Annotated in this window: 397 protein-coding genes, 1 tRNA gene, 10 pseudogenes and 1 riboswitch (1 of these 409 running past the window's edge); of the genes and pseudogenes, 208 read left to right on the forward strand and 200 right to left on the reverse strand. The window is 66.2% G+C overall.

The features are described from left to right. The first annotated feature begins 52 nt into the window (after nucleotides 1-52). The 9 genes from DCN14_RS01945 to DCN14_RS01985 all read left to right on the forward strand — a co-directional run bounded on the left by DCN14_RS01945 (nucleotide 53) and on the right by DCN14_RS01985 (nucleotide 6470). A complete protein-coding gene (locus DCN14_RS01945; protein ID WP_096507922.1) occupies nucleotides 53-1834 on the forward strand; it encodes an SGNH/GDSL hydrolase family protein in 1782 nt (593 codons plus the stop codon). Nucleotides 1835-1848: 14 nt separating this feature from the next. Further along, a complete protein-coding gene (locus DCN14_RS37795; protein ID WP_143331717.1) occupies nucleotides 1849-2610 on the forward strand; it encodes a hypothetical protein in 762 nt (253 codons plus the stop codon). Nucleotides 2611-2682: 72 nt separating this feature from the next. After that, a complete protein-coding gene (locus DCN14_RS38550) occupies nucleotides 2683-3111 on the forward strand; it encodes a hypothetical protein (RefSeq protein WP_240327240.1) in 429 nt (142 codons plus the stop codon). Next, nucleotides 3108-3683, forward strand: coding sequence for a glycoside hydrolase family 19 protein (locus tag DCN14_RS01955; RefSeq protein WP_240327241.1), 576 nt, complete (start codon nucleotides 3108-3110; stop codon nucleotides 3681-3683). Before DCN14_RS38550 ends, DCN14_RS01955 begins: the two co-directional genes overlap by 4 nt. Nucleotides 3684-3722: 39 nt before the next feature. Then, nucleotides 3723-4028 (forward strand): hypothetical protein, encoded by a 306-nt coding sequence (locus DCN14_RS01960; RefSeq protein ID WP_115531351.1) that lies wholly within the window; start codon nucleotides 3723-3725, stop codon nucleotides 4026-4028. Between the two features lie 23 nt (nucleotides 4029-4051). Then, nucleotides 4052-4357 carry a hypothetical protein gene (locus DCN14_RS01965; protein WP_143331716.1) on the forward strand — a complete coding sequence of 102 codons (306 nt, stop codon included), beginning with the start codon at nucleotides 4052-4054 and terminating at the stop codon, nucleotides 4355-4357. 11 nt (nucleotides 4358-4368) lie between these two features. Continuing rightward, nucleotides 4369-4812, forward strand: coding sequence for a hypothetical protein (locus tag DCN14_RS38555; RefSeq protein ID WP_096507918.1), 444 nt, complete (start codon nucleotides 4369-4371; stop codon nucleotides 4810-4812). Next, complete coding sequence (locus DCN14_RS01975) at nucleotides 4809-5624, forward strand: patatin-like phospholipase family protein (protein WP_096507917.1); 816 nt, start codon at nucleotides 4809-4811, stop codon at nucleotides 5622-5624. The genes DCN14_RS38555 and DCN14_RS01975 overlap by 4 nt, the downstream gene beginning before the upstream one ends. A gap of 384 nt (nucleotides 5625-6008) precedes the next feature. Then, nucleotides 6009-6470 carry a M24 family metallopeptidase gene (locus tag DCN14_RS01985; protein WP_240327242.1) on the forward strand — a complete coding sequence of 154 codons (462 nt, stop codon included), beginning with the start codon at nucleotides 6009-6011 and terminating at the stop codon, nucleotides 6468-6470. Nucleotides 6471-6528: 58 nt separating this feature from the next. Here the strand turns inward: DCN14_RS01985 and DCN14_RS01990 are convergent, their stop codons facing one another. The 4 genes from DCN14_RS01990 to DCN14_RS02005 form a co-directional block, all read right to left on the reverse strand. Further along, nucleotides 6529-8979 (reverse strand): phospholipase C, phosphocholine-specific, encoded by a 2451-nt coding sequence (locus tag DCN14_RS01990; protein WP_096507915.1) that lies wholly within the window; start codon nucleotides 8977-8979, stop codon nucleotides 6529-6531. Between the two features lie 103 nt (nucleotides 8980-9082). Then, on the reverse strand, nucleotides 9083-9220 hold the full coding sequence (locus tag DCN14_RS38560) for a hypothetical protein (protein WP_239008054.1): 138 nt from the start codon (nucleotides 9218-9220) through the stop codon (nucleotides 9083-9085). Between the two features lie 167 nt (nucleotides 9221-9387). Beyond that, a complete protein-coding gene (locus DCN14_RS02000; protein ID WP_096507913.1) occupies nucleotides 9388-10068 on the reverse strand; it encodes an HAD family hydrolase in 681 nt (226 codons plus the stop codon). A 23-nt stretch (nucleotides 10069-10091) separates the two neighbouring features. Further along, nucleotides 10092-11036 carry a choline ABC transporter substrate-binding protein gene (locus DCN14_RS02005; RefSeq protein WP_096507912.1) on the reverse strand — a complete coding sequence of 315 codons (945 nt, stop codon included), beginning with the start codon at nucleotides 11034-11036 and terminating at the stop codon, nucleotides 10092-10094. A gap of 271 nt (nucleotides 11037-11307) precedes the next feature. Here DCN14_RS02005 and DCN14_RS02010 point away from each other — a divergent pair, with 271 nt between their 5' ends. The 4 genes from DCN14_RS02010 (at nucleotide 11308) to DCN14_RS02025 (ending at nucleotide 13850) form a co-directional block, all read left to right on the forward strand. Next, the gene (locus DCN14_RS02010) at nucleotides 11308-11988 is read left to right on the forward strand and encodes an MgtC/SapB family protein (RefSeq protein ID WP_096507911.1); all 681 of its coding nucleotides are present in this window, start codon (nucleotides 11308-11310) and stop codon (nucleotides 11986-11988) included. Nucleotides 11989-12031: 43 nt separating this feature from the next. Further along, the gene (locus DCN14_RS02015) at nucleotides 12032-12799 is read left to right on the forward strand and encodes a DeoR/GlpR family DNA-binding transcription regulator (RefSeq protein WP_096507910.1); all 768 of its coding nucleotides are present in this window, start codon (nucleotides 12032-12034) and stop codon (nucleotides 12797-12799) included. A 118-nt stretch (nucleotides 12800-12917) separates the two neighbouring features. After that, entirely contained in the window at nucleotides 12918-13421 is a 504-nt protein-coding gene (locus DCN14_RS02020; protein WP_096507909.1) for a molybdopterin-dependent oxidoreductase, read from the forward strand. A gap of 105 nt (nucleotides 13422-13526) precedes the next feature. Further along, nucleotides 13527-13850 (forward strand): LysR family transcriptional regulator, encoded by a 324-nt coding sequence (locus tag DCN14_RS02025; protein ID WP_096507908.1) that lies wholly within the window; start codon nucleotides 13527-13529, stop codon nucleotides 13848-13850. A 36-nt stretch (nucleotides 13851-13886) separates the two neighbouring features. On the opposite strand, the gene DCN14_RS02030 is transcribed toward DCN14_RS02025, so the two are convergent. The 5 genes from DCN14_RS02030 to DCN14_RS02050 all read right to left on the reverse strand — a co-directional run bounded on the left by DCN14_RS02030 (nucleotide 13887) and on the right by DCN14_RS02050 (nucleotide 19500). After that, complete coding sequence (locus DCN14_RS02030) at nucleotides 13887-15230, reverse strand: DUF2325 domain-containing protein (RefSeq protein ID WP_096507907.1); 1344 nt, start codon at nucleotides 15228-15230, stop codon at nucleotides 13887-13889. Nucleotides 15231-15339: 109 nt separating this feature from the next. Continuing rightward, on the reverse strand, nucleotides 15340-15861 hold the full coding sequence (locus DCN14_RS02035) for a hypothetical protein (RefSeq protein ID WP_240327243.1): 522 nt from the start codon (nucleotides 15859-15861) through the stop codon (nucleotides 15340-15342). A gap of 117 nt (nucleotides 15862-15978) precedes the next feature. Continuing rightward, entirely contained in the window at nucleotides 15979-17460 is a 1482-nt protein-coding gene (locus tag DCN14_RS02040; RefSeq protein WP_096507906.1) for an aldehyde dehydrogenase family protein, read from the reverse strand. A gap of 30 nt (nucleotides 17461-17490) precedes the next feature. Next, nucleotides 17491-18441: an agmatinase gene (gene speB / locus DCN14_RS02045; RefSeq protein ID WP_096507905.1), complete on the reverse strand. Its 951-nt coding sequence runs from the start codon at nucleotides 18439-18441 to the stop codon at nucleotides 17491-17493. Between the two features lie 162 nt (nucleotides 18442-18603). After that, nucleotides 18604-19500, reverse strand: a complete 897-nt coding sequence (locus tag DCN14_RS02050; RefSeq protein WP_096507904.1) for a helix-turn-helix transcriptional regulator — start codon at nucleotides 19498-19500, stop codon at nucleotides 18604-18606. A gap of 198 nt (nucleotides 19501-19698) precedes the next feature. Here DCN14_RS02050 and DCN14_RS02055 point away from each other — a divergent pair, with 198 nt between their 5' ends. The 4 genes from DCN14_RS02055 (at nucleotide 19699) to DCN14_RS02070 (ending at nucleotide 24071) form a co-directional block, all read left to right on the forward strand. Continuing rightward, nucleotides 19699-20043: a cupin domain-containing protein gene (locus DCN14_RS02055; RefSeq protein WP_027789860.1), complete on the forward strand. Its 345-nt coding sequence runs from the start codon at nucleotides 19699-19701 to the stop codon at nucleotides 20041-20043. 231 nt (nucleotides 20044-20274) lie between these two features. Next, entirely contained in the window at nucleotides 20275-21735 is a 1461-nt protein-coding gene (locus tag DCN14_RS02060) for an FAD-dependent oxidoreductase (protein WP_096507984.1), read from the forward strand. A gap of 90 nt (nucleotides 21736-21825) precedes the next feature. Continuing rightward, nucleotides 21826-23016, forward strand: a complete 1191-nt coding sequence (locus DCN14_RS02065) for an MFS transporter (protein WP_096507903.1) — start codon at nucleotides 21826-21828, stop codon at nucleotides 23014-23016. A gap of 134 nt (nucleotides 23017-23150) precedes the next feature. After that, nucleotides 23151-24071: a LysR family transcriptional regulator gene (locus DCN14_RS02070; RefSeq protein WP_096507902.1), complete on the forward strand. Its 921-nt coding sequence runs from the start codon at nucleotides 23151-23153 to the stop codon at nucleotides 24069-24071. Between the two features lie 27 nt (nucleotides 24072-24098). On the opposite strand, the gene DCN14_RS02075 is transcribed toward DCN14_RS02070, so the two are convergent. Continuing rightward, nucleotides 24099-24929: a helix-turn-helix transcriptional regulator gene (locus DCN14_RS02075; RefSeq protein ID WP_096507901.1), complete on the reverse strand. Its 831-nt coding sequence runs from the start codon at nucleotides 24927-24929 to the stop codon at nucleotides 24099-24101. A gap of 229 nt (nucleotides 24930-25158) precedes the next feature. Here DCN14_RS02075 and DCN14_RS02080 point away from each other — a divergent pair, with 229 nt between their 5' ends. From DCN14_RS02080 to DCN14_RS02095, 4 genes are all read left to right on the forward strand, one after another. Continuing rightward, on the forward strand, nucleotides 25159-26883 hold the full coding sequence (locus DCN14_RS02080; RefSeq protein ID WP_096507900.1) for an amidohydrolase: 1725 nt from the start codon (nucleotides 25159-25161) through the stop codon (nucleotides 26881-26883). Nucleotides 26884-27072: 189 nt separating this feature from the next. Beyond that, nucleotides 27073-28188, forward strand: a complete 1116-nt coding sequence (locus DCN14_RS02085; RefSeq protein WP_096507899.1) for a polyamine ABC transporter substrate-binding protein — start codon at nucleotides 27073-27075, stop codon at nucleotides 28186-28188. A 90-nt stretch (nucleotides 28189-28278) separates the two neighbouring features. Then, the gene (locus DCN14_RS02090; RefSeq protein ID WP_096507898.1) at nucleotides 28279-29862 is read left to right on the forward strand and encodes a DUF3138 family protein; all 1584 of its coding nucleotides are present in this window, start codon (nucleotides 28279-28281) and stop codon (nucleotides 29860-29862) included. A gap of 97 nt (nucleotides 29863-29959) precedes the next feature. Then, on the forward strand, nucleotides 29960-31036 hold the full coding sequence (locus DCN14_RS02095) for a C45 family peptidase (RefSeq protein ID WP_096507897.1): 1077 nt from the start codon (nucleotides 29960-29962) through the stop codon (nucleotides 31034-31036). 54 nt (nucleotides 31037-31090) lie between these two features. Here the strand turns inward: DCN14_RS02095 and DCN14_RS02100 are convergent, their stop codons facing one another. The 5 genes from DCN14_RS02100 to DCN14_RS02120 all read right to left on the reverse strand — a co-directional run bounded on the left by DCN14_RS02100 (nucleotide 31091) and on the right by DCN14_RS02120 (nucleotide 34979). Continuing rightward, nucleotides 31091-32476, reverse strand: a complete 1386-nt coding sequence (locus DCN14_RS02100) for an MFS transporter (RefSeq protein ID WP_096507896.1) — start codon at nucleotides 32474-32476, stop codon at nucleotides 31091-31093. A 199-nt stretch (nucleotides 32477-32675) separates the two neighbouring features. Next, a complete protein-coding gene (locus DCN14_RS02105) occupies nucleotides 32676-33263 on the reverse strand; it encodes a hypothetical protein (protein ID WP_096507895.1) in 588 nt (195 codons plus the stop codon). A gap of 54 nt (nucleotides 33264-33317) precedes the next feature. After that, nucleotides 33318-34175, reverse strand: coding sequence for a hypothetical protein (locus DCN14_RS02110; RefSeq protein ID WP_096507894.1), 858 nt, complete (start codon nucleotides 34173-34175; stop codon nucleotides 33318-33320). Between the two features lie 35 nt (nucleotides 34176-34210). Further along, a complete protein-coding gene (locus DCN14_RS02115) occupies nucleotides 34211-34579 on the reverse strand; it encodes a hypothetical protein (protein WP_096507893.1) in 369 nt (122 codons plus the stop codon). Between the two features lie 22 nt (nucleotides 34580-34601). Then, on the reverse strand, nucleotides 34602-34979 hold the full coding sequence (locus tag DCN14_RS02120; protein ID WP_096507892.1) for a helix-turn-helix domain-containing protein: 378 nt from the start codon (nucleotides 34977-34979) through the stop codon (nucleotides 34602-34604). A 135-nt stretch (nucleotides 34980-35114) separates the two neighbouring features. Here DCN14_RS02120 and gstA point away from each other — a divergent pair, with 135 nt between their 5' ends. Continuing rightward, nucleotides 35115-35753, forward strand: coding sequence for a glutathione transferase GstA (gene gstA, locus DCN14_RS02125; RefSeq protein WP_096507891.1), 639 nt, complete (start codon nucleotides 35115-35117; stop codon nucleotides 35751-35753). Between the two features lie 33 nt (nucleotides 35754-35786). Here the strand turns inward: gstA and DCN14_RS02130 are convergent, their stop codons facing one another. After that, nucleotides 35787-36797, reverse strand: coding sequence for a sodium:calcium antiporter (locus tag DCN14_RS02130; RefSeq protein ID WP_096507890.1), 1011 nt, complete (start codon nucleotides 36795-36797; stop codon nucleotides 35787-35789). A 73-nt stretch (nucleotides 36798-36870) separates the two neighbouring features. Next, nucleotides 36871-37046: riboswitch (yybP-ykoY riboswitch) on the reverse strand. Between the two features lie 284 nt (nucleotides 37047-37330). Here DCN14_RS02130 and DCN14_RS02140 point away from each other — a divergent pair. The 3 genes from DCN14_RS02140 (at nucleotide 37331) to DCN14_RS02150 (ending at nucleotide 42293) form a co-directional block, all read left to right on the forward strand. Further along, nucleotides 37331-39145, forward strand: coding sequence for an ExeM/NucH family extracellular endonuclease (locus tag DCN14_RS02140; RefSeq protein WP_096507888.1), 1815 nt, complete (start codon nucleotides 37331-37333; stop codon nucleotides 39143-39145). Between the two features lie 828 nt (nucleotides 39146-39973). Then, nucleotides 39974-41821, forward strand: coding sequence for a peptidase S10 (locus DCN14_RS02145; RefSeq protein ID WP_096507887.1), 1848 nt, complete (start codon nucleotides 39974-39976; stop codon nucleotides 41819-41821). 82 nt (nucleotides 41822-41903) lie between these two features. After that, nucleotides 41904-42293 carry a 2-oxoglutarate dehydrogenase gene (locus DCN14_RS02150; protein ID WP_240327244.1) on the forward strand — a complete coding sequence of 130 codons (390 nt, stop codon included), beginning with the start codon at nucleotides 41904-41906 and terminating at the stop codon, nucleotides 42291-42293. A gap of 189 nt (nucleotides 42294-42482) precedes the next feature. Here DCN14_RS02150 and glyA read toward each other — a convergent pair whose 3' ends face one another. Further along, nucleotides 42483-43730, reverse strand: coding sequence for a serine hydroxymethyltransferase (gene glyA / locus DCN14_RS02155; RefSeq protein ID WP_115531402.1), 1248 nt, complete (start codon nucleotides 43728-43730; stop codon nucleotides 42483-42485). A gap of 557 nt (nucleotides 43731-44287) precedes the next feature. Here glyA and DCN14_RS38565 point away from each other — a divergent pair. Then, nucleotides 44288-44448, forward strand: a pseudogene (locus DCN14_RS38565) (thiamine biosynthesis protein ThiJ); the annotation flags it as partial. A 122-nt stretch (nucleotides 44449-44570) separates the two neighbouring features. On the opposite strand, the gene DCN14_RS02160 reads toward DCN14_RS38565, so the two are convergent. From DCN14_RS02160 to DCN14_RS02180, 5 genes are all read right to left on the reverse strand, one after another. Then, nucleotides 44571-46055, reverse strand: a complete 1485-nt coding sequence (locus DCN14_RS02160) for an aminotransferase class V-fold PLP-dependent enzyme (protein ID WP_096507884.1) — start codon at nucleotides 46053-46055, stop codon at nucleotides 44571-44573. A 172-nt stretch (nucleotides 46056-46227) separates the two neighbouring features. Next, nucleotides 46228-46584 carry a TrfB-related DNA-binding protein gene (locus DCN14_RS02165; protein WP_096507983.1) on the reverse strand — a complete coding sequence of 119 codons (357 nt, stop codon included), beginning with the start codon at nucleotides 46582-46584 and terminating at the stop codon, nucleotides 46228-46230. An 18-nt stretch (nucleotides 46585-46602) separates the two neighbouring features. Next, nucleotides 46603-46860, reverse strand: a complete 258-nt coding sequence (locus DCN14_RS02170) for a PAAR domain-containing protein (protein ID WP_096507883.1) — start codon at nucleotides 46858-46860, stop codon at nucleotides 46603-46605. A 69-nt stretch (nucleotides 46861-46929) separates the two neighbouring features. Further along, a complete protein-coding gene (locus DCN14_RS02175; RefSeq protein WP_240327245.1) occupies nucleotides 46930-48411 on the reverse strand; it encodes a virulence factor in 1482 nt (493 codons plus the stop codon). Continuing rightward, the gene (locus DCN14_RS02180; protein WP_115531353.1) at nucleotides 48408-50720 is read right to left on the reverse strand and encodes a hypothetical protein; all 2313 of its coding nucleotides are present in this window, start codon (nucleotides 50718-50720) and stop codon (nucleotides 48408-48410) included. The genes DCN14_RS02175 and DCN14_RS02180 overlap by 4 nt, the downstream gene beginning before the upstream one ends. Nucleotides 50721-51541: 821 nt before the next feature. Between DCN14_RS02180 and DCN14_RS02185 the strand changes: the two genes are divergently transcribed. The 10 genes from DCN14_RS02185 (at nucleotide 51542) to DCN14_RS02230 (ending at nucleotide 60972) form a co-directional block, all read left to right on the forward strand. Further along, entirely contained in the window at nucleotides 51542-52792 is a 1251-nt protein-coding gene (locus DCN14_RS02185; RefSeq protein WP_096500512.1) for an MFS transporter, read from the forward strand. A 143-nt stretch (nucleotides 52793-52935) separates the two neighbouring features. Further along, entirely contained in the window at nucleotides 52936-53865 is a 930-nt protein-coding gene (locus DCN14_RS02190) for a LysR family transcriptional regulator (protein WP_096500510.1), read from the forward strand. A gap of 114 nt (nucleotides 53866-53979) precedes the next feature. Further along, entirely contained in the window at nucleotides 53980-54474 is a 495-nt protein-coding gene (locus tag DCN14_RS02195) for a hydroxyquinol 1,2-dioxygenase (protein ID WP_096500508.1), read from the forward strand. A 42-nt stretch (nucleotides 54475-54516) separates the two neighbouring features. Next, nucleotides 54517-55536 (forward strand): hydroxyquinol 1,2-dioxygenase, encoded by a 1020-nt coding sequence (locus DCN14_RS02200; protein ID WP_096500506.1) that lies wholly within the window; start codon nucleotides 54517-54519, stop codon nucleotides 55534-55536. Between the two features lie 32 nt (nucleotides 55537-55568). Beyond that, the gene (locus DCN14_RS02205; protein ID WP_096500504.1) at nucleotides 55569-57035 is read left to right on the forward strand and encodes an aldehyde dehydrogenase family protein; all 1467 of its coding nucleotides are present in this window, start codon (nucleotides 55569-55571) and stop codon (nucleotides 57033-57035) included. Nucleotides 57036-57042: 7 nt separating this feature from the next. Then, complete coding sequence (locus DCN14_RS02210) at nucleotides 57043-58110, forward strand: maleylacetate reductase (RefSeq protein ID WP_096500502.1); 1068 nt, start codon at nucleotides 57043-57045, stop codon at nucleotides 58108-58110. A gap of 28 nt (nucleotides 58111-58138) precedes the next feature. Next, nucleotides 58139-59011, forward strand: a complete 873-nt coding sequence (locus tag DCN14_RS02215) for an intradiol ring-cleavage dioxygenase (protein WP_096500500.1) — start codon at nucleotides 58139-58141, stop codon at nucleotides 59009-59011. 5 nt (nucleotides 59012-59016) lie between these two features. Beyond that, nucleotides 59017-59328: a YciI family protein gene (locus DCN14_RS02220; protein ID WP_096500561.1), complete on the forward strand. Its 312-nt coding sequence runs from the start codon at nucleotides 59017-59019 to the stop codon at nucleotides 59326-59328. Nucleotides 59329-59331: 3 nt separating this feature from the next. Beyond that, nucleotides 59332-59667: a Rieske 2Fe-2S domain-containing protein gene (locus DCN14_RS02225; protein ID WP_096500498.1), complete on the forward strand. Its 336-nt coding sequence runs from the start codon at nucleotides 59332-59334 to the stop codon at nucleotides 59665-59667. Nucleotides 59668-59883: 216 nt separating this feature from the next. Next, on the forward strand, nucleotides 59884-60972 hold the full coding sequence (locus DCN14_RS02230; protein WP_096500496.1) for a porin: 1089 nt from the start codon (nucleotides 59884-59886) through the stop codon (nucleotides 60970-60972). Between the two features lie 69 nt (nucleotides 60973-61041). Here DCN14_RS02230 and DCN14_RS02235 read toward each other — a convergent pair whose 3' ends face one another. Continuing rightward, a complete protein-coding gene (locus DCN14_RS02235; protein ID WP_096500494.1) occupies nucleotides 61042-61704 on the reverse strand; it encodes a glutathione S-transferase family protein in 663 nt (220 codons plus the stop codon). Between the two features lie 122 nt (nucleotides 61705-61826). Between DCN14_RS02235 and DCN14_RS02240 the strand changes: the two genes are divergently transcribed. From DCN14_RS02240 to DCN14_RS02255, 4 genes are all read left to right on the forward strand, one after another. Continuing rightward, nucleotides 61827-62642, forward strand: a complete 816-nt coding sequence (locus DCN14_RS02240; RefSeq protein ID WP_096500492.1) for a helix-turn-helix domain-containing protein — start codon at nucleotides 61827-61829, stop codon at nucleotides 62640-62642. 252 nt (nucleotides 62643-62894) lie between these two features. After that, nucleotides 62895-63716, forward strand: coding sequence for a hypothetical protein (locus DCN14_RS02245; RefSeq protein ID WP_096500490.1), 822 nt, complete (start codon nucleotides 62895-62897; stop codon nucleotides 63714-63716). A gap of 222 nt (nucleotides 63717-63938) precedes the next feature. Then, a complete protein-coding gene (locus DCN14_RS02250) occupies nucleotides 63939-65213 on the forward strand; it encodes an aromatic ring-hydroxylating dioxygenase subunit alpha (RefSeq protein WP_240327246.1) in 1275 nt (424 codons plus the stop codon). 273 nt (nucleotides 65214-65486) lie between these two features. After that, on the forward strand, nucleotides 65487-66209 hold the full coding sequence (locus DCN14_RS02255; protein ID WP_096500488.1) for an isochorismatase family cysteine hydrolase: 723 nt from the start codon (nucleotides 65487-65489) through the stop codon (nucleotides 66207-66209). Nucleotides 66210-66497: 288 nt separating this feature from the next. Here DCN14_RS02255 and glmS read toward each other — a convergent pair whose 3' ends face one another. Continuing rightward, the gene (gene glmS, locus DCN14_RS02260) at nucleotides 66498-68327 is read right to left on the reverse strand and encodes a glutamine--fructose-6-phosphate transaminase (isomerizing) (protein WP_096500486.1); all 1830 of its coding nucleotides are present in this window, start codon (nucleotides 68325-68327) and stop codon (nucleotides 66498-66500) included. 156 nt (nucleotides 68328-68483) lie between these two features. Here glmS and DCN14_RS02265 point away from each other — a divergent pair, with 156 nt between their 5' ends. Further along, on the forward strand, nucleotides 68484-68975 hold the full coding sequence (locus DCN14_RS02265) for an Lrp/AsnC family transcriptional regulator (RefSeq protein ID WP_096500484.1): 492 nt from the start codon (nucleotides 68484-68486) through the stop codon (nucleotides 68973-68975). 19 nt (nucleotides 68976-68994) lie between these two features. On the opposite strand, the gene panB is transcribed toward DCN14_RS02265, so the two are convergent. After that, nucleotides 68995-69846, reverse strand: a complete 852-nt coding sequence (gene panB, locus DCN14_RS02270; protein WP_096500482.1) for a 3-methyl-2-oxobutanoate hydroxymethyltransferase — start codon at nucleotides 69844-69846, stop codon at nucleotides 68995-68997. Between the two features lie 77 nt (nucleotides 69847-69923). Between panB and DCN14_RS02275 the strand changes: the two genes are divergently transcribed. Further along, nucleotides 69924-70742 (forward strand): helix-turn-helix transcriptional regulator, encoded by an 819-nt coding sequence (locus tag DCN14_RS02275; RefSeq protein WP_096500480.1) that lies wholly within the window; start codon nucleotides 69924-69926, stop codon nucleotides 70740-70742. Nucleotides 70743-70795: 53 nt separating this feature from the next. On the opposite strand, the gene DCN14_RS02280 is transcribed toward DCN14_RS02275, so the two are convergent. Both DCN14_RS02280 and DCN14_RS02285 read right to left on the reverse strand, forming a co-directional pair. Further along, nucleotides 70796-71335 (reverse strand): methylated-DNA--[protein]-cysteine S-methyltransferase, encoded by a 540-nt coding sequence (locus tag DCN14_RS02280; protein ID WP_096500478.1) that lies wholly within the window; start codon nucleotides 71333-71335, stop codon nucleotides 70796-70798. Then, entirely contained in the window at nucleotides 71332-72801 is a 1470-nt protein-coding gene (locus DCN14_RS02285) for an AlkA N-terminal domain-containing protein (RefSeq protein WP_096500476.1), read from the reverse strand. Before DCN14_RS02285 ends, DCN14_RS02280 begins: the two co-directional genes overlap by 4 nt. Nucleotides 72802-73152: 351 nt before the next feature. On the opposite strand from DCN14_RS02285, the gene DCN14_RS02290 reads away from it, so the two are divergent. After that, entirely contained in the window at nucleotides 73153-74445 is a 1293-nt protein-coding gene (locus tag DCN14_RS02290; protein ID WP_096500474.1) for an MFS transporter, read from the forward strand. Between the two features lie 117 nt (nucleotides 74446-74562). Here DCN14_RS02290 and DCN14_RS02295 read toward each other — a convergent pair whose 3' ends face one another. Further along, on the reverse strand, nucleotides 74563-75666 hold the full coding sequence (locus DCN14_RS02295; RefSeq protein WP_096500472.1) for a LacI family DNA-binding transcriptional regulator: 1104 nt from the start codon (nucleotides 75664-75666) through the stop codon (nucleotides 74563-74565). An 87-nt stretch (nucleotides 75667-75753) separates the two neighbouring features. Here DCN14_RS02295 and DCN14_RS02300 point away from each other — a divergent pair, with 87 nt between their 5' ends. Next, the gene (locus DCN14_RS02300; RefSeq protein WP_096500470.1) at nucleotides 75754-76590 is read left to right on the forward strand and encodes an NAD(P)-dependent oxidoreductase; all 837 of its coding nucleotides are present in this window, start codon (nucleotides 75754-75756) and stop codon (nucleotides 76588-76590) included. Nucleotides 76591-76616: 26 nt separating this feature from the next. Here DCN14_RS02300 and DCN14_RS02305 read toward each other — a convergent pair whose 3' ends face one another. Both DCN14_RS02305 and DCN14_RS02310 read right to left on the reverse strand, forming a co-directional pair. Beyond that, entirely contained in the window at nucleotides 76617-76937 is a 321-nt protein-coding gene (locus tag DCN14_RS02305; RefSeq protein ID WP_096500468.1) for a DUF1330 domain-containing protein, read from the reverse strand. A gap of 245 nt (nucleotides 76938-77182) precedes the next feature. Next, on the reverse strand, nucleotides 77183-77650 hold the full coding sequence (locus DCN14_RS02310) for a MerR family transcriptional regulator (protein WP_096500466.1): 468 nt from the start codon (nucleotides 77648-77650) through the stop codon (nucleotides 77183-77185). A gap of 77 nt (nucleotides 77651-77727) precedes the next feature. On the opposite strand from DCN14_RS02310, the gene DCN14_RS02315 reads away from it, so the two are divergent. Next, nucleotides 77728-78972, forward strand: a complete 1245-nt coding sequence (locus DCN14_RS02315; protein ID WP_096500464.1) for an NADH:flavin oxidoreductase/NADH oxidase family protein — start codon at nucleotides 77728-77730, stop codon at nucleotides 78970-78972. 201 nt (nucleotides 78973-79173) lie between these two features. On the opposite strand, the gene DCN14_RS02320 is transcribed toward DCN14_RS02315, so the two are convergent. The 4 genes from DCN14_RS02320 to DCN14_RS02340 all read right to left on the reverse strand — a co-directional run bounded on the left by DCN14_RS02320 (nucleotide 79174) and on the right by DCN14_RS02340 (nucleotide 84228). Continuing rightward, the gene (locus DCN14_RS02320) at nucleotides 79174-81291 is read right to left on the reverse strand and encodes a TonB-dependent receptor (protein ID WP_096500462.1); all 2118 of its coding nucleotides are present in this window, start codon (nucleotides 81289-81291) and stop codon (nucleotides 79174-79176) included. Between the two features lie 36 nt (nucleotides 81292-81327). Further along, nucleotides 81328-82806 carry a PepSY domain-containing protein gene (locus DCN14_RS02325; protein WP_096500460.1) on the reverse strand — a complete coding sequence of 493 codons (1479 nt, stop codon included), beginning with the start codon at nucleotides 82804-82806 and terminating at the stop codon, nucleotides 81328-81330. A gap of 248 nt (nucleotides 82807-83054) precedes the next feature. Next, nucleotides 83055-83543 (reverse strand): hypothetical protein, encoded by a 489-nt coding sequence (locus DCN14_RS39100; RefSeq protein ID WP_096500557.1) that lies wholly within the window; start codon nucleotides 83541-83543, stop codon nucleotides 83055-83057. Between the two features lie 361 nt (nucleotides 83544-83904). Further along, a complete protein-coding gene (locus DCN14_RS02340; RefSeq protein WP_096500458.1) occupies nucleotides 83905-84228 on the reverse strand; it encodes a DNA-binding protein in 324 nt (107 codons plus the stop codon). A gap of 588 nt (nucleotides 84229-84816) precedes the next feature. Here DCN14_RS02340 and DCN14_RS02345 point away from each other — a divergent pair. Continuing rightward, on the forward strand, nucleotides 84817-85404 hold the full coding sequence (locus DCN14_RS02345) for a LysE family translocator (RefSeq protein ID WP_096500456.1): 588 nt from the start codon (nucleotides 84817-84819) through the stop codon (nucleotides 85402-85404). A 74-nt stretch (nucleotides 85405-85478) separates the two neighbouring features. Here the strand turns inward: DCN14_RS02345 and DCN14_RS02350 are convergent, their stop codons facing one another. Together DCN14_RS02350 and DCN14_RS02355 are read right to left on the reverse strand one after the other, a co-directional pair. After that, a complete protein-coding gene (locus DCN14_RS02350; protein ID WP_096500454.1) occupies nucleotides 85479-87107 on the reverse strand; it encodes an NADP-dependent glyceraldehyde-3-phosphate dehydrogenase in 1629 nt (542 codons plus the stop codon). Nucleotides 87108-87657: 550 nt separating this feature from the next. Next, nucleotides 87658-88608 carry a LysR family transcriptional regulator gene (locus tag DCN14_RS02355; RefSeq protein ID WP_096500452.1) on the reverse strand — a complete coding sequence of 317 codons (951 nt, stop codon included), beginning with the start codon at nucleotides 88606-88608 and terminating at the stop codon, nucleotides 87658-87660. A gap of 226 nt (nucleotides 88609-88834) precedes the next feature. On the opposite strand from DCN14_RS02355, the gene DCN14_RS02360 reads away from it, so the two are divergent. Further along, nucleotides 88835-89860 carry a DUF1338 domain-containing protein gene (locus tag DCN14_RS02360; protein ID WP_096500450.1) on the forward strand — a complete coding sequence of 342 codons (1026 nt, stop codon included), beginning with the start codon at nucleotides 88835-88837 and terminating at the stop codon, nucleotides 89858-89860. A 243-nt stretch (nucleotides 89861-90103) separates the two neighbouring features. Here the strand turns inward: DCN14_RS02360 and DCN14_RS02365 are convergent, their stop codons facing one another. The 3 genes from DCN14_RS02365 to DCN14_RS02375 are packed head-to-tail and all read right to left on the reverse strand — an operon-like array spanning nucleotide 90104 to nucleotide 90942. Then, on the reverse strand, nucleotides 90104-90301 hold the full coding sequence (locus DCN14_RS02365) for a CsbD family protein (protein ID WP_096500448.1): 198 nt from the start codon (nucleotides 90299-90301) through the stop codon (nucleotides 90104-90106). Nucleotides 90302-90357: 56 nt separating this feature from the next. Beyond that, complete coding sequence (locus DCN14_RS02370) at nucleotides 90358-90708, reverse strand: BON domain-containing protein (protein ID WP_096500446.1); 351 nt, start codon at nucleotides 90706-90708, stop codon at nucleotides 90358-90360. A 42-nt stretch (nucleotides 90709-90750) separates the two neighbouring features. Then, on the reverse strand, nucleotides 90751-90942 hold the full coding sequence (locus DCN14_RS02375) for a hypothetical protein (protein ID WP_096500444.1): 192 nt from the start codon (nucleotides 90940-90942) through the stop codon (nucleotides 90751-90753). Nucleotides 90943-91335: 393 nt separating this feature from the next. On the opposite strand from DCN14_RS02375, the gene DCN14_RS02380 reads away from it, so the two are divergent. The 4 genes from DCN14_RS02380 to DCN14_RS02395 all read left to right on the forward strand — a co-directional run bounded on the left by DCN14_RS02380 (nucleotide 91336) and on the right by DCN14_RS02395 (nucleotide 96158). Then, nucleotides 91336-92868, forward strand: a complete 1533-nt coding sequence (locus tag DCN14_RS02380) for a helix-turn-helix transcriptional regulator (RefSeq protein WP_096500442.1) — start codon at nucleotides 91336-91338, stop codon at nucleotides 92866-92868. Between the two features lie 185 nt (nucleotides 92869-93053). Further along, complete coding sequence (locus DCN14_RS02385) at nucleotides 93054-93257, forward strand: CsbD family protein (RefSeq protein ID WP_096500440.1); 204 nt, start codon at nucleotides 93054-93056, stop codon at nucleotides 93255-93257. 382 nt (nucleotides 93258-93639) lie between these two features. Next, a complete protein-coding gene (locus DCN14_RS02390; RefSeq protein WP_096500438.1) occupies nucleotides 93640-94791 on the forward strand; it encodes a branched-chain amino acid ABC transporter substrate-binding protein in 1152 nt (383 codons plus the stop codon). A 194-nt stretch (nucleotides 94792-94985) separates the two neighbouring features. Beyond that, nucleotides 94986-96158: an FAD-binding oxidoreductase gene (locus DCN14_RS02395; RefSeq protein WP_096500436.1), complete on the forward strand. Its 1173-nt coding sequence runs from the start codon at nucleotides 94986-94988 to the stop codon at nucleotides 96156-96158. Between the two features lie 169 nt (nucleotides 96159-96327). Here DCN14_RS02395 and DCN14_RS02400 read toward each other — a convergent pair whose 3' ends face one another. From DCN14_RS02400 to DCN14_RS02420, 5 genes are all read right to left on the reverse strand, one after another. Further along, the gene (locus tag DCN14_RS02400) at nucleotides 96328-97659 is read right to left on the reverse strand and encodes an MFS transporter (protein WP_205212590.1); all 1332 of its coding nucleotides are present in this window, start codon (nucleotides 97657-97659) and stop codon (nucleotides 96328-96330) included. A 110-nt stretch (nucleotides 97660-97769) separates the two neighbouring features. Further along, nucleotides 97770-98522, reverse strand: coding sequence for an SDR family NAD(P)-dependent oxidoreductase (locus DCN14_RS02405; protein ID WP_096500434.1), 753 nt, complete (start codon nucleotides 98520-98522; stop codon nucleotides 97770-97772). A gap of 70 nt (nucleotides 98523-98592) precedes the next feature. Continuing rightward, nucleotides 98593-98970, reverse strand: coding sequence for a RidA family protein (locus DCN14_RS02410; RefSeq protein WP_096500432.1), 378 nt, complete (start codon nucleotides 98968-98970; stop codon nucleotides 98593-98595). Then, nucleotides 98967-99857 carry an alpha/beta hydrolase gene (locus DCN14_RS02415; protein ID WP_096500430.1) on the reverse strand — a complete coding sequence of 297 codons (891 nt, stop codon included), beginning with the start codon at nucleotides 99855-99857 and terminating at the stop codon, nucleotides 98967-98969. Before DCN14_RS02415 ends, DCN14_RS02410 begins: the two co-directional genes overlap by 4 nt. 38 nt (nucleotides 99858-99895) lie before the next feature. After that, nucleotides 99896-101008, reverse strand: a complete 1113-nt coding sequence (locus DCN14_RS02420) for a porin (protein WP_096500428.1) — start codon at nucleotides 101006-101008, stop codon at nucleotides 99896-99898. Between the two features lie 174 nt (nucleotides 101009-101182). On the opposite strand from DCN14_RS02420, the gene DCN14_RS02425 reads away from it, so the two are divergent. Then, on the forward strand, nucleotides 101183-101929 hold the full coding sequence (locus tag DCN14_RS02425; RefSeq protein ID WP_096500553.1) for an FCD domain-containing protein: 747 nt from the start codon (nucleotides 101183-101185) through the stop codon (nucleotides 101927-101929). Nucleotides 101930-102185: 256 nt separating this feature from the next. Here the strand turns inward: DCN14_RS02425 and DCN14_RS02430 are convergent, their stop codons facing one another. The 7 genes from DCN14_RS02430 to DCN14_RS02460 form a co-directional block, all read right to left on the reverse strand. Next, on the reverse strand, nucleotides 102186-103082 hold the full coding sequence (locus DCN14_RS02430) for a DMT family transporter (RefSeq protein ID WP_096500426.1): 897 nt from the start codon (nucleotides 103080-103082) through the stop codon (nucleotides 102186-102188). A gap of 144 nt (nucleotides 103083-103226) precedes the next feature. Then, nucleotides 103227-103799, reverse strand: coding sequence for a PAS and helix-turn-helix domain-containing protein (locus tag DCN14_RS02435; RefSeq protein ID WP_096500424.1), 573 nt, complete (start codon nucleotides 103797-103799; stop codon nucleotides 103227-103229). 35 nt (nucleotides 103800-103834) lie between these two features. Beyond that, the gene (locus DCN14_RS02440) at nucleotides 103835-104413 is read right to left on the reverse strand and encodes a DUF5943 domain-containing protein (RefSeq protein WP_096500421.1); all 579 of its coding nucleotides are present in this window, start codon (nucleotides 104411-104413) and stop codon (nucleotides 103835-103837) included. Between the two features lie 24 nt (nucleotides 104414-104437). Continuing rightward, nucleotides 104438-105409 (reverse strand): dipeptidase, encoded by a 972-nt coding sequence (locus DCN14_RS02445; RefSeq protein WP_096500419.1) that lies wholly within the window; start codon nucleotides 105407-105409, stop codon nucleotides 104438-104440. Between the two features lie 56 nt (nucleotides 105410-105465). After that, nucleotides 105466-106812 (reverse strand): MFS transporter, encoded by a 1347-nt coding sequence (locus tag DCN14_RS02450; protein ID WP_096500417.1) that lies wholly within the window; start codon nucleotides 106810-106812, stop codon nucleotides 105466-105468. Nucleotides 106813-107264: 452 nt separating this feature from the next. Next, the gene (locus DCN14_RS02455; protein ID WP_096500415.1) at nucleotides 107265-108446 is read right to left on the reverse strand and encodes a serine hydrolase domain-containing protein; all 1182 of its coding nucleotides are present in this window, start codon (nucleotides 108444-108446) and stop codon (nucleotides 107265-107267) included. Between the two features lie 255 nt (nucleotides 108447-108701). Next, nucleotides 108702-108980 (reverse strand): hypothetical protein, encoded by a 279-nt coding sequence (locus tag DCN14_RS02460; RefSeq protein WP_115531354.1) that lies wholly within the window; start codon nucleotides 108978-108980, stop codon nucleotides 108702-108704. A 65-nt stretch (nucleotides 108981-109045) separates the two neighbouring features. Here DCN14_RS02460 and DCN14_RS02465 point away from each other — a divergent pair, with 65 nt between their 5' ends. Next, complete coding sequence (locus tag DCN14_RS02465; protein WP_096500411.1) at nucleotides 109046-109993, forward strand: GlxA family transcriptional regulator; 948 nt, start codon at nucleotides 109046-109048, stop codon at nucleotides 109991-109993. Nucleotides 109994-110090: 97 nt separating this feature from the next. On the opposite strand, the gene DCN14_RS02470 is transcribed toward DCN14_RS02465, so the two are convergent. The 3 genes from DCN14_RS02470 to DCN14_RS02480 form a co-directional block, all read right to left on the reverse strand. Next, nucleotides 110091-110573, reverse strand: a complete 483-nt coding sequence (locus tag DCN14_RS02470; protein ID WP_096500409.1) for a nuclear transport factor 2 family protein — start codon at nucleotides 110571-110573, stop codon at nucleotides 110091-110093. Between the two features lie 126 nt (nucleotides 110574-110699). Continuing rightward, nucleotides 110700-111554 (reverse strand): DJ-1/PfpI family protein, encoded by an 855-nt coding sequence (locus DCN14_RS02475; RefSeq protein ID WP_096500407.1) that lies wholly within the window; start codon nucleotides 111552-111554, stop codon nucleotides 110700-110702. Between the two features lie 156 nt (nucleotides 111555-111710). Continuing rightward, nucleotides 111711-112457, reverse strand: coding sequence for a glucose 1-dehydrogenase (locus tag DCN14_RS02480; RefSeq protein ID WP_096500551.1), 747 nt, complete (start codon nucleotides 112455-112457; stop codon nucleotides 111711-111713). Nucleotides 112458-112953: 496 nt separating this feature from the next. Here DCN14_RS02480 and DCN14_RS02485 point away from each other — a divergent pair, with 496 nt between their 5' ends. The 3 genes from DCN14_RS02485 to DCN14_RS02495 all read left to right on the forward strand — a co-directional run bounded on the left by DCN14_RS02485 (nucleotide 112954) and on the right by DCN14_RS02495 (nucleotide 115037). Then, a complete protein-coding gene (locus DCN14_RS02485; RefSeq protein WP_096500405.1) occupies nucleotides 112954-114153 on the forward strand; it encodes a PLP-dependent aminotransferase family protein in 1200 nt (399 codons plus the stop codon). Between the two features lie 10 nt (nucleotides 114154-114163). Next, nucleotides 114164-114352 carry a hypothetical protein gene (locus DCN14_RS02490; protein ID WP_096500549.1) on the forward strand — a complete coding sequence of 63 codons (189 nt, stop codon included), beginning with the start codon at nucleotides 114164-114166 and terminating at the stop codon, nucleotides 114350-114352. Between the two features lie 88 nt (nucleotides 114353-114440). Continuing rightward, complete coding sequence (locus DCN14_RS02495) at nucleotides 114441-115037, forward strand: pyridoxamine 5'-phosphate oxidase family protein (RefSeq protein ID WP_096500403.1); 597 nt, start codon at nucleotides 114441-114443, stop codon at nucleotides 115035-115037. 441 nt (nucleotides 115038-115478) lie between these two features. On the opposite strand, the gene DCN14_RS02505 is transcribed toward DCN14_RS02495, so the two are convergent. Continuing rightward, the gene (locus DCN14_RS02505; protein WP_239007936.1) at nucleotides 115479-116081 is read right to left on the reverse strand and encodes a TetR/AcrR family transcriptional regulator; all 603 of its coding nucleotides are present in this window, start codon (nucleotides 116079-116081) and stop codon (nucleotides 115479-115481) included. A gap of 426 nt (nucleotides 116082-116507) precedes the next feature. Here DCN14_RS02505 and DCN14_RS02510 point away from each other — a divergent pair, with 426 nt between their 5' ends. The 6 genes from DCN14_RS02510 (at nucleotide 116508) to DCN14_RS02535 (ending at nucleotide 121676) form a co-directional block, all read left to right on the forward strand. Continuing rightward, nucleotides 116508-117380, forward strand: coding sequence for a DUF6202 family protein (locus DCN14_RS02510; protein WP_096500399.1), 873 nt, complete (start codon nucleotides 116508-116510; stop codon nucleotides 117378-117380). A gap of 173 nt (nucleotides 117381-117553) precedes the next feature. Continuing rightward, nucleotides 117554-118417: a phytanoyl-CoA dioxygenase family protein gene (locus DCN14_RS02515; RefSeq protein WP_162826155.1), complete on the forward strand. Its 864-nt coding sequence runs from the start codon at nucleotides 117554-117556 to the stop codon at nucleotides 118415-118417. Nucleotides 118418-118565: 148 nt separating this feature from the next. Next, nucleotides 118566-119780: a stearoyl-CoA 9-desaturase gene (locus tag DCN14_RS02520; protein WP_143331636.1), complete on the forward strand. Its 1215-nt coding sequence runs from the start codon at nucleotides 118566-118568 to the stop codon at nucleotides 119778-119780. A 68-nt stretch (nucleotides 119781-119848) separates the two neighbouring features. After that, nucleotides 119849-120280: a DUF2000 domain-containing protein gene (locus DCN14_RS02525; RefSeq protein ID WP_096500393.1), complete on the forward strand. Its 432-nt coding sequence runs from the start codon at nucleotides 119849-119851 to the stop codon at nucleotides 120278-120280. Nucleotides 120281-120346: 66 nt separating this feature from the next. Next, nucleotides 120347-121309: an EamA family transporter gene (locus DCN14_RS02530; protein WP_096500391.1), complete on the forward strand. Its 963-nt coding sequence runs from the start codon at nucleotides 120347-120349 to the stop codon at nucleotides 121307-121309. A gap of 55 nt (nucleotides 121310-121364) precedes the next feature. Then, on the forward strand, nucleotides 121365-121676 hold the full coding sequence (locus DCN14_RS02535) for a ferredoxin (RefSeq protein WP_096500389.1): 312 nt from the start codon (nucleotides 121365-121367) through the stop codon (nucleotides 121674-121676). 197 nt (nucleotides 121677-121873) lie between these two features. Here DCN14_RS02535 and DCN14_RS02540 read toward each other — a convergent pair whose 3' ends face one another. Next, a complete protein-coding gene (locus DCN14_RS02540) occupies nucleotides 121874-123259 on the reverse strand; it encodes a PLP-dependent aminotransferase family protein (RefSeq protein WP_096500387.1) in 1386 nt (461 codons plus the stop codon). A 161-nt stretch (nucleotides 123260-123420) separates the two neighbouring features. Between DCN14_RS02540 and DCN14_RS02545 the strand changes: the two genes are divergently transcribed. From DCN14_RS02545 to DCN14_RS02570, 5 genes are all read left to right on the forward strand, one after another. Next, a complete protein-coding gene (locus DCN14_RS02545) occupies nucleotides 123421-124707 on the forward strand; it encodes a hydroxymethylglutaryl-CoA reductase, degradative (protein WP_096500385.1) in 1287 nt (428 codons plus the stop codon). Between the two features lie 86 nt (nucleotides 124708-124793). Continuing rightward, entirely contained in the window at nucleotides 124794-125291 is a 498-nt protein-coding gene (locus tag DCN14_RS02550) for a hypothetical protein (RefSeq protein WP_096500383.1), read from the forward strand. Then, nucleotides 125291-126670, forward strand: coding sequence for a tripartite tricarboxylate transporter permease (locus DCN14_RS02555; protein WP_096500381.1), 1380 nt, complete (start codon nucleotides 125291-125293; stop codon nucleotides 126668-126670). The genes DCN14_RS02550 and DCN14_RS02555 overlap by 1 nt, the downstream gene beginning before the upstream one ends. Before the next feature lie 255 nt (nucleotides 126671-126925). Continuing rightward, a complete protein-coding gene (locus DCN14_RS02565; protein WP_096500379.1) occupies nucleotides 126926-127969 on the forward strand; it encodes an alpha/beta hydrolase in 1044 nt (347 codons plus the stop codon). Further along, on the forward strand, nucleotides 127969-128505 hold the full coding sequence (locus DCN14_RS02570) for a cytochrome P460 family protein (RefSeq protein WP_096500377.1): 537 nt from the start codon (nucleotides 127969-127971) through the stop codon (nucleotides 128503-128505). Before DCN14_RS02565 ends, DCN14_RS02570 begins: the two co-directional genes overlap by 1 nt. 167 nt (nucleotides 128506-128672) lie before the next feature. Here DCN14_RS02570 and DCN14_RS02575 read toward each other — a convergent pair whose 3' ends face one another. The 3 genes and pseudogenes from DCN14_RS02575 to DCN14_RS02585 form a co-directional block, all read right to left on the reverse strand. Beyond that, on the reverse strand, nucleotides 128673-130016 hold the full coding sequence (locus DCN14_RS02575) for a virulence factor (protein ID WP_096500375.1): 1344 nt from the start codon (nucleotides 130014-130016) through the stop codon (nucleotides 128673-128675). A 65-nt stretch (nucleotides 130017-130081) separates the two neighbouring features. Then, nucleotides 130082-131563: a virulence factor gene (locus DCN14_RS02580; RefSeq protein WP_240327248.1), complete on the reverse strand. Its 1482-nt coding sequence runs from the start codon at nucleotides 131561-131563 to the stop codon at nucleotides 130082-130084. After that, a pseudogene (locus DCN14_RS02585) lies at nucleotides 131560-133872 on the reverse strand (hypothetical protein). The gene DCN14_RS02580 and the pseudogene DCN14_RS02585 overlap by 4 nt, the downstream one beginning before the upstream one ends. A gap of 894 nt (nucleotides 133873-134766) precedes the next feature. Between DCN14_RS02585 and DCN14_RS02590 the strand changes: the two are divergent. The 5 genes from DCN14_RS02590 (at nucleotide 134767) to DCN14_RS02610 (ending at nucleotide 139506) form a co-directional block, all read left to right on the forward strand. Continuing rightward, on the forward strand, nucleotides 134767-135237 hold the full coding sequence (locus tag DCN14_RS02590) for a rhodanese-like domain-containing protein (RefSeq protein ID WP_096500373.1): 471 nt from the start codon (nucleotides 134767-134769) through the stop codon (nucleotides 135235-135237). 28 nt (nucleotides 135238-135265) lie between these two features. Further along, nucleotides 135266-136234, forward strand: coding sequence for a serine O-acetyltransferase EpsC (gene epsC, locus DCN14_RS02595; RefSeq protein WP_096500371.1), 969 nt, complete (start codon nucleotides 135266-135268; stop codon nucleotides 136232-136234). Then, nucleotides 136231-136452, forward strand: a complete 222-nt coding sequence (locus DCN14_RS02600) for a helix-turn-helix transcriptional regulator (protein WP_096500369.1) — start codon at nucleotides 136231-136233, stop codon at nucleotides 136450-136452. Before epsC ends, DCN14_RS02600 begins: the two co-directional genes overlap by 4 nt. Nucleotides 136453-136586: 134 nt before the next feature. Further along, on the forward strand, nucleotides 136587-137519 hold the full coding sequence (locus DCN14_RS02605) for a family 2A encapsulin nanocompartment shell protein (protein ID WP_096500367.1): 933 nt from the start codon (nucleotides 136587-136589) through the stop codon (nucleotides 137517-137519). Continuing rightward, nucleotides 137494-139506, forward strand: a complete 2013-nt coding sequence (locus DCN14_RS02610; protein ID WP_096500365.1) for a family 2A encapsulin nanocompartment cargo protein cysteine desulfurase — start codon at nucleotides 137494-137496, stop codon at nucleotides 139504-139506. The genes DCN14_RS02605 and DCN14_RS02610 overlap by 26 nt, the downstream gene beginning before the upstream one ends. 98 nt (nucleotides 139507-139604) lie before the next feature. Here DCN14_RS02610 and DCN14_RS02615 read toward each other — a convergent pair whose 3' ends face one another. Beyond that, nucleotides 139605-140090: a DinB family protein gene (locus tag DCN14_RS02615; protein WP_096500363.1), complete on the reverse strand. Its 486-nt coding sequence runs from the start codon at nucleotides 140088-140090 to the stop codon at nucleotides 139605-139607. Between the two features lie 130 nt (nucleotides 140091-140220). On the opposite strand from DCN14_RS02615, the gene DCN14_RS02620 reads away from it, so the two are divergent. Then, complete coding sequence (locus tag DCN14_RS02620) at nucleotides 140221-140844, forward strand: TetR/AcrR family transcriptional regulator (RefSeq protein ID WP_096500361.1); 624 nt, start codon at nucleotides 140221-140223, stop codon at nucleotides 140842-140844. 25 nt (nucleotides 140845-140869) lie between these two features. Here DCN14_RS02620 and DCN14_RS02625 read toward each other — a convergent pair whose 3' ends face one another. The 10 genes from DCN14_RS02625 to DCN14_RS02670 form a co-directional block, all read right to left on the reverse strand. Beyond that, complete coding sequence (locus DCN14_RS02625; protein WP_096500359.1) at nucleotides 140870-141838, reverse strand: AraC family transcriptional regulator; 969 nt, start codon at nucleotides 141836-141838, stop codon at nucleotides 140870-140872. Nucleotides 141839-141993: 155 nt separating this feature from the next. Next, nucleotides 141994-143646 (reverse strand): Na+/H+ antiporter, encoded by a 1653-nt coding sequence (locus DCN14_RS02630; protein WP_096500357.1) that lies wholly within the window; start codon nucleotides 143644-143646, stop codon nucleotides 141994-141996. Nucleotides 143647-143679: 33 nt separating this feature from the next. Further along, nucleotides 143680-144192 (reverse strand): DoxX family protein, encoded by a 513-nt coding sequence (locus tag DCN14_RS02635; RefSeq protein ID WP_096500355.1) that lies wholly within the window; start codon nucleotides 144190-144192, stop codon nucleotides 143680-143682. Beyond that, entirely contained in the window at nucleotides 144189-145052 is an 864-nt protein-coding gene (locus tag DCN14_RS02640) for a DNA-binding domain-containing protein (protein ID WP_096500353.1), read from the reverse strand. The genes DCN14_RS02635 and DCN14_RS02640 overlap by 4 nt, the downstream gene beginning before the upstream one ends. 7 nt (nucleotides 145053-145059) lie before the next feature. Beyond that, nucleotides 145060-146037 carry a hypothetical protein gene (locus tag DCN14_RS02645; RefSeq protein WP_096500351.1) on the reverse strand — a complete coding sequence of 326 codons (978 nt, stop codon included), beginning with the start codon at nucleotides 146035-146037 and terminating at the stop codon, nucleotides 145060-145062. Between the two features lie 29 nt (nucleotides 146038-146066). Beyond that, nucleotides 146067-146897 (reverse strand): DUF692 domain-containing protein, encoded by an 831-nt coding sequence (locus tag DCN14_RS02650; RefSeq protein ID WP_240327283.1) that lies wholly within the window; start codon nucleotides 146895-146897, stop codon nucleotides 146067-146069. A gap of 148 nt (nucleotides 146898-147045) precedes the next feature. Further along, nucleotides 147046-147366, reverse strand: coding sequence for a DUF2282 domain-containing protein (locus DCN14_RS02655; protein ID WP_096500347.1), 321 nt, complete (start codon nucleotides 147364-147366; stop codon nucleotides 147046-147048). Nucleotides 147367-147669: 303 nt separating this feature from the next. Then, nucleotides 147670-149310, reverse strand: coding sequence for a chaperonin GroEL (groL, locus tag DCN14_RS02660; protein ID WP_096500345.1), 1641 nt, complete (start codon nucleotides 149308-149310; stop codon nucleotides 147670-147672). A gap of 12 nt (nucleotides 149311-149322) precedes the next feature. Then, nucleotides 149323-149613: a co-chaperone GroES gene (groES, locus tag DCN14_RS02665; protein WP_096500343.1), complete on the reverse strand. Its 291-nt coding sequence runs from the start codon at nucleotides 149611-149613 to the stop codon at nucleotides 149323-149325. 197 nt (nucleotides 149614-149810) lie between these two features. Beyond that, nucleotides 149811-150830, reverse strand: a complete 1020-nt coding sequence (locus DCN14_RS02670) for an NAD(P)-dependent alcohol dehydrogenase (protein ID WP_096500341.1) — start codon at nucleotides 150828-150830, stop codon at nucleotides 149811-149813. A 127-nt stretch (nucleotides 150831-150957) separates the two neighbouring features. Between DCN14_RS02670 and DCN14_RS02675 the strand changes: the two genes are divergently transcribed. From DCN14_RS02675 to DCN14_RS02695, 5 genes are all read left to right on the forward strand, one after another. Next, nucleotides 150958-151911 (forward strand): LysR substrate-binding domain-containing protein, encoded by a 954-nt coding sequence (locus DCN14_RS02675; protein ID WP_096500339.1) that lies wholly within the window; start codon nucleotides 150958-150960, stop codon nucleotides 151909-151911. A 221-nt stretch (nucleotides 151912-152132) separates the two neighbouring features. Beyond that, on the forward strand, nucleotides 152133-153029 hold the full coding sequence (locus DCN14_RS02680; protein WP_172441869.1) for a DMT family transporter: 897 nt from the start codon (nucleotides 152133-152135) through the stop codon (nucleotides 153027-153029). Nucleotides 153030-153291: 262 nt separating this feature from the next. Beyond that, complete coding sequence (locus DCN14_RS02685) at nucleotides 153292-153999, forward strand: hypothetical protein (protein WP_096500337.1); 708 nt, start codon at nucleotides 153292-153294, stop codon at nucleotides 153997-153999. 1 nt (nucleotide 154000) lies between these two features. Next, nucleotides 154001-154312 carry a hypothetical protein gene (locus DCN14_RS02690; protein WP_096500335.1) on the forward strand — a complete coding sequence of 104 codons (312 nt, stop codon included), beginning with the start codon at nucleotides 154001-154003 and terminating at the stop codon, nucleotides 154310-154312. A gap of 282 nt (nucleotides 154313-154594) precedes the next feature. Beyond that, a complete protein-coding gene (locus DCN14_RS02695; RefSeq protein ID WP_096500333.1) occupies nucleotides 154595-155902 on the forward strand; it encodes an MFS transporter in 1308 nt (435 codons plus the stop codon). A 45-nt stretch (nucleotides 155903-155947) separates the two neighbouring features. Here DCN14_RS02695 and DCN14_RS02700 read toward each other — a convergent pair whose 3' ends face one another. Then, complete coding sequence (locus DCN14_RS02700) at nucleotides 155948-156661, reverse strand: hypothetical protein (protein WP_096500332.1); 714 nt, start codon at nucleotides 156659-156661, stop codon at nucleotides 155948-155950. A gap of 284 nt (nucleotides 156662-156945) precedes the next feature. Here DCN14_RS02700 and DCN14_RS02705 point away from each other — a divergent pair, with 284 nt between their 5' ends. The 5 genes and pseudogenes from DCN14_RS02705 to DCN14_RS02725 form a co-directional block, all read left to right on the forward strand. Beyond that, complete coding sequence (locus tag DCN14_RS02705; RefSeq protein ID WP_096500330.1) at nucleotides 156946-158895, forward strand: arylsulfatase; 1950 nt, start codon at nucleotides 156946-156948, stop codon at nucleotides 158893-158895. A 10-nt stretch (nucleotides 158896-158905) separates the two neighbouring features. Continuing rightward, nucleotides 158906-159955: a formylglycine-generating enzyme family protein gene (locus DCN14_RS02710; RefSeq protein ID WP_096500328.1), complete on the forward strand. Its 1050-nt coding sequence runs from the start codon at nucleotides 158906-158908 to the stop codon at nucleotides 159953-159955. Next, the gene (locus DCN14_RS02715; protein ID WP_096500326.1) at nucleotides 159952-160770 is read left to right on the forward strand and encodes a MetQ/NlpA family lipoprotein; all 819 of its coding nucleotides are present in this window, start codon (nucleotides 159952-159954) and stop codon (nucleotides 160768-160770) included. The genes DCN14_RS02710 and DCN14_RS02715 overlap by 4 nt, the downstream gene beginning before the upstream one ends. Further along, nucleotides 160764-161759, forward strand: a complete 996-nt coding sequence (locus DCN14_RS02720; protein ID WP_096500324.1) for a YkgJ family cysteine cluster protein — start codon at nucleotides 160764-160766, stop codon at nucleotides 161757-161759. The genes DCN14_RS02715 and DCN14_RS02720 overlap by 7 nt, the downstream gene beginning before the upstream one ends. Before the next feature lie 65 nt (nucleotides 161760-161824). After that, nucleotides 161825-162031: pseudogene (locus DCN14_RS02725) on the forward strand (antibiotic biosynthesis monooxygenase); the annotation flags it as partial. On the opposite strand, the gene DCN14_RS02730 reads toward DCN14_RS02725, so the two are convergent. After that, nucleotides 162031-162963, reverse strand: coding sequence for a LysR family transcriptional regulator (locus DCN14_RS02730; protein ID WP_096500320.1), 933 nt, complete (start codon nucleotides 162961-162963; stop codon nucleotides 162031-162033). The pseudogene DCN14_RS02725 and the gene DCN14_RS02730 overlap by 1 nt on opposite strands. A gap of 204 nt (nucleotides 162964-163167) precedes the next feature. Between DCN14_RS02730 and DCN14_RS02735 the strand changes: the two genes are divergently transcribed. The 4 genes from DCN14_RS02735 (at nucleotide 163168) to pdeR (ending at nucleotide 171772) form a co-directional block, all read left to right on the forward strand. Further along, nucleotides 163168-163941, forward strand: coding sequence for a putative hydro-lyase (locus DCN14_RS02735; protein ID WP_096500318.1), 774 nt, complete (start codon nucleotides 163168-163170; stop codon nucleotides 163939-163941). A gap of 200 nt (nucleotides 163942-164141) precedes the next feature. Then, on the forward strand, nucleotides 164142-165440 hold the full coding sequence (locus tag DCN14_RS02740; protein WP_096500316.1) for an MFS transporter: 1299 nt from the start codon (nucleotides 164142-164144) through the stop codon (nucleotides 165438-165440). A gap of 116 nt (nucleotides 165441-165556) precedes the next feature. Continuing rightward, nucleotides 165557-169201: a hydantoinase B/oxoprolinase family protein gene (locus tag DCN14_RS02745; protein ID WP_096500314.1), complete on the forward strand. Its 3645-nt coding sequence runs from the start codon at nucleotides 165557-165559 to the stop codon at nucleotides 169199-169201. A gap of 567 nt (nucleotides 169202-169768) precedes the next feature. Then, entirely contained in the window at nucleotides 169769-171772 is a 2004-nt protein-coding gene (gene pdeR / locus DCN14_RS02755; RefSeq protein ID WP_096500312.1) for a cyclic di-GMP phosphodiesterase, read from the forward strand. A 54-nt stretch (nucleotides 171773-171826) separates the two neighbouring features. Here the strand turns inward: pdeR and DCN14_RS02760 are convergent, their stop codons facing one another. Next, entirely contained in the window at nucleotides 171827-172690 is an 864-nt protein-coding gene (locus DCN14_RS02760; RefSeq protein ID WP_096500310.1) for a crotonase/enoyl-CoA hydratase family protein, read from the reverse strand. Between the two features lie 369 nt (nucleotides 172691-173059). On the opposite strand from DCN14_RS02760, the pseudogene DCN14_RS02765 reads away from it, so the two are divergent. Together DCN14_RS02765 and DCN14_RS02770 are read left to right on the forward strand one after the other, a co-directional pair. Continuing rightward, nucleotides 173060-173668, forward strand: a pseudogene (locus tag DCN14_RS02765) (amino acid transporter); the annotation flags it as partial. A gap of 300 nt (nucleotides 173669-173968) precedes the next feature. After that, nucleotides 173969-174289 (forward strand): DUF1840 domain-containing protein, encoded by a 321-nt coding sequence (locus tag DCN14_RS02770; protein ID WP_096500543.1) that lies wholly within the window; start codon nucleotides 173969-173971, stop codon nucleotides 174287-174289. Nucleotides 174290-174395: 106 nt separating this feature from the next. Here the strand turns inward: DCN14_RS02770 and DCN14_RS38350 are convergent, their stop codons facing one another. From DCN14_RS38350 to DCN14_RS02780, 3 genes are all read right to left on the reverse strand, one after another. After that, nucleotides 174396-174554 (reverse strand): hypothetical protein, encoded by a 159-nt coding sequence (locus DCN14_RS38350; RefSeq protein ID WP_172441868.1) that lies wholly within the window; start codon nucleotides 174552-174554, stop codon nucleotides 174396-174398. 41 nt (nucleotides 174555-174595) lie between these two features. Beyond that, on the reverse strand, nucleotides 174596-174871 hold the full coding sequence (locus DCN14_RS02775) for a hypothetical protein (RefSeq protein ID WP_096500308.1): 276 nt from the start codon (nucleotides 174869-174871) through the stop codon (nucleotides 174596-174598). A 97-nt stretch (nucleotides 174872-174968) separates the two neighbouring features. Continuing rightward, nucleotides 174969-175154, reverse strand: coding sequence for a hypothetical protein (locus DCN14_RS02780; protein WP_096500306.1), 186 nt, complete (start codon nucleotides 175152-175154; stop codon nucleotides 174969-174971). 350 nt (nucleotides 175155-175504) lie between these two features. Between DCN14_RS02780 and DCN14_RS02785 the strand changes: the two genes are divergently transcribed. Beyond that, nucleotides 175505-177418, forward strand: a complete 1914-nt coding sequence (locus tag DCN14_RS02785; protein ID WP_096500541.1) for a DUF3857 and transglutaminase domain-containing protein — start codon at nucleotides 175505-175507, stop codon at nucleotides 177416-177418. A gap of 28 nt (nucleotides 177419-177446) precedes the next feature. Here the strand turns inward: DCN14_RS02785 and DCN14_RS02790 are convergent, their stop codons facing one another. Continuing rightward, nucleotides 177447-178436 carry an AraC family transcriptional regulator gene (locus DCN14_RS02790; RefSeq protein WP_096500304.1) on the reverse strand — a complete coding sequence of 330 codons (990 nt, stop codon included), beginning with the start codon at nucleotides 178434-178436 and terminating at the stop codon, nucleotides 177447-177449. 111 nt (nucleotides 178437-178547) lie between these two features. On the opposite strand from DCN14_RS02790, the gene DCN14_RS02795 reads away from it, so the two are divergent. Beyond that, complete coding sequence (locus tag DCN14_RS02795) at nucleotides 178548-179759, forward strand: MFS transporter (RefSeq protein ID WP_096500302.1); 1212 nt, start codon at nucleotides 178548-178550, stop codon at nucleotides 179757-179759. Nucleotides 179760-179788: 29 nt separating this feature from the next. On the opposite strand, the gene DCN14_RS02800 is transcribed toward DCN14_RS02795, so the two are convergent. The 4 genes from DCN14_RS02800 to DCN14_RS02815 all read right to left on the reverse strand — a co-directional run bounded on the left by DCN14_RS02800 (nucleotide 179789) and on the right by DCN14_RS02815 (nucleotide 183152). After that, a complete protein-coding gene (locus DCN14_RS02800; RefSeq protein WP_096500300.1) occupies nucleotides 179789-180634 on the reverse strand; it encodes a helix-turn-helix transcriptional regulator in 846 nt (281 codons plus the stop codon). A gap of 48 nt (nucleotides 180635-180682) precedes the next feature. After that, entirely contained in the window at nucleotides 180683-181240 is a 558-nt protein-coding gene (locus DCN14_RS02805; protein WP_096500298.1) for a carboxymuconolactone decarboxylase, read from the reverse strand. Between the two features lie 102 nt (nucleotides 181241-181342). Then, nucleotides 181343-182110 (reverse strand): isocitrate lyase/phosphoenolpyruvate mutase family protein, encoded by a 768-nt coding sequence (locus tag DCN14_RS02810; protein ID WP_096500296.1) that lies wholly within the window; start codon nucleotides 182108-182110, stop codon nucleotides 181343-181345. After that, nucleotides 182097-183152: a saccharopine dehydrogenase NADP-binding domain-containing protein gene (locus DCN14_RS02815; RefSeq protein ID WP_096500294.1), complete on the reverse strand. Its 1056-nt coding sequence runs from the start codon at nucleotides 183150-183152 to the stop codon at nucleotides 182097-182099. The genes DCN14_RS02810 and DCN14_RS02815 overlap by 14 nt, the downstream gene beginning before the upstream one ends. Nucleotides 183153-183270: 118 nt before the next feature. Between DCN14_RS02815 and DCN14_RS02820 the strand changes: the two genes are divergently transcribed. After that, the gene (locus DCN14_RS02820) at nucleotides 183271-183864 is read left to right on the forward strand and encodes a TetR/AcrR family transcriptional regulator (RefSeq protein ID WP_096500292.1); all 594 of its coding nucleotides are present in this window, start codon (nucleotides 183271-183273) and stop codon (nucleotides 183862-183864) included. Nucleotides 183865-183876: 12 nt separating this feature from the next. Here DCN14_RS02820 and DCN14_RS02825 read toward each other — a convergent pair whose 3' ends face one another. After that, nucleotides 183877-184344 carry a MarR family transcriptional regulator gene (locus DCN14_RS02825; protein ID WP_096500290.1) on the reverse strand — a complete coding sequence of 156 codons (468 nt, stop codon included), beginning with the start codon at nucleotides 184342-184344 and terminating at the stop codon, nucleotides 183877-183879. A gap of 82 nt (nucleotides 184345-184426) precedes the next feature. Here DCN14_RS02825 and DCN14_RS02830 point away from each other — a divergent pair, with 82 nt between their 5' ends. The 6 genes from DCN14_RS02830 (at nucleotide 184427) to DCN14_RS02850 (ending at nucleotide 194219) form a co-directional block, all read left to right on the forward strand. After that, nucleotides 184427-184795 (forward strand): hypothetical protein, encoded by a 369-nt coding sequence (locus tag DCN14_RS02830; protein ID WP_096500288.1) that lies wholly within the window; start codon nucleotides 184427-184429, stop codon nucleotides 184793-184795. Between the two features lie 104 nt (nucleotides 184796-184899). After that, nucleotides 184900-185517 carry a glutathione S-transferase family protein gene (locus tag DCN14_RS02835; RefSeq protein ID WP_096500286.1) on the forward strand — a complete coding sequence of 206 codons (618 nt, stop codon included), beginning with the start codon at nucleotides 184900-184902 and terminating at the stop codon, nucleotides 185515-185517. A gap of 146 nt (nucleotides 185518-185663) precedes the next feature. After that, nucleotides 185664-188468, forward strand: coding sequence for a type VI secretion system Vgr family protein (vgrG, locus tag DCN14_RS02840; protein ID WP_096500284.1), 2805 nt, complete (start codon nucleotides 185664-185666; stop codon nucleotides 188466-188468). Nucleotides 188469-188512: 44 nt separating this feature from the next. Then, the gene (locus tag DCN14_RS02845; RefSeq protein ID WP_240327249.1) at nucleotides 188513-193441 is read left to right on the forward strand and encodes an RHS repeat-associated core domain-containing protein; all 4929 of its coding nucleotides are present in this window, start codon (nucleotides 188513-188515) and stop codon (nucleotides 193439-193441) included. Then, nucleotides 193438-193833, forward strand: coding sequence for a hypothetical protein (locus DCN14_RS37805; protein WP_143331635.1), 396 nt, complete (start codon nucleotides 193438-193440; stop codon nucleotides 193831-193833). Before DCN14_RS02845 ends, DCN14_RS37805 begins: the two co-directional genes overlap by 4 nt. 71 nt (nucleotides 193834-193904) lie before the next feature. Continuing rightward, nucleotides 193905-194219, forward strand: coding sequence for an RHS repeat-associated core domain-containing protein (locus tag DCN14_RS02850; RefSeq protein WP_096500282.1), 315 nt, complete (start codon nucleotides 193905-193907; stop codon nucleotides 194217-194219). Here the strand turns inward: DCN14_RS02850 and DCN14_RS02855 are convergent. Together DCN14_RS02855 and DCN14_RS02860 are read right to left on the reverse strand one after the other, a co-directional pair. Then, complete coding sequence (locus DCN14_RS02855) at nucleotides 194172-194903, reverse strand: HAD-IA family hydrolase (RefSeq protein ID WP_096500280.1); 732 nt, start codon at nucleotides 194901-194903, stop codon at nucleotides 194172-194174. The two genes, DCN14_RS02850 and DCN14_RS02855, sit on opposite strands and share 48 nt — an antisense overlap. A 70-nt stretch (nucleotides 194904-194973) precedes the next feature. After that, nucleotides 194974-195888 carry an NAD(P)/FAD-dependent oxidoreductase gene (locus DCN14_RS02860; protein ID WP_096500278.1) on the reverse strand — a complete coding sequence of 305 codons (915 nt, stop codon included), beginning with the start codon at nucleotides 195886-195888 and terminating at the stop codon, nucleotides 194974-194976. A 149-nt stretch (nucleotides 195889-196037) separates the two neighbouring features. Here DCN14_RS02860 and DCN14_RS02865 point away from each other — a divergent pair, with 149 nt between their 5' ends. The 4 genes from DCN14_RS02865 to DCN14_RS02880 all read left to right on the forward strand — a co-directional run bounded on the left by DCN14_RS02865 (nucleotide 196038) and on the right by DCN14_RS02880 (nucleotide 201940). Further along, on the forward strand, nucleotides 196038-196478 hold the full coding sequence (locus DCN14_RS02865) for an Rrf2 family transcriptional regulator (RefSeq protein ID WP_096500276.1): 441 nt from the start codon (nucleotides 196038-196040) through the stop codon (nucleotides 196476-196478). Between the two features lie 259 nt (nucleotides 196479-196737). After that, nucleotides 196738-197340: a DUF2760 domain-containing protein gene (locus DCN14_RS02870; protein WP_096500274.1), complete on the forward strand. Its 603-nt coding sequence runs from the start codon at nucleotides 196738-196740 to the stop codon at nucleotides 197338-197340. After that, nucleotides 197337-199178 carry an Hsp70 family protein gene (locus DCN14_RS02875; protein ID WP_096500272.1) on the forward strand — a complete coding sequence of 614 codons (1842 nt, stop codon included), beginning with the start codon at nucleotides 197337-197339 and terminating at the stop codon, nucleotides 199176-199178. Before DCN14_RS02870 ends, DCN14_RS02875 begins: the two co-directional genes overlap by 4 nt. Nucleotides 199179-199183: 5 nt before the next feature. Then, complete coding sequence (locus DCN14_RS02880) at nucleotides 199184-201940, forward strand: Hsp70 family protein (protein ID WP_096500270.1); 2757 nt, start codon at nucleotides 199184-199186, stop codon at nucleotides 201938-201940. Between the two features lie 87 nt (nucleotides 201941-202027). On the opposite strand, the gene DCN14_RS02885 is transcribed toward DCN14_RS02880, so the two are convergent. Both DCN14_RS02885 and DCN14_RS02890 read right to left on the reverse strand, forming a co-directional pair. Then, nucleotides 202028-203035, reverse strand: a complete 1008-nt coding sequence (locus tag DCN14_RS02885; protein ID WP_096500268.1) for an arginine deiminase-related protein — start codon at nucleotides 203033-203035, stop codon at nucleotides 202028-202030. Nucleotides 203036-203094: 59 nt separating this feature from the next. Then, nucleotides 203095-204174, reverse strand: coding sequence for an ornithine cyclodeaminase (locus DCN14_RS02890; RefSeq protein ID WP_096500266.1), 1080 nt, complete (start codon nucleotides 204172-204174; stop codon nucleotides 203095-203097). Nucleotides 204175-204469: 295 nt separating this feature from the next. On the opposite strand from DCN14_RS02890, the gene DCN14_RS02895 reads away from it, so the two are divergent. Next, on the forward strand, nucleotides 204470-204901 hold the full coding sequence (locus tag DCN14_RS02895) for an Lrp/AsnC family transcriptional regulator (protein WP_059237585.1): 432 nt from the start codon (nucleotides 204470-204472) through the stop codon (nucleotides 204899-204901). Between the two features lie 157 nt (nucleotides 204902-205058). Here the strand turns inward: DCN14_RS02895 and DCN14_RS02900 are convergent, their stop codons facing one another. The 7 genes from DCN14_RS02900 to DCN14_RS02930 form a co-directional block, all read right to left on the reverse strand. Continuing rightward, the gene (locus tag DCN14_RS02900) at nucleotides 205059-205940 is read right to left on the reverse strand and encodes an NAD(P)-dependent oxidoreductase (protein ID WP_240327250.1); all 882 of its coding nucleotides are present in this window, start codon (nucleotides 205938-205940) and stop codon (nucleotides 205059-205061) included. Next, nucleotides 205937-207169, reverse strand: a complete 1233-nt coding sequence (locus tag DCN14_RS02905; protein WP_096500264.1) for an MFS transporter — start codon at nucleotides 207167-207169, stop codon at nucleotides 205937-205939. The genes DCN14_RS02900 and DCN14_RS02905 overlap by 4 nt, the downstream gene beginning before the upstream one ends. A 52-nt stretch (nucleotides 207170-207221) precedes the next feature. Next, nucleotides 207222-207806: a TetR/AcrR family transcriptional regulator gene (locus DCN14_RS02910; RefSeq protein WP_162826156.1), complete on the reverse strand. Its 585-nt coding sequence runs from the start codon at nucleotides 207804-207806 to the stop codon at nucleotides 207222-207224. A gap of 117 nt (nucleotides 207807-207923) precedes the next feature. Then, a complete protein-coding gene (locus tag DCN14_RS02915; protein WP_096500260.1) occupies nucleotides 207924-208520 on the reverse strand; it encodes a peroxidase-related enzyme in 597 nt (198 codons plus the stop codon). Beyond that, nucleotides 208517-209047 (reverse strand): hypothetical protein, encoded by a 531-nt coding sequence (locus tag DCN14_RS02920; RefSeq protein ID WP_096500258.1) that lies wholly within the window; start codon nucleotides 209045-209047, stop codon nucleotides 208517-208519. The genes DCN14_RS02915 and DCN14_RS02920 overlap by 4 nt, the downstream gene beginning before the upstream one ends. Before the next feature lie 43 nt (nucleotides 209048-209090). Further along, nucleotides 209091-210527 (reverse strand): NAD(P)/FAD-dependent oxidoreductase, encoded by a 1437-nt coding sequence (locus DCN14_RS02925; RefSeq protein WP_096500256.1) that lies wholly within the window; start codon nucleotides 210525-210527, stop codon nucleotides 209091-209093. After that, nucleotides 210524-211546 carry a LysR family transcriptional regulator gene (locus DCN14_RS02930; RefSeq protein WP_096500254.1) on the reverse strand — a complete coding sequence of 341 codons (1023 nt, stop codon included), beginning with the start codon at nucleotides 211544-211546 and terminating at the stop codon, nucleotides 210524-210526. The genes DCN14_RS02925 and DCN14_RS02930 overlap by 4 nt, the downstream gene beginning before the upstream one ends. Nucleotides 211547-211900: 354 nt before the next feature. Here DCN14_RS02930 and DCN14_RS02940 point away from each other — a divergent pair, with 354 nt between their 5' ends. The 5 genes from DCN14_RS02940 (at nucleotide 211901) to DCN14_RS02960 (ending at nucleotide 217127) form a co-directional block, all read left to right on the forward strand. Continuing rightward, nucleotides 211901-213094, forward strand: coding sequence for an ABC transporter substrate-binding protein (locus DCN14_RS02940; RefSeq protein ID WP_096500252.1), 1194 nt, complete (start codon nucleotides 211901-211903; stop codon nucleotides 213092-213094). Nucleotides 213095-213146: 52 nt separating this feature from the next. Next, nucleotides 213147-214958: an ABC transporter permease gene (locus tag DCN14_RS02945; RefSeq protein ID WP_096500250.1), complete on the forward strand. Its 1812-nt coding sequence runs from the start codon at nucleotides 213147-213149 to the stop codon at nucleotides 214956-214958. Between the two features lie 10 nt (nucleotides 214959-214968). Then, nucleotides 214969-215826, forward strand: a complete 858-nt coding sequence (locus tag DCN14_RS02950; RefSeq protein WP_096500248.1) for an ABC transporter ATP-binding protein — start codon at nucleotides 214969-214971, stop codon at nucleotides 215824-215826. Next, entirely contained in the window at nucleotides 215823-216593 is a 771-nt protein-coding gene (locus DCN14_RS02955) for an ABC transporter ATP-binding protein (protein ID WP_096500246.1), read from the forward strand. The genes DCN14_RS02950 and DCN14_RS02955 overlap by 4 nt, the downstream gene beginning before the upstream one ends. 87 nt (nucleotides 216594-216680) lie before the next feature. Next, nucleotides 216681-217127, forward strand: a complete 447-nt coding sequence (locus tag DCN14_RS02960; protein ID WP_096500244.1) for a hypothetical protein — start codon at nucleotides 216681-216683, stop codon at nucleotides 217125-217127. 36 nt (nucleotides 217128-217163) lie between these two features. Here the strand turns inward: DCN14_RS02960 and DCN14_RS02965 are convergent, their stop codons facing one another. Next, on the reverse strand, nucleotides 217164-218603 hold the full coding sequence (locus DCN14_RS02965; protein WP_096500242.1) for a sensor histidine kinase: 1440 nt from the start codon (nucleotides 218601-218603) through the stop codon (nucleotides 217164-217166). Beyond that, a complete protein-coding gene (locus DCN14_RS02970) occupies nucleotides 218590-219255 on the reverse strand; it encodes a response regulator transcription factor (RefSeq protein WP_096500240.1) in 666 nt (221 codons plus the stop codon). Before DCN14_RS02970 ends, DCN14_RS02965 begins: the two co-directional genes overlap by 14 nt. A 237-nt stretch (nucleotides 219256-219492) precedes the next feature. Here DCN14_RS02970 and DCN14_RS02975 point away from each other — a divergent pair, with 237 nt between their 5' ends. The 4 genes from DCN14_RS02975 (at nucleotide 219493) to DCN14_RS02990 (ending at nucleotide 222614) form a co-directional block, all read left to right on the forward strand. After that, nucleotides 219493-220518, forward strand: coding sequence for an ABC transporter substrate-binding protein (locus DCN14_RS02975; RefSeq protein WP_096500238.1), 1026 nt, complete (start codon nucleotides 219493-219495; stop codon nucleotides 220516-220518). 119 nt (nucleotides 220519-220637) lie between these two features. Then, a complete protein-coding gene (locus tag DCN14_RS02980; protein WP_096500537.1) occupies nucleotides 220638-221948 on the forward strand; it encodes an MFS transporter in 1311 nt (436 codons plus the stop codon). Between the two features lie 95 nt (nucleotides 221949-222043). Beyond that, nucleotides 222044-222319, forward strand: a complete 276-nt coding sequence (locus DCN14_RS02985) for a YlcI/YnfO family protein (RefSeq protein WP_096500236.1) — start codon at nucleotides 222044-222046, stop codon at nucleotides 222317-222319. Between the two features lie 46 nt (nucleotides 222320-222365). After that, nucleotides 222366-222614, forward strand: a complete 249-nt coding sequence (locus tag DCN14_RS02990) for a type II toxin-antitoxin system RelE/ParE family toxin (protein ID WP_240327285.1) — start codon at nucleotides 222366-222368, stop codon at nucleotides 222612-222614. A gap of 57 nt (nucleotides 222615-222671) precedes the next feature. Here DCN14_RS02990 and DCN14_RS02995 read toward each other — a convergent pair whose 3' ends face one another. Together DCN14_RS02995 and DCN14_RS03000 are read right to left on the reverse strand one after the other, a co-directional pair. After that, the gene (locus DCN14_RS02995) at nucleotides 222672-224471 is read right to left on the reverse strand and encodes a sensor histidine kinase (RefSeq protein ID WP_096500232.1); all 1800 of its coding nucleotides are present in this window, start codon (nucleotides 224469-224471) and stop codon (nucleotides 222672-222674) included. Next, nucleotides 224468-225115 (reverse strand): response regulator transcription factor, encoded by a 648-nt coding sequence (locus tag DCN14_RS03000; protein WP_096500230.1) that lies wholly within the window; start codon nucleotides 225113-225115, stop codon nucleotides 224468-224470. The genes DCN14_RS02995 and DCN14_RS03000 overlap by 4 nt, the downstream gene beginning before the upstream one ends. Nucleotides 225116-225421: 306 nt before the next feature. Between DCN14_RS03000 and DCN14_RS03005 the strand changes: the two genes are divergently transcribed. Further along, a complete protein-coding gene (locus DCN14_RS03005) occupies nucleotides 225422-225874 on the forward strand; it encodes a hypothetical protein (RefSeq protein ID WP_096500228.1) in 453 nt (150 codons plus the stop codon). Nucleotides 225875-225982: 108 nt separating this feature from the next. Further along, a complete protein-coding gene (locus DCN14_RS03010; RefSeq protein ID WP_096500226.1) occupies nucleotides 225983-228001 on the forward strand; it encodes an LssY C-terminal domain-containing protein in 2019 nt (672 codons plus the stop codon). A gap of 15 nt (nucleotides 228002-228016) precedes the next feature. Here the strand turns inward: DCN14_RS03010 and DCN14_RS03015 are convergent, their stop codons facing one another. From DCN14_RS03015 to DCN14_RS37810, 6 genes are all read right to left on the reverse strand, one after another. Beyond that, a complete protein-coding gene (locus tag DCN14_RS03015; protein WP_047901651.1) occupies nucleotides 228017-228346 on the reverse strand; it encodes a transcriptional regulator in 330 nt (109 codons plus the stop codon). After that, entirely contained in the window at nucleotides 228343-228675 is a 333-nt protein-coding gene (locus tag DCN14_RS03020) for a type II toxin-antitoxin system RelE/ParE family toxin (RefSeq protein ID WP_096500224.1), read from the reverse strand. Before DCN14_RS03020 ends, DCN14_RS03015 begins: the two co-directional genes overlap by 4 nt. Before the next feature lie 362 nt (nucleotides 228676-229037). Further along, a complete protein-coding gene (locus DCN14_RS03025; RefSeq protein ID WP_096500222.1) occupies nucleotides 229038-229592 on the reverse strand; it encodes a protein tyrosine phosphatase in 555 nt (184 codons plus the stop codon). A 219-nt stretch (nucleotides 229593-229811) separates the two neighbouring features. Further along, nucleotides 229812-232274 carry an alpha/beta hydrolase fold domain-containing protein gene (locus DCN14_RS03030; RefSeq protein ID WP_096500220.1) on the reverse strand — a complete coding sequence of 821 codons (2463 nt, stop codon included), beginning with the start codon at nucleotides 232272-232274 and terminating at the stop codon, nucleotides 229812-229814. Further along, entirely contained in the window at nucleotides 232261-233988 is a 1728-nt protein-coding gene (locus tag DCN14_RS03035; RefSeq protein ID WP_096500218.1) for a GMC family oxidoreductase N-terminal domain-containing protein, read from the reverse strand. The genes DCN14_RS03030 and DCN14_RS03035 overlap by 14 nt, the downstream gene beginning before the upstream one ends. Nucleotides 233989-234014: 26 nt before the next feature. After that, nucleotides 234015-234212 carry a hypothetical protein gene (locus tag DCN14_RS37810; RefSeq protein ID WP_143331634.1) on the reverse strand — a complete coding sequence of 66 codons (198 nt, stop codon included), beginning with the start codon at nucleotides 234210-234212 and terminating at the stop codon, nucleotides 234015-234017. A gap of 202 nt (nucleotides 234213-234414) precedes the next feature. On the opposite strand from DCN14_RS37810, the gene DCN14_RS03040 reads away from it, so the two are divergent. From DCN14_RS03040 to DCN14_RS03050, 3 genes are all read left to right on the forward strand, one after another. After that, entirely contained in the window at nucleotides 234415-235452 is a 1038-nt protein-coding gene (locus tag DCN14_RS03040; RefSeq protein ID WP_096500216.1) for an AraC family transcriptional regulator, read from the forward strand. 76 nt (nucleotides 235453-235528) lie between these two features. Next, nucleotides 235529-236038, forward strand: a complete 510-nt coding sequence (locus DCN14_RS03045) for a GNAT family N-acetyltransferase (RefSeq protein ID WP_096500214.1) — start codon at nucleotides 235529-235531, stop codon at nucleotides 236036-236038. A 224-nt stretch (nucleotides 236039-236262) separates the two neighbouring features. Then, on the forward strand, nucleotides 236263-237513 hold the full coding sequence (locus tag DCN14_RS03050) for a YbfB/YjiJ family MFS transporter (protein WP_096500212.1): 1251 nt from the start codon (nucleotides 236263-236265) through the stop codon (nucleotides 237511-237513). Between the two features lie 42 nt (nucleotides 237514-237555). Here the strand turns inward: DCN14_RS03050 and hpaC are convergent, their stop codons facing one another. Further along, nucleotides 237556-238101: a 4-hydroxyphenylacetate 3-monooxygenase, reductase component gene (hpaC, locus tag DCN14_RS03055; protein WP_096500210.1), complete on the reverse strand. Its 546-nt coding sequence runs from the start codon at nucleotides 238099-238101 to the stop codon at nucleotides 237556-237558. 333 nt (nucleotides 238102-238434) lie between these two features. On the opposite strand from hpaC, the gene DCN14_RS03060 reads away from it, so the two are divergent. Continuing rightward, the gene (locus DCN14_RS03060) at nucleotides 238435-239067 is read left to right on the forward strand and encodes a response regulator (RefSeq protein WP_096500208.1); all 633 of its coding nucleotides are present in this window, start codon (nucleotides 238435-238437) and stop codon (nucleotides 239065-239067) included. 151 nt (nucleotides 239068-239218) lie between these two features. Here DCN14_RS03060 and DCN14_RS03065 read toward each other — a convergent pair whose 3' ends face one another. Genes DCN14_RS03065 through DCN14_RS03085 form a run of 5 tightly spaced genes read right to left on the reverse strand, consistent with a single transcriptional unit; the run spans nucleotide 239219 to nucleotide 243343 of the window. Next, a complete protein-coding gene (locus DCN14_RS03065) occupies nucleotides 239219-239962 on the reverse strand; it encodes an SDR family oxidoreductase (RefSeq protein ID WP_096500535.1) in 744 nt (247 codons plus the stop codon). A gap of 56 nt (nucleotides 239963-240018) precedes the next feature. Beyond that, nucleotides 240019-241143: an amidase gene (locus DCN14_RS03070; protein ID WP_096500533.1), complete on the reverse strand. Its 1125-nt coding sequence runs from the start codon at nucleotides 241141-241143 to the stop codon at nucleotides 240019-240021. A gap of 32 nt (nucleotides 241144-241175) precedes the next feature. Beyond that, entirely contained in the window at nucleotides 241176-241709 is a 534-nt protein-coding gene (locus tag DCN14_RS03075; protein ID WP_096500206.1) for a nuclear transport factor 2 family protein, read from the reverse strand. An 8-nt stretch (nucleotides 241710-241717) separates the two neighbouring features. Further along, nucleotides 241718-242095, reverse strand: coding sequence for a hypothetical protein (locus DCN14_RS03080; RefSeq protein WP_011356094.1), 378 nt, complete (start codon nucleotides 242093-242095; stop codon nucleotides 241718-241720). A gap of 54 nt (nucleotides 242096-242149) precedes the next feature. Further along, nucleotides 242150-243343: an acyl-CoA dehydrogenase family protein gene (locus DCN14_RS03085; protein WP_096500204.1), complete on the reverse strand. Its 1194-nt coding sequence runs from the start codon at nucleotides 243341-243343 to the stop codon at nucleotides 242150-242152. Between the two features lie 136 nt (nucleotides 243344-243479). Between DCN14_RS03085 and DCN14_RS03090 the strand changes: the two genes are divergently transcribed. Next, nucleotides 243480-245036 (forward strand): ATP-binding protein, encoded by a 1557-nt coding sequence (locus tag DCN14_RS03090; protein WP_096500201.1) that lies wholly within the window; start codon nucleotides 243480-243482, stop codon nucleotides 245034-245036. A 92-nt stretch (nucleotides 245037-245128) separates the two neighbouring features. On the opposite strand, the gene DCN14_RS03095 is transcribed toward DCN14_RS03090, so the two are convergent. From DCN14_RS03095 to DCN14_RS03105, 3 genes are all read right to left on the reverse strand, one after another. Further along, on the reverse strand, nucleotides 245129-245515 hold the full coding sequence (locus tag DCN14_RS03095) for a tautomerase family protein (protein ID WP_096500199.1): 387 nt from the start codon (nucleotides 245513-245515) through the stop codon (nucleotides 245129-245131). A 236-nt stretch (nucleotides 245516-245751) separates the two neighbouring features. After that, nucleotides 245752-246255, reverse strand: a complete 504-nt coding sequence (locus DCN14_RS03100) for an aromatic-ring-hydroxylating dioxygenase subunit beta (protein ID WP_096500197.1) — start codon at nucleotides 246253-246255, stop codon at nucleotides 245752-245754. Continuing rightward, on the reverse strand, nucleotides 246252-247535 hold the full coding sequence (locus DCN14_RS03105) for an aromatic ring-hydroxylating dioxygenase subunit alpha (RefSeq protein WP_096500195.1): 1284 nt from the start codon (nucleotides 247533-247535) through the stop codon (nucleotides 246252-246254). The genes DCN14_RS03100 and DCN14_RS03105 overlap by 4 nt, the downstream gene beginning before the upstream one ends. Before the next feature lie 139 nt (nucleotides 247536-247674). On the opposite strand from DCN14_RS03105, the gene DCN14_RS03110 reads away from it, so the two are divergent. Beyond that, nucleotides 247675-248592 (forward strand): LysR family transcriptional regulator, encoded by a 918-nt coding sequence (locus DCN14_RS03110; RefSeq protein ID WP_096500531.1) that lies wholly within the window; start codon nucleotides 247675-247677, stop codon nucleotides 248590-248592. Between the two features lie 79 nt (nucleotides 248593-248671). Here the strand turns inward: DCN14_RS03110 and DCN14_RS03115 are convergent, their stop codons facing one another. Both DCN14_RS03115 and DCN14_RS03120 read right to left on the reverse strand, forming a co-directional pair. Then, nucleotides 248672-249652: a PDR/VanB family oxidoreductase gene (locus tag DCN14_RS03115; protein WP_096500193.1), complete on the reverse strand. Its 981-nt coding sequence runs from the start codon at nucleotides 249650-249652 to the stop codon at nucleotides 248672-248674. A gap of 154 nt (nucleotides 249653-249806) precedes the next feature. Then, a complete protein-coding gene (locus tag DCN14_RS03120; RefSeq protein WP_096500191.1) occupies nucleotides 249807-251204 on the reverse strand; it encodes an MFS transporter in 1398 nt (465 codons plus the stop codon). Between the two features lie 406 nt (nucleotides 251205-251610). Between DCN14_RS03120 and DCN14_RS03125 the strand changes: the two genes are divergently transcribed. Then, complete coding sequence (locus tag DCN14_RS03125; RefSeq protein WP_096500189.1) at nucleotides 251611-252741, forward strand: porin; 1131 nt, start codon at nucleotides 251611-251613, stop codon at nucleotides 252739-252741. A gap of 32 nt (nucleotides 252742-252773) precedes the next feature. On the opposite strand, the gene DCN14_RS03130 is transcribed toward DCN14_RS03125, so the two are convergent. Beyond that, nucleotides 252774-253805 carry a LysR family transcriptional regulator gene (locus DCN14_RS03130; protein WP_096500187.1) on the reverse strand — a complete coding sequence of 344 codons (1032 nt, stop codon included), beginning with the start codon at nucleotides 253803-253805 and terminating at the stop codon, nucleotides 252774-252776. Continuing rightward, nucleotides 253802-254776 carry an AraC family transcriptional regulator gene (locus DCN14_RS03135; protein WP_096500185.1) on the reverse strand — a complete coding sequence of 325 codons (975 nt, stop codon included), beginning with the start codon at nucleotides 254774-254776 and terminating at the stop codon, nucleotides 253802-253804. The genes DCN14_RS03130 and DCN14_RS03135 overlap by 4 nt, the downstream gene beginning before the upstream one ends. Nucleotides 254777-254925: 149 nt before the next feature. Between DCN14_RS03135 and DCN14_RS03140 the strand changes: the two genes are divergently transcribed. Further along, nucleotides 254926-256032 (forward strand): NAD/NADP-dependent octopine/nopaline dehydrogenase family protein, encoded by a 1107-nt coding sequence (locus DCN14_RS03140; protein ID WP_096500183.1) that lies wholly within the window; start codon nucleotides 254926-254928, stop codon nucleotides 256030-256032. Continuing rightward, on the forward strand, nucleotides 256029-257042 hold the full coding sequence (locus DCN14_RS03145) for a 3-hydroxybutyryl-CoA dehydrogenase (protein ID WP_096500181.1): 1014 nt from the start codon (nucleotides 256029-256031) through the stop codon (nucleotides 257040-257042). Before DCN14_RS03140 ends, DCN14_RS03145 begins: the two co-directional genes overlap by 4 nt. A gap of 134 nt (nucleotides 257043-257176) precedes the next feature. On the opposite strand, the gene DCN14_RS03150 is transcribed toward DCN14_RS03145, so the two are convergent. The 8 genes from DCN14_RS03150 to DCN14_RS03185 form a co-directional block, all read right to left on the reverse strand. Continuing rightward, the gene (locus tag DCN14_RS03150; protein ID WP_096500179.1) at nucleotides 257177-258514 is read right to left on the reverse strand and encodes an MFS transporter; all 1338 of its coding nucleotides are present in this window, start codon (nucleotides 258512-258514) and stop codon (nucleotides 257177-257179) included. Nucleotides 258515-258687: 173 nt separating this feature from the next. Continuing rightward, nucleotides 258688-259734: an ABC transporter substrate-binding protein gene (locus DCN14_RS03155; protein ID WP_096500177.1), complete on the reverse strand. Its 1047-nt coding sequence runs from the start codon at nucleotides 259732-259734 to the stop codon at nucleotides 258688-258690. Then, on the reverse strand, nucleotides 259731-260882 hold the full coding sequence (locus DCN14_RS03160) for an FAD-binding oxidoreductase (RefSeq protein WP_096500175.1): 1152 nt from the start codon (nucleotides 260880-260882) through the stop codon (nucleotides 259731-259733). The genes DCN14_RS03155 and DCN14_RS03160 overlap by 4 nt, the downstream gene beginning before the upstream one ends. After that, nucleotides 260875-262308, reverse strand: a complete 1434-nt coding sequence (locus DCN14_RS03165; RefSeq protein WP_096500173.1) for an NAD(P)/FAD-dependent oxidoreductase — start codon at nucleotides 262306-262308, stop codon at nucleotides 260875-260877. The genes DCN14_RS03160 and DCN14_RS03165 overlap by 8 nt, the downstream gene beginning before the upstream one ends. Further along, a complete protein-coding gene (locus tag DCN14_RS03170; RefSeq protein ID WP_096500171.1) occupies nucleotides 262305-262649 on the reverse strand; it encodes a (2Fe-2S)-binding protein in 345 nt (114 codons plus the stop codon). Before DCN14_RS03170 ends, DCN14_RS03165 begins: the two co-directional genes overlap by 4 nt. Nucleotides 262650-262651: 2 nt before the next feature. Then, on the reverse strand, nucleotides 262652-263446 hold the full coding sequence (locus DCN14_RS03175; protein WP_096500169.1) for an ABC transporter permease: 795 nt from the start codon (nucleotides 263444-263446) through the stop codon (nucleotides 262652-262654). After that, a complete protein-coding gene (locus DCN14_RS03180; protein WP_096500167.1) occupies nucleotides 263443-264420 on the reverse strand; it encodes an ABC transporter permease in 978 nt (325 codons plus the stop codon). The genes DCN14_RS03175 and DCN14_RS03180 overlap by 4 nt, the downstream gene beginning before the upstream one ends. Then, nucleotides 264421-265503, reverse strand: coding sequence for an ABC transporter ATP-binding protein (locus DCN14_RS03185; protein WP_096500165.1), 1083 nt, complete (start codon nucleotides 265501-265503; stop codon nucleotides 264421-264423). It lies immediately after the preceding gene. Between the two features lie 294 nt (nucleotides 265504-265797). Between DCN14_RS03185 and DCN14_RS03195 the strand changes: the two genes are divergently transcribed. The 5 genes from DCN14_RS03195 to DCN14_RS03215 all read left to right on the forward strand — a co-directional run bounded on the left by DCN14_RS03195 (nucleotide 265798) and on the right by DCN14_RS03215 (nucleotide 271422). Next, on the forward strand, nucleotides 265798-266685 hold the full coding sequence (locus tag DCN14_RS03195) for an IclR family transcriptional regulator (protein WP_096500161.1): 888 nt from the start codon (nucleotides 265798-265800) through the stop codon (nucleotides 266683-266685). A 357-nt stretch (nucleotides 266686-267042) separates the two neighbouring features. Then, a complete protein-coding gene (locus DCN14_RS03200) occupies nucleotides 267043-268131 on the forward strand; it encodes a porin (RefSeq protein ID WP_172441872.1) in 1089 nt (362 codons plus the stop codon). A 39-nt stretch (nucleotides 268132-268170) separates the two neighbouring features. After that, nucleotides 268171-268383, forward strand: coding sequence for a DUF3311 domain-containing protein (locus DCN14_RS03205; protein ID WP_096500158.1), 213 nt, complete (start codon nucleotides 268171-268173; stop codon nucleotides 268381-268383). Then, the gene (locus DCN14_RS03210) at nucleotides 268380-269858 is read left to right on the forward strand and encodes a sodium:solute symporter (RefSeq protein WP_096500156.1); all 1479 of its coding nucleotides are present in this window, start codon (nucleotides 268380-268382) and stop codon (nucleotides 269856-269858) included. The genes DCN14_RS03205 and DCN14_RS03210 overlap by 4 nt, the downstream gene beginning before the upstream one ends. 103 nt (nucleotides 269859-269961) lie before the next feature. Further along, a complete protein-coding gene (locus DCN14_RS03215; RefSeq protein WP_096500154.1) occupies nucleotides 269962-271422 on the forward strand; it encodes an amidohydrolase family protein in 1461 nt (486 codons plus the stop codon). A gap of 353 nt (nucleotides 271423-271775) precedes the next feature. Here DCN14_RS03215 and DCN14_RS03220 read toward each other — a convergent pair whose 3' ends face one another. From DCN14_RS03220 to DCN14_RS03270, 12 genes are all read right to left on the reverse strand, one after another. Further along, nucleotides 271776-273068, reverse strand: coding sequence for an oligosaccharide flippase family protein (locus DCN14_RS03220; RefSeq protein WP_096500152.1), 1293 nt, complete (start codon nucleotides 273066-273068; stop codon nucleotides 271776-271778). Further along, nucleotides 273062-273718, reverse strand: coding sequence for a hypothetical protein (locus DCN14_RS03225; protein WP_162826157.1), 657 nt, complete (start codon nucleotides 273716-273718; stop codon nucleotides 273062-273064). The genes DCN14_RS03220 and DCN14_RS03225 overlap by 7 nt, the downstream gene beginning before the upstream one ends. Nucleotides 273719-274253: 535 nt before the next feature. Then, on the reverse strand, nucleotides 274254-275336 hold the full coding sequence (locus DCN14_RS03230) for a fimbrial protein (RefSeq protein WP_096500148.1): 1083 nt from the start codon (nucleotides 275334-275336) through the stop codon (nucleotides 274254-274256). Next, nucleotides 275333-277807 carry a fimbria/pilus outer membrane usher protein gene (locus tag DCN14_RS03235; RefSeq protein ID WP_162826158.1) on the reverse strand — a complete coding sequence of 825 codons (2475 nt, stop codon included), beginning with the start codon at nucleotides 277805-277807 and terminating at the stop codon, nucleotides 275333-275335. Before DCN14_RS03235 ends, DCN14_RS03230 begins: the two co-directional genes overlap by 4 nt. Before the next feature lie 59 nt (nucleotides 277808-277866). Further along, nucleotides 277867-278562 (reverse strand): molecular chaperone, encoded by a 696-nt coding sequence (locus DCN14_RS03240; protein WP_162826159.1) that lies wholly within the window; start codon nucleotides 278560-278562, stop codon nucleotides 277867-277869. 123 nt (nucleotides 278563-278685) lie between these two features. Further along, a complete protein-coding gene (locus tag DCN14_RS03245; RefSeq protein WP_162826160.1) occupies nucleotides 278686-279243 on the reverse strand; it encodes a fimbrial protein in 558 nt (185 codons plus the stop codon). A 238-nt stretch (nucleotides 279244-279481) separates the two neighbouring features. After that, nucleotides 279482-279958, reverse strand: a complete 477-nt coding sequence (locus DCN14_RS37815; protein WP_143331633.1) for a hypothetical protein — start codon at nucleotides 279956-279958, stop codon at nucleotides 279482-279484. 43 nt (nucleotides 279959-280001) lie between these two features. After that, a complete protein-coding gene (locus DCN14_RS03255) occupies nucleotides 280002-281219 on the reverse strand; it encodes a beta-ketoacyl-[acyl-carrier-protein] synthase family protein (RefSeq protein WP_096500138.1) in 1218 nt (405 codons plus the stop codon). Further along, nucleotides 281216-281629 (reverse strand): hypothetical protein, encoded by a 414-nt coding sequence (locus DCN14_RS03260; protein ID WP_096500136.1) that lies wholly within the window; start codon nucleotides 281627-281629, stop codon nucleotides 281216-281218. The genes DCN14_RS03255 and DCN14_RS03260 overlap by 4 nt, the downstream gene beginning before the upstream one ends. A gap of 12 nt (nucleotides 281630-281641) precedes the next feature. Then, nucleotides 281642-281887, reverse strand: a complete 246-nt coding sequence (locus DCN14_RS37820; protein WP_143331632.1) for a hypothetical protein — start codon at nucleotides 281885-281887, stop codon at nucleotides 281642-281644. A 603-nt stretch (nucleotides 281888-282490) separates the two neighbouring features. Beyond that, nucleotides 282491-283102: a trimeric intracellular cation channel family protein gene (locus DCN14_RS03265; protein ID WP_096500134.1), complete on the reverse strand. Its 612-nt coding sequence runs from the start codon at nucleotides 283100-283102 to the stop codon at nucleotides 282491-282493. Nucleotides 283103-283275: 173 nt separating this feature from the next. Further along, nucleotides 283276-283836 (reverse strand): cytochrome b/b6 domain-containing protein, encoded by a 561-nt coding sequence (locus DCN14_RS03270; protein WP_162826161.1) that lies wholly within the window; start codon nucleotides 283834-283836, stop codon nucleotides 283276-283278. A gap of 306 nt (nucleotides 283837-284142) precedes the next feature. Here DCN14_RS03270 and DCN14_RS38965 point away from each other — a divergent pair, with 306 nt between their 5' ends. The 15 genes from DCN14_RS38965 to DCN14_RS03345 all read left to right on the forward strand — a co-directional run bounded on the left by DCN14_RS38965 (nucleotide 284143) and on the right by DCN14_RS03345 (nucleotide 297595). Next, nucleotides 284143-285702, forward strand: coding sequence for a lytic polysaccharide monooxygenase (locus tag DCN14_RS38965; protein WP_096500130.1), 1560 nt, complete (start codon nucleotides 284143-284145; stop codon nucleotides 285700-285702). Between the two features lie 117 nt (nucleotides 285703-285819). After that, a complete protein-coding gene (gspG, locus tag DCN14_RS03280; RefSeq protein WP_096500128.1) occupies nucleotides 285820-286257 on the forward strand; it encodes a type II secretion system major pseudopilin GspG in 438 nt (145 codons plus the stop codon). Then, a complete protein-coding gene (locus DCN14_RS03285; protein ID WP_096500126.1) occupies nucleotides 286229-286744 on the forward strand; it encodes a transglycosylase SLT domain-containing protein in 516 nt (171 codons plus the stop codon). Before gspG ends, DCN14_RS03285 begins: the two co-directional genes overlap by 29 nt. A gap of 226 nt (nucleotides 286745-286970) precedes the next feature. Then, on the forward strand, nucleotides 286971-287936 hold the full coding sequence (locus DCN14_RS03290; RefSeq protein ID WP_240327251.1) for a type II secretion system F family protein: 966 nt from the start codon (nucleotides 286971-286973) through the stop codon (nucleotides 287934-287936). Nucleotides 287937-288085: 149 nt separating this feature from the next. Next, a complete protein-coding gene (locus DCN14_RS03295; protein ID WP_346265269.1) occupies nucleotides 288086-289645 on the forward strand; it encodes a GspE/PulE family protein in 1560 nt (519 codons plus the stop codon). Beyond that, nucleotides 289629-290384 (forward strand): hypothetical protein, encoded by a 756-nt coding sequence (locus DCN14_RS03300; protein WP_143331630.1) that lies wholly within the window; start codon nucleotides 289629-289631, stop codon nucleotides 290382-290384. The genes DCN14_RS03295 and DCN14_RS03300 overlap by 17 nt, the downstream gene beginning before the upstream one ends. Beyond that, complete coding sequence (locus DCN14_RS03305) at nucleotides 290381-290917, forward strand: hypothetical protein (protein WP_096500120.1); 537 nt, start codon at nucleotides 290381-290383, stop codon at nucleotides 290915-290917. Before DCN14_RS03300 ends, DCN14_RS03305 begins: the two co-directional genes overlap by 4 nt. Further along, nucleotides 290914-291468, forward strand: coding sequence for a GspMb/PilO family protein (locus DCN14_RS03310; RefSeq protein ID WP_115531357.1), 555 nt, complete (start codon nucleotides 290914-290916; stop codon nucleotides 291466-291468). The genes DCN14_RS03305 and DCN14_RS03310 overlap by 4 nt, the downstream gene beginning before the upstream one ends. Further along, complete coding sequence (locus tag DCN14_RS03315; protein ID WP_096500116.1) at nucleotides 291465-291950, forward strand: hypothetical protein; 486 nt, start codon at nucleotides 291465-291467, stop codon at nucleotides 291948-291950. Before DCN14_RS03310 ends, DCN14_RS03315 begins: the two co-directional genes overlap by 4 nt. After that, nucleotides 291907-294132, forward strand: a complete 2226-nt coding sequence (locus tag DCN14_RS03320; protein ID WP_240327252.1) for a secretin N-terminal domain-containing protein — start codon at nucleotides 291907-291909, stop codon at nucleotides 294130-294132. The genes DCN14_RS03315 and DCN14_RS03320 overlap by 44 nt, the downstream gene beginning before the upstream one ends. A 12-nt stretch (nucleotides 294133-294144) precedes the next feature. Then, on the forward strand, nucleotides 294145-294651 hold the full coding sequence (locus DCN14_RS03325; protein ID WP_096500114.1) for a type II secretion system protein: 507 nt from the start codon (nucleotides 294145-294147) through the stop codon (nucleotides 294649-294651). After that, on the forward strand, nucleotides 294626-295027 hold the full coding sequence (locus DCN14_RS03330) for a type II secretion system protein (RefSeq protein ID WP_096500112.1): 402 nt from the start codon (nucleotides 294626-294628) through the stop codon (nucleotides 295025-295027). The genes DCN14_RS03325 and DCN14_RS03330 overlap by 26 nt, the downstream gene beginning before the upstream one ends. Before the next feature lie 25 nt (nucleotides 295028-295052). Next, a complete protein-coding gene (locus DCN14_RS03335) occupies nucleotides 295053-295532 on the forward strand; it encodes a type II secretion system protein (RefSeq protein ID WP_240327253.1) in 480 nt (159 codons plus the stop codon). Between the two features lie 26 nt (nucleotides 295533-295558). Continuing rightward, nucleotides 295559-296260 (forward strand): response regulator transcription factor, encoded by a 702-nt coding sequence (locus DCN14_RS03340; protein WP_096500108.1) that lies wholly within the window; start codon nucleotides 295559-295561, stop codon nucleotides 296258-296260. A gap of 585 nt (nucleotides 296261-296845) precedes the next feature. Further along, on the forward strand, nucleotides 296846-297595 hold the full coding sequence (locus DCN14_RS03345) for a carbonic anhydrase (RefSeq protein ID WP_096500106.1): 750 nt from the start codon (nucleotides 296846-296848) through the stop codon (nucleotides 297593-297595). A gap of 333 nt (nucleotides 297596-297928) precedes the next feature. On the opposite strand, the gene DCN14_RS03350 is transcribed toward DCN14_RS03345, so the two are convergent. Together DCN14_RS03350 and DCN14_RS37825 are read right to left on the reverse strand one after the other, a co-directional pair. Continuing rightward, a complete protein-coding gene (locus DCN14_RS03350; RefSeq protein ID WP_096500104.1) occupies nucleotides 297929-298543 on the reverse strand; it encodes a DsbC family protein in 615 nt (204 codons plus the stop codon). A gap of 256 nt (nucleotides 298544-298799) precedes the next feature. Continuing rightward, nucleotides 298800-298967 carry a hypothetical protein gene (locus DCN14_RS37825; RefSeq protein WP_162826162.1) on the reverse strand — a complete coding sequence of 56 codons (168 nt, stop codon included), beginning with the start codon at nucleotides 298965-298967 and terminating at the stop codon, nucleotides 298800-298802. Between the two features lie 460 nt (nucleotides 298968-299427). On the opposite strand from DCN14_RS37825, the gene DCN14_RS03355 reads away from it, so the two are divergent. Then, complete coding sequence (locus DCN14_RS03355; RefSeq protein ID WP_096500102.1) at nucleotides 299428-302853, forward strand: YadA-like family protein; 3426 nt, start codon at nucleotides 299428-299430, stop codon at nucleotides 302851-302853. Nucleotides 302854-303759: 906 nt separating this feature from the next. Continuing rightward, nucleotides 303760-306162 (forward strand): ATP-binding protein, encoded by a 2403-nt coding sequence (locus DCN14_RS03360; RefSeq protein ID WP_096500100.1) that lies wholly within the window; start codon nucleotides 303760-303762, stop codon nucleotides 306160-306162. 20 nt (nucleotides 306163-306182) lie between these two features. On the opposite strand, the gene DCN14_RS03365 is transcribed toward DCN14_RS03360, so the two are convergent. Both DCN14_RS03365 and DCN14_RS03370 read right to left on the reverse strand, forming a co-directional pair. Then, nucleotides 306183-309578 (reverse strand): hybrid sensor histidine kinase/response regulator, encoded by a 3396-nt coding sequence (locus DCN14_RS03365; protein ID WP_096500098.1) that lies wholly within the window; start codon nucleotides 309576-309578, stop codon nucleotides 306183-306185. A 30-nt stretch (nucleotides 309579-309608) separates the two neighbouring features. Beyond that, nucleotides 309609-310337 carry a response regulator transcription factor gene (locus DCN14_RS03370; RefSeq protein ID WP_162826163.1) on the reverse strand — a complete coding sequence of 243 codons (729 nt, stop codon included), beginning with the start codon at nucleotides 310335-310337 and terminating at the stop codon, nucleotides 309609-309611. Nucleotides 310338-310874: 537 nt separating this feature from the next. Between DCN14_RS03370 and DCN14_RS03375 the strand changes: the two genes are divergently transcribed. Continuing rightward, complete coding sequence (locus DCN14_RS03375) at nucleotides 310875-311168, forward strand: H-NS histone family protein (RefSeq protein ID WP_162826164.1); 294 nt, start codon at nucleotides 310875-310877, stop codon at nucleotides 311166-311168. A 378-nt stretch (nucleotides 311169-311546) separates the two neighbouring features. Here the strand turns inward: DCN14_RS03375 and DCN14_RS03380 are convergent, their stop codons facing one another. Continuing rightward, on the reverse strand, nucleotides 311547-312512 hold the full coding sequence (locus tag DCN14_RS03380) for a leucyl aminopeptidase (protein ID WP_096500092.1): 966 nt from the start codon (nucleotides 312510-312512) through the stop codon (nucleotides 311547-311549). A 57-nt stretch (nucleotides 312513-312569) separates the two neighbouring features. After that, entirely contained in the window at nucleotides 312570-312692 is a 123-nt protein-coding gene (locus DCN14_RS38970) for a hypothetical protein (protein WP_275404991.1), read from the reverse strand. A gap of 554 nt (nucleotides 312693-313246) precedes the next feature. Between DCN14_RS38970 and DCN14_RS03385 the strand changes: the two genes are divergently transcribed. The 14 genes and pseudogenes from DCN14_RS03385 to DCN14_RS03450 all read left to right on the forward strand — a co-directional run. Next, nucleotides 313247-313774 (forward strand): fimbrial protein, encoded by a 528-nt coding sequence (locus DCN14_RS03385; RefSeq protein ID WP_096500090.1) that lies wholly within the window; start codon nucleotides 313247-313249, stop codon nucleotides 313772-313774. A gap of 100 nt (nucleotides 313775-313874) precedes the next feature. Then, nucleotides 313875-314639, forward strand: coding sequence for a fimbria/pilus periplasmic chaperone (locus tag DCN14_RS03390; RefSeq protein ID WP_096500088.1), 765 nt, complete (start codon nucleotides 313875-313877; stop codon nucleotides 314637-314639). Continuing rightward, a complete protein-coding gene (locus tag DCN14_RS03395; protein WP_240327254.1) occupies nucleotides 314620-317442 on the forward strand; it encodes a fimbria/pilus outer membrane usher protein in 2823 nt (940 codons plus the stop codon). The genes DCN14_RS03390 and DCN14_RS03395 overlap by 20 nt, the downstream gene beginning before the upstream one ends. A gap of 55 nt (nucleotides 317443-317497) precedes the next feature. Beyond that, complete coding sequence (locus tag DCN14_RS03400; RefSeq protein WP_239007867.1) at nucleotides 317498-318058, forward strand: fimbrial protein; 561 nt, start codon at nucleotides 317498-317500, stop codon at nucleotides 318056-318058. A 327-nt stretch (nucleotides 318059-318385) separates the two neighbouring features. Further along, nucleotides 318386-318922 carry a type VI secretion system contractile sheath small subunit gene (gene tssB / locus DCN14_RS03405; RefSeq protein ID WP_096500082.1) on the forward strand — a complete coding sequence of 179 codons (537 nt, stop codon included), beginning with the start codon at nucleotides 318386-318388 and terminating at the stop codon, nucleotides 318920-318922. A gap of 49 nt (nucleotides 318923-318971) precedes the next feature. Continuing rightward, the gene (gene tssC / locus DCN14_RS03410; protein WP_162826165.1) at nucleotides 318972-320474 is read left to right on the forward strand and encodes a type VI secretion system contractile sheath large subunit; all 1503 of its coding nucleotides are present in this window, start codon (nucleotides 318972-318974) and stop codon (nucleotides 320472-320474) included. Between the two features lie 105 nt (nucleotides 320475-320579). After that, complete coding sequence (locus DCN14_RS03415; RefSeq protein WP_096500078.1) at nucleotides 320580-321083, forward strand: type VI secretion system tube protein Hcp; 504 nt, start codon at nucleotides 320580-320582, stop codon at nucleotides 321081-321083. Nucleotides 321084-321201: 118 nt separating this feature from the next. Further along, a complete protein-coding gene (gene tssJ, locus DCN14_RS03420) occupies nucleotides 321202-321747 on the forward strand; it encodes a type VI secretion system lipoprotein TssJ (RefSeq protein WP_096500076.1) in 546 nt (181 codons plus the stop codon). 5 nt (nucleotides 321748-321752) lie between these two features. Next, nucleotides 321753-323102, forward strand: coding sequence for a type VI secretion system baseplate subunit TssK (gene tssK / locus DCN14_RS03425; RefSeq protein ID WP_096500074.1), 1350 nt, complete (start codon nucleotides 321753-321755; stop codon nucleotides 323100-323102). Then, nucleotides 323099-324412, forward strand: coding sequence for a type VI secretion system protein TssL, long form (tssL, locus tag DCN14_RS03430; RefSeq protein ID WP_096500072.1), 1314 nt, complete (start codon nucleotides 323099-323101; stop codon nucleotides 324410-324412). Before tssK ends, tssL begins: the two co-directional genes overlap by 4 nt. A 13-nt stretch (nucleotides 324413-324425) precedes the next feature. Beyond that, nucleotides 324426-328415, forward strand: a complete 3990-nt coding sequence (gene tssM / locus DCN14_RS03435; protein WP_096500070.1) for a type VI secretion system membrane subunit TssM — start codon at nucleotides 324426-324428, stop codon at nucleotides 328413-328415. A 73-nt stretch (nucleotides 328416-328488) separates the two neighbouring features. Beyond that, nucleotides 328489-331134 carry a type VI secretion system tip protein TssI/VgrG gene (gene tssI, locus DCN14_RS03440; protein WP_240327255.1) on the forward strand — a complete coding sequence of 882 codons (2646 nt, stop codon included), beginning with the start codon at nucleotides 328489-328491 and terminating at the stop codon, nucleotides 331132-331134. A 46-nt stretch (nucleotides 331135-331180) separates the two neighbouring features. Further along, nucleotides 331181-332098 (forward strand): PAAR domain-containing protein, encoded by a 918-nt coding sequence (locus tag DCN14_RS38975; RefSeq protein WP_275896824.1) that lies wholly within the window; start codon nucleotides 331181-331183, stop codon nucleotides 332096-332098. An 869-nt stretch (nucleotides 332099-332967) separates the two neighbouring features. Continuing rightward, nucleotides 332968-336111 (forward strand): annotated as a pseudogene (locus DCN14_RS03450) (RHS repeat-associated core domain-containing protein); the annotation flags it as partial. Between the two features lie 57 nt (nucleotides 336112-336168). Here DCN14_RS03450 and DCN14_RS03455 read toward each other — a convergent pair. The 8 genes from DCN14_RS03455 to DCN14_RS03490 all read right to left on the reverse strand — a co-directional run bounded on the left by DCN14_RS03455 (nucleotide 336169) and on the right by DCN14_RS03490 (nucleotide 344613). Next, complete coding sequence (locus DCN14_RS03455) at nucleotides 336169-337572, reverse strand: UDP-N-acetylglucosamine-transferase (RefSeq protein ID WP_240327256.1); 1404 nt, start codon at nucleotides 337570-337572, stop codon at nucleotides 336169-336171. Between the two features lie 39 nt (nucleotides 337573-337611). Next, a complete protein-coding gene (locus tag DCN14_RS03460) occupies nucleotides 337612-338646 on the reverse strand; it encodes a fimbrial protein (RefSeq protein ID WP_096500066.1) in 1035 nt (344 codons plus the stop codon). 73 nt (nucleotides 338647-338719) lie between these two features. After that, complete coding sequence (locus DCN14_RS03465; RefSeq protein WP_096500064.1) at nucleotides 338720-339718, reverse strand: type VI secretion system ImpA family N-terminal domain-containing protein; 999 nt, start codon at nucleotides 339716-339718, stop codon at nucleotides 338720-338722. Further along, on the reverse strand, nucleotides 339715-340779 hold the full coding sequence (gene tssG, locus DCN14_RS03470; protein WP_096500522.1) for a type VI secretion system baseplate subunit TssG: 1065 nt from the start codon (nucleotides 340777-340779) through the stop codon (nucleotides 339715-339717). Before tssG ends, DCN14_RS03465 begins: the two co-directional genes overlap by 4 nt. Nucleotides 340780-340781: 2 nt before the next feature. Then, nucleotides 340782-342662 carry a type VI secretion system baseplate subunit TssF gene (tssF, locus tag DCN14_RS03475; protein WP_096500062.1) on the reverse strand — a complete coding sequence of 627 codons (1881 nt, stop codon included), beginning with the start codon at nucleotides 342660-342662 and terminating at the stop codon, nucleotides 340782-340784. Nucleotide 342663: 1 nt separating this feature from the next. Further along, the gene (tssE, locus tag DCN14_RS03480) at nucleotides 342664-343182 is read right to left on the reverse strand and encodes a type VI secretion system baseplate subunit TssE (RefSeq protein ID WP_096500060.1); all 519 of its coding nucleotides are present in this window, start codon (nucleotides 343180-343182) and stop codon (nucleotides 342664-342666) included. Continuing rightward, nucleotides 343179-343964, reverse strand: coding sequence for a type VI secretion system accessory protein TagJ (locus DCN14_RS03485; RefSeq protein WP_172441870.1), 786 nt, complete (start codon nucleotides 343962-343964; stop codon nucleotides 343179-343181). The genes tssE and DCN14_RS03485 overlap by 4 nt, the downstream gene beginning before the upstream one ends. 34 nt (nucleotides 343965-343998) lie before the next feature. Next, nucleotides 343999-344613, reverse strand: a complete 615-nt coding sequence (locus DCN14_RS03490; protein WP_096500056.1) for a TagK domain-containing protein — start codon at nucleotides 344611-344613, stop codon at nucleotides 343999-344001. Nucleotides 344614-345000: 387 nt separating this feature from the next. On the opposite strand from DCN14_RS03490, the gene tssH reads away from it, so the two are divergent. The 3 genes from tssH (at nucleotide 345001) to DCN14_RS37840 (ending at nucleotide 349005) form a co-directional block, all read left to right on the forward strand. Beyond that, nucleotides 345001-347715 carry a type VI secretion system ATPase TssH gene (tssH, locus tag DCN14_RS03495; RefSeq protein WP_096500054.1) on the forward strand — a complete coding sequence of 905 codons (2715 nt, stop codon included), beginning with the start codon at nucleotides 345001-345003 and terminating at the stop codon, nucleotides 347713-347715. 28 nt (nucleotides 347716-347743) lie between these two features. Further along, complete coding sequence (locus DCN14_RS03500; protein WP_096500520.1) at nucleotides 347744-348439, forward strand: response regulator transcription factor; 696 nt, start codon at nucleotides 347744-347746, stop codon at nucleotides 348437-348439. Between the two features lie 92 nt (nucleotides 348440-348531). Then, nucleotides 348532-349005, forward strand: coding sequence for a helix-turn-helix domain-containing protein (locus tag DCN14_RS37840; RefSeq protein ID WP_143331628.1), 474 nt, complete (start codon nucleotides 348532-348534; stop codon nucleotides 349003-349005). 368 nt (nucleotides 349006-349373) lie between these two features. On the opposite strand, the gene DCN14_RS03510 is transcribed toward DCN14_RS37840, so the two are convergent. Further along, a complete protein-coding gene (locus DCN14_RS03510; protein ID WP_096500518.1) occupies nucleotides 349374-350945 on the reverse strand; it encodes an AbgT family transporter in 1572 nt (523 codons plus the stop codon). A gap of 910 nt (nucleotides 350946-351855) precedes the next feature. Further along, a pseudogene (locus DCN14_RS03515) lies at nucleotides 351856-352188 on the reverse strand (IS30 family transposase); the annotation flags it as partial. 372 nt (nucleotides 352189-352560) lie between these two features. Between DCN14_RS03515 and DCN14_RS03520 the strand changes: the two are divergent. Next, on the forward strand, nucleotides 352561-354069 hold the full coding sequence (locus DCN14_RS03520; protein WP_096500050.1) for an 8-oxoguanine deaminase: 1509 nt from the start codon (nucleotides 352561-352563) through the stop codon (nucleotides 354067-354069). A gap of 222 nt (nucleotides 354070-354291) precedes the next feature. Here DCN14_RS03520 and DCN14_RS03525 read toward each other — a convergent pair whose 3' ends face one another. Beyond that, on the reverse strand, nucleotides 354292-355569 hold the full coding sequence (locus DCN14_RS03525) for a putative Na+/H+ antiporter (protein WP_096500048.1): 1278 nt from the start codon (nucleotides 355567-355569) through the stop codon (nucleotides 354292-354294). An 875-nt stretch (nucleotides 355570-356444) separates the two neighbouring features. Here DCN14_RS03525 and DCN14_RS03535 point away from each other — a divergent pair. Continuing rightward, nucleotides 356445-356747, forward strand: a complete 303-nt coding sequence (locus tag DCN14_RS03535) for an H-NS histone family protein (RefSeq protein ID WP_096500044.1) — start codon at nucleotides 356445-356447, stop codon at nucleotides 356745-356747. A 67-nt stretch (nucleotides 356748-356814) separates the two neighbouring features. Here the strand turns inward: DCN14_RS03535 and DCN14_RS03540 are convergent. After that, a pseudogene (locus DCN14_RS03540) lies at nucleotides 356815-357012 on the reverse strand (Hsp20/alpha crystallin family protein); the annotation flags it as partial. A gap of 33 nt (nucleotides 357013-357045) precedes the next feature. Between DCN14_RS03540 and DCN14_RS03545 the strand changes: the two are divergent. After that, a pseudogene (locus DCN14_RS03545) lies at nucleotides 357046-358016 on the forward strand (integrase core domain-containing protein). 16 nt (nucleotides 358017-358032) lie between these two features. On the opposite strand, the gene DCN14_RS03550 reads toward DCN14_RS03545, so the two are convergent. After that, nucleotides 358033-358485 (reverse strand): hypothetical protein, encoded by a 453-nt coding sequence (locus tag DCN14_RS03550; RefSeq protein WP_240327257.1) that lies wholly within the window; start codon nucleotides 358483-358485, stop codon nucleotides 358033-358035. Between the two features lie 154 nt (nucleotides 358486-358639). Between DCN14_RS03550 and DCN14_RS38355 the strand changes: the two genes are divergently transcribed. Together DCN14_RS38355 and DCN14_RS03555 are read left to right on the forward strand one after the other, a co-directional pair. Further along, complete coding sequence (locus tag DCN14_RS38355) at nucleotides 358640-358804, forward strand: hypothetical protein (RefSeq protein WP_205212592.1); 165 nt, start codon at nucleotides 358640-358642, stop codon at nucleotides 358802-358804. A 149-nt stretch (nucleotides 358805-358953) separates the two neighbouring features. After that, nucleotides 358954-359337: a hypothetical protein gene (locus DCN14_RS03555; protein WP_096500042.1), complete on the forward strand. Its 384-nt coding sequence runs from the start codon at nucleotides 358954-358956 to the stop codon at nucleotides 359335-359337. Between the two features lie 98 nt (nucleotides 359338-359435). Here DCN14_RS03555 and DCN14_RS03560 read toward each other — a convergent pair whose 3' ends face one another. From DCN14_RS03560 to DCN14_RS03570, 3 genes are all read right to left on the reverse strand, one after another. Continuing rightward, entirely contained in the window at nucleotides 359436-360206 is a 771-nt protein-coding gene (locus tag DCN14_RS03560; protein WP_096500040.1) for an ABC transporter substrate-binding protein, read from the reverse strand. 143 nt (nucleotides 360207-360349) lie between these two features. Continuing rightward, nucleotides 360350-361579 (reverse strand): cyanate transporter, encoded by a 1230-nt coding sequence (locus DCN14_RS03565; protein WP_096500038.1) that lies wholly within the window; start codon nucleotides 361577-361579, stop codon nucleotides 360350-360352. Nucleotides 361580-361762: 183 nt separating this feature from the next. After that, entirely contained in the window at nucleotides 361763-362632 is an 870-nt protein-coding gene (locus DCN14_RS03570) for a helix-turn-helix transcriptional regulator (protein ID WP_096500036.1), read from the reverse strand. Between the two features lie 96 nt (nucleotides 362633-362728). Here DCN14_RS03570 and DCN14_RS03575 point away from each other — a divergent pair, with 96 nt between their 5' ends. After that, nucleotides 362729-363622 carry an SDR family oxidoreductase gene (locus DCN14_RS03575; RefSeq protein ID WP_096500034.1) on the forward strand — a complete coding sequence of 298 codons (894 nt, stop codon included), beginning with the start codon at nucleotides 362729-362731 and terminating at the stop codon, nucleotides 363620-363622. A gap of 80 nt (nucleotides 363623-363702) precedes the next feature. On the opposite strand, the gene DCN14_RS03580 is transcribed toward DCN14_RS03575, so the two are convergent. The 3 genes from DCN14_RS03580 to DCN14_RS03590 all read right to left on the reverse strand — a co-directional run bounded on the left by DCN14_RS03580 (nucleotide 363703) and on the right by DCN14_RS03590 (nucleotide 366339). Further along, nucleotides 363703-365085, reverse strand: a complete 1383-nt coding sequence (locus DCN14_RS03580; protein ID WP_096500032.1) for an FAD-containing oxidoreductase — start codon at nucleotides 365083-365085, stop codon at nucleotides 363703-363705. Nucleotides 365086-365275: 190 nt separating this feature from the next. Continuing rightward, the gene (locus DCN14_RS03585) at nucleotides 365276-365866 is read right to left on the reverse strand and encodes a hypothetical protein (RefSeq protein ID WP_096500516.1); all 591 of its coding nucleotides are present in this window, start codon (nucleotides 365864-365866) and stop codon (nucleotides 365276-365278) included. 8 nt (nucleotides 365867-365874) lie between these two features. Beyond that, nucleotides 365875-366339 (reverse strand): GNAT family N-acetyltransferase, encoded by a 465-nt coding sequence (locus DCN14_RS03590; protein ID WP_096500030.1) that lies wholly within the window; start codon nucleotides 366337-366339, stop codon nucleotides 365875-365877. 152 nt (nucleotides 366340-366491) lie between these two features. On the opposite strand from DCN14_RS03590, the gene DCN14_RS03595 reads away from it, so the two are divergent. Further along, nucleotides 366492-367130: a LysE family translocator gene (locus DCN14_RS03595; RefSeq protein ID WP_096500028.1), complete on the forward strand. Its 639-nt coding sequence runs from the start codon at nucleotides 366492-366494 to the stop codon at nucleotides 367128-367130. Between the two features lie 39 nt (nucleotides 367131-367169). On the opposite strand, the gene DCN14_RS37845 is transcribed toward DCN14_RS03595, so the two are convergent. Next, nucleotides 367170-367517: a hypothetical protein gene (locus DCN14_RS37845; RefSeq protein WP_162826166.1), complete on the reverse strand. Its 348-nt coding sequence runs from the start codon at nucleotides 367515-367517 to the stop codon at nucleotides 367170-367172. Here DCN14_RS37845 and DCN14_RS03600 point away from each other — a divergent pair. From DCN14_RS03600 to DCN14_RS03615, 4 genes are read left to right on the forward strand one after another with little or no spacing between them, the layout of a single operon-like run. Further along, nucleotides 367516-368277 carry a DUF3348 domain-containing protein gene (locus DCN14_RS03600; protein ID WP_096500026.1) on the forward strand — a complete coding sequence of 254 codons (762 nt, stop codon included), beginning with the start codon at nucleotides 367516-367518 and terminating at the stop codon, nucleotides 368275-368277. The genes DCN14_RS37845 and DCN14_RS03600 overlap by 2 nt on opposite strands. Before the next feature lie 10 nt (nucleotides 368278-368287). Next, complete coding sequence (locus DCN14_RS03605) at nucleotides 368288-371575, forward strand: DUF802 domain-containing protein (RefSeq protein WP_096500024.1); 3288 nt, start codon at nucleotides 368288-368290, stop codon at nucleotides 371573-371575. Between the two features lie 3 nt (nucleotides 371576-371578). Beyond that, nucleotides 371579-372223 (forward strand): OmpA family protein, encoded by a 645-nt coding sequence (locus DCN14_RS03610; protein ID WP_096500022.1) that lies wholly within the window; start codon nucleotides 371579-371581, stop codon nucleotides 372221-372223. After that, nucleotides 372220-372852, forward strand: a complete 633-nt coding sequence (locus DCN14_RS03615) for a DUF2894 domain-containing protein (RefSeq protein ID WP_096500020.1) — start codon at nucleotides 372220-372222, stop codon at nucleotides 372850-372852. The genes DCN14_RS03610 and DCN14_RS03615 overlap by 4 nt, the downstream gene beginning before the upstream one ends. Before the next feature lie 9 nt (nucleotides 372853-372861). On the opposite strand, the gene DCN14_RS03620 is transcribed toward DCN14_RS03615, so the two are convergent. The 4 genes from DCN14_RS03620 to DCN14_RS03635 form a co-directional block, all read right to left on the reverse strand. Beyond that, nucleotides 372862-373434, reverse strand: a complete 573-nt coding sequence (locus DCN14_RS03620) for an NADPH-dependent FMN reductase (protein WP_096500018.1) — start codon at nucleotides 373432-373434, stop codon at nucleotides 372862-372864. A 57-nt stretch (nucleotides 373435-373491) separates the two neighbouring features. Further along, on the reverse strand, nucleotides 373492-374187 hold the full coding sequence (locus DCN14_RS03625) for a histone acetyltransferase (RefSeq protein ID WP_096500016.1): 696 nt from the start codon (nucleotides 374185-374187) through the stop codon (nucleotides 373492-373494). Between the two features lie 450 nt (nucleotides 374188-374637). Beyond that, nucleotides 374638-375921: an isoprenylcysteine carboxylmethyltransferase family protein gene (locus DCN14_RS03630; protein WP_096500014.1), complete on the reverse strand. Its 1284-nt coding sequence runs from the start codon at nucleotides 375919-375921 to the stop codon at nucleotides 374638-374640. Between the two features lie 123 nt (nucleotides 375922-376044). Then, nucleotides 376045-378339: a collagen-like triple helix repeat-containing protein gene (locus tag DCN14_RS03635; RefSeq protein WP_115531360.1), complete on the reverse strand. Its 2295-nt coding sequence runs from the start codon at nucleotides 378337-378339 to the stop codon at nucleotides 376045-376047. 356 nt (nucleotides 378340-378695) lie between these two features. Here DCN14_RS03635 and DCN14_RS03640 point away from each other — a divergent pair, with 356 nt between their 5' ends. Beyond that, on the forward strand, nucleotides 378696-379094 hold the full coding sequence (locus tag DCN14_RS03640) for a carboxymuconolactone decarboxylase family protein (RefSeq protein ID WP_096505787.1): 399 nt from the start codon (nucleotides 378696-378698) through the stop codon (nucleotides 379092-379094). A gap of 250 nt (nucleotides 379095-379344) precedes the next feature. Here DCN14_RS03640 and DCN14_RS03645 read toward each other — a convergent pair whose 3' ends face one another. Genes DCN14_RS03645 through DCN14_RS03655 form a run of 3 tightly spaced genes read right to left on the reverse strand, consistent with a single transcriptional unit; the run spans nucleotide 379345 to nucleotide 382800 of the window. Beyond that, complete coding sequence (locus tag DCN14_RS03645) at nucleotides 379345-380331, reverse strand: alpha/beta fold hydrolase (RefSeq protein WP_096505785.1); 987 nt, start codon at nucleotides 380329-380331, stop codon at nucleotides 379345-379347. Between the two features lie 7 nt (nucleotides 380332-380338). After that, complete coding sequence (locus tag DCN14_RS03650; RefSeq protein WP_096505783.1) at nucleotides 380339-381901, reverse strand: NAD(P)/FAD-dependent oxidoreductase; 1563 nt, start codon at nucleotides 381899-381901, stop codon at nucleotides 380339-380341. Beyond that, nucleotides 381898-382800, reverse strand: coding sequence for an SDR family NAD(P)-dependent oxidoreductase (locus DCN14_RS03655; RefSeq protein WP_096505781.1), 903 nt, complete (start codon nucleotides 382798-382800; stop codon nucleotides 381898-381900). The genes DCN14_RS03650 and DCN14_RS03655 overlap by 4 nt, the downstream gene beginning before the upstream one ends. Before the next feature lie 104 nt (nucleotides 382801-382904). Here DCN14_RS03655 and DCN14_RS03660 point away from each other — a divergent pair, with 104 nt between their 5' ends. The 9 genes from DCN14_RS03660 (at nucleotide 382905) to DCN14_RS03700 (ending at nucleotide 393296) form a co-directional block, all read left to right on the forward strand. Next, the gene (locus DCN14_RS03660) at nucleotides 382905-383543 is read left to right on the forward strand and encodes a TetR/AcrR family transcriptional regulator (RefSeq protein WP_240327259.1); all 639 of its coding nucleotides are present in this window, start codon (nucleotides 382905-382907) and stop codon (nucleotides 383541-383543) included. A gap of 800 nt (nucleotides 383544-384343) precedes the next feature. Beyond that, nucleotides 384344-384880, forward strand: coding sequence for a spore coat U domain-containing protein (locus tag DCN14_RS03665; RefSeq protein WP_346265270.1), 537 nt, complete (start codon nucleotides 384344-384346; stop codon nucleotides 384878-384880). Nucleotides 384881-384931: 51 nt separating this feature from the next. Continuing rightward, nucleotides 384932-385492, forward strand: a complete 561-nt coding sequence (locus DCN14_RS03670; protein WP_096505775.1) for a spore coat protein U domain-containing protein — start codon at nucleotides 384932-384934, stop codon at nucleotides 385490-385492. Between the two features lie 110 nt (nucleotides 385493-385602). Further along, nucleotides 385603-386109 (forward strand): spore coat U domain-containing protein, encoded by a 507-nt coding sequence (locus DCN14_RS03675; RefSeq protein ID WP_096505773.1) that lies wholly within the window; start codon nucleotides 385603-385605, stop codon nucleotides 386107-386109. Nucleotides 386110-386128: 19 nt separating this feature from the next. Continuing rightward, complete coding sequence (locus DCN14_RS03680) at nucleotides 386129-386959, forward strand: molecular chaperone (protein WP_096505771.1); 831 nt, start codon at nucleotides 386129-386131, stop codon at nucleotides 386957-386959. Between the two features lie 48 nt (nucleotides 386960-387007). Next, nucleotides 387008-389434, forward strand: a complete 2427-nt coding sequence (locus tag DCN14_RS03685; RefSeq protein ID WP_162826167.1) for a fimbria/pilus outer membrane usher protein — start codon at nucleotides 387008-387010, stop codon at nucleotides 389432-389434. 16 nt (nucleotides 389435-389450) lie between these two features. After that, the gene (locus tag DCN14_RS03690) at nucleotides 389451-390410 is read left to right on the forward strand and encodes a spore coat U domain-containing protein (RefSeq protein WP_096505805.1); all 960 of its coding nucleotides are present in this window, start codon (nucleotides 389451-389453) and stop codon (nucleotides 390408-390410) included. A 253-nt stretch (nucleotides 390411-390663) separates the two neighbouring features. Next, complete coding sequence (locus DCN14_RS03695) at nucleotides 390664-392673, forward strand: ATP-binding protein (RefSeq protein ID WP_162826168.1); 2010 nt, start codon at nucleotides 390664-390666, stop codon at nucleotides 392671-392673. After that, nucleotides 392670-393296 carry a response regulator transcription factor gene (locus DCN14_RS03700; RefSeq protein WP_162826169.1) on the forward strand — a complete coding sequence of 209 codons (627 nt, stop codon included), beginning with the start codon at nucleotides 392670-392672 and terminating at the stop codon, nucleotides 393294-393296. Before DCN14_RS03695 ends, DCN14_RS03700 begins: the two co-directional genes overlap by 4 nt. 229 nt (nucleotides 393297-393525) lie before the next feature. Here the strand turns inward: DCN14_RS03700 and DCN14_RS03705 are convergent, their stop codons facing one another. Together DCN14_RS03705 and DCN14_RS03710 are read right to left on the reverse strand one after the other, a co-directional pair. Beyond that, nucleotides 393526-393789, reverse strand: coding sequence for a fucose-binding lectin protein (locus DCN14_RS03705; protein WP_096505765.1), 264 nt, complete (start codon nucleotides 393787-393789; stop codon nucleotides 393526-393528). A gap of 226 nt (nucleotides 393790-394015) precedes the next feature. Beyond that, the gene (locus DCN14_RS03710; protein ID WP_096505763.1) at nucleotides 394016-394969 is read right to left on the reverse strand and encodes a LysR family transcriptional regulator; all 954 of its coding nucleotides are present in this window, start codon (nucleotides 394967-394969) and stop codon (nucleotides 394016-394018) included. Between the two features lie 126 nt (nucleotides 394970-395095). On the opposite strand from DCN14_RS03710, the gene DCN14_RS03715 reads away from it, so the two are divergent. The 3 genes from DCN14_RS03715 (at nucleotide 395096) to DCN14_RS03725 (ending at nucleotide 398192) form a co-directional block, all read left to right on the forward strand. Beyond that, nucleotides 395096-395740, forward strand: coding sequence for a glutathione S-transferase (locus DCN14_RS03715; RefSeq protein ID WP_096505761.1), 645 nt, complete (start codon nucleotides 395096-395098; stop codon nucleotides 395738-395740). Between the two features lie 49 nt (nucleotides 395741-395789). Next, nucleotides 395790-397847 (forward strand): pyridoxamine 5'-phosphate oxidase family protein, encoded by a 2058-nt coding sequence (locus DCN14_RS03720; protein WP_096505759.1) that lies wholly within the window; start codon nucleotides 395790-395792, stop codon nucleotides 397845-397847. Between the two features lie 141 nt (nucleotides 397848-397988). Then, nucleotides 397989-398192 (forward strand): DUF2970 domain-containing protein, encoded by a 204-nt coding sequence (locus tag DCN14_RS03725; protein ID WP_096505755.1) that lies wholly within the window; start codon nucleotides 397989-397991, stop codon nucleotides 398190-398192. A gap of 50 nt (nucleotides 398193-398242) precedes the next feature. Here the strand turns inward: DCN14_RS03725 and DCN14_RS03730 are convergent, their stop codons facing one another. The 8 genes from DCN14_RS03730 to DCN14_RS37850 all read right to left on the reverse strand — a co-directional run bounded on the left by DCN14_RS03730 (nucleotide 398243) and on the right by DCN14_RS37850 (nucleotide 407932). Further along, on the reverse strand, nucleotides 398243-399382 hold the full coding sequence (locus DCN14_RS03730) for a porin (protein ID WP_096505753.1): 1140 nt from the start codon (nucleotides 399380-399382) through the stop codon (nucleotides 398243-398245). 314 nt (nucleotides 399383-399696) lie between these two features. Further along, the gene (locus DCN14_RS03735) at nucleotides 399697-401013 is read right to left on the reverse strand and encodes an FAD-dependent monooxygenase (RefSeq protein WP_096505739.1); all 1317 of its coding nucleotides are present in this window, start codon (nucleotides 401011-401013) and stop codon (nucleotides 399697-399699) included. Continuing rightward, nucleotides 401010-401702, reverse strand: a complete 693-nt coding sequence (locus DCN14_RS03740) for a S8 family serine peptidase (RefSeq protein ID WP_096505803.1) — start codon at nucleotides 401700-401702, stop codon at nucleotides 401010-401012. Before DCN14_RS03740 ends, DCN14_RS03735 begins: the two co-directional genes overlap by 4 nt. Then, the gene (locus DCN14_RS03745) at nucleotides 401695-403422 is read right to left on the reverse strand and encodes an ABC transporter ATP-binding protein (protein WP_096505737.1); all 1728 of its coding nucleotides are present in this window, start codon (nucleotides 403420-403422) and stop codon (nucleotides 401695-401697) included. The genes DCN14_RS03740 and DCN14_RS03745 overlap by 8 nt, the downstream gene beginning before the upstream one ends. 49 nt (nucleotides 403423-403471) lie before the next feature. After that, a complete protein-coding gene (locus tag DCN14_RS03750) occupies nucleotides 403472-405403 on the reverse strand; it encodes a sigma-54-dependent Fis family transcriptional regulator (RefSeq protein ID WP_096505735.1) in 1932 nt (643 codons plus the stop codon). A gap of 233 nt (nucleotides 405404-405636) precedes the next feature. Further along, nucleotides 405637-405924: a high-potential iron-sulfur protein gene (locus DCN14_RS03755; RefSeq protein ID WP_096505801.1), complete on the reverse strand. Its 288-nt coding sequence runs from the start codon at nucleotides 405922-405924 to the stop codon at nucleotides 405637-405639. A 59-nt stretch (nucleotides 405925-405983) separates the two neighbouring features. Continuing rightward, on the reverse strand, nucleotides 405984-407477 hold the full coding sequence (locus tag DCN14_RS03760) for an aldehyde dehydrogenase family protein (protein ID WP_096505733.1): 1494 nt from the start codon (nucleotides 407475-407477) through the stop codon (nucleotides 405984-405986). Then, entirely contained in the window at nucleotides 407411-407932 is a 522-nt protein-coding gene (locus DCN14_RS37850; protein ID WP_143331687.1) for a hypothetical protein, read from the reverse strand. The genes DCN14_RS03760 and DCN14_RS37850 overlap by 67 nt, the downstream gene beginning before the upstream one ends. Here DCN14_RS37850 and peaA point away from each other — a divergent pair. The 8 genes from peaA to DCN14_RS03805 all read left to right on the forward strand — a co-directional run bounded on the left by peaA (nucleotide 407925) and on the right by DCN14_RS03805 (nucleotide 418906). Then, complete coding sequence (peaA, locus tag DCN14_RS03765) at nucleotides 407925-409538, forward strand: quinohemoprotein amine dehydrogenase subunit alpha (RefSeq protein ID WP_096505731.1); 1614 nt, start codon at nucleotides 407925-407927, stop codon at nucleotides 409536-409538. The genes DCN14_RS37850 and peaA overlap by 8 nt on opposite strands. A gap of 71 nt (nucleotides 409539-409609) precedes the next feature. Next, nucleotides 409610-411040 (forward strand): quinohemoprotein amine dehydrogenase maturation protein, encoded by a 1431-nt coding sequence (peaB, locus tag DCN14_RS03770; protein WP_096505729.1) that lies wholly within the window; start codon nucleotides 409610-409612, stop codon nucleotides 411038-411040. Nucleotide 411041: 1 nt separating this feature from the next. Then, the gene (gene qhpC, locus DCN14_RS03775) at nucleotides 411042-411365 is read left to right on the forward strand and encodes a quinohemoprotein amine dehydrogenase subunit gamma (RefSeq protein WP_096505727.1); all 324 of its coding nucleotides are present in this window, start codon (nucleotides 411042-411044) and stop codon (nucleotides 411363-411365) included. A gap of 28 nt (nucleotides 411366-411393) precedes the next feature. Beyond that, nucleotides 411394-412512 carry a quinohemoprotein amine dehydrogenase subunit beta gene (gene peaD / locus DCN14_RS03780; protein ID WP_096505725.1) on the forward strand — a complete coding sequence of 373 codons (1119 nt, stop codon included), beginning with the start codon at nucleotides 411394-411396 and terminating at the stop codon, nucleotides 412510-412512. Nucleotides 412513-412558: 46 nt separating this feature from the next. Continuing rightward, the gene (locus tag DCN14_RS03785) at nucleotides 412559-414277 is read left to right on the forward strand and encodes an AMP-binding protein (RefSeq protein ID WP_096505723.1); all 1719 of its coding nucleotides are present in this window, start codon (nucleotides 412559-412561) and stop codon (nucleotides 414275-414277) included. A 494-nt stretch (nucleotides 414278-414771) separates the two neighbouring features. After that, on the forward strand, nucleotides 414772-417003 hold the full coding sequence (locus tag DCN14_RS03795) for a TonB-dependent siderophore receptor (RefSeq protein WP_096505719.1): 2232 nt from the start codon (nucleotides 414772-414774) through the stop codon (nucleotides 417001-417003). Between the two features lie 59 nt (nucleotides 417004-417062). Then, the gene (pnuC, locus tag DCN14_RS03800) at nucleotides 417063-417674 is read left to right on the forward strand and encodes a nicotinamide riboside transporter PnuC (RefSeq protein ID WP_096505717.1); all 612 of its coding nucleotides are present in this window, start codon (nucleotides 417063-417065) and stop codon (nucleotides 417672-417674) included. Nucleotides 417675-417697: 23 nt separating this feature from the next. Then, nucleotides 417698-418906 (forward strand): phosphotransferase, encoded by a 1209-nt coding sequence (locus DCN14_RS03805; protein ID WP_096505715.1) that lies wholly within the window; start codon nucleotides 417698-417700, stop codon nucleotides 418904-418906. A gap of 109 nt (nucleotides 418907-419015) precedes the next feature. Here DCN14_RS03805 and DCN14_RS03810 read toward each other — a convergent pair whose 3' ends face one another. Further along, nucleotides 419016-420311, reverse strand: coding sequence for an aminotransferase class I/II-fold pyridoxal phosphate-dependent enzyme (locus tag DCN14_RS03810; RefSeq protein WP_096505713.1), 1296 nt, complete (start codon nucleotides 420309-420311; stop codon nucleotides 419016-419018). A 138-nt stretch (nucleotides 420312-420449) separates the two neighbouring features. Here DCN14_RS03810 and DCN14_RS03815 point away from each other — a divergent pair, with 138 nt between their 5' ends. Beyond that, on the forward strand, nucleotides 420450-421118 hold the full coding sequence (locus DCN14_RS03815; RefSeq protein ID WP_096505711.1) for an O-methyltransferase: 669 nt from the start codon (nucleotides 420450-420452) through the stop codon (nucleotides 421116-421118). Between the two features lie 19 nt (nucleotides 421119-421137). Here the strand turns inward: DCN14_RS03815 and DCN14_RS03820 are convergent, their stop codons facing one another. The 4 genes from DCN14_RS03820 to DCN14_RS03835 all read right to left on the reverse strand — a co-directional run bounded on the left by DCN14_RS03820 (nucleotide 421138) and on the right by DCN14_RS03835 (nucleotide 425276). Further along, nucleotides 421138-422292 carry a DUF1176 domain-containing protein gene (locus tag DCN14_RS03820; RefSeq protein WP_096505709.1) on the reverse strand — a complete coding sequence of 385 codons (1155 nt, stop codon included), beginning with the start codon at nucleotides 422290-422292 and terminating at the stop codon, nucleotides 421138-421140. A 222-nt stretch (nucleotides 422293-422514) separates the two neighbouring features. Continuing rightward, nucleotides 422515-423738, reverse strand: coding sequence for an RtcB family protein (locus tag DCN14_RS03825; RefSeq protein WP_096505707.1), 1224 nt, complete (start codon nucleotides 423736-423738; stop codon nucleotides 422515-422517). Nucleotides 423739-423808: 70 nt separating this feature from the next. Further along, a complete protein-coding gene (locus DCN14_RS03830; RefSeq protein WP_096505705.1) occupies nucleotides 423809-424948 on the reverse strand; it encodes a slipin family protein in 1140 nt (379 codons plus the stop codon). Between the two features lie 256 nt (nucleotides 424949-425204). Further along, a tRNA-Cys gene (locus DCN14_RS03835) sits at nucleotides 425205-425276 on the reverse strand. A gap of 336 nt (nucleotides 425277-425612) precedes the next feature. On the opposite strand from DCN14_RS03835, the gene rtcR reads away from it, so the two are divergent. Then, nucleotides 425613-427223 (forward strand): RNA repair transcriptional activator RtcR, encoded by a 1611-nt coding sequence (rtcR, locus tag DCN14_RS03840; RefSeq protein WP_096505703.1) that lies wholly within the window; start codon nucleotides 425613-425615, stop codon nucleotides 427221-427223. A gap of 36 nt (nucleotides 427224-427259) precedes the next feature. Here the strand turns inward: rtcR and DCN14_RS03845 are convergent, their stop codons facing one another. Together DCN14_RS03845 and DCN14_RS03850 are read right to left on the reverse strand one after the other, a co-directional pair. After that, complete coding sequence (locus tag DCN14_RS03845) at nucleotides 427260-428021, reverse strand: class I SAM-dependent methyltransferase (protein WP_096505701.1); 762 nt, start codon at nucleotides 428019-428021, stop codon at nucleotides 427260-427262. 13 nt (nucleotides 428022-428034) lie between these two features. After that, the gene (locus DCN14_RS03850; RefSeq protein ID WP_096505700.1) at nucleotides 428035-428661 is read right to left on the reverse strand and encodes a LysE family translocator; all 627 of its coding nucleotides are present in this window, start codon (nucleotides 428659-428661) and stop codon (nucleotides 428035-428037) included. A gap of 193 nt (nucleotides 428662-428854) precedes the next feature. Here DCN14_RS03850 and DCN14_RS03855 point away from each other — a divergent pair, with 193 nt between their 5' ends. The 3 genes from DCN14_RS03855 (at nucleotide 428855) to DCN14_RS03865 (ending at nucleotide 431282) form a co-directional block, all read left to right on the forward strand. After that, the gene (locus DCN14_RS03855) at nucleotides 428855-429655 is read left to right on the forward strand and encodes a helix-turn-helix transcriptional regulator (protein WP_096505698.1); all 801 of its coding nucleotides are present in this window, start codon (nucleotides 428855-428857) and stop codon (nucleotides 429653-429655) included. Nucleotides 429656-429754: 99 nt separating this feature from the next. Then, complete coding sequence (locus DCN14_RS03860) at nucleotides 429755-430174, forward strand: ATP--cob(I)alamin adenosyltransferase (RefSeq protein WP_096505696.1); 420 nt, start codon at nucleotides 429755-429757, stop codon at nucleotides 430172-430174. Between the two features lie 100 nt (nucleotides 430175-430274). Continuing rightward, nucleotides 430275-431282, forward strand: a complete 1008-nt coding sequence (locus DCN14_RS03865) for a LysR family transcriptional regulator (protein ID WP_096505694.1) — start codon at nucleotides 430275-430277, stop codon at nucleotides 431280-431282. A 212-nt stretch (nucleotides 431283-431494) separates the two neighbouring features. Here DCN14_RS03865 and DCN14_RS03870 read toward each other — a convergent pair whose 3' ends face one another. Continuing rightward, nucleotides 431495-432403, reverse strand: coding sequence for a LysR substrate-binding domain-containing protein (locus DCN14_RS03870; RefSeq protein WP_096505692.1), 909 nt, complete (start codon nucleotides 432401-432403; stop codon nucleotides 431495-431497). A 108-nt stretch (nucleotides 432404-432511) separates the two neighbouring features. On the opposite strand from DCN14_RS03870, the gene DCN14_RS03875 reads away from it, so the two are divergent. Next, the gene (locus DCN14_RS03875) at nucleotides 432512-433594 is read left to right on the forward strand and encodes a tartrate dehydrogenase (protein WP_096505690.1); all 1083 of its coding nucleotides are present in this window, start codon (nucleotides 432512-432514) and stop codon (nucleotides 433592-433594) included. 190 nt (nucleotides 433595-433784) lie between these two features. Then, nucleotides 433785-435095 carry an MFS transporter gene (locus DCN14_RS03880; protein WP_096505688.1) on the forward strand — a complete coding sequence of 437 codons (1311 nt, stop codon included), beginning with the start codon at nucleotides 433785-433787 and terminating at the stop codon, nucleotides 435093-435095. Between the two features lie 18 nt (nucleotides 435096-435113). Here DCN14_RS03880 and DCN14_RS03885 read toward each other — a convergent pair whose 3' ends face one another. The 4 genes from DCN14_RS03885 to DCN14_RS03900 all read right to left on the reverse strand — a co-directional run bounded on the left by DCN14_RS03885 (nucleotide 435114) and on the right by DCN14_RS03900 (nucleotide 440265). Further along, nucleotides 435114-435611 (reverse strand): shikimate kinase, encoded by a 498-nt coding sequence (locus tag DCN14_RS03885; RefSeq protein ID WP_096505686.1) that lies wholly within the window; start codon nucleotides 435609-435611, stop codon nucleotides 435114-435116. Nucleotides 435612-435822: 211 nt separating this feature from the next. After that, nucleotides 435823-437160: an argininosuccinate synthase gene (gene argG / locus DCN14_RS03890; protein WP_096505684.1), complete on the reverse strand. Its 1338-nt coding sequence runs from the start codon at nucleotides 437158-437160 to the stop codon at nucleotides 435823-435825. 339 nt (nucleotides 437161-437499) lie between these two features. Beyond that, nucleotides 437500-438570, reverse strand: coding sequence for an FUSC family protein (locus DCN14_RS03895; protein WP_096505682.1), 1071 nt, complete (start codon nucleotides 438568-438570; stop codon nucleotides 437500-437502). Between the two features lie 162 nt (nucleotides 438571-438732). Then, nucleotides 438733-440265 (reverse strand): sensor domain-containing diguanylate cyclase, encoded by a 1533-nt coding sequence (locus DCN14_RS03900; RefSeq protein WP_096505680.1) that lies wholly within the window; start codon nucleotides 440263-440265, stop codon nucleotides 438733-438735. A gap of 596 nt (nucleotides 440266-440861) precedes the next feature. Here DCN14_RS03900 and DCN14_RS03905 point away from each other — a divergent pair. From DCN14_RS03905 to DCN14_RS03920, 4 genes are all read left to right on the forward strand, one after another. Next, complete coding sequence (locus tag DCN14_RS03905) at nucleotides 440862-442397, forward strand: amino acid permease (RefSeq protein WP_096505678.1); 1536 nt, start codon at nucleotides 440862-440864, stop codon at nucleotides 442395-442397. Between the two features lie 297 nt (nucleotides 442398-442694). Beyond that, on the forward strand, nucleotides 442695-442940 hold the full coding sequence (locus tag DCN14_RS03910) for a DUF3717 domain-containing protein (RefSeq protein WP_006761486.1): 246 nt from the start codon (nucleotides 442695-442697) through the stop codon (nucleotides 442938-442940). A gap of 217 nt (nucleotides 442941-443157) precedes the next feature. Further along, the gene (locus DCN14_RS03915; RefSeq protein ID WP_096505676.1) at nucleotides 443158-444075 is read left to right on the forward strand and encodes a LysR family transcriptional regulator; all 918 of its coding nucleotides are present in this window, start codon (nucleotides 443158-443160) and stop codon (nucleotides 444073-444075) included. A 115-nt stretch (nucleotides 444076-444190) separates the two neighbouring features. Further along, complete coding sequence (locus tag DCN14_RS03920; protein ID WP_096505799.1) at nucleotides 444191-445018, forward strand: alpha/beta hydrolase; 828 nt, start codon at nucleotides 444191-444193, stop codon at nucleotides 445016-445018. 36 nt (nucleotides 445019-445054) lie between these two features. Here the strand turns inward: DCN14_RS03920 and DCN14_RS03925 are convergent, their stop codons facing one another. From DCN14_RS03925 to DCN14_RS03935, 3 genes are all read right to left on the reverse strand, one after another. Next, nucleotides 445055-445408 carry a hypothetical protein gene (locus tag DCN14_RS03925; RefSeq protein WP_096505674.1) on the reverse strand — a complete coding sequence of 118 codons (354 nt, stop codon included), beginning with the start codon at nucleotides 445406-445408 and terminating at the stop codon, nucleotides 445055-445057. Nucleotides 445409-445586: 178 nt separating this feature from the next. Continuing rightward, a complete protein-coding gene (locus DCN14_RS03930; RefSeq protein ID WP_240327265.1) occupies nucleotides 445587-447245 on the reverse strand; it encodes an MlaD family protein in 1659 nt (552 codons plus the stop codon). Continuing rightward, nucleotides 447220-447882: a DUF3313 domain-containing protein gene (locus DCN14_RS03935; protein ID WP_096505672.1), complete on the reverse strand. Its 663-nt coding sequence runs from the start codon at nucleotides 447880-447882 to the stop codon at nucleotides 447220-447222. The genes DCN14_RS03930 and DCN14_RS03935 overlap by 26 nt, the downstream gene beginning before the upstream one ends. 390 nt (nucleotides 447883-448272) lie before the next feature. Here DCN14_RS03935 and DCN14_RS03940 point away from each other — a divergent pair, with 390 nt between their 5' ends. Then, nucleotides 448273-448887 carry a TetR family transcriptional regulator gene (locus DCN14_RS03940; protein WP_096505670.1) on the forward strand — a complete coding sequence of 205 codons (615 nt, stop codon included), beginning with the start codon at nucleotides 448273-448275 and terminating at the stop codon, nucleotides 448885-448887. A 95-nt stretch (nucleotides 448888-448982) separates the two neighbouring features. Here the strand turns inward: DCN14_RS03940 and DCN14_RS03945 are convergent. The 5 genes and pseudogenes from DCN14_RS03945 to DCN14_RS03965 all read right to left on the reverse strand — a co-directional run. Then, a pseudogene (locus DCN14_RS03945) lies at nucleotides 448983-449201 on the reverse strand (TetR/AcrR family transcriptional regulator); the annotation flags it as partial. Nucleotides 449202-449248: 47 nt separating this feature from the next. Beyond that, a complete protein-coding gene (gene hutC / locus DCN14_RS03950; RefSeq protein WP_096505668.1) occupies nucleotides 449249-449944 on the reverse strand; it encodes a histidine utilization repressor in 696 nt (231 codons plus the stop codon). Nucleotides 449945-450119: 175 nt separating this feature from the next. Beyond that, a complete protein-coding gene (locus tag DCN14_RS03955) occupies nucleotides 450120-453440 on the reverse strand; it encodes a hybrid sensor histidine kinase/response regulator (RefSeq protein ID WP_096505666.1) in 3321 nt (1106 codons plus the stop codon). Continuing rightward, complete coding sequence (locus DCN14_RS03960; protein WP_096505664.1) at nucleotides 453440-454096, reverse strand: response regulator transcription factor; 657 nt, start codon at nucleotides 454094-454096, stop codon at nucleotides 453440-453442. The genes DCN14_RS03955 and DCN14_RS03960 overlap by 1 nt, the downstream gene beginning before the upstream one ends. Nucleotides 454097-454280: 184 nt before the next feature. After that, the gene (locus DCN14_RS03965; protein WP_143331686.1) at nucleotides 454281-454742 is read right to left on the reverse strand and encodes a hypothetical protein; all 462 of its coding nucleotides are present in this window, start codon (nucleotides 454740-454742) and stop codon (nucleotides 454281-454283) included. Nucleotides 454743-455417: 675 nt separating this feature from the next. Here DCN14_RS03965 and DCN14_RS39105 point away from each other — a divergent pair. Further along, nucleotides 455418-457279: pseudogene (locus DCN14_RS39105) on the forward strand (ESPR-type extended signal peptide-containing protein); the annotation flags it as partial. Here the strand turns inward: DCN14_RS39105 and DCN14_RS39110 are convergent. Beyond that, nucleotides 457166-458684: the 3' portion of a hypothetical protein gene (locus DCN14_RS39110; RefSeq protein WP_346265274.1), read on the reverse strand. The gene runs 839 nt beyond the window's last position; only the last 1519 of its 2358 coding nucleotides appear in the window; its start codon lies beyond the right edge, outside the window; it ends in the stop codon at nucleotides 457166-457168. The pseudogene DCN14_RS39105 and the gene DCN14_RS39110 sit on opposite strands and share 114 nt — an antisense overlap.

The raw sequence follows: 458684 nt of genomic DNA on the forward strand, positions 1-458684 counted from the left end.
CGAAAAAATATCTCCAGCCGCCTTCGGGCGGCTTTTTTATGCCTAAGTAAATATGACCTATTCTAGCCTCCCCGATGCAGTAGCGGGATTTCAGGATAACGCCGGACGGGTGGATGCATTTGCGAACGGCGGCCCGGATGATGCATACACAACGACGGACGGCCGACAGGTCCCATCGCTGTCAAAGTTCATCGGAGACAATCAGGCAAACATCGATGAGGCGGCAGCATCGGTCCCGATCGTCAATGGACTCGCTGCAGCAGCATCTGCAAGTGCTTCCGCGGCGAGCTCGGCTCGCGATGCGGCATTGATTCAGTCAGGCGTATATATCGATGAGCCGACTGGTCGTGCGGCCGTCACCGACGGTCAGGCATTCAAGGTACAGGGCAGTGGAGATGTTGCAGCGTATGAATATCGGCGTGTCGATGCATCTACGTCGGTGCTCATCGCGCAGTATCCGAGCACCGCATTCATCGACGAAAACTTCAATATCAATCCCTTTCTTGCCGACTATGTGCCTGTTGTGGTCGACGACCAAGGAAACGTGGCGGTTCATCTGGAGGGCGGGAAACTCGGCGCCGCGAATGGGCTTTCAGACGACCTGATGGCGGGGATCGTAGGAAGACCGTATTTCGATGGGTTGTTCAGCAGCAACCCGTTCGATGCTGACTTCTTTCCCGTTATCGCCGACGGTAGTGGGAATGTCGTTCTCTGGTTTGACAGTGGATTGCTGTGCGCTCGCGGTCTTTCCAGCGATCTGTTGCCTCCTACGATCGTTGCAGCTCCGCCATCGACGCCAGGATATTCGCTCTATAGCTGGCGGGCGAAACTTGCGGCCATCCTCGGCGGCAATGGCATCGCCAAGGTCGTGTTTACGGGAGATTCGTGGACGGAACACCTCAACGAGACGGCCACGGCCCTTTCTCAGGCTCTCTATACGGCATATGGGCAATCGGGAAATGGCTGGGTCAGTGTCCATGCCGATGAGCCCGGCGGGATCAGCCAACTGCTCAACGGCGCAACGCTGGTCAAGTCGTCCGGATGGACGCTCTATGACATGGATCCGGCGAATTCGAATTCTCTGGATGGTCATGCAGTGTATGCAACGGGTACGACCGACACGATCACGATCTCGGGGCTGAAGACTCAGGCGCTGAAGTGGTATTACAAGGACGATAGCGGGACCTTCCGATATACGGTCGACGGCGGCTCGCCCGTGACAGTCGCGGGCGGCGGCACTGGGACGCTCAAATCCATCGCGATCTCTGGATTGGCTGACGCAACACATTCGATCGTCTTCGACCTGGTCGGCAACGCTGGAACGGTCACCATGTATGGGGGCTATGCGACACGCACGGCGTCCGGAGTCGAGTTCAGCAAGGCCGGCAACGGAGGGTCGACGACAACGCAGTGGGGGCCGGTCAGCCCGATGTCTGCTTCGTACATCAGCGAGATCAATCCTGACGTGATCGTGATCATCCTGGGCACGAACGATTCCCGTCAAAGCGTCAGCAACGCAACATTCAAGCAGCAGCTCAATGTCGTGTTGACGGCATATCGCAGCGCGGCTCCGAACGCTGCAATTGTGCTCGTGGCGCCGCCGCCGAACGGCGACGCATCAAGCGTTCCTGCACTGCTCACGTCGTATCGAGATGCGATGAATGAGCTCGCTCAGTCTGTTGCAAATGTCGAACTCCTGAATCTGTATGCGTTCTTGCCCGGCTACTCGGTAACGCAGCCGATGGGGCTCTGGGGTGATGCTTTGCACCTGTCGGCCGCAGGTGGCCGAGTCGTGTCTGGCCTGTTGATGAACAAATTTCTCAAAGCTATTTAATCGGGGAGGGCTGCATGGGTGCGGTCATCAAAATTGCAGGAACACTTCCGGCGGGCGCATATCCGAAAATCGGTCTCTTCCTGGCGTTGCCCGCCGGTCAGTTGCTCGAGGGATGGCGTAACAAGCCCAGCAGCGTCACACGCGACGCAACCACGGCAGCAGTATCGGCATGGGCCGGGCAGAACGGAGGTTCGGCAACGCAAACCACCGTTGCAAATCAGCCGGTGTACGGATCGACAGCGATCAACAACATGCCAGGGATCACGTTCCCGGGCGGAAGTTCGATGCTGAATACGTCGCTGTCGCTTCCCGGAACGGGCTACATGGTCGTCGGGATCCAGAACAACTCTCCGACGGCGGGAGCTGTGACGCAGGGATTGATCGGCAGCGAGGATTCCTCGACATCCCGAATCTGGCTCGCGAGAAAGGCGACGGCGTCAGGTGATCAATTCGGGGTTGTGATCGGCAACGTATCGATTTCGAACGGTGGGTTGAGCCCAACGGTATTGCCGTTCGGTGGCCGGCACGTCGTAGGAGTCTACTGGACGCCCACGACATTCTCTCTGCGGGTCGACGGCGTTCAAGTTGCCGGCGGAGCACAAAGCGGTCCGGTGCCGACTTCGAATCCTTCGATTGGAAGTCATACCGCGCCATCATCGAACCCGTTCTTAGGTGCTGAATGCGTGATGGGCGTGGCAGCGTTTTATACCGGAGCGCTCACGGCTTCGCAGCTCGCTCAAATTGATTCTGTAATCGCGGGACGCATCGGTAACTGATTGCAAATACCAAACGCCTGCAAGTAGGGCCGAGAGCCGCCTTCGGGCGGTTTTTTCATTTCCGGGGGATAGATGGCCGATACCGCAACGGCGCGTACGCGCGTCGAGGAGCGCCTGCGAGCGGGCGATCGACGCTTTTCGAAACTGGAGCAGCGGATCGATGAAAGTGATGAGCAGGTGAAGGCTCATCTGCAGCAACAGGATCAACACCTCCAGCGACAGGACGAGAAGATCGACACGCTCGTCGCCGAGATGGCCGACCTCCGAACGGACACGAAATCCATTCAGGCGAATACGCAATCGATGGTCGACACGTGGGAGGGCGGTGCGCGTGCGGTGCGCGCGTTGTGCCGTCTCGCCGACGCGTGGCGATTCCTCATCAGGCACGTCGCCGGCCCGACGCTCGCGTTCAGCACGATCGGCGTGATCGTCTTTCGCTACGTGCGGCACGAACCAATTCCCGACTGGGCAAACGCTGTCGTGAAACTGCTTCTGGGATGACCGTGACACCACAAACTCTTTCCTCCGCGTTGCAGATTCCGCTCGCGCGCGCGACTCCATGGGCCGATCCACTCTCGGCCGCGATGGCGCTGTACGCGATCGACTCTCCGGTGCGGCAGGCCGCGTTTCTCGCACAGTGCGGGCACGAGTCGGGGCGCCTTCAGTGGCTCCGGGAGATCTGGGGGCCGACGCCCGCGCAACGTGCATACGAGCCGCCGGCCGCCAAGGCGAAGGAACTCGGTAACGCGCAGGCCGGGGATGGCTTGCGGTACCGCGGCGGCGGCCTGCTACAGATCACCGGCCGTTACAACTTCCGTGTGATGGGACAGAAGATCGGCATCGACCTCGAGGGCAACCCCGACCTGATCGCGCAGCCGAGCGTCGCGGCCGAAGCGTCCGCTCAGTTCTGGGCAGACAACGCTCTGAGTGCATTCGCAGACGCGGGAGACTTCCTGTCGATTAGTCGCGCGATCAATCTGGGCAATCCGCGCTCGGTGGCGACGCCGAACGGTATGTCCGACCGCCTAGCGCTCTGGAATTCCTGCAAGGCGGCGCTTGGCCTCGCATCTTAATCCGCCGCACCCGCGGCATTTTCTAGGAGGTAATCCCACATGAACCCGTGGATGAAGTTCATCGCCGCCGTCCTTTTGTTTGGTGCGTGGCTTGCGTTGGTGCTGCTGCATTACGTTCCGCCGCAGTCGCTGGTGGATGCGATCGGTTATACGCTGGCCGGTCTAGGCGTCTATCACGCTACGGCCGGCTCAGTCGGCCCGATCGTGACCGGACTGGCCGGAACGGCGGAACTGTTGGAACCTGCGCTGTCTCAGGCCACCAGCGCCGCTCCCGTGGCCGCCACGTCGGCACCGGTACCGGCGCCCCCGACTCAGCAGTCGGCGCCGGCGCCGACGATCCAGTGATCCGCGCCGCAGTCGCGCTATCTATGTGTCTCGCACTGGCTGGCTGCGATTCACTGCGATACGCGGGCATCGCTCGATACGAGGTTTCGCCAACGATCGATTCGGCCGGCATGCCGGTCAGCTGCTGTGTGCTGCGTGTCTGGAACGGTAAGCAGATGGCGACCGTCGAGGCGACATTTACGCATCAATCCGATAACAGCTACGCCATCTCACTCCGCGAAACCGATGTCGAGGCATTCGCAGGGCAGGCAACCGCCGCGTCAGCGGCATCCGATGTCGTTGGCGCGGCAACATCCGCCGCGGTGACGGCGCTCAAGATCCTCAAGTAAGGAAATTTCCCATGAAGCGTTTTTCGATGCTGCTCGCGGCAGGCGTTGTCGCGTCCGCTGCGCTGTTCAGCGCATGCTCGTCGCTGACCCTGCAGACTCCCTCCCAGGTCGCGGCGAAGGTGTGTCCGCTGCTGCAATCCGAGATCGGTACGCTGTCGCAAGCCGGTGTATTCACCGGCGGCGCGGCTGTCACTCTGAACGAAAAGATCGCGCCGGGCGTCGACGCGACGTGTGCGGTCGGCGCGACCGTCACGGTGGTCAATGTGCAGTCGATCTCGTCGGCAGTCGCGCCGCTGCTCATCACGATCGTGAAGGCGTCCGGGTTGTCGCAGTCCGACCAGGTCACCGCGGTGCTTGCGATCGGCACGATCAAGGGCATGATCGATGTTGCGTTCCCGCTCGCTACTCCCGCGACGGAAGCCTCGTCGCCGCTCGCGGGGAGTGCGATTCAGTGAAGCCGATCCGCGTCGCTCTCAGCGGCAGCGGCTTTCGCCTCGCCGCGCACCTCGGCGCGCTGCAGGCGATCGAGGATGCCGGATACACGATCATCGAGCTCGCCGGCACGTCCGGCGGCTCGATCATCGCGGCGCTGTTCGCCGCCGGCATGCCGCTCGACGTCATGCGCCAGATCCTGATGGAGCTCGACTGGTCGCGCATGATGGGGTTTTCGCCGTGGGCGCTCATCCGGCACCAGGCGCTGTGCTCGGGCGACGCGCTGCAGCAGTACCTGCTCGGCGTGACGGGCAGCAAGACGTTCGCGCAGCTCGACGTCGACCTGAAGGTGATCGCGGCGAACCTGCTGACCGAGCGTGAGTTCCAGTTCTCGAGGGAGACGACGCCCGATGTGCCGGTTGCGCTGGCCGCGCGCGCAAGCGCGTCGATCCCGATCGTATTCGCGCCGGTCGCGGTGGCCGGCGGCCTGATGGTCGACGGCGGCACGTGCGACAACATGCCGGTGAGCGATCTGACGGTCGACAGCGTGCCGCGAGTCGGGATCTATCTCATATCCGACGACGATCCGCTGCCGCCTGGCGAGTACGGCTTGCCGACGCTCGCGCCACGCATCATCGACCTGATGTTGGCCGCATGCGAGGCGACGCACGTCGATCTCGATACCGTAAATGGCGCGACGATCGTACGCGTGCCGACCGGATATGCTAGTTCGTTCGATCGGCACATGACAGTTGCGACACGGCAGCGCCTGTATGACGACGGCTATCGAGCGACGGAGAGCGCTCTCGCGGAAATGCTTGCGGAGGCGCATTGATCATCTAGACTTCCGTCGTCACGGCGGAGGTCATAATGGGCAATTCAGAGGTTGATTGGAAGAAGGCGCCGAAGAATGCCCGGTGGTGGGCGATTGACGCGGACGGATACGCGCATTGGTTCGTGGCTCCGAATGTCGCGGCCTATACGGACTTCTGGTTTTCCGAGCCCATGCGTGCGCCGAGCTTCGGTTTCATTGGCGACTGGCGTACGAGTTTGACCGAGCGGCCATGTGCCCAATCTGTGACCTAGACAAAAAACAGGCTCCCGAAAACCCCGGAAAAATCAATAAAACCTAAGTAGCTTGCGTTTTGACCGGCGCGAGGCTTTAGGTTAAAAATCAAAGGGTTATGCTTTTGCTGCTCTGATCTGGCATCCGATCCTCGTGCGCTTCGGCGAGAACACGCTGCGCACCTTCAAGGAACGCTCGATCGACGACCCGGTACTCGCGGCCGACGACATCTTCTTCATCGACCTCGGCGCCGTGTGGAACAAGCACGAGGGCGACGCGGGCGCGACCTTCGTCTGCGGCGACGATCCGGACATGCAGGCCTGCGCGCAGGCCGCGCGCGTCATTTACGACGAAGTCGAGCACCACTGGCGCAGCACCGGATGCGCGGGCATCGCACTGTACGAATTCGCGGCGCGGCGCGCCGACGCGCACGGCTTCCGGTTGAACGTCGACATCAAGGGCCATCGCGTCAGCGATTTCCCGCACGCGATCTACAAGGCCGGCAATCTCGGCGATTTCGACGGCGCGCCCGCCGCCGGGCTGTGGATCCTGGAAATCCAGATCGCGCACCCGACGCGCCCGTTCGGCGCGTTCTACGAAGACCTGCTCGTATAAGCGTGAACAGGGCGCCCGGCGACGTGCCGCGAACGCGTCGCCGGGCGCGCAGCGCACCTCAGATGCCGATCGCGACGGGGCCCGCCAGCGGCGTATACCCGTCGTCGAACAGGAACCACGCATCGTACTGGCCCGGCGCGAGCGAACTGTTGGCCGTCGATGAAAACAGCAGCGAGCCGGTGCTCTTGGGCAGATACGCCCACGACTTGTAGCCGCCCTTGGTCGGCTGCGCGCCGCGTGCGTAGATGCCGACCCAGTTCTTCGGGCTGTGGCGCCACGGCGGCACGACGTAGTCGAACCGCAGCGTGCCGTACGACGCCCCCTGCGACGACAGCACCGGGACGAACTTGCCGTTCGTATTGCCGATCGCCGGATCGGTCAGCAGCGCGCCGGATTGCGCCTGCACGCAGCCGGCCACGCGACGCAGGAAGTTCGGATCGTTCGCGTCGCGGATGCTCGCGTCGTACCAGCCGGCGTCGCCGTACCACGTGACGGCCCGCGTCGCGCCGGCCGGCACGCTGACCGACTGCGCGGCGTTCATTCCGTACGCGTTGTCGACGAGCTGGAACGTCGTCGCGCTCGAGCCCGCGGTATTGTCGAGCGTGATCTGCACGTTGCCGTTCTGCACGTCGTAGCAGAGGCTCACTTCGGCCGGCGACCCCGTATTTCCCGACGCGCCGATGCTGCCGCGCAACGTCTGCAGGAATCCGTTCGGTCCGTAGACCGAATAGTCGTAGCCGCCGGCCGAATTCAGCGCGAGCGCGTCCGCCAGGTTCGTGCACGCGTTCGCGCCGGCGCCGATCGTGTATTGGCGCGGAATCGTGCTGGTGCCGTCGACCCACGCCTGCAGATGCACGCCTGCCGTGCCGGTGTTGGTCATCGTCAGCGCGAGCGTCTTGCCGGACCGGTTGACCTTGCCCTGCACGAAGAACTCGTACGGCAGCCGGCATGCGGCGTTGCGGCCGACTGTCTGAGCGGGCACCGCGGTGGTGGTGGCCGGCGGGATGATGACGGTCGAGCCGTTCGGGTTCATGTTGCTGGCCGGGCTCGGGATTGCCGGAATCGTCTGGTCGGGGTTCGTGAAGTCGAACGCCGACGTGAGATCGCCGCACACGGTGCGCCGCCACGGCGTGATGTTCGTTTCCTGCAGCCCGAAGCGCGCTTCCAGAAAGCGGATCACCGACGTGTGATCGAAGACCTGCGAGTTGACCTTGCCGCCTTTCGACCAGGGCGAGATCACGAACATCGGCACGCGCGGGCCGAGACCGATCGGCACGTCGCCGCTCGCCGAGCCGTCGGACGCGGCGCCGCTGCTGCCGACGAATTCCGCCGCCGTCGACACCGTCGACTGGCCGGTGCCCGCATACGCGCTCGACGGCACGGCCGGCGGCACGTGATCGAACAACCCGTCGTTCTCGTCGTACATCACGAGCAGCACGGTGCTGGCCCATACCTTCGGGTTCGACGTCAGCGCATTGAGCACGTTGCTCACATACCATTCGCCGCCGCTCGCGGCCCACGACGGATGCTCGCAGTACGCATACGGCGCGGCGATCCACGATACCTGCGGCAGCGTGTCGTTCGCGACGTCGGCCTGCAGCTGGCTGAAGAGACGCGTGTCGTATTCGGTGCCGCCGCCGCTCGGATCGATCTGCGTGCCGTTGAGCGCGGGCGCGAGCGGATCGTTCGCGCCGAGATTCTGGTACTGCCTGAAGTTGAGAATCACGTTGTCGCCGTAATTCCCGTTCCACCAGAGATCCTTGCTCGAGCCGTTGTATTCGCCGTAGCCGTGGCCTGAATCCAGCCCGTTGCCCTTGTCCTGGTAGAACTTCCACGTGACGCCGGCCGCGTTCAGCCGTTCCGGCATCGTGGTCCAGCCGGTGCCGGTCATCGTGTTGGTCGTGTACGGCGCATAGCCGGGCACGTTGCCGCAGCAGCCGGTCCACAGATACAGGCGGTTCGGGTCCGTCGGGCCGAGCATCGAGCAGTGGTAGCCGTCGCACACGGTGAACGCGCTCGCCAGCGCGTAATAGAACGGGATGTCGTTCTGCGTGAAGTAGTACATCGTGCCGCTGGTTTTGGCGTCGGCCCAGTTGTCGTAGCGGCCGTTGTTCCAGGCGCTGTGCGTGCCGCTCCAGCTGTGGTCGAGGTCGCCGTAGTAGGTGTCGCCGTTCGCGACGCCGGCCGGCGACGACGGGTTGAACGGGAACGCGTAGGACAGCAGCCACGGCTGGCGCCAGACCGGATAGCCGCTCGAGATCACGACCGGGCGCGGGTCGCCGAAGCCGCGCGTGCTGCGCAGCGTGCCGAGGTAATGGTCGAACGACCGGTTTTCCTGCATCAGGATCACGACGTGCTTCACGTCCTGAAGGGTGCCGGTGACGGTGGCCGCCGGGATCGACTGCGCGCGCAGGATGCTTTCGGGCAGCATGCCGGTGACCGCGGTGGCGCCCGCGAGCTTCAGCGCATCGGCGAGGAACTGACGTCGTGTCGTGGATTTGTTTTGCATGATCGCTCTCTGTCGTGAGTGGCCGCTCGGACTGGCCGGGCGCCGCCGTGCATCGTGGGCGGCGCATTGCGACGGCCGTCGTGCGGACGTGGGCATGCGCCCGTCAGTGGCATGCGGTGGCGCAGTGCAGGACCGGCGCGGCGGCCGGGCTCGACACCGACGCGCGGTTCGCGGCGAGATTGCCGGGCGCGCCGGCGTCGCCATCGCCGCATCCGGCCAGCGTGCAAACGAGCGCGATCATGAAGACACCGCGCCAGTACGGAAGGCGGTGTTCCGTACGCGGCAGCGGTGCGGTTTCGTGCCGACCCGAATCGAGTCGGATTCCTGAGTGATTGAAAGTCGTCTTGCCTGTTCCTGATTTCATTGCCCCTCCTGACATGAAATGAACAGCCGAGAATATCGCCCGAATCAGAACAACTTCATGACAGGCCATCCGCGCGTGCCGGCGACATCCGACAGTCGCGCATCGGGATTGGTCGCGACCGGATGCGTGACGTAGTCCAGCAACGGCACGTCGTTGATCGAATCGCTGTAGAAGTAGGTCCGCTCGAAATCCGACGGCGTGTAGCCGAGCGATTTCAGCCATTCGGTGGTGCGTACGATCTTCCCTTCGCGGAAGCTCGGCACGCCGGTGCTGCGCCCCGTGAACTGCCCGCCGGGCGTGCCGTCGTCGGTGTCGAGCTCGATGCCGAGCAGATGCTCGATCCCGAACTCGGCCGCGATCGGCCCCGTCACGAACACGTTGGTCGCGGTGACGATGCAGCAGAGATCGCCGTTCCCGAGATGGCGCTCGACCAGCGCGCGCGCCTGCGGCGTGATGGCCGGCCGGATCACCTCGTCCATGAACTGCGCGTGCCAGCGCTCGAGCTGTTCCCGCGGATAGCGGGTGAGCGGCGCGAGCGTCACGGCCAGATACGCGTCCATGTCGAGCGTGCCGGCCGCGTAGTGGCCGTAGTGCTCGTCGATCAACGCGGCGTGCTCGTCGTCTTCCCGCCAGCCGACCCGGGTGATGAAGCGGCTCCAGGCCTGATCGCTGTCGAGCGGCAGCAGCGTGTGATCGAGATCGAACAGCGCGAGATGCTTGTGCATGTAAAAGTCCTTGTATTGCGTGCTTACGCGCCGATCAGCTTGTCGATCGCGTCCTTGGCGTTCTTTCCGTCGATGGTCGTGACACCGTCGAGCCACTTCGACAGCACGCCGGGGTTCTTCTTCACCCAGTCCTTCGCGACCGCGACTGGATCCGCGTGGTTCATGATCGGCACCATCAGCTGGTTTTCTTCGTCGGTCGTGAACTTCAGGTTGGTCAGCAGCCGGCCGACGTTCGGGCAGTGTTCGAGGTAGCCCGGCGTGACCACCGTGTAGACCTTCGCCGATCCGTAGTTCGGGCCGAACACGTTGTCGCCGCCTTCCAGATAGGAAATCCTGTAGTTGATGTTCATCGGATGCGGCTCCCACGCGAGGAACACGATCATCCGGTGTTCCTGCACGGCGCGCGTCACCTGGACCAGCATCCCGGCCTCGCTCGATTCGACGAGCTTGAAGCCGCCGAGGCCGAATTCGTTCTTGTCGATCATCCGCTGGATCAGCGCGTTGCCGTTGTTGCCGGCGCCGATCCCGTAGATCTTGCCGTCGAGCTGGTCGCGGAATCTGGCGATGTCGGCGAAGCTCTTCAGGCCCTTGTCCGATGCGTATTGCGGCACGGCCAGCGTGTAGCGCGCGCCGACCAGGTTCGGCTGCGGCAGCAGGTGCACGGCGCCCGCATCGACGAACGGCTTCACCGTCGGCGTCATGCTCGGATCCCAGTAGCCGAGGAACGCATCGATCTGCGCCTTCTTCACGCCGGCCAGCACGATCGGCGGCGACGCGATCGTCTTGCTGGTTTCGTAGCCGAGCCCGTCGAGCAGCATCATCGCGACACCGGTGGTGGCCGCGATGTCGCTCCAGCCCACATCGCCGAGCGTCACCTTCTTGCAGACGTCGCCTTCGGATGCGTGAACGGGTGCCGTCGCGATCGACGCGACCAGTGTTGCGGCCAGCATCCATACCTTTTTCGTCATGTTGGTCTCCTAAGCAAGTATTCCGGATCGTGCTGCGTGGTGGGGCCGGCGGGGGCCGACGTCGATCGTATTGATCGGATGAAACAAACGAATCTGGGTCTAGCCGTGTTGTGTTTCGTACCGTATATTAGAACGCACAAAATCGCAAGTTCGCACAAAAATACAACTTGCGACGAAGTCGGGTCGTCAGGAAAACGAAAGCAGGCGAAGTCGTGCGGCACGCCGCGCGGCCCGCGGTTCATTTAAGTTGGGTCAAGGAAGGAGAACTCGAATGATCAGTCAGATGGAAATCATTTCCCGGCTGCTGCTGGCCGCATTGCTCGGCAGCATCATCGGCATCGAGCGCGAGCGGCTGTCGTGGGCGGCCGGGCTGCGCACGCACATGCTGGTGGCCGTCGGCGCCGCGCTCGTGATGGTGGTGTCCGCATTCGGCTTCGCGGACATCCAGAACGCGAAGAACGTGTCGCTCGATCCGTCGCGGGTCGCCGCGCAGGTCGTGTCGGGCATCGGCTTTCTCGGCGCCGGGTCGATCATGTTGCGCGGCGAGATCATCCGCGGCCTGACGACGGCGGCGAGCCTGTGGGTCGTGGCGGCGGTCGGGCTCGCGGTGGGCGGCGGGATGTACGTCGCCGCGATCGCCGCGACGGCGATCGTGCTGGCGATCCTCGCGGGCCTGAAGCCGATCGAGAAACGCTTTTTCGCCGCGCGGCAGCGCTGGGGCGTGCGCATCCTCGCGAGCCGTGGCGCGGTGAAGCTGACGTCGCTGCAGGCGATGCCCGGGATCGACCAGGCGCGCATCGTCCAGTTCGTCATCGAGCAGGACGACGCGACGCCGGACGACGACCGGATCCACGTGGTGTTTTCGAAGATGACGAGCAGCGAGTTCCAGGCGGTCCGTCAATCCCTGCAGACCCTCGTCGGCATCAAAAAGATGGAGGAAAGCGCCGCATAGACCCGGTTCGAATAACATTGACGTTCATTTCCGAGGACATTTCATGTGGCAAGAAGAGCGATATCAGAGGATCCGGCTTCTGTTATCGAAGATGCAGCGCGTTTCCACCGACCGGATCATGGCCGACCTGAACGTGTCGCGGGAAACCGTGCGCCGCGATCTCGTCGATCTCGAGGCGATGGGGGAACTGAAGCGCGTGCACGGCGGCGCGGTGCAGGTGGGCGACGAAGCGCCGATCGCCGAGCGTGCGCAAACCCACGTGAAGGCGAAGCTCGCGATCGCGCGCGCCGCGGCCCGGCTCGTCGCCGGCTCGCAGACGCTCTTCATCGACGCGGGCACGACCACCACGCTGCTGGCCGAGGAACTGTCGAAGCTGTCCGGCCTCACGATCGTCACGAACTCGATCGACGTCGCGCTGAAGATGCGCTCGAGCGACCCCGGGCAGGCGAAGAACGAAACGATCCTGCTCGGCGGGATGATCGGCAGCCGCGCGGCCGCGACGGTCGGCGACGGGACGGTCGCCGAGATCTTCCGCTACCGGGCCGATCTCGCGTTGCTGTCGCCGGTCGGCGTCGATCACGTGCGCGGCGCGACGAACTACGACCGGATGGAAACGGAAGTCGCGCGCGCGATGGTGACCAACGCGGCGGACGTCGCGATCCTCGCCGATTTCAGCAAGCTCGGCACGACGAGCCGGATCGGCTTTTGCGAACCCGCGCGGATCGGCACGCTGGTGACGGACCAGAAGGCGGAGTCGGTCGACGGCTACAAGCATCTCAGGAAGGCCATCAAGCAGATCGTGCTGTCGTGATCCGGCGCCGTTATCCCGCCTATGCGGCACGCATCCTGCTGCGCGGCCGTTTCCCGGCGTAATATATTCGTCGATACAACGATGGCGCTGCCCGGCGGCGCCGGCACGGAGGCGGGCGATGGAGATGGCAGGCACGACGGCGCCTTCGGCGCATGAGGCGACGGCGGGTTCGGCGGCGGGTTCGATCGCGCTGGCCGGCGCCTTCGAGCGGCCGATGACGGTCACGCTCGACGACTTGCGGCGCCACGCGTGCGTGAGCGCCGAGCCGTTCGACCTGCGCTGCTTCACGACGAACCGTTTCATCCGCTCGGTCGAGCCGTATCGCGGCGCGCGGCTGACGGATCTGATCGAAGCGGCCGGGCTGCGCAACGACATGCCGGGCGACTTCAAACGCATGGTGTTCATCGCGCATGCGCACGACGGCTACGCGGTCACGTTTTCCTGGCACGAACTGTTCAACACGCCGGTCGGCGAACGCGTGATCGTCGCGTTCGAGTGCGGCGACACGCCACTGTCGATCGACGACGGCGCGCCGCTGTTGTTTTCCGGCGCGGACGTCATGCCCGCGCCGCGTCACGTGAAGCGGCTGGCGGGGATCGTCGCACGCGTGCTCGAACTCTGAGCCGGCGCTGCGCGGGGCCTGCCTTCGTGTATGCTTGCCCGCATCGTTCAACCGGCGGACAACATGAAGACTTCGGCACACCCCAAGCCAGCGGTGCGGTTCAGAATGCGCATCCAGCAGGGCGACACGATCGCGCTCGGGCCGGGCAAGGTTGCGCTGCTCGAGGCCGTGCGCGAGCACGGGTCGATTTCGGCGGCGGCGCGCAGTCTGGAGATGTCGTACCGGCGCGCGTGGCTGCTGATGGACGAGTTGAACCGGTCGCTGAAGTCGCCGGCGACCATGTCCGAGCACGGCGGGCAGAGTGGCGGCGGCAGCGTGCTCACGCCGGTCGGCGAAGAAATCATCCGGCTCTATCGCGAGATCGAAGCGCGCGCTTACGCCGCCTGCGCGGACGAAATCACCGCGCTCACGAAGATGGTGCGCCGCTGAGGATTGCGCGATCGCACTGTCGGCGGTGCCGGCGCCCTAGCCGTGCCGCAGGCAGAAGCGCGATGCTTCGCCCGTCTGCGCATCCGGCGGCATGACCTCGCGCGCATGCGCATCGAGCCGCCCGATCAATTCGATGAAACTGGCGACGCTCGCGGTGCGTAGCGGGTAGTACGCGATCTGGTGACGCTCGCACATCCGCTTGAGCAGGTTCATCGAATCATGGTCGATGCAGTCGACCGGAAACACGACCAGGTTCGCACCCGGCAGCGCTGCAGCCAGCAGGCCCTTGCGGTCCTCGATGCCGCCGTCGTGCAACGTCATTTCGCCGCCCGCCGTCTCGACGATCCGCCGGATCGCACGATTCGAGCCGGGCCGGCCGCCGACATAGACGACACGCTTGTGCCGCAGGATCGACAGCGATTCCACCGCGGGGGCGGCCGGATCGTCGGTCGACGCCTGCACGGCCTGTTCGATCGCGCTCGCTTCGGCGCGCAACGTCTTCACCATCGCCGTCAGGTCGTCGAGCCGCGCGCGCATCGCGCGGGCGCTCGCCTGTTCGGCGGCGATCCGTTGTTCCGCCGCCTCGCGGCGGCTCGTGTGCAGCGCAAGACGTTCGTCGCGCGCGGCCAGCGCTTCGCGCAACTCGCGCACTTCGTCGCGCAACACGCTTTCGGCGCTCATCGGCTGCGCGCTCTCGCGTGCGCGGTACGCATCCAGTTCCTTCAGCGCGGCGTCGCGCTCGACGCTCATCTCGTGCAGGCGTGCCTGCTGCCGTTCGATCTTCGCGTGCAGCACCGCATGCTCTTCCTCGAACGCGACCAGCCGGCGGATATCCGCGCGATTCGCCGCGCCGACCAGATGCGACAGCATGTGCAGGTCGCCGAACGCGGCCTGGCGCACGGTCATCGTCGTGCGCGGATGCGTCATCAGCGCCCAGTACGCGGGCGGGATGTCGCCGCTTTTCAGCGCGTCCTGCCACAGCGCGAGGAGTGCGTCCGCGTCCTTTGCCTTGTCGAACGCACGGATCGCACCCGCATAGCGCTCGTCGAGCGCCTTGTGCAGTGCCTTGCCGCCGGCCGCGCCCTCCATCGCAAGCTCGACGGCCGCGTGGTGGATTTCCAGGTCGGTGGCGCGCTGACGGTCCAGATCGGTGAATTTCGGCACGAGCTTGCGCAGTTCGTGCGTGCTCAGGCAGGTGCCGATGATCGAGCAGTGCAGGTTCGAATCGAGCTCGGACAGGCGCGTGCGGCGCTTCAGTTCGGCTTGTTGCGCACGGGACGGCGCGCAGCAGGCGTCGATCCGCCCCGCGTCGGCGGGCGAAACGCCGCCGGACGACGGCAGGCCCGCCGTGCGGGCCAGGCGAAAGGGCGGAGCGTGCATGTGGACCTCGATCCGGGCCCGGTGGGCCGGAGACGGATGCGCGAAAGATTGGCGAAATATACCACGGAATATAACGAACGAAATTCCGGGGAAACGCCGGGTTTGCGGCTCAGCAGGGCACGGCGGATTCGTGGTGCGATGCGTGGCGCGTGCCGGGCGACGGCTGCTGCATATGGCGTTCCATCACGTGTTCGACGCACAGTCCGACCAGCAGCACGTCGACGCGCTCCAGCGCGGCCACTGCGTTGCGCATCGCGGCCGGGTCGTTGCTGAACGCGTCGGAGAACACGTCGTCGCGGGTGCGCTCGAGGCTGCGGGCCTGCCCGATCGCCCGTTCGAGGGCGGACAGGCGCGTGAAGCGCGCGGCCCGCGCGTCGCTTTCGAGCATCGCCAGCAGTTCGCGCAGGCTCAGCACGGACAGCGTTTCGTCCGTCGCGGCCGAAAACAGCCGGATGAAGCGCATGACGCTGCCGCGCAGGCGCCGGAACGCGTCGACGACGTCCGTGACTTGCTGCGCGCGTCCGTCGCTCGGCAACGGTCTGAGCGTGCTGATGCTGCGCGTCAGGGGCGACGCGGGCGCGTGGGCGCGCGCGGCGCGCAACAGGGCGCGATCCGTCGGCGTGCGGGGCATGGCGGTTCTCCGGAGGTGCTGATAGCGATATATTCTACGGAATATATCGCTAGTGCAAAAAAAGCGGCGCAGCCCCACCGGGCACGGCGCCGCCAATGGCCCGAAAGGCCGCCCTGGTCAACCGGTCGCGCGCATCGCGTGGCGCAGTTCCTGATAGCTGCGCAGGCCCGTGACGCCGAGTTCGCGGCCGATCCCGCTCAACCCGAAGCCGCCCCAGCACACGTGCGGATAGATGAGCTGCGGCGCGTTGATCCACACGAGCCCGGCACGCACGCGCGCCTGGAACTGCTTCGCGACGTCCGCGTCTTGCGTGACGATCGTTGCGACGAGCCCGTAGCGGGTGTCGTTCGCGAGCGCGATCGCCTCGTCGTCGGTGCGGAACGACTTCACGCACGCGACCGGGCCGAACACCTCGTCGGTCCACAGCAGGTTGTCGGCGGCCGGTTCCGCGATCACGACGGGTGCCATGAAGAAGCCGTCGCCGCCGCTATCGGCCACGCGGCCGCTGAACGCGACGCGCGCGCCCGCGGCGATGCCGCGTTCGAGCATCGCGTCGACGCGGGTGCGCTGCGCGGCCGAGATCATCGGCCCCATCGCGACCTGTCCGGTGCCCGGCGGCGCGACGACGAGCGCGCGCACGGCCGTCTCGAACGCGGCCATGAAGCTGCGATAGAGGCTGTCGTGCACGAGGATGCGCGCGGTGGCCGAGCACATCTGGCCCGCGTTGGTGAATGCGCCCGCGACGGCGAGCGACACGGCGACGTCGAGATCGGCGTCGTCGCGCACGATCAGCGACGACTTGCCGCCGAGCTCGAGCGTCACGCGCTTCATGTCCTCGGCCGCGGCCTGCATGACCTTGCGGCCGGCGGCCGTGCTGCCGGTAAACGAGATCTTGTCGATCAGCGGATGCGCGGTCAGCGCCGCGCCGACGTCGGCGCCGCCGTTCACGACGTTGACGACGCCGTCCGGCACGCCGGCTTCGGCGATCAGGTCGATCAGCGCGTGCTCGGCCGGCGACGTCAGCTCGGACGGCTTCAGCACGACCGTGCAGCCGGCCGCGAGCGCGGGCGCGAGCTTCCACGCGGTCGTGACCATCGGGAAGTTCCACGGCATGATCAGCGCGGCGACGCCGACCGCGTCGTGGAAGCGCTCGGCTTCGACGGCATCGCTCGGCAGCGCGACGGGCTCGGCGGCGAACAGCGCCGGGTTGTCGCACAGCTGCGCGTAATACGCGAAGGTTGCGACGACATCGCCGACGTCGGCGTCGGCTTCGAACGGCGGCTTGCCGCTCACCTGCATCTGCAGCGCCGCGAGGCGCTCGCGGCCGGCTTCGACGCGCTCGGCGATCTTCGCGAGCAGGCGGCCGCGCTCGGCGGGCGGCGTGTCGCGCCAGCCGGCGAACGCATCATGCGCGGCGCGAACCGCGGCATCGACGTGCGCGGCCGTCGCGAATTCCTGCCAGCCGATCGTCTCGCCGGTCGATGCGTTGAAGATCGGCGCCCCGGCTTCATCGGAATGCGTGCGCACGGGCCGGCCGGCGATATGCGCGGCGGGCAGCACGCGCGTCGCGGCGGAAGGGGAAAGCTCAGCGGTGGACATGACGGTTTTCCTGTCGGTCGGATGGGCGGATCAGCGGTAGGCGACGCCCGGCATCACGCAGAGCATTTCGAACGCGAGGTTCGCGCCGACGAGCGCGGTGGTGCCGGTCGGATCGTACGGCGGCGACACTTCGACGAGGTCCGCGCCGACGATGTTCAGCCCCTTCATCCCGCGAATGATCTCCAGCCCCTGCTGCACCGACAGCCCGCCGATTTCCGGCGTGCCGGTGCCGGGCGCGAACGACGGGTCGAGCCCGTCGATGTCGAAGCTGAGATACACCGGCGTGTCGCCGACGCGTTCGCGCACGTGCGCCATCAGCGGCGCGAGCGACTGGTTCCAGCACTCCTCCGCCTGCACGACGGTGAAGCCCTGCTGGCGGCACCAGTCGAAATCTTCCGCGTGGTAGCCGGTGCCGCGCAGGCCGATCTGCGTGACTTTGTCGCATTGCAGCAGGCCGTCTTCCACCGCGCGGCGGAACGGCGTGCCGTGCGCGATCTTCTCGCCGAACATCGTGTCGTTCACGTCCGCGTGCGCGTCGATGTGGACCACGGCGACCTTGCCGTATTTCTTGTGCAGCGCGCGCAGGATCGGCCATGCGATCGTGTGGTCGCCGCCGAGCGTGATCGGCCGGCAGCCGGTCGCGACGATCTCGTCGTACGCCTCTTCGATGCGGCGGACCGAATCCTTCAGGTCGTACGGGTTGGTCGCGACGTCGCCGATGTCGGCGACCTGCAGCGAATCGAACGGTGCTGCGCGGGTGGCCATGTTGTACGGGCGCAGCAGCACGGATTCGGTGCGGATCTGGCGCGGGCCGAAGCGCGAGCCCGAGCGGTTCGACGTGCCGAGATCGAGCGGCACGCCGACGAAGCACACGTCGAGGCCGTCGGTCGTGTCGGCCTGCGGCAGGCGCATCATCGTGGCGATGCCGCCAAAGCGCGGCATCTCGTTGCCGCCCATCGGTTGGTTCAGTTCGCGGTGCATGGGGCCGTCTCCTCTTTCTGGTGAAAAACGATCGGCCGATGGTAGAGGAGAACGCGGGCCCGAAGATTTTGAAGTCGCAACGTTTACATCGACGGGTCTCGATGCGAGCGGTGCTGCCGCATCGACGCGGCGCAACCGTAAGCGATTTGGGGGCGCGAGCGATCAGCCGGCGATCGCGGGCGGCGCGTCGTCGTCGGTGGCGGCGTGGTGCGAAGCGGAGGCGGGGAACGCCGGCACGGCCGAGCCCCATGCGGCGAGCTCGCGCTTGGTGCGCACGCCGAGCTTCTGGAATGCGCGCTTCACGTACGACTCGGCCGTCGCGACGCGCACGCCGAGGATGTCGGCGGCTTCCGGCACGGTCTTGCCGGAGATCAGGTGCTTGCAGGTTTCGTATTCGCGCCTGGACAGCTTCACGCCGTCGGCCGCGATCCGCGCGTCGAACTGCGCGAGCGGATGCACTTCGGGCGTCGGATGCGCGACGCGCCGCGCGGCGGTGGTGGACGCGTGCAGTTCGAGCAGCGGGAACAGCACGTCGCTGATGCTGCGAAAGCGGTTCATCTCGGCGAGCGTGAACGGCGGGCGGTCACGGCCGCGCTCCAGCGCGATCGAATGCTGCGCATAGCGGGTGCCGCGCGCGAGCACGCATTCGTGGCCGATATGCACGTCGTCGTAGATTCGCTGGCGGAATTCGCCGGGTGGAATCGCCGCGATGTCGCGCACGACCAGCATCGTGCCCGTCTTGCCGCGCAGCCCCGCGAACAGCGGATCGCTGTCGAGAAAGCGCTCGTAGTAGAGCGTCATCACGTCGGAGATTTCGGCGGCCTCGGTGCCGATGCCGCTGCTGCCGATCCATTCGCAGCGGTAGCCGGTGGGCATCGAGCCGTCGACGCGCGAACGTTCGACGTGCGCGACGTCGAGCGGCACCACGTCGTTCAGCAATTGCGTGAGGCGCGGCACGAAGTGCGGCGTGCCGACCGTCTCGATCAGCTCGCCCAGCGCCTTGAACGACACGTTGAAGCGGTCGGTGTCGCGGTGGAAGGGGTTCACGTTGAGCAGCATGCGGTTCCCCGGGTAAAAAGCGGCGCGATTTTAGCGTTCAACGCCGAAAACGTCATTAGGGAGAAATACGGTACGGAGTCCTGCCACCCCTGCGTACCCGGAAAACGCGGTTTGTCCCCCCCGAAGGGGGGCATACCGGGGCAGTGTAAATGAGTAACTTTGTCTCTGCTTTTTTCAATCGAGAGACGAAAGATTCAAATGACCAAATTGATCAAGGACATCCTGCCGCTCGGCGCAGGCATCGGCGAATTCACGAAGCTCGACTTCGGGATGGACGAAAGCGACTGGCGCGCGGCCGAAGGCAAGAGCGGCAACTACCTCATCGGCTGGTGGGAAGGCAAGGTCGGCTCGGTGGAATTCCCGGAAACCGCCGCCGACGAAGCCGTGTGGCTGGTCGAGGGCCGGATCGCGCTGACCGACGTCGAAGGCAACCGCAAGGAATTCACGCCGGGCCAGGGCTACCTGCTGCCGGCCGGCTTCGCGGGCCGCTGGGAGACGATCGAGGACGCGAAGAAGTTCTACGTGCTGCTCGAGAAGTCGTGATGTGAGCCACCGCCGCCGCGGCGATGTCGTCAGGTTGACGCGGGCCCGGCGGCGGTTGTGTTTTCGATCGACCGCAAGCGACGTCCGTTGCGCGCGTTCCGGCGGAACGCGTCGCGGCTTGCGGTGCTTGCGCCGATCGGCGAAATCGGCGAAATCGGCGAAATCGGCGAAATCGGCACGCCGCGCATGCACGACAGGCGCGGGCCGCGTTCACGTGGGATGGCTGGGATCATGGAAATGGAAGTCAACGAAGCAACACGAGCCGCACCGGCTCACGCGCACGCCTCGCGCGGCGCACCGGTCGCACTGAGCGCCGCCGACGCGCTCGCGAATACGAAGCTGTTCCCGTACTGGCTCGACAACCCGGCCGCGCCGGCCACCGAGCCGGCGCTCGTCGGCGACGTGACGGCCGACCTGCTGATCGTCGGCGGCGGCTTCACCGGGCTGTGGACGGCCGTGCAGGCGAAGGAGCAGATGCCGCACCTGAACGTGGTGCTGATCGAGGCCGGCAAGGTCGCGCACGGCGCATCGGGCCGCGCGGGCGGGATCATCTCGACGTCGGTGATGCACGGGCTGCCGAACGCGGTGCGGGTGTTCCCGAACGACATCGCGCAGCTCGAGGAATTCGGCCATCACAACCTCGACGGCTTCGAGGAAACGCTGAAGCGCTACGACATCGACGCCGACGTCGAGTGGAACGGCGAAATGACGGTGGCGGTCGACCCCGAGCACATCGCGCACCTGAAGGGCGACTACGACCTGCATCGCGAATACGGGCACAACGTCGTGCTGCTCAACCGCGAGGAAACGCTCGAGCAACTGAACTCGCCGCTGTTCGCGGGCGCGCTGTGGTCGCGCAATCGCAGCGGCATCGTGCACCCGGCGAAGCTCGCGTGGGGGCTCAAGCGCGCGGCGCTGCAGCTCGGCGTGAAGCTGTACGAGCACACGCCGCTCACGACCGTGACCGACGAAGGCAGCACGGTGTTCGTGAAGACGCCGAAGGGCAGCATACGCGCACCGCGCGTCGTGTTCGGCAGCGGCACCGCGAAGGTCGGCATTCCCGACATCAACCGCCGCGTGATGCAGGTGCGCGACCACGTGCTCGCAACGGAACCGCTCACCGACGAACAGCTTGCGCGGATCGGCTGGAAGAATCGCCAGGGCGTGTACGACACGCGCACGCAGCTCAACTATTTCCGGCTGACGAAGAACAACAACATCATCTTCGGCGGGCTGGTCAGCTATCACTTCGACGGCGATCCCGAACCGCATCAGGACGGCCAGCGCGACACCTACCTCCGGCTCGCGGAGGCGTTCTACCGCACGTTCCCGCAACTGAGCGACGTGCGCTTCTCGCACGCGTGGGGCGGCCCGATTGACTACTGTTCGCGCGGCTCGGTGTTCGCGAAGCGCTATCTCGGCGACAAGGCCGTGTTCGTCGCCGGCTATACGGGCTTCGGCGTTGCGGCGAGCCGGTTCGGCGCGTTCATGGGCCTGAACATCCTGTTCGATCGCGACAGCCCCGAGCGCAAGCTCGACATCGCGAACCAGAGCCCGAGCTACATCCCGCCCGAACCGATGCGCTGGGTCGCCGCGAAGATCACGTTCCATGCGTTCGACGGCGCCGATGAAGAGGGCGGCTGGAAGCGCGCGTGGATCAACGGCATCAAGGCGATGGGCTTCCCGATGTAAACGACGCGGCGGCGCAGGTGCAGCCGCCGCCGCACGACAACAACCCCTCGAGGGGACGGTCCGCACCGCGGACACGGAGAGAGACACGGAATGACTGGTGTGAATCTGCAGGATGAAGCGCGACGGGAAAGCGCGCTGTTCGTCGTCGTGATGCTGCTGCTCGGCATGCTCGGGCCGACGGTATTTCTCGGCCTGCCCGCGATCGTCGGGCAGGTCGAACGTCATTGGGGCTTCGGCGAAGCGGCGCTCGGGCTGTCGAGTTTCGTCGAGGTGCTCGGCGAATCGACCGGCACGCTGCTCGTCGCGTTCGTGCTCGGCCGCCAGCCGGTGCGGTTCGTGCTCGCGGGGGCCGTCGCGCTCGCGGCCGGCGCGAACCTCGGCACGCTCGCGACGCACGGGCTCGTCGCGTATTCGGTGCTGCAGTTCATCGCGGGCGTCGGCTCGGGCGGGCTGAACGGCATCGCGCTGCGCTACCTGTCGTATTCGCGCGCGCCGGAGCGCAATCTCGGGATGATGCTGATGGGGCAGGTGCTGTGGAGCATGGTGCTGCTCGCCTACATCTTCCCGATGCTGAGCGACACGTGGGGCGCGCATGGCGTGTTCGGCTTCGTCGCGATGGTGCTCGGCGCGTTCGTGCTCGCGACGCCGCTGTTTCGCCGCGGCGAGACGCTGGCCGCGCCGACGCCGGATGGCGCGAGCGGCGGCATCGACCGCAACGGCGCGATGCTGGTGCTGTGTGCGCAGCTCGCGCTGTACGGCGGCGTGGGCGTCGTGTGGACTTTCCTCGAGAAGATCGGCACCGATGCGGGCCTGAGCGGCAAAGCGGTCTCGCTCGTGCTCGGCATCGCGAACGTCGCGAGCCTCGTGATCTGCGCGGCGATGCCGAAGCTCGGCGCCGGCGCGGGGCTGCGCCGCTGGACGCTCGTGAACCTCGGCGGCTGCGCGGTCGCGGCCGTGCTGCTCGCGATGCCGGCGTCGGTCGCGACCTTCACGCTCGGCGCGATCGTGTTCATCGGCTGCTGGACGGGCGGCGCGCTGCTGATCTACGCGACGATTCCGCAGTACGACCTGGTCGGCAAGTCGGCCGCGTTGTCGCCGGGCTGTGTCGCGCTCGGCTACGGCGTCGGCTCGGTCACGGGCGGCTCGCTGATCGAGCGCGTCGGCACGCAGTCGGCGCTGATCGCGGCGATCGTGCTGTGCGCGGTGGCGTTCCTCTGCTACGTGCGGCTGCGGCCCGCAGTGTTCGGCATGGAGCGCGCACTCGTGGCGACACCCGAGTGACGGACGCGGCGCGCGTCGCTGCCGATGGCGGCGCGCGACCGATTCGGTTCATCGGCGAAGGCGGCCGGCGGGGCGCGCGATGCGCGTCGTGCCGTGCCGGCCCGGCAACGCGCGCATGCGCAGCGGCTTGAAGCATGTTCTCGAATACCACCGATCTCGATCTCCGGCTCATCCGGGTCTTTCTGGCCGTCGTCGACGCACGCGGCATCACGGCCGCCGAGGCGTCGCTCGGCGTGCGGCAGTCGACCATCAGCACGCAGCTGTCCGCGCTCGAAGCGCGCGTCGGCTTCAAGCTGTGCGATCGCGGCCGCGGCGGCTTTCGCCTGACGTCGAAGGGCGAGCGCTTCGCGGCGACCGCGCGCACGCTGGTCGCGGCGACGTCCGAGTTCGTCGCGCGCGTGCGCGACATCGACCGCAAGCTGGTCGGCACGCTGTCGATCGGGCTGATCGGCCAGGCGCCGCTCGTCGAGAATGCGCGCCTCGCCGACGCGATCGGCGCGTTCCGCAAGCGCGACCAGGCCGTCACGTTCGCGATGAAGGTCGCGTCGCCGCAGGAGCTGGAGGAAAGCCTCGTCAACAACCAGCTCGATCTCGCGATCGGCTATTTCTGGCATCGCGTGCCGGGGCTCGACTACACGCCGCTGTTTACCGAGGAGCAGGTGATCTACTGCGGGCGCGGGCATCCGCTGTTTCATGCGTCGCGGCCGGTGTCGGCCGACGATCTGCAGGCGCACGACTGGGTATGGCGCACCTATCCGGTGCCGGAGGAGCAGTATCCGCTGCCGGAGCGGCGCGTGACCGCGAGCGCGGACAGCATCGAGGCCGCGACGATCCTGATCCTGTCGGGCGGCCATCTCGGCTATCTGCCCGCGCATTACGCGGAGCCGTTCGAGCAGCGCGGGCTCGTGAAGGCGGTCGGCCGCTCGACGTTCAGCTTCGACGTGCCGCTGCATCTCGCGATGAAGCGCAGCACGAGCGACAAGCCGATCGTCGATGCGTTCTGCGACGACCTGCTGCGCGCGTTCAACATCAAGTCGGTCGCGCTGGCCGCGTAGCGCGCGCGGCGTGCGCGCCGCGTCGCGTCAGCAGTCCACCATCACCCAGTCGAACAGCTCGCGGCGCGTGCGCACGCCGAGCTTCGCGAACGCGCGTTTCACGTACGACTCGGCGGTCGACAGTTTCACGTCGAGCTGCTGCGCGGCCTCGGGCACCGAACGTCCGCACAGCAGCAGCTTGCAGATCTCGTGCTCGCGGCGCGACAACTGCACCTGCTGCCGTTCGAGACGCGCATCGAAACCCGCATACGACACCGCGCTCGCCGACATCGACGTGACCCGCCGCGCGGCGCACGAGCGCGCATGCAGCTCGAACATCGGGAACAGCAGGTCGACCATCTGCCGGAAGTGGAACAGCTCGTCGGTCGTGAACGCGGCCTGCCCGTCGGTGCGCGCGAGCCCGAGCGCGTACTGCATGTGCGCGGTGCCGTGCACCAGCACGCATTCCTGCGCGATGCGCGGCTCGTCGAAGATGCGGCGGCGGAAGTCGCCCTGCGCGAGCCCGTCGATATGACGCTGCACGAGCAGCGTGCCGGCCTTGCCGCGCAGCGGCGCGAACAGCGGATCGACGTGGCAGTAGTCCTGGTAGTACGCATCCATCACGCGCAGCGTGTCCGACGCATAGCGCGTGCTGCCGCTGCCCAGCCACTCGACGACGTGACCGGACGCGCTGCCCGTGTCGGCGCGCCAGCGTTCGAGATGCACGGCGTCGGCTGCGATGCTGTCGTTCACGAACGCGGTGATCGCGCCGATGAAATCGGGCGTGCCGACCGCGCGCAGCGTCGCGCCGAGCGAGCCGGGCCGCACGCCGACCAGGTAGTGGCCTGGCGCGCCGGGATCGGGATGGAGAAGTCGCATGGTGGGCGGAGTCGAGCGGATGACAGCGCGACGTTACGCGAAGCCCGCGTGCGCGTCTGCCGGGAATTCACCGGATTTTGCAGCCCGTGTCGCGCGTTGTCCTCACATTGACGACAAGCAACCCGCCGCGCACCGCCCGATTCCGCGCAAGCCCCGGCGCCGGGGGGGCAGACCCGTGCGTATCGTCTGCCTATAGTGAAAGCACTTCGAAAACCGGAAAGGACAAGCAATGCAGAACCCATCGACGCACCCGGCCGCGGCGCCGGCGGATTTCGTGCTGACGCACGCGAAGGTCTACACCGTCGATCCGCATCGGCCGTGGGCGCAGGCCGTCGCGGTGCGCGACGGCCGGATCGTCTATGTCGGCGATACCGCGGGCGTGCACGCGCATGTCGGCGCGGCGACGCAGGTCGTCGATGCGGGCGGGCGGCTCGTGCTGCCGGGCTTCGTCGAGTCGCACTGGCACTTCGAGACGACCGCGTTCGCGTTCCAGGCGTTCGTCAACTACGAGGATCCGCGGAAGGTGCTCGGCGCGCTGCGCGCGTACGTGGAAGCGCATCCGGACGAGCCGGCGATCACCGGGATGGGCTGGGTGCAGGCGACGATTCCGCCCGCGCTGCTGCGCAAGGAAACGCTCGATGCGATCTGCGCGGATCGCCCGGTGTGCCTGCTGTCGACCGACTTCCATTCGATGTGGGTCAACTCGAAGGCGCTGGAGATCGCGGGCATCGACGCGTCGACGCCGCCGGTGCAGGAAGGCGCGAGCTGGTTCGAGAAGGACGCGGTGACGGGCGAGCCGACCGGGCTGGTGGTCGACGGCGCCGCGTATTCGATCCTGATGCAGCGGATCAGCGCGGCCGGGCTGCTGCCGACCGGCATCGACCTGTACCTGAAGTCGATTCCGCCGTGGCAGAAGAAGCTGTGCGCGGCGGGCGTGACAACCGTGTTCGATGCGGGCTTCTTCGATGCGAGCGGCGACCAGTCGCTGCTGTACGAGACGCTGCAGACGATGGAGCGCGCGGGCGACCTGAAGCTGCGCGTGGTCGGCAGCGTCGCGGTGATCGGCGAGATCGACGATCCGGTCGGCACGCTGGTGAAATATCGCGAGCAATACGATTCGCCGCTCGTGAAGGCGCGCGCGCTGAAGCTGTTCCTCGACGGCACCGAGGCGAACCACACCGCGTATCTGCTGGAGCCGTACGCGGACCGCCCCGACACCTGCGGCGCGCCGACGATGCCGGCCGACACGTTCAACCGCTATCTCGTCGAAGCCGATCGCGCGAACGCGAACGTGATGGTTCACTGCGTGGGCGACGCGGCCGTGCGGATGGCGCTGGAGGGCTTCGAAACGGTCAATCGGGACAACCCGCCGCGCGATCGCCGCCACGTGATCACGCACGCGTTCCTCACGCATCCGGACGACATTCCGCGCTTCCGCCGCGCGGGCGTGATGGCGAACACGCAGTTGCAATGGGGCGTGGTCGACGCCTACACCGAGCAGTTGCGCGACCACTACGGCCACGAACGCTGGAGCAACATGTACAAGTTCCGCACGTTCGTCGAGGCGGGCGTGACGGTGTCGATCGGGATGGACGGCCTCGCGTGCCAGTGCCGCTGCCAGCACAAGCCGCTCGAACACATCGAATCGGGCCACACGCGCCAGCTCGCGGGCGAGCCCGACGCGCCGGTGTTCCCGGACATCGCCGAGCGCCTGAGCATTCCGCAGCTGATCGCCGCGTACACGATCCACGGCGCGTACCAGCTCGGGATGGAGCACGAGGTCGGCTCGCTGACGCCCGGCAAGCGCGCGGATCTGGTCGTGCTGGAGAACGACCTGTTCGAAGTCGGCCAGTACGACATCGGCCGCATCGACGTCGCGCTGACGATGATGGACGGCGGCGTCACACACGTGGGCGAGGCGTTCGGCGCGCGCACGGGCATCGGCGTTCGCTGAGCGGGCGAAGCGGCAGCGGCGCGGCGAAGCGGTGACGGAATCGCTTTCAAACCGCTTGCGCCGCATGCCGATTGTGTAGCGTGTCCCCCTGTTGGCAGGGCAGACCGGCCAATTTCCTCTGGCTACATTTTCCTGACCGAACGAAACACCGTTCGCGACGAACGGACCACGATATCGACGGAGGAAAACATGGCAGGAGACTGGAACCACACGCTGCGAACGGCCTGCGCGGCGCTCGCGCTCGGCGGGCTCGCGGGGCTCGGAGCGCCGTCCGCGCACGCGGCGGATGTCGTCAACGTGTACAACTGGGGCAACTCGATCGGCAAGCAGACGGTCGCGAACTTCGAGAAGGCGACCGGCATCAAGGTCGTCTACCAGGAGTTCGATTCGAACGAGACGCTGCAGGCGAAGCTGCTGTCGGGCACGTCGGGCTACGATGTCGTCGTGCCGTCCGACATCTTCTGGGCGCGGCAGCTGCAGGCCGGCATCTATCGCAAGATCGACAAGGCCCAGGTGCCGAACTACGGGCTGCTCGACCCTGAAATCATGAAGGTGCTGTCGAAGGACGATCCGGGCAACCAGTACGGCATTCCGTGGACATGGGGCACCGACGGGCTCGGGATGAACGTCGAGAAGGTGAAGGCCGTGCTCGGCAACGACGCGCCGCTCGACAGCTGGTCGCTGCTGTTCGATCCGAAGTACGCGAGCAAGCTGAAAGGCTGCGGGGTGTCGGTGCTCGATTCGCCGGTCGACGCGTTCGGGATGGCGTTCGTCTATCTGAAGAAGGATCCGAACACGACGAACCCGGCCGACTACCAGGCCGCGTACGCGCTGCTGAAGACGGTGCGGCCGTACATCACGCAGTTCAATTCGACGAGCTACATCAACGATCTCGCGGGCGGCGACATCTGTATCGCGCTCGGCTGGTCGGGCGACGTGAACTCCGCGCGCATCGCGGCCGCCGCCGCGAAGAAGCCGTATCACATCAAGTACGTGATCCCGAGCGAAGGCAGCGCGATGTGGTTCGACATGATGGCGATCCCGAAGGACGCGCCGTATCCGGACGCCGCGCAGAAGTTCGTCAACTTCGTGCTGTCGGAGAAGGAGAGCGCGAACCTGACCAACGACACGTCGTATCCGTCCGCGGTGCCGTCGTCGAAGCGTCTCGTGCGTGCGGAAGTGACGAGCGATCCGTCCGTGTTCCCGCCGGCCGACGTGATCCGCAAGCTGAGCCTCAGCAAGCCGGTTCCGCCCGAGCTGATGCGCCTGCAGAACCGGCTCTGGACCAAGCTGAAGACCGAGTAAGCCGGCCCCGTTCCCCGCTTTCGTTTGCGCGTGCCCCGCCGCCCCTCGCGGCGGGCGGGGGCGCGCTCGTCCCGACGATTCCCACACGACATGAAAATCAAACACATGACGGCGCTGTGCCTGCTCGCGTTCGACGCGGCATCGGCATTCGCACACACGCCGCGCGACGCGACCGACTCGAGCAAGATGAAGGTACTGCAGGCGCAGGTCACGGCACTACAGCAGCAGGTGAGCGAGCTGCGCGCGAGCATGCTCGCGGCGAAGGCGCCGGCGACCGCAAGCGCTGCCCCGGCATCGGCCGGCGGCGCGCCGATCGGCACGATCGACACGGCGGCGGCCGCCACCCCGGCAGCGGATGCCGCGCCCGCGTTCACGAACGACGACCTGCAGCAGATGCGCGAGCAGATCGCGAACGCGTCGCTGAAGGTCGACTCGCTGCAGGAAGCCGCGACGACCGGCCCGCTTGCGGGCCTGAGCATCACCGGCTACATCGATCCGGTGTACCTGTTCAACCGCGCGCAACGCACGTCCGGGTTCCAGTTCCTGAACCACGATCCGGGCGCGTACGACTACTTCAACAGCACGATCGGCGACGTCTACCTCGACATCAAGAAGACCTTCGGCGTCGGCCCGATGGCGCCGTCGGCCGAGATCGTGATCCAGCCGAACCGCGGCTTCGGCAACGTGTTCAGCAACGCGCACGGCGGCATCGGCAACAACATCGTCACGCAGGCGCAGGTCAACGTGCCGCTCGGCACGACGAAGACCTTCGAGGCCGGGATGATGACGAGCCTCGCCGGCTACGAGGTGCAGCCGTCGAACCAGATGCTCACGCTCACGCATGGTTTGCTGTACGACTTCAGCGAACCGGGCAACCTGGTCGGCATCGGGCTGAAGGGCTCGAACGACGCGATGACGCGCTTCTGGCAGGTGATCGTCGGCAACGAGGTGCTGCGCACGGCCGGCGCGATCGCGAACGCGGCGAACAACACGACCAAGACCAACTGGACGCCGACCCTCACCGCGCGCTTCGACAACGCGACGTCGACCGCATTCGACTTCGGGATTTCCGGCATGCTCGGACGGCAGTCGCTGTTCTCGCCGTGCGCGGATGCGGGCGGCTACGGCTACCAGTGCAACGGATCGTCGCCGACGGGCCTCTACAAGTACGTGGAAGCCGACATGACCTACACGCACGACAAGACGCAGATCAACGCGCAGGTCGACTACGGCGAATTGCAGAAGGGCGCGTGGAACGGCGGCACCGCGCGCTGGTACGGGATGTCGCTGCTCGGCCATACGAAGTGGACGTCGGCGTGGGTCGGCCGGATGGGCGCGACGCTGCGCGTCGACTACCTGAACAACACGGCGAACGGCGGCGGCGGCACGAATATCCAGTACGGGCTCGCGGGCGGCAATCCGTCGGTGAACGGGTCGAGTGGCTTCGGCATCGATCCGTCGTGCTTCCGGGGCTCGGCGGCGAACGGCACCGAGTGCAAGGGCGCGCAGCGCTATGCGATCACGGCCGACCTGCTGTTCTATCCGACGCAGCAGATCACCGTGAAGGTCGAGTATCGACACGACGCGGCGAACCATCCGGTGTTCCTGAGGAGCAACGGCACCTACGGGCGCAGCAACGATCTGGCCGGGATGCAGTTCATCTACGCGTTCTGATCGAGGCCGTCGCCTGCCAGCGCCTGCCGTCGCCGCGCGAGGCAACCCGGTCCGGGCCGGATGCGCCCGGACCCCATTCAACCCAGGAGAATTCATCTTGAAGCTGCACACTTTCGCGACCGACCTCACCGATCCGCGCGCGCGCGGCCGCCGCATCGGCGAGCAGTTCGCGGCGGAGATCCGCGAGACGGTCGCGCGCTACCTCGCGTTCTTTCCGAAGCTCGGCATCGCGCCGCAGCGCGCGCGGGAGATCGGCGAGGCGAGCCTCGCGTCGCTCGGGGCATGGTGCCCCGCGCTGGCCGACGAGATCGATGCGATCGCGGACGGCGTCGACCTGCCGCGCTGGCAGCTCGCGTGCCTGAACGCGCGCACCGAGATTCTCGCCACGGCGCCCGCATCGGCCGAAGGCGAATGCTCGACGACCGTCTACGCACCGGCCGGCCCCGACGCGCCGCGCACGCTGCAGACGTGGGACTGGCACGACAGCCTCGCGCCGCAAGGTTTGCTGATGCAGTTCGGCACGCGGCACGGCCCCACCGTGAAGCTGTTCTCCGAATTCGGGATGCTCGCGAAGCTCGGCGTGAACAGCGCGGGGCTGGGGCTGCACTTCAACATCCTGCACCACGCGAGCGACAACGACGGTGCGGGCGTGCCGGTGCACGCGATCGCGCGGCGCATGCTCGAAGAAGCGACGACGGTGCAGGACGCGATCGACCTCGCGCGCAGCGCGCGCGTGAGCGCGTCGACGGTGCTGACGGTATTCACGCGACAAGATGGGCATCCGCGCGCGGCGAGCATCGAGCTGAGCCCGTCGGGCGTCGGTGTGGTCGTGCCGCGTCCGGACGGCTGGCTTCTGCATACGAACCACTTCCTCGATCGTGCGTTGAGCGGCGGCGAATGCATGCCGGACAGCTCGACGACGCGCGAGCGTTTCGCGCACCTGAACGATGTGGTGACGGGGATGACGAGCGCCGACGTGCGCGAGCGTGCGGCGGCGATGTGCGGCGCGGCCGGCGACCAGGCGGTGGTGTGCTTCCATCCGGATCTGTCGATGCCGGACACCGAGCGCTGGGAAACGCTGCTGACGGTCGGTATCGATACCGACGCATGCGCGCTCGACTACGCGGCGGGAAATCCGCACGACCTCGCGCGCGACGGGTTCCTGCGGTTCTGATTCGCGGATGGAGGGGAGAACGGTGTGGCACGCGCGTGCCGCACCGGTTTGCACTCAGGCGTCGATGCGCTCGACCTTGCCGACCAGCAGCCCGTACGACAGGCTGCCGGCGAGCGCCATCGCGGCGATGTAGGTGATCGCGCGCGAGAAGTCGGCGCCGTCGACGAGCAGCCCGATCACGATCGGCGTCGCGATCGCGGACAGGTTGCCGATCAGGTTGAACATGCCGCCCGTGAGGCCGAGCAGCCGCGCGGGCGCGAGCCCCGACACGAGCGACCACGTGATCGACGCGAAGCCGTTGCCGAAGAACGCGATCGTCATGAACGCGATCACCCAGCCGGTCGAGCTCACGTAATTCGCACCGATGATGCAGGTCGAGATCAGCAGCCCCGAGATGATCGGCAGCTTGCGCGCGAAACCCTGCGATGCGCCGCGGCGCATCAGCCAGTCCGACAGCAGGCCCGAGCACAGCACGCCGACGAACGCGGCGAGAAACGGCAGCGACGCGAGAAAGCCCGACTTGATGAAGTCCATTCCGCGATACTTCACGAGATAGGTTGGGAACCACGTGAGGAAGAACCACAGCGTCGAGTTCAGCGCGAACTGCCCGAGATAGATGCCCCACAGCTTGCGCCGGCCGAGCACGACGCCGAGGTCGCGCCACGTCGACGGCGTGCGTTCGCTGCGCGCGGCGATGCGGTCCTCGAGATCGACGAGGCCGCCACCGTCGCGGATCAGCGCGATCTCCGCGGCGTTGACGCCGGGGAACGCACGTGGCTCGCGATACACCGCATACCAGATCGCGGCCCACGCGATGCCCACGATGCCGGTCGCGACGAACACCATGTGCCAGCCGAGATGCACCTGCAGCCACGCGAGCACGGGCGTGAGGAACGCGAGGCCGACGAACTGCCCGGACGTATAGCCGCCGATCGCGCTGGCGCGCTCGCGGGTCGGGAACCACGTCGTCACCACGCGGTTGTTGATCGGGTAGGCCGGCGCTTCGAGCGCGCCCACCGCGAGACGCAACACGATCAGCCCGACGAACGAACCGGCGAAGCCGAGCAGCAGCGTCGCGGCCGACCACAGGGCGAGCGCGCCGGCATACAGCACGCGCGGCGACACCTTGTCGACGAGCCAGCCGCCGGGGATCTGCATCAATGCATAGGTCCAGCCGAACGCGGAGAACACGAGGCCCGCGCGAACCGGATCGATGTTCAGTTCCTTGAACAGCGCGGGCGCGGCGATCGACAGGTTGCTGCGGTCGAGATAGTTGATCACGACCGTGACGAACAGCAGGATCAGGATCAGCAGGCGCTTGCGGCTCGGCGGCGCGGTAAAGGCGGCAGCGGTCGTGCGGGCGGCGGAATCTGCGGCGCCGCCGTGCGTGCGCGGCTGCTCCGGCGGGTTGGCGTGGGTGCGTGACGCGGATTGGGCCACGGTCGTCTCCTGTGTTCTGTGCCGGCCTGCACCCGCGTGGCGGGGCGGCCGTATCCAATGGCATTGGGGCGAACGTTAGAGCCGTGCAACGAAGCGCGTCAACATTTGGACAGGCATCCCTATTAATGGGACGCTTTGCACTCAATATATGGGAAAGCCGCGTGAGCGTGCGGGATTTTGCCGTCCGGACTGCCGTGCGCTATTTGCCGCGTTCGACGAACGTGGCGCCGTCATAGCGATATTCGCGCGTCGCGGGGCCCGCATGGCCGATGTAGGTCCACGCGATTCCGAAGCCCGGCGGATCGTCGCGCCACGCGATCGCGCCGTACGGCGACCGGTTGTTCACGTCGGTGTCGAGCGATATGTCGTTCAGGCAGCTTTGCACCGGCATCGCGTAGCGCGAGGTCGCGACGTTCCCGCTGACCTGAAGCGCGTACAGCGTGCCTTCCTCGCCGGCGCCGCAGTAACCCATCGGGTTGTCGCTCGACGATTGATTGACGACGACCAGGACGAACTCCTTGCCGTCGATGACTTTCGAGCTTGCCGACGGGAAGCCGATGCTCGACGCCGACGCGACGGCCCGACGCAGGGCTGTTGGCAAGCGCACCGTGGACGTGCGGTGATGTGCGGCATCGATCTCCACCAGGCGTTTTCCGTCCTGTTGCAGTTCGTGCCCGCTGGATAGCCGGACCGACGCAGGCGCGTCGGTGTCGGCGAATGCGCTCGCGGCAACGGCGATGGTGGCGGCGCAGACGCACCACTTCGTCAGCGAAGATGTAGCCCACATGGAAAATTCCTGAATGCCTTCGGCGATGGCGCTCGTCCGGACCCGCCCGTAAAGCTAGCGGGCTGCCTCCTTCGCCGCGACCCACCCCTGCGCCGTGCCGCCGCGCGGATTGCGGTACAGCACCTTCAGCCACTGGAAATCGGCGCTCGCATCGACCAGTTCCAGCGTATCGCCCGCGACGACGTAGCGGCGCGTCGGCGCATCGTTCATCGCGTCGTGCAGCGGCAGGCGCGCCGGGCGCACCTTGAACGTGACCTTGCCGCCGCCGTACGCATCGGGGCGGCGCGAGACGCGCTTGCCGTGCTCGTCGTAGGTCAGCAGCATCGACGACGGGCCCGAGTCGCCGTCGAGCAGGTCGCGAAGATCGTCGGGAATCGCTTCGCTTGCCTGATAGAGATACATCCTGCCATTGCCGTCGAAACGGTACGCATCGGTGTACCAGATCGGGCCGCCGCGGCACGCGCTGTACAGCGTGCGTTCCTTCGGTTTCGCCTGCACGTTGATCAGGTCGTCGCAGTTGCCGTGCGGCATGTCGGCGGCCGGCATTTTCAGCGGCTCGAACTGCTGGCGTGCGGCGTCGTACGGAAAGATGCCGTAGCGCTCGTTGACCATCCCGAGCAGCGCGTGCGCGGCGAGATCGCGGTGGCCGTCGAAGTTGTAGTCGTCCGACGCGAGCCGGTAATGACCTTCCTCGTCGGTGACGCCGACGTCGAGCGTCTGCGTTTTCCCGCCCGGCAGGAAGCGGATCGTGACGCGCGTGCCGTCCGCGCGTTCGACGCGGGCCGTGACGGTGTCGTCGACCTTGAACGTGAGCAGCGGTTTGGCCGCATGCGCGGCGGCAATCGACGCGCAGCACGCGATCAGCAGCGCGCAATGGCGGAGACGCGGTTGGATTCGCAAGATGGGTGTCATGAGCGGCGTGCCGGCGCGTGGAGGGAATGGCGGGCTTACGCGCTTGCGCTGTCGTCGCGATAGCCGCGCTTGCCGTCGAAGAGTTCCTTCAGCGCGGCGCGCAGCATGACGGGGTCGTGCTCGCCGGGCGCGAGATGGATCACGTAATGCGTATTGCCGTCCAGCCGCGCGGCGGTGCGCTCATCGAGCTCGACTTCGATCGTGTCGCCCGTCAGGCGTACCGCCAGATCCTTCACGTGCGCGGTGAGCTGGTCGTGCACCATCACCTCGATCGATGCTTCCTCCGGAAAGCGCAGCAACGAGAAGCAATAGTCTTGCCGCGCGTCGTGGCAATAGATGTTCGCGCAGCTTTCGTCGTCGTCGATGTCGGACGTGGCCGCGCCGACGGTGGCGTGTAGTTCCATGATGGTTCTCCAGGCATGGGGGTTATCGGGGCAGGCCGGCTTCGGCTTCGATCGCGTCGGGCGTCGCGCGCGCATCGCATTGCGCATCGCGCGCCTTCAGCCACAGCCCGAATTCGCGCATGACTTCGACGACGGGCCGCAGCCGGTCGCCGTCCGCGGTCAGATCGTACTCGACGCGCACCGGCACTTCCGGATACACGGTGCGCCGCACGAAGCCGGCGTCTTCGAGCGCGCGCAGATCGAGTGTCAGCATCCGCTGCGAGATGCCCGGCATGTCGCGGCGCAGGTCGCTGAAGCGCTTCGGCCCGTCGAGCAGGTACGACACGAGCAGCAGCCGCCAGCGACCGCCGAGCATGCGCATCGCTTCTTCCACGGAACATCCTGTCGCACTTGTTTTCATGCTGCTGACCCTGGTCGGTAACTTTTTTGTGGCTACGGCACAAACGACTGCCGTCTTCTCATCGCTGCGTCGATGCGAGATATTAGCGCCCGCGTCGCGGCGAATCGAGATACGAACCTCCAACGAAGGAAACGCATGAAGCTCTACCACGCTCCCGGCAGCTGTTCGCAGGCGATTCGCATCGTGCTGCGCGAAGCGGATCTCGACGCGCGGATCGTCACGGTCGATGCGCGCAAGCATCGGATCGACGACGGCCGCGACTACTACGACGTCAACGCACTCGGCTACGTGCCGCTGCTCGAACTCGACGACGGCACGATGCTGCGCGAAGGCCCGGTGATCGCGCAGTATCTCGCGGATCGGCGCCCGGAAGCGGGGCTCGCGCCCGCGTACGGCACGCTCGCCCGCTACCGGCTGATGGAATGGCTGAACTTCCTCGGCACCGAAATCCACAAGGGCTTCATTCCGCTGCTGTATGCGGTGCAGGCAGGGCAGTACGTCGAGCCGGCGCGGCAAAAGCTCGACGGCCGCTTCGTGTGGATCGACCGGCAACTCGACGGCAACCTGTACCTCGCGGGCGAGACGTTCACGATCGCCGATGCGTATCTGTTCGCGCTGACGGGCTGGGGCAAGGCCGACTGGATGCGCTCGGTGTACAACGCGGATATCGACCTGAGCCGGCATGCGAACCTGCGCGCATGGTACGAGCGGGTGCGGGCGCGGCCGGCCGTGCAGCATGTGCTGCAGGCCGACGCGCGACCGAACGCGTCCTGATGCGCCGGACACGCTCGACGGGATTCAGCGCATTCAGCGCGTCAGCGTCACGAACAGATAGCCGGCATACGCAACCCCGTTCGCCAGCAACGCCCCGATCGCGAGCCCGCGCGCACGCGCATTGACGCGCAGCCAGACCGCCGCCGCGAGCGTGATGACCACGCCGGTCAGCACTTCGGGGCGCGGCTCCCACGGCGTCAGCATGATGCCGATCGCCGGCAGCAGCGTGCCCTGGAACACCATCGCGCCGGTGATGTTGCCGAACGCGAGCGTGTCCTTGCCGCGGCGGATCCACAGCACGCTGTTGACCTTCTCCGGCAATTCGGTTGCGATCGGCACGATGATCAGCGACAGCAGCAGCGCGGAGATGCCGAGCAGGTGCGACACGCCTTCGACGCCGTGAATGAAGCCCTTCGCGCCGCCGACGAGCAGCGCGACGCCGAGCGCGAGCTGCAGCGCGATGGTCGCCAGGTTGGTCGGCAGCCCGACGCGCGACAGGAACATCGCGTGCGGCGCTTCGGTGCCGTGCCCGGCATCGACGAGTTGCGTCGACGCGCGGAACGTCATCACGACGTACAGCACGTAGATGCCGACCAGCATCGCGCCGAGCAGCGCGCGAACCGCCCACACGTGATGCGGGACGAACATCGCGACGGTGGCGAGCGCGAACGCGGCGATGAAGTAGTTCAGGTCGCGCACGAAGCCGGTCCGTTCGGGCGCGATCGCGCCGGTCAGTCCGCGCGAGCGGATCACGGCGAGCGTCATCAGGAAGGTCGTCAGCGTCGCGAGCATCAGCGGCGCGCCGAGAATCGCGCCGACGCCGATTTCCTCGTTCACCGCCGCGTTCGACGTGCCGCCCGCGAGCGCGAGCAGCGGCACCATCGTTTCGGGCAGCGCGGTGCCGACGGCCGCGAACAGCGACCCCGTCACGCCTTCGGAAATCTTCAGCCGTTCGCCGAGATGTTCGAGCGCATTCGTGAAGAGTTCGGCGGCGACCAGGATGACGATCAGCATGAACGCCAGTTCGACGAGCATCAACGTCATGCGGCACCTCCGCAGGCAAGCGCACGGGCTGGGGCGATATGTGAGGGGAAAGCCGGGAGGAACATGGGGACTCCGTGGTCGGACGTGGACGAACCATGACGCATCTGCCGACGTCCGACCTGGAACGACGCGATGCGTCGATGGTCTCGCCAGACCGATTCGGCCGAACGCGCCACGGCCGCAGGCCGAGTGTGTTGACGCGTTCGCTTTCCGGGGATGGAAAGCAGGCTACTCCCCAAAGACGAAGGGCAGTCTAATCGAGCCGGATGCTTTCGGCAAGCATGCGAATGCGATCGCGAATCCGGCGCGGCGGCCGACGCCGCGATGCGCATCCACGTTCGCGCGTCGCGCCGCCGCAATGTGCCGCACGATGGCCGCGACCCGCACAGGCACGCTGCGGCGTGCCCGGCGCGGCGGGTACGCCGGCGTCCGGCAAGCACGGTGCAAATTACATCCGACTGTCCGTTCATTACCGGAAACTGTCATTAAGCGCCGCTAAGCTTTCGCCACCCTCACAACCGGGATTTCCCGTCATGCGCGCCACAATCCGCCTGTTTGCCCCGCTATTGCTGCTACCCACGCTCGCCGCACCGGCATTCGCGGCCACGGCCGCGCCCGTCAGCCCGAACTGCGGCGGCAGCACGACGCCGATCGCCGACATCCAGGGGCCGGGCGCACCGTCGCCGCTCGCCGGCCAGAACGCGTCGATCGAAGCTGTCGTCACCGCCGATTTCGGCGGCACGGACGGCTTCGGCGGCTTCTTCGTCCAGCAGGCGGACGCGCAGCGCCGCAACCAGCCGGGCGTATCGGAGGGGCTGTTCGTCTATGCGCCGAAAGCGCGCGCGAAGGCCGGCGATCTCGTGCACGTGACGGGCAAGGTCGAGGAAAAGTACGGGCAGACGCAGCTCACGCTGGCCGGCGCGATCGCGGTGTGCGCGAACGGCCAGACGGTCACGCCCGCGACGCTCGCGCTGCCGGTCGACAACGTGAACGCGTTCGCCGCCTATGAAGGGATGCGCGTGCGCCTGCCGCAGACGCTGACCGTCACCGACAACTACGAGCTCGGCCGCTACGGCAGCGTGATGCTGAGCAATGGCCGTCTGCGCACGCCGACGAGCGTGGTGCTGCCGTCGCAGGCGCAGACGCAGATCGATGCGAACGCGCGCAACCAGCTGATCCTCGACGACGGCTCGAACAAGCAGAACCCGGCAACCGTGCCGTATCCGGCGCCGGAGCTGTCCGCCGCGAACACGCTGCGCTCGGGCTACACCGTGCGCAACGTCGAAGGCGTGCTCGAGGTGCGCTACGGCGCGTGGCGCGTGCAGCCGCTGCCCGGCGCGGCCGTGCCGGCGTTCGACAAGCGCGAGAACCCGCGCACCAACGCGCCCGCGCGCGATCCGAAATCGAACCTGCGCGTCGCGTCGTTCAACGTGCTGAACTACTTCAACGGTAACGGCCTCGGCGGCGGCTTCGACGATCCGAACAACCGCGGTGCGAAGAACTACGAAGAATTCCAGCGTCAGGAAGCGAAGATCGTCAGCGCGCTGAAGGCGCTGAACGCCGACGTGATCGGCCTGATGGAAATCCAGAACAACGGCTACGGCGAACTGAGCGCGGTGCGCCAGCTCGCGGCGAAGCTCGGCGGCAACTGGCGCGTCGTCGATCCGGGCGTGTCGCGTCTCGGCGGCGATGCGATCACCGTCGCGATGATCTACGACAGCCGCGCGGTCGAACCCGTCGGCCGCGCGTCGACGCTCGCGATCGACGACAAGAACCGCCAGCCGCTCGCGCAGTCGTTCCGCCGCGTCGGCGGCAACAAGCAGGCGCTGACGATCGCGGTCAACCACCTGAAGTCGAAGAACTGCCCGGACGCGACGAACGACGATCTCGACCAGGGCGACGGCCAGGGCTGCTGGAACCCGACGCGCACGCGCGCGGCCGCGAAGCTGGCCGACTGGCTCGCCGGCACGCCGACGGGCGTCGCGGGGCAGGGCGTGCTGCTGATCGGCGACTTCAACAGCTACACGCATGAAGACCCGATCCGCCTGCTCGAATCGCGCGGCTATCGCAACCTCGTGTCGCGCTGGATCGGCGCGAACGCGTACAGCTACGTGTACAACGGCGAAGCCGGCTATCTCGATCACGCACTCGCGTCGCTGCCGCTCGCATCGCACGTGAAGGCCGTGCACGAATGGCACATCAACGCGGACGAGCCGCTCGCGCTGCAGTACACGCTCGCGTACAAGTCGGCGGATCAGCAGAAGACGTACTACGCGCCGGACGCTTATCGTTCGTCGGATCACGATCCGGTGCTGATCGATATCGCGCTGCCGGGCGGCGGGAACTGACCGCCGGCCGAACACGACGCGAAGCAACGCGTGCGGCGAAGCCGCACGTCGTCGCGCGAGCGGTGGCGATGACGCAGCATCGCGCACTGCCGCTCGCGCGGCGCCTCTCCCCATGCATCACGTGTCCGGCGCACGATTGCCCGAGCGCAATCCGGCATGCGCGGAACGAATGATCGCTTCTTCATTGCAATACCGCGCGTATTGCATATCGATGCCGTCCGGACCGGACGGCCGATTTATTCGAGCGGCATGTAAATAATTCCGTATTTCGATTCGGTGAATTATTCGGGTCGGTATTTTGTGGGTGGCGATGGTTTTATTCGGCGTGACGCATCAATCGAATTGCGATAATTAAAATGAAAGAAAAGCCATTCGATTCGATGCGGTTGTACGCGTGGCGCCAGGGCTCGCAAAGCATTGCGCGGCATGCGGGAAAGCGCGTGGATTCCAGCGAGCGGGACGGATATCACGTATCTAATTCGAACTATCGTTTTCTTTCAAATTCAATACACTGGCCGCCGTTTGCATCATAAGAGAATTTTTAATATCGGAATGATCTTTGACAACGCGGCGCAGCACCGCCTATTTTTGTCATGTCGTAAATTTTGGTAATAAAAAAGTCGTCAGAACTGCAAGGGGGCGGCGTCCACGCATCATTCTCCGCCAGCAGTTTGCTGTGTCTGTATCAAGTTCGGTCTCTCGAAGCAGTCCCATCCCCAACCGCCGTCTGCCGACCGTGCAACGCGAGTGGCGGGTACGCCTGCGCGTTTCGCGCCGGCGATGGCGGCCTGTGTGAAGCGGTATCCGACCCAACACAAGGATAGAGGCATGAAACCAGACAGGAGCAGGACCGGCAGCCGCCGCGAACGTCGCGGCCGGCTGGCCGGGCTAGGCGCATTGACCGTCGTCACGCTGGTGCTCGCGGGCTGCGGCGGCGACGATTCGTCGTCCGTCGGCGCGTCGAGTCTCGCGCAGACCACCGCCAGCCAGCAGGCGAGCGCGCAGGCGGCCGGCAGCCAGACGCCGTCGGCCAACCAGCCTTACGTCGACCCCGTCGCCTATTCGATGAATGCGGCCGACAGTCTCACGGCCGCGCAGGTCTCGGAGAAGGCGGCCGTGATGCATTACTCGTGGAAGTCCGGCGGCACGACGGTCAACTACACGACGACCACGGGCCACCTGACCGCGCAGGACGCGAGCGGCAATGCGGAAGCGTCGATGTCGTACGTCGCGTACACCGCGCCGGGCAAGAACGGCAAGCCGCGCCCCGTCACGTTCGTCTATAACGGCGGCCCCGGCTCGTCGTCGATCTGGCTGCGGCTCGGCTCGTTCGCGCCGACGCGCGTCGCCACGCCCGATCCGCTGTTCGGCAACAACTGGCCGAACTATCCGCTCGTCGACAACGCCGAAAGCCTGATCGACACGACCGACCTGGTGTTCATCGACCCGCCGGGCACCGGGCTGTCGGAAGCGGTCGCGCCGAACACCAACCAGAAGTACTGGAGTACGGATGCGGACGTCAACATCATGCGCGACTTCATCCAGCGCTACCTGAACGTCAACAGCCGCGGTACGTCGCCGATCTACCTGTACGGCGAGTCGTACGGCACGCCGCGTACCGACATGCTCGCGCTGGCGCTCGAATCGGCCGGCGTGCATCTGACGGGGATCGTGCTGCAATCGTCGATCCTGAACTACTTCGCGGACGCAACGGAAGCGGTGGCGATCACGCAGTCGACAGAAGGGCTGCTGCTCGACACCGATACCGTGGCCGGCTATCTGCCCGGCTATGCGGCGGTCGCGGCGTACTTCAACCAGGTGTCGCCGGCGCCGGTCAACCAGGATCTGTATGCACTGCAGACCGAGTTGTTCACGACGCTGATCTACCACCAGTTGCAGAAGTACTCGCAGTCGTGGGTGTTGAGCCAGCTCGGCATTCCGGATGCGCTCGGCACGCCGGTCTTCCCGAGCGATGCGACGCTGAAGCTCTGGTCGTTGCCGTCGAGCATGACCCTGCAGGCGCTGCGCGGCTACTTCAACGCGAATCCGTTCGGCACGAGCCTGCTGCCCGGCACGACGATCGGCCGGTACGACGGACGCGTGTCGTTGCCGAACGCCGATCCGCGGCTGCAAACGGACGGCGACCCGTCGGACATCCTGATCTCGCAGCCGTTCACGAACGCGCTCGCGACGCAGATGCCCGATTACCTCGGCTACACCGCGCCGAACGCCACGTACATGCCGTTGAACGACGCCATCATCGAGGTGTGGGACTTCTCGCATGACGGCCAGCCGATGCCCGACACGATCCCCGATCTGCTCGGCGCGCTGCAGTTGAATCCGAAGCTGCAGGTGCTCGCGGAAAACGGCTTCCACGATCTGGCGACGCCGTTCTTCAACACGGAGAAGCAGCTCGCGCGGCTGCAAACGGTGAGGGGCCTGAACCCGAAGCTGCAAGTGAACTTCTTCCAGGGCGGGCATATGATTTATCTGGATGACGTGGCGCGTCCGCAGATGAAGCGCGACCTGAAGACGTTCTACCAGGGCAGCCGGATTCCGACCGCGCTGACGCTGCGCACGCTGCCGCCGCCGTGGCCGGACGAGAACCCGGCCGGCACGCCGACCGGCAGCGTTCCGGACGCGACGGCCGCGACGACGCTGGCAACGGCGCCGTAAACGACGGACTCCTTGTCAAAGGAACCCTCTATTCATCCATTGAATGCGAGCGATCATGTCCCTAATCCAATTGATGCGGCGTATGTCTCCGTTGGTCGTCGTCGGTGCCGTGATGAGCAGCGCCTACGCATTGCCGCCGCAGGCGGTGGCGCCGGTGAAGCTGCCACACGGCGGGCACGGCGTCGACGGTCCGTTCTTTCCTTCGACCCGCGTGGCGCCGGTGTTGCCGTCGACCGGCGCGACGTTGCAGCAGCAGGCGCAAAAGCGCGTCGACGCCAGGCTCGGCGGCAATACGGTGTTGAGCAACGGCGCGGCCGTGACGAAGGCGCAGGCGCAGAGCAACGGGCTGGGTTTCGTCGCGAAGCACTTCGACGAGATCGATGCGAAACACACCGGCCGCGTGACGATGAGCGATGTGAAGCAGTTCATCCAGCAGCGGCAGGTGCAGGCGCAGCAGGAACAGCAGGAGTGACGGTGTAGCGGTGCGGCGTCGGGCGTGTGCGGGTCGTACAAGGCTCGACCTCGCGCGATGATGAAAAAACGGGCTGCCGAATGAACGGCAGCCCGTTTTTCATGCGCTCGCGCCGCAACCGGATGAAGCAGCGAACGAGGCGGCGCTTTCGAAACCGGCCGCGTGCGTCGCGCGTCGCGTGTGACGCGATCAGCCGTAGACCGGGAAACGCTTGGTCAGCTCGGCCACTTGCGCGCGTACGCGCTCGATTGTCGCTGCGTCTTCCGGCGCTTCCAGCACGTCGGCAATCAGGTTGCCGACCGTCTCGGCTTGCGCCGGGCCGAAGCCGCGCGTCGTCATCGCCGGCGAACCGAGGCGGATGCCGCTGGTGACGAACGGCTTTTCCGGATCGTTCGGGATCGCGTTCTTGTTCACCGTGATGTGCGCTGCGCCGAGCGCCGCTTCCGCGGCCTTGCCCGTGATGTTCTTCGCGCGCAGATCCACCAGCATCACGTGGCTTTCCGTACGGCCCGACACGATCCGCAGCCCACGCTTGACCAGCGTTTCAGCCAGCACGCGTGCGTTCTCGACCACCTTCTGCTGGTATTCCTTGAATTCCGGCGACAGCGCTTCCTTGAACGCCACGGCCTTCGCCGCGATCACGTGCATCAGCGGGCCGCCCTGGATGCCCGGGAAGATCGCCGAGTTGATCGGCTTTTCATACTCGGACTTCATCAGGATCACGCCGCCGCGCGGGCCGCGCAGGCTCTTGTGCGTGGTCGTCGTCACGAAGTCCGCGTGCGGCACCGGGTTCGGGTACACGCCGGCGGCGATCAGGCCGGCGTAGTGCGCCATGTCGACCATCAGGTAGGCGCCGACCGACTTCGCGATCTTCGCCAGACGCTCGAAGTCGATCTTCAGCGCGAACGCCGATGCGCCCGCGACGATCAGCTTCGGCTTGTGCTCCTGCGCGAGCTTCTCGGCGGCTTCGTAGTCGATGTCTTCGTTTTCGTTCAGGCCGTAGCTGACGACGTTGAACCACTTGCCCGACATGTTCACCGGCGAGCCGTGCGTCAGGTGACCGCCGTGCGCGAGGCTCATGCCCATGATCGTGTCGCCCGGCTTCAGCATCGCGAAGAACACGCCCTGGTTCGCCTGCGAGCCCGAGTTCGGCTGCACGTTCGCGGCTTCCGCGCCGAACAGCTGCTTCACGCGGTCGATCGCCAGTTGCTCGACGATGTCGACGTATTCGCAGCCGCCGTAGTAGCGCTTGCCCGGATAACCTTCCGCGTACTTGTTCGTGAGCTGCGAGCCCTGTGCGGCCATCACGGCCGGGCTCGTGTAGTTTTCCGACGCGATCAGCTCGATGTGCTCTTCCTGGCGGCGGTTTTCCTGCTCGATCGCTGCAAAGAGTTCGGGATCCACATTTTCGACGGTGCTGGTGGAGCGGTTGAACATGTCGTATTCCAATGGCAAATGGCAGATTGAGAAATGCCATGCCGGACGGCGTCCGTCATGGCGAGGGAATCTTGTCTTGCAAGGGATTCAGCGGGGCCGGATGCGACATCGCGGCGGCCCGGCGGACGACGGCGGTGCTCTGTCTCCCGGCGTCATATTTGAAAAGAGCAGCCGGGTTTGCGCAAGAACGATTGCGACAAATCGGTAGAACGCCGTCGGCACCGGCGGGTGCGGAATCGGCGGGCGGGATGCGGTGGCCGCGGGTGCGGCATTTGGGCGACAGATCGGATCGGCAACGAAGACGGCGGGCGGGCGCCGCCGGCTCGACCGGGTCATGCGGTCAAGGAACCGATTCCGGCGCGGCGACGCGCGCTGCTGACGTAGCCGGATTCGTCAGACGCAAGCGGGCGGTTGCCGGGGCGCCGCCGGTGGGGCGCACGGAACGGCGGAGTCGGCGCGGTCATCGAGCGGTTCGTGAAGCGAGAGCATCTGCACCGGTGCGTTCGTGCTCGCAGGCGGCTGGCTGGACGGCAAGCGCGCGACCACGCACAGGAACCGCGCTGACGAATCGCGTGGCGTTCTGGTGTCACCGGACCTTCGATCTTCCGGTCGAGAACGGATTCGATGAACTGCCGTCGCGTTGACCGCCGATGCCTGGGCGCGCTACGGCGACGCGACGTCCGACTGGATCGCGCTGCAACTGGAGTATCCGGAGTAGCCGGCGCAGGATTGGCGCGTTAACCGATACGAACCGTGCGCTTCCCTGCCCGGAATGCGTACGGCGCGTGACGAGCGGGGCGCTGCTTTGGCGGGGCGTGTGGCGTGCCCCGCGGAACGCGCTCAGGCCGTCGCCGTGCGGCGGGCCATCAGCCGGTTCCACAGCATTCCCGCCCGGCTTCCGCTTCGGCAATACGCGAGCACCGGCTTCGGCAGCGCATCGACCAGCGCGCCGAACGCGTCGATTTCCGCATCGCCGATGCGATCGCGTTCGACCGGCAGATAGTATGCGTCGAGCCCGACCTCGCGGGCAGCGGCTGCGATTTCCTCGAACGCCGGTTGATCGGCGTCTTCGCCGTCGGGGCGGTTGCAGACCACCGCGCGGAATCCGGCATTGCGGATCGCCTTCAGGTCTGCCGGGCAGATCTGGCGCGACGCGGTGAACCCGGTCGATGCCGCGACCCGGCATTGCTCGATCGCGCGCTGGAAGCACGCGATCGCGAAATCGACGTCCTGTTCCGTCGTGAAGCGTCCGAAGCTCACGCGCACGGTGCGGCTCGCGGCGTTCGCGTCGAGACCGATCGCGGTCAGCACGTGGGACGGGGCGCCGCTCATCGAATTGCAGGCGGACGTCGACGACACGGCCAGCGAATCGCCGAGCATGAACGGAAAGAAGCCCGGCGCGTTCACCGTCAGGCTCAACGTGTGCGGAATGCGTCGCGCCGCCGCGGCGTTGTGCGTGACGTCGCCGAGTGCGAACAGCGCGTCCGTCAGCCGTGTGCCGAGTGCTGCGATCCGCGCGGCTTCGCGCTCGAGCTTCTCGGCGGCGACTTCGCACGCGACGCCCATGCCGACGATCTGATGGGTTGCCAGCGTGCCCGAGCGCAGGCCGCGTTCGTGTCCGCCGCCGTGGATCTGCGGCGCGATCCGGGCGGCGATGTCGCGCCGCACGAACAGCGCGCCGATGCCCTTGGGACCATAAACCTTGTGTGCGGACATCGACATCAGGTCGATGCCGAGCGCGCGCACGTCGATCGGCGTCTTGCCGAGCGCCTGCGCGGCGTCGACGTGCAGCAGCGCGCCGGCGGCGTGCACGATGCGCGAGATCGCGCCGATGTCGGTCAGCGTGCCGAGCTCGTTGTTCACGAGCATCAGCGACACGAGGCCCGTATCGGGGCCGATCGCGGCGGCGATCGCGTCGACGGTGATCTCGCCGTCGGCGGTGGGCGACAGGTAAGTCGCCGTCATCCCGCGCGTCGACAGGTTCGCCATCGTGTCGAGGATCGCCTTGTGTTCGATGCGGCTCGTGATCATGTGGCGCTTGTCGGCCGCGTTCTCCGCATAGCCCTTCAGCGCGAGGTTGTTCGACTCGGTCGCACCCGACGTCCAGACGATTTCGTCGGCATCCGCACCGATCAGCGCGGCGACCTGTTCGCGTGCGCGCTCGACTTTCTCCTTCGCCAGCCGGCCGGCCGCGTGCGAGCTCGACGCAGGATTGCCGAAGACGCCGTCGGCGCCGAGGCAGGCCGTCATCGCTTCGATCACGCGGGGATCCGCAGGGGTGGTGGCTGCATAGTCGAGGTAGTGCAGCGGGGTCGTATCGCTCATGTCCTTCTCTTGATCTTTCTCTTTCGAATGGGAGAAATGATACGAGGGCGCGTGGGGAAAAAGGATCCAAAGTTGGCTGGCGATTCAGCTTGATGTGGAATGATGTTTTGTTTTTTCTTGAATATATGGAATTTATTTTTGTTTGGCCCGGCTGGTCAGGGTGGCGGATCGGTCATGCGGGTGGCCGCATGACCGCCGCACATGCGTCAGTGCGGCGCTCCATGCTGCGCGGATCGGGCAGATTTGAAGATCGCCGTGCGTCCCGCACCCAGGCGTGCAGCGCGTGCTCGTACTTCGCCGGGATCGTGATCGTGAGCGTGATGACGCGCGTGTCGGCGTCCGATCGATCGAGATGCCGTTGCCAGGCCTTGCGCACGAGCTGCGACATCGCGGAGCGCGTCATGCCCAGTTCGGCGGCCAGCGCCCGTTGTGACCGGCCCTTCACGAAAATCTCGTGCAAGGCCCACTGGTTCAAGGGTTTGATCCGGGTATCGTGCATCCGCAACCGCCGGAACTGTTCGGCAGTCATGCGTCGGGGCTCGAGCATTCAGATGCGCCCCGAATTCGGAAGTGACGAAATCAGCGCCGCGCCGCATGACGTCTCGTGACCGTTGAACGCGGCGGCCCGGCCTTCGACGTTGAAGTCCGGATCGCCTTCGACGATGGTGCACGGGCCGTGGATCGGACACGAACACGTGTCGCCGATGCGCGCGACTGCGTGACCCATCACCTTGCTTGTTGCCGCACCGGTTTCGACCTGGCCGCCGTGGGTATGTATGTCGCCTACCCGGATGATTCCTCGCATATATGCTCCTCTGAATGATTCGTGTGGTGGTTGCGTGCGTGGGCAGCGCGGTCGCCGCGCCGGGTTGCATCACCACGAATAGCCCTGCATGCCGTAATCGGTGTCGTGTCGACGGCCCCACCATGGCAGGTAGGCATTGTTCCCGCCGCGTGCGCGGAACCAGTCTTTGGTCGGATCGATCGGCGTGAGCTTCGACGGCGGCCTGACGATTACCGCGACGGGATGTTCGGAATCGGTTGTCCCGGCAACCAGCGCGTTGCCGCCATAGTGATTGACCCGGCCGATCGCGAGCGCCACGTTGGTCAATGCGCTGCCGGTTCCCATGTCGCCGAGCAAACCGGCCGTGTTGAAGGTTTGCTTCATGTAGTCGTATTCCGGAAGGGTTTCGGTCAACGTTCGCGTGAGCGAAACAAGGCGTGACGACGATGTGTCGCTGGCTTTGCCGGCGTCATGGAAGATGTAGTTGATGTCCGGAACCGCGATGCCGGCATTGCGAGCGGCCTGGTCGATGGCTACCTTCCACGCTTCCACGGCACGGGTGGTGCCGACCTTCCGCTCAAACGCCTGTGTATTGCCGGTTGCAGCCCTGCCGATCCACGCGAGCGGTTCGCGCTCGGTGTTGAAGTTCGGGCCGGCGAGGAACAGCACGACGAGGTTCTCGTTGATCTGGGCATCCGTGGGCGGGAAGCTCGGTGCGTCCCAGTTGATCACCCATACGGTCTTGTCAGGGTTCGCCTGCAAGTAGTCCAACGCGTTGTTCAGCGATGTAAAGCCGGCGTTCGCACCGCCTTGGGTGATGTGCACATCGGGCGGCGTGTCGCGACTCCAAAGCGTCTTGGGTGACGGCGGACCGATTTCGAAGAAATTCATCATCCGATCCACCATGCGCGATTTGGCGAAGTCCGGATCAAGCCGGGGCGGGACGGCAGCTTCGACCCGTATGCCCGCGAGTTCGCGCCAATCACGTTGGTTTTCGGACCTTACCGTGTAGAAGTAGCTCGCGTTGCTGAAGTAGCGGGCGCGCAGGAGGAGGATGAATTTGTCGATGTACTTGGCGTAGAAACCCTTGAACGTTTCCTCGCCTTCGTTACCGTAAACCAAAGCGCCAATGGATTGAAGCGTAGAAAATGATTTCGGATCAGTACGTACCATGTCGTCATTCTTGTTCGGTGTGGTAAGCCCTTGTGCCCACAACAATTGCCATTCGGTCGGGTAGTCCATACGTTGTAACGGATTCAGCCAGACCAGGCCGACAACCTGAGTGAAGAATGGCTTCGCCGGCTCTTCTACTACTTTCGCGGTGTTCCCTGCAGGTGCTTGGGTAGGTGAGGCTTGTACAGGACGCATCATGGCGGTGGTGAACATAAACACCGCAAGGGCGGCCAAGGCAGGCAAGACAACGAATCGTTTCATCCAATCTCCTATTTCCAAATGTGCCGGGTCGGGTTGTTCCACATGCGCCATCAGCGTGGCCATGAGCACGGTGACAAGCACCCATGTCGAAACGGCGGCGGCGACACGTCGCGGCCATGTAGCGATCAGCATCTTCATACGGCACCCCCGACCTTCAAATAAAGCTGACCCTCACGCTCATCGAGGATCGCGATCGGCATCTTGCCTTCGCTTTCTTCGGTATGTACCCATTCGTGGAGAGGCGTTCTATCGAGCGTCCCAGACGCAAAATAGTCGGCATACGTCTTGTTCGGATTCCCCGAGGGAATCCCGTCCCCCATCCGCCAGTCCGCCTGAATGCGCAGCGATTTGAGCTGCTTCTCCGTCAGATAGCACCGCCCCACAGCAACGTCATACGCAAGCGCCTTCTCGGCATGCTCTGGATTGGTCATCGTTGTTGAATGGTTGGTCGGACTATTGGTCGCACCGCGATCGAGCCAATCGACGATCTGCTTGTCGCGCCATTCCTTGTAGCCTTCGGGTATCGCGCTCTTGCCGTCCTCGCCAATTACGTGGCCGTCACCGTCGAGCCATTCGGTGTTCAGCGTGCGACGCGCCTCCATCCGCATCAACGCGCGATCCTCGTAGCGCTGCCCGGCTTCGGTTGCTGCCGTGCCTTGCGCAACGCTGTCCTCGTTCTTTGCCTTGTATTGGTCGTAGGGATCGTCGGCCCGCTTGTCTGCATCGGCCTTGTTCGCATCGCGCCATGCGGCCGGTGGATCGTTACCTTCGTTGAAGTCGCTCACCGCGTCGCCGTCCTTCGTTTCGACGGGCTTGCCGAACCGCAATGCCTTGGGCGGGAAGGGATCATCCAGCGCCGGCGCATCTGCTACCACCGTCCAGCCCTTTGGCGGATCGGCGTTCACGCGGAGCATGTTCAACGCGGAGCTGATGCCGGTGACGACGAACATAAGCGGAGCAGTTGCGAGCGTTGCTGCTATCCCCCAAACGCTTTCATTACCTTTGACGGCGCCGATCAAGTTGAATTTGGCCGGTGGCGAGGGCGGATACCAGAAGCCCGATTTCGTTCCTGGCTTGCCATGCCGCCAATCGTCTTCCCAATAGCGGTACGGTTTCTGTACGCCGACCGGGAATCCGGAGGCGAACACCCGCTGCGTCAGGACGCCGGCAGCGCTGATATCGTCCAACTCATGCTTGCTGATCCCGCGCCAGCCGATGCCCTGAACCGTCACTGCTGAAATCACCTGATCGTGCGGACAGCAATACGCGGTGACGCGGCCATACGTCGATCCATTCAAGCCGTTCCGATCGCGGTCCTCTTGCGCGGCATACGACCGGTTGCTCGTCGGCGAGACCCGCTTGTTTTTCATGTCTTCATCAACCTTGTCCACCGGTTGTTCGAAGGCCTTACGGTTGCCGATAATCGACAGGAATTTGCCGAAGGTCCTGGTGCGCGCGGCGTAGGTCTGACGACCGCGATGACCGCTCGCGTCTTTCGTTGCGCGTTGCGACCACGTATCCATGAACGTGTCGGATTTGTACGGACCGTCTGCATTCGCAAGGCTGTACGGTGCATTCGCAAGCACGTACGCGTCTGCCACGCAGTGGCCCGTGCGTCCCCACGGATCTTCGACATCGGGGAATACGTCGCCGAAGAATGCCGCCGTGAGGCCGACGATGTTGCCTTGGCTATGGCATACGACGGTAATGGGTACGTCGGCCTGCATCTGGCGGATCGACTCGATCAATTTTGCCAACCGCAAGGCCGCGAGCACGCCATACGCACGCGGCGGCGCACGATACAGCGGCCGGTTGGTCGGATTGATGCCTTGCACCGTCATCCATCCCATCGTTCGATCGTCCAGACCGCCGTGCCAAAGATCAGGCAGGCTCGAACAGCCATTCGTGAACGGGCCGCCACCCCAATAGTCCTTCTCGTTCAGAAAGATCTTGTCGCCGTACTCTTTGAGTTCTTCGCCCGAGGCCCGATAACCCCACCGGAAGTGAATGACGGGCGAAAACGACGGATCCGGCTTGACATAGTTGTTCGCCAGCAGCTTCGGATTCAAGAACCCATCCGGCGTCACGCTCTCCGTGTACTTCGCCGGCGTCAACTGCCCGGCTTCGATGCCGTGATACATCATTTGATCGTCGAGTCGCCCGAGCCGGCGATTGAGACCCTTGCACAGTCCTTCCTCCGTCGCATCGAACCATTCGCCCTCCGAGTTCACGCCATGCACGAAGATCACGACACCGGGCAAGGGCATTTGCAAGATGCAGATAAGCGGTGTGCCTTTCACGAACCTCGTCACTCCTTCGACGCGACCGACGATGATCGGCGGCGGTTCGGGGCGTGACGCAGGTGCGTCGGGTGTATCGACCTGAGTAACAGGTTCGTCAGTGGATGCGTCCGCTACCGGTCGCAGATCGGGAAGTGAATCGGTCATCCGGGCTCCTGCATGTGCTTAGAGATACTTATTGGGTCTCGTCGTATTGTTCCGAATCAGGATTTGTTCGAAATGGAATTGTTGTTTGGCTAAAAGGTGGGGCTGGAGGATTTGCGCCGAAGAATATCAAACTTGTTTGTCGAGATAAACGATTTGTATTTCGGGATGGTGTGAATTTAAGGAGATTTAATTTTTTGAAAATTCTTATGTGTACGAGAAATTTGCCGAGACAATTTTCATTGTCTGAATTTCAGGATTGTCATGATTATTATTTGTTTGATTAAATTCGAAGGCAATATCTAAAAACAAGACCCGTCCCATATCGAAACGACCGATAACCGGTTGCCGCATCGGAAAGATCCCGCGCTCGAACCCGCTCCGGAGCCCCCGGATTTGCCCCCGATTACCCGGCCGGCCGGCCGGACGAGCACCGAACGAGCCGCGCCCTATACCCGGATCGAGCAACCCGCACGACCATGCACACGCGCCCGCGATGTCTATGAGGGATTCCCCCGTAACCCGCGATTGAGCGCCCGTTCGACGCCGCATCCAGTCGCACGGCGCTTCTCCACCCACATTCCCCGCGCGCCCGTCCCGATTATTTGCATTTCGCGAATGGCGCGTTCGCCGGTTGTTCCATACCCGATCTGCATCCATGCACCTATCGTTCGGGCGTCGGCTGATTGAATTCGACGCCTGCAACCGGAAAGGCGGCCGTCACTTCCGCGTGGCTCACGCCGCATCGAACACAAAAGACATCGGAACTGGCTCATGCACGGACGCTCCGGCGCGCGCAGGGGGGCCAATCCACGGAGACAGACATGAAATCAAACGAGTGGGATACCGCCTACGAGTGGAAAGCGGTGACGCTGCTGGCGCTCGGCTTCGGCCTGGTCGGCCTCGACCGCTGGCTCATCGCGCCGCTGTTCCCTTCGATCATGAAGGACCTGAACCTGACCGCGCAGGACGTCGGCAACTGCATCGGCGTGCTCGGCCTGTCGTGGGGAATTTTCGCGGCGCTGATGGGCGGCATCTCCGACAAGATCGGCCGCCGCAAGGTGCTGATTCCGGCGATCGTCGCGTTCTCGCTGCTGTCGGGCTTCTCGGGGCTCGCGGGCGGCCTGCTCGGCCTGATCGCGATTCGCGGGCTGATGGGCGTCGCGGAGGGCTCGTTCTGCCCGACGAGCTTCGCGGCGACGGCCGACGCGTCGCATCCGCGGCGGCGCGGGCTGAACCTCGGGCTGCAGCAAAGCGGTTTCGCACTGTTCGGGCTCGCGCTGTCGCCGATCATCGCGACGCAACTGCTCAACTTCGTGTCGTGGCGCTGGGTGTTCGCGCTCGTGGCCATTCCCGGCCTGATCCTCGGCGCGATCATGTTCTTCGTCATCCGCGAGCCGAAGCGCACGAAGGAGGTCGTGTCGGAACACGCGCCGGCCTCGCTCGGCCACGTGCTCAAGAGCCGCAACATCCTCGTCGCGATGGCGGCGCTGTGCTGCGCGATGACGGGCGTGTTCGTGCTGGGCGCGCTGCTGCCGCTGTACTTGACCGACTACCTCGCGCTCGGCACGCAGAAGATGGGCCTCGTGGTATCGGCGATCGGCTTCGGCGGCTTTCTCGGGCAGTTCGGGCTGCCGGGCCTGTCCGACCTGGTCGGGCGCCGCATCGCGAGCATCGTCGGCTTCGCCGGCACGGCGGTGATGCTCTACATTTTCCGCGGCCTCGGCCCGCAACCGGTCGTGCTGTTCGCTGTCCTGTTCGTCGCGTCGTTCTTCACGCTCGGCCTGGTCTCGCTGCTGTCGGGCCCGGTGGCGACCGAAGCCGCGCCCATCGGCCTCGTGTCGACGTCGATCGGCGCGGTGGTCGGTGTCGGCGAAATCTTCGGCGGCGGCATCGCGCCGGCGATGGGCGGCTACGTCGCCGCGCACTTCGGGATCCAGAACATCCTGTGGCTGCCGATGTGCGCGGTGATGCTCGGCATCGTGGTCAGCATGCTGCTGCGCGAAACCGCACCCGCCGTGCTGCAGCGCCGCGTGGCCGTGCAACCGGAGCTGACGGCGGGCAAGCAGCCGTAATGCGCTGGGCTGAGCGACCGTACCCGCGCCCTGCGCCCTGCGAGATTGACACCCGTCAGGTGACACAGTGACGCTTTTCGCATGACCCAACCGGCTGGCCGGTGCGGTTAGACTGCCAGTTTCGCTTTCGGGAAGGGCGCGGTATGGACCGGTTTCTGAGCATCGAAGCGTTCGTCAGGGTCGCGGAGGCGAGCAGTTTTGCGGAAGCCGCGCGACAGCTCGGCGTGACCAGTTCGGTGGTGACGAACCGCATCCAGCAACTGGAGAAGTTCGTCAACGCGCCGCTGTTCCATCGCAGTACGCGCCACGTGCGGCTGTCCGACGTGGGCGAGACTTTCTACCGCGAGTGCGCCGAGGTGGTGGGGCGCGTCAACGAGCTGACGGACCAGATGCGCGAGCTGCGCGCGACCCCCACCGGGCGGCTGCGCATCCAGATGCTGCCCGGCTTCGCGCTCGATCACTTCGGCGTGCCGCTCGCCGAATTCCATCGCCGCTACCCGGGCATCCAGCTCGACATCATCGTCAATGACCGTGTGGTGGACCCTGTCGAAGAAGGGTTCGACATCGCGTTCCAGATCTTTCCGCCGATCTCCGAGTCGCTGATCGAGCGGCGCCTGTTCGTCGTGCGCCGCCTCTTCTGCGCGGCACCGGCCTACCTCGAAGCACATGGTGCGCCACAACATCCGCGCGAATTGCTGCAGCACACCACGGCGCTCTATTCGGGCTATCCGTCGCGTAACCGCTGGACGATGACGCGCGGCGACGAGGTCGTCGAAATGGAGTTGCCGGGCATGATCCGCTCGAACTCCGTGCACCTGCTGCGCGAGTACGCGCTGACGGGCGGCGGCGTCGTGTGCCTGCCCACGCTGGTCGCGAGCGACGCGCTCGTCGCGGGCGGGCTCGTGCCCATCCTCACCGACTTCGAGATCGCGCCGCTGAGCTTTGCCGCCGTTTATCCCGCAACGCAGCGGCAGGCGCTGAAGGTGAAGGCGCTGGTCGAATTCCTCGTCGAATACATCGGCGACGAGTCGCCGTGGGATCGTCCGCTGCTGGAGCGCGGCTGGGTTCGCTGACCCGGCGATTATTCGCGAAACGCAAATGCCGTAGTCGCGGTCCGTTACCTTGTTGAGGGGCGCCCCCGCCCCTAAAGTTGAATCCAACAAGCGGTTCAACTCAGGAGACAAGCAATGACCGACACGGCATTCCACACCGTCTTTGGCTCGCTCGACGGCTACACGAAGGGCGAGATCGAAATCACCAGCGGCAGCGCACAGCACTACGCGTTCTCGAACGTCTTCGAGGTGGCGTCGAAGTCGGCCCCCTACGAAAAAGTCGTTGCCGGCAAAAACCTCGAATACGTGATCGAAGTGCTGCGCACCGACGGCCGGTCGCCGTGGTTTGCCTGCGCGCACGACGAGTTCGCGATCCAGATGGATGGCGAAGTCCGCATCGACTTCATCAAGCTCGACAACCCGCCGACCACCGGCCGCGGCACCGTGAGCGCCGGCACGCAGCCGGTCGGCCGCGAGATGGGCTACGTCGTGCTGCGCAAGGGGCATCAGGCGCTGCTGCCGGCCGGCTGCGCGTATCGCTTCGCCGCCGGCAAGCCGGGCGTCGCGCTCGTGCAGACGGTGCTCGGCGAGCTGTCCGTCGAGAAGTGGGCCGATATCTGCCTGCACTGATCGTTGCGATCGCACTCATTCGAACATTCCAGGAGACACGTTATGGCCACTCTCGACACCCTCGATCATCCCGCGAGCTTTGCAGCCGATCTCGTCCAGGTCACGCAGCCCGACGCCGTGACCGGTTACTGCCGCTTCCAGCTCGGCGCGTTCGAATTCCAGCGCGACGAGTATTTCGTGAAGATCAGCTGGCCGGCGAAAGGCCAGACCCGCACGCATGCGATACCCGCCGATGCCTTCCTGCGCGCGATGATGCGCGACGTGGCATGGGGCTTCTTCTACGGCTGGGTGAATTTCGATCACGTGTTCGGCACGCGCAATCACTACGGCAAGGTGGACATGTATGCCGGCACGTTCAACGGCATCCTGAAGGAAGCCGGTGTCGACTACACCGAGACGTTCGAAACGCCCACCATCATGGCGACCTTCAAGGCCATGCTGCACGACTGGACCAACGAAGGCTTCGATCCGTTCGCGGCGCCCGAGGAAACGGGCTCGGCATTCGGGCGCAAGCATGGCGAGAACGGCTCGGCGATCGAGCGCACGCGCATCGCGACGCGCCGCATGCCGGGCCTCGAAGGCGACTCGCCGCTGCGCGACGACCTGCCGGTCAACCGCGCCTTCCTCGATGTCGCGCAGGACGAGCCGGAAGTGCATGCCGCGCCGGGTTTCGAAGGCGAGCTGCATGCGTTCAACCTGTTCAAGTACCTGTCGCGTTCGGACGTGACGTGGAATCCGTCGGTCACCTCCGTGTGCGGACGCAGCCTGTTCTGCCCGACCACCGAGGAATTCATCCTGCCGGTGTTCCATGGCAACGACCGTGTCGAGTGGTTCCTGCAATTGTCCGACGAAATCGTGTGGGACATCGGCGACAAGAACACCGGCGCGCCGCGTGCGCGCATCACGATGCGGGCCGGCGACATCTGCGCGATGCCCGCCGACATCCGGCATCAGGGCTATTCGACGAAGCGCTCGATGCTGCTGGTCTGGGAAAACGCGACGCCGGACCTTCCGCAACGATACGAGAGCGGCCAGCTCGCGCCGTATCCGATCGCGTTCTAAACCGTGCTTCGGCAACACATCGAGGACGATTCATGCAAACCCAACTCTTCATCGACGGGCGCTTCGTTGACGCCGTCGACCGCGGCACGATCGACGTGCTCAATCCGCACGACGGCTCGCTGATCACGAAAATCGCCGCCGCCACCGCAGCAGACGTGGATCTGGCCGTCGAAGCCGCCACCCGCGCGTTCCCGACATGGTCGGCCATGCCGGCGGCCGAGCGCGGCCGGCTGCTGCTGCGCCTCGCTGACGCGATCGAAGCCAATGCCGAGGAACTCGCGCAGCTCGAATCGCTGGACACCGGCCACCCGATCCGCGATTCGCGTGCGCTCGACGTGCCGCGCACGGCCGGTTGCTTCCGCTACTTCGGCGGGATGGCCGACAAGCTGCAGGGCTCGGTGATTCCCGTCGAAACCGGCTTCCTGAACTATGTGCAGCGCGCGCCGATCGGCGTGGTCGGCCAGATCGTGCCGTGGAATTTCCCGCTGATGTTCACGAGCTGGAAGATGGGCCCGGCGCTGGCCGCGGGCAACACCGTGGTGCTCAAGCCGTCGGAAATCACGCCGCTGTCGACGTTGCGCATCGTCGAGCTGATGGCCGAGGTCGGCTTCCCGGCCGGCGTCGTCAACATCGTCCCCGGCTACGGGCATACCGCCGGCCAGCGGCTCGCCGAACATCCGGGCGTCGGCAAGATCGCATTCACGGGCTCGACCGCGACGGGCCGCCGCATCGTCGAAGCGTCTCAGGGCAACCTGAAGCGCGTGCAGCTCGAACTCGGCGGCAAGGGCGCCAACATCGTGTTCGACGATGCGAACCTCGACGCGGCCATCAACGGCGCCGCCTGGGCGATCTTCCACAACCAGGGGCAGGCGTGCATCGCGGGCTCGCGTCTCGTGCTGCACGAACGTATCGCGGATGAATTCCTGGAGCGCTTCGTGTCGCTGGCTGCGTCGATCCGCGTCGGCAACCCGCTGGACCCGGACACCGAGATGGGCCCGCTGACGTCGAAGCAGCACCTCGACCGCGTGCTGTCGTTCGTCGACGTCGCGCGCGAGCAGGGCGGCCGTGTGCTCGCCGGCGGCAGCGCGCCGCAGGACGCGGCGCTCGCCGGCGGCTACTACGTGCGCCCGACCGTGATCGAAGCGAAGAGCGCCGCCGACCGCGTCGCGCAGGAGGAAGTGTTCGGGCCGTTCGTCACCGTGCTGCGCTTCGGCAGCGACGAGGAAGCGCTGTCGATCGCCAATGCGACCGAATACGGGCTCGGCAGCGGCTTGTGGACCAACGATCTTTCCCGCGCGCACCGGATGGCGTCGCGGATCGACGCGGGCATGTGCTGGATCAACTGCTACAAGCGCGTGAATCCGGGCAGCCCGTTCGGCGGCATCGGGAAGTCGGGCTACGGCCGCGAGATGGGCTTCGAGGCGATGCACGACTACACGGAAGCGCGTTCGGTGTGGGTCAACGTCGACGGCAAGGTGCCGCCGCACTTCAAGCGCTGAGGCCGAGATGGAGCGCTTCGTCTATCAGGGAACGCCTTCGCGCGTCGTATTCGAGTGGGGCGCACTCGAACGCTTGCCGGACGAGCTGTCCACGCTCGGCGCGCGGCGGGCGCTGATCCTGTCGACGCCCGAGCAGCAGGCGCTCGCCGAACGCGTCAGGGACGTGCTCGGCGAACGGGCCGCCGGCGTGTGTGCGCAGGCCGTGATGCACGTGCCGGTCGAGGTCGCGCGCGCCGCGCGCGAGATGGCTGCCGAACTGGGCGCGGGTTGCTGCATCGCGATCGGCGGCGGTTCGACGATCGGGCTCGGCAAGGCGATCGCGCTCGAGTCGTCGTTGCCGATCCTCGCCGTGCCGACGACGTATGCGGGCTCGGAGATGACACCGATCTTCGGGATCACGGAGGGGCGGCTCAAGCGCACCGGGCGCGATGCGCGCGTGCTGCCGCGCACCGTGCTTTACGACCCGTCGCTGACGGTGTCGCTGCCGCCGGCGATTTCGGCTGCTTCCGGCGTCAATGCGATGGCGCACGCGGTCGAAGCGCTCTATGCGGAAGATGCGAACCCGGTGATCAGTCTGATGGCCGAGGAATCGATTCGCGCGCTCGGCGAAGCGCTGCCCGGCGTGGTTCGCGAGCCGGCGGACCGGGAAATGCGCAGTCGTGCGCTGTACGGCGCGTGGCTCGCGGGCACCTGCCTCGGCGCGGTCGGCATGGCGCTGCACCACAAGCTCTGCCATACGCTCGGCGGCACCTTCAACCTGCCGCATGCGCAGACGCATGCCGCGATGTTGCCGCATACCGCCCACTACAACCATACTGCGGCGCCCGACGCGCTGCGACGCGTCGCGCGGGCGCTGGGCGGCACCGACGCGGCCGACGCCGGCCCGCTGCTGTTCAGGCTGAATCGGCAGCTCGGCATTGCGCCGGCGCTTGCCGACATCGGGATGCCGGAAGCGGGCCTCGACGAAGCCGCCGATCTCGCATGCCGGAACCCGTACGCGAACCCGCGGCCGATCGAGCGTGCAGCGATTCGCGAATTGCTTCAGCATGCGTGGGAAGGGCGCGAGCCGCATTGAGCGGCCGGCTGGATCCAGGGAGACGAACGTGACGAATGATCATCAAGACGGCGACACCCGGCTGACCGAACAGGTCGTCGCCAGCTTCGACGCTACGCCGAACCCGCGCCTGCGCGTGCTGATGCAGAGCCTCGTGCGGCATCTTCATGCGTTCGTCCGCGAGACCGAGCTGACGGAAGCCGAATGGATGGAAGCGATTCGCTTCCTGACCGAAACCGGGCAGATGTGCGACGACGTCGTGCGACAGGAATTCATTCTGTTGTCCGACACGCTCGGCGTGTCGATGCTGGTCGACGCGATCAACCATCGCTTCGCCACCGGCGCGACGGAAACCACCGTATTCGGCCCGTTCTACATCGAGGGCATGCCCGATCGTGCGTATGGCGAGAACATGGCGTTTACGCCGGGCACGCCGGTCGTCGTGCACGGCCGCGTGCTCGCCACCGACGGCGCGCCCGTGGCGGACGCCGTGCTCGACGTGTGGCAGACCGCGGACAACGGCATGTATTCCGGGCAGGATACCGAACAGCCTCACGGCAATCTGCGCGGGCGCTACCGGACCGATGCCGAAGGCCGGTATGCGATCACGACGATTCTGCCGGTCAGCTATCCGATTCCGACCGACGGCCCGGTCGGGAAGATGCTCGATGCCACCGGCCGCCATCCGTGGCGGCCCGCGCATCTGCATTTCATGATCGACGCGCCCGGCTATCGCACGCTCGTCACGCATCTTTTCGATGAAGACGACGCGTATCTGAAATCGGATGCCGTCTTCGGCGTGAAGCCGTCGCTGATGGTCGCGTATCGCCCGCGCGCCGCGGATGACGGGATCGCTCGTCACGTCGGCCTGAACGGCCCGTATCGCGAAGCGACGTACGACTTCGTGCTCGACCGGAGTTGATCGACATGGCGCGCTTTTTTGCGGTGTTCGCCACCGACCAGCCCGGCATGCGCGAGGTGCGCGACCGCGTGCGGCCCACGCACCGGACCTACCTGCGTTCCGCCGCGCAGCACGGCGTGTATGTGCGGCTCGGCGGCCCGACGCTTGATCCGCAGGGCGATGCGATGAACGGCACGTTGCTCGTCATCGAGGCGGACGACATCGATGCCGTGATGCGGTTCGTCGGCAACGATCCGTACGTGAAGGAAGGGTTGTTCTCGCGTGTCGAGGTGCGTCCGTGGGACTGGAGCCTCGGCAACCCCGAGCGGAGAGTGTGAGTCATGGGCGCCACGCCACTCTGCCGCTTCTCCGACGTGCCCGACGGTGGGGCACGGGTCGTCGACGAAGCGTGCATCGGCCGCCCCGTCATCGTCGTGCGGCGCGGCGAGCAGGTGTGGGCATATGTGAACCGTTGCCCGCATTTTTCGGTGCCGCTCGATTTCATTCCGGGCAACGTGTCCTGTTATCGGTCGCAGGTGCTGATGTGCGCGCATCACAGCGCGTTGTTCCGGTTCGACGATGGCGTATGTATCGACGGGCCGTGTTCGGGTGCCGGGCTGGAAGCCGTGGCCGTCGAGGTGGATTCGGCTGCGTGGGTGGTGTGTCGGCGCGCTTGAGCCGGTGGATGGGGCGATCGCCCCGGGTTGGGTGAAATCGGCAATCAGCGGAATATAAGCCGTTTCATTGATTCAGTATCACTAAATAAATATCGGTATGCCGGCCCGGATGAAAGCCTGATCCGGGCAGGGGACGGCGTGGTTTCTCGAAGCACCGGGCGAGCGGCCGCGACGTGGCGGGCACCCGCTCGAATTTCCAAAAAAGACGGAGACAAAATGAAACTGAGGTTTGGCGTATTCGCGATGCTTGCCATCGCGCCGGGTGCGTACGCGCAGAGCAGCGTGACCATGTTCGGCTTGATCGACAGCGGCATTTCGTATGTCAGCAACGAAGGTGGAGGGAAGAACGTCAAGTTCGACGACGGCATCTTCACGCCGAACCTGTTCGGCTTGCGCGGCACGGAAGATCTCGGCGGCGGATATCGCGCGACGTTCGCGCTCGTGAACCAGTTCTCGATGGCGAACGGCAGCATCGTCGGCACCGGCCTCTTCGGGCGTAACGCGTACGTGGGTATCGAGAGCGACCGGTTCGGCAGCATCCGGCTCGGCAACCAGTACGACTTCATGGTGGATTCCCTCTTTGCGAAGGACAATGAAATCGCGATGGATCTCACGGGGCTGTACGGCTTCCGCAACGGCCCGTTCCAGCGCCTCGCGCTGCCGGACAATCCGACCGGCGCGTTCGACTGGGACCGCACGGCAGGCAGCAAGCCGGTCGCGAATTCGGTCAAATACAGCTCGCCGACGATTGCGGGGTTGTCGGGCGGCGTGATGTATGCGTTCGGCGGCGTGGCCGGTTCCGTCGGCGCGGACAATACCGTGAGCGCCGGGTTGAACTACGAGCTTGGCGCGTTCGGCATCGGCGCGGCCTATACGAACGAGAAGTACGGGCCCGCGCCGGGCACGCCGTCGACCAGCGTGCGCAACTGGGGCGTCGGGATGCACTATGACTTCGGGGCCGTGACCGCGAAGGCGCTGCTGACCACCGTGCACAATTCGTTCAACGGTGCCGGGGTGTGGATGGCCGAAGCCGGTGGCCTCTGGCGCATCAGGCCGGACGTCTTTTTCGGCGCGAAGTACATGTACATGAAGGGCAACGAAGCCGTGAACGACAACCACGCGCATCAGGTCAGCGTCGCGCTTCAATACCTGTTCACCAAGCGGACGATGGTTTATGTGTCGGCGGACTATCAACGCGCGAACAGCGGCGCGAACGCGCAGATCAACGGCGTGCTCGATCCGAACGGCGCGTCGAGTTCGGCGAGCCAGGCGGTCGCGCGGATCGGGTTGCATACGATGTTCTGATGCGGCGCCGCTTGAACGGTGCCCGCACGGCGGCAGGTGGAACTCGCGTTCGGCCTGCCGTCGTTCGAACTACGACTTTGCCGTTGCGGCGGCCTCCCTGGCCTTGTCCTGCTCTGCCGCCAGCGCTGCATCGGCCGCTTGCGCGCGCTGGATGGCCGGGCGTGCTAGGACACGATCGATATAGGTGCGAATGAGCGGCGTCTCGGGTATCAGCTTGAACATCGTGGTCCAGTTCAGCGCCGAAGCCCACAGCACGTCCGCCGCCGTGAAGCGCTCGCCCAGCAGATAGGGGCCGTTGGCCAGTTGCGTGGCGATCGCGTTGATGACTGCATCGAAGTCGCCATAGGGCGATGTCGAGTATCCGGCCGGCGCGCGGTTCATCGAGCGATCGACGAGCGCCGGCTCGAAGCATGAACCGTAGAACGTCATCCAGCGCAGATAGGGGCCGCGCAGCGCATCGCCCGGCGCGGGCGACAGGCCGGCTTCCGGATACAGTTCGGCCGCGTACAGGTAGACGGCCGCCTGCTCGGTAACGATTACGTCGCCATGACGCAATGCGGGAACCTTGCCCAGCGGATTGACCGCGAGGTAGTCGGGCTCGTGATGTTTCCCGGTCGAGAGGTCGAACGCATGCACCGCGTAGTCGGCGCCCAGTTCCTCGAGCAGCATGCGGGCGCCGGCCGATCGGCTGCGCGGCGAGTGGTACAGGGTCAGGTGACGGTCTTGCGGCATGTGCGGGCTCCAGTGTGCGGTCGTTGGCGGGAATTCAAATGTAGGACGCTCGCGTATCCCCGTCTTGGAAAAATCCGCTGCCGCGGTGCATCATCACGCCATCCTCTTCCCGGTTCGTCGCCATGGCCGACTTGCGTCACGTGACCGACACGCCCAAGGGCGTCGTCGGCCCGAAAGCCTTCAATCGGCGGTTTCGCCTGAATCGCTATCACCCGTGTGCCGAGCTGGCCGGTGTGCTGGATCACCACTGGATCGTCGAATGGGATCTGCGCGACCAGCCGCCGTATGTGCAGCGCACGCTGCCGTATCCGTGCGTGAATCTGGTGTTCGATCGGCGGCGGACGGGCGTTTTCGGGGTGGTGTCGGGCGCGTTCGAGACGACGCTGGCCGGGGCGGGGAGGGTGATGGGTTTGCGCTTTCGGCCGGGAGCATTTCGGGCGTTCTTCGGCAAGCCGGTGCATGTGCTGACCGACAAGGTGCTGCCGGTGTCGACGCTGCTCGATTGTGGCGATGCGCAAGCCGAGGACGCCGTGCTCGGTGCCGGGGATGACGCGGGAATGGTCGCGGCGGCGGAGGCGTTGCTGTTGCGGGTGCTGCCGCCGGCCGATCCGCAGGTCGAGCGCATTCATGGCATTTTGCAGATGTTGCAGCACGATATCGGGTTGACGCAGGTGCGGGATCTGGCCGAGCGTGCGGGGTTGAGCGAGCGCACGCTGCAGCAGCTCTTTTCCAGCTACGTGGGCGTGACGCCGAAGTGGGTGATCTGTCGATACCGGCTGCACGAGGCCGCGGATAAGCTCGCGGGCGGTGAACCGGTCGATCTCGCGGAGCTGGCGCATGCGCTGGGGTACTTCGATCAGGCGCATCTCACGCGCGATTTCCGCAAGCTGGTGGGGAAGGCGCCGGCGGAGTACAGGCGGGCGGATGGGCAGGCGTGAGATCGCGGCGGCGGCTTCCGGCGGGCAGCCGAATGGCATGGCCTGCCGCATGTCGCGTGGCTGCCCGCGTGTCGTGGATTGTTGTAGTCTGGGCGCTACGATAATGTGCGCGCCGGCCTGCCGCCAGGCTGACATCGAGCCTGCGATGCGTCGCGCAGGCGATCGGTCAATTCGGGCGGCCGGCGCGTTGACGATCATTTCATCGGACCGATCCCGTAGTCGACCGAGCCGCCAGAAAATCAGGAGTGTGTCGTGTTTCACCGGAAATCCATGTCGGGTCGTCTGAATGCCATGTGCGTCGCTGCCTTGGCGATCATGCTGTCGCAAGGTGCGGCGTGTGCAGCGGCCGGCAATGTCGGCGACACGGCGTCCGCCGCGTCCGCCACCCTCGCCGTGACATCCGGCACGCCGCTCAAGCGGCCGATTGTCGGCGATGATCCGGTTGCGATTCGCGCCGCGCTGGAGAAGCAGCCCATCAAAAGCGCCACTCCGTCCCTGGGCGATCGCGTTCGCAGCCTGATTCCCGGCGGGGCCGGCAAGCATGGCGGGAATGCCGACCTGGCTGCGGTCGGCCTGGATCGCGAGGTGACTTTCCTGGTGCCGGTATCGTACGGGCTTCGGTATCACGCCCGGAGGCATCTGTTGACGCTGGACTTCGACCTGGTCGACGGCGACGGCGAAGGCCGCACCGGGATCCTGCTCAGAAAGGTCATCACCGGGCCACGCGGGCGAGGGCTCGTGATCGCAGCCGAAGCGAAGGCAAAAGGCTATATCCAGCAGATCGACATCATCGAACTCGATCCCGGAAAGGGCAACAAGACCACCGTTCGCGGCCGCACGAGGCTTTCATCCGCGGCGTACGCGCAAACGCACGGCGATTTCGCGGTCGCGCTTTCCGGGCGCCTGGTCCAACCGTATCTGAGCGAGCACGTCGAGCATGCCGAGCCGAGCAACGACGAGCCGACCGACATCACGACGAAGACTTCCAGGTTGTATCTGGATCTCCAGTCCATCTCGCTGGTGAGCCCGGCGAATGGCACCGTGCTGGTGAAGAAGCTGAGTTTCTCGAAGTAGGTCGTTTCTCGCGCAGGCGGGAACATCTCGAACGCGCCAGCCGACCCCGCGTCGTTTTTCGCCGAATTCCGGGCGCATGCGTTAACGCGTGGCGTCGCAGCGGTTCCTACACTTCATCGATGCGGACGATACGTGCAACGCGTGTCGTGTGTGCATTGAAAGATTCTGCGGCGCGCACACGCCGATCGTCCGACGCCGACAACCTCGACTGGGGAAGCGAAAGTGTCATTCGATCTGGATCATCCGGATGTCGCGCACAAGGCAGACCATGTGCGCAGGCTGGTGGCGACGCGCCGGACCGGCTTCAGTCTCGACGCGCCGTTCTATCTGAGCGACGTCGTGTTCGACGTGGACATGCACGCGATCTTCGGACGGCACTGGATCTTTGTCGGTGTCGAGGCATCGATTCCGGAGCCCGGACAATATTTTCTCGCGGACTTCGGACCGTATTCGATCATCGTCAGCCGGGGCGACGGGTTCGAGCTCAATGCATTTCACAACGTCTGCCGGCATCGTGGCGCACGGCTCCTGCACGAACAGCATGGTGAGGTCGCGAACCTTGTCTGCCCTTATCACCAGTGGACCTATGCGCCGACGGGCGCGCTTCTGCACGCGGAATTGCCTGCCGGTGCGGACAACGCGTGCTATAGCCTGAAACGCGCGCACGTCCGCAGCCTCGGCGGCCTGATTTTCGTCTGCGCGGCCGATGAGCCGCCGGGCGACTTCGACGCGCTCGTCGACGCGGTCGGTGCGTATGTCGACCCGCACCGGCTGCGCGACTGCAAGGTGGCGCAGCAGATCGACATCGTCGAGGACGGCAACTGGAAGCTCGCGATGGAGAACAATCGCGAGTGCTATCACTGCATGGGCCATCCGGAACTGCTGCAATCGACCTTCGGCGTGTTCGGCTATACGGAGGACGATGTCAATCCGGCCCGCCGCGAGGCGGTGCGCGAGCACAACGCGGCGCTGGCGGCATCGCGCGATATCTGGGCACGCAACGGCTTGCCCTGCGAGCCGGTCGAGCATCTCGACGATCGCGCGACCGCGTTCCGGATTCAGCGTGTGCCGCTCACCGGCCCCGGCGAGTCGATGACGCTCGACGGCAAGGCCGCATGCAGCCGGCTGATGGGGGATTTCACCGAAGCCCGGCTCGGCCGCCTTCAGTTCCACCTGCAGCCGAATTCGTGGCATCACCTGCAGGCCGATCATTCCATCCACTTTGCGGTATTGCCGATCAGTGCGGGCAAGACGCTGGTGCGAACGACGTGGCTCGTGCACCGGGACGCCGTCGAGGGACGCGATTACTCGCTCGATAACCTGACGCACGTGTGGAAGACCACCAACGAGCAGGACAAGTTCTACGTCGGCCTGACGCAGCAGGGCGCGTGCAACCCGGCCTACGAGCCGGGGCCTTACGCGCCTTCGGAATGGCAGGTCGAAAAGTTCTGCAACTGGTACATCGGACGCCTGCGCACCGCGCTCGGCGAGCACTGAGCATCGGAGCATCCGAGCATCCGAGCATCCGAGCGGAGCTTGCAGCAGCCGGGCGGCACGTGCCGGGGCGACGTATCGGCTGATCCGCGATCTTCATGTGGATACGCCGCGGAGCCATGCGGTGGCGCGATGCGTTATCCGGCAATCCGCCGTCGCTTTGTGTCATGTCGATGCCGACACGGCACGTGAAAATAAGCGACACGTGGACGGCATGCCGGGTGGCGTGCCGGTGCGCGTGCCGGTTTCCCGCCGATCGAATTCTCTGGAGCGAGTATGAATCAGCCGCAATCCGGAAGCGTGTCGTACGACCCGTTGTCCGCCACCATTCCCGGGATCGATTTCGCGAATCGCACGGAGACCGCGCTCGTCGTCATCGACGTTCAGTACAACGACGCGGCGGCGGATCGCGGATGGGTGAAGGCGTGCGAGGCGGTGTCGCCAGGTTCGATGCGCTACTACGTCGAACGGCTCGAACATACGACGCTCCCGGCGATCCGGGCGTTGCTCGACGCGTTCAGGCAGACTCAGCGTCCGGTGGTGCACCTCGCGATCGGATCGGCTTACCGCGACATGCGGGATTGTCCGGCGCGCTTTCGCGCATGGACGCGCACGCTGGAAGCCGCGGCCGGCATCGAGGACATGTGGTGGACCGGCAATCCCGACTATGCATTCCGCGATGAGGTTGCGCCGCTGGAAGGCGAGACGGTGATACGCAAGACGACTCAGGGTGCGTTCAACGGCAGCGAGATTCAGAACGTTCTCGATCGCATGGGCGTGCGCAACCTGGTGTTGACCGGTGTTGTCACGAGCTGCTGCGTCGAGACGACGGCTCGGGATGCTGCCGATCGCGGTTTTGGCTGCGTCATGGTCTCGGATGCTTGTGCTGACACCGATGAAGCGATGCACGACGCGGCGCTGGCGAACTTCGCGCTTTATTTCGGCAAGGTGGTTGCGCGGGCCGACGATGTCGTACGGTCGGTGATCGACGGTCGCTGATTTCGAGGCGAGCCGGGTGCCCAGGCGACGGCGTTTCGACGGTGGCGGTGCGCCCGTGCACGCCGGATGACACATCGAGTAGATCGGAGCACGGTTGCTCGCGGAGGGTGGACCCATATCCGTGTGAATTTCAACCGCCTTGAACACGGAAATTCTGAAACCCCCTTCCGAGAGGTGCTGCGCACTAGTCCTATTAGTTGCCCTTAAGCCCCGTCCCGCTTGGGTTTTCGGGCGGTCAGAAAGGCTTAAGGATAACTATTAGAAGTTGCCACCTCGTGGCCGCCCCCCTCACTCCACCGTCACCGACTTCGCCAGATTCCTTGGCTTATCAATATCCGTCCCCCGAGCCAACGCCGCGTGATAAGCCAGCAATTGCATCGGCACCGTATGCAGAATCGGCGACAGCGGCCCGTAGTATTCGTTGAGCCGAATCACCTCGATCCCATCACCCGGCACCAACCCGCAGTCCACATCCGCGAACACAAAAAGCTTCCCATTTCGCGCACTGACCTCATGCATGTTCGACCGAAGCTTTTCCAGAAGCGCATCGTTCGGCGCCACCGCGATAACGGGCATCTCGTGACTGACCAACGCCAGCGGCCCATGCTTCAACTCCCCCGCGGGATAAGCCTCCGCGTGGATATACGAAATCTCCTTCATCTTCAGCGCGCCTTCCAGCGCGATCGGATAATGCATCCCGCGTCCGAGAAACAGCATGTTGTCGCGCCGCGCGAGCAGTTCCGACCAGCCCATGATCTGCGGCTCCAGCGCGAGCACTTTCGACATCGCATCGGGCAGATGCCGCAGCGCGCGTAGATGCGCGTTCTCCTCGTCGTCGCTCAACCGTCCGCGCACCTGCGCCAGCGACAAGGTCAGCAAGAACAACGCGACGAGCTGCGTCGTAAAAGCCTTCGTCGACGCCACCCCGATCTCGATCCCCGCGCGCGTGACGAACTGCAGCGCGCATTCGCGCATCAGCGCACTCGTCGCGACGTTGCAGATCGCGAGCGTATGCATCATCCCGCTGCGTTTCGCGACATGCACCGCGCCGAGCACGTCGGCCGTCTCGCCGCTTTGCGACACCGCGACGACGAGCGTGCGCGGATTCGGCACGCTGTCGCGATACCGAAACTCGCTCGCAATCTCCACGCTCGCGGGCAGCTTCGCGATGCTCTCGACCCAGTACTTGGCTGTCAGCGCCGCGTGATAGCTGCCGCCGCACGCGAGCAGCAACACCGAATCGACGTCGTTGAACACGCGCCACGCACCGTCGCCGAACAGCTCCGGCATGATCGACCCGACATCGAGCAACGTATCGGCCACCGCCTGCGGCTGCTCGAAGATTTCCTTCTGCATGTAATAGCGGTACGACCCGAGGTCGGCCGCACCGCTATGCGCGGCCACGCGCTGCACCGCACGTTCGACACGCTGGCCCGCTGCATCGACGATCCAGTAGCGATGGAGCTGAATATCGGCGACATCGCCGTTCTCGAGGTAAGCGATGCGATCGGTGATGCCCGACAACGCGATGGCATCCGACGCCAGGAAATTCTCGCCGTCGCCGACACCGACGACGAGCGGCATCCCGTCGCGCGCGCCGACGATCCGGTGCGGCTCGTCGCGGCACATCACCGCGATCGCGTAGCTGCCGCGCAGTCGCGCCACCGCGCGGCGCACCGCGTCGAACAGGTCGCCGTCGTATAGATGGTCGATGAGGTGCGCGATGGCTTCGCTGTCGGTCTGGCTTGCGAACACGTAGCCGTGCGCCTGCAACTCCGCGCGCAGTTGATCGCAGTTCTCGATGATCCCGTTGTGCGACAGCGCGATGCGGGCGTTGTCGTCGCTCGGCGAGAAGTGCGGATGCGCGTTGAGCGTGACGGGCGCGCCGTGCGTCGCCCAGCGCGTGTGCGCGATGCCGGTGTAGCCCGACAGCGCGTTTGCGGCGATCTCGCGCTGCAGGTTGGCGACGCGGTCGATGCTGCGTGCGCGGGCCAACGCGCGGTCACGGTAGACCACGACGCCGCACGAGTCGTAGCCGCGGTATTCGAGCCGCTTCAGCCCGTCGACGAGGTTCGGCAGGATGTCCCGCTGGGCAACCGCCCCGACAATTCCACACATATCGCGCTCCGTAAATGTCCTGTCTGGACCCGTGACAGCGATGGTAGAGGCGGGTGAATGGAATTAAATTTCAAAATACATCAATAAATGAAACGGACAGGTGATCGATTATTATGGTGAAATTAAATTTCACACCCTGACCGGAAGGAGCCGCCGATGGCCGGCATCACGCTCGACGATCTCGACCTGCGCATTCTCGCGATCCTGCAGGACGACGCGTCGATCTCGAACCTTGAGCTGGCCGAGCGCGCGTTGTCGTCGCCGCCGACCTGCATGCGCCGCGTGCGCCGGCTGACGGACGCGGGCGTGATCCGCCGGCAGGTCGCGGTGCTCGATCCGGTCGCGATCGGCACGGCCGTCACGGCGCTGATCGAGATCAGCCTCGACCGGCAGACGGCGGAGGACTACGACGCGTTCGAAGCCTACGTGTGCGCGGAGCCGGCGGTCACGCAGTGCTACCGCGTGTCGCCGGGGCCGGACTTCGTGGTGGTGGCCGATCTGGCCGACGTCGCCGAATACGACGAATTCGCGCGGCGGCTGTTCACCGGCGCATCGAACGTGCGCAACGTGCGGACGTTCTTCTCGACGCATCGCGCGAAGTTCGAGGCGAACGCGCGCGTCGCGCATGCGCTGCGCAAGCGCGCGTGATCGCCTCGCCGGCTCGACTTCAAGCCACGGTCGAGTCCGCCAGTTGCAGCGGCTTGCCATAGCCGAAGCAATGCGCGGGCTCGGGAAACGCGCGTTGCCGCACGTCGTGCGCGTACTGGCGGATCGCGTCGCGCATCACGGCGTTCACGTCGGCGTAGCGCTTCACGAAGCGCGGCGTGTACGCATCGAACGCGCCGATCATGTCCTCGGTCACGAGCACTTGCCCGTCGCAGGCGGGCGACGCGCCGATGCCGATGGTCGGAATCGACAGCGTCTCCGTCACGTGCCGCGCGAGCGCTTCGGCGGTGCCCTCGATGACGACGCTGAACGCGCCGGCGCGCTCGGCGGCGCACGCGGCATCGAACACCTGCGCGGCCGAGCGCGGGTCCATCCCCTGCGCGCGGAAGCCGCCGATCGCGTTTGCCTGCTGCGGCATGAGGCCGACATGGGCCATCACCGGAATGCCGCGATCGGTGAGGAAGCGGATCGTGTCGGCCATCTCGCTGCCGCCTTCGAGCTTCACGCCTTGCGCACCGGTTTCGGCGAGCAGGCGCGCGGCGGAGCGATAGGCCTGCGCGGGCGATTCCTGATAAGTGGAGAACGGCAGATCGACGACGACGCACGCCTGCGCGGCGCCGCGGACGACGGCCGCGCCGTGTGCAATCATCATGTCGAGCGTGACGCGCAGCGTATCGGGCATGCCGTACAACACCATGCCGACGGAGTCGCCGACGATGATCACGTCGGCCACCTCGTCGACCCGCTTCGCCATCGGCGCGGAGTAGGCGGTGAGCGACACGAGGCTGCCGATGCCTTTGGTCGAACGGATCGCGGTGACGGTCTTGCGGGTGGTGCGGGTATGGGCGCTCATGAACGGAAGCCGTGTGAAAGAAGAGCCGTCACGGTAGCATCGCGCTCGTTCGCGCAATGACCTTCGGAGGACGTCTTATGTTGCTGGCGGGACAACCGGCCGACCCTTACGCGGTGCCGCCGATGGCGCGCCTGCCGCGGCCGCTGTTCGTGCGCGCGTTCGAGATTCCCGGCAACGTGCATGTCGATGCGCACAGTCATCCGTGGGCGCAGCTGATGTATGCGACGCGCGGCGTGCTCGAGGTGTCGACGCCGTTCGGCCAGCATCTGCTGCCGCCGCACTATGCGATGTGGATTCCGCCGAACGTCCCGCATGCGGTGACGACGCGCGATTGCGTGGCGTTCCACAGCCTGTATCTCGACGCGGCGATCGCGCGCGACGATCCCCGCGACGATTGCACGATTCTCTGCATGACACCGCTGCTGCGCGAGCTGGTGATCGCCACGGGCGAGTTGCCGGTGAACTACGACGAAACGGGGCCGGACGGCGCGCTGGTGTGCCTGATCGCGGACCGTATCGCACGCATGCGGCCGGCGCCGCTGACGGTGCCGCTGCCGCGCGATGCACGGCTGATGAAGATCACCCGTGCGCTGCACGCATCGCCGGGCGATACGCGCAGTCTCGACGAATGGGGATATCAGGTCGGCGCGACGCGGCGCACGCTGTCGCGCCTGTTCCGGCAGGACACCGGGCTGTCGTTTACCGAATGGCGGCAGGCCGTGCGGCTGCTGGCCTCGTTGCCGCTGCTCGACGCGGGCGAGCCGATCGGTACGGTGGCCGCGCAGCTCGGCTACGACTCGACGTCGTCGTTCATCGCGCTGTTCCAGGCAAAGTTCCGCATGACGCCGGGCGCGTATGCGAAGCGGGAGGCACGGCGGCCGGTGCTGGACGGCTGAAGCGCAGCACCCGCGCCGCGCCGGCGCTCAATCGGAACGTCAGAACGAGAACGTCAGAACGCGAGCGACTGCTGCATCGTATGACGCTCGCCGCGTTGAAACCCGGCGCCTTCGAGCGACAGCAACGCGCGCTTGCGTTCGATCCCGCCCGCATACCCGGTCAGGCTGCCCGACGCGCCGATTACGCGATGGCACGGCACCATGATCGATACGGGATTGCGGCCGACCGCGCCGCCGACGGCGCGCGCGGCGCTCATCGGCAGCCCGACGCGTTCGGTGATGTCGCCGTACGACACGAGCGCCCCGAACGGAATCGCGAGCAATTGCTTCCACACGCTGCGCTGAAACGCGGTGCCGCGCAGGTGAATCGGCACCGAGAAGGTCTCGCGCGCGCCGGTGAAATACTCGGCGACTTCTTCCGCGACCTTGCGTGCGAGCGGCGATGCGTTGCGTGCGTCCGCATTCGCATCCGACGCGATCGCGAGCGACGGATAGTATTTCTGGCCGACGAAAAAAAGGCCCGTGAGCGCATCGTCCTCGATGCGGATGGCGATGTCGCCCAGCGGGCTCGGAATCAGATGGGCGGGAGTCATCGCGAAGCTTCTCCATGAAGGCGCCACACATGCAGTGCGGCATACGCGCGCCACGGTGCCCAGCGCGCGGTGTGCGGTTCGGTTGACGGAATGCGCGAACGATCGGCCCGCGCGGCGGGAAGCCACGCGTCGTCGGCGGGGAACGCGTTCGGCCAGCCCATCGCGCGCATCGCGACGTACTGCACCGCGCGTTCGTCGAAACCGGGCATCGCGCGCAACGCGGCGAGCGTCGCGTCGAGCGGCGCCATCGGTTCGAGCGCGAGCGTGCCGTCGGCAATCGCGCGTGCCAGCGACACGATCGCGCGCGCCGCATCACGGGCGATGCCGAGCGCTTCGAAGGCTGTCGGCGGTGCGCAAGCGAGCGTCGCGGCGCAGGGCAGTGCGTGCGTAAGCCCGGGCGGCGCGTGGTCCACCGGCGTGCCGAAGCGTTCGGCAACGCGCGCGAGTCGCGCGGCGGCGTGCGTTGCCGCCAGCTGCTCGCCCGCGATCGCGCGGATCGCAATCTCGAGCCCGTCGAATGCACCGGGCACGCGCAGGCCGGGCGAACCGTGCGCGAGTTCGCCGAGATGCGCGTCGATCACGTCAGGCCGGCTGTCGAGATCGAACAGCCGCCGCACGCGCGCGAGCACGGCCGGCACGACGGGCGTCAGCGCGGGCGATACGGTGACCGCGAGCGCGAACCGCTGCGGCACGTGCGTCACGGACAACCAGCCGGTGACCTCACCGCCGCCCTGTCCGTTCGGCAAAGCGACGACGCGCGCATAACCGTTCGCGTCGATCCGCTCGACGCCGTCGATCTGCCGCTGCGCGAGAAACCGCATCAGCTCGGCCCACGCGAACGGCGGCCGGTACGGCAGCGGGAACGTCATGTCGCCGCCGGCGGCCGCACCGGCGCCCTTGCGCAGGCGCAGCGGATTGAGGCCGTAGCGTTGCCGGAACAAGTCGTTGAAGCGCCGCACGCTGCCGAATCCGGCGGTCGACGCGACGATGGCCACCGGCAGCGCGGTGTCGGTCAGGAGGCGCTTGGCCATCAGCAGCCGGTGCGTCTGCGCGAATTCGACCGGCGACACGCCGAACTGCGCGGCGAAGATCCGGCGCAAATGGCGCTCGGTCACGCCGACCCGCCGCGCGAGTGCGTCGACCCCGTGTTCGTTCAGGAAACCGTCCTCGATCAGCGTGGCGGCCGCATCGGCGAGATTGCCGGACAGGTCGAGCAGCCCGTGACCGGGCGCGAGCTCGGGCCGGCAGCGCATGCACGGCCGGAAGCCGGCCTTCTCGGCCGCGGCGGCGGTCGGGTAGTAGCGGCAGTTCTGCGCCTTCGGCGGCTTCACCGGACAAACGGGGCGGCAATACACGCCCGTCGTCGACACGCCGACGAAGAACCAGCCGTCGAAGCGGCGGTTCCGCGAGAGCAGGGCGTCGTAGCAGGTGTCGGGATCGAGGCGCATGCGACGACTGTAAACCATCCGCGCCGCCGATTCTGGCTGGAATCGGACATGTGTATCGGCTGGCGCTGCCGCGTCATGGCCTCGTTCTCGCCCCGTTTCCGCGCAAGACAATCGCGGAAAAACGTTTAATGCCAATCTACGAAACAGTCGTCTCTTTTTGCGCGGCCCGATTTGAGACGACTCATCGAAATCCCCGACTGACAGGTCACCGGTGCCCGCCCTATTCTCTGAAAAACGTTTTCCAGACATCGACAGGCGACCGGCCGTGCCACCAGCGTGGCGCGCCGCCGCCCGCCCGGCGCCCGCCGCCGGTCACGGACACGCATCATCCAGCGGCGCGACGGGCGCAGCCGCGCATCGGAGACACTCATGCAATCTGCCGTCGTCGGCGCCGTGCGCGCCGCGGCCAGCCGCTACCGCTGGACCGTCTGCGCACTGCTGTTCTTCGCGACCGTCATCAACTACATGGATCGGCAGATCCTCGGCCTGCTCGCGCCGATGCTCCAGCACGACATCGGCTGGAGCCAGGTGCAGTACGGCCGCATCGTGATGGCGTTTTCCGCGTTCTACGCGATCGGGCTGCTCGGCTTCGGCCGCATCGTCGACTGGCTCGGCACGCGCATCTCGTATGCGGTCGCGATGCTGGTGTGGAGTATTGCCGCGGTGCTGCACGCGGCGGTCGGCTCGGTGATGGGCTTCGCCGCGGTGCGCGCGCTGCTCGGGATCGGCGAGGGCGGCAACTTCCCGGCCGCGATCAAGACGACGGCCGAATGGTTTCCGCGCCGCGAACGCGCGCTGGCGACCGGCATCTTCAACTCGGGCGCGAACATCGGCGCGGTGTTCGCGCCGGCGATCATCCCGGCGATCGCGGTGGCCTACGGCTGGCGCGCGGCGTTCGTGATCATCGGCGCGATCGGCATCGTGTGGCTCGCGGTGTGGCTGGTGATGTACCGCACGGCCGACACGCGCGCGCTCGCCGCCGAATACGACGAGCCGCGCGACGAAGCCGAAGCGCTCGACGCGGCGAACGCGGACGCCGGCGCGCCGCGCTGGAGCGAGCTGATCCGCAAGCGCGAGACGTGGGCGTTCCTGATGGGCAAGTTCCTGACCGATCCGGTATGGTGGTTCTACCTGTTCTGGCTGCCGAAATGGCTCAACGAGTCGCGCGGGATGGACATGCAGCATATCGGCCTGCCGCTCGTGTGCATCTATGCGCTGACGACGGTGGGCAGCATCGGCGGCGGCTGGCTGTCGTCGGTGCTGCTGCGCGCGGGCTGGAGCGTGAACGGCGCGCGCAAGACGGCGATGCTGATCTGCGCGTGCTGCGTGCTGCCGATCGCGTTCGTGTCGCAGGTGCAGAGCCTGTGGATCGCGGTGCTGATCGTCGGCCTCGCCGCGGCGGCGCACCAGGGCTGGTCGGCGAACCTGTTCACGACCGCGTCCGACCTGTTCCCGCGCCGCGCGGTCGCGTCGGTGGTCGGCATCGGCGGGATGGCCGGTTCGATCGGCGGCGTGCTGTTCTCGGAAGTGATCGGCCAGGTGCTGCAACGCACGGGCCATTACTGGGTGCTGTTCGCGATCGGCGCGCTGGCCTATCTGCTCGCGCTGGCCGTCATGCACGTGCTCACGCCGAAGATGAAGCCCGCGAAGCTCGACGCGTAATCGCGGCCCGAACATGAACGCGCCGCCTCGAAGGCGGCGCATTTGCTTTGGCACGCAAGGGCGCGGGACGACGCGAGCGTGGCGCGCTTCGACGGCCTCAATCGATCTCGATCGACCTCAACCGGCCTCGGCCGTCGATGCGCGCACGATGAGCCGCGGCTCGAACGTCGAATAGCTCGCGTCGGTGCGGCCGGCGAGTGCGTCGATCAGCTTTTGCATCGCGAGTTCGCCCATGTTCTCGCTCTGGATGTCGATGGTGGTCAGCGCGGGCGCGGCGTACTGGCCGTACGGCACGTTGTCGATGCCGGCCACCGACACGTCCTGCGGCAGCCGGAACCCGAGCGATGCGGCTTCCTTCATGAAGCCGAGCGCGATCAGGTCGTTGTAGCAGATCACGGCCTGCGGGCGCTGCGGCCCGAGCATCACGCGCGAGCACGCGCGCTCGCCGGCTTCGGCGGTCGGCGCATGCGCGTCGTGCACGTCGAGCGTGAGCCCCGCTTCGGCGAGACAGTCGCGCGCGCCCTGGATCCGTTCGTCGTTCACGCGCGCGGTGCCGAAGCCGAGGTACGCGATGCGCGTGTGGCCGAGATTGAGCAGGTGGCGCGCGAGCATGTAGGTGGCGAGCCGGTTGTCGATGCCGACGCTCGGAATCGGCAGGCCGGGGCTGCGCCGCAGCAGCACGAGCGGCTTGTGGAGATCGAGCATCCAGCCGGCTTCCTCGTCGGGCATCCGCGTGCTGACGATCAGCCCGTCGACGCGCTGCGCGAGCGCCTCGATCAGCGAGCGTTCGCGCGCCTGGCTCTCTTCGGTGTCGACCAGCAGCAGCGTGTAGTCGTGCTGGAGCGCGACGCGGTTCGCGCCTTTGACGACGTTCGTGAAGTGCGGGTTGCTGATGTCGAGGATCACGACGCCGATGGTGCGCGTGCGCCCGGTGATCATCGAGCGCGCGAGCGGGTTCGAACGGTAGCCGAGCCGCTCGATCGCCTCCTTGAGCCGCGCTTCGACGGTCGGCGAAAAGCGCTGCGTGCCGTTCACGTACTTGGATACCGTCGCGACCGACACGCCGGCTTCCGCGGCCACGTCGCGGATCGTCGGGGAAACTTTTTTCATCGGGAGGGTAACGTTTTCGTTAGCTTGCCCCGGATTGTGGCAGAAAAAGCCGGCGTCCGGCCGTCGGCCCATATCGGGAAAGTGCGGATGGCAGGGAGCAGGTTCGACCATTGACGTTCGGCTTTTTTCCCGCGTATAGTTGGAAAACGTTTTCCGCCTTTCGGTACATCCCAGGACAGATTCAAGGAGACACACTCGATGAACGCCTCATCCACCGGTGCGCGCAAGCCGTTCGGGCGCCTGCTGCTGACCGGCGCGGCCGGCAACCTCGGCCGCCAGGTGCGCGGCGCGCTGGCGAACTGGGCCGACGTCGTGCGCGTGAGCGACATCGCGGCGCTGGACGACGCGGCCCCGCACGAAGAAACCCGGGTCGTCGACCTGGCCGACCGCCCGGCGGTGATGGATCTGGTCGACGGCGTCGACGCGATCGTTCACCTCGGCGGCATTTCGATCGACGCGCCGTTCGACGATCTCGTCGATGCGAACATCACCGGCACGTACAACCTGTACGAAGCCGCGCGCAAGCACGGCGTGAAGCGGATCGTGTTCGCGAGCTCGAATCACGCAATCGGTTTCCATCCGGTCACGGACGTGCTCGACGCCGATGCGCCGCTGCGTCCGGACAGCCTGTACGGCGTGACGAAATGCTTCGGCGAGTCGCTGTCGCGGTACTACTTCGACCGCTTCGGCATCGAGACGGTCTGCCTGCGGATCGGCTCGTCGTTCGAGGTGCCGAAGAATCCGCGCATGCTCGTGACGTTCCTGAGCTACCGCGACTTCATCGAACTCGTGCGCTGCTCGCTGCTGACGAACCGCGTCGGCCACGCGATCGTCTACGGCGTGTCGGACAACCCGGTGAAGTGGTGGGACAACACCAAGGCCGGCTTCCTCGGCTTCCGGCCGCAGGACAGCTCCGAGCAGTTCGCCGAGCTGTTCCCGGTGACCGCCCCGACCGCCGAGTACGACGACGCCACGCAGCGGTATCAGGGCGGCGGGTTCGTCGTCGGCGAGCCGATGGCGCGCAAGGCGACGTAATCGCGCGGCACCCGATGCGGCGTGGATCAGCGCAGGATGTCCGTTGCCTTGTGCCGCGCGTCCACGCCGTCGATCAGGATCAACGGGCCGCTCGCGTGTCGCGCGCGCAGCGGCTGAATCTTCCGGTACGCATCCGATTCGTACCATGCGCGCGCCGTGTCGAGATCGGGGAACGCGATCGCGATCAGGTCGCCGCGCCATTCCCCTTCGCGCACCTCCGGCCGCGCGCCGTGAATGACGAAATGGCCGTCGAACGGCGCGAGCGTGCCGTCGATGCGTTCGAGGTATTCGACGATGTCGTCGCACATCCGGACGTCGTGCAGGTGGGCGATGGCGTAGGCGGTCATGGCGGGCTCCGTGGTGTCGATACGGCTCGTTGATCGGTCGAGCCATGATCGGCGCGCGTGCTGCGCGCGTCGATTACCTGCGACGTAAGCGAATTTCCTCCAGGCCTCGCGCCATCGCCCGGGTTTTTTTACCGTGCACGCCGGCAATGTCTCTTGCCGATGCGGTGCGCGTGGGCACGCTACGCACCACCCGATCATGCGTCGACAGCACGGCGGACCAATCACGATCGCCCGTGCCGACGCACTTACGCGCGCTTTCGTACCGGCCGTGGCGGCGATGCCGGCACGGGCGCGGGCTCCGGCTCCGCCGCCTCCTTGCACAGCTTGTCGAGCATGCGCTGTGCGGCGGCCGAACAATCCTCGCCCGCCGGCTTGTTCGCGATCTCGTCGATCAGCGCCTGCAGATTGCGCCGGTTCTGCGCGAGACGCTGCTCGAGCAGCGCGATTTCATCGACCTTGTGCCGCAGCGCGTGCAGCAGCTCGTCGTGCGGCCATGCGCCGAGATCGGGCGGCAGCAGCGCGCGGATCTCGTCGAGCGCGAAACCCGCGCGTTGCGCGCGGTCGATGATCGCGAGCCGCGTCAACGCATCCGGCCCGTATTCCCGATAACCATTCGCCTGTCGGCGGGCCGGTTCGAGCAGGCCGCTCGCTTCGTAGAAGCGGATGCGCGACGCCGCGAGGCCGCTGGCCCGTGCCAGTTCGCCGATTTTCATGTTGGACTCCAAAGGGGCTTGACCTTGAAGCTGACTTTAAAGTTATGGTTGGGCATCGTCAATCGAGGAGATCCACCTTGAACCTGTTTGCGCCCCTGACACTGCCCAATGGCGCGGTGATTCCGAACCGGCTCGCCAAGGCCGCGATGGAAGAGAACATGGCCGATGCGGATCACGCGCCGTCCGACGCGTTGCTGCGCCTGTACCAGGCGTGGGCCGACGGCCGGGCCGGCCTGATCCTGACCGGCAACGTGATGGTGGACGGTCGCGCGATGACCGGCCCGAACGGCGTCGTGCTCGACAGCGCGGCCCACCTCGACCGCTTCCGGCGGTGGGCGCAGGTGTCGCGCTCCGGCGGCGCGCAGGTGTGGATGCAGATCAACCATCCGGGGCGCCAGATGCAGGCGGCGCTCGGCCAGACGACGCTCGCGCCGTCGGCCGTGCCGCTCGCGCTCGGCGCGCTGTCGAAGCAGTTCCCGGTGCCGAAGGAAATGACGGAGGCCGATATCGCCGACGTGCAGCGGCGCTTCGTGCGCGCCGCGCAGCTTGCCGAGCAAAGCGGCTTCACCGGCGTGCAGATCCACGCGGCGCACGGCTACCTGCTGAGCCAGTTCCTGTCGCCGCTCGCCAACCGCCGGCAGGACGCGTGGGGCGGCAGCATCGAGCATCGCGCGCGGTTGCTGCTCGACATCGTGCGGGAGGTGCGCGCGACGGTGTCGCCCGCGTTCGCCGTGGCGGTGAAGCTGAATTCGGCCGATTTCCAGCGCGGCGGCTTCAGTGCGGACGATGCGAAGCGCGTGGTCGAACTGCTGAATCCGCTCGGCGTCGATCTCGTCGAACTGTCGGGCGGGAGCTACGAAGTGCCGGCGATGCAGGGCGAGGCGCGCGACGGCCGCACGCTGGCCCGCGAAGCGTATTTCCTCGAATTCGCGCGGGACATCACGGCCGTCGCGCGCATGCCGCTGATGGTCACGGGCGGCATTCGCCGCCGCGCGGTGGCCGAAAAGGTGGTCGACAGCGGCGTGGCGATGGTCGGCATCGCGACCGCGCTGTCGATCGAGCCGAACCTGCCGCGCGACTGGCAGGCCGGCAAGGATAGCGCGCCGGTGCTGCAGCCGATCCGCTGGAAGAACAAGGCATTGGGCGCGCTGGCGAACATGGCGGTGGTCAAGTTCCAGCTCGCGCGGTTGAGCGTCGGGCGGCGCACGCATCCGGACGTGTCGCCGCTGCGCGCGCTGGTGTCGCAGCAGCTCGCCGCGCAGTGCCAGACGCGGCGCTACCGGAAGTGGATGGCACGCCGCGCGGCCGCGCCGCGCGCGTGACGTGCATGCGTGTCCGGCGCACCAGGATCCGTCCGCGGGCGAGACCGCGGACGCGTCGTCGAAAGCCGCCGCGCTGAATCCGCTGCCGCTGGGCACCCACGCAAGGGCATGACGCATTCACGGTGACGCGACATTCGACGGCCCGCCGCCGCGCGTGCGCCGACGGGCCGCCGTGCCAGGGCGCCACCGCGCCGCGCGGCGTCAGAACCGGTAGTTCGCGAGCACTTCGAACCGGCGGTCGTTGCCGAGCAGATACTGCGTCTCGTTGTAGTACGCGGACTGCACGTAGCGCCGGTTGAACACGTTGTAGGCGCGCGCGGTGATCGTCGTGTCCTTGCGCGGCTTCCACGCAAGCCCGAGGTCGACGTTCGTGTACGACGGCATCACGAGCGTGTTGGCCGTGTCGGCAAAGCGCTTGCCGACGTACTTGATACCGGCGATGCCGGTCCAGTCCGGCGCGAAGCGCCAGCTCACCCACAGGTTCGCGAGCCGCTGCGGCACCGACACCGGCACGTTGCCCGCACGCGAGACGGTCGTGCCGCCGGACGCCTGCTGGAAGTCGTCGTATTTCGCGCGCAGGATCGACACGTTCGCGTCGACGCGCCAGTCTCTCGCGATTTCCGCGCCGACTGTCGCCTCCAGCCCGCGCGACGATTGCCGGCCGACCTGGATCGACTGGTTCGGGTTCAGCGGATCGGCCGTCACGAGGTTGTCCTTCACGATCCGGTAGGCGGCCAGCGTCCATTCGGCCTTGCCGCCGAGGAGCGACTGCTTCACGCCGATCTCGATCTGACGGCCGGTCGCGAGCGTGAAATTCGCCTTCGACGCATTCAGCGACAGCAGCGAGGTGATCGGATCGGCCGCGACCGAATACTGCCCGTACACGGCGAGACCGGGGCGCACGTCGTACACGGTGCCAAGGCGCCAGCCCGTGTTCGCGAACACTTTCGTGAACGCGCCGCCGTTCACGAGATCGTCGCGGTTCACGCTTGCATGGTCGTAGCGCAACCCGCCGATCACCGACCAGCGCGGCGTGATTTCGAGCCGGTTCTCCGCGAACAGCGCGTACTGGTTCGCCTGGCTGCGGTACTTCGGATACGTGCCGGCCACGTTGATGAAGCTGCCCGGATCGAAGCCGAACGGATCGACCGTCGACGTGCCCGAATACGGCGAATTGTTGTCGTGCCGGAACGTCGTGTGGTTGAACTCCGCGCCCGCCGAGAACGTGTTGCGCATCCCGAGCAGCAGGCCGGTCGCGGTGGCCGTCGTCACGTTGCCGTACTGCTGCTGGTCGTGGAAGATTTCGGTGTAGCTGCTGCGCTGGACCTGCGCGCTCGACGGCAGGTACGCGTAGTACTCGGCATCCTTCCAGTGGCGATTGCTCTGCATCCGGTACAGCGTGCTCGTCACGTTCAGGCCGTCGCTCGGCTGCCAGTTCGCCGACACCGTCGCCCAGCTGTCGCGGAACGCGATGTCGCTGTCGCCGACGTTGTAGTTCTTCCCGTCGAGCGCGCGATCGCGCGCGCCGTTCACGAGCGGCACGCCGAAATACTGCATCGGATGCTGGAAGCCCTGCGCGTACGACGCCGTCACGTACAGGTCCGGCGTCACGTCGTAGCGCAGCGCGCCCGAGATCGACAGATTGCGCGAATCGCCGCGATCGACCCAGTTCGCCGAGCGGTTGCCGCTGATGTCGAAGCGGTACGACAGCGCGTCGTCGATCGCGCCGCCGCTGCCGAACGCGACGCGCGCCGTGCGTTCGGTGCCGCCGCCGACCTGCAGCTCGTTGCGGATCGGCGTGCGGGTCGGCTTCTTCGGGACGATGTTCACGACGCCGCCGATCGCGCCTTCGCCGTAGATCACCGAAGCGGGGCCGCGCAGCACGTCGATATGGTCGACCGACCACGTGTCGAACGGAAAGGTGACGCCGATGGCGCCATATGGGCGTACGCCGTCGTAGAGTTGCGTAACCGACGACGCGCCGACGAAGCCGCGCGCGCCCAGCTCCGAGTCGCCGTTGCCGGGATGCGGCGAGGCGCTGATGCCGGCAGCGCGGCTCACCGCATCGACGATCGAACTGTCGCCGCGCGTGTCGAGCGTCGCGCGGTCGAGCCGTTCGACGCTTGCGGGCGTTTCGAGCGGCGTCAGGTCGAGGCGGCTGCCGGTATCGAGCGGCCGCTGCAGCGGCGCGACCTTGCGCGCATCGACGCGGATCGGCTCGAGCATCGTGCCGGCGCCGTCGACGCCGCTTTCCTGTGCCTGCCCGAGCGGTGCAAAGGCCGCGAGCGCGGCGGCGGGCAGCATCAATCTGAACTTCATGTTTCGGATTCCTTGAAAGGGGGCGTCGTTCGACGATCAGGCTGCCGCGCGCGTCGCGCGGCCGAACAGCAGGCGGTCGATTGACCACACCGCGACGATCGTCAACCCCGTCAGCGGAAACACGATGCCGAGCAGCACGAGCCCCGCGATCCAGCCGCGCATCGGCGGCGCGCCGCGTTCGCGCGACGGCGCGCCGAGTTTTCCCGCCGGGCGGCGCTTCCACCACATCACCGTGCCCGTGACGGCCATCGCGGCCAGCCCGAGCGACAGCACCGCGCAGACGATCTGGTTCGCGAGCCCGAAGTAGCGGCCCATATGCAGCGACGTGCCGTACGACACGGCCTGCGATACCGCGCCGTAGTCCGCGTAGCGGATGTCCTGCAGCACCGCGCCGCTGTACTGGTCGATGGCGATCGTGCGCTCCGCCTTCGGGTCGGCCGGGAAGTACGACGCGGTGAATACGCCGTCGGGGCCCGACGGCAGCGCGAGCGTGTAGCCGCTCGTCACGCCGAGCCCGGCGACGATCGCGATCGCGCGCGCGAGCGGCAGCGGCGCGGACGATGCCGGCGCCGACGGCGAATCCGGAACGGGCACGTTGCCGACCGCCCACGGCGTTTGCGGCAACGGCAGGTCGTCCATCACCATGCCTGGCATCGATTCGCCGGATGCGTGATGGTGATGGCCGGCCGGCGCCGCGGGCCGTGCCGGTGCGGGCGCGGCAGCCGACGCCGCCGCGCCCGGGCGCGTCGAACGCGTCGATCCGCCGCCCCATGCGCCCGGCGGCGCGCCGAGGTTCACGGTGGCGGCCAGCGCCTTGAAGTTCTTGCCCCACGAACCCGACCACGGCAACCCGGTCAGGATGAATGCGACCGTGCCGGCCGCGAGCCAGATGCCGGCTGTCGCGTGGATGCTTTTCCACAGCGGCCTGCCGCGCAGCGACAGGTCGGGCCGCAGTGCGCGGCCCACGCGCGCGGCGCCGCGCGGCCACCACAGCGCGATGCCGGTGCCGATCATCACGAAGGTCCAGCATGCGGCGAGTTCCATCAGCAACTCGCCGGTCTTGCCGAGCAGCAGCTTGCGATGCAGCATCCGGTCGACCTGCATGAAGCGTTGCTCGACGCTCAGCGTGCCGAGCACGCTGCCGTCGTACGGGTTCACGTACACGCTCTCGCGGCTGCCGTCGCGCAGCCGGAACACGTATTCGGCGCTGCGCTCGGGCGCGGTGGAAACCTGCGCCGAAACCGGCGTCGCGCCGGCCGGCAGCGCGGTGCGCGCCTTCGCGAGCAGCGTGTCCGGATCGAGTCGCGGCGTCGCGCGCGGTTCGACGATCAGCCGGTGCGGATACAGCAGCGGCTCGATTTGCGGCTGGAAGCAGTAGAGCGTGCCCGTGATCGCGAGGATCACGAGAAACGGCATCACGAACAGGCCGGCATAGAAATGCCAGCGCCAGAGCGTCCGGTAACCGGCGCTGGCGGAACGGGCGGGCGACAGGGCCCGCTCGACGGTGGTCGACATGGTGTCAGCTCCTCGGGTTCGTCGCTCGGTCGGGCCGGCACGGGCCGGCCGCCGTCGACGCGCGGCGCACCCGCGTGCGCACGGCGGCGGAACGGACGACGGCACGTCATGCGCGGCCGGTCATGGCGCGCATGGCGACGTCGCCCGGGCGGCGGGCGCAGTCGGGTGATCGCTTGAATCGGATGGGATGAAACGATCGGCGTGACGAGCCGCGCACGTCGACGTGCGCGGGCCGTCAGGCGAAACGGTCAGCAGAATAGGGGAGGCGCGCGGGAGGGCGGGCGGTCGTCGAATATCGACCGCACGGCGCGAGGGATGTCGAAGCGAATCCGGAACCGCCGCGGCGCCGCGGCGGGAAACAGTAGCACCAGCACCGCGAACGACGCCAGCGCCGTGAACAGCGCCGCGCCGAATGCGCAGAGGCCGTCGTCGTCGCCGGCGGACGATGCTGCGTTGCCGACGTGTGCGCCATGCTTCAGCGCGTCGGCGAGCGCGAACGCATCGTTGGCCGGCGTGATCGGCGCACCCGCGTCGAAACGGGCGGCGAGTGCCGCCACGTCGACGATCAGCGGGCCGCGCCCCGAACACAGCACCACCGAGCCCGCATCCGGACCGTCCGGATCGAGCATCACGGCGCCCGACATCAGCGCGCGGGACAGCAGCGTGACGAGGAGGACACCCCACAGAAGCTGTCGCGCGACGCCTTGCCGGAGCAGGAAGCGGCGAAGTGCGTTCATGGCGCGCGATTGTACATCCGATTGGCTGGCGGCCCGGTTGCGGCGCCGGGAAGCGGGGGGCCGTGGAGGGCGTTCAGCGGCGTCGTCGTTGCCGTCTTCGTCCTGGTTCTCGCCTTCATCGGCCAGCAGGCCGGAGAGCTCGGCGGCCGACAGGCGCCGCATCGCCCGTTCGACGTCGCGATCGGAGCGGCGATCGTTCGGGTCGAGAGTCTTCCGGGCCTTGCGTCCGTACTGCTGCACGAAGACGCCGGGTTCGCCGGCCAGCCGGGATGTCCGGTTCCGGACGCTCATCCGGCGCGGTCATCGGGCATGCGCGCGTCTCCGTGGCCGTTCGTCGTCGAGATCGACGCTGCGCGCCGGTTCAGACCGGATACGCATCGTCGACCTTCAGGTTCGCGAGCCGGAACAGCGTGCGCAGCGTCTGCGGATGGATGTCGCGGCGCGCGGCGAGCGACGTCAGCATGAAGTCGAGCACCTTCGCGTAGCGCAGCAGCACGAGGCAGCGCGTGAGATCGGCGGTGCCGCCGCGCATGTCTTCGGCGAGCCGGACCATCTGGCCGGACAGCGTGCGCGCCATGTCCAGTTCCATCTGCTGCTTGTCGGTCCAGTCGGGCAGCGGTTGTTCGAGCAGCTTTGCGAGAAAGAGCTGGAACGACGTATCGGACGAGTTGGGCAGCGCATCCATGGAAAGCCTCGTTGCTTCGCGGTGTTCGTGGCCGCGCCGATCGGCGGCGCGGCTTGCATGACAAACGGGATGCAGGTTCCGTACCAGCGCCGCGATCCGATTGTTGAGCAATGTTGACGCACGTCGCGGCGTTGGTCGTCGCGTCGCGCCGAGACTGGCTCGCGCGGAAAATCGAGGCGGCCGTCCATACGCGTCGCGACGCGGCGCGCGCGGGTGCGGCGGCGGTCGAACGAATGAAATGCTTCAACGATGTAACGTAACGCAGGCGCAAAACGGGCTTCGTGTTTCTGTCGGCGACGGGCAGGAAGGCCGCGATCGGGCGGTTCGCGCGGCATCCGCGCGGCGCCGGGCGCGGCGGCCCGCGACGCCCGGCGCGTGACGGCGGCATGCCGCCACGCGCACGCGCCGGATGTTTCATAACCGAGACAGTCCGGACGCGCCGGCCGCCGTGACGGATGCAACGTCATGCGCAGGCATGCGCAGGCATGCGCTTCGCCCAACTGGCCCAGCGAATTGCCGGCCAATTGGCCATGGGCAACTGCCGCGCATGTGCGAACAATCGACCGCTCATCCCCCGCGAGGTTCGACATGAGCGTCCATGCCTTTTTCTCCGCCAACCTGCTGCTGGCTTACACGGCCTATTTCGTCGGCACGGCCAGCCCGGGCCCGAGCAATCTCGCGATCATGTCGGTCGCCGCGAACCACGGCCGCAAGGCGGCGCTCGTATTCGCGCTCGGCGTGTCGGCGGCGCTGCTCGCGTGGTCGAAGCTGCTGGTCGCGATCAAGCTGTTCGGCGGCGTGTACCTGCTGTGGCTCGCGTTCAAGTCGGGCCGCACCGCATGGTCGCCCAATGCGGCGGCGACGCTGAAGACGACGCCCGGGCAGCGGCTGTCGCGCTTCTACGCGCGCGGCGCGATGCTGCACCTGACGAATCCGAAAGCCATCCTGGTGTGGGTGTCGATCGTCGCGCTGTCGTCGAACGGTTCGGGCGCGTCGCACGGCGCGGTCGTGCCGGGCTGCATCGCGATCGGCTGCATGGTGTTCGGCGGGTATGCGCTGGTGTTCTCGACCGATGGTGCGCGCCGGTTGTACGTGCGCGGCCGGCGGGCGATGGAAGCGTGCCTGGCGGTGGTGTTCGGTCTGGCGGGGATCCGGCTGCTCGCATCGAACGTCTGAACGGACGACGCGCGCTCGTCCGGACGATCCGCCGCACGAACGCACGGCGGATCGTTCGCGCCTCGCGCCGTGCGTCAGAAAATGAAGCCCGTGTTGATGAACTTCGAGTAGTGATCCGACACGATCGAGTCGAGCAGCTGCTTGCTGCCGTCGGTCTGCTTCGCCGCAACCATCGAGCGGATCGAGAACGCGCGCAGCGCGTCGGTCACCGACAGCGTGCCTTCGGCCGAATCCTTGCGTCCCGCGAACGGGAACACGTCCGGCCCGCGCTGGCACTGGCAGTTGATGTTCACGCGGCACACCTGGTTCACGAGCGGATCGACGAGCGCGCCGATCTGCGCCGGATCGGAACCGAAGATGCTGACCTGCTGGCCGTGCTCCGACGTGGTCACGTAGTCGAGCGCGGTTTCGACGTCGTCGAACGGCGCGACCGGGATGATCGGCCCGAACTGTTCTTCGCGATACAGCTTCATCCCTTCAACGACCGGATACACGACGGCCGGATAGAACAGCGTCTTGCTGAACTCGCCGCCCTGGTGATTGACGACCTGCGCGCCCTTGGCCTTCGCGTCGTCGATCGCGTCGGTCATGTACGCGGTGCGATGCATGCCCGGCAGCGGCGTGATGCTGACGCCTTTCTCCCACGGCATGCCGATCTTCAGTTGCTCGAGCGCGGCGGTGAAGCGCTCCAGGAATGCGTCGACAATCGAGCGATGCACGAGCAGCATCTTCAGCGCGGTACAGCGCTGGCCGTTGAACGACAGCGCGCCGAGCAGGCACTCCTTCACGGTGAGGTCGAGATCGGCATCGGGCAGCACGATCGCCGCGTTCTTCGCGTCGAGGCCGAGAATCGCGCGCAGCCGGTGCGATTTCGGATGCTGCTTCTTCAGGTGATCGGCGACCTTGCTCGAACCGATCAGCGCGAGCACGTTGATCTTGCCCGACGCGAGCATGTGCGGCACGACCACGGCGCCCGGCGCGTAGATCGTGTTGATCACGCCTTTCGGGAATGCGTCGCGGAACGCCTCGAGCAGCGGTTCGAACAGCAGCGTGCCGTACTGGGGCGGCTTGAACACCACGGTGTTGCCCATCAGCAGCGCGGGGATCAGCGTCGCGAACGTCTCGTTCAGCGGATAGTTGTACGGCCCCATGCACAGCACGACGCCGAGCGGCGTGCGGCGAATCTGGCCGATCGTGCCTTCGGCGATCACGAAACGCGAGTTCGCGTTGTCGAGCTCCTTCAGCGCGTCGATCGTCTGCGTCATGTACGTGACGGTGCGGTCGAACTCCTTCTGCGAATCGGCGAGGCTCTTGCCGATCTCCCACATGATCAGGTTCACCACGAGCTCGCGCTGCGCGACCATCCGCTTGATGAAGTCCTGCATGCACGCGATGCGTTGCTCGACCTTCATCGTCGGCCACTCGCCGCGGCCCGAGTCGTACGCGCGCACCGCGGCGTCGAGCGCCGCGTCGCTTTCCGTCTCGCCCATCACCGGGTAGCTGCCGATCTCCATCTGCGCGACGCTGCCGTCCGGCTGCCGCACGCACACCGGCGACAGCACGGTCTTGGTCGTGCCGTCCCACGGGCGCAATGCGCCGTCGACCAGCGACACGCGCTGGTGGATCGGCGAAGCGAGCCGGTATTCGGCGGGGATGTCCTGATAGGCGGGAAACAGCTGCTGCAGAGAGGCGGAATCGGGCATGACGGTCTCGTTTGACGGGGGGCCGGAAAGGACGGGCGACACGGAATCCTGAGCTGAATGATCCTCGATCCTGAATCGGCATCATGACGCGCGCACGACGTCGCGTCACGCGGCGGCATGGCCGAAACACACGATGGAACCAGTTCCATTAAAAAGCAACGCCGTGCCGATTGCAAGAATTGCCGACCGCCGTCGTTCAATCCGAAAGGAATTTGACGGATTGTGTCCGGTTATGAGGGGTATGCCGCCCAGCGCATGCGCAAACGTTTTACTTCGGGCGGTTTGAGTGGATAATGGCCGGCGCGGCACAGCAAAAAATGCAGGGAACCTGAGAGAACCTATGCAGTGAAGAAGAAAGAAAGTCCGCCGCGCCGCCGATACGAGGTCGGCTGCCCGGAGCGTCGGGCCGGGGTTGCCCCGGCCCGACGCGCACCGGACACACGGGCCGTCGTTCGTTCGGTCCTTCCTTCCGGCGATTTCGTCGCCGCGATTGCCCCGCTTCTGGATTCCCCGCCGAGACGCAGGCACTGAACGCCTGGCGCACGTGACGCTATTCGACGTCCTCGTCGTCTTCGTCATCCTCCACGTCGCGTTCCTCCTGCCCCGGCGCCGCATACGCGCTCGCCTGTTCCAGCAGCCATGTGCGGAACGATTCGAGCGGCTTGCTGTGACTGAACTCCGTCGGATACACGAGGTAGTACGCCGAATCGCCGACCGTCGCCGCGTCGCACGGCACGACGAGACCGAGCTGCTGCAGCTGTTCCTCGACGAAGAACTTCGGCACCAGCGCGATTCCGAGCCCGGCCGCGGCCGCGCTGATCAGCATCGTATGCAGCTCGTAGCGCACGCCCTGCATCGTGCGGATGTCCTCGATGCCGTGCGTCTCGAACCATTGCGCCCACGCGCCGGGACGCGTGGTGGAGTGCAGCAGCGGATACGCGAGCAGATCCTCCACGCGTTCGACCGGCCCGTGGAGCAGCGCCGGCGAGCAGATCGGCACGACTTCCTCGCCGAACAGGTAGTCCGACGACGTGCCGGGCCAGGTCGGCTTGCCGTAGTGGATCGCGGCTTCGAAGTGGGTGTCTTCGAACGAGAACAGGTCGGTGCGGCTGCCCATGTTCACGCGCACGTCCGGCGTGCGGTCGTAGAAGCTCTTGATGCGCGGGATCAGCCAGTGCGACGCGAAGGTCGGCAGCACCGCGAGCTCCAGATAGCCACCGCCGCTGCCGTGCGCGATGATCGACAGCGTGTCGCGGTCGAGCGCCTCCAGCGCGCGCCGCACCTGTGTGCCGTACAGCTTGCCGGCGCGCGTCAGCACGACGCGCTGCTTCACGCGCGCGAACAGCCGCACGCCGAGGCTCGCTTCGAGCGTCGCGATTTGCCGCGACACCGCGCTCTCGGTCAGGAACAGCTCCTTCGCCGCGTGCGTGAAGCTTTCGTGGCGCGCCGCGGCTTCGAAAGCCACGAGCGCACCCATGTTGGGGATCTTGAATTTGCGCATGATGCTCTTTTTGTCTGACGAACGGACCCGTCCGAGGCGGGCCGGCGGACGCGTGCTGAGACCGTGAATAATTCCAAAAACTCATCACATGTCAATTTAATCTCGCTTTACGCCCCGCTGCAACCCTTTGAATAATGCTTCCCGTGCAAGGTCAGGCGCCCGCCGGGCGGCCGGCCACCGAGTTGCCGGCACGTTTGCCGGCGGTCCCCCCGACACGAGAATCCTGATGCGCAATCCGAATATCGAGAGCTTGCTGACGAAGCTGCTGGGACAGGCGAAGACCGACGCCCTGTTCGCGACCCTGAACATGCCGGCCGTCCTCGAAGAGTGGGAAGCCGACGTCGTCACGCGCGCGGAAATCGCGCAGGCGATGAACATGGCGCTGTTCGAAGGGCTGCTCGAACGTTCGGCGAACGGTCGCGCCTATACGGCCGACGCGATCGAAAGCGGCGGTTCGGTGTACTTCGATCACGGCGCGCTGCGCACGGTGCGCTGGCCGCATACCGGCGCGCTGCCGCCGGGCGAAGCCGCGTTCACGCGCATCCTGCGTCCGCTCGGCTTCCGCCTGAACGGCCGTTATCCGCTCGACAAGCTCGGCATGACCGGCCGCGCCTATGCGCATGAAGACGCACCGGACGAGATCGCGCAGTTCTTCGTCAGCGAACTGCATCCGGAACGCTTCTCGAAGGAATTCCAGCAGGCCGTGACGAACGTCGTGCGCTCGTCGCGCGACCCGCTGTCGCCGGCGGCCGTCGCGCTCCTGTGGGAGATCGAGCGCGAAGGCTGGCTGTCGCTCGACGCCGCGCACGCGCTGCTGCCCGAAATCGTCGGCGCATTCGCCCGCCAGCACGACCTGCCGAACGAACTCGACTACGAGACGCTGCTGCTCGAATCGGCCGAGATGGCCTGGATCGCGACCGAAGGCAACGCGTTCAACCACGCGACCGATCGCGTGACCGACGTGTTCAAGCTGTCCGACGACGAGAAGGCGAAGGGCCGGCCGATGAAGCCGGAAGTCGAACGCTCGCGTTCGGGCCGCGTGTTTCAGACGGCCTATCGCGCGGACATCGTCGAGCGCGAATTCCGCACGCGCGACGGCGGCACGGTCAAGCGCAACGTGCCGGGTTCGTTTTACGAATTCATCACGCGCCGTCGCACGTTCGACCAGGCGGCGCGCCGCTGGGTGACGGACCTGCGCTTCGATGCGGGCAACGCGCAAGGCATCTTCAAGATGACGGCGAACGCGAAGTAAGCGCGGCACGTCGCCATCGCGCACCGGGCGTAAAAACAGGCGGGCCGGCGGCTGATTTCAGCCGCCGGCCCGTTTCGTTACATGGGCGCCGCGCCGTCAGAAGAGGTGCGTGATCAGAAAGAACAGCACCAGCAGCCCGATCGGTACGCCGAGCAGCCATGCGAGCAGATACTTGCCCATGTCGGTGTTCTCTTCGTTGCCGCGACGCGCGGTGCGCCGCGGCGGGGTGAGACGGCTCGCGCGTTACAGCTCGCGATCGAAATCGCGCAACTGCTTCTCGGCTTCGTCGCGCGCGATCCCGTAACGCTCCTGGATCTTGCCGGCCAGATAGTCGCGGTTGCCTTCGGCGACCGTCAGGTCGTCGTCGGTCAGCTTGCCCCACTTGGCCTTCAGCTTGCCGGTGAGCTGCTTCCACTGGCCCTTGATCTTGTCCTCGTTCATCGTGTGCTCCTCGTTGAGTAGGGGGAGAAAAGCGCGGCGCTCGGCCGCTGGATAGCTCAGGCCTTCGCCTTCAGCCCGGATGCGTCGACGTGCGTCACGCCCTTGATCGCGCGCGTCACGGCGACGGCCTTCTTCACGGCGATCTTCGTCGGCAGCACGCCGGTGAGCGTGACGACGCCGTCCACCGTCTTCACGCTGATGTCGGTGCTCTTCACGCCATCGGTGGTCGCGAGTTCGCTCTTCACCTTGGTCGTGATCCACGTGTCGGTGACGGGCTGGTTCGATTCGGCCGTCATGCCGGCGTCGGCCGACGAAGCCTGGGCCTGTGCGTTCGCGAGCGGCGCGGCGGAAAGCAGGAAGGCCGCGCTGACGGCGAGCAGCGTCGAAAGGTGCGAGGTGTTGTTCATCGATGTTCTCCTTCGATTGGCTTGGTGAATGAGCGAGTCGGCTCATGCGGATCGCGTGGCGCGCGCCGCTTGCCGCGCGATCGGCGTGTCGTAGCCGGGCTCGCGCGGCGGCAGGTCCGGGCGCGGCACGTCGGGAGGCAGCGGCACCGGCGGATCGGTGCCGGGCGGCGGTTCGGGCGGAGTATCCGGGGCCGGTTCGGGCCGCGTCGGATCGGGTGTCTGATGCAGTTTCATCAGGGAAACCTCCTCTGCGGTGTGGAAGGGCAGCGTGTGAGCGCCGATGCAATACCAGCGTACCGGCGCGAACGCACGCGGACATCGCGCAAATTCACCGGGTTCGCTAGTGCGTTTGCATGGGGGACGGAACAGTGCGCGGGAACAGGGAATGCGCCCGAATGCGCCCGTTGCACGCGCCACGCGCGACGACGGGTGGAGGGCCGCGCTGCGCCGCTCGGCGGGGTATCGCACGATGCCGACGCGGCGTGCGAATGTACTATCGGGCATAGTGCATCCGCGTCTGTCGCCTGTACCGGCGGCACGCGATCATCGCCACAGGCGCCCGCCGGCGCGCGCCGGTCACGATGCGACCGGACCGGCAACCATGCTGACGACGTGGACCCCCATCCAATGGACGAACGAGTAAACGAACAGGTGCTGAAGTCGCATACCGACCGGCGCCAGCTGCACCAGATCATCGCGGGGCTCACCGAGGGCGTGATCCTGATCGAGCCCGACCAGCGCATCGTGTGGGCGAACGAGGCCGCGCTCGCGATGCACGGCGTCACCGCGCTCGCGGCGCTCGGCGCGAACGTCACCGAGTATCGCGAGCGTTTCCGCCTGCGCTACCGGAACAACCATCCGGTGCGCGACGGCCACTATCCGATGGATCGCGTGATCGCGGGCGAGGAGTTCAGCGACGTGACGGTCGAAGTCGAATCGGCTGCCGACGAGAACGTGAGCTGGGTCCACCGGATCCGCAGCCTCGTGCTGACGAACGCGGCCGGCGAGCCGGACTGTCTCGCGCTCGTGCTGCACGACGCGACCGAGTGGGCGAGCGCGGAGGAGCGCTTCGAGCGCACGTTCAGCGCGAATCCGGCGCCGGCCGTGATCTGCCGGCTCGACGACTTGCGCTACGTGAAGGTCAATCAGGGCTTCCTCGACATGACGGGCTACGTGCGCGACGACGTGCTCGGCCGCTCCGTCTACGAGATCGACGTGCTGGAGCAGGCCGAGCGGCGCGAACTCGCGATCGAGCGGCTCGGCGAGGGGGCGACGATTCCGCAGATGGAGGCCGTGCTCAAGTGCGCGGACGGCAGCATCAAGGCGGTCGTCGTCGCCGGGCAGCCGATCGACATGAGCGACGAGGCGTGCATGCTGTTCACGTTCATGGATCTCGAGCCGCGCAAGCAGGCCGAGCTCGCGCTGCGGCAGAGCGAGGAGCGGTTCGCGAAGGCGTTCCGGATGGCGCCGGTCGCGACCGCGATCGTCACGGCCGACGGTTTCGAGCTGCTCGACGTCAACGATGCCTTCGTCGGGATGACCGGCCACGCGCGCGACGACCTGCTCGGCAAGTCCGCCGACGAGATCGGGTTGTGGGCGGAGCGCGGCGCGCGGCAGCACCTCGACAGCCGGCTCGCGCGCGACGGCAGCGTGCGCAACGCCGACGTGCAGATCCGCACGCAGGACGGCGACCTGCGCGATTGCGTCGTGTCGGCCGATCCGGTCGCGATTCACGGGCAGGATTGCCTGCTGATCGCGCTGCTCGACATCAGCGACCGCAAGCGCACCGAGATGGAGCTCGTCTATGCGATCGAGACGGCGATGCAGGATGCGTCATGGTTCAGCCGCACGCTGATCGAGAAGCTCGCGAACGTGCGGCGCGCGAATGCGCCGGATGCGGGCGCGCAACTGTCGGACCTCACCGCGCGCGAGCGCGACGTGTTCGACCTGCTGTGCCACGGCCTCGCCGACAAGGAGATCGCCGGGCGCCTCGGCCTCGCGCCGAATACGGTTCGCAATCACGTCGCGACGATCTACGCGAAGCTCGACGTGCATAGCCGCGGCGAGGCGATCGTGTGGGCACGCGAGCGCGGCATCGTCGGCGCGGCCAACACGGGTGGTGCGCGCGGCGAGAAGGGCGGCGCGAACGGCAAGAGCTGACTCCGATCGTCCCGCCGTCGACGCCGCGATTCGACGCCATCGGTACGGATGCACCACGCAGGCTGGTGCATTGGCATCTGCCGCATACGGCGCGCGGCTGCGATCCTGTCCACTCGGCGGTGCGGCGCGGGGGCGCCCGCGAGTGGCCGCATTGCCGTCTCCCCAAATCATCGCAGGAGACGACCATGGACAGGAATCGCATCGAAGGCAAGCTCAAGCAAGTGAAGGGTTCGGTCAAGGAAGCACTCGGCAAGGTGACGGGCGATCGCGAGACGGAAGCGGAAGGCGTGGCGGAGCAGCAGGCCGGCAAGCTTCAGGAGAAGGCCGGCGAGGCGGCCGACGCGGTGCGCAAGCATACGGGCACCGACACGCACATCGACCAGCACTGACGCACCGACCGTCATCGGTGCGGATCGCGCGATGCGCGACGCGTCATGGCTGCCCGAAGCAGCGGTGATTCTTCATCGGCATGACCCGGCGCGGCATGGGTGCACGGGCATCTGCGCGCATTCCGCCTGAAATCTTCCCTCCCGGCCCGCCGTCGCGCGGGCCGTCTGCCGTCCGGCGCGACGGCACTTGATGACAATTTCTCACAACATAGTTCCGATATTTCGTTTGCTGCACGCGTATTGGCTACCCACAATCGGTTCACCTCTTTCGCGCTGACAGGTTCCCCGGAGACGGAACCGCGGTGATCCGCCGGCACGTGAAAGATTGCCGGCGCGCGACGGTCGCGCGTCGCACACCGACCCCTAGAAGAAGGATTGGCCGATGACGTTCCGCATTCGTTCGCTTTCCGGCATTGCGTTGACCGCCGCGATGTTCGCGTTCCAGACGGGCACGGCCCACGCTCAGGAGACGGTCGTCAAGGTCGGCGTGGCCGTGCCGTTGACCGGCAGCGGCGCCGCCTACGGCAAGGACATCGAGAACGGCGTGCGCATGGCCGTCGACGAGGCGAACGCAGCACACACGATGATCGGCGGCAAGCCGGTGAAGTTCGTCGTCACGTCGCAGGACGACCAGAGCGATCCGCGCATCGGCGTGCAGGCCGCGCAACAGCTGACCGACGCGCAGGTGGCCGTCGTGATCGGCCATTTCAACTCGGGCACGACGCTGCCCGCGTCGAAGATCTACGCGAAGGCCGGGATTCCGATGATCACGCCGTCGGCGACCAATCCCGACATCACGCGCGCCGGGCTCGGCACCGTGTATCGCGTGATCGCGACCGACACGCAGAACGCCGGCAACGCCGGTGCGTATGCGGCGGGCGTGACCAAGGCGAAGCGCATCGCGATCATCGACGACCGCACCGCGTTCGGCCAGGGCGAAGCCGACGAATTCGAGAAGGCCGTGAAGGCCAACGGCGGCACGATCGTCGCGCGCGAGTTCACGAACGACAAGGCCGTCGACTTCAGCGCGCAGCTCACCAAGATCAAGAGCACGAACGCCGACCTGGTGTTCTTCGGCGGCCTCGACGCGCAGTCGGCGATGCTCGTCAAGCGCATGCGCCAGCTCGGCATCCGCGCGCAGTTCCTGGCCGGCGGCGGCGTGATGAACGCGAACTTCATCAAGCTCGCCGGCAATGCGGCCGAAGGCGCTTCCGTGTGGGAATACGGGCAGCCGCTCGCGCGTCTCGCGAAGGGCAAGCAGTTCGAAACCAAATTCAAGCAGAAGTACGGCGTCGACATGCTTGCGTACGCACCGTTCGCGTACGACGCGACGTGGATCGCGATCAACGCGATGCAGAAGGCGAACTCGACGAAGCCGGCCGATTTCAACGGCGCGCTGAAGAGCACGCGCTACGACGGCATCACGGGCACGATCGCGTTCACGAACACGGGCGACCTGAAGAACCCGAGCTCGACGCTGTATGAAGTGAAGAACGCCGCGTGGCAGCCGGTCACCACGCAAACGGCGAACTGAACACCCGAACGCGCGCGGGCTTTCGCGGCGCGCCCGGACGTGCTGAAATACCACGAGCGATCGAATGCGATCGCGGCGCATGTCGGGGCGATTCGCCGGGTGGTCCGCACGCACGGCGCCGCGCGCGACGCGGCACGAACAACCTTCGGGCGCGGCCGGCTGGCCGCGCCTTATACGTGCAATTGGAGTCAGTCGTGAGTTCTCAAGTCGTCATCGTTGGCGGTGGTGTGATCGGCAGCTCGATCGCCTATTTCCTGCGTGCTACCGATCCGACGGTTTCCGTGACCGTCATCGAACGCGATCCCACCTATGCGAAGTCGTCGTCGGCGCTGTCGGCCGCGTCGATTCGCCAGCAGTTCTCGACGCCGTTGTCGATCGAGATGTCGCTGTTCGGGATCGACTTCCTGCGCAATATCGGCGAGCGGCTCGAGGTCGACGGCAACCGGCCGTCGATCGACCTGCACGAAGGCGGATATCTGTTTCTCGCGACGCCCGCGGGCGACGCGACGCTGCGCGAGAACCACGCGCTGCAAACCCGGCTCGGCGCCGATATTCGCCTGATGGATCGCGATGCGCTGCGCGCGAAGTTTCCGTGGCTGAACGTCGACGATCTCGTGTCGGGCGCGTACGGCGTGAGCGGCGAAGGGTGGTTCGACGGTTACGGGCTCGTGCAGGCGCTGCGCAAGAAGGCGCAGGCGCTCGGCGCGCGCTATGTGCCGGCCGACGTGACGTCGGTCGTGCGCGATGGCCGCAAGATCACGCATGTCGTGACGGGCGACGGCGAGCGTTATGCGTGCGACACGGTCGTCAATGCGGCAGGCGCGTGGACGCGCACGCTGTCGTCGATGATGGGCATCGACATTCCCGTGTATGCGCGGCGTCGCAGCATCTTCAACGTGTCGTCGCCGGCGAAGCTCGCCGATTGTCCGCTGCTGATCGATCCGACCGGTGTGTATTTCCGGCCGGAAGGACGCACGTACATCTGCGGGACGTCGCCGAGCCCGGATCGCGATCCGGACGATCTGCCGCTCGACGAGGTCGATCACGACCTGTTCGACGAAGTGATCTGGCCGACGCTCGCGAATCGCGTGCCGGAGTTCGAAGCGCTGCGCGTGGAGAACTGCTGGTCCGGGTACTACGAGTACAACGTATTCGATCACAACGCGATCATCGGCTATCACCCGGAACTCGACAACGTCGTGTTCGCGAACGGGTATAGCGGCCACGGGTTGCAGCAAGGGCCTGCGACCGGGCGCGGGGTGAGTGAACTGATTCTGGGCGGGCGGTATGACTCGCTCGACCTGTCGTCGCTCGGCTGGGCGCGCGTGCTGGAAAACCGGCCGATCGTCGAAAAGAACGTCGTGTAGCGCGGCGTGACCGCCCGGTGTGGGGTGGGCGGGATTCTCCTTGTGTCTCAATCTGTGGCCCGGCTTTGCCGGGCTTTTTTTGTTTGTCGCGGCGTTCCGGGAACGCCCGGGGGGCGTCGGTGTTCGGCACACAAGGTGCCTCTCACACCGCCCGATAGGCAAGCATGGCTTACCTATCCTCGGAGCCCAGCGCCGGCGCCCCAATCGGCATCTCCGCCGTTCTAAATCGATCCGGATACGGCAACAGCGCTGCAAGCAGAGTTGCTACGCCAATGCCGCCTGCCATGACATACGTCGCGGCGGTGAAATTCTCCGTCATGCCGCGGATCCAGCCAATCAGATACGGAGCGGTGAAGCCGGAGAACGCGCTGATCGTGTTGATCAGCGCAAGGCCACCGGCGGCGCCAGCGCCGCTCAGAAAAGTCGACGGTACCGCCCAGAACACGCTAAGCGCGCCGACGATGCCGGTGGTCGCGATGCAAATGAAGCAGAACGACAGCAGCGGATTTCCCGCGGTCATGGCACTGACCACGAGGCCGACCGTTCCGATCGCGAGAGGAATCGCAAGGTGCCAACGGCGTTCTCGCGTGCGATCCGAATGCTTGCCGTTCACCAGCATCGCGATCGTCCCGAGCAGAAACGGAATCGCATTGACGAAGCCGATCTGTATGAGAGACAGACTGGACATCTGCTTGAGCACTTGCGGGAGCCACACGGACACGCCAAAGAAACCAATGCCGATGCAGAAGTACAGCAGGCCGAGCATCCACACGATCGGCTTCGACATCGCCACACGGAAACTGGACGTCCCGAGTTTTTCCGCAGACTTACGATCTTGCTCCATTCGCGTGACAAGCCATCCGCGTTCGGAGTCCGACAGCCACTTCGCGTCGATGGGACGATTGGTCAAATAGAAAAACGTAACGATGCCGAGAACGACAGCCGGAACGCCCTCGACGATGAACATCCATCGCCAGCCCGACAGACCTGCCATCTGATCGCTCATCGACATGACGATGCTCGACAGCGGCGCGCCAACGACGATGGAAAGCGTATTGGCCGAATAGACCTGGCCGATCGCCTTCGCCCGGTACTCGGCGGGAAACCAGTAGGTCAGGTAATACATCACGCCTGGCAGGAAGCCGGCTTCGGCCACCCCGAGCAGAAAGCGCGCGCTGTACAACTGATAAGGGCTTTCGATCCAGGCCTGGCCGATGGACACGAGACCCCATGTGAAAATGATCCGCGCGATCCACGTACGCGCGCCGAAGCGACGCATCAGCAAGTTGCTCGGAATTTCGAAGATGATGTATCCGAGGTAAAAGATACCAGCGGCAAAGCCGAACATCTGCGGGGTCAGGCCCAGTTCCTTGTTCATCTGCAGGGCTGCGAAGCCGATGTTCGCTCTGTCAAGATAGTTGACGAACCAGATGATGAAAAGCAGTGGAATCAGGTGTGCCGTCAGCTTCCTGATTGTCGATCTTTCGAGCTCGTGTTCCACGGTAGCTCCATAAATTGAGGTACATGAATAACGCTGTCTCCGTGATCGGAGCCAGCGGGCCGCCGGTTTTTGTCTGTGCCGCGCGCGCGTAATGTTTCAGGCGGGCCGTGCTAGATGCCGAGACCGCCCAGCGACTTGCCTCCGTCGACGAACAGCGTCTGGCCCGTCACAAAGCGGCTTGCCGCCGATGCAAAGAAGGCAATCGCATCTGCAATGTCGTATGGCGACGCGGCCGCGCCGCTTTGCTCGAGCGCCACCGCCGAGGCATACTGATCGGCCGGCATGCTGCGCGTCATCGGTGTGTCGGTGAAGCCGGGTGCGATGGAGTTGACCGTGATCTGCCGCGCTTTCAGTTCCATCGCCATCGCGCGCGTGAGGCCGATCACTCCCGCCTTGGAGGCAACGTAGTCCGCGAAGCCTTTCCCTCCGAGCGCGCCGCGCGACGACACGGTAACGATGCGCCCGCCAGCCTGCATGCGGCGTGCTGCTTCCTGCGCACACACGAATACGCCGAGAAGATTGACCTCGAGTGTGCGTCGGAAATCGTCGTCGGAGATTTCATCGAAATAGCGTGCGGCGTAGATGCCGGCGGCGCACACCATCACATCGACGCGCGCCTGCGCATCCAGAATGTCCGCGATCTGACGCCGGTTGCAGACGTCGGCGACTCCGCCTGCGACGCTGAGTCCGCGCGCGTTGAGTTCGTCGACGGCCCGCTGAACGGCGTCGGCGTTGCGGTCGATTGCGACCACATGAAAGCCGGCCTTCGCCAGCACCTCGACGGTTGCGAGGCCGATGCCCGAAGCGCCGCCGGTGACCAGCGCGGTTTGTTTTTTGGTGGCGGTATGAGCAGTTGATTGCATGATGGACTACCTTTTAGCTGACAAAATCCGGTTTCAGGTTAATGAGCGTCGAGTGGGCACCGTGGCCCACTCACGTCTCAAGCACGGCATAAACCACCATTTCGATCCGCATCCCGGGGGCAACCAGCGATCTCACGGCAACACTCGAACGGTTCGGATAGGGTGGCGCAAAGAATTCGCGATAGACGGCATCGACGGCCGCCATGTCGCTCTCGTCGACGAGATAGATAAGCACCTGCGCGACGTCACTCATCTGTGCACCGGCGGCATTGACGGCGCGGCGTACGTTTTCCAGTGTGAGGCGCGCTTGCTGCCCGATTGAGCCGGTCTCGATCGAGCCGTCTGCCCGCACCGGTCCGTGAGTCGTGAACAGCAGGCCCGCCCCCTTGGCTGCCCACGAAAATGGCTGGGCGAGCCGGGGCAATCCAATGTCGATGTTTTCCTTCATGCTGGACTCCGTTTGATCAACTGTTCCAGTCGCCTGTACCACGCACCGTCTGCGTGGCGCAGGGTGGTGTGGGTTGCGAAATGATCGAGCATGGGCTCCATATGGACGGCGCAATCGGCGGGTTGTTGCGCGAGCAGCGCGGCCATCCGCTGGTTCGCGCGGATCACGCGCTCGCTGTCGAATTCGCCGTAAGACAGGTACATTGGCACGGTATTGCATGCAGTCCAGCAGAGCGGGCTCATCAATGCGTCTTCGGCCGCATCGCGCAGCACCATCGAGTAGACGCGTTCTTCCATGCTGCCGGGTATGGGCTCCGGATGGTGCAAGTCCATCACACCGCTGATCGGCAGGCACGCGCGGATCGAGTCCGGATCAATCCCGGCCTGTGCGGCATCGCGGCGTCGCAGCGCCACGAGCGCCGCGATCTGTGCGCCTGCCGAGTGCCCGGCCAGATACAGCCGCCCCGGATCGCCACCGAAACTCGACGCATGACCGATCACGTGACCCAGCGCGGCGAGCGCATCGTCGAATGCGGCCGGCAAGCGGTTCTCCGGAGCGAGCCGGTATGTTGGCGCGACCAGCACCATGCCCAACCGTGTGACCGCGTCCGCCATGAACGACACGTACTCCTTGTAGCCGTTGGTCCAGCCGCCGCCATGCCAGAACACGAGAATCGGCGCGTGGCGCAAACCCGTAGCGCCGAATACGTCGTACCTGTGCTGCTCGTGCGGGCCATACGCGCAGTTCTTCACTACTTCGATGGTATCCGGCAGCGCCTCACCCGACCATTCGAGCACGGTCGTTTCGTAGGTTTGTGCGGCCTCGAACGGCAGAGGCGGCTGGGGACGGAGGGGCTCCCGGCTGGAGATTATGCGATGGGTGTTCATGCTATTCACGTATTGCTTAGGATTGGGAATAGTTCGGATCAGAACTTGTGGCGGATCCCGAGCGACACGGAAACCTGCTGTTTCGAACTCGACGGCGAGTTGTCGTAGATCTGCGCGAATTGCGCATCGCCAGCGGCCTTCTGGTAGATGCCGACGAGGAACAAATCGGTGCGCTTCGACAAAAACCAGTCGATGCCTGTGTCCACCTGGTGCCACTTCGGCGTTTTGCCGGTCTGTGCATAGCGACCGTCGGTGTAGATGTAGCCGAGGCCGATGAGCATGGTGGGCGTCAGATAGTCGGTCGCCGTGACTTCATAGTTGCTGAGGCCGAGGCTCGAGTGATCCAGGTAATCGAACTGCGTGTGCGTATACAGCAACGAGAAGCGCGTGGCGCCGAGCGTATATGACGCCCCCGCGCCATACATCTGTTGTTTGCGGATCCCGGCACCCTGTGCACTGGACGCGAAGGGCGAAAAGAGGCCGTAGTCGCCGGATACGGCGCCGCCGGTGTTGCCCGTATCGTTCGGCGACAGCAGCGAGTGATAGGCGATAGCCAGATTCACCGGGCCGTTGGCGTACGTGAGCCCGACATTGAAGTCGCTGTTGTCCGCGAATCCGTCTGCCTTGTTCGAAAATGAATAGGACGTCAGGAACTGCAGTCCGGATAGGGTGGGGCTCTGGTACTGCACGTTGTTGTTGAGCCGGAAGGTCGGGAACAGGTTGTCGTTGTCGCCGATCGGCGGCCCGTAGGTCGCGAACTGCTGTGCCGCTTCGAATCCGCCGAGGCTTTGCGACATCGTGTCGTACTGGCGGCCGAACGTCAGCGTTCCGAATCGTTCGTTCGTCATGCCGACGAAGGCCTGGCGGCCGAACATTCGACCACCTTGACCAAGCGTACCGTTCGTTATGCTAAATCCATTTTCGAGCGTGAAGACCGCCCTGGTGCCGCCGCCCAGATCCTCGCTGCCCTTCAGGCCGAAACGCGATCCCTGCTGGATGCCGCTCGCCATCTGTACCTGTTTTTGACCCCCGGCATTGTTCGTGTACATCAGTCCTTCGGAAATCAGCCCGTACAACGTCACACTGCTTTGGGCACACGCGGGCCCGGCAATGCCGGCCGAAACACAAAACAGCAGCAGATAACGCTTCATTCCCCTCTCCAATCAGGTTCGCTCTGGTGGCGCGCTCGATGCCCACTGCATCGCGCTATGAAAAACAGTATTGTTTACAAAATCGACTGTCTATATAAATTTTATGATTTGCATAAATTTAGTGGTTTACACTGAATGTTCTGTAATGTGTAAATTTGTGCGATGATTGTGGCGATGGGGAAACGCTGGGAGGTCAATAACGTGGGGCATCCGGGACAAACCGCACAGCGCGGGCGGCCGCAAGCACCGGCAGATACCGGCAAGGCGACGCTTGCGGAACATGCGTACGAAATCCTGCAGAACGATCTGCTGGCAGGTCAGTTTCGGCCTGGTGAAAAGCTGCGGCCGCAGGCTTTGCAAGACCGGTATGGCGTTGGCATCAGCCCGATCCGCGAGGCGTTGATGCTGCTTAGCTGCGACGGGCTCGTTGCAAACGAAGGCCAGCGAGGTTTTCGCGTCGCGGAGATGTCCAGGGACGACCTGCTAGACATCGTCGACACGCGCAAGAAGATCGAAACGGAACTGCTGGCCGACGCGATCAAGCATGGCGATGAAGATTGGGGGGCGGAGATCAGCGCAGCGTTCTACAAGCTCGTGCACACGCCGTTGCCTGCCCCGGACGACATCGAAGCGGGGCATCGGTGGGAACTCGCGCACCGGCGCTTTCACTTCGCGCTGTTGGCGGCTGCTCGGTCAAACTGGCTGCGTCGTATCGACGAGCAGCTTGTGAGGCATTCTGAACGCTACCGGCGCATACGTATCGTCGACCCGCAATCGCAGGCCGCGCTAGCGCGCGACATCGTGATAGAACATCAGGACTTGATGGATGCAGTGCTCAAGCGCGAGACCGAGCGAGCATGCGAACTGCTGCGGGCACATATCGACGAAACCGCCCAGATCGTCTCCAAGTTGTTTGATTGACCGATTTGGGCGAACAGCAGGTCCGTGAAGGATGATCAGAGCAAGCACTCGCGTGTGCGCTCTCTTTCTCGTACCGGCGGACGCGGTATTTAACGCTCGCTACATGGTGCAACGGCGCAAACCCTGAACCCGTCCGTAGCCTGATGTTAGCCCGGATCGATCGAGTGGCCGTAGCGGGTTTGCAAGCAACATTCACATCCGCAGAAACCCACGAAGCCCTTTCTTTGCCGAGACCGACCGGCGGGAAAACCGCTTCCTACGACATCGCGCGCTGAACCATGCGCTGCCGCCCGAGATGCAGCGTCACCACGCTCAGGATGATCAGAACGAGCGCGATGCACTCCGGCAGGCCGAATTTCTCGCCGACGGCCCAGCCGATCAGCAGCGCGACGGCCGGCGCCATGTAGGTCGCCCCCGACGACGCCACCGCGCCGAATTCGGCCAGCAGGTAGTAATACAGCAGGAACGAGATCCCCGTGCCGAGAATCCCGCCGCCGATGACGAGGCCGATCCCCGCCAGCGGATGGCCGACGATGTGCGAGATGCCGTCGAAATGCGTGACGGCTGCCAGCGCGACGATCGCGATTCCCATCTGCCACGTCGCCAGCGTGAGCGGCGGCAATTGCAGCGGGCTCAGGAACGCACGCACGTAGACGTACGACAGGCCGAGCACGAGCGAGCTCGTCAGGAGCCAGAACACGCCGGACAGCGCGATCGTGCTGCCGGCGCCCTCCCACGGGCGGGCGATCAGCGTGATCCCGAGAAATCCGAGCAGCACGCCGCCCGCCATCACGCGATTGAGCCTTTCGGATTTCAGGAAGAGCGCCGAGAAGATCGCGGTAAAGAGCGCGGCCGCATTGCCGAGCACGGCCGCGATGCCGGACGGCAGCAGCGCGGTGCCCTGCGTGATGGCGAAATAGTAGAACGCGGTTGCGACGAGCCCCATCACGATGAAGTGGTGAAGGTGGCGTAGCTGGCGAACGTGAATGACTTTTCGTTGCCACGCGACGAACGCCAGCGGCAGGAAGCCGAACAGCACGCGCACGAAGGCGATCTGCATCGGGCTGATGAACTGCGACGCGTACTTCATGTAGATGAAGTTGGATCCCCAGAAGAGGCCGAGCAGGAGGAATGCGACGCGTGCGAGCTTCATGATGGCGATCGTTCGAGGAAAATCGTGATGCGTTGCGCATCACGTACGCTGTCCGGGAGTATGAAGAGGATAAGGACTCGCATGATGCGGGTCCATGCGCGCTGCTTACCTAGGTAAGTGCGCGGCGTCACGCGCGTGCGCGACTCAGGCCAGCAGGCGGGCGATGAGATCGTGTGTCGTCCGGACTTCGTACTTCCGCAACAGGCTTGCGCGATGGATGTCGACGGTGCGCGGGCTGATGTTCAGCTCCTTGCCGATTTCCTTGCTCGTCAGGCCGTGCACCAGAAATGCGGCGACGTCGCGCTCGCGTTCGGTCAGCGTGCTGGTGACGTCGGGATGCTTCGTGTCGCCCGACAGGTCGGTGAAGGTCCAGATGGCCAGCTCGAAGGGGCGCTTCGGGTTGTAGCCGAAGCCGCAGACGGTGACCCAGAAATGGCTGCCGTCGATGCGCCGCATGATGCGGTCGTCGCTGAAGCCCGCGTGTTTCGCGAGCAGCGGGGCAAGGCGGCGGCCGGTCGTCGCGAAGTCCTTCTGCTCCGGATACAGCTTCGCGAACGACTGATCGATGATGTCGTCGCGGGTCGCCCTGAACAGGTGCAGCGCGCGGTCGTTGCAGTCGACCATGATGCGTTCCTTCGCCACGATGGCCGCGACCGGCAGATGCCGGAAGAGATCTTCGTAGTCGAGGCTGGGCATCGTGTCGGTCATGTTCGGCATCGCGTCGACGGGCCCGAACCGGATTCGGACCCAGGCTATCGGGCAGGTTCACTCCGGTCCGATTGTAGCTGTAGCGCTTGCCGCGCGAGCGGCTCGACACGAAAGATGCAGCACGCGTGCCCCTCGCCCGCGCATTGCACTTCGGACGAATACGCGCGCGGGCCTTTGCTCGCCCCGTCGGCCGCGGTGTCGTTGACCCAGTCCATCGCACCGGCGAACCAGCCGGCGAACATGTAGCAGAGCTTGCCGTGCGCGTCGGGCCGGGCCAGCACGAAGGACGAGTGGTGCAGATGGATGCGCGCATGCGACGTCGCCGGATCGGCTTCGGCGATGCTGAACATCCCCCAGCCGCGCTGCGACAGCCGCTTCAGGTAGTGCTCGAACACCGCCATGCCGCCGATGCCGTGCTGCTTCGCCTCCTTGTCGCACCAGTGATAGGCCGACTTGTAGCCGGCCGGGTAGAGGATCGACGCATAGGCTTCGCGTCCCAGCGCTTCCTCGGCCGCCACGTGATTGTTCGTGAAGAAGTGGCGCGGGACGTACAGCATCGGCAATGCGTCGGTGGTCCAGACGCCGGTGTCCGGATCGACGTCGATGGGCAGTTGGGGCTGCATGGCGGCGACGTGTGTGTGTGCGGCTCAAACGTTCCAGACTTCGCCGAAGACCCGCAGCCAGTTCTCGCCCATCACCTTCCTGATGCGCGACTCGCTCCAGCCGGCGCGCTGCATCGCGGCGGTCAGGTTCGGGAATTCGCCGATCGTGCGGATGCCTTCCGGGTTGATGACCTTGCCGAAATCCGTCAGGCGGCGATAACGGCCCTTGTCGTGCGTGATCCAGTCGAAGAATTCCGTGCTGTAGCCCTGCGTGAAGTCCGTGCCGATACCGACCTTGTCCTCGCCGATCACGTCGATCACGTATTCGATCGCTTCGAGATAGTCGTCGATGGTGGCGTCGGCGCCGCGTCGCAGGAACGGCATGAACATCGTGACGCCCACGAAGCCGTTGGCTTCTGCGATCTCGCGCAGTTGATCGTCCGTCTTGTTGCGCGGATGCTCTTTCAGCCCGGACGGGCAGCAGTGCGAGTAGGTGACCGGCTTCTTCGAGCACGCGATCGCATCGGACGACGTCTTCGCGCCGACGTGCGACAGATCGACCATGATGCCGACGCGGTTCATCTCCTGGATCACTTCGCGGCCGTATCCGGACAAGCCGCCGTCCGGTTCGTAGGAGCCCGTGCCGACCAGGTTCTGCGTGTTGTAGCAGAGCTGCACGACATTCACGCCGAGTTCCTTGAACACTTCGATATAGCCGAGATTGTCCTCGAACGCATACGAGTTCTGGAAGCCGAAGATGATGCCGGTCTTGTTCTCCCGCTTCGCGCGCAGGATGTCGTCCGTCGTGCGCACCAGCGTGAGGATCTCGCTGTATTCGCGGATTTTCTGCTTCATTTCCGCGATGTTGTCGATCGTCTTCTGGAAGTCTTCCCACACCGAGACCGTGCAGTTGACGGCCGTGACGCCGCCCTTGCGCATGTCTTCGAACACCGATCGCTCGAACTTGGAAATGTTCAGGCCGTCGATGATGATGCTGGAGTCGTGAAGGCTCGTCATGGTGTCTCTCGATGCGTTGATTTTTTGCAGGCCGGCTCGACGAGCCGGACGTGTGTTCAAACGGCGCGTTCGACGCCGCGCTTTGCGGACTGGGCGGCTCTGCCCGTTGCCGGGCCGGCATCTTCGAGCGCGGTCTTCGACGTTTCCGGCAGCGCCAGCCCGCCGATCATCGCGAAGATCGACACCGCGATCAGGTAGTACGCCGGCGACAGGTTGGTGCCCGTCGCGGAGATCAGCCACGTGGCGACGAGCGGCGCGGTGCCGCCGAAGATCGTGTAGGCGAGGTTGTACGTGATCGCGGAGGCCGTGTAGCGGGTCTTCGTCGCGAACACTTCCGACATCAGCGGGGCCGTCACCACACCCGAGAACACCGCGCCGATGGCGAGCAGCGCGACGCCGGCCAGCGAGTGCGACAACACGCCCGAGCCGCCCAGCGAGAAGGCCGGATAGACCGACACGATGATGAAGATGCAGGTGCTTGCGATCGTGGCGCGGCGGCCGACGAGATCGGAGAACAAGCCCGCAACCGGACACAGCGCCGCGGCGAACAGCAGGGCGAGGACCGTCACGAGCAGCGACGTGCCGCGCGACAGGTGGCCGGCCACTTGCAGGTAGGTCGCGAAATAGGTGGTGAACGTGTAGAACGACAGCGCGGTCACGGACACGAACGCACCGAGCTTCAGGATATTCCACGACTGCGAGTGCAGCGTTTCCATCAGCGGTGCGTGCGCGATGTCGTGCTTGCCTTCGAGCGCCTGGAACGCCGGCGTTTCATTCAGGTTGACCCGCAGGTAGACGCCGATGAGGCCGACCGGGGCGGCGATCAGGAACGGCACGCGCCAGCCCCAGTCGATCATCGCCTGCGACGACAGCGACGACTCGAGCAGATAGGCGACCACGGCCGCACAGGCGAACGACGAGAACGTCGACACCGGCACGAAGCTGCCGAAGAAGGCGCGACGGCGGCGCGGCGCGTGTTCCATCACGTAGGCGCATGCCCCCGCGTATTCGCCGCCTGCGGAAAAGCCCTGGACGCAGCGAATGATCGTGAGCAGCACGGGCGCCCAGTATCCGATGCTTGCGTAGGTCGGCAGCAGGCCGATCAGCGTCGTCGAGCCCGCCATCATCAGGATGGTCAGCGCGAGCGTGCGCTTGCGTCCGATGCGGTCGCCGATGACGCCGAAGATCAGGCCGCCCAGCGGACGGAATGCGAATGCCACCGCGAAGACGGCGAAAGTCTTCAGGAGTCCGATGGTCGGGTCGCCGCTCGGAAAGAACTCGCGCGTCAGGATCGTGGCGAGAAAGCCGTATGCGGCGAAATCGAACCACTCGACGAAGTTGCCGATCGACGCCGCGGCGATCACGCGCCGTAACGTTTTGGTGTCGACGTTTTGGGTGCTCATGGTCGTGTCCTTTTCAGATGCGCGCTCGTTTCGCGTCGAAACCATACTAGGGACGCCAATTACCTAGGTCTATACGTGTCAATTACCTAGGTAATCGGGGGCGGGGTGGGGCGCGTGATGAGGGTTTGCGAGATAGACGCCGGTCACGCGAGGCCCGGCGGGGCGTTCAACCGGTAGTCGGAGGCAGAGCCGGCTAACGTGGATTGAGTAGCCTTCACGTGTTTTTGTATCTCTTGGGCTACATATTGCCGACTGGCAATGTGTGTCCCCTGGGCCGCAATAAAACCAGATTGACCAATTCCTGATGCCCCGGGGGCGACAAATGACGACACTGTCCGATCGGGGCTGGTTTTGCCGGCGGGAATCGAGTGCGGGGAGTGACCGGCGTTCGATTCCGACGCCGCACGCCGATCTTGTCGACCCGGCTTCGCCGGGCCTTTCCATTCCACGCGTTACCGCACGCCATAGACGGCATCGCGCAGATCGACCGTGTATTGCCCGTTCATCCCTTCATACAGCGTGTTCGATAGCGACACGACGGTGAGCCCGCGGGCGCGGTCGACAAACCACGAGTGGCCGTATACACCGCCCCAGCGCCAGGTGCCCGCCGATTCCGGCGACGCGGCCGCCTGCGGGTCGCGCAACACCGAAAAGCCGATCCCGAAACCCACGCCGGGCCGGTCCGGCAACTCGACATCGCCCGTCTGGACGCGGCCCATCTCGTCGGCCAGCGCGGCAGGCAGCAGCGCGCCGCCGCCCGCGCGCAGCGTGTCGAGCACCTTCAGCACGTCGCCGGCGGTGCCGACCATGCCGGCGCCGCCCGACGGGAACGCATGCGCATCGAGCGCGCGCGACGGGGAGTAGGTCACGCCGACGAACCCTTCGACGATGGGAACCGTCTCGTTTTCCGCGAGCGGATGCGGCTGCGGCGTGTCGTTGACGTAAGGGGTGGCGAGCCGTGCGGCATCGCGTGCGACGAACGCCGTGTCGCGCGCACCGAGCGGACGCAGCACGAGCGCATCGATCGCGTCACCGAGCGGCACGCCGCAGACAGCCTCGATCAGCGCGCCGACGACGTCGATCGCGACTGAATAGTTCCAGCTCGTTCCGGGGGCGTACAGCAACGGCACGCTCGCGATCCTGCGCACGTTTTCGCCGAGCGTGATCGACGCGGCATCCAGGCCGTCGGAGATGCCCGCGCGGGCATAGACGCCATTCGCGTCGGCTTCCGCGAAGCGATAGCCGAGGCCGGCCGTATGCGTGAGCAGTTGGCGCACGGTGATCGTCGGCACGCGGCCGTCAGGCAGCGCGGGGCGGAAATCGGGCAGCCAGCGCGTGACGTCTTCGTCGAGCGACAGCTTGTGTTGTGCGACGAGCGCCATCGCAGCCGTCGAGACGATCGGCTTCGTCACCGACGCGAGCCTGAACAGCGTGTCTTCGCGCATCGGCGTGCGCGACTCGCGGTCGGCGAATCCGGCGGCGCGGCGATAGACGAGCTCGCCGTGGTGCGCGACCAGCACGACCGCGCCGACGAGGCGCTGCGTGTCGAGCTGGCGGGACAGGACCGCGTCGATGCGCGCGACGAGCGCCGGATCGGTTTGCGGTTGCGGTGACGATGAGGGCGTGGCGGTCATCCGGGACTCCGTCGTGGTGGGTCTGTTCGTCATATTAGGGGCGTTTGCCGGAAGCGGCGTTAACCCGTACATGGAAAAGGGCTACGAGTGCCGGGCGCGCCGACGTGCGGGCGCGAGCGATATGTCATCACTTGGGCGAGCGCGGCGGCGACCGGCACTTCGTCATATGGAGTAATAGCTGTAATCCGGGCTGAAATCTTCTTTGAGCCGTAACGGGCTAGACTGGTCTCGCCTTGTCCCCCCCAAGGTGTTGTTTTAGCTCCGCTCGGCCTGCGCCTCTCGGCGCGGGCCTATTTTTTGGCTGCCGCCATCGACGACACGACGATCGCCGACCGGATGCGCGTTGAAGGGCACACCGAGTGACCACCCGCCCGCCCGCGATACCGGCTCGCTCATGCGCATCATCGTGTCGAACGCGGCGACGACAACCGCCGCGCTGTCCTGCATGCCGACAGCCTTCGCGCAAGACAGCGCGCCCGTTACCCGTAGCGTGTTCGTGCGCCGGCCGGACGTTTTTCCGTCATGTGAAGCCATATGTCGGGATTCGAGGTTTTTCCGTAAAATACGCCTTTATCGGAATTCCCTTTGACTCATTCGTCATGCATCGAATTGGATTCTTCGTCTGCCGTGGGTACGATGTTCTCGATCTCGGCGGACCGCTTTCCGCGTTCAATCAGGTGGCGACGGCCGCCGGCCATACCCCGTACGATCTTCACGTCATCTCGCAGCCGGGCGGCCCCGTTCTCGGCAATGTGGGCATGCCGATCGAGACGAAGCCGATCGGGAGACGAACGTTCGACACCGTCGTTTTCGTGGGCGGCGACATCGCTCCGATGCAGACCTCGGAGAACATCGCCGCTGCCCGGAAATTGGGCGCCAAGGCGTCGCGGGTCGCAAGCGTGTGCACGGGCGCCTTTTTGCTGGCGGAAACCGGCTTGCTGGATGGCCGCAGAGCCACGACGCACTGGCGATACACGGCGCAATTGCAGTCGCGTTTTCCGCTCACACGGGTCGAGGGCGACAGTATCTATATCGCGGATGGCCACATCTGGACGTCGGCGGGCATCGCCTCCGGCATCGACCTGGCGCTCGCGATGATTGAAAGAGACATGGGGCCGGACGTTGCGCGCGCCGTCTCGAGGCTGCTGGTCGTTCCGTATCGACGGCCGGGCGGTCAGTCGCAATTTTCCGCGATGTCGCACATGGAGCCGGAGTCGGACCGTATCCGCATCGCGCTGAATTTTGCCCGCGAACATTTGGCCGAAGCGCTACCCGTCGAGCGGCTGGCCGACGCGGCGAGATTGAGTCCGCGACAATTCGGCCGCGCGTTTCGTCGGGAAACCGGCGAGACGCCGGCCAGGGCGGTCGAGCGTTTGCGGGTCGAAGCCGCGCGGCTGCGCCTGCAGGACGGTAGCGAGCCGATCGAACAGATTGCGCTCGCGGTGGGATTCACGGATCCCGAGCGGATGCGGCGGGCATTCGTCAAATTGCACGGACACCCGCCGCAATCGATCCGGCGTCAGAGCCGATTGAACGGCGAGCGCTGATCGATCGACAGTCCATCAGCGCTCGCCGCTCGGCCAGCGCGAGCCTGATGGCGCGCCGGCATTTCCGGCAAGCGATTGTCCGTGCTGCGCCGGGCGCTCAATTGCCTTCGGGTTTCAGCGGACCGTAGTCGTTCCACATGTCGCGATGCAGCTTCCAGGCGCCGGCCTGCTTCAGGAAAACGAGGGTCTGCTTGCCGCGGTATTGGAGCTTTCCGTCGTGGTCGCGGACTTCCGCATCCGACACCTCCGTCACGACCCGGTCGTTCCCGTAGAACTCATAATTGCTGAACGATACGGTAGCCGGTTTCGATCCGGCATACCCCTTGGTGAAGTACTCGGTGATTGCGCGGCTCCCGGTTATTTTGTCGCCGCCCGGCGGCAAGAGCGTGCCATCGTTCGTATAGAGGCGGCCGATCGCCGCGTAGTCTCCGCGCGCGAAGGCTTCTGCCCAGCGCGCGTTCTCGGCCTTGATCGCCGCACCGGGCGGATGTGGCGAACCGCCGGCGACGGCCGGCGCCGCAAATGCCGAAAAGGCGACGCAGACTGCAAGAGCGGCAGTACAAAAGCGGATCTGTTGCATTCGATGATTTCCAGTGGTGGTTTGAATTGAAGAGCGTTGCAGCGTTGCGCAGGTGACGCAGGCAAGGCCGATTGCGTTTTTCGTCGCGGCCTGTACGGGCCGTGCAAACCTTGCCTGCAAGGCTGCTCAGCGAACGCCCGGGATGCGCGCGAGACCGCTGGATGCGCCGGGCAGTTCCTTGTCGACCATCGCGATGACCTCCGGCCGCGCATCTCGCGGGTGGCCGGAATGGAACGGCGGAGCGGGGTCGTATTCGATCGCGAGTTGCGTGAATTCGGCGGCCTGCCGGCCGCGTAGCCTGGCGGCAACGCGCAGCGCGAAGTCGATGCCCGCCGTTACGCCACCGCCGCTCATGAAGCGGCCGTGGTCGTCTTCCACGAAGCGATCCGGCACGGGGATGGCGCCATATTCGGACAGCTTGTTGACGAACGCCCAATGGCAGGCACTTCGCTTGCCCTTGAGCACGCCCGTTGCGGCGAGCACGAGCGACCCGTTGCACACCGACGTGACGTGTTTCGCGCTTTCGGCGAGACGCCGGATCTGCGCTTGATACGCCGGGCGCATCGGTGCCGACAAATCGGACCCGCCGGGAACGAGGATCAGGTCGGTCTTCTCGATATCGGCCAGTCGTTCGGTGTTGCCATAGACGACGCCGAATTCGAGGGTCACGTTGCCCCCGTTGAGGCTCGCGTAGCGAACATGCGTGTTCGGCAGCCGATGAAAAATCTCGCTGGGGCCCGCGAAATCGAGCAGGGTGCCGCCGTCGTAATTCACGATCAGGATATTGAGCGGCTCGCCCGGCGCGAGTTCTGCCGCGCTGTCTGCCTGCGCGAAAGCAGGCGTGGCGCGGCCAAGCAGGGCCCCGCCGCCCAGGACGGCGCCGAGCGTGGCGACGCTCCCGAACTTGAGGGCATCGCGGCGCGAGTGGCCTGCGCGGGTGAGTTTCTCGCTGGCGGCGTCGTTTTTCGTGTGATCGGTCAAGTTAACCTCTCCTTGCACTTAGGCCTCCTCTGCAAGTACAACCAGGTCGGCCGGATTGAAAGACCTCGCGACGAAGCGCGTGGCGGACGTGTGATGACGATGTGAATGCGTTGCGCCGAACCGGCGTGTGCCGCATCGGGAACGACGGGCGAAGGCTTAAAGCTGCGAAGCCCCGCCGTCGACAACCAGTTCGGTGCCGACGACATAGGACGATTCGTCGCTGGCAAGATAAAGTGCCGCGTAGGCGATGTCCTCGGCTTGACCCATGCGGCCCACCGGAATCGCCTGGGCAAACTCGGCCTTGCGGTCGCGGACCCACTCGTCCGGCATGCCCCATCTCGAGAGCAGCGGCGTGTCGATCGCGCCCGGCGCAATCGCGTTGAAGCGGATCTTGCGGTCGAGAAACTCGTAGGACCAACTGCGGGCAAGCGATCGCACGGCGGCCTTGGCCGCCGCCGTCAACGAAATGCCATGCTTGCCGGTCTGCGCGACGAACGACGTGTTGAGGATGACCGACGCGCCATCCCGTAGCTGCGGCAGTACGGCTTGAAGCGTGAACACCACGCCCTTGACGTTGATGTCCATGATCCCGTCATAAAGGTCTTCGTCGATGTCGCCGACTGCGGACGGGAAAGCCCAACCCGCGTTGGCGAACACGATATCCAGGCCGCCGAACCGCTCGTTCACCTCGGCGGCGATTGTCCGCATGTCGGCGATCGAACGGACATCGCCCTTGAGCACGAGCGCGTTCTCTCCGAGCTCGGCCCTCACGCGTTCGAACGCGCTTTCGTCGCGACCGGTCACGGCTACCCGGGCGCCTTCCGCAATGAAGCGCCTGGCGGTTGCAAGGCCGATGCCACTGGTGCCGCCCGTAATCAGGGCCGTCTTGTTCTTGAGCCTCATCATCTGTTCCTTTCTCTGCGTTGAGATCGATCAAACCGAAAGGCCGCCAGCGCGATTGCGTTCGCGCCCGCGCTTCGACCTGATATCCGGTGCAAATTATGGAACTTGAGGTGAATGGCTCAAAGGTCGTATAACCCTCAAAAAGCGTCACTTCGATTTTGACGGGTCACTCGCGCGTTGCGGTGTGTGTGCGCGATCCGTGACGGCGAATCGTTTCGGAAAGGGGGGGCGGACGATTGCCGGCAAGCCTGTCGGCGCGGCCGAATTGCCCGGTGCGTTGCCGACGACGGCGTGGCCGGCGGAGGGCCTGCTGCACTGGAACCTCCCCCCAATTAATGACCAAACCGCAAGACCTAGTGCATAGATATCGTTTGCCGCCGCGTTAATGACTATCGACAATCGTGGCTCGAATTCACCGCCGTTGTGCGCAGAAGCGCCACGGCGGGCGGCACTTGTCGGCTATCCCGGCCGTCCCTGCCATCCAGCTCACGACGACATGTACGCGTTCACGCCCTCATTCCAGAATCCTGCCGGTTCGCCGATCCGCGAGCTGTTCAAGTACCTCTCCGAACCGGGGATGATTTCCTTCGCGGGCGGCTACCCGGCCAGCGACCTGTTCGACGTCGACGGCCTGAACGCGGCCGCCGAACGCGCATACGCGCAGCCGGTCCGCTGCCTGCAGTACGGTCCGACTGACGGTCTCGCCGAACTGAAGCAACAACTGATCGCGTTGATGGCGCGCCGCAACGTCACCTGCACGCCGGCCGAACTGCTCGTCACGACCGGTTCGCAGCAGGGCCTCGATCTGCTGCTGCGCGTGATGGTCGCGCCGGGCGACGTCGTGCTGACCGAACAACCGGCGTATCCGGCGACGCTGTCGGCGATGCGTCTGCAGCAGGCGCGCATCGTGACGATCCCTGTCGACGGCGATGGCCTCGACGTCGATCGCCTCGCGTCGCGACTCGCATCGGGCGAGATCGTGCAGCCGAAGCTGCTGTACACGGTGCCGACCTTCGCGAACCCGACCGGCGCGACGCTCACGCGCGAACGCCGCGTGAAGCTGCTGCGTCTGGCCGTGCAATACCGTTTCCTGATCGTCGAGGACGATCCCTACGGCGACCTGCGTTTCGCGGGCGAAGCCGTGCCGTCGATGCTCGCGCTCGCGAGCGAAGTCGACGGCGCGCGCGACTGGATCGTGCACTTCGCGAGCCTGTCGAAGATCGTCGCGCCCGGGCTGCGCGTGGGCTGGACGATCGCACCGGCCGAGATCGCACGGCGCTGCGTGATCGCGAAGCAGACGGTCGACCTGTGCAGCACGCCGTGGACGCAAGCCACCGCCGCCGAATATCTCGCCGACGGCGCGCTCGAACGCCATCTGCCGCGCATCGCGGCGGCCTACCAGCGCAAATGCGACGCGATGTGCGACGCGCTGCGCGACGGCTTCGGCGATGCGATCACGTTCCATCGTCCCGAAGGCGGGATGTTCGTGTGGGCGCGAATCGGCGCGGTGTCGTCGGATGTGCTGCTGCAGCAGGCGATCGCGAACAGGATCGTGTTCGTGCCGGGCAAGGCGTTCTTCGCGGACAACGTCGATGCCGCATCGCTGCGCCTGTCGTTCGCCGCACCGGACGTCGACGCGATCCGGGAAGGCGTCGCGCGCCTCGTGCGCGCGTATGGTGCGGCGCTGGCCGCGTGAGGAGACACACATGAACTTCATCATCAACGACACCGCATGGATGGACGAAGCGCCGGGCATGGCCGACATCCGTCCCGTCGAGCACAAGTCGTCGCAGATCAACGCGGGCCCGCAGTATGTCGCCGACGTGCTCGGCCGCTTCGGCGCGGATTCGACCGACATGAACGACGCGGCGCCGGTCGTGCTCGGTTACAACTGAACCGCGCGGCGGCGAGCAGCGGGCGAGGGCGCCACCGCCAAAACGGTTAAGCTGGCGCGATCGAATCACGCAGGATCGCCGCATCATCATGTCCGATACCGCTTCCGAATCGCTTGCGCAGACGTACGATCGTCTGTGGTCCTGTCTCGAGTCCGGCGTCAGCGCGCAGCGCTCGCCGTTCACGATGCTGCAGGCCGCGACGCTCGGCCTCGACGGCGCGCCGAAAGTGCGCACGATCGTGCTGCGGCAGGTGAGCCGCGCCGATCATCTGCTGTCGTTTCATACCGATGCGCGTTCGGAAAAGGTCGCGGAGCTGCGCCGCGATCCGCGTATCGCGATCGTCGCGAACGATCTCGATGCGCTCGTGCAGATTCGCGCGGAAGGCGTCGCATCGATTTGCGACGACGAAGCGCAACGTCGTGCGATCTGGCAATCGAGCCGTCCGCATACGCTGCTGTTGTATCGCGCGCCGTTGCGACCGGGCACGCCGATCGCGTCGCCCGAAGAAGCGCACGTTGCCGCGAGCCAAGACGCCACGCCCGCCGACGACGGCTATCGGAACTTCTGCCTGCTTCACGTCAAGGTGACGCGCATCGACTGGCTCGACCTCGCCCGCAGCGGCCATCGGCGCGCGGTATTCGATATGAGCGACGATGACTACGAAGGCCGCTGGATCGCTCCCTGACGACGGCGTCCGTATCGCTGCGACAAATGCGTACATGCCCGGCAAATCCGGGGGACATCGGACTGTCGAATGGGGCGCCGCGTGACCTGCGCGTGTTCGAAGGGAAACCGGGTAAGGGCGCTGAACAGGGCAACGTTCGTGCATCACCGTGAGCAACGATCAGACCGACCGGTTGCCACGTCGCTCGTGGCACGCCCGGGAATCATCGTCGGTAGTGACGAATGATGGGGTTCCGGTGCGTGTGGATGGACCGTCTGGAACGGGGATGCATCGAAGTGTCCGGAATCGGCGCGATCTGGCGTGCGTACATCGTGCGCTTGCAGGCCGCGAACTCGCGAGCACAAGCGACGATCAGCAGTGACTGTCGCGCGTCGTCGATGCGCGGCAGGATGACGATGCGGGCGACTTGCGTGGCGAAAGCCCGCCCAATCTCCGGGTTGCCTAGGTATTGACGGCCGCCAGTGCCTGGCTGTTGTCCGAGTACAGCAAATTGACGAGATGGTCACACATCTCGCGCAACTGCTCCGGATCGTGGTTGATGCGCTCCATCACCGCGAGTCCGCGCGTGAAGGTAATGATCATTTGAGCTGTCGCTTCCGGGGACTGGGCAAGCGATGCGCGGATCTCGTCCCGCGACAGCGCCTCGACGATCGCATTTTCCAGATTCTTGAGCAGACCGCGGACACTGTCCTGGATATTGTCGGCGGATGCGTCCGCTTCGATCGCACTCTTGGTCGTCAGGCAGCCGCGGGGCGGGACATGCGCGGTCATGCTGGCAATCGAGCTCTCGAAAAACTGCTGCAGTGCGGTATGCGCGGATGGCGCATTCAGTGCCGCCCGTGTCTCGTCAAGTACCCGGGTCGCATATCGATCGAACGCAAGCTGGAAGAGCTGCTCCTTGCCGCCATACGCGTGGTACAGCGAGCCTCGCTGAACATTCGCTGCTTCTGCCAGGTCAGCCATGGAGGTCGCCTTCCAGCCCTTTATCCAGAAGATTTCCAGAACCTTCTCGAGGACTGCGTCTTCATCGAATTGCCGAGTCATTGCCATAGGTCCGTCGCCTCCTCAAAAAATCGTTGACCGGAGTGTCAACGTTGACTATGCTGACAATTATAGTTCAAATCGCGACAGGTCAAGGGCCAAGTTCGCGGACAACCCGCTGTTGCGTTGGAAGGTCGGGCAGGCCAGCGCGTCTGACCGGCGATTGACCGACTAAGCAAATGAACAAAAACAAATAAGCAATCCTCAAATTCAGCTTTGTAGTGAACAGAGAAGGCTCTCGAGAGTCAACAGGCGTTCCTGGTCGCGTTGCCACCCGTTCCTCATCAAGAGTGACGGACGTGAGCGGTGGATGTCGATTGGGCGAGAGTCGGTTCTGTATGCATGGAAGTTCGGCAGTCGGCACGTATTGGGAAACTCGCAGCTTCGTGATGTTCTTCTTTTTAGTTACATTCATAAGGAATGCATATTATGACGAACGCAGTCGAATCGACGATCAACGCAGACTCGAAACGTGACCATGCACCGTTGGCGGACTTCGATGCCCAGATTGCCGCGTGCCTCGAGGCATCGCATCTGACGACGGAAACGAACCGCTTTTTTGTGGAAGCCAAGGCGGTGAAGTCGATCGAGCCGTTGGCCGCATTGGGTATCGCGCACGGTTGGCGCGAGATCACCAAGGCGTTCATGTTCACGTCGCTGGCAGGTTTGGGCCTGATGGCGTCCGAGGCCGATGCCGAGGTTCACCCGAACACCAATCTCCTGACGGCGATCCAGACCGTATTCCAGGTCATTGGCGACGACCTGTCCAACGTCATGTCGGTGTTCAAGGAAGTCGCCCCGGCCGGGCCGGCCGGCATGCACTACGCATGGTGGGAAAGCGCCATCGTCGATCCGCTCAAGGCGACGTTGGGCGATGGGGCGAACGATACGTCGAACCTGCTCGGACCGGGCGGGAAGCGACTCATCGAAAATATGCGCCAGCTCGCGCATGACCCGCTCGGCGCCGCCGTGCAACTGCGTGTCGTGGAGGCCATCGCGCTGGACATCACGGTGGCATTCAAGCGCGTCTTCTCCAGAGTCGACGTCGACGGCGGTCGCCTGTTCTCCCGGCCGGAACACTTCCAATGGATGGATTCCCACATCCACGCCGAGGTCGAACATCACAAGGCAGTGAGCGACGACGACACGGGCACCACGGCAATCGCCGATACCGCGGAGAAGCAGGCGCGCATGTTGCAGCTCACCCGGACTTACGCGGCGTACTGGAATATCGCACTGAACGAGTTCGCCGACTTTCTCCACCTGTCCGGAGCACGAGCGCCCGTCGCGGCTGCCGCGTGACGATCGCTTTCCTGCCGACGGGGTGCGGAGTCGAAGTATCCGTTATGTGAATGGCAATCGGGCCGTGCGCTACACCTGAACGTTTTACTGACGACGTGCCGATAGAAGGCATGGTCGCAGGGCTTTGATGTCCGCCCCAACCACAACGCGAAAACAAGTACTGGAGCATGACGATGCAGAACGCTACCTTCAAGCAGCAGTTTCTTGATAAAGGGTACTTTACCGTTCCGAAAGTAATCGACGCTGCCGGGCTGGACATTCTCCGCAAGGCGGCTGACGAATGCATGAACGACACCACGGATCCGGGGCGCGTGACCGAAGTGGATGGCAAGACGGTTCGCGGGCTCCACGGAGCGCACCTTCGCAACGAAGCGCTGGCAACGTTGTGTCGGCACCCGACCCTTCTGGGTGCGGCGAAGTTCGTGCTGGGCGAGGACGTATACGTCCACCAGTTCAAGCTCAACATCAAGGCCGCGTTCGTCGGCGATGTGTGGGAATGGCATCAGGACATGACCTTCTACCATCGCGAGGACGAACTGCCCGAACCGCAGTTCCTGACCGTCGCCGTGTTTCTGGATGATGTGACCGAGTTCAATGCGCCGCTGACCGTGATACCCGGGTCGCATGTGGACGGCTTCAAGGAGAGTATCAAGCATACGATCGACACGTACGACAAGCAGAGCGACTGGCTCAGCAACACGACGGCCAAGCTTCGCTACACCGTCGATCGGAACGTGCTGCGCGAGATGGTGCGCCTGCACGGCATGGACGCCCCGAAGGGAAAGGCGGGAGACATCGTCGTCTTTCACGCGAATCTGTTCCACGCATCGGGCGTCAATATCTCCCCGTTCGACCGGCGCGTCGCATTCATTTCCTACAACAGCGTGAAGAACCTGCCGGTTCAGACGCGCCCGCCGCGCCCGGAGTTTCTCGCCGCGCGCGATTATTCGCCGTTGACGCCTCGTGAGTTCAGCGATCTGTCGCCGAACCGGGACTGCCCGGAAGACGGTCGTGTGCGCGCGGAAGTCGTTGGCTGAGATAGCGGGGGCTGAACCATTGCCCGACGATGAGCCGATGGGCCTCGGACTCGTACGTCAGGCTGAGTATAGGGCGACGCGCCCCTGAGCGGTGCAGGGCGCGTCACGTCGGCGAATCGGATGCCAGGCAATATATTTAGGAAAACAAATGACTTTGCCTAAATCGCTAACCAATGAAGGTGAGATTCCTCGAATATCCGTTCGGGCATCGTACTTGCGCTTCCCGGGATGGACGCAACCGCTCTGGACGCGCCTGACCGGCAAACCGCTTCCGAACGAGCAGGCGTGGTTCACGCCCCATCCGGCGCTTTCCCTCGGTATGGATGTCCTGCTGGCGATCGGGACGTGCGCGGTGCTTTTGTATCTTTTGACGTCTTCCAGAGACTGGCTTCGCATATTGGGTTACGTCGTCGCGCCGATGGCGATGGTATTCCTGGCCGGATTGCTCCGGAAGATTCAGGTCGTGTATGGGCATCACGCAATACACGAGGCGCTTTTCAGGCGTGGGAGCAGGATGAATGGCCTTGTGTCGAAAGGCCTGACCATCTTTGTTCTGGCGCAGAACGAAATCGAGTACGAACAGGAGCATCTCGACCATCATCGGCGTTCGGTCTTCACGACACGGGATGACGCGGACGCGTCCTTGCTGTTCAACTTCGGCATCCGTCCGGGGCGTTCCATCGCCGAACTGAATCACAACCTGCTCAGCACGCTTTTTTCGCCGGTCTTCCACCTCTGGTTCCTCAAGTCTCGTGTCATATCGAACCTGAGGCGACCACCGATCGAGCAGTGTCTCGTGGTCGTGTGGCTTGTCGTGCTCGTCGTCGTCATGCCCGCATGCTTTGGCGTGAATGCAACCGCGATTGCACTGTGGCTTCCGTTGACTGCTCTCTATCAAATGAGCGCGCTGCTGCAGTTTTCGACGGAACACGTCTGGCTCGTGGGCGCGGCGCCGGGCGTTCATCAGGGCGTCTACGCGGAACGCTGCCATGGGCGGTTTTGCGGTGAATGCGTTCCCGGCGCGGACGGCAATGTCCCTTCGACCCGGGTGTGGCTCCGGTGGTGGTGCAGGACATTGTTCATGCACATTCCCATGCGTGTCGGCGTCCTGGTCGGAGACCTGCCGGCACACGACTGGCATCACCTGGCCAGTGCCGTCGGCCACAGCCATCGAAGTTGGCCTGACGCGATCTTCGAACGCCAACGCGCGATCGATAGCGGCAATTCCGCCGGAATGGAAGAGCGCGAGCTGTGGGGCATCGAAAACATGATCGCGCATGTGTTTGTCCACATGTCTCAAGCGGCGGCGTTGCCCGCCGAATCGGAGCTGGCAGCCGGCACGTCTCCCGCGAATGGCTCCTGAGCAGTCGACGCCGCCGGCCGGTATCGAAATTCTCGTATCAACCCGATTCAAACGACAGGTCGAAAAAGATGGCATACGCAGACAACGCAAGCAAGTTCGTGGCGGTGATCAACCGCAAGCATCCGGCTCCGGTCGTGCTGAATGCGCTGGCGCACACCGCATTTGGTCTATCCGGCATTGCGGGTGTCGGCAATCTCCTGGAGTACCAGAACGTCGCGTGCGATTTCGCAGCGAAGATCGATGAATCGCCGTTCATCATTCTCGAAGCCAAGAACAGTAACCAGCTTCGGGTGCTTCTTTCCAGCGTGAAGGAAGCGCCGAGCGCAAGCATCGCATACAACGTTTTCACGACTTCAATGATCGGCGCGTCGGCAGCAGCACAGATGGAAGCAACGCGCACCGCGCTCGACGACGCACTGGACTTCGTCGTGGTGGTGATCTTTGGCGCGCGCGAGGGGGTGGAGGCACTCACGAAGCGATTCTCGTTGTTCAAGCAATAGTCAGGCAATAGCCGTGAAGCGTACCGACACACGTCGGATCATTGGATTACACATAGTGAGAACGACATGGGATCGATAAAGGCGGTACCGGCGGCTCCGGGATATGCGGCAGACCTGGATGCAAAGAAAGGGTGGGCGATGGTCCTGACCGCCGCTACGTTGTGGGGAACCACCGGGATCATCTTCAATGTGCTCGGAACGTCGGCCGGGGCCAATGCTGTCTCGATCAGCTTCTTGCGACTGGCGTTGTCGGTGCCGTTCCTGTTCCTGATGGGACGGATCCATTTGGGAACATGGTTCATCAAATTGACGCCCAAAGGTCTGCTTGTGCTTGCGGGGCTCGGTCTGGGCATGGCGTTCTACCAGCTGACATACGTGCTGGCGATCGAGCGGGTGGGCGTGGCGATCTCGGTGTTGATCAGCATCTGCGGCGCGCCGATTTTCGTGGCGTTGATCTCGGTCGCCTGGCTGGGGGAACGATTCAATGCGCAAACGATGATTGCGCTGGTCCTCGCAATCGTGGGCACGGTGTTTCTGGTCGGTCTTCCGTCAGGCGTCGTTCAGGATGTCCGGCAATTCTGGATCGGCGTCGCGATCGCGGTTGCCTGTGCGGTCTGCCAGGCCTTTTATGTACTGGCCGCCCGGGCGTCAGGAAAGATCTGCAGCCCCATGCACGCGGGCGGGATCGGATTTGCCATTGGCGCATTGGCGCTGTTGCCGTTCGGTCTTCACGACGGGCTGCAGCTCCATTACTCGATGGACGGCTGGCTGATGCTGCTTTATGTGGCCGCGGTGCCGACGGCGATTGCGCAAACCCTTTTCCTGGGCGGTATCAAGGGTACGGGCGCCGTCGGTGGCGCGATCGCGAGCCTGCTGGAGCCGCTGGTTTCCACGGTACTGGCCGTTTTGCTGCTGCACGAGCGGATGACCTGGTACAGCATCGTCGGGGCGGTGATTCTGTTGGTCGGGATCGTGATCATTCAGTGGACGCCCGCGGAGCGAAAGCCCGTGCCGAGACATGTCGAGTGAACGATTTTCGAAGCGCGAGCGTAAGCGTCGGCCGGGTGCCCAAAGGAGAATCGCGATGAGTTTTTACGACCGTCATGTCTTCGTCTGCACGAATGCGCGCGAGAACGGGGAGGCGTGCAATGACCACGGGGCGTCGGAAATTTGCCAGTATGCAAAGAAGCGGCTGGCAGATGCCGCCTCCCAACACGCGCCTAGCATTCGAATCAATCGTGCCGGCTGCTTTGCGCGGTGCAGCGATGGCCCGATCGTCGTGATCTATCCGGAAGCTGTCTGGTATACCTACGTCGATAAAACCGATATCGACGAGATCGTCGACGAGCATCTGGTCAACGGTCGAGTCGTCGAACGCCTGCGAATCGATCCGTAACACGCTAAGCACGCGAGCCCGGTGCCGGTTCCGTATCGGATACGGCTACGCGTCGAGGCGCTGGTTTTTTGCTGCGCGCTGCTTCAGCAGCATCGATACGATTGCGAGCACAAAGGGCATCTTCCGGATATCACGATCCTCGAAGTCGACAAGGTCGTCGATCCGAGTGGCCAGCGAGGACCCCGCCGCGTCCGTGGCTACGAGAGCGCCTTCAACGCCTGCGCGAACCGCTTGTCCGCGAGGTACGCGACGTTGAACCTGCAATACGCGGACGGCTGGTCGGCCTGTGGCGAGAACACCGCGCCCGGTGCGAGGATCACGCCGCGCTCCAGTATCGCCTGCGCCAGTTCCATCGAATCGGACCACCCCGGCAACGCGGCCCATAGATACAGGCTCTGCTCGCACGGCCGATACACCTGCGCGCCGAGCCGGTCGAGCGCGTCGAGTGCGGTGGCCGTCGCGCGTCGCAGCTTCTCCTGAAGATGATTCGTATGCCGGAGGAAATGCCCGTCGCTGACGATCGCATCGAGCGTGCGCTCGCAATACTCGGAACTGCTGACGTGAGTCAGCATCTTCACGTCGGCGAGGTCGCTCGCGAGCGCCGCGTTGCACGCGAGAAAGCCCACGCGCAACGCCGCCGACACCGACTTCGAGAAGCTGCCGATATAGATCGTCCTGCGTAGTTGATCGAGCGTCGAGATGCGCGTGAGCGAACGCGGGCGAAGATCCGCGAGCGCATCGTCCTCGACGATGATCAGGTCGTGCGCGTCGGCGAGTTGCAGGATCCGGTGCGCCTTCGCCGCACTCGTATCGGTCGCGGTCGGGTTGTGCCCGACCGATTGCGTGAAGAACAGCTTCGGCCGATAGGCGGCGATATGCTCGGCGAGCTTCGCGACATCGGGGCCGTCGATCTCGCGCGGCACGCCGACGATGTTCGCGCCGCTCAGCTTGAGCTTGCCGAACAGCGGGTAGTAACCGGGATCGTCGACGAGCACGGTATCGCCGGGTCGCACGAAGTAGCGCAGCACGAGGTCCATCGCCTGGTTCGCGCCGTGCGTGAGCACGATCTGCGCGGGCGGCGCCTCGATCTCGTAGCCGGCGAGCTTCTGCTGCAGCGACTGGCGCAGCGGCAGGTAACCGAAGCGGCTGCCGTAACGAAACAGCGACGCGGAACCGGTGCGCACGATGCGCTGCTGATACTGGTTCAGCCGCGTTTCCTCAAGCCATTCGATCGGCGGGAAGCCTTCGCCGAGATTCAGCACGTCGGGCTTTTCGTGAAGTTGTTCGCGCATCAGCCATACGATGTCCATCGCGCGGTCGAGCGAACTCGGCTCGTCGATGTCGGGCGCGGCCGCCGCGCGCCGCGTGACGAAAAAGCCGGAGCCGCGGCGCGGCTCGATCAGGCCGTCGGCGGCGAGCATCTCGAACGCGCTGATCACGGTGTTCTTCGAACATCCGGACGCCTCAGCGTATTCCCTGATGGAAGGCAGCTTCGCGCCGGCCGGCAACACGCCTTCCTCGATCTGTCTGGCGAGATTGTCCGCCATGGCGCCAGACAGGCTGGCTCTTGCACGCTGTTTCATCGCGATGTTCCGTCGGACGGGTTCACTGTCATGGGTACGGATGTCTGACTGTCTGCTTCGTCTGTACCTTTTCAATGGGTACAGCGTGACTATTATTCGGCTATCCGCTGCCCGCCGCAACCGTGGCAGGCCATACCGTCACCCCGAAACAGAACGACATCATGACCATCGATTCCGCACTGCCGAACTTCCGCTCGCTCACGCCCGAACAACGCCTGTCCCATCTGGCCCGTACCGTCGGGCTCGACGATGCCGAGCACGCGCTGCTCGCCGCTCCCGGCGCGCTGTCGCTCGACACCGCGAACGGCATGATCGAGAACGTGATCGGCACGTTCGAGTTGCCGATGGCGGTCGCCGGCTACTTCCGGATCAACGATAAGGACGTGATTGTGCCGATGGCCGTCGAGGAACCGTCGATCGTTGCGGCCGCATCGTATATGGCGAAGCTGTCCCGCGCGGCCGGCGGTTTCCGCACGTCGAGCAGCGGCCCGCTGATGCGCGCGCAGGTCCAGGTGATCGGCGTCGGCGACCCGTACGGCGCGCGGCTCGCGATCCTGCGGCACGCGGCCGAACTGATCGCGCTCGCGAACAGCCGCGACAAGGTGCTGGTCGGCCTCGGCGGCGGCTGCCGCGACATCGAGGTGCACGTGTTCCCGGATACGCCGCGCGGTGCGATGGTGGTTGCGCACCTGATCGTCGACGTGCGCGACGCGATGGGCGCGAACACGGTCAACACGATGGCCGAAGCCGTCGCGACGCGCATCGAAGCGATCACGGGCGGGCAGGTACGGTTGCGGATACTGTCCAATCTCGCGGATCTCCGGCTGGCACGCGCGGAGGTACGGTACTCGGCCGCGACGCTCGCCACCGACGACTATGCCGGCGAAGCGGTGATCGATCGCGTGATCGACGCCTACGTGTTCGCGGCGACCGATCCGTATCGCGCGGCGACGCACAACAAGGGGATCATGAACGGCATCGATCCGGTGGTGGTCGCGACCGGCAACGACTGGCGCGCGGTGGAAGCCGGCGCACATGCGTATGCGAGCCGCAGCGGCCGCTACACGTCGCTGACGACGTGGGAGAAGGCCGACAACGGCGACCTCGTCGGCACGATCGAGATGCCGATGCCGGTCGGGCTCGTCGGCGGCGCGACGAAGACGCATCCGCTCGCGCGTCTCGCGCTGAAAATCATGAACGTGACGTCCGCGCAGGCACTCGGCGAGATTGCGGTCGCGGTCGGCCTTGCCCAGAATCTCGGGGCGCTGCGCGCGCTCGCGACCGAAGGCATCCAGCGCGGCCACATGGCGCTGCATGCGCGCAACATCGCCGTCGCGGCCGGCGCGACGGGCGCGGACATCGACCGGATCGCGCAACGGATGGTTGCCGCGAAAGACGTGCGAGCGGATTTCGCGGTCGAACTGCTGGCGGCGCATAGCGACGCCTGATGCCTGACGCATGACGTTCGCGGGCATGCCGCATGACGCATGCCGTGCCGGAGCAGCCGGCCACATATCAATCAAGGAGGAGACACATGGAACAGACCGGTTCAGGCGCGGTATCGGCGGCGTCGCATCGCGCGCAGCCGTTCGCGCAGGCCGATGCAGGCGCCGACACGCTCGTCGAGGTGTGGGGCGACACGGTGGCCACGAAACATCTGGCCTGGTCGGTCCTGCTCGGCATCGCGATCAGCCTTGGCGCGTTCGAGGCCGGCCGTCTCGCGCTCGCGTCGTTCGTGCAGGACGCGGCCATCGCACGGGCCTATGCGATGTTGATCGGCCTCGGGGGGTGTCTGCTGGCCGGCGCGCTGTGCGCGTGCCTGTTCAAGCCGAAGCGCACGGTGATCGAGCATGCGGCCGACGGCCCCGAGCGTGACGAAGCGCTTCGGCAACTTGCCGAAGCATCGGGCGGGCTCGGGTCGGTGAGCGACCTGTCGCCGAGCGCGCGCGCGGAGATGGAGGAACTCGGGCTGCTCGACCTGTTTGCGTCCTACGAAGTATCGTCCGCGCGGGCGCGCACGGGAGGCCGCTGATGGACGCGCTTCTGCATGCACTGCCGTCGGCGCTGGCGATGGGTCTGCTCGGCGCGATCGTGTTCTCCGGCATCGGGCTGATCTCCGGCACCGACGAAACGACGACGATCGCGCCGCTCACGCTGCTCGTCGCACTGCTCGGCGTGCCGCCCGCCGGCGTGTTCACGTTCTTCCTCGCGGGCGCGGTGGCCAAGCACATCACGCACGCGATCCCGACCGCGCTGCTCGGCATTCCCGGCGACACGATGGCCGCGCCGCTGTTGCAGCAGGCGACGCTGCTGCGCGCGCTCGGCGTGCCGCACATCGCGCTGCGCAAGATGATCTCCGGCGCGATCGTCGCCGCGTTCGTCGCGCTGCCGCTCGCGGTGCTGTTCGCGTCGCTGCTCGCGCCGTTCGGCATGACGATCGCGAAGGCCGCGCCGTGGGTGTTCCTCGCGGCTGCCGTCGGCATCGCGTATTTCTCTGCGGGGCGCTGGGCGGCGGTGCTGCTGCTCGTGCCGTTCGTGATGCTGGTGGTCGGGCTGCAGGCGCTGACCGGTCACTATGGCGTGAAGCTCAGCGTCAGCTACTTCCTCGGGATCGCGATCGGCCCGCTGGTTGCCGACCTGTTCTCGATCCTGTCGCCGGCCGAGCGGCGGCGCATGCGTCGCAACGGGCCGTCGACGTTCGTGCTCGCACCGGACGTGAAGCGCTGGCGCGGCTATTTCCCGAATCCGCTGAAGGTGCTCGACCGCGAGCAGGTGGGGTGGACGGTCGGGACGGCCGCCGTGTCGAGCGCGACGTTCGTGTTCAGCCCGGTCGCGATGACGGTGCTGATGGGCGAGATCGTCGGTGCGCGCGTGCGGCATGCATATCAGCGGCTGACGACCGTGATCGCCGCGCGTAACGGCGTGACGGAGGCGACCTACATCGCCGAGGCGCTGATTCCGCTGATCGCGTTCGGGCTGCCGCTGAGCCCGGTGGCTGCGGGCCCGGCCGCGCCGCTCTTCAACGCGCCGCCGCGCTTCACGGTCGACGCGGCAAGCGGACAGATCCACAACCTGCATACGCTGATGAGCTGGCCCGAGTTCCTCGGCTACGGGCTGCTGTCGATCCTGCTGGCCGCGCTGATCGCGTATCCGCTGGCGATGCATCATGCGCACCGCGCGGCGTCGTTCGTCGCGCGCAAGCTGAGCCACGAAGCGATCATCGCGACCTTCGCGGGGCTGATCGTCGTGATCGGGGTCTGGGAAGGCCAGTTGCTCGGGCTCGCGGTGATCGTCACGGTCGGCCTGTTCGGCGGCATGCTGTCGCGCCTGTTCGCGTTCAACACGGGCGTGCAGTTCATGGGTTACTACGTCGCGGTGCTCAGCGTGCCCGCGATCGTCAAGCTGCTCTGACGCATCGGCGCACGGGGCCGTGCGTGCCGCGCGGCCCCGAAACGCGCCGTTTCGCGTGCGATTTTGAATCGCCGTGTGTCGTTTCCGAGCACGGATACATTGAGATACAAAGCATCCGGACCGTTCGGATATAAAACCGGTGAAGTCGTTCGCACGGCGGCGCGGTGCCATGCGCCACCCGCGTGAACGGCGACACCGGAGCGCCCGCACGTGCCGCGGGCCCCTTCCTTAGCGATCGACAATGGAGAACGAGTCATGCCTGATACCGTGAATACCCGCCGCCGCCTGATCCTTGGTACGACGCTCGCAAGCCTGAGTCTGGCGGACCTCGGGTTCGGCTCGCTGGCGCGCGCGCAGTCGGCGCCCGATGCGTCGGCGCCGAAGCGCGCGGCCGGCGTCGCGTCGCTCGGCAAGATCCACCAGATCGACGCGGGCGTGCTCAACGTCGGGTATGCGGATCTCGGCCCGAAGAACGGGCCGGTCGTGTTCCTGCTGCACGGCTGGCCGTACGACATCTACAGCTACGCGGAAGTCGCGCCGCTGCTCACGGTGGCGGGCTACCGCGTGATCGTTCCATATCTGCGCGGCTACGGGTCGACGACGTTCCGCTCGGCCGACACGGTGCGCAACGGCCAGCAGGCGGTGACCGCCGTCGACATCGTCGCGCTGATGGATGCGCTGAAGATCGACCGCGCGGTGTTCGGCGGCTACGACTGGGGGGCGCGCACGGCCGACATCATCGCGGCGCTGTGGCCGCAACGCGTGAAGGCGCTGGTGTCGGTGAGCGGCTACCTGATCGGCAGCCAGGAGGCGAATCGCAAGCCGCTGCCGCCGCAGGCCGAATTCCAGTGGTGGTATCAGTTCTATTTCTCGACCGAGCGCGGCGCGCTCGGCTATGCGGCGAATCGCGATGCGTTCAACAAGCTGATCTGGCAACTCGCGTCGCCGAAGTGGCAGTTCTCCGACGAAACCTATGCGCGCAGCGCGGCGTCGTTCCAGAACCCCGATCACGTGGCCGTGGTGATCCACAACTATCGCTGGCGCCTCGGACTCGCGAAGGGCGAGGCGCAATACGACGACATCGAACGGCGTCTCGCTGCCGGGCCGGCGATCACCGTGCCGACGATCACGATGGAAGGCGATGCGAACGGCGCGCCGCATCCGGAACCGGCTGCGTATGCGAAGAAGTTCACGGGCAAGTATCAACACCGGACGATCGCCGGCGGCATCGGTCACAACTTGCCGCAGGAAGCGCCGCAGGCATTTGCCGATGCGATCCTGCAGGTGGAGCATCTGTGATGCGGGCGGGTGCTGGCGTTTTGCGCCGTGGCGCGCGGCATGTGCGGGTTGCGGGTGCGTTGCTGGCCGGCGCGTTGACGGCGAGCGGGCCGGCTGCGTTTGCGGATGCGTCGAAGCCCGCCGCGTCGCCGATCTACGGTGTGACGATCCCGCCCGGTTACCGGAAGTGGGAAATGGTTGCGCCGGCGGAAGAGGCGGCGCCGCTCGACGAGTTGCGCGTCGTGCTCGGCAACCCCGTTGCGATCCGCGCGCTCGAACAGGCGACGTTGCCGTTTCCTGACGGCACGATCCTCGTGAAGCTTGCCTACAAGCGCAAGCAGTCCGACGAGTTCGCGCCGGCGACGGTGCCCGGCCAGGCGACCACCGTGCAGGTGATGGTGAAGGACTCGCGTCGCTATGCGTCGACGGGCGGCTGGGGGTTCGGGCGCTTCGTCAACGGCGTGCCGGCCGATCTCGGTCAGCACCAGACGTGCTTTGCGTGTCATCAGGCGCGGGTGAAGCATCACGATTATGTGTTTACGCGGCTGGCGCCTTGATCGGGTATGCGCGTTGCGAAGCGCGCTGTGCGTTGCAGTTCTGTCGTCGGTGGGACGTTGCGTGCGACTACGCCCGGCTCGGATGGTGCGTCGCGCTTTGGTTGTTGCGTTGAATGACACGGCGGCGCGAAACCGGCCGCACGGATCGCGCTACCGTGTCGTTGACATCACCACGAATAACCCTGCATTCCGTAATCGGTGTCGTATCGGCGTCCCCACCACGGCAGGTAGGCGTTGTTTCCGCCGCGTGCGCGGAACCAGTCCTTGGTCGGATCGATCGGCGTGAGTTTCGACGGCGGCCTGACGATTACCGCGACGGGATGTTCGGGGTCGGTTGTCCCGGCAACCAGTGCGTTGCCGCCGTAGTGATTGACGCGGCCGATCGCGAGCGCCACGTTGGTCAATGCGCTACCGGTTCCCATGTCGCCAAGCAGTCCGGCCGTGTTGAAGGTCTGCTTCATGTAGTCGTATTCCGGAAGGGTTTCGGTCAACGTCCGTGTGAGCGAAACAAGGCGTGACGACGATGTGTCGCTGCCTTTGCCTGCGTCGTGGAAGATGTATTCGATGTCCGGAACCGCTACACCGGCATTGCGTGCTGCTTCATCGATGGTTGCCTTCCATGCCTGTACGGCGCGCGTCGTGCCGACCTTCCGCTCAAACGCCTGTGTATTGCCGGTTGCAGCCCTGCCGATCCACGCAAGCGGTTCGCGCTCGGTGTTGAAATTCGGGCCGGCGAGGAACAGCACGACGAGGTTTTCGTTGATCTGGGCGTCCGTGGGCGGGAAGCTCGGTGCGTCCCAGTTCATCACCCACACGCTCTTGTCAGGATTCGCCTGCAAGTAGTCCAGCGCGTTGTTCAGCGACGTGAAGCCGGCGTTCGCACCGCCTTGGGTGATGTGCACATCGGGCGGCGTGTCGCGGCTCCAAAGCGTCTTGGGTGACGGCGGACCGATTTCGAAGTATTCGACGGTCTCATTGGCCAAGTATTCTCTGGCTTCGATCGGATCGAGCCGCGGAGGCAACGCGAACTCGATATGTATCCCGGCAAGTTCGCGCCAATCCTTGGAGTCTTTGGACTTCACGGTGTAGAAATATTGCGCATTTGCGAAATAGCGTGAGCGCATCAACAGCAAAAATTTTCTCGCGTACTTGTGATAGAAGCCCTTGAACGTTTCCTCCCCCTCATTCCCGTAAACCAATGCGCCAATGGATCGAAGTGACGAATACTTTTCTGGCTTCGTTCGAACCATGTCGTCATTTTTGTTCGGCGCAGCAAGGCCCTGCGTCCACAACAATTGCCATTCGGTCGGGTAGTCCATACGTTGCAACGGATTCAACCAGACCAGGCCGACAACCTGTGCGACGAATGGCTTCGTCGGTTCTTCCGCTGCTCGCGCGATGTTCCTTGCAGGCTCTTGGGCAGGCGCCGCCTGTGCGGGACGCATCATGGCCGTGGTGAACATAAACACCGCAAGTGCGGCCAAGGCAGGCAAGACAACGAATCGTTTCATCCAATCTCCTGTTGCTCGACGTGGCGGTCGCGTTTTCACGCACCATGCCACCGAGTCGGTTTGCATCACCACGAATAACCCTGCATCCCGTAATCGGTGTCGTATCGGCGGCCCCACCACGGCAGGTAGGCGTTGTTTCCGCCGCGTGCGCGGAACCAGTCCTTGGTCGGATCGATCGGAGTGAGCTTCGACGGCGGCCTGACGATTACCGCGACGGGATGTTCGGGGTCGGTTGTCCCGGCAACCAGTGCGTTGCCGCCGTAGTGATTGACGCGGCCGATCGCGAGCGCCACGTTGGTCAATGCGCTGCCGGTTCCCATGTCGCCGAGCAGTCCGGCCGTGTTGAAGGTCTGCTTCATGTAGTCGTATTCCGGAAGGGTTTCGGTCAACGTTCGTGTGAGCGAAACAAGGCGTGACGACGATGTGTCGCTGGCTTTGCCGGCGTCGTGGAAGATGTATTCGAGGTCCGGAACCGCTACACCGGCATTGCGTGCTGCTTCATCGATGGTTGCCTTCCATGCCTGTACGGCGCGCGTCGTGCCGACCTTCCGCTCAAACGCCTGTGTATTGCCGGTTGCGGGCTTGCTGATCCACGCGAGCGGTTCGCGCTCGGTGTTGAAATTCGGGCCAGCGAGGAACAGCACGACGAGGTTTTCGTTGATCTGGGCGTCCGTGGGCGGGAAGCTCGGTGCGTCCCAGTTCATCACCCACACGCTCTTGTCAGGATTCGCCTGCAAGTAGTCCAGCGCGTTGTTCAGCGACGTGAAGCCGGCGTTCGCACCGCCTTGGGTGATGTGCACATCGGGGGGCGTGTCGCGACTCCAAAGCGTCTTGGGTGACGGCGGACCGATTTCGAAGAAATTCATCATCCGATCGACCATGCGCGATTTGGCAAAGGCCGGGTCAAGCCGGGGCGGAACGGCAGCTTCGACCCGTATGCCCGCGAGTTCGCGCCAATTGCGCGGGTTTTCGGACTTTACCGTGTAGAAGTAGCTCGCGTTACTGAAGTAGCGAGCGCGCAGGAGGAGGATGAATTTGTCGATGTACTTGGCGTAGAAGCCATTGAACGTTTCCTTTCCTCGGTTGCCGTAGACCAGTGCTCCGATCGATTGAAGGGTTGCGAACGATTTTGGGTCTGTCCTCACCATGTCATCGTTCTTGTTTGGTGTGGCTAGCCCTTGCGTCCACAGCAACTGCCATTCGGTCGGATAGTCCATACGTTCCAATGGATTCAACCAGACCAGGCCGACAACCTGAGCGAAGAATGGCTTCGCCGGCTCTTCTACTACTTTCGCGGTGCTCCCTGCAGGTGCTTGGGCAGGCGAGGCTTGTACAGGACGCATCATGGCCGTGGTGAACATAAACACCGCAAGGGCGGCCAAGGCAGGCAAGACAACGAATCGTTTCATCCAATCTCCTATTTCCAAATGTGCCGGGTCGGGTTGTTCCACATGCGCCATCAGCGTGGCCATGAGCACGGTGACAAGCATCCATGTCGAAATGGCGGCGGCGATACGTCGCGGCCATGTAGCGATCAATCTCTTCATACGGCACCCCCGACCTTCAAATAAAGCTGACCTTCTCGCTCATCGAAGATCGCGGTCGGCATCTTGCCTTCGCTTTCTTCGGTATGTACCCATTCGTGGAGAGGCGTTCTATCAAGCGTCCCAGACGCAAAATAGTCGGCATACGTCTTGTTCGGATTCTCCGAGGGAATCCCGTCCCCCATCCGCCAATCGGCCTCGATCCGCAAGTCGTAGAGTTGGTCGGGCGTTAAATAGCACCGACCGACGGCAACGTCATACGCAAGGGCTTTCTCGGCATGCTCGGGATTGGTCATCGTTGTTGAATGGTTGGTCGGGCTATTGGTTGCGCCACGATCAAGCCAGTCAACGATCTGCTTGTCGCGCCATTCCTTGTAGCCCTCGGGCATTTCGCTTTTGCCGTCCTCGCCAATCACATGGCCGTCTCGGTCGAGCCACTCGGTATTCAGCGTGCGACGTGCCTCCATCCGCATCAACGCGCGATCCTCGTAGCGCTGCCCGGCTTCGGTTGCTGCCGTGCCTTGAGCAACGCTGTCCTCGTTCTTTGCCTTGTACTGGTCGTAGGGATCGTCAGCCCGCTTGTCTGCATCGGCTTTGCTCGCATCACGCCAAGCGGCCGGCGGATCGTTGCCTTCGTTGAAGTCGCTTACAGCGTCGCCGTCCTTCGTTTCGACGGGCTTGCCGAACCGCAATGCCTTGGGCGGGAAGGGATCATCCAGCGCCGGCGCATCTGCTACCACCGTCCAGCCCTTTGGCGGATCGGCGTTCACGCGGAGCATGTTCAACGCGGAGCTGATGCCGGTGACGACGAACATAAGCGGAGCAGTTGCGAGCGTTGCTGCTATCCCCCAAACGCTTTCATTACCTTTGACGGCGCCGATCAAGTTGAATTTGGCCGGTGGCGAGGGCGGATACCAGAAGCCCGATTTCGTTCCTGACTTGCCATGCCGCCAATCGTCTTCCTAATAGCGGTAGGGTTTCTGTACGCCGACCGGGAAACCGGATGCGAACACCCGCTGCGTCAGGACGCCTGCCGCGCCGATATCGGTAAGTTCATGCTTGCTGATCCCGCGCCAGCCGATGCCCTGAACCGTCACTGCTGAAATCACCTGATCGTGCGGACAGCAATACGCGGTGACGCGGCCATACGTCGATCCATTCAAGCCGTGCCGATCGCGATCCTCTTGCGCGGCATAGGACCGGTTGCTCGTCGGCGAGATCCGCTTGTTTTTCATGTCTTCATCGACCTTGTCCACCGGCTGCTCGAAGTCCTTTCGGGCACCAATGATCGACAGGAACTTGCCGAAGGTCTTCGTGCGCGCGGCGTAGCTCTGCCGTCCACGATGACCGCTCGCATCTTTCGTCGCGCGTTGCGACCACGTGTCCATGAACGTGTCGGATTTGTACGGACCGTCTGCATTCGCAAGGCTGTACGGTGCATTCGCAAGCACGTACGCGTCTGCCACGCAGTGGCCGGTGCGACCCCACGGATCTTCGACATCGGGGAATGCGTCGCCGAAGAACGCCGCCGTGAGGCCAACGATGTTGCCCTGGCTGTGGCATACGACGGTAATCGGTACGTCGGCCTGCATCTGCCGAATCGACTCGATCAATTTGGCCAATCGCAAGGCCGCGAGCACGCCATACGCGCGGGGCGGTGCACGATACAAAGGCCGGTTGGTCGGATTGATGCCTTGCACCGTCATCCATCCCATCGTTCGATCGTCCAGGCCGCCGTGCCAAAGATCAGGCAGGCTCGAACAACCATTCGTGAACGGACCACCGCCCCAATAGTCCTTCTCGTTCAGAAAGATCTTGTCGCCGTACTCTTTGAGTTCTTCGCCCGAGGCTCGATAACCCCACCGAAAGTGAATGACGGGTGAAAACGACGGATCAGGCTTGACATAGTTGTTCGCCAGCAGCTTCGGATTCAAAAACCCATCCGGCGTCACGCTCTCCGTGTACTTCGCCGGCGTCAATTGCCCGGCTTCGATGCCGTGATACATCATTTGATCGTCGAGTCGCCCGAGCCGGCGATTGAGACCCTTGCACAGCCCATCCTCCGTCGCATCGAACCATTCGCCCTCGGAGTTCACGCCATGCACGAAGATCACGACGCCGGGCAAGGGCATTTGCAAGATGCAGATAAGCGGTGTGCCTTTCGCGAACATCGTCACCCCTTCAACACGACCGACGATGATCGGCGGCGGTTCGGGGCGGGGCGCAGGTGCGTCGGGTGTATCGACCTGAGCAGCGGGTTCGTCAGTGTGCGTGTCCGCTATCGGTCGCGGATCGGGAAATGAATCGGTCATCCAGACTCCTTGGCATGCCTGATACGTTCCTCCGTCATCGGATCGATATCGAAAGAATCGATAAGTGTCCGAAGCAATGAAGAACCGGAACGAGGCGGCAAGCATAACGATCTGGCGCACACGAAAAGACGCTGATTCCGGAAAAATGCGCGGAAAGGCCGTGGCAACGAACGTGGATTGTCAGAATGTGTTTCAAGCGGGAATGCTTCGCATTGCTTCAGGGATGTAGATGCGCGCGACCTCTCGATCCGATTCGTTCGTCAGGTGCGTTATCCGGTGATGAAGTCGTGTGACGCACGTGCGTACGGCATTGCGTCCGTACCTTGTAGCGCCTGAATCGTTATCGTCCGTGCAAGCGTGGCGAGACCGACGCGTTTGTATTGAACTGTATCGATCGCCGCTTCAGAAACATCGGATTGTGCTGAAGCCATGTTGTTGAAACATGCCGGATACGTGAGCGGGTCCTACTGTCGACACGCCGCAAACGTTCGATGCCAAGTCCTTCGCGTCGGACGCCCGGTGATCGATACCCGACTTCCTCCAGTGAGCGCGCTCATGAAAGCCGCTCGAATCCTCGCGGTTGCCGTGCTCGCTTCCATTCCATGACGACGTGCGGCGCGCCGCTCGTGCCTTCACCGGCACGGACGCCTTTCAAAAGCCTTCGATGCATGACACCGAACGGTCATCTCTTCACATCCTCCACGACTCCGCCCCAATAACGATCCTCTGCTATTGCATTTCACGCGCCGCTGATTAGGAAATGAATTTTTATTGGTTCAGCTTCCCCGAGCGCGCTCGCATAGTGGGGCTGACGGCTATAGACAGCATGCAAGCTGCACCGGCCGCATTCCCAGGGTGTTTGTTCATACGAATCTGCGAGAACAAGGAAGCGTCATGACTTTTGCATTGGAAGAACGAACCGCCGCACAGCAGGCGCTCGAGGACGCCCGCGCGGCGGCCGCATCGGCGGGCACGCCATACGCGGGCGGCGTGGCGCCGCAAGCGGCGTGGGCGCTGTTCTCCGCCGGCGACGCGTTGCTGGTGGACGTGCGCACCGCGGAGGAACGCAAATTCGTCGGCCACGTGCCGGAGTCGCTGCATGTGCCGTGGGCGACCGGCACGAGCCTGACGCGCAACCCGCGCTTCGTGCGCGAACTGGAAGCGAAGACCGGCAAGGACGCGGTGGTGCTGCTGTTGTGCCGCAGCGGCAACCGGTCCGCGCAGGCGGCCGAGGCCGCGGCGAAGGCCGGGTTCACGCAGGTGTTCAACGTGCTCGAAGGGTTCGAGGGCGACCTCGACGAGCGGCAGCATCGCGGCGGCCGGAACGGCTGGCGCCATCGCGACCTGCCGTGGGCGCAGGACTGAGTCACGGCCGTTACGGGGAGAAGTCAGCATGGCCGCATTCGAAATCGACGACATCGTTCAGTCGCTGCAGACGGAGCGCCGCGCGTGGCGCGAGAAGCAGCGGCGCTCGCTCGAACCGGGCGGGCGCGACCTGCCGGCGCGCGAGGCGCTTGCGCAAATCATCGGCGCGCTGAAGGGCGTGCTGTTCCCGATGCGGCTCGGGCCACCCGACCTGCGCCAGGAAAGCGAGAACTTCTATGTGGCCCATGCGCTCGACGCGGCGTTGAACGCGCTGCTCGCGCAAGTGACGCTGGAGTTGCGCTACGCCGCGCGTCAGCGCAACGCCGACGCACGGATCGACGAAACGGCGTCCACGGCCGTGCAGGCATTCGCCGCGCGCCTGCCCGATATTCGCCGGCTGCTCGACAGCGACGTGCTGGCCGCGTTCCATGGCGATCCGGCCGCGGGCAGCGTCGACGAAGTGCTGCTCTGCTATCCCGGCATTCTCGCGATGATCCATCACCGGCTCGCGCACGAGCTGTACCGGCTCGGGCTGCCGCTGCTGGCGCGGATCATCGCCGAGCAGGCTCATGCGGAAACGGGCATCGACATTCATCCGGGCGCGCGCATCGGCGGCGGCTTCTTCATCGATCACGGCACGGGCGTCGTGATCGGCGAGACCGCGATCATCGGCGAGCGCGTGCGCGTGTACCAGGCCGTCACGCTCGGCGCCAAGCGTTTCCCGCGCGATGCGGCCGGCCATCTGGAGAAAGGGCTCGCGCGCCATCCGATCGTCGAGGACGACGTCGTGATCTATGCAGGCGCAACGATCCTGGGCCGCGTCACGATCGGCCGCGGCGCGGTGATCGGCGGCAACGTGTGGCTCACGCAGGACGTGCCGGCCGGCGCGAACGTCACGCAGGCCGTGCTGCGCAGCGAAGCGAATGCCGCGCCGCGCGCGCGGGTCGAGCCGACTGAGCCGGCCGAGCCGGTACCCGACACGCAGGTGACGACATGAGCGATCTGATCCAGCACTTCGGCGCCAACGTGCGCAAGCTGCGCGAGGCACGCACGTGGTCGCAGGAGCAGCTCGCCGAACACGCGGGGCTGAACCGTTCGTATGTCGGCGAGATCGAGCGCGGCGAGGCGATCGCATCGATCGTCACCGCCGACAAGATCGCACGCGCATTCGACGTGTCGATCTCGACGCTGCTGCCCGGCGCGTACGTCACCTGACGGCGTCCCGTTTTTTCCCGTTCGGTTGTGCCGTGTGACGGCTATAGCATGTTGAGCCGGCAGGTGCGTGCTTCCGATAATCACCAAGCGTCATAAGCAATCCCGTTTTTCATCTTAAGAATCCGGAGCCACACATGTCGACCGTTGCAAGCGGCACGGCTGCGCTGAGCGATCACGCCGCCCGCCAACTAGCGAACGCTACCAAGACCGTCCCCCAGCTTTCCACGATCACGCCGCGCTGGCTGACCCATCTGCTGCAATGGGTGCCGGTCGAGGCCGGCATCTATCGCCTGAACCAGGTGAAGAACCCGGAAGCCGTGCGCGCCGCATGCACGCAGCTCGAGGACGAAAGCGTGCTGCCGCAGACCTTCGTGCCGTACGAGGAACAGCCGCGCGAGTATTTCCTGAATGCGGTGAGCACGGTGCTCGACGTGCATACGCGGATCTCCGATCTCTACAGCAGTCCTCATGACCAGATCAAGGAACAGCTGCGCCTGACGATCGAGACGATCAAGGAGCTGCAGGAAAGCCAGCTGATCAACAACCCGGACTATGGTCTGCTCGCGAACGTGACGGACGAGCAGCGGATCTTCCCGCTGACGGGCGCGCCGACGCCGGACGATCTCGACGAACTGCTGACCAAGGTGTGGAAGGAACCCGCGTTCTTCCTCACGCACCCGCTCGCGATCGCCGCGTTCGGCCGCGAATGCACGCGGCGCGGCGTGCCGCCGCCGACGGTCAGCCTGTTCGGCTCGCAATTCCTCACGTGGCGCGGCATTCCGCTGATCCCGTCGGACAAGGTGCCCGTCGCGGACGGCAAGACCAAGATCCTGCTGGTGCGCGTCGGCGACAAGCGCCAGGGCGTCGTCGGCCTCTATCAGCCGGGCGTCGCGGGCGAGCAGGGGCCGGGCCTGTCGGTGCGCTTCATGGGGATCAACAACCAGGCGATCGCGTCGTATCTGATCTCGCTGTACTGCTCGCTCGCGGTCCATTCGCCGGATGCGCTGGCTGTCCTCGATGACGTCGAAATCGCCAAGTACCATGACTATCCCGACACCTACCGTTAATCCCGGCTCGGCAAGCAGCGACGCGCTCGCGCTGCCGCACGCGCCGCTGCCGGCGGGCCTGCCCGATCCGGCGGCGCTCGCGCGGCTCGCGTCGGAGTTCTTCGCGACGCCGCCCGGGCAGGCCACCGCGCCCGGGCTGTCGGCGGGCAGCGGGGCGGTCGGCGGCGTGCCGTCCGCATTGCCGGCGGCCGCGCCGATTCTCGCGTCGGTGAGCAACCCGGCGCCGGCCGGCTCGCCGCTCGCGGGGCCGGGCGGCACGGGCACCGGCGTGCCGGGGCTCGCGCTGCCGCAAGGCAAGGCGCCCGGCGCGAACCTCGCGCCGTCCGCGCCGACGCACGTGCTGTCGCTGGGAAACCGCGTGCCCGCGCTCGCGCCGCATGCGGCCGCACAGAACGGGCTGCCCGACAACGCGGTGTCGATCGCGCCCGCATTCGAGCCGCGCGTCGGCGGTGCGGCGCTCGGCGTGCCGCAGGCGAGCGCGGCGGTATCGGACGGCGCGGTGAAGGCTGCGCCAGCTGCGTCGCCGTACTACTTCACCGACGGTTCGCTGCAAGGCTGGCAGGCGACGCCGCAGGACATCGTCGTGCCGTCGAACGGCCTCGCGTCGCCTGAAGCATTCGGGTTGCCGGGCGACGATGCGCTGCGCGACCTGCTCGCCGTGCATCGCGACGTGCCGGTCTCGCGCGCGTCGGGCGCCGAGGTGCCGCGTTACTTCATCGACGATGCCCAGGCGGTCGAGCCGCAGGGCAACCTGCATCGCGGTGCGCACCCGCCGTTCGACGTGAACGCCATTCGCCGCGATTTCCCGATCCTGCAGGAGCGCGTGAACGGCAAGCAGCTCGTCTGGTTCGACAACGCGGCGACGACGCACAAGCCGCAGGCCGTGATCGACCGTCTCGCGTATTTCTATGCGCACGAGAACTCGAACATCCACCGCGCCGCGCATGCACTGGCGGGCCGCGCGACGGATGCGTACGAGCATGCGCGCGACACCGTGCGACGTTTCATCGGCGCTTCGTCGCCGGACGAGATCGTGTTCGTGCGCGGCACCACCGAGGCGATCAACCTGATCGCGAAGACGTGGGGCGTGCAGAACGTCGGCGAAGGCGACGAGATCGTCGTGTCGCATCTCGAGCATCACGCGAACATCGTGCCGTGGCAGCAGCTCGCCGCGCAGAAGGGCGCGAAGCTGCGCGTGATTCCGGTCGACGATTCGGGGCAGGTGCTGCTCGACGAATACCGGAAGCTGCTCAACGATCGCACGAAGATCGTGTCCGTCACGCAGGTGTCGAATGCGCTCGGGACGGTCGTGCCGGTGAAGGAGATCGTCGAGCTCGCGCATCGCGCGGGCGCGAAGGCGCTCGTCGACGGCGCGCAGTCGATCTCGCACATGCGCGTCGACGTGCAGGCGCTCGATGCGGATTTCTTCGTGTTCTCGGGGCACAAGATCTACGGGCCGACCGGGATCGGCGTCGTGTACGGCAAGCGCGCGATTCTCGACGACATGCCGCCATGGCAGGGCGGCGGCAACATGATCGCGGACGTGACGTTCGAGCGCACGGTGTTCCAGCCGCCGCCGAACCGCTTCGAGGCCGGCACCGGCAACATCGCGGATGCGGTGGGGTTGGGGGCGGCGCTCGATTACGTGAGCCGCGTCGGCATCGAGAACATCGCGCGCTACGAACACGACCTGCTTGCGTATGCAACGAGCGTGCTCGCGCCGGTGCCGGGGGTGCGGCTCGTCGGCACCGCGCGCGACAAGGCGAGCGTGCTGTCGTTCGTGCTGAAGGGCTATGAGACCGAGGAGGTCGGGCAGGCGCTGAACGAAGAGGGCATCGCGGTGCGCTCCGGGCATCACTGCGCGCAACCGATCTTGCGGCGTTTCGGGCTCGAAGCGACGGTGCGGCCGTCGCTGGCGTTCTACAACACGTGCGATGAAGTCGATGCGCTCGTGCGTGTCGTGAAGAGGCTGGCGACGCGGCGCTGAGCTGCGCTGAGAGTGACAAGGCCGCTTGCGGATGTCGTCGATGACGCGCCGCAAGCGGCCTTCTTGCATGGCGGGCGTTCGATGCAATCCACGCGCCGTCACATCGACTCCTCCAGAAAATCCGCGACCGAGTCGCGGCCCGGCACGATGCCGCGCAGTTGCAGCAGCGCACCGGCATTGCCGCGATGATACGTGCCGTGCATGCACACATGAAGCAGCATGTCGCTGCGCCGCATGCGTGCCGGCTTGCCGCTCGTGAATGTGAAATCGATCGTCTCGTCGAGCTCGGCCGGCGTCAGCCTGTCGACATACGACACGTACCAGTCGTCGACCTCCCGTGCGCCGGGCGCGAGCGTGCCGAGCGCGGGCAGCACGTCGGAGCGCGCCGAGCGGAACGCATGCGGCACGCGTTGCAGGTGATGCTGAAAGATGCGGTCGACCACGTGAATGTGATCGAGGATACGCATCATCAGCGTTGCATCGTCGGCGCCGAGTCGATCGATGTTGTGCGTGACGGCGTCGTAGAGGCCGCGATCGGCCCATCGTTTGACAGCAAGCAGCTTCGCATAGGGTGCCAGGCTCATCGGCATTCTCCTTCCGGTATGGGGCAGGGCGGCATTCCGTCCGGATCGCGGCTGCCGTCGCAGGCGATCCGTCCGATGCATAATACGAGCGATCGCTCGCATTTCCCTACTCGCATTCGGAGCGCGACCCATGGCACGGCGGCCCGTCACGAAACCCCGTAAACACGCGTCACAGCAGCGCTCGCGCGCGACGGTGGACGCGCTGGTCGAAGCGACTGCTCGCATTCTGGTCAAGGAAGGCTTCGACAAGGCCAGTACGAACCGCATCGCCGACAAGGCCGGCGTGAGCATCGGTTCGCTCTATCAGTATTTCCCGGGCAAGGAGGCGCTGGTCGCGGCGGTGGGCGAGCGCCATCGCCGGGAACTGATGGACACGGTGCGGGCGGCACTGGCGGAAGTCGAGGCGCTACCGGTGGCAGCGGCGGTGCGCAAGATCGTCGGCGCGGCCATCGATGCGCATCGCATCGATCCGAGGCTGCATGCCGTGCTGTCGGAGCAGATTCCGCGCACGGGCGTGCTCGAACGGGTCGGCGGGTTCAATCACGATTTCTACGCGTTTTTTTCCGCGTATCTCGACGCGCATCGCAACGAGTGTCGCGCGGTCGACCTCGGCATGGCCGCGTTCGTGTGCGTGACGTCGATCGAAGCGCTCACGCACACGGCCGTGCTCCATCACGGAGACGACTTCTCCGATGCGGCGTTCGATGCGCTGGCCGACGAGGTGACGCGGCTCGTGGTCCGCTATCTGCAGTAGGCGCGCGAACGGTGCCGTTGCCGGCTCACGCCGTGAATGGCCCCGGTTCGCCCGTCCTGCGCGTCGCGCGCCGCCGGCCGCAATCGCGCGCGAACGCGGCCGGCGTGCAGCCGACGTGCCGGTGAAAGCGCCGCGTGAAATGACTCTGGTCGGCAAACCCGGTCATCAGCGCGACGTCCGCGAGCGGCAGGTCGGTGTCGAGAATCAGCGTCTGCGCGCGGCGGATCCGGCAGCGCTCGATGAAGCCGCTCGCCGTCATGCCCGTGCTGCGCTTGAACAGCCGCGTGAAGTGGAAACGGCTCACGTTGACGAGGCCCGCGAGTTCGTCGAGCCCGATGGGGCGTTCGAGATGGGTCTCGATGTAGTCGGTCACGCGCGCGATCTCCTTCTGGCCGAGCGGCGGCACGTCGGCCGGCAGGATCGGCTCGAACAGGTTGTAGCTGCGCACGAGATGCGCGGCGAGCGCGCTCGACAGTTGATCGGCGATCAGCGTCTGCGCGGGGTGCGGCGCGCGGCCGAGTTCCGCGATGAGGATCTGCGCGATATGCTCGATCACGACGTCGCGCGTCGAGAAGACGTTGCGCAATTCGACCGGCGCGACGCGCGAGGCGAGCTGTTCGGCCGCCGCCGCGACGAGCGCGATCGGTATACGCAGCCGTGCGGTCGCCGACGCGTGGCCCTCCCATCGCGAATCGTAGCCGGCCGGCATCAGCATCGATACGCCGGCGGACACGAGGCTCTCGTGGGTGACGCCGTCGCGGCCCTGCACGAGCCGCGCGCTGCCGTACGGGCAGTAGCAGATCACATGATGGTCGAGCGCCGGATAGCGCTCGCAGACGTCGGGAAGCGGATCGTAGAGATCGACCGTGATGCCGGACCAGCCGCGCTCACGGGTGGTCGCGAACGGGCGGTGCGACAGCACGTTGAAAATCTGGTGGATCGACACGCGTTCCGGCTGCGCCGGGCGGTGCAGTTGCAATTGCGGATCGGCCATCGCTTACTCCGTTCGCGTCGTGCCGGGCGCGGCCGAAAACGCGGCCGCCGGACATTGCGAGCCGATGGTATCACGCTGCGCCGGTGGCGAATCGTTCCGCCGGAGAACGAATCGGGGAGGACGGCGGACCACGGAATCCGGCGACCCGACCCGGTTCAACCGCGCGCGCGGCGCAGGGCCGGCCGGGATGCCTGCAGGTCGATCTCGCGTACCAGCGCGCGCGCCAGCTCATCGTGTAGCCGGCCCGAACGGGCCAGGCGGTACAGTGCGTCGCGCTCCGCGTCGAGCGCGAGCACGCGCAGCCGGCGTTCGACGTCGGCGAGCCGCGCCGCGGCCTGCGCGTGGCCCGTCGCGCCGCGCTGCGCGGACGCCTGCTCGCGATAGTGTGCGATCAGCCGGGCACCCGCCCGGGCGACGAGATCGGCGTCCTGGCCGTCCCGCGCGGCGTCGCGCATCGCGAATTCGACGGCGGCGATCGCCGCGCGCGCGGCGTTGCGCCGGGCCATGCGCTCCTGCCGCGCGTCCCGCGTCTCGTGCGGCGGCGCGATGCCGTCGAGCAGCCGCGGCAGCCCGACGTCGGCGGCCAGCAGGCTGACCACGATCACGCCGGCCGCGAGGAAGATCGCGAGATCGCGCGCGGGGAGCGGGGAACCGTCGGCGAGCGCGAGCGGCAGCGTCATGATGCCGGACAGCGACACCGCGCCGCGTACGCCGGCGAGCGACGTCACCGCGACGAGACGCCAGTCCGGCAGCCCGCCGGCGTCGTCGCGCCGCGCGCCGCGTGACCGGATCACGCGCAGCGCCGCCCACGCCCAGGCCGAGCGCAGCGCGAGCAGCACGCCGCCGATCGCCGCGATGTATACGAGCAACTCGCCCGCGTGCGGCTGCCCGGTCTGCCGTAGCGCGCGCCCGGCGCCGGCGATGACGAACGACAACTGCCCGCCGAGCAGCACGAAAATGACGCCGTTGCCGGCGAACTGCAGCGCATCCCACACGGCCGCGCGGCGAATTCGCGTGCCGGGCAGCGCGCGCCCGGCCAGCTCCTCGGCGCTCATCGCGATGCCGGCCGCGGCAGCGGCCAGGATGCCCGACGCACCGATCCGGTCGGCGATCATGAACGCGGCGAACGGCAGCAGCAGGCTGATCAGGATCTGCACGCCGGTCTCCTCGCCGAAGTGCGCGGCGGTCCAGTCCTTCACGCGATTGGCGAGCCATGCCACCGCGATGCCGGCGCCCACGCCGGCGATCGCCAGCCACAGGAACGCGCGGAGCGCGGCCGCCGGCGAGAACGCGCCGGTCAGCGCGGCCGCGATCGCGAAGCGCAGGCAGACGAGGCCCGACGCGTCGTTCAGCAGCGCCTCGCCTTCGAGCACGTGCATCAGCCTGGCCGGCAGCGGCGTGCGCTGCGCGATGTCGGACACGGCGACCGAATCGGTCGGCGACAGCGTCGCCGCGAGCGCGAACGCGATCGCCGGCGGCATCGCGGGAATCAGCCAGTGAATGAACCAACCGGCGCCGGCCACCGTAAACAGCACGAGGCCGAGCGCGAACGCGGCGACCGTCCAGCGGTCGCGGTACAGCCCGGTCTTCGAGATGCGCCAGCCGTCGAGAAACAGCAATGGCGCGACGAACAGCAGCAGGAAGGTATCGGGCGCGAGCGACGCGCGAAAGCCGGTCAGTTCGGCGACCAGCGCGCCGAGCGCGATCTGCACGAGCGCGAGCGGCAACGGCAGTCGCGCCGCGCGCTTGACGATGCTGCCGGCGATGACGCACGCGAGCAGCACGAGCGTGGTCGAGATCGCGTCCAAGGCGGCTCCGGCGATGCGCGCGGGCGCCCGGCGCTACCGCCTGACGGCGCGCCCGCGCCGTTTGCGGTATGCCAGGTCGATGGCGCGATCGAGCGACAGCCCACCGGGGCCCAGCGCGAGGATCGCGACGGCGAGCGTGGCCCAGTACAGATGGAAATTCGCCCAGCCGTCCGGAAACACGAGCTGGATCACGCCGGTCATCGCGAGCAGCGCGAGCGCCGCGAAACGGGTCGCGAGTCCGGCGACGAGCAGCACGGGCAGTACGAGCTCGGTCGTCGCGACGACGAACGCCAGCGCGTCGGGCGCGGGCAGCCCGACGAGCGCGCCGAACACATGCAGCCGGAACTGGCTCTCGAACAGGTACAGCGTGCCGCCGGAGATCGACAGGAACCCGTCCCAGCGGGTCAGCCCCGAGCGGAAGAACGGCAGCGCGAGCGCGATGCGCAGCAGGATCGGCGCGACGCCGCGCGCGATCGTTTCGATGCCGCCGGCGCAGCGGCGCACGAGCCGTTCCAGCGGGCCGGCGGGGGGAACGAGCGTGCTCATGCGGACCTCGGCGAACGATCGGGCGCGGTGCGGCCGGCCGGCTTCCAGTCGACGACGGCGCCCGCATCGAGCAGCGCCGTCAGCGTGCCGGCAAGATCGAAGCGGCGCGCGTCGGCCAGCGCCGCGTCGACGGCGTCGATCACGCGCGCGCCTGCTGTCAGCGCATCGATGAAGGCCGCCGCGCCCGGCGGCAGCGTGCGCACCTCGACGTCGGCGGCCGGCCGCACGACGAACGCATCCTCACCGCCCGCGTCGATGTCGATCGCGGCCGGCATGCCGCCCGCGACGTTCATCCGCCACAGGCTGACGACCGGAAACGCCGAGCGCACGACGCGCGCCGACGGATGCAGCACGAGCGAGATCGACGGCAGCCGGTCGGGCGCGATGCGCGCGAGGGCGGCGGGTGCGAGCGGCACGGCTTCGCTTGCGTGATACGCGTCGGCCCACGCATGTTCGAGCCGTGCGACGTCGCCCAGGTACGGCAGCGACGCGGCCGGCTCGAAACGGCCGACGAACGTCGCGAAGTCCGCGCCGTATGCGAGCATCACCGGCGACGACGGCGGATGGCGCGACGCGTACGCGCGCGCCATCGCGGCGAAGAACGCATCGCCGACGATCCGGCAGGTGGCCGGAAACGCGGCCTTCAGCGCGTTGGCGAGCCCGGCGATCACGTTGTTGCGGTACACCGCGAAGCGCCGCGTGCCGGCCGCGCCGTCGGGGCCGGTCAGGCCGGACGGCGGCGGGCGGTCCGCATGCACGATCGCCGCGGCGAATTCCGCCTGGCGCGCGTCGAGGTCCGGCGTCGCGCCTGCGTCGTCGCGCGCCGGACGGGGCGGCGGATTCACGCTGGATCGTTGCATGGCAGCCTCATGTCCGGAGCGGCCGCTGCAGCACGTTGGCCCACAGTCGCCGCAGGTTGTCGACGCCGTCGGCGGTCGAACTCCACAGCGTCGCGTCGCCGATCAGCAGGGTGCCGGCGAACGCGTCCGCGCGCGACTGGAGCAGCGCGTCGAACGTCGCGTGCGCTTGCGCGAACGGATGCGGCGGCGCGGCCGGATCGATCGGCTGGCGCGCGAGCACGTCGAGTTTCGCGACCGCGTCGCCGTGACGTTCGAAGTGCGGCAGGTGCGGGTGCCGGTTGAAGGTGGCGACGCCGTCGAGCAGCCGCAGCCGGTCGGGGGCCGGCCCGGCTTCGATGGCGGCGGGTGTGCCGTCGGGCGCGACCGCCGGCCGCAGTCCGAAGCGGTTCAGTACCGGCACGCCGAGCCCGGCCAGCAGCGAGCGCGCGAAGCCGCCGAAGCGCTGCTGCGGCGGGATCGACCGGTCGCCGTGATGGAGGAAATCCGCGAGCTGGTGCGCGTGGCATTGTTCGAGCGGCAGGCCCGATACGTCGCCGATGTCGTGATGCGGGCACACGAACGCGACGTGATCGGGCTGCGCGAGAAATCGGCGCACCGCGTCCGTTTCCGCGGCGCTCGCGAGCTGCGCCGTGCGCAGCGAATCGAAGCTGATCACGATCAGCGTATCGATGCCGTCGAGCAGCGCCGCGTCGAGCGCGGCGAGCCGGCCATGATCCGCGATCCGCTCGATCTGCACGGGCGGCGTGCCGGTCAGCGCGCCGGCCAGTTCGACGAAGCCGCCGAAGTTGGGCTTCATGATGTGATCGAGAAAGCCCGCGACCGTCTGGTCGAAACGGGCCGGGTCGGCCAGCTCCGCGTAGCGCGGATAGCCCATCCGGCGGCTTTCGAACAGCGTCGGGAAGCGGTTCTCGATGATGCCGAGCGGCGCGCCGGTTTCGCCGGGGCGGCTCCAGGCGTAATAGATCAGTACCTTGCGCGGCGTCATCGCCGGTCTCCTCGAATGCGGTTGGCGGGTCAGGCGGTGAGCGCCGCGGCACGGGCTGCTGCTGCGTACGCGTGCATGACCCGGTCGGCGCGGTCGGCCTGTGCCTGCAGCGTCGCCCAGTCGGGCACGTGCGCATCCCACTCGATCAGCGTCGGCACTGGGCCGATGCGGTCGATCGCGCGTGCGTACAGCGCCCAGACCGGCTCGGCGACCGCGCGGTCGTGCGTGTCGATCAGCAGCGGACGGCCGCGTTCGTCGGCTTCGCGCGCGTGGCCGGCGAGATGGATCTGCCGGACGTGCGCGAGCGGGTACGCGTCGAGATACGCGAGCGGGTCCCGCCCCAGGTTGACCGACGACACCAGCACGTTGTTGACGTCGAGCAGCAGCGCGCAGCCGGTGCGCCGCACGATTTCCGCGATGAAGTCGGGCTCGTCGTAGGTGCTTTCGGCGAACCCGAGATAGGTGGACGGGTTTTCCAGCAGCATCTGCCGGCCGAGCGTGTGCTGCACGTCGTCGACATGCGCGACGACGCGCTGCAGCGCCTGCGTCGTGTAGGGCACGGGCAGCAGGTCGTCGAGAAAGCCCGCGTCGTGGCTCGACCACGCGAGATGTTCGGAGAACAGCGCCGGCGCATAGCGCGCGAGCAGCGCGCGCAGGCGCCGCAGATGCGCGCGGTCGAGCGGCCGCGCACCGCCGATCGACAGGCCGACGCCGTGCAGCGTCAGCGGATAGCGCTCGCGCACCGCGCTCAGGTAGCGGTGCGGCGGGCCGCCGTCGCCCATATAGTTCTCGGCGTGTACTTCGAAGAAGCCGACGTCGGGCCGCGTGTCGACGACGGTCCGGTAGTGCTCGGCTTTCAGGCCGACGCCGCCGCGGCGGCACAGCGCGCCGGCGGGGGCGGCAACGAACGGTTCGTGCACGGCGCGGCTCCAGAATGTGGACGAAGAGGGATCGAGCCTGTCGGGCGACGCGGCCGGCGCGACGCACGCCGGGCCGCATCGCGTCGCGTCAGGCCTTCGGCTTCAGGCTGCCCGGGCCGTTCGGCGTGGACATCGCCGTGCAGGTGCCTTTCGGCACCAGCTTGAACGCATTGCCCTGGTAGTCGGTGGTGCTGGTGCCGGCGCAGGTCGTGCCGGCACCGGCGTAGCAGTCGTTTTGTCCTTTCAGGGCCGTGCCGAAGCACGGTTCGACCTTGCCGGCCTTGACGAGCGCGGTGTGCTCGGCCTGGATTTTCTTCTGCGCGTCGGTGAATTGCTGCGCGCCGGCCGGGGCGGCGAGCGCCGCGGCGAAGGCGCCGATCACGAGCGCGGGTGACGAACGATATGACATGCGATTTCTCCAGCGAGTGGGTTGGGCACGATGACGTCGGCGATGAACGGCGGCGGGCGCCCGCACCGGCGACGACGAAGGGGGCACGCCCTTCGTGCGGCACCGGCTTGCTCGGCGATGCCTGGCCGCGATCAAAAAGTAACGGATCGGCGGCGGCGGAGATTGAACGATGTTGCGCTTTCTGGTCGCGGATTGCGGAATCGGCGAAGAGGAAAAAAAACGCGTGACGACAATCGTCGTCACGCGTGGCGGTACGGCGTGGAAAGCGGTGCCGCGCAGCCGGGCCGGTGCGCGGCCCGGCCGTCAGAAATCGAACCCCGGCCCGCCCGCGCCCGGGCCGCCCGGCGCGGCGGCCGGTGCCGCATCCTTCGGCGCTTCGAACACGGTCGCATCGGTCGTCAGCAGCAGCCCGGCCACCGACGCCGCGTTCTGCAGCGCCGTGCGCGTGACCTTGGTCGGATCGAGCACACCCGATTCGACGAGATCGCCGTATTCGCCGGTCTGCGCGTTGTAGCCGAAGTTGCCCGTGCCTTCCGCGACCTTCGCGACGACCACGCTCGATTCCTCGCCCGCGTTCGCGACGATCTGGCGCAGCGGTTCCTCGAGCGCGCGCAGCACGATCTTGATGCCCGCGTCCTGATCGGCGTTCGTGCCCTTCAGCTCGCGGATCGCCTGCCGCACGCGGATCAGCGCGACGCCGCCGCCCGGCACGATGCCTTCCTCGACGGCCGCGCGCGTCGCATGCAGCGCGTCGTCGACGCGATCCTTCTTCTCCTTGACTTCGATCTCGGTCGCACCGCCAACCTTGATGACCGCGACGCCGCCCGCGAGTTTCGCGACGCGTTCCTGCAGCTTTTCGCGGTCGTAGTCGGACGTCGCCTCTTCGATCTGCACGCGAATCTGCTTCACGCGCGCCTCGATGTTCTTCGCGTCGCCCGCGCCGTCGATCACCGTCGTGTTTTCCTTGCCCACTTCGATGCGCTTCGCCTGGCCGAGTTCGGCGAGCGTCGCCTTCTCGAGCGTGAGGCCCGTTTCCTCGGCGACGACTTGCCCGCCGGTCAGGATCGCGATGTCCTCGAGCAGCGCCTTGCGGCGATCGCCGAAGCCCGGCGCCTTGACCGCGACCGTCTTCAGGATGCCGCGAATGTTGTTCACGACCAGCGTCGCGAGCGCTTCGCCTTCGACGTCTTCCGCGATGATCAGCAGCGGACGGCCCGACTTCGCGACCTGTTCGAGCACCGGCAGCAGGTCGCGGATGTTCGAGACCTTCTTGTCGTGCAGCAGGATGTACGGGTTCTCGAGCTCGGCGATCTGCTTGTCGGGATTGTTGATGAAGTACGGCGACAGATAGCCGCGATCGAACTGCAATCCTTCGACGACGTCGAGTTCGTCGGCGAGCGATTTGCCGTCCTCGACGGTGATCACGCCTTCCTTGCCGACGCGGTCGATCGCTTCGGCGATGCGCTGGCCGATCGATTCCTCGCCGTTCGCGGAGATCGTCGCGACCTGCGCGATTTCCTTGCTGGTGGTGGTCGGCTTGCTGATCTTTTTCAGCGCGTCGACGGCCGCTGCAACCGCCTTGTCGATCCCGCGCTTCAGGTCGAGCGGATTGAGCCCGGCCGCGACGTATTTCTGGCCTTCGCGCACGATCGCCTGCGCAAGCACGGTGGCCGTCGTCGTGCCGTCGCCGGCGGCATCGCTGGTGCGCGACGCGACTTCCTTCACGAGTTGCGCGCCGATGTTCTGCAACTTGTCCGCGAGTTCGATTTCCTTCGCGACCGACACGCCGTCCTTCGTGACGACGGGGGCGCCGAAGCTGCGTTCGAGCACGACGTTGCGGCCCTTCGGCCCGAGCGTGACCTTCACCGCGTTCGCGAGAATGTTGACGCCTTCGGTCAGCTTCGCACGGGCGACGTCGCTGAAAATGATTTCCTTCGCTGCCATGATTGCACTCCGTTATTGATTGACGACCGCGACGATGTCTTCTTCGCGCAGCACCAGGAATTCGGTGCCGTCGACCTTGACGGCCTGACCCGCGTACTTGCCGAACAGCACGCGTTCGCCGACCTGCAGGTCGGGCACGATGCGCTGGCCGTCCGCGTCCTTGCGGCCGGGGCCGACGGCGATCACTTCGCCCTGGTCGGGTTTTTCAGCGGCGCTGTCGGGGATCACGATGCCCGAGGCGGTGGTGGTTTCCTGGTCGAGTCGTTTCACGATGACCCGGTCGTGCAAGGGGCGTAGGCTCATCTTTCCGTCCTGTTCTGTTGCGTCGAAATTGGTTGGCACTCTTCATCAGAGAGTGCTGACGAGTATAAAAACGCGCGGCGGCGCGATCCAATAACGGATTCGGAAAAGCATTTGCGCGAATGCGCTATGGACGGGGGAACGAGGCGGGGCGGTTGAACGGCGGAGGGAGAGAAGGCGGCCCGAGCCGCCTTCTTTCGTTACGAGGCGACGCGAATCACGACTTTCCCGAAATGCTGCCCCGACTGCAGGTACGCGTAGGCCTGCGGCGCTTCGTCGAAGCCGAACACGCGATCGACCACCGGCTTGATCCGCTGCGCGTCGACCAGCCGCACGACGTCGTCGAGCATCGCGCGGCTGCCGACCATGAAGCCGTGCAGTTGCCGGACGCCGCCGATCAGCGACAGCAGATCGAGCGCCGGGCCGCCGAAGCTGCTGAGGCCGCCGATGATCGACACGATGCCGCCGATCTTCGTCGCGGCGATCGAGCGCGGCAGCGTATCGCGTCCGCCGACTTCGACGACGAGATCCGCGCCCGCGCCGCCGGTGAGCCGCAGCACTTCATGTTGCCATTCGGGAGCTGCGCGATAGTTGATCGTTGCGTCCGCACCCAGTGCGCGGGCGCGTTCGAGCTTTGCATCGCTAGACGAGGTCACGATCGTGCGCAGTCCGGCCGCATGGGCGAGCTGCAGCGCAACGATCGATACGCCGCCCGTGCCGAGCAGCACGACGGTTGCGCCCGGTCCCAGGCCGCCGTCGACGAACAGCGCATTCCACGCGGTGATGCCCGCGCACGACAGCGTCGCGGCTTCTTCGTAGTCGAGATGCGCGGGAATCGCGACCAGCGCGGTTTCGTCGGAGACGAAGCGTTCGGCGAGCACGCCGTCGAAATGCGAGCCGGGCGACCCCGAGACTTTCTGCTGCGTGGGCGGCCCGTCGATCCAGTGCGGGAAATAGGTGTTGATCACGCGATCGCCCGGTTTGAACCGCGTCACGTCGCGGCCGGTTTCGACGACTTCCCCGGCGCCGTCGGCGACCGGTATCAGCGCATCGGTGCCGATGCCGAGATAGTCGCCGCGCGCGAACATCAGGTCGCGATAGTTCAGCGCGGCCGCGTGGATCTTCACGACGACGTCGGTCGGGCCGACCGGACGAAGCGTCGCGTCGATGCGCCGGAGCCCGGCAACGCCGTCGCCCGGTTTGACTTGCCATGCATGCATGTCGACTCCTTTTTCGAGATAGACCGGACTATCATAGTGTTGCGCGAGGGGACGCATTGGCGAGAATTCGGCCAACGATTGTCGCCAGTGTGGACACAAACCTGTCACCTCACCGGAGCGGAATTCCATGGACGAGCGGTTGAGAGGCGTCGCCGAATTTGTCGACGTCGTGGAGTCGGGCAGCTTCGCGGCGGCGGCGCTGCGCCTCGGCATGACGCGTTCGGCCGTCGCGAAGATCATCGCGCGACTCGAACAGCGTCTCGGCGCGCGGCTCCTGCAGCGCACGACGCGCCGGCTCGGCCTGACCGACGAAGGGCTCGTCTATTACGAGCAGTGCCGGCGGCTGCTGGCCGAACTCGGCGAGACGGAGGCCGCGCTCGACGCGGGCCGGCGCGAGCCGACCGGGCGCGTGCGGATCAGCGTGCCCGTGCTGTTCGGCCGGCAATGCGTGGCGCCCGTCGTGCGGCGTCTCGTCGAGCGTTATCCGCGGCTTGAAGTCGACGTGTCGTTCAGCGATCGCGTCGCCGATCTCGTCAACGACGGCTTCGACGTCGCAGTGCGGATCGGCGCGCTGGCCGACACCAGCGCGCTGGTCGGCCGAAAGCTCGGCGTACAGCGCATGGGCATCTGCGCATCGCGCGCGTATCTCGATCGTCATGGCCGGCCGTCGGGGCTCGACGCACTCGCGTCGCATGTCGGCATCGCGTATTCGCGCGGCGGGCAGCCGACGCCGTGGCGGATCATCGGCGCGGACGGCGCGGTGCACGACCATCGTCCGGCCGGCCGCCTGCGGTTCGACGACTTGCAGGCGATCGCCGACGCGGCGGCAGCCGGCGCGGGCCTCGCGTGGCTGCCGTGCTGGTTGATGGCGCCGTATATGCGCGACGGCCGTCTCGCGCTCGTGATGGACAGCGACAGCACGTCCGGCGCGGAAGTGTTCGTCGTGCGGCCGGCGTCGCGTCATCTGCCGTCGAAGGTGCGCGTCGTCATCGATGCGTTCGTCGACGAGATTCCGCGCATGCTGGCATCGGACGACGCTGACGGCGAGCGCGTGCCGCGGCGCGTCGCGCGCGCGCCGTAGCGATGACGCAGGATCGGTCGACGCGGCGTATGATCACCGCACAATTCCTATTCGGGGGCATGCCGTGATGAGCAGGACACTGCGGATCGTGATCGTCGCCGGCATCGTGACGACCGCGACGCACGTCGTATCCCGCCCGATCCTTCGATGATGCGCCCGTGTGCACGCAGCCGCGCCGCGAGCGGCACGCACGATCATCCGGTCATGCAGGGCGAGCGCGCATGACGACGATCGATCCGCCGATGGCTACGCGGCGACAACCCCGCTGGCTGCGCATCGCCCCCGCACTGTTCCTGCTGCTGTGGGCGAGCGGCTTCGTGTTCCTGAAGCTGGGATTGCGCGATGCCGATCCGCTCACCTTCCTCGCGCTGCGCTATGCGTGCGTCGTCGCGCTGCTCGTCGGGCCGTTCCTGTGGCTGCGTCCCGCATTGCCGCGCACGCGCGGCGAATGGCGCAATCTCGTCGTCGTCGGCTTGCTGCTGCAGGCCGGTTATTTTTCGTTCACGTATCTGAGCCTGAAGCTCGGCATGTCGGCCGGGGCCGTCGCGCTCGTCACGTCGCAGCAGCCGATTCTCGTCGGGCTGCTCGCGCCGATGATTGCCGGCGAGCGGGTCGGCGTGCTGCGCTGGGTCGGGCTCGCACTCGGCGCGGCGGGCGCCGTGATCGTCATCCTCGCGCGCTCGTCGGTCGCGGTGTCGTCGTCGTGGGCGCTGGTGTTCGCCTTGCTTGCGCTCGCATCGATCACCGGCGGCACGCTGTGGGAAAAACGCTTCGGCACCGATGTTCATCCCGTCACCGCGAACCTCGTGCAGTACACCGTCGGCCTCGCCGTGACCGCGCCGCTCGCGTTCGCACTCGAACCGATGCACGTGCACTGGACCGCGGGCCTCGCCGGGTCGCTCGCGTATCTCGTGATCTGCAACTCGCTGATCGCGATTTCGCTGCTGCTCGCGATGGTGCGATACGGCGAGGCGTCGCGCGTGTCGGCGTTGTTTTTCCTGATTCCGCCGGCTACCGCGTTGATCGCGCTCGTCGTGCTCGGCGAGACGATCGGCGCGCTCGCGTGGCCGGGGATGGCGCTTGCGGCCGCAGGGTTGTATCTCGTGATGCGGTATTGAGCGGGTGGCACAGGCCACGTCGGGCAGGTAACACAATTTAAAGGTTCTGACGCGCGGGTGTGCTTTTGTACATTCGCGCGGAATGCGTCCGCCCGTTCGTGCACACACGCGGCCTGTAGCGCTTCTCCGGCCTGTTCCAGGGAAACCCTGCGTGCTTTCAGTCCCGCCGGGTGCCGGTTTTGTTCTGCTTCATGAAAACCGGGCGCTTGTTGCATCGCGCTTCGAAAAGTAGATTCGCCCGACGGTAACGCCGGGGAGTCGAATGAGTTCAATTGCAATCGAGTTGGGTTCAGGAAAGCGCGCGACGCTGACACGCGCGGGAAGTGCGACGTTGCCGGTCAGTCAGCGCGCTGCGGTCGCCGAGTTGATGCTGCACTGGCCGACGTACGCGGGCCTGACAACGAACGCGATGACGTACTTACGGCAGTTGGGCCTGGACGCATTCCGTGGTGCACCGCTCGATGTGCTCAGATCCGCCATCGAGGACGGGAAAGTCGCCGTTGCGATTGAGCGTCAAGCGACAGGGAGCGGCACTGCTGGTGGTCGGCCATCGACGCCACCTTTCCCTCGGGCACATCGGCTCCCCAGTGTCGCGCCGGTGGCATCGCTTCCGGTAGACAAGCCGCTCCCGGATTGGGCGCGGCCAAGTGATGTATCCGCCGAGGAGTTGATAAGCTATCTGGAATACATCGTAGGGGGCGCAGGCGGTGATGTCGCTGACATCGCACCCGGATTCGTTGACGTCAGGCCGCTCGGTGACGCTGCCCCGTTTTTTCTCGATGATTCGGCATTGAACGATGCTTTGAGCATGGCGGCTGTCGGCCCGTTTCAAGAGGAACAGTGTTTCGAACGTTACGAAATCGACATGGAAATGTGTGCAGCTATTGGTTCGATGTATCGAGACCCTCGGACCTACGCACTGTGCAAGCAACGGGCATTCGAGAAATTCCAGACTTGTAGAGGAATGTGACATGAGCAAACCGAGACGTGCAACCATCGTGTTTTACGATGAAGAAACCGAACAGGTTACGTTGTGCACTGTGTTTCGCAAGGACGTTCAGGCTGTCCTGGATCGCGAATTGAATGCAGGTGTCGGCATCACGATTCCGCCGCACGCAGAACCGAACGACGGTTGCTCGATTACCGATGAGGACGCGCGGCGTTTAGGCGGCATTGCACTGCTGATGCAGGCGGGCGTGCATCCGGAATTGCGCGAACGGCTCAAATTCGCGGAGGCAGATTCCGTCGACTGGTCCCCGGTTCGGCGCCCGGACACGGACTGAAAAATGGCCACGTATTCGCCTTATGCCGTCGTGGTGATCCGCGGGGCTCGCCGGTTCGCTCGCATGGCTGGGGATGGCGCTTGCGGCTGCCGGGCAGCATCTCGTGATGGGGTACTCACTCGCCGGCATTTCTCACATATCGAGACTGCATCCCGATAATTGACGCGCATTTCACGCGACTCCTAGACTGCTTCGCATGACGCCGCGCTTCACGCGGCGCGACGATGCCGCGATCGTGCGCGGCATCCGCCCGTCCCGCGAGACGATCCAGGAGACAAGCCGATGCATGCTGCCGCTCCGCAGTTGCACGCCGCGACGATGCGGCGCCTGAACCTGCGCCTCATTCCGTTCCTGATGCTGCTGTACCTCGTCGCGTACATCGACCGCTCGAACATCTCGGTCGCGGCGCTGCAGATGAACGCGGATCTCGGCCTCAGCGCACAGATGTATGGCCTCGGCGCGGGGCTGTTCTACGTCACGTACATCATCTTCGAAGTACCGAGCAATCTGTTCCTCGCGCGTGTCGGCGCACGCCGCTGGATCGCACGCATCATGGTCACGTGGGGTATCGTCGCGGCCGGGATGAGCGCGGTGCATACGCCGGGCCAGCTCTATGCGATGCGCCTGCTGCTGGGCGCGGCCGAAGCGGGGTTCACGCCGGGCATCATCTATTACCTGTCCGCGTGGTATCCGCAAAGCGATCGCGCACGGGCGATGTCGTTCTTCTACATCGGCGCGACGCTCGCGTCGGTGATCGGGTTGCCGCTGTCCGGTGCGTTGCTGAACCTGAACGGCGTGCTCGGCGTCGAAGGCTGGCGCTGGCTGTTCCTGCTCGAAGGCGTGCCGGCGTTGCTGCTCGGGATCGTCGTATGGCGGAAGCTGCCCGATACGCCCGCGCATGCCCGCTGGCTGCCGGCCGACGAGCGCGCATGGCTCGAAGCCACGCTGCGCGCCGGTGCGCCGCACGAGCATCTGTCGCACGGCGCCGCATTGCGGCGGGCGTTCGGCGACGGCAAGGTATGGGCGCTGGCGGCGTTCTGGCTGTTACAGGCCTTCGGCACGATAGGCCTCACGCTGTTCCTGCCGCTGCTGGTGAAGAGCCTGTCGGGGCAATCGAGCTTCGCGGTCGGCAGCCTGTCCGCATTGCCGTTCCTGTTCGCGTGCATCGCGATGTATCTGAACGGCCGGCATTCGGATCTCGGCGGCGAGCGTGCGCTGCATCTCGGCGTGCCGATGCTGCTGGCCGGTGCGCTGCTCATCGGTGCGATCTATACGCCCGCGCTGCCCGTTGCGTATGCATTGCTCGTGTTCGCGGTCGGGTTCAACTGGGCCGCGACGCCGGTGTTCTGGGCCGTGACGACCGAATACGTGTCGGGCCTCACGGCCGCCGCGTCGATCGCGCTGATCAACGCGGTCGCGAACATCGCGGGGCTTGCGCTGCCGCCGGTGATGGGACACATCAAGGACGTCACGCATTCGTACGATCTCGCGCTGCTGCTGGTCGCCGTGGCGCTGCTCGCCGGCGGCGTGCTCGGGTTGCGGATTGCCTCGCGGCGGGCGATGCCGCTGGCCGCGCGGCGTGCCGGATGAGCACGCCAGCTGCGCGGTTGCGCACGGCCCGCCGTGCCGACTAGGTCAAGCATGCTTGGCCGCCTTCGCCATCGTTCGATGCAGCAGCACGAGCTCGATCAGTTCGACCTGATAGACGTAGCGCGACTGGACCACCTTCAACGCCATCGAGCCGACGGATAGCCCGAAGACCAATGCAATGCCCCATACGATGGCGGTATTCAGGAAATTTCCGGAAACGAATCCGCTTGTCAGCGTACTCTGCAACCACGGCAAGCCACCGGCGTCCTTGATGTTCGAGAGCGTCACGGCAAGCAGCGCATAGGCGGCCGTTCCGCCGCCGAAGAACGACACGGCGCGCGCGTCGAGGCGCTTCACCTTGAGTTGCAGGACGTGCCGCGCATACTCGAGCGTGCTGTCGTCGTAGCCGGCCAGCAGCAGCGCATGCTTCTCGTCGGTCTCCACCTCGCGCGTGATGGTGTTCAGCGTTTCCGATTTCCAGCGAAACATCTGGACGATGCCGGCGACGGGTTCGACGATGAGGGAGAGCAGGCTGAACAAGACCGTCAGTACGTAGAACACGATGGCGACGTGCTGCTGCAACGGTGCCGGGGCCGCCTTGTGCCAGAGCGCCAATGCGCCGAGCAGCACGAAGCAGACGCCGCCTCCCGCGAGCAGAAGTCGCGCCGCTTTGCGTGCCCGTTCCATCGACACGCCTTTTGCGGGGCGGTAGGGTTCGCACTTCGACAGCACTTTCAGTACGTCGGTGATCTTTGACATCGGGTCTCCAGGGTGCATTGGGTGATCGGGATGCTTCCGCCCGCCGTGTGTGCGACGTGCGTTTCGAGCGCGATCCGGTTGCTCGTTTTCGTCGCGGCGTGCGACGGGATGATGCGTCGCGGATTCCGTCATTCATCTCGAAATGGGTGCGGCCCGGTGCGGATGGACGCCATCGGACCCGCGTGCATATTCCCGCATCCCGTTAGCATGTGACGAATCCGACTTTGGGCGCCGCGCGGGCGACGCTAAGATCGCCGATCCCGTAGATCGAGCGATCCACAACAATGAAAAAGTCCGCTTCGCCCTTGCTTGCCTTCCGTTTCCGTGTAGTGTGCGCCGCGGTCGCCGGTGCGCTGTCGCTGGCATCGTGCGGCGGCGTCGACAGCGATCCGCCGCCGCAGGCCAGCGCGACGCCCGAGGCCAAACGCCCGAACATCCTGTACATCATGGCCGACGATCTCGGCTACTCCGACATCCATGCGTTCGGCGGCGAGATCAACACGCCGAACCTGGACGCGCTCGTCGCATCGGGCCGCATCCTGTCGAACCACCACACCGGCACGGTGTGCGCGATCACCCGCGCGATGCTGATTTCCGGCACCGATCACCACCTGGTCGGCGAAGGCACGATGGGTGTGCCGACCGACGAGCGGCGCGGGCTGCCGGGCTACGAGGGCTACCTGAACGACCGCGCGCTGTCGTTCGCACAACTGCTGAAGGACGCCGGCTATCACACGTATATCGCGGGCAAGTGGCACATCGGCTCGGGGATCGTCGGCAGCGCGACGGGCAGCGGGCAGACGCCGGACCAATGGGGCTTCGAGCACAGCTACGTGCTGCTCGGCGGCGCGGCGACGAACCACTTCGCGCACGAGCCGGCCGGCTCGTCGAACTACACGGAAGACGGGCGCTACGTGCAGCCAGGCCAGCCCGGACAGCCGGGCGGTACGGGCGGCAGCCCGGCCGTGTTCTATTCGACGGATTTCTACACGCAGAAGCTGATCTCGTACATCGATGCGAACAAGCAGGACGGCAAGCCGTTCTTCGCCTACGCGGCATACACGTCGCCACACTGGCCGCTGCAGGTGCCCGACCCGTGGCTGCACAAATACGCGGGCGTGTACGACGCCGGCTACGACGCGATCCGCAACGCACGGATCGCGCGGCAGAAGGCGCTCGGCCTGATTCCCGCCGACTTCAAGCCGTTCGACGGCCTGCCCGAAACGACGGCGGCGTCGCCGGCGACGGCGAACGACGGCACCGCCGGCGCGAAGTACATCAGCGCCGTGCATTCGGCCGCTGACGGCTACAGCGACTACGGCATCGGCAAGGTCGACAAGCTGTGGTCGAGCCTGAGCCCGGCCGAGCGCAAGGCGCAGGCGCGCTACATGGAGATCTACGCGGGGATGGTCGAGAACCTCGACTACAACATCGGCCTGCTGATCCAGCATCTGAAGGACATCGGCGAATACGACAACACGTTCATCATGTTCCAGTCGGACAACGGCGCGGAGGGCTGGCCGATCGACTCGGGCGCGGATCCGACGGCGACCGACACCGCGAACGCACAGGAGCCGACCTATTCCGCGCTCGGCACCGACAACGGCAAGCAGAACGCGCAGCGGCTGCAATACGGGCTGCGCTGGGCCGAGGTGAGCGCGACGCCGTTCCGCCTCACGAAGGGCTATTCGGCCGAAGGCGGCGTGTCGACGCCGACGATCGTTCACCTGCCGGGCCAGACGCAAGCGTTGCCGACGCTGCGCGCGTTCACGCACGTGACGGACAACACGGCGACGTTCCTCGCGGTCGCGGGCGTCGCGCCGCCGTCGCAGCCGGCGCCGCCGCTGGTGAACACGCTGACGGGCGTCGACCAGAACAAGGGCAAGGTGGTCTACAACAACCGCTACGTGTATCCGGTGACGGGCCAGTCGCTGCTGCCGGTGCTTACCGGCTCGGCCAGCGGCGAAGTGCATACGACGCCGTTCGGCGACGAAGCGTATGGCCGCGCGTATCTGCGCAGCGCCGACGGCCGCTGGAAGGCATTGTGGACCGAGCCGCCGCTCGGCCCGCTCGACGGTCACTGGCAGCTTTACGACCTCGCGGCGGATCGTGGCGAGACGACCGACGTGTCGGCGCAAAATCCGTCGGTGGTCAGCACGCTGGTCGACCAGTGGAAGACCTACATGAGCAACGTCGGCGGTGTCGAGCCGCTGCGTCCGCGCGGCTACTACTGAGGACGACGCGATGCGGTTCCGGTTCTGGACGCTAGGCGCGGCGCTCGCGGCCACGCTGTTCGCCGCCGCGTTCGCGGTCGGTTATGCGAATCCGCCGGGGGCGGCGGGCGGTGCGTTCGATGACGCGAATCGCGGCCGCGCGCTCGTCCCGCTGGGCTCGGAGCGGCAGTGCGAGCGCTATTCGGGGTTGCCGGCAAAGTGGCGCGACGATCCCGAAGCCGGGATGGTGCACCTGAGCGGCGGCGCGTTCGTGTTCGGCAGCACGCGCGGCTATGCGGACGAGCGTCCGGTCGGTGACGGCAAGACGCGCGTCGGCGGCTTCTGGATCGACCAGACCGACGTGACGATCGCGCAGTTCGCCGCATTCGTGCAGGCGACCGGCTACGTGACCGAAGCCGAGCAGCAGGGCGGCGCGGCGGTGTTCCATGTGCCGACGCGCGACGAGCTGAATGCACGCGACCTCGCATGGTGGACGTGGGTGAAGGGCGCGTCGTGGCGCACGCCGCGCGGCCCCGGCAGCACCGTCGACGGGCTCGGCAACCTGCCCGTCACGCTCGTCACGCAGCGCGATGCGCTCGCGTACGCACACTGGCTCGGCCGCGACCTGCCGACCGAAGCCGAATGGGAATACGCGGGCAAGGCCGGCCGCGACGACGCGTCGCTCGATGCGGCGCCGCGCGACGCGAACGGCAAGCCGGCCGCGAACTATTGGCAGGGCGCGTTTCCGGTGCTCGACACGGCCGAGGACGGTCATGCGGGGCTGGCGCCGGTCGGCTGCTACGCGGCGAACGGCTTTCGTCTCTACGACATGATCGGCAACGCATGGGAATGGACGAAGGATGCCTACACGGGGCCGCACCAGTCGCATACGAACGGCGACACGGCAGCCGTCGCCCCGCCGACGCGCCGGCACGATACGCCGATGGTGATCAAGGGCGGTTCGTTCCTGTGCTCGCGCGACTACTGCGTGCGCTATCGCGCATCGTCGCGCGAACAGCAGGAAGCCGATCTCGGTGCATCGCACATCGGATTCCGCACGATTCTGAGGGATGCGTCATGAAGCGCGCGGGGCGGATCGTTGCCGCAGGGTTGATCGTTGCGTGCGGCGTCATGCGTCCGGCGTGGGCCGTGGCCGCTGAATCCGCAGCGGCCGCCGCGCCCGCGGTGCGCGTCGGCGTGACGCGCGGCGTGCATGCGGCAATCCTCGACGAGGTGAAACGCGTCGCCGCCGCGCGCGGCCTGGCCGTCGACGTCATCGCATTCGACGACGCATCGCGCATCGATACCGCGCTTGCCGGCGGCAGCATCGACGCGGCGAGCTTCGAGGATGCCCAGCGCCTGAGCGCCACGCGCGCGGCGAAAGGCTATGCGCTGACCGCCGTCGCGCCGACCGTCACATTGCCGATGGCGCTTTATTCGCGCAAGCTGAAGAACCTGAACGAACTGCAGCCCGGCGCGACGGTCGCGCTTCCCGCCGATCCGCGCGGGATGGCGCGCGCGCTCGTGCTGCTGCAGAACGACACGCTGGTGACGCTGCGCGAACAGGCCGGCCTGCATGCGACGCTGCGCGACGTGACCGGCAACCGGCTCGCGCTGAAATTCGTCGCGCTGCGCCGAGACCGGCTTCATGCGGCGCTCGATTCGGCCGCGTTCGTCGCGATCGACAGCGACGACGCCACGCGCATGGGCCTTCAACCGGCGCGCGACAGCATCAACCTCGAGGACGCCCGCTCGCCGTATGCGAACGTGCTGACCGTGCGCGATGCCGATCGCGCGAAGCCGTGGGTCGCGCAGCTCGTCGCCGCGTATCACTCGGACGACGTCGCGCATTTCATCCTGACGCGCTACCAGGACTCGGTGCGGCGGCCGTGGTAGCCGACTACCGCCTCGCGTGCAATGCGTGCGGACGCTGTTGCAACAGCGCGCCGACGCTGTCGCTGCGCGAGCTGTTCCGGCATCGTCACCGTTTCGTCGGGGCACTGACGATCCATCGCGTGCCAAAGCGGCGGGCCGGCGAACGATCGCACACGGGCGGACGCGAGCACGCGTTCGATGCGGATGACGTCGCCGCCTGCGATGCGCTCGCGAACCGGTTGTTCCACCGCACGCACGGCACGGGCGACGAATGGATCGCATTGACGCTGCAAGGCTACGACTATCCGTCGCTCGGCCGGTGCCCCGCGCTGGCCGACGACGGCCGTTGCAGCGTGCATGCGAGCAAGCCGTCGATCTGCGGCGCGGTGCCGCTCGATCCGATGCTGCCTGACCGGTTGCAATCGCGCGTGCTCGCCGGGCGGCGCGACGAGACGGCCTGGCTCGGCGCGAACTGCATCGTCGGCGCGGACGGCGGCACGGCTTCGGCCGATGCGACGCCGGCGATACCGCTGGTCACGGCGGGGCAGGTCGCGGATCGCGCGGCGCTCGACACGTTTCGCGATGCGCTCGTGTTCGAGCGCGCGGTGTGGCGCGACGCGGTGTTCGCATCGCTGATCGACGGCGGCCCGCAAGTACGCGCGGCATTGTCGCGGCTTGCGCCCGGCGGCTACCTGACGATGTCGATCGTGCCGGTGCTGCTCGCGGCCGCATCGATCTCCGCGCAGTGCCGCATGCTGTGCGTCGATTTCATCGACGCGCAGCGCGCGTTGATCGACGTACGTATCGAAGCGGCACTCGCGCGCCGGCATCTTGACGACCGGCCGGCGACCCGCGAGTTGCGCGGTTTCGCGGAGGCACTCGAACGCGCGCGACACGCGCTCGCTGCGATGCCCGCAACCACGGAAACCCCGACGCGCACGCACGCCGATGCCCCACGCATCGACGCGTGGCTCGCCGATCGACACGATCCCGTCAAACTCACCGCGTGACCACGGCGGCACGTCACGCGTGCCTTACACTTGGCGCTCTTGCAATCGTCTCCGACGGAGCGCGCATGGATGCATCGACCTTCATTTTCCGCGCCGGGCAATACGACGACGAATTCCATCGCCTCGATCGGCGGATCGCGGACATGGCGCGCGCGACGCCCGGCTATCTCGGCGAGGAGACGTGGGAGAACGCCGAGGCGGGACTGATCCAGAACGTCTACTACTGGGAATCGGAGGCGGCGCTGCGGCAGCTGATGCAGCATCCCGCGCATCAAAGCGCTTCGACCAGCAACCGGTTGCTCTTCCCGCAATACTCGTGACACGCGGCGCGCGCGGCGATCGACGCGCCGTGCACGAACTTCGGCGCGTCGGCGCGGCGCGACATCGACACGACGATCGACGGCGGCGACGGTTGCAGCGGCAGTTCGACGACTTCGCCGCTTTCGATCAGCGCATCGACGAACAGCACCGGAATCGCGGCGACGCCGAAGCCGTCGCGCACCAGCTGCACGATCACCGAGATCGACGGCGAGCCGGTGATGCGCGTCTCCGACAGCGGCACGCCATGCGCGTGCGCGAGCGTGCGCACGATGTCCTCGAGCGCGCGGTGGGGCGCGGTGCCGCGCCCGTAGGTCAGGATCGGCTGGCGCAGCACCTGCCGCGCGAGGCCGGTGCGCGCGTTCGGCAGCAGCCCCGTGCGCGCGATCCAGCGCACCGGATAGTTCGCGAGCGCGTCGCAGACGACCGACGCCTCGTCGCTGCCTTCCACGCGAATGATCAAATCGAGCTCGCCGGCCATCAGCCGGCGCTGCAGCACGACGCTGACGTCGACGGTCAGGTCGATTTCCAGTTGCGGATAGTCGGCCGCGAGGCGGCGCAGGTAATGCGGCAGCCAGCTGTGCACGACCGTCTCGATCACGCCGAGCCGCAGCTTGCCGCGCAGCGCGCTTTCGCCGGCCGCGGCGGCCTGCAGCTCCTGCGTCGCCTCGACGACGGCCTTCGCATAGCCGAGCAGGTATTCGCCGTTCGGCGTGAGCCGGAATTCGCGGCTGTCGCGATCGACGAGCACGGTGTGCAATTCGTCCTCGAGCGCCTTCAGGCGTTGCGAGATCGCGGCCGGCGTCGCGTGCAGCGCGGCGGCCGTCGTGCGGAAGTTGCGCAGCTTCGCGAGCGTGACGAAAGTTTCGAGAAAACGCGTGTTCATGGCGGTGGAACGGATCGGGCACGCGCAGCTTGCCGGTGAAGAAAAGTGAACGGGACCGGGGAAAACCCGGAGATTCGTTAAGAAATTCTATACGCGCGGCGCAAAAAAACTCGTTGGCGACAAATTTTTTTCTTTTCTATTCTTCGCCGTATCCGCTGACGCAACACCGTCAGCCCGACGCCCTCCGATCTGCCGACGAACACCATGACGCCTTCCGAATTCCGCCAGTCCGTGCGCAACGGTACATTCCGCAACCCGACCGCCGGCCAGTGCGGCCCGTTCGCGCAAGCGAATCTCGCGATCCTGCCGAATGCGTACGCGCACGATTTCCTGCGCTTCTGTCAGGCGAATCCGAAAGCGTGCCCGCTGCTGGGCGTCGGCGAACCGGGCGCGTTCCGGCTCGACGTGCTCGGCGAGGATCTCGACATCCGCACCGACGTGCCGAGCTACAACGTGTACCGCGACGGCCGGCTGACCGGGCGCGTCGAATCGCTCGAAGCGCTGTGGCGCGACGATTTCGTCGTGTTCGCGATCGGCTGCTCGTTCTCGTTCGAGGACATGCTGGCGCGTGAAGGCATCGGGCTGCGCCACATCGAGGAGGGCCGCAACGTGCCGATGTACCGCACGACGATCTCGAACCGCCGCGCGGGCGTCTTCGGCGGCCAGCTGGTCGTGTCGATGCGGCCGCTGCGCGGCGCCGATGCGATCCGCGCGGTGCAGATCACGAGCCGGTTTCCGGGCGTGCACGGCGCGCCGATCCATATCGGCCATCCCGAAGCACTCGGCATCGCCGATCTCGGCGCGCCCGATTTCGGCGATGCGGTGACGGTGCGCGACGGCGAGCTGCCGGTGTTCTGGGCGTGCGGCGTGACGCCGCAAACCGCATTGATGGAAGCGAAGCTGCCGCTCGCGATCGCGCATACGCCCGGCTACATGCTGGTGACCGACATCACGAACGCGTCGCTGGCCGTGTTCTGACCCGAGACGCCGGCAGCCCGCGCGCTCGCCGGTCCGGCCCCGTCGCGGCAGCGTGCCGCGACCGCAGACGATCCGCCCGGCCGGAGGGCGGCGCGCATCCGTGGCCCGCGGGCCGCGAGCCCGGCACACGGGCATGCACGAGACGACACGAACCGGTTTTGACCGCACATATCGACAGGCATATCGACAGGAGCCTCACCATGGAAAGCAAGACCCTCGCGGCGCCCGCCGCCGACCCCGCGGGCCCCGCGCGCAACGGGATGTTCGGCTGGTACGCGGACGCGAAGCCGCGCGAGCGCAGTGCGTTCTGGAGCTGCAAGTTCGGCTACATGCTCGACGGGATGGATACGCAGATGCTGTCGTTCGTGATCCCGACGCTCGTCGCGACCTGGGGCATCTCGCTCGCGGACGCGGGCTTCATCGGCACGATGACGCTGCTCGCATCGGCGCTGGGCGGCTGGATCGCGGGCATCCTGTCCGACCGGATCGGCCGCGTGCGCACGCTGCAACTGACCGTGCTGTGGTTCGCCGTGTTCACCGCGCTGTGCGGGCTCGCGCAGAACTATCACCAGCTGCTCGCGGCGCGCGCGCTGATGGGCTTCGGCTTCGGCGGCGAATGGACGGCCGGCGCGGTGCTGATCGGCGAAGTGATCCGCGCGCGGGATCGCGGCAAGGCGGTCGGGCTCGTGCAGTCGGGCTGGGCGATCGGCTGGGGGCTGTCGGCGGTGCTGTACGCAGTGCTGTTCTCGGCGTTGCCGGCCGAACAGGCGTGGCGGGGGCTGTTCCTCATCGGCCTCGCGCCGGCGCTGCTGGTGGTCGTGATTCGCCGCTACGTGAAGGAGCCCGACGTCTTCGAGAAGGAAAAGGCCGCGCAGGCGAAAGTGGCCGACGCGCCGCGCCTCACCGAAATCTTCGCGCCGAAGCTGATCACGACGACGCTGCGCGCGGCGCTGCTGACGACCGGCGCGCAAGGCGGCTACTACGCGATCACGACGTGGCTGCCGACTTTCCTGAAGACCGAACGGCACCTGACCGTGATGGGCACCGGCGGTTATCTCGCGATGATCATCTTCGGCTCGTGGGTCGGTTACCTGGCGAGCGCGTACCTGACCGACCGCCTCGGACGCAAGCCGAACTTCATCCTGTTCGCGCTCGGCTCGATGGTGATCGCGTTCGCGTACACGTCGCTGAACCTGACCAACGCGTCGATGCTGTGGCTCGGCTTCCCGCTCGGGTTTTTCGCATCGGGCATCTTCTCCGGGATGGGCGCGTTCCTGACCGAGCTGTTTCCGACCCGCGTACGCGGCTCCGGCCAGGGCTTCTGCTACAACGTGGGCCGCGCGATCGGCGCACTGTTTCCGTTCCTGATCGGCGCGCTGTCGAAGCAGTACGGGCTCGGCATGAGCATCGGGATCTTCGCCGTCGCCGCCTACGGCGTGGTGATCGTCGCCGCGCTGACGCTGCCCGAGACGCGCGGCCGCGAACTCGACGCCGCTTGAGCGGGCGCCCGCCCGCCGCTTTTCACCCCCTTTTCATCGAAGCCGTCACGCGGCGCGCGACGCGCGCCGTGCGGCGGCGCTCGCCCTGAATTCAACGACGCATCGACTTCATCGCCATGACTGACCGACACACTTTCCCCGTTTCCTCCGACGCCGCCCGCTGGCAATTCTGGATCGACCGCGGCGGCACGTTCACCGACATCGTCGCGCGCCGGCCCGACGGCGCGCTCGTCACGCACAAGCTGCTGTCGGACAACCCCGAGCAATATCGCGATGCGGCCGTGGCCGGCATCCGCCATCTGCTCGGCCTCGCCGACGGCGAGCCGATTACGCCCGCGCGCGTCGACATGGTGAAGATGGGCACGACGGTCGCGACCAACGCGCTGCTGGAACGCAAGGGCGAACGCACCGCGCTCGCGACGACGCGCGGCTTTCGCGACGTGCTGCGCATCGCGTACCAGAACCGGCCGCGCCTGTTCGATCTCGACATCGTGCTGCCCGATGCGCTGTACGAGACGGTCGTCGAGATCGACGAGCGGGTCGGCGCGCATGGCGACGTCGTCGTGCCGCTCGATGTGCAGGAGGCCGAAGCGGCGCTGCGCCGCGTGTTCGATTCGGGCGTGCAGGCGCTCGCGATCGTGCTGATCCACGGCTATCGCTACACCGCGCACGAACGGATGCTGGCGGCGCTCGCGCGCCGGATCGGCTTCACGCAGGTGTCCGTGTCGCACGAGGTGTCGCCGCTGATGAAGATGGTGCCGCGCGGCGACACGACCGTGGTCGACGCGTACCTGTCGCCGATCCTGCGCCGCTACGTCGAGCAGGTCGCGCACGAGATGCCCGGCGTGAACCTGCAGTTCATGCAGAGCAGCGGCGGCCTCACGCGCGCCGACGCGTTCCAGGGCAAGGACGCGATCCTGTCCGGCCCGGCCGGCGGCATCGTCGGGATGGTGCGCGCCGCGCGCGCGGCCGGCTTCGACCAGGTGATCGGCTTCGACATGGGCGGCACGTCGACCGACGTGTCGCACTACAACGGCGAGTTCGAGCGCGTGTTCGAGACGCAGGTGGCCGGCGTGCGGATGCGCGCGCCGATGATGAGCATCCACACGGTCGCGGCCGGCGGCGGCTCGGTGCTCGGCTTCGACGGCGCGCGGCTGCGCGTCGGGCCGGAATCGGCCGGCGCGAACCCGGGGCCGGCCGCGTACCGGCGCGGCGGCCCGTTGACGGTGACCGACTGCAACGTGATGCTCGGCAAGATCCGGCCCGATCATTTTCCGCGCGTGTTCGGCCCGCACGCGGATCAACCGCTCGATCGCGACGGCGTGGTCGCGAAGTTCGAGGCGCTCGCCGACGAGATCCACGCGGCGACCGGGCGGCGCGACACGCCCGAGGCGCTGGCCGAAGGGTTCCTGGAAATCGCGATCGGCAGCATGGCGAACGCGATCAAGAAGATCTCGGTGCAGCGCGGCCACGACGTGTCGCGCTACGTGCTGACGACGTTCGGCGGCGCGGGCGGCCAGCACGCGTGCGGCGTGGCCGACGCGCTCGGGATGACGCAGGTGTTCGCGCATCCGCTGGCGGGTGTGTTGTCCGCGTACGGGATGGGCCTTGCCGACCAGACGGCGATGCGCGAGCGCGCGGTGGAAGCCGTGCTGTCCGACGCGTCGCTGCCGGCGCTGAACGCAGCGCTCGACCGGCTGGCCGACGAGGCGGTCGGCGCGCTGCTCGAACAGCACGTGCCGCCGGAGCGGATCGCGACCGAGCGGCGCGTGCACCTGCGCTACCAGGGCACCGATTCCGCGCTCGACGTGCCGGCCGGCAGCGTCGCCGCGATGCAGCAGGCGTTCGAAGCCGCGTATCGGCAGCGCTACGCGTTCCTGATGCCCGACACGCCGCTGGTGGTTGAGCTGGCATCGGTCGAGGCGATCGGTCGCTCCGACGCGCCAGTGGAAATCGCACCGCTCGCGCCCCGCGGCGAAGGCGATGCCGCCGCGCCGGCCGCCGAGTCAGCCGTGCGTTTCCATTCCGGCGGCCAGTGGCACGACGCGGCGCTCTACGTGCGCGACACGCTGCTCGCCGGCGACGCGATCGACGGGCCGGCGATCGTCGCCGAGCAGAACGGCACGACCGTCGTCGAGCCCGGCTGGCGCGCGCGGATGACCGCACAGGGCAACCTCGTGCTCACGCGCACGACGCCGCTGCCGACACGCCGCTCGCTCGGGACCGACGCCGATCCGGTGCGGCTCGAGATCTTCAACAACCTGTTCATGTCGATCGCCGAGCAGATGGGGCTGCGGCTGCAGAACACCGCGTACTCGGTGAACATCAAGGAACGGCTCGACTTCTCGTGCGCGATCTTCGACGGTGCCGGCAACCTGATCGCGAACGCGCCGCACATGCCGGTGCACCTGGGCTCGATGGGCGAGAGCATCCGCACGGTGATCGAGCGCAATCGCGGCCGCATGCGCGACGGCGACGTGTTCATGCTGAACGATCCGTATCACGGCGGCACGCACCTGCCGGACGTGACCGTCATCACGCCGGTGTTCGCCGACGGCGCCGACACGCCGCTCTTCTACGTCGGCTCGCGCGGCCACCACGCGGACATCGGCGGCACGACGCCGGGCTCGATGCCGCCCGATTCGCGGTACATCGACGAAGAGGGCGTGCTGATCGACAACTGGCAGCTCGTATCGGCCGGCGTACTGCGCGACGCCGACACACGCGCGCTGCTCGCATCGGGCCGCTATCCGGCGCGCAACGTTGAGCAGAACATGGCCGACCTGCGCGCGCAGATCGCCGCGAACCAGAAGGGCGTCGACGAGTTGCGGCGGATGGTCGCGCAGTTCGGCCGCGACGTCGTGCTCGCGTTCATGGGGCACGTGCAGGACAACGCGGAAGAAGCGGTGCGCCGCGTGATCGGCGCGCTGCAGGACGGTGCGTACCGCTATCCGCTCGACAACGGCGCGGAGATTCGCGTCGCGATCCGCGTCGATCGCGCGGCGCGGCGGGCGGAGATCGATTTCACCGGCACGTCCGCGCAGCTCGACAACAACTTCAACGCGCCGAAGGCCGTCTGCATGGCCGCCGTGCTGTACGTGTTCCGCACGCTGGTCGGCGACGACATCCCGCTGAACGCCGGCTGCCTGAAGCCGCTGACGGTGATCGTGCCCGCGCGCTCGATGCTCAATCCCGAGTATCCGGCCGCGGTCGTGTCGGGCAATGTGGAGACGTCGTCGGCGATCACCAATGCACTGTATGGCGCGCTCGGCTGCGTCGCATCGAGCCAGGGCACGATGAACAACTTCACGTTCGGCAACGATCAATACCAGTACTACGAGACGATCGCCGGCGGCAGCGGCGCGGGCAGCGGCTTCGCGGGCGTCGGCGCGGTGCAGACGCACATGACGAACTCGCGGCTGACCGATCCGGAAGTGCTCGAATGGCGCTACCCGGTGCGGCTCGACTCGCACCGGCTGCGCGCGGGGTCGGGCGGCGGCGGGCGCTGGCGCGGCGGCGACGGCGCGGTGCGGCGGATCCGCTTCCTCGAACCGATGACCGCGTCGATCCTGTCGAACAACCGGATCCATGCGCCGTTCGGCGCGGCGGGCGGCGATGCGGGCGCGCTCGGCCGCAACACGATCGAGCGGGCGGACGGCACGGTCGAGACGCTCGACCACATCGGCCGCGCGCAGATGGCGGCGGGCGACGTGTTCGTGGTCGAAACGCCGGGGGGCGGCGGCTACGGCGCGGCCAGCTGAGCCGGGCGACACGCGCGGACGATATATTCGTGTGAAAAGACCGGTGCGGTATTGCAACGGGTATGGGAATAAAGGCGTGGATTCCCGCGCAAACGGAAAGGAAAATGCCATTTCCGCGATTGCTGCAATGCGATTCGACCCCGCTGGCGTGCAATTGCCGCGTATCGGTTCCGATCGTCGTTGATTCGTCGCAAATCCTTTTCCAGCCTGGCTTCCGGCCGGTTCAGCGGGCCCCGCCCGGGCCCGCTGAACCGGCCGGCGCGGTATTGCCGAGCACGAAAAATCCCCGTTGCCAACCGAGTCCCGATTCCTTGACACCCTGTTCCAAATGTGAGTGCCAATCTTCACTGTCATTTGATAAGATGGGTCTCATCATTCGTTTGGAAAACCTGCGCGCGTCGAGCGCGAACGCCGGGTCGCATTAGGTGGAAACAAACACGGAACGAGGACCGCTGTCGCGGCCATCACGACTGCCTTGCCGGGCACGCGCGTTGCGCGGCCAGGGATCCGGGGCGGCCGTCTCGCCTCCGTCTACACTGTGCGTTTTTTCTGGATCGGGGCGTGTCCATGGATGACGAAAACGATAGCGCGGTGCTCGAGGCGCATGTCGGTACGCGCAGCCCCTGCTGGCGTCTCGGCAGCGACAGCAATGCACTCGAACTGGCCGCGGTTCGCGGCATGACCGACGTCGCGGTCGCGCTCACCGCCGAGCAGGCTGCGCGGGTGCGCGTGCTGACCGGCGTCACGTCGCACCTCGTGCTCGACATCGCACTGTTCGGCACGCCGATCAGCCTCCATCTGGTCGGCCGGAAGGTCGATACGAAAGACTGGGCCGGCACGGCCTCCGCCTATTCCGATACCGCGTCCGTCGCGAGCGATCTCGCGAACGGGCTCGCGTTCGCCGAGCAGGTCGTGTCCGAAGTGAATTCGCTCGTCGTGATTCTCGACCGTAACGGGATGGTGCAGCGCTTCAACCGCCTGTGCGAGGAAGTGACGGGCAAGCGCGAGGTCGACGTGGTCGGCCGCAGCGCATTCGAATTGTTCATGAGCCCCGAGCAGGGCGAACAGTCGCGCCACAACATCGCCGGCTTCTTCGCGAGCAACCATTCGTTCGCGGTCGAGCGTTACATCAACACGGTCAGCGGGCCGCGCCTGTTCCAGTTCCGCAACAAGTTCGTGCAGAGCGGCAGCGGCGTCGACGAGCAGTTCCTGATCTGCTCGGGCATCGACATCACCGAGGAGCGCAACGCGCAGCAGCGCCTCAGCGAACTCGCGAACACCGACGTGCTGACCGGTCTGCCGAACCGGCATGCGATCAACGAGCGCATCCGCGGGGCGCTCGCGATGGACCGCACCGACATGCGCGGGCAGGTCGGCATCCTGTTCCTCGATCTCGACAACTTCAAGCGCGTCAACGATCACTACGGCCACATCACCGGCGACCGTCTGCTGCAGGACGTGTCCGCGATCATCAGCGGCTGCCTGCCGTCCGGCGCGACGCTCGCGCGGCTCGGCGGCGACGAATTCCTGGTGCTGTTCGAGCACGGCACGCGGCCGCTGCTCGAAGCGACCGCGCAGATCATCCTCGAGCGGCTGCGCACGCCGATCCACCTCGGGCTGATGGAGGTGTACACGAGCTGCTCGATCGGCATCGCGCTGCATCCGCAGCACGGCGATTCGCTCGAGACGCTGATCCGCAGCGCCGACACCGCGATGTACGTCGCGAAGGAAGAAGGCAAGCACACGTATCGCGTGTTCTCGCAGGAGATGAACCAGAAGGTCGCGAAGTACATGTGGCTCGACACGAACCTGCGCAAGGCGCTCGAGGACGAGCAGTTCGTGCTGCATTACCAGCCGGTCGTCGATATCGCGACCGGCGACGTGCGCGGCGTCGAGGCGCTGATCCGCTGGCAGTCGCCCGAGCGCGGGCTGGTCGCGCCGATCGAGTTCATCCGCTTCGCGGAGGAGTCGGGGCTGATCGCGCCGCTCGGGCGCTGGGTGATGCGCACCGCGGCCGCGCAGGCCGCGGCGTGGAGGGCGAAGGGGCTCGGCGTGCGGATCGCGGTGAACGTGTCGGCGCGGCAGCTGCAGGACATGAACATCGTCCACCAGTTCGCGTCGATTCTCGACGGCGCGGGGCTGAAGCCGAGCCTGCTCGACATCGAGCTCACCGAAAGCAGCTTCATCGAGGACGAGGAATCGGCGCATCAGCTGATGAAGGAATTCCGCCAGCTCGGCGCGGAGATCCATCTCGATGATTTCGGCACCGGCTATTCGTCGCTGTCGCAGTTGTCGCGTCTGCCGCTCGATGCGATCAAGCTCGATCGCACCTTCATCACCGGCATCGATCGCAATCCGCGCTCGCAGGCGCTGGTGCGCTCCGTCGTGTCGCTTGCGAAGGCGCTGAGTTTCTCGGTGGTCGCCGAAGGCGTCGAGACGCACGAGGAAGCCGAATTCCTGAAGCAGATCCACGTCGATCACGCGCAGGGCTACTACTTTGCGCGACCGATGCCGGCCCAGGCCTTCGAGGCATGGCTCGCGGAGACGAGAAAGCTCAGGCTGATCGCCTGAGCGTCCGGTTGCGGCGCACCGCCGGCCACGCGGCGGCGGCGCGTTTCGCTCGCGTTACACCGTGCGCAGCTTCGACACGCGCCGGTTCTGCAGCATCACCAGGCGTTCCATGTACGCGAGATCCTTCGGCTCGATCGTGAACGCCGCGTGAACCCATTCCTCGGTGATGTCCATCAGCTCGGAGCGCGTGAGCTGGAACACGCGCTCGCGCGCGCGCAGCATCGCGCGAATGCCGTTCAGCTTCGGCTTCGTCACGTCGATGAAGGTGCGCGTTGCGAGGTACGCGTCGCCGGCTTCGAACGTCTGGTCGATCAGCCCCTGATCCGCGTACCACTCGGCCACGTGCGCCTCGCCGGACGAGATCAGCGATTCCGCGAGCCCGCGGTTCGCCTTGCGCGCGACCAGCGAATAGCCGCCCATGCCCGGGAACAGGTTGAACGCGATCTCGGGAAAACCGAGCTTCACGCCCTTCTGCGCGAGGATGTAGTGATGCGCGAGCGCGGCCTCGAAGCCGCCGCCCAGCGCGCTGCCCTCGACCATCGCGATCGAGATCGCCCCGGTGCCGAAGCCCGTGTAGATCTCGTACACGCCGTCGATGCACGAACGCGCGTAGGCCATCAGCTGATCGCGCCGGCCGCTGCGGATCGCGTCGACGAAGAAGCTCAGGTCGCCGCCGACGTTGAACAGCTCGGGCACGAGCGAGCCCGTCACCCAGAAGTCGAACTGCAGGCCGGAGTCGCGTGCGACGCGCGCGAGATGGATGATGTCGGTGACGAGTTGCTGGTTGAAGCACGGCCGCGGCTCCGATCGAAGCATCATCCACATGACATTGCGACCTTCTTCGTAGAACGCAGTCAGTTGCGTGAGTTCACCTGCTTCGTAAAACGGGCGGCACGCCGGATGGGATTGGAGTTGCATGGTATGTCCTCGTGATGTGGTTTTTCAAAGACCGCCGCGGCCGGTGTCGCGTGGAGCAACCCGCTCCCCGCATGGCGCCGGCCGCGAGGCATCGCCATTGTTGCGCGCGCACAAAACTCGAATTGCGGGGAATGACGCACGACCGGGACGCGGTTGCGCGTTGCGTTCGGCGGGTTCGGCCTCGATTGCGGCGAATGGCGGAATCGGCCCGGCGGCGGGGTATCGCATCGCGCATCCGGCGGCAGCCGTTCGACCCGGCGCGACCCGGGCGGGCGGCTTGCGGGCGGCGCGAGTTCGCCGCCGCGACGCCGATGCGGCCGGACCGTTCGCTTACGCGTCGAAAGTGCCGCCGGGCCGTCGGCGGCCGCTTTGATCGAGACGTTCACGGCCGTCGGCTGGCTCACGGTGCTCGCGACGAGCGCGGTGATCGCGCTGTCCTTCATGACCAACCGGCACTACGCGTGCACGCGTACGCCGCTCGCCAGGGAGGACGCATGGTTCCCGGGCACGCCGCCGGGAGTCGACGAAGCGGGCGCGCCGGGCCGGCCCGATCCGGTGCAGCCCACCGCCGTGCTGCTCGTCGGCAAGCATTGCGGCGCGCGCATGCACGCGCTGCCGTGGGTCAACCGGCTGTTTCCGGGGCACTTTCGCAACGTGATCTTTCGCGCGGCAGGGGAAGTCGATGCGAAGGCGTACGACGGACGCGAGCATCTCGAACGGCTGCGCCGCCCGATTGCCGAATCGATCGACTACGACGTCGCGCACTGCCGCCGCAACGACATTGCAGCCGAGTACCGGATCGCGTTCGGCATGAACCCCGTCGTCGAATGCATGTACCTCGCGTCGTCGACGCTCGATGCGTATCCGAGCGGCGTGTGCTTCGCGAGCAAGCCGATCTTCCGGCGCGTGAACTTCCCGACCGCGCGGCTGCATGTCGAGGGGCGGCAGATGGTGCTGCTGCCGGTGAACGTCGGTTAGCGCCGCGTCGGGCGCGACGCCCGGCGCCCGTTGGCAATTTCGCCACGGAGGCTCCGCGATTGCGGGGCCGTACGCTTGAATACATCACAACGTGATATAAAATGAAGGCAGGCCTTCGTGTCATCCGGCCTCTACGCCGCAAACGAACCCGGCCGCGCGATGCGCGCATCGTGCCGGGCGAACGTCCGGTTCAGAAGAACGGGGCGGCGACCGGGCGCGGCAGGATGACCGGCAGGCCTCGCCGCGACCGGCGGCGGATGCCGCACGGTCTCGCGGCGGCCACGACAAGGGGAAATGACGATGATGGTTACGTTTCGGTCATCCGCCGCGCCGGATATCGTGATGTTGCGCGATCTGGCGCAGTACCTGCTGGGGCTCGTCGGGAAGGGGCTCGCTGTTCGCGGCGTGATTTCCACCGAAGAATTACCGGCGGCAATCGCCCGGCTCGAACAGGCGATCAGGGATGACGCGGCGCGGGAAAGCGCGCACGAGCATTCGACACGCGGGCTGCGCACCGAACTGGCGCCGCACGCCGGCGGGCTCGCGCAGCGCGCGTGGCCGCTGCTGGACATGATGCGTGCGGCCCATGCACAGGGCCGGCACGTGATGTGGGGCATGTAGGCGCGCATTGCGCACGGCTGCCCCGACAACCGGACCTCCACTGGAAGGCCGGCGGTCGCGCGTCGAACGACGCCGCACCGCCGGCCGATTTTTTTGCGCGGCGCGCTTACGGGTGATGATGCGTATGCGAGCGCGGCGAGCGCCGCGCGGCCCGGTGCAGCAGCCGGTCGCGCGTGCGGTCGCGGCTGCGCCGTTCCGCGAAGAACAGCACCGCGAACACGAGGACCACGAGCAGCACGATGGTGGGGACGATACCGTTTTCCATGTCGCCTCCTGCAGAGTAAGGACGCGGTATGCGGCGGGACGTCAGCCCGCGGGCATGAAGGTGCCGACGAGTTTCGTATCGATGAAGCGCTTGGCCAGCGCGATCGAGATCCTGACCGCATCCGAGTCGTTGCGGAACACGTGGTGTTTCGGGTCGAGCAGGTGCGCCTCGTGGCGGCCGCCGGCGTCGCGCCAGTACACGACGGCGAGCGGCTGGTACAGCGCGCCGAGTTCGAGCCCTTCGCCGGCTACCGCGTCGACCAGCGCGCCCGCGCGGATCTCGCATTGGCGATAGGTCATGCAGAGCGGTGATTTCATCGTGATCTCCTTCGCGGGCGCCGTTCGTTCCGACCCCGTGCCGTCAACGCGCACGCTGCGGCAGGATCGGGGCCAACGAACGATTGCCATGCCGCATTCACGTGAGCAGCGGCATCGCTTCGATCAACGCGATCCCGATCAGCGCGCCGAGCGCCGCGCCGACCAGCTTCGGATGACAGCGCTCGAGGTGCAGCGCCGTCAGCAGCGCGCCGAACAGGATCACGCCCAGCAGCGCGAACGCGATCACGAGATAACCGATTTCGAAATCGTTGTTGATCAGCATGATGTCTCCTTCCCCATGTCGGCGTGCCGGATTCACCGGATCGTCATCTGTTTCGGCGACGTTGCACGCGCGATTTGCCTGTCTGAATTATATATCACAACATGATATAAAAGCGATCGCACGGAGTACGGACGAAGACGCGGCGACAGCCCGCGGGGAGGGCGCGCGGCGCGATGGCCTGCACGTCCCGTTCATGGCGACGCGGGCCGCTGCTGCGCGGCTTGACGCTCGCGGGCACGTCACCCACACTGGTCCGAGCGATGGGCGAGGGCGGTGCGGGTGCGTGTGTGGCCTGCATCGATGCCTGCCCGTCGCGTCCGATCGAACACGAACGCGCGGAGAGCTTCGACGTGGTGCGTTTCCCGTTCCTCCGATTACCCGGCCGTGTGCCGGCGCGCACCGCCGCGCTCGCCGGCGTCTTCGCTGCGGTTGTGCTGGCGCTTGCACGGCCCGTTTTCGCGGAGACGGACGACGCCGCGCCGGTGACGCTCGTGAGCGATGTCCACGTATTCGTGCTCCAGCGCGATGGATCGCTCGACGAACACGACGATTCGACACTGCGCGCGAACGATGCGAACGGGATCGATGCGATCGCGCAGCGCTACGTGTGGTTCGACAAGAATCTGGAGAAGGTCGATTTGCTCGCGGCCGAGACGATCGATCGCGACGGCGTTGCGCATCCGGTCGGCCCCGACGGCATCCGCGACGTGCAGGAGCCGCGTTCGGCCGGCGCCCCGACGTTCCAGGACGGGCTGCTGCGCACCGTCGTGTTTCCCGGCGTCGAGGCGGGATCGAGCACGCGCATCGTGTTTCGCAAGACGCGCACGAAGCGCGTCAACGCCGGTTACTTCGGCTACTACGTCGAGCCGTCGCGCGAGCCGGTGGAGCGCCAGCGGCTGATCTTCGACGTGCCCGCCGACATGCCGCTGCATGCGGACGCGCGCGGCTACGTCGCGCTGCCGCCCGTGACCGAAAACGGCCGCACGCGTTACGCGTTCGATTACCGGCACGGGCCGTACGACCGGATCGAGAGCGGCGCGGTCGGCTACCCGACCTACGGCGACCGGCTCGTGGTGTCCACGCTGCCCGACTACGCGGCGTTCGCCGCGCGCTACCGCGACGCGGCCGTCGATCCGGGCGCGGACGATCCGGCCGTCGTGCAGCTGGCGCGCGCGCTTACCGCCGACGCCGCCGATCCTCGCGACAAGGCGCGCATCCTGTACGACTGGGTGCAGGCGAATGTGCGTTACGTCGCGCTCTTTCTCGGCGAAACGGCCGCCGCGCCGCATCGCGTGACGGACATCCTGCGCAACCGCTACGGCGACTGCAAGGATCACGTCGCGCTGTTCGGCGCGTTGCTCGCGGCGGTCGGGATCCGCAGCGAACCGGTGCTGATCAATCTCGGTTCCGTCTATACGCTGCCGTCGGTGCCCGGTTACGGCGGCGGCGCGATCAATCACGCGATCACGTGGCTGCCCGATCTCGGGCTCTATGCGGACACGACGACGGGCGGCATCGCGTTCGGCTACCTGCCGCCGATCGTGATGGATCGTCCGGCGCTGCTCGTCGATACCGGCGTGCTGTCGCGTACGCCGGCCACGCAGCCGCGCCGCCGCGTCGCGCGGCTGGAGATCGATGCCGCGCAGCCGGGTGCCGCGCGTTTCCACGCGCTCACCGAGGACGACGGCTGGACGGCGGAACTCGAACGTACGCTGTTTCGCCGCGCGCCGCCCGAGCGCATCCGGCAGCTCGCGAACGAGCGGGTGCGGCAAAGCGGGTTGCGTGGCCGCGCGCAGATCGCGACAAGCGATCGCCGCGTGACGCAGGGGCCGTTCGACGCGACGATGACCGGCACGCTCGATCATCTGGTGTGGCCGGACGGCACCACGGCCGTGCCCGCGCTGTCGAGCCTGACGGGCGGGATCGCGACGCAGGTCGAAGGCTGGCTGACCGAGCCCGCGCGCACGCAGCCGTGGGTGTGCATCGGCGGCGCGTTCGACGAGACCGGCCAGATCGCGCTGCCGGCCGACGTCGCGGTGACCGACCTGCCGGCCGATACGGTCGTGCACGACCGCTTCGTCGATTTCACGTCGCATTACGTGTTCGATCCGGCCGCGCGCGTCGTGCAGATCACCCGCCGGATGAACGCGGCGTTCGGCCGCCAGGTCTGCGCGCCCGACGACTTCACGGCGCTGCGTGTGTCGCTCGAACGCATCGAACGCGACACGCAGGCGCAGATCGTCGTGCGTGTGAAGCCGCGTTGAGCGCGGCGGAGGCGTCGCGCGCGCCCCGTTACGCGCCGGCGTGCGCGTCGCTTTCCGCGCGCACCGCGCCCGGCGGCCGCCCGACCACGCGCTTGAACGCGCGGCTGAACGCGGCGAGCGACCCGTAGCCGAGCCGGTACGCGACCGCCTCGATCGCTTCGCGGTCGCGTGCGATCCACTGCGCGGCGAGCCGCATCCGCAGCTCGGTCAGATAGCGCACCGGCGTCATCCCGGTGGCCGAGAGAAAGCGCTCGGCGAACACCGAGCGCGACACGCCGGCTGCGGCGGCCAGCTCCGCGACGCTCCAGTTTCGCCCTGGATCACGATGCAGCGCGACGATCGCGCGGCCGAGCTTCGGTTCGCGCAGCGCCTGCACCCAGCCCGTCGCGTCGCCGCAGCCGCATTCGACCCAGCCGCGCACGATGAACGCGGCGACCACGTCCGCGAGCCGCGCCAGGATGCCCGCGAAGCCCGCGCGCGCGGAGCACGATTCGCGCTCCATCGCATCGAGCATCGGCCGGATTTCCGGGTAGCGCGCGAGCAGCGTGCCGACGTGCATGAACGCCGGCATCGTCCCGACGAGCGGCTGCATGCCGCCGAGATCGAGCTCCATGCACGCGCTGAAGATCAGCGCATCGCCGGCGCCCGGCTCCGTTGTCGCGCACGACGTCGCACCGACCGACGCGACCGTGTCGCAGATCTTCGCGACTTCGAACCCGCCGATCTCGCGGCACGCGGCATCCGGATCGGACATCAGCGCATGCGTGAGGCCGTGCGGCAGCAGGATCGCGTCGCCGGCCTCCAGCTGCACCGTCGTGCCGGCCGCGTCGCGCAGCAGCACCGGCCCGCGCCCGACGAAATGGAACTGCGCGCGGCCCGGCGCATGGCCGAAGCTCAACCCGAACGGCCGCGGCACCTGGATCCGGCGGTACTGCACGCCGCTCAGGCGCATGCCCAGCAGCAGCTCGCTGACGAGGTCGTGCGCGTCGGGGACATCGGGAAGCAGTGGCTCGGACATATCAGATTCGGACGTTCGATCAATAAGAGCGGATTGTATGTCATAGACCGTCCTGCCGGGGTTCCTTACGATACGCCATCACTGGAACGCTTTTTTCATACGGAACCACGCATGAATCCCGGAATGTCCTCCACCGCCGCCACGGCGGCTCCCCGCGAACCGGCCTGGGGCGCGGTGTTCGCGATGACGCTGGGCGTGTTCGGCCTCGTCACCGCCGAATTCCTGCCCGCGAGCCTGCTCACGCCGATGGCCGACAGTCTCGGCGTGACCGAAGGCGTCGCCGGCCAGGCCGTGACGGCCACCGCGACCGTCGCGCTCGTCACCAGCCTGTTGATCTCGGCGCTGACGCGCACGATCGACCGGCGGCGCGTGCTGCTCGCCTTCTCGGTGCTGCTCGTCGCCTCGAACCTCGCGGTCGCGTTCGCGCCCAACCTGACGACGCTGCTGATCGGCCGCGTCGTGCTCGGCGTCGCGCTCGGCGGCTTCTGGACGATGGCGACGGCCACGGCGATGCGGCTCGTGCCGACCGCGATGGTGCCGCGCGCGCTGTCGATCATCTTCAGCGGCGTGGCGGTCGCGACCATCGCGTCCGCGCCGATGGGCAGCTATTTCGGGCACCTGATCGGCTGGCGCAACGTGTTCCTGATCGCGGCCGGCATCGGCGGCGTCGCGCTCGTGTCGCAGGTGATGACGCTGCCGTCGATGCCGCCGAGCGGCACGACGCGGCTGCGCACGCTCGTCGACGTGCTGCGCCGGCCGACCGTCGGCCTCGGGATGTTCGCGACGATCCTCGTGTTCACCGGGCATTTCGCGTTCTTCACGTATCTGCGGCCGTTCCTCGAACAGGTGGCGGGCGTCGGCGTGAACGGGCTGTCGGCGATCCTGCTCGGCTACGGCATCGCGAACTTCGTCGGCACGTCGCTCGCGGGCCGCGTGCTCGAACACCGGCTGCGGCCGATGCTGATCGGGATGCCCGCGCTGATGGTCGTGCTCGGCATCGCGCTCGTCGCGCTCGGCCGTGCGCCGATGATCGATGCGGTGCTGGTCGCGTTGTGGGGGATGGCGTTCGGCGGCGTGCCGGTCGCATGGTCGACGTGGGTCACGCGCACCGTGCCCGATGAAGCGGAAAGCGCGGGCGGGCTGATCGTGGCGGCGATCCAGCTCGCGATCGCGACGGGCGCGGCGGTGGGCGGTGTCGTGTTCGACGCGAACGGCGCGGGCGGCGTGTTCCTCGGCGCGGCCGCGGTGCTGGCCGTTGCGGTGGCGACGATCGTGACCGGCGTGCCGAAGCGGGTCGGGGTCGCAGCGGCGCTGGCCGAGTGACCGACGCGTGACCGCCGGCGGCGCGCGGCTCAGCGCGCCGGCGCGTGTGCGTCGAGCAACTGCCGGTGACGGGTTTCGGTGGCGTCGTCCGCCGGGAACATGCACTCCATGCGCAGTTCCTGCGCGGCGGCGCTTTGCGGCGTGCCGACCGTCGTGATCAACGAGAAATAGCGCAGCACGACGCCTTCGTGCACGAAGCCGACCGGAACGACCGGCATCGACGGTGCGGCAGCCGGCGCCGGCGGCGTTTTCCAGTCGCGCGGCGCATGCGGGCTGGCAAGCAGGTCGTCCAGCAGCCGCTGCGTGTCGTCGTCGATCACGCGGCCGACCGATTCGCGGTACACGCGCTGCAGCAGGCTGCGCGATACGCTGTCCCAGTCGGCGACGAACGGCTGCATGCCCGACGGATCGAACATCAGGCGCAGCAGGTTGCGCGGGCCTTCGCGTGCGGCCATGTCGATGAAGCAGCCGAAAAAGCGCGGCGCCGCGTCGTTGGTCATCAGCACGTTCCAGTGCCGGTCCATGACGATCGCGGGGAACGGGTCGTGCTGGCGGACGACCCGTTCGAGCGCGCGGATCACGCCATGCATTTCCACCGCGTTCCACGGCGCGTCCGAATACACGGGCGCGTATCCGGCGGCGAGCAGCAACGCGTTGCGCTCGCGCAGCGGCACGTCCAGCGTTTGCGCCAGCGTCAGCAGCGTGTCGCGTCCGGGCACGCTGCGTCCGCTTTCGATGAAGCTGATCTGGCGCTGCGAGATGCCGGCGTCGAGCGACAGGTCGAGCTGGCTCATGCCGCGCAGGTCGCGCCAGTAGCGCAACAGCCGGCCCAGTTCAGGCGGCGGCGCGTTCGGATCGCGGGTGCTCGCATTCATCGCGTTGTCCTGATCGTTCCGTGAGCGACGCCGACGACTATAGCGAACTCACTCGGCATCCGCATGCCACGCGAACGCATCGAACGGCGCTTCGAGCGCCGGCCGGGCCACGCTGCCGACGTAGTTCGTGATCGTCGATGCGGCGACCACCGCGATCACTTCGAACAACTGTTCGGCGCTGAAGCCGGCGTCGAGGAAGCGCCGCCGGTCGGTTTCCGCCAGGCGGCCACGGGTTTCGATCAGTGCGCGCGCCAGCGCCGACAGCGCGGCCAGCGCCGCGTCGCCGGGCAGGCCGCCGCGCCGGATCGCATCGACGTCGGCGGCGCGCACGCCCTGTTGCAAGGCGAGCGCGGTGTGGAAGGCGGCCGGCCATTCGCTGGCGTTCGTGACCGCGTTGGTGAGCAGCAGCGTCTGGATCTGCGGCTCCGTGAGGCTGCTGGCGTGCACGCGCTCGAACAGGCCGATGAAGCCGTTGATCAGCACCGGCGAGGCGGCCATCGCCGCCGCGATGTTCGGGACCATGCCGAAGGTGGTCCGGAGTTGCGCGAGGACGGGCTTCGACGCGGCAGGGGCCGAGTCGATCGTATGAAGCGGATAGCGGGACATGACGCCTCCTGGGCGATGCGCGCCGCCGGAATGGCGGCGCGACACCTGAAGCGTACGGACGGCCGCGCCGCGCGCCAATTACATCGGATGTAATCGGTTCGGCTAGGCGCGCTGCTTCACCACCGCCGCAAGCGCCTTCATCGCCTGCAGGTAAGGGTACGGCCCGTGACTGATGCGCGCGACGCCGGATTCGGCGAGTTCGGCCAGCGCCGGCGTTTCCGACACGCGCATGATGTTCACCGGCAGCGGCGACGCGGCCGTCAGCGCGCGAATCAGCGCCGGCGAACGCAGGCCCGGCACGAACAGGCCGTCGGCGCCGGCCGCCGCATAAGCGCGTGCGCGCGTCAGGACTTCGTCGAGCAGCCGTTCGTCGTGCGTGTCGGCCGCGGCCTTGAAGAACACGTCGGTGCGCGCGTTGATGAAGTAGCCGATATCCGCGCGATCGGCCGCCTGCCGGGCCGCCGCGAGACGTGCGGCGGCGGCGTCGACCGTGCGCAGCTCGCTCGTCGCCGGGAAACTGTCCTCGAGATTGCAGCCGATCGCGCCGGCCTCGATGCTGCTGGCGATCGTGTCCGCGACATCCTCCAGCCGCTCGCCATAGCCGCTTTCGAGATCGACGGTGACGGGCAGATCCGTCGCCTGCGCGATCCGCGCGAGCACTTCCATCATCAGCGCTTTCGGCATCTGCTCGCCGTCGCTGAAGCCGTTGGCGGCCGCGACCGACCAGCTTCCGGTCGCCAGCGCGACGCCGCCTGCCTCGGCGACCGTGCGCGCGCTGCCGGCGTCCCACACGTTGAACAACAGCAGCGGCTCGCCTGCGCGGTGAAGCGAACGGAAATACGCGCCTTTCTCGTTGTTACTGTTGCTCATACTCGTCTCTCCTGGTGAAAACGGGATCGGCAGTCGTGCCGAACGATACGGCGATCGTATCGAGCGCCGCGAGGAAATCGCGTGCGTCGAACAGTTCGCCGAGGCTGCGCACGCCGCCCGACGTCAGCGTCCGGCCGGTCAGCAGGCGGACCGTCGCCTCGACGATGATCGGTGCGCTGACCGCGTAGATGTCGCGTCCCGATGCGGTTGCGCGATGCGTGACGCCGTTCTGCACGACGACGGCATCCATCGCGAATTGCTGCGCGGATCGGCCGAGCGCGTCGACCGGTTGCGGCGGCGGCGTGCCGGCATCGCGTACGTCGCGCAGCGCGAGCGTCGCGAGCCAGGACTCGATCGTATCGACAGGCAGATGTCGCGCGAGTGTCATCACTTCGGAAAACGGCAGCAGCGTCACGCCGACGTCACCGAGCGGCGACGGGAACGGCCACGTGCGTTCGCGGGCAGTCGACGGCACCGCCGTCGGCTTGCCGCCCTTCAGGATGAGCCGGGTCGCATGATTGCGCGCGCCGGTCACGCGCGTGCCGCGGGTCGGATGCCAGCTGTCGAGACCGGTCGCGATGTCGACGCGATCGATCGGCCGGTTCCGGTCGACCACGGCCGTGACGAGCAGGTCCGCCAGGCCGCCGTAGAACGCGGCGGCCGGCACGAGCGTCACGCCGGCGGCGCGCGCGCGTGCGTCGCGCTGTCCGGTCAATGCCTGGATCGACGGCTGCTCGGCCGTCAGGTCGAGATACGGGATGCCGGCCCGCCATGCCGCATCGGCGACGGGCAGCGCGGTATCCAGGTACGGCCCCGCGCAGTTGATCACGGCATGCGCGCCGCGCAGCGCGGCGTCGAGCGAGGCCGGATCGTCGACCGATGCGACGTGCCACGGCGCCGCGTCGTTGCCGTCTTGCGCCAGCCGCGCGGCATCGCGCCCGATGCGGATCGCGCCGAGGCCGCGCCGCGCCAGTTCCGCGAGCACGAATCGCCCGGTGTGACCCGTGGCGCCATACACTGCAACCGGCATTCGATCGTCCATGATCCACTCCGATACAGAACGGTCTGTTTTATAGTACAGACCTGTAGTATCGTCAACCTCCGGGTGCTATCATCGGATGCACTTTCGCGGGACAGGCGGCCTGAATGGCCGGGCTTCGATGAAAAAGGGAACGGACACGAACGGGCGCGCGCCCGATACGCGCGAACGCATTCTGCAAACGGCCAGCGAGTTGTTCTATCGGGAGGGCACGCGGGCGGTCGGGGTGGATCTGATCGTCGCGCAGGCGGGTGTCGCGAAGACGAGCCTGTATCGGCACTTCGCGACCAAGGACGACCTGATCGAGGCGTTCCTGTTGCGCGAGGACGCGGATTTCTGGGCGCACTGGGATGCCGTGGCCGCGCAGTACCGGCGCACGCCGCGCGAGGAGCTGGACGCGCAGCTTCAGTGGATCGGCGAGCGCATCGAGCGCCCCGGCTATCGCGGTTGCCCGCAGATCAATATCGCCGCCGAGTATGCGGACGGCAATCATCCGGCCCGCAAGGTCGCCGTCGCGCACAAGCAGGAACTGCGGCGCCGGTTGACCGAGCTCGCGGACGCAATGCGGATCGACGAGCCGGAAACGTACGCGCTGCGGCTCGCGACCGTCATCGACGGCGCGCTCAGCAGCGGGCAGGCGCTGCACGCGCACGGGCCCGTGCGCTTCCTGCAGGCGTTCGCGCAATTGCTGATGCCGAAGAAAGGCCGCAAGTGAGCGGCGCGCGCGTCAGTCTCGTGTAGCCGGATCCTCCGACAGCGCGCGCAACTGGCCGCGCAGCAGATCGACTTCGCCCGGCGCGAACGGCCGTTCGATGTCGGCATGCGTTTGCTGCCACACCGGAAACGCTTCGGCGAGCAATCGATCGCCGGCCGGCGTGAGTGCCAGCAGGCGGCTGCGCTTGTCGTCCGGATCCTGCGCGATCGTGACCAGCCCGCGCCGCTCGAGCGGCTTGAGCGCCGCGGTCAGCGTGGTGCGGTCCATCGCGAGCAGCGACGCGACCGATTTCATCGCGGCAGGCTGCGGCCGGTTCAGCGACATCAATAGCGAAAACTGGCCGTTGGTCAGATCCAGCGGACGCAGCGCATCGTCGAAGATGCGCGCGAGATTGCGCGCCGCGCGCTGCATGTGCAGGCACAGGCAGCAATCACGCACCATCAGCGTCGTTTCGAAAGGGAGCTTTTCTTTGCGTGCCATGTTGCAATTGTGTTGATATCAACCTATCTTGTCAAGGGCGAGGCGCGGCGTCCCGTCGTGCTCGCCACCGGACGGAGGAAGCATGAGTGCTCAGCAGCAGTTGTATCTCGCGGTGTTCCTCGGCAGCAAGGAGAGCCCGCGCATGACGGCATGGATGGCGTTGCCCGAGCAGGAGCGGCGGACGCGCGAGCGGGAAGGCATCGCCGCGTGGCACGCGTGGGTCGAACGGCATCGCGACGCGATCGTCGAGCTCGGCGGCCCGCTCGGCAAGACCAAGACCATCGGAGCGGGCGGCGTGAAGGACAGCGCCAACGCGATGGGCGGTTTTACCGTGGTGCGCGCCGCGTCGCACGAAGCCGCAGCCGCGATGTTCGAAGGTCATCCGCATTTCACGCTGTTCCCGGGGGAGACGATCGACGTGATGCCGGTGCTCGTCGTGCCGGGCATGTGAACGGCGGCAGGCGCGGTGATGGCGGTGAGTGTTGCCGTGATCGCTGTCGATGCGCTGTTGCCTGCATGCGGAGATTTCACCGACATTTTCGATGGAGACATGTAATGAAGCTTTACGGATTCGCCGGCACGCGTTCGCAACGCGCGCTCTGGGGGCTCAAGGAGCTCGATGCGGATTTCGAGTTCGTGTCGGTCAACCTGCTGGCGGGCGAGCACAAGCGGCCCGAATTCCTGCGTCTCAATCCGGCGGGCAAGGTGCCCGTGCTGGTGGATGGCGATCTCGTGATTCCGGAGTCCGCCGCGATCGTGCTGTATCTCGCGGACAAGTATCCGGGGAAGGCGCTGCTGCCCGTCGATCCGGCGCTGCGTGCGCAGGCGTACCGGTGGGTCATGTTCGCGGTGACGGAGCTCGAGCAGCCGCTGTGGCGCATCACGCGGCATTCGTTCATCTATCCGCCCGAGAAGCGGCTGCCGGCCGATATCGAGTTGGCGCGCGAGGATTTCGCGACGATGGCCGCGATTCTCGACCGGCATCTGGAAGGGCGCGAATTCATCGTCGGCGATACGCTGACGGTGGCCGATTGCGTGACGGTGTATCTGATCGACTGGGCCGACGAGTGCCATCTGATCGATGCGTTTCCGCAGTTGCGTGCGTATGTCGAGCGGCTGTATGCGCGGCCGAAGGCGCCGCAGCGGATCGCGGATGCGCGCAAGGCGGCGTGAGGCGGTTTGAAATGGTGGTCGGTCATGTCGGTGGGCGTGATCGACCCTGAACATTGTTGCAGATCGTTGCCATTCGCTGGACGCGAATCCGGCCATCCTTTATCCCTTCAGCTTCCGAGAACAAAGATGGTTGCTGAGAGAAAAGCATGGCCCGAGAACGAGATACACAACGTGCGCTCGCGCAGTGGATAACCGGTCGTCAGTCGTATTTCCTCGAGGTGCCCGGCGCACCCGCGGCGCAGGATCTGTCGATCATGTCGTTCGTGCTCGATGAGCGACTCGGCGAGCCCTATCGGATCGCGGTGACGCTGACGAGCGCGGTTCCGCTTGCACGTACCGATTACCTCAATCGCCCCGCCACCTTCACGATCGAGCCACCGGGCGCGAATGGCGCCACAGACGCGGTGCGTCGATTCGCCGGCTGTATCACCGCGTTTGGCCAGATTCGCAAGACGCGCGATTTCGTGTCTTACCGAATCGTCGTCGAGCCGTTCGTTGCGCGCCTGCGCCTCGTCGAGGCAACGCGCGTCCATCAGCAGCAATCCGCGCCCGAGATCATCGAATCGATCCTGAGGCGGCACGAATTTCGCACGCATCAGTTCTCGTTCAAGTTGCGGCATGCGTATCCGCGTCTTGCATTCCGTATGCAGTACCGGATGTCCGATTGGGACTACATCCGCCTGCTGATGGAGCAGACGGGGCTGTTCTGCTTCTTCCGGGCAGGACAGCATGGCGACGAACTGCATTTTGGCGATGATGTGGATGCCTATACGTACCGTCCGCAGATCGTCATTCCGTACCGCGAGGCAAGCGGGCTCGAAAGCGGCCACGAGGCCGTGCTTTCGCTCGAATCGTCGAGCGAAACGATTCCCCGCTCGATCAAGGTCGCGGATTACAACGCCGACAACGCGCAGGGCCGGTTCGATGCCGAAGCAAACATCGCGCGGGACGACCCTACGACTTGGGGCGCGAGCTACGTGTACGGCACGCATCATCTGGACGGCGACGAAGCCCGGCGCGCGGCGCAATTGCGTCACGAAGCGGCGCTCGCATGGCAGGTCACGTATTCAGGCAAGAGTTCGGTGGTGGATTTCGCACCGGGACTGGTCGCCAAGCTCGACGAGCAACCCGTCGATGCGCCGCACGGGATCGTGATCGTTTCGGTCCGTCATGCGGGCGGGTGCGACGCGTCGTACATCAATACGTTCGATGCGATTCCATGCGGCCGGCCGTTTCGCCTGAAGCTCGACGAGCGTCGCTGGCCGACGATTGCGGGTACGTTGTCCGCGCGCGTGACCGCTCCCGACGCCTCGCCGTATGCACATCTGACGAGCGACGGCTGTTACACGGTCCGCTTTGATTTCGACTTCGACGCATGGCCGGCCGGCGGCGAATGCGTACCGCTGCGGCTCGCCAAGCCCTTCGCGGGCAGTCACCAGACAGGCTTCCACTTTCCGCTGCTGGCCGACACCGAGGTCGCGGTGGCATTTGCCGGCGGCGACCCGAACCGGCCGTATATCGCGCATGCGCAGCATCACGGTCAGGCCGTCGATCTGGTCACGAGCCGGGATGCCTTCAACACGCGCAACGTAATTCGCACGCGAGCGAACAACAAGCTGCGTTTCGAGGACTGGAAGGGGCACGAAGGCATCAAGTTGTCGACCGACTACGGTGGCAAGACGCAGATCAATCTCGGTCATCTGGTCGACGCGCGCAAGGCGGCGCGTGGCGACGGGTTCGAAGTCCGAACCGACGAGCGCGGTGCATTGCGTGCCGGCAAGGGACTGTTCCTGTCGGCCGATGCGCAGTCGAATGCGGGCGGGCACGCTTTCGACATGACGGTTGCGCGGCAGCAGCTCGAAGCAGCGCAATCCCGCATGCGGAGTCTGACCGATGCGGTTGCGAAGGCGCGCGCGACGGTGGCGGCATGCGAGGCGCAGCAGGCGTTGCTCGAATCGCAGGTCCGCGACCTCGAAGCAGCCGTGCTGCTTGCGTCCGCGCCGCATGGGGTCGCCGTGACCAGCGGCGAGCACATGCAACTGGCTGCTGGCGGACATCTCTTCACGACGACGGGCGGCAATGCGGATGCGGCGATCGGCGGCAACTATACGGTTGCAGCGGGTAATGCGGTGTCCCTGTTTGCGAATACGCAGGGGATGAAGTTGTATGCGGGGGCCGGCAAGGTCGACGTGCAGGCACAAGCCGATGCGCTCGAACTGACGGCGTTGAAGGGCGTGACGATTGCGAGCACATCGGATGCTGTGACGCTGAACGCGCACAAGGCTTTGGTACTGATGTGCGGTGGTGCGTATATCAAGCTCGAAGGCGGAATGGTGGAGATCGGGAGTGCCGCCGAAATCCGTTTGAATGGGTTGTTGCGCGTCGGGCCACCTTCGACGCGGCGACAGGCATTGCCGCTGATGCCCGAACAGGAAAAAACGGGGATGCAGCTCTGGCACGCCTACCCGAACGGCGAGCCGGTCAGGCATGCACCCTATCGCGTGACGTTCGCGGACGGGTCATGGCGCGACGGGCGGCTGGATGCCGATGGAAGAGGCACGGTGGCGAATGTGCCGCGCGGGGGCGGTGCGGTCGAGTATTTCGAGGAGGGCCACGATCTTCTTGACCGCACGCGCAAGTGGGATGAACCGAAGGGGGCACCGCAATTTGTTGCGCCAGGTGAAGCCGCCGTAGCGCCGGCCGTGCCGAGTCTTGTCGGGGCAACGTTGGCTGCAGCGATGACGGGTACCGGAGCCGCGAAGCGCGCACTGGAGTCGGCCGCATCGATCGAGGCGACGGCGGCGCGTGTTGCTTCGAGCGTCGCGCAGGGCGATGTCGCTGCGTTTGCTTCGAGCGGGGCTGGACCGCTCGCGCATTCCGTTGCCGACGGCACGGCGGCTACGGTGCCCGACGTTGCTCCGGATCTCCGCAAGTCCATCGTGTCGCGCTGACTGGCGCGCCGTCTTCTTTTCCTGTTCAGAATCGATAACAACCCATGACTGGAACCGCAACGCCCACCACCCCTCAGCGCCCGATCCCGAAGGACCTCCGGCAAAACGCGGAAGCGCGGCGCGTCATCGTCAGTCCGTTTCCCGCGACTGAAACATCGCCGCGGTTGACCGCTGCCGGCGCCGAATCGGTCCGGGACCACAGCCGCGAGATATTCGTGCAGTGCCTGTACATGGTGCCGTTCGCCGGCAATGCGATGTCGCTGTATGACGTCGGCGTGGACATCTACCGGATCTGCAGCGAGCCGGGCGGCACGAAGAAAGTGATCAACTGGGGGATTCTCGCGATCGACGCGATCGGCGTCGTGCCGGCTGCAGGCAATGCGACGCGGCCGGCGCGCGCGGTCGTCAAGGAGGTGCTGCTCGCCTTCGCGAAGGGGGCGGGCGCCGCCGTGCTGGTCGATCTGTTCTGGGCGACGGCCGGCGGCGACGTGCTTGCGTTCATGGCGGAGCTCGATACCCATCTCCGGCAATGGAAGGGTGACATCGTCAAGAGCGTGCGCGAAGCGTCGCGCACGGTGCGGCGCTTCGTGCTGAACCCGGTGTCGACTGCCGAGCAGATGGGGCGAATTAGGAAGAACACGGGTTTCCTGTCATGGGTTCCGTCGACGGAGGAGATCGCGCTCGTCGGCATCGACCAGCTTCTCCGGCTATCCGGCCAGCGCGACGCGATCGTTGCGTGGCTGGACGAGTTCGACCGGCAAACGGAATCGATGCTGAGCGCCGCATTCGGCAGTGTGGAAGAGGCCGGCAGCCTGCTGTTCATGGCCGCGCAGATTGCCGTCGAAATCAAGACGAGGAAGGCGCGCCAGATTCCGTCGCATGTGGCCCAGGCCACGCCGGGCACGATGCGCGAACCTCATCGCAAGCCAGGCGAGCACCGTGATTCGACGCAGAAAGGCGCGATGCCGAGTCCGTTGCCGGCGAAGGACGGATGCGGATGCCCGCAGACCGCGAGCGCGAAGCCGGTCAACTATGCGATGGGTGACGAGAACCTCGAGCAGACCGACTTCGTGCTCGACGCAGTTGTGCCGATCGTGTGGAAGCGTCGCTACCGGTCGAGCCTTGCCGCATACGATGCGAGTCCGCTCGGGGCGCGCTGGAGCAGTCCGTATCACCTGTCGCTCGAGGAACGGGATGGCGCACTGACGTTTTTCGATCCGGACGGGCGAGCGGTGCCGCTGCCGCCAGTGGCGACCGGCGAATCGGTCGACGTGCCGACTGAGCAGTTCACCGTGGGGCGTCCGGATGCACGACATGTACTGCTCGCGTATCCGGACGGGTCGCGCGAACGCTATGAGCGACACGGTACGGCGATGCGGGTCCGCTATCGCCTCGTCTCCCGTACGAACCGCGACGGCCTGGGTCTGGGCTTCACTTATAACGCCGCGAACGAACTCGTCATGATCGGTGACGATGCAGGAAACGCGATCCACATTGATTACGTCGACGGCCGGGTTTCCGCCATCTACCGCTCCGGCGTACCGGGTCTCGTCACCGAGGCGCTGGCGCGCTACGCGTACAGCGCCGAAGGCGATCTCATCGGCCACGTCGACATGCTCGGGTTCCGGCGTACCTATACGTACGAGCAGCATCTGCTCACGCGCTATACGGATTTCAACAGGCACGCCGCGAACCTCGCCTGGGACTGGCCGGGGCGTCGGGAAGGCATGCCGGCGCGGTCGGACGCAAAGTGCGTGCGCACGTGGTTCGGCAACGAAGACCAGCCGCCGCAAGACGACACGCATTTCGCATATCACCGCGAGCACTGGTACACGGTGGTCACCGATGCAGACGGCCACGCGACGATCCATCGATACGACTCCGACAACCGGATCGTGCTGGTCGAACACGCCGACGGCTCGTCCGATGCATACGAATGGGACGAGCGGAATCGCCTGGTCGGCACCAAAAACGCGCTCGGCTACACACAACGCTTCGCGTACGACGCGCACGGCCGCCTGACGACCGAAACCGATGCGCTCGGCAATACGACCCGTACCGAGTACGACGAGAACGGGCGGCCGGTGCAGGTGACGGCACCGGACGGACGCATCACGCAAACCGCATACGACGCGCTTGGCCGCCCGGTTTCGGTGACCGATGCGTCTGGACGCACGACCCGCTATGCGTGGGGCGCGCAGAGCGAGTTGCTGTCGCTGACCGACCCGAAGGGCGGTGTGCAACGCTTCCGCTACGACCACGCGTTGCGGTTGACCGAGGCGACCGATTGCTCGGGCCACACGACGCGATACGGCTACGACGAGCGTGGCCATCTGTCGCGGATCGCCGACGCCGAAGGTCACATCACGCGCTACCGGTGCGATGCACGCGGACAGTTCGTCAGCGTCGCGTATCCGGATGGCACCGAAGAACATTTCACGTGGGACGGCGAAGGCAACCTGCAGACCTACCGCGACGGCGCGGGGCAACTCACCGAATACACGTTCAATGCGCGTCGACAACCGACGTGGCGCAAGGATGCGGCGGGGCGCGAACTCGCGTATGGATACGACCGGCAATGGCGCCTGGACCGACTGACCAACGAGAACGGCGATCAGACGCGATTCGGCTACGACCCGTTGAGCCGGCTGATCGAGCAGAGGGATTTCGACGGCAGCACGACTTACTACCGATGGGACGATGCGGGGCAATTGATCGGTTCGCAGGCCGGCGATATCGAGACGACCTATACGCGCGATCCACTCGGCCGCCTCACACGGCGCGAGACGAAGGGGGCGGGCGGTCGTGGTCAGGTGATCGAGCATTTTTATTACGACGCCCGCGGTCGTTTGATGACCGCGCAGGGCTTCGGGAGCCGCGTGTACCTGCATTACGACGATGCAGACAATCTGATCGCCGAGGAGCAAACGGTGCGTCCGGATATCGACGGCGAATATACGTCGGTGACGCGCCATGAATACGATGCGCTCGGCAACCGGACGCGTACGCACCTGCCCAATACCCGGACGATCGACTGGTTGCGCTACGGCTCGGGTCATCTGCACGGCGTGCTGCTGGACGGCCAGCCGCTCGCGGATTTCGAGCGCGACAAGCTGCATCGCGAGATCGTGCGGCGGTATCGTGGCTTCGAACAGACACGGGAATACGATCCGGCCGGACGACTGCAGCGCATGATCGTGCGTCGCGATGTGAACGCACGGCTTGCGGACTGGATCGCGGGACGCCGGTTTCAGTACGACGCGGCTGGCCAACTGATGCGCATCGAGGATCGCGCGCGCGGCGTGACCGACTACACGTATGACCCGACGGGGCGTTTGCTGAGGGCCACGACGCTCGATCTGACGGAAGTGTTTGCGTTCGATCCCGCGGGCAATCCGGTGGATCCCGACAAGATTCCGCCGCGTCCGACCGACGAACCGGTGGAGTCGGTGATGGGGCGGATGCAGCGCCAGATGGCGCAGGATCGCGCGTGGTGGGAAGCGCATCCGGGCGAACGGTTGCCGGAGGCGCAACTCGCGCGACGCATGGAGCTGGCGAGTGAGTGCGAGGTGTGGCGCAATTGGGAAAAGGCGCTGCCGAAGTGCGTGGGGAACGTGCTGAAGGAGTTGAACCGCACGCGCTATGAGCACGATGCGCACGGGAATCTGGTGCGGAAGAGGGAACCGGGGGGCGTGACCTGGCTGTACGAGTATGACGCCGCGCATCGACTCAGCCTGGCGAAGCGCTATGCGAAACCGCCGGCGGCGCACGAAGTCGACCGGATCGAGCGAACGAAAAGTGGCACAGCCTGGATTCCGGGCACGGTGAAGCCGGAATTGCACGTGCGCTTCTCGTATGACGCGTTCGGACGTCGGACGGTGAAGGAGGTCGCGAGAAAGGACCGCAGTATCGAACGGACCGTATTCACGTGGGATGGCGATGTGCTGCTGATGGAGGAGCGATTCCATATATTCCCGCTGCAGCCGGGCGAACACGAGCCGATGACGTCTCGGCCGCCGCAACTCGTGCGGGAGGAGCCGGACGATGCGTATTCGGTGCCGGTCGCACAGAGGGCGCATACGTTCAGGGAGCAGTGTCAATGGCAGGGTGCGTCGCTGTATCTGCACGAACCGGGGACGTTCGTGCCGCTCGCGCGGCTGGATGAGATGCTGGTGGAGGCGCCGTTCGTCACGACGGACGCGAACGGGCGGTTTGTGCAGGTGCCGGCGAAGACGCGGCATGCGACGCTGTTCTATCAGAACGATCATCTGGGGACACCGCAGGAACTGCTGGATGAATCGGGGAAGGTGGTGTGGCTGGGGCGGTATCGGGCGTGGGGTGGGGAGACGACGACGGTCTGGCGGGAGACGCCGGAGCGGTATGACACGGGTAATGCGATCCGGTTTCAGGGGCAGTATCGGGATGAGGAGACGGGGCTGCATTACAACCGGTATCGGTACTATGATCCGGATAGTGGGCGGTTTATTAGTAAGGATCCGATTGGGTTGCAAGGCGGGCTGAATACTTATCAATATGCACCGAACGGTACCGAGTGGATTGATCCTTTAGGTTTGGCCGGGAATCGTGCGAACCGTCGTGCAGGCAATATTCTGCAAGATATCGACGCGAAAGGAGGCGGGCATGCGTATTCTCGTCATGGAGCTGGGACAACACTTGCTCAGCAAGAGCATCGTGCTGTGACGGGAATCCCGCCTGACTGTCCGTGCCTTAAGCGTCCACGTCCGACCGATTCGACGCGGTTTGTGAGTAATGTTGATCAATTGGACGCCATTCAGCGCGGCACAGCAAAGATGAACGCGAGTGGGGAAAGCTCAATAACGTTTGATATGGGCAGAACCGTAGGGGAAGGTTATCGAAAGGGCGGCGGTCCAGTATTGAGCGCGTCAGATGTTACTATTGTTCGTCGGGATGGAAGTATCGTCACGGCATTTCCGAAATTGCCTTCGTTATGAAAAAAATCATCAATTTTAGCTATATCGGGCCATTATATTATTATCTGTATTCAATGACGGATGATGAATTGGATGATTTTTATATTAATTGTGAAGATGACGTGCGTCGGCTTTTTGGGGAGATGAGAGTAAGATTCGAGAGATTTGGACCGGTTTCAAAAGCCATGGTTTCTGATGTTCTGGAATATGTGCTCGTATCGAATTCATGGGAGGCTAATTGGAGGGCGTTGTTGCCGCAAGATATTCCATTGGATGAAATTGAGGATAAGCGGCAGTTTGTACATGATCTTTTTGTTGCGCTGTTTGGTAGAGAACCGAATTCGGGTTTTGACTTGGAGGGTGTTGAGGTAAGTAACACTGTTGGGCCAGATGGTATCGATACGAAAATATAGTGCCAGATGACTGTTCCCCTCCATCACTCTTAGCCGAATTGTGAGCGCGACGCAGGTCATACGTTCCGGTTTTGGGAGCGTATCGGGATGAGGAAACGGGGCTGCATCACAGCCGGTATCGGTATTGCGATCCGGATAGTGGGCGGTTTATTAGTAAGGATCCGATTGGGCTGGAAGGCGGCATCAACGTTTGGCAGTACGCGCCGAATCCGATCGAGTGGATTGACCTGCTCGGGTTGGCACGTACGTCAAGCGGCGGAGCGGGAAGAAAGTCTACATCGAACAAGCCAAATCAGAATTCCAAATGTCCTTGCAGGAAAGCGTGGGAGGTTACTCAGCTACACACCCCCCCCTCCCGCGACAGGCCCACCCAGCGCACGACATAGCGCCGACAAGTCGCGAACGGTCAGATGCCGAGACGGGGCGCGATGCGCGGCGTGCTCCGCTTCCGGACGTTCATCGCGCACGACCCAGGCCGCCTGCAACCCCGCATTCAACGCACCGACGATATCGAGGTGAAAGTCGTCGCCGACGTGTAGCAGTTCCGCCGCATGCACACCGAGCGCCGCGGCGGCCGCATGAAAGATTTCCGGCTCCGGCTTCGCGAACCCGAACGCCCGCGCGCTGAGCGTCTCGCGAAAGAACTCGCCGCCGCCGGTCAGCCGCAAATCGGCATTGCCGTTGGTCACCGCGATCAACGGAAACCGCGCGCTCAACCACGCGAGCGCCGGCAACGCATCGTCGAAGAACTCGACCTGGTTCCGCGCGGAATAGAACACGTCGTATGCGCGGTCGGTCAGCGTGACGTCTTCGTTCGCGCGTTCCAGCGCAAGCCGGATCGATCCGATTCGCAGCGCGCGATAGTCGCTGACGAGATCCGGCCGCAGGCGCTCGTATTCGTCGCGCAACGCGCTCAACGCGTGTGATGTCGGCAGCACGCTCGCGGTGTTGGGCGCATGCTCGGTCAGCCACGCATGCAGCGACGCTTCGGCCCGTTGGACGGAAGGTCCGAACGGCCACAGCGTGTCATCGAGATCGAACGAGATGGCGGAAATGTTGGTGAGGCCCATGGCGATGGAAGATACCACGCCACTGCCGCTCACCACGGCCACGGGATCGGACGCCTCGTCAAACCTCGCGTCACGCGCCCAGTCCGAAAATCAACGACCGATGCGCGCCGACTCCTGCCGCGACCCCCGACGCCGATGCGAACGTCGCATTCGTCATCAGGCTCGACGCGTCGCCGGCCGCGAACACGCCGGGCACGCTCGTCTGCTTCCACGTATCGACGCGAATCGCCTGCCCGAGCGGCCCTTCGTCGAACGCGCAGCCGAGCTGTCGCGCGAGATCGCTCGCCATCTCCGTTCGCGCACCGATGAACAGCGCATCGACCGGAACGACTTGCCCGTCCGCGAGCCGCAACGCGTCGATCCGCGGCGCATCGCCGAGGATGTCGACGACGGGCGATCGTTCGATACGCACGCCGCGCGCGCCGAGCAACGCGGTTTCCGCTTCGTTTGCTTCGACGACGCCCTGCGTGAACCACGTCGTCGGCCCCCAGTCCGGAATCAGGATCGCCTGATGCACGGACAACGGATGCGTCGCCAGCACGCCGAGCCGACGGCCCGCCACCTCGTAGCCGTGGCAATACGGACAGTGCAGCACGCTGATGCCCCAGCGTTCCGCAAGCCCCGGCAACGCGGGCAGTTCGTCGCGAATGCCGGTGGCGAGGATCAGCCGGTCGGCGCTCGCGCGGCTGCCGTCCGAAAGCGTTACGTGAAAGCCGCCGCTCGCGTCGCGCTCGGCGGTGCGCGCTTCGCCCGCGATCCGCTGCACGGTCGGATAGGCCGCCAGTTGCGCGGCGGCTTGCGCGACGATCTCCGCAGGCGGCTTGCCGTCCTGCCCGAAAAACCCGTGCGCCTGTTCGGCGAAGCGATTGCGCGGCCGGCCCGCGTCGATCACGAGCACGCGGCGGCGCGCCCGCGCGAGCTGCATCGCGGCCGACAGCCCGGCAAAGCTGCCGCCGACCACGATCACGTCATGATGCATCTGCATGTGTCCACTCCTTTCCTGATTCTTGAGTTCATACGAACGAAAGACGTGCTTCGATGGCGGCCAACTCATGAAACACGAGAAGTTGCATGATAGGACGGTGATATCATTCATGCAACTTCAGAAGTTTCGAGAGTGGGAGCCGCCCGTCCGTGAGAACCGATAGCCGTTTGTCGCGCATGCTGCATGCGCTGATCCACATGGACCAGGCCGATGGCCCGCTGACGTCGGAGGCGATCGCGACGATGCTGTGCACGAACCCGGTCGTCGTGCGACGCCTGCTCGGCGGGCTGCGCGACTGCGGCTACGTGCAGTCGGAGAAGGGCCACGGCGGCGGCTGGGCGCTCAGCGTCGCGCTCGACGACATCACGCTGCTCGACGTCTATCGCGCGGTGGGCGAGCCGCCGGTGTTCTCCGATCTGGTGACCGAGGACACGCCCGAATGCCTGGTCGAACAGGCGGTCAACGCGCATCTGTCGGCGGCGCTGAAGGAGGCCGAGACGGCGCTGCTCGCGCGCTTCGGCGAAGTCACGCTCGGCATGCTGTCGCGCGAATTCGAAGCGAAGGCGGCGCGCCGCCGCAAGCCGCGCTGATGCGCCGCAACATCGCCTTCGGCCCGCGATAACGTGTAGTCCGACGCAATCCGGCGCGGCACGAAAGGCGTGCGCCGCCGCGATCTGTCCCCCAACTTCTGCCCGGTTCGCCCGCCACAGGGCAAAATACGGGTTTTCCGCACCCGCGAGGGTGCGTCCGAATCACGCGCCGGGCGGCGGCAGTGCGCAATCGCACGCCGCCGCCGGGCGCCCAGGCAAGATGCTCGCCGTGTCGCGAGCCCACAGGAGTCCAGACCCCATGCCCGAATCGAACCTGTCCTTCTTCGGCCGGCTATCGCTGGCCGTCGGCACATTCTTCTCCGTGATCGGCAACCGCGAATTCGCGGCCGGCGTGCTGCGCGTGCGCGACGGCGCCCCGGCGCCGGTTGCACCCGCACCGGCTCCGGCCCCGGTTGCGCCGGCTGCTGCACCTGCCCCGGCGCCTGCGCCCGTGAAGGCGCCGGCCCCCGAGCTGCGCGAAGCGAGCCCGCAAGCGGCCCTGCAACTGCTCGGCCTGCTGCAGCGCGACGCCCGCTTCATCGATTTCGTCGAGGAAGACATCGCCGGCTACGGCGACGCCGACATCGGCGCCGCCGCCCGCCTCGTGCACGACGGCTGCCGCGCCGCGCTGCGCGAACACTTCACGATCGTGCCGGTGCGCGACGAAGCCGAAGGCAGCCGCGTGACGCTGCCGGCCGGCTTCGACGCGACGGCCGTGCGCGTGACGGGCAACGTGGTCGGCTCGGCACCGTTCACGGGCACGGTCAGCCATCGCGGCTGGCGGGTGGCCGACGTGCGCCTGCCGAAGCTGACGGGCAGCCACGACGCATCGGTCATCGCACCGGCGGAGGTGGAACTGTGAGCGATCCGCGCTATTCGATCGGTATCGACCTCGGGACGACCCACTGCGCGCTGTCGTACGTCGACAGCGCCGCGAGCGACGGCGAAAAGATCACGCAGCAGGTGCTGCCGATCGCGCAGCTGACCGCGCCGGGCGCGCTGGAGTCGCGCGACCTGCTGCCGTCGTTCCTCTATCTTCCGCATGAAAGCGAGCTGACGCAGGGCGACCTGACGCTGCCGTGGACGGCCTCGCGCGGCTTCGCGGTCGGCGAGATGGCGCGCACCCGCGGCGCGGGCACGCCGATCCGCCTCGTGTCGAGCGCGAAGAGCTGGCTGTGCCACCCGGGCGTCGATCGCCGCGCGGCGATTCTGCCGAGCGATGCGCCGCCCGAAGTGTCGCGCGTGTCGCCGCTGGAAAGCTCGATCCGCTACCTGACGCACCTGCGCGAAGCGTGGGACCACACGCATCCCGATGCGCCGTTCGCGGATCAGGACGTGACGGTCACGATCCCCGCGTCGTTCGACCCGGCCGCGCGCGAACTGACGGCGGAAGCCGCCCGCGCCGCCGGCTACTCGCGGATGACGCTGCTCGAGGAGCCGCAAGCGGCGCTCTACAGCTGGATCCAGAAGAGCGAAGGCGGCTGGCGCAAGCAGGTGCAGGTCGGCGACCTGATCCTGTGCGTCGACGTCGGCGGCGGCACCACCGACCTGTCGCTGATCGCGGTGGTCGAGCGCGACGGCAATCTCGAACTGCATCGCGTGGCGGTCGGCGAGCACATTCTGCTCGGCGGCGACAACATGGACCTCGCGCTCGCGCACGTGGTCGCGCGCAAGCTCGCGCAGCAGGGCACGCAGGCCGATCCGTGGCAACTGCGCGCACTGACCTACGCGTGCCGCGCCGCGAAGGAAACGCTGCTGTCCGATCCGGCCACCGACGCGGTGCCGCTCGTCGTGCCGAGCCGCGGCTCGAAGCTGATCGGCGGCTCGATCCGCACGGAGCTCACGCGCGCGGAACTCACGCAGACGATTCTCGAAGGCTTCTTCCCGCAAGTCGACGCGGCGGCGCGCCCGGTGAGCCGCGCGCGTGTCGGCCTCACGCAGCTCGGCCTGCCGTATGCACAGGACGCGGGCATCACGCGCCATCTGGCGGCGTTCCTCGGCCGCCAGGTCGCGGCGCTCGACGCGCTCGAAGGCGTGCAGCGCACGCTGCCGCAAGGCGCGACGTTCCTGCATCCGACCGCGGTGCTGTTCAACGGCGGCGTGTTCAAGTCGACGCTGCTCACGCAGCGCGTGCTCGATACGCTCAACAGCTGGCTCGCCGCCGAAGGCGCGCCGCCCGCGCGCCTGCTCGAAGGCGCGGATCTCGATCTCGCGGTCGCGCGCGGCGCGGCGTACTACGGCTTCGTGAAGCGCGGCCGTGGCGTGCGCATTCGCGGCGGCACGGCGCGGGCGTACTACGTCGCGATCGAGTCGGCGATGCCGGCGGTGCCGGGGCTCGAGCCGCCGGTGCAGGCGCTGTGCGTCGCGCCGTTCGGGATGGAGGAAGGCTCGGATGCGGCGCTGCCGCCGCAGGAGTTCGGCCTCGTCGTCGGCGAACCGGTGCAGTTCCGCTTCTTCGGTTCGTCGGTGCGCCGCCAGGACCAGGTCGGCACGCTGCTCGACTACTGGTCGCCGGAAGAGCTGCAGGAACTCGAGGAAATCCAGGCGACGCTGCCCGCCGAAGGGCGCACGGTCGGCGAGATCGTGCCGGTGAAGCTGCATGCGCGCGTGACCGAAGCCGGCACGCTCGAACTCGAGGCGATCCCGAGCGGCACGGACGAGCGCTGGAAGGTCGAGTTCGACGTGCGCGGCGCCGCCTGAGCGCGATGAAGCGCTATACGGTCGGCATCGACCTCGGCACGAGCAACACGGTCGTCGCGTACGTCGAGGCCGGCTCCGACGCGATCCGCGTATTCGACGTCGAGCAGCTGGTCGGCCCCGGCGCGGTGGCGGCGCAGCCGCTGCTGCCGTCGGTGCGCTATCACCCGGCGGCGGGCGAACTGCCGCCGGACGCGCTGCGCCTGCCGTGGGCGGCCGATCCGAAGGCCGGCACGAAGGCGGGCGCCACCGAGGCACCGCCGGCCGTGATCGGCCGCTATGCGCGCACGCTCGGCGCGCAGGTGCCGGGCCGGCTCGTGACCAGCGCGAAGAGCTGGTTGTCGCACGCATCGGTCGACCGGCTCGCGGCGATCCTGCCGTGGGGCGCGGCCGACGGCGTCGACAAGGTGTCGCCGGTCGATGCGAGCGCGAGCTATCTCGCGCACGTGCGCGCCGCATGGGACGCACATTTCCCCGATGCGCCGCTCGCGAAGCAGGACGTGATCCTCACGGTGCCTGCGTCGTTCGACGACGGCGCGCGCGCATTGACGGTCGAGGCCGCCCGGCGCGCGAAACTGCCGGCGCTGCGGCTGCTGGAAGAGCCGCAGGCCGCGTTCTACGACTGGTTGTACGGCCAGCGCGCGATGTTGCGCGACACGTTCGCCGCGGCGCGGCGCGTGCTGATCTGCGACGTCGGCGGCGGCACGACCGACCTCACGCTCGTCGACGTCGCGCCGGGCGACGACGGCGAGCCTACCTTCACGCGCGTCGGCGTCGGCAATCACCTGATGCTCGGCGGCGACAACATGGATCTCGCGCTCGCGCGCCTGGTCGAGACGCGGCTGACCGAGCCCGGCACGCGGCTGTCGGCCGCGAGCCTGTCGCAGCTCGTCGAGCGCTGCCGCGCGGCGAAGGAGCGGCTGCTCGGCGACGACGCGCCCGCGTCCGTCACCGTGACGCTGCTCGGCGCGGGCAGCAAGCTCGTCGGCGGTGCGCGCTCGGCGGAGCTCACGCGGCAGGAAGTCGAGCAGATCGTCGTCGACGGGTTCTTTCCGCAGGTCGCGGCCGGCGAACTGCCGCGTCGCGCGCGGGCCGCGATCGTCGAATTCGGGTTGCCGTATGCGAGCGACCCGGCCGTCACGCGGCACGTCGCCGCGTTCCTGAACCGTCATGCGGAAGGCCCGCTGCCCGACACGCTGCTGCTCAACGGCGGCGTGTTCCGCGCGGGCGCGCTCGCCGGCCGTCTCGCGCAGACGCTCGGCGCGTGGCGCGGCGCGCCGCTCGACGTGCTGCACAACGCGCATCCGGACGTCGCGGTCGCGCGCGGCGCGGTGGCCTACGGGCTCGCGCGGGCAGGGCATGCGCCGCGCATCGGCGGCGGCTCGGCGCGCAGCTATTTCCTGGTGCTGGACGATGGCGCCGGCGACGCGGCGGCGCGCGGCGTCTGCCTGCTGCCGCGCGGTTCGGAAGAAGGCAGCGAGATCCGGCTCGAGGATCGCACGTTCGCGCTGCAGCTCGCGCAGCCGGTGCGTTTCCACCTCGTGTCGACGGTGGCCGACACCGTGTACCAGCCCGGCGATCTCGTCGACCTGGACGGCGGCGATTTCGTGCGGCTGCCGCCGATTGCGACGGTCGTCGACCGCAAGGCCGGCAGTGATGCGCGCGAAACGCCGGTGAAACTCACCGCGTCGCTGACCGAGGTCGGCACGCTCGAAATGCACTGCATCGCGACCGACGATGCGTCGCGCCGCTGGCGGCTCGAATTCCAGCTGCGCGGCGATGCGCCCGCGCAGGGCGACGACGCCGCGCTCGCGCGCCATCCGCGTGTCGACCACGCGATCGAGTTGATCGACCGTTCGTTCGGCGGCAAGGCGGCGGACGTCACGCCGAAGGACACGCGACGGTTGCGCGCGCAACTGGAGCAGGTGCTCGGCCCGCGCGACGAGTGGGACGTCGCGCTCGCGCGCGAACTGTTCGACGCATTGCTCGCGCGTGCGCGCCGGCGCCGGCGTTCGGCCGATCACGAACGCGCGTGGCTGAATCTTGCCGGCTATTGCCTGCGTCCGGGCTTCGGTCATCCGCTCGACGCATGGCGCATCGAGCAGCTCTGGCCGCTGTTCGACGACGGGATCCAGTACGTGAACGACGCGCAGGTGTGGTCCGAGTGGTGGACGCTGTGGCGTCGCGCGGCCGGCGGCCTCGACGACGATGCGCAGACGCAGGTGCGCGACGCGATCGCGTTCCTCGAACCGTCCGACGACAAGCGCCGCAAGCTGCCGTTCGATCCGGCCAAGGTCGGCCCTGCCGACATGACGCGCTTGTCGGCGTCGCTCGAGCGGCTGCCGGTCGAGCGCAAGGTGGAATTGGCCGAGCGTTTGATCGGGCAATTGCAGAAGCCGGCCGAGCGCACGCTGTGCGCGTGGGCGCTCGGGCGGATCGGCGCGCGCCGGCCGTTCTACGGCAGCGCGCACAGTGTCGTGCCGGCCGACGTGGCGAACCGCTGGCTCGACGCGCTGTTCGCGCTCGACTGGAAACAGGTCGAACCCGCGGCGTTCGCGGTGGCGCAAATCGCGCGCATGACCGGCGACCGCGAACGCGACTTGCCGGACGACACGCGCGAAGCGGTGATCAAGCGTTTGTCGGCGGCCAACGCATCGGCGGCGTGGATCGACATGGTGCGCGAAGCGATCGCGTTCGATGAAGCCGACACGGCACGCGTGTTCGGCGAAACGCTGCCGGCCGGGCTGAAACTATTGGCGGGTTGAATGAAGAACGGATGCATCGATCCGGTTCGGCGATCGATGCATCCGGTTGTGCCGGACTGTCCGCTGCAATGGCGAACAGGTGTTCTCTCAGGCGACGGCGACCGTTACCGCTTCGCGTTGCGGTTCCACCGATTCGCTTTCCTGCACGTCATGCATCGACGCGCGCCGCGCGAGATGAATCCCCGCGAGCATGCAGCGCACCGAGCCGCCGGCCAGTTCGATCGTCGGCACGTCGAGCGGCAGCAGCCGCGCCGAGCGCTCGATCGTCGCGCGCTGTTCGCCGCTCAGGCAGTCGAAGGCGCGCCGCGACAGCGCGAGCACGCGCCCGTCCTTGCCCGACAGTTCCAGCGTATTGCCCGCGAAATGCGCGATCTGCGCGTAGTCGAGCGCGATCACCGTGCGGCCGGTTTCGGTCAGGCGTTGCGCGATTTCGTCGCGGCGCCGGCGGTCGGCGATCAGGTCGAGGCCCACCATCGCGAACTCGGTCGCGACGCTCATCATCACGTTCGTGTGATAGATCGGGCAGCCGTTCGCGTCGGCCGTGTCGAAACAGATCGGTTCGAAGTTGAAGTGCGTGCAGAAGCGTTCGAGCGCGACCGGATCGGCGCGGCGCGAGCGCGCGGTATAGGCGATCCGCGCGACGTGATCGAGCACCATCGCGCCGGTGCCTTCCAGGAATACGTCGTCGTATTCGAGCCCCGAGTAGTCGATCACGTCCTGCACGCGGTACTCGGCCTTCAGCATTTCGACGATGTCGGCGCGCCGCTCGCGGCGGCGGTTCGGGCTATACATCGGATACAGCGCGACGTGTCCGCCCGGATGCGTCGAGAACCAGTTGTTCGGGAACACGGAGTCGGGCGTGTCGCGCTCGCCGTGGTCGTCGAACACGTGCACGCGCACGCCGGCTTCGGCGAGCGTGTGGGCGGCGGCCGTGACTTCGTCGCGCGCGGCGGCGGATACCGACGCCGTGTCGCGCGCGCCGCCGGCGGCCGTGCGCTGGAACGCGTTGTCGGCCGCGGTCTGCGGGTTCGGCAGGAAGCGGTGCGGCCGGATCATCACGACGGCGGCCGGCGCCTGGATCGATACGAGATTCATGAACGGTAGTGGCGGGAGACGAGGAACCGGGCGGCGCGCACGCCGCCCGGCAATGACGGTCAGCGCGCGAAGGCGGCGACGGCGTCGACGACGAACGTCGCGTGAGCCTGGGCGATCGCGGCCGGATCGTCGATCAGCGCGAACAGGTTCTTCGGATCGACGGCCGGCGGGATCAGCGCGATCTCGATGCCGGCGTTGTGCTGCTGCGCGAGCGCATACAGGTAGCGCAGCGCCGAATAGTCTTCGAGCGCGAAGCCGACCGAGTCGAACACCGTGACTTCGTCCGCGCGTTCGCGGCCGGTCGTCTCGCCTTGCAGCACGCGCCACAGTTCGGTGACGGGGAAATCGGCCGGCATCTGCTGGATCTCGCCTTCGATGCGCGACTGCGGCTCGAATTCGACGAACACGCGGCCCGCATGCAGCACGCCCGCGTCGAGCTCGGTCTTGCCGGGGCAATCGCCGCCGACCGCGTTCAGGTGCATGCCGGGTTCGATCATGTCGGCCGTGACGATCGTCGCGTAGGCCTTGTCGGCGGTGACGGTCGTGACGATGTCGGCGCCGCGCACGGCATCGGCGGTCGACGCGGCGCGCACGACGCGCAGCGCCGGATACGCGGCGAGGTTCTTCACGAGCTTGTCGGTGGCGAGCGGATCGACGTCGAACACGCGGATCTCTTCGATGCCGAGCAGCGTATGGAACGCGATCGCCTGGAATTCGCTTTGCGCGCCGTTGCCGATCAGCGCCATCGTGCGCGAGTCGGGGCGGGCGAGGGCCTGCGCGGCGAGCACCGACGTGGCGGCGGTGCGCAGCGCGGTGGTCAGCGTGAGCTCGGCGAGCAGCAGCGGGTAGCCGGTATCGACTTCGGCGAGCGCGCCGAACGCCATCACCGTGTGCATGCCGCGCGCGGCGTTCACGGGGTGGCCGTTCACGTACTTGAACGCGAACAGCGCGTCGTTCGCGACGGGCATGAGTTCGATCACGCCGTTGCGCGAGTGGCAGGCCACGCGCGGGGACTTGTCGAAGTCGGCCCAGTGCAGGTAATCGGCGCGCAGCGTGTCGACGAGTTCGCGCAGGAACGGCGTGACGCCGGTTTGGGCGATCAGTCGGGCGGTGGCGGGAACGTCGAGGAAGCGGGTCATCGGTCTGTCTCCATTTTTTTGCCGGTACGGATGTCCGGCGTTCTGGTCGACCGGGGCGGGCGCTGCGGCCCGGGCCCCGGCTCCATGAAAAGCGGCGTCGCGGCGGATTCGGCCGGTCGATGGAGTCATTATTTCCGGGAGTCGAGCCAACAAAAAGACGGCAAAAGTGGCAGATTTATCGATAGACTTGGCAAATTGCTCGCCGTATCCGGCAGTTTGTTCAATCCCTGCTGGTCGGAATGCGCAATGTCCGGCACGCTTGCGGCCGGTTCACGTTCAACAGGAAGGTTCGTTCATGATTACGCTCGACGACGTCGACCGGCAGCTCATCGCGCTGCTGCGCGATAACGCGCGGCTGCCGGTCGTCGCGCTCGCGAAGGCGCTGCGCGTGGCGCGCGCGACCGTGCAGAACCGGCTGACGCGGCTGGAGAAGAACGGCGTGATCGTCGGCTATACGGTGCGGCTCAAGCCGGCAGCGGAGCGGCACCGGATCCGCGCGCTGATGTCGATCGCGGTGCAGGGCAATCGCGGTGCGGAAGTGGTGAAGGTGCTGCGCGGGCATCCGAACGTCGCGTCGATCCACAGCACGAACGGGCGCTGGGATCTGGTTGCCGAACTGCACGCCGATTCGCTCGAGCATTTCGATCGCGTGCTGGGCGCGATCCGGCTGATCGACGGGATCGCGAATACGGAGACGAGTATCTTGTTGTCGACGCACAAGGCGTGACGCGGCGGCCGCGGCCCGGCGTTTCCGGCGACGCCGGCCGGCGGCGCCCGCGGGCGCATGGCCGGGCCGATCGTATCGGGCCGCGTCGGACGCCGCGTTCGGCGCGGCCGCGCTTCGACGCAGGCCCGGACAACGCAGCGCCGCCACCGCCGCCGTTTCATGCGAGAAACGACGCGGCCATGTCTTGATCACCGTGCCCCGCGTCGGCGGCGCGCCGAAAGCGCGCGAGGCTCGCATTCGCGATGTCGGCCTGCATGCCCGCGTCCCGGGCGGCCTGCGCGATCAGCGTCGCGTCCTTCACCGCGTTGACGATCGTGAACGCGGGGCGGAAGTCGTCGTTCAGGATCAGCGCGCCCTTCGCCTGGAAGTACGCGTTGTCCATCGGGCCGCCCGACACGACGTCGATCACGTGGCGCGGGTCCGCGCCGAGCGAACCGGCCAGCTTCAGGCTCTCGGCTACCGCGTGCGTCAGCGCGAACGCGTAGTGATTGAGTGCGAGCTTCAGCCGGCTGCTTGCGCCCGTCGAACCGTCGTCGGCGACCCAGACCGTGCGCCGGCCGATCGCGTCGAACACCGGTTGCACCTGCGCGCGCGCCGACGCCGGGCCGGACGCGAGCACCACGAGCTGAGCCTGCTCGGCCGGCTGTCGCGATCCCTGCACGGGCGCATCGTAGAACACGAGCCCTTGTGCCTGCGCGAACGCGGCGAGCGACGCGATGCCGCGCACGCCGACCGTGCTGATCTGCACCCATGGCGTGCCGCGCACGAGTGCCGGCGCGGCGGCCTGCATGGCCTGCAACACGCTGTCGGCGTCGTTCAGCACGGTGACGACGACGTGTGCGCCGTCGACGGCCCCGGCCGGCGTATCGAAGGCCGCGACGCCGTCGATTGCGAGCGCGTCGGCCTTCGCGCGCGTGCGGTTCCACGCGCGGACGACGAAGCCCTTGCGGGCGAGGTTGCGGGCGATGGGCGTGCCCATCACGCCAACGCCGAGGACGGCGACCTGCGTGCGATTTTGCTGCGTCGTGGACATGCTCATGAGGTTGCTCCTGTCGAACCTGTGGATGAATCGGAAGCGGAAGCGGAAGAGGTGTCCGGGCGCATGGACGCGAGCGCGAGGATCAGGGCCAGCGCGGCGAGCGCGACGCCGACCCACACCGACGACACGAAGCCGAGCCCGGCATTGATCGCCACGCCGCCGAGCCACGGGCCGACGGTGTTGCCGACGTTGAAGGCGGACGTGTTGGCCGTCGTCGCGAGCGTCGGCGCATGCGGCGCTTCCGCGATCGCGCGGGCCTGCAGCGCGGGATTGATCGAGAACGCCGCCACGCCGAACGCGGCCAGCGCGGCGATCGCGCCGATCGGGCTGTGCGCCAGGATGCCGAACGCGGCCATCGTGACGGTCAGGGCCGCGAGGCCCGCGCAGAGGATGCCGCGCGGATGGCGATCGGTATAGCGGCCGCCGACGAGGGTGCCCGCGAAACAGCCGATGCCGAACAGCGCCTGCAAGGCCGGCACGCTCGCGCGGGAGAAGCCGCCGACCTCGGTGAAGATCGGCGAGAAATAGCTGTACGCGGCGAACAGGCCGGCCTGGCTCAGCGCCGAGATGCCGAGCGCGAGCCACAGCCGTGGCCGCCGGAACGACGCGAATTCGCGCGCGACGCCGTGATAGGGCGGCCGCGCCTGGGCGGGCACGACCCACGCGGTCGCCGCGAGGCTCAGCACGGCCAGCACCGTGACGGCCCAGAAGCTCGCGCGCCAGCCGTACTGCTCGCCGATCAGCGTGCCGAACGGCGCGCCCGCGATGTTGGCGATCGTCAGGCCGCCGAACATGACCGCGAGCGCACGGCCTTTCGCGCGGGGGCCGGCGAGATCGATCGCGAGCAGCGAGCCGATCCCGAAGAACGCGCCCTGCGCGAACGCCGCGACGACACGCGAGATCATCAGCAGTGCATAGCTCGTCGCGACCGCGCCGAGCGCCTGGCCGGCCACGAACACGCCGAGCAGCACGAGCAGCGCCGTCTTGCGGCGCACGCGCAGAAACGCGAGCGTCATCGCCGGGCCGCCAACCACGACGCCGGCCGCATAACCGGAGATCAGCAGGCCGGCCGTCGGGATCGACGTGCCGAATTCATGCGCGAGCAGCGGCAGCAGCCCCGATACCATCACTTCGGTGGTGCCGATGCAGAACACGGTGAGACCGAGCACGAAGACCGCGAACGGCAGCCGTGCCGCGGGATGTGAAACGGAAGAAAGCGAGGTATCCATCGGATGTCCTTTTTGTGGAACGATCATTCCATAATTGAGCAAAATTTTTTGCTCAGCCGAGCGCGCGCAGTGTCCGGTCCACGATGGCGACGAGCCGCTTCCGGTCCTTGCCGGTCGAGGTTTTCGCGAGCACACGCAGCCCCTGCATCGCGTTGAACACGAACCATGCGAGATCTTCGGCGTGGCCGGCAGCGTCGATTTCGCCGGTTGCCTGGCCGCGCTCGATGGCCTCCTGGATGCCCGCGCGCATGATCCGGAAGTTCTCGCGCACGAGTTCCGCCACATGCGCGTCGCGGCTCGCGCGTTCGATCGCCGTATTCGTCGCGAGGCAGCCGCGCTTCCCGGCCGCGTTCAGATCGTCGTCGACGACGCCGACCAGCAGTGTGCGCAAGCAGTCCAGCACGGGGCCCGGCCCGCGAAGCAGGTCGACGTTCTCGCGCGAGCGCCGGTTGTAGCGCAGCATGGCCTGCTCGAACAGGCCGTCCTTGTTCGTGTACGCCGCATACAGGCTGCCGCGGCCGAGGCCGGTGGCCTGCACGAGATCCTGCGCGGACGTCGCCTCGTAGCCGTAGCGCCAGAAGGTGTCCATCACGGCGTCGAGCACCGCGTCTTCGTCGAATTCCCTGGGGCGCGCCATCGCATTTCCAGAATTTTTGAATGACCGTACCATAATCGGTAGGCGCGCGGCCGTCAAGCGGGACGGCGGGGATCGCTGGAGAAGCGCGGGGTGTCGGCGACACCCCGCGTCGGTGCATCAGGCGCTGGCCGCCGGCTCTGGAAACACCGGCTCGCCCAGCGTCAGCATCAACCGGTTCGCCCACGCGAAGATCGCGATGGCATGCGACAGGTCGAGAATTTCCTCATGCGTGAGCCCTTCCGCTTCGAGCGCGGCGATGTCGTGCTCGCCGACCGCGTCGGGCCGTTCGGTCAGCGCGATCGCATAGCGGATGATCGCGCGTTCGCGCGCGGTCGTGCCGGCGGTGGCCGGATCGTCGAACACCTGTTCGATCGCATCGGTGCGTTTCGCGAGCTGCGTGAAGCGTTGCGCATGCACCGACGCGCAATACACGCAGCCGTTCACGCGCGACACGGCCGTGCTTGCCAGTTCGCGTTCCGCGCGCGACAGCCCGCCGGGGCCGTACATGATCGCGTTGAACACGCCCGAGCGCTGCCGCAGGATCTCGGGCAGATGGACGAGCAGCAGGTAATAGTCGGACGTTTTCGCATGCGGGTGGCTCGATTCGAGTACCGCGAGCTGGTCGGCCGTTGCGCCGTCGAGCGGCACGGTGTCGAGCCACGCGCGCCAGCCGAGCGTGTCGGACGTGAAGCCGTGGGCGGGCGTGGTCGTCATGCGGCCTCCTTGCCGGCGCGTGCCTGCAACGCGCGCGCGGCCGCGGCGACGCGCAATTGATAGGTCACGAACGCGACGAGTTGCGACAGCGCGACGATCGCCGGCGTCGTGAGCCCGGCCGACTTCAGCGCATCGAGATCGGACCGCCGCGCATCGACAGGCGACAGCGTCAGCCGGCGTGCATGCGCGAGCAGTGCGCCGATGCGTGGCGGCAGCGCGTCGAACGCATCGGCGTCCGCATGCGCGATGTCGTCCGGCGTGCCGCCCGCATCGAGCAGTCGCGTGCGATAGGTTGCGGCGAGTGCATGCGCGTTCGCGCGCCGCGCGACGTACCGCGCCGCATGCAATCGTTCGACCAGCGAAAGATCGGGCAGCGCGGGATCGAACAGCGCGGCTTCGCTCAATCGCGTATGCAGCAGCACCTTGTCGCGGGCACGACGCAGGGCGGTTACCGCATCGCCGTTGCGCAAGCCGGCGACGGCGTCGATCGTATCCGGCGTGGCGGCCGGCGTGACAGGTTCGGTCATCGTGGTGGGTTCCGTTTTCGAGAGTCGTTGATCGCAGTGGTTCTCATGCATCGGTGTCGGCGTCGCGCCATTCGTCGCCTTGCAGTTCGGCGTTCGCGAACGCGACGAGCGCGTCGTAGTGGCGGTCGCGATCGGCATCGAACAGCCGGCTCGCGATGCCGCGCGCGAGCCGTTCGGCGCCGGCGCTGATCGCGGGGATGTCGCCGGACAGCTTGCCGTGGCTGAGGCTCGCCGCATGGTTGAAGCAATGAATGCGCGTGATGGCCGGGCATGCGCCGGGCTCGCGCTCCTGGAACGCGAACGCGGGGCCGAGATCGGGCGACTCGGCGAGCTCGTCGAGCGACGTGCCCGGTTCGGGACGATAGCGATCCTTCCAGCGCCGCACCTGCGGCCCGAACGATGCGAATTCCGCGCGCGTCGTCCAGTCCGAATGAAAACCCGTCGCGAAGATCAGGAAGTCGACCGTGTAGCGGCCGCGCGGCGTGATCACGTCGAGGCCGTCCGCGTGTTCGACGAGCGTGTCGATCGGGCTGCCCGGATGGAAATACGCATGCGCATGCCGGGACACGCGCAGCACGCTGTCGCGCGGCGGCGGTGTCTGCGACGTCAGCGCGTAGTGCATGAAGCGCCACTTCGTCGCGTCGTCGAGATCGGCGTAGCCGTGCACGAGGCCCGGGCTGCCGATGCCCGTCAGCTTGTTGATGCGCGGAATGTCCGCACGGCGGAAGAACAGGTCGACGCGTGCGGCGCCGGCTTCGAGCGCCGTGCCCGCATTGTCGAACGCGGACGCACCCGCGCCGACCACGCCGACGCGCTTGCCGGCGAGCGCCGCGAAATCGATCGGCTCCGACGAGTGGGCCCAGCGCGTGCGCGGCGCACGTTGCGCGACGGGCGGCACGTACGGGCCGCCGAGTCCGTCGCGACCTGTGGCCAGCACGACGTGCCGCGCGAGCAGCGTATCGCCTTCGCCGTTTGCGCGGACGTCGAGCGCGAGCAGGCCGTCGTCGCGCGGACGCAGCGCGACGAGCGTGGTGTCGTTGCGCACCTGCAGATCGAGCACGTGGCGATACCAGCGCAGGTAATCCATCCATTGCGTGCGCGGGATCTTGTAGAGCGCATCCCATGCGTCGCGGCCGTATTGCGCTTCGAACCACGCGCGGAACGTCAGCGCGGGGAGTCCCAGCGCGGGGCCGGTGAGTTGCTTCGGCGAACGCAGCGTCTCCATGCGCGCGAACGTGATCCACGGGCCTTCGTAACCGGCCGGCGCGCGGTCGATCACGCACTGGGTGTCGATGCCGAGCAGACGCAGTTCGGCCGACGCGGCGAGCCCCGCCATGCCGCCGCCGACGATGGCGACGTCGAGCACGCGCGTGCCGTCGACGGTGCGCGGCGGCACCCACGACGGGGCGGGCAAATCGAGCCAGCGAAGATCCTGCGCGAGCCGCGCTTCGAGGGCTGCGAGTGTGGCGGGCGTCGTCATGCGGCCTCCCGGCGCGTCCGGCGCGTGCGTGCGGTGCCCGCAGCGCGTGCGGCCCGGGTCGAGCGATCCGGGCGCAGCCGGTCGCCGCGCAGCAGCGCGTCGTGCGCCGCGGCGTCGTGAAAGATCACGTCGTCGAGCAGCGTGCGCGTCGTGCGATGCAGCGCGTCGAGCAGCGCGTCGACGGCGGCCGTGCGCGCTTTGCCGGCCGGTGTCGCGACGCCGAACGCGAACGGGATGTCGACGTCGAGCGGGCGCGCGACGACGCCGTCCACCGGCAGCGCGACGCCGGTCGCGGGATCGACGATGCCGATTCCGACGCCCGCGCGCGCGGCCATCACGGCATTCAGCGATGCATTGGTTTCGATGAATACGCGCGCATCGACGCGTGCGGCGGCGAACGCGGCATCGATCCGCTGGCGCAGCCGGTGCCGGTTCGCGACCGTCACGATGCGGCGCCGCGCGAGATCGCGCAGCGCGATGCGCGGCTTCGTCGCGAGCGGATCGTCGGCGGGCAACACGGCGACGCATGGCGTCTGCGCGATCCAGTGCACGTCGAGCCCTGCATGCGCCATCGGCAGCGTGACGACGCCGATATCGGCGGTGCCGGCCAGCACCTCGTGCACGACGTGTTCGGCCGACTCGCTGCGCAACTGATAGTGCGGCGCATGCGCGCCGTCGGGCAGCGCGGCAAGCGCGGCCGGCACGAGCGTGGCCGCGAGCGAAGGCGTCGCCGCGATGCGCACGGGTTCGGCCGTTTCGTCGCCGAGTGCGCGGGCACGCGCTTCGATCGCGCGCAGCCCGACGAGCGAGCGCTCGACTTCCTCGTAGAGCAGGAACGCGCGCCGCGTCGGCGTCACGCGCGGGCCGTGCCGGTCGAACAGCGCGTAGCCGAGATCGGCTTCGAGCTCCTGGATCTGCCGCGTGACGGCCGGCTGCGAGCGGCCGAGCAGCTCGCCCGCGCCGGTCACGCTGCCGGCCGACATGACCGCGGAAAAGGCTTCGAGTTGATGCAGCTCCATGACGCGTTCCGATGATGCGATTTGCGCATTGTAGGAGTACGAGCATGCGTGATTCATATAATGATTTTTGCTATCGACAGCGCGAAACATGCGAAGCGCACGCGTGCCGCGACGGCCGGTCATGCATGCGCGTGCATCGGCCGCCATCGGCATCGCGCGTGAAACGTCAATCGAATCAACGTGCTGCGCCGTGCGCCGGTGCGGCGCGCGACGCGCGAACCGCGGGGCACCGTCACGCGTGCGTTTCGCTTCGCGCCGTGCGCGATATCGATATGCGCAAAACTTCGTTGGAACGCCCTGAACCGGATGGTTACATGCCCTCACTCTTTTCGATCGACTGAAGCTGGGGGACGCATGAACGTTTCGGGGAACGACACACGCGGCGCATGGCGGCGCGTGCTGGGCACGGTGGCGGCGCTGGCTGCCGCATGGGGTTTGTCGACGGGCGGCGCGCTCGCGGCGGGTGTGGCGGGCGAGCCGGTCGTGATCGGCGTGAGCGGGCCGCTCACCGGGCAGGACGCGCAATACGGCGAGCAGTGGAAGCGCGGTTTCGATCTCGCGCTCGACGAGATCAACGGCAGCGGCGGCATTCATGGCCGGCCGCTCGCGATCGACTTCCAGGACAGCCGCAGCGATCCGCGCCAGGCCGTGGCGATCGCACAGAAATTCGTCGCGGACCCGCGCGTCGTGATCGAGCTCGGCGACTTCTCCAGCGCGACGTCGATGGCCGCGTCGCCGATCTACCAGCGCGGGCAACTGATCCAGTTCGGCTTCACGAACTCGCATCCGGATTTCACGAAGGGCGGCGACTATCTGTGGAGCACCGCGTTGAGCCAGGCCGAAGAGCAGCCGCTGCTCGCGCGCTACGCGGTGAAGGAACTCGGCTTCAAGCGGATCGCGGTGCTGTACCTGAACACCGACTGGGGCCGCACCAGCAAGGACATCTTCGCGAAGGCGGCGACGGGGCTCGGCGCGCAGGTCGTCGCGGCCGAGGGCTACCAGCCGACGGAGAAGGATTTCCGCTCGACGCTCGTGCGCATCGGTGAATCGAAGCCCGATTCGATCGTGCTGATTTCGTACTACGCGGACGGCGCGCAGATCGTGCGGCAGGCGCGCACGTCGGGCGTCACGCTGCCGATCGCGGCGGTCGGCTCCGTGTATTCGCCGAAGTTCCTCGAACTCGGCGGCACGGCTGTGGATGGCGTCTATACGGAGTCGAACTTTTTCCCGGCCGAGCCGCGCCCCGAAGTGCAGGCGTTCGTGCAGCGCTATCGCGCGAAATTCCATACCGATCCGGATTCGTTCGTCGCGCGCGCGTACGACGCGCTGATCCTGTCGGCCGACGTGTTGCGCCGCTACGGCACGACGCGCCAGGCCGCGCACGACGGCTTCGCGAAGGTGAGCGACGTGCCGAGCGTGATCTTCGGCAAGGTGCGCTTCGATCCGCAGACGCGCCGCGTCGCGGGCGCGCGCACCGTGTATCTCGTCGTGAAGCAGGGGCAGTGGGCGCTGTGGGATGGCGCGAAGCCGCAGATCGCGGCGCGCTGAATCCGGACGTGAACCTGACTCTGACCCGCATGCACAAGACGGACGCATCGTGATGGCTTCCTGGCTCGACTACACGCTCAACGGCCTCATCGTCGGCAACATCTACGCGCTGCTCGCGGTCGGGCTCGCGCTGATCTTCGGCGTGTCGCACCTGATCAACTTCGCGCACGGCTCGGTCTACATGGCCGGCGCGTTCATCGGCTGGCTGTGCCTGACGCGCTTCGGGCTGCCGCTGCCGGTCGCGCTCGCGGCGGTCGTCGTCGGCTGCGGCGCGCTCGGCATCGCGATCGAGCGGATCGGGCTGCGGCCGCTGCGCCACGCGGCGCGCATCGCGCCGCTGCTCGCGACGATCGGCATCAGCTTCATCCTCGACCAGCTCGCGCAACTCGTGTTCGGCGCGGACCCGCGCGCGGTGCCGACGCCGTTGCCCGACTGGCACGTGCGGATCGCCGGCGCGACGCTCGGCGCGCTCGACCTGCTGATCGCCGGCATCGGCATCGCGGCGGCCGCGCTGCTGTACGGCTTCCTGCGCTTCACGCGGCTCGGCTGGGCTGTGCGCGCGACCGCGCAGGATCGCGACGCCGCGCTGCAGATGGGCGTCGACGTCGATCGCGTGAACCAGACGGTGTTCGCGATCGCGTGCGCGCTCGGCGGCGTGAGCGGGCTGCTGGTCGGCATGTACTACAACAGCATCGACCCGGCGATGGGTTTCCAGGCGACGCTGAAGGGCGTGGTCGCGTTGCTGATCGGCGGGCTCGGCAACGTGCCGGGCGCGATCGCGGGCAGCCTGCTGCTCGGTCTCGTCGAGAGCTACGGCGTCGCGCTGTTCGGCACGAGCTACCGCGACCTGTTCGCGTTCGGACTGCTGATCGTATTCCTCGTGTGGCGGCCGAACGGGCTGTTCAGCGCGAACCGCGCGCTGCCGCCGGAGCCGATGACGGGCACCTTCCTCGCGGCCGCGAAGGCGGTGCGCGTGCCGCGTCCGCTGCTCGCGGTGCTGATCGCGCTGGCGGCCGTGCTGCCGTGGCTCGGTGCGTCGCCGTACGTGCTGCAGACGCTGACCAACGCGTGGCTGTACGGCCTGCTCGCGTTGAGCCTCACGCTCGTCGCGGGCACGGTCGGGCAGATCTCGCTCGGCCATGCGGCGCTGCTCGTGATCGGCGCGTACGCGTCGGCGCTGCTGTCGTCGGATCTCGGCTGGTCGCCCGCCGTGACGATTCCGTGCGCGGGCGCGATCACCGCCGTGCTCGGCACGCTGCTCGTCTACCCGGCGTTCCGGCTGCGCGGACACTACGTGTCGATCGCGACGCTCGGCATCGGCGAAGTGGTGAGCCTCGTGATCCTGAACTGGGACGGCCTCACGCGCGGCCCGCTCGGCATCACCGGCATCGCGCCGCTGCCGTGGGCGACGACCGCGCGCGCCGCGTACTGGTTCACGTTCGCGGTGCTCGTCGTGTTCGCGCTCGCGCAGGTGCGGCTGTTGCGCTCGCATCTCGGCCGCACGCTACGCGCGGTGCGCGAGGACGACGTCGCCGCCCGTGCGCACGGCATCGCGCCGAACCGCTACAAGGCGATCGCGTTCGCGGTGGGCGGGGTCGCGGCCGGCGTGAGCGGCGGCATCGCCGCCCATCTGTACAGCTACATCAATCACCAGACCTTCGATTCGCAGGTGTCGATTCTCGCGCTGACGATGGTGATCCTGGGCGGGCTGGGCAACGTGCTCGGCGGCATCGTCGGCGCGATTGCACTGATCGGGCTGCCCGAACTGTTCCGCTGGGCGGCCGATTACCGGATGCTGATCTACGGGCTCGTGCTGCTGCTGCTCGTCCGGTTCCGGCCGCAGGGCCTGCTCGGCACGGTGTGAGGAAAACGCGATGACCACCCCCCGACCCTTGCTCGACGTGCAGGGCCTGACGCGTCGCTTCGACGGCGTGACCGCGCTCGACGGCGCCAGCCTCACGCTCGCCGACGGCGAACTGCTCAGCGTGATCGGCCCGAACGGCGCGGGCAAGTCGACGCTGTTCAACCTGATCGCGGGCGCCGACCGGCCCGATGCCGGCCGCGTGACGTTCGACGGCCGCGACATCACCGGCACCGCGCCGGAACGGCTCGCGGCGCTCGGCATCGCGCGCACGTTCCAGCACGGCCGCGTGTTCGGCAACCTGAGCGTGCTCGACAACGTGCTGATCGGCGCGCATGCGCGGCTGCGTGCGGCCCGGCCCGGCTGGCCCGCGCTCGGCGCGGCGGCCGAGGTATGGCGCGCGCTCGTGCGGCCCGCGTCGGTGCGCCGCGAGGAAGCGGCGCTGCGCGACGAGGCGCGCGACATCGTCGCCGGCTTCGGCGAGCGGCTCACGCCGCGCATCGATCATCCGGCGCACAGCCTGTCGTATGCGAACCGGCGGCGCGTGGAGATCGGCCGCGCGCTCGCGCTGCATCCGCGCCTGCTGCTGCTCGACGAGCCGACGGCCGGGATGAACGAGACGGAGACGGCCGAGATGCTTCAACTGATTCAGTCGCTGAAGGCGCGCGGGCTGACGATCCTGCTGATCGAGCACAAGCTCGAACTCGTGATGCGCGTGTCCGACCGCGTGATGGTGCTCGACAACGGCGTGAAGATCGCCGAAGGGGCGCCACGCGACGTGCGGCGCGATTCGCGCGTGATCGAGGCCTACCTCGGCCGCCGTCACGCAGGCGGCGCGGCAGCCGAGCGCACCGTGCAGGCGGCCGCATGAGCGCGCTTTCGTCCGGACCCGATACGACCACGACCATGACCGATGCGCTGCTGAAACTCGAACACCTCGACACGTTCTACGGGCCGGTGCAGGTGCACTTCGACGTGAATGTCGCGGTCGGCCGCGGGCAGATCGTGAGCCTGCTCGGCGGCAACGCGAGCGGCAAGTCGACGACGATGAAGCTGATTCTCGGGCTGATGCGGCCTCGTCGCGGCGTCGTGCGTTTCGACGGCGGCGACGTGACGGCGCTCGCGACGCCGCAGCGGGTGCGGCGCGGGATCGCGGCCGTGCCCGAAGCGCGGCGTCTGTTCGGCGACATGAGCGTGCGCGAGAACCTGCTGATGGGTGCGTATACGCGTGGCGACCGCGCCGCGGTGGCCGACGATTACGAGCGGGTGCTCGACCTGTTTCCGCGAGTGCGCGAACGGCTCGCGCAGCGGGCGGGCACGCTGTCGGGCGGCGAGCAGCAGATGCTCGCGATGGCGCGTGCGCTGATGGCGCGGCCGAAGCTGATCTGCATGGACGAGCCGACGATGGGGCTGTCGCCGCTGTACGTCGACAAGGTGCTGGAGCTGATCGATACGATCAACCGGCAGGGCGTGACGGTGTTCATGGTCGAGCAGAACGCGAGCCTCGCGCTGGAGATCGCGCACTACGGATACGTGCTGCAGACGGGGCGCGTGGTGCTCGAAGGGCCCGCGAAAACGCTGCTCGACGACGAGCGCGTGCGCGATGCGTATCTCGGCGGGGAGGCGGTGGCGGCGTAGGTCGCGCGAGCCGGCGCGGCCGCGCGCGGTGAAATGTGGAGTAGATTAGCGTTCTGTCGCGATCGACGCCACGGAGACCACCGCGCCATGTTGACCTATTCCACGCAGAAAGTCGGCTACGACTACAACCAGCTGGATCCCGAGGGCGCGACGGACTACGCGTCGTTCACGCAGGCCTTCGATGCATTCCCGTGGGCCGCGCAGCATGCCGACTGGAACGCGTTGCAGGACGGCCCGTTGCCCGCGCTCGTGCTGCAGCATGCCGGCGATCAGCGCGAATTGTGGATCAGCGCGCTGAGCGACGCGCACTCGGACGGCTTTCAGTTGAATGTCGTTTCCATGCGGATGAAGAAGGGACTGTTCGGCATGGGAAAGGCGAAGCTGGAACAGTACGTCGAAACGATCGACGTCAGGAAACGCGTCGACGTCGACACGTTGTGCCGCCTCTTCTGCGACGGCCACTATGACGAGCTGGACCGGCTGGTGGCGCGGCATGCGGCGCGCAACGCCGACGATCGCGACAGCGACGGTTGAGCGTCGGTCGCCCGCTGCCGTGCGACCGGCGCTGCGTCAGGTCGTCCGGCGAACCGGGGCTTTGCTCGCGTGGGCCGTCACCGGCCGCGGAAACGTCAGCACCACGGCAAACCCGCCCGCATCGGGAAACGCGAATCCGACGCGCCCGCCATGCGCCTTCATCACTTCCTGCACGATCGCGAGCCCGAGGCCCGACCCGGTGCGACGTTCGGTGCCGTCCGGCGCGATCCGCACGAAAGGCTGCAACGCCGCATCCCAATGTTCGCGTGGGATGCCTTGCCCGTTGTCGGTGACGGTCAGCGTCACCGTATCGTCCGCATTGCCCGCGGCGGCGACCGACACGACGAGGTCGTCCGCATGCCCATGCAGCAGCGCGTTGTGCAGCACGTTCGACAGCGCCTCCTGCAAGCTGATCGCATCGCCGTCGATCCACGCATGCGGTGAATCGCTGGCGAATGCAACGGCCACATCGCGCGCGTCTGCCAGCGGAATCGCGCGGCCGAGCACGTCCTTCGCGAGCGCGACGAGTTCGACGGGTTGCAGCGGCACGGCCTCGGTGCGATGGATCACCATCGCATGATTGAGCAACTGCCCGGTGAGCCGCCCGACGTCCGAGCAGGTCGCGCGCAGCGCATCGAGCCGCGCCGCGTGACGCGCGGGATCGGCCTCGCCGTCGAGCAGTTCGATCTGCGCGTCGAGTCGCGCGAGCGGCGTGCGCATCTGGTGCGCGGCGTCGGCGATGAAGCGCTGCATCGCGTTGATCCGTTCGGCGAGGCGGCGCATCAGCCCGTTGATCGAACCGATGATCGCGTCGATCTCGCTCGGCGTGTCGACGGCCACCGGCCGCAGGTCGGCCGGGTCGCGCGCGGCGATGATCGCGCCGATCTGCGCGAGCGGGCGCAGCCCGCGCCGGATCGCGAGGCCGCTCGCACCGATCGCGAGCACGCTCATCAGCAGGATCAGCGTCCACACCTTGATGCTCATGTCGTTGGTCAGCTGCTGGCGCGCGTTGGTTGTCTGCGCAACGGTGACGAGCGCCCAGCCCGGCGTGCTTTCCTCGGGCATGTAGCGCGCGATGGTCGCGGTGCGGATCCGGTGCCCCTGGTACACGGCGTTCGCGAACGCCGGGCCCTGTTTCGCGGCGGCGAGCGCCACCGGGCTCGCGAGATCGTTGTAGCCGGCCACCACGACGCCGCGCGAATCGACGACCTTGTAGTAGACGAGGTCGTAGCGCGACAGTGTCGACAGCGCGGCGACCGGCGGGTTCAGCGCGAGCACGCCGCCCTGGACGTACAGGTTCTCCGCGACCTGGATCGACGCGCCGGCAAGCAACTGGTCGTAAGCGCGTTCGGCCGCGACGCCCGCGTAGTAGCGCGCGATCGCGGCCAGCGCGAGCGCGCCGGTCGCCACGACGAGCGCGATGAACAGCAGCGTGCGCCCGAACAGCGTCTTCGGGAACCAGTCAATGCGCGACAATCTGATACCCCATCCCGCGCGCGGTGCGGATTTCGACCGAACTGCACTGCAGCTTCCTGCGCACGCGCGTCACGTATTGCTCGACCGCGTTCGCGGTCGGCTCGTTGCCGAAGCTGAACAACTGGTTCAGCAGCTCGTCCTTCGAGAAGATCCGCTGCGGGCGGCTCGCGAGAATCTCGAGCAGCGCGAATTCCTGGCGCGACAGCGACAGCGGCTGGCCGTCGAGTTCCGCGAGGCGGCTGCTGCGGTCGATCACGAGGCCGCCGAGCGTCAGCACGTCGTTCGCATGGCCGCTGTTGCGGCGCAGCAGCGCCTGCACGCGCGCGTCGAGCTCGCGGTAGTCGAACGGTTTCACCAGATAGTCGTCGGCACCGAGGCCGAGGCCGCTCACGCGGTCGTCGATCGCGGAGCGCGCGGTGACGAGCAGCACCGGCGTCGTGCTGCCCGATGCGCGCAGGTTGCGCAGCACCGCGAAACCGTCGAGGCCGGGCAGGTTCGCATCGAGCACGACGAGATCGAAGCGCTCGACGCGCAGCAGGCCGTTCGCGGTCGAGCCGTCGGTTTCCAGATCGACGGCATGGCCGAGCCGCGTCAGGCGGCTGCGGATCGCCGCGCCGATTTCGGCATCGTCCTCCACGACGAGAATGCGCATGGTGCCGGTTCGCAGGTAGATGGATTAGGGGTTTTCCCGGGGCAGGGATGTCAGCATTTTCTCAGACTCGCTCGATAACCTGTGTCGAGCCGGAACAAGCGAAGACGGCATTAATACCAGAGGAGACGGCAACATGCAGCATGTCACGGACACGACGACCCCGCGGCCGGATGCGTACGCAAGCGCGACGCCGGCCGGCGCGGCGCTGTCCGCCGTCTTCGGCAGCCGGGCGCGCGCATGACGACGTCGCTACGCCGCCGCGCGCTGATCGCCGCCGGCCTGGGCGCGCTGGGCGTGCTCGGGGCGCCGTCTCTCGTGCACTCGACGCCGCGCACCGTGCGGATCTCGAAAGGCTACGGCGTGCTCTACCTGCCGCTGCTCGTGATGGAGAAGCAGCGGCTGTTCGAGCGGCACGCGGCGCGGCACGGCCTGCGCGAGATCGCGGTCGACTGGGTGCTGCTCGACGGCGGCAATTCCGTCAACGACGCGATGATGGCCGGCACGCTCGATTTCGCGGGCGCCGGCGCGCCCGGCTTCATCGAGCTGTGGGCGCGGGCGCGCGGCATTCCGAACGTCGAGGTGATCGGCATCAGCGGGTTGTCGACCACATCGTTGTCGCTCAATGCGAACCGTCCCGGTCTCGCATCGCTGCACGACTTCACGCGCGCCGACCGGATCGCGGTGCCGGGCATCCGCACGTCGCTGTCGGCGGTCGTGCTGCAGATGGTCGCGAGCCGGCAGCTCGGCGCGAAGCATTTCGCGCAGCTCGACTCGATCACCGTGAACCTGCCGCATCCGCAGGCGATGCAGGCGCTGATCCGTCGCGAGAACGGCGTCACCGCGCACTTCACGTCGCCGCCGTTCTCGACGCTCGAGTTGCGGCAGCCGGGCATTCATCGCGTCGTGAATTCGGTCGACGTGCTGGGCCCGATGACGCTCGACGTCGTGTTCGCGCCGAAGCGGCTCGTCGATGCGGAGCCCGCGCTGGCCGTGGCGTTTCTCGGCGCGCTCGACGAAGCGAATCGCCTGATCGCGCAGGATCCGCGCGCGGCGGCTGCGCTGTATGCGGCGTCGTCGGGCGTCGGCGTGTCGCACGACGACGTGATGCAGATGCTCGCCGCGCCCGACACGCGCTTCTCGGTGCGGCCGAACCAGCTGATGGACTACGTCGAATTCCTGTATCTCGCCGGCACGATCAAGGCGAAGCCGCGTGCGTGGCACGAGATGTTCGCGCCGATGCTCGACGACTACCGGTCGGGCTGAGCGCCGCAGCGAGGCGCCGCACGCCGCGCACCATTCATCGACATATTTCCGTGCCCGCGCGCCCGTCGCGCGCGGCGCCGATTCAACCGACAAGCAACCGATTCACGGAGGAGCCCGCAGTGAATGCCACCGAAACCCTGGACCCCGCGTCCGCCGAAGAGCAGCGCATCATGTCGAAGATGGCGCGACGCCTGTTGCCCATCCTCGTCGTGATGTTCCTGATCGCGTTCATCGACCGGCAGAACGTCGGTTTCGCGAAACTGCAGATGGTGCACAGCCTTGGGATGACCGAGGCCGCGTTCGGTCTCGCGTCGTCGCTGTTCTTCATCGGCTACCTGCTGTTCGAGGTGCCGAGCACGCTCGCGCTGCATCGCTTCGGGGCCCGCGTGTGGCTCGCGCGGATCATGCTGACGTGGGGCCTCATCACCGTGCTGATGGGCTTCACGACGTCGATGCCCGCGTTCTGTTCGCTGCGTTTCCTGCTGGGGATCGCCGAGGCCGGCTTCTATCCGGGCGTGATCTATTACCTGACGCTGTGGTTCCCGCAGAGCTACCGCGCGAAGGTGCTGGGCATCTTCACGCTCGGCAGCGCGCTCGCGAACATGCTCGGCTCGCTGGTCGGCGGCGTGCTGCTGAGCCTGAACGGCGTGTGGGGGCTGGCGGGCTGGCAGTGGGTATTCGTGGCGACGGGCATCCCGGCGGTGATCGTCGCGATCGTCGTGTTCCGCGTGTTGCCCGCATCGTTCCGCGACGCGCCGTTCCTCGATGAACGCGAGAAGCAGATCGTCGCGGCCGCGCTCGAACGCGAGAAGCCGGCGCAGGCCGAGCATGCGCAGCCGTGGAAGGCGCTGCTCGATCCGCGCGTGATGCTGTTCGCGGCGACCTACATGCTGATGTCGACGTCGCTGTACGGCGTCACGTACTGGCTGCCGACGATCGTGAAGTCGTTCGGCGTGTCGAGCGGCACGAACGGGTTGCTGAGCATGCTGCCGTGGGCGCTCGCGGTGCTGCTGCTGCTGTGGCTGCCGTCGAAGCTGCGCCGTGCGAAGAGCATCCTGCGCACGATCGCGATCGTCGCGGCGCTCGGCGCGCTCGGCTTCCTGCTGAGCCTCGTGCTGCCGTCGACGCCGCTGCGCTTCATCGCGCTCGTGCTCGGCGGCGCGTGCATTCCGCTGCTGTATCCGTGCTTCTGGTCGATGCCGCCGCGTTACTTCACCGGCGCGCGTGCGGCGGCGAGCGTCGCGGCGATCAATTCGATCGGCAACCTGGGCGGCTTCTTCAGCCAGAACCTGATGCCGTTCGCGGGCAAGGTGACAGGCACCGCGTTCGGGCCGATGATCGTGCCGATCGTGTGCCTCGCGTTGCTCGGCGTCGGCGCGCTGGTCACGTGGACGCGCTCGGAGCGGGGGATGGTGGCGGCGCGGGCGTGAGCGTTCTTGATGGTCCGGCTATAACGAACGGCGGACTGCCGTCGATTCGGGCGATGTGCTACCGTGCATTACATTTGTAATGCGTGGGGAACGCAATGAAAACGGCTACGATGCCCGCGCTGCGAGTCGATCCGCAGTTGCGTGAGGAAGCGGAATCGGTCCTGGCGGAAAACGAGACGCTGTCTGCATTCATGGAGTCGGCGTTGCGCGATGGCATTGCTCGGCGACGCGTGCAGCGCGAATTCGTCGCACGAGGTTTGGCGTCGCGTGCCGAGGCGCAGCGCACGGGCGAATACGTCGATGCCGCCGATGTTCAGAGCGAGCTCGAGCGCATGCTCGAAGCCGCTCGTTCGAAGAAGGCGGCCGATTGAGCTACCAGGTCCGATTACGCGGGCGGCGCGTGAAGACCTGGTTCGACTGTACCGATATCTGCTCGAACGTGATGTGGACGCGGCAGCGAGGGCCGCGCAAGCCATTGAACGCGGCGTGGCCATGTTGCGATTGTTCCCGTTTACCTGCCGCAAGATCGATGAGCGCAATCCGTTTCTGCGCGAACTGATCGTTTCCTTCGGTACATTGGGCTACGTGCTGTTGTTTGAGATCGAAAGTGCGGAGCACGTCACGATCCTCGCCGTGCGGCATCAGCGAGAAGAGGGCTATTACTGATCGCTACTGCAGCGGCAATCCCTTGCCGCCGCAACGGCTGCGGCCGCTCCAGCCGCTTCATCGCCCCATCCGCGAAGCGCCATCCCCGCCATGTGCGATCGCCACATGCGCAGACGCCACCGGAATATCCACCTCCACCGTCGTCCCTTCGCCGAGCGTCGTATCGATGCGCAGCGTGCCGCCGACGAGATACGCGCGCTCGCGCAGCCCCACCAGCCCGAACGATCCCGACTTGCGCGGCGCACCGGGATCGAAGCCCGCGCCGTCGTCGCGAATCGTCAGCGCGATCGTCTCGTCCCGATACAGGAGCGTCACGCTCGCGCTCGACGCGGCTGCGTGCCGCGCGACGTTCGCGAGCGCTTCCTGCGCGATGCGGAACACGGCCGTCGCATACGGTTCGTCGAGTTGCAGTTCGCCCGGCTCGACATGCAGCGTGCACGCCATCCCGCGACGGTGCCGGAAATCCTCGACGAGCCATTGCATCGCCGCGGCAAACCCGAGATCGTCGAGCATCAGCGGCCGCAGGTCCGATGCGATGCGCCGCGTGGCCGTCACCGCGTCGCGCGCGAGTGCATGCATCGCCGCGATCTTGCGTGCCAGCGGCGCATCGTCCTGCGGCACGTGATCGAGCAGCCATGCGAGATCGTTCTTCAGCGTCGCGAGGGTCTGCGCGAGCTCGTCGTGCAGTTCGCGCGCGATGCGGCGCTGTTCGGCTTCGCGCGCGGTCGCACTGATCGCCGCGATCTCGCGCAAATCCTCGCGCGACGCCTGCAAGGCCCGCTCCGCACGCACGCGCTCCTCGACTTCGCGCCGCAGGTCGCGGTTCGACGCGCTCAACTGCGCGGTGCGCGCGGCGACGCGTTGCTCGAGCCGCTCGTTCGCGTCGTTGAGCTGCGCGCTCTTCTGCACGACCAGCAGATGCTGATAGCGCGCACCGGCCAGCGCGTGCACCGTCTGCGCATGCAGCCGGCCGTTCTCGAACAGCAGCGCGAACAGCACGACGGCCGACGCGACGAGGCCGTAGGTTCGCCCCGCGTAGAAGCCGAGATCGAAGCGTCCGTGATTCAGCATCGCCGACAGCGCGATGTCGAACAGCCACGCGACGAGCACGATCATCACCCACAGGTCGAGCACGGAACGAGGCCGCCGCTGCCGCCACATCAGCACGAGCGCGGCGAGGTTCAGCACCCAGACGGTCGTGATCGCATAGGTCATCGTCGCGGCCATCCGGTTGCCCTGCATGATGCGCGGCAGCAGATCGTGACCGGCGGTCGCGAGCAGGGCGAGCGCGACGGTTGCGCTCGCGACCGATACGATGCAGAGCAGAATCGGGATCGCCGCGCGGCGCTGCGCCGCCGCCGGCTGGCGCGCGCGCGGCGTCTCGCGCAGCAGCGCGTACGCGGCGACCGCCAGCGGAAAGCCGCCGTGCCAGAACAGGTACAGCCACGCGGTGGTCTGTTCGCCCGCGCCGAGCAGGCCCGACGGCGTGAACAGGCCGGGGAAGCTCAGCATGTGCGTGCCGGCCATGAAGGCCGTGAACAGATAGCCGCCCGCGAGCGCGAGCAGCGATTTCTCGCGCAGGATCGCGTACTGGCCGAGCAGGAGGCCGGCCGTCACCATGTCGTTGACGACGATCGCCGACTGGTACACGGGAATGAATCCCCAGACCCGAGCAAGCTGCGTGCCCGCGAACGGTGCGAGCGCAACGAAGATCACGGCCGACACGACGACCGTCGCGATCGCGAGCCGCCGCTCGCGCCGGTCCGGCGGCAGCGACGACATGAACATCCGCGACGGCTCCGGCGTGTCGTCGTCGCCGTCGGCAGCGGCGGGGCGGTAGCGGAAGGCGGACGTCATGCGTCGTCGAGGCCCAGGTCGAGATCGTGCCGCACCGCGTAGCGCACCAGCGCGGCTTCGTGCGGCAGATCCATCTTCTCGAGAATGCGCGTCTTGTACGTGCTCACCGTCTTCGCGCTCAGCGCGAGCTCGGATGCGATCCGCGTGACGGTCTGGCCGGCGACGATGCGGCGCATCACGTCGAGTTCGCGCGCGGACAGCCGTTCGTGCGGCAGCATTTCGGCCGGCGCGCGCAGCGTGCGCGCCAGGCTTTCGGCCGCCGACGGGCTCACGTAGACGCCGCCCGCGGCCACCTTGCCGACGGCTTCGACGAGTTCGGCGGTCGCGCTGTCCTTCGTCAGGTAGCCGGTGGCGCCGGCCTTGAACGCGCGCGCCGCATACTGCATCTCCGCGTGCATCGTCAGCACGAGCGTGCGCAGCGACGGCGCGCGCGTCTTGACGAGCCGGATCAGCTCGATGCCGGTCGGCGCGGGCATCGACAGGTCGAGCAGCAGCACGTCGGCGGCGCGATGCTCGGCCAGCTCGAGCGTGGCCGAGCCGTCGCTCGCCTCGCCGACGATTTCGAAGCCGCCGGCCGTTTCCAGGATGTGACGCAGTCCGTCGCGCATGACTGCGTGATCGTCAGCCAGAATTACCCTGATCATCTAGCGGCCCTCTTCGGGATGACACCGCGGGCTGTTCTGCCGGTCGCCGCCGCGGCAGTTCTTCTGATCAATATATTCCGCCGAAGCGCGAAATGGTGCACCGGCGGTAAATTTTTGAGACATCCTGGTGTGGATCGTATTCGGCAGCGAAATAATCGGCGGGAAATGGTACAGGCGATAGCGCCAGGCGGGGCGGGTATTCCCGGGGAATCGCCGGGGCCGGGCCGCTGCCGCGCCTCGCGGATCGCCCTGATTCGGGGATAAACTGGTGCCCGATTGACCTGTCCGTCCCGAGGAGCCGCCACGATGATCGATCTCGCCGACATCCTGCCGTCCGCGCTGCCCGACGCCGTCGCGTGGGCCGCTGCGCAGGCGGCCCACGGGCTCGCAGAGGGCCGGCCGCCGACGCCCGCGCAGGCCGACGACGCGCGGGCCGTGGGCGTCGCGCAGCCGGAACGGATCCGGATCGTGGTCGCCGACCGGCTGCCGTTTCCCGACACGCCGGCGCTGGGCGCGATCGCGCGCGACACGGGGCTGCTGTCGCCCGGGACGATCGGCCTTACGCTCGGCCATGCGGTGTTCGTGCTGCGCGGCCACGACACGCGACGCCTGCTCACGCATGAATTCCGCCACGTGCATCAGTACGAGGCGGCCGGCTCGATCGGCGCGTTTCTCGCGCGCTATCTGCACGAGATCGCGACCGTCGGCTATCACGACGCACCGCTCGAGGTCGACGCGCGCCAGCACGAATTCGACTGATGCCCCCGGCCCCGGCCGTCTCGAACGCGCGCACACGCCGATGAACCCTCCCCACGCCACCGCGAGCCCGGCGCATGCACGTCGCGCCGCCACGCCGCGCGGCCTGCGATGAGCGACACGATCCACGCATGGCTCGGCGCGATCGGCGCGCATCCGGCGCTCGTGCTGGCGATCGTGTTCGTCACCGCCGGTGCCGAGGCGATCGCGCTGGTCGGCACGTTCGTACCGGCCGGCGCCGTGATGTTCGCGGCCGGCACGCTGATCGGCGCGGGCGCGCTCGACGGCTGGACGACGATCGGTGTCGCGGCCGCCGGCGCGATCGTCGGCGACGCGGTCAGTTACGAGCTCGGACGGCGCTACCGCAGCGCGGTGCGAAACAGGCTGGTGCGCGTCGGCTATGCGGACGCGTATTCACGAGGCGAGCAGTTCGTGTTGCGGCACGGCATCAAGAGCATCGTGCTTGCGCGTTTCCTGGCGCCGGTGCGCGCGGTCGTGCCGGTCGTCGTCGGCTGCGCGACGCTGCCGCGGCGCTCGTTCTATCCCGTCAACGTCGTGTCGGCGCTGATCTGGGCGCCCGTGCACGTCGCGCCGGGCATCCTGTTCGGCGCGTCGGCGGCGCTGGCCGCGGCGATCAGCGTGCGGGTCGCCGTGATCCTGCTGGTCGTCGCCGCGCTGGTCGCGCTGGTGTGGATCGGCGTGCGCATCGCGCTGCGCCGCGGCTGGCCGTTGCTGCACCGCGCGATCGCTGCGTCCGTGCATGCGTGTGCCCATCGCTGGCCGCGCTTCGGCGCGCGGCTGCACGACGGCATCGCGCGGGTGCGCCGCTTGCCGGGCGCGGTGCCGGTGCTCGCGCTGCTGTTCGTCGGCTGCGTGTGGCTGTTCGCCGGCATCGTGCAGGACGTCGTTGCGAACGATCCGCTGATGCACGCCGACATCGCGCTGTATGCGTTTCTGCAGAACCTGCGCACGCCGCCCGTGGACGCCGCCATGCGCGCGCTTGCCGTGCTGCACGGGCACGATACGGGGCTGATCGTCGCGGCCGCGTTTCTCGTGTGGCTGATGATCCATCGCTGCTGGCTGACCTCCGCCTGGTGGCTCGCGACGGTCGGCATCGCGGTCGTGCTCGTGCCGGCGTTCGGCGACGGCATGCCCGGCACGACGCCCGCGAGCCTGCCGCCCGGCGCGCTGCACGTGCCGCTGCCCGACGCCAATGCGGCATTCGCGATCCTCGCGAGCAGCGGCATCGGCTGGGTGCTGGCGCGCGACCGGCCCGCGCTGTGGCGCATTCCGGTCGTGACGGCGGTCGTGCTGTGGATCGTGCTGGGCGGTTTCGCGCGGCTGTATGTCGGCGATACGTGGCTGTCGGGCTTGCTCGGCGGCTGGAGTCTCGGACTCGCCTGGTTCGCGCTGCTGGCCGGCGCCTATGCGTACTGGCAGGTGCGCGAGCACGTGCAGCCGAGGGGCGCGCTCGTCGCGGTGCTCGTCGTGCTCGCGACGGCGGGCGTGTGGACCGTGCCCGCGCAATGGCAGCTCGATCGCGCGGCGCGTCCGCATGTCGGCGATGTCGTGGCGATGACCGTCGATCAGTGGATGCGCGGCGGCTGGCAGCGCGTGCCGATGCGGCGCACCGAGATCGGCGGCGACCGCGAGGAGTACTTGCCGCTGCAATGGTGTGCGACGTCGGACACGCTCGATCGCCATCTGTCGCTGGCCGGCTGGCAGCGGGCGACGCCGTGGTCGCCGGCGACCGCGCTGCGCTGGCTGTTGCCGCAGGCGCCGGCCGGGACGCTGCCCGTGCTGCCGCGCTACACGCACGGCGAGAGCACGCGCCGCGTGTTCGTGCGCGTCGATCCGGCGCAGCCCGACAGCCGCCTCGTGCTGCGGCTGTGGCGTTATCCGTATGTGCTGCAGGATGCGCTCGGGATGCGGCCGCTGTGGTACGGCGCGTTGTATCGCGAGACGCTGCATCGGCCCGCGCGGCTGATGACGATCGTGCGCACGACGACGATCGACGATACGGCGACGATCGCGCAGGCGCTCGCGATCGAGCCGACGATCGCGCATCCGCCGGCGGGGATGCGTGCCGCGCCGGCGGACATGCTGCTCGTGTGGATGGTGCAGCCGTGAGCGTGCGGCGCGCGGTTACGCGTGCGCCGGCTGCGCGGGGACGACGGACAGGCGCAGGCCGACGGTCTTGAGCACCGCGAGCAGGGTTTTCAGTGTCGGGTTGCCGTTGGGTGACAGCGTGCGATACAGCGATTCGCGGCTGATGCCGGCTTCCGCGGCAACCGCGCCGAGGCCGCCGTACGCTTCGGCGACCGTGCGCAGCGCGAGCAGTCCGGCCGCGCGGTTGTCGGGATCGTCGAGCGATTCCATCGCGACGCGCAGATAGGCGACCGCGAGTTCACGATCGGCGCCGAGTTCGGCGACTTCGGCGTCGTGGTGCGATACCGCGCCTTTCAGCTTGTTCATGTTTGCCTCCGCTTCCAGTTCAACCAGTGTTCCTTTGCGCGCCGGATGTCGTCGGGTTGGCTGTGCTTGTCGCCACCGGACAGCAGCAGCACCAGTGCGCTGCCGTATCGGCCGAAATACACGCGATATCCCGCACCGACATGGATGCGCAGTTCGATCACGCCTTCGCCGACAGCGTCGCAATCGCCGAAATTTCCGGTTTCCACGCGGCGCAGGCGTTCGCGGATCCGCGCTTGCGCGAGTTTGTCGCGTACGGCGTTCAGCCATTCGGTGAACGGCTCGCGACCGTCGTCGCGCTGATAGCGAAGCAGTTCGAACTTGGAGAGCATTGTAACTTATAAGCTACATGAAGGGTATATGGGTAGCAACGTGATCGCACGGTTTGCCGGAAGAGGCGGAGCAAGCGCGATGCAGCGGGACCGACCGCCGAAATCGAGGCGGAACGCCGCGTACCGATGCTGTGGCCGGAACGCATGCAGCGCCTTTGTCGTTCGGGATTTCGGGTGATGAAGCCTGTTTCCCGAACGACGATCATTCTTTCATTCGGGGCGTGCGGTGACGATTCGGCCAAACGGCCGAACGCATTGGCGCGCGGGGAGTACGCGCCGTGCGGGGGGACTGCGGGGTGATCAACCTGCCGGGGCCGGCACCGCCGCACGACGCGACGGGCGACCCGGCAGGTACAACCGCGTTACGGTTTCGCGGGCGCGGCCGTCGCGACCTTGTCGAGTGCGGCGGGGATGAACGCGTCGAGCTGCGCGGTCACCGATTCGTAGAAGTCGATCGGCTTGCCCCACGCGTCGGGCACGTCCTTGTGCTCGCCGGTCGCGTATTCGGCGAGCGTGAACACCTTGCCGGCCGCCGACGGATAGAGCGCGAGCACCTTTTCCTTGTGCTTGCCGGTCATCGTCAGGATCACGTCGGAATGCTTGACGTCGTTCGCGTTCAGTTGCACCGAGCGATGCGCGGACGTGTCGATCCCGCGCCGCTTCATCAGGATCACGCCGTTGGTCTCGGGCTTTTCGTCGTACGGATCCTCGTCGACCGCGCGCGAGATCACCGCGATATGCGCGTGCCGCTGCTCGATCAGTTGTCCTGCGATTGCCTCGGCCATCACGCTGCGGCCGGTATTGCCCGTGTCGACGAATGCGACCTTCTTCGGTTCGTCCGCGAATGCCGACGTCGCGCACTGGATGCCCAGGCAGCAGAGCAGGGCAAGCGTCTTGAGGGTGTGGCTGCTTTTCATTGGTGTCTCCGCCAGAATGAAGGGATCGTCGCCGCGGCAGCGCGCCGAAGCTTGCGGAGATGATGCGCGGCCGCGCATGCGGGAAAAAAATAAGCGGCCGGTTTTCGCAAGACGGTGTCGCATTGCCGCAATCGGCGCAATCGGCGCGATCGGCGCGATCGGCGCAATCGGGGCCGCGGCGAACCGCTGTCCCGATCGCGCCGCATCACCGGTGCATGGTCATGCCGGCGCCACCGCGGCCACCCGCTCCGATGCAAACCCCGCCAGCGTCCGCAACGCATCGCGCGCCGAGCGCAGGTAAAACGCCTGCAGATGAAACACGTGCCAGCGCGCGGCGTGAACTTCGAGCCGGCACGGCACGCCGCACGCGAGCGCATGATCCGCGAGCCGCCGCGCATCCGACAGCAGCACCTCCTGATCGCCGGCCTGCACCAGCATCGGCGGCATGCCGCGCAGATCGATGTCGAGCGGGCCGCGCGCCGCAATCGAGCCGGCCCCGTGATACCAGCGCAAACCCTGTTCGAGCCAGCCGCGCCGGATCATCGGATCGTCGTGGCGGCGCGACGCCAGCGTGTCTCCGCCCAGCGCCGGATCCGTCACGGGCGAGATCAGCAGCAGCGCGGCGGCCGCCGGCTCGCCCCGATCGCGCAGCGCAACGGCGAGCGCCAGCGCGAGCGCGCCGCCGGCCGAATCGCCGGCAATGACGATCCGGTGCGGTGCGTAGCCCTGCGCGCGCAACGCATCGTATGCGGCCAGCGCATCGTCGAGCGCCGCGGGGCTTGGATGCTCGGGCGCGAGCCGGTAGTCGGGCACCCACACCGGCAGGCCGGCTTCGACGGCGAGCCGCGTCGTCACGCCGCGATGCGTGTGCGGGCCGCCGAGACAGAATGCGCCGCCGTGCAGATACAGCATCGCGCCGCCCGCCTCGCCGTGCTTCGGCGCGACGACTTCGACCGGCACGCCATGGGCGGACATCCGGTAGCGCAGCGTGCCGCGCGTGCCCGGCATCTGCGGCGACAGCAACGCGACGACACCACGCTGCATGCGTGCGCCGAATGGCGGCCCGATCAGCGGCCGGAACGCGACGCGCAAAAAACCGCGCAGCGACGCGGCGGCGAGCGCTTCCGCGCGGCCGGCGGGCGGCGCGACGACGATACCGTGCGCGGGCGTCGGCGCGGCGCCGCCGGGCAGCGGCTGCGTGAAGCGGTACGGGGACAGCCCGGCGAAGCGCGTAAGCCATCGATAGGTCAGCGTGAAGCCGGGCCAGTTCGTGCTGTTGTGCCCCGACGCATCGACGTACCAGCTCTTGCAGCCGCTCCACACCGACCCGGCGAGCCGCTGTTGCACGTGCGCGTTGAAGCGCCGGTAGCGGCGCGGATCGACGTCGATCGCGCGCGCGCCGTCGCGCCGCATCGCGAGCACGCAGCGCATCACGTGCGCGATCTGGCTTTCGAGCATGTAGACGATCGAGTTGTGGCCGAGGTTGGTGTTCGGGCCGTACAGCATGAAGAAATTCGGAAAGCCGGGCACGGTGAGTCCGAGATACGCCTGCGCGCCACGTCGCCAGGCGTCGTTCAGGTCGAGCCCGTCGCGGCCCGTGATGCGCATCGGCGACAGGAACGCGGTGGCGGCGAAGCCGGTGCCGTAGACGATCGCGTCGACCGGATGATGGGCGCCGTCATCGGTTTCGATGCCGTCTTCGGTCACGCGCCGGATGCGTTGCGTGACGAGCTCGACGTTGTCGCGATCGATCGCGGCGAGATAGTCGCTCGACAGCAGGATCCGTTTGCAGCCGATCGGATAATCGGGCGTGAGCCGTTCGCGCAGCGCGGGATCGCGCACGTCGCGCGCGAGCAGCTTGCGAAACGGCCGGCCGACCGCGAGATCCATCAGCCCGCGCAGCCGCGTGAACGCGATCGCCCGCGATTCGTAGCGCACGTAGATCGATGCGCGGTACAGCTTCATCGCCCACGGCAGCCGGCGGAACAGCGCGTGCTCCCACGCGCGATATGCACGATCCGGACGCGGTATCACGTAGGCCGGCGAACGCTGGAACACGACGAGGCGCTCGACGTCTCGCGCGATCGCGGGCACGAACTGGATCGCCGATGCGCCGGTGCCGACCACGGCCACGCGTTTGCCGGCGAGCGAATAGTCATGATCCCAGTGCGCGGAGTGGAACGCGCGGCCGCGAAACGTGTCGATGCCGGGCAGGTCGGGCATCGCGGGGCGGCTCAACTGGCCGGTGCCGCTGACGAGCAGGGTCGCACTGAGCGTCGTGCCGTCGGCGAGCGTGACGTCCCACAGCGCGCGGGCGTCGTCATACCGCGCATGGGCGACTTCCGCACCGAAACGCAGATAGCGCGCGAGGCCATATTTGCGCGCGCAATGCCGCAGATACGCATGGATTTCCGGTTGCGGCGCGAACACGCGCGACCACGCCGGATTCGGCTCGAACGAGAACGAGTACAGATGCGAGGGCACGTCGCACGCGGCGCCCGGGTAGCCGTTGTCGCGCCACACGCCGCCGACGTCGTGCGAGCGTTCGACGATCACGAAGTCGTGAATGCCCGCGCGTTGCAGCGCGATCGCCATGCCGATGCCGGCGAAGCCGGCGCCGATGATGAGGGCCGACAGCGGCGCGGCCGATGCGGCGGAGCGGGGCGCTTCAGGCGACGACATGGCGGGTTTCCTCCTGCTGGATCGCGTCGTGCGGCATGCACGATGCTGGAACGGGGGCGTGGCGTGCCGGCGCATCGGCCGGGTCGCAGCGGGCATCGGCGGGCGCGCGTGCCGCCGTGCGCTGCACGCCGCGCATCAGGTCGACGGCCTTCTCGGCGATCATGATCGTCGGCGCATTGGTGTTGCCGCCGATCAGCGTCGGCATGACCGACGCATCGACGATGCGCAGCCCCTGCATGCCGTGCACGCGCAATTGCGGATCGACGACGGCGAGCGCATCGCGCCCCATCCGGCACGTACCGACCGGGTGATACACGGTGTCGGTCCGCCGGCGCAGCACGTCGCGAATCTCGTCGTCGGTCGTCACGTTGGCGGTGAACAGGTTGCGCGTGGTCCATTGGGCGAGCGCGGGCGCTTCCATCAGGCGGCGCGTGAGCCTGAAGCCGGCGACCATGTCGTCGAGGTCGCGCGGATCGTCGAAGAACGCGGGATCGATGCGCGGCGCGGCGAGCGGATCGGCGCTGTGCAGCGTGACCGAGCCGCGGCTGCGCGGCCGCAGCAGGCACACGTGGCACGACAGCCCGTGGCCGGCATGCAGCCGGCGCGCGTGATCGTCGACGAGCGCGACGACGAAGTGCAGCTGGATGTCGGGCGCGTCGAGGCCGGCGCGCGTCTTGAGGAAGCCGCCGCCTTCCGCGAAATTCGACGTCAGCATCCCGCACCGTTCGCGGCGAAAGCGCGCGAACTCGCGCAGCATGCGCAGGCCGCCGCGCACGGACACGCCCATCGTGTCGACGCTGCGCGCGCGGTAGCCGAGGATGAAGTCCGGATGATCCTGCAGGTTGCGGCCGACGCCGGGCAGATCGGCGCGCACCGGAATGCCGAGCCGCTGCAGTTCGCCGGCCGGGCCGACGCCGGACAGCATCAGCAACTGGGGCGTCTGCAGCGCGCCGGCCGCGAGCACGACTTCGCGCCGCGCACGCAGCGTGCGGACTTCGCCGTGCTGCCGCACCTCGACGCCCGTGGCGCGCGTGCCGTCGAACAGGATGCGCAGTACCTGCGCATGGGTTTCGACCGTCAGGTTGTCGCGGCGGCCGACGTGCGGCAGCAGGTACGCGCGTGCCGCGCTCCACCGTTCGCCGTGCTTCTGCGTGACCTGGTAGATGCCGACGCCCTCCTGCCGCGCGCCGTTGAAGTCGTCGGTGAGCGGCAGGCCGGCCTGGCGCGCCGCATCGAGATAGCGTGCATGGAACGGGTTGCCGGTGCGCAGGTCGCTGACCCACAGCGGGCCGTCGCGGCCGTGCCACGCATCGTTGAAGCGCTCGTTGTGCTCGCTCAGGCGGAAGTACGGCAGCACGTCGTCGTAGGCCCAGCCCTCGTTGCCGAGCGCCGCCCAGCCGTCGTAGTCGATGCGATGGCCGCGGATGTAGACCATCGCGTTGATCGCGGACGAGCCGCCGAGCGCCTTGCCGCGCGGCTGATAGCCGATGCGGCCGCCGAGCCCCGGCTGCGGCACGGTGTCGAACGCCCAGTTGTTCACGCGGGTCGGCAGCATCGCCACCGCGCCGGTCGGCACGTTGACGACCGCGCTGTCGCCGCGGCCGCCGGCCTCGAGCACGCAGACGGTGACGGCCGGATCTTCGGTCAGTCGTCCTGCCGCGACGCATCCGCCCGAACCGCCGCCGACGACGAGGTAGTCGTAAGTCTCGCTCATGGAATCGTCTCCCGAGGGTCGATGGGTCATGCGATGCGCGTCGGCACGCGCAGCAGCAGGTCGAAGGTTTTGCCGCACGGCGGGTGGAACGGCGCGGTGTCGTGGCGGTGCGCGGCATCGCGGCAGAACGCGTTTGGCGCGTTCAGCGCGAGCACGCGGGGGCCGTGAGGGCCGTGAGGCGCGCGATCGAATGCGTCGCGCCGGCGTGCAGAGCGGGCGTTCAAGCGGGCCTTCAAGCGGCCATTCAAGCAGGCGGCGAGGTCGGTCCGGCGGCTCGGTCGCATGGTGTCTCCTCCTGGGTGTTGGCGTCGTTCGGGCGACGATCGATGACGCCGATGGTGCGGGCCGCATGGGAAAACACCAATGCTGCTTCGGGACAATTGTTTTAGTATTTGGGCCAAATCGGCGCTTCGAGGGTTTCTCCGCATGAGCTTCTGGGACTTCACCCGGAGTCCGGCCAGCGCCCGGCTGCTGGTCGATTTCGGCGACGAACGCGGCGTGCCGCGCACGAAGCTGCTGGCCGGCACCGGCCTCGCCGACGCGCAGCTCGACGATCCGAACGTCGAGGTGACGGCCGCGCAGGAGCTGCGGCTGACCGGCAACCTGCTGCGCGCGCTCGGGCGGGCGCCGGGCCTCGGCTTCGCGGTCGGGCAGCGCTATCACTTCTCCGCATACGGCGTCTGGGGCTACGGGCTGATCGCGAGCGCGACCGCGCGCGACGCGCTGGCGCTCGCGATGCGCTTCCTGCCGCTCACGTATGCGTTCACCGTGATCACGTATCGCGAGGAGCCTGGCGCGGGCGTGCTCAATTTCGGTGCGCCGGAGCTCGACGCCGGCCTGAGCCGGTTCCTCGTCGAACGCGACATGATGGCCGCGGCGGTGCTGCTGCAGGAAATCGGCGGCGGCGATTTCGCGTTGTCGCGCTTCACGATGCAGGCCGCGGGCGCGGCGGGCGGCGCCGCATCCGTGCCGCGCATCGCGGGCGTCGAGCCGGCGTTCGGTGCGCGTGCGAACACCCTCGCGTTCAACCGCGCGTTTCTCGACCGGCCGCTGCCGCATGCGAACCCGCTGACGGTGTCGATGTGCGAGCAGATGTGCGGCCAGCTCGTCGAAGCGCGGCGCGCCCGCGTGGGCACGGCGGAGATGGTGCGGCAATATCTGACGGCGACGCCCGGCAACGTGCCGTTCTCGCTCGAGGACATGGCGCGGCTGATGAACACGAGCCCGCGCACGCTGAAGCGCCGGCTGCAGGACGAAGGCACGACGTTTCGCGCGCTGCTCGCGCAGGCGCGCGGCGCGATGGCCGAGACGCTGCTCGGCGATGCGCATCTGTCGCTGACGGACGTGGCCGAGCGGCTCGGTTTCAGCGACCTGTCGAGCTTTTCGCAGGCGTTCAAGCGCTGGTATGGCGTGCCGCCGGGCACCTATCGCAGCGGCCTGCCGCGCGACGGCGATTTGCACTAGTTCGCCCGCGCCGCGCAACGCCATGTGCGTGGCGTGCCGTTAGCGTTTCCGCCAACCCGTTCACGAAAGGAGCCGCATGATCACGATTCGCCTGATGACCGAAGACGATTTCCCGCGCTTCTGGCCCACGTATCAGGCGATCGTCGCCGCTCAGGAAACCTATGCACTCGATCCGGCGCCGACGCGCGAAGCGGCCCGCGCACTGTGGCTCGATGCGCCGCTCTGCACGTGGGTCGCCGAAGAAGACGGCGTGCTGCTCGGCTCGTACTACCTGAAGGCGAACGCGGCCGGCCCCGGCAACCACGTGTGCAACTGCGGCTACATGGTCGGCGAGGCCGCACGCGGCCGCGGCGTCGCACGCCTGATGTGCGAGCACTCGCAGCAGGCGGCGCGCGAGCGCGGCTTTCTCGCGATGCAGTTCAACGCGGTGGTCGCGACGAACGAGGCCGCGGTCGCGTTGTGGCAGAAGCTCGGCTTCGACGTCGTCGGCCGTTTGCCGCGCGCGTATCGCCACGCACGGCACGGTTTCGTCGACTGCCTCGTGATGTTCAAGTGGCTCGGCGACAAGGCCGCCGCCGAAGCCTGATTCGACGTCGGACGGCGAACGCGCCGTCGAACGCGATCCGCTCGTCGAGCGCGAGCGTGCCGCGCGCGCGAGAATCAGGCCGGCGGGGCGGCGCGCCGTCGGTGTTCCGGCCCCGGCGATCCCGCCGGTTTTCTGGCACCATCTGACGACTTCACGCGCCGGTTGCGACCGCGCGCACACCGCCGTCCCGGCGGGACGATTCGACCCACGATGGAGACACCCCGATGCGCGCAGCGTCGCAACCGGAGCACGCCGGCCACGCACGGCCGGACGCCGGCGTAAAAGACCCCGACCGCATGGCCGCGTGGCGGCTCGCGATCTGCCTGTCGCTCGGCAGCGCGATCGCACTCGGTCTCGCGCGTTTCTCGTATGCGCTGCTGCTGCCGCCGATGAAGGCCGATCTCGGCTGGAGCTTCGCGCAGGCCGGCGCGCTGAACACGGCCAACGCAGCCGGCTACCTGATCGGCGCGCTCGCATTCCCGTTCCTGTCGCGACGCTGGCGCACCGGCACGCTGCTGGCGGCCGGCTGCGCGCTCACGGCGGTGCTGATGGCCGCCTGCGGAATCACGTCCGGCACGAACGCGCTGCTGATCGAGCGGCTCGCGACCGGTATCGGCAGCGCGCTGATCTTCATCAGCGGCGGCGTGCTGGCCGCGCGGCTCGCGTCGGCGTCGCCGCGCGATGCGGGGCTGCTGCTCGGGCTCTATTACGGCGGCACGGGATGGGGGATCGTCGCGTCGTCGCTGCTCGTGCCGGCGACGCTCGCGCATGGCCTGCACGGCTGGCAGCCCGCATGGTTCGCACTCGCGTTCGCATGCGTGCTGTTCTCGATGCTGGCCGTGTCGGCCGCGCGCCGCATCGAGCGCGTGCATGCGGCGCCGGCCGCATCGCGTAACGGCGCCGCGCCGGCGGCGACCGCGAGTCCGGCGCGCTTCGCGCTCGCGCTCGGAGGCTACGGCCTGTTCGGCGTCGGCTATATCGGCTACATGACGTTCATCGTCGCGCTGCTGCGCGGCGCGGGGATGAGCGGCACGGTCGTGTCCGCGTTCTACGTGATGCTCGGCGTCGCGACCGTCGTGTCGGCGCGGCTGTGGTCGGGGCTGCTCGACCGGATGCGCGGCGGGCAGGCGCTGGCCGTGCTCAATGCGCTGCTCGGCGTCGCGACGCTGATGCCGGCGATCTTCGTGCATCCGGCGGCCGCGTTCGCATCGGGCGTGCTGTTCGGCGCGACGTTCCTGTCGGCGGTCGCGGCGACGACCGCGTTCGTGCGTCACAACCTGCCGCCGGAAGGCTGGGCGAAGGGGATCAGCGCGTTCACGACGATCTTCGCGTTCGGGCAGATCGCCGGCCCCGTCGCGATCGGCTGGGTGTCGGACAGCGCGGGGCTCGCGCGCGGGCTCGTGTATTCGGCGCTCACGCTGTTCGCGGGCGCCGCGCTCGCGGCCGGACAGCGCGCGTTGCGGGTGTCCGCGTAGCCGGCACGGGCCCGCATCCGGCGCCGCGCTGCGCCGGCGTCGTTACCGCACGCAGGCCGTGCGCGACACGCGATGGAACGCGCGGCTGAAGTAGATGAGGCTGTCGCCGTCGTGGCGCACGCGGATCGACGTCGCTTCGATGAACATCACCGAATGCGAGCCGACTTCCTTCATCTCGGCGATCGTGCCCTGCAGGCTCGCGAGCGCGTCGCGCAGCACGGGCACGTCCTGTTCGCCGCGATCCCACACCGGCAGTTCGAAGCGCCGCTCCATCGGCAGCTCGGTCATTCCCGCGAAATGCCGCGCGAGCAGTTCGTGCTCGGCCGGCAGCACGTTGATGCACACGTGACGATTGCGCTCGAAGATCGCATGCATCGCGCTCGACCGGTTCAGGCACACGAGCAGCGTCGGCGGCGCGTCGGTGACGGAGCAGACCGCGCTCGCGGTGATCCCGCAGCGGCCATGCGGCCCCGCGGTGGTGATGACGTTGACGGCCGCGCCGAGGTGGGCCATCGCTTGCCGGAAGGCCTTTTGCGCGTCGGTCGGTTCGGCGCGCGCCGGTTGCGGGGTATCGGTCGTTGCGGACATGGGCGCTCCTGGTTGGATGAGGGTGGCGATCGCGGGCGCTGTCGATGCATCGTCGCATCGCCGACAATGACCCTAGCGTACGTCGCGAAAATGCCGCCGGCCATTCGCACGAACGATGACGAAGATGGCGTTCGCGCCAACGTATCTAAAGGTTCTACCTAGATGCGCGGCACGCTGCGCGAAAAAAAGCGAGATTGTGCGTTCGCGCGGTACGTGAAGGGGTATTCAGCGGATTTTCGGCTCGCTATGATGTGCCGCATACCCCCGACGAACGACGCCTGCCTCACCTGCGTCGCGCGTGATACCGATACCGATATTTTGCGAGACACCCCGATGACGTCACCCGCTCCGATCGTATACATCGTCGACGACGACAGCGGCATGCGGACGTCGCTCGCGTGGCTGCTGGAATCGGTCGGCATCGCGTCCGAAGGGTTCGCGAACGCGGCCGATTTTCTTGCGCGCTTCGATGTGAGCCAGCCCGCGTGCCTGGTGCTCGACGTGCGGATGCCGGAGAAAAGCGGTTTCGACGTGCAGGCGGAATTGAATGCGCGCGGCGCGACGCTGCCGGTGATCTTCGTCAGCGGACACGGCGACATCCCGATGTCGGTGCGCGCGCTGCAGAACGGCGCGATCGATTTCGTCGAGAAGCCGTACAACTCGCAGCAGATGCTCGAGCGCGTGCAACGCGCGCTGCGGCTCGCGCAGCAGCGGCACGCGGTCGACCAGCGTCATCGCGAGCTGCGCCAGCGGCTCGATGCGCTGACCGCGCGCGAGAAGGAAGTGCTGCGCGGCGTCGTCGACGGCAAGGGCAGCAAGCAGATCGCGTCGGACCTGTCGATCAGCGTGAAGACCGTCGACGTGCATCGCGCGAGCATCAAGGAGAAGCTCGGCGCGACGTCGATCGCCGCGCTGGTGCGCGACGTGATGGTCGTGTGGGGCGACGACGGGGAGTCGTCGCGCTAACGGCCGGGCCTGCAAGCGGACGGACTTGCGCGTGCAGGCCGCGTCGCGCGAAGCAGGCCAAGCACGCGACGCAGCCGATGGGCAGGCACCGCGCACCACACGCACCGCGCACGGCGCCGGTCGACACCGCGCGCTCGATGCCTGCCGCCGTTCAACGCATGTACAACCCGCCGTTGATGTCCCAGCATGCGCCGTTCGCGAAATGCGCGTCGCCCGACGCGAGCAGCACGGCCGCATCCGCGACGAAGCCGGCCGACCCGAGCTTGCCGCCCGGCAGGCTCGCGAGCACCTGCCGCAACTTGTCCGGCGCGACGCTCTCGTAGACGATCGGCAAATCGAGCGGGCCCGGCGAGATCGCGTTGACGGTCACGCCCTGCGCGGCGAGATCGCGCGCGAACACCTTGGTCAGCGTCAGCGTGCCGCCTTTCGCCGCGGCGTAGTGCGCGCCCGTCGCCGAGCCGCCGTTCTGCCCGGCGAGCGACGCGATGTTGACGATGCGGCCCGCGCCGCGCGTCGCGAAGTACTGGCCGAACACCTGGCAGCCGAACAGCACGCTGCGCAGGTTCACGTCGATCACCTGGTCGAACTGCTCGGCCGTGATCTCCATCGCGGGCACGACCTTCGACGCGCCCGCATTGTTCACGAGCACGTCGATCGCGCCCCAGCGTGCGACGAGCGCATCGCGCGCGGCTTCGAAATCGCGTTTCGACGTGACGTCGAGCGGCAGTGCGATCGCGCGTTCGCCGCTTGCATCGAGTTCGCGTGCATGCGCGCGAATGGCGTCGGCGGCGATGTCGGCCAGCGCGACGCGATAGCCGGCCGCGTGAAAGCGTTCGGCGATGACGGCGCCGAGCCCGCGCGCGGCGCCGGTGACGAGAACGACTCGGTCTGACATGGTGCGTGATTCCCTGGTTCGCGGGCGCGCATCGGACGCGGCGCCCGCATCGTGGTTCATGCGGCGAGCGCCGCTTCGAAGTGCGCGGCCAGCGCGCACACCTGTTCGTCCGCGCCCTTGCGTCCGACGATCTGCAGCCCGGCTTTCAGCGGCGTGCCCGCGAGCGGCAGCGGCAGGCTGAGCGCCGGATGGCCGCTCAGGTTGAACGGCCGGATCAGCGACGACATCGCAATCACCGAGACGCCGTCGCGTGCCTGCGCGAGCGTGATCGGCAGCGCGGGCAGCGTCGGCAGCACCAGCACGTCCGCGCGTTCGAGCGCCGCATCGACTTGCGCGGTGAAGCGCGCGCGCACGGCTTCGGCTTCCGCGAGCGCGGCCGGTGTCGTCGTCGCGGCCGTGCGCAGCCGCGCATCAAGATCGGCGCCGAGCTTGCCGGTTGCGACGAGATGGCCGAACGCGCGCGACGTTTCCGCGTTGATGATCGAGAGTCCCGCCGCGAACGCGGCGGGCATGTCGTCGAGCACGACGTCGTGCGAATCCAGCCCCGACGCGCGTACGGCCGCGTCGAGCGCGGCGGCGATGGCCGGATCGGCATCGACGATCACGCGCGCGATCGTGCAGCCGGCGGCGGGCGCTGCCGCACGCACCCGGTCGAAGCCGGGCGCGATGGCGGCCATCGCGGCCGCGAGCGTGCGGATGTCGCGCGCGAACGGCCCGACGCAATCGAGCGTGGTGTCGGCGGGTGCGACGCCGCGCCGCGACACGCGGCCGAACGTCGGCTTGAGGCCGGCCACGCCGCAGCAGGCGGCCGGCCCGCGAATCGAGCCGCCGGTGTCGGTGCCGAGCGCGGCGTCGACCACGCCGAGCCCGACGAGCGACGCCGACCCGCTCGACGAGCCGCCCGGAATGCGCGTCGCGTCCTGCGGATTGACCGGCGTGCCGGTGGCGTCGTTGATGCCGGTCATGCCGAACGCGAGCTCGTGCATGTTCGCCTTGCCGGCGATCTGCCAGCCGGCGTCGAGCAGCAGCCGGACTACGTCCGCATGCTGCGCGGCGGGCGGCGCGTCGGCGAGCGCGCGGCTTGCCGCGCGGGTCGGATGGCCGGCGATGTCGATCGTGTCCTTGATCGCGATCGTCGGGCCCGGCCCGCCCAGCGTGAAGGTGTCGATGAAGCCTGTCATGGTGCGATGGCGTGCGAAGAGGATGAAAGGGTTCAGGACCGCGGCGCGGTAGCGAGCGGCCACGGGCCGTCGAGTACGCGCTCGGTGCGGAAATGGCGAATCGGCCAGGTCGAGCCGTCGTCCGACGGGGCGAAATCGATCGTGAGCCGGGCGGCGATCAGCTCGGCCGTGTTGTCGGCGTAGCGCGATGCCTGCAGCATGATCCAGCGGCCGCGCGCGCGCGCGCGGTCGATGTCGACGTCGATCGACTCCGACGTCAGGAAATGCAGGTTCGCCGCGAAATGCGGGTCGGGCGGCAGATAGCGGCGCAGCATCGCGACGATCGCCTCCGTGCCTTCGAGCCGGCCGAACTTGCTCGCGTACTGCGGGCCGATGCCTTCCCATATCGCATCGGGCGTGAACAGCGCGGCGAGCGCCGGGCCGTCGCCGGCGTCCTCGGGCACGTCGCACAGCGCCATGTAGCGCGTGATCGTCGCGCGCACCGCGCGTTCGGCATCGAGCGCCGCCACGCGCCGCGCGAGCGCGTCGAGTGCTTCGATCGCGCGCGTCGAATCGGGTCCGGTCATCGCGTGCCTCACGCGGCGGGCTTCGCGGCCGGCGGCACGGTCAGCGCACGGCCGACGCGTGCCTCGATCTTGCCGTAGCGCCACAGGTTGTATTCGCCGACCGGCGTCGTGCGATACAGGTTGCACACGGCGACCGTCGTGTCGAAGTCGGCGACGTCGGCCATGATGTAGAACGTCCACGGCGCGCCGTCGGCCTGGCCGACGACGAGACGATCGTCGTCCATCACGCCGAGCACGCGCACGCCGGGCATCGCCTCGACGGCGGCGAGCATCGCGCCGTACGCTTGCCACACTTCGCCGATCTTCTCGCGCGGCAGGTCGAAGAAGTTCTGCGACACGCCGCAGCAGAACAGGACGCGCAGGGGCAGCGGATTCGAATCGGACATGACAGGTTCTCCTGAAGAATGGGGTTCGGTTGCGTCGAAGCCGGTCGACGCGGATCACAGATAGCCGGGAAACGGCGTGACGCCGGTGAACACTGCGCCGGCGCCGTCGAAGTTGCCTTCGCCGAGAAACGCGTGCTGCGTGACGACCATCGCGTCGCGCAACAGCCGCTGCAGCGGATGCGTGCGATAGATCGCGGCCGTGCCGCCGAGGCGGTATGCGCGCTCGACGACGCTCGCGCCTTCGCGGGCGATATGGGTGGCGGCGAGCCTCAGCAGGCTGACCTGCTCGGCCGTCACGGGGTTCCCGGCGAGGATCGATTGCCAGACGGAATCGGTCGCGTCGTAGAAGAACGCGCGCGCCGAGCGCAGTTGCGCCTCGGCCTTCGCGAGCTCGATGCGGTAGTACGCGCGATCGGCGAGGCGCGGTGCGCCGGTGGTCGTCTGGCGGCCGCCCGACATGCGGTTCACGACGTCGAGCGCCGCGCGCGCGAGCCCGAGGTTGACGACGGCGAGCACCTGCGCCGCATACGCGACGGTCGGGTAGCGGTACAGCGGCTCGTCGACGGTCGGCTCGCCGCCGCGCACGAAGGTCCACGCCTCGGGCACGAAGCGGTCGTCGACGCGCAGGTCGTGGCTGCCGGTGCCCTGCATGCCGACCACGTTCCAGTTCTCGACGATCTGCACGTCGCTCGCGCGGAACACGGCCGTGCGCGGCTTGTTCGGCGCGGCGTCCTGTGCGCCGGGCACCGCGATGCCGACGCCGAGCCAGTCGGCGCCCTTGCAGCCGCTCGCGAATTTCCACGTGCCGTTCACGCGCCAGCCGCCGGGCGCCGGTTGCGCCGGCTGCACGGGGAACAGCCCGCCCGCGAACACCTGGTCGGGGCCGCTTGCGTACAGCTCGGCCTGCGTGTCGAGCGGCAACGCGGCGAGATAGACGTTCGCGGACCCGAAGCTGGCGACCCATGCCGCGGAACCGTCGGCGGTGGCGATCCGCTCGATCATGTCGAGGAACGCGGTCGGCGCGAGCGCATCGCCGCCGAAGCGGCGCGGCGTGCCCGCGCGATAGATGCCGGCTTCCTTGAACAGCGCGATCACGTCACGCGGCACGTGCGACAGGCGGTCGAATTCGTCGCGGCGCGCGGTGACGATTTCGAGCACCGCGTCGAGCGGCGACACGCGCGCGGCCGCTTCGCGGACCGCATGCGGCGAGGGGGACGCGGCGTCGATGGCGAGGGCGGCGTTGGGCATGACTGTCTCCTGGGGATAGGGTTCGATTGCGGGGCAAGACGATGGAGCCAGTCTAGAAACGCCTAAAAAGTGCGGCAATTGGTGCGTAGGGCCGCGCGACTGGTGGCGCTCCGTGCCGGACTAAAGAAATCTTCAGATGCGGGCCGCGCACGCCGGTGCTATGTTGGACATCCGGCCGCGCGACGCCGCGCGCCTTCATCCGAATCCGATCATGAGCTTTCCCGACGAAGACGATTTCCACCGGCTGCTCGACGCGCTGACCACCTGCGTGCTGCTGCACGACGCGCAGACCAGGGCGATCGTGTGGGCGAACCGCGCCGCCTGCATCGCGCTCGGCTTTTCCGTCGAGGAACTGCTGCCGCTGAAGGCGCCGGACATGACGCGCCCCGAACCGAAATACCGGCGCGAGATCGCGGTGAGCGCATGGGACCGCGCGCTCGTCGACGGGCCGCAGGTGTACGAATGGTGCTATCGATCGCGCACCGGCGTCGACATGCTGTCCGAGGCCACCGCGACCTACGTGCCGCTGCGCGGGCGCGATGTCGTGATGGTGCAGTTCCGCGACATCAGCGCGGAAGAGGCGGTTCGCCAGCAATTGCGCCGCTACGAGGCGCGGCTGCGCGAATTCATGCAGGATCTCGACGAAGGCATCGCGGTCGTGACGCCGCATGGCGGCGTGCAGTTCATCAGCGAGTCGGGCCGCCGCGTGCTCGGGCTCGCGCCCGACGAAGCGCTCGGCGAGGTGCTCGACTACTGCTCCGAGGCCGACCGCGACCGGCTCGTCGCGCAGCTGCGCGACGCACCGTCGGCGTACCCGTCCGCGCCGCAGCGCTACCGGATCGTGCGGCGCGACGGTTCGCCATGCTGGCTGCGCATCCTGTGCCGGCAGGTCGAGATCGAAGGCGATCTCGACGGGCTGCTCGTGCAATTCCGCGACGTGAGCGACGAAGTCGCGATCGAGGATGCGCGGCGCGCCGAGGCGCGGATGCTCGAATACGCGGGCCGCTACAACGCGATGGGCGAGATGGCGAGCGTGATCGCGCACGAGCTGAGCCAGCCGCTCGCGGCCGTGCGCAACTTCATCGAGGGCGCGGTGCAGCGGCTGAACACGCGCGGCGCCGTCGACGACGCGATCTGGGGGCTGCGCAGCGCCGATCGGCAGGCCGAGCATGCGGCGCTGATCATCAAGAGCGTGCGCGAATTCATCGTGAAGCGCGAACCGGTCGTCGCGCTCGCCGACCTGCGCGAGATCCTCGCCGACGTCGCGTACTTCATCGAGCTGCGTGCGAAGGAAGCGGGCGTGACGGTCGCGATCGTGCAGGCCGACGGGCCGCTGCCGATTCGCTGCGAGCGCGTGCTGATCGGGCAGGTGATGCTCAACCTCGCGTTCAACGCGATCGAGGCGTTCGCCGGTTGCGAGCGTGCGTCGTGCACGCTGACGCTCGGCACCGCGAGCGTCGACGGGTACGCGGAATTGCGCGCGCTCGACAACGGGCCGGGCATCGCGGAAGGCGCGCACGACCGGCTGTTCGACGGCTTCTCGTCGTCGAAGGCCGGCGGCAATGGAATCGGCTTGTCGCTGTGCAAGAGCATCGTCACGCGTCACGGCGGGCGCATCGTCGCGAGCCCGGCCGCGGGCGGCGGGCTCGACTGCCGCGTGACGCTGCCACTTGCCGGCGCAGCGCCCGCGTAGCCGTTGCGTTGTGTCACGGCTACGGCCGCGAAGGGCATCACGGACATCGCGGCAGGGCGGCGGCGCACGATGGAGCGACGCCCGGCCCATGATCAGCGCCCCAGTGCCCGTGCGGTCTGACCGCCGATCCCGAAGTCGGTGTTCGGGATGTCCTTGACGATCACGCGCGTCGCCTGCAACGGCGCATCGAGCACGGTCGCGGCGGCGTCGGAAAGCGCCGCGATCAACGCGCGCTTCTGCTCGTCGGTGCGGCCGGCGATCAGGATCGCGACGATCACCGGTAGCGACGGCGGCGCGCCATCGGCTGCCGTGCGGCCGCCGAGGCCGATATGTGTCGCCGGCAATTCGGTGAGCAGCACGCGCACTGATTCGATCGGCGCGCCGATCGCGTCGACGGTCGCGTGGCTGAGCCGCGCGATCAGTTCGGCCTTGCGGGTGTCGTCATGGCCGGCCGGCAGGAAAACTTCGAGTGTGGGCATGGTCGTCGGGAAAGGTGAAGGTGACCGGCTCACCGTTGCGTTGGCGATGGCGAACCGGAGGCCGCTCACAGGTGAAGGTGCCCGGCTCACCGTTGTGCTGGCGACGGCGAACCGGCGACCGCTCACAGGTGAGGGTGCCCGGCTCACCGTTGCGCTGGCGACGGCGAACCAGCGACCGCTCACAGGTGAAGGTGTCCGGCTCACCGTTGCGCTGGCGACGGTGAACCGGCGGCCGCTTACAGCAGGAAGCCGATCGCGCTGAGCGCTTCGGTCGAGTCGATCAGGCGCACGACCTTCTCCGCGATCCGCATCTCGCCGTCCGCATCGACCTGCAGCTTGTGCGTGACGTCGGCCGCGAACAGCGTCGCGACGCCGCGCTTGTACGCGACGACCACCTGCGCGGACTTCAGCTCGACGACGCCGGCGCTGCCGCTCTCCAGCGTGAAGCGCGACACGGTGCGCACCGTGCGCGCCGCGTCGGCTGCCGACGCCGAGTAACCCGACACCATGCGCTGCACGCGCTTCTCGCGCATGTCGCGATCGTCGAACACGTAGTTCAGCGTCGCCGCGAAGTCGGTCGCGTCGGGATCGATCGGCACCACGTAGTGGCCGGCCGGATCCCACAGGTCGAGCCACGCGCGATAGTCGCGGCGGTCGAGCATCTCGGCTTCGCGCCAGACGAATTCCACCGCGCGGGCGAAGGTCTGCTCGGAAAGGAGGGCGTTGCGGTCGTCCATCATTGTTGCTCCATCATTTTTCGCCATTGCTGGTAGGCCTCGCGCATGCCGGTCTCGTCGGTCGCATGCGCGGTCTTTTCGCCGTTCGCGGCGGTCGTTTCGCGGTTCAGCCCGCGGTTCACGAGGATCGGCACGTCGGGGCCCGCATGCGCGCCGCGCTGCACGCGCTCCCACGCTTCCGCGTCGTCGGGGCTGCCGAAGCCGAACGGGCCCTGGAAATGCTCGTGGATGCGCAGCCGTTCGCGGTTCGCTTCGTCCGGGCCGCCGTCCATCGCGAGCGCGACGTGACGGATCTCGGTTTCGTTCGCGGAGATCGGCCGCAGCACGCGGAAGAACGCCATCGACAGCGCGAGGTTCGGGAACAGGTTCAGGTTGAAGCCGACGCCCATCAGCGAGCGCACGATGCGGCGCACTTCTGCCGGCGTGTGGCGCTCGGCGAGCTTCTCCGCGAGCGGTGCGAAACGTTCGGCCAGCGGCGCGCCGTCGTCTTCGTCGAGATCGACCAGCTCGGGCATCAGCACCGCGAGGCTGTGGCCGTTGCCGAGCGAGCGGCAGAACGCATCGTCGCTCGTCATGAAGCTCGTGATCGCGGCGGCCGTCTCGTCGTCGATCGACTTCATCCACGACTTGTGCACGACCGGGAAGTGATAGAGGTCCGTCGTGTTCTCGAGCTGGATCTTCCAGTTGCCCTTGAACCTGAACTTGTGCTCGCCGTTCGCCTTGATCGGGTAGCCCGCGCCCTGCTTCATGAACAGGTCGATCCACGGCTTCGCGCCGCCGAGGAAATCCTCGAGCGGTTCGATGTCGTCGTTGAAGCTCGCGAAGATCAGCCCCTGGTACACGCCCACGCGCAGCTTCACGAGCGGCAGGTCGCCTTTCTCGCACACGCCTTCGTAGCCGTCGCCGTACGGCAGCGCGCGCAGCGTGCCGTCAAGTGCGTACGACCAGCTATGGTACGGGCAGGTAAAGCCCTTCGCGTTGCCCTTGTGCGATTCGCACACGGTCGCGCCGCGATGGCGGCAGCGGTTCTGCAGCACGTTGATCTCGCCGGTCTTGTCGCGCACGACGATCACCGGCTGGCGGCCGATCGTCGTCGTGACGAAGTCGCCCGGCTTCGGCAGTTCGCTCTCGTGCGCGACCCAGATCCAGGTGCGGTAGAAGATGCGGTCGAGCTCGGCTTCGAACAGCGCCGGGTCGTGATACATCGCGGGCGCGATGCGGTCGGGCTGCGCGAAGCCATGCAACGCGCGGGTGTCGATCGTCTGGTAGGGAGTGTCGCTCATCGTCGTCGTGGGGAAAGAGTCGCGAAATCGGGCCGCGCTGTGCGCAGCGTCGGGAGACCAGTCTCGTCTTCTGCTACATATCCGTCAAATTGATCTAAAATTGCCAATCAAATAAATGCGGCAAATGATGGAGGTCACGATGACATCGGTCGATCATCTCGATCTGAACCTGTTGCGGGTGTTCCAGGCGATCGTCGAGGAACGCAGCCTGACCAAGGCCGGCGAGCGGCTCGCGCTGTCGCAGCCGGCCGTCAGCTATTCGCTGGGGCGGCTGCGCACGCTGTTCGACGATCCGCTGTTCGTGCGCACGCGCGCGGGGATGCAGCCGACGCCGGTTGCGCTCGAACTCGCGGGCATCGTCGGCAAGGCGCTCGACATGGTGCGGGTGGCGCTGCGTTATGCGGAGCGGTTCGATCCGGTGTCGAGCACGCGCACGTTCCGGCTGTCGCTGTCGGATGCGGGCGAGATGGCGTATTTGCCGGCGATCTGCCAGGCGCTGCGCGAGCGCGCGCCGCGCGTGACGCTGAGCGTGCAGCCGCTGCCGGTGGAGGAAATCGAGGAGGCGTTGCGCGCGAGCCGGCTGGATTTCGCGATCGGCAACCTGCCGGAGCTGATGCCGCGCACGCGCCACCAGGTGCTGTTCGAGGAAACCTACGTGTGCATGACGGGCCGCCGGCGCGGGGTGCCGGCCGGCACGTCGCTGAGCCTCGACCAGTTCGTGCGCGCCGCGCACGTCAACGTGAAATCGGTCGAGCACAGCCACCACGCGCTCGACGACGCGTTGCGCGCGCAGGGCGTGGGCCGCAACATCGCGCTCGAAGTGCCGCACTTCGTCGCGCTGCCGAGCGTGCTGTCGGTCACCGATCTCTATGCGACGCTGCCGAAGCGGCTCGCGCAAATCCTGAACCGCGACAACGCGTTCCGGCTGTACGACCTGCCGGTGTCGCTGCCGCCCGCGCCGGTGACGATGCACTGGCACGAGCACTTTCACGAGGACGAGGGGATCGCGTGGATGCGCGAGCTGCTCGCCGAGATCGTCGAGCGGTTCGACGCGTGACGGCCGCGCGCGCCGCGCCGCGTCAGGCGGGCGCGTGTGCCGGAACGTCAGGACATCGACACATCGGCACATCGGCGCATCAAAGATCGAGGACGAGCACCGCCGAGCGTGCGCGCGACACGCAGCAGCAGATCACCGTGTTGCTCGCCCGTTCGGTCTTGCTCAGGCAGTGGTCGCGATGATCGGGCTCGCCGTCGAGCACCGGCACCATGCAGGTGCCGCACACGCCTTCGCCGCATGACGTATCGACCTCGATGCCGATTTGCGCGAGCGCGTCGACGATCGACGTGTCGGGTGCGACGCGCACCGACTGGCCGCTGCGCTGCAGGCGCACTTCGAAGCCTTCCGCCGGGGCGGCGCCGGTCGCGGTGTCGGCCGCGGCCGGCTCCGCCGCGAAGCGTTCGAGATGCATCGCGTCTTCCGGAATCCGCGTGGCCGCCGCCGCGACGACCGCATCCATGAACGGGCCGGGGCCGCACGTGTACACATGGGCGTGCGCATCGATCGCTTCGAGGCAGCGGCCGAGCTCGGCCGCGAGCGCGTCCGGCTCGATGCCGTAGTGGAACGTCACGTGCGACGCGAACGGCTCGGCCGACAGTTCGTCGGCGAACGCCGCGTGGTCGCGGCTGCGCGCGAAGTAGTGCAACCGGTAGCGCGCGCCGCGCTGTTCGAGCGCGTACGCCATCGACAGCAGCGGCGTGATGCCGATCCCGGCCGCGATCAGCACGTGCTCGCTTGCCTGATCCGTCAGACGAAACAGGTTGCGCGGCGCGCCGATCGACAGCTCGGCGCCGACGCGCACGTCGTCGTGCAGCGAGCGCGAGCCGCCGCGTGACTGCGCTTCCTTCTTCACCGCGAACAGATAGCTACCGCGCTCGTCGGGGCGGCCGCACAGCGAGTATTGCCGCGTGACGCCGGACGGCGCGGTGACGTCGATATGGGCGCCGGGTTCGTACGCATCGAACGGCTGGCCGTCGACGCGCGAAACCCGGAAACAGCGGATGTCCTGCGCCGCGTCGATCAGCGCGTCGATCCGGACCTGGTGGCGATTCGCTTGCATGGGGTGTTCCGTGGGGAGGGGGAAAACCGGCGCGGCAGAGCCTGCGCCGTCATGCGATCGAGAATAGGGATGGGCATCACATAAATCAAATCGATTAAAAAGCGATGCCGGAATCAGTGGGATGGATAATGGTCGGCGAACCGGCCGACGCTGCTCAGCGTGCGGCGATCGCGTCGCCGCGGTCGGTGGCCGGCGCGACCGGCGCCGACGCATGACCGCGTTCGCGGTCGAGGCTGCGCCGATACTGTCGGCATCCGGCCGCCAGCAGCAGCGCCGCGAGCGTGGCCGCGGCGACGTTGACGATCGACATCGAATGACCGACCGCGGTCGGCGTGCCGAACACGCGATCGGTGAACAGCGCGACGACGGTCGTGCCGATCCCGAGCGCGATCAGGTTCGATACGAGCAGGAACAGCGCGGAGATCTGCGCGCGCATCTGGTTCGGCGCGAGCGTCTGCATCGCGGCGGTCGAGGTCGGCATCGGGAACGACGCGAAGAACATCGCGACGACGAGCATCGCGAGCGACGCCGGCAGGCTGTCGAGCTGCGTGAACAGCGTCGCGGGAATCACCATGCACGCGGCGCCGATCGCGCCGGCGCGCATCGGCGCATCGGTGCGGCCGCGCCGCAGCAGCCAGTCGTTGAGCCAGCCGCCGCAGAACACGCCGGCCGTATTCGCGACGAGCAGCACGATGCCGAGCGTGTAGCCGGCTTCGACGGCCGTCATCCCGAAGCGGCGGATATAGAACGCGGGCGTCCAGCTCAGCAGGCAGTACAGCGCCATCGCATAGAACGAGAAGCCGAGGTAGTGGCACGTGAAGGTCGCGCGATGCATGCCGACGAAGCGCAGTGAATCGCGCATCGACACGCGCCGCACGGCGCCCGAGCGGTCCTGCGCGAGCCCCTTGCGCTGCGGATCGCGCACGGTCGCGGCGAACAGCAGCGCGACGAGCAGGCCCGGCAGCCCGACGATCAGGAACGTGACCTGCCACGCGTGCACCTGCCCGACGACCGGCAGCGTGAACGCGCTCGCATGCTTGAGCAGCGCGATCACGTAGCCGCCGATCAGGAACGCGACGCCGCCGCCGATGAACGAGCCGAGCGAATACACGGCGATCGCGCGGCCGAGTTTCTCCTTCGGGAAGTAGTCGGCGAGCATCGAATACGCGCCGGGCGACAGCGCGGCTTCGCCGACGCCCACACCCATGCGCGCGATGAACATCTGCACGAAGTGCTGGCTCATCCCGCACGCGGCGGTCGCGACGCTCCACAGCGCGATGCCGATCGAGATGATGCGCGGCCGTGCGTAGCGGTCGGCGAGATACGCGACGGGCAGCCCCATCACGGCGTAGAACAGCGAGAACGCGAAGCCGTTCAGCAGGCTGAACTGCGTGTCGGAGAGGTGCAGGTTGCGCTTGATCGGTTCGATCATCAGGACGAGCACCTGGCGGTCGACGAACGAAAAGACGTACGCGAGCATGCAAATGACGACGACATACCATTCATACGTATAGCGCTTGCCGTCGGCAGCGCGGGCCGTGGATGCGGACATGCGGATTCTCCAGGAGCGGTGGGGAAGCGCGGCGCCGGCGTTGCGGGCCGGGCGCCGTCGCGGCGCGAAAGCGTGCGGGTGACACGTATCGGAGACGCAGCGTAGTCGGCCAATTTCAGCCGCCATAGCCGGAGTGACAGCCGCGCCACACGGACATTTACCGACCCGGATAAAGAAAACACCGAGGCCGTGCGCGCGGGCCGCCGCGCAGCGCGCGTGCGGCGGGGCGCGCGCGCATCATGCGGCGCATCTATAAGCGTTATAGACCGGATTGCGTCGACGTCCGAAATTGTCGTTCCTAGACTCGGCCCGTTTTTGATCGGCAGCGTTCGCCTCCTAAGCGAACGCGTTTCACAACGAACGGCGCGATGCCGACAGGCGCCGCAATTTCTACGGGACGACGCAGATGAACCATCCGAACGGGCGAGCCGACCGGCTTGCCGTACCGCTTGCCACGCTGGCCGCCGCACTGCTGGCGTGCGCCTCGCAGCCGGCCTTCGCACAATCGAGCGTGACGCTCTACGGCCGCATCGATACGTCGATCGAATACGCGAACGCCGGGCCGAACCACGTGACGCGCATGGGCAGCGGCAACCTGTGGGCGTCGCAGTGGGGGTTGAGGGGCGTCGAGGATCTCGGCGGCGGCTACGCGACGATCTTCAAGCTCGAGGACGGCTTCAACGCGGCGAGCGGCGCGCTGTCGAACAGCAGCGCGCTGTTCGGCCGCGAGGCGTGGGTCGGCATCACCGGGCCGTTCGGCGGCGTGCAGTTCGGCGAGCTCTACACGATCGTGCACACCACGCTCGTCACGTACAGCCTGCCCGGCCTCGGCGCGGGCCTCGCGTGGGGCAATGCGACCAACAACTTCGTCGGGCCCGCGTTCCTGCGCGTGCGCAACTCGATGCGCTACACGTCGCCGCGTTATGCGGGCTTCATGCTGCGTGCGATGGCCGCGCGCGGCACCAACGGCGCGGCCGGCCAGCCGGCGACGCTCGGCGACACGTACGGCGCCGGGCTCAACTACGCACGCGGCGGGTTGTCGGTCGACGTCGACTACATGCAGCAGAAGTTCAGCCCGGTCGCGGCAGCCGCGCTCGGCGACACGAGCCCGGCCGCGAACGGCAACTATACGGTCGGCGCGATCTCGTACGACTTCAACGTCGTGAAGGTTGCCGCGCTGTACATGCGGCATCGCGGCGGCCCGGACGTCGCGGCCGCGATCGACAGCCAGAGCGCGTATCCGCACAGCGACACGATGGAGCTCAGTGCGACGGTGCCGATCGGACGCGCATCGCTGCTGCTGAGCATCGGCCATTACCGGAAGGTCGCCGACAGCGACGGCAACGCCGATTCGTACGGCATCCGTTTCGACTATCCGCTGTCGAAACGCACGGTGCTGTACACGGGCGCCGCGATGGTGCGCAACGGCGCGCACGCGCGCTTCGTCGTGAACGGCGCGGCGGGCGGCGGCGTCGCGGTCGCGAACCCGGGCGCGACCGCCAGCTCGATCGTCGCCGGCATCCTCACGTCGTTCTGATCGCCGATGGTTGCCCCTGTCCGCCCGCGCCGTTATGCGCAGGCGGGCGGGTGCGGCGCGAGCCATGCGTCGAACGGCGCCTGCCGGCCGATATCGAACAGCTCCAGCAGCAGCGCGCGCAGCCACCGATGGCCCGGGTCCGCATCGAAGCGCCGGTGCCAGTACGCGTTCACGGGCCATTCGCCTGCGCCGGCGATCTCGTACAGCGCGCAAGGCTGCCGCGCCGCGAACGTGATCGCGACGGTTTCCGGCAGGATCAGCGCATAGTCGCCCTGCGCCAGCAGCGCCGGGATCACCATGAAATCGGGCAACGCCGCGCGCACGCGCGGCATCAGCCCGTGCCGCTCCAGCAACTGCATCGACTGCGGATGCGACGTCACGGCGACCAGGCGCAGCGTGTCCGGCGCGTCGCCGTCGAGCACGAAATCGTCGGGCAGTGCGACGCGCTCGGCGGTGCGGCGCGGCATCAGCAGCACGCAGCGCTCGTGCAGCAGCGCGGTGCGCTGGAAGTGACTCGACGCGTCCGCGAAATGCCCGAGCGCGAAGTCGATGCGTCCCGATTCGAGCGCGACGTTGAGCTGGCATTCGTCGACGTGCAGCGTCTCGATCACCGCGCCCGGCGCACGCCGGTCGAATTCCGCGAGCAGCGTCGGCAGGAACGCGCTCGCCGCGAAATCGCTCATGTGCAGCCGGAACACGCGCTGCGTGCTGTCCGGCGCGAAGCGCGAGCCTTCGTCGAGCACGTCCTGCAGGATCGCGAGCGCCTTGTCGACCGATCCCGCGAGCCGCTGCGCGCGCGGCGTCGGCTCGACGCCGGTGCCGGTGCGCACGAACAGCGCGTCGCGGAACATCAGCCGCAATCGGCCGAGCGCATGGCTGACCGACGGCTGCGTGACGCCGAGCCGCAGCGCCGCGCGGCCGACGTGCCGTTCCTCGTAGACCGCGCGAAACGTCTTCAGCAGATTCAGGTCGAGGTCCTGCACGCGCAGGCCGTCGGGCGCATCGGCGTCGGGCGACGGAGCGTCGGAGCGGGCCGGTGGCCGGCCGGTTGCAGCGTGCGTCATGGTGCTTGCCTCGCGGTGACGGAAGGCGCGTGACCGTAACGGCGCGCATACGCCTTCGCGAAATGGCCGAAGCCGTGAATGCCGTGCGCGATCAGCACGTCGGTCACGCTGCGCGCGTCGCCGCGTTGCAGTGCCGCATGCACGGCGGCGAGCCGGCGCTCGCGCACGTACGCGGCCGGCGTGGTGTGAAGGAACGCGCGGAATGCATGCTGCAGCGTGCGCGGCGCGACGCCCGCGACGGCCGCCAGCGCGGCGAGCGCGAGCGGCTCGTCCAGGTGCGCGTCGACGTGGTCGCAGGCGCGGCGCACGTGGGCCGGCAGCGGCGGCGTGCCGCGCGCCAGCGCGTCGCTGTGCGAATGCGGCAGGTGCGTGAGCAGCAGCGACATCAGCCATGCGGTGAGATCCGCGCCGAACGTCGCCGCCGAGGTGGCGATGCCCGGTTGCGCGCCGAGCCGGCACAGGTATTCGAAGGTGGGCAGCACGAGCGCGGCGCTCGCGCCCGTGCCGCCGGCCGCGAGATCGAATTGCAGCGGCTGCGCGAGCGTCATGTGCAGCATGTCCTGCAGCTTGCGTTCGAGCGCGCCGCGTTCGAGCCGCAGCACCAGGTTGCGGCAATCGGGGCTGGTGCTCAGGCGGCTCGCGAGCGCGGGCGACGACACGGTCAGCTCGCCCGGGCCGGCGCGCGCCACGCGATGGCCCGAGCGCAGCTCGCAGGTGCCCGACACAGTCAGCCGGAACAGGAAGTGATCGGCATCGTCGCCGAAATCGATGTGCGTTTCGCGGCCGTAGCAGAGTTCGAGCAGCGCGCCGTGATGCAGCGGCACCTCGTACAGCTCGGCCCGAAACGGATCGCGGCCGCGCGCGGCCATCCGGTGCGGCCCGAGCCGGTGCGCGACCGCGCGTTCGACTTCGTCGGGCGCATGCAGCGTGCCGAGCCGGTTCGGTGCATGTCGGGAAAGGGCGATATCCATGCGCAGGCCTCGTGTCGGATGCGTTGGCGCGGCGCTTCCGGCGCCGCCGCGATTGCGTTGCGCGAACGGGCGTGCCGTTGCGCGTTTTGAAGCGACGCGCCGGGGCTCGCCGCGTAGTCTCGGAAACATTCACTCACCGGGAGACAACGATGAAGGTATGTGTACTGGGCGGCGGCCACGGCTGCCACGCGGCGGCGATCGATCTGTTCGAGAAGGGGCACGACGTGACGTGGTGGCGGCGCGATCGCAAGCCGCATGCGCGGCTGCGCGAGCTCGGCGCATTGCAGGTGATCGACTATCGCGGCAAGCGCGCCGTGCCGCTCGGCGACGCGCCCGGCGCGATCCGCCTGACCGACGATCTCGCGGCCGCACTGCGCGGCGCGCGGCTCGTCGTGGTGCCGTTGCCGGCCACGTCGCACGATGCGCTCGCCGCGCAGGTCGCGCCGCTGCTCGAAGACGACCAGGTCGTGTTCCTGCCGCCCGGCACGTTCGGCAGTTTCGTGTTCGCACGTGCGGCCGCCGATGCCGGCAACCGCGCACGCGTCGCGTTCGCCGAGACCGGCACGCTGCCTTACCTGGTGCGCAAGCACGGCGACAACGACGTCGTGATCAGCGCGTACGCGACGCGGCTGCCGACCGGCGTGTTTCCCGCGCATGCGGCCGGCTGGGCGTTCGACGTGCTGCGCGCCGGTTATCCGTCGGTCGAGCCGGTCGAGGACGCGTTGTCCGGCGCGCTGATGAATGCGGGCCCGGTGATCCATCCGCCGCTGATCCTGATGAACGCCGGCCCGCTCGAACACTTCGACGCATGGGACATCCACAACGAAGGCACGCAACCGTCGATCCGCCGCGTGACGAACGCGCTCGATGTGGAACGCATCGCGGTGCGCGAAGCGCTCGGTTATCGCGCGCCGCATTTCCCGCTGGCGGACCACTACGCGACCGACGGCGACGAATGGATGTACGGGCGCGGCGCGCACGGCAAGCTGACCGATAGCGGCGACTGGCGCGAGAAGATCGATTTGCGCACGCATCGCTACATGCTCGAGGACACCCGGCTCGGGCTGTCGTTCATCGTGTCGTGCGGGCGTTTCGCGAATGTGCCGACGCCGGTCGCGCAGGGGCTGTTGAGCGTCGCGTCGGCGGTCACCGGCCGCGATTTGTACGCGCAAGGCCGCACGCTCGACGGGCTCGGCGTTGCCGCGCTGTCGCGCGAGGCGATGCGCGCGCTGCTCGAAGCGGGGTACGCCGCATGACGGCCGCCACCGACGTGACGCGCGTGCACGTGCTTGGCGCGGGACGCATGGGGCAGGGGATCGCGCTCGTGTTCGCGTTCGCGGGCCTGAACGTGACGCTGATCGACTTCAAGCCGCGCGATGTGCAAGGATGGCGTGCGTTCGAGGATCGCACGCGCGGCGAGATCCTGCGGCCGCTGCAGGCTCAGGTCGTGCTCGGGCGTATCGACGGCGCGCAGGCCGAGGCCGTCGTCGCGCGCATCGCTCTGGTGGCGCGCGACGATGCAGCGCCTGCGGTGCGCGACGCCGGCATCGTCTTCGAAGCGCTGCCCGAAGTGCTCGACGCGAAGGCCGATGCGTTGTGCTGGCTCGGCGAGCATGTCGATGCGCGCGCAACGATCGCGTCGACGACATCGACGTTCGTCGTCACCGAGCTGCAGCGCCATGTCGCGCATCCCGAACGGATGCTGAACGCGCACTGGCTGAACCCGGCGCTGCTGATGCCGCTCGTCGAGATCAGCCGCAGCGGCGCGACCGAACAGCGCGTCGTCGACGCACTGGCCGCGCTGCTCGAACGGGTCGGCAAGAAGCCGGTGATCTGCGGGCCGGCGCCCGGCTACATCGTGCCGCGCATCCAGGCGCTCGCGATGAACGAGGCCGCGCGCATGGTCGAGGAGGGCGTCGCGAGCGCCGCGGACATCGACACGGCGATTCGTACCGGCTTCGGCCCGCGTTTCGCGGTGCTCGGCCTGCTCGAATTCATCGACTGGGGCGGATGCGACATCCTGTACTACGCATCGAAGTACCTGGCCGGCGAGATCGGCCCGCGGTTCGCGCCCGCCGACAGCGTCGTGCGCAACATGGAGGCCGGGCGCGACGGCGTGCGCACGGGTGCCGGGTTCCACGACTATGCGGATGTCGACGTCGCCGCGTACATGCGGCAGCGGCTCGGCGAGTTCGGGCGCCTGCTCGATCATCTGGGGCTGGCGCCGGTATTCGACGGCGCGCGGGAGCGGGCATCGGGTATGTAGCCGTCGCGGCAGGGCAGCGTGGGCGCCGGCCGGTGCGGGCAGGGTGAGGATGCCCGCGCCGCACGACGCGCTGCTGCATCGGCTGCGGCAGGCGGGCGGACGTGGCCCGGCCTGCGTGCGGGCGCGCCGCACGCTCACGCCCCGTCGCCGTGCGAATCGCCAGCCCGCACGACGCGCGTTTCGCGCATCACGCACAGCGTGAAGACGGTGACGAGGCCGAGCACGACGAGGAACAGCGACACCGGCCACGATGCGTGATAGCGCGCGAGCAGCGCGGTCGCGATCAGCGGCGACATCCCGCCCGCGAAGATCGACGCGACTTCGTGACCGAGCGCGACGCCCGAGTAGCGCACCTCGGTGCTGAACAGCTCGCCGACGAGCGCGGGCAGCGTGCCGATCATCGCGCCGTGGCTGACCGCCGTGCCGACCGTCAGCGCGAGCCATACGAGCGGCGTCGCACGCGTGTCGAGCAGCCAGAAGAACGGGAACGCGCACGCGACCAGGCTCAGCGCGCCGATCAGGTACACGGGCTTGCGGCCGATCCGGTCGGACAGCCGGCCCCATGCGAGCATCGCGCCCATTTCGACGATCATCGCGATCATCACGCCGGTCAGCATCACGCCGTTCGGGATGCCGACATACTTGCCGTAGACGAGCGAGAACGCGAGGAAGATGTAGGCGCCGCCGTTTTCGGCGACGCGCAGCCCCATCGCGAGCAGGATTTCCTTCGGATGGCGGCGAACGCACTCGACGATCGGCAGATGCGTGTGCGCACCGCGCTTGCCGGCCTGCTCGTAGTCGCGGCTTTCCGGCAGATGGCGGCGGATGTAGATGCCGATCGCGAAGATCGCGATGCTCGCGAGGAACGGCAGCCGCCAGCCCCACGCGCGGAACGCGTCGTCCGGCAGCGCCTGTGCGGCGAGAAACGCGGCCGACGACAGCACGAACCCGCCGCCCACACCGAGCTGACTCCATGCCGCGTAGTAGCCGCGCCGCTCGGGCGGCGCGTTCTCGCTGATCATCAGCACGCCGCCGCCCCATTCGCCGCCGGACGCGACACCCTGCAGGAGCCGCAGCGCGACGAGCGCGGCCGGCGCCCACAGGCCGGCCTGCGCGTAGGTCGGCAGCAGGCCGATCGCGAACGTCGATGCGCCCATGATCAGCAGCGTCCACACGAGCGACGTCTTGCGCCCGTAGCGGTCGCCGATGTGGCCGAACACGATGCCGCCGAGCGGCCGCGCGACGAAGCCGAGCGCGAACGCCGCGAACGCGGCGAGGCTGCCCGCGAGCGGCGATGCGCCGGGCGGAAAGAACACGTGGCCGAATACGAGCGCGGCGGCCGTGCCGTACACGAAGAAGTCGTACCACTCCATCGCGTTGCCGGCGACGGAGGCGATGACGATCCGGCGAAGCTGCCGGTCGGCGAGCGGCCGGGCGGCGCTCGGGGATTGCACGGTGTCGGTCGGGTACATGGCGGACTCTGAAGGGGGCGGGCGCGTGCCGTCTTTCGGATCCATGCGGCACTGCGGGCTAGTGTTGTCGGCCCTGCCGGCCCCGGTCAAATCCGCAGAAAAAGGGGGGTGTCATCATTCCCGCAAATGATGGTCGCGGCGCGCGCGGCCGTGCCCGCTCGCGCCGCACCGCGTCACCGCTCGATCTGCCGGTTCCAGCGCGTATCCCACTGCGCGCGGTGCGCATTGATCGCGGTCCAGTCGACCACCGTCACCTTGCGCACGAGATCGTCGATGTTGCCGAGGCTTTGCTGCATCGCGGCGGGCATCTTCGCGAGGCGGTTGGTCGGGATCTGCTTGCCGGCCTCGGCGGCCTTCGTCTGCGCGGGCGCGGACAGCAGGAACTGCGCCAGTTTCTGCGCCAGCTGCGGGTCCGGATTGTTCGCGACGACGCACAGGTCGACGAGCAGCAGCACCGGGCCTTCCTTCGGGTTCGCATACGCGACCGGAATGCCCTTGTCCTGCAGGTCGCCGACGCCGGTCGGCGTCAGCGGAAACAGGGCGGCCTCGCCGGTCTGCACCATCTCGGAGATCTTCGCCGAGTTCGGGATGTACTCGACGACGTTCGGCCCGACCGTGCTCGCCCACTTGCTGAAGCCGGGCTCGACGTTCTGTTCGTTGCCGCCGAGCAGCCGGTTGATCGCGAGGAATCCGTGCAGCCCGAACGTGCTGCTCGATGCCGACTGGAACACGACCTTGCCCTTGTATTTCGGATTGGCGAAATCCATCCACGACGTCGGCGGCGCCCAGCCCTTCTCCGCGAACAGCTTCTTGTTGTACGCGATGCCGGTCATCCCGAGCTGCACGCCCGCACCGACGTCGTCCTTCATCCGCGCGAACGGATAAAGCTCCTTGAGCACCGGCGAATCGTCGAGCTTCTGGCACACGCCGAGACTGACCGCGCGCGCCATCACGCCGTCGTCGAGAAACGCGACGTGGATCTGCGGCTTGTTGCGGTTCGCGAGCAGCTTTGCGAGCACGTCCGACGACGTGCCGGGCACGACGACGACCTTCACGTCGTTCGCCTTCTCGAAGTCGGGCAACACCTGGCTCGTGTAGGCCTTTTCCATCGGCCCGCCGTTCATGCCGACGTAGATCGTCTTCGTTTGTGCGAACGCGGGCGCGCCGGCGCCTGCGATGCAGAGAGCGGCAGCCGCCGCGATCGTTCCGAGCAGTTTCATCGTTGGGTCTCCTCTTGACGGAAAGGGGCGGTCGGCGTCGTTTGCGGTGCAAAGCGGCCGATCGAGAATGCATCGAGCGGGGTGGCGGTTTCGCCGGTCGTGACGAGATCGGCGAGCACGTCGCCGACACCCGGCGCGAGCAGGAAGCCGCCGCCGGAAAAGCCGAATGCATGCAGCAGGTTCGGCGTGGTACGGCTCGCGCCGATGATCGGGTTGTGATCCGGCGTGCAGCCCTCGACGCCGCTCCACGTGCGGATCAGCAGCGCGTCGCGCAGCGCGGGCAGCAGCGCGCACGCATCGCGCATGACCGCGCGCGTCGTATCGACCGACGGCTGGCCGAACTCGCCGTCGCCGCGGCCGCGCCCGCCGCCGATCACGCAGTTGCCGCGCGCGACCTGCCGCGCGTACACGCCGCCCCCGTACACGCCGAGGTTGTGCGCGATGAACGGCGGCAGCGGTTCGGTCACCCACATGTTCGGGTAGATCGCCTCCATCGGCACGGCTTCGCCGAAGCGCTCGGCGATCGTGTTCGCCCATGCGCCGGCCGAGTTGACCAGCCAGGTCGCGGTGCAGGCGCGCGCGCCTGCACGAACGTGAAAGCGTGTGCCGTCGTGGCGGACGTCGTCGACGGGGGTGTGTTCGAAGACCTCGGCGCCGGCCGCGCGGGCCGCACGGGCGAACGCGGGCGACACGATGCGCGGGTTCGCGTGCCCGTCGCTCGCGCACAGCGAGCCGCCGAGCGCTGCGGGGCCGAGCCACGGGTAGCGACGGCGGAACGCGTCGCCGCGGATCACCTGCAGCGGCAGGCCGTGCTCGCCGGCGAGCGTCGCGTATGCATCGAGCGCGTCGAGATCGGCATCGCTACGGGCGAGCCGCAAGTGACCCGACACGACGAATTCGCCGTGGATGCCGATCAGTTCGGGCAGGCGATCCCAGATGCGCCGCGCACGCAGCGCGAGCGGCAACTGCTCGGCGGGGCGGCCCTGGCAGCGTACGCCGCCGTAGTTCACGCCGCTCGCCTGCGCGCCGCAGTCGCGACGCTCGAACAACGCGACGCGCAGGCCGCGCCGCGTCAGCGCCAGCGCGGCCGATGCGCCGACGAGGCCGCCGCCGACGATCGCGACGTCGTAATGGCGGATCTCATTCATCGCGCGCCTCGTCGGGAATCGCCGCGACATCGTCGCCCGCGAGCGCGGCGGAGACCGGGAAGGGCTTCACCGGCGGTTGCGCGCGCAACCGGCCTACGTCGGCGAGCGCCCGGCCTGTTTCGGCGGCCAGCACGAGCGCGGTCGCGTCGCCGCACATGCGGCCCTGGCAGCGGCCCATGCCGGCGCGGGTCAGCGCTTTCAGACGGTTGAGTTCGGTCGCTTCGCCGGCACGGATGCAGCGCCGCAGCGTGCCGGCGTCGATCTCTTCGCAGCGGCACACGATCGTGTCGTCCGGGCAGCGCGCGGCAAGCCCGGCCGGAGGCGCGAACGCCGCCTCGAGGCCCGCGCGGAACGCGCCGACCCGTGCGAGCGTACGTTCCAGCGTGGCGGCGTCGGGTTTGCCGGCCGGCGCGGGCGACGCGATGCCGGCATCGTCGAGCAGGGCGAGCGCCGCGCGTCGCCCGGACGCCTCCGCGGCATCGGCCCCGGCGATACCGGCACCGTCGCCGGCGACGTAGACGCCGCGCACCGACGTGCGGCCGGCCGCGTCGCGTTCGGGCAACCATGCGCGGTTGAGCGGATCGAAGCTGAACCGGCAGCCGGCGAGATCGGCCAGCTGCGTTTCCGAGCGCAGCCCGAAGCCGAGGCCGAGCGCGTCGCATTCGATCATGCGCGGTGCCGCATCGCCGTCGGCCGCCCGCCACGCGAGCCCGGTGACGTGCCGCTCGCCGAGTACGCGTTCGAGCACGACACCGGTTTCGATCGCGACGCCGTGCGCGCGCAGCCAGCCGATGTAGTAGAGCCCCTTCGCGAACGTCGACGGCATGCGCAGCAGCGCGGGTGCGGCGGTTGCCTGCCGGCGCAGCGGGCTCGTGTCGAGCACGGCCGCGATCTGCGCGCCGGCCTTTGCATACTGATACGCGACGAGATACAGCAGCGGCCCGGTGCCCGCGAACACGATGCGCCGGCCGATCGCGCAGCCCTGCGCCTTCAATGCGACTTGCGCGCCGCCGAGCGTGTAGACGCCCGCGAGCGTCCATCCCGGCACCGGCAGCATGCGGTCGGTCGCGCCGCTCGCGACGATCAGGTGCGAGAACGGGACGGTTTTTTCGCGGCCGTCCTGCAGCGTGTCGACGCGGCCCGCGCCGCACGCCCACGCGAGCGTGTTCGGCCGGTAGTCGACGTGCGGCAGCAGCGCGGCCATCGTCCGATGAACGGCGTCGGCCTTCGCCGCCTCGAAGCCGTACAGCGCGCGCTTGCCGCGCACGAACGCGCTGTCGGCGGGCGGCTGCCGGTAGATCTGGCCGCCCCAGCGCGCGTTCTCGTCGATCACGACGGGGCGCAGCCCCGCGTCGACGAGCGCTTCGGCCGCGCGCACGCCGGCCGGTCCCGCGCCGACGATCACCGGTTGCGTCGCGCCGCTCATGATGCGTCTCCGGTGACGCCGCACGGCGCGCCGGTGAGGATTCGCATGCCGTCGGCGATCGGCGTCGAGCATGCACGGACGCGGGCGCCGGCTTCGGTGCGCACCCAGCAGTCCTGGCACGCGCCGATCAGGCAGAAGCCGGCGCGCGGCTGGCCGCTGAATTCGCTGGCGCGCACGCGGCGTTGCGTGACGAGGATCGCGGTGAGCACGGTATCGCCGGCGAGCGCTTGCGCGGGACGGCCGTCGAGCATGAACGCGACGGCGGCGCGCTCGCGTTCGGCGACGCGCACGAATTGCGCGCCGTCGTCCACGGTATCGGTTGAACGGGAAACGGAAGTCATCGTCAATGTTGGCCGATCAGGATGCGGTTCAGGCCGTACACGCGATCGAGCAGCAGCATCGCGCCGGCGGTGATGAAGATGACGAGCGCCGATACCGACGCCATCATCGGATCGATCGATTCGGTCGCGTACATGTACATGCGCACCGGCAGCGTGACCGTCTGCGGCGACGTGACGAAGATCGACATCGTCAGTTCATCGAAGCTGTTGATGAACGCGAGCAGCCAGCCGCCCGTGATGCCGGGCACGATCATCGGCAGCGTGATGCGGCGGAACGTCGTCCACGGGTCGGCGCCGAGCGAGCACGCGGCCTGCTCGACGCTGCGGTCGAGGCCGGCGACCGACGCGAGCACGAGCCGCATCACGAACGGCGTGATGACGACCATGTGCGCGACCACCAGCCACGCGAACGAGCCGGTTGCGCCGATCAGCGCGAAGAAGCGCAGCAGCGCGATGCCGAGCACGAGGCCCGGGATCACGAGCGGCGACAGCAGCAGACCGTTCAGGAACGCCCGGCCGGGAAACGCCGCGCGGCCGATCGCGAGGCCGGCGGGCAGTGCGATCGCGAGCGACAGCGTCGCCGACGCGAACGCGAGCTTCACGCTGTTGAAGAACGCGGTGATGAAGTCGGGATAGTCGAGGATCGCGCGGAACCAGCGCAGCGACAGTCCGTGCGTCGGCAGCGTCAGCGTTTCGTCGGGCGTGAACGCGACGAGTACGACGATCACGAGCGGCGCGAGCACGAACAGGATCACGAGCGTGTGGAACGCGAGGGCGAAGGGGCCGTTCTTTCTCATCGGGAAGCGCCTCCGAGGCTGCGCGCGTAGCGGCGTTCGAGCACGCGGTAGTAGGTGAGCATGACGATCAGGTTCGCGACCAGCAGCAGCACCGCGATGGTCGCGCCGAGCGGCCAGTTCAGCGAGCCGAGGAATTCGTCGTAGACGGCGGTCGCCGCGACCTTCAGACGGCGTCCGCCGAGCAGGCCGGGAATCGCGAATGCGCTCGCCGACAGCCCGAACACCATCAGGCTGCCCGACAGCACGCCCGGCATCAGCTGCGGCACCACGATGCGGCGCAGCGTCGTGAACGGCGATGCGCCGAGCGACAGGGCCGCGTGTTCCGTCTGCGGATCGAGCCGCTGCAGCGCGGTCCATACGGGGATCACCATGAACGGCAGCATCACGTGCACGAGTGCGATCACGATCGCGAAGGTCGTGTATTCGAGCTTGTACGGCCCGAGGCCGACGAGCCCGAGCGCCTGGTTCACGAGTCCGCCCGTGTTCAGCAGCATGCTCCAGCCGAACGCGCGCACGACGACCGACACGAGCAGCGGCGCGAGAATCGCGAGCAGGAACAGCGAGCGCCACGGGTCGCGCATTTTCGACAGTACGTACGCTTCGGGCGTGCCGATCGCGACGCAGATCGCGGTGGTCAGCGCGGCGATGCCGAACGTGCGCGCGAAGATCGTGTGGAAGTACGACGAGCCGAGCACTTCCGCGTAGTTGCCGAACTGGAACGCGGCGATCGGGCCGGTGGCCGGGTCGAAACGATAGAACGTGAGCGCGAAGGTCATCGCGAGCGGCACGAGCACGAGCGCGGCGAACAGCGCGAAGGCGGGCGCGCACATCAGCCACAGCGGCGCATGTGCGCGCCACGTCGCGTTCGGCGCGCGGCGGCCGGCGGCGCGCGCCGGTGCGGCATCGGCCGCGGCCGGGTGCGCCAGGCTGCCCGGTGCGCCGTCGCTCGGGAGCGGGCGGGAAGGCTGTCGCATTCAGGCCTCCCGGCGCATCACGCGCACTGCGTCGCTGTGCCAGTCGACGCCGACCGGCATGCCTTCGTCGAGCGGCTCCGCGCCTTCGTTCTGGCAGCACACGAGCACTTCGCCGAGCGCGCTGTCGACGCGATACAGCCACTGGCTGCCGAGGAAGAAGCGGCTCGAGACCGTCGCGGCGAAGCGGCCGGCGCCGGGGGCGCACAGTCGCAGCTTCTCGGGGCGGATGCATACCGACACGGCGTCGCCGACGCGCATGTCGCGCTCGTGCGCCGGCAGGTGCGCGGCATGTCCCGTCTCGGCGAGCTCGTGGCCGAGGTCGATGCGGATCGTGTCGCCGTCGTGCGCGACGATCGTGCCGGGCAGCAGGTTCGCCTTGCCGATGAACTGCGACACGAAGCGGTTCTCGGGGCGTTCGTATGCGCGGTACGGCGTGTCGGTCTGCGTGATGCGGCCGGCTTCCATCACGACCACGCGGTCGCTGATCGACAGCGCTTCCGATTGATCGTGCGTGACCATGATCGTCGTCGTGCCGATCTTGCGCTGGATCGCGCGCAGTTCGAACTGCATTTCCTCGCGCAGCTTCGCATCGAGATTCGACATCGGCTCGTCGAGCAGCAGCACCGGCGGCTCGATCACGACGGCGCGCGCAATGGCGACGCGCTGCCGCTGGCCGCCGGACAGCTCGCGCGGAAAGCGGTGCGCGAACGCATCGAGGCGCACGAGCGACAGCGCCGCGCGGATGCGTTCCGCGCGCGTCGCCTTGTCGACACCGCGCATGTCCAGGCCGAAGCCGACGTTCTCGGCGACGCTCATGTGCGGAAACAGCGCATAGCTCTGGAACACGATCCCGAGCCCGCGGCGGTTCGGCTTCATGTGCGTGATGTCCTGCCCGTCGAGCGCGATGCGGCCGCGCGTGACGTCGACGAAGCCGGCGATCATCTGCAGCGTCGTGGTTTTGCCGCAGCCGGACGGGCCGAGCAGCGACACGAATTCGCCCTGTTCGACCGACAGGTTGACGTCCGCGACGGCGGTGAGCCCGCCGAACGATTTCGTCAGATCCGTAAGCGTGAGAAACGACATGGGGAGCTCCGGGTTCGCACACCGGATCGCCGGTGCGTCGTTGATGCGGACTCTAGCCAGCCATATTTCGGAGCGTCAATTTAGGATTCTGCTCATCGAGAGGTATTTCGAAAAAATTCTGATGAATGGAATTGATCGTCGTATCGCACGAAAATCGTTCCGTTGAATGAAGGGCGCCGAGGCCATGAATCGCACGAGTCAATCCCGTGCACACCCGGATGCCCGGGAAGTGCCGGCGCGACGACAATGGCGGCTACCGTATTCCGTTCAATGAAATCATCGAGGAGAGCCGGCATGCAGGCACCCCATTCGCGCGGAACGTCGCCGGCCGCGCCCGCGCCGCACCCGGACGAGGACCCGGCCGAGACCGCCGGCGCGCCGGGCACCGGCATGCTGCAGCGGGCGTTCGCGATCCTGCGCGCGCTGGCCGGCATGCAGCAGGACGGCGTGCGGGTCACGCATCTCGCGAAGGCCGTCGGCCTCACGCAGGGCACCGCGCACCGGATCCTGCAGTCGCTGATCGCGGAAGGAATGGTCGAACAGGACGAGCAGTCGAAGCTGTACCGGCTGAGCGTCGACTTCTTCGCGCTGGCCGCGCTGGCGGGCAATCCGAGCAGCATGCGCACGTTGTGCCGGCCCGCGCTGCTGCGGCTGTGCGCGAGCCTCGGCGAGACGATCTTCCTGCTCGTCAAAAGCGGCTTCGACGCCGTGTGTCTCGACCTGTGCGAAGGGCCGTTCCCGATCCGGTCGTTTACCGGCGACATCGGCGGGCGCATTGCGCTGGGTGTCGGGCAGGGCAGCCTCGCGATCCTCGCGTTCCTGCCGGAAGCCGAGCGCGAGGAAGTGATCCGCTTCAACGTGCCGCGCATTCGCGGCTACGGCGTGCTCGACGAGGTGTACCTGCGCACCGAGATCGAACGCGTGCGGCAACTCGGCTACGCGGGCCGCAACAGCGGCGTGCTCGACGGAATGGCGGGCGTCGCGGTGCCGATCCTCGATCGCACCGGCTATCCGGTCGGCGCGCTGAGCGTCGGCACGCTGGCGTCGCGCCTCGGCGACGACCGGATGCCGATGGTCGTCGAACTGCTCAGGCGGCAGGCCGATGCGATCGGCCCGCGCACGAATCCGTTCGACGCCGCGCTGCGGCGTCCGATGCACGGTCTATCCGGGAAAACCGCATAGCCGTCGCGTGCGTCGCCGCGTATCGCCATTTCGTCAGCTTGCTTACGCCGACCCTTCACGTCTGAGCAAAACGCGCCGCGCCCAGCGGACCTGCCGCCTTTCGTTTTTCTTGCGGAGCGCACCCGCTCTGCTCGTCTCCCGGTCTTCCATCTCCCATTCGATTTTCAACTGCCTGCCAGTAAAACATTTCATTTCTTGATGCAGTTGTGGCTGGATACCATCCAGCGACTGTCTATACAAGCTGACCGGCGCGTATGAACAGGATCCACAAAACACAACACAACATCGACAAGCAGGTTTGGAGAGGAGATGACGGAGATGGTGCGAATGATGGGCAGGAACACGGGCGTCGCGTGCATGAGCGCGGCCATCGCGATGCTGTTTGCAGGCGCCGCGCATGCGCAGTCGTCGGTGACGCTGTACGGGATCGTCGACGCGGGCGTGACCTACACGAACAACGCGCAAGGCCACGCGCTGTGGCAGTTCACGGGCGGCAACGAATCGGGCCCGCGCTGGGGCCTGCTCGGTACCGAGGATCTCGGCGGCGGCCTGCAGGCGAACTTCCGGCTCGAGAACGGCTTCAACGTCGCGAACGGCGCGCTCGGCCAGGGCGGCCGGATGTTCGGCCGTTCCGCCTGGGTCGGCCTGAGCGGCACGAACTGGGGCGCGGTGACGCTCGGCCGCCAGTACAACTCGACGCAGGACATCCTCGGCTCGCTGCAGATGAGCAGCTTCCTCGCGCAGTACTCGACGCACCCGTTCGACAACGACGACATCAACAACACGTTCCGCACCAACAACGCGGTCAAGTACGTGTCGCCGACGATCGCCGGCCTGCAGGCGAACCTGATGTATGGGTTCTCGAACTCGACGGGCTTCGCGAACGACAACAGCTGGAGCGCGGGGCTCACGTATGCGAATGGGCCGCTAAACGCGGGCGTCGCGTATGCGCGCATGAACCATCCGGCGAGCAGCGCGACGGGCGCGGTTGCATCCGACAACTACTTCCCCGCCTCGGCATCGGTGTTCGGCGCGGGCCTGTCGAGCGCGGTGCGCCAGCAGATCTGGGGCGCGGGCGGCAGCTACGCGATCGGGCCGGCGACGCTCGGGCTGCTGTATACGGGCTCGAACTTCGGCCAGGCGACGGGCGGCGCGCTGCGCTTCAACAACTACGAAGGCAGCCTGCGCTACATGATCACGCCCGCGCTGATGGCCGCGGCCGGCTACACGTACACGCAGGTCGCGCGCGGCGACGACAGCGGCCACTATCAGCAGGTGTCGGCCGGCGTGCAGTACCTGCTGTCCAAGCGTACCGACGTGTACGTGAACGGCTTCTACCAGAAGGCGTCGTCGGGTGTCGGCAGCGCGTGGATCGACGGCACCGACAGCCCGTCGTCGACGACGTCGCAAGTGGCGGTGGTGGTCGGCATCCGTCAGAAGTTCTGATGTTCCGACGCGTTCGCGCGTCTTCCGGAGGAGACACACATGAAACTCAAACTGTTGCTGGCGGCGTTGCCGTTCGCCGGGATGTATGCGGGCGGCTCGATTGCCGAGGTGCGGCCGCTGCTGTTCGGGCTGCCGTTCCTGCTCGTCTGGAACCTGGTCTGGATGGCGGCGACCGCCGCGATCCTCGCGATCCTGTTCCACCTCGACGAGCGCGACACGGCGCGTGACGGCCGCACGGGAGACGCGCAATGAACGCATCGATCGTCATCATCGCGGCGTTCGCCGTGTTCGCGCTCGCGATCGGCGTGATGGCGCGGCGCGGCCGCAAGCTCACGCTCGAACAATGGGCGGTCGGCGGACGCGGCTTCGGCTCGCTGCTCACGTTCCTGCTGATGGCCGGCGAGGCGTTCTCGACGTTCTCGTTCCTCGGCGCGAGCGGCTGGACCTACAGCAAGGGCGTGCCCGCGTTCTACATCCTGTCGTACGGCTGCCTCGCGTTCGTGATCGGCTACTGGATGCTGCCGGCGATCTGGCGCTACGCGAAGGCGCGCGGGCTCGTGTCGTTCGCCGATTACTTCGCGGCGAAGTACGACAGCCGCGCGATCGGCGTGCTGGTGTCGATCGTCGCGGTGTTCGCGATGGTGTCGCTGCTGATGATCCAGCTGCGCGGCCTCGGCGTGATCGTGTCGGAGATGTCGTACGGGCTGATTCCGCAAGCGGCCGCGATCTGGATCGCGGCGACGCTGATGGCGGTCTACATGGTCGTGTCGGGCATCCACGGCTCGGCGAGCATCGCGATCTTCAAGGACGTGCTGATCCTCGCGATCGCGATCTTCCTCGGCCTGTACCTGCCGATGCATTACTACGGCGGCCTCGGCGAGATGTTCGCGAAGATCGACGCCGCGCATCCGGAGTTGCTGCGCATGCCCGAGCACGGCTTCAACCTGAGCTGGTACAACTCGACGATCCTGCTCACGTCGCTCGGCTACTACCTGTATCCGCACGGCTTCACCGCGATCTACGTCGCGAAGGACGAACGCGCGCTGCGCCGCAACGTGATCCTGATGCCGCTGTACCAGGTGCTGATCGCGTTCCTGTTCCTCGTCGGCTTCGCGGCCGTGATGACGGTGCACGGGCTTGAAGGCGCGCAGACCGACCTCGCGCTGCTGCGTCTCGTGAAACAGACGTTCCCCGCCTGGTTCGTCGGCATCGTCGGCGGCACGGGCCTCTTGACCGCGCTGGTGCCGGGCTCGCTGATCATGCTGAACGCATCGACGACGATCGCACGCAACATCTACCGCGAAGGCTTCGCGCCGAATGCGACCGACCGCGAGGTGACGCGCGTCGCGCGGATCGCACTGCCGATCTTCACGCTGGTGGTCGTGTATTTCGTGCTGCGCGGCGGAGCGACTTTCGTCACGCTCGCGATCTTCTCGTCGAGCCTGCTGACGCAGCTCGTGCCGATGCTCGCGTCGAGCTTCCTGAAGCGGCCGTTCGGCACGCGCGAAGGTGCGTTCGCGGGGATCGTCGCCGGCGCGATCGTGATCGCGATGACCAACTACTATGGCGTGACGCTCGCGTCGCTGTTCCCGGGCGCATCGAGCACGGTCACGTCGATCAACCCCGGGCTCGTCGCGCTCGCCGTGAACGCGGCGGTATTCATCGCCATCAGCGCGGCGCAGCGCAAGCTGAAGGCGCGGATCGCCGCGCCGGCCCGCTCCGCGTGACAACCCGTGCGGCGTGCAGTCGCCAGGCCGCCGGGCTGCCGCCCGGCGGTTTTTCCATTCGACGGCGCCCGCATCATTTCGAATCAGAACAGGACATCCAGCGATGACTACCGAGGACAAGCGCGAAGCAATCGACACCCTGATCGCACACGGCTGCGTGATCACGATGGATCCGCAGCGGCGCGTGATCGAGAACGGCGCGGTGGCCGTCAACGGCGATCGCATCGTCGCCGTCGGCGACACGACCGAGTTGCAGGCGCGCTACCGTGCCGCGCGCACGCTCGACGCACGCCGCAAGGCCGTGCTGCCGGGCCTGATCGATGCGCATGCACACGCGGGCCACGCGATGCTGCGCACGATCGGCGGCGCGGACGGCGATGCCTGGTCGGCCGCGGCCGAGACGATCTATACGCGCGCATCGGACGAAGCGTTCTGGGAAACCGAATCGCATCTCGCGGCGCTCGAACGGCTGAAGGCCGGCGTGACGACGGGCGTGTCGCTGCTCGGCGGCGGCAATTCGATCATGCGCGTCGACGATCCCGTCTACGCGCGGCGCCATTGCGATGCGGTGGTGCGCACCGGCACGCGCTCGATCGTCGCGGTCGGCCCGTCGCGGCCGCCCGCACCGCGCGCGTACACGCGCCACACGCCGGACGGCAGCGACACGCGCGACATCGATTTCGACACGATGGTCGGCGTATGCGAAGACATCGTCGACGCGTGCCACGGCGATGCGGACGGCCGGATCCGGATCGCGCTGACGCTGCCCGTGTATGCGCCCGAGCACGACCCGGAGCTTGCGCAATACGAACGCGATTTCCGCGACCAGGCGGCCCGCTACGGCGCGCTGGCGCGCGAGCGCGGCCTGACCTTCACGCAGGACGGCCACCGCGCCGGCACGCTCGCGTTCGCGCATCGCGAGCTGGGGCTGCTCGGCCCGACGTCGTTCATGTCGCACAGCATCGACCTGACCGACGACGACATCGCCGCGTGCGTCGAAACCGGCACCGCGATCATCCACAACCCGAGCGCGATCATGTCGATCATCGGCCGCTGCCCGGTGCCCGAGCTGATCGATGCGGGCGTGACGGTGGCGATCGCGTCGGACGGCGCGGCGCCCGATCGCGGCTACGACATGTTCCGTCACATGTGGCAGTGCATGCATTACCATCGCCGTCACTTCCGCGATCCGGACGTGCTGCCGCACGGCAAGGTGCTGGAGATGGTGACGATCGACGCGGCGAAGGCGCTGTCGCTCGATCGCGAGATCGGCTCGCTCGAAGCCGGCAAGCTCGCGGACGTCATCCTCGTCGACCTGTTCCGCCCGCACATGATGCCGATGAACATGCCCGTGTATCGCGTGACGTGCTTCGCGAACGCCGCCGACGTGTGCATGACGATGGTCGGCGGCCGGGTGCTGATGGAGGATCGACGCGTGTTGTCGGTCGACGAAGGGGAGATCCTCGAGCGCGTGAACGAAGTGGCCGATCTGATGATCGAGCGCAGCGGGTTGCGCCATCTGCTCGACGAGCCGAAGACGCTGTGGGGGCGCAGTCACTACTGAGCGACCGGCCGCGCGGTGAGGTATCGGCAGGCTCGGGCCCGATGCGGCCCGCGCTTGTCGCATCACGCCGCTATCGCATCGCGCAGACGAAATTGCGCGACGGCATCGCTGAGCCGCGAGCCCTGTTCCTCGAGCGACAGCGCAGCGGCGGCCGCCTCTTCGACCGGCGTTGCGCGAGCCCGCGCACCTCGGTCGCGACGACCGCGAAGCCGCGCCCCTGTTCGCCGGCGTTGAATTATCCGGACCGGTTATCCAAAATTTCGTCGCAGGTCAGATTCAGTATGCGAACACGGCTGGCGTCGCGATGTTACGTGTCATGTCGCGGTTGAGCCCCGGATCAGCGTGGAGCAAGCTTATCCGGCATGCGACGCAATTTCCGTCGGATGTTTGACGTGCCATACGCCTCCGCGACGCATGACGATCAACGCGAGTGCGGCGGCGATGGCGAAGCTTGCAGCCAGGTGCGCGAGCGCCATGCCCACGGCGCCCGAATTTCCGATTAGATAGCGGGCGGCTGGTATGTAAAGCAGCGTGAGCGCGGCAATCGTTGCCAACACGACGCCGCCGGCGCGTAGTGCGACCGCAGCGACCCAGAGCACGTCCGTGGCTGCACGTAGGATGAACGAAACGAGCAGCAGCGCGAGCAATGTCACGTTTTTCTCCGCGATCGGTTCGTTGGTGAGTGCGAACAGCGCAGGGTGCGCGACAAAGATGATGGCCGACGCGAGCAGCGTAATGGCGATGTTTGCCGTTACCGCATGCGTCGTGCGACGGAGGAATGTATCGGGCGCGTCAGCCAGCGTGCGGATGAGACGCGGAGCGGCCGTGACCACCACTACGGCAAACGTGATCGCCTGCGCCGCACTTGCGATGGACCATGCAAACACGTATTGACCGAGCACGTCGGCGCTCAAACTGCGGCTGGCGATGAAGCGCTCTGCATATTGCAGCGACGAAAGGATCACACCGGCCAGATAGAACGGCAGGCCGTGCAGCCAGATGGCCGATATACGTGATGGATGCGCTGCGGATTCGGGCAGTCCGACGCTGCTCGCGCGTTGTTCGAAGATGTTGATCCGATGCCACGCAACAGCGACGACGATCAGATTGGTCGCGATCCACAGTACGAATACGGCCTCGATCGAATGCATTGCTCCCGTGAGCAGGGCGGCGCTCGCGAGGCCGGACCAGGTGCCGGCGCGCACGAACAGTAGAATCGAACCGGCGCGGGGCCGATGCAGCGAGAATAGCCAGCCATTGACTTCGAGTGCGGCATGCTCGGACAGCGTGACGAGCAGCACACACCATGCCAACGGAATGGACAGCGCGAATCGGTCGAATAATGCGACGACTGCATTGTTCCTCGTCGCGATGGCAAATGCCGCGGCGAGCAGCAGGTACAGCATGGCATAGCCGACACTCACGGTGCGGGCGTGGGCGATTGCCGGCAGCGGGTTGGCCTCGCTCAGCCTGCGGTTGAGTTCGGGGCCGAAGCCGAGTCCGAGCGCTTTTGACGCGATCACGGACGTGGCGATTGCGAGCCCGTAGGCAGCGACCGAGTCGAAGCCGAGCGTGCGGGCGATGACGATCGTGAGTACGAGTTTCAGGCCGAGCGCCGAGAGACGGAGGAGGAAGCGCGTCAGCATCGGGCCGTCCGGTTGGCGTGGTGGGTAAGGCGTAGCACGTCGATCATGGTCGTCACGACGCGCGTCTCCCTGTTCGGCAGCGCAAGCCACGCTTCGGGGATCGAATGGGCGCGAACATGTTGTACGAACGTTTCAAGCGTGCGAAAGCACTGCACGCAGATGCGGCCGCTCCGCGATACGCCACCGGGCTCGGGCGTGGCCGCGGCGCGCAAGCCGGCCGATGGCATTCGGGCGATCCGCTTCAGTATCGCGTCGCGATGCATACCCTTACCGACGCTCGCTAACCGCTGTTCGCTTTCTACGCTACCGATGCACGCGAGCGTCGTGCGCGCCGTGAGCCGGGAGGCGACGAGCGTGACACAGCTCGCGAAAGCCCACAGCAGATACCCGTGCACTGAAACGTTCGGTGCGGGAAGCAGTACGTTCATCGTGAGTGCCGCGCCGGCTTGAGCCAGCAGCCATGCGAGCGCGGTGACACGGGCGACGCGGCGTTTCGAGCGGCCGGGCGATGCGTCGTAGAGACGGAATGCGGGGAACGGAACCAGGGCAAACGCTGCCGCATAGGCGACGGTTGCCAGTTCGGACGCGCGATCGGCTTCCGCGTCGGGCAGCGCCAGCGCCGCGATCAGCACGCCGATCGAGATCAGCACGACGTCGGCCGCGCGCGCGCGCGATCCGCCCGCAATCTGCGACGCAGATTCGCGTCGGACTTTGAATGATGTATCCATATACGTTGTCGCTACTGTTCATTTAGGCTCGCGTAGCCCGGCAAGCGGATGAGCGACGTTACGGTCGCTCGTGTTGCTCCGCCATGCGATCCATCTCAAGTGATGTCGGCTGGACGTGCATCCCACTTTCACACTGCCATTCCAGTGGTTGCGCGCTAGTCCTTGAACAGAAGCGAATCGGTACAATTCATGCGTCGATTGGCGGCGCTACTTCACTTTCTCTCTTTCATTCAGGTGGGTTGGCGCGGGTTATGCGTCCAGTTGTTCGACCATTTGTATTGCTAATAGTCGGTAGTCTGGCCGGGCACATCGCCTACCGGCTGCGCAACCTGGCACGCCGCACTTGCGTGTGCGTTACCTGAATCGCTACGACCGCTCGACGCTATGGCGTGACTTGCAGCCGCCTTGCGCCGCCGTTCAGCAGATGTGTTTACCGGAGAATCGTCAGACGTTGGGTTTACTGATATTCGATAGAAAAGGTGGCGACGCTGTTTGCAATGCCGGCCTTTACGGTGTCGCCTGTCTGAACATATTCGGCGCTCATCGGCAACGTGCCGGATTCCAGGCTCATCGTCGTGATGTCGAGTTGCTGACCAAGCGGTACTGGTTCGTCATTCGCACCATATCGCATCCGTATGCCAATTCCAGAGGCCGTATTCGCACCGCTATCCGTAAGGTCGATCACGCCTGTCATACCGTTGTGCGCATATTGACTATCGAACTGGATCTTCAGCTGGGAGACTGCCGAGTTACAGGTCATGTTTATATCGAACGGCTGCCTCTTTCCGGATGGTGACGAACCAATTCCGTTGAAATCGGAGACGTTGCTTTTCGCCATCGACACACGAATGTTACTGTTGTTGATGTTACAAGTTGGCTCCTGTGCGGTAACGCCGAACGACAGTGAGAGTGCTTCGAATATAATCGGTGAAGTTACACCACCCGATCCATATTTTTGCACCGGGGCCGTTCCCCCTTTTATGTCGCCGGTTTTTATAAACTTCAAGGTGAGCGGTTGTCCTTGCGATGCGGGCGGATATACCATATGACCCGGAGTATGGGGGTTCGATATGGGTGTGATAGGTGCGAGCACCGCCGGTACCTGGGCACTTATCTTAGCCGGATAGGAAAGTTGATACCCGATGCCTTCAATATTTGGAAGCTTGTAGGTTTGGGTAACAGGATCGTATTCGGTGGTGCCGGCAAACTCCTCAACCGAACCTGCATCGCACTGGACGGCGGTATACTGGCTCAAACCGGCTGAACCGCTCCACTCTGGCATGGGGAATGTCCGCGTATCACCGATCTGATCACCAACTTTCAGGTTGGGGGCGATTAGGAGGTTAATGGTGCCAGCTGAAAAAGTATATTGTCCGACAGGGTAATTGGGGTTAATTGTGCAGTCGGCATGCGCAATTTTGCTTGCAACCATGAACGCGACTGCAACCCCAGCCATTTTGCTGTAGCGGATAATTCCGAAGCTGCCATGAATAAGATAAGGCATTTTACGTCTATCGGCCTTGCAGACTTTGTGTGTCATTGCGGCTCCCGGTTGTTGCAGACTACATCCATCATTTGCTCTTCATTGTCTTTTTGCAGAAGCGCGGGTTCGACAGTGAACGAGCAGCGTTTTTCCGCGGAATTGCCCCATGTAGCGGAATATTCGACGGGGCCGTCCTTCATGCCGGATAGAAATACGCGTCCCATCGGTCCCACGGCGCCTTTTTCCTGACCGTCCTGATCCTGGACCATTGCGCCGAAAGGCACGTCTTCGCCATCGGGCGAACGCAGGCGCGCGAACATGCGCATGCCGACGTCGGCGCGCAGAACCGAGTAAGTCACGGCTCCTCGTGTCGGTGCGACGGACACGGCCGATTCGACCAGGTCGACGTTGTCCTTTGCCGTTTGCGTCGCGTCGACCGAGATACGATTCCGTCGATACGGCACAAGGCTGGGCACCACGGCGCGGCCATTCGAGTCGGTCGTCACGCCCGGATACCCGTCGACCATCACTCCCGCGGCTTCGGGCACTTCGATGATGCCTACGGTCTCGCCCAGCGGTTGCGAGAACAATGGCCCTTGACGGTCCACGATCATGCCGCCGCCAACGGAAATCTGCGACTGACGAGAGTTGGAGCCTTCGTTGTGGCTGACGCCGATATTGCCCTTCGATCCCTGGTAATAGAGCGAACCGTAGGCGTTGTGCGGGCCGCGGGTCGACTTGGCAAGTTGCGCGGTATACGAAAGGTTTTTGCCGGCGAGCAGCGAGCCAAACAGGCTTGCCTGATGGTTCATGTTGCCGTTGCCGTCGCCCCGAAGCTGATATGCCGCGGAAGTTGCACTCTGCCCGAGCGGCATCGATACATTCAGTAATACCTGACGTTCCTTGCGCGGGCTTTGGCCGTTCGAGATTTCGTTGTAGTTGATGCTGGTCGTTGCTTTGCGGATCGATGTCGCATAGCTGACCTGCAAGAGCGTGTCCGTGCCGCGGGAATCGCGGTACGCCTGGCGCGTGGCCGTTGCGTAAAGCGACCCATAAGCTCCGAACTGCTGGGCAATGCTGGCGCTCAATTCCGTACGCAAGTTGCCTTGATATTTCCAGCCTCGGCTGTTTTCGTGCGCGGCCTGTGCAAATGAACGATAGCCTTCCGTCATGTAGCGCGTGCTTACCATGCGGAAGTGCGTACCATACCCAGGCAGCGATTTCGCGTAAGTCAGCCGCAACGCGCTGCCCGATACGCGGGGAGCGTTCGGCGAGTAAACGTGGGTGCGCGTGATGTCGATCGCCAGGGCGCCGAAATTCTTCAGGTTCAAGCCGGTTCCGGCCGCGACGGCACCGTAGATGCCGGACAGGATGGCGCTGCCGTAGAGGGTGACATCCGAGGTCAGCCCGTATGCGACCATGCCCTGGCCCACGTACGGGCCATTGCTCAAGGACGAATCCCGATAGCGCCCGACGGCCACGCTGTAGTTCACCAATCCGTCTCGCACCAGCGTCGGAAGCGCGGCATAAGGCTGCGTATAGCGCGTCGTGGCGCCGTCTGCTTCGATGATGGTGATTTCGAGATCTCCGGCCCCCGGGGTGGCATACAGGTCGTCGATCACGAACGGGCCAGGTGGAACGTACACCTTGTTGATCACATAGCCGTTCTGACGAATCGTTACTTCCGCGGAAGTGCGCGCGATGCCGCGAACGGATGGGGCGTAGCCGCGCATGCTGTCGGGGCGCATGGTTTCGTCGGTTTGCAACTGGACGCCGCGTAATCCGAAGCTGTCGACGCCGATGCCCGTCGTATACGTGTCGCCGATCGTCAGGCGAGAGTGGAGGCCGAGCAATGCACGCTCGGCATACGCGGTCCGCGATTCGAATCTCGAGCCATGATGATCGCGATTGAACGTCGACAGATTGCGGAAGCGCCACGGGCCGACATTGAAGCCGGCGCTGATGTTTGCATACAGGCTGCTCTGCTGGTTCAGGTGATCGTGGTTGCCGTTGAGCTGATAATTGAACATCAATGCGGTCGTGCCGTTGTCGAGCTGGTCGACCGGCACAGTGCCTCGCGCGCGACGCAACATGGCCGCCTGGGGCACGGAAATTTCGAGCGTTTGCGTGGCGACGTTGAACTGTGCGCTCGCTTGCGGGATCGCCTCGGCGATGTCGATGCAAGCGTCTTCGGCAGCCTTGGAAATGGATTCGAATGCAGCCGTGTTGATGTTCCATCGCGCGAGCTGGGCGCGCGTGAGGCAAGGCGTCGCATCGACATCTTCGCTGGATGCGACCATGTCGATGTCTTCTTTTTCGAAGCGTTCACCATTGACCGCGATCGTCGCCTGGTATCGACCTGGCAGCACTCGGTTACCGAATGCAAAGACGGAGAGATCGACCTGTTGCGGGCCACCGCCGAGGTGGAGGAATTCGTTGTTGAATACGGCCTTGTCGCCGTCGGCCGTTGCCGTGAGTGGCGTAATACCGCTTCCCGTGAGCAACGCCATCGACAGCAAAAGACGCACACGCGAAAGAGGCCTGACTACCGTACCGCGAGAATCTGAGACTTTATACCGCATGATACTTAGTGTGAAGCACTGCTTTCGCGTTGCTTGTCCGATTTAAAATTAACCCGAATCGTCGGGATATCTTCCGTCGCGCCAAAATCGTTCACGATGGAGTAGGTGAGTCGAATATTGTCTTCGCAGCGCGGCAGGCTCCAGTCATGCGTGGAGAACGGTGCGACTGCGCCGATATTCAATTTGTTCTGACTGTTATTGCCGTACTCAACGGTAAGGCCCGAGAACGTCGAGTAATATGCGGAGGTATTTTTAACCGTCAGATCGCATGCTCCGGTTTTATCGTTCCTGGCTATATTCCATTGCAGCATGGCAGGGCCGCGCTGATCCGGATTCAGGCCGGGCGGGCGATAGAAAAGCTTGATTCGAGTGCGAATGGCGATTTGGAGAACGTTGTCGCGGTTGTCCGCCTTTGGGATTTCCTTGACGTTGAGCCAATACATCGACTCGCGGTCTTTCGGTAGCGTATCGCGGACCTTCAATACCCTGAGCAATCCTTCGCGCTTTCCGTCTATTCTCGAAAGAGCAGGAGTAACGAAGAACGGGGTATCGGTGCTTCCATCTTGCGCCTCAACCCATGCCTGGACTACATACGGAACATCGGACGCATTTTGGGCATTGGTCGAAGCTTCGCGTTTGGTGCCGTCGAAGACGAGTCGGGTGCCTGACAAAACGATCCCGGCATCGGCATGCTGGCTCAATAGCATGCCTCCGAACAGTGCAAGAGCAAGAAATGAGGTGGCTCGAGGAAACATTTGATTCAATCGATCGGGTGACGCGCCGGGCTTGCGCCCGGCGGTGATGCAAAGCTGGATTAGCTAAGATCAGTTATAGGAAACCGTGAACTGCGCATTTGCATTCGCGCTGCCGGCCACGACGGGATTGCTCGCCGAGGCCGTCGACTTGTAGTACGCCTGGAATGCCAGTGCGTTGATGCCGTCTTGAATGGGAATGGCGCCCGATGCGGTCTTCAGCGTCAGTTCTTGCTTGTTGTACACGTCGTAGATGGCGACGGCGACGTTTTGCGCCGTGGGGCCCGACCCGCCGGCACCCAGCTTCAGAAGATCCGGATTGTTGTCGTCCGGCGTGCCGTCGAACGTGACGCTGGCCGACTTGACGGTATCCAGGCTGCAGCCCGTGAGATTGATCTGGAAGTTCTTCGGCGTGGACGTGGAGCCCGCGGTCCCCAGCACATTGGTCGAAATCGAACCCAGTTGAACGGTTTGATTTGCATTGTCGCCGTCGACCGAGCACGGTGCGGTGGTGATCTCACCGACAAAGTCGATTTGCCCGCTATTGGTGCCGGTGCTTTGCGCCATAGCCGTGCCCGAAGCAGCGGCCAGTGCGAAAGTAGCGAGTGCGATGGTGCTCTTGATTTTCATGTTGCTATTACCTTTAGATCTACTGATGAAAAAACGCCGAAAAATCGGCATGGTTGTTAACCATCCCATGGTGACGGAATGGCAGTTGGGTCGCATTCGAACCGATTGCGACTGTTAGCGTTTACTACGCTAGATTTCTCTCGCGACGAGCGCGACGGATCGATCGTCAAGTCGCCTGGGGCGATCCTGACGATGGAAGACCGGAGGGTGTCGAATGAAAACTTAATCGAACGACAAATCAGTGCTGCAGTGCTTCACTGGCGCGCCGGCGTGCAAGCAGATTCGATAGCGCGCCGATTGCCCAGCAGGCCGGAACGAAGATGGCGCGGCGCACGAGCCGGCCCCGCCAGTGAGGCGTATCGCGCAGTGCCATGTGAAATGCGCTGTCTTCGATGAACCACTTGGTCGGCGTTGCGATCAACGTCATGAACCACCGGTGGCGCTGCATCAGGGACGCGCATGCGGGCCCCCATATGCGATAGCCGCGCAATACGGTTTCGGACAGCGAATATCGGCAATATGCAACATCGGCGATATATCGGGAACGATCCACCACGCCGCTACGAAATAGCTCGGTGCAGACTCTCTTGCTGCCCTGGTCGTTTACCCATACATGCAGCTCATTCTCGTTCAGGCGGTATCTGATTGCCGCCGGTTGCTGCGGCGCATGATCGCGCGAGTGACATGAGGCGAATGTGAGCGCTTGACTCGACATCAGTCTTTCTCCAGATAATTACAAATATTTCGTGCAAGTCATTTCAGCAGCGTTTGACAACAAGCACGGTATTGTTGCCACCCATTCCGAATGAGTTGCTGATTGCGTATTCAAGACCGTCGACCTGACGGCCGACATGCGGCACATAATCGATACCTCCGCAAGCTGGATCGGCCGCGTCGTAATGCAGCGTCGGCGGAACCTTTTGTTCCTTCACCGCCATCGCGCAGATCGCCAGTTCCAGCGCGCCGGCGGCGCCAATCAAATGCCCGTGAGAAGACTTCGTGCTACTGACCAACATATTCTCGAGCGAGCGGCCGAAGACGCTCCGCAGTGCTTCGCTTTCGGAGATGTCGCCGTTGCGTGTTCCAGTGCCGTGCGCATTGACATAGCCCACTTGGCTTGCGTCGATGCCCGCGTCGTCGAGTGCGCGCTTGATCGCCAGCGCTTGGCCCCCGGGCGTCGGCAGCGTCAGATGGCTGTGATCGTTGCTGGTGCCGTATCCGACCAGTTCGGCGAGCGGTGTTGCTCCACGGGCCGTTGCGCGGTCGCGGGATTCGAGGACGAGCATGCACGCGCCTTCGGCTAACGCGAAGCCGGAACGACTTCCGCTGAACGGCCGGCAGCCCGTGGCCGGCGCGCCGGCCGGCTCCGCGCACAGAACGCGCAACTGGCTCCATGCCCGGAGCAGCGGCGGCGTCAGCATGGCTTCGGTGCCACCGCAGATGGCCATGTCCGAATAGCCGTCGCGAATCCGCCGAAACGCTTCGCCAATGGCAACCGCGCCGGCCGAGCACGCGGTTGTGTACGTGAGCGCCTCTGCGGAAGTTCGGATCGACATTGCCAGATGGGCGGCCGGGGCATGAGGCATCGCGGCCGGAATGGTCAAGAGGATGCTGCGCCGGCCAACGCCGTGGTGTTCGGCGATTCCCTCGGACAAGGAGGTCACGCCGCCAATGCCCGTTCCGATATAGACGCCGCAATTGCGCCACGCATCTTCATCCGCGAGCCCGCTGTTCGCCGAGGCCTGTCGGGCGGCGTACAGCGCCAGCAACGACACGCGATCGAGATTGCGCGACTCCGCGACGGAAAAGTGGGCGGCCATATCGAGATCGACGTAACCGACATGACGCTCGATCGCCGGGTCGGGATGGCGGCGAATTCCGTTCTCGCCGGAAACCAGCGCATCGAAGAACGATTCCGGTGCGTTGCCCAGCGGCGCGGTCAGGCCAACACCTGTAATAACGACATCTCGTGTCATGATGCACCATGCTGGGAGTGGTTTTCGATACGGCTTCCGGTATCGTCCGACGCGCGGATCTGATCGGCGGAGGGCGTGCCGGACTCGCCTTCTTTCTTGAGTTTCTCTGCCTGACGTGCCTGGATAAGTGCCTGGCCTAGCGCACTGACATTTGACGGGAATGCCCGATATGCGGCGGCCGCATCCGCCAACGACGACGCATTGCCTGAATCCAGGTGTTGATCGAATTGAAAACCTTCTTTCTCTTCGATGAGAAGAATGATTTCCAGCATGGCTAGAGAATCGAAATTGGGGATGACATCGGCGAAAGGCTCGTCGCGCTCGAGGCGATCGATGTCCGCCTGCAATCCGTTTCCTATTAATACGGAAAGCTCGGACTGGAGATTTTCATCGGAATTGCTGGTATTCATAAGCTCGCTTGATTACGGTTTCGGGAAGGCTGCTTCCAACTCAGGACGCACGGTGCTGATGCGGCAAATGCTCTCGCGGGCGATCGAAGAAATAATCCGGTTCGCCCGGGCGACGCCGATCAAACGATGAACGCGTCCGAGGTAAGAAAAAATGCGGAAACGAATATCAACTGCATTTGCCTGAATGAAGGCCGATCCCGCAGTAATCGCAGCGCGCTTAAAATATCCATTGTCGACATTTCCCGATAAAACATTCATTACCGATGTCGACGGTTGTCATAGTACCCACCACAATCAACTCTCGACATCGGCCCGTGGCCAAAATAAAAATAGGCCGCAGCCTATTCGCGTGAATCTGTACTGACTGACGCGAAGCACATTGGCTGTTGCCGGATATTTAAATTCGGTTGCAGCTATCATATTTGCGGGTTGTCCGAGCCACAAAGATTCTCAGCGAAATCTAAAATCTAGTGCGTTTCGATCAATGAAACGCTCCTGCCCGACCGGCGGGCATTCGGGAGGCATGTAAATCACGCATGCTCGATGCGAGAGAAATCGACGGGGCAGGTGCGGCTGCGAGGGAGGGGAGTCGTTCCGGCCTGATCGGGATGCCGATTATTGGGGCGGGAAGGCGGTGATCAGGCGTACGGCTCGCTGCATTTCGTCGTCAGGTTTTTCGCGGGTGTTTCGACAGGACCGCCGCGATACTTCCATCGCATCGGCGGCCATCCGTTTGCATCGCGAATGGCCACGTGCATGGCGGCCGTTCGATTGCGATGGCAACAGCGGCAGTGTGCGGGATGCATCGGACTGGTTTTTATCCTGCCGATACGGGCCGGGAGCCGTATCTTTTCGAATGCGTCAGGATTTGTCGCGGTAGACGAGCTTCGGGATGTGCCAGTCGAAATAGATGGCCGACATGCGGAGGATGAAACCGACACCCAGGCAAATCATGACGGCTACCCGCTCCGATACCTGAAGATTCAGCAGCACGAGGTACCCGGCTCCGATCAAGAGTGAAATGCTGGCATACATTTCGCGTTTGAAGATGATCGGCACGTCACCGCATAGCAGATCCCGCATGATCCCGCCCAGGCATCCCGTGATGATGCCGCTGAGTATCACGACTGTGGACGTCTGGCCGGTCTGCATCGCAATGTTGCAGCCGATCAGTGTGAAAGCGACGAGGCCGAGGGCGTCGACGGTCAGGAAGATGGTGCGGAAGTAATGCAGTACGCTGCCGAGCGTCGCACCGATCAGCGCGGCGGCTGCCGTGAACCAGATGTACTCGGGATGTTGCACCCATCCGAGCGGGTAGTGACCGAGCAGCATGTCGCGCACCGAGCCTCCCCCTAGCGCGGTTACGCACCCGACAAAGCATGCGCCGAACAGATCCATGTCGCGGCGGCCCGCGGCCATTGTGCCGCTGACGGCCTCGGCGATGATGGCAACCAGGTAAACGGTATGCAGCATAAAAACCTCGCGGCTCAAGATTTCGTTTGCGGTAGCGATTATCGCCCGGAAGCCGCGCTGGCCGGCCCGTATGGCGTGGTGTTGCCCGTCGCGCCGAAGTCACTCGATCGTGCCGCGGCGGCCACGGACGCATTATGTGCTGTCGCGGCTGCCGCGGTCGTGTCCGGCGTTCGTCAAGGGTTCGACGACAGGCTCATGCGGCGCATGATGCCGTCACGCTGCACGAAATGGTGCCACAACGCCGCACCGATGTGCAGTACCAGCACGGTATACAGCAGATAGCCGAGTGCCATGTGAGCGGTGACGGTCCAATGGACCAGCCGTGCGTGCTCGGGGACGAGCGCCGGGAATTCGAAGCCGAGCACCGGCATCGGAATGCGCATTCCTTTCGCGTTTACGATCGCCCAGCCGATCAGACATTCTGCGACGAGAAAAACATAAAGACCGATGTGGACCGCGTGCGCGGTCCATCGCACCAGCGGGCTGCCGGCGTGAAGCGGCGGAACGCGCGGCCCCATGAGGCGAGCGATCAGACGCGGGATCACGAGAAACAGGATCGCCATCGCGGAACCGATGTGCGTGACCATGGCCAAGCGCATCGAGATCAGATCGGCGCGTACGCAGAGATGGCGGAGTTCCGCGGACAACACGATAAGCATCATCAGGACGACGCCTATCCAGTGCAATAGCGCGGTGGCGCGGCTATAGCGCGCTGCTTTCGAATGGGCATTCATTTTGAGCTCCCTGGGACAGATAGAACATGGCGGCATTCTCGTCAGGTAGGCCAATGGGCTCAACGTTTTTAATCCAAATCTCAAAGAACATTTCAGATTGCTTTGAGCTTCATTGAATGCATCGAGGCGGGTCGCAAGAATGCACGCAGTTCCGGCGAGACGCGTGGCGCACCGGAACTTGAGCAACGCCGGCTGCGGATCGACGGGCCGGCCTATCCGGCTAGGTGACTGTTGCTTCCGGTTCTACCGGGACCACGAAACAGAACCGATGCTTCAACCACCTTGAAAGGTATACAGGAATACAAAATGAAAGTTTCTCGAATCTCGTTGAAAAAAACCGCGATGCGGGCGCTGCCGGCGTTGACGCTCGCTCATGTCGCCGCCGCCGCGCTGTTTGCGGTGCCGGCTGTCTCGCATGCACATGGCTATGTGGAATCGCCGCCGGATCGTCCGTTGGCGTGCTTCAACGAGGGTGCGGAAAATCCGAAATCGGACGGCTGCAAGGCAGCCAAGAGCATCAGTGGCTCCACCCCGTTTTACGATCGCATGTCCAACGCGATTCTGGGTGTGAAGGGCGATGCGGACCATCGTGCGCAAATTCCGGACGGTCTGATCTGCGCTGGGGGCAAGGAGAGCTGGAAGGGCATCGATGCTGTCGCGAACTGGGCGGCCACACCGGTCAAGCCCGACGCGAGCGGCAATGTCATGCTGCGGTACAAGCAGACCGCCAAGCACTACACCACCTATTTCAAGACGTACATTTCCAAGCCGTCCTACGATTTTTCGCGTCCGCTGAAATGGAGCGACCTTCAGGAGCAGCCGGTTGGTCAAGTGGACAAGCGCGGGCCGGAAGCCTATACGGAATATCCGATCAACCTGAACGGCGTTTCCGGCAAACGCGTGCTGTACACGATCTGGCAGCGCGATCCGAGCGACAACGCGGAAGGATTCTATAGCTGCAGCGATATTGACGTCATTCCGTCCAACGTGAACTGGATGCCGTCCGGGAAGATCGAGTTCGGCGGTGTGCAGAAGGCCGGCGACGAAGCCAAGCTCCGCGTGTTCGACAAGACGCGCGGCAACGATCTCGAGTCCCATAGCATGAAGATCGGTGCGAACAACGTCAATGCCGCGGACTGGATCTACGATCTGGCGAATCAGGTCAATGGGCGTTCGCAATACGTCCGGGTCGGCCAACTGAGCGCCGACGGCAAGACGATCGATCCGGTGCGCAGCGCGGCCGAGAACGAAGTGTTCGGCAACGGCAAGGAATATGCGTACGCGATCGAGGTCAAGAGCAACGGCGGTGGCGAGCAGCCGCCCGCGACGGTGCCGCCGGTGGCCGCGATCAGCGGTCCGGCCACGGTTCAGGGCGGTCAGCAGGTCACGCTGTCGGCAAACCAGTCGAGCGACCCGAACGGTCTGCCGCTGACCTACGCATGGACGATGCCGTCGGACTTCAAGAATGCACGCAACGGTTCGACCCTGACGTTTACTGCACCGAAGGCGGAACAGGACCGAAGCTTCGTGTTCAAGCTCGTCGTCGATAACGGCAAGACGACCGCGACCGCGACGCACACCCTGCTGGTCAAGGGTACCGGCAACCCGGGCAACCCCGAAACCCCGGGCAATCCCGAAAATCCGAGCAACCCGGACACGCCGGAAAACCCCGGCAATGATGGCAACGCGGGCAACTACCCTGCCTATCAGGCCGGCCATGCATACAAGGGCGGCGAGATCGTCACGAATAACGGCAAGCTGTACCAGTGCAAGTCGTTCCCTGCATCGGGCTGGTGCGGTCAGGCACAGGCGGCGTACGAACCGGGCAAGGGTTGGGCCTGGACCGATGCCTGGACTACGAAGTAATGGGTACTCGTGCTGATTGCCGAACGGCATGACGCACGCGATGGCGGGGGAGGTCGATCATTGGCCGGCCCCCTCCGCCCATATCCGCCATGAAGGTTTCAATCAAGGAGGAACATCATGAATCGAAACATCATTCGATCGCGCCTGCGGACCGCACGGGGCTTCACCCTGCTGGAACTGCTGGTTGCGCTGTTGATCATCGCGTTGTTGGCCAGCTATGTCGGGCCGAAAGTCCTGTCCTACTCGGACCGGGCCAAGGTGCAGGCGGCGCAGGCGCAAATGAAGTCGCTGGGCGACGCGCTCGTGAAGTACCGACTCGATACCGGCAGCTATCCGGCTGCGGACCAGGGGCTCGAGGCGCTCGTGAAGCAGCCGTCCGGAACGCCGATGTGGCATGGGCCGTATCTGGCGAAGGATGTCCCGAACGATCCCTGGGGGCGACCGTATCAATATCACGTGCCGGGTCGCGACTCGGACGCGGAAATCGTTTCGCAGGGCCGGGACGGGAAGCTGGGAGGAGAGGGTTATGACGCGGACCTTGTCTACGGCCTGTAAGCGCGGGACCGCCGTGCTCGCGATGCTTGCCGGAATCGCCACGTCCGCCCACGCGGAATGCTGGTTCGACGCCGGGCAGCGACACAACATCGATCCGCTGCTGTTGTATTCGATCGCGAAGGTCGAGTCGTCGCTGAATCCGAGCGCGATCAACCGCAACCGGAACGGCACCTACGATATCGGCCTCATGCAGATCAACAGTACGCATCTGCCTCGTCTGAGCAAGGCGGGGATTACGCGAGAGAAGCTGCTCAACGATTCGTGCACGTCGGTCATGGCCGGCGCGCAGATTCTGTCCGGATTCATTTCCCGGCACGGGTATACGTGGGAAGCCGTCGGCGCATACAACGCCGGAAGCGCACCGCATCGGCGCGAGCTGCGCGAGCGGTATGCGAAAAAAGTGTGGCATCACTATGCAAAACTGAAGCAGGCCGCCCAGGCGCGCCGATCCGGCGCGGCGATGGCCGTTGCCGACAAGGGGCATTGAAGTGGCGATTTTTCAAGTCGATCTTCTGTCTGGCGGCAAGCTCGTCAAGCGGACCGTCGATGCGCCGGACGAAGCGAGCGCGCGCCAGCGCTGCATGGTTTCGGGCGAGACGGTCACGGTTCTCGCGGTGAAGCGCCGGGCAGGCATCGTCCCGTGGTCGCGACAGCCGAAATTTCCGCTCGGCCTGTTTCTGCAGGAGTTGTCGACACTGCTCGATGCAGGGCTCGTGCTGATCGAGGCGATCGAGGCGCTGCGCGACAAGGCCGAATCGGAGAAGGGGCTGCGCGCGGTTCTCGACGAGCTGGTCGCCAGGATGCGCGAAGGACAAGCTTTTTCGATGGCGCTCGCGCAGCAGCCGTCGATCTTTCCACCGTTGCTCGTCGCGACGGTCGAAGCGTCGGAGGGCAGCGGCCAATTGCCGATCGCACTGCGGCGTTTTCAGCATTACGAGACGCGTCTGGAGCAGATTCGCAAGCGCGTCAGCGGCGCGCTCGTCTATCCCGCGGTCGTGATGGCAGTCGGGGCAGCCATTCTGCTGTTTATGCTGTTTTTCGTCGTGCCGCGCTTTTCCGCCGTATTCGAGAGCATCAACGAGCCGCCCGCGACCGCCGTCGTGATGCTGTGGTGGGCCGGACTGGTGCAGCAGCACGGCATGGTCCTGCTGGCCGGATTGGCCGGGCTGGCGGTCGCGACCGTGGCGCTCGTGCGCACGCAGCATGCCCGACGAACGTTTCTGAACGTGCTGTGGCGGACGCCACGGCTTCGCGAAATCTGTCACTTATTTGTGCTGTCCCGGTTCTATCGCACGGTCGGTTTGCTGCTGGCAGGCGGGACGGCGGCCATCGATGCGCTCGAACTGGCCGGGCGCCTGCTGCCGGCGCCGTATCTTCCGCGTCTGGAGCGATCGCTGGGCGACCTGCGTGCCGGACAGTCGCTGTCGGATGTGCTGACCGCGCAGAACCTCACCACGCCGGTTGCCGAACGCCTGCTGCGGGTCGGGGAGCGCAGCGGCGAACTGGGCGAGATGTGCGAGAAGATCGCGCACTTTCACGATGGCACGCTCGATCGCGCGATCGAGGTATTCAGCAAACTGTTCGAACCCATTCTCATGCTCGGCATCGGTGCGCTCGTCGGCGCGATCGTATTGCTGCTCTATCTTCCGATCTTCGAGCTGGCGAGCAGCATCAGCTGATTCAAAAATAGGCTTCGGCCTTGTCATTTTTAGGTTTTGTTGAGCCTTTTTGTCGGCGCGCGTGCCTGCGCCGACAATCCCCTCCATTGATTCAACACATTCATTCGACTTTTCCTGGAGGTGATGTGACGAGCGTCGCAAGTACATCCGTGTTGCTGCAGGCCTGGCAGGACGAGGCCATGCAGCAGGGCGTCGCCCTGCCGGTCTACCTCGATGCGCTGCTGGGGCGCGAGCCTGATCGGCTCGGACAGGTGGCATCGTGCCTCGGGGCACGGCCGCTGTCCCCGGAACGACTCCGGGGTGCCGCGCCGCGCTGGGATCTGTTGCCGCTGGCCGAGGCCCTGGCCGTGCACGTATTGCCGCTGGAAATCGATGGAGCCGCCTGCGTGGTCCTGGCCGATCCGTTTGCCCGGGCAACGCGCGAGCGCCTGCAACGGCGATTCGCGCCGGATCGGGTCGTGTTCGCGATGAGCCTGCCCGGCGCGGTTGATGCTTGTCTCAAGGAGATGGAGTCGAGTGAGCGCGTGATGGACGATGCGGTCGACGTCGGCGCTCAGAGCGATTCGCTCGCGCTGGCGGTCGAATCGATCACGCTCGCGAGCATCGCCAACGACGAAAGCCCGATCATTCGCCTCGTCAACATGACGCTTTATGACGCGCTGCAGAGCCGCGCGAGCGATATACACCTCGAAGCAACCGCGGAAGGGCTGCAGATCCGCTATCGAGTCGATGGCGTGATGCGCATGATTCGTTCTGTCGCGGGTATCGAGGTGGCGAGCCAGATCATGTCGCGCCTCAAGGTTCTGGCGAGTCTCGACATCGCGGAAAAGCGCGTGCCGCAGGACGGGCGCTTCAAGGTCGCGCTGCAGGGTCGGGAGATCGACCTGCGCGTATCGATCATGCCCGGTGTGTACGGTGAAAACGCGGTGCTGCGTATTCTCGACAAGTCGCAGCGCGGCCGCCAGCTAAGCCTCGACACGCTCGGTTTCGACGCGCATTCGATCGGCCGGATCCGGGCGCTCATGCAAATGCCTCACGGGCTGACGCTCGTGACGGGGCCGACGGGCAGCGGGAAATCCACGACATTGTACGGCGCGCTCTCGGAGATCAATACCGGCGACGAGAAGCTCATCACGATCGAGGACCCGGTCGAATACGAATTGCAAGGTGTCCTTCAGATTCCCGTCAACGAAAAGAAAGGTCTGACGTTTGCGCGCGGCCTGCGGTCGATTCTTCGCCACGACCCGGACACCATCCTGGTCGGCGAGATCCGCGACGAGGAAACCGCATCGATCGCCGTGCAGTCCGCGCTGACAGGGCACCGCGTGTTGTCGTCGGTGCATGCGAACGATGCGTTCAGCCTGATCGACCGATTCATCTACATGGGTGTCGAGCCGTCGACGTTTCTCGAGGCACTCAACGGCATCGTGTGCCAGCGCCTCGTGCGGCGACTGTGCGCCGAGTGTCAGGCGTCGCGGCCGGATTGCGAGACGTGCGGGGGCAGCGGTTTTCATGGTCGGGTAGGTCTGGCCGAAGTCATTACGCTCGATACGGCATTGCGGGTCGCGCTTATCGACGGCTCGCCGGACAAGCGCGAGGCCGCACTCGCGCGCAGCGCGGGCTATCGCTCGCTCAAGGATGGCGCGCTTGCGCTGATCGACATGGGATTGACGACATATCAGGAGGTACAGCGTGCAATTGTTTTGTGAAGAGCGTGTGGCCCTGATCGGGTCGGAACACATCACGCTGGCTCGCCCCCGGACTATGCCGATCGCGGCGATCGAACACGGCGGCGAGCCGGTTGCCGCGCTTGCCGGCCTTCTGGCGCAGGCCGGCGGCGGTGCCAAGGGGCGCGGCGTGCTGTCGTCGTTGCGACGGCTTCACGTCTTGCTCGGACATCCGTGGCTCGATGCCGCGATTCTGCCGTGGCAGGACGGCCTGGTTGCCGGTGCCGCATGGCAAGCGTACGCACGTGTCGTGCTCGCCGAGCATGGCGTCAAGGCGCCGGAAGGCTTGAATCTGTGCATCGAGGCCGCCGGGTACGGGCGCTCGCGTCTGTGCGTCGGTGTGCGCGCCGAATGGGTCGGCGCGCTGGCGGCAGCCAGCGAGGGCGCCGGCTGGCGCATGGCATCGTGCCGCGACATCGTGTCGGCATCGGCCGCGCGTCATGTCGGTCGGGTCGGAGGCAACGGCACGCTGGCGTTGCTGGAACCCGGCACGCTGACGTGTCTGTTCCGCGCAAACGCCCAATGGCAAGATCTGGCCACGCTGCGGCTCGACGCGGGGCAGTCGTTGCCGGAGGCGCTCGACACGCTTGCCGTGCTGAGCGGTCATGCGATGGACGACGGGATTCACGTCGCGGGTTGCGTGCCGTCCGGCGTCGCGTCGAACAATCGGTGGACCTGCGTCGGTTCGCCCGATCGCCGCTGGGATGGGGTGCCGGCATGAAGCGCATGCGCGATTTCGATTACCTGCCGAAGCGCCGGATGCTCGCGCCGCTCGCATGCCTGTTGCTGATTGCCGCGTTGTGCGGCGGCGTGTGGACGGCGAACGAGCGCTCGGTGGTCAGGAATCTGGATAACGAAATGGAACAGTTCCGAGTGCGCGTCGATAACCGGCAGCGCATCGTGAACCGGGCGCGCCGGGATGCCCGGGACGCGCAGCAACGCACCGCGGAATCGGACCGGAAGGCGCCGATGACGGCCGTCGGCGAAATGCCGATGTTGCTTGACATCGAGCACGCCTGGACGCCGAAACTGGCGTTGCTGTCGCTGGCCATGTCGACCAAGGACGGCCGCGAGCAGGCGCGCATCGACGGGCTGGCAGCGAACCTGACGGAAGTCTATGCGTTTGTCGCGCGCCTGCGCCACGGCGCCGGCGGTGAAAAGCCGGGGGTTCGGGTAACGCTGCTGCAGCACGGCATCAAGATGGTCGAGCAGTATCCGCTCGCATCGTTCAGCCTGAGCGTGGAGGCGAGATGAAGCGGTTTCTCTCGACCCCCCTGAAATGGGGCATGTTGCTGGCTCGCGGCAGATGGTATGCGACGCGTGCTTCGGAAGAACTGGGCCGCGTCGGAATCGTGGCGGCGTTCGCCATTGTCGCGATGCTGGCTTATCGGTTCTGCATGCTCGAACCGGACGAGCGTGCGCTGCGGGCGGAACAGCAGACGCTGTCGACCCGGTGGCAACAACTCAAGGCGGTACCGCACGCGGAATCGTCGAGCGCTCAGCCTGCCGACGTGCTGAGCGGCGATCCGACCGCACGCAAATTTTCGATCTTCGACGTTCTGAAGCGTCACACCGTGATGATCGAGGAGGCGGCGTACCAGACGAGCGACGAGAGCGGCAAGCTGTCGCGACGCTCGATGGTCCTGACCGGCCAGGGGCGCTACCCCGATATCGTCGGCGCGCTGCGGGAGTTGCGGCAACAGCCGTTCGTGACCGTGGACCAGCTGACGCTCGAACGCACCGCGATGGAGACTGATCAGTTGCGCGTCGTGATGCACGTTTCCTTGCTGGCGAGGTTGTCATGAACCGCGCCGGGATGATTCACGCAACGGCCGTCGCGATGGTTGCCGCGTTACTGACGATGCGGGTTGCCGGCGCTGCCGAGATGTCCGCCGAGCGTCCGCGTGTCGATCTGTTTCAGGCCCAGAGCCCGGCCTCGCTGGTTGCGGAACACAAGCCTTCGTCCACCGAGCCGCCGTCGCTGCCGCTCGAGCCGCCGGAGCCGGCGTCGGCCACGCTGCCGGCGGATATTCCGCAAACGAAGCCGGCGATGCCTTTCGACGTGAGCGGCGAGTGGCGGGAGCCGGACCGGCACGTGATCGTGCTGGAAGGGATGGGCCGAATGTTTCTTTTGTGCGGGCGTTGCGGTGGTTTGCGTGACGCGGTGCGTCCCGGCCAGGCACTGGCAGGCGGTTATCGCGTGAAGTCGATCGACGACGCCGACGTCGTGCTGGCGGGGCCGGATGGTCGGCCGCATCGCTTGCCGATCGATCGCCACCCGCATTGATGCAGTTTCTTCTGAACGAATTGATGAGAGCTTGAACGTGAAACGGATACTGATTCTGTCGGCACTGCTGCCAGCGCTGCTGGGTAGTGCGTGTACGTCGCTGAAGGGTGCCTTGGGCAACAGCGACAGCGAGGCCGTAAAGCAGAGCAACGCCTTGATGAAAAGCGGACAACCCGAGCAGGCGATCGACGTCCTGCAGACGGCGCATCAGGCGCGTCCCGACGATGCGGAAGTGAACGTGGCGCTGCGGAATCGACGCGCGACCTATGTGAACGACGAGTTGCGGGCGGCTGGTTCGGCATGGGCGCTGGGTGATACGGAAAGCGCTTTCGATCACCTCGGAAACGCACGCCGGGCCGATCCGACTAACCAGCGCGTGAGTCAGACGGTCGCACGGCTGCAGCGGCGAGTTGCACTCGGCAGCGAATTGGCGCAGGCCGAACGGGTGCGGCAAAACGAACCCGGCCGCGCGATGGAAATCGTCAGGCGCGTACTTGACGAGCAGCCCGACTTTACCGAAGCGATTCAGCTGCGGGACAGCCTGCTGCAGCAACAGCAACGCGAGCATCCGGTGCAGCCGCGACTGACCGATGCCTTGCGCAAGCCGGTGTCGCTCAATTTCAAATCGCAGCCGCTCGAGAATATTTTCGACGCGATTTCCCGAACGACCGGCGTAAACTTCGTTTTCGACCAGGAGGTCCAGACCTCGGCGCCGTCGAGCCTGTTTGCGTCCCGGACGACCGCCGAGGATGCGATCAACATGCTGCTCCGGACCAATCAGTTGGCGAAGAAGGTGCTTGATGAGCACACGCTGCTGGTCTATTCGGCGAGATCGGAGAAAAGCCGCGCCTACAAGGAATACATGATGCGCACGTTTTTCCTGTCGAACGCGGATGCGAAGAATGTCGTGTCGGCCCTGCGGCAGATGGTCAAGCCGAAGGACGTCTACGTCGACGAGCGTACCAACGCGGTGATCGTGCGCGATTCGCCGGAATCGATCAAGGTTGCCGAGCGCATCGTGCAGGCGCTGGATCTTCCGCAATCCGAAGTGACGATGGACGTGCAGGTCCTGGAGGTGAACTCGGACGAAACAGTCGATTTGGGCGTGCAGTACCCGCAGGAACTCGGGTTCTCGATCGAGCATCCGTACGAGCGGGTTCACACGACCATTGGCGATCTGCTGAGCCTGAACCGCAGCAATATCGCGGTATCCGGCGATGGCGGCGCGAAACTGCGGATGGCGATCAGAATGCTGCAAAACCAGGGCAAGACGAAGATTCTGGCCAATCCGAAGGTGCGTGTACGAAACAACGAGAAGGCCGATATCACGGTGGGCGAGCGGGTGCCGATCGTGACGACCACGACGAACAATGGCGTGACGAGCGAATCCATCTCGTATCAGGATGTCGGCCTGCAGCTGGTCGTGCAGCCGCGTATCAGCCTCAATAACGAGGTGTCCGTCCAGGTCAAGCTGGAAGTGAGCAGTATCCTGGGACAAGTCGCCACGAAGACGGGGTTGATCGCTTACCGGCTCGGCACCCGGAAGGCCGAAACGCTGATGACCGCACGCGACAGCGAGACGCAAGTGCTGGCCGGCCTGATCAACCAGAAGGAAACGTCGGCGACCAGCGGCCTGCCGTATCTTTCGCGGATTCCCGGACTGGGGCGTGCCTTCGGGACGGATAAATCCGAAGGCGGTCGAGCCGAGATCGTGTTGCTGATCACGCCGCATATCGAACGGAATCTCGCTTTGCCGGCATCCGCGGTCACGACGTTCATGTCGGGCACGGAAGGCGAGGTGACGACCGAGCCGATGACGTTTGGTCATCCCGACGGCTCGGGCGCACCGGCGTCCGTGCCGGCTGCCATGCCGAAGGGGGCGCCGGCCCTGAGCGATTCGGTCGGCCGTTTCGACGCGAACGCCACGATGCATCCGGCGGAACTCGACCGGAATCCGGCGGGTTCGGGTGCGCGAACGGCCCCCGCCAGCGGCGGTACCGTCGAGCCGGCGCCGGCCGGAGGGACGGATAAGGCTGCGCCTGATACGAGCGGCGCCAAGGAGAAAGGCGCGGCGAAAACGTCCATGCAGGGGGGCGCGGCAACGCACGGCGACGGGCAGCAGTTCGCCGCGGGCCCGTCGTCGAGGCCCGTCGCCGGCCCGGCGCACCCGCGGACTATGTGACGAGGGCGCGACATGCGGAGTCGATATTGGCGGCGTGCGAAGGCGCGCGATCGTTCCCGGGGCTTTACGCTGGTCGAGGTGCTGGTTGCGCTGACGCTGCTTGCACTGCTGGCATCCGTGGTGCTGCCGTTCACGGATCTGGTTCAGCGGCGCGGCAAGGAGGCCGAGCTGCGCCAGGCGTTGATCACGATTCGCACGGCGATCGATGCCTATAAGCAGGCATCGGACGACGGGCGGGTGGAGAAGTCGGTCGATGCGAGCGGCTACCCGCCCGATCTGGCCGCGTTGGTCGATGGTGTCGTCGACCGGAAAAATCCGAACGGCGACAGAATCTACTTTTTGCGGCGCTTGCCGGCCGACCCGCTTTGCGGATGTCCCGGCACGTCCGCCGCCGATACGTGGGAAACGCGAAGTTACACCAGTTCCTCCGACGCGTTCGCGTCAGGGAAGGACGTATTCGACATACGCTCGAAGAGCGGGAGGAAAGGTATCAATGGCATCCCCTACAGCCAATGGTGAATCGAGGCGCGCGCGAGGTGAGCGCGGTTTCACGCTGGTCGAACTGCTTGTGGTGATGGCGATCGTGGGGGTGCTGATGGCGATCGTCGCCCCCGGCTATTTCAAGCAGACGGACCGCGCTCGCGAAACGGTGCTGCGCCACAATCTGCGCACGATGCGGGTCGCGATCGACGACTATCGCGCCGACCACGGCACCGATCCGTCGTCGCTTCAAGTGCTGGTCGACGACAAGTATCTGCGTGAGGTTCCGCTCGATCCGGTGACCGGGCGGCGCGATACGTGGCGAACGGATGCGGACGGCGGCCCGGGGGTGCACGACGTGCACAGCGGCGCGCGCGGCAATGCCAGCGACGGGAGCCCTTATGCGCAGTGGTAATCGCGTTCTCCGAAACGTGCGCCGCATGCCGGCCGGATCGGAGCGGGGGTTCGCCTATATCGGCGTGCTCGTGCTGACGGCCGTGATCGGCATCGGTCTGATGCAGGCCAGCCTCGTATGGAGCAAGCAGCGGCAGCGCGAGCGCGAAACCGAGCTGCTTTTCGTCGGCAGCCAGATCCGGCTGGCGATCGAGCGCTATTACCGGGCGCCGCCGGGCAGCCAATATCCGAGGTCGCTCGATGCGCTCGTGGAGGACAAGCGCTCGCCCAACATTCAGCACCACTTGCGCAGACTTTATGCGGACCCGATGACCGGCAAGCCGGATTGGGGCATTGTCAAAGCCCCCGACGGCGGCATAATGGGCGTGTACAGTCAGGCTCCAGGCAAGCCGCTCAAGCAAGGGGGCTTCGCTCTTGCGGACGAAGCGTTTTCTGGAAAGAATAGCTACCGCGACTGGGTTTTCATCTATCGCCCGGATAATGCGAACGGGGCGGCACGTCCCTGACTTTTCCTTTCTCATGGAGCGGCTTCATGATCGTGGCAATCCTGGAGGACGTCGAACAACAGGCAAAAACGCTGGCGTCCTGGTTGCAGAAGTCGGGTTTCGAAACGGAAATTCGCCACGACGGCGACAGTTTCATCGAACTCGTGCGTACGCAGAAGGTGGATGTGTTGCTGGTCGACTGGGACGTTCCCGGCCAGAACGGGATTGAAGTGACGCGCTGGGTCCGGCAGACCTTCGCCGACGCGATGCCGGTCATCATCGTGACGCAGCACGACAGCGAAGAGGATGTCGTATATGGCCTGAACAGCGGGGCGGACGATTTCCTGACCAAGCCCGTGCGGCAGCGGGAGCTGGTCGCGCGCGTCGGCGCACAGGTGCGCAAATACTATCCGGATACTCAGGATCAGGGCGCGTTGACGCTCGGCAAATACAAGCTCGATCCGACTTCGCGCCGCGTGCACGTCACGGAAGTCAGCGGCGTGGAGGGCGATAGCGTTTTATTGTCGGCGCGGGAGTTCGAGCTGGCCATGCTGTTGTTCGGTAACGCTGGCCGGATCGTGTCCAAGGATTTCCTGCTCAAGAAGATCTGGGGCGAGGTCGACCGGAAGTACGACGCGAGCCTGGCGACCTATGTCAGCAAGATTCGCAATGCGCTCGCATTGCGTTCGAAGAATGGCCTCGTGATCTCGACGGTTTACAACTACGGGTATCGGCTGGAGCGGACGTAAGGCGCTGCTTCGGCGTCGAGCACTCGAACACCTCCGATTTTCCTTGATGCCGATTCGTAACATCCGCTTTGTCGTCGGGACGCAATGGTCGACGTATGGGACGGAATGGCGCGAGCCCGTGGAGAACATCTTCTGGGGCAGTACCGAAACGGCGGATCGTTGGCCAAGATACTTCGACGGAGCGGTTCGGCCGGGCTCGAGTGCGGCGAGCGACGTCGAGCGGAATGCCCGTTTTGCCGGCACGGCTTCGATACATGCTCCGATCCAGACGGAAGCGCTGGCATTGCCTCGCGGAGTGAATCGCGTTGTGGAGACTCTCTGGCCCGACCGTTGCTCGAGGGGCGGGCCGAATCGGGGCAAGACGCCATGAAAAATGAGCGTCGGCCGATGGTGCGGGGGTGGTGTGTTGCCCACAATCTCCCGTGGATCCACAGCGCCCAGGACGGATGGATGCCGGAATGCCGCGCGGCCTTCGGGCTAACGCTCGGGGCGTCCTCCGGCGAAGCGGCCGGGGACGGACCGACGAACCTTCATAAGAGCGGGCGATGTTGTATTTCGGTATTTCATGGAATGGAGAAGTCGCGAATGTGTGAATCGAATGCCCATATGCCGACTACGGACGCTCCCGCACGACGGCTGTTTCTGCGTGCGACGGGAGCGTCCGCATTTGTCGCGGCCGCGAGCGGGGCATTGGGCGGAAATGTCGCGGCGGCCGCGGATGTCGCTGCCCTGCCAAAGCCGCAGAATGCGCGGTCGCCCGATGAGGCCGTCAAGCTTCTGATGGACGGCAATGCTCGCTATGTCGCAGGCGTGACGCGTCGCCATGATTTTGCTCACGAGCGCGAGGCGTTGGGGATGGGGCAGAATCCCTATGCGGCCGTTTTAGGCTGTGCGGATTCCCGGATTGCGCCGGAATACGCATTCGATAGCGCGCGTGGCGATTTGTTCGCGGTGCGCGTGGCGGGAAATTTCGTCAACGACGACGTGCTCGGCAGCCTTGAGTACGCGGTGGCGGTATTGCAGGTGCCCGTCATTGTCGTGCTCGGACACGACAAGTGCGGTGCCGTGGGTGCTGCGGTCAAGGTCGAGACGAAAGGCGCAACCTATCCGGGGAAGATTCAGACGCTGGCCCGGGCCATGCTGCCGGCTGTCCGGAAAGCCCGAAACGATGGCGGCGATTTGCTGAGCGCGTCGATTGCGCAGAACGTCAAGGACAGCATGGAAAACCTGTCTGCGCGCTCGAAGATCATCCGCAATGCTGAAAAGGGCGGGAAACTGAAAATCGTGGGCGGCGTTTATCGGCTGCTGTCGGGCAAGATCGATCTCGTCGCCTGACGGGCCGGGCGAGGCGGTTGTTATTGCCGGCTCGTCTACCGGCAATCATCGCGATATGGGCAAACGCGTCGCAACGATATGGTATCGCCGGACGTCGGGACAATGGCTCGATGACTGCCGGCACATGCAGACGAACGGGATCGCGGGAGTCGATCCGGCTCGATGAAGCACGGTATTTCCGTGTCGAGGCCGGTTCCGATCCGGACTTCCGGCCGCATCGAAAAGCCCGTCGGGGCGGCTCGATCGCGGCACGATGCGTTTGGCCGGTGCGGCGCCAAGACGCGACTCAATCTTCCAGACCTTTCGCCTGCTGCCCGAGCACGCTGGGCGGCGTCACTCCGCCAGCAAGGCTTCGATGGATTGTGCCGGGACAGCGCCTGCGGCCATGCGGCCCTTCGCGTTGAATAGCGTCGGCGTACCTCGCAAACCCAGGGCGAGACCGAGCGTGCGGTTTTGTGCGATCGGGGTGGCGCACGCGTCGTTGAGGGCCGGCCGTGTGTTGTCGGACATCCATGCTTGCCACGCGGCGCTCCGGTCGATCGAGCACCATATATCGCGTGCGTGCTCGGCTGCCTGCGGGTGGAGCCCTTCAAGTGGATAAGGAAAGGTGTAGATGGTCACGTTCTCGATCTGGCGAAGCGTGTGCTCAAGTTTTTTGCAGTACGAACAGTCGGGATCGGAAAAGACGTACAGGACGCGCTTGCCGTTGCCCCGGATCGTCTTGATGGCATGGTCGCGCGCTTGAGACGCCAGGACCTGGGCCCTGTCCTTTTCCTGAATTCGGGTGCCGGGGGCGATTGCGGTTGAATCGGCCGGCGCGATGCGATTCGGTGCCGTGTCGGTGTAGGAGGCGGACGAATCGTTCGAAGGTTGAGCTGCGATGGCCATCGGAGCCGCGCCGGCGAAGAGCAGCGACAGCACCGTCAGGCGAAGAGTCGTGTTTTTCATGGGATTGCTTCGAATTACATAAAAATAAGGTGGCGATTCATGAGGGGCATTGCGCTGACGCGGTTGACCAGCCGCGACATATCGAGAGAGAACCGCGAGTCGCCGCGGGCATATTCAGGAATCGGCGCCGAACGACGGCGGCGTATTCGTCCGATATTCGTGCGCTCGCGCAACAGTTGATGCTGCGCGGACCGCCTGCGGAACGTCGCCAACCTCCTTGCATTTGTCTGCGTATTCGCTATCGAAGCCTGAAAGATCAGTGGCCGGCCGCCTCCGTATTCGATTGATGTTCCGCGCCGGTCTGGTGCTGAGCGGCGGGTGCGTCGTGGCCGTGTCCGTCGACGGCAGGGTCGTCGCATGCCAGGGCAGCGCCGCTGGTGGCGAATGCGGCGGCGAGAGCGAGGATCAGGTGGGTTGCTTTCATTAGAGATGCTCCGGTTGAGTGAATGGAAACGACGTCTGTTGAAGAAGCCGGTATTTGAGGTTCGAATGATGTAGGCGATTCGATGAGTTCGCCAGCTTGCTGAAAGAAATCTGAACGCAGGGTGCGGCGAGTTGGTTTTGTCAGGGTTTACGGCTTCGATGTTTTGATTCTTTTGATGTTTATGGTTGCGGGTCGATATTTGAGACAGTATGCGTCGGTCGTAAAGATCGAACGCCCCGATGAATCGTCGGACGCACTGTTTAATTCGAGATCGGCTATATGGCGGTGAAACTCGCTTTCATTGGCGTCGAGTATGTTTGTTCGTTGAGTATGCGAGCCCCGGAATTTTTCCATGCTGCTGAAGATTGGCGTGGTGGCCAGGAATTCTTGGGGCTTTGCGGACAGCGTTGCTATTTCTATATGGCAGATTAATTTTAATTGATTGTTGGTGATAAAGATTATGAAAGTGACGAAGCTGTTTTCCGCGATCGGTACGGTTTTTATCGTGCTGGGCATGCAAAATGCATCGGCTGAAAGCTCGCCGGTGGAAGTGCTCCCTCAAAGTGCGATCGAGGAAGACGAATCCGATGAGCGCTCGAAAAGGGATTCGAATGCAATAGGGGATGAAGGTGATTTGAATCGAATGACTGGTTCTAGAGCCGCTGGCGTTGCGTACGATTACGTGCTCGGCGATCGAATTACCATTGGCAACGGCGCGGTGGTTTCGACGGATCCCTCGGTCGTCTCGGGTGTGGCTATCGGTACGGACGCACGTGTTCTGGGCGATGGCGGCATCGCAATCGGGAAAGGCGCCAGCGCCGGTACGGGCTCGGGGATGGCGGACACCATCGCCATTGGCGGAAATGCAATTACGACCGGATATCAGGGGGTCGCGATCGGGGGAGGATCGTTTGCGGGTGGTTCCAACATCGCTTTAGGTGCCAAGGCGAAAGCGGATGGTACGGGCCCATCGATTGCGATTGGAACGAACGCGCTCGCGACGGAGTGGGACACGACGGCGTTGGGGGGCGAGGCACGAGCGACGGGACGGCGCAGCACCGCCATCGGTGCCAATACAACGGCATCGGGCGCATTCAGCGTTGCGCTGGGCAATTACTCGGTCGCTGATGAGGATTACACGGTATCGGTCGGTTCCGATACGGCCAAGCGCCGAATCGTAAAGGTTGCGGATGGAACGCACGATTACGACGCCGTCAACCTCAAGCAATTGAACGTGGTCGATGCGGCAGTGTCCGAGTTGGCGGTGGAGGCGACTCAGACGCAGCAGAAATTCAGTAGCGTCGATGCCGCCCTGAAGAAGCTGCGGGAAGGACAAGATGGCCTGTTGCAGACGGGCGTCTGGAGTTCCGACGTCGTGGCGCCCAATGCGAGCGGGAGCATGGCGCTTGCCGGCGGAAGCGGTGCGCAGGCGCTCGGCGCGTACTCGACCTCGTTCGGTACCGGCAGTATGGCCGCGCATGAGGCCAGCACGGCAATCGGCTATCAAAGTAGCGCGCGGACGCAGAGTCTGGCTGGCGATCATGCCACGGCCATCGGGGCATACGCCAACGCTGCGGGAACCTATACCACCGCGGTGGGTGCCAATGCCGCCGCGACGAAATACTATGCGACGGCCGTGGGCGCAGGCGCAAAAGCAAGCGGCGACAACGGTGTTGCAGTCGGTGTGTTCGCAACAGCGCAGGGCTGGAACAGTGTAGCGCTGGGACATGGTTCCGTGGCGGACAGCGACAATACGGTATCGGTCGGCTCGTCGCTATTGAAGCGCAAGATCGTGAATGTCGCTGACGGCGTATTGAGCGCGGACAGTACCGATGCGGTCACGGGCAAGCAACTGAACGCGACGAACGCGAACGTATCGTCGCTGGGTGATCGGGTGACGACGAATGTGGGCGATATATCGAATCTGAAAGGTCAGATAGCATCGAGTGTTTCGTACGACGATGGGCAAAAGAATGTGATCACGCTGGGCGGCACGAGTGGCACCGAACGCGCGACCGACCCGGTGCGGTTGAGGAACGTGGCCGATGGCGTGGAAGATCACGACGCCGTGAACCTCAAGCAATTGAAAGCGGCGGGGATCGTGGACGACGGCGAGGGCGGCCAACTGACGTCGCGGGCGGTTACGTACGACAGCGAGTTGAAGAATGCGGTGACGCTGGGGGGCGTGGATGCGCCGGATGGCGTGCGATTGTCGAATGTGGCGGACGGTGTTCAGGATACCGACGCGGTGAACCTGAAGCAACTGAGCGCAACGAACGCGAACGTGTCGTCGCTGGATGAACGGGTGACGACGAATGCGGGCGATATATCGAATCTGGAAGATCGGATGGCATCGAGTGTTTCATACGACGATGCGCAGAAGAATGTGATCACGCTGGGCGGTGCGAGCGGCGCCGACCCGGTGCGGTTGAGGAACGTGGCCGATGGCGTGGAGGATCACGACGCCGTGAACGTCAAGCAGTTGAAAGCGGCGGGGATCGTGGACGACGGCGAGGGCGGCCAACTGACGTCGCGGGCGGTTACGTACGACAGCGAGTTGAAGAATGCGGTGACGCTGGGGGGCGTGGATGCGCCGGATGGCGTGCGATTGTCGAATGTGGCGGACGGTGTTCAGGATACCGATGCGGTGAACCTGAAGCAACTGAGCGCAACGAACGCGAACGTGTCGTCGCTGGATGAACGGGTGACGACGAATGCGGGCGATATATCGAATCTGGAAGATCGGATGGCATCGAGTGTTTCATACGACGACGCGCAGAAGAATGTGATCACGCTGGGTGGTGCGAGCGGCGCCGACCCGGTGCGGTTGAGGAACGTGGCCGATGGCGTGGAGGATCACGACGCCGTGAACGTCAAGCAGTTGAAAGCGGCGGGGATCGTGGACGATGGTGACGACGGGCAACTGACATCGCGAATTGTCGTGTACGACGATGCGCAGAAAAACACCGTGACGCTGGGTGGGGGCGCGCGTAACGGTGCAGTTACCGTGACCAACCTCGAGAAAGGGGCGCTCTCGGCGAGCAGTTCCGATGCCGTGAACGGGTCGCAATTGCATGGCGTTGCATCCAGCATCGCGAGGATGATCAGCGCAGATGCGGTCGTCGGCGAAGACGGTAGTCTTATTGCGTCTATCGAGGTCAACGGCGATCGCTACAGGACGGTCGAGGACGCCATTCAGGCCGCTGCGGCATCGGCCGCGACGGACTCCATGGCGGTGAAGTACGACGACGAAAGCCGCGCGAGCGTCACGCTCGGCGGCACCGGGGCAACTGCGCCGATCGTGTTGTCGAACGTGGCGAACGGCGTGAACCAGTACGATGCGGTGAATTTCGGTCAACTGAGCGAACTTGCCAACAAGGTCGAGGGTGTACAGGATCGCGTGAGCATTCTTGAACAGGCGCCGGCCGGCGATTCGGGCGGTTCGGCCGGCGCAGGCGGTTCGATCGGCTGGGACCTCGATGCCGGCGGCGAGAAGATCACCAACGTCGGCAATGCGACCGAGAAGAGCGATGCTGTCAACCTGGGGCAGATGAACGATGCGATTCAGGCAAGCGTCGGCCTGCCTGCGGGAACGACGGCCAAGGACTACACGGATCAGCAGATCCAGGGTGTTCGCGGCCAGATCAACGACGTGTCGAAGAACGCATATTCCGGCATTGCCGCGGCCACTGCGCTGACGATGATTCCGGGTGTCGATCCGGGCAAGACGTTGTCGTTCGGTATCGGCGGCGCGACCTACAAGGGCTACCAGGCGGTGGCGCTCGGTGGCGAAGCCCGCATCAACCAGAACCTGAAGGTGAAGGGGGGTGTCGGTCTGTCGAGCGGCGGCAACACCGTGGGAATGGGTGCTTCGTACCAGTGGTAATGCAGCGAGGCGGCGGTTCGTGCCGCTTCCGCCCGCAAACGGGAGAGGGCTTCGGGCCTCTCCCGTTTTTCACATCCTCCAAACCGACGCGTGTTTCCCGTCTTCCCGACAGGCGTCCACGGTCGGCATGACGATGCGCTGATTGCCTCGACGAAGCGATTTCTCATAAGATTTTATGGATCTTATGAAAAATATACTTTTTAAATAACTCTATCCTGTGTGTAACGGTACGCTTGCACGTTGACGACGTCGGGTTCCGGTCTCGGCCGTCATGAAAAATGCCAGAAAGTGATGACGATTCCCGAACCGGAATCTTGTGACGGCGACGGGCCCCGAAATGTCTCCGGCTTGCATATTCCTTGCCGTTTTCGTGCAACGGGGAGTGCTTGAATGCTTTTCAATCGTATGAAGGAATCCGTTTGGACAACGAGTGGCAACCCATGCGGAAAGCCCGGATAGCGCGCCGGTTTCGTGGAGTGGATCAACGCACGTGTCGCCCATCGAGATTACGCTCGTCGTAGTGGGGGCGGTTGCCTCGGCGCGCTGTAACGCCCCGATCCGGCGGGCTTCGGCGTCGGCCGTTGTCGCTCGATCTGAGTGATGGAGCGGCAAGCCGGAAGATTGAACGATGCACGGAATTTTTGCGGAACCTGAGAAATTCAGAGAAATAGAGTGGGCCGGATAATAGATTGAAATATTCAATTTCCGATGAGATCGACATCCCCGTCAATATTGGGGTTGTATGATTAAAAAATAACGTTACAGAGAGGAAGACGTGATCGTCGGAGGCTTGCTCTGGCGGTGGGTGGCCGGTCCACGTCGAACCAGGATCGACGCATGAGCCGCGCCGGGGCCGGCGCGTCGTTCGAGCGGTTCGGCGGCGAGATATGAAAAGGAGACAGGGGCATGCGTCACTGGATGAATCTTCCTGCCGGAAAAACGATCAGGTTACGCAGCCCGTTTGCCGTTGTTCTGGTCGTTGCGCTCGCGGCAGCGGCGAGCACGCCGAGGTTCGAGTCGCTGTTCAGTTCCTTCGATCAGTTGCATTTCGATGCGACGGCACTCGTGTTCGCGAATCGTAGTTCGGATCGTGTCGTGCTGATCAGCAAGGGGGAGGGGAGCCTGCGAGAACTGGGGCGGGAAAGCGTGTTCTCGCCGGCCACGAACGCTCAGTTGATCGATCGCCTGTCCGGCGCGGCCAGTATCGTGTTCGATATTCCGCTGCCTGCTCGAGAGCAATACGACGACACGTTTTTCGATGCCATCGCCCGCAACAAACGGGTCGTCGTCGGTCTTCCGTCGACGGATACCGACATGAGCGGCAAGCTGTTGCTGCCGCTGCCGGAGCCTGCGCCGGAAGTCGCCGCCGCGATTGGTCAGCGTGACGTCACGATCGGACATTACGGCGTCGTCACCGGCTTCGTACCCTATCGAACGATCGATAACCGGGTCTATCCGCATGTATCGCTCGAGGCGATCGGGGTGGCGGGGCTCGGCGGGATGCTGCCCGATTTTCACCGCTACGAATTTCTACAGACCACGGCGCTTGGCAAGCGGCCCCGGCAATCGGTGCTGCTGATGCTGCCTCGCGTGAAATCGGTCCAAACCTATTCGTTCGCCGATGTCGTAAAGGGGCGGATTCCGACGTCGGCTTTCGACGGCAAGATCGTGTTCATCGGCCATGCGATCTATCGACCGTTGGGGGAATATAACGTCTCGTCGTTGAACGACTATGTCGTGAACGGTGCCCAGCTCGACGCGATGATCACGTCCGCCGTGCTCAACGACGACATCGTGAGCGAGATACCGCCGGTTTCGCAACTGCTGGTCGATCCAGTACTGGCGCTGGGCATGCTGCTGATTTGCTGGCTGACGAAGACCCGCAACCTTCATACCTACGCGCTGGCCTGGGGCATCTGTATTTTCGCGACGTCGACCGTCTTGCTGGGCCTGTTTCGCGTTTGGATTCCCATTGGATCGGCACTTGCCATATGCGTGGTCGTCTACAGCTATTTCGCCTGGAGCCAACTGCTCGGCATGCATCGTTTGCTGCATCGCGAAATCAGTCGGCTCCGAGAGCTTTCGTCGAGCATCGGCGTCGTGCGCATGTCGGATGAGGATTCGCATGGCGCGATCGAGTCCAACCTGCTGGACGAAGTCAAGTTGGCCATGCAGCAAATCCGGGAATGGCAGGAGGCATACGTCGGCGTCATCAACATGCTGCCCTATCCGATCGTTCTCGTACGCGGCAGAAAGCTCGTCTTGTGGAACAACAGCGCGGCCGAGCTACTTGGCGAAACCGTGACCGATTCGGGCGGCATCCACGCAGGCGAAAAGCCGAAGCTGGAGGCCGTGCTCGAACAGTTCGCCGCGCAGGGGCTCGGCGAGGCGCCGGCGCAGGAGCGCGAGATGGTTCTGAACGACAGGGAGTACATGCTTGTCAACGTACCCTTCGCTCAGTTTTCGCCGTTGTCCGTGCAGGAGGACGCAGCACACCTGATATGCCTCGTCGATGTCGACGATCTGAAGAAATCGGTGACGCACGACCGGCAGGCGCTGCGCCATATCGCGCACGATCTGCGCAACCCCCTTACGACCATTCTTGCGCTCATCGAGCAGCAGAGCATCGGGATGCAGGATTCGCTGACGGGCGTGCATGACGAGAAATTCATGCACGACTTGAGGCGTCTGGTTGGATACAGTCTCCGAATGGCACAGGATTTCATGCAGCTTTCCCGGGCAGAAGTACTGGATCCGGCGACGTTCTCGATGGTGGATGTCGCCGACCTTGTCGACGAGGCGGTCGACCAGGTCGGCGCATTTGCCGAAGCCAGGTCGGTCCGGCTGGTGCTGCATCAAAAGACGGACGAGGCCATCTGGATCGACGGCAATCGAGACATGTTGCAGCGCGCAGTCATCAACGTGCTCGACAACGCGATCAAATACTCGACGGAAAACACGGTCGTCGATGTCACGCTGGAGCGTGACCCGCATCGTGCCGAAAGCCGTCATGTGCTCGTGCGCGTGGCGGATCATGGCATCGGCATTCCGCAGGAGGCGATTCCGCTCCTGTGCGAACCGTTTTTCCAGGTGGACGGCAAGCGCCGGGACGTTGCCGCCGGTGTCGGCCTGGGGCTGTCCTTCGTCCGAGCTGTGATCGGTCGGCATGGCGGCTCGATCTCGATCGAGAGCGAGGTCGGGCAAGGAACGTCCGTCGCGCTTTCGTTGCCGATCGCGACGGATTCCATTGTCGCCGGTGACGACGAGCCGGCCGGAACGGCGGCGCCGTCGTTGCCGAAAGCGCCCTGAGTGCCGTTTGTTCGGGCGGGTCACAGTGCGTCGACTCGTGCCGTCAGCGTGGCTTCGGCGCGCGCCCAGAGTCGCATGGCGACTGCCAGTCCTTCGGTGCGCGCGACATGCTCGATTTCGCCCAGCAGATCCGCGAGCGCGTCTTCCCGGAGCACGCGCAACGCCCCCTTGATCTTGTGAACGCGCCGCAGGACGGCGTCGACATCGTTTGCTGCCGCTTTGTCCCGGACGACGGCGCGGTCGGCCGGCCAGCACGCGGCGAACGTTTTCCACAGTTCCCTTTCCGGCAGGATCGCGCGCGGTGCCGCGGCATGGGTAGCTCGATGCATGGCGCGGCGATCGTGCGCCTGGCGGTCGACGGGGAGCAGCCTGACGAGCAGCGCGGCGAGTTGCTCGATCGACAGCGGCTTCTCGACGATCGCGGCAAAATCGTCCGATGCCGGCTGAGCGCCGGCGATGAGCGGAACGCTTGCGCTGACGAGCGCCACGGGTGTTGCCACGTTGATCTGTCGCAGGCGTGTCAGCAATTCGGTGCCGCACATGTCCGGCATGTTCAGATCGGTGAGAATCAGATCATAACGGTGATGCCGGCAGCATTCGATTGCGTCGACACCGTTCGAAACGTCGTCGACGTCATGGAAGCCGAGCGTACCGAGCTGTGTTATCAGTAACGTCCGGGCGACGTCGTCGTCCTCGACGACCAGTAGACGAGCGTGCCGCGCGCGAACCGGGCTCGGCGCGCTCGAGCGGCGAGGCGGCGGGGGGGCGATGCCGGTTGCCGTCGCGAGCGCCAGACGAAGTGCCGCGCGGGAGAGGGACGAGACCGCAATGCCTTCGTCCCGCGGTTCGGGCGCAAGCGGATAGGCGTCCGATAGCAGGACGATACCCGCGAGACCGCAATCTCGCGACCTCCGTATCGATTGCCGATCGACGCCGGCGATGTCGCTGCCGGCATGCGCATAGAGCAGAATGCGACCCCGGCCGTCCGTATTGGGCAAGGCGGCCGGCGTTACGGTTTCGGCGGCGACGCCCCAGCTCGCCAGCCGCGAAAGCAGCGCGTCGCGCCACGCGTCGTCGCCGCAGCACAGCAGCACGGAAAGCGCGAGAATCGACGTTGCGTCGCGCGGCACGGCTGCCGGAGACGCCGGCACGACGACGGGTATCTCGATGGAAAATGTGGTGCCGACGCCCGGCGTGCTCGCGACCCGGATGTCGCCTCCCATCAGACTGGTCAACCGCCTGCATAGCGACAGCCCCAGGCCCGTGCCGCCGAATCGCGTCGCGGTCGATTCGCCCACCTGCGCGAAAGGCTGGAAGAGCCGTTTCTGATCCTTTGCGGAAATACCGATGCCGGAGTCGATCACGTGCACGCAAAGTAGGCTCCGATTGCCGGCTCGGGAGAGCGTCATTTCCAATGCGACGCGGCCGGCCGAGGTGAACTTTGCCGCATTGTCGAGCAGATTCATGACGATCTGCTGCAGTCGCGAAGAATCCGAGATCACGCGCGCGGGCAGCGACGTATCCGTAAGCAGTTGCAGCTGCACGCCTTTGGCGGTCAGCGACGGCGAGATCGCCTGCGCGCAGGTTTCGGCCAGCTCGGTCGGATCGAAAGCAACATGCTCCAGCCGTAGTTCGCCGGCCTCGATCTTGGAGAAGTCGAGAACGTCGTTCAGCAGCCGGCGCAGCGCACCGAACGATTTGCCGATCGTGTCGACCAGCATGTGTTGCGGGGGCGTCAGTGCCTGCATCGAAAGCAGTTCGAGGTTGCCTAGAGCGGCATGTAGCGGCGTGCGAATTTCGTGACTCATGGTGGCGAGGAACATCGATTTCGCATTATTGGCTGCTTCTGCATCGCACTTCGCCGAAAGCAACAGCCGCTGCATTTCCCTGTCCCGGCTGACGTCGACGAGTCCGCACAGAATCACGTCCCGTTCGTCGTATCGCGTGGCGACGAAGGTGGTTCCGATGGTGACCGGCTTGCCGCCGCTCGCGCCGACAACGATTTCGCTACGCATCACGGTTCCCTTGGCAAGCGGCGATGTGCGAACGGCGCCCCGATATTCTCGAGCGAGCGAGCGATAGAACGTCTGGGCTGCTTCCGGGGAATGGGCCAGCAACTTGCTTGCGATCACGTTCTGCAACACGATTTCGTGCGTATTCGCGTCCAGCACGCACAGTCCGATCGGGGCCATCCCGACGATGGTCCGGTTGAATGCCTCGCTTTCGTATACGCGCCCCATCTTGCGTTGCATGGGTGTCAGCACGGATTTATCGAACGCGAGGACGAATCCCCAAAGCAGGACCATCACGGCGGTCGCGGTCAAGGCGATAACCGCCAATTCGCCGTGCAATCCGAGCAGGATGGTCGACCAGTCGAACGTGTAGACGGCGACCCATTCGGGGCCGCGAATGCGTTGGGCGATCAGGAACGTATCGTGCGTCCGATAGATTTTCGGTTGATCGGCCGTTGCCGACGGCACGGCGAGTCGCGCCGTGTCGTTGAGCGCGAGATCGTTCTCGGCGCCGCCGGCCAAGACGGTGGCGCTGTCGCTTGAAAGCAGGAGAAACCCCGGCGCGGTGAACTGGTCGTCGAGAAAGAACGACGAGAAGTCGGCAAGCTTGATGTCGTACCCGAAAACGGCGACGTGTTTGTTGTCGTCCTTGATGAACGCGCCGTATTGAATCGTTTGCTCTCCGGTCAACGGTGAGCGATGCGGCCTGGTCCACGCGATGGGAGCGTGCTGTTTGGCGAGCGCCTCGCGAATGTCGGCGGTTTCCGCCATTGCGAGCGCATGTCTTTCCTCGTATGGATGCTTGCTTAGGGCTGTAATTGCGTCGAACGCGGGATAGAACGCAAAGATGCGCGCCTCGGTGTCGAAGACGAAGTTTCCTTTCTTTACGCCTCTGGCGGTCGCGCGGACGCCGGGCGACAGCGACGCGGCATGCACGAGGCTCACGATTCGCGCCGCATTCGTGCGAAAGTAATTGGCGTCGGCCGAGACAAGCGTATAGGGCAATGCGGCGAGGTCGCCTTTCGTGACGGTCATGCCGTGGTCGCGTGCGAGCAGCCCCGCGTACTTGTCGAGCAGCGGGTGCATCGTGTTGGCGTTGACATGCCACGATTCGCGACCTTCGTGTTGCAGCACGATGCCTTGAAGATGGGATTCCGCGAGTTGAACGGCCGCCTGCACGTTATTGCGCTGATTGACGAAGGTGCTGCGCTGATCGTCGATGAAACGGTCTATGCGTGCATTGACGGAAACGGCGATCGCGATGAATATCGCGATGGTCAGCATGGCCGCGCCACCGTACAGGATAGTGCGTTGATAGGCGCCGGTAATCTCGTGCGCATGCCGCCCGTCGCGCCTGACACGCGCGATCGGGAGGAGAAGCATCCGGGTAAGCAGGGCAAGCATGGTCGTCAAGCGCTGTCTGGCAGGCGTGCGTCAGAGGATCTTTCTGACGGCGTCGACCAATGCCTGATTGGTCGAGACGCCGAGCTTCTTCATCGCACTGGCTTTCTGAGTGGTGATGGTTTTCCGGCTGCGATTCAGCCGCGTTGCGATGTCGGCGACCGTCATGCCTTCTTCATAGAGTCTGACGACCTCGAGTTCTCGCGCGGAAAGCGCTTCACGCGTCGGTGCGCGCAGCGGCTTTTCGAGCATGCTGAACAGGAACGAGCTCGCGATCTGCGTATCGATATGGGTCTTGCCTCGTACCACGCTGAAGATGATGCGCGGCAGTTCGTACAGATCGTTGCTCGTTTTGCTCAGGAATGCGGATACGCCGCGCTGAATGATGTGCCTCAGCAGGTATTGGTCGTCGAGCATGGTGAGCAGAACGATTCTGACGTCCGGATGCGTGCGCCTGATCCGCTCGATCATTCTGAGACCGTCGGGTTCCGGATCGTCGTCGAACGAGTAGTCGCATACCAGAACGTCGCATGCCTGCTGTTCAAGCTGCCGCATGATCTCCGAGACTGTATGAACTTCACCGACGATTTGAAGCGCGGACGATTGTTCGAGTACGTAGCGGACGCCGCGTGTGACGACGGGATGGTCGTCGGCAATGATGATCCGGATTGGGGACCCGATGTCGCCTGAGTGTCTGGCGGCGCCGCGCTCGCGTGTTTTCTCATCAGTTATACGAAATTCTTCAAAATCCCGGGATTCCATGGAAGGCTCTTGGCAATGGGTTGATGTTAACCGCGAAGATGCCGACATCCAGCGGATTAGGCTCGCATTGTTCGAGAGGCCGCAGTGCATATCAACGATCATTGAAGAAATCTGAAAAGAGGCATGTGGCGGCGTCCTTCGCGGGAAGGTGGAACCGGTTGCAATCGAACATTATTTGAGGATTCGGGCCGCTCGCAAATAGGCTGATGCCTCGTCGATCGATAGGCCGTGGCTTGTTTCCGGGTATTCGGCTCAACTCCGTTGAGGATTCTTTGTCATTGTTTGAGCGTCGGTGTGGAGCGCGCGAAGATTCGACGGCCATGACGGGTTTGCACGTCGTGCGGGCCGTTTCCGAGGACGGGATCGGCTTTGGGCCGGCGGCATTTGGGATTCGGCTGAATGAGGTGGCGCGGCGCAGATCTTAAGATGACGAAACCGCCTTGCCCGGACCGGAACGGATGCAAAGTATTTTGGGAGGATCGACGGGCGGAGCGGGAAAAATGTCCGCAGTCGATCTTGATTCTAGAGGGAGGAGAAATGACCGAACTGCAATCGCTTCTTCGCGAGCTTGAAGCCCTCGATGAGAAAATCGAGGCGATATGTCGTGCCGAGCGTGCCATGGCGCTGGCCAACGTGCGCGAAATGATTACGAGGCAGGGGTTTACGCCGCGGGAAGTATTCGGCTTCGGCAGTACCTCGCGCACGAAGCTGTTCTCGGTGCGTCAGAAATATTTCAATCCGAGAACCGGCGAGACCTGGTGCGGACGCGGCCGCGCGCCGCAATGGATTCGCGACCAGCCCCGCGAGGCCTATTTACTGGAGCAGGATTGACTCGACCAGCGCGCGTCGCCGGCTCGGGCGCAACGACGCACGCGGTGTCGCTCGGGGGCTGTGGCCCGGGTGCCGCGAGGATGGAGAAGGCGGTCGGGCGCGATGCCGCGTCCGGCCGCCGGACATATTCGAGCGCCCGAGAAATCGAGGCGAATGCCGAGCCTCATCGAACACGCTGCGTCGAAATGCGGGGAGCGGTAAAGCGACTTCGCCGGTCAACGCGGTGTATTCGCGATCGAGCGGTGCCGCGTAGCGCGAGCAGGAACGTATCGAAGGCCCTGTAGCGAGCCGGCAGCCACGCTGCACGCGAATTGTGCGCAGCCTCGGTGATGACGGCTTCAATCGAAGTATCGGCGGCTACGCCGAATATCGAACGTATCATTGGTCCTCGAAATGAAAACGGCCGTCGGCGAACACGATCGTATCGTCGAGTTCGATTGCGCCGGCGGAAAAAATCAGGTCGAGGTGGTGGCTACCCGGTTTACCGCCGCCGAGCCCGAGATGCAGGCCGGGATGCCGCTCCTCGAAACCGGCATTGCGACCGTACAGGCGCTTGATCCCGAGATTCGTACCGATGCCGAACTCCTCGATCCGGCGGTGATTCGCATGCCGGTCGAGGTAGGACGCGAAATCCCGCGCGAATCCCGCATCGTCGCTATCGAAGTCGACGATCGTGCTGTGCTCGATATGCAGAGTCGCGAGCTGCTTCGTGACCTTGTACTTGATGGCGAAGGGCGCGGTGCCGAGAAAGGTGCCACTGAATACGATCGACCCGTGCAGGTCGTTCACATGCGTCGCGATTTCACCGGGTACGACATCGAGGTTGCCCATCCCGTCTACGCTCGTCCATTTCTGGAACGGCACGAGCGACCCCGTCAGAGGATTGCCGGCCTCGTCGATAAAGCGGATTCGCGAGGCGCGCCCTGCCGCGTCGATCAGCCGGCGATTGCGTGCGGCGATGTCGCCGAGCGGTTCGGCGAACGCCTCGTCGAGATGCCGACCATAATCCTTGAATAGCACCGACTTGTTCCAATGCGTGGTGATCGTGGGGCGGATCGCGGCGAGAAACGGCGGCCCGCCCGGAGACGGCGTCGGCAGGCACGACGAATCGTATAGCAGCACGAACAAATCGGCGTGTTCCAGTGCAGTGACGATGTCGGCCGGCGGCGTGTTGTCGAGGCAGAGAAAGCGTGCGTCGAGCGGCGCGGGAAGTGCGGAAAACGCCCGCAGCGCGATATCGCGATTGCGCAGGTCATAGCCGATCAGCAGTGTTTTCGCTTTGCCGCGTGCGAGCGAAGCGCGTAGCGCGGGATGAAAGCTGAGCGCGGTGTGCAGGTTCAGCATAGGGACTCCGGAAGAGGCGGAAGGGCCGTGGCCCTTCCACGACGAAGAGCGGCCTGATCAGACTGCCCAGAGCGCGGTGCCGAACGGCACCACGGCATCCTCGACCATCATGTCGATGGCCTCGGGGTGCGTGTCTTCCTGCATCCAGTCGAGCAAATCGATCTGCTGGTTTTCCTGCATGTCAACTCTCCCATGATGAACACCATTTCACGCGAATATGCGGAAACCATTTCCGCACCTATTGCCCATGATCTTTCCGGCAGATGAGCAATCACCGTCGATACTAATGAGCAGATTGATCGCGTGCAATGCATTGAAAAAGGCGCATGCAAATATCGCTGAACGCGGGCGAGCCATATAAATGGCGCCGGGCGCCGGTCACGGATGTGTCGACGCGGATGGCAGGGGCACGCGAAATAAGTATCGGCCTGCTTTGCGTTGGGTCATTGGCTGTATGGAGATTTGCCGAAACATGGACGCCGACTGTTCCCGTTGTCGACATTGACGAAGACGTCGGCGATGTCGGGTCTTCGATCCGCTTTCTTTGCGATTCATCGACAGGACATGACGGCCACGCGTTCCGGATGGGGCGCCGATTGTTCTTCAATTTGGGTGATCGCCCATTAACGGAGAGAGGGGCGGGTGACAGAATGTGCCCACCTTTGCGAGCCGGGATGCATGAGGTTTCGCGAAGGGCTGTGTACGTGAATCATGTGAAAAGAGGAGTTAAATTGATGAAGGCGCAAGTCATGGGGTTGATGTTCATGGTGGCGGGAATCTCCGTTGCACCGGCGGCTTTTGCAGAGGGTACGGGTAAGGTTACGTTCAACGGTAAGCTTATTCAGGAGACCTGCAAGATCAACGCGGGCGACGAAGACAAGGTCGTCACGTTGCCGCAGATCTCCACGCAGTCTCTGACTGCGGCAGGTCAGACGGCCGGCTCCACGATGTTCGATATTTCCGTTTCGGAATGTCCGGCTGGTCTGAACCTGGTGGCGGCTCACTTCGAAACCGCCCATATGGACCCGGATACGCGTAATGCGACGAACCAAGCGCCGACGGCAACTGCGGCGGGTCTGGTGCAAGTGCAGCTGCTGGATCGGGATGGCACGACGCCGATTCTGCTCGGTAGCTCGGGTGCGCCCGTCGCGATCTCGGGTGGTGCCGCGAAGATGAGCTACGGCGGTCAGTACTTTGCGACCGGCCAGACCACGCCCGGCGATGTGATGGCTGTCGTTAACTATACGTTGGCCTATCAGTAACGTTCGGCGTTAGGGGTGATCGGGCTGTTCTTTTCGTCATGAGGGGATGGCCCGACTCCGCGTCGGGCGGCCGGCTATGAAATCGATTCGTGTGCATTCAATGAAGTCTTATATTTTCGCCATTGCTACGGCGGTCTGCTGTGTGGTCGGGGCGGCGCAGGCGGCTGTCACGATTACCGGCACGCGCGTCATTTATCCCGCTCAGAGTCGGGAGGTCAGCGTTCGCATCAATAATTCCGCGGATCAGCCGGCCCTGGTTCAGGCATGGTTGGACGAAGGCGATGTTTCCGCTGCGCCGAACAAGATCAAGGTGCCGTTCGCGCTGTTGCCGTCGGTGTTTCGCGTCGAGCCTCGCAGGGGGCAGGCGATGCGCATCATGTTTACCGGTGGCGACATGCCGATGGACCGGGAGTCGGTCTACTGGTTGAACGTGCTTGAAATTCCTCCCAAGCCGAAAGTCGTGGATGGTCGCAACATGATTCAGTTCGCGTTTCGTACGCGGATCAAGATGTTCTACCGGCCGGCCTCGCTTCAGTCGGACCCGACTGCGGCGCGCGATCGGCTCAAGTGGCACGTTACGTCGAATGATGGAGGCGAGCGTGTTTTGCGGCTTGAAAACCCGTCGCCCTATTACGTCTCGTTCGGCAAGGTCGAACTGAATGACGGCGGCGGGAAAGTCGTCGCACTGAAGCCCGATATGGCGCCTCCGTTCGGCTACGTCGATTTCGTTCCTCAGGCGGGCAAGCTCGATGTCGAATCGGCGGCGAGCGTTTCTTATACGGTCCTGAACGATTTTGGCGCTGAAGTGAGCGACTCGGCACAGATGGGGCGTGCCGGGACAGTGGATGAGAAGGGTAACCAATAGGTTTGGCGGCAGCATGTGCGGTGTGCAAGGTAGTGGTGAGGATGGTTGGGCGGAACGGGGGCGCGTGCCTTTCCGGGCGCACTCGATGGCCCGGGCGGCGATCGTCGCGATGGGGTGCTGGGCATTCCAGGCCGGTGCGGACGAGATTGCCGAGTTCCCCGAGTCGACGTCGGTGAAGGGGCGCATGCCTGGCGAGACGCAGTCGGAGGCGGCGAGCGGAAGCGGCGGGGAGGGTGGCGAGACCCCGAAGGCGATGATCTTCAATCCCGCGTTTTTTACGGGCGATGTCGCCGATCTTTCCCGTTTTACGCATGGCAATCCCGTTGGTCCGGGGCAATATCCACTTGACGTATTCGTCAACGGCAAGGGGCGTGGGTACTTCGACGTTCTGTTTCAGGCGGTGCCGGATTCGGAGAGTGCGGCACCGTGCTTCACGCTGTCGGATCTCGATCGGCTGGGCGTGGATGTCGGCCGCGTGACCCGGCGATTCGAAGGTGCCGGCGACGATGTCGCAATCGCGCAGTCGTCACGCTGCATTCCGCTTTCCGAATCCGTGCCGGGTTCGATCGCGATGTTCAACACGGCCGATCTGAAGCTGGACCTGTCGGTGCCTCAGATCGAGTTGCGCCGGGAAGCCACGGGATACGTCGACCCCGCGCGCTGGGACGGCGGAGTCGACGCAGGCTTCGTGCAATATAGCCTCGCCAGTTATGCGAGCCGCCAGAACAACGGCGGCGGGGATCTGGGCAGCGTATTTCTGGGTCTGCAGGCTGGCGTCAACGTCATGGGCTGGAGGCTTCGGCAATGGTCGACGGCGGACTGGTACAACCGGTCGGCAGGCATGCGCTGGCAGAGCGTCGCCCTCTTCGCGCAACACGATGTGACCGCGCTCAAAAGTCAGCTGACGATCGGTGACAGTTCAACGACCGGCGATGTCTTCGACTCGTTCAATGTGCGCGGCATTCAGCTGTCCAGCGACGATCGCATGTTGCCGGATTCGATGCGTGCGTACGCCCCCATTGTGCGCGGGGTGGCCGATACGAACGCACTCGTCACGGTTCGGCAGAATAATGTCGTGATGACCGAGACCAGCGTGCCGCCCGGTCCGTTCGAGCTGAGCGATCTTCCGGCGACCGGCTATGGCGGGGATCTCGAGGTGACGGTCACGGAGTCGGACGGTCGCAAGAAAACCTTTCTGGTGCCGTTCGCATCGGTGCCGCAACTGCTGAGGCCGAGCGTATCGCGCTTCAGTCTGGTCGCCGGTGCCTATCGCGACATAACGACGAACATCCATCCGTGGGTCGTTCAGGCCGTCTATCAGCGCGGCTTCACGAACTTGCTGACGGGTTACGCAGGTGGACAGTTTTCCGCAGGCTACTGGGCTGGGCTGGTCGGCGTTGCTTTCAATACGTCGCTGGGGGCCGTCGCGCTCGATGTGACGACGGCTGGCACGCAGGCGCCGACTCAATCGGGCGGGCACCCTGGTTACAGCATGCGGATAAGCTACAGCAAGCTCGTTCCGGGCGTAAGGACGAACATTTCCGTCGCGGCATACCGTTATTCGACCGACCGGTTCTACAGTCTGCGCGATGCGATCTATGCGCGACACGGCGCAGTGGGCATCGAGGGACGTTACGATTACCGGATGCGAAGCCGGCTGCAGTTGAACGTCAATCAGCCGGTAGGAAAGGCAAGCTCGTTTTATGTATCGGGCAGTTCGCAAAACTATTGGAGCGGAGAGCGCGGCTATGACCTCCAGTATCAGATCGGCTTCAACAGTATGGTCCGGCGTGTGTCCTATTCGTTGTACGCAGCGCGTGCACGCATCCAGGACGGCCGTACCGATACGCAGATCGGCGCGAATTTCTCGATCCCTCTCGGATGGGGGAGCAGCGTTGCGAACACGCATCGTGCGTTCGACTATCTGACGACCAATCTGTCGCGCGGTTCCGAGGGCGACAGCGTGATGCAGATTTCGGCGTCGGGCAATACGACCGGCACGACGCCGGTCAACTACGGCATCAATGCATCGCGCGTCGCGTCGGGCGATAGCCGGACGGCTTCCACGGGCGGCTATCTGATCTATCGCGCACCTTTCGGCACCTACAACGTCAACGCGTCGATCGGGAACCGGACACGCCAGGCGGCGTTCAATGCCGATGGCGCGATGGTCATGCATGGCGGCGGCGTGACGCTGAGCCCGCCGCTCGGCCAGGCCTTCGCGCTCGTCGAGGCGAAGGGCGCGAAGGGCGGACGGGTCATCAACGGCCAGGGCGCGCGGATCGATCGTAATGGTTACGCGGTGCTGCCGTCATTGACGCCTTACCGGATCAACACGATCGCGCTCGATCCGAGCGACGTGCCGCTGGAGGTCGAACTGGGCAATACCAGCGAGGAAGTCGTGCCGCGGGCCGGCTCGCTCGTGAGGGTGCGGATCGCGACCGTTCAGGGTACGCCCGTGTTCGCCGATATAGCGGACCGGACGGGCAATGCGTTGCCGATGGGGACGGAGTTGTTCGACGAATCAGGGAAGTCTGTCGGTGTTGTCGGGCAGGGAGGCGTTGCCTATTTGCGCGGTCTCGAGAAGCAAGGGAAGCTGCAGGCCCGCTGGGGGGACGGCGAAAATGAACAGTGCTTGCTGACCTATGCCATGCCTGATGACGAGGAGGCGAGCCGGCGCGAGACTTCCGGCGTCGTTGCCCGGATTCCGATGGAGTGCGATCCAGTGTCGGCTACGCCTCGATCGGTCGAGCATGCGACGAATCATGCGTCGGGAGCGGATGTTGCCGATGCATCGAATTGACGAAAGCAGTCCCGGGAATGGAACCGGAAACGGTATCGGCAGCGGAGGTCGGGGAATGAAAAACACGGGAAAGGGCGGACGGATGTCTCGCGCGCGGCTCGGACTAATTGCCGGTGCACTGCTCATGCCGTGCGTCGTCGACGCGCAGTCGTCGCCTTCGGTGAGACTCGATTTCACAGGGAACTATGTTGCATCGACGTGCGAGATCGTCGGCTCTCCGGACATGACCGTGACGTTGCCGACGGTGTCGACGCAATCTCTGTCGACATCGGGCGCTACGGCGGGCGACACGGTTTTCACCCTCACGGTGCGATGCGAGGGCGGGATACCGAATGCGCGTATCTACTTCGAAAGCGGCACGTCAACCGATCCGGCAAGCGGCCATCTGAATCCGCAACCTGTGCCCGGAGAAACATCGGCGACCCATGTGCAGGTGAAGCTGGCGAATGCCGACGGCACGCCGATCAAGGTCGGCGATCGCAACACGATGCAGATCGTTCCCATTACGTCGATGAATCCGACGCCGGTCAACTTCATCGCGAGCTATTACGCGACGGGAAAGACCACAGCCGGCGTGGTGAGCACCTTCGTGACCTACGTGATCGAGATGCCCTGATTTCCGCGGTCGACTCGTGATTTGCCGACGTGCCGGACCGGTGCCTCGGTGTGGCCGCTCATCGAACGATTCGCTTTCGTCGGGCATCACGTCATGCCCGACGGCCCCGGCAGGCCTCGGTAGAAAGTATTTTCTATTTATATAGGTATGCAGATTATTTGAATGTTGTGTTCGAGAGGATTTTTCCCACTCGAATCCGGATTTGGGCCGGCGCCCATGTTCGATCCGGCGCGTCCTGTCTAGCATTGAGTATTGAAGGATGCGAAATTTTATTGTGTTTTGTTGCCATTCCTACCCTCTTTGAGCGATTGATGTCCCGGAGCACTCATGTCCGTTTCCAATAATAGTTCTCAAAAATTCATAGCGCGTAACCGCGCCCCCCGCGTCCAGATTGAATACGACGTGGAAATTTACGGCTCTGAAAAGAAAGTCGAGTTGCCGTTCGTGATGGGCGTGCTGGCGGATCTGTCGGGCAATCCGGCCAAGCCGCTGCCGCCCGTAGGGGATCGCCAGTTTCTGGATATCGACGCCGACAATTTCGACGACCGGATGAAAGCCGTGGCGCCGCGCGTCGCGTTCTCGGTGCCCAATACGCTGACCAACGACGGGCAATTGATGGTCGACATGACGTTCGACGGCATGGACGACTTTTCCCCGGCCGCGGTAGCCCGAAAGGTCGGCGCGCTGGCCCAGTTGCTCGAGGCGCGCACGCAACTCGCCAACCTGCAGACATACATGGACGGCAAAGCCGGTGCGGAGGGCCTGGTCGGTCAGTTGCTGAAGGACCGGACGCTGCTTGAGGCGCTGGCGAAGGCGCCGAAGCCGCAGGCGGAGGCCGCCGAGGCTACGGCGAGCCAGGATTGAATATCGTCGTGCGCCATAGCTGATAAAACCGTATCAAGAGAGAGAAGTCATGATCGAAGTTCAACCCGTGACCGGTGACGAAGCGATACTGGGCATGGCAAGTCAGTCCGAATTCAACGCGCTGCTGTCGCGTGAATTCAAGCCGAAGACCGAGCGCGCGCGCGAAGTCGTGGAAGGTGCGGTTCAAACGCTCGCGCAGCAGGCGCTGTCGATGTCGTTGACGCTATCCGACGATGCATACAAAAGCATCGAGTCGATTATCGGCGAAATTGATCGAAAGTTGTCGGAGCAGATTAACCTGATCCTGCATCACGAGGAGTTCCAGCGCCTGGAAAGCGCATGGCGCGGTCTCCACTATCTGGTTTCCAATACCGAAACGGACGAGAAGCTCAAGATCCGATTCATCGACGTGTCAAAGGAAGAGATGCGTCGCACGATGAAGCGGTTCAAGGGCATGACGTGGGACCAGAGCCCGTTGTTCAAACAGATCTACGAAGAAGAATACGGTCAGCTTGGCGGGGAGCCGTACGGTTGTCTCGTTGCCGACTATCACTTCGATCATACGCCTGCGGACGTCGATCTTCTGGCATCGATCGCGAAGGTCGCCGCGGCGTCCCATGCGCCGTTCATCACGGGTGCTGCGCCGTCGGTGCTGCAGATGGATTCGTGGCAGGAACTTGCGAACCCGCGCGACCTGACGAAGATCTTCACCCAGAACCTCGAATACACGCCGTGGAACACGCTTCGCCAATCCGAGGATTCGCGTTACATCGGTCTGGCGATGCCGCGCTTTCTTTCGCGTTTGCCGTATGGCATGAAGACGAATCCGGTCGACGAATTCGGCTTTGAAGAGGCGACAGACGGATCGGATCACCGTAAGTATGTATGGTCGAACGCGGCCTATGCACTCGCCGTCAACATCAACCGTTCGTTCAAACAGTACGGCTGGTGCACGCTGATCCGCGGTGTTGAAAGCGGCGGCGTCGTGGAGAACCTGCCGTGTCATGCATTTCCGACGGATGACGGCGGCATCGACATCAAGTGTCCGACCGAGATCGCGATTTCCGACCGGCGTGAGGCGGAACTCGCGAAGAACGGCTTCATTCCGCTGGTGCATCGCAAGAATACCGATTATGCGGCTTTCATCGGCGCGCAGTCGCTGCAGAAGCCGGCCGAATATTCGGATCCCGAAGCAACTGCGAACGCGAATCTTTCGGCTCGTCTGCCCTACCTGTTTGCCTGTTCGCGTTTCGCGCATTACCTGAAGTGCATCGTGCGCGACAAGGTTGGCTCGTTCAGCGGGCGCGACGAAATGCAGAGATGGCTCAATAAATGGGTGATGAACTACGTCGACGGCGATCCGGTGAATTCGTCTCAGGAAATCAAGGCTCGTCGTCCGCTGGCTGATGCCGAGGTCGTGGTCGAGGACGTCGAGGGAAGTCCGGGCTATTACCAGGCCAAGTTCTTTCTTCGTCCGCATTTTCAACTTGAAGGATTGACGGTTTCGCTCCGCCTTGTCACGAAGCTGCCGCTCGCCAAAGGCGCAGCGTGATGCTGCGCCCGATTGCCGGATGATTGAGCGGCGGACAGGCGCTCATTAAATATGCCTGATTCCATTGAGTGGTTTTGAAATCAACCTTGTATTAAGGAGTAGTTCATGGCAGCAGATGCATTCATCAAGATCAACGGCATCATCGGCGAATCGCAGGATAGCGAGCACAAGGACGATATCGAAGTTATGGACTGGAAGTGGAGCATGTCTCAGCAGTCCAACATGCATGCCGGAACCGGCGGTGGTGCCGGCCGAGCGAAGATCGACGACCTGATCTTTGTGCACCACATCGATCGTGCGACGCCGAATCTGGCGGTCAAGTGCGCGAGTGGCGAGCACATCGACCAGGCAACGCTCTACGTCCGTCGTGCTGGTAAGGACGCACAGGAATACGTGAAGATCAAGATGACGGACGTTGTGATTACGTCGGTGAACATGCTCGGCAAGCGGGAAAGCAACGGTCGCTACGAGGACGATCGCCTGGCAGAAGAAGTGAGGCTGTCGTTTGCCAAGTTCGAATACGAGTACACGCCGCAAAGCCAGAGTGGTGCGAGCGCGGCCGCGATTACCCGCTCGTACGACATCAAGGCAAACAAGGCGAACAGCTGAGTCGCTGGCATACCCTGAGTCACGCTCGATTCATCCGTTTCGGTTGAGTTGAGTCACGAACGCCGATCGCGACGTTAAGCGTCGCGATCGGCGTGCACGATATTTCCGATTATCTCGAATGGTTTCGAACTTCTTGTCACGTTTCTCGACAGGGTTGCGCATTTTCGGCGGTCTGGTCGTTTTAAGCATGGTCGCTGGGTTGGGTGCATGCGGCACCGCGTCGAGCCCCGTCGCCAAGGAGCAGGTGAATCTCCGGCTGAGAATGACCGCAAGCGACGGCGTGAATCCGAACGAATGGGGCGCGGCCTCGCCCATTCTGGTTCAGGTTTATGAGCTGAAGTCCGCAACGGCCTTCGAGACGGCCGACTATTTCACGCTGCAGAGCGATGATCGGAAGGCCATCGCGAACGATGCGCTGGTCGTCGACGAGTTCATCCTGAGGCCGGGTGAAGTGCGGGACGTGGTCCGCAAGTCGGCATCGGCCACGACGGCGATCGGCGTGCTGGCGGGTTACCGCGATCTCGGGAAATCCGTCTGGCGCGCCGTGTATCGATTGCCTGTCGCTCCAGATGCTTCGTGGTACAGAGCGGTCATTCCTGATAAGACACAACAGTTGCACGTGCGGTTTGACAGGAACGTCGTTTCGATTTCGAAATCAGAATAATTGTGATGAGTTGGTATAACAAGGTTGTCTGGAGTGAGGGGCTTTTCTTGCGCCCTCAGCTTTTTCAGCAGCAAGAGCGGTATTTCGAATCTTTGGTTCATCGGCGCAGTGTTCCCCTGAGTCCGTTTTTCTGGGGGTTCAGCCGCTACGATATCGATCGTGAAGCGCTGGCATTCGGCAAACTGGCTTTCAAGTCCGGCGCGGGCGTGTTTCCGGACGGCACGCCGTTCGACGTCCCCGGCATTGCGCCGGCTCCCGCACCGATGACCATCGGACCGGAACATCAGGGCCAACTGATCTTTCTCGCCGTTCCGCTGCGCTTGTCCCATACCGAGGAAACCGCGTTCGAGGACGATGGCGGTTCGCATGCGCGCTATCTCGCCTACGAGACGGAATTGCGTGACAGCAATGCGATCGGCCAGGGGCCCAAGCCGGTTCAGCTCGCGAATTTGCGCCTGCGTTTGCTCCTCGAGAAGGAACTGACGGAGTCGTGGATCGGTATCGCGCTGACGCGGGTGAAAGCGGTGCATGCCGACGGCTCGGTGTCGTTGCATGATGCGGATCATATTCCGCCCGTGACAGGCTACGGCGCAAATCCGTTATTGCGCGAATGGGCGACACAGTTGCACGGACTGGCCAAGCTCCGTGCCGACGCGCTTGCGTTGCGCTTGTCAGGAGCCGATCCGCGCGCGGGCGCGGTTGCGGAAGTCGGCGACTATCTGCTGCTGCAGGTACTCAATCGCTATGAGCCGCTTCTCGAACACCTGTGCCGGATCGAAGAAATTGCGCCTGTCGATCTGTATCGAGAGCTTGCCCTTTTCGCCGGCGAGCTCTCGACGTTCGTGCGCCCGCAGACGCGCCGTCCGCTGGCGACGCCCGGATACGCGCACGCGAGGCTTTACGAGAGCATCAGGCCGTTAGTCGATGAGGTACATCATCTTCTGAATCAGGTGCCGGTTCGCGGCGCTCAACCGATCATGCTCACGGAGCAGGCGCACGGCATTCGTACGGCGACCGTCCTGCCAGGGGAACTTGCCGGCTATTCGAGCCTCGTGTTGGCCGTCGGCGCACAAATGCCCTCGGAATCGCTGCAGCAGCAATTTCTCGCCCAGACAAAAATCAGTCATCCTCATCGTATTGCCGAGCTGATTCGATCGCATCTGCCGGGCTTGCCGATGGTCGCGTTGCCGGTGCCGCCGCGGCAGATTCCGTTTCATTCCGGATTCGTCTATTTCGAACTGTCCAGAACCGGTCCGTTCTGGGAGCAGATCGCGCGGCACGGCGGGTTGGCCATGCATGTCGCCGGACATTTCCCTGAACTCAAACTCGAACTGTGGGGCGTGCGTCAAAAATGAGTACAGAAACGTACGGCGATTTCGACTTCCTGCTGGAGCCAGGGCCCGGCGGTCGACACAAGACGCCGCCGGATTTTTCCACTGGACGTCTTCCCGATGCGGGGTCGGCCGTCGATCCGGCCGTGTTCGATCTGCCGGAAGATCCGCAGGTCCGGATCGAGCGCATGCGTGCCGCCCGAAATCCGCTGCTCGAAGCCGCCCGTCCGTTGTTGCGCATGCTGGCGGACATGCCCGCTTCGCTGGATTCTCCGGCCGGGGCGGCCAGCCTGCGTCAGCTGGTTGCGCGCGAGATCACCGCGTTCGGCAGCATTTGCGACAAGGTAAGCCTGCCGTGGCAACACTTGGCGGCAACGCGTTATGCACTGTGTACGGCGCTTGACGAGGCGGCAAGCCGTACGCAATGGGGGCGGGGCATCTGGGCACAGCATAGCTTGCTCGTTGCGTTCGAGGGCGAGGTCGATGGCGGCGAGAAATTTTTCCTGCTGATCGGCCGCATGGCTGCGGAGCCGGCGACGTACATCGATGTTCTGGAGGTGATGTACCACATTCTCAGCCTCGGATTCGAAGGTCGCTACAGCGTCGTGGCGGACGGCCATCGTCATCTCGAACAAATCCGCCAGAGATTGCAGGTTCTGGTCGGGGATGCCCGCGGTACCGCGCATTCCGATCTTTCGCCGCACTGGCGCGGCGAGGCGCCCGGAAAGTTCCGTCTCCTGAGGAGGGTGCCTGTCCGGGTGACGGCCGGGGTGGCGGCGCTTGCTGCGCTCGCGCTGTTTGTCCGGTACGAGTTCCTGCTTTCGTCGAAGCGCGAGGTCGTCGAGGCCGGGATCGCCGCGATTGGGCGGATCGATCCGGTCCCGGTGCCGGCACCGGTCGTACGCGAGCGGCTGAGTCTGTCCGCGTTGTTGAAGGACGAAATCGCGAGCGGCTGGGTGGCAGTCGACGAGAACGCACGGAGCGGCACGATCGTGTTTAGGGGCGACGCGATGTTTCGGCCCGGCAAGAGCACCCCCCGTCCGACACTGGAGCCGACTCTCGAGAAGATCGCGCAAAAGATCGCCGGGTTGAACGGCCGGATCGTCGTGACCGGATATACCGACAATCAACCTATCAAAACCCGGGAAATGCCGAACAACCAGGTGCTGTCCGAGCGCCGCGCCGCGGTGGTCGCGGACATTCTGAAGTCGCACGGCATATCCGCCGGTCGCGTTGCGTCGATCGGCGAGGGTGACGCCCGGGCCGTCGCGAGCAATGCCACGGCGGATGGTCGCGCCCGTAATCGACGCGTGGAAATTCTCGTCGAGAAATAAAGAGAAAGTTTTGATGCAATACTTGAATCGCCTGTTGAAGATGGTTAGGTCGCGACAGATGCTGATATTCGCGATGGCGATCGTGGCCGTTGCGACTATCTGGCTCGCCGGGCCACTGGTTGCGTTTGATGATTATCGCCCGTTCGAGACCGTCGCCGCCCGCGCGCTGGCGACCGTCCTGGTGCTTGCGACGTTGCTGTTCGGTTTGTTCGGATGGCCGTACGGTTTCCTGATCGTTGCACTTGTTTGCGCCGTCGTATGGTGCTTCGGGCCGTCCCTGAAGTTCGGCACCGCCTATCCGTTGGCACCGTCGTGGGCGCGAATTCTGGCGATCTCGATCCTGTTGGCAGGTTGCGCGATATATGGGCTCCACCGTTTATGGAAGGCGCTGCGCCGCGACAGCGCATGGCTGCAGCGTGTCCTGAACCCGTCGTCGAAGGAACAGGATGTCGGCTCGCGTTCGTGCGACGACATGCGCGCCATCGAGTCGTCGATGGCGAGAGCGATCGAGAAGCTCAAGCGTATCCGGGGGAAAAAAGCCGGCCTCGGCCGCTTGCTGGAGAGCCAGCGTTACCTTTACGAACTGCCCTGGTACATGGTGATGGGTTCGACGGGGGCGGGGAAGACCGCGTTGATCCTGAATTCGGGTCTCGACTTTCCCGAGGCCGAGCAGATGATTGCCGCGGCGAGGAAGCGACGCGTGGGCACGGCGAACTGCGACTGGTGGTTCACGAACAAGGCAGTGTTGATCGATACGGCGGGGCGCTATACGGTTCAGCACGCGTTGCCGCAAGGCGAGGGCGCCGCGGCCGATGCGTCGGCGCGCGACAATGCCGTGGAGTGGCGAGGTTTTCTCGAGCAACTGCGCAAGCGGCGCGCGCGCGCGCCGGTCAACGGCGTGCTGCTGGCCGTTTCCGTCGAAACGCTGCTGACCCTCTCGCCATCAGAACGCGAGATGTTCGCGGCGTCGATGCGCGCGAGGCTGCACGAGCTGCATGGCGACCTCGGCATCCGTTTTCCGATTTATCTGATGGTGACGAAGCTCGACTTGCTGCCGGGATTCTGCGAATACTTCGATTTTCTGACGACGCAGGAGCGCGAGCAGGTTTTCGGCTTCACGTTGCCTTATCGGGACAGGGATCCGCAGTACGGCTACGACACGCTCCATCTGGACTGCGCGGCCGAACTGCGCGAACTGGGACGGCGAATCGAGGGCGGGATCGATGCAAGGCTGCTACAGATCCTGGAGCTGGAGCGACGCAAGAAGCTCTACGCGCTGCCTTCCGAATTTCGCAGCCTGTGCGACGCGCTGACCGAGCTGATTTCGAGGGTGTTCCTCGAGTCGACCTACGACGATACGCGGCTGCATGGCATGTTGCGCGGTGTCTATTTCACGAGCGCGGTGCAAGGCGATGCGCGGGTGCCGGCTGACGTCACGACGGTGATGCAGCGGCTGCGCCGAGGGCTGGCCGGCGTCGTCGGCGGCGACGCGCCGGAAGATATGCCGGTGCGGCCGGGGCGGGTGGAGCCCGCCGGGTATCGGAGTTACTTCCTGAACGATCTGTTCCGGCACGTCGTCGTGACGGAAGGCCACCTCGTTCGCGGCAATCGTCGCTGGGAGATGCGTTTCCGGGCACTGCGCTTTGGCATGCATCTGTCGCTGATCCTCGTGGCGGCATGGCTCGCCCTCTCTTTTTCCCGGAGTTTCGAGAATAATCGGGAATATCTCGACACCGTCGGCCGGAAGAGCGAGGCGCTCGCATCGCGTATTGCTTCCGGCGACAGAAAGATGCCGCTCGGTGCGATGGCGCCCGTCCTGTCGGCCGCCCGCGATCTGCCGAAGTTCGACGGACTCGATCTGGACGATCCCGGTCTCGCGTGGCGCTACGGCATGTACACCGGAGCAAGCGTGCGCGGAGCCGCCGATGGAACCTACGCGCGCCTGCTGAACCGGATGCTGCTGCCGGAGTTGACGGCCAGGATGGGTTCGGTGCTCGGCGCCCAGATCGAAGCGCGAAATGCGGACGACGTCTACGGTACGCTGTCGGTCTATCTGATGCTGGGCGATCGCTCCCGTTACGACACGGAGGCGATCAAAGCCTGGGTGATGAACGATTGGGAACGCGGAAAAGTCGCGGCGTCGCCTGTCGAGCTCGACATCATGGTCGGCCATCTTGACGCGCTGCTGGCGCAAGGCGCGTCGGCCGCGCCCGCCGGGACGCTCGACATGCACCTCGTCCAGCGCGCCCGCGATTTCCTCGGACGCGTTCCCGCATCGGGGCGCCTCTACGAACGGGCGATCGCCTCGATGGCCGGCCAGGCGCCGGAGAACGTAACGTTGAGCCGGGCGGCCGGCCCGCAGGCGCCGTGGGTTTTCGCGCTGGCCGACGGATCGGCCTTCGAAAGGGGAATCCCGGGCCTCTATACCTCGGAAGGCTATCGCGGCGTTTTCGACAAGCTGTTGCCCGAATTTCTCGACCGGACGCGAAAACAGGATGCGTGGGTCATGGGGCGGGCGGGCGGCCCGCTCGAGCGGACGCTGTCGTCGGCGAGCGTCGGCGCGTCGGTCGCCGGCAGCGATACGCTTGCCGATGAGATTCGACGCCGGTATCTGATCGATTACGGAAATTATTGGACGCGATTCGTCGACGACATCAGGCTGGTCATGGGAGGGGACGATCCGTCGTCGCTCGACATGCAGACGCTTCGCATGCTCGTCGAATCTGATTCGCCGCTGGTCCGACTGGTGCGAACGGTGGTGCACGAAACGTCGCTGTCGATGAGCGACGGCGCGCAGCAGGCTTCGCTCGCCGATGCCACGGTCAAGCACGTTGCCGGCGGCGGTACGCGCGTCGCTCGGGCGGTGGAGGCGGCGGGCAAGGCGCTGGACGCCGGGCGTCCGTCACGGAAGAAGATGGAGCGGGAACTGGTCGACGACCGCTTTGCCGCGTTGCGCGACATCTCGAATGGAGGCGGAAGCCGCGCGCCTGACGGTGAGCCGGCCATACCGCATGCGGCGGCCGGCGTTGGCGAGATGCCGCGCCTGGACGGCATCATCGGTCTGGTCGGCAGAGAGTACATGCGCCTTTCGATGATTAACGACGCTCTCGCGAGCGGCAGCATGCCCGCGGCGGACAGTCTGCGTTCGGCGATGCAGTTCGAAGCCGAGACGTTGCCGGCACCGTTGCGAGCGGTGCTCGGAAGCATTGCAGCGCGGTCGGGTGAACGGGTGGAGCGCGGTGTCAGGTCGCTGCTGACGTCGCAGATCGATGTCGGCGTCGGCGCTTTGTGCCGCAGCGCGATTGAAGGCAAGTATCCGTTCGCGGACAGCGCGCAAGAGGTCGAGATGGACGACTTCAATCGTCTGTTCGCAGCGGGCGGGGTGTTTGACGAATTTTTCCGGAAGGCCCTGGCCCATCGCGTCGATACGGACGTCCGGCCATGGCGCTACAAGCCGACCGTGCCGGGTATGGCGTCGATACGAGAGCCGGATCTCGAGCCGTTCGAACAGGCCGCCGCGATCCGTCAGACCTTCTTCCGCGATCCCGGGGCCGCTCGGATGTCGTGGAAGCTGGGTCTCAAGGTCGTGTCGATGGATCCGGAGATCACGGATCTGCTGATCGACATCGACGGACAGAGCATGCGCTATGCGCACGGTCCGGTCACGACGGTGCCCATCACCTGGCCCGGGCCGCGCGGCGGATCGATGGCCGGCCTCACGGCCAACCCGCGCGTGCGGCCGGACACGTCGACCATCGTGACCGAAGGGCCGTGGGCGTTGTTCCGCCTGATCGATCGGGCACGCGTGACATCGACGTCGTCGTCGAGCCGCGGCGTCGCGGATTTCATATTCGACGGCCGCCATGCCTCGCTCGAATTGACGTCGGGCAGCTATGCGGGGCTGCAGCCGCTCGATTTGATGCGGCGGTTTCGTTGTCCGGGCAGCGGGAGCGCGCGCGGGGCGGAAGCGGTTGCGTTGCTTCGTTCCAACGAAGCCCGATAGCGTTGTTGGCGCGTTCTTCCGGCATTCCTGGCCGGATCGTTTTCGACGAACATGATTTAGATGAGAGGTGCGCATGCAGGACAATTCCACCAGAAACACAGCATTTCGGATGCGCCAGACGAAGGAGCGGCCCGGATCGGCGGCGCCTGCGCGGGAATCCTCGAATGACACACGTCATCAGGAGCGCGTGGTCGGGGTCTCGGGCGAGGCGGTTCCGGAGGTGTTGGACGCGTCTACTTCGAAGCGCGAACCAGCCTTGAAATTCGTGTCGCTGCGCGGCAGCGAACGGCTCGGCAAGTTGTTCGAATACGAAGTGATACTCCGTACGCTCGATGATTCTCCGGTGCCTGTCGACCGTAGCAAGGGCGTCGATCTGAAAGATCTGAAAACGCTGTTGGGCAAGGAGATGACCATCACGGTGATGTCGGATCGAACCGGTGATTCGACGACCGAGGAGAACGACGCCATTTCACGCGAGATCACGGGGTTGGTCGCGCAGGCGGAATATCTGTACGAAGAAGGGCGGTTCCACGTTTATCGTGTTGTCCTGAAGCCTTGGATATGGCTGGCGACGTTGACGGCCAAATTCAGGATATTCCAGAACAAGACCGTGATCGCGATCATCGACGAGGTCCTGAACGAGTATCCATATCCGGTCGAGAGGCGGCTCGACGCCGGTCGATATGGTGTGCTCGGAGACAGTGGGCGCAATGAGCCGCGCACTTTTCAGGTTCAGTATGGCGAGTCCGATTTCGATTTCGTTCAGCGCCTGATGGAAGAGTGGGGGATCTATTGGTTTTGCGAGCACGTCGACGGCAAGCACCGTCTCGTCCTGTGCGATCACATTGATGCGCATAAGCCGTCGCCGAATCCCGACTATCACACGCTGGCGTTCCAGCCGCAGCGCGGCAAGACCGATGCCGAATATGTATCGACCCTGTCCATGACGCAGACGCTGCATGCCGGCAGTTATGTCACGAGCGACTTCGATTTCACGCAGATCGGAGCGGATCTTCGCGCGAGCAGCAGACAACCTCGCGATACGAACTGGGGCAAGATCGAATGGTATGAGTGGCCGGGTGACTACACCGACCGACGCCACGGTGAATTGCTCGCGCGCGTCCGCATGGAGGAATTGCGCGCGCCAGGTACGCGCGCGAAGGGCGAGGGCAATTTGCGCGGGCTGTCGTGCGGTCAGATATTCAAGTTGAACGGGCACCCGCATCAGGCCGCGAACGGCAAGTATCTCGTCATCGAAACGCAGCTCGAGTTGAGCGTCAATCCGGACGAATCGGGCAGCGGCTACGAATATGTCTGCAGCAACCATTTCGAGGTGCAGCCGACGAGCGAGGTATTCAGACTGCCGAGACTGACGCCGAAGCCACGCGTTAGCGGCCCGCAGTCGGCCATCGTGGTGGGGCCCCCGGGAAACGAGATCTGGACCGACGAGTTCGGCCGGGTAAAGGTCCGTTTCCTGTGGGACGTCGCTCCCATGTCGGATTCTTGCTGGATCCGGGTGAGTCAGGCCTGGGCCGGCGAGGGTTTCGGCGGGATGTGCATTCCGCGTGTCGGGCAAGAGGTCATCGTCGATTTCTGGAACGGCGATCCGGATCGCCCGCTGATTACGGGTAGTCTGTACAACGCACGCACGATGCCGCCGTGGGAACTTCCCGGCAACGCGACGCAAAGCGGCCTCATGAGCCGTTCGCTCGGTGGCGGACTCCAGAATTTCAACGGCATTCGTTTTGAGGACAAGGCCGGCAGCGAGGAATTCATGATTCAAGCCGAAGGTCTGATGAATCGCCTGACGAAAATTCACGAATCGCATGTGGTGGGAGCGAACCTGACGGTGGGCGTGGGGTTGACGTATGGCGTCAACGTCGGGGCGGCGCATAGTGTGTCGGTCGGCGGTGCGTTTTCCAGCAATGTCATCGGCCTCGCGAACTACGTCGTTGGTCAGACGCAATCGGTATCGATCGGTGGCGCGGAATCGACGACGATCGGCGGTACGTCGGCATTGTCAGTCGGGTGTGCGCGTTCCGTGACAGTCGGCGACGGGTACTCGCTGAATGCGGCGAGGGAACTGAAGCTCGTGTGCGGATCGTCGTCACTGACGATGACGTGCGACGGGAAGATCAAGCTGACCGGCAAGACGATCAGTATCGAGGGCGACGATCGCGTCGTCGTCAAGGGCATGCCATTGGAGCTTAATCCAAGCGGCGGCGACAGCGACGAATGCGGAGGCGGAAGCGGTGATGCGCCGATCGTTCCGAACGTTCCGCTCCTGGCACCGGTTATTCCTGTCATTCCGGATTTGCCGGTCGATGCCGTTCTCGGCGCAGTCGGCGCAGTCGCGGCAGGTGTGGCGGGCGTAGTGGGTGTTGCCGGCGCGGTCGTCGCCGCACCGATACCGGTACCCGTTCCCTTGCCGACGCCAGTCCCGACGCCGACGCCGACGCCGACGCCGACGCCGACGCCGACGCCGACGCCGACGCCGACGCCGACACCGACACCGACACCGACACCGACACCGACACCGACACCGACACCGACACCGACACCGACACCGACACCGACACCGACGCCGACGCCGACACCGACACCGACACCGACACCGACACCGACACCGACGCCGACACCGACACCGACACCGACGCCGAGCTTTACGGAGCTGGCCAATGGCAGCGATGCCGGCTCAGAGAAGGTCGACCGGAATTGACGGTGACCATGGGTTATCCCTTGTCGTTTCGAGGAGAATATTCGCTATGTTTGCAGCAGCCCGCGTGGGCGATTCCGTAGGGCCGGGTGGTGAGATTACGTCCGGTTCGTCGTCAGTCCTGATCAACGGAAAGGCGGCGGCATTGGCCGGCGTGAGTTCGGCGACTTGTCCATTGCATTTATCCGCACAGGCGATTGTTCAGGGATCGGATACCGTCTTGATCAACGATGTACCTGCAGCGCGGGTTGGGGACAAGACGTCCTGTGGCGAGTCGATCAATTCAGGTTCTCAGGATGTGCTGATTGGAGAGGGAGGCGGCGGGCGCACCGCCGCCTCCGTTGCGGCTACACCGGCCACCCCTGCCGCTCCGGTTCTGGCGCCTGTCCTTCCGCGACTGGCCATTGGGCCGGGGTCCGTCGATGCTGTCGGCATTGTCGGGGCGGGCCTGGCGGGTGCCGTGGGCGCGGTAGGGGGCGCGGTGGTTCCGTTGCCGGTGCCAGTACCCGTGCCGATTCCAGTCCCGACACCGACACCGACGCCAACACCGACACCGACACCGACACCGACACCGACACCGACACCGACACCGACACCGACACCGACACCGACACCGACACCGACACCGACACCGACACCGACACCGACACCGACGCCAACACCGACGCCAACACCGACACCGACACCGACACCGACACCGACACCGACACCGACACCGACACCGACACCGACACCGACGCCGACGCCGACGCCGACGCCGACGCCGACGCCGACGCCAACACCAACACCAACACCAACACCAACACCAACACCAACACCAACACCAACACCAACACCAACACCAACACCAACACCAACACCAACACCAACACCGAGTTTCACGGAGCTTGCCGCGCACGGCGACGCCGGTCTGGAGAACGGGATCGAAGGCCGCGACGTCGGCTCGAGGAAGGCAAGCCGGAATTGAAGGTGACCGGAGGTTATCCGTTATCGTTCCGAGCGCGATATTCGCTATGGTTGGATCAGCCCGCGCGGGAGATGCCGTGGGCCGGATGGTGGGATTTCATCTGGTTCGTCGCCGGCCCCGATCGACGGGAAGGTGGCGGCATGGGGCGACGTGAGTTCGGCGGCTGCCCATTGCATCTATCTGCCGGGGCGATCGTTCGGGGATCGGGTCCCGATCCCCGAACGACGACGCGCCAGCAACGCGGGCAGCGACAGGACATTTCGTGGCGATTCGATCCATTCTTGTTCTCCGGAGAGGTGTTAAGCGGAGAGGGCGGCGGCGCATCACCGCGTCCGTTGTGGCTACGCCAGCCTCCGTTGCCGTTTCGGTCCGGGTGCCTGTCCTTTCGCAGCGGGCCATTCGAGCGGGGCCTATCGATGCCGCCGGTATTGCCGGGCGGGCGCGATAGACGGCTCGGGCCCGACTGAGGAGCGCGGCGATCCTGTTTGCCCATCTCCAATACCAGTACCGTCAACACCAGGGTTTATCGATCTTGCCCAACTGCGAGAAGGTGTTTGAACGGCTGAGTTCGGGGGCGGGTCGTGTTGGTCCGGTGCGTCGTCATCGGAACGTACATGGTTTTAAGGCGTTTCGCTCGGCGGCTTCGATGGCATGGGCCGTGCCGGCATGCGGAGTTCGATCCGGTTTGGTTCGTCCCGTATGCACGACTGCGGATGAAATGAAAAAAGGATGACGAAGTGAATTTCGGCGGAATTTCCGGACTGGGAGCGGAGCTGGCCAGAATGCCTGGCATCCTGCTGCCGTTCGCAGGTTCGAGCCCTGCGATCGAGCGCCTTGGTGGGCTCGGCGACGCAGTCGATCGCTATGGCATGCGCGACGCGCTGTCTGGTATTCGAGGCGGCTCGGTCGATGCGATTTCCGGCAGCAAGCGCTGCTTTTACGATAGCGAAAAAGACTTTTCGATGCCGGGCCGTTTCCCGATTCGATGGTCCCGCCATTATGCAAGCTCGTGTAGCGCGGCAGGCCTGCTCGGGGTCGGCTGGCGCACCCGCTGGGAGGTCACGCTCCATCGGATCGGTACACGCGTCGTCTATACCGACGAGCGCGGCAATGCGTTGGATCTTCCGTTTCCGGAGCGCGGCACGCAGGTGATCGCGGTACAGGAGCAACTGCATCTCGCGCATTTACCGGACGGTCGTTTCGTGGTTGCGGACACGAAGCCTAACTATCGGGTGTTTGGCCATTTCGACGAAAACGGAATCGCGCGCTTGAAGTATGTCGAGGATTTGAACCGGCAGAGGATCGGGTGCATTTGGGACGCCGACGGGAGGCTGACCGGCATGCGCGGAACATGCGGGCACGAACTGAAGATGCATTACGCGATGAATGGGGCCGCGCGTCTCGGCGCGGTCGAATGCGTCGATGGCGGTCGCGTCGGCCCGGTCGTCCAGTACGGCTATAGCCGGAGCGGCGAGTTGACGGAGGTGCGCAATCGCATCGGCGCGATCGTGCGCCGCTTCGCATGGCAGGACGGCAGAATCGTGGAGGAAACCGATTCGCTGGGCATGACGACTCGCTATGCCTGGGAGACGATCGGCGATGTCGCGCGCGTGATCGAGCGCGCCACGTCGGAGGGCGAATGCGATCGATTCGTCTACGATATCGATCGTCGTGTCAGCCGGGTGACCGATGTATTCGGTCATGAAGCCAGTTGGCAATACGATTCATCCGGCCGTGTGCTGGCTTACGTGGATTTCGACGGGCACCGCTACCGCTTCGACTACCGCGATGCCGGCTTGCCGGTGCGTGTCGAATTGCCGGGCGGGCGGACGGTTCGCTTCGAATACGATTCGTTTGGGCGCGTTGCCAGGGAAATCGATCCGTTGGGCGCGATCCGTACTACCCATTATGCGTTTGCTACGCACGAACCGGTGGCGGTGTCGATGAGCGACGGCAGGACGTGGATGTGGGTGCGCGACGACCGTCTGCGGCCGGTGCATTATCAGGCACCGACCGGAGAATCCACCCGCTTCGAGTATGACGAGGATGGCAGCATCGCTCGGACGATCGATGTCCAGGGTGCGATACGCACCTACGCATATGACGCCTGGGGGAACATGACACGGTGCACGACGGCCGACGGCGACGCGACGCACTACGAATATGATGGCGATGGTCATGTCGTCGGCATGACCGACGCGCTCGGTACGACGACGCGAATCGAACGGGACGGGTTGGGCCGGCCGCTGGCCATCACCTGTCCCGATGGTCGTACGGAGCGTTACGTGTGGAACGCGGCAGGCCAGCTGACGTCCTGTTGGGGCCACGGGAGCAGGAGCCGGCACTGGTATCGCGATCGGCGCGGCAAGGTGGTGCGCACGGTCGACGAGGAGGGGCACTGGACCGCGCGGCTTTATGATGCGCACGGCCGGCTGACTCGTGTCGAAAGCGCGAACGGTGCGGTCCGAACGCTGACATGGGGTGCGAGTCATTGCCTGTCGATCGCCGATGCGGATGGCGTGGCGCACCGTTTCGACTACACGGATTCGGGGCGACTCGTCCGCGTCACGTCGACTGCCGGTACGCAAGAGCGTCAACAGACGTTTTCTTACGATGCGGCGGGACGTCTCGTCGAGCGCGTGACGCTGCATTGTCGTTATACGTATCGCTACACTGCACGCGACGAACTCGAGGTTGTGGAGCGCACGCCGACGACGGAAGGCGAGCGGCTCGGTATCGGTGCAGACGAAGTTCGTTTCCGATACGACAAGCAGGGGCGCCTGATCGAAGAGGCAGGTGCGAACGGCTGCCTGCGGCATACATACGATGCGGCGGGGCGGCCAATCGCGACCCGGTTGCCGCAAGGCCAGACGGTGCTGACGCCCAGGCTTGCAACGGGAGACATCGTTCGTGTCGAGCTGGACGATCGCCGGATCGCTGATTTCTGGTATGACGCGATGCGGCGTCCGATCGCGCGTACGCAAGGCCGTTTGCGGACCCACACGGGCTATTCCCCGACGGGGCTTCCCGTATGGTGGCGTTCGGTGACGAGCGACGACCCGGCCGGGAACCCGGCGCAAGGCGCGGGAGACATGCGTCTTTGGCGCGAAGCGGAGTATGGGCCGGACGGCCTGATCGCCCGGACAGGCGGCCCCGTTGGCGATCCGGTTTGGTTTGACTACGACCGGCGCGGTTGTCTGTTGCGGCGGGTGTCGGACCAGGCGGGCATCGAGTATTTCGCATGGGATGCCGCCTGCAATCTGCTCGACGCCCCCGGCGGGAACTGGCTTCCTGCCGTCTATTCGGATCACCGGATACGCGAATGTCGCGGCTATCGCTACGAATACGACGTATGGGGAAACCTGGCGCGCAAGATAGGGCGCGATGGGACATCGTCGTTCGTGTGGGACGCGGAGGGAAGAATGATCGCCGTACATCGGAACGGCCGCACCGTGCGCTATCGATACGACGCGCTCGGCCGGCGTATCTTGAAGTGCGTCGAATCCGATGCGGCGCCGAAGTCGGGAACACCGATGCAGGACGAACTGATTCGTTACGTATGGCAAGGGTATCGGCTGCTTCAGGAGCAATGCGCGACTGCGCTGCGCACGTATCTGTATCAGCCGGAGCCGGAAGGGGCCGCCGGCTTCGCGCCGCTCGCTTGCGTGGACCAGGTCCCGGCCGACGGCGCCGAGGCCGAGCGTGTCGAAGTCTATCACTATCATACCGACGGAGTCGGTAGCGCGATCGCGCTCACCGATGACGCGGGCGATGTCGTATGGCACGCACAGTCCCGCGCCTGGGGCGGGGCCGTCGCGCGGGCGTGGGGCGGCGTCGTCGCAATCGGTCAGCCTCTGCGTTACGCGGGACAATACGCGGATGCCGAAACGGGGTTGCATTACAACGGAGCACGTTTTTACGACCCCGACGTGGGGCGCTACATCAGTCCCGATCGTGCGTGCGACGGCGGTACGAGCCCTTACCACTACGCACCGAATCCGTCGTCGTGGTGTAACCCGCGAGGTCGGGCGAAACCGGAGCGCTTTCCGCGTTTCGCCGACATGCGGATATCAGACGATGACAGCGTGCTCGACCCGGCTCAGCAGATTGCCGCTGCTATCGAGCAATTCGACGGTGTATCGGTTTGGAGCGTGTTCGAGTGCCGATACGAAGATGACGTGAAGATCGAGCCAATCGTCCGTTCGGTGCTCGGATAGGCGGTGGGTCTCGATGGTTTCTCGATGCAGCTCGAGGCCGTTTGCGTCGTGAATCGTGACGACGGCTGACACCGCGGATGACAGTGCGCCGTGTCCGGGTTGAACGGTCGCGAACGTGTCGAACGTGTTTCGATGCAGGCAGACGCGAACGTCGTTGGCGCGGCGCAGCCGCGCTTGCCATGCCGGATCGTTGGGATGCCAGGTCCCGGGAGGCTGGGGCGGCTCGTGATTCAGCGTGGCTTCGTGGACGCCACGACACGCAAAACGGATACCGGCATAGGCCTCGTATTCGGCCAGCGTGCGCCGAGTGCCCAGTCCGTACGGGCCGAAGTCCGCCGGATCGTACGTTTGACCATCCACGCCCAGCAACGCGCGATTGCGCCGATAGGCGATGACGTCGCGTTCAACCCAGTGCGCGTCGATTTCCCCTCTTTGCTTCGCCTGATCGTTGTGGTCGTCCCACATCTTGACCCGATGCCGGCGCGTGTATTCGTGCCAGGCGATGACACGGTGTGGATGGTAAAGATCGTAGCCATGCGTGAACGCTCGTGCGGCGATGGAAATTTCCTCACCCAGAAAGAAGAACTGGGGGTCGTGCCGAACCGCCTCGGCAAAATGGCCGTCCGCGAACGCGAAATGTGCACTGTAGAAGCGTGCCATGACCGGCTGCGTACCCGATTCATCGGCGCGCAGGTGGCGGCCTCGGAACATGACGACGCCTTCGATGCCGAATCGATCGAAGCACATGAACTGGGGCGGTCCGTTCGGAGCAGCATGGTTTTCGGGATCGAATGCCGGAAGGTAGGCGGTGAGAACGGGTTTTTCGCTTTTGTCGCGCAGCGATTCCAGCATGTCGATCACGATGGTGTCCCAGTGGTCGACGAAGCGGTGATGCGAATCGAGCTGCAGCGTGTAGCGTTCTCCGCCATAGCATTGCTGAATCAGGTTGCGCGCCCAGCAGGCGCCCCGGGTCTGCAGATGCGGCACGTCGATGAGCTCGACGACGGCGCCGCGATACTCCAGCAGATGACGAGCCCAGCCGTTTGCCGTCGTCACTCGCCATTTCCCGAAGCCTTGTCGCCAGAACGCACCCGGTGTTTCGTCGGATGCGTGCTGCCAGCACACGACGATGCGCAGCAAATCGGGTTTTCTCGCCTTGTCGATCAGATCGAGCAGCGTCGGAATCAACTGTGAATCGCGATAGCTCGCGATCTGAACGAAAATCGAATTGGGTTGCGTGGCCGATGATGCAGTCATGAATTTGATATCCGGTTCGTGGCGTCGGTGTGGTTCAGGTCAGAGAACGGTCATGACGATCGTGGCGGTCGCCTGGATCTTGCCGACAGTCGGCGTCGCGCTTCCGACGCGAAGGACCGTCGCCTCGAGCGAGAACGGCGATTGCATGTTGCCGGCCGGAACATGGGTGATCGTACTGGTGGCGTCGCCGGGGCGTAGCACGGTGCCGCTGGAAATTTCCTTCAGGCGGATCGCGAGATGCGTCGCGCCGTTGTTTTTCAACATGCTGCTGTCTTCGAGGTCCGCCGTGCCGTCGAGCATGGCGGTGATCGATGCGGGCGGCGTCGGGCCGGTGCAGCGCACGGTGAAATCCACGGATCGCGTCGGCCCGGCGGTAGCCGAGACGTCGGATGGACCGAAGGTGCCGAAGTCGATGTTCTGATCGCTGCTGTCGACTTTGCAGCTCGGCAGGATCTTGACGCGGACGGAACCGCTGCCGATGGTCAGAACTGTCTTGCCGTCATTGCCGTGTCCCGTGCTGACATAGCCCGTAAACTCGACGATCGACTGTCCCGCGGACAGGTCTCCCGTTTTGATGAGTTCGATATCGAATCGGGAACCGCGCTCGAGAACGCCATACGTCGCCGGCGTGTTACCGGTTTCCGGGGCGATATTTAACGTAAGCGGAAAATCGACTGGCGTGCCGTCGCTTCTGATGTAGCGAAGACGGAAGCCGATTCCCTGCACGTTTGTTTCGTAGTAATCGGGGTAGGCCGGAACCGGATTCAGCGGGCTGGTGGTATATGGGGCCGTCATGGAGCCGCCGCCGACGCAGCGCACGATGGCGGCTCGGACGGCAAGCGCACCGGTGGTGCCTGTTGCGATCAACGAACCGTTGGGAAGATCAGGGTTGATCGATACTGTGGATTCCGGAAAGAGTACCGTGCGTGACAAGGTTTTGTAGCCCGTATATCCCGCGGGATCTGCCGCGACCTCCCCGGCGATCTGTTCGTCCGTCAGTTGCAGGCAGATGGCGGATGCGATATGTGAGAGTCCGAGGCTGGCTAGGATCAGAAGCCGAATGATGCTTTTCATCGAAAATTGTCGCGATTGACTAAATGTAACGGGAATAGGCGTGGTTGCCCCGATTCGGTTGACGCGTGCCGGGTTATTGCTCGGCTTCGTCCCATGCGGCCAGCAGATCGGCCGGAATGATGTGTGCGAGCTCGGAAAAGCGTTTGCCGACCATGCGTTCGGATTGGCGCAGCAGGACGATCACAGGACTGCTCGGTTCATGACGTTCGAACCATGTGCGTGTTTCCCGAATGGTCTCCAGTGCAGTCCGGCGATCGACGAGAGGCGTCGCTTGCACGGGCGTTGCGGTGGCGGGCATGGCGCCGATCGTTTTGGTGGCGTCTGGCGCAGCGGCAGGGGCGTCGTCGAGCGACAGCTGATCGAACGGCATCAGTAGTTTCAGTAGCGGATCGAAATCGGGCGCGTCGACGCCGAGCGTTGTCTCGCACCAGGTGTCGATGCTTGCCGCGCGACGTTGCGCATCGACGAGCGCCAGCATCCCGGCGTCGTGTCGTGTCCACCAGTCATCGAGCAAGCGGCTGGCGGTTTCCGGTGCGAGCGCGTCTTTTTGGCGCGGGGTCGTGAATGCCTTCTCGATGTCCCGCAGATGCAGGTGCAGACCCGAGGTCGAGGGCATCGGAATGTCGCGCGCATCGCCGAGCACGCCTTCGGGATCGGCCAAGGCCGCGATCGCGTTCGAATAGACCGCGGCATCGGGTTCGCCGTCGAGCATCGGGACGGGATGAAGCGCTTGGCCGTAGCGTTCGAGAAGCGCACCCAGTATGGTCAGTCCGTCGCGCAGCCCCGCCGCGCCGTTCAGCCGGATCCTGCATCGCAGCAGGACAAGCGCAAGACGGATGTCTTTCGTACGCAGCAGGAGCGCACGGCAGTCTCGCTCCGCCTCGGTCCAGTTGGTGGCCTGAGAGGCGTCGATGAAGGTGCCGTACTGTACTTCGGTGCGAGGTGCCACGGCGGCCATCAGCATCGCGAAAGCCGGGTCGTATTCGAGATCGGGCCCGCAGGGTGCGTCGGCGTCGATCGGTTCGAGCACATCGGCGTAGCGCTGCTCGACGGTGAATGAATGAGGATTCATGTCTGGAAATCTCTGGAGCGGTTGCAGTATTGTTCGGGATCGAACACCATGCCGACCACGGGCTGTTCGCTCGTGCTTTCGCCGAGCCACAGGGCGTAGCCGAGGCGCTGGGGCTGGCCGAGGCAGGCGGGCGGCGCGGCTTCCGGCCGGAGCAGCAGCTTGACCTCCCATGCGTATTCATAGCCGACGAAGGTATTGATCCATTCGACGAGCGCATGGAAGTCGGCGCCGTGGGGCATGAGGCGCTGATACTGATCGAGATCGAGCGGACCGATCACCAGACGGAATTTGTGTTGCCGGTCGGGAATGGCTTCGCCGAGGTGTGCGCCATCGCCCATGGTGGCGGCGGAGCCTCGAACGCCGAGCCTGGCATGATCGGATTCGGTCAGGTATATCCAGTGCGGAACGAATTCCTCGATGTCGACGGGCACGCCGAAGTAATGCGAGAGCGTCGCGACGATGCCGTCCGGATGGCGGGCCTCGCAAACGAGGTGGGGGGCAGCGCCGTAGCGTGCGTGCGTGGGCAGGGGGGAGCACGCGGCTTCGGCCGGGTCGAGCCCTGCCAGGCTCGCAATGTAAAACGAAAACGTTTCGTCGGAGCGATCCAGCGACGCGGTGGCCTGCGCGGACGCCCAGGCGCGATAGAACTGGGTCAGCGCGCGATGATGGAACAGATCGACGAAGTGGGCGAGCGTGCGGTCTTGATTGCTTTCGGCGCGGCTATAGGCCAGCTCCGTCATGTGCAACGGCATCGGCCCTTGCGGTCCCCACAGGCCGAGCCCGAACAGACGAATATCGAAGCGGCCGTCGCGTACGTCCATCGACGCAATTTCACGCGGCGCGAATGCCATGGTCGGCTGTTGCCCGATGCGGAAGCACTCTTCGTTCGGCAGACGGGCCGTGCCCGGCGCGGGTGCATGCGGCGTGCGCGCGGCGATGGCGCGCAGCAGTGGCAGGAAGCCGGACTCCCACGGGGCGTGTCGATCGAACCAGGCGGCGAGTGCCTGAACGTCGACGGGCCCGCTTGCGCCGGCGTCGGCTTTGGAGGGGCGTGCACGCATGTCTAGATGGCCCTGCGTCCGCCCGTCCGCGGCCGCCATTTCGCGATGAGGCCGCGTTGCATCGAGTGCAGTTCGGTCTCGGTGAAGACGTTGACCGATACGTGACGGGCGACGTAATGCTCGAGGATGAGGCCGAACAGGTAGGGGCTGATGCCGGAGAAGCCGGCTTCGTCGAAGGTCAGTTCGCAGCATACGCCTCGCCCGTATACGAGCAGGCCCGGGTTCGGCAATCGCCGGACGACGGGGGCGTAATGCGCGCCCACCAGCGCTTCGATTTGTCGGGCATGCTCACGATCGTCCGGTGCGGCGAACAGGCTCAGTATGTTGCGCAACGCTTGCCCGCAGGCGCCGCGATCGAGTTCGGTCAACGGCATGTAATTGAAGCCGAGCTGGCGGATCAGACGCCATGCCGTTTTTCCATCGGCATACGGCGCGCGCGGCGAACTCGGGGAATGGACGAGGCTGGCGCGGTCGATCGGAAGCGAGTCCGACACCGTGAGATTTGTCTTGTCGTTGGCACGCAGGAGGCGCGGCAGATCGCGGTTGGTGACCCACGTATCGACGGAAAGATGGCGAATGTCGTCGGCATAGGGCGCATCGGCCTGGTCAACGAGAGAAAGATAGACCTCGGTGCCGACATACGGCGTGCGGGTGCCGTATTTGCGCGCATCGGTCGACAGCATGCGGGGTTCCCGGCGCACCGAGAAATACCTGCCGTTGTTGCCAGGATCGGTGTGCACGGTCTGGTAAAGCGGCTGGAAAGCAACTTCCTCGGATGTTTGGGTCTTTCTGCCGATCACGCTCGAGACGGAAAAGATCTCGTAGTCGAGTGGCCGCGTACGGTCGACGAAAAGATGATGGTCGGGATGCGCGCGACTGATCTCGACGCGATCGATCTGCTTGCGAAACAGATTGATGACCGGCGTGCAGAACAGATGAAAGCGGGAAGCATCGGTGTGCGCCGCAAGCTCATCCGGAAGCCGGTCGAGCAGCAGCACAATTTCGACTTCCTTGCCGTCGATATTCGCCAGGCCCGGCGCAAGCTGGGTCAACGCAAAAAAATAAAAACGCTGGCGCGACGCGAAATATTCCTGCAGAAGGTTGTGTCCGTGAAATGCGTTCCACGCGAGCGGCAGCAATCCCTGATCCGGCCGCAGGCCTTCGAATTCGACCGGTGCGGTGGAAACCACATGTCCCGCGCCGTACGGTGCGTCGCAGGCGCGAATCACCGAGGCGACGCTGGCGGCGTGCACCAGTTCGAACAGATGCGACGCGATGCGTTCGTCGCCGCCGATATAGATCGGCAGACGATCGAGCCGCGTGAGCTGACTGAATGCGACATCGCCGGTCGTGCGCAGCCGCAGGCGCAGCGCGCTGCGCAACGTCGAAGCAGGTCGCAATCGGTCTTCGATCCTGGGTAGGCCCGGCGGCACGGTCGTCAGTTTCGCGTCGACAAGCTCGATCGGCCACAACGTCACGTCCTGGCCGCTGCGGAATTCGCAGGCCGTCTGTTCTCCCGGTGGGATCGCCGAGCGAAAGACGCTATGACGCGGCACGTTCACGCCGTTCGAAAAATTGCCGATTCGCAGGCTGGGGCGCAGCTTGACGACGGCGATCGACGGCATCGGCGCGATATGGTTGGGATGGACGACCTCGAGCAAGCGCTGGGTGAAGCGCGGGAATTCGGCATCGAGCTTGATCTGGGTACGCGCCGACATGAAGCAGAAGGCTTCGATGAGCCGTTCGACATACGGGTCGGCGACTTCGATGCCTTCCAGGCCGAGGCGGCGCGCGATTTTAGGATGTCTGGCAGCGAATTCGCCGGACATTTCGCGCATGAAGGTCAGCTCGCGACTGTAGTAATCGAGAAATCGTGAATTCATGTCATTGACCCTGAAGAGCGTCGGTGTCGAACGTGACCCGGTCGATTTCCATGTCGAGCATGCTGCGAATGCGAAATTCGACGGGGATGGGGGACCAATGCATCAGGCCGCTGATCTCGAATGTCAAGCGGTTGTATTGGGTCGAATCTTCGTGCTGGACCGGCCGGATTCGTAGCGAGTCGGGCAACAGGCGCGGTTCGAAACGGACGATTGCCGTGCGAATGGCCTTCTCGACGACGTTCCAGTCGCGATTGGCCAGATAGTTGCCGGAGAGCGGCGGAATGCCGTAATTGACGACCGAGTCGATCGCCGCGGCATGGCGAGTCGCGTCGAGTTCGTCGTCCAGGTTCGTCGTGTTGAGAAGCAGGCTCAAGTCGCGCCGGATGAGGTGACGCATGCCTTCGCTGTCGAGCGTCTCGATTTCCCGATGTTCGCGCCGCAGTTGCGGGGCGTCGTCGATCAGACGGTCGAGGAGCGACGGCATGTATGTCGGACGGTGTCGAGGTTTGGCGGTGCTCATGCGTGTTCGTCGTGGCTGAATCGGCATTCGCTGATGTCGAGAAGTCCGATATCGCCCTTGTCGGAACTCCAGGTTTTCTGCCCGAGCGCGATCACGGCAGTGATGCCGATATCCTTCCAGGTGGTTTCGCGTGCGAGCTTGAGCGAGGCAGGTCCGTTTTCGGACCCCGGGTAGCGCACAGGAAGAAAGCCGCGCAATACGGTTGCGTTGCGCAGGCTTATCACGGCCGAGCGCCAGACGAGATCCGTCAATGAGGTAATCGGGCCGAGCGTGAGTGTTTGCATCTCGTCGAACGGTATCCATCGATAGCCGCCTGCGACGACCATTTCGCATATCGGTCCGACGCGGGTGTCGCTATCGGCCAGCCACGCGAAATCGCCGACCTGCGGGCAATGCCCTCGCGTCGCCGGTGCGTCGCCGAGCGCGGCGCCGCGCAGCACGTCGGCAGTGGCGATGTCGCCGTCGACCAGTTTCGCATTGGCGCGCGTCAGCGTATCGACCCAGGGCGGTAACGGATCGATTCCGTTCGGTGTGCGTCGACCGTCGAATACCGCCGTACGCAAGTTCTCGCACCGTATCAGCTCGCGATACATTTGCGCGCGCGAGGTGCCCTCGGACTCCAGCATGGTCCACGTCTGCAATTGCCGCAGCGCCCGATCCCATTCACCGTCGACGCACAGCAGTTCGAATAGCAGCCAGCGTAGGCGTACGTCCGAAGGACGTCGCTTCACGTTGCTGACGATGTTCGCTTTCCAGTCGTCGAAGGTTAGCGTGCCGAGCATGCCTTGAAGCGTGGCGGGGGACGATGCGGAAAATTCAGCGATGAAGCTCATCTTGGGGGGCGAGTGTTAGATCTTCGACGGAACCGGACAACGCGATGCGGCTGTCCACGCTGAACATGTGATGCTCCTCGCGCGTTAGGGGGGCAACGGTGACGACACGGTCGGCACGGATGCCGGGCGGCGCGAGGAGGACAAGGATGTCGTGCCGCTGCGCCATCTCGAAGATCGGGGGTGTTTCGGTCGTTTCGGCCGAGGCGAGGCAGCCGAGCAATGTATCGATGCTCTTGCCGGCCGTCAGCAAGCCGAGCACGGACGATCCGGCCGCGGAATGATCCACGGGCGCAGCAAAGGCCGGTCCGGAAAACGAGTCCGATGGTGTGTCGTCGCTCAGGGCCATGCCGGTCTGCGACGCGTTGCCGCCCCCCGGATGCAGGAGCGCTTGCCGGAACTCGAACGTCAGCACGGAGAGCGGGTCCGATTCGTCGATGTCGATCGGCCTGTCCGGCCACGGTGCATCGATTCGGTCGTTTGCAGGCGTAAAAGAACCGCGACGGGCGAGTGGGAAGTCATCGGGATCGCGGTCGCCGGCAGTGCAGGTGCGTGAGACTGGGGCGGCGGTGTCTATCGGGGGCGATGCAAGGTTGTCCATATGAAGTCGGAAGTCGAATCACGCGGCGCGAAACACCACGAAACACCACGTTACGCACGCATTGCCGTTCGGCTTTTGCGACGGGGAAAGCTGTGCGGCAATCGTTACGCGAAAGGCACGGCGGGTATGCGGCGAACGCTTCGCCCGGCGCGAAGTCGACAAAGCGGAGCACGGTCAATCGTCCGCATGACCCGAACGAAATGCTACTGCGTCGGAAGAAGGGGAAATATGGGCAATGGCCTAAATACATGCCGCAGGCGACGGAATAAGCTTCCGGTTGGGCATGCTGCCCGGAATCGCGATGCGCTTGCGCAGGTTCGAGCATCGGATTCGGAACCGCTTCGGGCCGGCATTTTGTCGGCCGCAATATTCTATCGTTACGTAAAAATGCCTATCTCACGTCATGCGCTGTTCGGAAAGCTCGGGACGACACTCTTCCGGAGCATCGAGTCCGCGACGTCCTTTTCAAAGTTGCGCGGCAATCCTTATGTCGAACTGGTGCATTGGCTGCATCAGCAACTTGCACAGGCCGACGGTGATCTGCTTCGCATTGTCAGGCACTGCGAGGTGAACCGCGCGTCACTCGAAAAGGACATGCTGGCCTCGCTGGCTGCGTTGCCGTCGGGAGCAAGCTCGCTCAGCGACTTTTCGCATCACATCGAGATGGCGATCGAGCGGGCCTGGGTGATTGCGACGCTTTCGTTCGGCGAGAAGCGGATCCGCGGTGCATGGCTGATGGCCGCGCTTGTCGAGACGCCGGAATTGCGGCGCGTACTGCTTTCGATTTCGCCGGCGTTCGTGAAGATACCTGTCGACGGGCTGGTCGACGCGTTGCCGGGCTGGATTGCAGGATCGCCGGAGGCAGACGACCAGCCGTACGATCAGAGCGATTTCCTCGATGCGATTCCGGGCGAGGCTTCGGGCTTGCGGGGCGAGTCCGGGAAAGGGGCGGCGTTGACGCGATTCTGTATCGATCTGACCGCGCATGCCCGTGCCGGCGAGATCGATCCGGTCGTGGGACGCGAGCTCGAGATTCGCACGATGATCGACGTGCTCATGCGGCGCCGTCAGAATAATCCGCTTCTGACCGGCGATGCCGGGGTGGGCAAGACGGCGATCGTCGAGGGGCTGGCGCTCGCGATCGCGGCCGGCGATGTGCCGCCGAAGCTGGCCGAGGTCCGGCTGTTGAGTCTCGACGTGGGAGCGCTGCTGGCGGGCGCGAGCATGAAGGGGGAATTCGAGGCGCGGTTGAAGTCGGTGCTCGAAGAGGCGTCGAAGTCGTCAACGCCGATCGTCCTGTTCGTCGACGAGATTCACACGCTGATCGGTGCGGGCGGACAGGCGGGTACGGGAGACGCGGCCAATCTGATCAAGCCGGCGCTGGCGCGCGGCATGCTGCGCATGGTTGGTGCGACCACGTGGTCCGAATACAAGCGATACATTGAAAAGGATCCGGCGCTGACGAGAAGGTTTCAGACGCTTCAAGTCGCAGAGCCCGACGAGCAGTCCGCCGTCGATATGGTGCGTGGTCTCACTGACGTATTCGCCGAGCACCACGGCGTCGTCGTGCTTGACGAAGCGATCCGCGCGTCGGTCGCGCTGTCGCATCGATATATTCCGTCGCGCCAGTTGCCCGACAAGGCGATCAGCCTGCTCGATACCGCTTGCGCGCGCGTTGCCTTGTCTCAGCATGCGCCGCCGCGTGAACTGCAACGGATTCGCGAGAAACTGCTGGCGGCACGCGTCGAAGCCGAACTGCTCGGCCGCGAGGCGCGCATCGGGCTCGGCCGCGACGGCTCGCTGGCGGATGTCGATGCGAACATCGCCCGGCTCGAAGTCGAGGCGCACGCAGTCGAGACGGCCTGGCAAGCCCAGGCCGCGGCGGCGGCGGAACTCGTGAGTGCGCGCGCGGCGCTGAGCGGCGTGCGCGGCGCCGATGCGCAGACGCAGACGCAGACCGATATTTCGATGGATGCACTGCGGACGCTCGAAAAGACGTTGTCGGATCTCCAGACGCGTGGCCCACTGGTTTTTCCGGAGGTGGATGAAGTGGTCGTCGCGGAAATCGTTTCGGACTGGACGGGCATTCCGGTCGGACGCATGGTGACCGACGAGATCGCCGCCGTGAGGGTATTGCCCGCGACGCTTGCCGCTCGCGTGATCGGTCAGGATGAGGCGTTGCGCCGGATCGGCGACGGCGTGCAGACCGCGCGTGCCGGGATTGCCGATCCGCGCAAGCCGCTCGGCGTGTTCCTGCTCGCCGGTCCGTCTGGCGTCGGCAAGACCGAAACCGCGCTCGCGCTCGCCGACGCGCTATACGGCGGCGAACAGAACCTGATCACGATCAATATGAGCGAGTATCAGGAAGCGCATACCGTGTCGGGCCTGAAAGGGGCACCGCCCGGCTACGTCGGCCATGGCGAGGGCGGGGTGCTGACGGAAGCGGTGCGTCGTCGGCCGTATTCGGTCGTGTTGCTCGACGAGATCGAGAAAGCGCATCGGGACGTTCACGAGATGTTCTTTCAGGTATTCGACAAAGGGTACATGGAAGACGGAGATGGGCGCTATATCGATTTCCGCAATACGACGATCCTGATGACGAGCAATGTTGGTTCCGATTTGATTGCCAGCCTTTGCGCGGACGACATGCTGGCTCCGGATATGGACGATTTGCGCTCGACGCTGATGCCCGATTTGCTCAAGGTGTTTTCCGCCGCATTTCTTGGCCGGGTAACGGTGGTGCCTTATCGCCCGCTCAGCCAATATTCCCTGGCGCAGATCGTGCGCCTGCATATGGACGCCGTGGTTCGGCGGATGGCGGAAAACAACGGGGTCGAACTGACCTACGCGGCGGACGTGGTCGACTATATCGTGGGACGCTGCCTGGTCCAGGAGACCGGTGCGCGCATCCTGATCGGTTTTATCGAGCAATACGTACTACCTAGTCTGGCCCGATACTGGCTCGATGCGCTGGCGTCGCGCGATACGATCGCGCGCATCGTGCTGGAGGTGATCGATCCGGAGGCGGGGCCTGCGGACGCGCTGGCATTCCGGGTAGCAGGCGACATGCAACGAACCGTGACGGCAGGCGAATGTGCGTGAGTTTTCCGGTCAGGGTCAGGGTGAGTTCGTGAGGAAGATTACGGTAGGCGTTGCAGACGACCATCCGCTTATTCTGCGTGGCGTCGAGTATCTGTTGTCGGCCAGCATCGACATAGAGATGCGCTTTCAAAGCGAGTCGATTGGTCAGTTGCTCGACATGCTTGCGGCAAAGCCGGTGGACGTTCTCGTCTGCGACTATGAATTCGAGGGCGATCCCTACCCGGACGGTCTCGATCTACTGGTGCGGATTCGACGCACGTTTCCCGGCACTCGTGTCCTGTTTCTCAGTTCGCACGCTTCCGCATATATCGTTTCCAAGGCGCTCGATGCCGGCGCGGCCGGCTTCGTCGGCAAGGGCGGCGAGGATTACGTGGATCTCGCGGCGGCGATCCGCACCGTCAGAAGCGGCGGGGAATACCTGTCCAGCTCCCTGAAAAGCCAGGCATTGTTCGCGGAGTCTCATTCGAGGCGCAATGGAACACGCATTGAGATGCTGTCGGCGAAGGAAGCAACCGTCGTGAGAATGATATGCGCCGGAATGTCGATCGCGGCGATTGCCGAAAGATTGAAGCGTAGCCGGAAGACGATCAGCAACCAGAAAAACGCGGGAATGAAAAAGCTGGGTGCCCGAAACGAAGTCGAGCTGGCGACGATCATGCAACGCTACGCCGATCGAACGCTTGTCATGCATTCCCCCATCTGCTACCGGGCGGAATCGCCGTAGATCCGGACGACGATAAGAAAAAATGAAAATGAATCGGAACCTGACGCGCGGTAAGCAATGAATGATTGTCGATATGTTAATGGTGCCGTGAATTGCTAACCAGTAAGCGGGAATTTTGCACGCTTTTTCCTGAAATTTCTTTTCCATGGGAAATCAGGACGACCTCGTTCGATGAATTCGAGGAAATCTTGTTCATCCATACAGCTATTTGTGTCGATACGCGTCTCGTTTGTCCGCTGTGCAATCTCCACTGCCCGAGATACGACATGCGAAGCAGGCGCTGGCGTCATCTCGATACGTGCGAATACCGGACGATCGTATGGGGCGAAGTGCCGCGCATCAAGTGCCCGGAGCATGGCTGCCTCACCATCCGGGTGCCGTGGGCGGACCCCGGAAGGCGCTATACGAACGCTTTCGAAATGTATGTGATGGAATGCCTGCGTGAGACACCGCTTCATGCGGTAAGCCGGCGCCTTGGGTTGAGTCGGGGCGCGATCAACGGTATCGAACAGCATGCCATGAAGCGCATGCCGACGGAGTGGTGGCGAACCCAACGGGTTGGATGACTCGTTTCCGAATGGCGGCTACTTTCGCCGCCGATCTTGTGCTGTGCGTTCGTTAGTCCCGGCAACGATCAGCAAGTCGTTATGCCGTATTCCATGGGGAATTGCCGGCGGCACGACATCGATTCCATCGTTCAATTCCACGGATCGGTGAATGATCCACCGGCGCGCGGCGATGCGTGGCCGGCGGTTTTCTCTCTATCGGCGATTTGCGCACCGGCGGACCGAGCGTGCCGTCGCTCCGGCCTCGTCTCCTTGTCTTCGAATGGGCTGCGGCATCTGTCGTGGGCAACGAACGCGAGTTCTCCCGGCACCCGGCCGGCCGTGGGCCACCGCTTGCGTCATGAGGGGCCGAAGGAAGTCGGTGCGATTCAATTGGAGGCCGGATAGTGGAGCGGTGCTCCCGGGCCGACCGGCAATTCCAGTGCGAAAATCCAAACGCAGAACATCACGCTCCATATCACGAAGAACAGGGCGGAGTACGGAACCATCGTCGACATCAGGGTGCCGACGCCGATATCTTTCCGGTAGCGTGACGCAACTGCGACGACCAGTCCGAAGTAGCTCATCATTGGCGTGACGAGATTGGTGACGGAATCGCCGATTCGATAGGCGGCTTGCGTGATTTCCGGTGAAAAGCCGAGCAACATCAGCATGGGAACGAACACGGGAGCTGTCAGTGCCCATTGGGCGGATGCCGAGCCAACCGCGAGGTTTGCCAATGCGCAAATCGCGATGAAGCAGATGAAGAGCATGGGAGCAGGAAGATCAATGGCGCGCAGCAGATCGGCTCCCGTCACGGCAACGATGGGGCCGAGCTGGCTCCGATTGAAGAATGCAATGAATTGTGCAGCGAAGAACACCAGGACGATATAGGTGCCCATGGACGACATGGTCGTCGACATCGCATCGATGATGTCGCGATCTGAGCGGATGGTCCGGGCCGTGATGCCGTAGACGATGCCCGGCACAAGGAAGAACAGGAAGATCAGTGCGACGATGGTGCCATACAGCGGCGCGTTCGGGCCCAGCGTGCCAAGGTCGTCTCGCAGCGGGGAGTTGGGCCACATGATGGAAAGAACGAGCAGGATGCCGCCGACAAGCAGCGCGCAACAGGCATGAAATAACGCGCGGTTCTCGCGCGGAGACAGGCGTGCCGGCATCTCGGCCGCGGACTGTGCGGTGGATTGCGTGTCGACCGGATCTGGTCGGTAGGCGCCTAGCCGCGGCTCGACGATGCGCTCCGTGACGAGTGCGCCGACCACTGTGATCATGAGGGTGCTGGCTGCCATGAAATACCAATTGGCGGTTGCGCTGACGGTGTAGTCCGGATCGACGAGCTGCGCGGAGGCTTGCGTGATGCCGGCAAGTAGCGGGTCGGCCGTGCCGAGCAGCAGGTTCGCACTGTATCCGCCCGATACGCCCGCAAATGCGGCGGCAATCCCTGCGAGCGGATGACGCCCCAGAGTCTGGAATGTGGCCGCGGCGAGCGGAATCAGGACGACGTAACCGAGTTCGCCCGCGACGTTGGACATCACGGCAGCGAAGACGACTGCATAAGTGACGGTGCTGCGGGGTGCCGCGAAAACCGTTTTTCGCACTGCGGCGGAGATCAGGCCACTACGCTCGGCGACACCCACGCCCAGCAGCGATACAAGTACGGTCCCGAGAGGAGCGAAGCCGGTGAAGTTTCCGACAAGTGACGTGAGCAGCCGCGTGATCTCATCGGCGGTAAGCAAATCGATGACTGTGATGACTGCATCGGGCGTCGATGCGCGCGGGTCGGCAGCACTGATGCCGAATCTGGCAGCGAGCGAGGAACTCGCGAGCACGATGACGCACATGATTGCGAACAGTGTGACTGGGTGTGGCAACAGGTTGCCGACACGTTCGATGAAGCCGAGCAGGCCGATTCGCTTCTGAGGTGATGATGCTTCGTGCATGATGAGGAACTGGGCAGAGGGCTGGGAACACGCATGAGTGTCGGGCAATGCCGCGAATCTCGCCGCAGGTACCCGGGTATGCCGGCGTTGGGGCGTTCTTGACCCGGCGCGCCGTCGAAAGTGCGGTTGGGGGCGGGTTGTATGCTCGGTGAAAATCGATACATTCCGGCTCGAAAGCCCCCGCCTCGAATCCGAAACGGGAGCGCTCCATGCTCACCCGGTTTGAATGCGTCAGGAGGGGCATGAGGCAAATGATGTCGCATCGGGCCCGCCCCGAAAATCGGCGAAGTCTGAAAATCCGAGATGTCGATCGCGCGACGCATCATGAGACGTACGCAACGATCGCTCGCCACGGGACACTCTCTTGCGCGACGTCCAACGCCTTAACGAGAATGCCGCGTACGATCCGGCTGCTTTGCCGCGACAGGCGAAGTCGGCGCGACGTTTTCATCTTTCGCGTGGCCGCGTCATTTCCCTGGCTTGTTTTCGGCCTTTGCCGATTTCCGGGGCGGGCCCGATGCGACATCATTTGCCTCGCGTCCCTCCGGCGCGTTTAACCAGGTGAGCATGGAGCGCTCCCGTTCCCCCGCCTCGAATCCGAGGCGGGGTTTTTTTGGGGGGGGCATCGTGGATTACCGGGGAACGCGGCGCGGATCTCGAGGAAGAAGTATTCCTCGATCTGACTCTCCGCTCCACAACGTTTTTCCACATTGCCGAGCCCGCTCACGAGCCCGTCGTGCCCCAATTCCTTCGCTTCTTTGAATTTTGCATCTAGCCGCTGCACGGTCGACTGCCCGCGTTCCGGCGACACTGCCAGCGAATCGAGGATCGTCAGCTACGTTAGAAACTGCGTACGCGGCAACGTCTCGTAGCTCGCCCTGAACGGCGCCTGCCGAGGTCCGGCATTCTCACGACCCTCAGCGTCACGCACTTTGCTTTCCAGACGCTCTTGTACGTAGTGGTGTAGCCGCGCGTTAGTCGCCAGTTTCACTGCCTTGGGTCGTTTGGCAAACCGTTCCGCCTTCCACTGCGCGACCGAAGCACGATACTCGAGATGACCACCACGAGGTGCAGCGTTGCGCGTGAGCTTCCGCGAAACGGTTGATGGGCTGCGCCCTATACGGCAGGTCATCTCACGCACCCTAAGCCTTTGGATATGCTATCTAAAAAGCCGCTCGGTTTCATGCCGAAGCGACGGTGCGCCCGGCGAGGGCATTGCTCCTCGCCCTGTCAACTGATACACCCGCTTTGCACTTTGCGCCATGCAACACCTCCTTGATCAGGGTGTTGCGACGACCGGTTGAATCCGCTTTGCGTCCCGGTGTCGGAATGACATGAGACTACCTTCCGAAGGTGCGCGATGCCGACCGACAAAGGCCTTCATGACTTGAATCGGCGGTGGAGCTCCGCCTTGGAGGTGCCGGGTGTCCGGAGATTCAAGAGCGCGCTCCGTTGAGATACCGATGGTCTTCTTCAAACCGGTCTCCGAATTTCAGCCTGGGCCTATCAGGCCGATCAATACGTTTACGCGATCATGCGGTCGGCGTGCTTTCGTGCGCCGCTCCTTTGCGGAGCCGGCGGATATCCATGCCTATCAGATTCTCGCCTCTCACTCATGAAGGAAACCCGCATAGTGTCGAATAACACTACGAATGAACCGGATCGTCTGCGTCGCCTGCTTTTGTCCACGCCTTTGCTTGCCGCACTGCCGGCTACTTCGGAAGCCGAGCCTTCCCCGATCGCCGCCCCCCCGCTGTCCACGCCGGATCAACACGGAACCCTGCTTTTGAAGCACGCGGATGTCGTCGTTACGATGGACCGACAACGACGCGAGATTCGCCGGGGAAGCATTTATATCAAAGGAAACACGATCGTAGCCGTTGGGGACGATCAACACATGCCCGCGACTGCGGATCGCGTCATCGACCTGCGAGGGCACATCGTCATTCCCGGCCTGATCAACACGCATCATCACATGTTTCAAAGTTTGACGAGAGTCGTCCCCAATGCACAGGATGGGGAGCTATTCAAATGGCTTACGACGCTCTATCCTATTTGGAAAAAACTAACCCCTGAAATGATGAGGACTGCTACTCAGACGGCCATGGCCGAGCTGATGCTGTCCGGGTGCACGACGACCAGCGATCATCAATATTTGTATCCCAACGGGGTCAAACTGGACGACAGTATCGAGGCGGCACGGGAAATAGGCATGCGTTTTCACGCTTGCCGAGGCAGCATGAGTGTTGGACGCAAGCAAGGAGGACTGCCGCCGGACGATCTGGTCGAAAATGAAAAGGCTATCCTCAGCGACACCCAGCGCGTGATCGAAACGTACCATGACGACAGTAGAGGCGCCATGCTGCGTGTCGTCGTCGCACCGTGCTCCCCGTTTACCGTGAGCCAGCAACTCATGCGTGACTCAGCCAAATTGGCACGTGCGTATAACGTGTCCATGCATACGCATCTGGCGGAAAATGTCAGCGACATCGAATACAGCCGGAAGATGTTCAACAAAACGCCGGCCGAGTATGTCGAAGAACTCGAATGGGTCGGCCACGATGTGTGGCATGCGCACTGCGTCAAGCTCGATCGGCACGGTATCGAACTCTTTGCCCGCACCGGAACCGGGGTCGCACATTGCCCATGCTCCAACATGCGACTCGGCTCCGGGATTGCTCCCGTCCGCCGCATGCTGGACGCCGGCATGCATGTCGGCCTCGGCGTCGATGGTTCGGCTTCCAACGATACGTCCGATATGCTTGGCGAAGTGCGTCAGGCACTGCTGCTGCAACGCGTCGGGTTCGGCCCGGAGGCGCTCACGGCGCGTGAGGCTCTGGAAATCGCGACGCTTGGCGGGGCGAAGAATCTCAACCGGGACGATATCGGTGCGATCGCGCCAGGGATGATGGCCGACGTGGCAATTTTCAGGTTGGATACGATCGGCCTCGCAGGCGCCGGGCACGATCCTGTCGCGTCGCTGGTATTTTGCGATCCGGGAAAAGCTGCTTACACCATTGTCAACGGGCGCGTCGTGGTAGAAGACGGCAACGTCGTTACGGTCGACCTATCCAAGGTCGTCGAAAAACACAATACCCTTGCACGGCAGTTAGTCGCCGCTTGATTGTAAGCGATCCCCGTTGACGCTTTTCATCGGCCATTCCTGCGAGAGGCATCGTTGTCGAATTGACCCTGACCCAAGAAATAGTCCGGTTCAGGGTCAATTCCGACGCTATAGGCCAGATCGACCACTTTGGACGGCCGCGAAGTTCGACCTCGTTGGCATTGTCCTTTGCGCCAACGATAATTGCTCTACGGTCGCCGCGCGCGTGAAGTGCGCTCAGTGTTACAGCAACAGAAACGCTGCCGACGCAATGCACGTCGGCACAATCGCGGCCAGCAGCAGCCCTGGTACGCTGACCGATTCGTCCTTGAACCCGTGCCGCAGGATCGCGAGCCCCGCCGGGTTCGGCGCATTGGCGATGACGGTCAGTCCGCCGCCCGCCACCGCACCGGCGACGAGCATGTATTTCGCGTCGTCCGGAATGCCGGCGATCAGCGAACCGAGATAAGTGATTGCCGCGTTGTCCATCACGGCTGTGAGGCCAAGCGCTCCCACGTAAAGGGCATGAGCATTCATCGAAGCGACGAGCGGCTGCAGCCACCATTGCTGGAGACCGCCGAGCAGGACCAGGCCGCCGAGAAAAAATGCGACCAGCAGGCTTTCGCGAAGCATCAACTGCGACTGGTAGCGATCGTATGCGTGCGTGAACCCCAGAAAGAACAGGAACAATCCAATGAAGATCACCGGATGATGGGCAGTGAGCACGACGGCGGCAAGAAAGCCCAGATGGATCAGCGTGACGCCGAGCGGAATGCGCACCGCGTCTGGCGGTTCCGCGGATTGCGTGACCGGTGCCGCCTGACCGCGCGCGGCATGCAGCGGACCGCGAATGATGGCGAGTAGCAACGATGCATTGATGAGCACGGCTAACATAGCCTTCCAGCCGAACTGCGTGACCATGAACGTGCTGTCCCATCCCCACGCGGTCACCACCATCAGTACAGGCGGCGCTGCATACGCGGTCAATGTGCCGCCGATCGAGATGTTTACGAACAGCACGCCGAGTGCAAGGTATTTCCACTGCTCGTCGATTTGCGCGTGGAAGAAGCGATCTCGCAATACCAGCGCGGCGAGCGTCATCGCGGCCGGCTCGGTGATGAACGAGCCCAGGAGCGGAATCAGCGCGACCGACAGCCAGATCACGGCCTGCTCGGTATCGGCCGGCACGAGCCGCGCGATACGCAGGACGAGGGCTGTTACGGCTTCGAGGATTGGCCGGCTCGCCGCGATCACCATGATCGTGAATACGAACAGCGGTTCGGTATATTCGCGCGACTCGGCATAGCCGATCGCCTGCTTCGGCCCGACGAGCATGCCAATCGCGAGCACCAGCACGAGTGCCCAAAAACCGAATACGACCTCGACTTCGCCGAGAAAATGGAACAGGCGGGCATGGCGGGGATGGTGACGCGCCAGCACTTCAAACCGCTTTGCGACAAACGTATGAATTAGCGCAAGACCGAATATGATCGCGCCTGCGACCTCGACGGAATGAGGCATAAGTTCTCCCGATATGTATTCTTGGGATGAAAGATTTCGTCGACTACTGGACGGAAACTCAGCGAAACGACGAGATATTACTCCGAATTCGAGTCGGTTCACCGCGATCGAGTGGAGCAAAACAACGACGGACTGAGGATGGAGGGAGATCACCAAAACCATTATCGAGCACAGTACGTTGGTGGCTCGAAAAAATCAGCCGCGTCCTATTCCGATCGATAGGCCAAGCCTTGCGGAATTTCATCGAAATTTCAGCCAATGCGCAATTGAAAAATGATCGTCCACTCAATATCATGGGGCGGTATTTTCTTTGGACGTGCAGACACCATGATATGGAGGTCGCGTACGTCGATACCAACGAGCGAGCCGCTCGAACGATGCCAGGACACCTCGAAACAGCGGGCCACGAGTGCGACATGCTTATCAAGGCGGTGACGATCGAATCGAAGCTGCGAAACGGTCGGTACGATGTGCTCATCGTCCGATGGGCGAACGCTAGCATGCCGGTGCAAGAGATTATGCGACCGCTCGCCAGCATCTCGGCCCACGACTGCCGATCATGGCAATCGTGAATCCCGGTCGTCCGCAGGAAAGCATTGACGCATTTGCCGCCGGCGCGGACCATTGCATGCCCGAACCTGCGCCCCGACAGTCCAAACCGCCACCAGCATGTGCCTAAACCTTCGAATCACGACATTTCAACTTTGTTCGGATGCGACATTACAAATTTGCTCTTAAAAAAATTAAAATTTATAGGTTCATACGATCAACCGTCGCCATGACCTCGCGAATATAACTTGAACGTTGTAGTTGACAGTCCGGCCCAACGACGCCGAGACAGTCGGCCATCTTTTAAAAGGAGATTGATCCCATTTATGGCTACCTACCTCGAACTTAAAGCACAGGCAGAGACGCTGGCGCGGCAAGCAGAAGAAGCTCGGCTCGCCGAGTTGGACAGCATCATCACGACGATTCGTGAACAGATCGCCGAATATGGGATTACGGCCGATCAAATTTTCGGTCGCCGCCGTGCCGGGGTATCGCCCACCCGTGCAGCGATCGCACCGAAGTATCGTGATCCGAAAACCGGTGCGACCTGGAGCGGCCGCGGCAGAGCTCCTCAATGGATTGCGGACGCGAAGAACCGCGATCGCTTTTTGATTCCCGACGCAGAATAAAACTCCGAATACGTCGTGGCTTTGCTCCCTCGTGGCGCGGAACGGTCAGCTTGAGCACTCCGTCACGCAGCTGTGCGTCGATGCGCGAGGCGTCGAAATTCCGGCCGGGCGTAAAGGCTCGCAGGAAGCGTGAATAGCGCACTTCATCGTGCTGCACGGGCAATCTGGATGGAGTCGGAATCACCGCCTCTGCCTCGATGTTCAGACTGCTGTCCTGTATAACTGCCTCACTTGGAAGCGGAAAATTCCAGTATGACGTTGCCATCAAGACCAGGAGGCATACCGTCAAGAAGAGCAAATTACCGAGGGGCCGATTACGTACGCGTTGAAGCAGGCGGAAGGCACGCCGGTCGCGGAGGTCTGCCGGCAAGCAGGGGATCAGCGCGCGATGTTTTACAACTGGCGGACGAAATACGGCGGGCTGTCGCTCTCGGAACTGCGCCGGCTGAAGCACTTGAGGAAGGGAGCGCGAAGCTCAAGCGGCTCGTAGCCGATCTGTCGCCGGACAAGGCCATGCTGCAGGATGTGTTGTCAAAAAGCGCGGAAACCTTCTCGACGCCGTGAACTGATCACGGACTTGATGCGCCATTTCGGCGCAAGCCAGCGGCAGACCTGTGTTGTTGCCGCTGTCCCGCACGGTCGACCGTTACGAGTCGGTCGCGCGGGATCAAAGCGCACTTGAAATGCGCATCCAGGAGATCACGGAAGTGCGGACGGTGTGCTCCGCGTGTCCGTGATGCTTCGCCGGGGAGACTGACGAGACAACCATAAGCGGGTAGAGCGCGTGTATCGCGAACTGGGCCTTTCGTTGCGCCATAAGCGACCCCGTCGGAACAAGTCGGCCCGGCGCCGACAACCGAAGCAGTCAGTAAGCGCAATCAACGAGATTTGGCGTATGGATTTCGTCGCGGACGCGCTGTTTGACGAAGGCGCTCGACAAATGGGCGTACGAGAATGGTGTGGGGATTGACTTCTCACGTCCTGGCAAGCCGACCGACAACGCGAAAAACGATTCCTTCAACGGACGCTTCCGGGAGAAATGCCTCAACGCGCATGGGTTCTTGTCGCTGGAGGACGCCAGACGCAAAATCGAAGTCCGGCACGAGTACTATAACGGGGCATGTCTTCACCGCATTGCAGTGGATGACACCGTCGGAATTGGCCCGCCAGTGTACCGATCGGACCGATTCGGGTCGCCCCGAAGAGCCGGAATTTTCCAACCAAGACCGGAACGGAAATCGGGCCTGCCTCACGATATCAAAAAGCTGAGCGCGAAAAAGTAGTGTCATGGCACGGCGGACATACAGGAAACGGTTTGAACTGGAACTACCCGCCGCCGTCGGCTAGCCGCGCACGTATCTCGTCGGCCGACAGATCGCGCCGATGCGTCGCGATCTGCCAGATGTTCCCCCACGCATCCTTCACCATCGCTCGCCGGTCGCCATACGGTCGCGGCCGGCGCTTCGAGCGACACGGCCCTGGCCGCGACGGCACGCCGGTAGGTCGCATCGACATCCTCGACATAGACGTACAGAAACGCCGCCATCGGATCGCGGAGCCCGTCGCCGCCGCTGACCGTCACGATCGAATCGCCGATCCTGACTTCGGCCGGCAGCCCCACGCGGCATTCGCCCTGCGCCAGAAACACCGCGTTGATGAAGTCGACGGGATTTTTCGGATCGCTTACGACGATACGCGGCGTAACCGTATGCCACCCGTCGGGCTGGAACTTGATCATGGCGAACTCCCTCTGAAGGATGTGCGCGAGGGTATTGTCCGCCGGGACCGGATAGCGCGCAGCGCGGCATCAGGCGCCACCTGCGATGGCTTGCCGAGGCAGGCCGGCGCGAACGTCGTGGCCCTGTCCGGTCCGGCCAGTCAGGAGCAACATGATGCTGATCGTTTTCTTTGTCGTCGCCTTTTTCGCGATCGTTGCGACCATGTCCCGCGGCGTGTCCCGCAAGGCGGACGCGAGGCTGCGCGCGCAATACGATGCCGAGGGCGCGCGCGGCGACGTGTCGCGCCAGTTGATGCGCAATGCGGGCTACGACGTCTGAGCGCCCGTATCCGGCCGAACGCGCCGCGTAGCGCAAGGCGATCGCAAGCTGAAACGATGCGCCGGGCCGACGCACCGGCACGGCCAATGCCGATGGTTGAGCGCCGACGGACATGCTAGGATTTCCGTCAAACAACTTCGGAGACTGCCATGCCGTTCATCTGCGAAAACGTTGAATGCCGTGCCGTGCTGGCTCGAGGGCAGGTCAGGTCCCGCCAGGAGGACGCAGGCTGGTGCTTCTACTGCCCGGACTGCAAGACGAGGAACGAGTTGAAGGATATCGGCGCGGTCGGCGGCCCTGTCGAGCTGGTCCAGCCCGAGGGCACCAGTCTGCCGCATCGGATCATCGCGGCGGCCCGACCGCTGGAAGACGGCAGATATGCGGCGCAGTTGCGCGTGCAGCGCGCGCTCGCGGTGAAAGGCACCTACGCGGCCGAAGAACACTGGGACGAGCTCGGCGTCTTCCCCGATGCGCAAGAGGCCGTCGCGCATGCGAAGTCGTTTGCAACGAATTTGCTGGCGCCGGCGGCGTAATGCCCGGCCTCGACGGCCCGACTGACTGAAACGACGAACGAAGAAGCGGCGTCGTGCATGCGCGCACGACGCCGCTCGGCGTCTTCCGCCCGCGTTCGTCAGTTGTAGATGTCGAACGAGAAATACTTTTTCGCGATCCGCTGATACGTCCCGTCCTGAATCAGGCTCGCGAGCGCCTGGTTGATGTGCGTGCGCAGCGCATCGTCGTCCTTGCGCAGGCCGATCGCCGAGCCGACGCCCAGCGTCTTCGGATCATGCAGCGCCGGCCCCGCGAACGCGAAGTTCGCGCCCTTCGGCGTCTTCAGGAACCCGAGGTCCGCCTGCACCGACGATTGCAGCGATGCGTCGAGCCGCCCCGACAGCAGATCCTGGTAGACGAGATCCTGCGTCTGGTACGTGCGCACGATCACGCCCTTCGGTTCCCAGTACGTGCGCGCATAGGTTTCCTGCGTCGTACCCTGCTCGACGCCGACGCTCTTGCCGGCCAGCGACGCGGGCGTCGGCTGCAGGTTCGAGCCGCGGCGCGCGACGAGCCGGGGCGGCACGTTGTTGATCTTGTCCGTGAACGCGATCTGCGCGAGGCGCTTCTCCGTCACGCTCATCGACGACAGCACGCCGTCGAACTTGCGCGCCTTCAGCGCGGGGATCATCCCGTCGAACGCATTCTCGACCCATACGCAGCGCACCTTCATGCGTTCGCAGATCGCGTTGCCCAGGTCGATGTCGAAGCCGACGAGCTTGCCGTCGGGCGCGAGCGATTCGAACGGCGCATAGCTGGGATCGACGCCGAGGCGCAGGACGGCAGGGTCTTTCGCGACTGCGGTGCCTGCCGTCAGCGCGAGCGCGACGGCCATGACGAGTTTTTTCATGGTTGTCTCCATTTACCGGTTGGTTTTGTTTGAGGTGAAGCGACACGGCGGCCGATTGGCGTGACCACCCGCGCCCGGCCATGCAGCGGGCGGTGGCCGGTCGCCGGACGACGCCGGCGGCCGGCCGGGTCAGGGAATCCGGTTCAGTGCGAGGCGCCGGTGATGCGCGCCATGCTGCGCCGGTAGCCGGCAGGGGAGAACGTCGCGTTCAACGCGGCCATCGCGGCGATCACGCCGATGTGCATCCACCACGCGATCGCGAAGCCGCCGCCCGCGTCGCGCAGCCAGCCGATCAGCCAGGGGCTCGACGCGACGGTCAGGAAGCCGACGCCCTGCACGAACGCGGCGAGCGCGCCCGCGAGCCGCGCATCCGGCAGGTGGTCGAGCGTGACGATCAGGCTCATCGAGAAGAAGCCGCCGAGCCCGAGGCCGACGCTCGCGACCCACATCCACGGCGCGAGCGCGGGCATCGTCGCGAAGCCGACGAAGCCGGCCGTCTGCAGCGCGAGCGTGAGCCACAGCACCGGGCGGCGATCGTGCGCCCGTTTCGCGAGCATCGGCATCGCGAGCGCGCCGGCCGCCTGGAACAGCGCCATCCAGGCGAGCAGGTTGCCGCTCGCCTGCGGGCTCATGCCGACGCTGCGGTAGAACGCGGGCAGCCATGCGACCAGGCTTGCGTAACCGCTGTTGCTGAGGCCGAAGAACAGCGCGAGCTGCCATGCGCGCGGAATCCGCGCGAATGCGGCGACGGGCGTCGATGCCGCTGCCGCATGCGCGGTGTCGTGCGGCGCCTTCGCGCGCCACAGCGCGAGCGTGACGAGGGCGGGCACGGCCCACACGGCGAGCGACAGACGCCAGCCGCCATGCGCGGCGAGCCACGGGCTCGCGACCGCGCCGAAGGCGCCGCCGCCGACCAGCGCGGCCGAATAGAGGCCCATCGCGAGCGGCAGGCGGTCGACGAACCAGCGTTTCGCGAGGCCCGGCGCGAGCGACTGGACCACCGCGACGCCCGCACCGGCGACGATCGCCGTGACGACGAGCCCGGCGCTGCTGCCCGTCCACAGGCGGGCGGTGCAACCGGCGGCGATCAGCGCCAGCGCGCCGGTCAGCGCGCGCTGCTCGCCGATGCGGCGCGCCAGCCCGACGCCGACGCCGGCGACGACGCCCATCAGCACGAACGGCAGCGTGGTCAGCAGTGCGGCCGCGCGAAAGCCGAGGCCCGTGTCGGCGCGCACGAGGTCGAGCACGGGGCCGAACGCGGTCAGGAACGGACGCAGGTTGAGGCCGGCCAGCACCAGCAGCGCGAGCGCGCCATAGGACACGGAAGCCGCGTGCGGGCGGGGAACAGCTTGGGCGGTGCCAGGGTCGGTCAACGGAATGCTCCAGGGTGGGCCGCAGGCCCAGTGATGCGATGCCGAAAGGGTAAAGGCGCGCCCCGTCAGGGGAAAATTAAATATTCGACTGGGTATCAGTGCGGAATGCGATGGATTGACGCGGTGTGACGGGGCCGGATGGGAGCGGCCCGCGGGGCGTGCGGCGAGCGGTTTCGCGCGGCGTTATGCGGCAGGCGCCTGCGATACGCGGGCCCGTTCTCGGGCCTGCTCCCGCGCCGCGACGAGCGTCCGGATCCGCGCACGATCGGCCGCCGACGCGGGCGTGAAGATCACGAGGCTCAGATCCGGGCGGCCGGTCACCGAGAATGCGGAGTATTCGAGCGCGATCCGGCCGGCCTGCGGATGACGGATTTCCTTCGTACCTTCGTCGTGCGAACGGATGTCGTGGTCGCGCCACATCGCGTCGAATTCGGCGCTCGTCGCGCGCATCTCGTCGACGAACGCCTGCACGGTCCGCGTCGCGCCGCCGCGTGCGATGTCGGCGCGAAACGCGCCCACCGCGAACCGCGCGACGCGCGCCCAGTTCGGTTGCGCGTCGCGCACGCCGGTGTCGATGAAGATCAGCCGCAGGATGTTGCGCGCGGGCGGCGGCAGCGTCGCGTAGTCGGTCAGTGTCGCGGCTGCCGCGTCGTTCCATGCGACGACGTCCCACGTCGCGGTACGCACGATCGCCGGGCTCGCGTCGAGCGAATCGAGCACGTGCTGCAGGCGCGGCGTCACGCTGCTGCTCGCGTGATAGCGCACTTCGGGCGGATGGCCGAGGCCGATCAGGAACAGATGCTCGCGCTCCGCGTCGTTGAGCAGCAGCGCGCGGGCGAGCCGGTCGAGCACGTCGGCGGACGGCGCGCCGCCGCGCCCCTGTTCGAGCCACGTGTACCACGCGGCGCTCACGTGCGCGCGCTGCGCGACTTCCTCGCGCCGCAGGCCCGGCGTGCGGCGGCGCGCGGCCGGCAGCCCGAGCGCCGCCGGGTCGAGTTTCTCGCGGCGGTCCCGAAGGTACGCGCCGAGCAGGTTGTCGGGTGCGTCTGCCATAGCCTGTTAGTTCGTTTACCGGTAAACCGTCACGTCTTCACCGCGCGCGGCGGTCGACAGATAGTAAGCCCTCCATTTCATCCGGAGGTGCTGAACATGCGTGTCTTTGTTACGGGAGCATCGGGGTTCGTCGGTTCCGCAGTCGTTGCCGAGTTGCTGGCGGCCGGGCATTCGGTGCTCGGCCTCGCGCGTTCCGACACAGCCGCCGCGGCGGTCGCGGCCGCGGGCGCCGACGTCCAGCGCGGATCGCTGGAAGATCACGACAGCCTGACGCGCGGTGCGCAAGCCGCCGACGCGGTCATCCACACGGGATTCAATCACGACTTCTCGCGCTTCGCGGAAAACTGCGAACTCGACCGCCGCGCGATCGAAACGATCGGCGCGGTGCTCGCGGGCTCGGCGCGCCCGCTGGTCGTGACGTCGGGCCTCGCGCTCGTCGCGCCCGGCCGCGCGGCGACGGAGGACGATCCGCACGTGCCGGTGTCGGCGGTCTATCCGCGTGCGTCGGAGGCAACGGCGGTCGCGCTGCACGCGCGGGGCGTGCATGCGTCGGTCGTGCGGCTGCCGCCGTCCGTGCACGGCGACGGCGATCACGGCTTCGTGCCGCGCCTGATTGCTTTCGCGCGGGAAAAGGGCGCATCGGCCTACATCGGCGACGGCGGCAACCGCTGGCCGGCCGTGCACCGGCTCGATGCGGCGCGCGTGTACCGGCTCGCGGTCGAACGCGGTGCGGCCGGTGCGCGCTATCACGCGGTCGACGATACGGGGGTGCCGTTCCGCGAGATCGCGGCCGTGATCGGCCGCAGGCTCGGCGTCCCGGTGGTCGCGAAATCGGCGGAGCAGGCCGGCGAACACTTCGGCTGGTTCGCGATGTTCGCGGGGATGGATGCGCCCGCAACGAGCGAGCGCACGCGTGCGTGGCTCGACTGGGCGCCGCGGCAGCCGGGCCTGATCGCCGACATCGACCGGCCGCGGTATTTCGAAGGCTGACGGGGGCGCGCGCGGGCCGCCGATTCTGGTCGGCCCGCACGGCCCGCTTGCACGGCATGCGTGCCTGCCTGTCGCCGCCGTCATTCGACCGGATGCAGATCCTGTAGCAATGTCGGCACGAGCTCCGACACGGTCGGGTGGATGTGCATCGCGCGGCTGATCGTCGTGTACGGCGCGCCCGCGGCCATCACGTCGAGCATCCCGTGGATGACTTCGTCGCCCGTCACGCCGAGGATCGATGCGCCGAGGATCGCGTGACTGTCCGCGTCGACGATCACCTTCATGAAGCCCTGGCTCTCGCCTTTCTCGACCGCGCGGCCCACGCGCGTCATCGGGCGCGTGCCGACCAGCAGCCGGCGGCCGGTTTGCTTCGCTTCCGCAAGCGTCATGCCGATGCGGGCGAGCGGCGGATCGATGTACATCGCGTACGCGGTGACGCGGTCGGATACCTTGCGCGGATCGTTGTCGAGCAGGTTGGCCGCGACGATTTCGTAGTCGTTGTACGCGGTGTGCGTGAACGCGCCGCGCCCGTTGCAGTCGCCGAGCGCCCAGATGCCGGGCACGCTGGTGCGCAATTGTTCGTCGACGGTGATGTAGCCGCGCGCATCGGTCGCGACGCCGGCCCGTTCGAGCCCGAGATCGTCGGTGTTCGGCACGCGGCCGACCGCGAGCAGCAGATGCGAGCCCGCGACTTCGCGGCCGCCGCCCGTGCAGTCGAGGCCGACCACGACGCCGTCGCCGTTACCGTCGCGCCGCGCGTTCAGGCAGGTCGCGTCGAGCTGCACGTCGATGCCTTCGTTCGCGAGAATCTCGCGCACCGCCTGCGACACGTCCTCGTCCTCGCGACGGATCAGCCGCGCGCCCTTCTCGACGATCGTGACCCGCGAGCCGAAGCGGCGATACATCTGGCCGAATTCGAGCCCGACGTAGCTGCCGCCGATGATCACGAGATGCTCGGGCAGGAAGTCGACGTCCATCATCGTCGAGTTGGTGAGGTACGGCACCGAGTCGAGCCCCGGCATCCGCGGAATCTGCGCGCGCCCGCCGACGTTGATGAAGATGCGGTTCGCCTCGAGCACCGCGTCGCCCACGCGCACCGCGTCGGCGCGCTCGAAGCGGGCATGGCCCTGAAACACGGTCGTGTTGTCGAGCCCGCGTACCCATTGCTCGACGCCGTGGTTCGAGCGGCCGGAGATCCGGTCCTTGCGCGCCTTCACGGCCTTCATGTCGACGCTCACGGGGCCGACCGACACGCCGTATTCCTCGGCGCGCCGGGCGAGCTGCGCGGCGTACGCGCTTGCGATCAGCGTCTTGGTCGGAATGCAGCCGGTGTTGACGCACGTGCCGCCGAAGCGGCCGCGCTCGACGATCGCGACTTTCATGCCGGCGCCGGCGAGCCGCGCGGCGAGCGGCGGCCCGGCTTGCCCGGTGCCGATGACGATCGCGTCGAAGTGTTGCGTCATGACGTCCTCCTGCGCGGGTTCAACGTGGGAAGGGGGCGTGCGCAAGCCGCATGCCGCGCCGGCGCGCCCGAACGGCGACGAGCGCCTATGGTAGCCCCGTTGGCGTGCGCTCGCGAGTGCGGCGCGGCGGGGACGTATCGCGTTGAAGGAAGGCGCCGCCGCCGGCGTTACGACGCGCCGCGCGCGGTTTTCATTCCTTGCGCCGCCACTGACCGAACGACACCGGCCGGTGCGCATCGGCGCGCACCGCGCTGACGAAATCGGGCTTGTCGGGCTCGAGCGGGAACGATTCGGTGTAAATCTGGCTGGCGAACACCCAGCCCTGCGTGCGCGGGTCGTAGCGGAACGTCACGTAGTCGCTCCAGTGCTGTCCGCACGCGACGTCGTTCTGCACCGTGAAATAGCGTCCCTTCACCGCGATTCCGCCGTCGGCGGCGTCTTCCGGGTCGAACGGGTCGCACTGCAGCGCGTCGTTCGCGTGGAGCACGGCGCTGTCGTTGCGCGCGGCGAGCCGGTACGTGTGGTCGGCCTGTTCCTCGTAGATGAGCAACGGGCGCGGCGACGGCCGTTCGCGCGTATCCACCGCGCGATGCACGACGACGAGCAGGCTGTGCCGCCCGTCGGCGAGCGCCGGCCCCGGCTGCGCGACGAACGGCCGGTAGCCGGCAGGCAGTTGCGCGGCGACCGACGGCGGCAGTGGCGGGGCCGCGTACGCATGGCACCACCACGCGGCGAGCAACGGAACGAGGGCCCGGCGAACCGCCGCGGCCGGCGCGCGCATCGCACCCATCACAGCGTCTTGCCGAGAAATTCGGTGCCGGGCACTGGATTGAACGCGACGGGCGGCGCGGGCGTGAAGCCGAGCGACGCATACAGTTGCCTTGCCGCGACGAACTCGGGCAGCACGTCGAGACACATCCGCGCATAGCCGGCCGCCTTCGCGTCGTGCAGCAGCCGTTCGACGAGCTGGCGGCCGACGTTCAGTCCGCGCGCGTCGGGGCGCACGTACACGCGCTTCATCTCGCACGTTGCCGCGTCGATTTCGCGAAACGCCGCGCAACCGACCGCGCGCTCGCCGTGCCACGCGAGCAGCAACTGCCCGCGCGGCGCCGCGTATTTGCCCGGCAGCGCGGCGAGCTCGGGCTCGTAGTCCTGGAATGCGAGGCTGACGGTGGGGCTCGCGATGTACTCGCGGAAGATCGCTTCGACGGCGGCGGCATCGTCCGGATAGCGGGCGGCGCGGATCTCGATCATGGCGGCGGTGCGGGAGGGCGGGAACGGCAGCCAGCATAACAGCGCGCAGGCGCTTTCGGCGGCCCGCGAAGCGTGCCAGAATCGCCGGATTCACCGTCGGGAAACGACGCGCGGGCGCCGGCGCAGCGGCGTCACTGTTCCAGGAGACTTCGATGACTGCATCGGCTGCCGTACTCGCCATTCTGGCCGCGCTGTGGCTTGGCGCGATGATTCCGGGCCCGAGCTTCGTGCTGGTGGCCCGCAACTCGATCGGGCTGTCGCGCCGCGACGGGCTCGCCACCGCGCTCGGCATGGGCGTCGGCGGGATCGCGTTCGGCGGCGTCGCGCTGGCCGGGCTCTACACGCTGCTGCAGGCGGTCGAGTGGCTGTACGTGGGGCTCAAGCTGGCGGGCGGCGCGTATCTGATCTACATGGCGTCGAAGATCTGGCGCGGCGCCGACCGGCCGATCGCGATGGACGATCCGCAGGCCGGCGTCGCCGGCAGCGCGCGCAAGTCGTTCTGGACGGGCCTCACGACCCAGCTGAGCAACCCGAAGACGGCCATCTGGTACGGCAGCATTTTCGCGGCGCTCCTGCCGCAGCATCCGCCGCTGTGGTGCTACCTGGCGCTGCCGCCGCTCGTGTTCGGCGTCGAATTCGGCTGGTACACGATCGTCGCGCTGTGCTTCTCCACGCGCCGTCCGCGCGAACTCTACCTGCGTGCGAAGAAGTGGGTCGACCGCGTCGCGGCCGGTGCGATCACGCTGCTCGGGTTGCGGCTGATCCTGAACGCGCCGAAGGCGGGGATCTGACGGGCGGCGATGGTGCTACTGCCGGGCGGATGCCCGGCTTCATTTCATGGCCGATGGCGCGCCCGGCAAGCCCCTGCCTCGGGCGCCCATCTTCCGGCGGGTGCCGCGAGGGCGTCGCACGCGGGCGGCCGAATCCTGATTCAGCGAACGTCGCCGGCCACGCCGGCCATGGGCCGCGGCGATAGCGGAGCGGTTTCGGCAGGCGGCCATCGGCGTCGCCTGCATCGCGCCGGCCCATTCCACAGCCCCCATCATCGGCCCGCGAGCCTTGTGCGGCGGGCATTCGCGCCCGTTGCGCGGCGTGCCGAATCCGGCCGCTCCCCCGATTCTGGCGGTCGACCTCCCGACGACGTGTAAACTGCTGCCTTTTTTGACGGTTTGCAGCATGGTGCAAGCTCCCCCGCGCCCGGCGCTGAGCGGTCCGACGCTCGTCCGGCTGCTCGCGCGCCTGACCGATGCCGACGTCGCGGAATCCCGGCAGACGCTGTCGGACCGCCTGAGCCAATGGCTCGGCTGGACCGACGCGATCACGTTGTCGTCCGCGCTGACCGCGAGCCCGCCCGGCGTCGCGGCCGGCGTGCGTGGTTACGACGCCGAGCGCGACTGCGCGCGCGTGCGCCACGATCTCGCGCAGGCGATCACGACCGCCAACCGCCCGCGCACGCGGCGGCGGCCCGGCGACATGCCGCCGCCGCCCGCCGACACGGCCGATTTCGCGGATTTCCGCCAGCGTTGTCTGTCCCTGCAACAGGAGATGGAGACCGCGATCGGCCAGTTGCGCGGCCGCCTGCGGGTCGCGCTCGCCGCGCGCTCGTCCGGCATGGCGCGGCTCGCGACGCTCGACGCGATCATGGAGCGCGTGCTCGGCGCGCGCGAGCGCAGCCTGCTGTCCGCCGTGGCCGCGCTGCTCGGCACGCGCTTCGAGCGGCTGCGCGACGCGGAGCGGCAGGCGCTCGCCGCTGCGCAGGCAGCGGCCGGCGCCGATGACGATGGTGCGGCCGCGGCCGATGCGTCATCCGCCGCGGCGATCGTGCCCGGCACGTGGCTCGACACGTTCCGCGACGAGATGCAAAGCATCCTGCTCGCCGAACTCGAAGTCCGGTTTCAAACGGTAGACGGGCTGCTCGCGGCCCTTCGTACCTGCTAATCAATACGCTATGTCCAGAATTCGTCTCGATCTCGTTGTCTTCATCGCCGGCTTGCTGGCAGTGTGCTGGATCGGCGTCGGTTATGCCGCGTCGAACCCGCTCGCGGCGGCCGTCACGCTGCTGATCGGCGCGTGCTACGTCGCCGGTGCGTGGGAGCTGCAACGCTACCGCCAGGCGACCGCCACGCTGTCGCGCGCGGTGGCCGGCCTGACCGAGCCGCCCGCGAAGCTCGACACGTGGCTCGATACGCTGCATCCGGGCCTGCGCGGCGCCGTGCGTGCGCGTGTCGAAGGCGCGCGCGTCGCGCTGCCCGGCCCGGCGCTCACGCCGTATCTCGTCGGCCTGCTGGTGCTGCTCGGCATGCTCGGCACGCTGCTCGGGATGATCGTCACGCTGAAGGGCACGGGCGCCGCGCTCGAAAGCGCGACCGATCTCGACGCGATCCGCGCATCGCTGATCGCGCCGGTGAAGGGGCTCGGGTTCGCGTTCGGCACGTCGATCGCCGGTGTGGCGACGTCCGCGATGCTCGGCCTGTTGTCCGCGCTCGTGCGCCGCGAGCGGATCGACGCGGGCCAGCAGCTCGACGCGAAGATCGCGACGACGCTGCGCGTGCATTCGTCCGCGCACCAGCGCGACGAATCGTTCCGGCTGCTGCAGCGCCAGGCCGACGTGATGCCGGCGCTGGTCGACCGGCTGCAGACGATGATGACGACGCTCGAGGCGCGCAGCGTCGCGCTGCACGACCGCCAGATCGAAAGCCAGCAGGCGTTTTTCGAGCGCACCGAGCGTGCGTATGCGGGCCTCGCGTCGAACGTCGGCGACGCGCTGAAGGAGAGCGCCGCCGAAAGCGCGCGCGTGGCCGGGGCCGCGCTGCAGCCGGTCGTCGCGGCGACGATGACCGGGCTCGCGCAGGAGATGGCCGCGCTGCGCGACACCGTGACGGGCGCCGTGCAGCGCCAGCTCGACGGGCTGACGGACGGCTTCGAGAAGACCACCGGCGACGTGACGGCCGTCTGGAACCGCGCGATCGACGCGCAGCGCCAGGCCGGCGACGCCGTCGCGCAGCAGTTGCAGACGACGCTCGGCCAGTTCACCGACACCTTCGCGCAGCGTTCGACGGACCTGCTCGACGGCGTCGCGACGCGCCTCGAATCGACCGAAACCCGTTTGTCGGATGCGTGGCGCGATGCGCTTGCACGCCAGGAGCAGGTCGGCGAGACGCTGGCCGGCCAGCATGCACGCGCGCTGGGCGAGGCCGCCGCGACGTTCGAGCGGCATTCGGGGGCGACGCTCGCGTCGATGCGCGACTCGCATGCGGACCTGCAGACGCAACTGGCCGCGCGCGACGAAGCGCGTCTGTCGGCGTGGAACGCTTCATTGGCCGCGATGGCCGCGAAGCTCGGCGACGAGTGGCAGCGCGCCGGCGCGCACAGCGCGGGCCGTCAGCAGGAAATCTGCGATGCACTCGCTCAAACCACGCGCGATCTGACCGCACAGGCTACGACGTTCGAACAACGTTCGAACGACCTGCTGTCGACGATCCGCGATTCGCATACGGGCTTGCAAACGCAACTGGCGGCGCGCGACGAAGAACGTCTGTCGACGTGGAATGCGTCGCTTGCTGCAATGGCCGAGAAGCTTGGCGACGAATGGCAGCGTGCCGGCGTGCACAGCGCCGGTCGTCAGCAGGAGATCTGCGACGCTCTCGCACAAACCACTCGCGACCTGACCACGCAAGCGGCGACATTCGAGCAACGATCGAACGATTTGCTGTCGACGATCCGCGATTCGCATACGGGCTTGCAAACGCAACTGGCGGCGCGCGACGAAGAACGTCTGTCGACGTGGAATGCCTCGCTCGCGGAAATGGCGGCGAAGCTTGGCGACGAATGGCAACGCGCAGGCGTGCATAGCGCCGGTCGTCAGCAGGAAATCTGCGACGCTCTCGCGCAGACCACGCGTGATCTGACCGCACAGGCTACGACATTCGAGCAACGATCGAACGATCTGCTGTCGGCGATTCGCGATTCGCATACGGGCTTGCAAACGCAACTGGCCGCGCGCGACGAAGAACGTCTGTCGACGTGGAACGCCTCGCTCGCGGAAATGGCAACGAAGCTTGGTGACGAATGGCAGCGCGCAGGTGTGCATAGCGCCGGTCGTCAGCAGGAAATCTGCGACGCACTCGCGCAGACCACGCGCGACCTGACCATGCAAGCGGCGACTTTCGAGCAACGATCGAACGATTTGCTGTCGACGATCCACAATTCGCACACGGACCTGCAAACACAACTGGCCGCGCGCGACGAAGAACGTCTGTCGACGTGGAATGCCTCGCTTGCGGAAATGGCGACGAAGCTCGGCGACGAATGGCAACGCGCAGGCGTGCATAGCGCAGGCCGTCAGCAGGAAATCTGCGACGCACTCACGCAGACCACGCGCGACCTGACCGCACAGGCAGCGACCTTCGAGCAGCGCTCGAACGACCTGCTGTCGACGATCCACAATTCGCACGCGGGCCTGCAAACGCAACTGGCCGCACGCGACGAAGCGCGTCTGTCCGCGTGGAACGACTCGCTCGCCGCGATGGCTGCCGCGCTGCGCGACGAATGGGCGCAGACGAGCGCGCAGGCCGCAACGCGCCAGCAGGACATCTGCGACACGCTGACCCGCACCGCGAACGACATCACCGCGCAAGCGCAGGTGCATGCGAGCGACACGATCAACGAAATCTCGCGCCTCGTGCAGGCCGCGTCGGAAGCGCCGAAGGCCGCGGCCGACGTCGTCGCCGAGCTGCGCCAGCGCCTGTCCGACAGCATGGTGCGCGACACCGAGATGCTCGAGGAGCGCGGCCGCCTGCTCGCGACGCTCGAAACGCTGCTCGGCGCGGTCAACCATGCGTCGACCGAGCAACGCACCGCGATCGACGCGCTCGTCAGCACGTCGGCCGATTTGCTCGATCGCGTCGGCGCGCGCTTCAACGACACCGTCGATGCCGAAACGCGCAAGCTCGATTCGGTCGCCGCGCAGGTCACGGCGGGCGCCGTCGAGGTCGCGAGCCTTGGCGACGCGTTCGGCGCGGCCGTACAGGTATTCGGCGAGTCGAACGACAAGCTGCTGACCCATCTGCAGCGCATCGAGGCCGCGCTCGAGAAATCGCTCGCGCGCAGCGACGAGCAGCTCGAGTACTACGTCGCGCAGGCGCGCGAGGTGATCGACCTGAGCATGCTGTCGCAGAAGCAGATCGTCGAAGATTTGCAGCATCTCGCCGGGCGGCGGGCATCGGTCGGAGCGTAACGCATGCACGACGAAATCGACGACGGCGCACCTTCCGCGCCGGTGTGGCCCGCGTTCGCCGACCTGATGTCGGTGCTGCTCGGCGCGTTCGTGCTGATCCTCGTCGGCGTGATCGGCATGCAGTTGCAGCTCACGTCGAAGCTCGAGGAAGCCGTGCGCGCGCGCCAGCAGGAGGCGCAGCAGCGCAAGTCGCTCGAACAGGCGCTCGCCGGGCCGCTCGCGGCCGGCCGCGTGACGCTCGTGAACGGCCGTATCGGCATCAGCGGCAACGTGCTGTTCGCGCTGAATTCCGATCAGTTGCAGCCCGCGGGCAGCGATCTGCTGAAGACGCTGGCCGTGCCGCTTGCCACGTACCTGAAGACGCGCGACGAGATCCTGATGATCAGCGGTTTCGCCGACGACCAGCAGGTGCACGCCGGCAACCGCCAGTTCGCGGACAACTGGGAACTGTCGGCCAAGCGTGCGCTGACCGTCACGCGCGCGCTGATCGACGCGGGCGTGCCTGCGTCGTCGGTGTTCGCGGCCGCGTTCGGCTCCGAACAGCCGGTCAGCTCGAACGCGGACGACGAAGGCCGCGCGAAGAACCGCCGCGTGGAAATCGCACCGGTGCCGCGCAAGACCGCGTCGAACGGAGGGCGTGCGAAGTGACGGGCGACGCGACGCAGGTGCGCGCAACGCTCGACGCCTGGCGCGAGCAGGGCGCCGATCGGCTCGACCCGGTGCGCTTCCATCGGCTCGACGCGCTCGAAAGGCGCGCGGCCGCGCTAGACGGCGATGCGCGCGCGTTGCTCGATGCGCGTCTCGCGACGCTGCTGGACGGTTTTACGGAGATCGTCGCACGCGCCGATGAAGCGGCGATTGCGTGCGACACGACGCGAGCAACCGGGCAGATGCCGCGCGGCGCGGTCGGCGGCCTCGTCGAGCGTCTCGCGCGCGATGCGCAGGCCGACCGGCGCGGGCTCGATCCCGAACTGATCGACTACTTCCGCACGATGTGGTCGAAGGTGCGCACCGAACAGCAGTATCGCCAGTCGCTCGACCAGGTGCCGCGCAACGCGGGGCCGCTCAATTCGAACAGCCTCGTGCACCGGTCGCTCGCGACGATGCGCGAGCTGTCGCCGGAATACCTGCAGCAATTCCTGTCGTACATCGATGCGCTCGCGTGGCTCGAGGATCTGGCCGGCGGCGGCGCGCAACCCGAGAAGGAAGCGCCGCGCGCGAAGGCGACGAAGACCGCGAAGCCGGCGCGCAAGACCACCCGCACCAAGGCGCGATAACGCGCGTTGTCAGTTGCGTGGCGGCTGCGCGTCGATCGCCACGCGCAGCGCGTGCAACGCATCGGCCAGCGCCGACGCGAACGGCGGATGCGCGGCGATGCCGGCCGCGTCGAGCTGGCTGCCGAGGATCGGCAGCGCGATCGACGCGGGTTCGACGATGCACGCCGACATCACCGACAGCGTCTCGCGCAGCGCCGCGTCCGCATGCGTCGCGCGCGGCGACGCATTCAATACCGCGACCGGCTTGTACACGACGGCTTCGCATCCGACGACCCAGTCCAGCGCATTCTTCATCACGCCCGTCACGCCGTGCGCGTATTCCGGGCTCGCGATCAGCACGCCGTCGGCGGCGTTCAGTCGCTCGATCAGGTCGCGCACCGCGGCCGGCGACGGAAATTCGGCATCGGGATTGAACAGCGGAAATTCGCCGAGGCGATCGAAACGCGTGATGTGCATGCCGCGCGGTGCGACGCGCGCGGCCGCGTCGAGCAGCGCGGCGTTGTACGACTGCGCACGAAGGCTGCCGCACAACGCGACGATGTCGATGCGGCGCTCGGAATCGGTTCGGGGTTTGGTGGCCATCGGAGAGCGTATCGGGTGGCGGAATGCGCGGCGGCGGCGTCGCGCGGACCGGACAAATTATCGCATCGGTGCGAGTGCGAGTGCGAGTGCGGGTGCGGCGCGATGCGCGGGGCGAGTGCCGTGGGCGTGTTGCAATTCACGTCGGGCCGGCGGCAATTTCATCGAATCGCATCCGGCCGCGGCCACGTCCGTCATCCCGGTTGCGCGCGCCAGTTCGCCGAGCGTCCAGCCGTTGCCGATCAGCAGCCTGCGCGTATGCAGTGCGTCGTGCACCTCGCTTTCGACGGCTTCGCCGAGATAGCGCAGCGCGCGGCCTTCGACGTCGACGAAGCCGTGCCGGTAGTCATGCGCGAGCGCGTGCCACAACCGCGCCGCGCCGACCGACTGGCGCGCGCCGCTGATCAGGCACAGGCCCGCGTCGAGTCCCCATCGATACAGTGTCGTCGCGAGGCCCCGCCGTTGCGCGGACGCGCGCAGCCGCGTGTGCGGCGCGCGCAGGTAGCGGTCTGCGCGCCGTGGAAGCTCGGGGAGCCGGTTGAAGATCGTGTAACCGGCAAGTTGCCGGGCCGACGGGTCCTCGACGTAAAGGAAGTATTCGCCGTCCGCCTCGCGGTGGCGAACGATCAGGCCGGAGTTGCCGAGCGTGACGGCCGGCAGATCGTGCAGGCGATGGCCCGGCTGGTGCAGGCGCGCGTGGAGCGCGTCGAGTTCATCGTCGATGTCGTGCTGGGAATGCTGTACGTCGATACGCATGGCAAAGGGCGCCCGTCCCGGGCGCATCGAGAAAGGGGTTCATCGCAACAGGGGAAGGGAATGGCGGCGGCCCCCGGGCTCGGCGAGCGAGCCGGGGCCGCGAATCAGCTGGGGATGTGCTGGAAACCGGCGGCGATCGCGGCGAGGCCCGCGATGCAGAGTGCGAACAGGATCAGGACTTTGTGGATCACGCCTCGCTCCTCAAGAATGCGCGACGCCGAACGGCGGTGTCGCGGAGACGGTGATGGCGGGCCGGGCCCGCGCGGCCGTCGTGCGGGACGACGGTCGGTGGCCGCGCGACAGGCGCGCGCGGACGGTCAGCACCATACGCGACGGGCAGAGGGCGGGCAACCGACGTGGCAGCGAAAAGCGACGAAAGGCGCGGAATCGTGGCGTTTCGCGACAATTGGCCGCAACGGCGCGGGCGTGTCGATGCCGCCCGCCGTTGCCTCACGCCGCCTGCCGCCCCCCGAACGCCTGCTTGATCCGCGCGAACAACCCGTGCTGCGCGATCCATTCGGCATATGCGCGATAGTCCGGATCGCGCATCAGATGGCGTTCTTCCGTTTTCGCCCGCGTGTAGTAGATCAGGTTGATCGCGACGAGTCCCGCGCAATGCATGAGCGCGACCTGCCAGCCGAGCGGCTCGACGAACGGCACCGACACCATCCAGTACGACAGGTTCTTCGTGATGTACGCGGGATGCTTCGTGAAGCGGTACGGACCCGACGTGATGATCCCGCGGTTCGTGAGGTTCGAGAAACGCAGCCCGAACGAGATCGTCGACAGCGCGTAGGTCATCAGCAGCAGGATGATCACCGCGCCCCAGATCGCGCGCAGCGTCGGCGCGGACAGCAGCCAGTTGTCCCAGAACAGCGTGCCTTCGTAGCGGATGTAGTTGTTCGAGATCAGCGACCAGAACGGCTGGTAGCACATCAGCGCGGCGACCCAGCCGAGCGTGGTCGGCTCGACGGTGCGCACGTGGCTGTCGAGGATGCGGAACGTGCACAGGTAGCCGACGGTGCCGAACATCAGGTCCATCGTGAACGACAGGTCGTACAGGAACACGAAGGTCGCGAGCGTCATCGGCGCGTTCACCGCGTGCGCGAGCGACGCGCTCAGGTGATCGGCGTCCTTCGACAGGTAGACGATCATCAGCGGCAGGAAGAACGCCTTCACGCCCCAGCCGGCGAGCATTTCGCGCACCGGCTGCCAGCTCGCGGGTCTCTCGCGGCGGAACAGGAAGCGGCCCCACAGCAGGTACGCGTCGTCGGTCTCGCGCTGGTGGCGATCCATCCACGCGAAATAGAACGGCGCGGCGACGATCACGTACGGCGCGAGCGAGCGCAGCAGCGACCAGAACGGCAGGTAGAACGCGCCGTGATACTCGGGCAGCAGCCAGTAGATCGCGCCGATGCCCGCGTAGATCGACGCGAGCGCGCCGAGCCGCGTCGCGACGCGGGCCGGCGCGAACGGGCGCACGGCCTGCCGCGACAGCCCGGCGCTCGGGCGCAGGTAGACGCGCGAGATGAAGATTTCGTGCAGCGCGATCGTGCCGATGATCGCGAGGCTCGCGATCACCGCGCGCGTGGCCGCGTCGAGCGTCGGGTGGTCGCGCGTGACCCACAGCGCGAAGAGCCCGGCCGTGATGCCGAGCAGGCCCGCGCGAAATGGCGTGGCGGAACGGGGCGGGCGGTCCTGGACCGCGGCGATGCCGTCGAGCGTGGAATTCATGATCGGATCCTCGTCGGGATGCCGGCCGGCGACCCCCGCTTCGGCGGGGTGACGCCGGCCGCTGGCCGGGCTTTGGATTGGTATGCGCCCGGCCATTGGCCTGTGGTTCTGATACGTGAAGCGTTACTTCTTGGTGGTGCCGCCGAGCAGGCCGCCGAGCAGGTTCGTCACCGGCGACAGCAGGTTGGCCGCGCCGCCCGCGGCGGCGCCGTTCGAGCTGCCGGTGAGGCCGCCCGTGACGGTGCCGCTGCCGGCCGGCGTCGTCACCGTGCCGGTCGCGCCGCCGGGGCCGGCCGTACCGACTGCGCCGAGGGTGCCGAGGGCCGACGTCAGCGAGCCCGTCACCGTGCCGACCGGGCCGCTCGTCAGCGCGCCGCCGAGGCCGCCGGTCAGGCTGCCGCCCGGCGTCGTGACCGTGCCGGTGAGGCTTGCGCCGAGCGGCGTCAGCGAGTTGACGAGGTTGGTGACCGGCGCAAGCAGGCCGCCGACGCCCGAACCGCTGGTGCCGCTGGTGCCGCCCGTGCCGCTCGAACCGAGGCCGCCGAGCGCACCCGTCACCGAGCCGAGCAGGCCCGTGATCGGCGCGAGCGGGCCGCCGCTGGTGCCGCTCGTGCCGCCGGTGCCGCTCGAGCCGATGCCGCCGAGCCCGCCCGTCAGCGAACCGAGCAGGCCGGTGATCGGCGCGAGCGGGTTGGTGCCGCTGGTGCCGCCGTTGTTGTCGTGGACGAGCCCGCCGGTCGCCGTCACCGTGTTGCCGAGCTGACCCACGACGCCGCCGAGACCGGCGCCGAGCGGGTTGTCGGTCGCGCCGCCGACCTTCGAGCCGGCAAGGGCGAGGCCGTTGCCGAGCGTGCTCAACAGGCCGTTGAGCGGCGTGCCGAGCAGCGTGACGCTGCCGAGCGTCTGCGTGGCGCCCGGCGTCGTGACGCCGCCGGTCAGCGTGTTCGTGATCGGGTTGATCACCTTGCCGACCTGCGTCTCGAGCTGCTGGACCGGCGTGCTGTTCAGCGCGGTGTTCAGGCCCGATGCGGTCGAGTTGACCGCGCCGCCGACCGTGTTGACGAGGTCGCCAACCAGCGTCGTCACCGGCGAGAGCGGCGACAGCGGGCCCGAGCCGAGGCTCTTCACTGCGTCGCCGAGGTTGTTGACGGCGCCGCCGGCGCCGGTCAGCAGGCCGGTGGTCGACGTCAGCGTCGGGCCGAGCGGGTTCGGCGACACGCCGATCGAGCCGAGGCCGGCCGCGACGCCGTTGCCGAGCGACTGCACGCCGTTGCCGAGGCTCGCAACCGCATTGCCGACGCTGGTGGCCGTCGTCGGGTTCGTGCCGGGGATCTGCACGCCGCCGATTTGCGAGCCGCCGTTGACGACGGTCGTGCCGAGCGCCGTGACGAGGTTGCCGGTTTTCTGCAGGACGTTGCCGAGCGGGGTGACGCCGGAGCCGGAGGTGCCTGAGGTGCCGGAAGTACCGGAAGTACCGGAAGTACCGGAAGTACCGGAAGTGCCCGAGGTGCCTGACGTACCGGAAGTGCCCGAGGTGCCTGACGTACCGGAAGTGCCCGAGGTGCCTGACGTACCGGAAGTACCCGAGGTGCCGGAAGTGCCCGACGTACCGGAGGTACCCGAGGTGCCGGAAGTGCCCGAGGTGCCTGACGTACCGGAAGTACCCGAGGTGCCGGAAGTGCCCGACGTACCGGAGGTACCCGACGTACCGGAAGTACCCGACGTACCGGAAGTGCCCGAGGTACCGGAAGTACCCGAGGTGCCGGAAGTACCCGACGTACCGGAAGTACCCGAGGTACCGGAAGTACCCGAGGTGCCGGAAGTACCCGAGGTGCCGGAAGTACCCGATGTACCGGAAGTACCCGATGTACCGGAAGTACCCGAGGTGCCGGAAGTACCCGACGTACCGGAAGTGCCCGAGGTACCAGACGTACCCGACGTACCGGAAGTGCCCGACGTACCGGAAGTGCCCGACGTACCGGAAGTACCCGACGTACCGGAAGTACCCGAGGTGCCGGAAGTACCCGATGTACCGGAAGTACCCGAGGTGCCGGAAGTACCCGATGTACCGGAAGTACCCGAGGTGCCGGAAGTACCCGACGTACCGGAAGTGCCCGAGGTACCAGACGTACCCGAGGTACCAGAAGTGCCCGAGGTACCGGAAGTACCCGACGTGCCGGAAGTACCCGACGTGCCGGAAGTACCCGACGTGCCGGAAGTGCCCGACGAACCCGAAGTACCAGAAGTACCCGAGCTTCCCGACGTCCCCGACGTCCCCGAACTACCCCCCGTCCCCGACGTGCTCGGCTTGATCGTCGGCGGCGTTGTCGGTCCGTCGACGGAGCCGCAGCCGTACAGCGTGAGCAATGACAAGACAGCCAGCGATACCGTCGTCTTCTTTATTAAGTGTTGGTGCATGTTGGCCTCGACATTGGAAGTGTGCCAAGCCAGAACTGCAAATTCCGAGCCATGACAGCTTTCATGGAACGCTCGGGTGCTTTGTTGCGGAAATCGGGAATTTAGGCGCGATTTAAACGCCGATTTGAAGATTTCACGAGACGCGCGGGCCCGTTGCGCCGGTGCGGCCGAAGCGGTGTTCCCGACGGACGCCGTAACGCGCGCCCGGATGTTACGTAGCGTTCGACTCGCGCCCGGCCGGGTCGCGGCGAACCGGGCGCGTCTTTGACGAAACGCCCGCGTGCCGTGAACATGATGCGAACCCACCCGGCCGCGGGCCACGCGCGAGCGGCCACGACTTCGAACAGGACACGGACATGAGCGAACAGGACAGGGAGCAGGGCAAGGCGCGGCGCGTCGACGTGATGGGGGAAGCGTTCGTCGAGCGTGCGATGCGCGATCTCGACGGCTTTTCGCGTCCGTTGCAGAACTGGCTGAACGAACATGCGTGGGGCAGCACGTGGCAGCGCGGCGGGATCGACCTGAAGACGCGCAGCCTCTGCACCTGCGCGATGCTGGCCGCGCTGGGCCGCGGCACGGAGCTGAAGGGGCACGTGCGCGGCGCGCTTAACAACGGCGCGAGCCTCGTCGAGATCCGCGAGGTGCTGCTGCACAGTGCGCTGTACGCGGGCGCGCCGGCCGCGGTCGAGGCATTCCGCAGCGCGCGCGAGGTGATCGCGGAACTCGGGCTGTCGCTGCCCGACGACGAAGCCTGATCGAAGCGCGCCGTCGATCGCGGCGCGCCAAGCAGTCAGACGTCAGACGGCGCGCGGCCGGCCGCCGTACTGCCGGTGCGGCGCATGCAAGCGGCAATGCCGCGAGCCGCAGCGCGCGGTGACCGTGCCGACAACGCGCCGAGCACCCGCCGGACGCTCGATACAGCCGCTTGCCTGTCAGGAAGAGGAAGGAGCGCGGCCACACACGCGCGCCGTCACACCGCTGCAGCCCCCCGGCACCCGCTGCCGGTCAATGCTCGACGTGCGCGTCCTGCGCGGCCGCATCGACGGGCTCGGCGGCGACGTCGAGCAGCCAGTCCGTCGTCGCCTCCGGCATCGTGACCGGCAGCATGTGCCCGCCTTCGACGACCTTCAGCCGCACGCGCGCTGACTTCTTCGCGAGCGCCTCGCCATGGTCGCGCCAGTTCAGGATTGGATCGGCACGGCCGTACAGCACGTCGACCGGCAACGACAGTTCCGCGTAGCGGCGCGTCATCGCGGGCAGGTCGACGGGCGCCGACAGCAGGTCCGTCGCCGTCGCGTAGAACACGCGCGGGCGCAGCCCGAGCAGCCCGCCGCCCTTGACGGGGAAGTCGCGCGGCACCGCTTCCGGCGCGAACACCTGCTGCACGGCCTTGCGGCCGGTCAGGATCGTCATCGGGATCGCGAAGGTCCACGACACGAAGCGGCGCACCAGCGGCGACGGCAGCAGCAGCGGCTTGAACGGCCCCGGCGGCTCGGTCTGCTCGTGCGACAGCGGCGCGATCAGCGCGAGCCGGCTCACGCGCTCGGGATGGTTGAGGCCGACGGCGAGCGCGATCGCGCCGCCGAGCGAGTGGCCGACGAGCACGGGCCGGTCGAGCTTCAGCGCGTCGATGAACGCGGCGATGGTGCGGGCCTGCGCGAACACGTTCGCCTGCGAGCCGGCGCCGCGCAGCGAGCGGCCGGCGCCGGGCCGGTCGACGAGGATCACGCGATGCCGCTGCGCGAGCCGCGCGAGCGGCAGGTATGCGAAGTTGCGCAACTGGCCGGCGAGCCCGTGCACGAACACGATCGGCGGGCCGCTGCCGTACTCGACGTAGTGGAGGCGGTCGCCGCCGACGTCGACGAAGCGGCCTTCGGGCGGAAACGCGCGCGTCACGCGGCTCGCGACGTAACCGGAAAACAGCGCGAGCGCGGCGAGCACCGCGACGGCGCCGAGCAGCACGTTCTGGATCAGATGGAGCGTATGGCTCATGTCGGCCTCAACGGGTTTCGAGTACGGGTTCGGCAACCGGCGCGGCGGCCGGGCCGGTTTGCGCGCGGCGTTCGAAATGCATCGCCGAATCGGCGAGTCCGCTGAACTTCAGCGATGCGAGATCGAGCACGTAGTTCTGGTGGAATTTCCATGGCTTGCGGTGGCCCTGCTTCGGCAGGATGCCGGCTGCGCGCTGGATGTAGCCCGAGCTCAGGTTCACGGCCGGCACGTCGCCGAGGTCGCCGGCGCCGAGCCGCGGCACGCACGTGTCGTAGCCGTGCGCGCGCATGTGGTTCAGCAGCCGGCACACGTAGCGCGAGATCAGCTCGGCCTTCAGCGTCCACGACGCGTTCGTGTAGCCGAACGACGACGCGAGGTTCGGCACGTCGCTGTACATCATCCCTTTATAGGACACGGTCTGCGGCAAGTCGACCGGGCGGCCGTCCACCGTGACGCGCGCGCCGCCGAGCATCTTCACCTTCAGCCCGGTGGCCGTGACGATCACGTCGGCGTCGAGCTGCTGGCCGCTTTTCAGCTTCAGGCCGGTCGGCGTGAAGCGTTCGATCTCGTCGGTGACGATCGACGCGCGGCCCGCGCGGATCGACTTGAACAGGTCGCCGTTCGGCACGAGGCACACGCGCTGGTCCCACGGCATGTAGCGCGGCGTCAGGTGCTTCGCGACGTCGAAGTCGGCGCCGAGCTGCTTGCCGGCCGCGCGGATGATGAACCGCCTGGTCCGCTCGGGCTTGCGGCGCGACACGTTGTACAGGTACATCGTCAGCAATACGTTCTTCACGCGCACGAGCCGGTGCGCGAGCTGCGACGGCAGCACGCGGCGCAACGCGTTCGCGATCCTGTCGCGGGCCGGCAGCGACACGATGTAGGTCGGCGAGCGCTGCAGCATCGTCACGTGTTTCGCGTCGGCCGCCATCGACGGCACCAGCGTGACGGCTGTCGCGCCGCTGCCGATCACGACGACGCGCCGGTTCGCGTACGACAGGTCCTTCGGCCATTGCTGCGGATGCACGATGCGGCCTTCGAACGATGCCATGCCGGCCCAGTCGGGCAGGTAGCCGCCGTCGTAGTCGTAGTAGCCGCTGCACATGTAGAGGAAGCGGCACGTGTAGACGAGCGTGTCGCGCGCGCCGTCCTGCGTGCATTCGACGCGCACCGTCCAGCGCGCGCGGCTCGAATCCCAGTCGGCCGAGACGACTTTCCGGCCGTAGCGGATCGTTTTGTCGATGCCGTACGCGCGCGCGGTGTCGCGGATGTAGTCGAGGATCGTCTGGCCGTCGGAGATCGCCTTGTCGCTGTGCCACGGGCGGAAGCTGTAGCCGAGCGTGAACATGTCGGAATCCGAACGAACGCCGGGATAGCGGAACAGGTCCCAGGTGCCGCCGATCGCATCGCGCGCCTCGACGATCGCGACGCTCGCATGCGGGCAGCGCTTCTTCAGGTGATACGCGGCGCCGATGCCGGACAGGCCGGCGCCGACGATCAGCACGTCGAGGTCGCGGCTGTCGCCGCGGGCGGGCGGCGCATCGCGCCGGTCGGTCGTGGTCGAGGTCATGCTGGGTCCTGGGTCGGCGTGGTCGGGCGCGCGGCCGGGGCAGGCGCGCGTTCGAGGTTGCGTGCGCGGGCGCGGCGCACGTGGCGCAGCATCAGCCGCTGATAGCCGGCGCCGAGCAGGCGCGCGATCTTGTCGAGACGGCGCGCATCGGCGCCGACCAGCACGCGGCGCGCGTTGCGCTCGACGCCGGCGAGGATCTGCCGAGCGGCATCGTCGGCCGTCGTCGCGTTGATCAGGCGGTTCGCCTGGCGGCGATGGGTCGCTTCGTCCTGACCCGTGAGCGCATGGATGCTGGTGTCGACGCGGCTCGCATCGACGATGTTGGTCGCGACGCCGCCCGGATGCACGCAGGTTGCGCTCACCGGCGCGCCGTCGAGCTCGAGCTCCATGCGCAGCGCTTCGGTGAAGCCGCGCACCGCGAACTTGGTCGCGTTGTACGCGCTTTGGGTCGGCATCGCGATCAGCCCGAACAGGCTCGACGTGTTGATCACATGCCCGTCGCCCGACGCGCGCAGATGCGGCAGGAACGCCTGCGTGCCGTGCACGACGCCCCAGAAGTTGATGCCGACGATCCATTCGAGATCGGCGATGCGCGCGGTCTCGGCGCTCGCGGCCAGCGACACGCCCGCATTGTTGAAGATCAGGTTGACCTTGCCGTGTTCCGCGCGCACGCAATCGGCCCACGCGAACACCGCGTCGCGATCGGCGACGTCGAGCCGCCGCGTGCTCGTGCGCACGCCGTGCCGCGCGCAGGCGGCCGCCGTGCCGGCGAGCCCGACGTCGTTGACGTCGGCGAGCGCGACCTCGCAGCCGCGCCGCGCAAGCTCGACCGCGAGGCTGCGGCCCATGCCCGAACCGGCGCCCGTGATCGCGGCGACCTTGCCGGAAAAACCCTTCATGTGTCGTTCCTCCCGTTCCCGCTTGCGCTGCACCGGCGGCGCGTCTATTGTGGTGTTGTTCGTCACCACTTTAGTTTTCGGGTGTCCTGATGTCAAATAGCGAAATGGAGAAAGCATTCGAAACGGAAAAACGGGGTCGGGCGTACGGCGGCGTGGCGCCCGAGGTGCGGGCCGCGGAGCGGCGCGATGCGCTGATTCGCGCGGCGACGCGCGTGTTCGGCACGGTCGGGTTCCGCAAGGCGACCGTGCGGTCGATCTGTCAGGAAGCGAAGCTCAACGATCGCTATTTCTACGCGGCGTTCGACAGCACCGAGGATCTGCTGCGCTGTACTTATCTGCATCATGCGCAGCAGCTGCGCGACGCGGTCGCGCGCGCGGTGGCCGAGCGCGGCGGCGATCTGCGCGAGAGCGTCGACGCGGGGCTCGCCGCGTTCTTCGGTTTCCTGCGCGATCCGTGCGCGGCGCGTGTGCTGCTGCTCGAAGTGATGGGCGTCAGCGCGGATACCGACATGACCTACCAGCGGATGCTGATCGACTTCGGCAAGCTGATCATGGCGATCGGCGCGGCGCGCGAAGCCGTGACGCCCGCGGCGCGCACCGAGCAGCGGCTGATCGGGCTCGCGCTCGTCGGCGCGATGACGAACGTCGGCGCGGCGTGGCTGCTCACCGGCTATCGCGATCCGGAGGCACAGATGGTCGCGAGCTGCAGGAAGGTGCTGCTGGGGACGCTGCGGGAAGGGTAGAGCCTGTTCCCGCTCATCGCGGGCTTGCGAACGTGCCTTTCCGCCCGTCCCCGAAGGGCTTCCTCCGGGCGCGTGCAAGGAGAGAGGCGGCGCAATGGCCATAGCGATTGCAACGACGAACGACGCCGCCATGCGGGCGGAAGGCACGTCCTCCTGTTTTGGGAACATTCATTCGCGAGGTTGGCCCCCGGAAGGGGCGATCGCCGCGTCATGCTCTTCACGAATACGTCGAGTATTCGCTTCGTCGCTTTTCCGTTCCCGTTCCCGATGTTCACGTTCCGACACATTTCCGGTTTCCGCAACGGCGTCGCGCCGTTCCGGCCGGCACCGCGCGCCTCGGCCGGCTGGCGCGACCGGCGCGGCCGATTCGCCTTTGTTTAAAATAGTTCGCGAACCGTTAAATTTCGTCAAATTCATCCGGTATCGGAATATTCCGATGGTGCGGAAAATGTAAGCTATTCATTATCTCGATAAATATTAAGAACTAAATTCAGGCCGGGAAATGAAATGACATCTGCGTGAAAACCACCGGAATGAGTGGTTTCCCTGAAGCGATAACGGGATGTATTAACAGCGTAACGGAAATCCGGCCCGGTCCGGCGTGCGTCGAGCATGCTCCGGCGGGCAGGGGCATCCGTACGGAAAAATCTCCGATTCGCGAGGTGCGCGGGGTGGTATTTACACGCGTGATGATTTGTCTCACGAGAGAGGCAAATTCGAATGCGTTTCCGGCTCGGTCTCGATATTTAATAGAGTTAGCGAGAAAAGAGAGTTTGCCGGAGGCCAGAATGGTCGGAAGAATGCCGAAGAAAATAATCGGTGGATTATTGGCGTTTCCTTTCCTTTGCGCGCACGCGGGGCAATTGTCGGGCGCGATGGACGTCAGCCTGCACGTGCGCAGCGGCTGCCAGGTGGGCGCGCTCGCGGGCACGGCGGATTTCGGCCGTCTGGCGTTCGGCGAGCACGGCCCGACCTGGGTTGACCCGTTGACCGCCGACGGTCGCTCGACGGCCGCCGGCGGGCAGGTGCGCGTCGCGTGCAGCCCCGACATCGACGGCTTTCTGGTGTCGATCGACAGCGGCCGCAACGGCACGCAGGCGACGCGCTACGTCGTGAAGCGCGATGCCGCCGGGCGCGTCGTCGCCCGGGTGCCCTACAACGTGTACCGCGATCCGGCGCGCAGCCTGCCGTACGTGCCGCTGATCCCCCAGTCGTTTCTCATCGACGACGCGCACACCGAGGTGGCGCTGCCGTTGTTCGGTGTCGTCCAGGGTCAGGCGCAGGCGCTCCCGGCCGGGATTTACGAGGATTTGCTCGGCATCACGCTCGACTGGTGATGCAGGGCGAATGACGCAATAGCGGTTCTTTCAATCATCCAGGGAAACAACATGAATGCTCAGTGGAAACTTTTGGCGGCGGTCGCCTTCGCGTCGGTTTGCGCAGCCGCCCAAGCCCAGACGAGCCCGCTTACGGGGACGGTGAACTCGCAACTCGTGCTCACCACCGGCTGCGCCATCGATACGGGCTCGGGCTCGGTCGGCGCGACCAGCTTCGGGACGCTCGATTTCGGCACCCAGCCGAGCGGCTTCACCGGCTCGCTGAATTCGCAGGCGACGGGCGGCGGTTCGACCGCCACGCAGGTGACCTGCTCGCCGGACGTGACGTCGGTGCAGGTGACGGTAGACGGCGGCCAGAACGCCAGCAAGGGCACGGGCATCGGCACCGGCACGCGCGCGCTGGCGAACGGCACGGCGTACGTCCCGTACGAGGTCTACGCCGATTCCGCGCACGCGAAGCAATACGTCGCGGGCACGGCGCAAGCCGTGGCGGTGCCTTCTCCGGGCGCGGCGTTCGCACTGCCGATCTACGGTGTTGCGAACAAGACGAGCAGCACCGCCCTGGCTGCCGGCACCTATACGGACGTGCTGAACGTCACGCTCGGCTGGTAAGCCTCGCGCTGCCGGCCGTTCCTGCCTTGCGGCTTTCACCCGAGAGCGGCAAGGCGGCCTCTTTCCTGCCTATCGTTATGCGGACGAGCGTTATGCGGACGAGCAAAAGTGTGGTGCTGCTGCTGGGGGCCGTGACGCTGCCCGCCTTGGGCCTGGCCGACACGGCGGTGCCGACGACCGGGGTCTTCACGGTCAGCGCGCAGATCGTCGCGGGGTGCGGCGTGGCGGGCGGCGGCACCGCCGGTCTCAACTTCGGCAAGCTCGACTTCGGCGCGCATCCGGCGGTTGCCACCGGCAACGTGAGCGCGGCGACGGCCGGCAGCGCGCTGCAGATCGAATGCTCGCCCGGCTCGACGCTGAAGATGGTGATCGACGGCGGCATCCAGCCGAGCGCGGGCAATACGCAGCGCAACCTGCAGGGCCCGGGCGGGGTGCAGGTCGCGTACCGGCTCTATGCGGACGCGGCCCATACGCAGGCGATCGGCATCGGGCAGGCGATCTCGATTCCCGTATCGGGCGTGGCGAGCCTGCCGATCTACGGCGCGCTGACGCTGCCTGGCGGCGCCGCGCCGGCCGGCACTTATACCGACGTCGCCCAGGTCACCCTGAGTTACTGAATCCAATTAGGAATGCACGATGAATGATGCTGTCGTCGACCGACGCGCCGCTACCGGTCTCCGGCGCGCGGTGCGCGCCGCACTGGCCGCACTGGCGGTGACGGGCGCGGGTGCCGCGCACGCGGCCGCCTCCGTGATGATCTGGCCGATCGATCCCGTGATCGAGAGCGACCAGCGGGCGGGCGCGCTGTGGCTCGAGAACCGCGATACCCGGCCGGTGACGCTGCAGATTCGCGTGCTCGGCTGGCGCGAGGAGGGCGGCGAGGATCTGTACGCGGAAGACCAGACCCGCGTCGCCGGCAGCCCGCCGATGGCGACGGTGCCGCCCGGCAAGCGTCAGTTGATCCGCCTCACGCGGCTCGCAGACACCGCGCCCGGCACCGAGGACGCCTATCGCGTGCTGATCGACGAAATCCCGCAACCGGACGACGACGCGGCGGCGCAGGACAAGCAGGCGCAGCTCGGCGTGAAGTTCCAGATGCATTACTCGATTCCGTTGTTCGTGTATGGGCAGGGCATATGGACGAAGCCGGACCCGGAACGCAAGCGCGATCCGGCGACGGCCGCGCAGCCGGCGCTCGGCTGGCATCTCGAACGCAACGGCGGCCGGCGCTGGCTCGTGATGACGAACCGGGGCCGCGTGCATGCGCGCATCACGCAGGTCGCGTTCGATGCGCCGGGTGCGCGCAGCGACGTCGCGCGCGGCCTGCTCGGCTACGTGCTGCCCGGCGCCCGGATGCGCTGGGAACTGCCTGACAGCGTGAAGCTCGCGGCGCAGCCGAAGCTGGTCGCGACCGTCAACGGAGTGGCAGGCGTCGCGATCGAGCCGGACGCCACCGACGCGCACTGACGAGACCGTGTCACGAACGGCGATCGATCGAATCAAACCAATACGGGGATGGCCTTGAGGCGGAGGAATCGAATCAACGGCGAGCGGTCGCCGCGCTTGCGCGACGCCGCCTGGGCCGTGGGGCTTGTGTTCGCGGCGACGGGGCCGGCGCACGCGTACGACGCGATGCTGCTGGCGGACAATTTCGGCCGTGCGCTGCCGATGCCGAGCCAGGCGATGCGCAGCGGCACGCTGTACCTGGAACTGGTGGTCAACGCGCTGCCGACCGGGCAAGTCGTGCCGGTGCGCTATCAGGACGGCGCGTATTACGTGCGCGCCGCCGATCTCGCGAAGGTGTCGGTGCGCACCGGCGCCGCGCCGGACCGGATGGTCGATCTCGCGAAGCTCGACGGCGTCACCGTCGCCTACGACAGCACCGCGCAGCAGCTCCGGCTGGACGTGCCGCCCGACTGGCTGCCGCAGCAGACGGTCGGGTCCGCGCGGCTCTACGACCGCACGCCGGCGGCGGTCAGCTTCGGGATGCTGTTCAACTACGACGTCTATACGAGTGCGCCGACGCACGGGCCCGGCTATACGTCCGCATGGACCGAGCAGCGCGTGTTCGACCGGTGGGGCACGCTCGTCAACACCGGCGTTTATCGCCGCTCGTACGGCGAAGGCGCGGGGGCGGCGGGCGCGTCCGGCGACAACCGCTATCTGCGCTACGACACGACGTGGCGCTATTCCGACCAGGACCGGATGATCACCTACACGGCAGGCGACCTGATCACGGGCGCGTTGTCGTGGACGAGCGCGGTGCGGCTCGGCGGCGTGTCGGTCGCGCGCGACTTCGCGGTGCGGCCCGACATCGTCACGTATCCGCTGCCGCAGTTCGCCGGGCAGGCGGCGGTGCCGACCGCGGTCGACCTGTTCATCAACGGCAGCAAGACGGCGACCGGGCAGGTGAATCCCGGGCCGTTCGCGCTGAACAACGTGCCGTTCATCAACGGCGCCGGCGAGGCGACCGTCGTGACGACCGACGCGCTCGGTCGCCAGGTCGCAACCACGATCCCGTTCTACGTCGCCAATACGCTGTTGCAGAAGGGCCTGACGGACTATTCGCTGTCGCTCGGCGCGATGCGGCGCGATTATGGAATCAGTTCGTTTTCCTACGGAAAATTTGCGGCGTCGGGCACCGCCCGCTACGGCGTCACCAATTATCTGACTGTCGAGGGGCATGCGGAAGGCGGCGAGCGGCTCGCGCTCGGCGGCCTCGGCTTCGACGTCGGTGTCGGCCGGCTCGGCGTGCTCAATGCGGCGCTCACGCAGAGCAGCGCCGAAGGCGCGTCAGGGCAGCAGTATGCGTTCGGCTATAGCTACACGTCGCAGCGCTTCAGCGTCGCGCTGCAGCGCACCCAGCGCACCGGCGGGTTCCGCGACCTGTCCGTGTACGACCTGCCGTCCAACGTCAACTACCGGCTGGTCCGCAGCAGCACGCAGGCGACCGGCGCGCTGAATCTCGGCACGCTGGGCGGCACGCTCGGCGCCGGCTACTTCGACGTGCGCGGCGGCGACGGCTCGCGCACGCGGATCGCGAACGTGTCGTATACGCGGCCGCTGTTCGGCCGCGCGACGCTTTATGCGGCGCTCAACAAGACGATCGGCGATCGCGGCATCGCCGCGCAGATGCAGTTGATCGTGCCGCTCGGCGACAAGGGCGTGGTGAGCGCGGGCGCGACGCGCGACGGCGACGGCAACTGGACCGAGCGCACCCAGTACAGCCGCAGCGTGCCGAGCGACGGCGGGCTTGGCTGGAACCTCGCGTATGCGGGCGGCGCGTCGCATTACCAGCAGGCCGACATGACGTGGCGCAACCGCTACTTCCAGGTGCAGGGCGGCCTGTACGGCTACGGGCCGAGCCAGGGCTACACGCGCTGGGGCGAGATGCAGGGCTCGGTCGTCGTGATGGACGGCGCGGTGCTGCCGGCCAATCGTGTCGACGACGCGTTCGTGCTGATCGACACGCAAGGGCAGAAGGGCATTCCGGTGCGCTACGAGAACCAGTTGATCGGCACGACCGACGGGCAGGGGCATCTGCTGGTGCCGTGGTCGCCGTCGTATTACGCGGCCAAGTACGAGATCGATCCGCTCGGCCTGCCGGCCGACATGCGCGTGCCGACGGTCGAGCGCCGTGTCGCGGTGCGCCAGCAGGCCGGCGCGCTGGTCACGTTCCCGGTCGAGCGGGTCGTGTCGGCGAGCATCGTGCTGGTCGACGGCGCGGGCAAGCCGATCCGGATCGGCTCGCGCGTCACCCATCGCGAAAGCGGGCAGACGGCGCTGGTCGGCTGGAACGGCGAAACCTATTTCGAGGGGCTGTCCGCCGTCAATCATCTGAGCGTGGCGCAGCCGGACGGCCGCGTATGCGACGCGCGCTTCGATGTCGACGTCGACGCGCGCGGCATGCATCGCGTCGGTCCGCTCGTGTGCGGCCAATGAAAACGAGATCAACCGAATGAAAACGATCCGCAAACTGCTGCGACGCGTTGCATTGACGGCGTTGCTCGCGCTGCTTGTTCCGCTGCAGGCTCACGCCGACTGCACGGCGGCAAGCCCGATGCCGGCGGCGTTCGGCACGGTGACCTCGTTCGTCGTGAAGAATCAGGCGCAATCGACGTCGTCCAGCAACATCGGCCTGTCGTGCAGCGGCGCGCTGGCCACGTTCCTGGTCGTCGGCAACTATATCAACGGCACGATCTCGTCGGCCAATGGCGGCGTGCTGACCGGCCCGACCGGCGACAAGATCACGTATTCGATATTTGCCGACAAGAACTATTCGACGCAGCTCAACTTCGGCCAGACGAACAACTGGGCGAGCACGCAGTTCCTCAACTTCATCGGGATCGGCGGCGGCTCGGTATCGCTGCCGCTGTACCTGCGCACCGGGGTCGGCGCGAACGTCGCGGCGGGCACCTATACCGACACGTTGACGATCAACTGGAGCTGGCACGTTTGCAGCGGGATCGGCATCATCGTCTGTATCGGCTGGACCGACGGCTCGACGTCGGTGACCGTGCCGGTGACGCTCACCGTGACGAACGACTGCCTGATCAACGCACCGGACGTCAACTTCGGCGCCGCGCCGACGGTCGCGAGCTTCGCGCCGGTCAACGGCAGCCTGTCGCTGACCTGCACGAAGGGCATGGTCTACACGGTCGGATTGAGTCCGGGCAATAATGCGGCGGCGAACGGACGGCGGCAGATGGCGAGCGGCGCGAACCGGTTGCAGTACGACATCTACGGCTCGGGTGGCGGCACGGTATGGAAACAGGCGACCAATCGCGTGAACAGCCCGGGCGCGGCCGACGGCCAGTCGACCCAGCCGTTCCCGTACACGGCGCGCATCTATACCGACCAGCCGACCCCGCCGATCGGCACGTACACCGACAGCGTGATCGTCGACGTGCGGTATTGACGTGGCTGGCGACGCCGGCATGTGCGGGGGCGAGGATCGACCGTGATCGCGCGGGCGATGCAAGGGCGACGATGCGAGGCCGGCGTGCCGCGGCGCCGTATTTGCCAGCGACGCTTGCCGCGACGGTCGAACGGAGGTGCGGATGGCTGACGGCGGTTGACACGAAGGTATGCATGACGCTTCGGATCGCGTAGAAAATCAGCGGCATTGGATCGTGCGGGGCCTGTACGCCGCGGCGTGCGTGGCGGCGTGCATGGCGTGCGCGACGGCGGTGGCCGACGAGATGTCCGCCGCGATGCAGGGGGCCGCATGGGCAGCGCTGGCGGCCGGCCTGCTCGCCGCCGGTCTTGCGCGGCGCGAACTGGCACATGCACGGCATGCGTCGGCCGCGACGCGCGACATGCTCGCGACAGCCGCCCACGAATGCCGCACACCGCTGCACGCGTTGCTTGCGCTCGTCGAGCTGGCCCGGCGCGACGCGTCGACCGAGGCGCAGCGGCAACGGCTGGCGTTCGCGTACGAGTCCGGCGAATCGCTGGCGCGCCTGCTCGACGATCTGCTCGATCATGCGCGCGCCGATGCGGGCAGGTTGCCCATCCGGCCGGCAGCCGTCGAGCCGCGCGCGCTGTTCGACGGCGTGTTCGCGCTGCTCGCGCCGCAGGCGCGCGACAAAGGGCTGCGCTTGCGGCTGCGTGTGCGCGCGGACGTGCCGGCGGTGTTGTGCGTCGACGGCGACCGGGTGCGGCAGATTCTCGTCAATCTGCTCGGCAACGCGATCAAGTTCACCGAATCCGGCACGGTGTCGCTCGATGCGCGCGCCGCGGCGGCGGGCGGCACGATCGAGCTGACCGTCGAGATTGCCGATACGGGGCGCGGCATCGATGGCGACGTCCGCGCGCATGTGTTCGAGCCGTATGCGACGGGTTCGCGCGCCGGCCGGCGGCCGCACGCGGGGGCGGGGCTCGGCCTGGCGATTTCGCGGCGCATCGCGACATCGCTGGGCGGCGATCTGCTGCTGGCGAGCAAGGCGGGAGGCGGCACGGTCGCGACGTTGCGGCTGCGTTGCCCGGTCGTCGCCGCGCATTGCCCGCCCGCGTCGCTCGCCGGGCTCGCGATGGCGATCGAACATGACGAGCCGGCCGTTGCGGCCGCGTTACGCGACCATGCGCGCGCGGCCGGCATGCGCATCGTCGCGCCCGACACGGCGGAACGGACCGTGCGGCTGAGCGCGGCCGCGCATGGCCAGGCGGTCGTATGGCTCGATGCGGGCGCACTCGCCGGTCCGCAGGCGCGGGTGCCGCTCGACTGCGATCCGCTCACCTGGCGCGGCTTCGTCGATGCCTGCGAGACGGCGCTCGCGCGGCACGCGGGGACGAACGCCGCGACGAATGACGGGACGCCGGTCGGCGGGCATCGCGAACCGGCCGGCCGCTATCGGGTGCTGATCGTCGACGATCACGCGCTTCAGCGCGAAGCGCTGCAACGCCAGCTCGAGCAACTCGGCCATCGAGTCAGCGCATGCCGCAACGGCCGCGACGCGCTCGACGTACTCGAAACCGGTACGGCCGACGTCGACGTCGTGCTGACGGATCTCCTGATGCCGGTGATGGACGGAATCGCGCTGACGACCGCATTGCGCGCGCATGCGCGGCCGCGGCTGCGGGCGCTGCCCGTCGTGGTGTTGACGGGGCTGGCTGGGAGCGATGTCGGTGACGGCGCGCGATCCGGCGCGGAAGCGGGCGCAACGGCGTATCTGCGCAAACCGGTCGCGCTGGACGTGCTGGGCCGCACGCTCGACGCGGTGACGGCGGCGGCGCGCGATCGAGCCGGCGGCGCGGGGGAGCCGGTCGTGGCGGCTCGGCGCTTCGATGCGGCTGCGCTCGACGAGGACGCGTTGTTGCAGGCGTTCGGGGTTTCGACGAATCCCGACGGGGCCGCGCTCGATATACTCGCGCTGTGCCGCCGGTCCCTGTCGGACGATCGCGCGGCGCTCGCGAGGGCGCTCGACGACGGAGACCGGGCCGCGCTACGCAGGTGGTGCCACACCGTGAGCGGTGCGTTCGGCCTGTTTCGTCAAGTGCATGTCGACATGCTCGTCGACGCGTTGCGCACCAGCGCGGCGACGGGCGAGCCCGGCGCGATCCGGGCCGAGGGTGAGGAGGTTTTGCGGCTGATGGATTACCTGATCGGGCATGTGATGCGTCTGGCGGCGAGCGTACCGGCGGCGCCTGGAAAGGACAACGCAAAGGGGGGCGACGGGTGAAGATGCGGGTTGTGATAGCGGATGACCATCCGTTGACTGTTGTGGGGATTCGTCAGGTGCTCGCGCAGGCGCCGGATCTGGTCGTGGTCGGCGAGGCCGGCGAGCCGGGTTCGCTGCTCGACTGTCTGGCCCGGACGTGCTGCGACGTCGCGGTGACCGATTTCGCGATGCCGGGATATACGCAGGCGGACGGCCTGCTGATGCTCGAGACGATTCGCACGACCTTCCCGCTGGTGCGGCTCGTCGTGCTCACGATGCTCGACAATCCCGCGCTGCTGCAGCATATCCGCGACGCCGGCGTGCTGGCCGTGGTCGGCAAGCGCAGCAACCTGAGCGCGCTGCCGCTCGCGATCGCCGCCGCGTATCACGGCCGCAGCTATGCGAGCCTGCCGCAGCGGCAGGCACCGGCCGCGAGCGCCGAAGACGGCGCGCGTCCGCTCAGCCCGCGCGAAATCGAGATCGTGAGGCTGTGCGCGCACGGCATGTCGATGACGGACATCGCGCTGCATTTCGGCCGCAGCATCAAGACGATCAGCACCCACAAGCACAACGCGATGGACAAGCTCGGCATCACGAGCGATGCCGAGCTGTTCCACTACGCGGTGGGCAACGGGCTCGCCTGAACGCGCGGTTCGGCGCCGGCTTCGCGTCGATGACCTGTCGCGATTCAATTTCATTCCGCATGAATGAAATAAATCTATCGTGCATTGGCGGTGGCAATGCATTAAGCAGGGTATTAATTATTTATATTTCGATTCGATTTCTTGTCCTGTCGATAAAATAATACGGCCCGAATTAAGCGTGCCCCGGCCGGCGCGAAACCGGTTCGTGTCGCGCCGGCGGGAGGCGGGATCAGGAGCCCGTATAACCGCCGCGGGTCCAGCCGTCGCCATCCCAGCACCACTCGGTCGTCGAACCCCCGCTGGTCGCGTACACGCGGATGTGAACGGCGCTGCCGACCAGCCAGCAAGTCGCCGAGACGTTGTCGCCCGCCTGGGCGAACGCGCCGGTGTACCAGTTCTGGCCGTCGTAGCAGCGTTCGGTGATCTTGTTGCCGTTGGCCGTGTAGACGCGGATCGACGGCGTGCTTCCCCATGAAATTGCGGCGGTTTGCATTTTCAAACTCCTTGATTGGAATGAAGCGGAGAATTGAAACGTTTCGGTAAACGCAATTCAGCGTATTACCGGGAATAAGGTTAGTCAAAAATCTCGAAAATCAATATGAGATTTTTTGTGAACAAATGGAGTGATTGATTCGGGTGTGGAAACCCGGTGAAAAGCAGTTGAAAGCGCACGGAAACATCGTGTGCCGGACGCGCCCGGCGCATCCGGCGGCCGGCTTTCAGCGGGCCGTGCGTTTCGATTGCGCGCGGCCCGCCGGTGCGCCCGGCCGCGTTTCGGCGATCCGCGTTTTCATCGCGTCGATGAACGCGCGCACCTTCGGCGACGGCAGCCGCGTCGACGGATACACAGCATGGATCCCGGCCGGCGCCGAGCGCCACGCGGGCAGCAGCCGCACGAGCCGGCCGGCGGCGACGTCGTCCGCGATCGAGAAATCCGTCAGCAGCCCGAAGCCGCCGCCCGCGAGCGCGATCGCGCGGCACGCGGTCGCGGTATTCGACACGACGGGCGCGACGCAGCGCACCGACGCATGGCCGCCGCCCGCGCGGTCGAGCTCGATCGTATGCGGGCGCGGCAGTGTCGACAGCATCACGAACGGCAGCGCGGCCAGCGCGTCCGGTTCGCGCGGCAGCCCGTGCCGCGCGACGAACGCCGGGCTCGCGACCAGCCATTTCTCGTATTCGCCCAACTGCACCGCGCGATGGTTCGAATCCGCGAGACGGCCGATGCGGATCGCGACGTCGAGATGGTCCGCGACCAGATCGACGACGCGGTCGTTCGCGATCAGCTCGACGTCGAGCCCCGGATGCGCGTCGCGCAGCGCGACGATGGCCGGCGCGACGACCAGCGCGCCATAGTCGATCGGCACGCTCACGCGCAGCGTGCCGCGCAGCGGCCCCGCGTCGGACGACACCGCGTCGAGCGCGCTTTCGGTCGCGCGCACGATGTCGCGGCATGCGTCGTAGAACGCGCGTCCCGCATCGGTCACGCTCAGCCGCCGCGTCGTGCGCACCAGCAGGTTCGCGCCGACCTCGGATTCGAGGCGCTGCATGTGCGTGCTGACGACCGTCTTCGCGAGGCCGAGCCGTTCGGCCGCGGCCGTCAGCGAGCCGGCATCGACCACCGCGACGAAGATCGCCAGCCGGTTCAGGTTCACGTCGCGCAGGTCGGCCATCGTCGATTGTCCTATGGAAGAGGATAATGTTTCATCGATTATCCGTCTTCTGCGCGTGAACGGCGAGCGCTACGCTGGAGCCGTTCGTCGCCGACTTCCGGCGGCGCGAGATTCAGGAGATCTTCCATGTCCGCTGCCAGCACGCCTGCCCGTCCGATTCGCGTCTATTCGTTCCCGCTGTCGGGGCACGCGCATCGGGTCCGGCTGTTCCTGGCGCTGCTCGGGCTGCCGTCCGAGACCGTCGACGTCGACCTCGCGGCCGGCGCGCAGCGCGCGCCCGCGTTCCTCGCGCTCAATCCGCTCGGGCAGGTGCCCGTGATCGACGACGACGGCATCGTGATCGCCGATTCGAACGCGATCCTCGTCTATCTCGCGAAGCGTTACGGCGACGCGCACTGGCTGCCCGACGACGCACGCGGCGCGGCGGCCGTGCAGCGCTGGCTGTCGTACGCAGCCGGCCCGATCGCGTCGGGGCCGGCCGCCGCGCGGCTCGTCACCGTGTTCGGCGCGCCGCTGGATCACGACGCCGCGAAGCGCATGGCCGCGAAGGTGCTCGACGTGATCGATGGCGAGCTGGCCGGCAAGCCGTTCGCCGCCGGCGCGCAGCCGACGATCGCCGACATCGCCGCGTACACGTACATCGCGCACGCGCCGGAGGGCGGCGTGTCGCTCGAGCCGTATCCGCACGTGCGCGCATGGCTCGCGCGCGTCGAGGCGCTGCCGGGCTTCGTCGGCATGCCGCCGACGCGCGCCGGCCTGCTCGCCGCCTGACGCGGTGCGGCCGCCAGATGTCTGTTTCGGCCTGTTTCGGGAGAACGCGATGAATGCGCCGACCGCCGCCGTACCGGGCCGGGAACCCGGCGATGCGCCGTTTCATGCAGGCGAACTCGCCGTGCAGCAGCGCGCGGGCGTGACGGAGGCCGCGGACGCGGCCGGCCGGCGCGGGATCCGGCGGTTCATGCCGGAGCAGCACCGGACGTTTTTCGGGCAGTTGCCGTTCTTCGTGCTCGGCGGTGTCGATGCGCACGGGCAGCCGTGGGCGACGCTGCGGGTCGGCATGCCCGGTTTCGTGACGACGCCGGACGCGCGCACGCTGCGCATCGGCGGCGACGCGCTGCCGGGCGATCCGCTGAGCGGTGCGTGGCAGCCGGGTGCATCGCTCGGCGGGCTCGGGATCGAGTTCGACACGCGCCGGCGCAATCGCGTGAACGGCGTCGTGCGCGCGGTGAACGACGGCGCGCTCACCGTCGCGGTCGAGCAGAGCTTCGGCAATTGCGCGAAGTACATCCAGGGCCGGACGCCGACGTTCGTGCGGCGCGAAGGCGGGGCGTCGGCCGAGGTCGTCGCATCCGGCGCATCGGACCGGCTGAACGATGCGGATCGCGCGCTGCTCACGCATGCCGATACGTTCTTCGTCGCGAGCGCGAACACGTCGGCCGGGGCGGGCGCCGCGCGCGGCGCGGACGTGTCGCATCGCGGCGGCATGCCGGGCTTCGTGCGCGTCGACGATGCGCGGACGCTGACGACGCCGGATTTCAGCGGCAATCGTTTCTTCAATACGCTCGGCAACCTGCGGCACGATCCGCGCGCGGGGTTGCTGTTCGTCGATTTCGAGCGCGGCGACCTCGTGTATGTCGCCGCAGATGCGGAGATCGTGTGGGACGGGCCGCTCGTCGCGTCGTTCGACGGCGCGCAGCGCGTCGTGCGGTTTCATGTGCGCGAAGTGCGGCGCACGCGGGGCGTGCTGCCGTTCCGGTGGTCGGCGGTCGAGCGGGCGCCGCAGTTCGCGGCGATGGCGGCGAGTGCGGGCGCGGTTGCGGTATCGCCGTCCGCCGTATCCGTATCCGCCTCCGGCTGGCGAGCGTTGCGCATCGCGAAGATCGTCGACGAAGCGCGCGCGATCCGCTCGTTCCATTTCGAACCGGCCGACGGCGGCGCGCTGCCCGCGTACGAGGCCGGGCAACATCTGACGCTGCGGGTCGTGCTGCCGGGTGACGATGTGCCGGCGATCCGCAGCTACACGCTGTCGGATGCGCCCGGCGGCGCGGATTACCGGATCACCGTGAAGCGGGAAGGGCGCGTGTCGGCATGGCTGCACGACCATGCGCGGGCCGGCATGACGCTCGACGCGCAGATGCCGCGCGGCCGTTTCACGTTCGACGTTGCAAGCCCGCGCCCGGCCGTGCTGGTTTCGGCCGGCATCGGCATCACGCCGATGATCGCGATGCTGCGCCGCGCGCTCGCCGACGATGCGCCGTCACGCCGCGTGGTGTTCGTGCACGGCGCACGCGACATGGCGGACCGGCCGTTCGCCGCCGCGCTGACACGCATCGCGGATACCGACGCGCGCGTCGCGCTGCACTGGTTCGACAGCCAGCCGCAACGCGACGGCGCGGCGCGACCGGGCCGCATCGACATCGCGCAACTGAAGCGGATCCTGCCGTTCGACGACTACGACTTCTATCTGTGCGGGCCGTCCGCGTTCATGCGCGATGTGTATGAAGGACTGCGCGCGCTGAACGTGCCGGACGAACGCATCCGCTTCGAGGCGTTCGGGCCGTCGAGCGTCACGCGCAGCACGGCCCGCACGGCAGCGGCGTTGCCGGCGACGAGCGTGCCCGTCGTGTTTCGCCGCTCGGCGCGCGATGCCGGATGGACGCCTGCCGACGGCACGCTGCTCGAATTCGCCGAAGGGCAGCGCATTGCGGTGCCGTCCGAATGCCGGTCCGGATCGTGCGGCACGTGTGCGACGCGCGTGCTGTCCGGCACGGTCGACTACGTGCAGGCGCACGATGCGCCGGTCGAGCCGGGCTGCGCGCTGCTGTGTGTCGCGCAGCCGGCACAAGGGGCCACGGCGCCGCTCGTGCTCGATCTCTGACGCGCGCCGTCCCGGTGCCGCCGCCATGCGACACGCGGTCGCACAGCCCGTGCTGCGCAAAAACCGCGCGCAACTGCTTCTTTTTCCGGATGCCTGTCGGATCGACGATAGCGTCAACCGATAGAGGAAAGGAGCAACATCATGAAACTGTTCAGCATGATCCGCCTGGTTCTGTGGAGTTTCTTCGGCGTGCGCAACAGCAAGGCGCACGCGTCCGATCTCGCGAACGTCAACTTCACGATGCTGCCGTTCGTCGCGATCGTGCTCGCGGTGCTGGTCGGCGCGGTGATCTACGGCGTCGTCCATCTGGTCGTCGATCCGACGGTGACGATGCAGGGCTTCTGAGCGCCGCGTGCCGCGCTTGTGTGCGGCGGCCCGGCACGCGGCGCGAACGCTCAGAACGTGTGATTCAGCGCCACGCGCGCGACGATCTGGTGCCCGTTCGACGACGCGCCGGGCGAACCCGGCACGAGCGCGCCGTCGAGCGGCGTGCCGGTCGCGCTGCCGCCCACCAGCTGATACGCGACCTGCGTGTAGACCGACGTGCGCTTCGACAGCAGGTACTGCGCCATCGCGCCGAACTGGTTCCAGTGCAGCGACGACTTCACGCCTGCCTGATCGAGGCCGCCTCGCGTGTATGTATACATGCCGCCGACCAGGAAGGCCGGCGTGACGTTGTACTTCGCGTTGACTTCGATGTTGTCGAACGTGAGCCGCGCATTCGCGAGGCCGAGACTGCCGGCATAGATCGACGCGTCGGGCTGGCCGACGTTCACGTGCGAATACACCGCGCCGAGCGTCGCGGCACCGATCCCGTAGTTCACGCCGATGCCGTAGATCTTCTGGTTGCCCGCGACGAAATCCGTGTCGTCCGGCGTCAGCGCGCCGCCCGCCGTGGTGCCCGGGTTCGACATGTTCTCGTAGACGGCGGCGACCGACAGCGTCTGGTACGTGTAGTTCAGGCCGACGCCGAGCATCCGGTTCTGCGTGAAGCCGCCCGCGAGATTGCTCAACCCGACCATCACGGTGCCCGAGAATCCGCCGAACACGGGGCTCGCATACTTCACCGCGTTGTTCGCATGGAACGACGCGTCGGTGTTGTCGTTGTCGAGCGGATGCGAGAACAGGAAGCCGGCCCAGCTGCCGTTCGCGGTCAGCGGCCCGATCGTGTCGGCGACGGTGTCGAACTGGCGGCCGAGCGTCAGCGTGCCGAGCCGCGCCGACTGCAGCCCGACATACGACTGGTAGCCGAACAGGCGGTTGCCGTAGCCGAGCTGGCCGTTTTCGACCGCGAAGCCGCTTTCCAGGTCGAAGATCGCGTGCAGTCCGCCGCCGAGATCCTCGTCGCCCTTGATGCCCCAGCGGCTGGTGGCGAGATCGCCGCTCGCCATCTGCCACGACGACTTCCCGCCGACATTGTTCGTGTAGTTGATGCCTTCGTCGAGGACACCGAACAGCAGGACGGAGCTTTGAGCATGCGCGTTCGCGCAACCGATCAGGAATCCTGCCGACAGGATGAGGGGTGTTTTTTTCATGTGGGATGCGGGCTCGAAAGATGAAACGGTCGATGGTCCGGCGCGCGGCGTGTGCGGCGCGTGACCTTCGATAAGCAGATGGCATGCCATCACCCGTTTCAAGACCGCAATGCGCGGGCTGCGTTCCATTTTATCGAGCGATGCGGTTGATTCAGGCCGGATCGCGTATCAATCGCGTAGCAATTCGCATCGCGTGTCGCATGTCGCGTCTCAACTTGAGACGCGACATGCGTGCGCAACCACGCCTGCGGGCGCACGCGCGCCGCGGCATGACGGCATGACGAAGCGGGAAGACGAAGGACGGAAAGCGTGCGTTACGCGCGCGAGAACGGATAGCCCTGCGTTTCGAGCCAGCGCCGCACCCGCGCGGCCTGCGGCGGCGCGAACTGCGCCAGCACCTGCGCGGCCGGCTGCTCGCGCAGCGCGGCGACGATCGGCGCGAGCGCGATGCCGTGCAGATGCCAGATCCCGAGCGGCTGGTCGGGGCTCGTGACGACATCGGCTTCGGCGATCGTATCGCCGTCGATCACGGGCGCACGCTCGATCGCGAGCGCGCCGAAATCGGGCGCGCGATGCGATGGCGCATCGTCGGGCCACCCGCGGCGCGCCTGCCAGAACGGTCGATCGGCCCATTGCGTATCGAGCGCATAAAAGTCGCGGCCGATTCGTGCGAAACGCATGAACAGCGCGGTGATGCGCCGCTCGTGAAAGCGCAGTGCGAGTGCCGCGCGCTCGGGATGCGCGAGCAACGTATGGATGACGGCCGGCGCCTGCAGCGCGGACGACAGCGACTGGAAGATGCCGTTGCCGGACAGCGGATCGACGGCCATCGCCGCGTCGCCGATACGCAGCCAGTTCGCCCCGCCCGTGTCGCCGCACAGCGTCGCGCTGCTGGTGCGTGCGAACACGCGTGCATCGTCGCCGGCATCGCTCCCGAAGAAGTCGCGTGCAAGCGGCGTGCGCCGCAGCGTCGCGCACCACGCGGGCAGTGCGTCGCGCGGCGGCAGCGTCGCGGTCGCGACGTCGAGCGTCGCCTGCCAGTAGCAGCGGCCGTCGGGCAGGCGCGCCATCCACGCCCAGCCGTCGGGCAGGCTCTCGATGGCCGATGCCGGATCGCCGGGCGTGCCTTGCCACACGTTCAGCAGGCTCAGCGTCTGCGGCCCGCGTATCGCGTCGCGCGCGAGCGGCGCGAGCCGGCCGCGCGCCTCGACGACGAACGCCGCGTGCAGCGTGTCGGTGCCGGCGGGCGTATCGATGCGGATCGCATGTCCGTCGCCGTCGGCCTGCACCGCGCGCACCGTTGCTTCGCGTACCTCGATGCCCGCTTCGGCGAGATCGCGGCGCAACGCTTCGTCGAAACGGCGGCGGTCGATCAGGTGTTCGTGATTGAGCGTGCGCGTGTCGCCGTTCCAGCGCGTCGTGCGCGCGCACGGCGGCAGCGCGCACGCGGTCGCCTGCACGAGCCCGGCATGGCGCAGCCCTTGCAGCACGCGATCGGACACGCCTTCGACCGCATCGAAGCGCCGCCATTCGCTGACGACCGTGACGGGATAGCCGAGCCGCGCGAGGCCGAGCGCGGCGGCGGCGCCCGCCGGGCCTGCCCCGAGCACGGCGATCGGCGCGCGCTTCATGATGCGCGGGTGCGCCGTTCGACGCCGACGTAGGCCGCGTCTTCGCGCAGATGCGCGACGAGCGCGGCGGTATCCGCGTCGGGGTGGCGCGCGAACCAGCGCGCCGCATGGCCGCTGAGCGCCGCGCACGCGATGCTCGCGCCGGCCGGCGCGCGCGGCGCGCCGCTCGACACGATCGCGCCGAAATCGGCCTGCGCGCTGTCGAGCCACGACCATTGGCCCGGTGCGCAGCGCGCATCGCCCGTCACGCGCACGATGCCCGGATAGCTGGCCGGAAACACCGGCGTGCCTTGCGCGGGGCTCGACGCGAACACGGTCACGCGTTGCGCGACGGCCGCCGCGCACGCGTCGCGCAGCGAGTCGCGATCGGCGCGCACGCCGAGACTCAGGTTGATCACGCGGATACGTTGTGTCAGCAACCAGTCGATCGCGTGCGCGATTTGCGCGGCACTCGTCACGCCGCGCGCGTCGAACACCTGCGCGACGACCAGCATCGCATCGGGCGCGGCGGCCGCGATCGTCGCGCAGATCGCGCTGCCGTGGCCGAGCCGGTCCGGTTCGGCGGCGCCGACCCGCAACACCGCAGCGTCGTCGAGCGAGAAGCGCCGCGTCTCGGCCACGCGCGCGCTCAGCGACGGCGGATAGCCGCTGTCGACGACACCGACGCGCACGCTTGCGTCGTCACGCATGCGCGACGTCCCGGTGCGTGCGCCGCACGAGTTGCCCGTCCGCGAGTTCGACATGCAGGTCGGCGCCGGCGAGCGTCGACGCGCGGTGGCTGACGAGAATGCGCGTGCGATCGCCGAACAGCGTGTCGATCTGCGCGATGACCTGCCGCTCGGTCGCTTCGTCGACGGCCGACGTCGCCTCGTCGAGCACGAGGATCGCCGGCGCCTGCAGCAGCGCGCGCGCGATCGCGATGCGCTGCTTCTGGCCGCCGGACAGCTGTTGCCCGCGCTCGCCGACCGGCCCGTCGAGCCCGCCCGGCAGCGTCGCGATCAGTTCGTCGAGATGCGCGGCGCGCGCGGCGTGGGCGATGTCGTCGCGAGTCGCGTGCGGCGCCGCGTAGCGGATGTTGTCCGCGAGGCTGCCGCGAAACAGCACGATGTCCTGGCTGACGACCGCGACGTGCCGGCGCAGTGCGTCGAGATCGACGTCGCGCAGGTCGACGCCGTCGATGCGCACGCTGCCGCGCTGCGGATCGTAGAAGCGCTGCATCAGGTCGATCAGCGTCGATTTGCCGCTGCCCGACAGTCCCGACAACGCGACCTTGCTGCCGGCCGGCACGCGTGCGGCGGCGCCGCGCAGCACCGGCTGCGCGCGCGTGTCGTGCGCGAACCACACGTCGACGAATTCGAGGTCGCCGCGCGGCGGCAGCTCGCGCGCGACGGCCGGCGGCTGCACCGCCACCGGCGCGCGCTGCAGTTCCATCACGCGACCGAGGCTGACCGTCATCCGTTGCAGCGCGACGTAGAGCCCCAGCAGGCTCTTCACGGGGCCGATCGCCATCCCGAGATAGCTCGAGAACGCGATCAGCGAACCGAGCGGCCAGTCGCCGCGAATCACCCAGTAGCCGCCGACGATGAACGCGCCGGCGCGCGACAGCGACGTCAGCGTGCCGGGCACCGACTGCGTGATGAATTCGGTGACCTGCAGCTTCAGCAGGCGCTCCATGTAGCGATCGCCGAGCCCGTCGAGCCGCGCCTGTTCCGCACGCTGGCGGCCGGCCGCCTGGATGAACTTCATCGCGGGCAGCGTCTCGACGAGAAACGACGACACGTCGGCCGCGCCTTCGCGCACCGCGCGCGCATCGCGCTCGACCTTGCGGCGCATCGTGCGCAGCCACAGGATCTCGAACGGAATCAGCAGCAGCGCGAGCAGCGACAGCTTCCACGACAGCGTCACCAGCAGCACGAGCGTGCCGACCAGCCCGATCACGTTCGACACCGCGGAGAACAGCGCGTCGAGCGCGAAGCGCTGGATCTCGGCGACGTCGCCGTCGAGGCGCGACAGCAGGTCGCCGAGGCGGCGCTGCCCGTAGAACGACGGCGACAGCCGCTGCAGGTGCGCATAGACGGCGCCGCGCAGCGAGAACAGCACGCGGCCGGACAGCCGCGTATGCAGGTAACGGTTGACGCCGCCGAGCAGCGTGCCGACGAAGCCGGCGAACACCATCGCGAACGCGATCGCGACGAGCATCCGGAAATCCTTGCCGACGAGCCCGCGGTCGATCAGCTCCTTCGTGAGCCACGGCTGCGCGAGCGCCAGCAGCGACGCGCAGGCCGACAACGCGAGCAGGCCCGCGATCGCGAGCCGGTGCGGCCGCACGAAACCGTACAGCCAGCCGAGCGCTTGCGCGAGTTGCGCGCGGTCGTCGGTCTTCACGAAACGCAGGACGAGTTTCAGCATCGGCGCGATCGATCCGTAGGGCAAGCAGCGGACGAACGTGCGCGCCCCGTCATGACTGCAGCCGCTTGAGCCGGCGATACAGCGTGGCGCGGCTGATTCCGAGCGTCTGCGCGGCGGCCGCGACGTTGCCGTCGTGACGCGCGAGCGATTCGCGGATCAGATCGTCCTCGTGGCGGCGGATCAGCCCGAACGACGCGTCGGGCGACGGGCACACGCCGTCGATGAAGCCGTCGCACAGATGATCGAGGCCCAGCACGTCGTCGTGCTCGTCGCGCACCGCAAGCGCCGTGCGCAGCACCATCTCGAGCTGGCGGATGTTGCCGGGCCAGCGATGCTGGCGGAACACGTCGGCGAGCTCCGCATCGATGCGCACGTGCGGCGCGCCGAGCCGTGCGAGCAGCGCGGCGACGATCAGGTCGACGTCGTCGCGCTCGCGCAGCGCGGGCAGCAGCACGTTGACGCCGTGAATCCGGTAGTAGAGGTCTTCGCGGAAGCTCTTGTCGCGCACCATCGTCTGCAGGTCGCGGTGGGTCGCGCAGATCACCGCGATGTCGATGGCCTGCTCGTCGCCCGCGCCGAGCGGCGCGACCTTGCGTTCCTGCAGCACGCGCAGCAGGCGTGCCTGCAGGTGCAGCGGCATGTCGCCGATTTCGTCGAGAAACAGCGTGCCGCCGTGCGCCTGCATCAGCCGGCCCGTCATTCCGCCCTTGCGTGCGCCGGTGAATGCGCCGTCGCGGTAGCCGAACAGCTCCGACTCGATCAGCCCCTCGGGGATCGACGCGCAGTTCACCGCGATGAACGGCTTGCCGGTGCGCAGGCTCGCATCGTGCAGCGCGCGTGCCACGACTTCCTTCCCGGTGCCGGTTTCGCCCTGCACGAGCACGGGCAGCCCGTTGTTGAGCCCTTGCCGCGCCATCGTCAGCGCGCGCAACAGGCGCGGCTGGCGGCCGGCGAGGGCCGCGAGCGCCTGGGTGCCGGCTTCGCCGCGCGCATTGGCTGCCGGTGCCGAAACGCGTTCGCGTACGGCCGGCACGGCCATCGTGCGCGGCAGGCGCAGCGCCTTGCAGTGGAACGCGGCGTCGACGCCTTCGACGCGCAGCATTCCGCCTTGTTCGGCGAAGGCGACGAACGACGGCGCGCGCGCGGGCGATGCGCTTTCGCAGCGGCGGCCGACGAGTGCGTCGCGCGCGGCGCCGAGCAACTCGCATGCATGCGCGTTCGCGGCGACGATGCGCCCGTCTTCCGACACGGCGAGCACGCCGCTCCAACTGGAACCGAGATACGTGCGGCGCGGATGAAAGACGAGCACGACGTGCTCGGGGAAATACGCATCGAACAGGCGCGTCTCGATGTGCGTGGCCGCCGCGCTCATCAGCATCGACATTCCGTCGAGGGTGAGCGGCAGCTCGCCTTCGCGCGTGAGGTCGAGCACGCCGATCGGGTTGCCGTGCGGATCGCACAGCGGCAGCGACCGGCACGAGAAACGGCTCAGCCGGCCGAGGAAATGCTCGCCGCTGTCGATCGCGACCGCGCAGCCTTCGACGAGCGCGGTGCCGAGCGCGTTGGTGCCGCGCAGCGATTCGCACCAGCTCGCGCCGGCGCGGATGTCGCCGATGCCGAGTGCGGCGAGCTGCCTCGCGTCGCCGTCGACCGACAGGATCGTTGCGCGCGCATCGGCCAGCAGGATCATGCCGTCGCGTCCGCAACGCTCGGCGAGGAATTCGAGTTCGGGTGCGGCCGCGTCGAGCAGCAGGCGGTTCGCGTCGCGCAGCTCGTCGAGATTGCAGAATTCATGCAGGTTCAACCGCGCGTCGTCGTCCCAGCGCACGCCGTGTTCGAGGCTGCGCCGCCAGGACTGGTCGATTTCGATGCGCAGGCAGCCTTGCGGCAGCACGCCGTCGGAGCTGAGTCGTTCGCGAATCAGGCGGGTTGCCTGCAGCCGGTCCGGAAGTCGTTGGCCGGAAGGGAAGTAGTCTTGCACGTCGCCCCTCCTCAGGAGAATGTCGGGCCGTCCGATCCGGCGCGGCCGCACGCAAAAAGGCCCGCCGAGTCTGGCATAAGCCCGGGCATAAATCCATCCGGTCAAAAACCTAAGACCCAGGCGGGGCGCGGCGATGCGGGCGATTCGTGCTCGCGGGAGGGCCGTCTTCGGCGAGCGTGGCGGGGCGGCGCGCATGGCGGGCGAGCGGTGCGGGTTTCGCGGGGCGGCGGCGCTCAGGCCCGCGGGTTGTACGCGTTGCACCAGCCGCCGCTCGCGACCCGTTTTCCGCCGAACAGCGGGCACGGCGCGTTCGGGTCGGCGGCCTTGCCCTGGTACAGGCCGCAGCGGCCGCAGTCCTGGCCCGGGGCATAGCGCGCGAACGCCGCGCGGTCCACGTGCGCGGCGTCGGTGCGATAGCCGAGCGCTTTCGCGGCCGGATCGGTTTCGTCGAGCAGCGCCGGCGCGGCGCGGGCGGCGCGCGGCAGCGCGGCGGCCGACAGCAGGCCGGCGGCGGCGATCATGAAGGTGCGGCGGGAAGCGGGGCGGCGCGGCGCAAGCGTGACGCACGTCGGCGACGCGATCACACGTTCATCAGCACCGACTTCAACTCCGTGTAGTGCTCGATCGCGGCCGCGCCCATCTCGCGGCCGAAGCCCGACATCCGGTAGCCGCCGAACGGCAGCGCGGGGTCGAGCGCGCTGTGGCAGTTGACCCACACCGAACCCGAGCGGATTTTCGGGATCATCCGGTGCGCGGCCGACAGGTTGTTGGTCCAGATGCTCGCGCCGAGGCCGTAGCGCGTGTCGTTCGCGAGACGGATCGCGTCGTCGATCGTGTCGAACGGCATCGCGACCAGCACCGGGCCGAAGATTTCCTCCTGCACGAGCGGGCCTTTCTGGTCGACGTCGACGAGCACGGTCGGCTTCACGAAGTAGCCGGGGCCATACGCTTCGCCGCCGCACGCGAGCTGCGCGCCGAGTTCGCGGCCGCGCTCGATGTAGCCGGCCACGCGCTTTTGCTGCTTCGCCGAGATCAGCGGGCCCATGTCGACCGACGGATCGAGCGCATTGCCGAGCTTCATGTTGCTCGCGATGCCCGCGATGTCGCCCACCACGCGATCGAAGTGCTTGCGCTGCACGTACAGGCGCGAACCCGCGCAGCATACCTGGCCGTGATTGAAGAAGATCGCGGTGGCCGCGCCCGAGGCCGCGACGGCCGGGTCCGCATCGTCGCACACGATCGTCGGCGACTTGCCGCCGAGTTCGAGCGTCACGCGCGTCATCGATTCCATCGCGGCCTTGCCGATCAGTTTGCCGACTTCGGTCGAGCCGGTGAAGGTCAACTTGTCGACGTCGGGGTGGTGCGCGAGCGCCGCGCCCGCTTCGACGCCGGTGCCCGTGACGACGTTGAACACGCCGGCCGGATACCCGGCTTCCTGCACGAGCTCCGCGAGCCGCAGCGCGGTGAGCGGCGTTTCGTCGGCGGGCTTGAGCACCATCGTGCAGCCCGTTGCCAGCGCGGGGCCGAGCTTCCAGCACGCGAGCAGCAGCGGGAAATTCCACGCGACGATCGCGCCGACCACGCCCACGGCTTCGCGCCGGATGAAGCCGTGGAACTGGCTGTCGGGCATCAGCGGCATCGACACGTCGACGGTCGAGCCTTCGATCTTGGTCGCCCAGCCGGCCATGTAGCGCAGGAAGTCGATCGCGAGCTGCACGTCCATCACGCGGGCGATCTGTACGCTCTTGCCGTTGTTCACGCACTCGAGTTCGGCGAGCTGCTGCGCGTCGCGCTCGAGCAGATCCGCGAGACGCCACAGCAGGTTCTGCCGTTCGCGCGGGCGCATACGGCTCCACGCGGAATCGTCGAACGCCTGGCGCGCCGCACGCACCGCGTGGTCGACGTCGGCCGCGCCGGACGCCGGCACACGGCACAGTTCGGCGCCGGTCGCGGGGTTGTGGACGGCCAGGGTGGCGCCGCTTTCGGCGCTGCGCCACGCATCGCCGATCAGCATCGACGGCGTGCGTGCGATGAACGACTGGGTTTGCGGAAGTAACGACAACGTTGCCTGCATGAAAGCTCCTCGCTCATCGGGGTTCGGGTGCCGAGGCGAAAAGCAGCTTCCGTACCAACGGCCGCGGCGCGGCCTGCCTGCGCGCCGCGCGCGCCATGCGGCGCGGGGCGCGCGGCGTGCGTGTCGACGATGCCGGCCACGACCGGCCGTGTGCCGCGTTCGTGGCGCGACGTCTCAATTTGAGAATTCGCATGCAACGTGAGACGCGACATGCGGCACGCGCGCGGCCGGCCGGCGTGATGCAGCGGCCGCGAAGGCGCGCGAATGCCGATTTGGCGCGCCGGTTTGAATCGGGATTTTCCCGAGCGTTCGGCGGCAAAAGCGCGTGTTTTCCTTGTGGCAAACCCGGATCGGGCGATTGGCATGGCCTGTGCTTGAAGAGCATGAGACAAGCGCCGCAGCGCTGCATGCCGGACGATTCGAGACCCCACGTAAAGGAGCAGAGCCTTGTTCAAGACTTTCATTCGACGCAGCAGGCCGCCCCGCGCGGCCGCGGCCGTCGTGGCCGCCGGTGCGTTCGCGCTGGCCTCGGGCGCCGTGCAGGCGCAGGCCCAGGCCCAGGCGCCGCGCGACGCTCACGCGATCCTGAGCCAGACATGCGCGGCCTGTCACGCGGCCGAGTCGAAGGATTCGTGGAGCCGCATCAGCCATCAGCGCAAGACGCCGGAAGGCTGGCTGATGACGATCGCGCGGATGCAGACGATGCACGGTCTCACGATCAGCGACGACGAGCGCCGCATCCTCGTGAAGTACCTGTCGGATACGCAGGGCCTCGCGCCGTCGGAGACGAAGGATTTCCGCTATGCGCCCGAGCGCCGCCTGAACACGCAGGAGACCGTCAACAACGAGGCATTCAAGCAGATGTGCGCGCGCTGCCACTCGGCCGCGCGTCCGCTGCTGCAGCGCCGCCCGGTCGCCGAATGGGACAAGCTCGTGAACTTCCACCTCGGGCAATGGCCGTCGATCGAGTATTCGGCGATGGGCCGCGATCGCGACTGGTTCAAGATCGCGCTGACCGAGATGGCGCCAATGCTCGCGAAGGACTATCCGTACGACAGCAAGGCGTGGAACGACTGGAAGCAGCATCACCCGCCCGCGACCGCGCTCGCCGGCACGTGGAGCTTCGGCGGCCACATGCCGGGCAAGGGCGACGCGTACGGCACGATGACCGTGAAGGGCGGCGCGGGCGATCGCTTCGACGTCGAGCTGAAGGGCCGCTTCGCGGACGGCAGCCCGCTCGCGGGCACCGGCACCGCGGTGCTCTATACGGGCTACGAGTGGCGCGCGAGCGTGAAGGTCGGCGACACGACGATGCGTCAGGTGCTGATGGCGAGCGACGGCACGCTGCGCGGCCGGATGTTCGACGACGCGCACGACGAGCGCGGCCTCGACTTCAACGCGGCGAAGCTCGGCCAGCCGCAGATCGTCGCCGTGCAGCCGGCCTACGTGAAGGCGGGCGGCGAGACCGACGTGACGATCGTCGGCGCGAACCTGCAGGGCACGCCCGCGTTCGGCGCCGGCGTGATTGTCGCATCGGTGCTCGAACGCACGCCGGAATATGTGCGAGTACGCGTGAAGGCCGCCGACGGCAGCGCGGCCGGCGCACGCCGCGTGAGCGTCGGTGCAGCGCACGCGGACGGCTTCGCGGTCTATCGCGAGATCCGCGACGTGAAGGTCGAACCCGACTTCGCGGTCGCGCGCATCGGCGGCAACGGCGGCTCGACGCCGAAGGTCGAAGGGCGTTTCGACGCGGTGGCATGGGGCGTCGACGGCGCGGGCAAGCCGTTCCGCATCGGCGTCGTGCCCGCGCAATGGTCGGTCGCGCCGTTCGACGATCAGTCGAAGGGCGATCGCGACACGCAGTTCGCCGGCACGATGCAGGCGTCGACGGGCATCTTCACGCCGGGCAACGCGGGCCCGAACCCCGCGCGCCGGATGGGCACCAACAACACGGGCAACCTGAACGTCGTCGCGACGGTGACGGACGGCTCGCGCACGGTGACGGGCACCGGGCACATGATCGTCGCGGTGCAGCGCTGGAACAATCCGCCGCTGCCCTGACCGGTCCGCATGCCTTTGCGCCGGGCCGCCGCGCGGCCCGGTCCGAATCCGACGAATGCAAGGAGAATCCGATGAGCGCCCTGCTGAACGTGGTCGAACGTAACGTGCACGAAGTGCGCGTCGACGACGAGCGCCTGATGTTCCATGTGCCGAGCAGTTCGCTGTTCGCGGCCGATCGCGTGACGGCCGACATCATCGACGCGCTGCGCGCGAGCAGCTGCACGGCCGACGAATTGTTCGCGCGGCTGGCCGGCCGCTCGCCGCATGGCGAACTCGCCGAGACGCTCGGCGAGCTGATGGCCCTCGAGGTCGTCAGCGACGGCTCGCCGGTCACGCCCGAGATCGCGGTGAAGCGCGTCGAGCGCACCGCGATCGATACGGTCGTGCTGAACGTGAACACCGGCTGCAACCTGAGCTGTACGTACTGCTACAAGGAAGACCTCGACACGCCGTCCGCCGGGCGGCGGATGGACATCGACACCGCCAAGGCGTCGGTCGAGATGCTGCTGAAGGAGTCGCCCGACCTGCCGCGCTACACGGTCGTGTTCTTCGGCGGCGAACCGCTCAGCAACCGCAAGCTGATCGAGTGCATGGTCGAGTATTGCGAGCTGCGTTTCGGCGCGCTCGGCAAGCAGGTCGAGTTCGTGATGACGACCAACGCGACGCTGCTGACCGAGGACATCATCGACTGGCTCGACGCGCATCGCTTCGGGCTGTCGATCAGCATCGACGGGCCGCGCTCGATCCACGACCTGAACCGCCGCACGGTCGGCGGCGCGGGCACCTACGACGTCGTGCGCCGCAAGGTCGAGATGCTGCTCAAGCGCTACCGCAGCCGTCCGGTCGGCGCGCGCGTGACGCTCACGAGCGGCGTGACCGACATCGAAGGCATCTGGGATCACCTGTTCAACGAACTCGGCTTCGCGGAAGTCGGCTTCGCACCGGTCACGTCGGGGCAGCTCGACACGTTCAACCTGCAACCGGCCGAACTCGCGCAGGTGTTCGCGAACATGAAGGCGCTCGGCCGCCGTTACCTGGCCGCCGCGCTCGAGAACCGCAACATCGGCTTCTCGAACCTGCATCAGCTGATCACCGACCTGCACGAAGGGCACAAGAAGTCGCTGCCGTGCGGCGCCGGGCTCAAGATGCTCGCGGTCGATCACAAGGGCGACCTGAACCTGTGCCACCGTTTCACGGGCTCGACGCTGCCGACTTTCGGCAACGTGCACGCAGGCGTCGAGCAGGCGGCGCTCAACGACTTCCTGTCGCAACGCCTCGATCGCAGCGGCACCGGCTGCGAAACCTGCCGCATTCGCAACCTGTGCTCGGGCGGGTGCTATCACGAGAGCTACGCGCGCTACGGCGACCCCGCGCATCCGACCTACCACTACTGCGAGCTGATGCGCGACTGGATCGATTTCGGTATCGAGGTCTACAGCCGGATCATCGCCGGCAACCCGGCGTTCATCGACAACCACATCACTCCGCGCAAGGCGAACTGACATGAAACATCTGAAGCCGCTCAACAACAAGGCGAGAAAGCTCGAGGAGGCCGTGCAGCAGGATCGCCTCGAGGAAGTCGTGGCGATGACGTCCGTCGCGGGCTGCACGTCGACGACGGATCCCGGCTGGGAAACGGACGTGTTCGGCGGGGTGGCGTCGCTGTGCCAGCCGATGGAAGCCGACCTGTACGGCTGCTCCGATCCGTGCTGGTGGCCCGCGCAGGTGCCCGACATGATGAGCACCTATCCCGACTGGAACAAGCATGCGGCCGATTCCGGCGCGGACTGGCGCCAGCTCGGCAGCGTGTTCCCCAAAGACAAGTGATCCACCCGGCACCGATCAAGGATTCTCCATGCGATTCACGACACCCCTGAGCCGCGCGCTCCTCGCCGCCGCGCTCGCATCGGCCGCGTCGCTGTCGGCCGCGGCCGATGCGCCGCTGCAGGCCGGCCACGAGTACCTCGCCGTCACGAACTATCCGAACAACCTGACGGTGATCGACACGGGCACCGACAGCATCGCGAAGACCTGCACGCTGCCCGATGCGTTCGGCCCCGGCACGATCCAGATCAGCCCGGACCATACGCGCGCCTACGTGCTGAACAATCACTACGGCGACCTGTACGGCATCGATCTCGATTCGTGCAAGACCGTGTTCCATGCGGATCTCGCGGAAGCCGGCAACGAGCGCGCGCGCGCGATGTTCTCGATCGGGCTGAGCCCGGACGGCAAGGAGATCTACAGCGTCGTCAATCCGACGAAGCTGAACCGCGACAGCTACGAAGTGGAGTCGCCGCGCCTGCAGGTGTACCGCACCGACGGCGGGCTCGATGCGAAGCCGGTGCGCACGTTCCCGGCGCCGCGCCAGACGACGATGCTGCAGGCGGCCGACGACGGGTCGCTGTTCATCGTCGGCGCGGACATCTACCGGATGAACGCGCAGACCGGCAAGTACGACGTCGCGGTGCCGCTGCGCAACTGGAAGCGGCCGCTGCACGGCCAGCCGGACGTGCTGTACGTGTGGCCGCAACAGCGTCCGCAGCACACGTTCAACCTGCTCTACACGGCCGACCGCTTCAAGGACGAGAAGAAGGATCCGGCATCCGCGCAGACGATGTACGGCTACATCGACATCGACCTGAAGACGGGCAACGCGACGGTCAAGGATTTCGCGCCGGTCACCGAGGTGTACTTCACGGGCGGCCTGTCGCCGAAGGATCCGAACGCGATGTACGGCGTGCTGAACCGGCTCGCGAAGTACGACGTGAAGAGCGAGAAGCTGGTGGAAACCGCGCCGCTAGATCATTCGTACTACTGCCTGTCGTTCAACCGCGAGGGCAGCAAGCTCTACCTTGCAGGCACTTTCAACACCGTCGCGGTGTACGACGCCGACACGCTGAAGAAGCTGAAGGACATTCGCGTGCCGGGCGGCGACATGGCGATCACGACCGCGCAGATCTTTACACGATGACGCGCGCGCCGGCCCGCGGGCCGGCGCCGCCGATCAGGAGACACACATGACCACCGCCATCGCAACCGGCGTGCCGCGCGACGGCCTGTCGATCGTGCGGGGCCGCACCGACGTGCCGCTGTCGGACGCGCCCGTCGCCGCGCTGCTGCGCGACACCGCCGCGCGCTTTCCGGCGCGGCCGGCCGTCGTGTTCCGCGAGCAGGGCATCCGCTGGGACTGGCGCACGTTCGCGCATGAGATCGACGTACTCGCGGCCGGCCTCGCCGCGCTCGGCATCGAAAAGGGCGACCGCGTCGGCATCTGGTCGCCGAACCGCGTCGAATGGCTGCTCACGCAGTTCGCGACCGCGCGCATCGGCGCGATTCTCGTCAACATCAATCCGGCCTACCGGCTCGCGGAACTCGAATACGCGCTGAACAAGGTCGGCTGCCGCGCGCTGATCGCGGCCGAGCAGTTCAAGTCGTCGAAGTACCTGGAAATGCTGCAGGCGCTGGCGCCGGAACTCGCGCATTGCGCGCCGGGCGAGCTGCATGCGGCGCGGCTGCCGACCCTGCGCACGGTCGTGTCGATGGGCGAGGTCGCGCCGGCCGGGATGTTCCGCTTCGCGGACGTGATGGCACGCGGCCGCGACACGCTCGACGTCGCGGCGCTCGATGCGATCGGCGCGACGTTTGCTGCCACCGATCCGATCAACATCCAGTTCACGAGCGGCACGACCGGCAGCCCGAAGGGCGCGACGCTCACGCATCGCAACGTCGTCAACAATGCGCGTTTCATCGCGATGGCGATGCGCTTCACCGAGCAGGATTCGCTGTGCATTCCGGTGCCGCTGTATCACTGCTTCGGGATGGTGCTGGCGGTGCTCGCGTGCGTGTCGACGGGGGCCGCGATGGTGTTCCCCGGCGAGGCGTTCGACCCGGTCGCCACGCTCGCGGCGGTGGCCGACGAACGCTGCACCGCGCTGCACGGCGTGCCGACGATGTTCATCGCGGAGCTCGATCATCCGGCGTTCCCGAAATTCGACCTGTCGACGCTGCGCACCGGCATCATGGCCGGTTCGCCGTGCCCGATCGAGACGATGAAGCGCGTCGTGTCGCAGATGCACCTGTCGGAAATCACGATTGCATACGGGATGACGGAGACGAGCCCCGTGTCGTTCCAGAGCTCGACCGACGATCCGCTGGAGAAGCGCACGACGACGGTCGGGCGCGTGCAGCCGCATCTGGATGTGAAGATCGTCGATCCGGACGGGCGCATCGTGCCGGTCGGTGCGACGGGCGAGCTGTGCACGAAGGGTTATTCGGTGATGCTGGGCTACTGGGACGACGATGCGAAGACGCAGGAAACGATCGTCGACGGCTGGATGCACACAGGCGATCTCGCGACGCTCGATGCGGACGGCTACTGCAACATCGTCGGCCGGTTGAAGGACATGGTGATCCGCGGCGGCGAGAATATCTATCCGCGCGAGATCGAGGAATTCCTGTTCAGGCATCCGAAGATCCAGAGCGTGCAGGTGTTCGGCGTGCCGGACGCGAAATACGGCGAGGAGCTGTGCGCGTGGATCGTGCTGCGCGCGAACGAGCAGATGGCCGAGGACGATGTGCGGGCGTTTTGCCACGGCCAGATCGCGCATTACAAGATCCCGAAGTACGTCTGTTTCGTCGACGAATTGCCGATGACGGTGACGGGCAAGGTGCAGAAGTTCGTGATGCGCCAGCAGATGATCGACGCCTGGGGGCTGAAAGCCGCCGATACCGCGTAGTTGTCCGGCGGCGGCCATGCCGCCCGCCGCACTGCGCCGCGTCTGCCCAACCGCCCGCCCGCTGGGCGGTTTTCCCTGCCGCCGCGCCCGCCCGGGGTAAAATGCGCGCCACGCCGCGATGCCGCGCGCGCCGGGCCTGCCGCCGTTCCGACGAACGGCGCACCGCCGCGCCGCGCGCCCGCACCGGGGCGTTCGAAGCGTCCCCCGCAAGACAAGCCGCGCGATGCAGCCGGCCCGCCCGACAGGCACCCGACGAACGAATCGGCGGCCGCGTCGGGGCCCGGCGCGTCATCCGGATTCGATGTCCCATCCTGCGCTTTCCCGATCGATCGGCTCGCATGCGGCCGCATCGTCCGATTCGTCTGATGAATGTCGTGTCGACGCGCGCGCCCGGAGATTCGCCGGGCCCGTCGCGGATTCGTTCGCGGGATCGCGCTTCGCAGCTTCGTAACGTGTTTCGACAGGGTCGAGTGGCGAGTTTTCCATCCAGAACAATGACGGTAAATAGAACAACAGCGTTGTCCGTACGACGGCGGCGCGCGAAGGTCGGGCTTGGCGTCGGTCTCGGCATCACGCTTTTCGCGGCGCAGGCTGCCGCGGCGCAGGGAGACGCACCGGCGCCGGACGCCGATACGGCGGGCAGCGCGACGCTGCCGGCGATCACGGTCAGCGGCGAGCGCGGCAGCGCGTTTCGCGCGCGCAACGCATCGGTCGCGGGGCTCGACGACGCGCCGCTGCGCGACACGCCGGCTTCCGTCAGCGTCGTCACGCGCGCGCAGATCGACGACCAGCAGGCCAGGCGCCTGAGCGACGTGGTGCGCAACGACGCGTCGGTCGTCAACGACTATGCGCCGGTCGGCTACTACGAAGGCTTCGCGATCCGCGGCTTCCCGGTCGATCTTGCGAGCGCGATCCGGATCGACGGGCTCACCGTGTCCGGCGAGCAGAACGTGCCGCTCGAGAACAAGGAGCGCGTCGAGATCCTGAAGGGGCTGGCCGGCATCGACAGCGGCGTGGTGGCGCCGGGCGGCGTGATCAACTTCGTGACGAAGCGCTCGGCCAACGTCGCGAGCGTGACGACCGGCGTCGACAGCCGCGGCTCGACGTCGGCGGCCGTCGATCTCGGCCGCCGCTTCGGCCCGGACAATCAGTTCGGTTTCCGGATCAACGCGGCGAAGGAGAACATGCACTCGTACGTCGACGGCACGAACGGCCGGCGTACGTTCGGCTCGATCGCCGCCGACTGGGACATCAGCCCGCGCGCGAGCCTGCAGCTCAACGCGGAATTCCAGCAGTGGATCCAGCGTTCGGCACCGGGCTATCAACTGCTTGGCGGCACCGTCGTGCCGTCCGTCAACACGACGTCGAAGGCGCTCGGCACGCAGCCGTGGGCGAAGCCGGTGACGACCGACGCGCTGAACCTGAACGCGCGCTTCGACTACCAGTTCAACGACGCCTGGAAGGCGTACGTCGCCGTGGGCCGCAGCCGCACGATGATCGACGACAACAGCGCGTTCCCGTACGGTTGCTCGTACGCACCGAGCTGCGCGGCCGGCACGACGTCGCCGTTCTTCTTCGGCGCGAACGGCGACTACGACGTGTACGACTTCCGCAGCCCCGGCGAATATCGCCGCAACGACGACCTGCGCGCGGTGACGACGGGCAGGTTCGCGACCGGCCCGCTGCGGCACGAGCTGACGCTCGGCGTGAGCGTGCAGCGCCGCGTCGTGCACATGGCCGACGCCGTGTACGACTACGTCGGCAGCGAGAACGTCTACGGGCCGGACGTCGCGTTCGCGCCGTCGCCGAACTCGGCCGGGCCGTCGTATCCGCAACTCGACGCGTGGCAGTACGGCGTGTTCGGGCTCGACCGCATCAGCATCGGCGAACACTGGCAGGTGCTCGCGGGCGGCAAGGAAGTGCTGCTGCGCCAGCGCAGCTGGGACAGCCTCGACGGCGACGCGACGCACACCGACCGCTCGGTGTTCCTGCCGCAGGTCGCGCTCGTCTACAAGCCGGTGAACGTGCTGTCGCTGTATGCGTCGTACAGCAAGGCGCTGTCGCTCGGCGACCAGGCGCCGGTGCGTGCGATCAACGCGTATGCGTTCCTGCCGCCCGTCGAATCGCACCAGTTCGAGCTCGGCGCGAAATACGACTGGCTCGACCGGCTGAGCCTCACGGCCGCCGTGTTCTCGATCAGCAAGCCGTTCCAGTTCGCCGATCCCGATGCGTCGGGCACGGGTTATACGTTCGTGCAACGCGGCACGGAGCGGCACCAGGGGATCGAGCTTGGCGCGGCCGGCCGGCTCACCGAGCGGCTGTCGCTGACGGCCAGCGTCGCCGCGATTCGTGCGCGCGCATACGATTCGGGTTCGCCGGCGTACGAAGGGCACCAGGTCATCAACGTGCCGGCGCTGCGCGCGTCGCTGTACGCGGATTACGCGATGCCGGGCGTCGCGGGCCTGAACCTGCTCGGCGGCGTCGAGTACAGCGCGGCGCGCAACGCGAACGAAGAGGGCACCGCGCGCGTGCCGTCGTGGTTCGTGTTCAATCTCGGCGCGCGCTATACGACGAAGATCGGCGGCCATCGCACGGTGCTGCGCGTGTCGGTGGACAACCTCTTCAACAAGTTCTACTGGCGCGACGCGGGCGAGCAGCAGGGCGACGCGTATCTGTTCCCGGGCGCGCCGCGCACCGCGCGCGTGTCGTTGACTTACGATTTCTGATCGTCGGGATCCGGCCGCATGATGCGCGGCCCCGGCAGCCAACCAGGAGAGCACAGACGATGTCCCCACTCGAAATCGCCGGCGTGATCGTCAGCGCCCTCGCGATCTGGCTGACCGCGAAGCGGCGCATGCTGTGCTGGCCGGTCGGGCTCGCGTCGGTCGCGCTGTACGGCTGGATCTTCTTCGACGCGAAGCTGTATTCGGACATGCTGCTGCAAGGCGCGTTCGCGGTGCTGCAGGTGTACGGCTGGCGGCGCTGGATCGCGCAGCGCACGCTCGAGGCGAGCGGCGGTGCGGCGCTCGCAGGCGACGTCGCGCCCGTCACCGGCGTGCGGCCGCGCCAGATGCTGCCCGACCTGATCGCGGCCGTGGTCGGCAGCGCGCTGCTCGGCGGGATGATGGCGCGCTGGACCGATGCGGCGTTGCCGTTCGTCGATGCGTCGTTGACCGCGTTCAGCCTCGTCGCGCAATACTGGACCGCGCGGCGCTACATCGCGTCGTGGGGGCTGTGGATCGTCGTGAACGTCGTGTATGTCGGGATGTTCGTGTTCAAGGAACTGTATCTGACGGCCGGACTCTATGCGCTGTTCATCGCGCTCGCCGTCATCGGCTGGCGCGACTGGCGCCGGACGGCCGACGCGCTGCGCGCGACGGCGAGCCCGGCGGGCTGATTCACTACGGAGCAACGTCGTCCATGTCATTTCCTCTCGAGCCGGATGCGCCGGCATCGCGTGAGCGCGCCGATGCGCGCGAGGTCGCGCCGCCGCAGTTCGGCGTCGACGGCGAACAGGCCGAACGCGACTGGCCGCTGATGACGCACGACGAGGTCGCGGCCGTGCTTGCGCGCATCGATGGCGTCGGCGCGCCCGCGCGCCTCACGTGGCACAGCCCGCGGCCGTTCTCGGCGGCCGTGCTGGTGCGCACGACCGACGAGTGCGCGCTGTTCGTCAAGCGTCATCACGTGAGCCTGCGCGATGTCGCGGGGCTCGAGGAAGAGCATCGCTTCATCGCGCATCTGCGCGTGCACGGCGTGCCGGTGGCGGACGTGCTCGCCGGTCGCGACGGCGCGACCGCGTTCGCATCCGGCGACTGGACGTATGAGGTGCACGTGGTCGCGCCGGGCGTCGACGCGTACCGCGGCGTGATGTCGTGGAAGCCGTTCACGCATCCGTCGCATGCGTACGCGGCCGGCCGCGCGCTGGCCGAGCTGCATCGCGCGTCGGCCGGCTACGACGCGCCGGCGCGGCCGGTGCGCCCGCTGCTGTCGAGTTTTCGCGTGCTGTCGTCGGGCGATCTTGCCGGTGCGCTCGAACGCTGGGTCACGGCGCAACCGTTGCTCGTCAAGGCGCTCGGTGCGCGCGACTGGCGCGGCGACGTTGCGAACGTCATTGGCCCGTATCACGCGCGCCTCGTGCCGCTGCTGCCTGCGTTGCCGCCGCTGTGGACGCATGGCGACTGGCATGCGTCGAACCTGCTGTGGACCGGTGCCGGGCCGGGGGCGGAGGTGAGGACGGTGCTCGACTTCGGTTTGGCGGATCGTACCTGCGCGGTGATGGACGTCGCGCTCGCGATCGAGCGCAACACGGTCGACTGGATGGCGCCGGCCGAGGCGCGTCGCGTCGAGTACGAACAGATCGCCGCGCTGCTCGACGGCTACGAGTCGCTCGAACCGCTGAGCGACGATGCGCATGCGGCGCTGGTCGCGCTGCTGCCGATCGTGCATACGGAATTCGCGCTGTCGGAAGTCGCGTATTTCGGCTGTATCGTCAACGCGCCCGATATCGTCGACGTGGCGTACGACGGTTATCTGATCGGGCATGCGCAATGGTTCGGCGAACGCGACGGGCGGCAACTGCTCGACTGGCTGGTGCAGCGTCGGCGTGAGAAGCGGGGCGGCGCCTGACGGGCGCTTGCCGGTGCCCCGCACACGTTCCGCCCGACGCGCGGCACCCCGTCGCATCTGAAGGGGCGCCGTCGTTCGATGCGGAGCGGCGGTATCCGCCCGCTTCCCGTCACACCTGCGCGAGCGCCTGATCCAGATCGGCGAGCAAGTCGTCGATATGCTCGATGCCGATCGACAGCCGCACCGTTTCCTCCTTCACGCCGGCCTTCGCGAGTTCGGCCGGCGACAACTGCCGGTGCGTCGTCGAGGCCGGGTGCGTCGCGAGCGATTTCGTGTCACCGATATTCACGAGCCGCGTGAACAGCTTCAGCGCGTCCTGGAACTTCGCGCCGCCGTCGCGGCCGCCCTTCACGCCGAACGTCAGGATGCCCGGCGCGCGGCCCGACAGGTAGCGCGCGACGAGCGGATGGTCCGGATGATCGGGCAGCCCCGCGTAGTTCACCCATTCGACGTTTTCATGGCGCGCGAGATGCTGCGCGATCTTCAGCGCGTTGTCGCCGATGCGTTCGACGCGCAGCGCGAGCGTCTCGATGCCCTGCAGGATCTGGAACGCGTTGAACGGCGAGATCGCCGCGCCCATGTTGCGCAGCGGCACCACGCGTGCGCGGCCGATATACGCGGCCGGCCCGAACGCTTCGGTGTAGACGACGCCGTGATAGCTGACGTCCGGCTCGTTGAGCCGCTTGAAGCGGTCCGCGTGCTGCGCCCACGGGAACTTGCCCGAATCGACGATCGCGCCGCCGAGGCTCGTGCCGTGGCCGCCGAGATATTTCGTCAGCGAGTGCACGACGATGTCCGCGCCGTGCTCGAACGGGCGCAGCAAGTACGGCGACGGCACCGTGTTGTCGACGATCAGCGGAATCCCGTGGCGATGCGCGATGTCGGCGAGCGCGGCGATGTCGGTCACGTTGCCGAGCGGGTTGCCGACCGATTCCGCGAAGATCGCCTTCGTGCGTGCGTCGATCAGCGGCTCGAACGACGCGGGGTCGCGCGGATCGGCGAAGCGCGTCGTGATCCCGTATTGCGGCAGCGTGTGCGCGAACAGGTTGTAGGTGCCGCCGTACAGCGAACTCGCGGACACGATGTTGTCGCCCGCTTCCGCGATCGTCTGGATCGCGTACGTGACGGCCGCCTGGCCCGATGCGAGCGCGAGCGCGCCGATGCCGCCCTCGAGCGCGGCGATCCGCTGCTCGAGCACGTCCGTCGTCGGGTTCATGATCCGCGTGTAGATGTTGCCCTGGACCTTCAGGTCGAACAGGTCCGCGCCATGCTGCGTGTCGTCGAATGCGTACGCAACGGTCTGGTAGATCGGCACCGCCACCGCGCGCGTGGTCGGGTCGGGGCGATAGCCGCCGTGCACGGCGATGGTCTCGAGGCGCCAGTTCGAAGAGGCCTGATCGGTCATGGGTGCTCCTTATGTTGTTGTGATCGTCGAGCGATTATAGGAGCACGCGCGCCGCTGCTCTTAGAACGAATGGTTTGTTGCTTATGGGCTTGCGACGCATAGAATGCCTTTTCCACGCACAACGGCAAAGGATGCGCGATGGCTCAGGATCAATGGAACAAGGTGGATGCGTATTTTTCGGCGACGCTGGTGCCGTCCGACGACGCGCTCGACGCCGCGCTCGCGGCGAGCGACGCGGCCGGGCTGCCCGCGATCAACGTCGCGCCGAACCAGGGCAAGCTGCTGCAGCTGCTCGCGACGATCCGCGGTGCGCGGCGCATCCTCGAGGTCGGCACGCTCGGCGGCTACAGCACGATCTGGCTCGCGCGCGCGTTGCCGCCGGACGGGCAGCTCGTCACGCTCGAACTGAATCCTGACCATGCGAAGGTCGCGACGCGGAACATCGCGCGTGCCGGGTTCGCTAGCATCGTGTCGGTCGTCGTCGGCAGCGCGAAGGACAGCCTCGCGCGGCTCGTCGATACGGGCGTGGCGCCGTTCGACTTCATCTTCATCGACGCAGACAAGGACAGCAACGCCGTTTATCTGGACGCTGCGCTGAAGCTGTCGCGGCCCGGCACGGTGATCGTCGTCGACAACGTCGTGCGGGGCGGGCGCGTCGCCGATCCCGACAATCACGAGCCGGACGTCGTCGGCGTGCGCAACGGGTTCGCGCGGATCGTCGCCGAGCCGAACGTCGCGACGACCGCCGTGCAGACGGTCGGGCTGAAGGGCTGGGACGGGTTCTCGATCTCGATCGTCGGCGCGTGAGCGAGCCGGCGCCGGTGCATCAGCGCGGGTTGTCGGTCGAACCGGCCGTCCGATACAGCCGCGGCCACCGATCCTGGAACAGCCCGTTGCACGCGCCGTGCATCGCGACGTCGTTCAGCACGAAGCGCCGGCCGTCGAACACCCACGACGCGCCCGACCCGCAATCGCCGGCACTGCGCACGCGATCGAGGCTCGACAGCGTCGCATGCGCGGGATCGTAGATGGCTTCGGTCAGTTGGTTCGAGAACGACGCCGGGTCGAGGCCCGCGCTGGCGTTCTCGCCGAAGTTGAGCGGCGTCGGCGCGTACGGCGCGCTACGGTGCACGCGATACCACAGGTCCGTATGGTTGTACGCGCTGCTCGTCTGACACGGGATCGACACGATCGCATCGGCGGTCGAGATCGCGGTGGCCGACGCGGCCTTGCGGCGATCGGGCGCCGACATTTCGTCGCCGGCATCGGCCGCGCAACGCTTCACGCTGCCGCCGAACTTGTCGAATACCGCATCGACGAGCGGGCGTTGTTCGGCGGGCGTGAGATCGGCCACGCGCGGCGCCGGAACGGGCGCGGGCGGCAGCGCCGGCGCGGCGGGCACCGCCGATGCGGGTTTGGCGCCCTTGCGCAGCAGCGCGGTGACCGTGCCGATGCGGCCCTGCGTGTCGTCGATCAGCAGCAGCGCGGCGTTGAGCCCCGCTAGCGAAACGCGCGGCGTTTGCGTGTCGGCCGGGTCGCCGAAACCGAGCACCTGCGCGTTGTGCGACATCGTCAGCCATGCGTCGACCGTCGCCGGATCGCGGGTGCGAATATGGAACGGATAGACGTCGTCGTCTTCGTCGCCCGTTTTCGCGACCGCGTGCCACTCGGCCTGCACGGCGTCGAACGGTTGACCGTCCGCGCGCGCGGTGCGCAGATCGAGCGGCGCCGACGCGAAGATCTCCAGCGACGGCCGCGCATCGGGGCCGGCGTCGCGCGCGAGCCGCAGGATCAGGCTGGTGCGCGTGTCGTCGATGTCGTCGTTGCCGCCCTCGGCAACGCAGCGATACGCGTTGTCGCAGACGACCGACCAGTTCTTGAAATCGCGCGCGACCGGATGTTGCGCGGGGTCGCGTGCGGCAGCGGACAGCGACGCGGTGAGCAGGATGACGGCGACGGCAAGCGGGAGATGACGAAACATGACGGTTCGTATCGGCAATGACGGGGAGTAGGGCGGACGTCCGGTTGCAAGCGCATCGTAAGCGCGCGATGCGGATCGAGCGCGGCCGGACAGTATCGAGTATACCCGCTGCTGCGGCAGCGAATCGCGCGATGGCGATCGAAGGCGCGCACAAAGGGAAACGGCGCGATGCCTGCGGACATCGCGCCGTTCGTTGGCGAGCGGGTGCCGGCGGCGCGCCCGCTATCCTTTCACGCACACCACCTGACGCAGCGTGTGCACCACGTCGACGAGGCTGCGCTGCGCCGCCATCACCGCATCGATGTCCTTGTAGGCCATCGGGATTTCGTCGACGACGCCCGCGTCCTTCCGGCATTCGACGCCACGCGTCGCGCTCACCTGGTCGTCGACCGTGAAGCGGCGCTTCGCTTCGGTCCGGCTCATCGCGCGGCCGGCGCCGTGGCTGCACGAACAGAAGCTCTCCGGGTTGCCGAGCCCGCGCACGATGAAGCTCTTCGCGCCCATCGAGCCCGGAATGATCCCGAGTTGCCCCTTTTGCGCGGACACCGCGCCCTTGCGGGTCACGAGCACGTCCTCGCCGAAGTGGCGTTCGCGCTGCACGTAGTTGTGGTGGCAGTTCACCGCGTGTTCGTCGACCCCGAACGGCTTGCCGATCGCGCCGCGCGCCGCGCCGATCACCGCATCCATCATCGCCTGCCGGTTGCGGCGCGCGTAGTCCTGCGCCCAGCCGACCGCTTCGACGTAATCGTCGAAGTGCCGGCTGCCCTCGTTGAAATACGCGAGGTTGCGATCCGGCAGGTTCGCGATGTGCTGCCGCATGTCGGCCTGCGCGAGCTCGATGAACAGGCTGCCGATCGCGTTGCCGACGCCGCGCGAGCCGCTATGCAGCATGAACCACACGCGATCGGCTTCGTCGATGCACACTTCGATGAAATGGTTGCCGGTGCCGAGCGTGCCCAGATGCGCGTAGTGGTTCGTCTTCTCCAGCTTCGGATACTTGTCGACGATCCGCTGAAAACCCGGCAGCAGCGACTTCCATGCATCCGTCACGGCGGCCGGCGTGCGATCGCCCCACGCACCCGGATCGCGGCGGCCCGGCGCGCGGCCGTGCGGCACCGCGCGTTCGATCGCGCCGCGCAGCCCGCCGAGCGAGTCCGGCAGATCGGCGGCGACGAGCGTCGTGCGCGCGGCCATCATCCCGCAGCCGATGTCGACGCCGACCGCGGCCGGGATGATCGCGCCCTGCGTCGGGATCACGCTGCCGATCGTCGAGCCCTTGCCGAGGTGCACGTCCGGCATCACCGCGACGTGCCTGAAGATGAACGGCATCTGCGCGGTGTTGCGCAATTGCGCGCGCGCGTCGTCCTCGACGGCGACGCCCTGCGTCCACATCTTCACCGGCTTGCCGTTCGCCAGTTCCATCACTTGATAATCGTCGTTGCTCATTGGCTTCACCATTCGTTCATGCGTCCGGCGCGGCGGCCATGCGCCGCGCCGTTTCATCCTGTTTCGCGCATCATGCGCCCTTGATGCTGACGAGTCCGTTCAGCACCTGGTCGAGACCGCCGAACACCGAGATGCGGTCGATCCGTTCCGCGACGCGCTCGAGCGTTTCCAGCTCCTTGAGCCGCAGCGCGGTCGGGTTCTCTTCCATCACCTTCGCGGTGTTCAGCAGCGAGCGGGTCGCCGCCGTTTCTTCACGGCGGCGGATCACGTTCGCCTGCGCGGCCTTTTCGGTTTCGACCACCTGCGCGAGGATCGTCTTCATGTCGCCCGGCAGCACGATATCCTTCACGCCGACGCTGCGCACGTCCACGCCCGACTGCTCGAGGCGGGTGCGCACCTGCGCGATCACGACGTCGTCGATCGCCTGCTTGTCCTCCAGCAGTTCGTCGAGCGAGCGCGTGCCGACGGCCGCGCGCAGCGCGAACTGCAGCTCGCGATACAGGTGTTCGAGCGGCTTCTGCAACTGGCCGAACGCATGCAGCACGTCCGCATAGCGCCACGTCGCCGACAGGTTCAGCCGCAGCGCGACCTTGTCGCGCGTCAGGATTTCCTGCCCCGCGACTTCGAGCGGCTGCAGGCGCAGGTCGACGAGCTCGACCGCCACGTCGCGGTTGAAGCGCCAGAACGCCGTCACGCCCGCGTCCAGCAGCCGCTCGATCTTGCCGTCGATCTTCAGTATGCCGACGTGATACGCCGGCACCTGCGCAAGCAGCACACCCGTCAGCCCCGCCACGCCGCGCGCACGCAGCGCCGGTTGCGCGATGCGCTTCGCGAGCGCGGCCGGCAGCATGCTGTCCTGCGCGAGATCGACACGCTCCAGACGGTGCGCGATCAGGCCGCGCCAGTACAGCCGGCGCGTGCCCGGCGGCAGGATCTCGACGAGCACGTCGTCTTCGTAGCGCAGGCCCGCTTCGTCGTCGGCCAGATCCATCGCGACGAAGTATCGCGCGAGCACGTCCGGTGCGTCGTGACGCAGGTAATCGGCCAGCGCGGCGTCGGCGAGCGGCGCGTCGAGACGCGCGGTCTGCACCGACAGGCGCTTGAACGGATCGAAGGCCTTGAACACGCCCGGTTCCAGCACCTTCACGAAATCGCCCTCATTCATCAGCAGCGCGCGTTCGTTCTTTTTCACCACATGACGCTTCCACATATTCTTGTCCTTTTCTTCAATGACCGCCGGACGACACGCATCGTACGGATCGGGGTGCGACGCGATCGGGCAGGCGGCGCGTTGGCCGGCGCTGCAGCACGCGGCGACGCATCCTGCATCGCGTCGTCGTGCGCATTCGCGCGGGCCGTCCGGCCGCCCGGCCGATCGCGCGGAACCGCAACCGGTTCGACGCGCGGCGGGCTTCGCGGCCCGCGCCGGCGGGTACTGCTTTCATCGGAAATTGCCCTTGCGGACAACGTTCGGACGGGATTCGAACCCGCCACACACCGGCTTGCGCCGGCTGCTCTACCTGTTGAGCTACCGAACAGTGGGCGCCCCGGGATTCGAACCCGGACGAAGCTGCCTCGCGCGCCCCTTTGCCTTCTTCTGTCCATGGCGGCATGCACTGCCGCAACGAACGAGGTTCGGCGGCGGCGCACCAGCAGGGCTTTGTGAACCTTGGCTCGCGGGCCAGCGGGACATCCGGCGTCTTCTATTTAGCGAGGAGCGTGCCAGCGGCTGGCGAGGGCGGTAAGAATGTCGGCAAGTGATTGAAATTAAAGGTGGATTTTTATTATAGGGCGGCGGCGCGAAGAGGGCGCCGTTACCGTGTCATCCAGGAATATGGATACAATTGGATCGGCTTTTATCTCATGAGATAAACATGCGCAAAACCGTCGCCATCGGCTTTCTTGGCACCGTGCTCGATCAAGGCGGCCGCGCGCCGCGCCGTTACCGCAAGTGGCGGCCGACCGTGTCGCTTTGCCTGCAGCCGGATCTCGCGATCGACCGCCTCGAATTGCTGCATCCGCCGGGCTACACGCGCCTCGCCCAGCAGGTGCGCGACGATCTCGCGGAACTGTCGCCGCATACCGACGTGCGGCTCACGCCCGTCACGATCCACGATCCGTGGGATTTCGAGGAGGTCTACGCGACGCTGCACGACTACGCGCGCGCCTATCCGTTCGATCTCGATCGCGAGGACTACCTGATCCACATCACGACCGGCACGCACGTCGCGCAGATCTGCTGGTTCCTGCTCGCGGAAGCGCGCTACCTGCCCGCGCGCCTCGTGCAAACCGGGCCGCCGCAGCAGACCGACGAAGGGCCGAGCGGGCCGGGCACGATGTCGGTGATCGATCTCGACCTGTCGCGCTACAACCGGATCGCGCAGCGCTTCACGCACGAGCGCGACGAAACGGTGTCGTTCCTGAAGGCCGGCATCGCGACGCGCAACGCGCGCTTCAACGCGCTGATCGAGCAACTGGAGCGCGTGGCCGTGCGCTCGCGCGCGCCGATGCTGCTCGTCGGCCCGACGGGCGCCGGCAAGTCGTTTCTCGCGAAACGCGTGTACGAGCTGAAGCGCGGCCGCCATCGGCTCGCGGGGCCGTTCATCGAGATCAACTGCGCGACGCTGCGCGGCGACGCGGCGATGTCCACGCTGTTCGGGCACGTGAAGGGCGCGTTCACCGGTGCGCAGTCCGCACGCGCGGGCCTGCTGCGCGCGGCGGACGGCGGCCTGCTGTTTCTCGACGAGATCGGCGAGCTCGGGCTCGACGAGCAGGCGATGCTGCTGAAGGCGATCGAGGAGAAGCGTTTCCTGCCGGTCGGCGCGGACGTCGAGGCGGCCAGCGATTTCGAGCTGATCGCCGGCACGCATCGCGACCTGCGGCAGATGGTGGCGGCCGGCACGTTCCGCGAGGATCTGTATGCGCGGATCAACCTGTGGACATACGAATTACCGGGGCTCGCCGAACGCCGCGAAGACATCGAGCCGAACCTCGAATTCGAGCTCGATCGTTTCGGCCGCGAGCAGGGCGAGCAGGTGCGGTTCAACGTGGAAGCGAAGCGGCGCTATCTCGCGTTCGCCGCATCGCCGCGCGCGACGTGGGCCGGCAATTTCCGCGAACTGTCCGCATCGATTACGCGGATGGCGACGCTCGCCGATGCCGGGCGGATTACCGAGGACATCGCCGAACAGGAGGTCGATCGCCTGACGCGCACGTGGTCGTCGCCGGGCGACGGGCGGGCATCGGACGCGTGCGTCGACGCGGTGTTCGGTGCGCGCGCGGCGGAACTCGACCTGTTCGACCGCGTGCAGCTCGAACGCGTGCTGGACGTGTGCCGCGTCTCGGCGAGTGTGTCGGAAGCCGGACGCACGCTGTTCGCGGTGTCGCGCCTGAGCAAGAAGCAGCCGAACGACGCGGACCGGCTGCGCAAGTATCTCGCGCGGTTCGGGCTCGATTGGGACAGCGTGCGGCAGGCGCTGGGATGAGTCGGGCGGCGGCGCGAGCGCGCCGCCTCGGCCCGTTCACGCGCGGCAGATCGCGATGATCTCCGCGCTTGTCGCTTCGTCGAACGGCGCACCCTGCCAGTCGCCGCACCAGGCGGTCGCGGAGAAGCCGGCGGCCGCGATGCGTGCCTGCAGGTCGGCTTGCGCGACGAAGCGCAGCCGGCTTGCGTTCGTCACCTGCAGATCGTCGCGATGAAATCGGTAGACCGTATCGAACGACACGATCGGGCCGTCGATCGCGGTCACTGCGTGGTGGAGTTCGACCACGCCGAACTCGGGCGAAGCGACACGGCATGCCGACGCTTGCGGGTTCCACGCATGCCACGGCTCGGCACGTGGATTACGCGTGTCGAACAGGAAGCGGCCGTTGTCGGCCAGCATGCGCCGCACGCTGCGCAGCGTCGCGTCGATTGCCGCGTCGGTCAGCAGACACTGGAACGCGTGCCCTGTCATCACGACGGCATCGAACGATGCGCCCGGCGGCAGGCCGTCGAGATCGCACGGGAGCCAGCGCACCGCGTCGGCGCCGGGCTGGCGTCGCGCGTACGCGATCATCGCCGGGGCGGGATCGATGGCGACGACGTCGTGCCCGGCCGCCGCGAGCCGGCGCGCGAACGTGCCGGTGCCGCAGCCGAGATCGAGAATCCGTTGCCGCGCAGTGCCGATGCGCGACGCGTAGAACGCGAAATCGCGATCGCCCGCGTTGAACAGGTCGTAGACCGCGACGAGGCGCGGGTCGGTATAAAGAACGTCGCCTGCGGGCGCGGCGCGGAACGTCATGCGCGCGTTCGCGTCAGCGCTGCTGCACTGCCACCCGCAGCCCGAGCGTGATGAAGATCGTGCCGATGATCTTCCCCTGCCAGCGCGTGAGCCATGCGAGCCGCTTCACGAGGCGGCCGAGCGGGCGGATCGAGCAGGCGATCAGCGTCGTGTAGAGCGAGCTGAGCACGACGAAGATCAGCCCGAGCACCGCGAACTGCACGAACGACGAGCCGTGCTCCGGATGCACGAACTGCGGCATGAACGCGAGGAAGAACAGCGCGGTCTTCGGGTTCAGCACTTCGGCGGGAATCGCCTGCAGATAGGCCTTCAGCGGCGTGACGGGCGCCACCTTCGGCAGCGACGGATCGGACGGCCTGTCGAGCAGCGCGCGCACGCCGAGGTAGATCAGGTACGCGGCGCCCACCAGTTTCACGACGTTGAACGCGAGCGCCGACGTCATCAGCAGCGCGGACAACCCGACGGCCGCGAACAGCGTATGCACGAAATCGCCGCTCGCGACGCCGAGCCCGGTCAGGATGCCGGTCTTGCGCCCGCCCTGTACGGTACGGCTCAGCACGAGCAGCACGGCGGGGCCGGGGATCAGGAACAGGCCCAGGACGACGGCGATGAAGGTGGTCAGCGTGGTCAGGTCGAACATGGCGGCTCCGGCAAGGTTGGCGCAGCGGCGAGGGGATCGGCGCATTGTATTCGGATCGGCGCGCGGCTGCAGACGCCGGCCGGAAACCGCACGGCCGCGTCCGCGCCTTTCTGGTATAAGCACGAATAAGCCCGAACAGGCACGACAAGGCCGCACGGGCACGCCGTCCGGCCGCTTCCGACACCATCGCTCCATGCGCAACCTGCCCGCCGTTACCGATCCCGCTGCCGACGCCGACGTCTATCATGTGCCGCGTCCGCTCGTCGTGTTCGGCGGCTCGGTGGTCGAGCCCGAGTGGCGGCTCGAGCGGCACAGCCATCCGCAGGCGCAACTGCTGTACACGCTGAGCGGCGTCATCTATTGCGAGATCGACGGCGGCGTGTGGAGCGCGCCGCCGCAATGCACGGTGTGGATTCCGGGCGGCGTCACGCATTCGGCGCGCGGCTCGGCGGGCGCGACGTTCTACGCGGTGCTGGTCGAGCCCGATGCGGCGCCCGACCTGCCGGCGCGCTGCTGCACGCTCGGCATGTCGCCGCTGCTGCGCGAGCTGCTGCTGAAGGCCGCGAGCTTCCCGAGCCTGTACGACGTCGACGGCCCGCAGGGGCGGTTGATGGCGACGCTGCTCGACGAGCTCGTCGCGGCGCCGGTGGAAGACCTGTACCTGCCGATGCCGGCCGACCGCCGGCTGCGCAAGCTGATCGATCACCTCCTCGACGATCCCGCCGACAAGTCGCCGCTGCCCGAACTCGCGCGTCGCGTCGGCGTCAGCGAGCGCAGCCTCACGCGGCTTGCCGTGAAGGAGCTCGGCATGAGCCTCGGCGACTGGCGCCGGCGGCTGCACGTCGCGCTGTCGCTGCGCATGCTGACGGCGGGCCGCCGCGTGCATCAGATCGCGATCGATCTCGGCTACGAGAGCGCGAGCAGCTTCGTGACGATGTTCCGCAAGGCAACCGGCAAGTCGCCGACCCAATACCTGACCGACCGGCAGCGCTGAGCGCGGTTGGCCGGATCGAACAAGCGGTTGGCCGGCACGCGACATGACGGGACGGGCGTTGATCTCTAACATGAGAATCATTCTCATCTGGAGGTCGACATGCAGATCGTCACGAATGAATTCCCGTTGGTGTGGCTGCGTTACGCGCGTTCGCCGTCGAGCGAGCCCGCGCACGTGCTGGCCGAACTCGATGCGTTGTTCGCGCGTCGGGAACGCTTCGTTTTACTGACCGATGATGCGCCGTCCGGCGACGATCGCGATGCGCAGGATCACGAAATGCGCAAGCAGCTCGCGAAATGGAGCAAGGCGAATCGCGCGCGGTCGCGCGAATGGATTCCCGCGATGATCGCGATCGAACCCGATGCGCAGCGGCGCGCGGCGCTCGATGCGTTCTCGGGCGCGTTCGAGAAGGTCTGGGGTTATCCGCTGAACGCGGCGGCGGATCGTGACGAGGCGCTCGCGCTGGCGCGGCAACTGCTCGCCGTGCCGGCTCCCGGGGCCGCGGCCGCGCACGACTGAACCGTTCGCCGCGCCGGCGGCGCGGCTTTCTCACCGACCGGCATGCGTCGCAGCGCGCTTCGCGCGCGTCGCGTCATGCCGCATTTCCCGGGAGTTTCCGGTGGACAATCCGATTCGCGCGATGCGCATCTTCACGCGCATCGTCGAGATGAACAGCTTTACGCGCGCGGCGCACGCGCTCGGCATTTCGCGCGCAACCGCGACGCGCACCGTGCAGGAACTCGAGGCGGCGCTCGGCATGCCGTTGCTGGTGCGTACGACCCGCGCGCTGCGGGCGACGCCCGAAGGCGACGCGTATTACCAGCGGTGCCGGCGCATCACCGCGGACGTCGACGAGCTCGAAGCGAGCCTGCGCAATGCGGCGCGGCATCCGAGCGGGCCGTTGCGCGTCGAGCTGCCGGGATCGGTGGCGGGCGCGATCGTGCTGCCGGCGCTCGGCACGTTCCATGCGCGCCATCCCGAGCTCGTGCTGTTGCTGGGCGTGTCCGGACGCGCGGCCGACCTGATCGGCGATGCGGTCGACTGCAGCATCCGGCTGGGCGCGCTGCCCGATTCGTCGCTGGTGGCGCGCCCGCTCGGCGCACTCGAGCGCGTGACGTGCGCGAGCCCCGCGTATCTCGAACGCTGCGGCGTGCCGCGCTCGCTCGACGCACTTGCCGGGCATCGCGCGGTCAACGGCGCGTTCGCGTCCGGCCAGCGCGCGGCCGAACTCGAGTTCGCGATGGACGGCGCGGTGCGCAAGATCCGGCTCGACGGCGTCGTCAGCGTCGACGACGAGCATGCGTACCTGTCGTGCGGCGTGCATGGCCTCGGGCTGATCCAGCCGCCGCGTGTCGTCGCGCAGCCGCTGATCGACGCGGGGCAGTTGCGGGAAGTGTTGCCGCGATGGCGGCCGGGTGCGGTTCCGGTGTCGGCCGTCTATGCGAAGCGCCGGCACGTGTCGCCCGGGGTACGCGCGTTCGTCGACTGGATCGCTGAGCGCTTCGCGGATGCGGCGCGGGACGGGGAGGGCGTGAGCGCGCCCGGGGCAGCGGGGCGGCAGATGGCGGCTGCCGCGAGCGCCGCGTGCGAGCCCGACGCGGACGGCAGGCTGGCGGCCGCGGCGTGACGGCGGGGCGGCGGGAGTGCGCTCCGTGGACTGGCGATTCGGGGGGAGTCGGCGGTGCGTTCGGCGGATGTGCAAATATTCTGGCGATTTTCGATCCATTTCGCTGAAATATTGGCATTCCACGGGTCGGTGCGTCGTTGGGCTGAATCAGTCGGGCCGATTGCGCACGGCGCCCCCGATTCGACGAAGTGCATTGACGTTCACCCCATCCGTCACCCGCCCAGTTCCCCCGCCAGAAACTCGACGAACGCGCGAATCCGCGTCGACATCTGATGCCGTTGCGCATACACCGCGTAGATGTCCGCGCTCGGCGTCTCGTAGTCCGGCAGCACGACGACGAGCCGCCCGTCGGCCAGATAGTCGCGAATGTCCCATTCCGCGCGCATCAGGATCCCGTGCCCGTCGAGCGCCCACTTCACCGCGATCTCGCCGTCGTTCGTCGTCAGGTTGCCGTTGATCCGCACCGCTTCGGTGTTGCGCGCCGCGCCGCGCCCGCTCGTCAGGCGCCAGATTCCGTAACCTTCGTCGCCCTGCCGGATGCCGATGCAGTTGTGTCGCGTCAGTTCGTGCGGCGTGCCGGGCGTCCCGTGCCGCGCGAGATACGCGGGCGCCGCGCACAGCAGCCGGCGGTTCGGCGCGAGCCGCCGCGCGACCACGCGCGTGTCGGGCGGCTCGCCGAAGCGGATGCACACGTCGAACGCGTCGTCGGTGAGCGGCGGCGGCATCACCGACAACTGCAGCTGCACCGACACCTCCGGATAACGCGCGACGAAGCGCGAGATCGCCGGCCCGACGTGGCTGCGCCCGAAGCCGAGCGTCGCGTTCACGCGCAGCAGCCCCTTCGGCCGCTGCTTCGCGCTGCCGAGCAGTTCGCCCAGCTCGTCCATCTGGTCGAGGATCCGGCGCGCATAGTCGAGATACACGTCGCCTTCGGGCGTCAGCATCATGCGCCGCGTCGTGCGGTTGACGAGCGTCACGCCCGCGCGCCGCTCCATCTGCGTGAGCCGCTTGCTGACGGCCGCCGCGGTCAGCCCGAGCTCGCGCGCGGCCGCGCTCAGGCTGCCCGACGCGGCCAGCGTCGAGAAGAAGCCGAGATCGGCCGGCTGCACGGTATCCGTCATGACTGGATTCATGAATTGAAGTTAAAGATGCTTTGAGTCTAGCACCGGTTCCTGCACTCCTGGTTGGGTACAGTGCGTTCACGCTCATGATCAATCGAGGATGTCAGCATGAAGACCTACCGTATCGCGACCATTCCCGGCGACGGCATCGGCAAGGAAGTGGTGCCGGCTGGCAAGCAGGTGCTGGAAGCGCTGGCTCGCGGCAGCGAGCGCTTTGCGTTCGAGTTCGAGGATTTCGACTGGGGCGCCGACTACTACCGCCAGCACGGCGCGATGATGCCGGTCGACGGCCTGGACGCGCTGCGCGGCAAGGACGCGATCCTGTTCGGCTCGGCCGGCGACCCGGACGTGCCCGACCACGTGACGCTGTGGGGCCTGCGCCTGAAGATCTGCCAGGGCTTCGACCAGTACGCGAACGTGCGCCCGACGCGCATCCTGCCCGGCATCGACGCGCCGCTGAAGCGCTGCGGCCCGGACGACCTGAACTGGGTGATCGTGCGCGAGAACTCGGAAGGCGAATACGCGGGCGTCGGCGGCCGCGTGCACCAGGGGCATCCGATCGAGGCCGCGACCGACGTGTCGATCCTCACGCGCGCCGGCGTCGAGCGCATCATGCGCTTCGCGTTCCGCCTCGCGCAGTCGCGTCCGCGCAAGCTGCTGACCGTCATCACGAAGAGCAACGCGCAGCGTCACGCGATGGTGATGTGGGACGAGATCGCGAAGCAGATCGCGCAGGAATTCCCCGACGTCACGTGGGACAAGGAACTCGTCGATGCCGCGACCGCGCGCATGGTGAACCGCCCGGCGTCGCTCGACACGATCGTCGCGACGAACCTGCACGCGGACATCCTCAGCGATCTGGCCGCCGCGCTCGCCGGCAGCCTCGGCATCGCGCCCACCGGCAACATCGATCCCGAGCGCCGCTATCCGTCGATGTTCGAGCCGATCCACGGTTCCGCGTTCGACATCATGGGCAAGGGGCTTGCGAATCCGGTCGGCACGTTCTGGTCGGTCGTGATGCTGCTCGAGCATCTGGGCGAGACGGAAGCGGCCGCGCGCGTGATGCAGGCGATCGAGGCCGTCACGGCCGACCCGTCGCTGCATACGCGCGATCTCGGCGGCCGCGCGACGACCGCGCAGGTGACGGCGGCCGTCTGCGAGCGCGTCGCGAACGCGGCGGTCGCCGCCTGACGGCAACGCGGCGGACGACGATCGCCTTTCGTCCGCCGCCAGCGGAAATCGATTGCCCGCGACTCGCGCATTCGACGCGAGCCGGGCGCCGGCGCACGCGCTTCGCCGCGGCGCCGGTCAGCGCTCGTAGAGCACCCGCCGGGCACCCGCGGACAGGGGCACGGCTCGACCTCGAAGAAGGAGGAGACACATGCAAGCGGATCTGGAAACCCGCGTCGCGCGGAAACTGATGTGGCGCATCATTCCGTTCGTGATGCTGCTTTACTTCGTCAGCTTTCTCGATCGCGTCAACGTCGGCTTCGCGGCGATGACGATGAACAAGGCGATCGGCCTGTCGCCGACCGCGTTCGGACTGGGCGGCGGCCTGTTCTTCATCGGCTACTTCCTCTTCGAAGTGCCCTCCAACCTGATTCTCCACCGCGTCGGCGCACGTATCTGGATCGCGCGCGTGATGATCACGTGGGGCATCGTGTCGGCGGTATCCGCATTCGTGACCGGGCCGACGAGCTTCTACACATTGCGCTTCCTGCTCGGCATGGCCGAGGCCGGCTTCTTCCCCGGCATCATCCTGTACCTGAGCCTGTGGTTCCCCGCGAAGCAACGCGCGGTGGCCGCCGCATGGTTCATGGCGGCCGCGCCGATCTCGACCGCGATCGGCTCGCCGCTGTCGGGCGCGATCATGCAGATGCCGCCGATGTTCGGGCTCGCCGACTGGCAGATGCTGTACATCGTCGAGGCGCTGCCGGCGGTCGTGCTCGGCTTCGTGGTGCTGAAGTGCCTGACCGATGCGCCGTCGAAGGCCGCGTGGCTGAAGGCGGACGAGCGCGACTGGCTGATCGCGAAGCTGAAGTCGGAAGCCGACGCGCGGCACACGCACGCCGGGCACACGGCCGGCGCGTGGCAGGCGCTGCGCGACCCGCGTGTGCTGGCGCTCGCGCTGATCTACTTCGGCACGTCGGCGGGCCTCTATACGCTCGGCCTGTGGGCGCCGCTGATGGTCAAGCAGTTCGGCTTCACCGCATTGCAGACGGGCCTGCTGACCGGCATTCCGAGCATCGCCGCCGTCGTCGCGATGATCGTGTGGGCGCGCCATTCGGACCGCAGCGGCGAGCGCACGTGGCACGTCGTGATTCCGTGCGTGCTCGCATGCGTCGGCTTCGTGTTCGCGGGCCAGGCGAGCACCGCGCTCCTGACCGTGCTCGCGCTGGTGGTCGTCAACATCGGGATCAGCGCCGCGAAGGCGCCGTTGTGGGCGATGCCGAGCGCGTTCCTGTCAGGCGCCGGTGCGGCCGCGGGGATCGCGATGATCAACTCGATCGGCAACCTCGGCGGGTTCGTCGGGCCGTTCGCGATCGGCTGGCTCAAGCACGTGACGGGCGGGTATGCGGCCGGGCTGTACGTGGTGGCCGGCACGCTCGCGGTGTCGGCGATCGTCACGCTGCTGCTGAGCCGCAAGGGGGCGCGCGAAGCGGTCGTGCCGGGCGTGCAGCATCATCATTGAAGACGGCGCGCGCCTGCGTCACGCTGCCGGAAGCGCCGCGCGGCGTGCGATCTCCTCCGCGCACGCATCGGCGGACGCGTTCGACGTATCGACGAAGCAATCGCTGAACGCGCGCGCCGCATACCCTTCCCGATACATCTCGGCGATACGTTGCCGCTCCCAGCCGGTTAGCGTGCGCGTGCCGCGATCCGACGCGGCGACCGCTTCGGGCGGCGCGAGCGTCGCGACGAACAGCCGTGCATCGCGCGCGTCGCAGGCCGCGCGCAGCCGCCCGAATTCCGCTTCGCCGATCGGATAGGCGATCACCAGATGACGTTCGCGCGCCTGCGCGATGCCGGTGACGAGGCGCTCCAGCGCGATCGCCCACTGCGCGTGGCGCGGGGCGTCCTCGGGTGCGTCGTGATCGTCGCCGTCGATGAAGCGCGCATCGGGCAGCATGCGGGCGAGTGCGCGACCGATCGTCGTCTTGCCGCTGTTGATCGGGCCGTTCACGTGAATGACGAGGAGGGAAGTCATGAGCCGGGTCGGGAATCGAACGACTCGCAGCTTGCCATGATCGCGGCAGCGTTGCAGCGCCGTTTGCGCGCGACGCGATGGGGGGAAGCAGGGAGGGGAAAAACGGGGAACAGCGGAGGGAGCCCGCAGGCCGCGCATGCATCGACGCACACACGGCCTGCCGGCGCGGCCGCGCGTATCGGCTACGCGCGCCGGCTTCGGGCAAAACGGCTTACTGCTCGCCGTCGCCCTTGATTTGCGGCAGCGCCGACTGTTCACCCGGCGTCAGCAGGCCGACCTGGGTGTAGACGCGCAGCTTGTCGCGCGTGTCGGTGATGTCGAGGTTGCGCATCGTCAGCTGGCCGATCCGGTCGCGCGGCGAGAACGTCGACGCTACCTTCTCCATCGACAGGCGCTCCGGCTGATACGTGAGGTTCGGCGACTTCGTGCTCAGGATCGAGTAGTCGTTGCCGCGGCGCAGTTCGATCTTCACTTCGCCGGTGATCGCGCGGGCGACCCAGCGTTGCGCCGTTTCGCGCAGCATGATCGCCTGCGGATCGAACCAGCGGCCTTGATACAGCAGGCGGCCGAGGCGGCGGCCGTTCTCGCGGTACTGCTCGATCGTGTCTTCGTTGTGGATGCCGGTGACGAGACGCTCGTACGCGATGTACAGCAGCGCGAGGCCCGGGGCTTCGTAGATGCCGCGGCTCTTCGCCTCGATGATGCGGTTCTCGATCTGGTCGCTCATGCCGAGGCCGTGGCGGCCGCCGATGCGGTTCGCTTCGAGCAGCAGCTCGACCTGATCCTTGAACTCGACGCCGTTCAGCGCGACCGGCTGGCCCGCTTCGAAGCGCACCGTCACTTCCTCGGCGGCGATCTTCACGTCGTCGCGCCAGAACGCGACGCCCATGATCGGGTTCACGATCTTGATGCCGCTTTCGAGGCTTTCGAGGTCCTTCGCTTCGTGCGTCGCGCCGAGCAGGTTCGAGTCGGTCGAATACGCCTTCTCGGCCGACATCTTGTACGCGAAGCCGGCCTGGTTCATGAATTCGGACATTTCGGCACGGCCGCCGAGCTCGTCGATGAACGTCTGGTCGAGCCACGGCTTGTAGATCTTCAGATCCGGGTTCACGAGCAGGCCGTAACGGTAGAAACGCTCGATGTCGTTGCCCTTGTACGTGCTGCCGTCGCCCCAGATGTTGACGCCGTCTTCCTTCATCGCGGCGACGAGCATCGTGCCCGTCACGGCGCGGCCGATCGGGGTCGTGTTGAAGTACGTGACGCCGGCCGTCGTGATGTGGAATGCGCCGCTTTGCAGCGCCGCGATGCCTTCCGCGACCAGCTGCGCGCGGCAGTCGATCAGGCGGGCGCCTTCTGCGCCGTATTCGATTGCACGCTTCGGGATCGCGTCGTAATCGTCTTCGTCGGGCTGCCCGAGGTTCGCCGTGTATGCGTACGGGACAGCGCCCTTCAGTTTCATCCAGTGCAGCGCGGCGCTGGTGTCCAGGCCGCCGGAGAAGGCGATACCGACCTTCTGGCCGGTCGGGAGGCTTTCGAGAATCGTGCTCATAGGAATTACCGTGGATTGAAGTCCGGTGCGTATTTCGCGGAATATGCGAGTATCGGCTGTCCGGGAGGTTGGGGCAAGGGCTGATTTTCGTGCAAATGCGTCGTCGGGCCTGTCGCGACAGGGCTGGCGGGCGGTTAACCGCCCGGAGAATCAGGCGCGCATCAGCATGGAACGGCGGCCGAAACGGGCCGTCGCGAACCGGCGAGCCGGCCCGTGTTTCCGGGGCCGGATCGGTCGACATGCCCGACTGCCGCGCCTCGGAATGCCGCTTTTCGAAATGAAATGAAAATGAAAGGTTGTCCCGGCTCCGCGCGGCCATTCAGCAGCAATGCCCGGATTTTAAATATTCCACGCCTGCGCCGTATCGAGCAGCTTCTCGCGCAACTGTTCCACTTCGCCGGCCAGCTTGATCGTGATCGACACGTAGCCGGACAACTGCGGCGGCAGCGCGTCGTGCGGCGGATCGGCCGGCCGGCGGCGCGGCGCGAGCCGGCTCGGCGTGCCGAACTTCAGCGCGCGGCTCGCGCCGACGAGCGTGTCGCGGATGCGCCGGTTCACGGCCTTCATCGCGGTGCGCATGTACTCGCGGGACGCCACGTCGTCGCGGGCCGGCACCAGGCTCGACAGGATCTCCAGATAGCCGATGCACAGGCGCAGGCTGCGCTGGATCGCCTCGAGGTGCGTGACCGAGATCTCGCACTCCTTCGACACCGATGGCATCAGCGAGCGCAGCTGCACCAGCAGCGTGCTCAGCGCGGCCATTTCCTTCAGGTGCGCGTCGTCGCTCACGTGGCGGTCGCCCGCGAGCCGCGCATGCACGGCCGCGCACGCGCGCAGCGCATCGGCGAGCTTGTAGCGCCACGAGTAGGTCGCATAGAGCGGCAGCGCGAACGAGAACGCCAGCGCGATCGCGATGCCGGTCAGCACGTTCACCGCGCGCCACAGACCGTCGACGATCTCGTTGTCGCCGTGCCCGGCGACGATCACCATCGTGATCGCCGACAGCAGCGCGATATAGCCGGCCTTGCCGATCGCGTGATACGCGCAGAAGCCGCACGCGATCGCCATCAGCAGATAGATCGCGAGCGGGGCGTGCAGGAACGAGTAGAGCAGGATCAGCCCGAGCCCCGCGAGCGCGCCGATCGACGTGCCGAGCGCGCGCTCGGCCGCCTTCTTGCGGATGTTGCCGTGATGCTGCAGCCCGCCGACGACGATCAGCACGGTGATCGTCGACCATTCGCCGTGCGGCACGCGCAGCCCGGTCGACAAGCCGATCGACACGAGAATCGCGAGCGCGACGCGCGCCGCGTGGATCAGTTTCGCGTGCCGGTAGCGCCGGTACGGGTCCAGCAGCGGACGAAGCGCGTGGCGCAGGAGCGGCGGCACGAGGGAAGGGAGCTGGGCGGTCATGACGTATCGAGGGTGGCCGGCGGGGTGACCGGCGAGGTGACCGGAATACGCGCGGGCGGCTTGCGCGGGCCGGCGCCGCGCCGCGTGCGCAGCTGACGTAACGCTAGCCGAACGCGCGCGGGCTGTCCACGGCGGGGCGGCGCGACGCGGCCAGCCGTCGCGTCACGCGTCGGCCGCGCTCGGCTGCGGGTTCGACACGCGATTGCGGCCGCCGGACTTCGCGCGGTACAGCGCCTCGTCGGCCTGCCGCAGCAGCGTCGCGGCATTCACGCGTCCGCCGGCGGTCGTGGCGGCGCCGATGCTGGCCGTCACGTGCCCGTACGGGCTGCGGACGTGCGCGATGTCGAGCCCGACGATCGCGCGCCGGATCCCTTCGGCGACGGTCGCCGCGCCCCGCGCGTCGGTGTCGGGCAGCGTGACGACGAATTCCTCGCCGCCGTAGCGCGCGACGTGGTCGCTGTCGCGGCGCAGGCAGCGCGACGCGGATTGCGCGACGCGGCGCAGCACGTCGTCGCCGGCGAGATGCCCGTAATAGTCGTTGAATGCCTTGAAATGATCGACGTCGACGAACAGCACGGACAGCGGGCGGCCGCTGCGCGACGCGCGCTGCGCTTCCTTCACGAGCACCGCATCGAACGTGCCGCGGTTGTCGAGCCCCGTCAGCGAATCGGTGTGCGCGAGCCGGTACAGCTTCGCTTCGGCGATCTGCCGGCGCTTGAGCTCGCGCGACAGCGCGAGCGAGCCCCACGCGATGAACGCGGTGAACAGGCCCATCAGCACGACGGTCCAGATCGCGCGATGACGCCACGACGCGTAGATGTCGATCTCGGCGGGCGCGACGTCGACGATCAGCGGCAGGCCGGCGAGGTGCTTGTACACGTAGACGCGCCGCGTGCCGTCGATCGCGCCGGTGCCCGCCAGCACGCCGTCGCGGCTGCGCTGCGATTCGATGAAGAGCGGCGAGTCGTGCAGGTCGAGGCCGACCACGCGCGCGTCGTACGGCAGCCGCGACACGAGCGTGCCGTTTTCCTCGACGATCGCCGCGCTGCCGTGCCTGCCGACCGCGAGGCCGTCGAGCAGCGCGCGGAAGTAGTCGATGCTGAGCGTGCCGACGACGATCCCGCCGAAGCGGCCGTCGGCGAGCGTGATCCGGCGGCTCAGCGCGATGGTCAGCGCGCCGCCGCGCAAGCGGGCCGCGTATGGCCGGCTGATGTAGAGGCCCGGCACGAGCCGGTTGCGATGCACGGTGAAATAGTCGCGATCGGCGAAATTGCCTTGCCGCGGCGGCGACGCGGCGGAATCGATCACGACATTGCCGTGCGGATCCATCACGAAAATGGCGCCGAGATACGCGCCGGTGGCGGCGCGGTCGAACAACAGCCGGTGACGCTGGCGCGGCGGCAATGCCATCAATTCCGGATCGGCGAGGCCATCGACGACATTTTGCAGTGACAGATCGTAGAGTTCGATATTGCGGGAAATATCGCGCTCGATCAGCAGCATCAGGTTGCGCGCATTTTCGACCGCATGATCATACGCGTCGCGGCGCGCCTCGATTAAAAGCGACGCGGAAAGCCCCCAGCTGAACATCAGCAGCACGATGCCCGCGACCAGTACGCCGCGAGGCGACAAAATGCGTGCGACGGCCGACGCGGTATGGCGGCGCAGCGCAGCGAGCAGCGGGTGTGACTTCATCCTCGGGACGGGCGTGGCGGCGGATATTTGCGTCGTGGACGGTTCCGCGCGCTGATTATTTCGCATTAACCCGTATTATCCCGCGAAATTCCGGATTTGGCCGGCAGATGCAAAACATGCATGCCCTGATGACGGTTTGGGTGCGTTACCCATCATTACCGCATCGCGCGTATTCGGTTTGATTTGAATCAATTATCCGCGTCGACGTTTTTGTCTGAATATTGGCGCGCGAGCCCGCCGATTTGTCGTTTTAACGGGTATCGGGCAATTGTCCCCGGTTTCCCGCGCATTGCGCGGTTCGGCATGCCGGGCTCCTTCCGGCGGTCGCGGCCTTTCGACCCGACCGGCGGCGGCGATCGACGCGTCGGGGCCGAGCCGCGGCCAACTCGTTGATTCTGCGGCGTCTGCATGCGGCGGCGGCGCGCTCGGACCCGAGCTGCCCCCATGACGAATCAGGTAGAATCCGCGCTTCGCCGCAGGCGCCCGGCGCGCAACGCGTATCGGGGCCGCATCGAATGCAACGCAGGTGGCGCATCGCGCCCCGATACCGCATGCGCCGGCCCCGGATGCCGGCCCGCTCAACGTTCGTCTTGTTTATGTCCGCAATCCCGAATTCCGACCCACCCGGTTCGTCCGCGAACCCACCCAAGCTTCATCGCGCGCTGAAGGCGCGCCACCTGACGATGATCGCCATCGGCGGCTCGATCGGCACGGGCCTGTTCGTCGCGTCCGGCGCGTCGATCTCGCAGGCCGGCCCCGGCGGCGCGATGGTCGCGTACATGCTGATCGGCCTGATGGTGTACTTCCTGATGACGAGCCTCGGCGAAATGGCCGCGTTCATGCCGGTATCGGGCTCGTTCGCGACCTACGGCGCGAAATACGTCGACGAAGGCTTCGGCTTCGCGCTCGGCTGGAACTACTGGTACAACTGGGCCGTGACGATCGCGGTCGAACTCGTCGCCGCGCAGCTCGTGATGCACTACTGGTTCCCGAACGTGCCGGGCGTCTGGTGGAGCGCCGCGTTCCTCGGCGTGATGTTCCTGCTCAACGCGCTGACCGTGCGCGGCTTCGGCGAGGCCGAATACTGGTTCGCGCTGATCAAGGTCGTCACCGTGGTCGCGTTCATCGGCGTCGGCCTGCTGATGATCTTCGGCATTCTGAAGGGCGCGCCCGGCAACGGCTGGGGCAACCTGACGATCGGCGACGCGCCGTTCGCGGGCGGCCTGCCGGCGATGATGGGCGTCGCGATGATCGCGGGCTTCTCGTTCCAGGGCACGGAGCTGATCGGCGTCGCGGCCGGCGAATCGGAAAACCCGCGCACGACGATCCCGCGCGCGGTGCGCCAGGTGTTCTGGCGGATCCTGCTGTTCTACGTGCTCGCGATCTTCGTGATCGGCGTGCTGATTCCGTATACCGACCCGAACCTGCTGAAGAGCGACGTGACCGACATCGGCGTGAGCCCGTTCACGCTCGTGTTCCGCCATGCCGGCCTCGCGTTCGCGGCCGGCGTGATGAACGCGGTGATCCTGACGGCCGTGCTGTCGGCCGGCAACTCGGGCATGTACGCGTCGACGCGGATGCTCTACAACCTCGCGACCGAAGGCCGCGCGCCGAAACTGTTCGCGAAGCTGTCGCCGGGCGGCGTGCCGCGCAATGCGTTGTATGCGACGACGGCTGTCGGCGCGCTGTGCTTCTTCACGTCGCTGTACGGCGACAAGACGGTGTACCTGTGGCTGCTGAACACGTCGGGGATGACGGGCTTCATCGCGTGGCTCGGCATCGCGATCAGCCATTACCGGTTCCGCAAGGGTTACGTGCAGCAGGGCTACTCGGTCGACCAGCTGCCGTACCAGTCGAAGTGGTTCCCGTTCGGCCCGCTGTTCGCGTTCGTGCTGTGTCTCGTGATCGCGCTGGGGCAGGACTATCAGGCGTTTCTCGCGAACCGGATCGACTGGGCCGGCGTGGCCGCGACCTACGTCGGCATTCCGCTGTTCCTCGTCGTGTGGCTCGGCTACCGGTTCATGAACAAGAGCCGCTTCGTGCGCTACGAGGACATGGAGATCGCGCCGTGGGTGGCCGCGAATCGCGGCGCGCAAGCACAGCGCGTGACGAACCGCGAAACCGCCGGCTGATGCGGGCGCGGCACGCCGCCGCGCGATACTTGACGAAACGGGAAGCCCACGGGCTTCCCGTTTTCGTTGGCGCGTCCGTTCTTGCCGAACCCGTTTTTTTTGTCGGCTTTCGCCTGCACGGGGTCAAAGCCGGTTATATTTCCCGACCCTACCGGGCTGCGGCCCGGCCGGCGCGACGAGCGCGACGCGGATCGGCATCCGGCGTGCGCGCAGCCTGCGACGGCCGGCGGCGCCCGGCGTTTTCATCGTTTCGTCGGGGCCGGCACGGCCCGCGAAGCGCGCAACCCAGAGGAATCCATGAGCGCATCACCCGCCGAGCGGAAGGCCGGACCCGTTTCCATCGTGCGAATCGAAGCCGCGATCAACGCGTGGCGCGAAGTGTATCCGCCCGCCCCGGACGGCGAGGACGGCTACGCGCTGGACGCCGGCAGCAACTGCCTGGCCGAGCTGTACGGCGCGATGATCTGCTATCGGCTGCCGGACGTGCCGCTCGATTCGCTGAGCGACGCGCAGCGCGACGCGCTGTACGCGACCGAGGCATGACGCACGTTTGCGACGATGCCGTCACGCAGCGTCGATGAAGAAACGGGAAGCTTCGCGGCTTCCCGTTTTGTTTTACGCGACGCGGTTCGAACCGGTATCGACGCCGGCTGAGGTATCGTCACGGGATCGGGGCAGGCCATCACGGGACGAACGGCGCGCGCGTGGCCCGCGCGCTGCCGGATGAGAACGTCCGGTGCCTGTCCGGGAGGGATCGAACATGGAGTTGAGACACCTCCGCTACTTCGTCGCGGTTGCCGAGGAGCGGAATTTCACGCGGGCGGCCGAGCGGCTGCACATCGCGCAGCCGCCGCTGAGCCGGCAGATCCAGCAGCTCGAGGAGGAACTCGGCGTGCCGCTGTTCGAGCGCAACGCGCGGCCGCTGAAGCTGACCGATGCCGGGCGCTTCTTCTATTCGCATGCGGTGCAGCTGCTCGCGCAGACGACCGAGCTCGAATCGATGACGAAGCGGGTCGGCAAGATCGAGCGCAGCATGTCGGTCGGCTTCGTCGGCTCGACGCTGTACGGGATGCTGCCGAAGATCATCCGGCGCTTTCGCAGCGAGTATCCGGCCGTCGAGCTGAGCTTGCACGAGATGTCGACGATGGACCAGATCAAGGCGCTGAAGGAAGGGCGCATCGACGTCGGGTTCGGGCGGATCCGCCACGAGGATCCGAGCGTGCGGCGCGTCGTGCTGCGCGAGGAGCGGATGATCGTCGCTCTGCCGGTCGGCCATCCGCTGGACGGCGCGAAGCCGGTGCTGTCGCTGCACGATCTCGTGCACGACACGCTGATCATCTTTCCGAAGGCGCCGCGCCCGAGCTATGCGGACCAGGTGCTCGCGGCATTCCACGATCGCGCGCTGCAGCCGCGGCGCATCTACGAGACGCGCGAACTGCAGATCGCGCTCGGACTCGTCGCGATGGGCGAGGGCGTATCGGTCGTGCCGCACAGCGTCTACGGCCTGAAGCGCGACGACATCAGCTACAAGCCGCTCGACGACCCGAACCTCGTGTCGCCGATCATCATGAGCATGCGGATGCTCGACGAGTCGGAGGACATTCGCGCGATACAGGCGCTGATCTACCGGCTGTACGACGAGTCGCAGATGGAATACCTGCCGCCGCAGCCCGAATGAGCGGGCGCGCGATGGGGGCTTGCTTGACGCGGCGCGCGGCGCCGGGCCACCATCGCAGGCATTCGATGCGGCACGCCGGCGTGCCGCCGTTTTCATGCGGAACGACGACAGACAGATGACCGATATCGTGACCGAGGAGACTTTTGTCGAGACGCCGCAAGGGCGTCTCTTCGCGAAGCGCTGGCGGGGGGCTGCCGCGGTGGACGTGGCCGCGCCTGAGCCGGCCGCACCTATGCCGGCCGCACCGATCGTGCTGCTGCATGATTCGCTCGGCTGCGTCGAACTATGGCGCGATTTCCCCGAACAACTGGCGCGCGCGACGCAACGCGACGTGATCGCGTATGACCGGCTCGGCTTCGGCCGCTCGGATCGTCATCCGGGCCGGCTCGGCACGACGTTCGTGCGCGACGAAACCGGCCACGGGTTTCATGCGCTGCTCGAGCAGTTCGGCGTCGATGCGTTCGTCGTGTTCGGGCACAGCGTCGGCGGCGGCATGGCGGTCGGCTGCGCGGCCGCGCACCCGGCGCGTTGCCGTGCACTGGTGACCGTTGCCGCGCAGGCATTCGTCGAAGATCGCACGCTCGACGGCATTCGCGAAGCGGGCGAGCAGTTCGATGCGCCGGGCCAGCTCGACCGGCTCGCGCGCTATCACGGCGACAAGGCGGAATGGGTGCTGCGCGCGTGGGTCGACACGTGGCTGTCGCCGGCGTTTCGCGACTGGAATCTCGACGACGAACTGCCGCGTGTACGCTGCGCGACACTCGCGATTCACGGCGAGCAGGACGAATACGGCTCGGACGTGCATCCGAAACGAATCGCCGCGCGCGTGGCGGGGCCGTCGTCGTTCCTGCTGCTCAGCGGATGCGGACACATGCCGCACCGCGAGCGGACCGGCGACGTGCTGGCAGCCGTCGCGACGTTCCTGCGCGACGCGGGCGCCTGAGCGTCACGACGACCGGCGGGGCAGGCCCGCCGGCCGTCAGAACGACAGCTGGATCGCGAGGTCGACCGCGAGCAGCGCGATCGAGCAGCCGATGCCGAGGATCACGTTCGGCAGGCGATGCTCGAAATCGCGATGATCCCGGCGCATCGCGGCGCCGAGCAGGAAGATCGCTTCGATGACGATCTGCAATCCGACGAATAGCAGCATCAGCAGATACTCGTAGCCCATCTGCTTGAACGCGGCGAATTGCATCCCGTGATCGCGGATCCACTGGCCGACGCGCAGCAGTTCGTAAGCGAACAGCAAGGCGGGAAACAGGTAGCTGATGAAGTATGTCGGCGCGGTGGCGTGCCGTAGTTCGAGGTGGAAGTGCTGATGCGTGGTAGCCATCACGAATCCCTCCTTGCAATGCATGATTGCGGTCTCGACGGCGGCGCAGCGACGTGCGGACTAGGGGATTGCCCGATGTATCGTGCGTGCCGTACGACACCAGCATACTGCGGCTCGGGAAATTTGGCATCCCGTACGTGCATTCGTTGCAAAAATGCGTGCGCATCGCACGATGCAGTCAATGGCCGTCGCGATTCGCGCGCGACGCGTCGGCCGGCGGCGTATCGCTCGCGGCGCCGCGCAGCAGCCACTCCGGATGTTGCTCCAGATCAGCGGCCAGCGCACGCAGCGCGCTCGAGGTTCGCGTGAACTGCGCGAGCGCGCGGCGCACACTGGATGCGGGCGCATCCTCCTGCCCCAGTATCGCTTGCGCGGTCGTGAACGCATGTCGCGCGGCGCCGAGCGCGTCGCGTGCCTGCGGTGCGAGTTCGGTGTCGAGTTGCGCGAACAGCGCACGGGTGTTCGCGAGGGCCGCGTCGACACGCACGCCCATGCGATCGAGCGGCATGCGCGAAAGGGTGCCGGCGATGTCGGCAATGTGCACGCGCAGCACGTCGAGCGTGCCGGGAACGGTCGGGAGTGCGATCGGTAGCCGATCGGTGTCGACCGATGCGGGCGGCGCGTTCGGGAACATGTCGAGCGCGACGTACGACCGGTTCGCAATCAGGTTGCCGACGCGCAATTGCCCGCGCAAACCGCGCGCGACGAGCGTGCGCAGCAGCGCCTTGCCGGCGTCGGTGTCGCCGTTGCCGAGTGCGTCGCGGTAGCGCTGGCCGAGGCGATCGGGATAGAGCGCCATCGTCACGCGCATCGTGACGCTGCCGCGCCGCGCATCGTATTCGGTGCCGACGGCCGTCACGGTGCCGAGTTCGATGCCGCGAAAATCCACCGGCGCGCCGACGTCGAGGCCGCGCAGCGAGCGGTCGAACCGCATGACGACCGGTGCAGCCGGTGCGTTGGGCGTGCGCATCGCATCGATTTCATCGTCGGCCACGCGAAAACGCGCACCGTCGGGCGCCGCGACGATGGTCGTGCGTCCGGGTGGCGCCGCGAATGCGAGACCGCCGGCAAGCATCGCGGCGAGCGACGGCGTGCCGAGCTTCATCCCGCCCGCATCGAGCTGCAGGCCGACGCCGCCCGCCTGCCACCAGCGTGCGTCGGCATCGACGTAGCGATCGAACGGCGCGGCGATGAACACCGCGATCGATACGCCGCGCCCGCCCGCATCGAGCGTATAGCCCGTCACCTGGCCGACGCGCGCGCGCCGGTGATACACCGGCGCGCCGACGCCGACCGAGCCGAGCGAGCTCGCGTGCAGCAGGTAGCGGCGCCCGTTGCCGTCTTCGTCGACGGGCGGCGCATCGAGCCCGGCGAACCCCGTGCGCGGTTCGCGCGAGCGGCCGAGTGCCGCCGCGATATACGCGCCCGACAACAGGGTATCCAGACCGGAAATGCCGCCCGGGCCGATGCGCGGCCGCACGACCCAGAAGCGTGTATCGGCGCTCGCCAGTGCATGCGCGTCGGCGTTCAGCCGCACGTCGACCCGCACGCCCGGTTGCCCGCGCAACGCACGGACGCGCGTGACGCGCCCGACTTCGACGTTGCGCAACCGCAGCGTCGAGCGGCCGGCTTCGAGCCCGTCGGCCGTTGCGAACGCGATCGTGATCGTGATCGTCGGGCCGCGCTGGCCGAGCAGCGCGACGCCCCAGGCGACGAAGAACGCCGCGGCCGCGAGCGGCACGATCCAGATCGCTGCCCGCGGCCAGTTGCGGCCCATCCGCGCGAGGACGGCGAGCGCCGCCCGCCGCGCATCAGTCGAATTGCGCGACGAGTGCATCCGCACCCTTGTCGATACCGGTTTTCGCCGCGCTCAGCGCGCCGAAGCTCGCGCCGATGTTCATCGCATTCGGATACTGCTTCGTCACGTATGCGTTGATCAGCCGGTTGGTTGCAGCGTCGCGAATCTCCACCGCATAGATGACCGAGCCCGTGAAAGCGCCTTCGCGGCCGCGAATCGCCTGCACGCCGTTGTAGAGATTGCCCGCGAGGTCGAAGTGCGCGAACGCGCCGGCAAAGGCCGTCGTCGTTACCGCGCCCGTGAGCGTCAGTTTCACGCGCAGCGTGTCGGGGCCCGGCGTGCTCGTCAGCTCGAAGCGCTTGCCGAGCTTCTTGGCGAACGTGTCGCCCATGTACGCGGCGAGCGTCGTCTTGTCCTCATCGGTCAGTTCTCCGAACTGATTGTCCGTGCCGCGGTACACCGCCACCGGATCGAGAATCAGTTTCCGGTAGCGGTGCCAGTCGGCGGGCAGCGTGTAGCGATACGGCACGCGGCCGGATTTGTCCTGCGGATCGCTGCGCAGATAAGGGGACGATTCGATGCCCGTATAACGGGCAGGCTGGACCCCGGCGCATCCGGCGAGCGCGACGCAGAGCGCAACGCGGGTCAGATGGCGGGAAGTGATCGAGCGATTCATGCATATCTCCGGGTCGGTTTCGCGCCGGGGAGCGGTGCGAAGGGTGGTACGGCAGGCGGTATTGCCACGGCAGGTTTCCACAAAAAAACCGACTAGGCGGTTTGTTTTTGAGGCGGGGTTACCCCATGAATTCGGGGCGCGACGCGGCTGTCCAGCATCGATCGTCGGCCGGACAGCCGCGCTGGGGGCGGCATTCGCATGCCCGGGGGCGGTGCGCGAACGTGCTCACGCTCCGGCCGCGGGCGATGCGGGAGCCGATCGTAGCACTGCCGTTTTTGGATGTAAACCGACCAGGCGGTTTGTTTGTGATAGACTCCGCGCACTTCCTGCATGCGGCGTGCGCCAGCTCGGTTGCATTCGCATTGCGTCATTCCATACCGGGGAAAGCTCATGGACAACCCGACGCGTTCCGAGCGGACGCGCACTGCCGCGATCCAGGCGGCGCTCGCGATTCTCGAGCGCGACGGCCCGGGCAAGCTCACGTTCGATGCGATTTCGCGCGAAAGCGGCATCAGCAAGGGCGGGCTGATGCACCAGTTCCGCACGAAAGGCGACGTGCTGAATGCGCTGATGGAGCATCAGCAGGCGTACTACGAACGCTTTCAGCGCGATTACCTGGCCACGCGCGATCCGGACGAAGCCCAGCCGACGCTGTCCGCACAGATCGCGACGATGCGCGAGGTGATCGACCAGCAGCCATCGGCGGCGCTCGCGATCATGGCCGCGCTCGTCGAGGATCCCGAGCCGTTGCAGAAGGTGCGTGAAACCGATGCGAAGAACGTGCAGCGCATCGCCGCCGAATCCGACGATCCCGATCTGGCGCTGCTGCGGTGGAAGGCGGCGTGGGGCATCGCGCTATCGGCGATGTTCGGGCTGTGTCCGCTGTCGGCCGACGAGCGCGCGCGGCTGTTCGACCGGCTGCTCGACGAGACGCAATGGCCGGCCGGCGCGGCGGCCGGCGCGAAGCGCCGCGCGCCCGCGGCGAAATCGTCGCGCAGAAAATGAAGCGCACGTTCGTCGCGTGCGGTGCGGCGCTTGCGCGTTTCGCACGCTCGCTGCTCGCGGTCGTGCTCGGGCGGCTCTGACGCCTGCGCGCCCGCTCAGGCTTTCGTGTGCGCGCCTTTGACGAACGGTTTCGCAATCGACGGGAATTCCCGCTGAAGCGACACCCCGGTACGGTCGGCCAGCGCAGCATCGCTGCGAGATAAAGGTGATGGAACCACGTCGCGAGCCGGTCGGCGCGACAGCGCCGCGTCCAGCGCCCCGGTTTGCCGGCCGGCCGCGATCAACGGCTGCCACATGCATGCGATGTGCGCTCCGGCGCGCGCTGACGCGCCGGCCGCGGCTTCCCGCGCCCCCGTCTGGATCAGAAATGCCCGGTGAACCGATAGCGGCTGCCCGGGTGCCAAAGATTGGCGACCGCCGCGACCATCCCCTGCGACCACGTGCGCCGATGCAGCAACAGGCAGGGTTCGCGTTCGTCCATCGTCAGGTGGCGGCGCGTTTCCGTATCGGGCATCGCGGCCTCGATCCGGTATTCGACACGCTGCAGCGGCGCGACGCGCGTCAGGTACTGGTTCGGCGTCGTCGTCGTGAAGTCCTGCAACGCGTATTCCGGTGCGCAGACCGGACTCACCCAGCGCTCTTCGAGCTGCACGGGCGTGTCGTTCTCGAAGTGCAGCACGCGCGAATGGAAGATCGCGCTGCCGGTGTCGAGCTGCAGCTCGTCGGCGAGCTTCGCATCGGCGACGGCCGCGCCGACTTCCAACACCTGCGCGCGATAGCTGTGGCCGCGCGCGGCGACTTCGTCCGAGATGCTGCGGATCGCGACCAGCGTCGATTCGTATTTCGGTGACGCGACGTACGTGCCGGAGCCGCGCGTGCGCGTGAGCACTTGCTCGGCCGTCAGCTCGCGCAGCGCGCGGTTGACCGTCATCCGCGCGACGTTGAATTCGCGCGCGAGCTCGTTCTCCGACGGCACCTGGTCGCCTTCCGCCCATTCGCCGGCATGAATGCGCGCGAGGATGAAGTCCTTGATTTCCTGATAGATCGGTGTGGTCATTGCATTGCTGTTCAAGAGCCGGCGGCTGTCCGGGGCCGGTGAATGATCTCCGTTCGCGCGCGTCGCGTCCATGCGGGATTGCGCAGGGCATGCGGTCTGGCCGACAAGTATAGACAAGTCGACGGAGCATGCCGTCCGACTGGCCGAGCGACGGGGCGAAGGGGCGAGGGCGGTGCTACCGTCCGGACGTGCCATCCGTCCGTCCGGCCGCGAGCGCGGCCTGCATCGTCCGCAGCGCATCGGCGATCGCCGTGCATTGCGCGTCGATGTCGTGATCCCACTGCGCGCTTTCGACGAGCAGCACGCGCAGGTCCTGACAGTGTTCGACGAGTTGCGACGGGCCGAGCACCGCCAGCCCGCCGGCGAGACGATGCAGCCACCGTTCGAGTCGAGCGGTGTCGCGTGCGCAGACGATCGCGCCGAGTTCCGACAGATCGGTCCGGACCTGTTCGATGAAGACCGCGGCGTATTCCGCCGGCACGGTCGGGTGCATCGGCGGCACCGCGTCGTCGTCGAGTGCCGTTGCCGTGCCGGACGGACCGGCCGGCGGCGCGGTGCCTTCGAGAACGTTCGCCAGCGTCGCGAGCGGCACGGGCTTGGTCAGGTAGTCGGTGAAACCGCGTGCGCGGCCTTCGGCGATGTCCTCCGGGCGGGCGCTGGCGCTGACCGCGTAGATCGGCAGGCGCATTCCGGCGTTGCGGATCGCATGCAGCAATGCGAAGCCGTTCATCACCGGCATGTCGATATCGGTCAGCACGACGTCGACAGGGGTCTTGGCCAGCAGCGCGAGCGCTTCCTCGCCGTTGCCGGCTTCCTCGACCCGCGCGCCGAGCGTCGTGAGCTGATCGCGCAGCAGGCTGCGGTTGAGCAGGTTGTCTTCGGCGATCAGCACGGTCAACGTATCGAAGCGCTGCCGCGCGGCAGGCGGCGACGCGCCGTGCGCGGCTGCCCGCGCGGCCCGGCGCCGATGGTCGGGCCGCGCGAGCTGCGCGGCGGCCTTGATGCCGATCGGGCTGAACAGGGACACGACTACGCTGCCGTCGTCGATGGCGCGCGGAACCAGCGGGCCGTCCTGCGTGGCCAGCACGACCGAGTCCGGTTTGTCCCACCACGCAAGGATGTCGGCGGCCGCGAATTCGTCGGTGGCGATCAGGTAATCGTAGGCGTCCGGTTCGAGCCGTTGCCGCAGGTCCGACACGACGACCGGCGCGGACGCCTCCGGGTCGAACAGGCCGGTCAGCCATTCCTGGTATTCGGGCGCGCGGCAGAGCAGGACGGGCCGCCTGGCCGGCAGCGTCCACTCGGACGACGGTACGGCGGGGTCCTGCGTTCGCAGCGGCAATTCGACGACGATCCGCGTGCCGACGCCGACGGTGCTGTCGAGCGAGATATGCCCGTTCATCAGCGCGCAGAGGCGCGAGCAGATCGACAGGCCGAGACCGGTGCCCCGCGCCTGGGTCAGCCGGTTGCTGTTGCCTTGCGTGAACGGCTGGAACAGCCGCGTCTTGAGCTCGTCGGGAATGCCGATGCCGGAATCGACGACGCTGATCTCGAGTTTCAGCTCGACCCAGCGCGCGCGCAGCACGATCTTCCCCGACTGCGTGAACTTGAAGGCATTGCTCAGCAGGTTGGTGACGATCTGCGATACCCGTACCGGATCGAAATACAGCGGCGTCGGGATGGCGCGGTCGAAGACCGTGAAGAAGCGCAGCCCCTGCTGCGTCGCCAGATGCGCATACGACGACGCGATGCGGCACAGCAGGTCGGTGATCGACGTCCATTCCTCGCTCAGGCTCAGTTCGCCGACGTCGATCTTCGAGAAATCGAGGACGTCGTTGACGACCTGAAGCAGCCCTTTCGCCGATACCTGCATGGCGCGCACGCGCGCCTGCTGCTCGGCCGCGAGCGGCCCCAGCGCGACGAGTTCGATATTGCCCACGAGCGATGCGAGCGGCGTCCGGATTTCATGGCTCATCGACGCGAAGAAGTTCACCTTCGCGCGGGCGGCTTCCTCGCTCGTGCGCTTGGCTTCGCGCAGCAGACGTTCGGCGCGATGATGCTCGGTCATGTCGGTGATCGCGCAGAAGAACACCTCCTCGCGGTTGAGCACGGCCGGCGCATAGGTGACCTCGAGATGCATGCTGCCGACGTCGTGGCGCTCCAGCGACAGCGTGAACTGGAAGATATGCGTGCTGCCGCGCGTCGCCAGGTCCTGCCGGCGCACGCCGAACTGGTTCGCGAGCGCGTCCGGCAGGCGCGTGTCGGACGGCTGCAGCCCCAGCACGTTGCGCGCGATCTGGTTGGCCACCATGATTTCCATGTTGGCCTTGCGCGCGACGCACAGGCCGACGGGGGTTGCCTGCACGAGCAGATGGTTGAGCATCTCGTTCTCGAGCGCGCGCGATGCTTCGGAGTACGTCCGGGTCAGGAAGCGATAGTTCCAGTAGCGGAACATCGCGAGCAGCAGCACGATCAGCGCGGCGGTGACGGACAGGATCAGAATCAGCTCGAAGTGCATCGAGCGGAGCTGCTGTTCCCACGGCAGCACGTAGATCATGTGCCCGAAGCCGGGAACGGCCGCCGGGCGTCGCAATGCCCAGCCGAACTTGGGGATCCAGTGGAACGATCCATCGGTATGGTTCGTCAGTGCCGCGTTGACGGCCCGTGCGGCGGCGGTTTCCGATGCGGGGACGAGCGGCGTGCCTTCTTCGTCGATCGCGATCGGCGTCGGTGTCGACAGATCGGCGATCTGCGACTGCAGCACTTCGCGCAGGTCCATGCTGGTCAGCGCGACGGCATACACGGCATCGCCTTTCGTGACGAGCGAGGCCGCCACCATCACCGGCATGCCGTTCTTGCCGTGCTCGGGCAGCGCGACCCAGACGACGCGCTTCGCGCGCGCCGCGACGATCGGTTCGTAGCCGCGCGCGCGAAACCGTTCGAACACGATGTCGACGAGCTTGCGCACCGACGCTTCGGCAGACGCGGGCGCGGGCACGGGTGTAGGTGGGGGCGGCCATGCATTGAACAGATGCCCGTAGGCTGCGCTGCCGTCGGCCAGAATCATCTCCACGCCGCGACGGCGGCCGGCGGCGGACAGGAGCTGCACGGCTTCGTCGCAGCTTTCGCGCAGCGTGACGGCGTCGTTCGACGTGGCCGGCAGTGCCGGCGTGCAGTTATGCGGGAACGATTGCTGGCGCGATGCGAGTATGCCGTTCGCGCGCAGTTCGAGCACCATGTTCGCGGTCAGCAGCGCACTGCGCAGTTGCAGGACCGCATCGGCCGTATCCTGCTCGTACGCTTGGGCGATCTGCTCTTCGTGGCGCAGCGAGTTCGACAGGCGCGCGGTGATCGTGATCGCCGCCGCCGCGATGGCCGCGAAGATCAGCAGCACGATCACCATCGAGAAGACCCGGCGCTCGCGCTTGAGATTGTTCTCCAGCGAATAGAACGAGCGCAGCGGCGATTCGTCGAAGTCCTTCAGGAAATTCTGCATCAGACGAGCCCCTGCTCGCGCGCATAGGCGATCAGGTCGGCGTTGGTCGTTACGTGGAGCTTTCGCATGGCCGAGCGCTTCTGCGTCGATACCGTCGTGATGGACCGGTTCAACTGGCGCGCGATGTCGGTCAGCGACGTGCCGAGCGCGAACAGCCGGACGATCTCGAGCTCCTTCGGCGACAGTCTCGACGAGATCGCGCCGACCGCGAGTTCGCCGGCCTGCGCCAGCCGCGCGGCCATGCCCGGCGACAGGTACGGGCGGTTGGGGCCGGGCGCGAGCGTGCAGGTCTTTTCGAGCGCGGCCAGATCCTCGTCCTTGCCGACGAGTCCGGCAACGCCCATCTGGCAAAGCCGGTGCAGGATGCCGCCGTTCGTCAGCATCGTGAAGACGACCACGGGGATGGATTCGTGAAGGCGCCTGAGCTTCTCGATCAGCCGCAGGCCGTCCTCGTCGGGTTCCGACTGCTGCATCGTGAAGTCGGTGACGATCAGGTCGCAGGCCTGTTCGGTCAGTATTCGCACGAGGTCGTGGCCCGAGCCGACGTCCGCGACCACCTTGAAGCCCGGTAGCGCGTTGATGGCGCGGATGACGGCGAGCCGGGTGATCGGATGATCATCCGCTACGACGACCCGAGTGTCCTGAAATACCGTCATGTCGACGCTCCGTGGGGCGCGGCTGCGATGCGGCCGTCCGATGGCACTGCCATCCGGGCGCCGCGTGCGTGGCGAGACTGCACAGACTTTGCGTGCTTTTTTCGAGAAAGGCAAGCCGGACGCCGGCGCCTGGATGCAGGCGGCGGTCGCCACGCAGGCCGCGTCGGGCATTCGTCGCGGTGCGCTAGCGGCACGGCGGCTTGCCGGCCGGGCAATGCACGCCCGCGCCGGTTGTGCGGCGGGTGCAATCGATATTGAAGCAGTTCACACGAAAGCCGTTCTCGTCGCCCTGCGGGTGATAGCACGGTACGGTTCGCATCCAGATGAAATCGAGCGGCGGCGTGGCCGTTTCCGGTTCCGGCTCGCGGTGTTCCGCCGGTGTGAGCGTGTCGCGCGGCGGCGCGAAGCGGGCCGACGCGATGCCGGCGATGCCGAACACGGCCGCCGTCAGGCTCATGCTGACGATGAGCAGCATCGATGCCGCGCCCAGCCACCTTTCGACCGAGCCGAAATACCAGACGCCGAACAATACCGTACAGAACAGCAGAAAGAATACCGGCAGCAGGAATAGCGCGAAGCTGGCCAACCATTCGCAGATCACGAATATGCGCTCGCGGCGGCTGCTACGACGAGTCCATGAAATCATAGCGGGAATCGGAGTCGGAATAATCGGTCGAGCAGACGGCCTGAAGAGGGCGTGGCGACGAGGTATGCGAAATAGACGGCGCGCAGTTTGGATTAAATCGATCTCGAATAAATAGTGTTATGAGATTTTAAGGTGCACGGTGCCGGCTGGAAATCGAATAAATTCGAAAATCAGGCGGCGCTATTGACGGCGTGCTAAAGCTGCCGGTCGGCACGACGCCGGCGGCATCGACACGGTTTTCCAGGAGCCAAAGCATTACCGGGCCGGCCTCGCGCGCCGGTGAAATACGGGTGCGACCGATTTTTCGGGCGCATTGCCGAGGCATATTTGACAGTTTATGACACATCTTTCGAAGAAGTTCTATATCTCGAAATTGCTCGGGACGATATCTTGATTGTCGATGGATATGCCGAGTTTCAAGTGATTGCTGCGTTTCGGGTAAACGCATCACTTGTTCAGGATTTATTCGATATTAATCGGCGCTCATCCAAATCGGCTACCGCAGATTGCGTTTCCAGTCTTTTGCGCGAGTCGTCCTGCCAACGTGATCGGCATGCCGATCCCGGGTTCCCGTGGGGATTTGCCGGGTGGTCCGGAATTTTGCTTCGTTGGTCGTTAATTGGTCTTCGCCGGGCGCCGGAAACGGGATGCGGCGGCAAATACAGGGATGTTGTCATGAATCGAATCTTTCGAGTGGTATTCGATCGGGTGCGCGAAGCGTGGGTCGTCGTGAGCGAGCAGTGCTCGGCCAGGGGCAAGCGGAGCACGTCGGTGCGTGCGGGCGATGCGCGTCGTGTCGGCGCGGCGGACGAGCATGCCGCCGTGTTCCGGTTGTCGGCGCTGGCCGGCGTCGTCGTGCTGACGTCGATGCCGACAATCGCGTTTTCGAACGATGTGGCGTATTTCAACGACGGCACCGACGCGTCGTGTACCGCGGTGACCGATTCGAGCGGAACGTGGCAGGCGAACAATTCCGCATGCCAGATGGCGATCGGCGCCGCGAGCAACCAGGCCAGTTTTGCAGCCGTCGGGTCGAGCCTGCATATGGTGCTGAACGGCAACGGGCTGTTCCTCAACGTGCCGATGGAAGTCTACGGCACCGGCAACCTGATCCACGGCAGCTTGAGCCTGTTCAGCGTCGACGGCGTGACCGCGAATGCCCTCACGGGCGTCGCGAACGGCAACGTGGCCGCGAACAGTTTCGACGCCGTCAATGGCGGGCAGTTGTTCAGCCTGTCGACGAGCGTCTCGACGGGTTTAAGTACGACGAACGGGACGGTGGCGAGCTTGTCGACGTCGACGGCTGAGAGCGTTGGCTCGCTGTCGACGGGTCTGAGCGCGACGAACGACACGGTGACGAGTCTGTCGACGTCGACGGCAACGAGTGTTGGTTCGCTGTCGACAGGCCTCAGCACGACGAACGACACGGTAACGAGTCTGTCGACGTCGACCGCGACGAGCGTTGGCTCGTTGTCGACGGGTCTGAGCGCGACGAACGACACGGTGACGAGCCTGTCGACCTCGACGGCAACGAGTGTTGGCTCGCTGTCGACAGGTCTGAGCACGACGGCCGAGAGCGTTGGTTCGCTGTCGACGGGCCTGAGCACGACGAACGACACGGTGACGAGCTTGTCGACGTCGACGGCCACGAGTGTCGGTTCGTTGTCGACGGGCCTGAGCACGACGAACGATACGGTGACGAGCCTGTCGACGTCGACCGCGACGAGCGTCGGTTCGTTGTCGACGGGTCTGAGCACGACGAACGACACGGTGACGAGCCTGTCGACGTCGACCGCGACAAGCGTTGGTTCGCTGTCGACGGGGCTGAGCGCGACGAATGACACGGTCACAAGTTTGTCGACCTCGACCGCGACGAGCGTTGGTTCGTTGTCGACGGGGCTGAGCGCGACGAATGACACGGTGACGAGCCTGTCGACCGCGACTTCGACGAGCGTCGGTTCGCTGTCGACGGGCCTGAGCACGACGAACGACACGGTCACAAGTCTGTCGACCTCGACCGCGACGAGCGTTGGTTCGTTGTCGACGGGTCTGAACACGACAAACGACACGGTGACGAGTCTGTCGACGTCGACTGCAACGAGCGTTGGTTCGCTGTCGACAGGGCTGAGTACGACGAATGACACGGTGACGAGTCTGTCGACCTCGACGGCCACGAGCGTTGGCTCGCTGTCGACGGGGCTGAGCGCGACGAACGACACGGTGACGAGTCTGTCGACCTCGACGGCCACGAGCGTTGGTTCGCTGTCGACGGGGCTGAGCGCGACGAACGACACGGTGACGAGCCTGTCGACCTCGACCGCGACGAGTGTTGGCTCGCTGTCGACGGGGCTGAGCGCGACGAACGTTACGATGACGAGTTTGTCGACCGTGGTTTCGAACTCCGTCCAGTATGACGATGCGACTCACGCGAAAGTGACGCTGGGCGGTATCGGCGCAGCGGCACCGGTAACGCTGTCCAATGTCGCGGCGGGTGTGGATTCGACCGATGCGGTAAATATGGGGCAGCTTACGTCGCTTTCGACCGCGACTTCGACGAGCGTCGGTTCGTTGTCGACGGGTCTGAGCACGACGAATGACACGGTGACGAGTCTGTCGACCTCGACGGCCACGAGCGTTGGTTCGCTGTCGACGGGGCTAAGTACGACGAACGACACGGTGACGAGCCTGTCGACGTCGACGGCTGAGGGCGTTGGCTCGCTGTCAACCGGTCTGAGCACGACGAATGACACGGTGACGAGCCTGTCGACGTCGACGGCAACGAGTGTTGGTTCGCTGTCGACGGGTCTGAGCACGACGAATGACGCGGTGACGAGTCTGTCGACCTCGACGTCCACGAGCGTTGGTTCGCTGTCGACGGGGCTGAGTACGACGAACGACACGGTGACGAGCCTGTCGACGTCGACCGCGACAAGCGTTGATTCGTTGTCGACGGGTCTGAGCACGACCAACGACACGGTGACGAGCCTGTCGACGTCGACTGCGACGAGCGTTGGTTCGTTGTCGACGGGTCTGAGCACGACCAACGATACGGTGACGAGCCTGTCGACCTCGACGGCCACGAGCGTCGGCTCACTGTCGACGGGCCTGAGCACGACGAACGATACGGTGACGAGCCTGTCGACCTCGACGGCCACGAGCGTTGGCTCACTGTCGACAGGTCTGAGCTCGACCAACGACACGGTCATTAGCCTGTCGACCTCGACGGCCACGAGCGTCGGCTCACTGTCGACGGGCCTGAGCACGACGAACGATACGGTGACGAGCCTGTCGACCTCGACGGCCACGAGCGTTGGCTCACTGTCGACGGGCTTGAGCACGACGAACGATACGGTGACGAGTCTGTCGACCTCGACGGCCACCAGCGTTGGCTCACTGTCGACGGGCCTGAGCACGACCAACGACACGGTGGCGAGTCTGTCGACCTCGACCGCGACGAGCGTTGGTTCGCTGTCGACGGGTCTGAGCACGACGAACGACACGGTGACGAGTTTGTCGACTTCGACGGCTGAGGGCGTTGGCTCGCTGTCAACCGGTCTGAGCACGACGAACGACACGGTGACGAGTCTGTCGACCTCGACTGCGACGAGCGTTGGTTCGCTGTCGACGGGCTTGAGCACGACGAACGATACGGTGACGAGCCTGTCGACGTCGACTGCGACGAGCGTCGGTTCGTTGTCGACGGGCCTGAGCACGACGAATGACACGGTGACGAGTCTGTCGACCTCGACGGCCACGAGCGTCGGTTCGTTGTCGACGGGTCTGAGCACGACGAACGATACGGTAACGAGCCTGTCGACGTCGACGGCAACGAGTGTTGGTTCGCTGTCGACGGGTCTGAGCACGACGAATGACGCGGTGACGAGTCTGTCGACCTCGACGTCCACGAGCGTTGGTTCGCTGTCGACGGGGCTGAGTACGACG

Source organism: Burkholderia sp. IDO3 (assembly GCF_003366075.1).
Lineage (GTDB): Bacteria > Pseudomonadota > Gammaproteobacteria > Burkholderiales > Burkholderiaceae > Burkholderia > Burkholderia anthina.

What these genes read in the sequence shown, in the direction of transcription:
- DCN14_RS01945 (WP_096507922.1), top strand. Translation starts at nt 53, where the DNA reads ATGACCTATTCTAGCCTCCCCGATGCAGTAGCGGGATTTCAGGATAAC.
- DCN14_RS37795 (WP_143331717.1), top strand. Translation starts at nt 1,849, where the DNA reads ATGGGTGCGGTCATCAAAATTGCAGGAACACTTCCGGCGGGCGCATAT.
- DCN14_RS38550 (WP_240327240.1), top strand. Translation starts at nt 2,683, where the DNA reads ATGGCCGATACCGCAACGGCGCGTACGCGCGTCGAGGAGCGCCTGCGA.
- DCN14_RS01955 (WP_240327241.1), top strand. Translation starts at nt 3,108, where the DNA reads ATGACCGTGACACCACAAACTCTTTCCTCCGCGTTGCAGATTCCGCTC.
- DCN14_RS01960 (WP_115531351.1), top strand. Translation starts at nt 3,723, where the DNA reads ATGAACCCGTGGATGAAGTTCATCGCCGCCGTCCTTTTGTTTGGTGCG.
- DCN14_RS01965 (WP_143331716.1), top strand. Translation starts at nt 4,052, where the DNA reads ATGTGTCTCGCACTGGCTGGCTGCGATTCACTGCGATACGCGGGCATC.
- DCN14_RS38555 (WP_096507918.1), top strand. Translation starts at nt 4,369, where the DNA reads ATGAAGCGTTTTTCGATGCTGCTCGCGGCAGGCGTTGTCGCGTCCGCT.
- DCN14_RS01990 (WP_096507915.1), bottom strand. Translation starts at nt 8,979, where the DNA reads ATGCAAAACAAATCCACGACACGACGTCAGTTCCTCGCCGATGCGCTG.
- DCN14_RS38560 (WP_239008054.1), bottom strand. Translation starts at nt 9,220, where the DNA reads ATGATCGCGCTCGTTTGCACGCTGGCCGGATGCGGCGATGGCGACGCC.
- DCN14_RS02000 (WP_096507913.1), bottom strand. Translation starts at nt 10,068, where the DNA reads ATGCACAAGCATCTCGCGCTGTTCGATCTCGATCACACGCTGCTGCCG.
- DCN14_RS02005 (WP_096507912.1), bottom strand. Translation starts at nt 11,036, where the DNA reads ATGACGAAAAAGGTATGGATGCTGGCCGCAACACTGGTCGCGTCGATC.
- DCN14_RS02010 (WP_096507911.1), top strand. Translation starts at nt 11,308, where the DNA reads ATGATCAGTCAGATGGAAATCATTTCCCGGCTGCTGCTGGCCGCATTG.
- DCN14_RS02015 (WP_096507910.1), top strand. Translation starts at nt 12,032, where the DNA reads ATGTGGCAAGAAGAGCGATATCAGAGGATCCGGCTTCTGTTATCGAAG.
- DCN14_RS02020 (WP_096507909.1), top strand. Translation starts at nt 12,918, where the DNA reads ATGGAGATGGCAGGCACGACGGCGCCTTCGGCGCATGAGGCGACGGCG.
- DCN14_RS02025 (WP_096507908.1), top strand. Translation starts at nt 13,527, where the DNA reads ATGCGCATCCAGCAGGGCGACACGATCGCGCTCGGGCCGGGCAAGGTT.
- DCN14_RS02030 (WP_096507907.1), bottom strand. Translation starts at nt 15,230, where the DNA reads ATGCACGCTCCGCCCTTTCGCCTGGCCCGCACGGCGGGCCTGCCGTCG.
- DCN14_RS02035 (WP_240327243.1), bottom strand. Translation starts at nt 15,861, where the DNA reads ATGCCCCGCACGCCGACGGATCGCGCCCTGTTGCGCGCCGCGCGCGCC.
- DCN14_RS02040 (WP_096507906.1), bottom strand. Translation starts at nt 17,460, where the DNA reads ATGTCCACCGCTGAGCTTTCCCCTTCCGCCGCGACGCGCGTGCTGCCC.
- speB (WP_096507905.1), bottom strand. Translation starts at nt 18,441, where the DNA reads ATGCACCGCGAACTGAACCAACCGATGGGCGGCAACGAGATGCCGCGC.
- DCN14_RS02050 (WP_096507904.1), bottom strand. Translation starts at nt 19,500, where the DNA reads ATGCTGCTCAACGTGAACCCCTTCCACCGCGACACCGACCGCTTCAAC.
- DCN14_RS02055 (WP_027789860.1), top strand. Translation starts at nt 19,699, where the DNA reads ATGACCAAATTGATCAAGGACATCCTGCCGCTCGGCGCAGGCATCGGC.
- DCN14_RS02060 (WP_096507984.1), top strand. Translation starts at nt 20,275, where the DNA reads ATGGAAATGGAAGTCAACGAAGCAACACGAGCCGCACCGGCTCACGCG.
- DCN14_RS02065 (WP_096507903.1), top strand. Translation starts at nt 21,826, where the DNA reads ATGACTGGTGTGAATCTGCAGGATGAAGCGCGACGGGAAAGCGCGCTG.
- DCN14_RS02070 (WP_096507902.1), top strand. Translation starts at nt 23,151, where the DNA reads ATGTTCTCGAATACCACCGATCTCGATCTCCGGCTCATCCGGGTCTTT.
- DCN14_RS02075 (WP_096507901.1), bottom strand. Translation starts at nt 24,929, where the DNA reads ATGCGACTTCTCCATCCCGATCCCGGCGCGCCAGGCCACTACCTGGTC.
- DCN14_RS02080 (WP_096507900.1), top strand. Translation starts at nt 25,159, where the DNA reads ATGCAGAACCCATCGACGCACCCGGCCGCGGCGCCGGCGGATTTCGTG.
- DCN14_RS02085 (WP_096507899.1), top strand. Translation starts at nt 27,073, where the DNA reads ATGGCAGGAGACTGGAACCACACGCTGCGAACGGCCTGCGCGGCGCTC.
- DCN14_RS02090 (WP_096507898.1), top strand. Translation starts at nt 28,279, where the DNA reads ATGAAAATCAAACACATGACGGCGCTGTGCCTGCTCGCGTTCGACGCG.
- DCN14_RS02105 (WP_096507895.1), bottom strand. Translation starts at nt 33,263, where the DNA reads ATGTGGGCTACATCTTCGCTGACGAAGTGGTGCGTCTGCGCCGCCACC.
- DCN14_RS02110 (WP_096507894.1), bottom strand. Translation starts at nt 34,175, where the DNA reads ATGACACCCATCTTGCGAATCCAACCGCGTCTCCGCCATTGCGCGCTG.
- DCN14_RS02115 (WP_096507893.1), bottom strand. Translation starts at nt 34,579, where the DNA reads ATGGAACTACACGCCACCGTCGGCGCGGCCACGTCCGACATCGACGAC.
- DCN14_RS02120 (WP_096507892.1), bottom strand. Translation starts at nt 34,979, where the DNA reads ATGAAAACAAGTGCGACAGGATGTTCCGTGGAAGAAGCGATGCGCATG.
- gstA (WP_096507891.1), top strand. Translation starts at nt 35,115, where the DNA reads ATGAAGCTCTACCACGCTCCCGGCAGCTGTTCGCAGGCGATTCGCATC.
- DCN14_RS02130 (WP_096507890.1), bottom strand. Translation starts at nt 36,797, where the DNA reads ATGACGTTGATGCTCGTCGAACTGGCGTTCATGCTGATCGTCATCCTG.
- DCN14_RS02140 (WP_096507888.1), top strand. Translation starts at nt 37,331, where the DNA reads ATGCGCGCCACAATCCGCCTGTTTGCCCCGCTATTGCTGCTACCCACG.
- DCN14_RS02145 (WP_096507887.1), top strand. Translation starts at nt 39,974, where the DNA reads ATGAAACCAGACAGGAGCAGGACCGGCAGCCGCCGCGAACGTCGCGGC.
- DCN14_RS02150 (WP_240327244.1), top strand. Translation starts at nt 41,904, where the DNA reads ATGTCTCCGTTGGTCGTCGTCGGTGCCGTGATGAGCAGCGCCTACGCA.
- glyA (WP_115531402.1), bottom strand. Translation starts at nt 43,730, where the DNA reads ATGTTCAACCGCTCCACCAGCACCGTCGAAAATGTGGATCCCGAACTC.
- DCN14_RS02160 (WP_096507884.1), bottom strand. Translation starts at nt 46,055, where the DNA reads ATGAGCGATACGACCCCGCTGCACTACCTCGACTATGCAGCCACCACC.
- DCN14_RS02165 (WP_096507983.1), bottom strand. Translation starts at nt 46,584, where the DNA reads ATGACTGCCGAACAGTTCCGGCGGTTGCGGATGCACGATACCCGGATC.
- DCN14_RS02170 (WP_096507883.1), bottom strand. Translation starts at nt 46,860, where the DNA reads ATGCGAGGAATCATCCGGGTAGGCGACATACATACCCACGGCGGCCAG.
- DCN14_RS02175 (WP_240327245.1), bottom strand. Translation starts at nt 48,411, where the DNA reads ATGAAGATGCTGATCGCTACATGGCCGCGACGTGTCGCCGCCGCCGTT.
- DCN14_RS02180 (WP_115531353.1), bottom strand. Translation starts at nt 50,720, where the DNA reads ATGACCGATTCACTTCCCGATCTGCGACCGGTAGCGGACGCATCCACT.
- DCN14_RS02185 (WP_096500512.1), top strand. Translation starts at nt 51,542, where the DNA reads ATGAAATCAAACGAGTGGGATACCGCCTACGAGTGGAAAGCGGTGACG.
- DCN14_RS02190 (WP_096500510.1), top strand. Translation starts at nt 52,936, where the DNA reads ATGGACCGGTTTCTGAGCATCGAAGCGTTCGTCAGGGTCGCGGAGGCG.
- DCN14_RS02195 (WP_096500508.1), top strand. Translation starts at nt 53,980, where the DNA reads ATGACCGACACGGCATTCCACACCGTCTTTGGCTCGCTCGACGGCTAC.
- DCN14_RS02200 (WP_096500506.1), top strand. Translation starts at nt 54,517, where the DNA reads ATGGCCACTCTCGACACCCTCGATCATCCCGCGAGCTTTGCAGCCGAT.
- DCN14_RS02205 (WP_096500504.1), top strand. Translation starts at nt 55,569, where the DNA reads ATGCAAACCCAACTCTTCATCGACGGGCGCTTCGTTGACGCCGTCGAC.
- DCN14_RS02210 (WP_096500502.1), top strand. Translation starts at nt 57,043, where the DNA reads ATGGAGCGCTTCGTCTATCAGGGAACGCCTTCGCGCGTCGTATTCGAG.
- DCN14_RS02220 (WP_096500561.1), top strand. Translation starts at nt 59,017, where the DNA reads ATGGCGCGCTTTTTTGCGGTGTTCGCCACCGACCAGCCCGGCATGCGC.
- DCN14_RS02225 (WP_096500498.1), top strand. Translation starts at nt 59,332, where the DNA reads ATGGGCGCCACGCCACTCTGCCGCTTCTCCGACGTGCCCGACGGTGGG.
- DCN14_RS02230 (WP_096500496.1), top strand. Translation starts at nt 59,884, where the DNA reads ATGAAACTGAGGTTTGGCGTATTCGCGATGCTTGCCATCGCGCCGGGT.
- DCN14_RS02235 (WP_096500494.1), bottom strand. Translation starts at nt 61,704, where the DNA reads ATGCCGCAAGACCGTCACCTGACCCTGTACCACTCGCCGCGCAGCCGA.
- DCN14_RS02240 (WP_096500492.1), top strand. Translation starts at nt 61,827, where the DNA reads ATGGCCGACTTGCGTCACGTGACCGACACGCCCAAGGGCGTCGTCGGC.
- DCN14_RS02255 (WP_096500488.1), top strand. Translation starts at nt 65,487, where the DNA reads ATGAATCAGCCGCAATCCGGAAGCGTGTCGTACGACCCGTTGTCCGCC.
- glmS (WP_096500486.1), bottom strand. Translation starts at nt 68,327, where the DNA reads ATGTGTGGAATTGTCGGGGCGGTTGCCCAGCGGGACATCCTGCCGAAC.
- DCN14_RS02265 (WP_096500484.1), top strand. Translation starts at nt 68,484, where the DNA reads ATGGCCGGCATCACGCTCGACGATCTCGACCTGCGCATTCTCGCGATC.
- panB (WP_096500482.1), bottom strand. Translation starts at nt 69,846, where the DNA reads ATGAGCGCCCATACCCGCACCACCCGCAAGACCGTCACCGCGATCCGT.
- DCN14_RS02275 (WP_096500480.1), top strand. Translation starts at nt 69,924, where the DNA reads ATGTTGCTGGCGGGACAACCGGCCGACCCTTACGCGGTGCCGCCGATG.
- DCN14_RS02280 (WP_096500478.1), bottom strand. Translation starts at nt 71,335, where the DNA reads ATGACTCCCGCCCATCTGATTCCGAGCCCGCTGGGCGACATCGCCATC.
- DCN14_RS02285 (WP_096500476.1), bottom strand. Translation starts at nt 72,801, where the DNA reads ATGGTTTACAGTCGTCGCATGCGCCTCGATCCCGACACCTGCTACGAC.
- DCN14_RS02290 (WP_096500474.1), top strand. Translation starts at nt 73,153, where the DNA reads ATGCAATCTGCCGTCGTCGGCGCCGTGCGCGCCGCGGCCAGCCGCTAC.
- DCN14_RS02295 (WP_096500472.1), bottom strand. Translation starts at nt 75,666, where the DNA reads ATGGTCGAACCTGCTCCCTGCCATCCGCACTTTCCCGATATGGGCCGA.
- DCN14_RS02300 (WP_096500470.1), top strand. Translation starts at nt 75,754, where the DNA reads ATGAACGCCTCATCCACCGGTGCGCGCAAGCCGTTCGGGCGCCTGCTG.
- DCN14_RS02305 (WP_096500468.1), bottom strand. Translation starts at nt 76,937, where the DNA reads ATGACCGCCTACGCCATCGCCCACCTGCACGACGTCCGGATGTGCGAC.
- DCN14_RS02310 (WP_096500466.1), bottom strand. Translation starts at nt 77,650, where the DNA reads ATGAAAATCGGCGAACTGGCACGGGCCAGCGGCCTCGCGGCGTCGCGC.
- DCN14_RS02320 (WP_096500462.1), bottom strand. Translation starts at nt 81,291, where the DNA reads ATGAAGTTCAGATTGATGCTGCCCGCCGCCGCGCTCGCGGCCTTTGCA.
- DCN14_RS02325 (WP_096500460.1), bottom strand. Translation starts at nt 82,806, where the DNA reads ATGTCGACCACCGTCGAGCGGGCCCTGTCGCCCGCCCGTTCCGCCAGC.
- DCN14_RS39100 (WP_096500557.1), bottom strand. Translation starts at nt 83,543, where the DNA reads ATGAACGCACTTCGCCGCTTCCTGCTCCGGCAAGGCGTCGCGCGACAG.
- DCN14_RS02340 (WP_096500458.1), bottom strand. Translation starts at nt 84,228, where the DNA reads ATGGATGCGCTGCCCAACTCGTCCGATACGTCGTTCCAGCTCTTTCTC.
- DCN14_RS02345 (WP_096500456.1), top strand. Translation starts at nt 84,817, where the DNA reads ATGAGCGTCCATGCCTTTTTCTCCGCCAACCTGCTGCTGGCTTACACG.
- DCN14_RS02350 (WP_096500454.1), bottom strand. Translation starts at nt 87,107, where the DNA reads ATGCCCGATTCCGCCTCTCTGCAGCAGCTGTTTCCCGCCTATCAGGAC.
- DCN14_RS02355 (WP_096500452.1), bottom strand. Translation starts at nt 88,608, where the DNA reads ATGCGCAAATTCAAGATCCCCAACATGGGTGCGCTCGTGGCTTTCGAA.
- DCN14_RS02360 (WP_096500450.1), top strand. Translation starts at nt 88,835, where the DNA reads ATGCGCAATCCGAATATCGAGAGCTTGCTGACGAAGCTGCTGGGACAG.
- DCN14_RS02365 (WP_096500448.1), bottom strand. Translation starts at nt 90,301, where the DNA reads ATGAACGAGGACAAGATCAAGGGCCAGTGGAAGCAGCTCACCGGCAAG.
- DCN14_RS02370 (WP_096500446.1), bottom strand. Translation starts at nt 90,708, where the DNA reads ATGAACAACACCTCGCACCTTTCGACGCTGCTCGCCGTCAGCGCGGCC.
- DCN14_RS02375 (WP_096500444.1), bottom strand. Translation starts at nt 90,942, where the DNA reads ATGAAACTGCATCAGACACCCGATCCGACGCGGCCCGAACCGGCCCCG.
- DCN14_RS02380 (WP_096500442.1), top strand. Translation starts at nt 91,336, where the DNA reads ATGGACGAACGAGTAAACGAACAGGTGCTGAAGTCGCATACCGACCGG.
- DCN14_RS02385 (WP_096500440.1), top strand. Translation starts at nt 93,054, where the DNA reads ATGGACAGGAATCGCATCGAAGGCAAGCTCAAGCAAGTGAAGGGTTCG.
- DCN14_RS02390 (WP_096500438.1), top strand. Translation starts at nt 93,640, where the DNA reads ATGACGTTCCGCATTCGTTCGCTTTCCGGCATTGCGTTGACCGCCGCG.
- DCN14_RS02405 (WP_096500434.1), bottom strand. Translation starts at nt 98,522, where the DNA reads ATGCAATCAACTGCTCATACCGCCACCAAAAAACAAACCGCGCTGGTC.
- DCN14_RS02410 (WP_096500432.1), bottom strand. Translation starts at nt 98,970, where the DNA reads ATGAAGGAAAACATCGACATTGGATTGCCCCGGCTCGCCCAGCCATTT.
- DCN14_RS02415 (WP_096500430.1), bottom strand. Translation starts at nt 99,857, where the DNA reads ATGAACACCCATCGCATAATCTCCAGCCGGGAGCCCCTCCGTCCCCAG.
- DCN14_RS02420 (WP_096500428.1), bottom strand. Translation starts at nt 101,008, where the DNA reads ATGAAGCGTTATCTGCTGCTGTTTTGTGTTTCGGCCGGCATTGCCGGG.
- DCN14_RS02425 (WP_096500553.1), top strand. Translation starts at nt 101,183, where the DNA reads ATGGGGAAACGCTGGGAGGTCAATAACGTGGGGCATCCGGGACAAACC.
- DCN14_RS02430 (WP_096500426.1), bottom strand. Translation starts at nt 103,082, where the DNA reads ATGAAGCTCGCACGCGTCGCATTCCTCCTGCTCGGCCTCTTCTGGGGA.
- DCN14_RS02435 (WP_096500424.1), bottom strand. Translation starts at nt 103,799, where the DNA reads ATGCCGAACATGACCGACACGATGCCCAGCCTCGACTACGAAGATCTC.
- DCN14_RS02440 (WP_096500421.1), bottom strand. Translation starts at nt 104,413, where the DNA reads ATGCAGCCCCAACTGCCCATCGACGTCGATCCGGACACCGGCGTCTGG.
- DCN14_RS02445 (WP_096500419.1), bottom strand. Translation starts at nt 105,409, where the DNA reads ATGACGAGCCTTCACGACTCCAGCATCATCATCGACGGCCTGAACATT.
- DCN14_RS02450 (WP_096500417.1), bottom strand. Translation starts at nt 106,812, where the DNA reads ATGAGCACCCAAAACGTCGACACCAAAACGTTACGGCGCGTGATCGCC.
- DCN14_RS02455 (WP_096500415.1), bottom strand. Translation starts at nt 108,446, where the DNA reads ATGACCGCCACGCCCTCATCGTCACCGCAACCGCAAACCGATCCGGCG.
- DCN14_RS02460 (WP_115531354.1), bottom strand. Translation starts at nt 108,980, where the DNA reads ATGGCTTCACATGACGGAAAAACGTCCGGCCGGCGCACGAACACGCTA.
- DCN14_RS02465 (WP_096500411.1), top strand. Translation starts at nt 109,046, where the DNA reads ATGCATCGAATTGGATTCTTCGTCTGCCGTGGGTACGATGTTCTCGAT.
- DCN14_RS02470 (WP_096500409.1), bottom strand. Translation starts at nt 110,573, where the DNA reads ATGCAACAGATCCGCTTTTGTACTGCCGCTCTTGCAGTCTGCGTCGCC.
- DCN14_RS02480 (WP_096500551.1), bottom strand. Translation starts at nt 112,457, where the DNA reads ATGAGGCTCAAGAACAAGACGGCCCTGATTACGGGCGGCACCAGTGGC.
- DCN14_RS02485 (WP_096500405.1), top strand. Translation starts at nt 112,954, where the DNA reads ATGTACGCGTTCACGCCCTCATTCCAGAATCCTGCCGGTTCGCCGATC.
- DCN14_RS02490 (WP_096500549.1), top strand. Translation starts at nt 114,164, where the DNA reads ATGAACTTCATCATCAACGACACCGCATGGATGGACGAAGCGCCGGGC.
- DCN14_RS02495 (WP_096500403.1), top strand. Translation starts at nt 114,441, where the DNA reads ATGTCCGATACCGCTTCCGAATCGCTTGCGCAGACGTACGATCGTCTG.
- DCN14_RS02505 (WP_239007936.1), bottom strand. Translation starts at nt 116,081, where the DNA reads ATGACTCGGCAATTCGATGAAGACGCAGTCCTCGAGAAGGTTCTGGAA.
- DCN14_RS02510 (WP_096500399.1), top strand. Translation starts at nt 116,508, where the DNA reads ATGACGAACGCAGTCGAATCGACGATCAACGCAGACTCGAAACGTGAC.
- DCN14_RS02515 (WP_162826155.1), top strand. Translation starts at nt 117,554, where the DNA reads ATGCAGAACGCTACCTTCAAGCAGCAGTTTCTTGATAAAGGGTACTTT.
- DCN14_RS02520 (WP_143331636.1), top strand. Translation starts at nt 118,566, where the DNA reads ATGACTTTGCCTAAATCGCTAACCAATGAAGGTGAGATTCCTCGAATA.
- DCN14_RS02525 (WP_096500393.1), top strand. Translation starts at nt 119,849, where the DNA reads ATGGCATACGCAGACAACGCAAGCAAGTTCGTGGCGGTGATCAACCGC.
- DCN14_RS02530 (WP_096500391.1), top strand. Translation starts at nt 120,347, where the DNA reads ATGGGATCGATAAAGGCGGTACCGGCGGCTCCGGGATATGCGGCAGAC.
- DCN14_RS02535 (WP_096500389.1), top strand. Translation starts at nt 121,365, where the DNA reads ATGAGTTTTTACGACCGTCATGTCTTCGTCTGCACGAATGCGCGCGAG.
- DCN14_RS02540 (WP_096500387.1), bottom strand. Translation starts at nt 123,259, where the DNA reads ATGAAACAGCGTGCAAGAGCCAGCCTGTCTGGCGCCATGGCGGACAAT.
- DCN14_RS02545 (WP_096500385.1), top strand. Translation starts at nt 123,421, where the DNA reads ATGACCATCGATTCCGCACTGCCGAACTTCCGCTCGCTCACGCCCGAA.
- DCN14_RS02550 (WP_096500383.1), top strand. Translation starts at nt 124,794, where the DNA reads ATGGAACAGACCGGTTCAGGCGCGGTATCGGCGGCGTCGCATCGCGCG.
- DCN14_RS02555 (WP_096500381.1), top strand. Translation starts at nt 125,291, where the DNA reads ATGGACGCGCTTCTGCATGCACTGCCGTCGGCGCTGGCGATGGGTCTG.
- DCN14_RS02565 (WP_096500379.1), top strand. Translation starts at nt 126,926, where the DNA reads ATGCCTGATACCGTGAATACCCGCCGCCGCCTGATCCTTGGTACGACG.
- DCN14_RS02570 (WP_096500377.1), top strand. Translation starts at nt 127,969, where the DNA reads ATGCGGGCGGGTGCTGGCGTTTTGCGCCGTGGCGCGCGGCATGTGCGG.
- DCN14_RS02575 (WP_096500375.1), bottom strand. Translation starts at nt 130,016, where the DNA reads ATGAAACGATTCGTTGTCTTGCCTGCCTTGGCCGCACTTGCGGTGTTT.
- DCN14_RS02580 (WP_240327248.1), bottom strand. Translation starts at nt 131,563, where the DNA reads ATGAAGAGATTGATCGCTACATGGCCGCGACGTATCGCCGCCGCCATT.
- DCN14_RS02590 (WP_096500373.1), top strand. Translation starts at nt 134,767, where the DNA reads ATGACTTTTGCATTGGAAGAACGAACCGCCGCACAGCAGGCGCTCGAG.
- epsC (WP_096500371.1), top strand. Translation starts at nt 135,266, where the DNA reads ATGGCCGCATTCGAAATCGACGACATCGTTCAGTCGCTGCAGACGGAG.
- DCN14_RS02600 (WP_096500369.1), top strand. Translation starts at nt 136,231, where the DNA reads ATGAGCGATCTGATCCAGCACTTCGGCGCCAACGTGCGCAAGCTGCGC.
- DCN14_RS02605 (WP_096500367.1), top strand. Translation starts at nt 136,587, where the DNA reads ATGTCGACCGTTGCAAGCGGCACGGCTGCGCTGAGCGATCACGCCGCC.
- DCN14_RS02610 (WP_096500365.1), top strand. Translation starts at nt 137,494, where the DNA reads ATGACTATCCCGACACCTACCGTTAATCCCGGCTCGGCAAGCAGCGAC.
- DCN14_RS02615 (WP_096500363.1), bottom strand. Translation starts at nt 140,090, where the DNA reads ATGAGCCTGGCACCCTATGCGAAGCTGCTTGCTGTCAAACGATGGGCC.
- DCN14_RS02620 (WP_096500361.1), top strand. Translation starts at nt 140,221, where the DNA reads ATGGCACGGCGGCCCGTCACGAAACCCCGTAAACACGCGTCACAGCAG.
- DCN14_RS02625 (WP_096500359.1), bottom strand. Translation starts at nt 141,838, where the DNA reads ATGGCCGATCCGCAATTGCAACTGCACCGCCCGGCGCAGCCGGAACGC.
- DCN14_RS02635 (WP_096500355.1), bottom strand. Translation starts at nt 144,192, where the DNA reads ATGAGCACGCTCGTTCCCCCCGCCGGCCCGCTGGAACGGCTCGTGCGC.
- DCN14_RS02640 (WP_096500353.1), bottom strand. Translation starts at nt 145,052, where the DNA reads ATGCAACGATCCAGCGTGAATCCGCCGCCCCGTCCGGCGCGCGACGAC.
- DCN14_RS02645 (WP_096500351.1), bottom strand. Translation starts at nt 146,037, where the DNA reads ATGACGCCGCGCAAGGTACTGATCTATTACGCCTGGAGCCGCCCCGGC.
- DCN14_RS02655 (WP_096500347.1), bottom strand. Translation starts at nt 147,366, where the DNA reads ATGTCATATCGTTCGTCACCCGCGCTCGTGATCGGCGCCTTCGCCGCG.
- groL (WP_096500345.1), bottom strand. Translation starts at nt 149,310, where the DNA reads ATGGCAGCGAAGGAAATCATTTTCAGCGACGTCGCCCGTGCGAAGCTG.
- groES (WP_096500343.1), bottom strand. Translation starts at nt 149,613, where the DNA reads ATGAGCCTACGCCCCTTGCACGACCGGGTCATCGTGAAACGACTCGAC.
- DCN14_RS02670 (WP_096500341.1), bottom strand. Translation starts at nt 150,830, where the DNA reads ATGCATGCATGGCAAGTCAAACCGGGCGACGGCGTTGCCGGGCTCCGG.
- DCN14_RS02675 (WP_096500339.1), top strand. Translation starts at nt 150,958, where the DNA reads ATGGACGAGCGGTTGAGAGGCGTCGCCGAATTTGTCGACGTCGTGGAG.
- DCN14_RS02680 (WP_172441869.1), top strand. Translation starts at nt 152,133, where the DNA reads ATGACGACGATCGATCCGCCGATGGCTACGCGGCGACAACCCCGCTGG.
- DCN14_RS02685 (WP_096500337.1), top strand. Translation starts at nt 153,292, where the DNA reads ATGAGTTCAATTGCAATCGAGTTGGGTTCAGGAAAGCGCGCGACGCTG.
- DCN14_RS02690 (WP_096500335.1), top strand. Translation starts at nt 154,001, where the DNA reads ATGAGCAAACCGAGACGTGCAACCATCGTGTTTTACGATGAAGAAACC.
- DCN14_RS02695 (WP_096500333.1), top strand. Translation starts at nt 154,595, where the DNA reads ATGCATGCTGCCGCTCCGCAGTTGCACGCCGCGACGATGCGGCGCCTG.
- DCN14_RS02700 (WP_096500332.1), bottom strand. Translation starts at nt 156,661, where the DNA reads ATGTCAAAGATCACCGACGTACTGAAAGTGCTGTCGAAGTGCGAACCC.
- DCN14_RS02705 (WP_096500330.1), top strand. Translation starts at nt 156,946, where the DNA reads ATGAAAAAGTCCGCTTCGCCCTTGCTTGCCTTCCGTTTCCGTGTAGTG.
- DCN14_RS02710 (WP_096500328.1), top strand. Translation starts at nt 158,906, where the DNA reads ATGCGGTTCCGGTTCTGGACGCTAGGCGCGGCGCTCGCGGCCACGCTG.
- DCN14_RS02715 (WP_096500326.1), top strand. Translation starts at nt 159,952, where the DNA reads ATGAAGCGCGCGGGGCGGATCGTTGCCGCAGGGTTGATCGTTGCGTGC.
- DCN14_RS02730 (WP_096500320.1), bottom strand. Translation starts at nt 162,963, where the DNA reads ATGAACACGCGTTTTCTCGAAACTTTCGTCACGCTCGCGAAGCTGCGC.
- DCN14_RS02735 (WP_096500318.1), top strand. Translation starts at nt 163,168, where the DNA reads ATGACGCCTTCCGAATTCCGCCAGTCCGTGCGCAACGGTACATTCCGC.
- DCN14_RS02740 (WP_096500316.1), top strand. Translation starts at nt 164,142, where the DNA reads ATGGAAAGCAAGACCCTCGCGGCGCCCGCCGCCGACCCCGCGGGCCCC.
- DCN14_RS02745 (WP_096500314.1), top strand. Translation starts at nt 165,557, where the DNA reads ATGACTGACCGACACACTTTCCCCGTTTCCTCCGACGCCGCCCGCTGG.
- pdeR (WP_096500312.1), top strand. Translation starts at nt 169,769, where the DNA reads ATGGATGACGAAAACGATAGCGCGGTGCTCGAGGCGCATGTCGGTACG.
- DCN14_RS02760 (WP_096500310.1), bottom strand. Translation starts at nt 172,690, where the DNA reads ATGCAACTCCAATCCCATCCGGCGTGCCGCCCGTTTTACGAAGCAGGT.
- DCN14_RS02770 (WP_096500543.1), top strand. Translation starts at nt 173,969, where the DNA reads ATGATGGTTACGTTTCGGTCATCCGCCGCGCCGGATATCGTGATGTTG.
- DCN14_RS38350 (WP_172441868.1), bottom strand. Translation starts at nt 174,554, where the DNA reads ATGGAAAACGGTATCGTCCCCACCATCGTGCTGCTCGTGGTCCTCGTG.
- DCN14_RS02775 (WP_096500308.1), bottom strand. Translation starts at nt 174,871, where the DNA reads ATGAAATCACCGCTCTGCATGACCTATCGCCAATGCGAGATCCGCGCG.
- DCN14_RS02780 (WP_096500306.1), bottom strand. Translation starts at nt 175,154, where the DNA reads ATGCTGATCAACAACGATTTCGAAATCGGTTATCTCGTGATCGCGTTC.
- DCN14_RS02790 (WP_096500304.1), bottom strand. Translation starts at nt 178,436, where the DNA reads ATGTCCGAGCCACTGCTTCCCGATGTCCCCGACGCGCACGACCTCGTC.
- DCN14_RS02795 (WP_096500302.1), top strand. Translation starts at nt 178,548, where the DNA reads ATGAATCCCGGAATGTCCTCCACCGCCGCCACGGCGGCTCCCCGCGAA.
- DCN14_RS02800 (WP_096500300.1), bottom strand. Translation starts at nt 180,634, where the DNA reads ATGAATGCGAGCACCCGCGATCCGAACGCGCCGCCGCCTGAACTGGGC.
- DCN14_RS02805 (WP_096500298.1), bottom strand. Translation starts at nt 181,240, where the DNA reads ATGTCCCGCTATCCGCTTCATACGATCGACTCGGCCCCTGCCGCGTCG.
- DCN14_RS02810 (WP_096500296.1), bottom strand. Translation starts at nt 182,110, where the DNA reads ATGAGCAACAGTAACAACGAGAAAGGCGCGTATTTCCGTTCGCTTCAC.
- DCN14_RS02815 (WP_096500294.1), bottom strand. Translation starts at nt 183,152, where the DNA reads ATGGACGATCGAATGCCGGTTGCAGTGTATGGCGCCACGGGTCACACC.
- DCN14_RS02820 (WP_096500292.1), top strand. Translation starts at nt 183,271, where the DNA reads ATGAAAAAGGGAACGGACACGAACGGGCGCGCGCCCGATACGCGCGAA.
- DCN14_RS02825 (WP_096500290.1), bottom strand. Translation starts at nt 184,344, where the DNA reads ATGGCACGCAAAGAAAAGCTCCCTTTCGAAACGACGCTGATGGTGCGT.
- DCN14_RS02830 (WP_096500288.1), top strand. Translation starts at nt 184,427, where the DNA reads ATGAGTGCTCAGCAGCAGTTGTATCTCGCGGTGTTCCTCGGCAGCAAG.
- DCN14_RS02835 (WP_096500286.1), top strand. Translation starts at nt 184,900, where the DNA reads ATGAAGCTTTACGGATTCGCCGGCACGCGTTCGCAACGCGCGCTCTGG.
- vgrG (WP_096500284.1), top strand. Translation starts at nt 185,664, where the DNA reads ATGGCCCGAGAACGAGATACACAACGTGCGCTCGCGCAGTGGATAACC.
- DCN14_RS02845 (WP_240327249.1), top strand. Translation starts at nt 188,513, where the DNA reads ATGACTGGAACCGCAACGCCCACCACCCCTCAGCGCCCGATCCCGAAG.
- DCN14_RS37805 (WP_143331635.1), top strand. Translation starts at nt 193,438, where the DNA reads ATGAAAAAAATCATCAATTTTAGCTATATCGGGCCATTATATTATTAT.
- DCN14_RS02855 (WP_096500280.1), bottom strand. Translation starts at nt 194,903, where the DNA reads ATGGGCCTCACCAACATTTCCGCCATCTCGTTCGATCTCGATGACACG.
- DCN14_RS02860 (WP_096500278.1), bottom strand. Translation starts at nt 195,888, where the DNA reads ATGCAGATGCATCATGACGTGATCGTGGTCGGCGGCAGCTTTGCCGGG.
- DCN14_RS02870 (WP_096500274.1), top strand. Translation starts at nt 196,738, where the DNA reads ATGCCCGAATCGAACCTGTCCTTCTTCGGCCGGCTATCGCTGGCCGTC.
- DCN14_RS02880 (WP_096500270.1), top strand. Translation starts at nt 199,184, where the DNA reads ATGAAGCGCTATACGGTCGGCATCGACCTCGGCACGAGCAACACGGTC.
- DCN14_RS02885 (WP_096500268.1), bottom strand. Translation starts at nt 203,035, where the DNA reads ATGAATCTCGTATCGATCCAGGCGCCGGCCGCCGTCGTGATGATCCGG.
- DCN14_RS02890 (WP_096500266.1), bottom strand. Translation starts at nt 204,174, where the DNA reads ATGACCCGCTTCCTCGACGTTCCCGCCACCGCCCGACTGATCGCCCAA.
- DCN14_RS02895 (WP_059237585.1), top strand. Translation starts at nt 204,470, where the DNA reads ATGATTACGCTCGACGACGTCGACCGGCAGCTCATCGCGCTGCTGCGC.
- DCN14_RS02900 (WP_240327250.1), bottom strand. Translation starts at nt 205,940, where the DNA reads ATGAGCATGTCCACGACGCAGCAAAATCGCACGCAGGTCGCCGTCCTC.
- DCN14_RS02905 (WP_096500264.1), bottom strand. Translation starts at nt 207,169, where the DNA reads ATGGATACCTCGCTTTCTTCCGTTTCACATCCCGCGGCACGGCTGCCG.
- DCN14_RS02910 (WP_162826156.1), bottom strand. Translation starts at nt 207,806, where the DNA reads ATGGCGCGCCCCAGGGAATTCGACGAAGACGCGGTGCTCGACGCCGTG.
- DCN14_RS02915 (WP_096500260.1), bottom strand. Translation starts at nt 208,520, where the DNA reads ATGACGACCACGCCCGCCCACGGCTTCACGTCCGACACGCTCGGCTGG.
- DCN14_RS02920 (WP_096500258.1), bottom strand. Translation starts at nt 209,047, where the DNA reads ATGACCGAACCTGTCACGCCGGCCGCCACGCCGGATACGATCGACGCC.
- DCN14_RS02925 (WP_096500256.1), bottom strand. Translation starts at nt 210,527, where the DNA reads ATGACGACGCCCGCCACACTCGCAGCCCTCGAAGCGCGGCTCGCGCAG.
- DCN14_RS02930 (WP_096500254.1), bottom strand. Translation starts at nt 211,546, where the DNA reads ATGGAGCTGCATCAACTCGAAGCCTTTTCCGCGGTCATGTCGGCCGGC.
- DCN14_RS02940 (WP_096500252.1), top strand. Translation starts at nt 211,901, where the DNA reads ATGAACGTTTCGGGGAACGACACACGCGGCGCATGGCGGCGCGTGCTG.
- DCN14_RS02945 (WP_096500250.1), top strand. Translation starts at nt 213,147, where the DNA reads ATGGCTTCCTGGCTCGACTACACGCTCAACGGCCTCATCGTCGGCAAC.
- DCN14_RS02950 (WP_096500248.1), top strand. Translation starts at nt 214,969, where the DNA reads ATGACCACCCCCCGACCCTTGCTCGACGTGCAGGGCCTGACGCGTCGC.
- DCN14_RS02955 (WP_096500246.1), top strand. Translation starts at nt 215,823, where the DNA reads ATGAGCGCGCTTTCGTCCGGACCCGATACGACCACGACCATGACCGAT.
- DCN14_RS02960 (WP_096500244.1), top strand. Translation starts at nt 216,681, where the DNA reads ATGTTGACCTATTCCACGCAGAAAGTCGGCTACGACTACAACCAGCTG.
- DCN14_RS02970 (WP_096500240.1), bottom strand. Translation starts at nt 219,255, where the DNA reads ATGCGCATTCTCGTCGTGGAGGACGATGCCGAAATCGGCGCGGCGATC.
- DCN14_RS02975 (WP_096500238.1), top strand. Translation starts at nt 219,493, where the DNA reads ATGACGACGTCGCTACGCCGCCGCGCGCTGATCGCCGCCGGCCTGGGC.
- DCN14_RS02985 (WP_096500236.1), top strand. Translation starts at nt 222,044, where the DNA reads ATGAAAACGGCTACGATGCCCGCGCTGCGAGTCGATCCGCAGTTGCGT.
- DCN14_RS02995 (WP_096500232.1), bottom strand. Translation starts at nt 224,471, where the DNA reads ATGACGTCCGCCTTCCGCTACCGCCCCGCCGCTGCCGACGGCGACGAC.
- DCN14_RS03000 (WP_096500230.1), bottom strand. Translation starts at nt 225,115, where the DNA reads ATGATCAGGGTAATTCTGGCTGACGATCACGCAGTCATGCGCGACGGA.
- DCN14_RS03005 (WP_096500228.1), top strand. Translation starts at nt 225,422, where the DNA reads ATGATCGATCTCGCCGACATCCTGCCGTCCGCGCTGCCCGACGCCGTC.
- DCN14_RS03010 (WP_096500226.1), top strand. Translation starts at nt 225,983, where the DNA reads ATGAGCGACACGATCCACGCATGGCTCGGCGCGATCGGCGCGCATCCG.
- DCN14_RS03015 (WP_047901651.1), bottom strand. Translation starts at nt 228,346, where the DNA reads ATGAACAAGCTGAAAGGCGCGGTATCGCACCACGACGCCGAAGTCGCC.
- DCN14_RS03020 (WP_096500224.1), bottom strand. Translation starts at nt 228,675, where the DNA reads ATGCTCTCCAAGTTCGAACTGCTTCGCTATCAGCGCGACGACGGTCGC.
- DCN14_RS03025 (WP_096500222.1), bottom strand. Translation starts at nt 229,592, where the DNA reads ATGAAAAGCAGCCACACCCTCAAGACGCTTGCCCTGCTCTGCTGCCTG.
- DCN14_RS03030 (WP_096500220.1), bottom strand. Translation starts at nt 232,274, where the DNA reads ATGTCGTCGCCTGAAGCGCCCCGCTCCGCCGCATCGGCCGCGCCGCTG.
- DCN14_RS03035 (WP_096500218.1), bottom strand. Translation starts at nt 233,988, where the DNA reads ATGAGCGAGACTTACGACTACCTCGTCGTCGGCGGCGGTTCGGGCGGA.
- DCN14_RS03040 (WP_096500216.1), top strand. Translation starts at nt 234,415, where the DNA reads ATGAGCTTCTGGGACTTCACCCGGAGTCCGGCCAGCGCCCGGCTGCTG.
- DCN14_RS03045 (WP_096500214.1), top strand. Translation starts at nt 235,529, where the DNA reads ATGATCACGATTCGCCTGATGACCGAAGACGATTTCCCGCGCTTCTGG.
- DCN14_RS03050 (WP_096500212.1), top strand. Translation starts at nt 236,263, where the DNA reads ATGCGCGCAGCGTCGCAACCGGAGCACGCCGGCCACGCACGGCCGGAC.
- hpaC (WP_096500210.1), bottom strand. Translation starts at nt 238,101, where the DNA reads ATGTCCGCAACGACCGATACCCCGCAACCGGCGCGCGCCGAACCGACC.
- DCN14_RS03060 (WP_096500208.1), top strand. Translation starts at nt 238,435, where the DNA reads ATGACGTCACCCGCTCCGATCGTATACATCGTCGACGACGACAGCGGC.
- DCN14_RS03065 (WP_096500535.1), bottom strand. Translation starts at nt 239,962, where the DNA reads ATGTCAGACCGAGTCGTTCTCGTCACCGGCGCCGCGCGCGGGCTCGGC.
- DCN14_RS03070 (WP_096500533.1), bottom strand. Translation starts at nt 241,143, where the DNA reads ATGACAGGCTTCATCGACACCTTCACGCTGGGCGGGCCGGGCCCGACG.
- DCN14_RS03075 (WP_096500206.1), bottom strand. Translation starts at nt 241,709, where the DNA reads ATGACCGGACCCGATTCGACGCGCGCGATCGAAGCACTCGACGCGCTC.
- DCN14_RS03080 (WP_011356094.1), bottom strand. Translation starts at nt 242,095, where the DNA reads ATGTCCGATTCGAATCCGCTGCCCCTGCGCGTCCTGTTCTGCTGCGGC.
- DCN14_RS03085 (WP_096500204.1), bottom strand. Translation starts at nt 243,343, where the DNA reads ATGCCCAACGCCGCCCTCGCCATCGACGCCGCGTCCCCCTCGCCGCAT.
- DCN14_RS03090 (WP_096500201.1), top strand. Translation starts at nt 243,480, where the DNA reads ATGCGGGCCGCGCACGCCGGTGCTATGTTGGACATCCGGCCGCGCGAC.
- DCN14_RS03095 (WP_096500199.1), bottom strand. Translation starts at nt 245,515, where the DNA reads ATGCCCACACTCGAAGTTTTCCTGCCGGCCGGCCATGACGACACCCGC.
- DCN14_RS03100 (WP_096500197.1), bottom strand. Translation starts at nt 246,255, where the DNA reads ATGATGGACGACCGCAACGCCCTCCTTTCCGAGCAGACCTTCGCCCGC.
- DCN14_RS03105 (WP_096500195.1), bottom strand. Translation starts at nt 247,535, where the DNA reads ATGAGCGACACTCCCTACCAGACGATCGACACCCGCGCGTTGCATGGC.
- DCN14_RS03110 (WP_096500531.1), top strand. Translation starts at nt 247,675, where the DNA reads ATGACATCGGTCGATCATCTCGATCTGAACCTGTTGCGGGTGTTCCAG.
- DCN14_RS03115 (WP_096500193.1), bottom strand. Translation starts at nt 249,652, where the DNA reads ATGCAAGCGAATCGCCACCAGGTCCGGATCGACGCGCTGATCGACGCG.
- DCN14_RS03120 (WP_096500191.1), bottom strand. Translation starts at nt 251,204, where the DNA reads ATGTCCGCATCCACGGCCCGCGCTGCCGACGGCAAGCGCTATACGTAT.
- DCN14_RS03125 (WP_096500189.1), top strand. Translation starts at nt 251,611, where the DNA reads ATGAACCATCCGAACGGGCGAGCCGACCGGCTTGCCGTACCGCTTGCC.
- DCN14_RS03130 (WP_096500187.1), bottom strand. Translation starts at nt 253,805, where the DNA reads ATGACGCACGCTGCAACCGGCCGGCCACCGGCCCGCTCCGACGCTCCG.
- DCN14_RS03135 (WP_096500185.1), bottom strand. Translation starts at nt 254,776, where the DNA reads ATGGATATCGCCCTTTCCCGACATGCACCGAACCGGCTCGGCACGCTG.
- DCN14_RS03140 (WP_096500183.1), top strand. Translation starts at nt 254,926, where the DNA reads ATGAAGGTATGTGTACTGGGCGGCGGCCACGGCTGCCACGCGGCGGCG.
- DCN14_RS03145 (WP_096500181.1), top strand. Translation starts at nt 256,029, where the DNA reads ATGACGGCCGCCACCGACGTGACGCGCGTGCACGTGCTTGGCGCGGGA.
- DCN14_RS03150 (WP_096500179.1), bottom strand. Translation starts at nt 258,514, where the DNA reads ATGTACCCGACCGACACCGTGCAATCCCCGAGCGCCGCCCGGCCGCTC.
- DCN14_RS03155 (WP_096500177.1), bottom strand. Translation starts at nt 259,734, where the DNA reads ATGAAACTGCTCGGAACGATCGCGGCGGCTGCCGCTCTCTGCATCGCA.
- DCN14_RS03160 (WP_096500175.1), bottom strand. Translation starts at nt 260,882, where the DNA reads ATGAATGAGATCCGCCATTACGACGTCGCGATCGTCGGCGGCGGCCTC.
- DCN14_RS03165 (WP_096500173.1), bottom strand. Translation starts at nt 262,308, where the DNA reads ATGAGCGGCGCGACGCAACCGGTGATCGTCGGCGCGGGACCGGCCGGC.
- DCN14_RS03170 (WP_096500171.1), bottom strand. Translation starts at nt 262,649, where the DNA reads ATGACTTCCGTTTCCCGTTCAACCGATACCGTGGACGACGGCGCGCAA.
- DCN14_RS03175 (WP_096500169.1), bottom strand. Translation starts at nt 263,446, where the DNA reads ATGAGAAAGAACGGCCCCTTCGCCCTCGCGTTCCACACGCTCGTGATC.
- DCN14_RS03180 (WP_096500167.1), bottom strand. Translation starts at nt 264,420, where the DNA reads ATGCGACAGCCTTCCCGCCCGCTCCCGAGCGACGGCGCACCGGGCAGC.
- DCN14_RS03185 (WP_096500165.1), bottom strand. Translation starts at nt 265,503, where the DNA reads ATGTCGTTTCTCACGCTTACGGATCTGACGAAATCGTTCGGCGGGCTC.
- DCN14_RS03195 (WP_096500161.1), top strand. Translation starts at nt 265,798, where the DNA reads ATGCAGGCACCCCATTCGCGCGGAACGTCGCCGGCCGCGCCCGCGCCG.
- DCN14_RS03200 (WP_172441872.1), top strand. Translation starts at nt 267,043, where the DNA reads ATGAGCGCGGCCATCGCGATGCTGTTTGCAGGCGCCGCGCATGCGCAG.
- DCN14_RS03205 (WP_096500158.1), top strand. Translation starts at nt 268,171, where the DNA reads ATGAAACTCAAACTGTTGCTGGCGGCGTTGCCGTTCGCCGGGATGTAT.
- DCN14_RS03210 (WP_096500156.1), top strand. Translation starts at nt 268,380, where the DNA reads ATGAACGCATCGATCGTCATCATCGCGGCGTTCGCCGTGTTCGCGCTC.
- DCN14_RS03215 (WP_096500154.1), top strand. Translation starts at nt 269,962, where the DNA reads ATGACTACCGAGGACAAGCGCGAAGCAATCGACACCCTGATCGCACAC.
- DCN14_RS03220 (WP_096500152.1), bottom strand. Translation starts at nt 273,068, where the DNA reads ATGCTGACGCGCTTCCTCCTCCGTCTCTCGGCGCTCGGCCTGAAACTC.
- DCN14_RS03230 (WP_096500148.1), bottom strand. Translation starts at nt 275,336, where the DNA reads ATGACACACAAAGTCTGCAAGGCCGATAGACGTAAAATGCCTTATCTT.
- DCN14_RS03245 (WP_162826160.1), bottom strand. Translation starts at nt 279,243, where the DNA reads ATGAAAATCAAGAGCACCATCGCACTCGCTACTTTCGCACTGGCCGCT.
- DCN14_RS37815 (WP_143331633.1), bottom strand. Translation starts at nt 279,958, where the DNA reads ATGTCGAGTCAAGCGCTCACATTCGCCTCATGTCACTCGCGCGATCAT.
- DCN14_RS03255 (WP_096500138.1), bottom strand. Translation starts at nt 281,219, where the DNA reads ATGACACGAGATGTCGTTATTACAGGTGTTGGCCTGACCGCGCCGCTG.
- DCN14_RS03260 (WP_096500136.1), bottom strand. Translation starts at nt 281,629, where the DNA reads ATGAATACCAGCAATTCCGATGAAAATCTCCAGTCCGAGCTTTCCGTA.
- DCN14_RS37820 (WP_143331632.1), bottom strand. Translation starts at nt 281,887, where the DNA reads ATGAATGTTTTATCGGGAAATGTCGACAATGGATATTTTAAGCGCGCT.
- DCN14_RS03265 (WP_096500134.1), bottom strand. Translation starts at nt 283,102, where the DNA reads ATGCTGCATACCGTTTACCTGGTTGCCATCATCGCCGAGGCCGTCAGC.
- DCN14_RS03270 (WP_162826161.1), bottom strand. Translation starts at nt 283,836, where the DNA reads ATGAATGCCCATTCGAAAGCAGCGCGCTATAGCCGCGCCACCGCGCTA.
- DCN14_RS38965 (WP_096500130.1), top strand. Translation starts at nt 284,143, where the DNA reads ATGAAAGTTTCTCGAATCTCGTTGAAAAAAACCGCGATGCGGGCGCTG.
- gspG (WP_096500128.1), top strand. Translation starts at nt 285,820, where the DNA reads ATGAATCGAAACATCATTCGATCGCGCCTGCGGACCGCACGGGGCTTC.
- DCN14_RS03285 (WP_096500126.1), top strand. Translation starts at nt 286,229, where the DNA reads ATGACGCGGACCTTGTCTACGGCCTGTAAGCGCGGGACCGCCGTGCTC.
- DCN14_RS03305 (WP_096500120.1), top strand. Translation starts at nt 290,381, where the DNA reads ATGAAGCGCATGCGCGATTTCGATTACCTGCCGAAGCGCCGGATGCTC.
- DCN14_RS03310 (WP_115531357.1), top strand. Translation starts at nt 290,914, where the DNA reads ATGAAGCGGTTTCTCTCGACCCCCCTGAAATGGGGCATGTTGCTGGCT.
- DCN14_RS03315 (WP_096500116.1), top strand. Translation starts at nt 291,465, where the DNA reads ATGAACCGCGCCGGGATGATTCACGCAACGGCCGTCGCGATGGTTGCC.
- DCN14_RS03320 (WP_240327252.1), top strand. Translation starts at nt 291,907, where the DNA reads ATGGTCGGCCGCATCGCTTGCCGATCGATCGCCACCCGCATTGATGCA.
- DCN14_RS03325 (WP_096500114.1), top strand. Translation starts at nt 294,145, where the DNA reads ATGCGGAGTCGATATTGGCGGCGTGCGAAGGCGCGCGATCGTTCCCGG.
- DCN14_RS03330 (WP_096500112.1), top strand. Translation starts at nt 294,626, where the DNA reads ATGGCATCCCCTACAGCCAATGGTGAATCGAGGCGCGCGCGAGGTGAG.
- DCN14_RS03335 (WP_240327253.1), top strand. Translation starts at nt 295,053, where the DNA reads ATGCCGGCCGGATCGGAGCGGGGGTTCGCCTATATCGGCGTGCTCGTG.
- DCN14_RS03340 (WP_096500108.1), top strand. Translation starts at nt 295,559, where the DNA reads ATGATCGTGGCAATCCTGGAGGACGTCGAACAACAGGCAAAAACGCTG.
- DCN14_RS03345 (WP_096500106.1), top strand. Translation starts at nt 296,846, where the DNA reads ATGTGTGAATCGAATGCCCATATGCCGACTACGGACGCTCCCGCACGA.
- DCN14_RS03350 (WP_096500104.1), bottom strand. Translation starts at nt 298,543, where the DNA reads ATGAAAAACACGACTCTTCGCCTGACGGTGCTGTCGCTGCTCTTCGCC.
- DCN14_RS37825 (WP_162826162.1), bottom strand. Translation starts at nt 298,967, where the DNA reads ATGAAAGCAACCCACCTGATCCTCGCTCTCGCCGCCGCATTCGCCACC.
- DCN14_RS03355 (WP_096500102.1), top strand. Translation starts at nt 299,428, where the DNA reads ATGAAAGTGACGAAGCTGTTTTCCGCGATCGGTACGGTTTTTATCGTG.
- DCN14_RS03360 (WP_096500100.1), top strand. Translation starts at nt 303,760, where the DNA reads ATGCGTCACTGGATGAATCTTCCTGCCGGAAAAACGATCAGGTTACGC.
- DCN14_RS03365 (WP_096500098.1), bottom strand. Translation starts at nt 309,578, where the DNA reads ATGCTTGCCCTGCTTACCCGGATGCTTCTCCTCCCGATCGCGCGTGTC.
- DCN14_RS03370 (WP_162826163.1), bottom strand. Translation starts at nt 310,337, where the DNA reads ATGGAATCCCGGGATTTTGAAGAATTTCGTATAACTGATGAGAAAACA.
- DCN14_RS03375 (WP_162826164.1), top strand. Translation starts at nt 310,875, where the DNA reads ATGACCGAACTGCAATCGCTTCTTCGCGAGCTTGAAGCCCTCGATGAG.
- DCN14_RS03380 (WP_096500092.1), bottom strand. Translation starts at nt 312,512, where the DNA reads ATGCTGAACCTGCACACCGCGCTCAGCTTTCATCCCGCGCTACGCGCT.
- DCN14_RS38970 (WP_275404991.1), bottom strand. Translation starts at nt 312,692, where the DNA reads ATGCAGGAAAACCAGCAGATCGATTTGCTCGACTGGATGCAGGAAGAC.
- DCN14_RS03385 (WP_096500090.1), top strand. Translation starts at nt 313,247, where the DNA reads ATGAAGGCGCAAGTCATGGGGTTGATGTTCATGGTGGCGGGAATCTCC.
- DCN14_RS03390 (WP_096500088.1), top strand. Translation starts at nt 313,875, where the DNA reads ATGAAGTCTTATATTTTCGCCATTGCTACGGCGGTCTGCTGTGTGGTC.
- DCN14_RS03395 (WP_240327254.1), top strand. Translation starts at nt 314,620, where the DNA reads ATGAGAAGGGTAACCAATAGGTTTGGCGGCAGCATGTGCGGTGTGCAA.
- DCN14_RS03400 (WP_239007867.1), top strand. Translation starts at nt 317,498, where the DNA reads ATGAAAAACACGGGAAAGGGCGGACGGATGTCTCGCGCGCGGCTCGGA.
- tssB (WP_096500082.1), top strand. Translation starts at nt 318,386, where the DNA reads ATGTCCGTTTCCAATAATAGTTCTCAAAAATTCATAGCGCGTAACCGC.
- tssC (WP_162826165.1), top strand. Translation starts at nt 318,972, where the DNA reads ATGATCGAAGTTCAACCCGTGACCGGTGACGAAGCGATACTGGGCATG.
- DCN14_RS03415 (WP_096500078.1), top strand. Translation starts at nt 320,580, where the DNA reads ATGGCAGCAGATGCATTCATCAAGATCAACGGCATCATCGGCGAATCG.
- tssJ (WP_096500076.1), top strand. Translation starts at nt 321,202, where the DNA reads ATGGTTTCGAACTTCTTGTCACGTTTCTCGACAGGGTTGCGCATTTTC.
- tssK (WP_096500074.1), top strand. Translation starts at nt 321,753, where the DNA reads ATGAGTTGGTATAACAAGGTTGTCTGGAGTGAGGGGCTTTTCTTGCGC.
- tssL (WP_096500072.1), top strand. Translation starts at nt 323,099, where the DNA reads ATGAGTACAGAAACGTACGGCGATTTCGACTTCCTGCTGGAGCCAGGG.
- tssM (WP_096500070.1), top strand. Translation starts at nt 324,426, where the DNA reads ATGCAATACTTGAATCGCCTGTTGAAGATGGTTAGGTCGCGACAGATG.
- tssI (WP_240327255.1), top strand. Translation starts at nt 328,489, where the DNA reads ATGCAGGACAATTCCACCAGAAACACAGCATTTCGGATGCGCCAGACG.
- DCN14_RS38975 (WP_275896824.1), top strand. Translation starts at nt 331,181, where the DNA reads ATGTTTGCAGCAGCCCGCGTGGGCGATTCCGTAGGGCCGGGTGGTGAG.
- DCN14_RS03455 (WP_240327256.1), bottom strand. Translation starts at nt 337,572, where the DNA reads ATGACTGCATCATCGGCCACGCAACCCAATTCGATTTTCGTTCAGATC.
- DCN14_RS03460 (WP_096500066.1), bottom strand. Translation starts at nt 338,646, where the DNA reads ATGAAAAGCATCATTCGGCTTCTGATCCTAGCCAGCCTCGGACTCTCA.
- DCN14_RS03465 (WP_096500064.1), bottom strand. Translation starts at nt 339,718, where the DNA reads ATGAATCCTCATTCATTCACCGTCGAGCAGCGCTACGCCGATGTGCTC.
- tssG (WP_096500522.1), bottom strand. Translation starts at nt 340,779, where the DNA reads ATGCGTGCACGCCCCTCCAAAGCCGACGCCGGCGCAAGCGGGCCCGTC.
- tssF (WP_096500062.1), bottom strand. Translation starts at nt 342,662, where the DNA reads ATGAATTCACGATTTCTCGATTACTACAGTCGCGAGCTGACCTTCATG.
- tssE (WP_096500060.1), bottom strand. Translation starts at nt 343,182, where the DNA reads ATGAGCACCGCCAAACCTCGACACCGTCCGACATACATGCCGTCGCTC.
- DCN14_RS03485 (WP_172441870.1), bottom strand. Translation starts at nt 343,964, where the DNA reads ATGCTCGGCACGCTAACCTTCGACGACTGGAAAGCGAACATCGTCAGC.
- DCN14_RS03490 (WP_096500056.1), bottom strand. Translation starts at nt 344,613, where the DNA reads ATGGACAACCTTGCATCGCCCCCGATAGACACCGCCGCCCCAGTCTCA.
- tssH (WP_096500054.1), top strand. Translation starts at nt 345,001, where the DNA reads ATGCCTATCTCACGTCATGCGCTGTTCGGAAAGCTCGGGACGACACTC.
- DCN14_RS03510 (WP_096500518.1), bottom strand. Translation starts at nt 350,945, where the DNA reads ATGCACGAAGCATCATCACCTCAGAAGCGAATCGGCCTGCTCGGCTTC.
- DCN14_RS03520 (WP_096500050.1), top strand. Translation starts at nt 352,561, where the DNA reads ATGAAGGAAACCCGCATAGTGTCGAATAACACTACGAATGAACCGGAT.
- DCN14_RS03525 (WP_096500048.1), bottom strand. Translation starts at nt 355,569, where the DNA reads ATGCCTCATTCCGTCGAGGTCGCAGGCGCGATCATATTCGGTCTTGCG.
- DCN14_RS03535 (WP_096500044.1), top strand. Translation starts at nt 356,445, where the DNA reads ATGGCTACCTACCTCGAACTTAAAGCACAGGCAGAGACGCTGGCGCGG.
- DCN14_RS03550 (WP_240327257.1), bottom strand. Translation starts at nt 358,485, where the DNA reads ATGATCAAGTTCCAGCCCGACGGGTGGCATACGGTTACGCCGCGTATC.
- DCN14_RS38355 (WP_205212592.1), top strand. Translation starts at nt 358,640, where the DNA reads ATGCTGATCGTTTTCTTTGTCGTCGCCTTTTTCGCGATCGTTGCGACC.
- DCN14_RS03555 (WP_096500042.1), top strand. Translation starts at nt 358,954, where the DNA reads ATGCCGTTCATCTGCGAAAACGTTGAATGCCGTGCCGTGCTGGCTCGA.
- DCN14_RS03560 (WP_096500040.1), bottom strand. Translation starts at nt 360,206, where the DNA reads ATGAAAAAACTCGTCATGGCCGTCGCGCTCGCGCTGACGGCAGGCACC.
- DCN14_RS03570 (WP_096500036.1), bottom strand. Translation starts at nt 362,632, where the DNA reads ATGGCAGACGCACCCGACAACCTGCTCGGCGCGTACCTTCGGGACCGC.
- DCN14_RS03575 (WP_096500034.1), top strand. Translation starts at nt 362,729, where the DNA reads ATGCGTGTCTTTGTTACGGGAGCATCGGGGTTCGTCGGTTCCGCAGTC.
- DCN14_RS03580 (WP_096500032.1), bottom strand. Translation starts at nt 365,085, where the DNA reads ATGACGCAACACTTCGACGCGATCGTCATCGGCACCGGGCAAGCCGGG.
- DCN14_RS03585 (WP_096500516.1), bottom strand. Translation starts at nt 365,866, where the DNA reads ATGCGCGCGCCGGCCGCGGCGGTTCGCCGGGCCCTCGTTCCGTTGCTC.
- DCN14_RS03590 (WP_096500030.1), bottom strand. Translation starts at nt 366,339, where the DNA reads ATGATCGAGATCCGCGCCGCCCGCTATCCGGACGATGCCGCCGCCGTC.
- DCN14_RS03595 (WP_096500028.1), top strand. Translation starts at nt 366,492, where the DNA reads ATGACTGCATCGGCTGCCGTACTCGCCATTCTGGCCGCGCTGTGGCTT.
- DCN14_RS03600 (WP_096500026.1), top strand. Translation starts at nt 367,516, where the DNA reads ATGGTGCAAGCTCCCCCGCGCCCGGCGCTGAGCGGTCCGACGCTCGTC.
- DCN14_RS37845 (WP_162826166.1), bottom strand. Translation starts at nt 367,517, where the DNA reads ATGCTGCAAACCGTCAAAAAAGGCAGCAGTTTACACGTCGTCGGGAGG.
- DCN14_RS03605 (WP_096500024.1), top strand. Translation starts at nt 368,288, where the DNA reads ATGTCCAGAATTCGTCTCGATCTCGTTGTCTTCATCGCCGGCTTGCTG.
- DCN14_RS03610 (WP_096500022.1), top strand. Translation starts at nt 371,579, where the DNA reads ATGCACGACGAAATCGACGACGGCGCACCTTCCGCGCCGGTGTGGCCC.
- DCN14_RS03620 (WP_096500018.1), bottom strand. Translation starts at nt 373,434, where the DNA reads ATGGCCACCAAACCCCGAACCGATTCCGAGCGCCGCATCGACATCGTC.
- DCN14_RS03625 (WP_096500016.1), bottom strand. Translation starts at nt 374,187, where the DNA reads ATGCGTATCGACGTACAGCATTCCCAGCACGACATCGACGATGAACTC.
- DCN14_RS03630 (WP_096500014.1), bottom strand. Translation starts at nt 375,921, where the DNA reads ATGAATTCCACGCTCGACGGCATCGCCGCGGTCCAGGACCGCCCGCCC.
- DCN14_RS03635 (WP_115531360.1), bottom strand. Translation starts at nt 378,339, where the DNA reads ATGCACCAACACTTAATAAAGAAGACGACGGTATCGCTGGCTGTCTTG.
- DCN14_RS03640 (WP_096505787.1), top strand. Translation starts at nt 378,696, where the DNA reads ATGAGCGAACAGGACAGGGAGCAGGGCAAGGCGCGGCGCGTCGACGTG.
- DCN14_RS03645 (WP_096505785.1), bottom strand. Translation starts at nt 380,331, where the DNA reads ATGAGCCATACGCTCCATCTGATCCAGAACGTGCTGCTCGGCGCCGTC.
- DCN14_RS03650 (WP_096505783.1), bottom strand. Translation starts at nt 381,901, where the DNA reads ATGACCTCGACCACGACCGACCGGCGCGATGCGCCGCCCGCCCGCGGC.
- DCN14_RS03655 (WP_096505781.1), bottom strand. Translation starts at nt 382,800, where the DNA reads ATGAAGGGTTTTTCCGGCAAGGTCGCCGCGATCACGGGCGCCGGTTCG.
- DCN14_RS03660 (WP_240327259.1), top strand. Translation starts at nt 382,905, where the DNA reads ATGGAGAAAGCATTCGAAACGGAAAAACGGGGTCGGGCGTACGGCGGC.
- DCN14_RS03665 (WP_346265270.1), top strand. Translation starts at nt 384,344, where the DNA reads ATGCCGAAGAAAATAATCGGTGGATTATTGGCGTTTCCTTTCCTTTGC.
- DCN14_RS03670 (WP_096505775.1), top strand. Translation starts at nt 384,932, where the DNA reads ATGAATGCTCAGTGGAAACTTTTGGCGGCGGTCGCCTTCGCGTCGGTT.
- DCN14_RS03680 (WP_096505771.1), top strand. Translation starts at nt 386,129, where the DNA reads ATGAATGATGCTGTCGTCGACCGACGCGCCGCTACCGGTCTCCGGCGC.
- DCN14_RS03685 (WP_162826167.1), top strand. Translation starts at nt 387,008, where the DNA reads ATGGCCTTGAGGCGGAGGAATCGAATCAACGGCGAGCGGTCGCCGCGC.
- DCN14_RS03690 (WP_096505805.1), top strand. Translation starts at nt 389,451, where the DNA reads ATGAAAACGATCCGCAAACTGCTGCGACGCGTTGCATTGACGGCGTTG.
- DCN14_RS03695 (WP_162826168.1), top strand. Translation starts at nt 390,664, where the DNA reads ATGGCGTGCGCGACGGCGGTGGCCGACGAGATGTCCGCCGCGATGCAG.
- DCN14_RS03705 (WP_096505765.1), bottom strand. Translation starts at nt 393,789, where the DNA reads ATGCAAACCGCCGCAATTTCATGGGGAAGCACGCCGTCGATCCGCGTC.
- DCN14_RS03710 (WP_096505763.1), bottom strand. Translation starts at nt 394,969, where the DNA reads ATGGCCGACCTGCGCGACGTGAACCTGAACCGGCTGGCGATCTTCGTC.
- DCN14_RS03715 (WP_096505761.1), top strand. Translation starts at nt 395,096, where the DNA reads ATGTCCGCTGCCAGCACGCCTGCCCGTCCGATTCGCGTCTATTCGTTC.
- DCN14_RS03720 (WP_096505759.1), top strand. Translation starts at nt 395,790, where the DNA reads ATGAATGCGCCGACCGCCGCCGTACCGGGCCGGGAACCCGGCGATGCG.
- DCN14_RS03725 (WP_096505755.1), top strand. Translation starts at nt 397,989, where the DNA reads ATGAAACTGTTCAGCATGATCCGCCTGGTTCTGTGGAGTTTCTTCGGC.
- DCN14_RS03730 (WP_096505753.1), bottom strand. Translation starts at nt 399,382, where the DNA reads ATGAAAAAAACACCCCTCATCCTGTCGGCAGGATTCCTGATCGGTTGC.
- DCN14_RS03735 (WP_096505739.1), bottom strand. Translation starts at nt 401,013, where the DNA reads ATGAAGCGCGCGCCGATCGCCGTGCTCGGGGCAGGCCCGGCGGGCGCC.
- DCN14_RS03740 (WP_096505803.1), bottom strand. Translation starts at nt 401,702, where the DNA reads ATGCGTGACGACGCAAGCGTGCGCGTCGGTGTCGTCGACAGCGGCTAT.
- DCN14_RS03745 (WP_096505737.1), bottom strand. Translation starts at nt 403,422, where the DNA reads ATGCTGAAACTCGTCCTGCGTTTCGTGAAGACCGACGACCGCGCGCAA.
- DCN14_RS03755 (WP_096505801.1), bottom strand. Translation starts at nt 405,924, where the DNA reads ATGATCGCCGCCGCCGGCCTGCTGTCGGCCGCCGCGCTGCCGCGCGCC.
- DCN14_RS03760 (WP_096505733.1), bottom strand. Translation starts at nt 407,477, where the DNA reads ATGCAGGCAACGTTGTCGTTACTTCCGCAAACCCAGTCGTTCATCGCA.
- peaB (WP_096505729.1), top strand. Translation starts at nt 409,610, where the DNA reads ATGAGCGCCCTGCTGAACGTGGTCGAACGTAACGTGCACGAAGTGCGC.
- qhpC (WP_096505727.1), top strand. Translation starts at nt 411,042, where the DNA reads ATGAAACATCTGAAGCCGCTCAACAACAAGGCGAGAAAGCTCGAGGAG.
- peaD (WP_096505725.1), top strand. Translation starts at nt 411,394, where the DNA reads ATGCGATTCACGACACCCCTGAGCCGCGCGCTCCTCGCCGCCGCGCTC.
- DCN14_RS03785 (WP_096505723.1), top strand. Translation starts at nt 412,559, where the DNA reads ATGACCACCGCCATCGCAACCGGCGTGCCGCGCGACGGCCTGTCGATC.
- DCN14_RS03795 (WP_096505719.1), top strand. Translation starts at nt 414,772, where the DNA reads ATGACGGTAAATAGAACAACAGCGTTGTCCGTACGACGGCGGCGCGCG.
- pnuC (WP_096505717.1), top strand. Translation starts at nt 417,063, where the DNA reads ATGTCCCCACTCGAAATCGCCGGCGTGATCGTCAGCGCCCTCGCGATC.
- DCN14_RS03805 (WP_096505715.1), top strand. Translation starts at nt 417,698, where the DNA reads ATGTCATTTCCTCTCGAGCCGGATGCGCCGGCATCGCGTGAGCGCGCC.
- DCN14_RS03810 (WP_096505713.1), bottom strand. Translation starts at nt 420,311, where the DNA reads ATGACCGATCAGGCCTCTTCGAACTGGCGCCTCGAGACCATCGCCGTG.
- DCN14_RS03815 (WP_096505711.1), top strand. Translation starts at nt 420,450, where the DNA reads ATGGCTCAGGATCAATGGAACAAGGTGGATGCGTATTTTTCGGCGACG.
- DCN14_RS03820 (WP_096505709.1), bottom strand. Translation starts at nt 422,292, where the DNA reads ATGTTTCGTCATCTCCCGCTTGCCGTCGCCGTCATCCTGCTCACCGCG.
- DCN14_RS03825 (WP_096505707.1), bottom strand. Translation starts at nt 423,738, where the DNA reads ATGAGCAACGACGATTATCAAGTGATGGAACTGGCGAACGGCAAGCCG.
- DCN14_RS03830 (WP_096505705.1), bottom strand. Translation starts at nt 424,948, where the DNA reads ATGTGGAAGCGTCATGTGGTGAAAAAGAACGAACGCGCGCTGCTGATG.
- rtcR (WP_096505703.1), top strand. Translation starts at nt 425,613, where the DNA reads ATGCGCAAAACCGTCGCCATCGGCTTTCTTGGCACCGTGCTCGATCAA.
- DCN14_RS03845 (WP_096505701.1), bottom strand. Translation starts at nt 428,021, where the DNA reads ATGACGTTCCGCGCCGCGCCCGCAGGCGACGTTCTTTATACCGACCCG.
- DCN14_RS03850 (WP_096505700.1), bottom strand. Translation starts at nt 428,661, where the DNA reads ATGTTCGACCTGACCACGCTGACCACCTTCATCGCCGTCGTCCTGGGC.
- DCN14_RS03855 (WP_096505698.1), top strand. Translation starts at nt 428,855, where the DNA reads ATGCGCAACCTGCCCGCCGTTACCGATCCCGCTGCCGACGCCGACGTC.
- DCN14_RS03860 (WP_096505696.1), top strand. Translation starts at nt 429,755, where the DNA reads ATGCAGATCGTCACGAATGAATTCCCGTTGGTGTGGCTGCGTTACGCG.
- DCN14_RS03870 (WP_096505692.1), bottom strand. Translation starts at nt 432,403, where the DNA reads ATGACGGATACCGTGCAGCCGGCCGATCTCGGCTTCTTCTCGACGCTG.
- DCN14_RS03875 (WP_096505690.1), top strand. Translation starts at nt 432,512, where the DNA reads ATGAAGACCTACCGTATCGCGACCATTCCCGGCGACGGCATCGGCAAG.
- DCN14_RS03880 (WP_096505688.1), top strand. Translation starts at nt 433,785, where the DNA reads ATGCAAGCGGATCTGGAAACCCGCGTCGCGCGGAAACTGATGTGGCGC.
- DCN14_RS03885 (WP_096505686.1), bottom strand. Translation starts at nt 435,611, where the DNA reads ATGACTTCCCTCCTCGTCATTCACGTGAACGGCCCGATCAACAGCGGC.
- argG (WP_096505684.1), bottom strand. Translation starts at nt 437,160, where the DNA reads ATGAGCACGATTCTCGAAAGCCTCCCGACCGGCCAGAAGGTCGGTATC.
- DCN14_RS03895 (WP_096505682.1), bottom strand. Translation starts at nt 438,570, where the DNA reads ATGACCGCCCAGCTCCCTTCCCTCGTGCCGCCGCTCCTGCGCCACGCG.
- DCN14_RS03900 (WP_096505680.1), bottom strand. Translation starts at nt 440,265, where the DNA reads ATGAAGTCACACCCGCTGCTCGCTGCGCTGCGCCGCCATACCGCGTCG.
- DCN14_RS03905 (WP_096505678.1), top strand. Translation starts at nt 440,862, where the DNA reads ATGTCCGCAATCCCGAATTCCGACCCACCCGGTTCGTCCGCGAACCCA.
- DCN14_RS03910 (WP_006761486.1), top strand. Translation starts at nt 442,695, where the DNA reads ATGAGCGCATCACCCGCCGAGCGGAAGGCCGGACCCGTTTCCATCGTG.
- DCN14_RS03915 (WP_096505676.1), top strand. Translation starts at nt 443,158, where the DNA reads ATGGAGTTGAGACACCTCCGCTACTTCGTCGCGGTTGCCGAGGAGCGG.
- DCN14_RS03920 (WP_096505799.1), top strand. Translation starts at nt 444,191, where the DNA reads ATGACCGATATCGTGACCGAGGAGACTTTTGTCGAGACGCCGCAAGGG.
- DCN14_RS03925 (WP_096505674.1), bottom strand. Translation starts at nt 445,408, where the DNA reads ATGGCTACCACGCATCAGCACTTCCACCTCGAACTACGGCACGCCACC.
- DCN14_RS03930 (WP_240327265.1), bottom strand. Translation starts at nt 447,245, where the DNA reads ATGCACTCGTCGCGCAATTCGACTGATGCGCGGCGGGCGGCGCTCGCC.
- DCN14_RS03935 (WP_096505672.1), bottom strand. Translation starts at nt 447,882, where the DNA reads ATGAATCGCTCGATCACTTCCCGCCATCTGACCCGCGTTGCGCTCTGC.
- DCN14_RS03940 (WP_096505670.1), top strand. Translation starts at nt 448,273, where the DNA reads ATGGACAACCCGACGCGTTCCGAGCGGACGCGCACTGCCGCGATCCAG.
- hutC (WP_096505668.1), bottom strand. Translation starts at nt 449,944, where the DNA reads ATGACCACACCGATCTATCAGGAAATCAAGGACTTCATCCTCGCGCGC.
- DCN14_RS03955 (WP_096505666.1), bottom strand. Translation starts at nt 453,440, where the DNA reads ATGCAGAATTTCCTGAAGGACTTCGACGAATCGCCGCTGCGCTCGTTC.
- DCN14_RS03960 (WP_096505664.1), bottom strand. Translation starts at nt 454,096, where the DNA reads ATGACGGTATTTCAGGACACTCGGGTCGTCGTAGCGGATGATCATCCG.
- DCN14_RS03965 (WP_143331686.1), bottom strand. Translation starts at nt 454,742, where the DNA reads ATGATTTCATGGACTCGTCGTAGCAGCCGCCGCGAGCGCATATTCGTG.